Genomic DNA, 455,602 nt, shown 5'->3' with positions numbered 1-455,602 from the left:
CTCTGCCGGCAGGATACTTCCTTCCCTCAAGCTCCAACCCGCTTTCCTGGGGCAGAGCCGCTTCTTGCGGAATGAAGGCGGCGCTGTGCGTTGAAGGCGGCGGGCGGGTCGGCTACGACGCCTTGCGCCGTCGTTGCATTGGCGCGCGCCCCTCAACCGGTGAGCCCCGTCCGTGATCCAAGTCTCAGAAGCCCGTGCCGGCCTCCGCCAAGTGCTGCCCGTTCTCGTCGCCGTGCTGCCGTTCGGTATGGTCTATGGTGCGATTGCAGTCGATGCCGGCCTGACGGTGTTCCAGGCCGTCGGCTTCTCCGCCACGGTCTATGGCGGCGCGAGCCAGTTCGTCGCCATCGAGATGATCGGCCTCGGCTCGCCGGTACTCGTCGTGGCGCTGTCGGTGTTCGCGCTGAACTTTCGGCACGTGCTCTACTCCGCCTCGATCGGCCGGCGGCTGACGCGGTTTTCGCCTGTGCAGAAGGGCGCTGCGTTCTTTCTGCTGACCGATCCGACCTTTGCCGAGGCCGAGGCACGCGCAGCTCGGGGGCCGCTCACCAAGAGCTTCTACTTCGCCTACAACCTCGCGCTCTATGCCGCCTGGATCCTGTCGACGCTGATGGGGGCGCTGTTCGGCGGCTTGATCGAGAACCCGCAAGCCTTCGCGCTCGACTTCATCCTGCCGGTGTATTTCCTGACGCTGCTGATGGGCTTTCGCGCCCGGGCCGCCTTCTATCCCGTGGTGATCGCGAGCGCCACTGCCGCCATCGCGAGCTACCTGACGCTCGGGCCGCCCTGGCATGTGACGGTCGGCGCGCTCGGCGGCATCCTTTACGCCGTGCTGGCGCCGCTGCCGGCAAGGGCCGCTGTGGACGGACAGGCTCCCGGGGAGGCGGGCGCATGAGCGACATCTGGTGGATCATCTGGCTGAGCGCCGGCCTCACCTATGTCACGCGCTTCGCCGGTCACCTCCTGCTGGCCCGGGTCGAGCAAATTCCGCCGAGGCTCGAGGCGGCGCTCAATGCCGTTCCGGCGGCGGTGATCACCACCATCGTCGCCCCGGTCCTCATCACCGGCGACTGGCCGGAGCGCGTTGCCATCCTCATCGCGGGCGTCCTGTCGCTGCGGCTGCCGGTCATCGCGGTGGTCGCCATCGGCACGGCCTTCGTCGCGCTGGCGCGCGCGGCAGGGTTCTGACGCAGGCCGACAGCAAAACGGGCGCCTTTCGGCGCCCGTGGAGCATTCTTGTAAAACTGCAGCTCGATCAGGGAAAACTGCCGATCGATCAGGCCGATTGAATCGCCGACAGGAGCCAGGCGCCCCGGCCCTGGCGGGTGAAGGTCCAGACCTCGGTGCTCTCGCTCGGCGTTTCCGCGTTGCCCTCGATTACCCGGCCGGTCCCACGCTCGCGCGTCGCGTCGATCGAGGAGTAGCGCATGGCGACGGTCGCGTACTCCGTCTGTCCCTCGCGCCAGGCTTCCGACACATCGCCCTGCAGCAGCTTGACGTCCGACACCTCGTTCTTCACGCCGTTCGAGGCGTTGGTGCCGAGTTCCTCGGAGAAATAGGACATCATCTCGGGTGTCGTCGCCGCCCGCAGGCTGGCGTAATCCTCGCGTCCGTAGGCGCCCTGGATGTCGGCAAGCATGCGTTCGAAGGTTGACAGGTCCTGCGGCGAGACGCCGATCTCGTCGGGGTTGCCGATCGAGGCCTTCTGGCCGCCGAGCTTGGCGCCAAGACCCGAAAGTCCACCACCAAGGCCGCCGCTCTGTCCGCCGAGACCGCCGGCCGCCGGCCGGTTGGACGACTGCGGCTCATAGCCGGAGCGGTTCATGCCGTTTCCGCCGGCCGGGCCGCCAGCCATGGCCGGGGTGGACGACGAGCGCGAGCGTAGGAAGCGCATCAGCAGATAGATGCCGCCGCCGATCAGCGCGATCTGCAGGATCATCCCGAACAGGCCGGCCATGCCGCCGAAGCCACCGCCGAACAGCATGCCGATCAGGCCGCCGATGGCGAGGCCGCGCAGCAGCGAGCCGCCGAAGCCATTCATGAAGCCCGGGCGCTGCTGCCCGGCATTGCGTGCGGCGTTACCGGCCTGACCTGCCTGCGGGCCTGCATTCGGGGTCATCGAACGCTGGACGGGAGCCGCGGCACTGGGTGCCGTCGCCGTCGCCGGTGCCGACTGATAGGTCCGCGAACCCCGGCTGCCAAAGCCGCCGCCTCCGCCCATCCGGCGAGCGTCGGCATGGTCGACCGCGACCATGGAGAAGGCCATCGCGATGGCCGCAAAGACGCCGGCGAAGCGAAGCTTCCGGGAAGAGAGCATGAAGGCGGTTCCTCGATTGAAAGACTTATTGTCACAGGATGTAAGAAGCGCCGGCGAGGATGTGTAGACGTCGACCGCCATTTTCTCGGCGGCGCAGAGGCCGGCGGCCTGGGAGCCGGCCGCGACGCTTGCGGGTGACCTTCCGGCCGGCAACGCCAAAGGATCGGCCGCAGCGGGTGGCGCCCACAGCATCGTGCCTCCAGCTGCGGGCACAAGGGATGCTTCGGTCTTCAAAACAGTCGCTGCGGTGCGTTCCCCGAGATCATCGACGATCAGCCAGGTGTCCGGCGCCGCTGCGTCAATCGGGCAGATGGATCCTGCCCTCGAGGTAGAGCACCGCCGCGCCGGCGACGATCACCGCATCTTCCTCGAGTGTGCAGTAGAGGTCGCCGCCGCGGGCGGAGACCTGGCGGGCGTGAAACGTCGTGCCGCCGAGCCTTTCGGCCCAGAACGGCACCAAGGCGCAGTGCGCCGAGCCGGTGACCGGGTCCTCGTCGATGCCGGCCTTCGGCGCGAACATGCGCGAGACGAAGTCGGAGGACGTGCCCTTGGCGGTGGCGATGACGTTGCGCACGGGGAGGGCGCTGATCGCCCGCATGTCCGGCTGCAGCGCGCGAACCTCGGCCTCGGTCGCAAAGACCGCCAGCGCTGTGTCGTCGTCTGCTGCCGGCACCGTCAGCACCTCCAGCGGCCGCGCGCCGAGCGCTGCCGCGACCGGATCGATGGGATGGTTCGACGCGACCCGCCGGATCGGCAGGCGCATGGCGAAGCGCCCGCCCTCGCGCGTCACCGTCAGATCGCCGGAGACGCGGGTGGCGAACGTCATCACCGGCCCGGCCTCGCCACGGATCTCGGCCAGCACGAAGGCGCTGGCGAGCGTCGCGTGGCCGCAGAGCGGCACCTCGACCTTCGGGGTGAACCAGCGCAGTTCCCAACGGCTGTCGCCGGCCGGCACGAGATAGGCGGTCTCCGACAGATTGTTCTCGGCCGCGATCTGCAGCAGCAGCGCGTCCGGCAGCCAGGCATCGAGGAGCACGACGGCGGCGGGGTTGCCGGCAAAGCGCTGGTCGGTGAAGGCATCGACCTGGTAGAGGGCAAGGGACATCGCGGGGCTCCACTCGATTTGGCGGGAAGGGCGCGCCGTGCCCGGCTGTTTGCGTCCGGGGACCGGGACGGCGCCCGGCGGCACCTGAGACACGTCTTGCTGCCAGGATGGGCCGCGGGAGATGCCGTCCGATCCGGCGTTGTACCCCGGAAAGGCCGCGGGCCGGCGCCCGGTGGGCGGCAGCCTTGCGTCACCGGCGATAGCTGGTCAAGCGGCACTGTCCTATATCCGCCGAGACAAGGCGACGACGACGCCGCTCGAACGGACATGCCATGACCAGCCTTCCCGCCACGCCGCCCGCGGCCCATCCAGGCCTTGGGCCCGGACTGACCTTGTTCTTCGCCCTGGCTTGCGGGGCGCTGGTGGCCAACATCTACTATGCCCAGCCGCTGGTGGCGCTGATCGGCGCCGAAACTGGGCTGGCGCCATCGGCCGAGAGCTGGCTCGTGACGGCGGCCCAGGTCGGCTACGGCATAGGCCTCGTGGCGCTCGTGCCGCTCGGCGACGTCTTCGAGAACCGCCGCGTCATCCTGCTGACCATGGCGGCCAACGTCCTCAGCCTCATCGGCCTCGTGGTTCTGCCCGGGCTGTTTGCGCTGTTCGCGCTGACGCTGGTGGTCGGCATGACCTCCACCGCCGCGCAGATGCTGGTGCCATTGGCCGCCGGCATGGCGCCGCCGGAGACGCGCGGCAGCGTGGTCGGCAATGTGATGAGCGGCCTCATCGCCGGTATTCTCCTGGCGCGGCCGCTTGCCGGCATCCTCGCTGAGCATATCGGGTGGCGCGGCGTCTTCGGCGTCTCGGCGGCGCTGCTGACGGTTCTGCTCGGCGCCGGCGTGCTGCTGTTTCCGCAGCGCCGCCCGACCGTCACCGAATCCTATGGCGCGCTGATTGCCTCGCTCGGCAAGCTGTTCGTGACCGAGCGGGTGCTGCGGCGGCGCGCGCTGTTCCATGCTGCGATCTTCGCGAGCTTCTCGCTGTTCTGGACCGGGACGCCTCTCGTCCTCTTCGCCGACGGCTATTCGGCGACTTCGGTTGCCCTGTTCTCGCTGTCCGGCGTCCTCGGCATTCTCGCGGCGCCGGTGGCCGGGCGTCTTGCCGACCGCGGCCACGGCCGGGCTGCGACCATTGGCGCGATGCTGACGGTGATGGCGGGCTTTGCGATTGCCGGCCTGACGACGCTGGCCGGTTTCGTCGCGGCGGGCATCCTGATCGACCTCGGCGTGCAGGCCAATCTCGTCGTCGGCCAGCGCGAGATCTTCTCGCTCGACGCCGAGATTCGCAACCGGCTGAACGCGGTCTACATGACCACCTTCTTCATCGGCGGCGCCGTCGGCTCGGCGTTGACCAGCCCGGTTCTCCAGGCTTTCGGCTGGCCCGGCATCTGCGTGCTCGGCGTCGCCTTCCCGGCGACCGCCCTCGTCTATCTTCTCGTCGGCGAGCGTCGAAGCTGAAGCTTCGCCGGAGAGAGCCGAAGCTGAGCCTTCATCGGTGAGCACCGCAGCGGCGCCTTGGACCGTAGTGCGATCGGCAGAGGGGGATCAGCGCGGGCTCACGCCGATCTTCTTTGCGGTCCGGCGCCGGCTGCTGTATCGCCGGGGAAAGGGCGGCGAGGGTCGCGTTTCACGGAGTTCACCATGCGCGGCATCGCTCTTTTCCGGATCGGTCTTTGGGCCTTCGTCGCGCTCTGCGCCGGCGCGGCCATCAGCGTCTATTACTACGGCAGCGAAAGCGGCCAGGAAGAGGCGGCCTACGGTTCGCCGTTCAGCCTCGTCGACCAGAACGGCGCGGAGATCACCGAGGCGGCGCTGCGCAACGGCAAGCCCTCGGCGGTGTTCTTCGGCTTCACCCACTGCCCCGACGTGTGCCCGACGACGCTCGCCGAGCTCGCCGGATACCAGAAGGCGTTGAAGCAGGACGGCAAGGATCTGCAGGTGGTGTTCGTCAGCGTCGACCCCGAGCGCGATACGCCGACGGTGCTGAAGAACTACCTCGGTGCGGTTTCACCCGACATCACCGCGATCACCGGCGAACCGGCCAAGGTGGCCCAGATGCTGAAGGGCTGGGGGGTTTATGCCAAGAAGGTCGGCGACGGTCCCGAGTACGCCATGGACCACACCGCGACCACCTTCCTCCTCGACTCCGCCGGCCGCTTTTCCGGCACCATCGCCTATGGCGAGAACCCGAAGACGGCGAAGGAAAAGCTCGACCGTCTCGCAGCCCTCTGACCCCGGTAGGCCCGTGACCCAGACCCGCTATCACACCCGCACCAGCAAGCTGCTTGCCCAGCGCATCTTCGACGCGTGGGATGCCGCCTTCGAGGACGAGGATGCCCCGGTCGGCGTCACCGAGATCGACGAGGCCGCGGATATCCACGAGGTCTCGGTCTATTTCGACGACGAGACCGGCGGTGCCGATCGGCTTGGGGACGTGACCGCGGCGCTGTCGGATCTCGACACCCCGCCGATCGCGGTGGAGGCGATTCCCGATACCGACTGGATGAAGGCGGTGCTGGCCGAGCTGAAGCCGGTGCGGGCAGGGCGCTTCATCGTGCACGGCGCGCATGACCGCGGGATGATTCGCGCCAACGACCTCGGCATCGAGATCGAGGCCGGCCAGGCCTTCGGCACCGGACATCACGGCACGACCTCGGGTTGCCTGACGATGATCGACCGGCTGGTGCGCCGCCGGCAGTTCACCAACACGCTCGATCTCGGCACCGGCAGCGCGGTTTTGGCGATCGGCCTTGCCAAGCTCGCCCGGGTGCCGGTACTGGCGACCGACATAGATCCCGTCGCCATCGCGGTGGCACGCGAGAATATCGTGAACAACGGGGTCGGCAATCTCGTCCGCGCTGTCGTCGCGACCGGCATGGCCTCGCACGACATCCGCGCCTTCGCGCCCTATGACCTCGTCGTCGCCAATATCCTGGCCCAGCCGCTGATCAAGCTGGCCCCGGCGGTCGAGCGCCAGCTGGCCCCTGGCGGCGACGTGATCCTGTCTGGGATCCTCGAGAGACAGCGGCAGGCGGTGCTTGCAGCCTACCGCACGCAGGGCCTGGTGCACCGCGAGACCCTCCGCCGGGGCGAGTGGGTTACCTTGCATCTTTCGCGCTGAGCCCACGAATTGTCGTAATTACGTAAGGTAACATTAGCTGTTGTCTTGTGGTTTTTATCATCAGCCACCTTCAATCTAATTATTTGAACATACTGAGGAGTTTTAGTATCACCCTAAAATGAATTTCAAAGTTTTGGGGTGGCAATGGATACCGTAGATGTTGAAAGAAGCCTGCTGCTCGAGCTGTCGACCACAATTGTCAACGCCTGTATTCAGCAGAGCAAGATCGCTGCGGCGGATCTGCCGGACCTGATCACCAGCGTCTATACGGCGTTAAAGACGGCAGCCAACGGCACGCCGGAAAAGGTCGAGAAGATCGTGCTGAAGCCGTTCGTTCCGATCAAGAAATCGGTGACGCCCGACTACATCATCTGCCTCGAGGACGGAAAGCGCTTCAAGTCGATGAAAGGCCATCTGGCCAATCTCGGCATGACGCCAGATGAGTATCGTCGCAAATGGGGCTTGCCTGACGACTATCCGATCGTGGCGCCAAACTACGCCGCCTCGCGCTCGGCGCTGGCGAAGAAGTTTCGTCTTGGCCGCAAGCCAAGGGGCGATAACGGCAATGCCCACCAGGACGCCGCGGAATAGCAGCGGCGCGTGCTTCCGGGCGTGCTTCCGGCGGGGCGAGTGGGCCTGGCTGTGCGTGCAGCGGCGCGCAGATTTCGCGCCGCAAAGCTCACCCGTAGGCGAACTTTCTCTCCGATCCCGGAGCCGCAACTCCATGGCGTAAGTTCAGCCCGTCGCGGGATATTCTAGCGGCGTTCGGGAAAGACGATGTCGAAGAGCGACGCCGGCTCCACCTCGAAGCGGCAGGGATGGGCGACGCCGAGATAGGCGGCCGCTGCCGAGCGAAGGCGCCGTCCCTCGTGCCGCCAGTCGAAGGCGGAGATCGGGCCGTGTTGGGCGCGGGTAGCGGGTCGGGCGGGGAAGTCTGCGCGGGTCGGCATGGCGTCGAACTCCAGCTCACGAATCAACCCTCCCGGTCGATACGATCATGCTGGCAAAGCAGAAGGTCCGCCATCCCCGGCGCCGCATAGCACCCCCGCATTTGCTGCATTGCAGCATAATGGAATTGGGCCGGTAAGGCCTTAGGGTATCTGCGTCCGGGCGCGCGCTGAAGCGGCGGCTGTCCGACCCATTCGGTGCCGCCTTTATCCCGTCCTTCTCCATCGCGGCAATGCCTCAACGGCACTGCCGCGACAGGTGTCGTCAGCCCGTGATCACGGGATGTAGCGGTCGGCGCGCAGCTGCTCGAACAGCGCGAAGAACGCGTCGTCCGTCGGCTGATAGGCGGTAAAGCCGAGACGGCGGCTTTTCGACATGTCGGTGACCACCTCGATCGGCCGACCCAGGTCGGCATCGGTATGCCACGGCGAGGCGAGCCGGGAGAGGGTCGTCTCCTGCAGGTTCTCGCGCTCGGCGATCTCGGTCCACAGCGCCGCATCGTCGGCCATCTGCACTTCCAGCGGCAGGACCGTCCCGTCAAAGGGGGCAGGCTCGAGGCCAAACCAATGGGCGATGCGCGTCCACAGCCAGCTCCAGCGGAAGACATCGCCGTTGACGATGTTGAACGCCTCGTTGGCGGCGGCCGGCGTCGTCGAGGCCCAGAGCAGCTGCTTTGCCAGCATGCCGGCATCGGTCATGTCGGTAAGGCTGTTCCACTGCGCGGACGAGCCGGGGAAGCGGAAGGGACGGCCGGTCTCCTTGCAGAGGCTGGCGTAGACCGCGAGCGTCTGGCCCATGTTCATCGCATTGCCGACGGCATGGCCGATCACGGTGTGCGGCCGGTGGACGCTCCAGTTGAAGCCGTCCCGCTTGGCGGCGGCGAAGACCTCGTCCTCCTGCGCATAGTAGAAGTTGTCGACGTCGAGCCGGCCCTGCTCCTCGCGGAACGGCGTCTGCGGCAGCACGCCCTTGCCGTAGGCCTCGAACGGTCCGAGGTAGTGCTTCAGCCCGGTGACGAGCGCCACGTGCTCGACGCCGCCGGCAGGCCGCAGCGCGTCGAGGAGGTTGCGCACCATCATGCCGTTGACGCGGATGTTCTCCGCCTCGTTTGCCTGGCGTGCCCAGGTCGTGATGAAGACATGCGTCGGCCGCTTGTCCTTCAGCGCCGCCGCGACGGAGGCTGGATCCTGCAGGTCCGCCGCGATGCCGCCCGGCTGCGGGCTGCGTGATAGGCCGGCGACGTCCCAGCCTTCTTTTTCGAGAAGGGCGATCGTCGCCCGACCGATGATCCCGGTTCCACCCACCACCAGTGCTGTCTTCGCCATGTCGTTCTCCTGTTCGCTTTGACGCGAACTAGGGTAAGACGAGGCCGTGGATCAAGACGGCACCAAAGGGTATCCAGCGGATGGAAAAGGCAGCGCCGGGCGAGGACTGGACCGAGGATTGCGCGCCGCGCCGCGTGCTGGAACTGTTCGGTACCAAGTGGACCAGCATGGTGCTGCATACGCTGCATGCCCGCCATGGGGGCAACTGCCGCTCCGGGGCGCTGTTGCGGAGCCTGCCCGGCATTTCGAAGAAGATGCTGACGCAGACGCTGCGGGGCATGGAGACGAACGGGCTGGTCGAGCGCATCGTCCATCCGACGGTCCCGCCCGGCGTTGACTACGCGCTGACGCCGCTCGGCCGGCGCTTCGTCGAGCCCGTCGAGATGCTCTACGACTGGGGGCGGCGCAACGACGACGCCCTCGACGCCCTGCAGCCGCGGCCGAGTTCGCGTCGGCGCTGACACCTCCGTCCTCTCGGCGTCGCCGCGCCAATTCCCGACACCCGCACGATGCCTTGCGGGATTTAGTCCCTCAGCGCGTCCGGTCGACGCTGTCGGCGGCGACGGCTGCCGGGCGCTTGACGGTGTCGGCGACGGCGCCGTGGCCACTGATCTCCTGGCCGGCATCGGCCGCGAAGCGGCGGTTCCAGACGGTGGCGGTCAGTGAGATCGCTGCGACCAGGATGAAGGCGGCGGAGAAGTCGCTGAGCTGCGGTTGCGCATGCCCGTGCATCTGCATGGCGCCGTGCAGCGCCAGTGCCGCGACGCAGATGCCGAGCGACAGCATCAGCTGCTGGAAGGTCGTGTAGAAGCTCGTCGCCGAGCTCATCTGCCGGGCCGATATCTGGTCGTAGGCCACCGTGTTGTAGCCGGTGAACTGGAACGACATCGAGAAGCCGCAGGCGAGCAGCACGCCGAAGATCGTCCACAGCGGCCAGTCTGGCCGGAAGGCCGCGCAGATGCCGTAGCCGAGGCTGGCAAAGATGCCGTTGACGAGAAGCGCGTTGCGGAAGCCGAAGCGGCGCAGCAGCCGCGGCGCCACGGCCTTCATCGCCAGCGAGCCGATCGCGGTGGCGATGGTGATGCCGCCGCTGGTCGCGGCCGAGAGCCCGAAGCCCAGCTGCATCATCAGCGGCAGCAGGAAGGGCTGCGCCCCTTGGGTTATCCGCGTCAGGGAACCCGCGATCACCGAGGTCCCGAAGCTCGCCACTCGCATGAGGGAGAGGTCGAGGATCGGCGCGGGATGCCGGCGGGCATGGCGGATGTAGACGAGGCCGAAGACCACGCCGACAAGGGACAGCACCAGCGCGAACAGGCCTTCACCGTCGCGGCTAGCCATCTCGAAGCCGAACAGCAGGGAGCCGAGCGATATGCCGGAAAGGCCCATGCCCAGCCAGTCGAACCGTCCCGCGCGCTCGCCCTTCACGTCCTCGATGAAGAAGGTGACGAGGATCATGCCGAGGATGCCGATCGGCACGTTGATGTAGAAGATCCACCGCCAGTCGGCATAGGTGACGATCAGCCCGCCGACCGGGGGGCCGAGGATCGGCCCGATCATCGCCGGCACCAGCAGCCAAGACATCGCGGAGACCAAGTCCTTTCGCGCAACGCTGCGCAGCAGCACCAGCCGGCCAACCGGCATCATCATCGCGCCGCCGACGCCCTGCAGCAGCCGGGCGAAGACCAGGAAGGAGAGCGTCGGCGCCAGGGCGCAGAGGATAGAGCCGAGAAGAAACACCCCGATCGCGGCCCGGAACACGGTGCGGGAGCCGAAGCGATCGGCCATCGCGCCGCTGGCCGGGATGAAGACGGCGAGGCTGATGAGATAGGAGGTCAGCGCGATGCTCATCGCCGGCGCCGAGACGGCGAAGTCGCGCGCCATGGTCGGCAGCGCGGTGGCGAGAATGGTCGCGTCGAGCTGTTCCATGAACATCGCCGAGGCGACGATCATGGCGATGGTGCGGAAATTCGGGGCGGTCTTCGCCGGTGAGGCGGCGGGCACGGCTGCCGCGGCGTCGGCACCGGCACTGGCATCGGCACTGGCACTGGCACTGGGAGGCGGAGGGGGAGCCATAAGCGGGGCCTTCGGGCACGACGAGGTCTCGGCCCCGGTTAAATGCAAGGGCTACATACGATTCAACGCTGACGGGCGCCAGACCGATACCGGAAGTTTGTCGAGGTGCCGGCTCATCGCGGCAAAAGAGAGGGCCGGCAGAAGAAGCGCCGGCTTAGCGCCGGTTGCGGCAGTGCTTGTTGGGAGAGGGGCGGGACGTCCGGTCCTTGCCCCTCTCCGGCGTGTTTCGCCGCGCTACTGCAGCGTATAGGCGATGACGCTGTCGCCGGGCGTCGTGCCGATCGAGCCGTGACCGCCGGCGGCGAGGACGACGTACTGTTTGCCGTCCTTGCCGCGATAGGTCATCGGCGTCGCCTGGCCGCCTGCCGGCAGACGGGCCTGCCAGACCTTCTCGCCGCTCTTCATGTCGTAGGCGCGCAGATAGTTGTCGAGCGTCGCCGCGGTGAAGGAGACGCCGCCCGCGGTGGTCAGCGTGCCGCCATGCGCGATGATGCCCATCGGCATCGCGATCGGCCAGGTGAGGCCCATGATCTTCTGGTCCTTCACCGTGCCGTTGCGGCGCGTCCAGGCGGTCTTTCCGGTCTTGAGGTCGACGCCGACCATCAGGCCCCAGGGCGGCGCCTGGCACGGCAGGCCAAGGCCGGAGCGGAAGTTCTGGATCGAGATCGCATAGGGGCCGCCCATGTTCTCGTTGATCGGCCGCGTGCCGTCCTTCGTCACCATCCGCTCGTCGGTGTTGCCGGCCGGGCGCGGCAGCACGTCGTAGAGGTAGGAGAGGCGGATCGGGGTGCCGATCAGCCATTTGTTGACGGGATCGACGGCGATGCTGCCCCAGTTGAACACCCCGATATTGCCGGGATAGGTCAGCGATCCCGCGATGGTCGGCGGGGTGAACGGGTTGCCATCGTAGCGCCGCTGGCGGAACTCGGCGCGGCAGAGGATCTGGTCGATCGGCGAGATGCCCCACATGTCACTCTCTGTGAGCGGCGGCGGGGTGAAGTTGAGGGAGGAGATCGGCTGCACCGGCGAGGGCTTCTCGTTGGGCACATCGGTGACCGTCGAGACCTGCTGCTCCGAGACCGGCAGGACCGGCTTGCCATCGCGGCGGTCGAGGACGAAGAGGTTGCCGTTCTTCGTCGGCAGCACCACCGAGGGCACCGTCGCGCCGTTCACCGGCAGGTCGATCAGCGTCGGCTGCGACGGGTTATCGCGGTCCCAGAGGTCGTGATAGGACGACCGGAAGGTCCAGCGCAGCTGGCCGGTTGTGAGGTCGAGCGCGGTCAGCGCATCGACGAAGCGCTCGTCCTCCGCCGTCCGGGTCTGGCCGAACATGTCCGGCGACTTGTTGCCGAAGGGGACGTAGACGAGGCCGAGGGCCTCGTCGGCGCTGAGCGTCGTCCAGGCGACCGGCGAGTTCGCCTCGTAGGTAGCGCCGGGCGCCAGGGGTGCGGTCTCGTCCGGCTTGCCTGCATCGAACTTCCAGACGACCTGACCGGTCCTGACGTCATAGGCACGGATCACGCCGGACGCGTTGTCCTTGTAGTAGTTGTCAGCGATCGACCCGCCGAGCACGATCAGGCCCTTGGTCACCAGCGGCGCCGAGGTCTGCATGTACGTCGCTTCGCGGACGTTCGGCATCTGGTCGAGGAGATTGACGTAGCCGTTGTCGCCGAAACCCTCGCAGAGCGCGCCGGTGTCGGCATTGATCGCGAACAGGCGGGCATCGACGGTCGTCGCGATGACCCGGCGCGGGCAGGCGGCGATGGCGGCGGCGGTTTCGGCGGAGGCGGGCTGCGAGGCCGGCGCCGTCGCCTCGTCATGGTAAGAGACGCCGCGGCAGGTCTGGTGCTGGTAGACCGCGTTCGGCTTCAGGCCGGGGTCGAACTTCCACTTCACCGCGCCGGTCTCGGGCTCGAGCGCCTCGACGATGTTGTGCGGGGTGCAGAGATACAGCATCCCGTTGACCTTCAGCGGCGTCGCCTCGAAGGTGTATTCCGAGGCGTCGTCGGGACCCTTTAGGTCGCCGGTATGGTGTTCCCAGGCGATTTTCAGATTCTTGACCGTGTCGAGGTTGATATCCGACAGCGCCGAATAGCGCTGGCCGAGATTGGTGCCGCCATAGGCCGCCCAGTCGTCGGTCGGATATGCGGGCGTGCCGACGGCGGCCGGCGGCGCGGCGGCGGCCTCGCTCGGCAGATCGCCGGCGACGAGAATCGGATCGTAGAACCAGGCGCCGACGGCGAGCACGGCGATGGTGGCGACGGTGCCGCGGAGCAGCCCGGCCGCGGCAGACGGCGACTTGCCGCGGGCGGCATCGGCGCGGCGCAGGGCACCGGTGACGAAGGGCAGCGCCATCCACAGGCCAATGAAGGTGATCAGCGCCCCGCGCGGGATCCACTGCCACTTGTCCAGCCCGACTTCCCACAGCGTCCAGGCGAAGGTGAGGATGAGAACGACGGCAAAGATCGTCAGCGCCGACTGGCGGCGACGGATCAGCTGGAAGGCCGACAGAACGAGGCCAAGGCCCATGACGATATAGAAGGGGCTGCCGCCCAGCGAGGCGAGGTAGACGCCTGCCGCGAGGATCGCCGCGCCCACCAGGGCGACGATCCAGCCTGTTATGACCGCTATCATCGAATTCTCCTTACACACACAGAGTTGGACCGGTATCGCCGCGCTGTTGGCGGCGTTGGTTCCGGCTTGGAAAAACTGGGGCCTGCCGGAAAACGGATCAGGACGAGCGGCTTTGCCGCAGCGTCGTTTCCAGCCCGTCGAAGACGCGCAGCGCCGCCTCCAGATCCTCGGCGGTCGCACCGGCAAACAGAATTTGCCGACGTTGCAGCAAAGTCTCCTGGAAACGTCGGTGAAAGGCTTCGCCTGCGGGGGTGAGGTGGACGCGCTTGGCGCGGCGGTCGACCGCATCGTCGATCCGCTCGACGAGACCGGCTTTCACCAGGTGGTCGAGCACCCGCACGAGGGTCGGGCCCTCGATCCCCATGGCATCGGCAAGTTCCACCTGCCGCAGGCCTTCGCCGAAGCGGGCGAGATAGCGCACCGGCAGGAAGCTCGCCTCGGAGAGGCCGTGCGGCTCCAGGAGGATATCGATCTCCCGGCGCAGGAGGCGCGATAGAAGGTGGAGCTTGAGGCCGAAATCCTCGAGCGACAACATGGCTGGCGTCCAGACTAGTTAGCTAGGCTATCAGTCAGGTAATCTTCTTGCCGGGGGTCGTCAACCCGTTTCGGCGGCGGCGCGGGGGATGAAACGGCGCAGGGCCGTTCAGGCGTCTGCCGCGGCCCGCCGAAGCTCGGCGTCGAGATCGTCGCGGGTGCTGGCGATGTGCGCCGTGCTGAGCCTTGCAGCTTCGCCTCTCCGGCCGGCCGCCCACGCATCGAACAGCGTCTCGTGCTCGTCGATCGCCCGCTCGGCGCGGCCGCGGGGCTCGAGATGCTTGACGACGTAGCGTTCGGCGATCACCTGCAGCCGCTCCACCGTCTGTACCGTCACCGGGCGCCCGCCCGGCCGGATCAGCGCCATGTGGAACGCGCGGTTGAGCGTGCCCGCACTGGCGCTGTGGTCCCGCGCGGCTCGGTTCAACCCGTCCAGCGCGGCGCGGGCCTGCGCGATGTCGTCCGGCGTCAGCCTTTGCGACGCGGCACCGACGGCATCCGGCTCGATCTTCAGGCGCAGATCGAACACGTCCTCGGCCTCGATGGCCGAGAGCGGCCGCACGAAGTAGCCGCGGTTCATTTCCGACAGCACGAGCCCGTCCTGTTCGAGCTTGGCGAAGGCCTCGCGCAGCGGGATCTTCGAGACGCCGAGCTCGGTCGCCAGCGCATCCTGGCGGATCGCCGCATGCGCTGGAATGCTGCCGGCGATGATCCGGTCGCGGAGGATGTCGACGATGCGGTCGGCCAGCGCCGTCTTGACGATCAGGCTCATCAGACGACCTGGAAGCCTTGCCAGAAGGGATCCTCGCGGTCGATCCAGATCGTGTTGAAGCCGGTGGCGACGGCCGATCCCTCGATCGACGGCACGATCGCGGCCTCGCCACCGAGCGTGGTCCCGGCTTCCACGGTGCCGATGAAACGGCTGCCGATATAGCTCTCGTGGACGAAGGTCTGCCCGGGCTCGAGGCGGCCGGTGGCGGCAAGATGGGCGAGGCGGGCGGAGGTGCCGGTGCCGCACGGCGAGCGGTCGATCGCCTTGTCGCCGTAGAACACCGCATTGCGCCCGTCGGCACCGTCGCCGCGCGGCACGTCCGCCCAGAGCACGTGGCTGACGCCGCGGATGGTCGGGTCGAGCGGGTGCACCGGCTCGAACTTCTCCCGGACGAGGTTGCGCACCAGCGTCGAGAGTTCGACGATGCGGCTCGCGCCGAGCGCGTCGAGCCCGGTATAGGCGCCCTGCGGTTCGACGATGGCGTAGTAGTTGCCGCCATAGGAGACGTCGACGGTGAGCGGGCCGAAATCCGGCACGTCGATCTCGATGCCGCGCGCAGCGACGTAGGCGGGGACGTTGGTGATTTTCACCGAGGTCACCTTGGCGCCCTCGGTGGCAAAGCCGATGTCGATCACCCCGGCCGGCACCTCGACGCGCAGCTGCCCCGGCGTGCGCGGCTGGATCAGGCCATGCTCGAGACCGAAAGTGATCATGCCGATGGTGCCGTGCCCGCACATCGGCAGGCAGCCGCTGGTCTCGATGAACAGGATGCCGATGTCGGTATCCTCGCGGGTCGGCGGGTAGAGGAAGCCGCCCGACATCATGTCGTGGCCGCGCGGCTCGAAGCAGAGCCCGGTGCGGATCCAGTCGAAGCGCGCCAGGAAATCCTGGCGGCGTTCCGACATCGAGCTTCCCTGCAGCAGCGGCGCTCCGCCGACCACCAGCCGGACCGGATTGCCGGCGGTATGCCCGTCGATGCAGAAGAAGGTGTGGCGCATCAGGCGGCCTTGGACATCGTCAGCGTCGGCCGGGTCGCCGCGGCCTTCTCGACCATCGCGGTGACTTCCGCGCGACGCTCGCCGACGAGCGGCATGCGCGGCATGCGAACGCGCTCGGAGCCGCGGCCCATGATCTGTTCGGCGAGCTTTATCGACTGCACGAGGTCGTGCTCGGCATCGAGGTGCAGGAGCGGCATGAACCAGCGGTAGATCGTGCGTGCAGTCTCCCAGTCGCCGCGGTCGCAGGCGGCGACGAGCTGCACCGACTCGGCCGGGAAGGCGCTGGTGAGGCCGGAGACCCAGCCCTTGGCGCCGAGCATCAGGCCCTCGAGCGCGACGTCGTCGAGGCCGGCGAAGAGATCGAAGCGGTCACCGAAGTCGTTGATCAGGTCGGTGAAGCGGCGCGGGTCCGGGGCGCTTTCCTTGACCGCGAGGATGTTCGGCACGTCCTCCAGCGCCCGCAGCACGTCGGCGCCGATGCTGACGCGGTAGGCCGGCGGATTGTTGTAGAGCATGATCGGCAGGCTGGTCGCCTCGGCGACGGCGCGGAAATGGGCGACGAGCTCGGCGGGCTTGGGCACATAGACCATGGCCGGCAACACCATCAGGCCGTCGGCGCCGAGCTTTTCGGCATCGCGGGCATAGGCGACGGCCCGGCGGGTGTCGAACTCGGACACGCCGGTCAGCACCGGCACGCGGCCGGCAACTACCTCGACGGCGGCCTTCAGGATCGTGCGCTTCTCCTCGCCGTCGAGCGAGTTGTTCTCGCCGCAGGTGCCCATCAGGATCAGGCCGTTGACGCCGTCGCGCACCAGCGCATCCTGGACGCCCTGCGTCGCCTCGACGTCGACCGACATGTCCTCGCGGAACTGCGTCGTGACTGCGGGAAATACGCCATGCCAACCGGTCTTCGCCATCTCGGGCTCCTCTTGATCTCAAAATCGTATAATATATACGATACTGCAAAGCGGAGGGTGTCAAGTGGGCGACAGGCGGACGGTGGTGGTAGGCGGCGGCATCGTCGGCCTGTGTTCGGCGCTGGCGCTGCAGCGGGCGGGCGTTCCGGTGCTGCTCGTCGATCCCGCGCGCGCCGTGGCGCCGGCCTCCTGGGGCAATGCCGGCCATGTCGCGATCGAGCAGGTGGTGCCGCTGGCCTCGATGGCGACGCTGACGTCCGCGCCGCGCCGGCTGACCTTGCGCGGCGGGGCACTGTCGCTGCCGCCGCGCGACGTCCGGCGCTGGCTGCCGTTCGCGCTGCGCCTCGCAAGGGCCTCGACGCCGGCCCGGCACGCCGAGGGCCATGCGGTGCTGGCGGGGCTGCTCGCCGAGGCGATGCCGGCCTGGCAGCGTCTGGCGGGAAGCCTCGGCGCTGCGGGTGTCCTCGTCGAGAACGGCCATGCCGTCGTCTGGCATGATCCGCGCGCCGCTGCCGCCGGTGTCGCCGCCTGGCAGCGGACCGATACCGGGACGGCGCGCTTTCACGTCGCGGATGCGGCCGAGCTGGCCGGGCTCGGCCGCGTCATGGCACGGCCGCCGGCGGCGGCGATCATCTTCGAGAACACCGGCCAGGTCACCGATCCCGGCGCCGTCATGTCGGCATTGCGCGCGGCGTTCGCGGCAGCGGGTGGCACCGTGCTCGCCGGCCTCGTTCGGGGCATCGGGCTGGAGGACGGCAAGGCGGTGCTGCACCTTGCTTCAGGCGCCAGCCTGTCGCCGGAAGCGCTGCTGATCGCGGCTGGCGTCGAGTCCGGCGATCTCTTGCGGCCGCTCGGCCTGTCGGTGCCGATCATCGCCGAGCGCGGCTATCACATCCAGGCCGCCGATCACCGCTGGCCCAGGGGCCTGCCGCCGGTGGTGTTCGAAGAGCGATCGATGATCGTCACGCCGTTCGAGAGCGGGCTGCGGGCGGCCGGCTTCGTCGAATTCGGCAGCTTTGAAAAGCCCGGCAATCCGCGCCGGTGGGAGACGCTGGAGCGGCACGTCGCCGAGCTCGGCCTTCCGGTGGCAGGGCCCTTCAGCCGCTGGGTCGGGGCGCGTCCGACGCTGCCCGACTATCTGCCCGCCATCGGCCGGGCCCCTCAGGCCGCAAACCTCTTCTACGCCTTCGGCCATCAGCATCTCGGCCTGACCCTCGGCCCGCTGACCGGTGAGCGCGTTGCCGGCCTGATGACCGGACGCGAACCTGCCTTGCCGGCGCTTTCGCTGGCACGTTTCGGCTGAACCGGCCGAGGTTTTGGAAGACGGAGCGCCCTTCGGGCTTCCTGAAGGGCGCGCGCCTCTAGCTTCTGAGGAAGGCCAGGATGTCGGCGTTGATCACCTCCGCGTGGGAGGTGGCCATGCCGTGCGGCAAACCGTCATAGGTTTTCAGCGTGCCTTTCGGCAGCAGCTTTGCGGCGAGCGGTGCCGACGCGGCGTAGGGGACGATCTGATCGTCGGTGCCGTGCATCACGAGCACCGGCACGTCGATCGACTTCAGGTCTTCGGTGAAGTCGGTCTCGGAAAATGCCGTGATGCATTCGTAATGGGCGTGGATCGAGCCCATCATGCCTTGCCGCCACCAGTTCTCCTTCACGCCCTCGGAGATTTTCGCGCCGGCGCGGTTGTAGCCGTAGAAGGGACCTGCCGGGAGGTCGCGGTAGAACTGCGCCATGTCGTCCGCCAGTGCCTTTCGGAGGCCGTCGAAGACCGCCATCGGCAAGCCGCCGGGATAGGCTTCCGTCTTCAGCATGATCGGCGGCACGGCGCTGATGAGCACGGCCTTGGCGACGCGGCTGGTGCCGTGCCGGCCGAGATAGCGCGCAACTTCGCCGCCACCGGTGGAATGGCCGATGTGCACGGCGTTCTTCAGGTCGAGCGCCGCTGTGAGCGCGGCGACATCGTCGGCATAAGTGTCCATCTCGTTGCCACCGGTGGTCTGGCCCGATCGGCCGTGACCCCGACGGTCGTGCGCGATGACGCGGAAGCCTTGCTGCAGGAAGAACAGCATCTGGCTGTTCCAGTCGTCGGCGGAGAGTGGCCAGCCGTGGTGGAAGACGAGGGGCTGTCCGCTGCCCCAGTCCTTGTAGAAGATTTCGGTGCCGTCCTGCGTGTTGATCGTCGGCATGCGGTTCTCCCCAAAGAACTGCCGGGACGGGTCGGAAGGCCGGCGCCGGCATTGCTTCGCCGCACTTAAAAGCGCCGGGGCGAGGGTGTCCACGCCTGGTTCGGTGGGTGGCAAAGCTTGCCCGGACGGACGGCCCCGGTACTTTCCATGGCAACGGCGGATATGGTCTAAGGCCGGCGGGCCGGAGCCGGCCGATGCGATGCGAGGATTTCCATGTTCCAGAACTTCGACGACGCCATCGACTTCAGCCAGAGCGCCGGGCGGGTCGCGCGGCTGCGTCAGATCATGGCCGACCAAGGGATCGACGGCTTCGTCATCCCCCGCGCCGACGAGCACCAGGGCGAGTACATCCCGGACTCGGCGGCCCGGCTGGCCTGGCTGACAGGCTTCACCGGCTCGGCGGGCGTCGCGCTGGTGCTGGCCGACCGGGCCGCGATCTTCGTCGACGGGCGCTATACGCTGCAGGTGCGCGACCAGGTCGACCTTGCGGTGTTCGAACCATGGAATTCGGTCGAGACCTCGCTGCCGGCGTTCCTGAAGGAGCATGCAGGCGGCCTCAAGATCGGCGTCGATCCCTGGCTGCATACGCTGGCGGAAGTGCGCCAGCTCTCCGAGGCGCTGGAGGCCAAGGGCGGCGCGCTGGTGACGCTCGCCGGCAACCCGGTCGACCGGTTGTGGAACGACCGGCCGGCGCCGCCGAAGGGCGCCGTCACCCCGCATCCCGAGCGCTATGCCGGGGTGCCCGCGGCCGAAAAGCTGGCGGCGCTCTCCGCCGTGCTGACGCGGGAGGGCGCCGACAGTGTCGTCCTGACCGATCCGTCCTCGATCGCCTGGGTCTTCAATATTCGCGGCACCGACGTCTCGCACACCCCGCTGCCGCTGGCCTTCGCGGTGCTGCGGGCGGCGGGGCGGCCGAGCCTCTTCATCGATCCCGACAAGCTCGATGCGGCCGCGCGGGCCTATCTAGACGGTCTCGCCGATCTGGCCGAGCCCGCAGCCTTCGAGCCGGCGTTGCGCAGGCTCGGCGGTACCGTGATGCTCGATCCGCAACTGGCGGCGGCGCGTGTCGCCACGCTGGTGGAGGAGGGCGGAGCGACGGTCCTGAAGGGCGCCGATCCCGCGCGGCTGCCGCGGGCGATCAAGAACGCCGTGGAACTCGCCGGCTCACGCGCCGCCCATCGCCGCGACGGTGCCGCGATCACGCAATTCCTGTGCTGGCTCGACGGCCAGGCGCCGGGGACGGTGAGCGAGATCGTCGCCGCCGAGACGCTGGAGGCTTTTCGCCAGAAGGCCGGCGAGGCCGACGGCATGGCGCTGCGCGATATTTCCTTCGACACCATTTCGGGCTCCGGGCCGAATGGCGCGATCGTCCACTACCGCGTCAATCGGGAGAGCAACCGGATGCTCGGCGCGGGCGAGCTCTTCCTGCTGGACTCCGGGGCGCAGTACCAGGACGGCACCACCGACATCACCCGCACCGTGCCGATCGGAACGCCGACGGAGGAGATGCGCCGGAAGTTCACGCTGGTGCTGAAGGGGATGATCGCCATCTCCACCGCGCGCTTTCCGAAGGGCACCCGCGGCGTCGATCTCGACCCGCTGGCCCGCATCGCGCTGTGGAAGGCGGGCTGCGACTACGCGCACGGCACCGGCCATGGCGTCGGCTCCTACCTCGCGGTGCACGAGGGGCCGCAGTCGATTTCGAAGCGCGGCATGGCGGTGCTGGAGGCCGGCATGATGCTGTCGAACGAGCCGGGCTACTACCGCGAGGGGGCTTTCGGCATCCGGATCGAGAACCTCATCCACATCGAACCGGCGGAAGTGCCGGAGGGTGGGGACCTGCCGATGCATTCGTTCTCCACCTTGACCTTCGCCCCGATCGACCGACGGCTGATCGTCTCCAGCCTGCTCGACGCCAGCGAGTGCGCCTGGATCGACGGCTACCACGCGGAGGTCGCGGCCCTGCTGACGCCCGTCGTCGATGCCGGGACCGGGGCATGGCTGGCGGCCGCGACGGCGCCGCTGGAACGCTGACCGGGCAGCGGGCGGGGAGGCCGGAGGCCGGCTAGCCCGGACGGTTGCAGCGTCGGTAGGAGCGCCTGGGCGTGCGGGAGGAGAGCACAGGCTGTGCTCGGGCGGAGGGTTCTGCGGATCGTGCAGACCTGCAACCTCTTCGCCCGCTCGCTGGTGTCACGGACCAGGAACCCGACGAGGCTGGTGTTTCCGGCGAGGCTTTCGATCTGCGCTGCAAGGTGATGATGGGCTTCCTGCAGGAGAAATCCCGCGTCTCGCCTTGCCGTTGTCCGTTATCCCGGATGTCAACGTTCCCAAGCCCCCTCAGCGCCTGGCTCGAGAGAAGGCATGGCCGCAGCTTCCACAGCGCAATGAAAAAGGCCCCGCGAAATCTCGCGGGGCCTTTTTGATGATCGAACGTTCTAGCGCCGGTTAGCGGCACATGCGGCGTGGGCCGTTGTTCGGCTGGTAGGTGCCGCTGCGCGGGTCGAAGGTGCGGTAGCGGGCGGCGCAGGAATCGTACCAGGCCTGGCTGCGGACGGCATAGCTGCCGCCGCGATAGGCCCGCGGCTGGTTCGAATTGGCGATGGCTGCACCGACGCCGAGACCGAGGATCGCGCCACCGATCAGCGCGCCACTGTTGTTGCGGTGGTGGCGGCGGTTGTAGTAGCGGCGGTTGTGGCCGTAGTAGCGGCCCCCTCGATAGGAACGGCCACCGCGGTAATGGCGCCCGCCACCATAATGCCTGCCGCCGTGATAGCGGCGTCCACCATGATCACGGGCCTCGGCCTTGCTGATGCCAACCACCGGAACGCTCGACGGGATTGCCGCCGGCACCACCGAGAATGCCAGTGCCACCGCCAGAACCTTGGTCGCCAGCGACCTGAAAATGCGCATGCCTGATCTCCGTTACTGTCATTGGATGTTCTGCGACTAACCATTCCCCACATGAACGGTTCCTGAAGGAATCCCGGACAGGACCTTTGCGCTGCTCACCTGCGCGACAGCGTTAACGCAAGGTCAAGGAATGCAAGCGGGCCCGAAGCCGGTCCCCGACGGGTGCCGGCGTCTTCACGAATTCGCCAGGACGCGGTAATCGAAGCGCGGATGCCGGGTTCTCCTGGAAGACACCGTCCAGCGCAGCGGTAGGCGACGCCGCGAGAGGACCTTTTGGCCGACACGTTCCGCATCGCGCATCTCTCCGACCTGCATTTCGGGCGTCACGACACGAGGCTCGCCGAGACGCTGCTCGCCGACGTCGAAGAGCAGGCGCCCGATCTGGTGGTGATTAGCGGGGATTTCGCGCAGATCGGCAGCCGGCGCGAATTTGCGGCGGCCCGCGATTTCCTCGATCGCCTGACTGCGCCGGTCTTCGCGGTGCCCGGCAATCACGACGTGCCGGCGCGCAATGTCTACAAGCGCTTTGCCGACGCCTATGGACGGTACCGCCAGTTCATCGCCGACGACCTCGAGCCGTTCCGCGAGATCGGGCCTCTCGCCATCGCCGGACTGAACACCGCCCGGCGGGTGCGGCCTGGCTGGAACTGGGCGAACGGCTCGATCGGACGGCGCCAGCTGGAGACGCTCGAGCACCGCTTCGCGGCGAGCGCACCGGGCGCCGTGCGCATCGTCGTCGCGCACCATCCGCTGATGCAGCCGGAGGTGCCGGTGCCGATCCGCTTGGTCAAGCGGGCGGATCTTGCGCTCTCGACGTTTGCCCGGCTCGGCGTGCGGCTGGTGCTCTCCGGCCATTTCCACATGTCCTACGTCCGCCATCACCCGAAGGGCCCCGTCGTCGTAGGCGAGGCGGGCGCACCGGCGATGATCGTCGCGCAGGCCTCGACCTCGATCTCGACCCGGCTGCGCGGCGAGCCGAACGCCTACAACCTCGTCGCCATCGGCCCGCAGCGGATCGACATCGCCGTGCGCGAATGGACCGGCGGGGACTGGATCACCCGCGGCACGGCGCCGACGCCGGTCGCGATCGGCGCTGTCACCGGCACCGCCAGCGGCTGAGCCCCGGCGCGTCGGAACGAGCCGCGACGGGCCGCCAGCGCATAGAGGCTGGTCGGACTTTCCCGGCGGCGGTCAAGCGAAGGGTTCCCGCCCTCGCGTTCGAGCCGGGTCTTTGCAGGGGTTCCGGGCAGGGGGTTCCGGCATCCGTCCCGGCGCTCCGAAGAGACGGCGGGCGCCAGAGGCGCGGGGTTTGATGAAAGCGAAGCGCCTCCGGCGTTCCGCGCGGCGCCCGGCCGAGCTGTGGGGGCCTGTCCGGCCGCCCGACGCTCCGCCCATCCTCCCACTCCGCCGCCGCCGCGCCGTTGCCACGGGCGCGCCGCCACCGGATACCGGCGCCGCCGCCCGTGCCAAGGGCGGCCTCGCCGGGGAGGCCGGCCACCGCTCCCCGGAGAGAGCAACGCCCGGACACCGCCCGCCATCCCCCGAGCGATCCCGGCGATCACTCGCGTCCCTCGCGGGGACGGCGGTGAGGGGAAGATAGCGGGGAAAGGAACGTAAGGGAAATTAATCTTATTTAGGTATCTAGTATTTAGGAGGTTCACTGGCTTTGATCGCGAGGCCAGGCGACGCTGACTCCTGTCTAGGTGCGCCACCATGCTTGTTCTGTAGCGTTTTCGGCCGGGGTGGAGGCTTTTGATACGCCCTTCCTGAAAGTCTTCCGCCTCGCCGGTCTTCGGGAAGATAATCCGTAACCGTAACGGGAAGGTTCGATGTAGGCGGGAAGGGAATATTTCGGGACACTCGCCGCGCTGCTGGCGCTGCGGATGGCGTGTCGCGGCTTGCAGGTGCTGTTCGCGTTCGCCACCCTGCGCTGGCTGAGGAAATAACCGGGTGGTTTGCCCGAGCCAATAGGCGATACGGCGGAATGACGCCCAGAGACTTTCTTCGTGGCAGGTCATGGGACGAGCGTTTCCAGCTTGGAATTGAACAGTTGATCGAAGAGGGAGTGCTCCAGCCGTGAAATACGAGAATCTGAAAGCCGAACCCGTCTCGACACTGGTGAGATACTTCCGTGAGATCAGCCTTGCGCAGGACGAGGCCGAGATCGATGGCGCCATTGCGCGGTATAATCGACTGTTTGCCATTCGCATGGCCCTTGCCGAGGAGTTGCGACTGCGTCCCGGCGACCAGCGCCGCGAACTCATGACGCTCTTCGAGCACCCCAACCTCAGAGTCAGGCTTTATGCAGCGTTGGAGACCTTGTCTGTTGCGCCCGCGGAAGCGCGTCAAATCCTGCAGCAGATCCATGGCTGGCGGTTGACGCCCTATTGCGCCGAAGCCGCCAGCATTCTGAATGCGCTCGACGACGGCAGTTTCCTGCCGACCTAACGACGTCGACGGAGGCCTTTGGACTCGGTGCTGTGTTACACCATCCCCGACCGTCAGGTCGGGGATGGTCGTTCCGTCGAGAAAGGCAGCGCTGCAAAGGATGGCTTTTCTTGGTGGCGTGTCGTCGGACGATCTGGCCGTTCTGCTCTATTTGACGCAACGTGCGGTCAAAGACTGGTTCATGGCAATCGACGACATATTCGAGCCAGGGAGTCTCGGGACTACCTGCGGGACAAAGTTGGCAGGAGCGCATCACGCTTGGTTTCGAAATCCTCATCGACAAGGGAGCGATGAAACCATGGCTTCGCTTGATTGTGCAGGCCTCTCCTCGGCTGAGCTCGCAAAACTCTACACTGTCGTCGGCATCGCGCAGGACGACGCTTGCTGAATGACGATACAAAACGGTTCAATCGCTTGTGCGACAAGATCGTCGCAATCGAGCAGGAACTTAGATCGCGGCCCGGGGACGGCCGGCGAGCTTTTCTGACGTTGCACGACCACCCGAATGATCAGGTTCGCCTGAACGCCGCAGGCGCGACGCTGGCGATCGCGCCGGAGAAGTCTCGGAGGGTGTTAGATGGGATCAGGCGTGTGGGATTCGGCATCCAGTCCTTGAGTGCGGGGATGTTGGTGCGGGCGCTAGACGATGGGAGTTATGTGCCGACGTGAGTTTATGGCCACCGAAAGGCGTTCCCGCCTGTCGCAGATCGAGTGTGCTGACATGAACGATCGGATACGCCATCGGCACGATGGCCGTCAGCCTGGTGCCCTGGAGAGCGTCGGTAGCTTCATGCCATGACCATCGTCCCATTGAGCAATTCTGAGCTTGAGGCTCTTAGCGCGGACGAACTCGTCCAGCGCTTCGCCGACAGCGGCACGGCACAAGACGAAGCCGAGCTGGACGACGAGATTTCGTGGTTCAATGGGCTCTATCAAATGCATGAGGCCGTAGAAAACGAACTACGTCGACGACCGGGCGACGGCCGGCGGGCGCTGATGGCGCTGTTCCACCATCGGAGCGGTCGAGCCCGGCTCAATGCTGCCATAGCCTTGCTCGCGGTTGAGCCGGTCGCAGCGCGACGAATGCTCGAGCAAATTCGCGATTGGAGGATTCCGCCCTGCGCTGCAGACGCCAGCGGTATGCTGCGCTCGCTGGACGACGGGCGGTATGTTCCGAGTTAGAACGGCAACGACATTTTCCTATGCTGAGAAACGCGGATCGTATGACGACCCGAGGGGCGTGACTTTTGCACAGGCCGCGCCCTGCGCTCCCGAACGTGCGCTGCCTTAACGAACTCCTCCAGAATGCGCTTCTCGTTCGCGCCGTCTGCCGTGGCAGCTGTGTCGTTGCCTTCGATGCGCCGAAAGCTTAGCTTTCTCTCTTTATTCCTATATATCAACTAATTCAGGATAGTTTTCCTCCTGACATCTCTTTCGGAATAATATCCTTCTCTGGGTGAGGAGGAATTGATGAGAGTAGAGAGGGAAAGTTCGGAGCATATTCGCGAATTGCTGGCTCGGCAGATGAAGGTTCGCGGCTGGCGCGTCCTTCTGGCGCTCGCGAGACTGCAGCGCCTGACGCTCAAGGCTGGTTTTCGCGAGTCACAGCCCCGCTGGCCGAAGGGCAGCGGCGACATCAGCGGCGAATGGCGGGACGAGGGAAGGCGCCGGGAAGGAACCCGGACTGCCGCGGTCGAGGTCTACATTACCCGACAGCCGCCGTCGGGCGACCCGAAGACACCGCCGAAAGTGCCGCGGCTGCGGCCGCCGTCATCTGGCACGGGTCACAATGGCGGCCCGCCGCTGGAGGACCCACCCCAGATTCCGAAGGACCGGCCGCCGACGAAACACCAGCGCATTCGCGTCGCCAAGGCGCTCGCGCGCTGGATGGCGAAGGCTGCGGCGCGTCGGCTGCTTGGGCCGCTCGGGCTGGTCGTCGATGTGGTCGAACTCGTGGAATGGCTGAACGCGTACTATCCGGAGATCGAGAGCTATTTCGATGCGCCAGAATCTCTCGACGAACTGCGGCGGCTCGCCTCTTCAAAACAGCCGGGCTACGAGATCCATCATATTGTCGAGGAGGCTTCCGCATTGAAAGACGGTTTCCCCAACTCCATTGTTAACGGTCCACAAAATCTGGTCCGTACTTCCGAAGTACAAGCATCACGCGATAACGGGCTGGTTCGCGCGTATTAATGAAGAATATGGAGAGCTTTCCCCAAGGGATTATCTCCGCGGAAAATCATGGGACGAAAGGTTTTCTGTTGGTATCGAACGAATGATCGAGGAAGGGGTTCTTAGGCCATGACGATAGAAAGATTGAAGAGCGCAAGCGCCCCGGTGTTGGTAGGAATATTTCGCGACATATGCCTAGCTCAGGATGACGCAGAGATCGAAGGTGATACTGCAAGATACAACAGACTGTTTTTTGATCGGATGAGTCTCAAAGAGGAACTTCAATCGCGCGAAGGAGATCAACGGCACCTGCTTGTTAGACTCTACGACGATATCAATCTTCGGGTGAGGCTGTATGCCGCCTTGGCGACGTTGGCCGTCGTACCAACGGAGGCCAGAGCGGTACTGCAGCAACTTCGTGATTGGCGGGTGCCCCCCCTATAGTGGGGAGGCAGCCAGTATCCTGAACAAGCTTGACGACGGCAGCTTCGTGCCGAGGTAGTTTTACGACTAGTTAGGTCAGGACATGATGAGTCGTCGCGCGAGCCACGGCGGATCGGCGGCCTTGTGTCGCTGCGCGGCGAGCCTGCATCGCCGCTTATCCGCTGTCGGCGAGCTTCTCCTCGAAGGACGGAGGAGCGCCGGCATCGCATCCTGCCGACCCTCACGCCCCCTGCACGTACCCGTCCAGCACGCGCTTCTGGCCCGCGCGGTCGAAGTCGACCGTCAGCTTGTTGCCCTCGACGACCGCGACGGTGCCGTTGCCGAACTTCAGGTGGAAGACGCGGTCGCCGATGGTGAAGCGGCTGGCCTCCTGGATGACGGATTTGGCGACCAGTTCGCCCTGGATCTCGCGCGGGCCGCCGGCGCGCGCGGCGGCATAAAAACCCTCGCGGGGTGGTGGCTGGTTGGAGCCCGGCGAGACGCTGCCGCGGGCCGGCGGCTGCATCCGGCCGGCAAAGCCGGTGGCGTCGTTGAAGCCGGGCTGGCCGCCGCTGCCGGCGGCGGTGCGGGCACTGGTGCCGCGCGTGCCGGGGGAGGAGCCGGCGGGGCGGCGCGAACCGGCGGGCGTGCCGCTGCCCTCGGCCGCACCGAACTCGTCGTCGTCGTCGGGTGGGACCTGCGAGAACTCGTGGTCCTCGAAGCCGGCCTTCTTGGCGCTCTCGGAGGCATAGCGGTCGGCCTTGACGGAAACGTTACTGCGCGGATTGGCGCCGGTCGCGCCGCGCTCGCCGTAGCTGATCGCGGTGTCCTTCGGGCCGGAACGGTTGCCCCAGGCGGTGTCGCGGCCGCCGGCGGCGCCGCCGCCTTGCTGGGCGCGCGCGGCTTGCGCCCGCTTCCAGCCGGGTGTCTGGTAGGAGGTGGTGGAGAAGGCGTCGGCGTCCCAGCGCGAGGCGCCGTAGCCGCCCATGCCGCCGGCGCCGTAGCCGCCATAGGAGGTCGACGGCTCCATCACCTCGACATGCGCCTCCGGCAGCTCGTCGAGGAAGCGCGAGGGGATGGTCGACTGCCAGAGGCCGTGGATGCGCCGGTTGGAGACGAACCAGATCTTCACCCGCTTCTTGCCGCGGGTGATGCCGACATAGGCGAGCCGCCGCTCCTCCTCGAGGCCGGAGCGGCCGCCGTCGTCGAGCGCCCGCTGGTGCGGGAAGAGGCCTTCTTCCCAGCCGGGCAGGAACACCGTCTCGAACTCGAGGCCCTTGGCCGAATGCAGCGTCATGATCGAGACGGCGTCGAGCTCGGCGTTCTGCTCGGCGTCCATCACCAGCGAGACATGCTCGAGGAAGCCGGGCAGGCTCTCGTAGAGGTCCATGGAGCGGATCAGCTCCTTGAGGTTTTCGAGCCGTCCCGGCGCCTCGGCGGAGCGGTCGTTCTGCCACATCTCGGTGTAGCCGCTCTCCTCGAGGATCATCTCGCCGAGGTCGGTGTGCTTCATCGTGGCGAGAAGGCCGGACCAGCGCTGGAAGTTGGCGACCACCTCCTGCAGTGATTTCCGCGGCTTCGGCTTGAACTCCTCGGTGGCGGCGACCTCCTCGGCGGCGGCCATCATCGGGATGCCGCGCGCCCGGGCATGGTCGTGCAGGAAGCGAATGGCGGCGTCGCCGAGGCCGCGCTTCGGGGTGTTGATGATGCGCTCGAAGGCGAGGTCGTCGGCCGGCTGCACGACGATGCGGAAATAGGCCAGCGCGTCGCGGATTTCCTGCCGCTCGTAGAAGCGCGGGCCGCCGATGACGCGGTAGTTGAGGCCGAGGGTGACGAAGCGGTCTTCGAACTCGCGCATCTGGAACGAGGCGCGCACCAGGATCGCCATGTCGTTGAGCTTGTGGCCCTGGCGCTGAAGCTGCTCGATCTCCTCGCCGACGCCGCGCGCTTCCTCCTCGGAGTCCCAGCCGGCGTGCACCTCGACCTTGTCGTCGGCCGGGTCGGACTTTTCGGTGAACAGCGTCTTGCCCAACCGGTCCTCGTTGTGCGCGATGAGTTTCGACGCCGCGCCGAGAATGTGGGCGGTCGAGCGGTAGTTGCGCTCCAGGCGAATGACGGTCGCGCCGGGAAAATCCTTGTCGAAGCGCAGGATGTTGTCGACCTCGGCGCCGCGCCAGCCATAGATCGACTGGTCGTCGTCGCCGACGCAGCAGATGTTGACTTGATTCTCGCTCGCGCTGTCGCCGCTGCGCGGCTCGCTCCGCGGGGGCGCGCCGCTAGGCGCGACGGCCGGTCGGCCTACGGGGGCTTCGCCCCACGGGGGAGGGATGTTTTCGCCGTCGTCGATAGGGGTATGGGCGAGGATGTCGGCGTAGCCTTCCGGATAGCCCTCCGGTGCGTTTTCCAGTTCCTCGTAAGCGTCGGGATAAGCCTCTGACGCGGCGGGTCCTTCCAGGGCGGTGCCGCCTGCGGCCGACGCGCTCTTCTCGACAAGTCGCTCTGCTGGATCGGGAGAGCGTTTGGCGGAAGGCTGCGCATCCGCGCGCCGCTTCGGGCGCTGCGCCAGCAGCCGCAGCCAGAGATACTGGGAGATGTTGGTATCCTGGTACTCGTCGACCAGGATGTACTTGAACCGCCGGTGGTAGTCGGCGAGGACGTCGGGATGCGCGCGGAAGATGGCGATCGGGTGCATCAGGAGATCGCCGAAATCGGTCGCGTTGAGCGCGACGAGGCGGTCCTGATAGGCTTGGTACAGCTCGCGTCCGCGCCCGTTGGCGAAGGCACGCGCGTCGCCCTCCGGAATGTCCTTCGGCGTCAGGCCCTTGTTCTTCCAGCCGTCGACGAGGCCGGCGAAGGCTCTGGCCGGCCAGCGCTTGTCGTCGAGCTTCTCGGCCTGGATCAGCTGCTTCATCAGCCGGATCTGGTCGTCGGTGTCGAGGATGGTGAAGTTCGACTTCAGCCCGACCAGCTCGGCATGCCGGCGCAGGATCTTGACGCCGATGGAGTGGAAGGTGCCGAGCCAGGGCATGCCCTCGACCGCGCCGCCGCCGACGAGGAGGCCGATGCGCGTCTTCATCTCGCGCGCCGCCTTGTTGGTGAAGGTCACCGCGAGGATCTGGCTGGGGAAGGCCTTGCCGGTGGCGAGGATGTGGGCGATGCGGGTGGTCAGCACGCGGGTCTTGCCGGTGCCCGCACCGGCCAGCACCAGCACCGGTCCTTCGGTCGCCTCTACCGCGGCGCGCTGTTCGGCGTTGAGGCCCTCGAGATAGTCCGGCGCCTTCGGACCGCCGCGGGCCGCCAGCGCGCGCGCCGCGATGCCGCCGGCGCGGGGGGCCGGGGGCCGGCTCTCGCCGTCGGGCCGGGACGCGCCGTCGGGCCGGCGGGGAATGCTGGAATCGCTCATGTCCCCTATCTAATCGGCTGTCCGCCGGAACACTAGGGGAACGCGGTCACACCTCGGTTCCCGCCGACCGCCGGCGAACGGGCGGCGATCTGCGACAACCCTTCGGACATTCGGTCGCGCTATCTGCGCCATCCCATCCAGATATTTGGTCGCGCCGTGGTTGATCCGGCGGGGTCAGCCTTTAAGCTGAGGGCCAGACGAGGGAGAGACGAGATGACAAAGACGCCCGCCATTACCCAGGCGATGATCAATGCCTATGACGAGTACACCCATCTGACGCTCGACCGACGGGGCTTCATGCAGAAGCTGACCGGCCTTGCCGGTTCGGCCGCTGCCGCCGCCGCGATCGCGCCGATGCTGGGGGCCTCCAACGCCGAGGCGGCGATCGTGCCGGAGGGCGATCCCGGCATCGAGACGTCCTGGGTCCTCTTCAGCGCCGGCGAGACCGAGATGAAGGCCTATCTGGCGCGGCCGAAGGATGCGGCTGGTCCGCTCCCCGGCGTCATGGTGATCCACGAGAACCGCGGCCTCAACGCGCATATCCAGGATGTGGCGCGGCGGCTCGCCAAGGCCGGCTTCGTGGCGCTGGCGCCGGACTTCCTGTCGGCGAACGGCGGGACCCCGCCGGACGAGGACAAGGCGCGCGATCTCATCGGCACGCTCGATCCCTCTGTGACCACGGCGCTCGCCAAGGACTCGGCGGACTGGCTGACGAAGGCCGACGGCGTCAACGGCAAGGTCGGCGCCGTCGGCTTCTGCTGGGGCGGCGGTCTCGTCAACGACCTCGCCGTCGCCGATCCGGCACTCGCCGCCGGCGTCGCCTATTACGGCCGCCAGCCGAAAGCCGAGGATGTGGCGAAGATCAAGGCTGCCGTCATGCTGCACTATGGCGGCCTCGACGACCGGATCAATGCCGGCATTCCCGCCTACCGCGATGCTCTCGAGAAGGCCGGCGTGGAGCACCAGATCTTCGTCTACGAGGGCGTCAACCATGCCTTCAACAACGACACGTCCGCCGCCCGCTACGACAAGGCGGCGTCCGATCTCGCCTTCGAGCGCACGACGGCATTCCTGAAGGCGAAGCTTACCTGAGGAGGGGCCATGCTGCACTATCTGCATCCCGATCCACTCGGCGAGATGCCGAACAGCACACTGCCGCTGATCGTCGCGGCGGGGGCTGTCGGCCCCGATCTGTCGGAGAATGCCGTCCACGATCTCCTGCGCAGCCACGGCTGGCAGGGGACATGGACGTATACGGTCTACGACTACTGGCATTATCACGCGGCCGGGCACGAGGTTCTCGTCTGCATCGCCGGGCATGCCCGCATCGGTTTTGGCGGCGATACCGGCGAGGAAGTGGAGATGACGCCCGGCGATGCGGTGATCATCCCGGCCGGGGTCGGGCACAAGCGGCTGTCCGCCTCGCCCGATTTCCAGGTCGTCGGCGCCTATCCGCCCGACCAGAACGGCGCCATCACCCGCGCCGGCGCGATGGCGCTGGTGGTTGCGGCGCGCTCGATCGGCCAGCTTGCGCTGCCGGCGATGGACCCGCTCAGCGGCGATGAGCCCGGTCGCCTCGCGGCGTGGCGGTAGCGGCAGAAACCCGCAGACCAAGGCTCTGGCGCGACCCTGCCGCTTTATGGCATGCCCGTCGCACGAAAGCAGGAGAACGGGCATGACACTGGCCGACATCAGGCGCGAAAGCGCGCAGCCTCGGACGGGAACGGCCGCGGCCGTGGCGGCCCTGAAGGACAAGTTCGGCGAACGCCTTTCGACCGGTGCGGACGTCCGCCGCGCCCATGCCCATACGACGACCTACATCCCCAACCAGATGCCGGACGCCGTGTTCTTCGCCGAGAGCGAGGAGGACGTGCGCGATCTCGTGCTGGTCTGCCATCAGCATTCCTGCCCCATCGTGCCTTTCGGCATCGGCTCGTCGCTGGAGGGGCACGTCAACGCGCCGCAAGGCGGCATCTCGGTCGACCTGTCGCGGATGGACCGCATCCTGCAGCTCAACCCCGAGGATTTCGACGTCACGGTTCAGCCGGGCATCACCCGCGAGGCGCTGAACGCCCAGCTGCGCGACACCGGCCTGTTCTTTCCGATCGATCCGGGCGCGAACGCCACGCTCGGCGGCATGGCCGCGACGCGGGCGAGCGGGACGAGCGCGGTGCGCTACGGCACGATGCGCGACAACGTGATCGGGCTGACGGCGGTGATGGCGGACGGGCGCATCGTGCGCACCGCGCGCCGCGCCAAGAAGACCTCGGCCGGCTACGACCTGACGCGGCTGATGGTCGGCTCGGAGGGCACGCTCGGCATCATCACCCAGCTGAACCTTAAGCTCTACGGAATTCCCGACACCATCCTGTCCGGCGTCTGCCCGTTTCCGAGCGTGCGGCAGGCCTGCGACGCGGTGATCCAGACGATCCAGGCAGGCATTCCGGTGGCCCGGATCGAGCTTCTGGACGCGCTCGCGGTTCAGGCCTCGATCAACTATTCGCAGATCGACTTGCCGCACTCGCCTTGCCTCTTCGTCGAACTGCACGGCTCGGCCGCATCGGTAGCGGAGCAGGCGGAGTTCTTCGAGGCGATCACCGCCGAGAACGGCGGCGGGGCCTTCGCCAGTTCGACGCGCACCGAGGAGCGCGCCAAGCTCTGGAAGGCGCGGCACGACTTCTACTGGGCCGGCATGACGCTGCGGCCGGGCGCCGAGGCGATCGCCACCGACGTCTGCGTGCCCGTCTCGTCGCTGTCGGACTGCATCGGCGAGACCCAGGACGACATCGCCGAAATCGGCATGATCGCGCCGATCGTCGGCCATGTCGGCGACGGCAACTTTCACGTGACGCTGCTGCTCGACCGCGAGAACCCGGAAGAGATCGACCGCGCGGAAGCCTTCATCGCCCGGCTGTCGCAGCGCGCGTTGAAGTTCGACGGGACCTGCACCGGCGAGCACGGCGTCGGCCAAGGCAAGCGCGGCTATCTCGCCGACGAGCTCGGAGAAGCGCTGGGGGTGATGCGGCAGATCAAGCAGGCGCTCGATCCGCGCAATATCCTCAATCCTGGCAAGATCTTCATGGCTGACTGAATCGACAAAGCCGCCGCATTCTGGCCTATCGTCACGGGAGCCCTGCGTTTAGCCGCCGGGCAATCGGATGGAGCGTCTGTCGCCGTGCGTCGCAGCGCCGAGATGATGTGTCGGGAAGCAGCGGCCTGAGGTCCGGAAGGATGGGGGTCGTTCAGCGGAGGAATGGACCCTGGTCAGAGCCTTTGTCGCGATCGGCGGGCTGCTTGTCGTCGCTCTGCTCGGCGTGTTGATTGCGCCCTGGTTCGTCGACTGGACGGCCTACCGCGCCGATTTCGAGCGCCAGGCGAGCCAGATCCTCGGCCAGTCCGTCACGGTGCGCGGCGAGGCGTCGGCCCGGCTGCTGCCGTTTCCAAGCGTGACCTTCTCCGACGTCGTCGTCGCCGATCCGGCCGACGGTACCAAGCCCTTGATGAGCATTGAGAAGTTTCGCATGGACGCGGAGCTTGCCCCCTATCTGTCGGGCGAGATCCGGATCTTTTCCATGCGGCTGGACCGCCCGAGGCTGCGGGTTCCGCTGGGCGCGGACGGGCGGCTCGCCTTCGTCGGTTCGCGCGCGGCCTTGCCGACCACCGCGCATGTCGTGCTCGAGGACGTCGAGGTCGTCGACGGCGCAGTCACGGTCGAGAACGGGCTGACCGGCCGCAGCTATGAACTCGCTTCGGTGGGGGGGCGGTTCTCGGCGAAGTCGTTGAGCGGTCCGTTCAGCGGGACGGGCACGCTGACCGCCGGCGGCAAGCCGCTGACTTTCGGCATCTCGTCCGGGCCGCTGCAGCCGGAGACCGGCCTGCCGTTCAAGCTGACGGTCGACTCGCCGGATCTCGACGCCAGCGTCGTCTTCGACGGCTCGGTCAATCTGGCGGAGCGCCGCCCGACGCTCGCCGGCAAGCTGCAGGTGGCGAGCCCGCTGCCGGTCGCGCTGCCGAAGTCGGTCGAGCCGTTCGCCGCCGCCGAGAAGGCGCCGATCCGCCAGGACGCGCCGGCGGTCAAGCTGCTGCCGCCGTTTGCGCTGACCTCGGCGATCGCCGGCACGCCCGATGCCGTGGCGCTGAGCGATATGCGCTTGGCTGCCGGCAGTGGCGAGGTTCCCTACATCCTCACCGGCAGCGGCAGTATCGGCCTGTCGCAGCTGCCGCATTTCGACCTCGACCTGAAGGGCGAGCAGGTCGACGTCGATAAGATCGCGGGCAAGGCCACCGCCCGGCCCGAGACGGTGACCTTCGACCAGCGGCTGGAAGCGGCGCGCGCGGTGTTTGCCGCGGTGCCGAAACCGAGGATTCCGGGGACCGTCAAGGTAGCGCTGCCGATCGTGGTCGCCGGCGACACGACGATCCGCGACGTCGCTTTCACCGTCTCGCCGACCGACACCGGCTGGTCGGTCGAGCGGTTTGGCGCCGAACTGCCCGGACGGACCCGAATGGAGGCGTCCGGTGTGATGACGCTCGACCGGGCGATCGATTTCAAAGGCGATCTCCTCGTCGCCTCGCGCCAGCCGTCGGGCTTTGCGGGCTGGCTGACGGGGACGGTCGATCCGGCCATCCGGGCCCTGCCGCAGGCAGGCTTCTCGGCCAAGGTCGAGCTCAGCCGGGAGGCGCAGCAGTTTCGCGATCTCGAGGTCGACGTCGGCGGCGATACGCTGCGCGGCAGCCTGGCGCGGAGCGGACCACGGCAGGACCGCGCTATGACGGCGGACTTCACCGCCGGCAGCATGGACCTCGACGCCTTGCTCGCGCTGTCGCGCCTCTTCACCGGCGAGGACGACACCTTGGCGCGGACCGATCGCCTCAACCTCAAGATCGCCGCCGGTCCGGTGCGCTATGCGGGCGCGACCGCCGCCCGGATCGACGCCGACATCGGCTATGACGGCCGCCAGCTGGCGATCCGCAAGCTGGCGCTCGGCGACGTCGACGGTGCCGACCTCAAGGTCTCCGGCGAGCTCGGCGATCTCGCCAGCGACATCGCCGGACGGCTGACCGTGGCGCTCGACGCGGCCGATCCGGAACGGCTGGTCGAAGCGCTGGTCCAGCGGCTGCCGCGCAGTCCGGCGCTGGAGGCGTTGCGGGTGCGGGCCCCCTCGCTCGGGCCGTTGAGCCTGCGCGGCGAGGTTCGAACGGTCGAGGACGCGCCGGGCGAGAAGCCCTCGCTCGCGGCCGACCTGACGGGCAAGGCCGCCGGAACCGACATCGGGATGCAGCTCTCGCTCGGAAATAGCCTCTATGCCACGGGGACCAACGGGCGTTTCGGGCTGGAGCTGAAGCTTTCCAATACCGTGCCGGCGACGCTGCTCGGCCAGCTCGGGCTGGAGACGCTGCCGGTACCCGCCCCGTCGCCGCTGGAGCTCGAGCTGTCGCTCTCGGCGGGGACCGCGGGGCCGGTGGCCGCGAGTGCGGCGTTGCGCGCGCCGGGGACCGATCTCAATGCCGAGGGCACGTTCGACCTTGCCGGCAGCGCCATCACCGCGGCCGATTTCGGCTTCACCGCCAAGAGCCAGGATTTGGGGCCCTGGCTGATCACCACGGGCGCCGCCATCGGCCAGTCGCAGCTCGATGCGCTGCCGATCGATCTCGGTGCGCACCTCGCCTTCGACGGCAAGACGCTGGCGCTGCGCAACCTCGCGGGTTCGGTCGCCGGCACCGAGGTTTCCGCCGAACTCGAAAAGGAGAGCGGCGGGCCGCTCACGGGCAACGTCTTCGCCCGTGACCTGTCGCTGCCCTGGCTCGCGGGTCTCGCCTACGGCCGCTCGCCGGAAGATGATGAAGGCGTGGCGGAAAACTTCTCTGCGCCCTTGCTGCCGCCGATCGAGATGGCGCTGGGGCTGACGGCCGAGCGATTGCGGCTGGTCGACGGTGTCGCGGCACGGGATTTCTCGGCGACCCTCGCCGCCACCGACGGGCAACTGGCATTCAAGAACCTGCAGGCGTCGGTTGCCGGCGGCTATGTCGCCGGCGAGGCGGTGCTGCGCAACGCCAACGGCATCGGCGGGCTCTCGCTGCAGGCCCAACTCAGCGGCATCGATGCCGGCGCCCTCGCACTGGGACGCGCGGGGGAAGATGACGATGCGGCGACAGAGGAGGACGCAACGGACGGACCCGACGCGGCTGTGGCAGGCGCCATCGACGCGACGGTAAAGCTCGACGGCACCGGGCAGTCCTATCGGGCGCTGGTCTCGTCGCTGACCGGCGCCGGCACGGTGAGCGTCAGCGACGCGTCCTTTGCCAGCGTGCGGCCGGGCATGTTCAGGCCGATCCTCAAGGCGGCGGACGCCGAGGGCTTCGTCCCCGGCGCCGACACCGCGTCGAGGCTCGTGGCGGACCTCGGGCAGGATGCGCGCTACCCGGTGGCGGCGGCGAAGACGAATTTCACCGTGGCGGGCGGCGTCGCCCGGTTCGCGGCGACCGCTCTGCCGGGCGACGGCGAGACGCTGACGGGCAGCGCCGCGCTCGACCTGAAGGACCTCAGCGTCTCCGCCGATCTGAGGCTCGACATGCAGGCCGGCGACGATGCGGTGGAGGGCGCGGCGCCCTCCATCCTCTACAGCCTGTCCGGTCCGATCGCGCGGCCTTTCCTGACGGCAGACGTGCAGCCGCTGGCGAGTTATCTCTCCGTGCGCGCCTATGAACGCGAGCAGGCGCGGGTCGAGGCCATGCAGGAGGCGCTGCAGGAGCGGCTGCGGCTGCGGCGCGAGGCGCGCTATTACCGCTGGCGCGAGACCAGTCGGCTCGCGGCGCAAGAGGCCGCGGCGGCCGAAGCCGCGCGCGAGGAGGTGCGGCTGAAGGAGGAGCAGGCGCGGGCCGAGGCCGCACGCGCCGAGGCCGAGAAGGCGGCGGCCAAGGCCGAAGCGGAACGCGCCGCGGCAGAAGCGGCTGCCAAGGCAAAGGCGGTGGCTGCCACTGCCGCGGCTGAAAAAGCCGCCGCAGCAAAGGCTTTGGCCGACCGTGTGGCCGCCGACAAAGCCGCCGCGGACAAGGCCGCGGCCGAGAAGGCACTGGAGGACCGGCTGGCGGCCGAGCAGCGGGACGCTGCGCAACGGGCAGCCGAAAAGGCGGCAGCGGCGGAGGCGGAAGCGGCGAGGGCCGATGCGGCTGCCCAGGCAGAACAGGAAGCCGCGGCCGCCAAGGCGATCGCCGAGGCGCGCCTGCGCGAGGCGGCACGCGCCGCAGCGCGGGCGACTGCCGCGCGAGACGAAAGTGGCGCGGCAGACCGTTCAGCTGTGGGCGAGGCGACCACGCCGCCGGAGCGGCGCACTCTCGACACCGGCCCGATCACCCGGCCGCTCGAACTCGTGCCGCCGACCCAGGAGCCGAGGGATTTCCCCTCACTCCCTGGCGTGAAGAATCCGTTGCAGTTCCCACAGAGGTGATGCGTGCATCGCTACAGGCTTGGGCGCTAAGTCGGGGGATGCGTAACTGTTTTTTTCCCCTTCGAAGAGATGTGACGCAGGTTGCCTCTCCCTCCTGAAAAAATATCGCTGCGGCGGGATGAGGTGAGGGGCCTGCGTCGAACTTGGCTGGGAATCCGCGGCCTGCAAACAGCGCCGAATGACCCTGATTAGGCTTCTGGCCGCTTCTCCGCGGTGGCAGACGATCGGCTTGCTGTCTGAGGCCTGAACGGTTGTCCCGGAGGGGAGCCCCCTCGCTGCGACGCCGGAGGACATGGCCTGTGGTCGCTGCCTCAGTCGCGCCCTGAAGCCTCTCCGGCGCTAGGCGTGGCTGGCCCGGCCGGGCCAGCTTCGCTTTGTGCGGCCAGCGCTTCGTCGAGCACGAACAGGCGGATGGCGGAGGAGAGGTTAGTGCCGGGTGTGCGGGCGGTGTCGATGCCGGCGACGAGGGCGGCGAGAGCCGTCTGCCGGTCGGCGGCAATCGCCTGCAGGCGTGCCCAGAACGCGTCCTCGATGCTGATCGACGTGCGGTGGCCGCGAATGCTGATCGAGCGCTTGACGATCATCGCCGGCTCTCAGTCGCCCGAGCGAATATCGGCCGGACGTTCGGTCGGCTCGCTGGAGCCAGGGGCGGTGTCGGCGCCGGTATCGGCAGACCCTGCATCTGGCGCTGGCTTCGCCAGCCTGCGGCTATCAAGACGCTGCGCCAGCGTCTCACGCTCGGTCTTAGCAGCCTCCCGCAAGCGCTTCGGGAGGCCGAAAGTGGTGCGGTTGGCATCGGCCTGATCGGCAGCCGAAGCACGGGCAAGCCGTTTGCGCGCCTGCCGAAGATTGACGATCTCGGCCATGCGCCGGCTCAGGTCTTCTTGCGGAACGCGTCCAGCGACACGACCTCGGCGTTCTTCTTCTCGGCAGCGGCGGGGGCGGGCTTATCTTCCGCCGGCGCGTCGCCCTGGTCCTTGGCACGTGCCTTGGCCGGAAGCTTCGCCGGCGCGGCGCGCGGCGTCTTCGGCACTTCCTGCAGGGCCGGCGGCGCGATCGAAACCGGCGCGTCCTCGCTCGATCCGTTGGCGGCCTCGACCTCGCGCACGTCGAACTCGAGCTCGAAGTTGACGGCGGGATCGTAGAAGCCGCGGATCGCCGCGAACGGGATCAGCAGGCGCTCCGGGATGTCGGAGAAGGAGAGGCCGACCTCGAAGGTCGTGTCGGTCACCGCGAGGTCCCAGTACTGGTGCTGGATGACGATCGTCATCAGCTCCGGATATTTTTCCCGCAGCCGCGACGAGATCCGCACGCCAGGGGCGGACGTCAGGAAGGTGATGAAGAAATGGTGCTCGCCCGGCAGCCCGGTCTTGATGACTTCGTTCAAGACCTTCCGGATGACGCCGCGCAGGGCATCCTGCGCGAGAATATCGTAGCGGATTAGATCCTGGCCCATCGTGACGCTCTGACTGCTCTTCTCGGGGGCTTGCCGGGACGGCGGGCCCGTAAATCAGTGGAGGCTTCTGTTGCCAGGTGCCTCCGAACCCCGCCTAGAAGTGCGAACCCCCAGGGCTTGTTTCGAAGCTATCGCACAGCCTTAGGCTGCGAGACGTGCTTCCGCATAGTTGTCATTGGCAACTACTATATAGCCCGATGACGGTGGTACCATGCCGAGCAAAAGTTCGATCTTTACACCCTCGTCGATCCTATTTCGCCCCCGCCTCAACCCTTCGAGAGGAGGATCAGTCCTCGAAATCTCGAGGATATCTCCGCCGCAGAAGGGCTCAGGTGGAGGCGCCGGGTACCGCCCCCGGGTCCGAATGGCTTATTTCATCGTCCGTTTATCGCTATAGCCGGCTTGCACCGGCGAGACGAATATAGGCAGTTCCCGGGCATCTGAAAAGGCCGAAAGCGCCAAGCCATTCCGAGGCGGCGAGATAGTCGCCTACATTTCGTTTCCGAGGTTTCGATGCGTGCCTATCTCGATCTCATGGCCGACGTTCTGGCTGACGGCGCCGACAAGGGCGACCGGACCGGCACCGGCACGCGTTCGGTGTTCGGCCGTCAACTTCGGTTTGATCTCGCCGCCGGCTTTCCGCTCGTCACCACTAAGAAGCTCCACCTTCGTTCGATCATCCACGAACTGCTGTGGTTCCTGAAGGGCGACACCAACATCGCCTATCTCAACGCCAACGGCGTGAAGATCTGGGACGAGTGGGCGGATGCGGACGGCGAACTCGGTCCGGTCTACGGCGCACAGTGGCGGTCCTGGCCGGACTATCATGGTGGCCACATCGACCAGATCGCCGGCGTCGTCGAGGCCATCAAGCGCAACCCGAACTCGCGCCGGCTGATCGTCTCGGCCTGGAACCCGGCCCTCGTCGACGAGATGGCGCTGCCGCCTTGCCACTGCCTGTTCCAGTTCTACGTCGCCGACGGCAAGCTGTCCTGCCAGCTCTACCAGCGCTCGGCCGACATTTTTCTCGGCGTGCCGTTCAACATCGCTTCCTATGCGCTGCTGACGGCGATGATCGCCCAGGCGACCGGATACCAGCCCGGCGAGTTCATCCACACGCTCGGCGACGCGCATCTCTATGCCAACCATTTCGAGCAGGCGCGGCTGCAGTTGACGCGGGAGCCGCTGCCGCTGCCGCAGCTTCGGTTGAACCCCGAGATCACCGATCTCTTCGCCTTCGGGTTCGACGATATCGCGATCGAAGGCTACCAAGCGCACGACAGCATCAAGGCGCCGATCGCCGTCTGAGAGCTCATCGGGGGCTGGTTTCGAAATTCGTTCTGGCGCAATTTCCGAAGCCTGACGCCGGGAGAAACGCGATGCTGACCCTTATTCATTCGCCGCAGTCGCGCTCGACGCGCTTTCTCTGGCTGCTGGAGGAGCTTGGGGCGACTTACGATGTCCGCCATGTCGGCATTCGCCGCATGGACGGTTCCGGCGCGCGCGATCCGGCCAACCCGCACCCGGCGGGGCAGGTGCCGGCGGTGTTGCACGACGGCGCGGTGATCTCGGAATCCAGCGCCATCGCGCTGTACCTCACAGATCTCTTTCCTGAATCCGAGATGGGACGGCCGATCGGCCACCCCGAACGCGGCGCCTACCTGACGTGGCTCGCCTATTATGCCGGCGTCCTCGAACCCGCGGTGACCGCGCGGCAATTGCAGATCGCCGCGCCGGGGTCGCTCTTCGCCAGACAGTTCGACGAGCTCGGGGAAAGGCTGCAGGCGACCCTCTCACGGCACGACTATCTGCTCGGCGACACCGTTTCGGCTGCCGACATCCTGGTCGCCAGCGTCATGCAGTGGTCGGCCGCGCTGATGCCGGATCTCGAGGTCCTCCGGGCGCATGCCGAGCGGATGTCCGCCCGCCCGGCCTTGGCGCGGGGCCTGCAGCGGGACGCGGCGTGACCCGACTGGTCGCCGTCGTCGCGATGGCCGAAAACAACGTCATCGGCCGGGATGGCGAGATGCCGTGGCGCCTGGCGACGGACCTGCGCCGGTACCGCCAGCTCACCATGGGCAAGCCGATGATCATGGGCCGCAAGACCCTGGTCTCGATCGGACGGGTGCTGGACGGGCGGGATTCGGTCGTGCTGACGCGGAGCGCGACCTTGCCGATCGCCGGTGCCCACGCCGTCGCGACGCCGGAAGCCGCCCTCGCCGTGGCGGAAGAACTCGCCGGTCAACGCGGCGCCGACGAGATCGTGATCGCCGGTGGGGCGGAGATCTACACCCTGTTCATGGACAGGCTCGAGCGCCTCTACGTCACCCATGTCGAGGCGCAGCCGGAGGGGGATACGCTGTTTCCGGCCATCGATCCGCTGCGGTGGAAAGTCGTGCAACATGAGGATGTGGCTGCCGGCGAGCGGGACAGCGCGGCCAGCCGTTTCGTCATCTACGACCGGATCTGACGTCACCCCCAAACGCCCGTTAGCTGCCGCCTGGACGGCAGGCATCCGGTAACGATGACCGGCGGCGCGACCGGTAAAACCGCGTCCTCGCGTTGAAAGGGCTCAAGCCAGTTCCTATAAGGGTTTTGGACGAATGATCGACGATGCGGGGCAGTTCCCGTGTCCTTCATGTCAATCGAGAGGACATGCATGCCCTGGAGTAATCAGACCGGTGGTGGCGGCGGCTATAAAGGCAGTGGCAGCGGCGGCGGCGGCAACGGAAACGGCCCCTGGGGCCAAGGCCCGCGCCCCGGTAACAACGGCAAATCCCCCGATCTCGAGGAAATTCTACGGCGCGGCCAAGACCGTCTCCGGCGCGCCATTCCGGGCGGCGGCGGCGGTCGCGGTGGTCCTCCCGGCGGGGCTGCGAGCGGCGTTGCCTTCGGCGGCCTCATCCTCGTGGTGCTGGCGCTGATCTGGGTCTTCAACGCGGTTCATACCGTGCAGCCTGGCGAATACGGCGTGAAGATCTTCCTCGGCAAGCCGCGCCAGGAACTCGCCAGCGAGGGCCTGAATTTCACCGCCTGGCCGCTCGAGACGTTCCAGACCGTGCCGGCCGTCGAGAACCAGCTGCGCATCGGCAGCGCCAGCCCGGATGGCTCCGGCGCCCTCGCGGGGCAGATGCTCTCGGGCGACCAGAACATCGTCAACGTCCAGTTCTCCGTGCTCTACCGCATCGACAATCCCCAGGCCTATCTCTTCAACGTCGACGACCCGCAGGGCATGCTCCGGCAGGTCGCCGAGAGCGCGATGCGTGAAGTCGTTGGCCGCCGGCCGGTCGACGAGGTGTTCCGCGACAACCGCGCCGGCATTGCCGAGTCGGTCCGCGCGATCATGCAGGACGCCCTCGACCGCTACGGTTCGGGCTTGCGCATCAGCGGCGTATCGATCGAGGACGCTGCCCCGCCGCAGCAGGTCGCCACCGCGTTCGAGGAAGTCCAGCGCGCCGGCCAGGACCAGACCCGCTTCGTCGAAGAAGCCAACCTCTACCGCAACCAGCAGCTGGGTGAGGCCCGCGGTCAGGCAGTGCAGATCCGCGAAGACGCGGCGGCCGAGCGCAACAGGCTTATCCAGGACGCGCAGGGTGAATCGCAGCGCTTCACCGCCATTCTCGACGAGTACGAGAAAGCGCCGGAGATCACCCGCAAGCGGATCTTCCTCGAGACCATGGAAGGCGTCTACCGCGACGCCAAGAAGGTGATCATCGAGTCCGGCACCGGCGGCCAGGGCGTCGTGCCTTACCTGCCGCTGAACGATCTGCAGCGGCGCGGCGGCACGACCGTCGCCCCGAACGTCCCGAACCAAAACTACGGCTCGACCAGCACCGGCACGACCGCCAGCCAGGGAGCCAGCTGATGAGCAACCGTTTCTATGCCGGCCTTCTTGGTCTTGCCGTCGTCCTGTTCATCGTTTGGAGCTCGATCTTCGTCGTCAACGAGCGCGAGCAGGCGGTGGTCATCCGCCTCGGCCAGATCCAGCGGGTGATCACCGAACCCGGCCTCTACGCCAAGCTGCCCTTCGCCTTCGCCAATGCCGACATCGTCCAGATGCTGCCGGACCGCCTGCTGCGCTCCGACATCACCGATCTCGAGGTGCAGGTGTCGGGTGGTGCGCGCTATGTCGTCGACGCCTTCATGGTCTACCGCATCACCGACGCCCGCAAGTTCCGGGCCGGCGTCCAGGGCGGCCAGCTCGAGATCGCCGAGCAGCGGCTGCTGACGCGCTTCAACTCGGCGATCCGCGCCACCTACGGCAAGCGCAGCTTCGACGCGGCGCTCTCTTCTGCGCGGGCGGAAATGATGGTCGAAATCCGCGACCAGGTTCGGCCGGAAGCCTCGGCGCTCGGCATCAGCCTCGAGGACATCCGCATCAGCCGGACCGACCTCACCAGCGAAGTGTCGGAGAACACCTACCGCCGGATGGCGGCAGAGCGTCTGACCGAGGCCGAGCGGCTGCGCGCCGACGGCCAGGTCTCGGCCCGCGAGATCCGCGCTGCCGCAGAGCGTGAGTCGTCCGAGCTTCTCGCCGGGGCGCGGCGCGAGGCAGCCGTCCTGCAGGGCGGTGGCCAGGCCCAGCGCAACGCGATCTTCGCCGCTGTGTTCGGGCGCAACCCGGAGTTCTTCGAGTTCTATCGTTCGATGCAGGCCTACAAGACGGCGCTCGACGGCAACGGACCCTCGATGGTTCTGAGCCCGGACTCGGAGTTCTTCCGCTACTTCAAGAGCGATGGTGCGGCCGGCGCGACGGCCTCCGTCGCGGTGCCCCCGGGTGTCGCCGCCGCGGCCGCAGCAGCCGCTGCGGAAGCGGTGACAGTGCCGACTGCACCGGCACCGGATGCGCCGGCACCCGCAGGCGCGCCCGCCGAATTGCAGGCACCTGCGCCCAATACGCCGGCGCCTGCAGGTGCAGCGGCTCCAGCCGACGCACCGCCTGCCGCCGGAACGCCGGCGCCTGCGCCCGCAGAGGCGCCGGCCCCGGCGCCCGCACAGTAAGCTTTCATGCCGGGCGGCTCCAGCCGCCCGGCATTTTCATTTGAGGGTTGCCGGACGGGTCACGTGCGCGGTGCAAAGCCGTGAAGAGGCCGTAATCTTCTTGCTTCGGCCATGATTTTCCGTTTGCCTCGATCGGGTGCGCAAGGCGCGATCTCCGGGGCCCATGCCGGTGACGGCCCGGGCGCGACAACCACGGGAATCGCCATGTCCGACCGCCGCCCGCTGCATGCCCTGACGGGTCTCCTACTCCTTGGCCTCGCATTGCCCGCCGGCGCGCAAGGGGTGATCGCGCCGCCGCCCGAGGGCCAGAGGGTAGCCCCGCAGCCGCCGGTCGCCGACACGGTCAATCCCGCCGCACCCGGTGTTCCCGCGACACCCCACCGTTCGCATGGACCGGAATCGGTTGCCGATGTTGCCGAGCCGCTGCTCGACGCCGTGGTGAACATCTCGACCTCCCAAACCGTCGAGGGTTCCTCGCGCAACGTGCCGCGGCTCGAGGCGCCCGAAGGCTCGCCGCTGCAGGACTTCTTCGACGATCTCCTGAAGGACGGCGACGGCAGCGATTCCCGCAAGGTGCAGTCGCTGGGCTCGGGCTTCGTCATCGATCCCGCCGGCTACATCGTCACCAACAACCATGTCATCGCCGACGCCGACGAGATCACCGCCAACTTCGCCGACGGCTCCAAGCTCGATGCCGAACTGGTCGGCGTCGACACCAAGACCGACATCGCGCTGCTGAAGGTCGTGCCGAAGGCGCCGTTGAAGGCGGTGAGGTTCGGCGACTCCGAGAAGCTGCGGATCGGCGACTGGGTGATGGCGATCGGCAACCCCTTCGGGCTCGGGGGCTCGGTGACCGTCGGCATCGTCTCGGCCCGCGGCCGCAACATCAATGCCGGCCCCTACGACAACTTCATCCAGACCGACGCGGCCATCAACCGCGGCAATTCCGGCGGCCCGCTGTTCGACATGTATGGCGATGTCGTCGGCATCAACACCGCCATCATCTCGCCGACCGGCGGCTCGATCGGCATCGGCTTCTCCATTCCCTCGGTCATCGCCTCCAACGTCATCGGCCAGCTTCGGGAGTTCGGCGAGACGCGGCGTGGCTGGCTCGGCATTCGCCTGCAGGAGGTGACGGACGACATCGCCGAGGGGCTCGGCCTGCCGGCCGCCAAGGGTGCGCTGGTCATGGGCGTCGTGCCGAAGGGACCCTCCGACAACGGCCTGCTGAAGGTCGGCGACGTCATCGTCACCTTCGACGGCAAGGACATCCTGACTTCGCGCGACCTGCCGCGCATCGTCGCGGAGACGCCGGTCGGCAAGAAGGTCGTGGTGAAGCTGCTGCGCAAGGAGGCCAAGACCTCCGATCCGGTGCAGTCGATCGACGTCGACGTGACGCTCGGCCGGCTCGAGGACGGCGAGAAGCTGATGAGCGACGAGGACAAGGCGGACACCGAGGACAGCCAGCCCGGCGCGAAGGCCGAGGAGGGGGTCGAGGTGCTCGGCTTGTCCCTGGACGAGATCGACGAGGCGGCACGCACCAAGTTCGGGCTCGGCGCCGATGTTTCAGGCGTCGTGATCACCGCCGTCGCGCCGTCGTCGGGTGCGGCCGAAAAAGGGATCGAGCCCGGCATGGTCATCCGGGAGGTCGCGCAGGAGCAGGTGGCGAAGCCCGCCGACATCGCCAAGAAGATCGCCAGCCTGAAGACCAGCGGCCGCAAGAACGCCTTGCTGCTCCTGGCCACCGCGACGGGCGAACTGCGCTTCGTTGTGGTGCCGATAGACTGACGTCGTGACCCCAGCGGCGCCATCCGGGGCTGAGTTCGCTCGGGTCACCTGTCCGCGGATCGTCTTCGATAGCGACTGCGTGCTGTGCAGCGGCATGGTCGCGTTTGTGCTCCGCTTCGAACGCGATGCGGCGCTGCATTTCGTCGGGGCCTGGTCGCCCGAGGGCGCGCGGCTCGCCATGGCCCATGGGCTCGCGTCCGAAGACCTCGATGCGACTTTTCTGGTCGTGGTGGGAGAGAGGGGCCTGACCCGGTCGGATGCGGCGATCGAGATCAGCCGGCACCTGAAGGCGCCTTGGCGCTGGCTCGGGGTCTTGCGCATCGTCCCGCGATCCTGGCGTGACGGCGCTTACGACCTCATCGCACGGCGACGCTATCGCTGGTTCGGTCGGCGCTAGAACTGCACGTTGGTGCCGCCGGACCAGCGCCACCGCTTTGCTGGCGTCGGGGAGCGCGGACCTGCGCTTCGTTCAGTCGTCTAGTTCTGGTTCGGCGCAAGCGCCGACCATTGCGCCCGAGAAAGGCGATAGAGCTTGTGGCGGACGAGATGGGGATGGGTCGCGGGATCGACCTTGGGATGGTCGAAATCGGCAACCCGCTCCAAGCCGAGGCGCAACATCACCGCTTCCGAGGCGATATTGTCGACGACGCAGAAGCTGACGATCTCGCCGATGTCGAAGCCAGCAAAGGCGAAGTTGCGGCAGGCGCGGCCGGCCTCGGTGGCGAAGCCTTTGCCGCATTCCTCCGGCAAGAGCCGCCAGCCGATTTCGACCCCCGGGGCGCGGGGCATATTGGCATCGAGCCGGGCCGTGCCGGCCAGGCCGACGACCCGCCCGTTTTCCTTTGCCTCCAGGGCGAAGAAGATCATGCCGGTGAGGTCGAGCACGGCGTTGAAGCGGTCGAGGGCGGCATCGGCTTCGACGCGGTCGCGGCGGAACGGGTAGAAACGCATCACCGTTTCGTCGCTGTTCAGCCGGTGAAACACAGCCCGGTCGCGATCCGTCCAGCGGCGGACGATCAGCCGCTCGGTCTCGAACGGGATCATCCGACGAAATCGGTCGCCGCGTAGCCCTGGAGGAAGAGCAGCGCGGTAAGGTCGCCATGGTCGATCCGGTGCGGGGCGGCGGCGGCGACCGTTGGCTTGGCGTGGATGGCGACGCCGGTGCCGGCGATCCCGATCATGCCGAGGTCGTTGGCGCCATCTCCGACGGCCAGCGCATCGGCGGGGGTCAGGCCGCGCATCGCCGCGATCTGACGGAGCGCCTCGACCTTAGCCTCGCGGCCGAGGATCGGCGCTTCGACGGTGCCGGCGAGATGGCCATCGGCGATGTCGAGGCGGTTGGCGCGGTTCTCGTCGAAGCCGAGGCGGGCCGCGATGACCGAGGTGAAGGCGGTGAAGCCACCCGACACCAGCGCGGCATAGGCACCGTTGGCGCGCATCGTGGCGACGAGCGTGGCGCCGCCGGCGGCCAGCGTGATGCGCGAGGCGATGACGTCGGCGATGACGCTCTCCGGCAAGCCCTTCAGCAGCGCGACGCGGGCGATGAGCGCCGGCTCGAACTCGATCTCGCCGTTCATCGCCCGCGCGGTGATCTCGGCGACCTCGGTTTTCAGCCCGACGAGGGCGGCGAGCTCGTCGATGCACTCTTCCCCGATCATCGTGGAATCCATATCGGCGATCAGAATCTGCTTGCGCCGACCGGCCGCCTCCTGCACCACGCAGTCGACCTTGGTGGCGGCCGCGAGGGCGCGGACCTCGTCCATGGCCGCCGCGGTCGGCGCTTCGGGCAGATGGATGTCGCAGGCGACGTCCGGCTGCAGCCAGGTCAGCGCACCGCCAAGGCTTTCCGCGACGTCGCGGGCGATGGGCAAGCTGTGCCGGGCGGAGATGAGCGTGACGACGAGCATGGCGCGAATGTCCCAACCAGCCGGACAAATCCGGTCGGTCCTGATAGCCGGGCCGACCGCGAGCGGCAAGTCGGGGCTGGCGGTACGGCTGGCCAGGGCGTTCGGTGGCGTCGTCGTCAACGCCGATTCCATGCAGGTCTATGAAGGCCTGCGGCTCCTGACGGCTCGCCCGTCCGACGCCGATCTCGCCGCCGCGCCGCATGCCCTCTACGGCCACGTGCCGCCGGATGCCGATTACAGCGTCGGTGCCTGGGCGCGCGACGTCGCGCCGCTGCTGGCGGCGCTTGCTGCCGACGGCCGGATGCCGATCATCTGCGGCGGCACCGGCCTCTACTTCAAGGCGCTGCTCGGCGGCATCGATGCCATGCCGGCAGTGCCCGATGCCGTCCGGACGGCCTGGCGCGCCCGCATGGCGAAGGAGGGGCCGCAAGCCCTCCATGCCGAACTCGCGCGGCGCGATCCGGAGACGGCAGCGCGACTGCGGCCAGGGGATCCGCAGCGGATCCTGCGGGCGCTGGAAATCCTGGCGGTCACCGGTGAGCCGCTGGCGGCGCTGCAGCGGGGAGCCGGCGCCCCGCTGATCGATGCGGGGTCGGCGCTGACGATCCTTCTGACCCCGCCGCGACCGGTTTTGCGCGACCAGATCCGCCAGCGGTTCGACGCGATGCTGGCAGCCGGTGCCCTGGCCGAGGCCGAAGCCTTCGCTGAAATCCCCGGTGCGCTCGCCGGGACGGCGGGCAAGGCGATCGGCGTTGCCGAACTCGTCGAACATCTGGCCGGGCGCCTCGATCTCGAGACGGCGAGGGACCGGGCGGTCACCCGCAGCCGGCAGTACGCCAAGCGACAGGAAACCTGGTTCCGGCACCAGTTCGACGGCGGCCGTCTGCAGCCGACCGAACAATTGGAGACCGATCTCGGCAAAGTGCTCCAAAACTTAAAGTTCAGTAAACCTTCAGGCAGCTAAGTCTCACCCGGGACGGCGGGGATGGCACGGGCGAGATGACATCGAGAAAAGTTGAGATTTCATTCGTCGTGCTCCTGGCGGTCATTATCGCTGCCGCGGTCCTCGTTTCGGAGATGGCGAGAGAGTTCGGCCGTCAGCTGGCAGTCTCCGGCGCGGTTCCGAACGGGGACTATGTCCGATTCCTTTTTCTCTCCATCGAGGGCCTGCTGATTACGGCCGCCATCGTTGCCCTCGTCTTCGTGTTGCCGTTCCTGCGGGCCCAGTCGCGCGAGCACGGCAAGCTCTCCATGCTGACCAGCGTCCTCCGGCGCCGCACCAAGGAGATGGAGCAGGCGGCTTTGACCGACGGGCTGACGGGACTGGCGAACCGTCGCCATTTCGACGACTCCCTGGACCAGCAACTCGCCGCCTTCGACAAGAGTGCCGAGCCGCTGGGCCTGATGATCCTCGATCTCGACCACTTCAAGGGCATCAACGACACCCACGGCCACGATGTCGGCGACGAGGTCCTGCGCAAGGTCTCGAAATGCCTGATGGACTACACGCGCCATCACGACACCGTCGCGAGACTGGGCGGCGAGGAATTCGCGGTGGTCGTCCCGAACATGAGCCCGCGCGATCTCGGTGACTTCGCCGACCGGCTGCGGCTCGCCGTCGAGCGGCTGCGGATCCAGTCGGGCAACGTGCGGCTGCGCATCACCATGTCCATCGGCCTTGCCGAGGCCAGGCCGGGCGAGAACGCGGCATCGCTCTACAAGCGCGCCGACATCAACCTCTACAACGCCAAGCAAGCCGGCCGAAACCGCATCTGCGCCTGACGATATCGGTCGGCGCCGGAACCGATCCGCCGACAAGCGGTTCCGGCCGACCATTGTCGAAACGCTGCCGGTTCTCCCTGCGGCAGCCGGGAACCTCAAATGTCCGCGACCACCGTCCTTCACCAGCACCGGCGTCCGATCGAGAAGGCAGCCCGTGCAGGCTATGTCGCGCGGGGCGCAGTCTACCTGATCATCGGCTACTTCGCCTTCAAGGCCGCCTATTCCACCGGGCGGGCGATGGGGTCGAAGGAGGCGATCAGCACCGTCTTCGGCTCGGCCGGCGGCATTGTTCTGCTTTCGGTTCTTGTTGTGGCCTTGCTGGCGTTCTCGCTCTGGCGCTTCCTGCAGGCCGGTCTCGATCCCGACCGGCACGGCACCGGGGCGAAAGGGCTGTTCGTGCGGACCGGTCTTCTGGCGAGCGGCGTGTCGTACGGTGCGCTGGCACTGTTTGCCGCGACGCTTGCCATCGGCGCCGGCTCCGGCGGAGGCGGGATCATGCATGACGGCATCGGCATGGCGTATGACGCAGGCTTCGGCCGGGCCCTGACGCTCTCCGCCGCGGCGGTCATGCTGGTGGCCGGACTGGCGCATATCTTCAAGGGCGTGACTGCGGGCTTTGAGAAGTACATGCGTTTTCCGGCCGATCGCAGCTGGCTGAAGCCGGTCTGCCAGGTCGGCCTCATGGCCCGCGGCGCGACGTTCCTGCTGCTCGGCTTTCTGATCTTCACCGGTGCTGTCTCCTATGCCGACAGCAAAACGCCAGGCCTTGGCACCGCGCTCGACGCAATGGCGGACTGGCGCTTCGGCTGGGCTTTCCTGGCCGCGACCGGGCTTGGCCTGATGGCCTTCGGCGTCTACGCGCTGGCCCAGGCGCGCTATCGCCGCATCGACGTGTCTGCCGGATAATCCGCGGATGTTCGACCGCTTGGCAGAGGGGCGTTGACGCGCCTCTACGTTGCGATTAACGTCTCCACCATGAGCAAGATTCTAGTCGTAGTACGAGGGCGCACACGCGAGACGGTCTAGGGACCGTCCGGCGAAAGCCACGTGTGCGCTGCCCAAGGCCCTTCAGGGGCCTTTTTTATTGCTCGCATTTTCCGCCTTTTAGCCACTTCGACGATCTCCCAGCGAAAACCCGGACTACGGGATGCAGCGGATCGAGCGACCAGGAAACGGACCGAAACGATGACTGCCGGACAACGTAAAATGACGGGCGCCCAGATGGTCGTGCAGGCGATGGTCGACCACGGCGTCGAGCATCTTTTCGGCTATCCCGGCGGAGCGGTGCTGCCGATCTACGACGTCCTGTTCCAGCAGGACGCGATCAAGCACATCCTCGTCCGGCACGAGCAAGGCGCGGGACACGCGGCCGAGGGCTATGCCCGCTCGACCGGCAAGCCCGGTATGGTCCTCGTCACCTCCGGTCCCGGCGCCACCAACATGGTGACGCCGCTGCAGGATGCGCTGTCCGATTCGATCCCGATGGTCTGCATCACCGGCCAGGCGCCGACCATGCTGATCGGTTCGGACGCCTTCCAGGAATGCGACACCGTCGGCATCACCCGGCCCTGCACCAAGCACAACTGGCTGGTGAAGGACGTCGAGGATCTCAGCCGCGTCCTGCACGAGGCGTTCCATGTCGCGACCACCGGCCGTCCCGGTCCGGTCGTCGTCGACATCCCGAAGGACGTCCAGTTCGCCACGGGCACCTACACGCCGCCGCAGCCGATCCATAGGCACGAGAGCTATCGGCCGCAGCTCGAGGGCGACCACGAACGCATCCGCGCGGCGATCGAGATGCTGGCGAATGCCAAGAAGCCAATCATCTATTCCGGCGGCGGCGTCATCAATTCCGGCCCGGAGGCGAGCCGCCTGCTGCGCGAGCTCGTCGCGGTCACCGGCTTCCCGATCACCTCGACGCTGATGGGGCTCGGCGCCTATCCGGCGTCCGGCGAGAACTGGCTCGGCATGCTCGGCATGCACGGCACCTACGAGGCGAACCTTGCCATGCATGACTGCGACGTCATGCTGTGCATCGGTGCGCGCTTCGACGACCGCATCACCGGCCGGCTCGACGCCTTCTCGCCGAACTCGAAGAAGATCCACATCGACATCGACCCGTCCTCGATCAACAAGATCGTCCGCGTCGAGCTGCCGATCATCGGCGATGTCGGGCGTGTCCTTGCCGACATGGTCTCCACCTGGAAGGCCGAGAGCCGACGCGCCGATCCCGAAGTGGCCGACTGGTGGGCGCGGATCAACGCCTGGCGGGGCCGCAACTGCCTGGCCTACAAGCAGAACGACCAGCTGATCATGCCGCAATACGCGATCCAGCGGCTCTACGAGCTGACCAAGGACCGCGACACCTACATCACCACCGAGGTCGGCCAGCACCAGATGTGGGCCGCGCAGTTCTATGGGTTCGAGGAGCCGAACCGCTGGATGACCTCGGGCGGCTTGGGGACGATGGGCTACGGCCTGCCGGCGGCGCTGGGCGTGCAGATCGCCCATCCCGACGCGCTGGTGATCGACATTGCCGGCGACGCGTCGGTGCAGATGACCATGCAGGAGATGTCGGCGGCGGTGCAGCACGATGCGCCGATCAAGATCTTCATCCTCAACAACCAGTACATGGGCATGGTCAGGCAGTGGCAGCAGCTGCTGCACGGCAACCGCCTGTCGCATTCCTACTCGGATGCGCTGCCGGACTTCGTGAAGCTCGCGGAAGCCTATGGCGGCGTCGGCATCCGCTGCGACAAGCCGGGAGACCTCGACGCGGCGATCCAGGAGATGATCGACGTGCGCCGGCCGGTGATCTTCGACTGCCACGTCGAGAACCTCGCCAACTGCTTCCCGATGATCCCGTCGGGCAAGGCGCACAACGAGATCCTGCTGCCCGACGAGGCGACGGACGACGCGGTCGCCAACGCAATCGACGCCAAGGGCGCTGCTCTCGTTTGAGGTATCGGGCACGCGCCGCCGAAAAGGTGGCGCGTGCCTTTTGCCGCCCGTCTCACGCCGCGCCGACCCGCGCCGCCAACGCAAGAGAACGCCATGAACCGCCCGATCCAGCCCCCGGCCTCGGCCTACTTCATCACCCAGGAGAAGGAGGCGGTGGAGACGCGCACCCTCGCGCTTCTCGTCGACAACGAGCCGGGGGTTCTCGCCCGCGTCATCGGGCTGTTCTCCGGCCGCGGCTACAACATCGAGAGCCTCACCGTCTCCGAGACCGAGCATGCCAAGCACCTCTCGCGCATCACCATCGTCACCCGCGGCACGCCGCATCTCCTGGAGCAGCTGAAGAGCCAGCTCGACCGCGTCGTGCCGGTGCACCGGGTGGTCGACCTGACGCTGCACGGCCGCGACGGCACGATGGACAGCCCGATCGAGCGCGAGCTCGCCATCGTCAAGGTGGCCTGTTCCGGCGAGAACCGCGCCGAGGCACTGCGCCTCAGCGATGCGCTGGGGGCGAGCATCATCGACGCCTCGGTGGAGCATTTCATCTTCGAGATCACCGGCAGGGTCTGGGAGGTCGACCAGTTCATCGCCCTGATGGCGCCGCTCGGCCTCGTCGAGCTCTGCCGGACCGGCGTCGCGGCACTCTCGCGCGGCCAGCACGGGATGTAGGTTTCACCGGGAGGCGTGGCGGCCTCTCCTTCAACGGGGCGTGCGGGTGACCGCGGTCGGCCCCGAAGGAAAAGTCATGTCCCTCGACGTCTTCCTCGCGCTGGTCACCTTCGCCTTCGTCTCGTCGGTGACGCCGGGGCCGAACAACATGATGCTGCTGGCATCCGGTGTGAATTTCGGCTTCCTGCGCACCATCCCGCACATGCTGGGCATCGCCGTCGGCTTCGTGGCGTTGCTGCTCGCGGTCGGCTTCGGCCTCGGCGCGCTGCTGGCCGCCTTTCCGGTCCTCGAGACGGCGCTGAAATGGCTGAGCGCCGCCTATCTTCTCTGGCTTGCGTGGAAGATCGGCAATTCCCGCGGCCTCGGCGAGGGCAAAGCCGGCGCCGTTCCGATGACCTTCCTGCAGGCGGCGGCCTTCCAGTGGGTCAACCCAAAGGCCTGGGCGATGGCACTGGTCGCGATGGGCGCCTACACCAGCGCCGAGCATCCCGTGACCTCGGTCTTCATCGTCGGCTTCGCCTTCGGCCTCGTCAATTTTCCGAGCGTCTCCGTCTGGGCCGGCTTCGGCGTCGCGCTGCGGGGATTTCTCGCGGAGCCCGCGCGGCTGAAGTGGTTCAACATAGCGATGGGCGTGCTGCTCGCGCTGACGGTGGTGCCGATCCTGCTGTAGCTAGGAAGCACGCTTCGTTGATGCGATACTCATCGCATTAACAAGGAGCCCGCGATGAGCAACGTCCCTGCAAGACGCGCCTATCAGCTGAAAGGGCAACCCGGATTGTTCGTCGAGGTGACGGACGAGGTGCCGGCGAACGGTGCGGCGTCCGCCGACGCTGAAAACGAGTTGGTCGGATACCTCCTGACGCCCGCCGAATACGAGCGGGTGATGTCCGTGTACGAGGACCACGAACTGAACGCGCTCGCCGATGCGCGCCAAGGCCAGGAGCGCGTTCGGGTCGCGTTCGATGATCTATGAAATCGACTTCCTGACTGCTGCGCAGAAGGAATGGGACGGACTTGATCCTGCCGTTCGAGGTCAGTTCAAGAAGAAGCTGGAGAAGCTGCAGTATGATCCGCGTGTGCCCGCTGGCAAGTTGCGGGGACATCCAGACCGCTACAAGATCAAGCTTCGGAGCGCCGGGTTTCGGCTCGTCTACGAAGTGCAGGATGCCGTGTTGGTGATCTTGGTGATCGGCGTTGGCAAGCGGGAGGGAGAAGCTGTGTATCGTGCGGCGGCCCGTCGATCTATCGGTCCCGCGGACGGATAGGCTCTGAAGGTCTTCGGGCGGCATCCTGCTTGCCCTTCACCCGCGAATCCTGTCTCTGGCGAAGATGAAATTCTCGCCCCAGCAAGACCAGGCCCTCCAGGCCGTCGCCACGTGGCTGCAGGATGGCGGCCAGCCGATCTTCCGGCTTTTCGGCTATGCCGGTACCGGCAAGACGACACTCGCAAAACACTTTGCCGAGGGCATCGATGGCAGCGTGCAGTTCGCCGCCTTCACCGGCAAGGCGGCGCAGGTGCTGCGCTCCAAAGGCGCGAAGAGCGCGCGGACGCTGCATTCGCTGATCTACCGCCCGCGCGGCGAGGACGTGATCGCCGACGAGACCGCCGGCACCGCCCGCGTCTCGCCGACCTTCTCGTTGAACCGCCAGAGCCCGGTCGCCAAGGCCAAGCTGATCATCGTCGACGAGTGCTCGATGGTCGACGAGGCGCTCGGCCGCGACCTTCTTTCGTTCGGAACGCCGGTGCTGGTGCTGGGGGATCCCGGCCAGCTGCCGCCGGTATCGGGCGGCGGCTTCTTCACCGAGGCGCCGCCGGATTTCCTGCTGACCGAGATCCACCGCCAGGCCCGCGACAACCCGATCATCGCGCTGGCCATGGACGTGCGCGAGGGCAAGCCGCTGATGCTCGGCGACTACGGCGCGGCGCAGATCATTTCCAAGCAGGATGTCGACCGCGACCGGGTGCTGGCGGCAGACCAGGTGCTGGTCGGCACCAACCGCACGCGCCGGCGCTACAATGCGCGGCTGCGCGAGCTCAAGGGTTTCAAGGGTTTTCTCCCCTATGCCGGCGACAAGCTGGTGTGCCTGCGCAACGATCCGGCGAAGGGCTTGCTCAACGGCTCGCTTTGGCAGGTGATGACGGCATCGCCCGAGACGGTGAAGCCCGGCATCAATCTAATCGTGCGGCCGGATGATGACGACGTCGATCAGGGTGCGGCGAAGATCAAGCTGCTGAAGTCGGCCTTCGAGGCGCCGGACGAGGATGTCGCCTGGGCGACGAAGAAGCGCTACGACGACTTCGACTATGGCTACGCGCTGACCGTCCACAAGGCGCAGGGCTCGCAGTGGAACGACGTGATGCTGTTCGACGAAAGCTGGGCGTTCAAGGACAGCCGCGAGCGCTGGCTCTACACCGCGATCACGCGGGCGGCGGAGAAGCTCACCATCGTCAAATAGACGTCACGCGAGCCTGACGGACATGGAAAAGCGGCGGTGGAGCGATCCACCGCCGCTTTTCTGTAAGTTAACTGAAGAAGACTCAGCAGCCCGACGGGGTAAAATTCGCCGTCTTGTCGTTGAGGCCGTCGTACTTGGCGGTGCAGCCACCGCCGAGGTCGAGCGCCGCGCCGACCGCGACTTCCTTGTTGCCGCTGCCGACGACCACGACGAAGGCCTTCTCCGGCGTCAGGCGGGAGAGGAACACGCGCTGCTTGCCGAAGGTCGCCGTCTGTCCGATCGTCAGCGCTGCTGGACCACCGGCGGTGGCCTGCGTCGGGGCAGGTGCCTCGCCAGCCGGAGCCTCGCCGCCTGCGGGTGCCGCAGCAGCAGCCGGGGCCGGAGTAGCCGGGGCGGCGGCTGCAGGAGCCGGAGCGGCTGGAGCGGGCGCAGGGGCAGCTGCTGGTGCTGGTGCTGGTGCGGCTGGCGCCGGTGCGGCGGGTGCTGCCGGAGCCGGCGCTGCGGGCGCGGCCGCAGGAGCGGGGGCACCTGCAGGCGCTGCTGCCTCGCCACCGCAGCCGGTGGCCTTGAAGGTGGCGGTACGGCCGTCGATCTTCACCAGCGTCACGCTGCAGCCATCGCCGAGATCTGCGGCAGCGCCGGTGGCGACGGGGATCTGCCCCTTGCCCTGGCTGCCGGCGAGGAACAGGAAGGCCTTGCCGTCCGGCGAGAGCCGCGTCAGGAAAACGCCCTTGGTGCCGAACATCGCCGTCTGGCCGACCATGATCGAGGTGCCGTCGGGAGACGGAGCGGCGGCAGGGGTCGCGGCAGCCGGTGCAGCAGCAGCGGGCGCCGGAGCTGCGGGCGCGGGCGCAGCAGGAGCGGCTTCCGCAGCCGGAGCAGGGGCCGCAGGGGCCGCTGCCGCAGTCGGCGCTGCCGCCGCGCCAGCTTTGCTGCAATCGGTCGGGGCGAGGTAGGCCGCGGTGCCCGACACGCCGGCGAGCGTCACGCTGCAGCCGCCGCCAAGGTCGATCTTGCCGCCCGTGGCGGTTTCGGCGGGCGCCGCGCCGTCGGCGCCGAGCGAGGCACCGGTGTCGCTGACAGCCGCCACGGTCAGGCGCTTGTCGCCGAAGATCGCGGTCTGGCCGGCGAGAAGCACTGCGCCGGTGTTGCCGATCTCAGCCGCCAGTGCATCGGCCTTGCCGCCACCAGCAGGCGCCGCGGCAGGAGGAGCCGGCGGGGCCGGTGGCGGCGCTGCCGCGAGCGCATCGAGCTTGGCCTGCAGAGCGGCGATGCTCTGGTTGATCGTCTCGCCGGATGCCTGGCCGGCCGTTGCGGCTGCTGCGGCGGCATCGACCTTGGCGCCGAGCGCGGCGATCGCCTCGGCGGGGCTGGCGCTGGCCTGGGCGTTGATCGTCGTCTGAAGGCCGGCGAGCGGTGATTCGATCGCGGCGACCCGCGCGTCCAACTGATCGAAGCGCGCGGTCTGTGCCTCCTCGATGTCGTCGACGTCGGGGCCGAACAGCCATCCGACGAACAGTCCGATCAGGCCGGCGATCACCAGCGGCAGGAATCTCGAGCTACCCATGTCATTCTCCCAAACGGCCCTCCCAGGCCCATGCGGTCAGGGAACAAGTCTCGGCAGCGCCTGTCAACCACGCAAACCGGACGATGTGGCAAGCCGCCGCGGAGAAGCGGTCGCCGACGGGGATGCGCCGGCGCGGTGGCCGAACGCCGAAGGCAACTCTGACCCCGCCTGGGCTTCCCTCGCAGCCGGCATGACGGGACATCCGTCGCCCGCAGGCTGGTTCTCTTCCGGCGACGGGTCTATGGATCGGCGGCGATTCGAGGAGGCCCGCATGCCGACGCAACTCTCCGTCAACATCAATGCCATCGCCATGCTGCGCAACCGGCGGGACCTGCCCTGGCCGAGCCTGACGCATCTCAGCCGCATCGCCCTCGCCAGTGGGGCGCATGGCCTGACGGTGCATCCCCGGCCGGACCAGCGGCATATTCGCTTCGCCGACCTGCCGGACATCCGGGCGCTGATCGACACCGAGTTTCCCGGCGCGGAGTTCAATATCGAGGGCTATCCGACGGAAGATTTCCTGGTTCTGGCCGAGAGCGTTCGGCCCGAACAGGTCACGCTGGTGCCGGACGACCCGTCGCAGCCGACCTCCGACCACGGCTGGGACTTCGTTCGGGACGCCGCTCTGCTCGCGGAAGTCGTGGCCCGGCTGAAGGCCGGCGGCGCCCGCGTCTCGCTGTTCGCCGATGCGGTCCCCTCGGCAATGGCGGATGCGGCCAAGACCGGCTGCGACCGTGTGGAACTCTACACCGGGCCCTATGGCGGTACGTTCGATGACGCGGCGGCGGCCGAAGCCGAAGTCGAACGGCTGGGCGCCACCGCCGACGCCGCGCTGGACAACGGGCTCGGCGTCAATGCCGGCCACGACCTGACGGTCGCGAACCTGCCGGCCCTCGTTCACCGCATCCCGGCCCTTGCGGAGGTCTCGATCGGCCACGGCCTCACCGCCGACGCGCTGGAATTCGGCATGGCCGAAACGGTGCGGCGGTTCCGCCGCGCCTGCGGACAGGCGATCTGATCCCGGCACCGGCGCGGATGCCATCGCGGCGGCGGGCCCGGATTTTCCTGTCGTGGCCGTGCGGAGCAAACCGGGAGCGCTGGCCCGCGGACGGCTTGCCGAGGCAAATCGTACGCGGGCCATCGAGGGCGTCTTGCCAGGCCAAACGCTATCCTGTAGGCAGTACCGTAACGTACGGTACGCATGCGGTCGCCTTCGACCACGGGTGCCGGCATCCGGAGCTGGAATGCAGCAGCAGCAGGCAGAGATCGACGAGACGCCCCTGACCGACCGCCAGCGCGAAGTGCTGGACGCGGCGCTGGGCCTGCTCGTCGATTCCCGGGAGTCGCTGACCATGGGCGCCGTCGCCCAGCGCGCCAGCTGCTCCAAGGAGACGCTGTACAAATGGTTCGGCGGCCGCGACGGCCTGTTGACTGCGACTGTGCAGTTCCAGGCTTCCAAGGTGCGCTCGGTACCGCTGTCGCCGGACGGCCTGGACCGCAATGCCTTGTTCGCCAACCTCGAGGGCTTCGCGCGCGACTGGCTGGCGGTGCTGTCGAGCGATACCTCGGTCGCGCTGAACCGCCTGGCGGTCGGGCAGGGCGGTTCGGACAAGCATGATCTCGGCGCCATCGTCCTCGAGAATGGGCCCTTTGCAATGCGGCGCCGGCTTGGGCCGGTGCTCGATGCCGGCAAGGCGGCGGGCCTGCTCGCGTTCGACAGCGTCGATGCCGCCTACCGTACCTTCTTCGGCCTGGTCGTGCGCGACATGCAGATCCGGCTGCTCCTCGGCGAGCGGTTGACGCTCGGTCCGGACGACATCGGCCGCGAGGCCGCCCGTGCAACGCAGCAGTTCTTTGCGCTGTACGGCTCACCTTCGGCGGGCGACCCCCGCCGCTGACTGTTCTACCAAGCGGGGAGGCCGAACGGCTCCCCGACGATCAAAGGGAAGGAAACCCCATGCGTGTCTATTACGATCGCGACGCCGATCTGAACCTCATCAAGTCCAAGAAGGTCGCGATCATCGGCTACGGCAGCCAGGGCCGCGCCCATGCGCTGAACCTCAAGGACTCCGGCTGCACCGAGATCGCCGTGGCGCTGCGCGCCGGTTCGGCCACCGCCGCCAAGGCCGAGGCCGACGGCCTCAAGGTGATGTCCGTCGCCGACGCCGCCAAGTGGGCCGACCTGATGATGATGGCGACCCCGGACGAGCTGCAGGCCGACATCTGGAAGGAAAGCATCGCCGACAACATCCGCGACGGCGCCGCCATCGCCTTCGCACACGGCCTCAACGTGCATTTCAACCTGATCGAGCCGAAGAAGTCGATCGACGTGGTGATGATCGCGCCGAAGGGCCCGGGCCACACCGTGCGCGGCGAATACCAGAAGGGCGGCGGCGTGCCGTGCCTCGTCGCCATCGACCATGACGCCTCCGGCAACGCGCTGGACGTCGCGCTTTCCTATGCCTGCGGCATCGGCGGCGGTCGCTCGGGCATCATCGAGACGACCTTCAAGGAAGAGTGCGAGACCGATCTGTTCGGCGAGCAGGCGGTGCTCTGCGGCGGCCTGGTCGAACTGATCCGCGCCGGCTTCGAGACGCTGGTCGAAGGCGGCTATGCCCCGGAGATGGCCTACTTCGAGTGCCTGCACGAGGTGAAGCTGATCGTCGACCTGATCTATGAAGGCGGCATCGCCAACATGAACTACTCGATCTCGAACACCGCCGAGTGGGGCGAATACGTCACCGGCCCGCGCATCATCACCGCCGAGACCAAGGCCGAGATGAAGCGCGTCCTGCACGACATCCAGTCGGGCAAGTTCACCTCGGACTGGATGATGGAAAACAAGGCCGGCCAGGCGCGGTTCAAGGGCATCCGCCGGATGAACGACCGTCACCAGATCGAGGAAGTTGGCGAGAAGCTCCGCGGCATGATGCCGTGGATCAAGTCGAATGCTCTGGTCGACAAGACCCGCAACTAGCGGAACCCGCGATGGGGCGGTTACGCTCCGTCAAAAAGCTGCCGCAGAACCAGAGAATGGCGCTTGCGCCCGGTGTTTTGAAGACACCGGATGGGCGCCCAGTCGACGAAGCGCAAAGGCCGGTGGAGTTTCCATCGGCCTTTGTCGTTCAGGTCTTGCCGGATATCATCACGGTAGTGGCTTGTCCGATCGGGCTTTATGGCTGATCTTGATCGTTCGTTAGCCTTTCATGCGGATGATGGCCGGGTGAATGAAACAGGAGGCAGACCATGACCAACCTGCCAGAGCGGGAAGCCGACGGATCGGAACGGCGCGTTGCGCCGCGGGTCCGAACCCTGAAGCGCGCGAAAATCCTGTTCAACAACCACTACTCGACCTTCGATTGCATCGTTCGCAACATCTCCTCGACTGGCGCGCTGCTGACCATCGACGAAGCGGCGCATCTTCCGAAAGTCTTCGACATCATCATCGGCGAGGAGAAGGTCGAGCGTCCAGCGCGTCTCGTCTACCGCCGCGGGATGCTGGCGGGCATTCGTTTTCTCGACGTCGTGTCCGAGGACGACGAGCAGGCAGCGCATTTTCCCCTGGTGCCGGCCGTGGCGGCATCGCCGCTGGCCGACAGCGCTAGTCCCGGGCATGTGCACCGGATCGTCCCCGAGACGCTCCCGAGGGCCATCGTCTGGAACATGCCCTGGGCAGGCCGGCAAGGCTGACGCCGGCCACCTGACATAACGGATTCCAGTGTTCCTTCGGTGCTGCCGGCGCCACGCGTGCGCTGGCCCTTCACCGTTTTTCGCCCGCTGTTTCGTGATCGCATCGGCGGGCCGAATTGATCATCCCGCCTTGCTTTCACCCGTGGAATGCTCATGTTGCCCTGCAGCATGACGCCGCCGATCGGTTCTTCGTGGACTACCCGTCGACAGGCATCTGGGCGGGCGGAGGCGCCCGACTGATGTGGCGGTGGCGTTCTGTTTCAGAGCGCGGTGTGTACGGGCGGATGCACACTGCGGCTTCGTTTCTTTTAATTCCTGGAGCCTCTTTGCAGGGTCGTTTCGATCGATCGCGGGAGGCCCGGAGACGGCATGATGAGAAAGGCGGAGCGATGCTTCCACGCGTCCTGTCCCGCATCGGTCTGTTCGCGGCCGTCCTGATCGCCGGCGGCTGCGCCGCCCGCTACAGTTTCAACGCAGTCGAGGTGGCCAAGACCGCGCTCCTGGGCATGGACCAGAAGGACATCCGGATGTGCGCCGGGTTTCCGAACCGCAGCTTTACCGAGGACGGCGTGACGATCTGGAGCTATGACGGGCCGTCGCGCTCCGGCGGCATCAACGTGTCGGCGCCTGTGCTGTTCGGCGCCGCCAATACCAATGTATCGCTGCCGGGCGGTGGCAATTGCCGGGTGCAGATGCGGTTCATCGACGGCCGCCTCGACCGTCTGGCTTATTCCGGCGACAATGACGGTCCCCGTGGTCGCAATACGGTGTGCACGCCCGTCGTCGAAGGCTGCCTCGACTATGCGCAGAACTACCGCAAGGGACGCCTCTATGGTCGCCCGTCGACAGCGACCGCGCCGATGACACCCCTGCCGGTGGCCCCGGATCAGATCAAGACGGGCAGCATCCCTGCAGCGGCTACCGGAAGCCCCGAAGCAGCAAAGCCCGCCGCTGTTGCGAAAGAGCCGGCACCGGTCGATCCCTCAGTGGCGCGCGCCTTGCGCGACGAACAGGACGTCCGCGGCAACTAAAGGCGGCACCAGGGAGACAGGCGGTGTCCTTCCGATTTTAATGATGACACCGGGCCGGTGCCGATCATGTCTCCCGGCCGGTGCCGATCATGACTTCCGGAAGGTCTGGTCGGTCGTCGCGAGGGTGAGAGGCGGCGTTGGCGCAGCAAAACCGCCATGACAAATTAGCAACATCTGTCGTACCTCTGTGAAAGCGGCGGACCGGCGGAACTTGATCTAAACAAGACTGTCATTGTCACCTTCATCGGCAGTTCTGCTACCGCCTCGGCCGCAGAACGGATGCACAGTGCTGCGGCACAAGGGTTTGGCGTCTCGCGATCGGCCAGAACGGCAGAGGATCGCCGTTGCGACGGGCATCAGCCATGCAGTCCGCGCATTGGAGAGCTTGGCTGCCTGCATGTCCCCAGCGCTTGTCGTTGTCATTGATTTATTTTATTAAAATTTCATCTGCAGACAGAAACAAACGCCGACGGCGAACCGCTGCTGATTTGCAACTTACAGGCATAGATCTCGATGTGCGCCGCCGGAACGGTTGCGTGCAGCGTTTTGATCTTGCCTGCGAGTTATCGAGTCATGTCGTTTGATTTTTGCTGCGGGATCTTACTGATATACTGGGGGGAACTTAATGCTGAGCCTTGTATCGCAGACCTTAGCGGGACGGCGCATTCTTGTCATCGAGGATGAAGTCGAGCCAGCGGCAGCCTTGCGCCGGTCGATCATGACTGAATCAGGCGTAGCGCTCGGGCCAGTCCCCAATATCGAAGAAGCGCTCCGCTATATCGATCAAACCGGCCAGGTCGACTGCGTGATGCTCGATACGCGTCTAGCCGTTACGGTCGCCGGCACCGTCGGCGACGTTTTCCTTCGCTACGGCGTCGAGACCATCTTCGTGACGGGTCATGACGACTGGTTCGATGGAGATGCGGATGACTTTTACGCGTCGGCGCAGGAGCGATCGACCGCCTACTAGGGCGTTCTCGAGCGAGAAGCCCCGCAGGACGCGCTACGGCCTGCAGGAGACGGAGGCGAGGGCGTCCTGAACCGAACGCTGAGGCGTCAGCAAGGAGAAGAGGCGGGCGTTCAGCAAGGCCACCTCCGTGTGCATGGCGTCGACCAGCGACCCGTCGAGGGCCGAATGCAGTTCACGGTCGATCGACTCCAGCATGGCCCGCAGGCGGACCTGCATTTCCGCCCCGGAGGCCGTGAGGACCACCACCATCGCCATCGGATCGGCCGTATCCTCGACCCGCATCGCCAGATGCTGCTGGACCAGACGGGCGAGCAGCTTGGCGGCGGTGTCCGGCCTTATGTTGAGCTTGGCAGCCAACTGGTTCGACGACATCGGCCGCGACCGTTCGAACGCCAGCAGCACCTCTTCCTGACCATTCTGCAGACCCAGCGCGGACAAGTTGATCGCCATCATCGAGCGGATCATCTTGGCCGTCGTCAGCAAAGCCGGAATGATCGTGTCGTGGAGATCGTTGGCGCGGTTTGCTGGAGCGATCATCGCTTACGTCCTTGCGCGTCGCGGTTAACGATAGCTAAATAATGACATGAATCCCTGCGCGGTCAAGGTGCACTGAATTCGTCGAAATGCCCGTTATCGAGGCGAACCTGGTCGCCACGCCGCATTTATTGCTGTTTTTGCGACGGCCAGACCTGTGACGGAACGGGTTCGAGAGGAAGGGCGACGCCTTGATGCGATCGGCATTGGATGCTTGAAGCACGCGTTGCCGAATGCGGATGCCCGATGAAATTGCCTGATCCCGACCAGAACGAACTCTTCGCCTTCGACCAGATCGCCGGCTCCCGCCGACCAGCCTTGCGGGCGGAGAAGGTCCAGGCAAAGGCCGCCGTGCGAGCGGCGGTTCCCCGGATCGACGCCGACGAGGCGCTGGCGGAGCGCCTGGCGAAGACCGGGCGCTACCGCATCCTCCGGCAATTGCTGCCGCGCCCGGCCACGGCGGCTTGGCCGCAACCCGGCGACGGGGTGAAGGTCGGCATCATCCTCGATACCGAGACGACCGGGCTCGATCACGGCAAGGACGAGATCATCGAACTCGGCATGGTCGCCTTCCTCTACGACGAGGCCGGCATCAGCGGGGTGATCGACGTCTTCAGCGCCTTGCACCAGCCCAGCCAGCCGATCTCGGCGGAGATCACCCGTATCACCGGCATCACCGACGAGATGGTGGCGGGGCAGAAGCTCGACCTCGCGGCCGTCGCCGCCTTCGTCGCACCGGCTGATCTCGTGATCGCCCACAATGCCCGTTTCGACCGGCCGTTCTGCGAGCGCTTTCTGCCGGGCTTCGACACCAAGCCATGGGCGTGCTCGGTGGCGGAAGTCGGCTGGGCAGGGTTCGGCTTCGAGGGAACGAAGCTCGGCTATCTCGTCTCCCAGGGCGGCTGGTTCCACAATGGTCACCGCGCGGTCGACGATTGCCATGCGCTGCTCGAGGTGCTGGCGGCGCAACTGCCCGGACGCGCCGACACCGCGTTCGCCCATCTCCTTGCGTCCTCGCAGCGCCGCCGTGCGCGGATCTGGGCTGAAAACAGCCCGTTCCACACCAAGGACCTTTTGAAAGGCCGCGGCTATCGCTGGAGCGACGGCAGCAACGGACAGCTGAAAAGCTGGTGGACCGAGGTGGACGAGGACCTGCATGCGGCCGAGATTCTGTTCCTGCAGCAGGAAATCTATCAGGGCCGCGCCGAGCCCTTCGTGCAGTGGCTGACGGCGATGGAGCGCTTCAAGCGCTGACTCCGGGAGACGCGGGCGGCGGTGGCTGAACGGCGGCCGTCTGTCGCAAAACCACCGCTGACGGCCACATCGCCTTGCCGTCCTCGCCCGCTTGGCGGTAGAAGCGGCGACATTCGTCCTTTGAAGTTCCGAAGCGGGATGCGCTCGGCATCCCGGCTCTTCGACATGCCCGCGAGGTTTCCGATGCCCGTCTATCGTTCCCGCACCACCACCCATGGCCGCAACATGGCCGGCGCCCGCGGCCTATGGCGCGCGACCGGCATGAAGGACGGCGATTTCGGCAAGCCGATCATCGCGGTCGTCAACTCGTTCACGCAGTTCGTGCCCGGCCATGTCCACCTGAAGGACCTTGGTCAGTTGGTCGCGCGGGAAATCGAGGCGGCCGGTGGCGTCGCCAAGGAGTTCAACACCATCGCTGTCGACGACGGTATCGCGATGGGCCATGACGGCATGCTCTATTCGCTGCCCTCGCGCGAGCTCATCGCCGACAGCGTCGAGTACATGGTCAACGCCCATTGCGCCGACGCCATGGTCTGCATCTCCAACTGCGACAAGATCACGCCGGGCATGCTGATGGCGGCGCTGCGGCTGAACATTCCCGTCGTCTTCGTTTCCGGCGGCCCGATGGAGGCCGGCAAGGTGATCTGGCCGGACAACACCGAGAAGAAGCTCGATCTCGTCGACGCGATGGTCGCCGCCGCCGACGAGCGCATCTCCGACGAGGACGTCGGGACCATCGAGCGCTCGGCATGCCCGACCTGCGGCTCGTGCTCGGGCATGTTCACCGCCAACTCGATGAACTGCCTGACCGAGGCGCTCGGCCTGTCGCTGCCGGGCAACGGCTCGACACTGGCGACGCACGGCGACCGCCGCCGGCTGTTCGTCGAGGCCGGCCACCTGATCGTCGATCTCGCCAAGCGCCATTACGAGAAGGACGACATGAGCGTGCTGCCGCGCGCCATCGCGAGCTTCGAGGCTTTCGAGAACGCCATGACGCTGGATATCGCCATGGGCGGCTCGACCAACACCGTTCTGCATCTGCTGGCCGCCGCGCACGAAGGCGAGGTCGATTTCACCATGGCCGACATCGACCGGCTGTCGCGCCGCGTGCCGGTGCTCTGCAAGGTCGCGCCGGCGGTGGCCAACGTCCACATGGAGGACGTCCACCGCGCCGGCGGCGTGCTCGCCATTCTTGGCGAGCTTGATCGCGCCGGGCTGATCCACACCGACGTCGGCTCGGTGCATGCCGAGAGCCTCGGCGCCGCGCTCGACCGCTGGGACGTGATGCGCACCGACAGCCGGACCGTGCACGACTTCTTCCGCGCGGCGCCCGGCGGCGTGCCGACACAGGTCGCGTTCAGCCAGGAGCGGCGCTTCGACTCGGTCGACAGCGACCGCGCCACCGGCGTCATCCGCGATCTCGCACACGCCTATTCCACCGATGGCGGCCTTGCCGTGCTCTACGGCAACCTCGCCGAGGACGGCTGCATCGTGAAGACCGCGGGCGTCGATGCCTCGATCCTCACCTTCAAGGGGCCGGCACGGATCTTCGAGAGCCAGGACTCCTCGGTGCACGCGATCCTATCGAACCAGATCAAGGCCGGCGACATCGTGCTGATCCGCTACGAGGGGCCGCGCGGCGGGCCGGGCATGCAGGAAATGCTCTATCCGACGAGCTATCTGAAATCGAAGGGCCTCGGCAAGGACTGCGCTCTCGTCACCGACGGACGCTTCTCCGGCGGCTCGTCGGGCCTTTCCATCGGCCACGTGTCGCCGGAAGCGGCCGAAGGCGGCATGATCGGGATCGTGGAAGAGGGCGACATCATCGAGATCGACATCCCGAACCGCCGGATCCACCTTGCCGTCGACGACAGCGTTCTGGCCGAGCGCCGGCTGGCGCAGGCGGAGAAGGGCTATGTGCCGGCCGAGGTGCGCAAGCGCAAGGTCACGACGGCTTTGAAGGCCTATGCGAAGTTTGCGACGAGTGCCGCCCGCGGCGCGGTGCGCCAGCTCGATTGACGCGGCCAAGGTGCTGACGCTTCAGCACCCGCACTGCACATCAAAGGAATGGCCGGTAGAGCATTCGCTCTCCGGCCATTCATGTTTGCGACCGAGCGAGCCGCCGGGAGGGGCGGGGCCTCGGCTACTTCGCGCGGACGCTCGCCTCTAGCACCGGCGCGCCCGGTAGCGTCGCCGAGCCGGTCGCCGCGTCCGCCGGCACGGTGGCGGGTGTCGCGGAAAGCCGGCGGGCATAGCGCTGGGCAATGGTGGCGCAGGCGAACAGCTGGATCTGGTGGAACAGCATCAGCGGCAGCACGATGATCGACATCGCCTGGCCGGGGAAGAGGATGCCGGCCATCGGGATGCCGGTCGCCATGCTCTTCTTCGAGCCGCAGAAGACGATGGCGATCTCGTCTTCCTTGGAAAAGCCGAGCTTGCGGCTGGTCACGGTCGTCGCCACCAGCACGATGGCGAGGAGCACGATGTCGATGCCGGCGACGATCGCAAGCTGCTCCCAGCCGAGCATTCCCCAGACGCCGGCGACCATGCCCTCGCTGAACGCGGCATAGACGACGATCAGCACCGAGCCGCGGTCGACCACCGAGGTCAGCGTCTTGTGGCGCAGCAGCCAGGCGCCGATCAACGGCCGCACCAGCTGTCCGGCCACGAACGGCGCAAGCAGCTGCAGTGCGATTTTCTCGAGTGCGTCGAGGCTGAGGATGTTCTGCTGGCTGCTGGCGAGGAGGACGATCAGGATCGGCGTGACGATCATGCCAAGGAGATTGCTGACCGAGGCGCTGGTCAGCGCGGCCGGCACGTTGCCGCCGGCCATCGAGGTGAAGGCGATCGACGACTGCACGGTGGAGGGGAGCACGGAGAGGAAGACGATGCCGAGCAGCAGCTCCTGCGGCAGGAAGGGCGCGGCGAGGGCGGCGGCGCCAAGGCCGAGCAGCGGGAACAGGATAAAGGTCGAGGAGAAGACGAGACCCTGGAGGCGCCAGTGCAGCAGGCCCGCCCAGACCGCCTTCGGCGACAGTCTGGCACCGTAGAGGAAGAACAGGAAGGCGATAGCGCCGTAGGTGATCCAATCCAGCGCTTCGGCCGCCTGGCCGCGCGCCGGGAGGACGGCGGCGAGGACCACAGTCAGGATCAGCAGCAGCAGGAATCGGTCGAGGGGGATGCGGTCGAGAAGGGATTTGAGGCGCATGGGTCCGTTCGTCTCATTGCAGAACCGCAGGAGCGATACGCCTCGGGGCACGGCGGGGCAATGCCGGCCGGCGCGTTTGCCGCTTACCCTTTGTTACGATTCCGCTATGCGCCTCTCGTCTTCGGATTATATTCGCCCTGAGAAGGATCATCCTTCGGGAGGGCTGACGTGAATTTCAGGGCAACAGTGCTGTCTCTTGGACTGGCGGTCGTGGCGCTCGCCGGGTGCGAGACGGTGAACGACGGTTATTACGAGGGACCGCGGGGCTATGATCGCCCCAATGTCTACCGGGTCGAGCCGGACTACCGCTATTCCGATCGCCGCATCCCGCCACCCTACTATCGCGATGGCTATAACCGCGATGGCTACGGGCGTCCCGGCCGGGACCGCTACGACCGCTACGACCGGCGCGACGATCGCCGCGACCGGGATGACCGCCGCGACCGTGACCGGGGCGACGGGCGCGATCGGGAAGACCGCGCGGACCGTGGCCCGCCCGGCCGATCGTCGACGACGCCGGTCCGGATCCAGGAGCCGCCGCCGCGCCAGGCCGCCAGTGCCCAGCAGCGTCCTCCGCGCGGCTACACGCCGCCGGTGCGCAATTCCGAGGGCCGGGAGGATCGGCAAGGTGGCAGCCGGACATGCCGGATCATCGAGGGCCAGCCGGTCGGCGCAGGCTGCCAGTAAGCCACCATCAGTCGACGATCATGCAGGAGGGCGGTCTGCCCTTCTGACCGTCAAGGTCTCCCCTCGATGGGGTGCATTCACCCCATCGAGGATGTTCCTGCAGACCTGATCCGGCAGCACTCAGCGCGGCGCGGCGCGGCCGGGCAGGCGGTATCCTTTCGGTCGATCGTCCACCCATCGCCGGGCGCCGCGGCGGGTGGCTCTCGATCATTTCGTCAAACTCGCGGCCGATGGCGTGAGCATCGCCCCGATGATCAGGCGCGATCGACGGACAGTCCGATCGGTCGATGCGAGCATGGAGAGCGTTTCCGTGCATCCTGTCGCGAGCAGGGCGCTGATAGACCCGCAGCACGATCGGAGCGACTGGTGTATGACATCTTCAAGATGCTCCACGTGCTCGGCGTCGTCGTCCTCCTCGGCAACGTGACCATCACCGCGTTCTGGAAAGTCCTGGCCGACATGAGCCGGAACCCCATCGTCATCGCGCATGCGCAGCGCGGTGTCGTCATTGCCGACTGGCTCTTCACCTTGGTGGGGATCCTTCTGATCCTCGGCGGCGGGATCGGAGCGGCCCGTGTCGCCGAGATGCCGCTTCTCGGAGCCGATTGGCTGATCGCCGGCGAAGCATTGTTCGGCTTGTCCGGTCTCATCTGGCTCCTGGTGCTCGTGCCTCTGCAGATCCGCCAGGGGCGAGTGGCACGCAGCTTCGCCGGCGGCGGCGATATACCGGAGCGCTACTTCAGGGACTCACGGACTTGGCTGGTCTGGGGAGTCATCGCCACGGTCCCGCTGGTGGCGGCGCTCTACGTCATGATCGCAAAGCCTTGACACCTTGCGGTGACGGGGAGCCGGTCACGATCGCAGGCTCGCGGCTGGAAAACGGCGGCGAAGGGCGTAAGTGTTAGAGACCAACGACCTTGCGAGCGCGTATGACCCTGTCATCCTTCCTGGCCCTCTGTTTCTTCATTCTCCTGTCGCTCGCCGTCGCGAGTTCCGGGGCAATCTTCCGGCCGGGCGAATGGTACGCGCGCCTTGCCAAGCCTGACTGGACACCGCCGAACTGGGCGTTTCCCGTGGTCTGGAGCATCCTCTTCCTTCTGATGGCCCTTTCCGGCTGGCTGGTCTGGCGGCAGGTCGGGTCCGACCTCGCGGTGTTTGCGCCGTTCGCCGTGCAGATGGTGCTGAACGCAATGTGGTCCTGGCTGTTCTTCGGTCGGCGTCGGCCCGATCTCGCCTTCATCAACCTCGTGGCCCTCTGGCTCGGCATCGCCGCGACGATCGCAAGCTTCGCTTCCGTCAGCGCAGTGGCGGCCTGGATGCTCGCGCCGTATCTCGTCTGGGTCAGCATTGCCGGCTGCCTCAACTGGTCGGTCTGGCGCCGCAATCCCGGCGCCTTCGGCACGGCCTGAGCCTCAGGACCGACGCCTGACAATGACGTCGGCGGCGTGCGCAAGCCCGCCGAGCGACAGCCAGAGCACCACCGATGGAAGGCCGGCCCCCGACAGCGATGCGTTGAGCGCGAGGATGAGGAACAGGCCCGACAGAGCGTTGGCGATGACGGCCACGGCGGGTCGCCGGGCGATGAGGACGAGGCAGAGCGCTTCCGCAAGAAGGATGACGCTCGCGATGATGGCGACGTTGCCGTCCCTGAAGATTGCCTCGAGGTCGGGCGGGCTCATTCGGCCATCAACCCGAAGACGTGCCCCATGTCCTTGAGGAGCACCCGAAGATAGGCCCGCGGCTCGGCGCGGACGAGCGTCTTGTCGAGATAGGATGTCCAGACCAGGCGCTGGATGTCGGCATCGCCGCAAAGCGCAGCAAAGCGTTCGCGCCGCGGGTCGCTGCGGTACCAGAAGGATTGCATGAGGCCGAGCACCAGGAACACCTTCCCGTGCTCGCGCATGAATCGGCGTCGGGCCTGCGCCAAGGCGCCGGCCTTCGCGGTCGACAGAAAGGCATGCGCCGCTTCTGCCGCAAGCTGGCCACCCCGCATGGCATAGTAGATGCCCTCGCCCGACGCAGGCGCCACGACACCGGCGGCATCGCCGGCGAGCAGCGCGTCACGGCCGTTGTACCATCGCTTCAAGGGTTTCAGGGGCAACGGCGCTCCCTCGCGGCGAAGGGTGGGCTGTCCGACAAGACCTGCCGCCTCGCGCAGCGCACGCGTTGCCTGCCGGAGGTCGAAGCCCTTGACGGCGCTGCCAACGCCGACGCTCGTCGTCTCGCCGTGCGGGAAGACCCAGCCGTAGAAGTCTGGCGAAAGGCGCGAGGCGTAGTAGATGTCGCAGCGCTGCGGATCGAAATCCGCGCTGGCAGAGGCGGAAGCGCTGGTAGAGGCGGCGGCCGGCGGCGAGCGGACGATCTCGTGATAGGCGAAAACGAAGGGCGGCTGCTTCTCCTCGGCGAACAAAGCGCGCCGCACTTGGGAGCCGGCCCCGTCCGCACCGATGACGAGGCGGGCCGAGACGCGGACCGGGGTGCCGTCCGGCCGCGTCAGCGACAGGTCGAGCCCGCCCTCGGCGGTGCGCTCTGCCGATCGGAACGTCGCGGAAAGTCGCTCCGCACCGGCAGCCGCGGCGCGGTTGCGCAGGAACGGGTCGAACGCCTCGCGGTCGACCATGCCGACGAAACCGCCGTCGATCCGCATGTCGATGGCGGCGGCGGAAGGGGCGATGATGCGGGCCGAACGTATCCGCGCCGTCAGGAGCGCCGGCGGAATGGCGAAGTCGCGGATCAGCCGGGTGGGAATGGCGCCGCCGCAAGGCTTGATCCGGCCGGCGCGGTCGACGAGCAGCACCCGCCGGCCGCCGCGTGCCAGCGTTTCGGCCGCCGTCGCGCCGGCCGGCCCGCCACCGACGACGACGACGTCGTAGGCCGGGCTCACGGCACGGTCATGGCGCGCAACGCGAAGGCCGACACCATCATCCCGAGAACGAAGAGCGTCGTGCCGGTGGCATTGTACCAGGCGGCATGGCGCAGGGGATCGACGAGGAGACGCGGCATCAACAAGGTCTGCCCGGCGAGGAGGAAAGTGACGATGAGGGCGGCGATGTCGAACTGCCAGCGCAGGAGGAGGACGATCACCACCAGTTGGGGCGCCGCCATGACCGCACAGGCAAGCCGTGCCGCCGCATCGACCCCGAGGCGCGCCGGCAGGCTGGCCAGCCCCATCTGGCGGTCTCCCTCGACCGATTTGAAGTCGTTCAGCGTCATGATGCCGTGCGCGCCGAGGCTGTAGAGCGCGGCGATCGCCACCGTCGGCCAGCCGGGAAATCCGCCGGATGCGGCGGCGGCCGCGGTGAACCAGGGCAGCCCCTCGTAGCAGAGGCCGACCGCGCCCGGTCCCACCCAGCCGCTGCGCTTCAGCCGCAAGGGCGGGGCGCTGTAGATCCAGGCGAGCACCAGGCCGAGCACCGCGGCGCCGAGCACGAACGGACCAAGGAGAGCCGCCACGACCAGCGAGAGGGCGGTATTGGCGATGGCGACCCCGAGGCCCCACTGGCCCGGCATGCGGCCGGAGGGAATGACCCGCCCGGGTTCGTTGATCGCGTCGACCTCGCGGTCGAACCAGTCGTTCACCGCCTGGCTGGTGCCGCACACCAGCGGCCCGGCCAGGAGAATGCCGCCGGCCACATAGACCCAGCGCTCGCTAAGCTCCGCGCCGGAGGAGACGGTGCCGCAGGCATAGGCCCACATTGGCGCGAACCAGGTGATCGGCTTCAGCAGTTCGAGCACGGTCGCAGCCTTGGGCAGGCCGTGCCGGTGACCCAAGGCGAAGGGCTCGAACATTCGCAGGCTCCCATTCGGTTCAAGAGAGGACGTCAACCGAGGTTGACATTGTTGCGTTGTCGAATCGTGATAATTCAGGCGTCGTCCGGCGGCTCGCCATCCGAAATGCCGAACCGCTTGAGCTTGAGGTAGAGGCTTTGGCGGCTCAGTCCGAGCATGTCCGCGGCCGAGGCGCGGTTGTTTTCGGTCAGCCTCAGCGCTGCCTCGATGCAGAGTTTTTCGATGATGTCGGCGGTATTGCGGACGAGGCTCTTCAACGGCACGCGCCCGACGAGTTCGGTCAGGTGTGTCGTCGTGCCCGCCGGGTGTCCGATCCCCGCCCGGCGGCCTTCCGGAATTTCCCGGATGGAGAAGCCGTACAGCGGGCCGTCGCGGGCGGCGATCGTTGCGGCGGACACCTCGACGGGCTGGCTGATGCCGAGCGCGTCGCGCACGACGGAAGAGAAGCGGCGCATCGTCCCGTGCTCGCGCAGGTTCGCCATCAGTACCTGAAGATCCACCCGCGAGCTCCCCAGCCAGGTATCGAGCGGCTTGCCTTCGATCCGGTCGGTGCTGATGACCCTGACGAGGTCGAGAAAGGCGGGGTTCGCCTGCACGATATTGCCTTGCTGGTCGACGATGACGACGCCCTCCGGCAGTTTTTCGGCGACCGAGCCCATGTGGTTGTCCGCCGCCGGGCGGGCGTCGTCGTCGCCGAAATCCTCGCTGCTGAGGCGGACGAGCAGGATGGTGCGCCCGAGTTCGCGGAACGGCGTGACCGCCGCGCTCATCTCTCGGCCGCCGGCTGCGAGCCGGGCGCGGAACATCTCGGCGTGACCGTTGGCCCTGCGCAACGCTTCGGTCGCCTGCGCCTGGTCCTCGCGGTGGAAGACGGAGGCGGCGGAGAGGCCGACGATCGCGTCGACCGGCTTGCCGAGAAGCCTGGCGGCGCCCTCGTTGGCATCGAGGATCTTCAGGCTCAGCGCGTCGACCACGACCAACGGCTCGACGGCCAGATGGAAGAGCACGCGGTAACGCGTCTCGATGTCGCGCAGTTTGCGATAGTCCGTCTCCATCGCGGCGTAGGCAGCCGCCAGCCGCTGCTGCATCTCTGCCATCGCCCTGAGGTCGCTGCCGAAAGCGATGCGGTAGGGCGAGCCGGCGAAGGACACGACGCGATACCCAACGGGAAGATCCGCACCGGTTTTCCCCGGATGATTGACCTGGCGCGAGCGGGTCGGCGACGTCCCGGCGGCGTCGGACAGCAGTTCCTCGATCTTGTTGCGGCTTTCGGGCGTCACCGTCTCGCGCCAGGGCAAGCCGACCCAGTCGTCGACACCCCATTCGGCAAGTTCCGGGTCGCGGTAAGCGACATCGAGAACGTCGCCTTCCCAGGACAGGATGACGGAGACGTCCGAATTGACCGTCGTCAATGCCGCCAGGGCGTCGGCGCTGAGGCCGGCGAAGACGCGGTCATTGGATCGGAAGGAGCGGGACACCGCACAGGACACACGCTGGTCGTCAATGATGGTCGGGTCCTTTCGCTAGCAAGGCAACAGGGCGCGCCCGACCGCGATCGCGGCGGCCTGCCGGGTTGCCATGGCGATATCGGCGGGGACGAGATCGAAGCCTGCGGCGAAGATTGCGGCGGGATGGCTGGCGGCGAGGGATCCGCCGGCCATCAGCGCGACCGAGGGGTTGCGCGAGCGCTGCTTCAGGGCCGTGACGAAGCTCCTTAGGCCTGCAAGATCGTGCTCTGTGCCGATAGAGATGCCGACGATCCGGTAGGGGTGACGGGCCGTAAGGTCCAGCACATCGGACGGGGTGTTGCCGCTCTCCACCAGCCAGCCGTCACGGCGGAAGGCGTCCTCCGCCACGCAAAGGCCGAAGCCGTGCTGGTTGCCGGGGGCTGAGGCGAGAAGCATCCGCCGCTGGGGATCATAGCGGCCGGAGGGCGGCGCCGAGAGGCACGCCTCGCGGAAAAGGCAGGTCAGCTTCGATACCGCCATGGTCACCCGCAGAAAGTCCGTCAGGTCCGCCGCCCAGTGCTCGCCCGTCAGGCGGGCGGCGGGGCCAAGGAGCATGCGCGCGAGATCCTGGGGGCTGCCACTGTCGCCGGCCGCCCACGCCAGGAGCCGGTGGCAGGTCTCGTCCTCGGCGCGATAGAGGGCCTGGACGAGATCTGCGATGCGCCGAGGGTCCTGCGACCGGAGGCGCTCGAGCGAAATCGGGGTTCGCGGGGGATCCAAGGCGCTGCGCGTGTCCAGGCCTTCCGCAGCGAGGCTCTCCATCCCGGCGCTTGCCGGCGCCCATGCCTCGGAAGACGGGACCGCTCGGTCCGGTCCAGCTTTGCTGCTTCCCGTGGCGTACGGCTCGGGGCGGCGGGGCACGGTCGCCGGACCATCGCTTCCGATGCTCAGTCGACGCCGCGGTCGATGCGGATCGTCTCCCGGCTGGCCGGAAGCTTCCGCCGAAATCCTCGTCGCGTACCCCATGCCTGGCGTCTCCCCGACCTTTTGCCCGTCCCAATATCGCGACTGTTGTCCCAACTGTCGTCCCGACTACCGTCTCGCATGCCGAAACCCCCGAAAGGATTTCCGCAGTGCCGGCTCCCCTCTCCAAGGGTCCGCCGATCTGAAGATTCATACGATGCACGCGACCGCGACGCCAGCCTGTCAGCACTCAAAAGTGTAAATATTGTTTTACGTCATTTTTGATTGACAATAACATTTTGGCGACGATAGGCTCTGAGCAATGCAGGTGGAAGTGGTGCGGATGGGGGAGGTGGTTGACGATGACGTTGCACAGCCAGACGCCCCGACGCGACTTCCAGCAACACGCCAGGCCTCTGCGGGCGCAGCATGGGCGTATCGGGCTGCCAAGGCCGGCAAGACCGTTCAAACCTCTTTACACGCCAGAGCAGCGGCAGCGCCGCGATGCGTCGCGCTGGACGCTCGTCCAGGGGGGTCTTGCGCCGCTGCAATTCCTCGTCTGCCTTGTCAGCGTCGGGCTGATCATCCGGTACCTCGCGACCGGCGAGGGTCTGGCGCTCGCGGCGTCCTCGGTCGTCCTCAAGACCATCGTGCTCTACGCCATCATGATCACCGGCTCGATCTGGGAGAAGGAGGTCTTCGGCCGCTATCTGTTCGCCAAGGCTTTCTACTGGGAGGACATGGTCAGCATGCTGGTCCTGGCCCTCCACACCGCCTACCTCGTCGCCTGGTTCGGCGGCTGGCTGGGGCACCGTCCGCTGATGCTGCTCGCGCTCTGCTGCTATGCCAGCTACGCGGTCAATGCGGCGCAGTTCGTCCTGAAGCTGAGGGCGGCTCGGCTGTCGGCGGCTTTCCCCGCCATCTCCGAGCTGGAGCCGGCGCTGTGAGCGTCGACGGCGTCGCCTCGGGCGTCGCGCCGGCCGGCTTGGTGCCGGTCAGGCCGCGGCGCGAGCGCGGTCAGCACGAGGTGTTCTGCGGGCTGACCTCGATCATGTGGCTGCACCGCAAGATGCAGGATGCCTTCTTCCTGGTGGTCGGCTCGCGCACCTGTGCCCACCTGCTGCAGTCGGCCGCCGGGGTGATGATCTTTGCCGAACCGCGCTTCGCCACCGCCATCATCGAAGAGCGGGATCTCGCGGGCATGGCCGACATGCATGCCGAGCTCGATACGGTGGTCGCCCGCTTACTGGCGCGCCGGCCTGAAATCAGGATGCTCGTCCTCGTCGGCTCCTGTCCGTCCGAGGTGATCAAGCTGGATCTCGCCAAGGCGGCCGAGCGGCTCAGCAAACTGCACGGGCCGGCGGTCCGTTTCCTCAACTATTCCGGCAGCGGCATCGAGACGACCTTCACGCAAGGCGAGGACAATTTTCTGGCGGCCCTGGCTCGGGATCTCCCGGCCGAGTCCGCTGGTGCACGGCCGTCGCTGCTGGTCGCGGGGGCGCTCGCCGACGTCGTCGAGGACCAGTTCCGCCGCATCTTCGACGCTTTGGGGATCGGGCCCGTCGCCTTCCTGCCATCGCGCTCGTCCACCACCTTGCCGCCGATCGGCCCCGAAACCCGGCTCCTTCTGGCGCAGCCTTTCCTTGGCGCGGCCGCGCTTGCGCTGGAAGCGCGCGGTGCACGGCTGCTGCCGGCGCCATTCCCGCTCGGCGGGGAAGGCACCACCGCCTGGCTGCGTGCGGCCGCCGATGCCTTCGGTGTCGATCCCGGCCGCTTCGAGGCGATTACCGGACCCGGCCGCGAACGGGCCGCGCAGGCGGTGTCGCGCCATCGGACGGTTCTTGAAGGCAAGCGCCTGTTCTTCTTTCCGGACTCGCAAGCCGAACCGGCCCTGGCGCGGTTTCTCCACCGCGAGCTCGGCTGCGAGATCGTCGAGATCGGCACGCCCTTCCTGCACCGCCGGCATCTGGCCGCCGAGTTCGCGCTGCTGCCCGCGAACGTGTTCGTCAGCGAGGGGCAGGATGTCGACCGGCAACTAGAGCGCTGCCGCGCGGCACGGCCGGATCTCGTCGTCTGCGGCCTCGGTCTCGCCAACCCGCTGGAGGCCGAGGGTTTCACGACGAAGTGGTCGATCGAGCTCAGCTTCACCCCGATCCAGGGCTACGAGCAGGCCGGAGAACTCGCGGAGCTGTTCTGCCGGCCGTTCGCCCGGCGTGAACGTCTGAAGGTGAGGGTCTGATGCAGCTCACCGTCTGGACCTATGAAGGACCTCCCCATGTCGGCGCGATGCGGATCGCCGCCTCGATGCGCGGCGTGCACTACGTGCTGCACGCGCCGCAGGGCGATACCTACGCCGACCTGCTGTTCACCATGATCGAGCGGCGGGACACCCGGCCGCCGGTGACCTACACCACCTTCCAGGCCCGCGATCTCGGCAGCGACACGGCCGAGATCTTCAAGACCTGCTGCCGCGAGGCGGTCGAGCGGTTCCGGCCCGACGTCGTTCTGGTCGGTGCCTCCTGCACGGCCGAACTGATCCAGGATAATCCCGGAGGCCTTGCCGCGGCGCTGGCGCTGGACATTCCGGTGATCGCCCTGGAACTGCCGTCCTACCAGAAGAAGGAGAACTGGGGCGCCTCCGAGACCTTCTACCGCCTGGTCCGGAACTTTGCGCCGGCCCCGGTCGGCCCGGTCGCGCCACGGCCGCCCGGCCGCGTCTGCAACATCCTCGGTCCGACGGCGCTCGGCTTCCGGCACCGCGACGACATCGTCGAGGTGCGCAGGCTGGTCGAGCGCATGGGGATCGCCGTCAACGTCGTCGCGCCGCAGGGCGCCAGCGTCGGTGATCTCGCCCGGCTGCCCGCGGCGGACTTCAACATCGTCCTTTATCCAGAGATCGCCTCGGTCGCTGCCGGCTGGCTGGAGCGCGCGCACGGCCAGCGGGCGGTGACGCTGCCGCCGATCGGGACGCTCGCCACCGAGGATTTTCTCAACGCCGTCGCCGACGCCGCGGGGCTCGATGCGTCGGCGCGACCGGCGCCGGTCTCGCGCTTGCCCTGGTACAGCCGATCGGTGGATTCGACTTATCTCACCGGCAAGCGGGTGTTCATCTTCGGCGACGCGACGCACGCGATCGCCGCCGCGCGCATTGCCGCCGACGAACTCGGCTTCACCGTCTGCGGTCTCGGCAGCTACTCGCGCGAGTTCGCGCGGGAGGTGCGTGCCGCCGCGGCAAGCCATGGCCTCGAGGCGCTAGTGACCGACGACCATCTGGCTGTCGAGGATGCGATCGTCGCCGCCCAGCCGGAACTGGTGCTGGGCACGCAGATGGAACGCCATGTCGCCAAGCGGCTGAGAATTCCCTGCGCGGTGATCTCGGCGCCGGTGCACGTGCAGGACTTTCCCGCCCGCTACTCCCCGCAGATGGGGGAGGAGGGCGCCAACGTCATCTTCGACGCCTTCGTCCACCCGCTGATGATGGGGCTGGAGGAGCATCTCCTGCAGATGTTCCGCGAGGATTTCGAGTTCAACGACAGCGCCGCTCCCTCGCACCTGCCGGCGACGGACAACCCTGTGCCGTCTGCGGGCGATGCGATCGCCGCCCCATCGCGTCCACGTCCGGACGAACCGCAGCTGTGGGCCGACGAGGCCGAGCAGGAATTGAGGAAGGTCCCCTTCTTCGTCCGGGGGAAGGCACGGCGCAATACCGAGCGCTTTGCCGCCGAGAAGGGACTGGCGACCATCACCGTCGAGGCTTTGTACGATGCGAAGGCTTACTACAGTCGCTGAGGCGACCCCGCTGCGTGTCGTCGTCGTGACGATGGACACGCACCTCGCCAGCGCCACCGATCGGGCGCGGTCCGAACTTGTGCGGGAGATTCCGGGGCTTTCCCTCTCGCTGCATGCGGCGACGGAATGGGCCGGCGACGCGACGGCGCTGGCGCGCTGCCGGGCCGACATCGCCCGCGCCGACGTGATCCTCTGCGCCATGCTGTTCATGGAAGCGCATTACGCCGACATCCTGCCCGACCTTACGGCGCGCGCCGCCGACTGCGACGCGATCGTCAGCATCATGTCCGACGGGCCGGTGATGCGGCTGACCCGGCTCGGGCGGTTCCGCATGGATTCCGCCCAGGGCGGGGCGCTGTCCTTCCTGAAGCGCCTGAAGGGCAGCGGCAAGGATCGGACCGCCAGCGCCGGCGCCAAGCAGATGAGGATGCTGAAGCGCATCCCGCAGATCCTGCGCTTCATTCCCGGCACCGCGCAGGACGTGCGGGCCTATTTCCTGACGCTGCAATACTGGCTCGCCGGCTCCGACGAGAACATGGCCAATCTCGTCCGCGCGCTGGTGGATCGCTACGCCGCAGGCCCGCGCCTGGCGCTGCGCGGCGCGCTCGCCGTCGGGGCGCCGGTGACCTATCCCGAGGTCGGCGTCTACCATCCCCGCATGCCCGGCCGGATCGCAGCCCGGGCGGAAGCGCTGCCGGCGGAGGGGCGCAAGGGTACGGTCGGGATCCTCGGCCTGCGCTCCTACATGCTGGCCGGCAATGCGGATCACTATGATGGCGTGATCCGGGCGCTCGAGGCGCGGGGCCTTTCCGTCATCTCGGCCTTCTCCAGCGGTCTCGATGCGCGGCCGGCGATCGAGGCGTTCTTTCTCAAGGACGGCCGCCCGGCGATCGATGCGCTGGTCTCGCTCACCGGTTTCTCGCTGGTGGGAGGGCCCGCCTACAACGATGCCCGGGCGGCGGAGGACGTGCTGGCGCGCCTCGACGTCCCCTACCTCGCCGCCCATCCGGCGGAACTGCAGACGCTGGAGCAATGGGGCGCTTCCGAGCGTGGGCTGATGCCGGTGGAGTCCACGATCATGGTGGCGATCCCCGAGCTCGACGGGGCCACCGGGCCGATCGTCTTCGGCGGCCGCTCGGATCACGCGGGCCGGCCCTGCACCGGCTGCCAGCGCGGCTGCCGGTTCCAGCCAGGCGAAGCCAGCCGCGACATGCATGCCTGTCCCGAGCGTGCGGAGATGCTGGCGGCGCGGATCGAGAAGCTCGTCGCGCTCCGGCGGACGGAGCGGGCGAACCGCCGTATCGCGATCGTTCTCTTCAACTTCCCACCGAATGCCGGCAATGCCGGGACCGCCGCCTATCTCTCGGTTTTCGCCTCGCTGCACGCCACGCTGACGGCCATGCGGCGCGCCGGCTATTCGGTCGAGGTGCCGGCGAGCGTCGATGCGCTGCGCATCAAGATCGTCGACGGCAACCGCGAACGTTTCGGAGCCCCGGCCAACGTCCACCTGCGCATGCCGGTCGACACGCATGTCCGGCGCGAGCGCTGGCTGCCCGAGATCGAGGCGCAATGGGGGCCGGCGCCGGGGCGCCAGCAGAGCGACGGGTCCTCGATCTTCGTGCTCGGCGCCGAGTTCGGCAATGTCTTCGTCGGCATCCAGCCGGCCTTCGGCTACGAGGGCGATCCGATGCGGCTGCTGTTCGAGAAGGGGTTTGCGCCGACGCACGCCTTCTCGGCCTTCTACCGCTATCTTCGCGAGGACTTCGCGGCTCATGCCGTGCTGCATTTCGGCACCCACGGGGCGCTGGAGTTCATGCCGGGCAAGCAGTCCGGGCTTTCCGCCCGCGACTGGCCGGACCGGCTGATCGGCGACCTGCCGAACCTCTACCTCTACGCCGCCAACAACCCTTCCGAGGGCGCGATCGCCAAGCGGCGCGCGGGGGCGACGCTCATCAGCTACCTGACGCCGCCGATCGCCCATGCCGGGCTCTATCGTGGTCTCGTCGATCTCAAGGCGTCGCTGGAGCGTTGGCGGAGCGTTGCGCCGGACGCGGTGCACGAGCGCGCGGACCTCGTCGTCCTGATCCAGGCGCAGGCGGCCGCGCTCGACCTTGTCGAGGCGGAACCGGCCTTTGCCGATGCGGCGGAGGAGCGGGTGCAGCGGCTCGGCCGGGCCGTCCTCGATCTCGAATACACGTTGATCCCGCACGGCCTGCATGTCGTCGGCACGGCCTCCTCCGCGGCCGAAAGGGCGGAGATGATGCTGGCGGCCGCCGATGCCGGCCATGGCCTGGTGCTGGAACGGTCGATCGCCGACGCGATCGTCGCCGGGGCGACGCCGGAAGCAGCGCTTGGCCAGGCCGGCCGGACCGAGGACGAGGCGCTGCTGACGGCGCTGCGCGCCCTCGCGGCGACCGACAGGCTGCTCGCCGTCGACCATGAGATCCCGGCGCTGCTGCACGCCCTCGACGGCGGCTTCATCCGCCCGGTCACCGGCGGCGACGTCCTGCGCACGCCGTCGATCCTGCCGACCGGGCGCAACCTCCACGGCTTCGATCCCTTCCGCATCCCCAGCGCCTTCGCCATGGCCGACGGCGCGCGGCAGGCGCAGCGGCTGCTTGACCGGCACGTCGAGGACAGCGGCGTGCTGCCGGAAACGGTCGCCGTGGTGCTGTGGGGCACTGACAACCTGAAGAGCGAGGGCGGCCCGATCGCCCAAGCGCTGGCGTTGATCGGCGCCCGGCCGCGGTTCGACAGCTACGGCCGTATCGCCGGCGCGACGCTGGTGCCGCTCCTGGAGCTTGGCCGGCCGCGCATCGACGTCATCGCCACCCTGTCCGGCATTTTCCGCGACCTCCTGCCGCTGCAGATCAAGCTTCTCGCCGAGGCGGCCTACATGGCGGCCGGGGCCGACGAGCCGGAGGAGATGAACTTCATCCGCCGCCATGCGCTCGCCCACATGGCTGAAACGGGCTGCGATCTCGAGACCGCGGCGCTGCGGGTCTTCGGCAATGCCGAGGGCGCCTACGGCTCCAACGTCAACCACCTCATCGAGAACGGCGGCTGGGACGACGAGGACGAGCTGGCCGAGACCTATTCGCGCCGCAAGGGCTTCGCCTACGGACGAACGGGCACCGCCTCGCAGCAGGGCCAGCTTTTGAACAGCGTTCTGGCCGGCGTCGACCTTGCCTATCAGAACCTCGATTCGGTCGAGCTCGGGGTCACCACCGTCGACCACTACTTTGATACGCTCGGCGGCATCAGCCGGCTGGTGCGGCGCGCCAAGGGCGAGGCGGCGCCGGTCTATATCGGCGATCAGACCCGCGGCGAGGGCGTCGTGCGCTCGCTGTCGGAGCAGGTGGCGATCGAGACGCGCACCCGCATGCTCAACCCGAAATGGTACGAGGGCATGCTCGGCCACGGCTATGAGGGTGTGCGGCAGATCGAGGAGCACGTGCGCAACACCATGGGCTGGTCGGCCACGACCGGCGCGGTGCAGCCGTGGGTCTACCGCCAGCTGACCGAGACCTTCGTGCTCGATCCGGCGATGCGGGAGCGACTGTCCGCCCTCAACCCGACGGCCTCGGCGAAAATGGCGAACCGGCTGATCGAGGCGCACGAGCGCCATTACTGGACGCCCGACCCCGCCATGCTGGAGGCGCTGCGCCTCGCCGGGGAGGAACTCGAAGACCGGGTCGAAGGCATAGGGGTCGCCGCATGAACGTTTTCACCCATCCCCGCGTCGCCCGCGACGCAGCCATTGCCGCAGAACATCTGGACGGGGAGGGCAGCGTCCAGGTGATGCTCGACCCGTCCGTCGAGATCGGTGCCGCGAAGGTTTTCGCGATCTACGGCAAGGGCGGCATCGGCAAGTCGACGACGTCGTCCAACCTCTCGGTCGCCTTCTCCAAGCTCGGCAAACGGGTGCTGCAGATCGGCTGCGACCCCAAGCACGACAGCACCTTCACCCTCACCAAGTCGCTGATCCCGACGGTGATCGACATTCTCGAGGGCGTCGACTTCCACACCGAGGAGCTGCGCGCCGAGGATTTCGTGTTCGAGGGCTATAACGGCGTGCGCTGCGTCGAGGCGGGCGGGCCGCCGGCCGGCACGGGCTGCGGCGGCTACGTCGTCGGCCAGACGGTAAAGCTCCTGAAGGAGCATCACCTCCTCGAGGATACCGACGTCGTCATCTTCGACGTCCTCGGCGACGTCGTCTGCGGCGGGTTCGCCGCGCCGCTGCAGCATGCCGAGCGGGCGCTGGTGGTGGCCGCCAACGACTTCGACTCGATCTTCGCGATGAACCGCATCGTCGCGGCAATCCGCGCCAAATCGAAGAACTACAGTGTGCGGCTCGCCGGCGTCATCGCCAACCGCTCGCGCGAGACCGACCAGATCGACCGCTACAACGCGGCGATCGGCCTGAAGCGGCTGGCGCATTTCGGCGACGTCGACGCCGTCCGCCGCAGCCGCTTGAAGAAATCAACGCTGTTCGAGATGGAGGCGACGCCGGAAGTCGCCGCTGTCTGCGCCGAATACATGCAGCTGGCGGAACACCTTTGGAGCGGCACCGAGGAACTCGACGCGCAGCCGATGAAGGACCGCGAGATCTTCGATTTCCTGGGGTTCGACTGATGGAGACCACGTACGAACGCCGCCGCGGCGAAATCCAGACCTATTTCGACCGCACCGCGCTCGATGCCTGGAAGCGGTTTGCCACCGGCGCCCCGCTCGGCCGGATCCGCGCGACGGTGCGGGAAGGACGCGCGCGGATGCGGACGCAGATGCTCGAGGCGCTGCCGTCCGATCTGACGGGCTGGCGCATCCTCGATGCCGGTTGCGGCGCCGGCGCGATGTCGGCGGCGCTGGCCGGTCGCGGTGCCGATGTGCTGGGCGTCGACCTCTCGCCCGAGCTCATCCGATTTGCCGGAGAGACCTTGCCGGCCGAGCTCGGCGCTGGCCGCGTGCGGTTTGTCGCCGGCGACATGCTTTCGCCCGAGCATGGCGAATTCGACGCCGTGATGGCGATGGACTCGCTGATCCACTACCAAGAGGAGGACGCCGCGATCGCCATCGCCGCTCTGGCGGCGCGGACACGGCGCCGGCTCGTCGTCACCTTCGCGCCGCGCACCCCGGCGCTCGCGGCGATGCACGCCGTCGGCACGCTGTTTCCCCGCGCCAACAAGGCGCCGGCCATCGTTCCAGTTCGGCCGGAAGCGTTGCGGCAGAGGCTCGGCAGCATGCCGGCGCTCGAAGGCTGGACGATCGTCTCGTCGCAGCGGATCTCGCATGGCTTCTACACGTCGCAGTCCCTGGAGCTGTCGCGATGACCGGGCGCCTGACCAGCCTTTCGGCGGCGTGGCCCAGTCTTTCGGCGGGGTGGCGCAAGATCGGCATCCGGTTTCTGCCGTTCGCCGACGCGGCCAGTGCCGAACTGCCGCTTGGCCGCCTGGTCCGGCTGTCGCTGTTCCAGGTCTCGGCCGGCATGGCCATGGTGCTGCTAACGGGAACCCTTAACCGGGTGATGATCGTCGAACTCGGTGTGCCGGCCTCGGTCGTCTCGCTGATGATCGCGCTGCCGATCGTGTTCGCGCCGGCCCGGGCGCTGATCGGCCACCGGTCCGACACCTATCGCTCGTTTCTCGGCTGGCGGCGGGTGCCGTTCATCTGGTTCGGAACCATGCTGCAGTTCGGCGGCTTCGCGATCATGCCCTTCGCGCTGCTGGTGCTGACCGGGGAGGGGCAGCTGCACGTGCCGTATGCCGGCGAGGCGGGGGCGGCTGTCGCCTTCCTGCTGGTCGGGGCGGGCCTCCACACCATGCAGACCGCCGGCCTGGCGCTCGCCTGCGATCTGGCGCCGCCGGAAACCCGTCCGCGCGTGGTGGCTCTCCTCTACCTCATGCTGCTCGTCGGCATGCTGGTCAGCGCGCTGGTCTTCTCCGAGATCCTTTCCAACTTCAGCCATCTCCGGCTCATCCAGGTCATCCAGGGGGCGGCGGTCGCGACCATGGCGCTGAACCTTGTGGCGCTGTGGAAGCAGGAAGGCCGCAATACCGCCCGCACCGCGCCCGATCGGCAGCGGCCGAGCTTTCGCGAGGCGTGGACGCTGTTTTCCGGCATCGCGCGCACCCGGCGGCTGCTGGTTGCCGCCGGTCTCGGCACCGCCGGCTTTGCCATGCAGGACGTGCTGCTCGAGCCCTATGGCGGCCAGGTGCTGCATCTCGGCGTCGGTGCGACGACCGCGCTCACGGCCCTTCTCGCCTGGGGGACGATCGTCGGTCTCGGCCTCTCCGCCAAGGCGCTGGGCGCCGGCTTCGACGCCTGCCGGCTGGCCGCGATCGGCGTGCTGATCGGCATTCCGGCCTTCGCCTGCATTCTGTTCTCGGGCCCGCTGGAATCGGTCGCGACCTTCCGGCTCGGCACGGTGCTGATCGGCTTCGGCGGCGGCCTCTATGGCGTGGGCATGCTGACGGCGGTGATGGAACTTGCCGCCGGCAGCGGCGCCGAGAACGGCATCGCCCTCGGTGCCTGGGGCGCCGTACAGGCGACCGCCATGGGGCTCGCCGTGGGAACCGGCGGCGCGGTGCGCGATCTCGTCTCGCACCTGTCGGCGAACGGCCATCTCGGTCCGCTCTTCGCCGACCAGAGCGTCGCCTATGGCATCGTCTATCAGATTGAAATCGTTTTGCTCTTCGCAACGCTGATCGTGATCGGACCGCTCGTCCGCTACGCCCGGAACGAAGAGCGCCATGGCGGTTTCGGCCTCGCCGAAATGCCGGTCTAGGGATCAACGGAGGGACCCATGCAGAACGGTGCGCTCACGGCCTATCTCGATGTGCCGCAGGTCATGCTTTACGTCTTCTGGGGCTTCTTCTTCGCCCTGGTGTTCTGGCTGCGCAAGGAGGACCGGCGGGAGGGTTATCCGCTGGAAAGCGATCCCGCCGGCCGGGTTGGGCCGGTCGGCCTGCTGATGGCCGCGCCGAAGACCTTCCGCGTCCGCAACGGCGACCTCTTCACCGCGCCGAACCTGAAACGCGATGTTCGGCCGATCGCGGCACGGCGCGTCGGGCGCTGGCCCGGCGCCCCGATGGTGCCGACCGGCAATCCGCTGGTCGACGGGGTCGGTCCCGCGGCCTGGGCGGAACGGGCGGACCGACCCGACCAGACCTATGACAACCGCAACAAGATCGTGCCCAGCCGCGTCGAGCCGCATTACACCGTCGCCGCCGGGGATCCGGACCCACGCGGCATGCCCGTCGTCGGTGCCGACGGCAAGGTGGCGGGCACCGTCGCCGACATCTGGGTCGACCGCTCGGAGCACGTCGTCCGCTATCTCGAACTGGCGGCCTCGGGGCCGGGAGCGGGACCGCTGCTGGTGCCGATGAACCTTACAAAGTTCCGGCCGCGGCACATCAAGGTCAAAGCCCTCCTCGCCCATCAGTTCGCGGAGGCGCCGCGGATCAAGTCGCCGAACAGCATCACCTTCCTCGAGGAAGACCGCATCTGCGCCTACTTCGCCGGCGGGCACCTCTATGCGACACCGGCTCGCTCGGAGCCGCTGCTGTGACCTGCGCCGCGGAAGACGACGACTTCGCCTTCGAGCCGATCCCGGGGCTGCCGGAGCCATTGCCGGAGGGCGAGGCCATGCTGTGGCAAGGGTCTCCGGACGCGTGGACGCTCGCGCTCACGGCGTTCCACGTGCGCAAGGTCTGGGCCTATGTCGCCCTTCTCCTGGCTTTCCGCCTGGCGACGGCCGAGGGAGAGGCTGCCACCGCGGCATCCCTGTTGATCGAGACGATGCGCCTGGGGCTGGTGGCGGCGGTCGCCACGGCCATCCTGTCTGGCCTGGCTTTTCTCTATGCGCGGGGCACGATCTATACACTGACGACGAAGCGGCTGGTCATCCGCTCCGGCCTGGCGCTGCCGGTGACGCTCAATCTTCCGCTCGCGCTGATCGGAGAGGCGGCCGTCCAGCATGGTCCCGGCCAAGGCGGCAGTATCGCCCTCGACGTGCTTCGGCCGAACCGGATCGCCTATGCCGCGCTCTGGCCGAACGTGCGCCCGTGGCGGATCAACCATCCGCAGCCCATGCTGCGGGCGCTCGCCGATGTCGAGGCGCCCTCACGCCTGCTGGCACGGTCGCTGTTCGAGAGTATGGATGCCGCGGCCCAGATGGCCTCCGCAAAACCCGCCAGACGCGGCGGCGCCACGCCCGCAGGTGCCACGCATATAGCTGCCACGCCCACCGGCGACGGTCTTCCCGCCGGCCACCAGATGGCAGTCTAGGAGGGAGCGATGAGCCTGGTCTTCCCCACGCGCGATCCCTTGCGCCGTCAGGCGATGTTTTGTGGTGCCCTGATCCTTGCGGCGGTGGTGCTGGTCGCTCTCGGGCGCCATGCCCCGCGCCATGCGCCGATCGATCCGGCCTTGGCGGTGCAGTCGGTCTCGCTGCATTTCCATGATTTCCCCGATGGCAGCATTGCAGCACTCGATGCGGCGACCGGCAGCGAGCTGGCGCGCATCCTGCCGGGCGTCGGCGGCTTCATCCGGGTCACCATGCGCAGCTTTGCCGCCGAGCGAATCCGCAAGGGCCTCGACGAGCGGGAGCCGTTCCTGCTGGCGCGGATGGTCGACGGCGCCCTCCGGCTGGAGGATCCGCTGACCGGCCGAACCATGCTGCTCAACGCTTTCGGTCCGTCGAACGCGGCGGTGTTTGCCGAACTCTTGGAGAAGAGGAGATTGCCATGAAGACGGCGACAATGGCGTCAGGCCGGAAGCTGTGGCGTGAGACCGTCGACGTGCCCTGCACGATCGAAATCGTCCACACCTGGGAAAGCCTCAGGGCACATGTCGACCTCGACGGCATCGATGTCGGGCCCGGCGACGCGGTGCATGTGCACGGCACGGAAATCGCGGTTCCCTATGGCGAGAGCGTCACGCTGCACCGCATGGCGACGGTGACGAAGGCCAGTGCGCCCGAGCGTCTCTGGGTGAAGATGACCGGCGATTTCGAATTCATGGAGCTTCTGGAATTCAGTTTTTCCTCGGGAGAGAAACTATGACCATCAACCGGATGTCGCTGACCGCGCCCGATACCGACGGCATGGCGCTGGAAAGCACGTTGCTGTCGCCACGTTTCTACACCACCGACTTTGCCGCGCTCGACGCGCTGGACGTCTCGGGCGTGCGGCGCGAGTGGGACGAATTGCTGGCCGAGATGGAGAGCGATCCCAACCGCGGCCATTTCCGGCGCGACGAGAACTGGGACAGGATCGACTTCGCCGCGCTGCCCGAGGGCCTGCGCAACGAATTCACCGATTTCCTCGTCTCCTCGCTCACGGCCGAGTTCTCTGGCTGCGTGCTCTACAAGGAGATGAAGAAGCGCGGCACCAATCCGGAGATCGTCCGCTTGTTCTCCTACATGAGCCGGGACGAGGCGCGGCATGCGGGCTTCATCAACGATGCGCTGAAGGAATTCGGCATCGGGGTGAACCTCGGCTTCCTGACCAAGACGAAGAAGTACACGTACTTCCGGCCAAAATTCATCTTCTACGCGACCTATCTGTCGGAGAAAATCGGCTATTCCCGCTACATCACCATCTTCCGCCACCTGGAACGTCACCCGGAACTCCGCTTCCACCCGATCTTCAAATGGTTCGACAAGTGGTGCAACGACGAGTTCCGCCATGGCGAGGCCTTCGCGCTGTTGATGCGGGCCAACCCCGGCTATCTCGAAGGGCTGAACCGGCTGTGGGTGCGGTTCTTCCTGATCGCCATCTACGCCACGATGTACGTGCGCGACCACGCGCGGCCGGAATTCCACAGGGCGCTGCAGCTTGACCCGACGGAATACGATTACAAGGTCTTCCACCTCACCAACGAGATCTCCCGCCAGGTGTTTCCGCTGGTCATCGACATCGAGCATCCGGTCTTCCGCAAGGGGTTGGAGCGGCTGCGGGTAATCAACGAGAAGGTCGGGGCGCTCGGAAACCGGCGTGGTTTTGGCACGCGCCTGCGCAAGCTTGGCTATGGCCTGGCCGCCGCCAGGGTGTTCGCGCGGCTCTACCTCGTCCGGCCGAAAGCCAATGCCTTGCCTGATACCAGCCGCATGCAGCCGGTGTGGTAGGCGCCGCGATGACCGCCTTCCTGCCACCGATCTTCTTCGCGTTGTTCGTCTGGTGGTTCTCTACCGGGGCGATCCTCTACCTCGATGGCTTGCCGGCGCGCACCTTCAAGTGGAGCATGCTGGCGGCGACGCTTCTCCTCGGCCTTTCCTTTTACGGGCTCTGGGAAAGCGGCGACGATGCGACGGTGACCGGCGCCTATCTCGCCTTCGCCTCGGCGCTCGGCTGCTGGGCCTGGCACGAGATCAGCTTCTACATGGGTTATGTCACCGGGCCGCGGCAGCATGCTTGCGAGGAGGGGTGCGCGGGGGCGGGGCATTTCGGCCACGCGGTCCAGGTCAGCCTCTGGCACGAACTGGCGATCCTTATCTCCTTCGCGCTGGTCGCGGCGCTCACCTGGGGCGGCGCGAACGAGGTGGGGCTCTGGACCTTCCTGATCCTCTGGTGGATGCACGAGAGCGCGCGGTTCAACGTCCTCCTCGGCGTGTGCAACGTCAATGCGCAGTTCCTCCCGGCCCATCTCACCTATCTCCGCAGTTTCCTGCGGGTCCGGCCGATGAACCTCCTGTTTCCGGTCTCCGTGACCGTTTCGACGATCCTCTGCTCGGTGCTGGCGACCGAGGCGGCGATCGCGGTCGATCCATTCCGCCAGGCAGCGTTTACCTTTCTGGCGACGATGATGGCCCTGGCGATCCTCGAGCACTGGTTTCTGATGCTGCCGGTGCCAGCCGAAGCGATGTGGAACTGGAGCCTGCGTTCGCGCGCCGAGCCGCCGCTCGCTGCCGTCAGCCCGGTCCTGCCGCATCACCATGAGCCGGCACGCTCCTATGCGGCGGCGGGCCTGCGGCCCGTTCATCCGGACTAGAAAACGCAAGGACCACGTCGCGCGGCCGTAAGGGACGGGCCGGAACAACGCGGTAGGGCAACTTTGGGACGGCCGGCAGGGCGCAAGGGTGCCTCTCCGGCGGGACTAGGGCGGCTGAAATCCCGGCCGGCAATCTGACGCAAGCAAGACGGAGAGCGGCATGGACTTTGAGGGTTTCGTAGCGGGCCGGCTCGACGGCTTGCGGCACGAGGGACGGTACCGGGTGTTTGCCGAGCTCGAACGGCAGGCCGGCGTGTTTCCGCAAGCGACGCGCCACGCCGGCGGGGAAGCGAACGCGGTCACCGTCTGGTGCTCCAACGACTATCTCGGCATGGGCCAGCACCCCAAGGTGATGGCCGCCATGCACGAGGCGCTGGATCGCTGCGGGGCAGGCGCGGGCGGCACCCGCAACATTGCCGGCACCAGCCGCTATCACGTCCTCCTGGAGGCGGAACTGGCGGACCTGCACGGCAAACAGGCGGCGCTTCTGTTTACCTCCGGCTATGTCTCCAATTTCGCAACGCTCTCGACGCTCGGCGCCGGGATACCCGGCTGCGTGATCTTTTCCGACGAGGGCAACCATGCGTCGATAATCGAGGGCATCCGCCATTCCCGTGCCGAGAAGCGGCTGTGGCGGCACAACGATCCCGCCGATCTCGACCGTCTGCTGTCCGCATACGGGCCGGGGGTGCCAAAGGTCGTCGCGTTCGAGTCCGTCTATTCGATGGATGGCGACATCGCGCCGATCGCCGAGATCTGCGCGGTCGCCGAGAAGCATGGGGCGATGACCTATCTCGACGAGGTGCACGCCGTCGGCCTCTACGGACCGCGCGGCGGCGGGATTGCCGAGCGCGAAGGGCTGATGGACCGGCTGACGATTATCGAGGGGACGCTCGGCAAGGCGTTCGGCGTGGTCGGCGGCTATATCGCGGCGTCGGCGGCGATGTGCGACTTCATCCGAAGCTTCGCTTCCGGCTTCATCTTCACGACGGCGCTGCCGCCGGCGGTGGCCGCGGGGGCGCGGGCCTCGGTGATGCATTTGAAGGCCAGCGGCGCCGAGCGCGCCTTGCACCAGGAAAGGGTTGCCCGGGTGCGCGCCCGGATGGACCGGCTGGGCATTCCGACGATGCGCAATTCCAGCCATATCGTCCCGGTGATGGTCGGCGACCCCGTCAAATGCAAGTGGATCAGCGACGCGCTGCTCGACCAGTACGGGATCTATCTGCAGCCGATCAATTATCCGACCGTGCCGCGCCAGACCGAGCGGCTGCGCATCACGCCGTCGCCGCTGCATTCCGACGGGGACATCGACCACCTCTTCGAGGCTCTGTCGGACCTCTGGTCGCAATGCGCCATGGCGCGCGCCGTCGCGTGAGCGGTTTGGCCGTCTCGCAGGCGCATCGGCCGGTGGGGCCCCCCCGATCCGAGGGGCTATTCGCCGCCGTCGTCGATGCCGAAGCGGCGCATCTTGAGATAGAGCGCCTGCCGGCTGAGCCCGAGCACGCGCGCGGTGAGGGCGCGGTTGTTGAGGCTGAGCTTCAGCGCCGCCTCGATGCACATGCGCTCGATCACGTCGGTCGTGTCGCGCACCATGTCCTTCATCGGCACGCGGCCGATCATTTCGACGAGGTTCTCGGCCGTCCGGGTCAGGTCGTTGGCGCTGCGGTTTGGGCGGGCGTCGTCCGATCCGCGGGCACGCATGACGAAGGCAAAGCCTTTGCCATTTCGCTGCGCGACGGCGGACAACTCGACCTCCGTCGTCTGGCCGTTGGCGCCGCGAACCACGCCCTGGAACAGCGGCAGCCGTCCATGCGTGCGCACATTCGCCAGCAAACCCTCCTGCTCGATGCCCTGCCACTCGAAGAACGCGTCAAGCGGCCGGCCGATCGCCTGCGCCGCGACGGCAAGGCTTGCCAGCGCGAGAAACGCCTCGTTGACCCAGGCGATGCGGCCGTCGCCATCGGCCAGGAGCACGGCCTCGGTGGCATGGCGAACGAGATCGCCGAGGTGGGTGTCCTCCGCGGCGGCGGGCGCGGTGCCGGCGGAGAGCCGGATCAGCACCAGCTTCAGGTCTCCCGCACGGAACAGCTCTGCAGCGAGCGTCAGCCCGGCATCCTCAGGCGATCGGTCGAGAGAAAGCGTGGCCGGCATTCCCGAGGCGAGAAGGCCGGAGAGCAGCGCTTGCACGTCGCTCTGGCGGGTCTTGGCGAACAGCGAAGCCAGCTTCTTGCCGGCGAGGGACGGTGCCGATCCGGCGGGGCGGCCGAGGATCGAAGCGGCCCGCGGATTGACCTCGCGGATCTTGCCGCTCTCGGGCTCGACGATCAGGATCGCCTCGGCCGTCGTTTCGAACAGCAGGCGGTAGTGCGCTTCGGCTTGCCTCTGGCGCTTGCTGCTGTCCTCAAGGGATTGGCGGCTGGCCAGCAGCCGCGCCTGCAGCTCGGTGGTGGGACCGAGGTCGCGGCCGACGAGCACCAGTTCGCCATCCTCCCCCGCGCAAACCGCCATGTACTGGATCGTCAGCTCCCGGCCCCCATCCAGCGGGTGGACGAGCTCGAACCGGCGGGACGGCTTTCCCCGACGCGCAGACATCAGCATGTCCTTCAGTGCCGGAAGGCTCTCGCGCTTGACCGTCTCGCCGATCGGCCGGCCCTGCCAGCGCTCCGTCGCCGGCCCTATCCCGCGCAGGCTGTGTGAGATGCTGCTGACGGTGTCGTCGCTCTGTACCAGAAGCGTCAGATCGGCGCTGGTGGCGAGGATGGCGGCCGTCGTGCGGGCATCGACGCGTGGCAAGGGGGTTTCAGGTTGCTGCGGCGTCAGAAGCATGTCCGTATAAGCCTCATATCAAGATCGCGCTGCCTTTGGGGAAAGACCTGGTGGGCATGACCGACGCTAACACTGCCGAAATATCGATACACAGGCCCGATCTTGTCTCCTGCGGAAGCAGTGACTTCGACCGATACTGTATTGCCACCAGGCAACCGGCGCTGCATTGCAGTCTGCAGATTTTGCTGCGCCGCAGTCTTCTCGCCCGTCCAGCCCAGTTTGTCCAGCTTTGTGGCCTCGCGGGTGTCGCTGCGGCGTTACGCCCCACGCTGTTTCAGAACCGAGACATTGGGGTCGTGGCGAGGGCGTTTTGTACGGCCCCAAGGCTAGGCCAATGCTGAACCTCCCGGTCGACCTCGTCACCTGCGACCGCGAGCCGATCCACGTCATCGGCGCGATCCAGCCACAGGGCGCTTTGCTGGCGCTGGACGACGCTGCGGGACGGATCGCTTTCGTCAGCGCCAATGTGGAGGCGGTGCTCGGCTGGCCGGCGGTCGCGCTGTTCGGCCATCCGCTGGCTGTGCTGCTCGGCCGGGAGGCAAGCGAAGCGCTGCTCGCGCGAGATCTGACGCCTCTGTTGCCGGAACTGCTGCGGCCGCTATTCCTGAGCGTCCTTCACCCGGATGGGTCCGACGGCGGCAACTTCGAGTGTTTCGCGCATCGGCACGACGGGCGTCTCATTCTGGAGTTCGTGCCAGCCGCGCCGCGGCCCGCCGACTTCTGGGAAGAAGATCTCCTGCGTCAGCGCATCATCTCGGACCTGATCCGGCCGGCGACGCAAGGTGCACTGGCCAGCGCCAGCGCCGACATCATCCGCCAGATCACCGGCTTCGATCGCGTGATGATCTACCGCTTTGCGCCGGACCGGCACGGCGAGGTCATCGCCGAAAGCACCGTGAGGCCGGATAGTTTCCTCGGGCTGCACTACCCGGCCTCCGACATTCCGGATCCGGCCTGGCGGCATTTCCGACTGAACCTCATCCGCAGTATTCCCGACCTCCACGCCTCTCCCGTGCCGATCCTGGCGGCCGACTGGATGGTCGCGGATGCCGGATACCGGCAGCCGTTGGATCTCACCTATTCGAAGCTGCGGGCGGTGGCGCCCGTCCATGTCGAATATCTCGGCAATATGGGGGTCGGCGCCAGCCTGTCGATCTCGCTGATCTCCAACGATCGGCTCTGGGGTCTTGTCGCTTGCCATCATTACGGGCCGCTGCACCCGTCCTGGAGCCGGCTGCGCTTCTGCGAACTGATCGGCGGCACGGTGTCGACACTGCTGCAGAACCTCGAAAACACCGTTCTCCTGCGCCACAGCATCGACGCCGAAAAACTGGCTTTCGACATCGAGCGGGCCGCGCGGGCCGGCGCGCCGCTGGTCGAGGTCGTGCTCGATCGCGCCGAGCGGCTGATGCGGCAAAGCCGTGCGAAGGGCCTTGCCCTCAAGCTTGGCACGGCCTTCGTCACCAAAGGCGACGTGCCGGACTGCGAGATCGACGCCGGCACGCTGCGCGGCGTCCTGCGCGAAGGCATTGCGACGTCGGACAATCTTGCCGCCCTCGTTGGCGAGAAGGGCGTTGGCCTCGGCGACCTCGCGGGGGCGGCGATGATGGAACTGTCGGACGATGGCGAGGACTGGCTGATCCTGTTCCGACCGGAGTTCGAGCGGACGATTTCCTGGGCCGGCAAGCCGGAGAAGCGGCAGACGAGAGGCGAGGACGGATCGTTGCGGCTGTCGCCCCGCGGCTCCTTCGCCGTGTGGCGGGAGGAGCGGCTGGGCCGCAGCGAGCCGTTCACCGAGATCGACCTCGAAATCCTGCGCATCACGCGGCGCGCGCTGTTTGCCATCAACAGTCTCGATCGGGAGCGAGCGGCGCTGGCGGCGCGGGCCAGCGCCGAGGCGGAGGAGTCTCGGCTTCGGCTGCTGCTTCTGGAAGACGCGCGCCAGCGCTCGCTAGGCGAACTCGCCTCGGCGTTGGCGCACGAGCTGAGCCAGCCGCTGTCGGCGGTGACGAACTACGTCAACGCCTGCCGGCAGGAGCTGCGCAATTTCGGGGTCGACATTCCGCCTGAGGTGATCCGGTTGATGCAGAACGCGGTGACGGAGTCCTCGCGGGCGGCGGATCTCGTGCGACGGCTGCGCGACCTCATCGGGCAAGGCACGGTCGCCTTCGAGCAGGCGAGCCTGCATGCGGCGATCCGTCAGGGGGTCGACCTGGCGCTGGCGGCGTCCAGCGAGACGCGGCCCCTCATTCAGTACGTACTGCATCCGGACATGCCGCCGATCTCCATCGATCCGATCCAGATCGCGCAGGTGGTGCTCAACCTCGTCCGCAACAGCCTGACGGCGATGGACGGCACAGCCGCGCCCGTGCTGACGATCGCAACCGTCCTGAGGTCGGGGATGGTGGAGGTGTCGGTGTCCGATACGGGGCGCGGCATCGCCATGCCGCTTCGATCGGCGCTGTTCGAGCCCTTTCACAACTCGACGACCGGCGGCATGGGCATTGGCCTGGCGCTCTGCCGCTCGATCGTCGAGGCGCATGGCGGCAAGATTTCAGCCCATTCGCGGCCGGTCGGGGCACGATTGTCCTTCACGCTGCCGACGGAGGAGGGACGCCATGGCTGAGCTGGCAGATCCGCGGCCGATCTATGTCGTCGACGACGACCTGTCGGCCCGCGAATCGCTCTGCGCGCTTCTGTCGGCGCACGGCTTTGCAGCGGTGTCCTTCGCCTCGGCGGAGGAATTTGCGGAATTCGCCGAGATCGGCGGCGGCCTCTGCGCCTTCGTCGACCTGCGGATGCCTGGGATGAGCGGCCTCGATCTCCAGAGCCTTCTGATCGCCCGCGGCGAGCGCCTGCCGGTGATTATCCTCACCGGTCATGGCGACGTGCCGCTGGCGGTCACGGCGATCAAGCGGGGCGCCGTCGACTTCATCGAGAAGCCGGGATCGGAGGAGCATTTCCTCAGCGCCATCGCGGCCGCGACGGCCCTATGCGCCCACCGTCCCAGACGGACGGTGCCCGCCAGCGTGGCGGCGGAGCGGCTGGCGCGCCTGACCCATCGGGAAAGGCAGGTCCTCGACCATCTCGTGCTCGGACTGACCAGCAAGCACATTGCCGAGGAGCTGGAGATCAGCCAGCGGACCGTCGAGATCCACCGCTCCCGCATCCGGGAGAAGATGGAAGCCCGCGGACTGTCCGACCTGATCGCGATGATGCAATAGCCCGCATGTTGCAATGCAATACATCGGGCGGCAGCTGTCCACGTAGAATGTACGTAGGTGTAAATCCGAGATAGATCGCAGCTTGCCTTATTCCTAGATTTACATCTTATTCATATAGCGGATGCCAGAGCGGGGCGGAGACCTTGCCGACATCAAGTGGGGAGTGATGCGGCATGTCGGCTTGCTACACGTCCAACCTTGTTCCAGCGGCGGATGACCTGCCGGATCATCCCGAAGCCAGCCATCATATCATCGTCGCCCTTGGCGACGAGCTTCTCGCCGCGGTCGAGGGATGGCGGCAGGTGCACGGGGTGGAGCAGTCCGATGCCATCGGCACGCTGGTGCGGCTCGGCCTTCTCAGCGAAATCGCCAAGATCTACCGTTTTGTCGCCAGCCCTCGGCCGGCGTCATCGACAGGACCGGCATTGGCCAGACGCAAGCGCCAGGCGGCGGTGCAATCGGCAGCGGATCGGCCGTGGGTAGATGGGCGGTAGCGCTTCTCGCGGGTAAGAAAATATGGCGGCTGGGCACGTCTCTGAACGTGGCGCCTGTCGGGCACGAGCGTCAGTGCTTCAGCCTCGTACGATCAGGCTCCGTATTGCTGCCGGCCCATCCCCAACCCGATTTCATACCCTGCTCAGCGTCTCGTCTTAATGTCGTAAATCAAAGTTGACAGTTGTTGCCCGGCTTGCGACGCTTGCGTTTGGAGACTCGTGCCGGGAGCATCGCGTGGGCATTCCCTATCCGTTTTCCGCCATCGTCGGGCAGCAGGAGATGAAGCGGGCCTTGCTTCTGGCGGCGGTCGATCCGCGCATTGGCGGGATCCTGGTCTTCGGTGACCGGGGCACGGGCAAGACCACCGCGGTCCGCGGGCTAGCAGGCTTGCTGCCGCCCATGCTGGTCGTCGGAAGCTGCCGCTACAACTGCGCCCCGGGAGACGGGGCCGCCGGCTGCCCGGACTGTGCGTCGAGACCTGCCGGCGTCACCGCGATGCCGCGGCGGGTTCCGGTTCCTGTCATCGACCTGCCACTCGGCGCCACCGAGGATCGGGTCGCGGGGGCACTCGACCTCGAGAAGGCGCTGGTTTCCGGCGAGAAAGCGTTCGAGCCGGGTCTGCTGGCGCTCGCCCACCGTGGCTTCCTCTACATCGACGAGGTCAATCTCCTCGAGGATCACCTCGTCGATCTGCTGCTGGACGTCGCCGCGTCCGGCGTCAACGCCGTCGAGCGCGATGGCCTCAGCATCCGCCACCCCGCCCGGTTCGTTCTCGTCGGCAGCGGCAATCCGGAGGAGGGGGAGTTGCGGCCGCAATTGCTCGATCGCTTCGGCCTGTCGGTCGAGGTCGCATCGCCGCGCGATGTCGCGACACGGGTCGAGGTGGTCAAGCGGCGCGATGCCTTCGACCGCGATCCGCAGGATTTTGCCGCCGCCTGGAAACGCAAGGACTTAGCACTGCGGGCCCGCATCGTCCGGGCGCGCGCGGCACTGTCGGTCACCGAGACGCCGGACCCGGTGCTCGAACTGGCCTCGGCGCTCTGCCTGAAGCTCGGCGTCGACGGCCTGCGCGGCGAACTGACGCTGATGCGAGCAGCCCGCGCGGCGGCCGCGCTCGACGGTGAGGCGCAAGTGACGCGCGAAATTATGCTCACCGTCGCGCCGTCCGCCCTGCGCCACCGCCTGCGCCGGAACCCGCTCGACGAAGCCGGGTCCGGGGCGCGGGTCGAGCGGGCCCTGACGGAGATGGCGGCGTGACCATCGCGGGGGCGATGGCGTGGCCGACGGACAGTCCGGTTGCGGGCAGAGCGAAACGCACGGCTTCAACGTCTTCCGCCGCCTGGACGCTGGCGCTCCTCGCAGCGCGCGTGCTCGCCGTCGATTCCATCGGGCTGGGTGGCGTGCGCCTAAGGGCCCGGCCCGGCCCGGTCCGCGACCGCTGGCTGGCAGAGTTTGCCGGACAGATCGGGCCGGCGGTACCGATGTGCCGCGTCTCGTCGACCGCGCCGGACGCAGCCTTCATCGGCGGGCTCGACGTCGGGCGGACCCTTGTGCAGGGCCGGCGGGTCGCCGGACAAGGGGTTCTCGCACGTGTGCATGGCGGCGTGCTGCTGCTCGGCATGGCCGAAAGGGCAACGGCCAGTCTGGCGGCGACCCTCGGGGCGGCCCTCGACCGCGGCGAGGTACGGGTCGAGCGGGACGGTCTGTCCGACTGCCAGCCCGCCCTTTTCACCCTCGTCGCCCTTGACGAGGGGATCGACGACGAGGGCATTCCGGCTGGCCTCGCCGACCGGCTCGGCCTGCTGCTCGATCTCGACGCGATTGGCTGGCGCGAGACTGCCGCGACCTGTTCGCCCGGCGCCGTCGATGCGGCCCGGATGCTTCTGCCGGCAGTGGCCGTGGCGCCGTCGATGGCCGAGGCGCTTTGTTCGCTGGCGCTTGCCTATGGCGGGGCCTCGCTGCGGCTGCCCTTGCAACTCCTGCGCGCCGCCCGCGCCTGCGCGGCCTTGCGGGGCGCCGCCGAGGTGGGGCCGGAGGATGCCGCGACGGCCTTGCGGCTGGTGTTCGGCCTGCCGCCGCCGGCGGATGTCGATGAGGAGGATCCGGGTCCCGAAAGTGAGATGCCAGGCGACGCGCCGCCAGCAGAGGCGGAGCGCCGGGCCGAGGGGACGCCGTCTCCGGCAGAGCGCCTGCCGTCGCTGGCGCCGGCGCCGCAGCGCGGCGAGCCGCCGGGGGCACGCGGCGCCTTGCCGGAGAAGGCGGCGGCTGCGGATGACGCGCACGCCGACCCTTCGCCAGCCGAGGCGCTCCAGGACATGCTGGTTGCCGCCGTCGGTGCAGCGCTTCCCGCCGATCTTCTCGCCCGGCAGAGGGGGACGCTCAGCGGAGCGCAGCGTCCGGGTGTTGCGGGGAAGGCGGGGCGGGACCGGGTTTCCGGCCGGCGCGGGCGTGTCATCGGCGTCACGGCGACGCCGCCGATGCCCGGCGCGCGGCCGGACGTGCTGGCGACCTTGCGCCAAGCGGCGCCTTGGCAGCGCCTGCGCTCGGCTGGGCTCGCCGCTGGCACCGGCCCGGCCGGCGGCCGGCCGCTTCAGATCCGCCCGCAGGACTTTCGCTATCTCCGCCGCCGCGAGCGGACCGGCAGCACAGCGATCTTCGCCGTCGACGCCTCAGGCTCGGCGGCGGTCGAGCGGCTTGCGGAAACCAAGGGCGCGATCGAACTCCTGCTGGCCGATTGCTATGTCCGGCGCGACAGCGTCGGGCTCATCGCCTTTCGCGGTCCGGAAGCGGCGACTTTGCTGGAGCCGACGCGCTCCCTGACGCGCGCCCGGCGAAGCCTTGCCGACCTGCCCGGCGGCGGCGGAACCCCGCTCGCCAGCGGCATCATGGCGGCGCTTCACATGGCGACGGCCGCGGGGCGGAAAGGCCAGAGCGTCATCACCGTCTTTCTCACCGACGGCCGCGGCAACGTCGCGCTGGACGGCGGCATTCTGCGCGAACAGGTTGTCGCCGACACGGCGCAAGCCGCGGGGTTGTTCAGGCGGCTTGGCCTGCGGGCGATCGTCATCGACATTGCGCGGCGCGAGCAGCCGAGGGCGCAGGAACTCTCCCTCGCCCTCGGCGCCGAATACCTGGCGCTTCCGCGGGGCGGGGCGGGGGCGATGGCCCGGGTCGTCGGCGCGCGGATGGAAGGCTGATGTTTTCCGACCCGGCGCGGCCTTCCTGGGCGATCGACGGGCGGGGCTGGCCGAACCGGAGCCACAGCCGCTTCGTGCGCGCCGGGGGCATGATGTGGCATGTGCAGGAGATGGGAGCCGGGCCGCGGCTTCTCCTCCTGCACGGCACGGGGGCGGCGACGCATTCCTTCAGGGACCTCGCCCCGGCGCTTGCCCGACATTTCACCGTGCTCTGTCCCGATCTGCCGGGGCACGGGTTCAGCGACATGCCGAAGGGGCGCACTCTTTCCTTGCCGCGCATGGCGCAGTTGACCACCGAACTCCTGTCGGCAATCGGTTTCCGGCCGGGCATTGCTGTCGGCCATTCCGCCGGCGCGGCGATCCTCGTCGCCATGACCTTGCAGCAACAGATCAGTCCGGACGTGGTGATTGCCCTCAATGGCGCGCTGCGACAGATTCGCGGTGCGGCGCTGTTCTCGCCCCTTGCGCGGCTCCTGTCGCTGAACCCGCTGGTGCCCCTCCTGTTCGCGCGCCAGGCGATGGGCACGGCGGCGACGCAGCGGCTGCTCGAGGGCACCGGCTCGCACATCGACGCGCACGGTATCGAGCTCTACGCCCGGCTTTTCCAGAAGCCAGCCCACGTCGCGGCGACGCTCGGCATGATGGCGCATTGGGACCTCGACTGGCTCGATCGCCGGTGGGCATCTCTTGCGGTACCGCTCAAGCTGGTGACGTCTGCCGGCGATCGCGCGATCGCCCCGGCCGATGCCGTCACGCTGTCGCGCCGCCTCGCTACGGCCGAACTCGTACCGCTGCGCGAGGGGGGGCACCTCGTGCACGAGGAGCGCCCCCTGGAGATCGCCGACCTGATCTCTCGCCTTGCCGCCGGCACGCTGTCCCGATGGGCGGCGGAACCTCCGCTCAACCGGCTCGGCGCGGCATCTTGAACGGCAGCATGGCCTGGACCCAAGGCGAGCGGAAACGGTCGAGATCGACCGTCTCATGGATCGCCCGGCACCCACCGGCATCGCCCTTTCCCGCGCTGCCGTTTGGAAAGTCCAGAATGGAGCGGCTGTAGAACGGCGTGTCCTCTAGCGTTCGGGCGACCTGCGGCCGGTGTCCTTCCGCCGCGTGGGCGGCTCGCTCGACCCGCCATCCGGTCTTCGGCAGGACGTGCAGGGCAGAAGGCGTCAACGCCGCCGACGTGCCGTCGCCGCCATAGGCCAGGGCGAGGCCGCGGCAGGGGCCGCCGCGCTCGGTGACGTCATAGTGGATGCGCGTCTGGCCCGCGGCATCTTCCCGGGACCAGTTCCAGCGGGTGAAGCCGGCCTCGATCGGCTCGGCGCCGATGTTCATGTCGACATAGGCGCGGCCTTGCCAGCCGAGGCCGGGCCGGTCGAACGCGACGTCGACGCGGGCGCACGGCGCGATCGGCCGCCAGGCGTGCCGGCCGTTCTGGTGCAGCGGCAGACGGCCGTCGAAGATCGGGCCGGGATCGACGGTGATGCGCCCGCGCAGCCGTTTCGGGATCGGCACGGTCCATTCGTCGATGTCGATCGTCAGCCGTCCGCCCGACCATTGCCAGGCGCTTGGGCCGACGGCGATCCGGTCCGCATCGCGCATCAGGGCGGAGCGTCCCCGTTCCGTCATCGCCCAGTACTTGCCTTGCGGGGTGTAGAGGATGGCGTTGATGCCGACATGCTGCTCGGGATCGGCCTCGCCGCGCCGTCGCGCCAGGGCATAATAGGGCGAGAAGACGCTGCCGACGAAGACGATGACCGTCAGGGCGTTGTGTCCGTCATCGCTGATCGCGTCGAGATACCACCAGGCATAGCCGCCGGGCTCCACCCGTTCGTCGAACCCAAATCCGCCATCACGGCATCGGCCGCGTGGCGTCCCGAGAGCGCCGCCATCGGGATGCCGGGGCCGGGATGGGCGCTGCCACCGGCGAGATAGAGGCCCCGGATCCGCGTCCGCGCGCCCGGGCGCTGGAACGAGGAGGCCCAGCCGTGGGAGGATCGCCCGTAAAGCGCGCCCCCCGATCCCGGAAACAGCGCCGCGAACGCCGCCGGTTCCGTCCGAACCCGATGCCCCGGCAAGGCCGAGATCGTCAGGCCGGACCGCGCCAGCCGTGCCATCACCCGCGTCTCGCATGCCGCCACCTCCGCTTCGCTCAAGGGATTTCGGTCCGCCCGCGCCGGGGCGTTCACCAGCAGGAAAAGCCGCTCGGGCCCGTCTGGCGCGGGGGTCCCCGCGGCGTTGCGGTCCTGGGCGCAGACGTAGATGGTCGGATCTTCAGGCAGGTGCTCGCGGTGGAAGATCTCGTCGAACTCCCGGGCGTAGTCGCGCGAGAAGAAAACGGTGTGGTGGGCGAGGGGGAAGCCGCGGGCCTCGCCGTGGATCGACCACGTCAACGCCGACAGCGAGCGGTTCCGGACCCCGTAGGCCGGCACCGCTTTGGTTGCGTCCTGTCCGAGCAGGCCGGCCGGCAGCGCCGCGGCATCGCCGTTGAACACCACGGCATCGGCCGCCAAGGTTCGGCCGTCCTCGAGCCGGACGCCGACGGCCCGGCCGCCCTCGACCAGCAGCGAGGCGACCGGCGACCGCGTGGCAAGGACGACGCCGTTCTGGCGCCCGAGATCGGCTAGCGCTTCGGCGATCCGGATCAGCCCGCCCTCGACCAGCCAGACGCCGAGCTGCTCGACATGGGCGATCAGCATCAGCGGCCCCGGCGCGGCGAAGGGCGAGGCGCCGCAATAGGTGGCGTAGCGTCCGAACAACTGCCGCAGCCGCGGATCCTTGAAGTAGCGGGCGACGACGCTCGCGAGCGGCGTGAACGGTTCGATGCGGGCGAGCGCGCCCAGGCCGCCAATGCCCATGGCGCGCGTCAGGCGCATCGGGCTCGGCGCGGGATGCTCGACGAAGGCGGCGTTGAGGGTTTCAAATACTTCCCTCGCCCGATGCCGGAAGGCGTGGAACCCTTCTGCCTCCCGCCGTCCAGCGAGGCGGGCGATGGCCTCGTGCGTCCGCAGCGGATCGGCGTGGAGATCGAGGCGAGACCCGTCCTGCCAGGCATGCCGCGCCAGGATGTCGGCAGCTGTCAGCGTCACCCGGTCCTCCAGCCGGGCGCCGACGGCGGCGAAGATCGCCTCGAACACCCAGCGCATGGTGAGAACGGTCGGGCCGGAGTCGATGCCGTGGCCGTTCACCACGACCTCCCGCAGCTTGCCCCCCGGCTGCGCGGCCCGCTCGAGCACCGTCACTTCGCAGCCGGCAGCCCCCAGCAGCAGTGCCGAGACCAGCCCACCGATCCCCGCGCCGACGACGATGACGTGGCGGCCGGGACTGGCAGGGGATCGAAGCGGAGCGTCAGGATGGGTTAACATGATCTTGTGTCAAATATCATTTACATGCATGCTGGTCCAGCCGATTTGACGGGGAGGTTGGGAATGTCGGAGAAGCTTCAGCGGATCGAAGACACGTTGCGTCTCTGCCTTCGGCGCGCCACCGCCGGAGCGGCGCCACCGCGCCTTGGCAAGGCGATGCTGCATGCGGTTTTCCCCGGAGGTCAGCGCATCCGGCCGCGGCTGACCCTGGCGGTTGCCAGGGCCTGCGGCGACGAGCGGCCGGCGCTTTCATCCGCTGCGGCTATCGCCGTGGAACTCCTGCATTGCGCTTCGCTGGTGCACGACGACATGCCTTGCTTCGACGACGCCGCGATGCGGCGCGGCCGCCCCTCCGTGCAGGCAGCCTTTGGCGAGCCGCTGGCCCTGCTGGCCGGCGACGCCCTGATCGTCCTCGCCTTCGAAACAGCGGCGCTGGCGGCGGCGATCGATCCGCCGCGGGGGCTTGGCGTGATCTCGATCCTGTCGCGGGCCGTCGGCATGCCGGCCGGCATCGTCGCTGGCCAGGCGTTCGAAAGCGAGCCGGCGCCAAACCTTGCGGACTACCAGCGGGCCAAGACCGGGGCGCTCTTTGCCGGGGCTACGAGTGCCGGCGCCGCAAGCGCGGGATGCGATCCGGCGGTGTGGTCGGCGCTCGGCTACCGGCTGGGCGAAGCCTATCAACTGGCCGACGATCTCCGCGATGTCGTGGGCAGTGCCGAGGAGATCGGCAAGCCGACCGGGCAGGATCGCGCGCTCGGACGCCCGAATGCCGTGGCGGCTTTCGGGCTGGACGGGGCGGTTCGCCGGCTGCTCGTATCGGTCGAAGAGGCCGCCGCCGCCGTCCCGGACTGCGCCGGTGCCACGGCACTGCGGGCCGACATCCGCGCCATGGCGCGCCGCTTCCTGCCGAAGCAAGCCGTGCAACGTGCTGCCTGAGCGAGGGGCGAGGGTGGTGGAGCTCGGCGGGCGCCAGGAGAACGGAATTACCAGCGCAGCTGCGGCGGTTCCGCGGCCTGCAGCCGCCGTGGCGCGGTTCAGGTTTGCGGCGACGTTGGTCGATTGGCTGCGCGACCTGCGTAACCGCAAGGTTTCCGATCCAAAATTTCGCCGCTGGGCGACGCGCTTCTTTCTGACGAGGCGCTTTGCGCGGCAGCAGGTCGGCGCCCTGTTCGATCTGACGGCGGGCTTTGTCTATTCGCAGGTGCTGTTCGCGGCCGTCCGGGTTCGGCTGTTCGACCTCTTGGCGCCCGGGCCGCTCGATCTGCGGGCGATCGCCTTGGCGGTAGAGCTGCCGGAGGAGGGCGCTCTGCGCCTGCTGCGCGCCGCGGTGGCGCTGCGGCTGGCGGAGCGGCGATCGGATGGGCGCTTTGCGCTGGGCCCTCTCGGAGCTGCGCTGGTCGACAATCCCGGCGTGATCGCCATGATCGAGCACCACGGCTTGCTCTACCGGGACCTCGCCGATCCACTGCCTCTTCTGGCCGGCGACGGCGATGCAGAGCTCGGCCGCTACTGGACCTATGCCAAGCGTGCGCCGCGTGTCCGCAGCGGCCTTCGCCCCGGGCAGGATGCCGCCGACTATACCGCCCTGATGGCGGCATCGCAGGCGCTGGTGGCATCGGAGGTCGTCGATGCCTATCCGTTCCGGCGGCACCGCCGCCTGCTCGACGTCGGGGGCGGCGATGGGTCGTTCCTCGTCGCCGTGGCAAAGGCGGCGCCCGGCCTGCAGCTTGGCCTGTTCGATCTCCCCGACGTCGCGGCCATCGCCCGGGCAAGAATCCTCGCTGCGGGTCTCTCTACGCGGACGACGATCATCGGCGGCGACTTTCGCGAAGACCCGCTGCCGGCGGCAGCCGATCTCGTCACGCTGAACCGCATCCTGCACGACCACGACGAGGCGACGGTGGTGGCGCTGCTGAGGGCGATCCGCCGGGCGATCGCCCCCGGGGGCACGCTCCTCGTCATCGAGCCGATGGCCGAGACACCCGGCGCCGAGGCCAGCGGCGATGCCTATTTCGGCTTCTACCTGATGGCGATGGGGCAAGGGCGGCCCCGGTCTCCCGCCGAGATCGTCGGTCTCCTCGGCCGGGCCGGGTTCAGCAAGGCGCGCCTCGTCTCCACCAGCACCCCTTTGATCGCACGTATGATCGCCGCGACAGCCGCCCATTGAGCAGGGGATGCAGAGCAAGGTAATCGTATAATTTAATTTACGCAAAAAATGTAAAACAAGATTGACAACAAAGCATGCCGGTCTAGTCTGGGTGGACAGAAGAGGCCGGGTAGGGGAGGGTTCGGTGGAGGCATTGGCGATCGTTCTCGAAGCCCCCGGGCGGCTCGCTCTCCTGCCGCTCGCCCTCAACGAGCCGACGGCCGCGGATGCCGTCGTCGAGATCGAATGGTCTGGCATTTCCACCGGGACCGAGAAGCTGCTGTGGTCCGGCCGGATGCCGGCTTTCCCCGGCATGGGCTATCCGCTGGTCCCCGGATACGAGTCCGTCGGCCGTGTCGTCGTCGCCGGTTCAAGCTCCGGCCGGTGGGTCGGCGAGCAGGTCTTCGTTCCCGGCGCCAATTGCTATCAGGCCGCGCGGGGGCTGTTTGGCGGCGCTGCCTCGCGTGTCGTCATTCCCGGCGCGAAGGCCTTGCCGGTCCAGCCCGGTCTCGGGGCGCGCGGCGTCCTCCTGGCACTGGCCGCCACGGCCCACCACGCCGTCTGCCCCGATACCCGCAAGCCGCCGCAACTGATCGTCGGCCATGGCGTCCTCGGCAGGCTGATCGCCCGCATCGTCGTGGCGCATGGGGGGCGGCCGACGGTCTGGGAAACCAACCCGGCACGGCAAGCCGGTGCCGAAGGCTACGACGTCGTCCACCCCGATGACGACGACCGCCGCGACTATCAGCGGATCTGCGACGTCAGCGGCGACCCGGAAATTCTCGACGGCCTGGTGTCCCGCCTCGCCCGCGGTGGCGAGATCGTGCTTGCCGGCTTCTACGACCAGCGACTGTCCTTCGCTTTCCCGATGGCCTTCCTGCGCGAGGCGCGGTTCAGGGTGGCCGCGGAATGGCGGCGTAACGATCTCGTCGCCGTCGACGATCTGATCGCGACGGGCCGCCTGTCGCTCGACGGTTTCATCACCCACACCGAGGCGCCGAGCGGTTTCGAGAAAGCCTACACCACGGCTTTCACCGATCCGTCGTGCCTCAAGATGGTGCTCGATTGGAGACTGGCCGCATGAACGCGTTGTCCCAGCCGCAAGGCCTCATGGCCCTCGTCGAAAGCGTCCGGGCTGAAGCGGCGATCGAGCCGGATCCGGTGACGATCGGCGAAGTCCGCAAGGAGACGCAGATCATCGCGATCTATGGCAAGGGCGGCATCGGCAAGAGCTTCACCCTCGCCAACCTCTCGCACATGATGGCGCAACAGGGAAAACGCGTGCTGCTGATCGGCTGCGACCCCAAGAGCGACACCACCTCGCTGCTGTTCGGCGGAAGAGCCTGCCCGACGATCATCGAGACCTCGTCGCGCAAGAAGGCCGCGGGCGAGGACGTCGAGATTGGCGACGTCTGCTTCAAGCGCGGCGGGGTGTTCGCGATGGAGCTCGGCGGCCCGGAGGTCGGCCGAGGCTGCGGCGGCCGCGGCATCATCCACGGCTTCGAACTCCTGGAAAAGCTCGGCTTCCACGACTGGGGCTTCGACTACGTTCTGCTCGATTTCCTCGGCGATGTCGTCTGCGGCGGCTTCGGCCTGCCGATCGCCCGCGACATGTGCCAGAAGGTCATCGTCGTCGGCTCCAACGACCTTCAATCGCTTTACGTTGCCAACAACGTCTGTTCGGCGGTCGACTATTTCCGCCGGCTCGGCGGCAATGTCGGGATCGCCGGCATGGTGATCAACAAGGATGACGGCACCGGCGAGGCGGCGGCCTTCGCAGCGGCCGTGGGAATTCCGGTGCTGGCCGCCATTCCCGCCGACGACGACATCCGGCGCAAGAGCGCGAACTACCAGATCATCGGCGAGCCCGGCACCCGCTGGGGGCCGCTGTTCGAAGAACTGGCCGAGAATGTCGCGGCGTCCACACCCCAGCGCCCGACGCCGCTGACCCAGGACGGGCTGCTGGCGCTGTTCTCCTGCGACCAGACCGGCGGCAATGTCGTGCTCGAGCCGGCGAGCCAAGCCGACATGCGCGGCGGCATCGTGATCGCCAGGCCATCCCTCGAAATCATCTACGACTTGGTCTGAAACGATGAACGTCCGCCCGTCCCCCTCCCAATCCGATGCTGCCGGCGTCGCACCGGTGCCAGCCGAGACAATCTACGACGCGGCGGCGAGCGCGCCGCTGGACAACCCCGTGCAGACGTCGACGCCTGCGGCGGATGCGCCCCGGCTCGCCGCACCGATGGCGAAGGACGGCGGCTGCCATGGCGGCAAGGCCGAACTCAGCCGCGCCGCCGAGGCAGCCGGCAACGGTCCACTGCTGCAGCAGCTGCGTAAGGACTATCCGCAAGGGCCGCACGACCAGCCGCAGTCGATGTGCCCGGCCTTCGGCTCGCTGCGCGTCGGCTTGCGCATGCGGCGGACCGCGACGATCCTGTCGGGCTCGGCCTGCTGCGTCTACGGCCTCACCTTCACCTCGCATTTCTACGGCGCCAAGCGGACGGTCGGCTACGTGCCCTTCAACTCCGAGACGCTGGTCACCGGAAAACTCTATGAGGATATCCGCGAGGCGGTGCAGGGGCTGGCCGACCCGCTGCTTTACGACACCATCATCGTCATCAACCTTTGCGTCCCCACCGCCTCGGGCGTGCCGCTGCGCGCGCTGCCGAAGGCGATCGACGGGGTGCGCATCATCGGCATCGACGTGCCCGGCTTCGGCGTGCCGACGCATGCCGAGGCGAAGGACGTGCTGGCCGGGGCTATGCTGAACTATGCCCGGCTGGAAGCCGAGGCCGGTCCCGTGGCGGCGCCGCGCGGTGCGGCGTCGGGCAAGCCGACCATCACGCTTCTCGGCGAGATGTTTCCCGCCGACCCCATCACCATCGGCCGCATGCTGGAGCCGCTAGGCCTTGCCGCCGGGCCGGTGGTGCCGACGCGCGAATGGCGCGAGCTCTATGCGGCGCTCGACTGCGCGGCGGTGGCAGCCATCCATTCTTTCTACACCGCGAGCCTTCGCGAGTTCAGCGCGGCCGGCCGTTCAATCGTCGCCTCCGCGCCGGTGGGGGTCGAGGGAACTGCCGCCTGGCTCGACGCGATCGGCGAAGCCTGCGGCATCGCGGCCCGTACGGTCGACGCCGCCAAGGCGCCGATCCTTGCGGCAACGAGGGCTGCGCTCGAGGGCGCACCGATCTCGGCCCGCATCACCCTGTCCGGCTACGAGGGCTCGGAGCTGATTGTCGGGCGGCTGCTGAAGGAGTCCGGGGCGGACCTGCGCTATGTCGGCACCGCCTGCCCGAAGACGCGCTGGAACGAGGGTGATGCAGACTGGCTCTCGGCGCACGGCGTGCATGTCGAGTTCCGTGCCTCGCTCGAGACCGACATCGCCGCCGTCGACAGTTTCGCGCCGCAGCTCGCCATCGGCACGACGCCGGTGGTGCAGCACGCCAAGCAGCGCCGCATCCCGGCCCTCTATTTCACCAACCTGATCTCGGCGCGGCCGCTGATGGGCGCGGCCGGCGCCGGCTCGCTCGCCACCGTGATCAATGCGGCCGTCGGCAACCAGTCTCGCTTCGATGCGATGAGCACCTTCTTCGAGGGCGTCGGCGAGGGCCGCACCGCGGGCATCTGGCACGATCCGGCGAGGCTGCCCTCGGCGCAGGCGCCAGCGGCGGCATCCCTCGTCGCCGCCAAGACCTCCGTCGCGATGGAGGACTTCTGATGCTGGTTCTCGATCACGACCGTGCCGGCGGCTACTGGGGGGCGGTCTACGCTTTCACCGCCCTCAAAGGGCTGCAGGTGATCATCGACGGACCGGTCGGCTGCGAGAACCTGCCGGTGACCTCGGTGCTGCACTATACCGACGCGCTGCCGCCGCATGAACTGCCGATCGTCGTCACCGGGCTCGGCGAGGAGGAGCTCGGCCAGACCGGCACCGAGCAGGCGATGAAGCGGGCGCACGCGACGCTCGATCCGTCGATGCCGAGCGTCGTCGTCACCGGCTCCATCGCCGAGATGATTGGCGGCGGCGTCACGCCGGAAGGCACACGCATGCTGCGCTTCCTGCCGCGCACCATCGACGAGGACCAGTGGCAGAGCGCCGACCGGGCGCTCGCCTGGCTCTGGAAGGAATTCGGGCCCAAGGGCAAGAAGGCAAAGCCCGCCAAAGGCCCGGCTGCGAAGGGTACCGGGGCAAACCCTGGCGGCTCGATGCCCGAGGCTTCCAAGCCGCGCGTGAACATCATCGGCCCGATCTACGGCACCTTCAACATGCCCTCAGACCTTGCGGAGATCCGCCGGCTGGTGGAGGGCATCGGCTGCACCGTCAATCTCGTTTTCCCGCTGGGTACCGACATCGCCGACGTGCCGAGGCTCGCCGATGCGGACGTCAACATCTGCCTCTACCGGGAGTTCGGCCGCAAGCTTTGCGAGGCGCTGGACAAGCCCTTCCTGCAGGCGCCGATCGGGCTGCATTCGACCACGGCCTTTCTGCGCAAGCTCGGCGAACTGACGGGCCTCGATCCGGAGCCGTTCATCGCCGGCGAGAAGATGACGACGATCAAGCCGCTCTGGGATCTCTGGCGGTCGGTGACGCAGGACTTCTTCGCGACCGCCAGCTTCGGCATCGTCGCTTCGGAGACCTATGCGCGGGGCGTGCGGCATTTTCTCGAGAGCGACATGGGCTTTCCCTGCGCTTTCGCTTTCGCGCGCCGGGCCGGCGAGAAGACCGGCAATGATGCGGTGCGCAAGGCGATCCATGCGACGCCGCCGCTGGTGCTGTTCGGCTCGTTCAACGAGCGGATGTATTCGGCCGAGGGTGGCGGGCGCTCCTCCTACATTCCCGCCTCCTTTCCGGGGGCGATAATCCGCCGGCACACCGGCACGCCGTTCATGGGCTATGCCGGCGCCACCTACATCGTCCAGGAGGTCTGCAATGCGCTGTTCGACGCGCTGTTCCGGATCCTGCCGCTCGGCACCGAGCTCGATAAGGTCGAGCCGACGGCAGCGCGCCCGCACCGCGAACTGCCATGGGATGCCGATGCGCTGGCGCTGATGGATGCCGCGGTCGACGCGCAGCCGGTGCTGGTGCGCATTTCCGCGGCCAAGCGGCTGCGCGACCGGACGGAGGCGGCCGCCCGGCAGGCCGGAGACGGCCGGGTCACGGCGCGGCGGGTCGCCGATCTGCTGGCCTGCGCGCCAGAGCCGGCATGAGCCGGCGGAGCCAATCGCCCGGACTGCGGGCCCAACGGGGAGAAAAGGCATGTCGACGGATCGCGATCATGGGCTGGAGTATCGCCGTCATCTCGCCGAGCGCCGCGAATACCGGCTGATGTTCTGGCTGGTCTATCCGCTGAGCCTTGCGGCGGTGGCGCTCAAGCGTCTGGTCCATTTCGGCCGGCCCGTCGCGGCGGAGCCGAAGCGGTCGATTTTCGGCGAGGCGCGGGTCGCGGTCGCCTCCTGCATCCCGTTCGCCTTCATGTGAGCGGGGCATGGCTCCGGCGCCTTCCACGCCGGAAATGGCTGCAGTCAGCACTGCAGCGACGGCCGCATGCATCCATGCGGCCTCTCGCCGAAAGGCAAACGCAAGGAGGTAGAAATGTCCCTGCATTCCCCGAACGACCTGAACAGCTCGGGCTTGTCGGAACAGGAAGCCAAGGAATTCCACAAGGTGTTCATGACCAGCTTCCTGGTCTTCGTGGGCGTCGCGGTGTTCGCCCATATCCTCGCCTGGATCTGGCGTCCCTGGCTGCCTGGCCCGAACGGCTACGCCTCCCTTGAATCCGGCACGACCGCGGCGGCACATGCCGTCCTGTCGATGCTGAGCTGAGGGGGACGCGACGATGTGGAAAGTATGGCTTCTGTTCGATCCAAGGCGGACGCTGATCGCGCTGTTCGTCTTCCTGTTCGTGCTGGCGCTGGTGATTCACTTCATCCTGCTCAGCACCAACCGGTTCAACTGGCTCGAAATCCCGAACGCCGCTGTCCCGGCGGCATCGCTGGTCATCGAAGAGACTTATGCCGTCGGCTGATGCCGGCGGAGGGTCCTGCGAACGGTGCGGGCGGCCGGCTGCCCGCACCCGCCATTATCTGCGCACATGCACCGTTCCGCGTGAGGTGCGGGCTGGCCGGCGAGCTCGAGGTTCGGTCTGCCGGCGGGATTTACTGGAGCATTCTGCGATGGGGCGGACGGACCTCATCAAGGGAAAAAGATCTAAAATCAGCAAGATAGAGCGTCCTTGTGCGTCCTTCCTGATGAACGGCGCTCTGACGCGGCAGCGGGATGAAGGAAGACGGGGCTGGGAACGGTCCTACGGCGTCCCGTCGGATGCGGTGCGACCCGAGGTCGGTTTGCAATGGGCGCTGGGCCGCCCAAGCGAGGAGATGCGGTCATGGCCATGCTGAGTTTCGAGCGGAAGTACCGGGTCCGGGGCGGCACGCTGATCGGCGGCGACCTCTTCGACTTCTGGATCGGCCCGTTCTGGGTCGGCTTCTTCGGCGTCACCACCATCCTTTTCGCCAGCCTCGGCACGTTGCTCATCGTCTACGGCGCGGCGATCGGGCCGACCTGGAACCTTTGGCAGATCAGCATCAACCCGCCGGCTGAATCCTACGGCCTCGGCTTTGCTCCGCTGAAGCAAGGCGGGCTGTGGCAGGTGATCACCATCTGCGCCATCGCAGCCTTCGTGTCCTGGGCGCTGCGGCAGGCGGAGATCGCCCGCAAGCTCGGCATGGGCCTGCACGTGCCCTTCGCCTACGCCTTCGCGATCCTCGCCTACGTCACGCTCGAAGTGTTCCGGCCGATCCTGCTCGGCGCGTGGAGCAACGCCTTTCCCTACGGCATCATCACCCACCTCGATTGGGTGTCGAACACCGGCTACCAATACGGCAACTTCCACTACAACCCCGCGCACATGATCGCGATCACCTTCTTCTTCACCAATTGCCTCGCGCTGGCGCTGCATGGCGCGCTGGTTCTGTCGGCGACCAATCCGCCGAAAGGCCAGGCGGTGAAGACCGCCGAGCACGAGAACAGCTATTTCCGCGATACCATCGGCTACTCCATCGGCACGCTCGGCATCCACCGGCTCGGCGTCTTCCTGGCGGTCTCGGCGGCGTTCTGGAGTGCGGTGTGCATCATCATTTCCGGAACGCTGTGGACCGAGGGCTGGCCGGATTGGTGGAGCTGGTGGCAGCGAATCCCGATCTGGAGCTAGCGCAAGCGGCACGCGCCGACCGCGACCACCGCGCCGCGGCAGGAATGATCAGTGTCACAGTCACTCAGTCGCGCAGGCATAGGCATATCGCAGACACGAGCCTATCCAGAGACAGAGCTGAGGGGGGAGGCCGGCATGGCCGAGTACCAGAACATCTTCACCCGGGTGCAGTTGCGGGGGCCGCCGGATCTCGGCGTGCCGCTGGCGCCCGGCATCTGGCAGCGGCAAGGCAAGCCGGCCTTCTCCTACTGGATGGGCAAGTTCGGCGATGCGCAGATCGGGCCGCTCTACCTCGGCACGCTGGGGCTGGCCTCGCTGATGTGCGGCTTCGTCGCCATCGAGATCATCGGGCTCAACATGCTGGCCAAGGTGAACTGGAGCCCGCAGGAGTTCATCCGGCAGTTCTTCTGGCTGTCGCTCGATCCGCCGCTGCCGGAATACGGGCTGAAGATCCTGCCGCCGCTGAAGCAAGGCGGCTGGTGGCTGATTGCCGGCTTCTTCCTCACCACGGCGATCCTGCTCTGGTGGACGCGGATGTACCGTCGGGCGCGGGCGCTCGGCCTCGGCACCCACGTGCCATGGGCCTTCGCCGCGGCGATCTGGCTCTATCTCGTGCTCGGCTTCATCCGGCCGCTGCTGATGGGCTCGTGGAGCGAGGCAGTGCCTTTCGGCATTTTTCCGCATCTCGACTGGACTAACAACTTCTCGCTGAACTACGGAAACCTCTTCTACAACCCGTTCCACATGCTCTCGATCGTCTTCCTCTACGGCTCGGCTGTGCTGTTCGCCATGCACGGCGCAACCATCCTCGCGGTCAGCCGGCTCGGCGGCGAGCGCGAGATCGAGCAGATCGTCGACCGCGGCACGGCGTCCGAGCGGGCGGCCCTGTTCTGGCGCTGGACCATGGGCTTCAACGCCACGATGGAATCGATCCACCGCTGGGCCTGGTGGTTCGCAGTGCTCTGCCCGCTCTGCGGCGGCATCGGCATCCTCCTTACCGGCACCGTCGTCGACAACTGGTTCGAATGGGGCCAGAAGCACGGTCTCGCGCCGATGTGAGCCGCCACCCGCCGAGGGTTCGCGGCAGGTGATCTCCGGCCATGCCCCAACAAGGTCGGCGGAAGGCCGCGAAGGGCAGAGGATCAGGAAAGCGCAGGAGCGCGGGGCCGGGCAGCCATGCCCGTCCTGCGCTTCCGCCGTTTCATCCTTCCAGCAAGGGGTAGCACCATCCATGGGAGCATCAGTCTGCTTCTCAGGGAGGGAACGTGGGCTTCGCCTTTACTGACGTCGTCAGGGTGGCAGGAAGCAGGACCGCTTCAGCAGCCCGATCGCCGCCGTTAGACAGGCCACATCGTTTCGGACTGTCCGAGGTGGAGGCTCGGGCGTTCGTTTCCAGCATCTTCGATCACACGTCTAGCGTGGAAGGCGTGGAAGGCGCCGAGATGGACATGGCCGACACGCACTGCGACGCCGGGTTCTGGCCGGTCCGGCGCGCTGCGAAGGCAATGGCCTAGGAGATCGACCGGACGGGGCCACCCTCTTGGATGAAGGACGGGTAGAGCGGTGCCGTCTACCAGTACGGATATCTCTACTTATGGTTGAGCTCGACGTGGCGCCGCGCGATCATCCGGTGGTCGGGTGAATCCACCGCTCAACGAAGACGCTTTCGCTTCAAGAAGATGGAGCGCCGTGTAGCCAATCGGTGCACGGCGCGCCATGCGGCGAACTTCGTCAGGCCGGTCAGCGGCCGGCGGGGCGGCGGTCGGCGGGGACGACGGCCTTGCGGTAGAGGTGCCAGGTGGCGTGGCCGAGCACCGGCATGACGATGGCGAGACCGGCGAACAGCGGCAAGGCGCCGAGCACCAGCAGGCCGGCGACGGTGGCGCCCCAGCCGGCCATCACCAGCGGGTTGGCGGCGACGACCCGCGCCGAGGTCTCGATCGCCGCGATGGCGCCGACGTCGCGGTCGAGCAGCAGCGGGAAGGCGACCGCGGTGGTCGAGAGCACCAGCACGGCGAAGGCGAAGCCCGCGGCATTGCCGAGGAAGATCAGCCGCCAGCCGCGCTCGGTGGTCAGGATCTCGTCGAGCAGGCCACCGAGCCGTGATACGCCGATAGCCTCGAGCCCGCCGGACCCGAGCCCGACCGCGCCAGGCCCACCTGTCCCCAGCGCGTTGGTGCTGAGAATGCTGCTGCCAAAGGTGCTGGCGAAGATCGCCTGGGCGGTGCCGAGCCAGGCGAGGAAGATCACCGCGAGCAAGGCGCCCACCGCCAGCATGGCGGGGAGGGCGGGCGAGTGCCGGGTGGCGAGGGCGTGCTGCCAGGAGGTATGGAGCCCCGCCTCGCGCCGCCGGCTGATCTCGTAGAGGCCGATGGCGGCAAACGGGCCGATCAGCGCGAAGCCCGACATCAGCGGATAGATCATCTGGAGCGCCCCGCTGCCGGCGCTCCAGCGCGCGAGCACCAGGCCCATCACCGGATAGATCAGCCCGAGAAACAGAAGATGCGAGGGTTTTGCGCCGAAATCGTCGAGGCCTTTGGCGAGCGCGTCGCGGAGGTCGGCGAAGTGCAGGTGGCGAACCTCGGGGTGGCAGACAACGCCGTCCGCTCCCGCCATGACATGAAAATCGGTCATTCCCATTCCTCCCTGAAAGAGGATCGGAGCGGTCCTGCCGCACGGCAGTCACCGGCGATCTCACGACAGGGAGCCTACACCCGCGCGCGCCCCCTGTCTCGTGCCGTCACCGTGACCCCGGCTTCCGCCGCCGCGCCTGATCCCGCTGCCGCGATCGTCCTGCCGAAGGGGGCAATGGGCGTTATGGCGTCGTCAGGCGGCCGGTTTTTCGGCGCGGGCCCAGAGGTCGAAGCACTGGCCCTTGGAGACGCGGACCGGGCCGAAGCCGGCGTGGACCAGCTTCTGGCCGAGGGTCTGGTTGGTGTAGCCGGTCTTGTGCGCCATGAAATGATTGCCGCGGGCGACGGCGGTGCGGAGGCCGAAGAGGATGTCGAGCGGCGTGATCGGGCCGGCCGGCGAGACATAGGCCTCGTCCTCGAGTTTGCCGTCGGCCAGCAGCTGCCCGAGCGATTGCAAATCGGGGCAGGTGACCACGGCAAAGCCGCCGGGCTTCAGCACGCGGAAGAATTCGGCAAAGGCGAGCGGCACCTCGTGGGCGTAGAGATGCTCGACATTGTGCGAGGAATAGAGCGCATCCATCGAGCCATCGGCGACCTCGGCCATGTCGGTCATCGTGCCCAGAATGTCGGGCGCGACGGCGGGATCGATGTCCAGCCGGATCTCCTGCCAGTCGGCGGAGCGGAAGTGTTGCGGCAGCTTTTCAGGATCGGCCGGGCCGCAGCCGACGTGCAGGACTAGTTTTGCCATTTGATATCCATCGCTATTTTCACATAATATCTCGAATAGAGAGCTTGTTGCTACTAATGAAGATGCCCCGCCAGTAGACTAGCGGGGCATCCATCGATCTTATAAATTATCAAGTGATTATATCTAGTTCTATTTTTATGTGAAGTCAGTGTTCGCGGTGGTAAGGGCGGTCGAGTTGGTGGTTATATAGCCAACCAAAGTAAGCTCTGCTGTCTGAATTCCAGACGTCCCAGCATCTACGAAGTTGTAGACATATGCATTTGCAGTTCCGGTCTGAGCAATGACAAAAGCGCCGTCATCAGTGGCGACAGTTGCAAAGCGCTCGGATAAATAAGCGGCGATCTGACTGGTATTGGTGAAATCTGTGATTATCGCAGTGCCGCCGGTGGTGATTACAGCGGCTGCGCCGGTCGTATTGATGATGTTGACGCTTGCATCTGTGAAGTTCTGGATGGTATTTGCTGCAACAACTGCTTCACTAGTTATGCTGCCGGCGCCCAAAAGCTTAACGTTGAGGATGTCTCCTGCGGCGCCACCAGTGAACCCGCTTATCGTATCAAAGCCGTTCGTTGCGGCCGCCGAAAATACGACAGTATCGGTTACCGCAACCGTCTCGGTCAGTACGATCGCATCGTTTCCGGCGCCGCCTGTGATCAAATCCGCGCCGTTACCGCCAACGATCGAGTCGTTGCCCCCAATGCCGTTGAGGGTGTCGGCAAAAGCGCCGCCAGTAATAGTGTCATTCACGGCGCCACCGTTGACAACGAACTGTCCGCCGCCGGTTATTTCCGCCGAACCGTTGAATGTTAGCGTACCCGTGGTAAGCGCGGTAGCATCGATCGTTATCGGAGCTACGCCGTCATTGAACGCGTCAACAGTCGTGATCACTGCATTGACCGTTGTGTTTAACACATTGATTGTTTCAACGCTGGTGACATTGTTCAGATCCGTCGCAGCAACGGAGTTAAATCTTAATACATCGGTGCCGCCGCCGCCAACGATTGTGTCCGCGGACGTCAAGGACGTTCCAAAAGAGAAGGTGTCGATGGCAGCGCCACCGGTGACGGAGACGTTGCCGCCGGAGATGGTGTAGAAATCTGCGCCGCCGCCGCCCGAGATTGTGTCGGACACCGCGGAGTAGATGATGTCGTCGCCACCCGTTCCGGCGAGTGTGAGTGCCGTTCCGCCGAAATGGGCCAGCAGCGAACTGGTGGTCGTCGGGTTGCCGGCGACGAAAGTGGCCTCGGTGCCCGCGGTGCTGAAGCCAAGGTTGATCAGCGTGTTCGGCACATCGAAGGTCAGTGTCCGGCCATCGGCCGTCTGCGTCACCACGACATTGCCGCCGGCGACCGTCGCTGCCGTGAAGCCGCCGGCAGTGAGCGTATTACCGTCGACGAAGATCTGCTCGCCGGTCTCGTTACCGCCGATGAACTTATTGCCGAGGCCGAGCAGGATGCGGTCGACGCCGACGCCGCCATAGATGCTGTCGGTGCCGGCGCCCGAGGTGATGACGTCGGCGCCGCCATTGCCGTAGATCACGTCGTCGCTGCCGCCGCCGCGGATTGTGTCGGCGGTGTCGGCGGTATCGCTGATGGCGTTGCCGCCGATGACGGTCGCCTTGCCGGCGAGATAGCCGGTGAGGTTGACGATGTCGCTGTCGGTGCCCGCCTGGATGTAGAGGGCGGAGGCCGTACCGGAGCCGTTGACGCCAGCCGCGACGCCGCCGTTGACGACGATGGTGTCGCCGCCGAGGCCGCCGAAGATCGAGTTGGTGCCGAGGATCAGGTTGGGGGCGCCGAAGCCCGTCAGGGTGATCGTGTCATCGCCGGCATTGCCGTAGACGACGTTGTTGCCGGCGCCCTGAATGTTGATGGTGTCGCCGAGATCGGTCGTGTCGTTGATGCCGGTGCCGCCGTAGACGGTGTTGTTGCCGTCGCCATTGACGGTGATGGTGTCGGTATCGGCCGAGCCGCCGAAGATCTGGTTGTTGCCGCCGCCGACCGAGAGGCTGTCATTGCCGAGGCCGCCGTAGACCGAACTATTGCCGGTGCCTGAAACGATGATCGTGTCGCCGCCGGCATTGCCGTAGACGGCGTTGTTGCCGTTGCCGGTAATGGTGATGCTGTCGGCGAGATCGGTGGTGTCGGTGAGGCCGGTACCGCCGAAGACGGTGTTGTTGCCGTTGCCGAAGATGCTGATCGTGTCGGTGTCGCCGGTGCCGCCGGCGACGAAGTTGTTGCCGCTGGCGAGCGTGCCGACCGTGCCGATGGTGATCGAGTCGTTGCCGAGGCCGCCATAGACCGAGTTGTTGCCGCTCGAGAAGACGTTGACGACGTCGTTGCCGGCATTGGCGTAGATCACCGCCGAACCGGCGACGTTCGAGCCGCTGGCGCCGACCGTGATGGTGTCGATGCCGGTGTCGACGGCGTCGCTGACGGCGCCGCCGCCGTAGACGGTGGTGGTCTGGCCGAGGTTCGGGATCACGGTGATGCTGTCGGCGCCAAGGCCGCCATAGATGACGTCGGCACCGGCGCCCGAAGCGATCGTGTCGTTGCCGGCATTGCCGTAAATGGTGTCGTTGCCGCTGCTGGCGGTCAGCTTGTCGCCGAGATCGGCGGTGTCGGTGAAGCCCGAGCCGCCGACGACGAGGTTGTTGCCAAGGCCCGCGTCGATCGTGTCGGCGCCGCCGAGGCCGAGCAGGATGTCGGCGAAGGCCGTGCCGGTGGTGGAATTGCCGCTGTCGTCGGCCGCCGTGGCTGCCAAGCCGTCGCCGAGGGTGACCGAGCCGCCGCCCTGCAGGGCGAAATTGGTGGTGGCCAGCGCTGCCAGCGTCACGCCTGTAAGGGTGAGCGACGTTGCGCCGGTGGTGATCACGACGTTCGCGCCGGACTGGGCGATATTGGTAATCGCAGCCGGTGAGAGGTTGAGCGTGTAGACGTCGGACGGGTTATAGGCCGTCGTGGCGGACGCTGCGCCGTTATAGGTGGTGCTAGCCATGGTATCTCCTAGAGATCTGTAGATCAGGACAAGGTTCGGGCGTGCGCGCAGCGCACCCCTACCCCCCGAATACATGCCGGACACGCCATCCCCGGCCGGTCCTGCAAAGCCAGCTATGCACAGTTAACGCTAGGGAAGCAAGCAGTAGAAAAGCCGATTCGTCGATGATTCTCGTTGCGGCATATTTAGGTTGCTGTTCTCAATAATGCGAATGTTTGCATATCCGTAATATAATATTTGGGGGACTGAAAGTGCGGTATTGTTTATAATCTCTATCAATATGAATGTAGTCGTGATGCTCCGACGAATGGGGCAATCTATTCCTTATGTTTGGCTGGTAATCCCCATGACGGCGATTTCGGTGCCTCCCGTGATCGGTTGGGTCGCCATCGCGGTACGAAGCGGCGGAGGGAAGCTGCTGATCGGCTCGAACCTTACTCGCGGGCATCCCGCCTCTTGCCTGTCGCGGAATGATCGAGCGGCAGCCTTCAGCGGGCGACGACCCTACCCGGCCGGGCGGGAGAGGGCGCCCGGCGGGCGTTAACCGGGAGAGGCGAGGAGAGAGGGAAGAGCTGCGTCTCAGGGGACGGCCGGGGCCATTCCGGGAATGGCGGCGTCGGAGATGAGGACGCGGCAATGGGTCTCGAAGGCCTCGACGCAGCGCGTCTTGCGGCAGGCTTTCAGCGTGGCGAGGCCGAGCCGCATCGCCCGGTGCGCGCCGCCAAGCGGAACACGGACGATTGGCCTCCCGTCGAGGGCGAGGTCGGAGCGCGGCCGCACATTGGCGAGCGTGTAGCCATAGCCGTTGGCGACCATGGTGCGGACCACTTCGAGCTGGGTCGAGCGGCTGGCGATCTGCGGGCGTACGCCGGCCTCGTGGAAGAGCGCGAGGAAATAGTCGCGGCTGTAGGGGAGGTCGAGGAGGACCAGCGGCAGGTCGGCCAATTCCGCGAGCGTCACCGACTGGCGCTGGGCCAGCGGGTCTGCGGCGCCGACCCAGACGTGCGGGGCAAGGCTGGCCAGCGGCTCGAAGCCGATCTCGGCGGGAATTTCGAGATCATAGGTCACGGCGATGTCGATCTCGGCCCGGCCGAGCGCTGTGAACAGCTGCTCCTGGCTCGCCTCGACCTGGCGGATTTCGGTGGCCGGGAAGGCGGCGGTGAAGGCATGGGCGAGTTCGGGCATGACCAGTGGCGCCAGCGTCGACAGGCAGCCGACGCCGAGCCGCCCGCGCACCTCGCCGGCCGCTTCCGCGGCGACGGCGTGCAGCCCCTCGGCCTGGCGCAACAGCTGCCGCGCCTCGTCCAGCACGATGCGGCCGGTCGGCGTCAACGTCAGCCGCTGTGCGTGCTGGCGCAGGAACAGCTGCACGCCAAGTTCGCGCTCGAGCTGTGCGATCGCCGTCGAGATCGAAGGCTGCGAGATATGCAGCCGCTCGGCCGCCAGCGTGATCGAGCCGACCTCGCCGACCGCGACGAAGTATTCCAGCTGGCGAAAGGAAAAGCGCATGGGGCTGACTTGAGGTTCGGCCACGTCGGCGGGGGATGGCGCGCGGGCCCGAGGCGGGAAGTCGCGGTGGGCTGCTGAAGCGTTAGGCTACCGCATCGCAGCGAAAGTTCGGAGTGGATTCTTGGGAAAGGCGGTGCCCAGATCGAAAGCGCGAGGACGCCTCCGTCCAGGCGACGGAAAGCCCGCCGTCCGGCCAGGGCGGCGGCGACTTGGGCGGCGCGCGGGGAGACGGGAGCGCCGCGGTGGGGCTTTCAGTCGTTGCCGCCGATGACGGCGATGACGTCCACCTCGACCCGCCATTCCGGCCGGGCGAGGGCGGAGACGACGAGGCCGGTGGAGACGGGATAGACGCCCTTCAGCCAGCGTCCGACGACACGGTAGACGGCCTCGCGGTCGGCGGGATCGACGAGGTAGATGGTGATCTTGCAGATGTCGGCGAGCGAGGCGCCGGCCTCCCTCAACAGCATGTCGATATTGGCCATCGCCTTCTCGGCCTGTCCGCCGACATCGCCGATGGCGACGCTTTCCGACGTGTCGAGGTCCTGCCCGATCTGCCCGCGCACGAAGACCATGCTGCCTCGGGCGACCACCGTCTGGCAGAGGTCGTTGTCGAGCTTTTGCTCGGGATAGGTATCGCGGGTGTTGAATTTTCGCAGGCGGGTGTGCGCCATGACGGTCCTTTCGTGGTTCGGGGGGCGGGGCTCTGGGGCTGAGGGATTTCGCTATGGCCGGGGCGACGTGGCTTCAGGCCGACAGGCCTTGAGCCGGGCGGTAGCGGAGGTAGTGGCCCCTCGTGCGGATGTGGTCGGCGAGGAAGCGTGCATCGTGCCAGACGCCCCAGATGAAGCTCGATCCCCGGCCTGACAGCCAGGGCAAGCCGAGGAAGTAGAGCCCGCTCTCGGCCGAGACGCCGCGCTGGTGTTTTGGCCGTCCCTCGGCGTCGAAGACGTCGACCTCCAGCCAGCTGTAATCGCTGGAAAAGCCGGTCGCCCAGACGATGGTCGAGATGCCCTCTGCTGCCATGTCGAGCGTGGCGAGCGGCGCCGTGACGCAAGGTGGATCCGCGGCAAAAACCCGCGCGCCTGGCTCCTCCGGCAGGTCGAGGCCGTTGCGAATGACGAAGGCATCGGCCTCGTCGAGGAGGGCGGTGTAGTAGGCATCGCCCCGCCCGATCGTCTCGGCGAGCCCCGGCGCGAAGCGCAGCATGCCGTCCTTATAGGCCTCGGTACGGCCAACGAGGGTCATGCCGGCGGCGGCGAGCCGGCGGAAGTCCATGGTCCTGCCGCCCTCGGCACCGCTCACCGCGATCGTCACGTGCTCGGTGCCTGGAGCGCTCGCCTGGATGTCCCATTTGCCGAGCACCCCCAGCCACCAGACGAAGTCGCGGCCGCGATAGGCGCGCGGCGGTCGCTCGTGCGGGCCGACGGAGAGGAAGACGCGCCGTCCCGCCCGCAGCAGTTCGTCGGCAATCTGTGTGCCCGAGGATCCCGCGCCGACAACGAGGACCGCACCGTCCGGCAGCGCGCCGGGGTTGCGGTAGAGGCTGGAATGCAGCTGCTGCACCGGCGCGTCAGACGGCACGACCGCGGGGATCGCCGGGTTCTGGAACGGCCCGGTGGCGACCACCACCGTGTCCGCCTCGATCTCGCCCTCGGACGTTTCGACATGGAAGCCGGGCCGCCCGGCCAGCCGCCGCACCCGCGTCACCGCAACGCCGCAGCGCACCGGCGCGCCGAACTTTTGGGCATAGTCGGCGAAATAGTCGGCGACCGCCTCTTTCGGCGCGAAGGCGTCGGGGTCGACGCCGGCAAACTCGAGGCCGGGAAAGCGGTCGTGCCAGGCCGGGCCGTTGGCGACCAGCGAATCCCACCGCGCCGACCGCCAGCGTTCGGCGATGCGGGCGCGTTCGAGGACGAGGTGCGGGATGCCGCCCGCCGTCAGATGCTCGCTCATCGCGATCCCGGCCTGTCCGGCGCCGATCACCAGCGTCTCGGTCTTCTCCAGCGCCATCGACAGCTCCTCTGCGGCATTGCCCCGCCGGCGTTAGAGCGCCGTGCGTCCGGAGGGACGCAGAAAGGTCGCTCATCTGATCGGATCCAGAGCATCTCGCTTCGACGGGGTGGGTCCGCCCAATCGCAGGACGCTCCAGAAGCCCGGCGCGCCCAAGCCTAGAGCAGCCGGGCGCCGGCCGATATTAGGATTACCCGCAGCCCGGCTTAGGCGATCGCGAGGCGGCTGGTGTCCGCCCAACGTGTCAGGCGTAGTAGTCGGGAGCGCGGCGGGCGTTCTCGACGAAGTCGGGATCGTGCAGCAGCACCAGCTCGCCCGCGGTTTCGGCAACGATCCGTTTCAGCCTGCGGATGCTGGCGAGCGCGGCGGCATCGTCCATGCTGACGCCGAGCACCTCGCGGTCGAAATTCTCCGCGAGATCGGCGACGTCGCCGGTCAGCACCTTCACGCCGCTCTCCGGCAGAGTGACCACCACCGACTGGTGGCCGGCGGTATGGCCGCGGGTGAGGATCAGCTCCAGCCCCGGCATCATCTGCCAGTCGCCATCGATGAGGTGCCAGTCGATGGCGGGATCGGCGATCTCGGCAAACGAGCGCGCCGCCCGCCGTGCGCCCTCGAACGCGGCCGCATGTTCCTGGCGCTGCATCGTCACGCGGGCGTGGCGGAAGTGATGGAGATTGCCGGTGTGGTCGCCATGCGCATGCGTCAGCACGACCTCGCCGACATCCTGCGGCGCGACGCCGATGAGGGCGAGCTGCGCTAGGAGCTCGTGCTCCGGCAGCACCAGCGGCGGCGCGGGGAACAGCGGGTTGATGTAGGCGGCCCGGCTGTCTGCGGGGTCGGCGAGGGTCGCGCTGTCGAGCCCGGCGTCGATCAGCACGTAGCCGCGCCGGGTTTCGAGGAGATAGGCCGAGATCGGCACCGTCAGCACGATGCCGGGGTCCGCCCCGCGAACGCAGCCGGACTTGCGGATGATCTAGTAGCCGCAGAGGAGGATGTACATCCTAGTGACGTCGGTCATGCCCGGCTCCTTCGGGAATGATCGGGGGCGGGATGGAGACGGCGGCGTTGTGCCTGGACCGAGGCGGATGCTGTGCCGACGTCAGCTGGAAGAGAGCGCCAGAACCGTTTCCAGGAGCACCGCGGCGCCGGCCGCGCAATCCTCGGGCGCGGTGTACTCGGCCTCGTTGTGGCTGAGCCCGTCGCGGCTCGGCACGAACAGCATGGCGCTCGGCGCCCGCCGCGCGATGAACAGCGCGTCGTGGAACGCCCCGGAAAGGATGCGGCGGCAGAGATTGTGCGTCCGGGCCGCCGCCTCCTCGATGGCCACCAGCAGCGTCTCGTCGAAGGCGACGGGCGGCATGTCGAGCGTCTGCCGGACCTCGGCCGTGCAGCCTTGCGTCGCGGCAAAGCCCATGGCGAGCGTACGCACATGCGCCTCCAGCTCAGCCAGCCGCGCCGCGCGGGGATGGCGGATGTCGAGGCTGAACGCCACGCTGCCGGGAATGGCGTTGACCGAGCCAGGCGACACGGTCATGCGCCCGACGGTCAGGCGCACGTCCTCGTCCTCGGGCATGACCGAGTCCTGAAGCACTTTCAGCAGCGAGACGGCGGCGACCAGCGGATCGCGGCGAAAGCCGAGCGGCGTCGTGCCGGCATGTGCGGCTCGGCCGGTCATCGTCACTTCCAGCCAGCGGGTTCCCTGGACGCCGGTGACGACGCCGATTGGAATTCTCTCGCGCTCGAGCACCGGCCCTTGCTCGATGTGCAGTTCGAGATAGGCCGACAGCGGCGTGCCGAGCGGCCGCATCGGCACCGGCAACGCGCCGAGCGTCGCCTCCAGCTCGCCGGCGAACGCCGCGCCGTCGGTGCCGGAAAGTCCGGCCCAGGCGGCCGGGATCGCGCCCTCGGCAAACGCCCGCGAGCCCATGGCGCCGGGCGCGAAGCGGCTGCCTTCCTCGTTCGTCCACGACACCAGCTCGATCGGACGAGCGGTCTCGTGCCCGGCATCCTCGATCGCCTCCAGGGCCTCGAAGGCGGTGAGCACGCCGAGCGCGCCGTCGAAGCGTCCGCCCGTCGGCTGGGTGTCGAGATGGCTGCCGATCATCAGCGGCGTCAGCAACGGGTCGCGGCCTTCGCGGCGGACAAAGAGGTTCGCCATCGGATCCTGGCTCACGGTGAAGCCGCGGGCGAAGGCGAGCTCGGCCAGCAGCGCTCGGGCCTGCCGGTCACCCGGCGTCAGCGCCTGGCGATCGACGCCGCCCGCCGGCGTGCCGCCGATCTCGGCGAACTGGTCGAGGCGGCGAGCGAGGCGCGCCGGATCGATGGTCGCCTTTGCGGTCAACGCCGGATGCCGTTGATGAACGCCGTCACCCGCGCCGGCTCGACCTGGTTCCACCAGACGCCGTCGTATTTCAGCGAACTCGCAACGATGACGCCGTCGACGATGCCGAGGATGTCGTTGACGTTATCCGGCGTCACGCCGCTGCCGACGAGCGTCGGCAGGCCGGCGGCTTCCTTGATCATCTGGATATAGCCGAGGTCGGCGGCGTGGCCGGTGCGCTGGCCGGTGGCGATGATCACGTCGGCATCGAAGAAGACCAGATCCTTCACCTGCTCCTCCACCGGCCGGTCGGCGACGATGGCGTGCGCGCCGTGCTTCACGTGCGCGTCGGCGAAGATCCTGATGCCCTTGGCGCGAAGCTGGGCGCGGTAGCGCATCGCCCGAGCTGCCTCGCCCTCGATGAAGCCCTCGTTCGCGACATAGGCGTTGGCCCACTGGTTGACGCGCACGAAGCTGGCGCCGCTGGCGCTGGCGATGGCGAGCGCCGGAATGGCGGCATTGGCGAGAACGTTGATGCCGATCGGCTTGCCGAGTTCCCGGCGGATACGGTCGGCGACGACCGCCATGTGCGCCGACGTCTCCGGGCCGATGTCGTCCGGCTTGGCGAAGGGCACGTCGCCGTGGTTCTCGACGATCACCCCGTCGCAGCCGCCCGCGAGATAGGCACGGGCATCGTCGAGGCCGCGCTGGTAGATCGCCTCGACCGTTTCGCCGTCATGCCGCGGCGCGCCGGGAAGGGCGGCGAGATGGACGACGCCGATCACCGCCTTGGGACGGCCGAAGATCTGCTGGATGGCGTCGCCGCCGGCTTGGCCGATGGGCTTCTGGGTGTTCATCGCGAGGTTCCGCTTCAGTTCGTTGCTTGATAGGCGGCTGGTTCTGCCGCCGAAGGGATTTTGGTTGCGCCGGCCCGCAGCGCGGCGATCTCGGCAGCGCTCGGGCAGGAAGAGAGCGTGCCCGGCCGCGTCACCGCCAGCGAGGCCGCCTGGACCGCGAGCCTTGCCGCCGGCTCGACGCCGATGCCGAGGGCGACCAGGCCGGAGACGACCCCGCAGAACACGTCGCCGGCACCCGACGTGTCGACCACGGCCACCGCGGGAACGGCGATGCGGACGAGGTCCTGCGACCCGGCGAGGGCGATTACCGCACCGGCCGAGCCGAGCGTCAGGAGCACACAACCGGGTCCGCGCTCCAGTAGCGCCAGGGCGGCGGCCTCGGGCAGGTCGCAGCCGGACAAGATCGAGGCCTCGACCGCGTTGACGATCAGGATGTCGACATCGGCGACGGCCATGCCGCCGTCCGGCGGGAGGGGGCTGGCATTGAGGATCGTGGTCGCCCCGCAAGCCTTGGCGAGAGCCAGGCAGCCTTCAGTCGCCGCCGGACCGAGATTGCCTTGCAGGACGACGACGTCGCCGGCAAGGAGGGCGGATCCGAGGTCAGTTTTCGACAATGGATCAAAAGCCGTCGCCGAGGGGACGGCGCTGACGATCATGTTCTCGCCGGCGGCGTCGACGAAGATCGACGAGCGGTCGCTTGGCCCGGTTAGAACGGCGAGGCCTGCGGTGTCCAAGCCTTCCGCAGCCAAGAGGCAGCGGATGCGCAAGCCGGTCTCGTCGCCGCCGATGGCGGACCAGAAGCGCACGTCGGCACCGGTGCGGCTGGCGGCGACGGCCTGGTTGGCGCCCTTGCCGCCGAGGCCGTCGGCGACCGCGGCGGCGTTGAGCGTCTCGCCCGCCTTGGGGAAGCGTTGGAGGCGGAACGTCGTGTCGATGCAGACATTGCCGACGACGTGCACCGTCATGCCGCGAAGACCGACCGCGGATTGTCCGTCATCATGCGGTCGATCACCGCCTGTCCGACGCCGTGGCGCAGCAGGCGCGGCACGAAGTGGCGCAGGATGTAGGCATAGCCGAAGCCGCCGAAGCGGGTCAGCATCATCTTCAGGAACACGTCCTGCGACAGGAGGATGCGGTCCTCGAAGCCCATGTCGACCAGCGAGCGGATCGCCCGCGCGTTCTGCTCGTCCGAAGGCGACTGGGAGTCAGCGTCGGCATAGTAGTAGTCCATGCCGATCATGTCGTATTCGAGAAAGGCGCCGCGCTCGGCGAGGGCCTTCTGGTAGGGCAGATCCTCGTGGCTCGGGTTCATGTGGCAGAGCACGGTGTGGCGGAGATTGGCGCCCTCGGCCTCGACGACGTCCAGCACCTCGTGCGCCAGCCGCTCCCAGCCGGGCAGGTGGATCGACAGCGGGACGCCGGTGAGGGCCGAGGCCCGCGCCGATGCGCGCAGCGACTTCCTCTCCTCCTCGGTGAAGTCCTTGCTGACGCCGACCTCGCCGATGATGCCGGCGATCACCGCGGGCTTCTCACGACCGCCGCCGACGTCGTTCACCAGGAACGCGGTGACATCGTCGACGTCCATCGCCTTCAGCCAGTCCGGATGGGTGTGCTCGAGGTAGAAACCCGAGCCCATGACGATCTTTAGGCCGGACATGCGGGAGATGCGGGCGAGCTTGGCGGGATCCCGGCCGATGCCGATATTCGTCGGGTCCACGACCGTATGGCCGCCGAGCTTCTGAAACATCTTCAGTTCGGTGAGGGCGAGATCGCTGTCGTCGAGGCTGACATTGTCGCGGTTGATATACGGGTTCATCCGGAGCTCGCCGATGATCTCGATCGAGACCTTCTGTTCGGCGATCGCGGCGAGATCGGGGTGGCAAGGGCACGCCCAGGATTTGGCGCCGTCGATCAGGATGTGCTCGTGCATCAGTGTCACCCCCATCTCGGCGACGGGGATCGGGCCCTGCACGGTCATCACCTGGCCGGTGGCGACCCCGATGGCGCTGGGCGCCGCGCGGCGATCGGTGAAGTCGAGGGCCATCAGCGCCGCCTCACCGCACCGCGGAACAGGCGGAAATTCAGCCATATCGCGACGAGGATGATGCAGCCGGTGACGATCGGCGTCAGGAACGGCGACATGTGGGAGAGGATCAGCCCGTTGGCGATGACGGCGACCGTCAGCGCGCCGAGCACGGTGCCGACGATGGTGCCCCGCCCGCCGAATAGGCTGGTGCCGCCGAGCACGACGGCGGCGATCACCTCGAGCTCGAAGCCCTGGCCGGAGTTCGACGAGCCGGAGCCGAGGCGCCCGGCGAGGATGATGCCGGCGAGCGCGGCGGCGCTCGACGAGATGACGTAGACCATCAGCATGGTGCGCCGCGTGTCGACGCAGGCCCGCCGGACGGCTTCGGCATTGGCGCCGATGCCGGTGATGTAGCGGCCGAAGCGGGTTTCGTTGAAGGTGATATAGGCGACGACGAGGACGACCAGCGCGATGATTGCAGGGAAGGGCACGCCGAACAGCCAGGCGCGGCCGATGTAGACGAAGGCGCTCGTCGGCTCGATCGGGATGGAATAGCCATTGGTGATGAGCAGCGCGATGCCGCGGATCACCGACAGGCCGGCGAGGGTGACGATGAAGGAGGGAATGCCCTCATAGGCGACGAAGAAGCCCTGGATCGCGCCGATCAAGGCGCCGAGCGCCAGCATGGCGAGGATCACTACCGGCCAGGGCAGCCCAAGCTGCAGTAGCGTTGCCGACAGGGCGCTGACGAGGGCGAGTACCGAGCCGACGGAGAGGTCGATGCCGCCGGTGGTGATCACCAGCGTCATCGCCGCGGCCACGATCAGCAGTGGGGCCGACTGCCGGATGACGTTGAGAAGGTTCGGCGCGGTCAGGAAGGCGCCGGTCGTGAAGGTGAAGAGCAGGCAGACGACGATGAAGAAGATGGCGATCGAGGCAACGCTGCCATTCGCCATGAACCAGTCGTGCCAGGTCGCCTGACGCACCCTTGCAGGGCCGGCATGGGCATGCATCGCGGCGTTGTCGCCGGCAGGCTCGGTGGTCGTGGTCATAGTGGTGCTCCGGCGATTTCGGCCCGGCCGGCGGAGCGCGCGGCGAATTTGCGGCCGACGATGAGGTTCACGACCTCCTCGATGCTGGTCTCGCCGATCAGCCGCTCGGCGACGGCGCGGCCCTCGTACATCACCTGGATGCGGTCGCAGACGAGGAAGAGGTCCTGCAGGCGGTGGGTGATGAGGATGACGCTGACGCCGCGGGCGCTGACCGTGCGGATGAGGTCCAGCACCGCCTCGACCTCGGCGACGGCGAGCGCCGCCGTCGGCTCGTCCATGATCAGCACGGCGGGATCGAACGAGGCGGCGCGGCCGATGGCGATCGACTGGCGCTGGCCGCCGGAAAGGTTTTCGACCTTCAGCCGGGTGTCGGCGATGTCGATGCCGAGCTTTTCCAGCATGGCGCGGGAATCGGTGTGCATGCGCGGCTTGTCGAGCAGCGGCAGGCCGAGGAACCGGCGCCTGGGCTCGCGGCCGAGGAAGATGTTACCGGCGACGTCCACCGTGTCGCAGAGCGAGAGGTCCTGGTAGACCATCTCGACATGCTTCTGGCGGGCATCGGCCGGCGAGGCGAAGGAGACCACTTCGCCGTCGATCTCGATCGTGCCGGCATCGGGCACCACGGCGCCCGAGAGAACCTTCGACAGGGTCGACTTGCCGGCGCCGTTGTCGCCGACGAGGCCGAGCACTTCACCGGCCTTGAGGCTCAGCGAGACGTTGTCGAGCGTCTGGATCGGCCCGTAGCGCTTCGAGATGCCGGTCATCCGGACCCGGTATCGGTCTTCCATTCAGCTGTTTCCCGTCATGGCATGGGGCATCCGGGCGGTGCGCCCGGATGCAGGTCGGCATAGGGCACCGGGCGGCGTGCCCGGATGCAGGTCGGCATGTTGCATCCGGGCAGCGCCCGCGGATGCAGGTGGGCATGGGGTGGAGGGTGTCCGCCCTATTTGAACATGCCGCGGAACTGGTCGACATTCGCCTTGGTGACGATGGTGATCGGCACGTTGATGATCGGCTCGATCTTCTCGCCCTTGCCGAGCTTCTCCAGCGCCTCGACCGCGGCCTTGCCCTCGCCGGCCGGGTCCTGCTGCACGACGGCGGCGACCCAGCCCTCGTCAATGCCCTTCACCGCCTGGGCGGTGAGGTCCCATCCGAACACCTTCACGTCGCTCTGCCGGCCTTGGCTCTCGACGGCCGAGACGGCGCCGATCAGCTGCGGCTCGCCGGTGGCGTAGATCGTCGTCATGTCGGGATTGGCGGTCATCAGGTTCTCGGCCGCGCCCAGCGCCACGTCCTGCACGTTCTGCCCGTCGACGGTGTCGGTCACGGTGACGGCAAGGCCGCTGGCGGTGACCGCCTTCTTGAAGCCGTCCAGCCGCTGGTTCTGGATGAAGGAGTTCAGTGCGCCGACGATGCCGACCTTGGCGGTGCCGGACATCTCGGCCTTGACGTAGTCGGCATAGTGCTTGCCGATGTCCTCGCCGGCCTTGGCATTGTCGACGCCGATGAAGGAGACGTTGTCGCCATCGGGGATCTGGGCATCGATGGCGATCACCGGAATGCCGGCGGCCTTGGCGGCGGTGATCGCCGGCTTCACGCCGTTGACGTCGATCGCGACGAGAATGATGCCGTCGACCTTCTGGGTGATGTAGGTCTCGATCGCGTCGTTCTGCGCGGCCGGCACGTTGTTGGCGTTGAAGATCACCAGCTCGGCGCCCGCGGCGTCCGCCGCCTTCTTGGCGCCGTCGTTGATCTGATTGAAGAACAGCGCCTGCTGATTGATGGTGACGAGGGCGTAGGTCGCGGCATTGGCCGCGCTGCCGAGGGCGACGAGGATCGCGGCGGCGGCGATGCTGCGGGAGAGCATTCGGGTCAGGCGCATGTCGGTACCCCCTCTGTCTGGTCGCGGACCCTTCCTGTCGCCCCTGCGATCAGCGTTCGGCCGCCGGGTGAGATTTCAAAATCCTTGAACGCCTGTCAAGCTCCTTGAATAGAGATTTGTCACTAGCCGAACTGCCTTCAAAAGAGGCGTCTCGTCTCCGAAGCGAAAGAGGTCGCGGGGCAATGCGAGGTTGCGGGCGTGCCGGGAAGCCGGCGGGACCTGCGGGCACGGGCATGTCGCCGGACAGCCGCGGATTGACAGGGGAAACGGCTGGAGGCCAGTCTCCGCTCCTGACGGACCGGCCGCCGATGCGGCCGCGTCCTCATGACCCCCAGCTCGGAGCGACGATGGTTCCCTTGCCCTTCGACCTCGGCGACTATGCCGAGCGCCTTGCCCGCGTCCGGCTGGAGATGCAGCGCAAGGGCTTCGATCTCCTGATGGTCAACGACATCGCCAACCAGCACTATCTCACCGGCTATGACGGCTGGTCGTTCTACACGCCGCAATGCGTGGTCGTGCCGCTGGAGGGCGAGCCGGTCTGGCTCGGCCGGGCGATGGATGCGGTCGGCGGCCGGCTGACCGCCTGGATGCGCTCGGAGAACGTCGTCGGCTTCCCCGAGGATTTCGTCCACCAGAGCGACCGGCATCCGATGGACTGGATCGCCCGCTGGCTGGCCGACAGGGGCTGGGGCAAGGGCCGGATCGCCGTCGAGCTCGACGCCTACTACTACACCGCCAAGGCGCATGCTTGTCTCGTCGCCGGCCTGCCGAACGCGGAGATCGTCGATTCCGGGCTGCTGGTCAGCTGGGTCCGCTCGGTGAAGTCGGCCGGCGAGATCGCGTACATGCGCGAGGCGGCCCGGCTCGTCGAAGGGGCGATGCGCGCCGCCTACGCGGTGATCGAGCCGGGCGTGCGCGAATGCGACGCCATCGCGGTGATCCAGGCGGCGCAGGTCGCGGGCGAGCCCGGCTATGCCGGCGACGTCACCGCCTTGCCGCCCACGATCCTCGGCGGCGAGAACGCCTCGGCGCCGCACCTGATGTGGAGCGACCGGCGGTTCGGCGCGAACGAGACGGTGGCGCTGGAGCTCGCCGGCGCGCGGCGGCACTACACCGCGGGCCTTGCCCGGACGATGCAGCTCGGCCCGATGCCGCCCGCCGTCGCCGAGACCGCCAAGGCGGTGCTCGAGGGCATGGATGCGGTGCTGGAGGCGGTGAGGCCCGGCGAGACGGCGGAATCGGTCGAGGCGGCCTGGCGCCGGGTGATCGCCCGCTACGGACTCACCAAGGAATCGCGCATCGGCTATTCCATCGGCATCGCCTATCCGCCGGACTGGGGCGAGCACACGATCAGCCTGCGCGCCGGCGACCGCTCGATCCTGCAGCCCGGCAACACGCTGCACGCCATCCTCGGCATGTGGATGGACGGCTGGGGCATGGAGGTCAGCGAGACCATCCTCGTCACCGACACCGGCGCGGAGACGATCACCCGGTTTCCGCGCGACGTCTTCTGCAAATGACGGTGGCGGACGCTCCGACGGCGGCAGCCGGCGATCCCGAAATCGTGGCTATCCCCGCCGATCTCCTCTCGCGGATGATCGAGGTGCGGCGGCACCTCCATGCGCATCCCGAGCTGTCGAATGCCGAGGGGGAAACCCAGCGCTATCTCCGGGACTGCCTCGCCGGGGAGGGGATGGTGGCCCGGCCGGCGGCGGGAACCGGGCTCGTCGTCGACGTCGAGGGGCTGGCGCCGACGTCGAACCGGCGGCTGGCGGTGCGCGCCGACATCGACGCCTTGCCGATCCACGAGGCGACCGGGCTGGCCTTCGCCTCCGTCCACCCGGGCGTCATGCATGCCTGCGGCCACGACGCGCACGCCGCCATGGTGTTCGCCGCCGCCGCGACGCTGCACCGGCAGCGCGCGCATTTCGGCGGCACCGTGCGCTTCATCTTCCAGTCGGCGGAGGAGGCGGAGCCGCTGGGCGGGCGGCGGATCGTCGCCGAGGGGCACCTTCGCGACATGGATGCGGCGATCGGCCTGCACGTCGATCCGTTTCTCGCGACCGGCCAGGTGGCGTTGGGGGTCGGCCCGTATACGCTGGCCTCCGACATCTTCGACATCGTGATTACCGGGCGCTCGGCGCATGCGGCCGAGAGCTTCCGCGGCGTTGACGCCATCGCGATCGGCTGTGCGGTGGTCGGCGAGCTGCAGAAGATCGTGGCGCGGGAGACCGCGGCTTTCGATCCGCTGATCGTCTCGGTCACCGGCTTTGCCGGCGGCGGCGCCTACAACATCATCGCCGACCGCGTGACCTTGCGCGGGACGGTGCGCTCCGGCCGAGCGGAGACGCGGCTTCTGGCGCAGCGGCGGCTGCGCGAGATCGCCACCGGCATTGCCGCCGCGCATGGCGGGGAGGCGCGCGTCGAGATCGTCAGCGGCGAGCCGCCGGTCATCAACGATGCCGGCATGGTGGCCGTGGTCGCGGCGGCGGCCGGGGCGGCGCTCGGCGACGGCGCGGTCGTGACGGCGCCCGGCTGGACGGCGGCCGATGATTTCGGCTTCTACAGCGAGGCGGTGCCCTCGGTCTATTTCCGGCTGGGCGTCGCGGACCCCGCCCGCAGTGAGGCGTTTGCGCTGCATCACCCGCGCCTCCATGTCGACGAGGCCGCGCTTGCGCTGGGGGCAAGGGTGCTGGTCGGCAGCATCCTCGGTTTTCTCGGCGGCGCGATGAAAGTCGGCGCGACGCGCTGACGCGTCCGTCCTGACGCCGGCAGCCACTTCCCCGCCGGAGGGGCTTGTTGCATGATCGGCCGATCCTTAGTGTCGTGCGCTGAAATTAAGCGCTTTACTAAATCGCTCGATCACGGCAGCATTGCGGTATGGACAAGCCCGTCACCAAGCGCATCACGCTCGACCAGGTCGCCAAGGCGGCCAAGCTGTCGCCTGCGGCGGTCTCGCGCTATCTCAACGGCCTGCTGGTGCTGCCGGTCGAGACCGGCCGGCGCATCGACGAGGCCGTCAAGGAGCTCGGCTACCGGCCTAACCACCACGCCCGCAGCCTCAGCCGCGGCCGTTCCGATGCGATCGGGCTGGTCATTCCCGAGATCGACAATCCCTTCTTCTCCGGCCTTGCCGCCGCGGTAGAGCGGGCCGCCGACGCGCGGGGCGTCGCGGTGATGCTGTGCTCGACGTCGAACAAGCCGAGCCGCGAGCTGAAATACATCTCGACGCTCGGCGTCGGCGTCGTCGACGGCCTGCTCTTCGCCACCAACCACAACGATGCCGACGGGACCCTCGCCGCGGCGATCAACCAGGCGGCGCGGATCGTCCTCGTCGACGAGGACGTCGCCGGCACCGCTGTCTCGAAAATCTTCTCCGACAACCACCAGGGCGGCTACCTCGCCGGCCGGCATCTGATCGAGGCCGGGCACCGGCGCCTCGCCCATATCGGCGGCCCCTGCGACCTGATGAGCGCCCGGGAGCGCGCGGCCGGCTTTCACGCGGCGGTGCGCGAGGCGGGGCCCGGCGTCGAGGTCGTCGCGGAATATTTCGGCGACTACGCCACCGCCTTCGGCAGCGCGGCGGGCGAGGCGCTGATCGACGGGAAAGCCGGCGCGACGGCGGTATTCGCCGGCAGCGACCCGATCCTCATCGGCATCCTCCGGGTGATGGCGTCGCGGCAGCTCGCCGTGGCCGGGGACCTCTCGATCGTCACCTTCGACGATGCGAGCCCGCTGGAGCTGATGGCGACGCCGGTGACGGCGGTCCGCCAGCCGATCCAGGCGATGGGCGAGCGCGCCCTCGACCTCCTGCTCGCCGCCATCGGCGGCGACACCACCCCGACGGTCGAACGGCTCGCCGTCGACCTCGTGATCCGCCAGTCGGTCCGGCGGATCGCCTGACCCAGCGCCCGGCCGAAAGGCCGGCCGATACGAAAGAGAAAAAGAGACATGACAAAGAAGAAAGTCCTCCTCGTCGGCGAAAGCTGGACGAGTTCCGCCATCCACTACAAGGGCTTCGACCAGTTCGGCAGCGTCACCTTCCACCTCGGCGCCGAGCCGCTGGTGGCGGCCCTGAAAGACAGCGAGTTCGAGCTGACCTACATGACCGCGCACGCCGCCGCGGCCGAGTTTCCCTACGACATGGCCGGCCTTGCCGCCTATGACGCGATCATCCTCTCCGACATCGGCACCAACACTTTCCTGCTGCCGCAGGAGGTGTGGATGCACGGCAAGCCGGTGCCGAACCGGCTAAAACTGATCCGCGAATGGACGCGCGCCGGCGGCGGCTTGCTGATGATGGGCGGCTACTTCTCGTTCCAGGGGATCGACGGCAAGGCGCGCTGGCGGGCGACGGCGGTCGAGGAGGCACTGCCGGTCGCGTGCCTCGCCTATGACGACCGCCTGGAAATCCCGGAAGGTTTCGTCCCCGCCGTCACCGGCAACCCCGCGCACCCGATCCTCAGAGGCCTCGAAGGCCCCTGGCCGATGCTGCTCGGCGCCAACGAGGTGGTGCTGAAGGACGGTGCCGAGTTGCTGGCGACGCTGCCGGCAGAGGAAGGCGGCCACCCGCTGCTCGTCACCGGCGAGTTCGGCAAGGGACGCACGCTGGCCTGGACCTCCGACATCGGCCCGCATTGGCTGCCGAACAGTTTCGTCGAATGGGAGGGGTACGCGAAGCTCTGGAAGAACGCGCTGGGGTGGGTCACGCGGCTGACGTGAGGGGGTGGCGAACTAGTCGCCGTTCGGCGGTGAGCGCCACCAGTGATTGCGTGCCCTAGCTCGTCGATGTTGCATAAGCGCGGATCGGGGTACGCAGAAGGTTTGCCAAGCAGGAGAAGCAACCAGCCGTCGAGCGTCTTGGTGCCGAATTTAAAAAAGACAGAGGGGGGAGCCCGCTTGATTGGGACGGCGCCAAACGTCTCTTGTGTGTTCGGTAACGAGTTCTGCAAACGGCCACTGTTTGACAGACTTGTCTCATTAAAATGAAATATTCTTATAATTGAAAAATAAAAGGGGCGCTATCAGCGCCCCTTTCTGTTCCAGCTGTTACTAATTCTTAAGAGAAGTTAGTAAATGCCGTTGCATCCGAGGCGCTTGTAAATGTTCCAACAAGCGTAATCTCGGCTGCCTCGATTGTGGTGTTATTGGTAGCATTGTCACTAAAGTAGTACATGCGGGTATCGATGCCATTGTCAATCAATATCACAGTATTTGCATTTCCTGCCGTCGCGTCTCCAGCAACGCTTACTGCGGCGGAAATTTTCGCCAAGGCGTCGCTGAAGTCAATTGCAGCGTTGTCGGACACCCGAATGACTTCATAGGCTGCTGTAGAAACGCCGCCTCCGGAGGCTGCGTTTGCGGAGTCGATACCACCAGTGGTGCTGCCAACTAAGGTGCCGAGCCCGCTGACCTTCGAAATATCTAGGGCTGCGGAAAACCCGCTGATAACGTCTGCTCCATTCGTTGCTGCAGTGCTGAAGATAACAGTGTCGGCGACAGCTACGGTCTCCGTCAGGTTGATTATGTCGTTTCCAGCGCCGCCAGTGATGATATCAGTGCCGTTGCCGCCAGTAATGCTATCAGCACCCGCATTGCCGACAAGCGTATCACCGCCGTCGCCGCCGCTGATGGTATCCGCGGCGCCGCCACCCGAGAGTAAGTCTGTCCCCGCGCCGCCGACCAGATTGAATGTGCCTTGTCCCTCGGCACCGCCGTCGAAGGTAGTGCCGCCTGCGCCTGCGTTCAGTGTCAGTGACTGACCCGCCACCAGGAGGTTGTCGCCGCCAAGGGTGATAACCGTTGCCGCAGCAGAGGTAACATTGAGCACCTCGACGTTGGTAACCAGCGTCAGGTTTGCATCGCCGGTTACGTTGATGACATCTGCCCCATCGCCACCATTGATTGCGTCTGTCGCGTCGAGGAAGGCGCCGAACGAGATCGTGTCGTTTCCGTCTCCTGCAAGAATTGCCGTCGTCCCGGCCAAGGCCGAAACATTGATCGAGTCATTGCCGCCACCGGCGAAGATCTGATCATTGCCGCCGCCACCAATGATCGTGTCGGCACCCGTGCCGCCATAGATCGTGTCGGCGAGGGTAAGGCCTGTCAGGGTCGTGCCGGTCGCGCCGAAGTTGGCGAGGAAGAGATTGGTCGCCACAACGCCGGTGTTAGAGACGAAATTGTCGGCCGTCAGGAGATTCTGGACGCCGATGTTGACGATGCTGTTCTGGGCGCCGGAGAAGGTGATGGTGCGGGCGTTACCGTCCGTCACCACAACGTCCGAGCCGCTCAGCGCTGCCGTAAAGGTCGATGTCGCGTTGACGATGATCTGTTCGCCAGTCTCGTTGCCGCTGATGGTCTTGTTGCCGGTGCCGTCGATGAGGATACGATCGACTCCGACGCCGCCGAAGATGCTGTCGGTGCCGTTACCCGAGGTGATGACGTCTGCACCGCCATTGCCGTAGATCACGTCGTCGCTGGCGCCGCCGCGGATGGTGTCGGCGGAGTCTGCCGCATCGTTGATGGCGTTGCCGCCGATGACGGTCGCCTTGGCGCCGGCCGCGTAGTTGGTAAGGTTGATGACGTCGCTGTCGGTGCCGCCCTGGATGAAGAGGGTCGAGGCCGCAAGCGTGCCGTTCGGGCCAGCCGCATTGCCGCCGTTGACGCTGATGTTGTCGGCACCGAGACCGCCGTAGATCGAGTTGTTGCCGAGATTGTTGCCGGCACCGAAGCCGAACAGCGTGATCTGATCATCGCCGGCATTGCCGTAGACGACGTTGTTGCCGGTGCCCTGGACGACGATGATGTCGGCAAGGTCGGTGGTGTCGGTGATGCCGGTGCCGCCGTAGACGGTGTTGTTGCCGTCGCCATTGACGTTGATCGTGTCGGTATCGGCCGAGCCGCCGAAGATCTGGTTATTGCCGCCATTGACCGAGACGGTGTCGTTGCCGAGGCCGCCGTAGATCGTGCTGTTGCCGGTGCCCGAGACAGTGATCGTGTCGCCGCCGGCATTGCCGTAGACGAGGTTGGCGCCGTTGCCGTTGATGGTGATGCTGTCGGCGAGATCGGTGGTGTCGGTGAGGCCGGTGCCGCCGAAGACGGTGTTGTTGCCGTTGCCGAAGATGCTGATCGTGTCGGTATCACCCGTGCCGCCGGCGACGAAGTTGTTGCCGCTTGCGAGAGTCAGGGCGGAACCGATGGTGATCGAGTCGTTGCCGAGGCCGCCATAAACCGAGTTGTTGCCGCCTGAGAAGACGTTGACGACGTCGTTGCCGGCATTGGCGTAGATCACCGCCGAGCCGGCGACGTTGGCGCCGCTGGCGCCGACCGTGATGGTGTCGACGCCGGTGTCGATGGCGTCGCTGACGGCGCCGCCGCCGTAGACGGTCGTGGTCTGGCCGAGGTTCGGGGTCACGGTGATGGTGTCACTGCCGAGGCCGCCATAGATGACATCCGAGCCGGTGCCGGAGGTGATCGTGTCGTTGCCGGCATTGCCGTAGATCGTGTCGTTGCCGCTGCTGGCGGTGATGCTGTCGCCCGCGTCGACCGTATCGGTGAAGCCCGCGCCGCCGAAGATCAGGTTGTTGCCGAGGCCGCCGTCGATCGTGTCCGAGCCGCCGAGGCCGAGCAGGATGTCGGCGAAGGCCGATCCGGTGATCGGATTGCCGTTGTCGTCGTTGCCGGTGGCCACCAGGCCGTCACCGAGGGTGACCGCGCCGCCGCCCTGCAGGGCAAAATTGGTGGTGGCCAGCGCTGCCAGCGTCACGCCGGTGATGGTGAGCGCGGTCGCGCCGGTCTGGATGACGACGTTCGCGCCGGACTGCGAGAAGTTCGTGATCGAGGCAGGCGAGATGTTCAGCGTGTAGACATCAGCCGAACTATACGCCGTCGTGGCGGACGCTGCGCCGGTATAGGTGGTGCTAGCCATGGTTTATCTCTCCTGGAGCCATTCGTTACATTAGGTGCGGGTGTGCACACCGCGCACCTTTCATCTTGGGATCTTGTTACCCATTGATAACCAAGGATGACGCAGCGGTAGGTATGCACGCGGCATACGGAGTAATCAAGGAGCACTTAGGGAGATTTTAAGATATACATTTCATGGCTAGCTACAGATCACATTACTACTTTGCCACGACTGGATGATTCACATAGGAAAGTATTGTAAAGCCTGATGAATGATTTCAGAATGCCGCTTTTAAAGGCTTGCTTACTACCGATATGAAAAGCTAGGCTTATCAATAAAGCAAGAGGGAGGGGATCACGGATGACCATCGGCGGCTTTTTCGCGGTCCTTCGGACGGCCGGATGCACCTTCGACGCCAAGCTGCCGCTGAACGATCACCTGGTGATCCGCTACGGGCAGCGCAAAACCATCTGGCCGGGGCATGACCAGGACATCGAGGTCGGGCACCTGTTCGTCGAAAAGGTGAAGGCGGACCTCGGGATAACCGCCTGATGCGCTATTACGACGTCGTCGGCCGGCGCGACACGAACGGCACCTGGCTGCTGACCATCCCGGCCTTTCCGGAGGCGGCGTCCTTCGGCAGCATCCGCGCCAAGGCGTTCAAGAATGCGGCCAAGGCGCTGCAGACGACGATCGCCGCGCGCATCAAGGACAATGAACCGCTGCCGATTCCCCTGAGTGGCTCTCCGACGGACAATTTCCTGGAGGTCCCGCCGCTGCTCTACCTGAAGGGCGCCCTCTACATCGGCATGCGGGAGAAGGGGATCTCGCGCGAGCGGCTGGCGCAGATGATGTATGCGCCCGAGGACCGGGTCGACCGGCTGCTCGCCGTCGACCGAAACTCCGAGCTCGGCCTCCTGCAGGCGGCGCTGCGCCATGTCGGCATCGGCATGGAGGTGAAGGTCATCGGCGGCACGTTCTGACGCCGCCCTGTGGGGGGATGTCGGCTGCGGCGGGATCGACGCGCGGGATTTCGCGCGGCCGGGGCAAGGGCCGGCAGCGTTAGTTCGGTGCAAGGAGAGGGGAGTTGCTCTGCCACCACCGCAGTTGATGCACAGAGGCGCGATCACAGGCGTCCCGGCCAGACGGGCCGGCCATGCCGTCGGCATCAAAAATATCAGCGGTGGGGAATCGTTCGGCTTGTCAGCCTTTGATTGTGATGGTGGGTGTGCACAGGTTCGAACTGTGGACCCGCTGATTAAGAGTCAGCTGCTCTACCAACTGAGCTACACACCCATCAACGCGCGAGGCGCTGCCGGCATCTCGATGCCGACGAGGGGCTCTATAGCCAAGCTGTTTGGTCCTGTCCACCCGCAAGGCGGAGATAGACCGAATTTTTCGCCCCGGGCCCGGTTTTTGCCGGCGGAGGCGCCCCGCGCCCGTCCCGGCGTTGACGCTGGGGGTGGCGGCAGATAGCCGTCGACGGGCGGGTGGCCAGTGGCCGGTGGCGTCCGGCGTCCGGCGTCCGGCAAGGCGGTATGGCAGCAAGGGAGACGGGGCATGGCGACCAGCGAGACGGGGCCCGTCGGGGCGTTGGCGGGCTTGCGGGTGCTCGACATGTCGCGGATTCTTGCCGGCCCCTGGGTCGGGCAAACGCTCGGCGACCTCGGCGCCGAGGTGATCAAGATCGAGCGGCCGGGCGTCGGCGACGACACCCGCAGCTGGGGCCCGCCTTACGTCCGCAACGCCGCGGGCGAGGAGACCGGGGTCGCCGCCTATTATCTCTGCGCCAACCGCAACAAGAAATCCGTCACCGTCGACATCGCCGCCCCCGAGGGCCAGGCATTGATTCGCCGGCTGGCGGCCGAGGCGGACATCCTGATCGAGAACTTCAAGGTCGGCGGCCTCCGGCAGTACGGCCTCGACTACGAGGCGCTGCGCGCCGTCAACCCGCGGCTGATCTACTGCTCGATCACCGGTTTCGGCCAGACCGGCCCGTATGCCGAGCGGGCGGGCTACGACTTCCTGATCCAGGCGATGGGCGGGCTGATGAGCATCACCGGCGCGCCGGACGGCAGCCCCGGCGGCGAGCCGCAGAAGGTCGGCGTCGCCATCACCGACATCGTCACCGGCCTCTACGCCTCGATCGGGATCCTCGCCGCCGTCAATGCCCGGCACCGGACCGGCGAGGGCCAGCACCTCGACATCTCGCTGCTCGACGCGCAGGTGGCGAGCCTTGCCAACCAGACGATGAACTATCTCGCCACCGGCGTCTCGCCGGTCCGGCTCGGCAACGCCCATCCCAACATCGTGCCCTATCAGAGCTTTCCGACCGAGGACGGGGCGTTGATCGTCGCCGTCGGCAATGACGGCCAGTTCGCCCGGCTCGCCGCCATCCTCGGCCATCCGGAATGGGCGAGCGATCCGCGCTTTGCCAGCAACCGCCAGCGGGTGGGTCACCGTGCCCAGCTGGTGCCGATGATCGCCGCGGTGACGGCGACCGGCCCGACCCGCCGCTGGGTCGCCGCCTGCGAGGCGGTGGGCGTGCCCTGCGGCCCGGTGAACACGATCGCCGACGTGTTCGCAGACCCGCACGTCGTCGAGCGGGGCTTGCGGGTCGACATGGCGCATGCCGAGGCCGGCAGCGTGTCGCTGGTTGCCAGCCCGCTGCGCCTGTCGGAGACGCCGGTGCGCTACGACGCGGCGCCGCCGGCGCTGGGGGCCGATACGCAAGCCGTCCTCGCCGACTGGCTGGGGCTCGACGCCCAAGCGCTCGCCGATCTCGCCACCCGCGGCGTGATCTGAGCGAGCGCTTTGGCGCGTGGGCCGGCGAAGCGCCTCGCGGCATGGCGCCGGGCCCCGCGGGCGTGGCGTTCGTCCCAAAGGCTTATGACTTCCTTCACCATCCCGCTGTATTGACGGGGTTTCAACCGGCCTTCATCTCGGTTCAACCGGTGCGGGTGCAGGCTGCGCGGCGTCGATCAGGGTTCGCCCGACGGCTTGCTGGGGGAGGCACTGGGATGGACGCGCGCCTGATGACACGCCGGTCGATCTACGTCGATCTCGACGGCACGCTGATCAAGAGCGACCTGTTGTGGGAGACCCTCTTCACGCTGGCGCGCCAGCAGCCGGCAGCGCTCCTGCAGCTGCCGTTCTGGCTCCTCAAGGGCAAGGCCTTCCTCAAGGCCGAGATCGCCCGGCGCATCGACTTCGACGCCAGCCAGCTGCCCTATCGGCCCGAGGTTCTCGCCGCCATCACCGAGGCCCGGGATGCCGGCCACCGGGTGGTGCTGGCGACTGCCGCCAACGAGCGGCTGGCCGAGGCGGTGGCCGAGCACCTCGGGATCTTCGACGCCGTGCTGTCGAGCGACGCGGCGGTCAACCTGTCCGCCGAGCGCAAGCTCGCGCGCATCCGCGCCGAGGGCGACATCGACGGCTTCGGCTATATCGGCAATTCGCGCGACGACATCTGCCTGCTCGAGGCCGCCGAAGAGCCGGTGGTGGTGGCGCCCGACCGGGCGGCGGCGGCCTGGCAGAAGAACACCGGCGCAAGGCTCATCGCCGGCGACGACAGCGGCCTCGCCGGCCACTGCGTGAAGGCCATGCGCCCGCACCAGTGGACCAAGAACCTCCTGGTCTTCGTGCCGCTGGTGCTGACGCACGAGTATTTCGACCTCACGATGATGATCGAGGGCGTCACCGCCTTCTTCAGCTTTTCGTTCGCGGCGTCGGCGGTCTACATTCTCAACGACCTGCTCGACCTCGCCTCCGACCGGCGGCACAAGACCAAGCGGAACCGCCCCTTCGCCGCCGGTGCGGTGCCGATCCCGGCCGGACTGCTGCTGGGGCTCGGCCTGATGGCGGCCTCGGTGCTGCTTTCCCTCACGCTCAATCCGTTGTTCCAGCTGGTGCTGTTTGCCTACGTCGTCCTCACCACGCTCTACTCTTTCGCCCTGAAGCGCATGCTGCTGATCGACGTGATCACGCTCGCGACGCTCTACACCGTGCGGATCGTCGCCGGCTCGACGGCCGCCAATGTCGACGGCTCGTTCTGGCTGATGGCGTTCTCGGTGTTCTTCTTCCTGTCGCTGGCGCTGGTGAAGAGGTTTACCGAGCTGCTGGCTTTCGGGGCCGGGGCCGACCGGGCCACCACCGGCCGCGGCTATCGCGACGTCGATCTCGACACGCTGGCGCAGGCCGGCATGGCGTCGGGCTTCGCCTCGGTGATGGTGCTCGCGCTCTACATCGACTCGGTCGAGATCCGCGAGCTCTACGCGCTGCCCTGGATGCTCTGGCCGCTCTGCCCGCTGGTGCTCTACATCATCGTCCGCATCTGGATCCTCGCCCGGCGCAACGAGATGCACGAGGATCCCGTGGTGTTCATCCTGCGAGACTGGCGCAGCCAGATCATGATCGCCGCCGGCGCGGTGATGTTCGTCGCCGCCGCCTATGTCTGATTACGCGAGCTGGGGCAGAGTTTTCGCCGATCGTGGCCGCGCCGCCGTCGCAGCGGAGAAGGGCACTCCATTGCAGGGCGGGGCCGGCAGCCTTCTGCCCTACGGCAACGGCCGCTCCTATGGCGACAGCTGCTTCAACGATGCCGGCACGCTGATCGACAGCCGCCGGCGCAATGCCGTGCTCGCCTTCGATCCGGCGAGCGGGCAGATCGAGGCCGAGGCCGGCATCCTCCTGTCGGAGATCACGCGACACGCCGCGCCGCATGGCTGGTTCCTGCCGGTGACGCCCGGCACGCAGTTCGTGACGCTCGGCGGCGCCATCGCCAACGACGTGCACGGCAAGAACCACCATCGCCGCGGCACCTTCGGGCGCTGGGTACGGCGGCTGCAGCTGCAGCGCTCCGACCGCGGGCAGCTCGACTGTGGCGCCGAGAGCGAGCCCGCACTGTTCGCCGCCACGATCGGCGGCATGGGGCTGACCGGGCTGATCACCACCGCGACGATCCAGTTGATGCGCGTGCCGTCGCTGACCATCGCGCAGACGACCACGCGGTTCGGCGGCCTCACCGACTATTTCGAGATCGCCGAGGCGGCCGACGACCGACACGAATATGCCGTCGCCTGGATCGACACGATGAGCCGCGGCGCGGCTTTCGGGCGCGGCCATCTTCTCGCCGGCGATCATGCCGAGACCGGCGCGCAGGACGGCGTTGCGCGCCCGCCCATCGCCACCGTGCCGCTGACGCCGCCGATCAGCCCCTTGCGCGGTCTGGCGCTGAAGGCCTTCAACGAACTCGTCTACCGCAAGGCTCCGGCCGGGACGAGCCGCAGCGAAGTCCGGTTTGACAGCTTCTTCTACCCGCTCGACCGGGTCGGCCGCTGGAACCGGCTGTACGGTCCGAAAGGGCTGTTCCAGCACCAGAGCTTCGTTCCCTATGGCGATGCCGAGGCGGTGGTGCGCGCCTTGCTGTCCTGCGCCCGTGCGCACGGCCAAGGCTCGTTCCTGACAGTGCTGAAGCGTTTTGGGGATCTGGCGAGTCCCGGTCTCCTGTCGTTTCCAATGCCTGGCTACACGCTGACGCTCGACTTCCCTCACCTCGGCGACAGGACGCTGAGACTGATGGCCGACCTCGACCGGTTGACCATCGCAGCCGGCGGGCGCGTCAATCCCTACAAGGATGCCCGCATGTCGGCAGAGACTTTCGCCGCATCGTTTCCGGGCTGGCGCGCCCTCGAGGCGCAGCGCGACCCGGCGATCATCTCGGACTTCTGGCGGCGGACGGCAGGGCGTCTCGGCGCTACGGGGTAGACAAGACGACATGCCGGCGTCGGTAGGAGTTTCTTCACCGTGCCGACGGATTGCCGTTCCCCGCCGGACGGGGGAGGCAAGCGGTTTAACCTCCCGGACTCCCGGGCCTGATAAGCCGAAGAAAGCAAATGGTCCCGGTGGAGGGATTTGATCCTCCGACGAGACACCACCGGTCCTAGCGGAAGGGACCGACATCGCCGGCGCGACCGCCAGGATGCGACCGCCAAGACGAGGGCCGAATGACGAAGTACATCCCCTTCATCCTCTTCACGGTGCTGACCAACGCCGCGGCGCAGGTCTCGCTGAAATACGGCATGATGCAGCTGGGCACGCTGAGCTTTGCCGGCACGAACCCTCTGCTGAAACTCTTGCAGATCGTCTTCAGCCCGTTCGTCTTCATCGGCCTCTGCATCTTCGTCATCTCAATGGCCTCGCACCTCTTCGTCCTGTCGAAGGTCGAGCTCTCCTTCGCCTATCCCTTCCTGTCGCTGGCCTATGTCGTTGTCGCCGTCATCGCCTATTTCCTCTTCCACGAGAATCTCAACGCCCTGCGCATCGGCGGGATCGCGCTGATCTGCGTCGGCACCGTCCTGATCGCCCAAGGCGGCACCACGGTGCATGGAGAGACCGACGACGCCACTTTGTCGAACCCGGAGCTGAAACCATGAAGCATGTGATCTTCGGCGGCGACGGCTTCGTCGGTCGCCATCTTGCGGAGAAGCTGGTCGCGGACGGCGAGGAGGTGGTGGTCGCCGACATCGTGCGCAGCGACCTGCCGCATTACGCCAAGGTGCGTTACATCCACGCGGACGTGACCGATCCCGCAGCGGTGCGCGCCGTCCCGATGCAGCCGGGCGACCAGGTCTACAACCTGTCGGCCAAGATGCTGTCGCCGATCCAGGTCCGCGCCAAGCGCCACGACTTCTTCTTTCCGGTGAACTACACCGGCACGCAGCACATCATGGAGGCGATGGATGCGGCGGGGGCAACGAAGCTTGTCCACTTCACCACCGACATGATCTACGGCCACACCAAGGTTTTCCCGATGACCGAGGAGCATCCGGTCGAGCCGCTCGGCGAATACGGCCTGTCGAAATGGCGGACCGAGGAGCTCGCCGTCGAATGGCGCCAGCGCGGTCTCGACATCGCGCTGTTCAGGCCACGGCTGATCATCGGACCTGGGCGTCTCGGCATTCTGGAGAAGCTGTTCAAGCTCATCGATGCGAACCTTCCGGTGCCGATGATCGGCTCGGGGCGGAACCCCTATCAGTTCATCTCGGTGTTCGACTGCGCGGAGGCCGCGCGCCTCGCCTGGAAGGCGGGGACGCCGAACGAGGCGTACAATCTCGGCTCGCTCAACCCGCCGCCGGTGAAGAAGCTTCTCGGCGATCTCGTGCGGCATGCCGGCTCGAAATCGATCCTTCTGCCGACGCCGGCCTGGGCGGTGAAGAAGACGCTCGATTTCCTCGATCTCCTCAACATGCCGCTGATGGACCCCGAGCAGTACCTGATCGCCGACGAGAACTGCGTGCTCGACGTCGGCAAGGGGGCCCGGCAGCTCGGCTGGGTGCCGCAGTACCGCGACGAGGACATGCTGATCGCCGCCTACAGCGAATATCGGGCGAAGAAGGAGGGCAGATCCGCCCCTGCCTTCGCCGAAGCCGCGGAATAAGGAGAGTGACCATGCTCGATCGTCCCTCGGTGCCTGCCCCGACGCTCATGCCGTCTAGCCTCGCCATGGCCGCGGAGGCGCCCGTGCGCCGCGGGCCCGCCAAGCCGCCGATGCTCACCGTCGCCGATGCCAAAGCGCTCGACATCGGCACCATGGCCGACCTCTTCAAGGACCACATCAACCCCGGCCAGTTCCACTTCATGAAGCTGCTCGGCTTCCACAAGGTGAAAATCGAGCGTGCCGAGGGCATGTACTACATCGACCAGAACGGCCGGAAGATCCTCGACTTCTTCGGCGGCTTCGGCTCGCTCGCCTTCGGCCACAACCACCCGCGGATACTTGCCGCTCGCCAGCAGTTCCAGGACGAGAAGCGGCACGAGATCGCCATCGCCTTCCTGTCGCAATATGCCGCGGCGCTGTCGAAGAACCTCGCCTCGGTCAGCCCCGGCGATCTCGACATGGTGTTCCTCGGCTCGTCCGGCTCGGAAGCGATGGAGGCGGCGATCAAGGTCGCCGAGCGCGCGTCTGGCCGCAAGAACTGCAAGATCGTCCACGCCGAGAATTCCTTCCACGGCAAGACCAAGGGCGTGCTCTCGATCACCGACAGCCCGCTCTACCAGGGCGAGTTCAAGCTGGTCGACAACCGCTACAAGGTGCCTTTCGGCGATCTCGAGGCGCTGACGGCCTGCGTCGCCAGCGATCCAGACATCGGCGTCGTGGTGCTGGAGACTGTGCAGGGCGGCGGCGGCATCATCGAGGCCACCACCGACTACTGGCACGGCGTGCGCGCACTCTGCGACAAGCACAAGGTGATGTGGGTCGCCGACGAGGTCCAGTGCGGCTACGGGCGTACCGGGCGCTTCTACGCTTTCGAGCACCACGGCGTGATCCCCGACGTCACCGCGCTCGCCAAGAGTTTCGGCGGCGGCAAGGCGGCGATGGCGGCGATGATCGCCCGGCGCGAGGTCTACATGAAGGCCTATGGCACGCCGAAGACCGCGATGATCCACGCCGCCGCGACCTTCGGCGGCATCGGCGAGGGCTGCGTCACCGCCATCGAGGCGCTGAACACGCTCTACGACGAGGACCTGATCGGCAATTCCGCCGAGGTCGGCGACTACCTCATCAAGCGCCTGCAGGTCATCCGCCAGCGCTATCCGAGCCTGATCAAGGAGGTCCGCGGTCGCGGCCTGATGGTCGGCATCGAGTTCCACGACTTTTCGCGCACGCTGCCGATGGCTTTGCGGCCGGTGGTAGCGATCCTCGACGACAAGCTGAAGGGCTCGCTGTCCGGCTTCATCGGCGCGCTGATGCTGCGCGACTACGACGTCCTCGTCGCCTTCACCGAGTACAACCGCAACGTCATCCGGCTGGAGCCGCCGCTGATCTGCACGACGGAGAACGTCGACCAGTTCTGCGACGCGCTCGACGACCTCCTCGACCGCGGCATCGTCTCGATCGTCAAGGACTTCATCAAGGCGCAGATGAGCTGAGCCGGCAGTCACAAACGCAGAAGGCCGGACATGTCGTCCGGCCTTCTGCGTTTCGGGACCTCGTTCTTGCTTGGGGTCAGCGTGGCGGGAGCAGCCCGCCGCGGACATAGGCGTCCCAGCAAGGCGACAGCCGGATCTGGCGATGGCCCGTCAGCCCCGGCGCATAGAGCTTCAAGAGCAGCTGGTTGGCGTTCGTCACCGGGCAGAGCGGATAGAGCACGAGGTCGGTCCCCGCGACCGAGCCGAGCACCGCGCCATCGGGATCCGGCACCGCGCGGAACGGGTCGGCGCCGATGGCGATGTGCCGCGGGGCGGTTCGGTCGAGCAGCCAGGGGAAGGGATTGACGAAATTGAGGCTCATCACGGTCTCGAAGCGGACGCCGTTCGCCGCCTCATAGGCCTTCACCGCGCCGACCGCTTCGTCGACCGCCCTCAGCCAGGTGATCTGGAAGTCCGGCTCGGTGTAGAGCGCAAAGCCCGGCAGTTCGCCCGCGTCCGCGATGAAGTTCCAGGTCTCGGGAAAACGCCGGTAGGCATCGAGCATCGTCGACGAGCGCTGCAGCATTTCCGGCCGCTGCGACACGGCGCCGAGCGTCTGGAGATGCTGGTGGTCGAGCACCTCATACTTGGCCTGTCCGATAAAGGCGCGTGCGCTGCGCTGCAGGATGTCGAGCGCCGTCGGCAGCGTCGAGGCGGCGACGAGGCCGAGCACCAGCATGCGATAGCGCGCCTTCGGACGATCCGCCCGCAGGAGAAGGGCGAGCAGCATCGGCCAGACGAAGATGAAGGCCTGGCCCCCGGTGTTCTGCGTCTCGACGAACAGACCGGCAAGCACCGCGACGCCAAGCCAGGCGGCGTCGTGGTCGAGGAGGGCGGCGAGCGTGGCGGGGCGTGGTCGCCCGATGAGCGCCCGGGTCGCGGCAAGCAAGGCTTCGCGATCGCGCCAGGCCAGCACAGCGGTCAGCGCCACCAGCGGCGCGAAGGCGATGAAATGGATCGAGGCCGCCTGCAGGAAACGCGGCAACAGGCTGCCCTCGTTCTTGGCGAGGAGCTGCAGGATGTCGCCGAGATAGGCGGAGACGAGCCCGAAACCGAGCTCCAGCACTGCCAGACCGGCAAGGCAGATGAGCGCTGAGATCACCGCCGTGCGCAGGGCAATCCGGCCCGCGGCGAGGGCGAAGGCGCAGAGGCCGAGCGCGGCGATGACGCCCGTCACCTTCACCAGAAACAACGCCAGCACCGTCCCGGCCATCACCACGGCCATGGACGCCTTTCGCTGGGTGAAGACGAGGGCGGCTGCGAGCACATAGAGCAGTTGGCAGACCTGGCGATTGTAGATGCCAAAGCCATCGACGCCGGGATAGGCGTAGTATTCCTCGACGTTGAACGGCAGGACCGAGAAGGCGAGGAAAGGGATCAGCAGGGCGAGGGCAGTTTTTCTCGAGCGCCGGTCGACGTCGTGGAGCACCAGCGCCATCAGCGGCACCGAGACCAGCAGCAGCGACCATTGCGCCAAGAGCAGCGGTTGCGCCTCGGGAAACAGCTTGATGAGGCCGGCGAACAGGTAGTAGCCGAGCGGCCCTACCGGCGTGAAGAAATCGATCGCCGGGATCTGACCGGAGAAGATCCGGTTCGCCGCGTCGAAGTAGATGAAGAGGTCCCAGTAGAACGGGCCGATCGGCAATGTCAGGCTGATCGTCAGCAGGCCGATCAGGACAAGGCAGGCGAGGCCAAGCCAGAGCAGCGGCGAGCCAAGGCGCGATCGCGGCGAGGGAAGCTCGGCGGTAGAGAACTGCGCCAACGGATCTATCCTGCGGTGGGTGCGTCCGACCGACAATGCTTTCAGAGGGTTAAGGAAGTCGTGTCCGAACGGCTTGATCTCGGTAGACAGGCGACGATCCGACCGAATGATGTCCTCAGTGCCGGTTGTTCCTGTCGACACCGGTACATCGAGGCCCGGCGGCGGCCGCGAAGGGGGGGTACTACGCAGTTTCATTTCATTGACGGAGTTGTGAGTTGTCGGCGCGGCGCATCACGGCGACGCTCGCACCATGCGCAAACGTGCCGGCCCAGGGCTTTGCAGGTTTATTCTCGTCATCTTGCTGGGCGGGATGTGCGCGGTGCCGGCCACGGCGGCTGATACCCTCAGCGAAACACCCGTCGATGTCGAACTGGTGCTCGCGGTCGATGTGTCCTGGTCGATGGACCTCTACGAGCAGCGCCTTCAGCGCGATGGCTATGTCGCCGCCTTCCGCAGTCCGGAGGTGCAGCGCGCCATCCTCGAGGGCGGCCATGGCAAGGTCGCGGTCACCTATGTCGAGTGGGCCGGCGCATTCTCGCAGGCCGTCGTCGTGCCGTGGATGCTGGTTGATTCCAAGGCTACCGCCGATGGCTTCGCCTATCGCCTTGCCAATGATGAGCCGATGCGCGAGCGGCGGACCTCCATCGCCGCAGCGATCGATTTCTCCGCCGGCCTGTTCGACGGCAACGGCTTTGCCGGCATTCGCCGGGTGATCGACGTTTCCGGAGACGGGCCGAACAACCAGGGCCGCGCCGTCACCGCCTCCCGCGATGCCGCAGCTGCCCGGGGGATCACCATCAACGGCCTGCCGCTGATGACGAAAGCCGATGGCGCGGGGTCGTGGGGGTCGATCCCCGATCTCGACCGCTACTATGCCGACTGCGTCATCGACGGTCCCGGCGGGTTCGTCATCCCGGTCAATGACTGGTCGCAGTTTCCGGATGCGCTCCGCCGAAAGCTGGTGCTGGAACTTGCCGGCGGCTGGCCACCGCCGCCGTCGCCTCCGAAGCGCCTCGTCGTTCCCGTCGATGACCGGAAAGGCGCCGACTGTCTCGCCGGCGAACGGCAATGGGACCAGCGACAGCAGCGCAGCTTCGACGACCGCTGATCAGCGCCTCGCAGAAGGAAGGTGGAACCGGGGAGCGCCCCGCCAGGGCCGGTCAGGCGTGCGCCGGCACAGCCGAATTGACCGCCGCCCGGGCGGCACGCTCCTGCTGGGGTGAGCGGCCATAGAGTTCGCGGTAGCATTTCGAGAAGTGCGACGCCGAGACGAAACCAGAGGCGACGGCGATCTCGACGATCGGCAAGGCCGACTGCAGCAGCAGGTGACGCGCCCGGTCGAGCCGGATCTCGAGGTAATAGCGCGCTGGGGAGCGGCCCATCTCCTTGTCGAACAGCCGTTCGACCTGACGGCGCGACAGCGAGATACGGCGGGAAATCTCGACCAGCGACAGCGGCTCGCCGAGATTGGCCTCCATGATCTCGATGATCGCCAGGACCTTCGAATGCTGCACGCCGAGTCGGGCCCGCAGCGGCAGCCGCTGCCGGTCATGGCTGGCGCGCACCCTGTCGGTCAGCGCCTGCTCGCAGACCCGGTTGACGAGGTCGTCGCCGTGGTCCTCGCCGATCAGCGCCAGCATCATGTCGAGCGCCGCCGTGCCGCCGGCGCAGGTAAAGATGTTGTGGTCGATCTCGAACAGGTCGGCATGCACGTCGGCCCGCGGAAACGCTTCCGAGAACCCTGGCAGGTTCTCCCAGTGGATGGCGCATCGGCGTTCGGCGAGGAGGCCGGCGCGGGCGAGGATCCAGGCGCCGGTGCAGAGGCCGCCGACGGAGATGCCACGCTGATGCGTCTCGCGGAGATAGGCGAAGCTGGCCTTGTCGCAGAAATCCTCGACGAACACGCCGGAGCAGACGAAGACCATGGACGGCTTGCGGTCGTTCAGGAGCGCCCGCCGTTCTTCTTCCACCGAACCGCCGACGGAGATTTCCACTCCGTTCGACGCAAAGATCGATTTGCCCGTCGGCGAGGCCAGCCGCCATCGATAGGCCTCGTGACCGAGCAGGCGGTTGGCAATCCGCAAGGGCTCGATCGCCGTCGCGAAGGCAATCATCGAAAAGTTGGGAACGAGCAGGAAAACCAGGCTGCGTTTCAGCTGTTTCTCTGGAGGAATGCGCACGGGAACCTGGAGCATTTTGTCTCGACAGGCGGCCAAGTGCCGCCGCGTCAAATTGCGCGTTTCCGGCGTCGCTTTCAAGTCAATTACGAAGGTTTCTAAACTGCCGCACTTTGCTGCAGTGCACGCTAAATCATTGATCAGTCTGCCGTTTGCCTGAGCAGTCCGGCAGCCGTCCCTCAGCGCTTCGGCAGGCGGCTCAGGCGGGCGTGGTTGGCCTTGGCCCGCTTCGCATAAGGCTTCAGTCCGGCGGCAAGAACAGTGTCGGCGTCGTCCTCGTTGCGGCGCACGATCCCGGTCATCGCCGATGTCGCGGTCTCCAGGACAATGGTCGCCATCGCCATCTGCATGGCCAACGCGCTCTCGCCCATCGCTGCGAACTTTTCGGTGACCATCTGGGTCGCCTCGCGGTTGGACTTCGCCGTCGGCTGGCCTGCCGACCACCACATGTCCGTCAGCCGGGTCGCAATGACAAAGGGCGATGCCGCAACCAGCGTCGCGATCTCGGCGTTTGTCTTGGAAATGCCATGGGTCATGCCGCTGTGTCCTCGGACTGGCTTGCTGGCATGTCAACGTGTGGATGCCAGCCGCGTTCTACAGCTCGAAAGTTTATTTCGACTGGCGAACGATAGCGCATGACAGTTCAGCTAACAAATCGTAACGCTGGAGGAACCAAGCCGTGAGCTTGCCGTTTTTCTGCCGCATCGTTTCAATGGAGAGCGTCCCCATGTCCAACCGTCTTGCCGCCGTCGCCGTCATTCTTGCCGCCGCGCTCACCATGTCCGCTTGCGCGAACACCGTCCGCGGTGTCGGTCGCGACGTTGGAAACACGGTTGACGCGACCGGCGCAGCAGCGAACGACATCGCGCGCTAAACCCAGCTTCAAGCTGAACGAAAAAGGCCCGACGCAAGTCGGGCCTTTTTCGTTTGTGGTCGAATGATTGAGTTCTCTTGCGACCCGTGAGCCTCGGAAATTTAGGCTTCCGGTCAGTGTAGAATCCGCGAAAGCGTGAGCCCGTCAATGCGGGTGATGCGGGCCGGGCGCCGACGGGTTGACCATCGCCGCCATGATCCCGCGGATCGTCAGCCCGCCCAGCAGGCTGCCCTTCGCGCAGACGACATGGGCCGTATCGCTGCCGCTGTCGTTCATCAGCCGGGCGGCCTCCTCGATGATCGTGCCCTCGCGGACCGCCGGTCCGGTTGGCGCTGCGCCGTTGCTGGCCTGCATGATGGTCTGCACCTCGATGACCCGGCCGCGGTTCACCTCGCGGACGAAGGAGGTGATGTAGTCGTCGGCCGGATGCAGCACGATCTCTTCGCCGGTGCCTTGCTGGACGATCTCGCCATCGCGCAGGATGGCGATGCGGTCTCCCAGCCGGAGCGCCTCGTCGAGATCATGGGTGATGAAGACGATGGTCTTCTGCAGTTCCTCCTGCAGGCCAAGTAGAACCGACTGCATGTCGCCGCGGATCAGCGGATCGAGCGCCGAGAAGGCCTCGTCCATCAAGAGGATGTCGGCGTCTGTCGCCAGCGCGCGGGCGAGGCCGACGCGTTGCTGCATGCCGCCGGACAGCGCCGCGGGATAGCGGCTCTCGTAGCCCGAAAGTCCGACGCGGTCGATCCAGCGGGCCGCGGCGGCTTTCTGCTTCGTCGCCGAGACGCCCTGAATGGCGAGGCCGTAGGTGACGTTGTCGAGGATCGTCTTGTGCGGAAGCAGCGCGAAGCGCTGGAACACCATCGAGATCTTGTGGCGCCGGAAATCCTGCAACCGTTTGGGCGGCATCGCCAGTACGTCCTCGCCACCGATGACGATCTCGCCCGAGGTCGGCTCGATCAGCCGGTTGATGTGGCGGATCAGCGTCGACTTGCCGGAGCCGGACAGGCCCATCACCACCTGGATCCCGCCTTTCGGCATGTCGATGTTGATGTCTTTGAGGCCGAGCACGTGCTGGTGCTTCTGCATCAGCTCGGTCTTGCTCATGCCGGCCTTCACCTCTTCGACCAGCCGCTTGTCGTTGGCGCCGAAGAGCTTGTAGAGCGAGCGGATGCGGATGGCGACGTCATCCATGGGCGATCTCCCGGTGGCGCTGCAGCCGTTTGCCATAGGCCTGGCTGGCGCGGTCGAAGATGATGGCGATGGCGACGATCGCGAGGCCGTTCATCACCCCTTGCGCGAAATACTGGTTGGTGATCGCCTGCAGCACCGGCTGTCCGAGGCCGCGCACGCCGATCAGCGAGGCGACGACGACCATTGCCAGCGCCATCATGATGGTCTGGTTGATGCCGGCCATGATCGTCGGCAGCGACAGCGGCAGCTGCACCCCGACAAGCCGCTGCCAGCTGGAGGAGCCGAAGGCATCGGCGGCTTCCATCACCTCCTTGTCGACCAGGCGGATGCCGAGATTGGTCAGCCGGATGATCGGCGGCATGGCGTAGATCACCACGACGATCAGGCCGGGGATGAGGCCGATGCCCAGCAGCATGACGATCGGGATGAGGTAGACGAAGGAGGGCATCGTCTGCATCACGTCGAGGATCGGCGAGAGGATGGCCTGCACCCGGTCGGAGCGCGACATCGCGATGCCGATCGGCAGGCCGATGACGATCGACAGCAGCGTGCAGACGATGATGATCGAGAGCGTGCGCATCGTGTCCTCCCACATGCCGAACAGGCCGATGAGGAACATGGCGACCACGGTGCCGACGGTGATCGCAGTCGAGCGGCTGGCGAGCCAGACGATGGCGGTGAGGGCGGCGAGGACGATCCACCAGGGCGTCGACAGCAGCAGGCTCTCGAACCAGAGCAGGAAGTCCAGCAGCGGTCGGAAGAGGGCTTCGATCGAGTCCCCCCAGGTCCGCGAGAAGGCCTTGTAGCCGAGATCGATGCTCCGGGTCGCCTCGCGCAGCACGCTGCGCTTGATCTCGGGGAATTCGACGAGCCAGTTGGGCAGAAACTCCGTCAAGGGCTTACCTCTGTTTTCGGAGGGAAAGGCGGCCGCGCGGCGAGCCGCGAGGCCGAGATAGGGCGCCGGGTCAAAGCCGGCGCCAGTTGGGTGTCCGTCAGCTCGGTGCGTACCCAGGTCGCGAAATGTCTGGATCCGCGGTGCGTAAATCCAGCTGCACCAGTTCGAAGGCTTTTACAGGCAGCGGTCTCACGGCGCAGTGCGTGCCTTCGCGCGTCGTGGATTGCTCCGACCCTCCCCGCCACAATCCCCCGATTTTGGGAAGAGGCCGGGGAGGGCCCTCCGGCCGGGTGCCGTCCTCCCATCATGGGAAGCGGCTTCGGCCGGAGGGCTGAACTTCCGCGCTAAGAAGAACTTCGGCGCTCTAGAGGGCGGCCTTGACCTTTTCGGCAACGTCGGCCGGGACCCATTTCGACCAGATCTCGGGCTGCGTCTCCAGGAAATGGGCGGCTGTATCCTCGCCGTTCGCCTGGTTCGCTTCCTTCCAGGCCAGCAGCTTGTTGACGACGTCGTTGCTCCAGCCGCGCGTCTTCAGGTATTCGGCGGCGCCCGTCGACTGCTTGGCGACGGCGGGCGTCAGCATGGTGAAGACCTCGCTTTTCGTCCACGCGTTGACCTTCGGGTCCGGGCAGTCGGCGACGGAAGTGCAGCGCTTCCATTCGGCCTCGTCGAACTTGGTGTCGAAGCCTAGCTGGGTCATGTCGTACTTGCCGAGAATGGCGGTGGGGGCCCAGTAGTAGCCGAGCCAGGGCTTCTGGCCCTCGTAGGCCTTGGCGATCGAGCCGTCGAGGCCGGCGCCCGAGCCGGTGTCGACCAGCGTGAAGCCCTTCTTGTCGCCCTCATAGGCCTTGTAGAACTGGGTCGTCGTCACCTGGCAGCCCCAACCAGACGGGCAGTTGATGACGGCGCCCTTGGACGGATCCTCGGCCGAGGGGAACAGCTCGGGATGCGCCATCGCGTCCTGGATCGTCTTGATCTCGGGGTGTGCCTTAGCGAAATAGGTCGGGACCCACCAGCCCTCGACGCCGCCATCGGTCAGCGCCTCGGCGCCGTAGACGACCCGGCCTTCCTTGACCGCGGCGTCGATCTGGTCGCGGAACTGGTTGACCCACATTTCCGGCGCGACGTCGGGCTGGCCCTTTTCGGTCATCGACGAGAAGGTCGGCATGGTGTCGCCCGGAACCTGCTCGGCGTCGCAGCCATAGCCCTTCTCAAGAATGAACTGGTCGATCGCGGCGAGCACCTCGGCGGAAGCCCAGTTCATTAGCGAAATCGTGATCTTGCCGCAGCTCTCCTGCGCGGAGGCGGTGCCAGCGCCGCCGAAGAGGGCAGCAGCCAGAATGGTCGAGGCGAGCAGCTTATTCATATCGTACCCTTTGCAAGTCGTGAAACAGTAATCGATGCACAGCGAAGGTCATCGAAACCCCATCCGTTAATAGATGGTGGCTTCCGAGGGAGGGCGGAACGCGCGGAGACTGCCGCAATTTAGCTGCAATCAAGGCTAGCGCGTTGTTGAAATGATTCCAAACGCTTTTTTCGGTCGGCGGCGAGGGGCTCAACCTATGGCGCGATCGCCATCCGGCAACCATTACCGATCACGACTGTACGCCATCTGGTCGTATAGCGTCAGGATTGTCCTCCTCATCCACAGGAGATGGGCTTTTCGACCGGACAGGCGGTCATCCCGCGCCGTCCTGCGGCGCAAATCGGCCATTGGAAAGCCATCATCGCCGTCCGGCCGTTAGCGCCACGGTAACGAGTGCAGGCCCATAAGAGGGGCGCGACGGCGTCGCCCAAGCCCCGGAACTGGTACCGCGTACCGGGGCGGACGACGCCGATGACCTCCAGTCGTGTCGCCCGATAGAAAAGCCGCGTCGCCCATAGAGCGACGCGGCTTTTCCGTTTGCGGCGGTGGACCGAACTGGCGGAGCGACGCTGCAGCTGCTGCAGACACGCATGACGCCCTCCGGCGCCATACGCTGCAGCACATGCGCGCTATGATCCCTGCGGAATACGTTGATGCGTGGCGCGGATGGTCGCGTCGCGCGCTGCGTCCGGCTAGTCGGCGCGGTGTGCCCTTGTGCTTAGAGCCCGGCGGTCAGCGATGGCGCCGGGGCATTTGGGCGCCCGGCGGCGATATCCTCGACGGCGCGCGTCTTGTACTGGCTGAGGAGTTCCGCCGCGACGCGATCGGCCGGCATCGGCTTGCCGTAGTAGTAGCCCTGGATCTGGTCGCAGCCGAGTTCGTCCAGCAGCGCGACCTGCGCCTCCGTCTCCACGCCCTCTGCGGTGACCTTCATCTGCATGTGATGGGCCAGCGAGACGATGGTGCCGAGGATGGCGCGCACGTTGAGTTCGCCGGACTCGAAGGCGACCATGAAGGACTGGTCGATCTTCAGCTTGTCGAAGGGGAAGCGCCAGAGGTAGCCGAGCGAGGAGTAGCCGGTTCCGAAATCGTCCATGTCGATGGAAACGCCGAGCGCCTTCAGTTCCTTCAGCTGCTTCAGGATGTCGTCCGAGCGCTCGAGCAGCAAGGATTCGACGACCTCGATCTCCATCCGCCGGCCGTCGACGCCGGCTGCCTTCAGCGCATCGTCGATGATGCCGACGAGGTCGCCGTCGCGGAACTGCACGGCGGAGAGGTTGACCGAGACGAAGAGGTGTTCGGGCCAGAGCGCGATCTGTTGCGCCGCCTTGCGGATCACCCAGGTGCCGATTTCCTTGATGAAGCCGCGGCTCTCGGCGATCGGCACGAAGACCGACGGTGAAATATAGCCCCCGGCCGGATCCGGCATCCGCAGCAGGGCCTCGAATCCCAGCAGTGCGGCGCCGCGCCCGCTGACGATCGGCTGGTAGAAGAGCTCGAACCCATCGTTCGCAACAGCCTCGCGGACCATCGCCTCGATCTGCCGGCGACGGTGCACGTCCTCGTCCATGTGCGGCTCGAACAGCGTGAAGTCGCCCGTCTGTGCGGTCTTGTGGTGCAGCAAGGCAAGCTCGGCGTGCTTGGTCAGGTCGCCGAAATTGCGCCCGTCGGCGGGCATCATGGCGACGCCGATCGAGATGCTCGGCCGAATGATCTGACCGTTCAGCTCGATCGGCTCTGCCACCGCCAGCTTGATCTTGCGGGCCAGATCGGCGACGTCCTCGGCGCTGACGATCCGCCGCCGCAAGAGAACGAAGTCGTCGGCGCCGATCCGCGCGAGAAGGTCGATCCGGTCGACGACGGACTTCAGCCGGCTGGCGACGACTTTCAGCAGTTCATCGCCTTGTGCCTGTCCGAGCCCGTCGTTGATATCGGCCAGCCCGTCGATGTCGATGAACAGGAACGCCATGTGCTCGCGCGTCGCCCGCGCGGTCGACAGGACCCGCTCGGTCTCCTCCTGCATCCGCGTCCGGTTGTAGAGATGCGTCAGTGCGTCGTGGTTGGCCAGAAAGGCGATGCGGTCATCGGCCTGGATGATCTTGCGGTGGCGGCGGAAGTAGATGAGCGAGGGGATGCCTGTCGCAGTCAGCAGCAGAAGCAGCATGGCGAGCGACGCGTCGGTGAGCGTCGTCGTATAATTGGAACGATCGTCGATCATGTCGGCGACGACCGAGAGATAGCCGATCGTCGTCCCGCCGCGCTGCAGCGGTGTCAGGACCGACGGATTGGTCTGCCCGTCATCGTAGACGATCTGCCAGTCGCCGGAGCGCTGCAGGACAGGATCGGCCAGACGGTCGCCGGTGCTGATGCCGCCCGCACGATCCCGCAGCAGCCATTTGTAGCGTTCGGACCGGGTCCGGAAGATTTCCTGCCCGGAACGGTCGAAGATCGCGAAGCTGTCGATGTCGGCAAGGTTGGCCACCGTGCGGATCTTCGTTTCCGCGTCCGGGTCGCGCGAGATGCCGGTGAGGAAGGCATCGAGATTGCCCTCATCCGACATCAACAGCTCGGCGAACCTCTGTCCCTTGGCCTTCATCTCCAATTCGACAAGGCTGCCGATCGTGCCGCCGCCAATAGAGAGCACGCCGAAGACCACGACGGCCGCAAAAACCATGCCGCCCGCGATCGTCGCCCAATATCGTCTTACGGTGATCAGCATCATTCGTTCGATCGTTGCATCGGCAGGCAATCTATAAGCTGAAGGTAAAGATTTAGGCTGATGGCCCGCGCGCTTCCTCAGCTTCTTTCATGCCGGGCTGGCGCGCAGCCTTCGCCGGAGAAAGAGTTCGTTGGCCGGCGATGGACCCGATGGTTGACTAACACCGCCATTAAAGATGCAATGAGCAATCCGCGTCCTCCCATCGCTGCAACGCCAGGCTGTCCCGGCGGCGCTGGGGAAGGCGACCGAGGGCTCCGGGAGGCACGATGAAACGTCTGAGGGCATGCATCCTGGCGGCATTCGCGCTTCTGGCGCCGGGATCGATGGCGGGGGCCAACCCGCTGATCATCGCGAGGATCGACATTTCGGCGCAGACGATGACGGTCACGCGCAACGGCGCGGTTGTCGACCGGTGGCAGGTCTCGACGGCGGGCAATGGCTACACGACGCCGACAGGCAGCTACCGGCCGACCCGGCTTCACCGGATGTGGTACTCGAAGAAATACCACAACTCGCCGATGCCGTTTTCGATCTTCTTCCGCGGCGGCTATGCCATTCATGGCACCGGCTCGGTCCGGCGGCTCGGCAGCCCGGCCTCGCACGGCTGCATCCGGCTGCATCCGCGCAACGCCGCCAAGCTCTACGCGATGGTCGAGCAGGCGGGACCGCGCAACACGTCGATCGTCATCAGCCGGTAGAGCGTCTTCCTCCAGCGATGAGGCAAGGAAGCCGCTTTGTCTCTATGGGGTATCGGACTCCATCGAGCGACGCTGTTCGATCGGGGATTGCGGGCTGCGAGCAGAACCCCGGTCCTGTCATCGGGAAAGGCCGCGCGTTCAGCCCCAGCGGCGGTGGAACCACATCCACTGTTCCGGATGCTCCCGCACCCAGCCCTCGACGATATCGTTCAGGACCTGGCAGCTGGCGGGAATGTCGATCGCGCCCTCGGCATTGCGCGGCAGGTCGAGCCGCGGCTTCAGCTCCAGACGGTAGCGCCCGCCGGGCAACCGGATGACGCGGGCCGGGTAGACCTCGCAATCGAACTGCCGGACGAGTTTCGGAACCAGCGGATTGGTCTTGCAGGTCCTGCCGAAGAACGTCGTCGGGGCGCCCTTGGTGAACTTCTGGTCGACCAGCATGCCGACCGAGCCCTGGCGATCGAGCGTTCCGGCCAGCGCCCAGGCCGCGCCGGCCTTGGAGGGCACCAGATGGCCGCCGCGGGTCCGACGCGCCGAGAGAATTTCGCGGGCGATGTAGCGGTTGTTCGGCTGGCGGAAGAGGGCGGTGACCTCGAGGCCGAAAGTCGCGGCACAGATCGGCAGCAGCTCGAAGCAACCGAGGTGGCCGGTAAAGAACACGAATGGGCCGCCGCGCTTCTGCAATTCTTCGAAGATCTCGGCGCCCTCAACCTCGATCAGGCCTTCGCCGGGCTTTGCGGGGTCGAAGTCGAAGATCTCGTCGAGGAAGACGTATTCCGCTGCGAGCCGCGCCATGTGCTCCCAGTTGGCGCGGGCGGTGGCGTCGATCCAGGCCGCGTCCTTCTCGGGATAGGCGAGGCGGAGGTTCTCCTTGGCCAGCCGGTGGCGCGGGGTGAGCGGGCCCACCCAGCGGCCGAGGGCGGCGGCGGTGGCGAGCCCGGCGCGCGGCGGCAGCTGGCGCAGGATCCACAGCAGCGAGAAGATCAGCCGGGCCGATGTCCAGTCGCGGGTGATCCGCCAGCGCTTCCAGGCCTTCTTGGCAAACAGGCTGCTCATGCCACCGGCAGGCGCTCAAGGTTGAGGATGATCTTGCCGAAGACCTGACGCCCGGCCATCCGCTGCAGGGCGACGTCGATCTCGTCGAGGCCGATCTCGGTGTCGATCACCGGCTTCACCAGTCCGCGCGCCATCTTCTGCATGGCGTCGGCCATGTTCTCCATCCGGCAGCCGAACGAGCCGATGAGCCTCAGCTGCTGCTGGAACAGCATCATCAGGTTGGTCGGCGCCGAGACGCCGGAGGTCGAGCCGCAGGTGACCAGCCGCCCGCCGCGCTTCAGGCACAGCATCGAGCCGGCCCAGGTGTCGACGCCAACATGCTCGAAGACGACGTCGACGCCCTTCTTCTTCGTCAGCTTGCGCACAACGCCCTCGAAGCGGTCGGAGCGATAGTTGATCACGTGGTCGGCGCCGAGCGCCCGAGCGCCCTCGATCTTCTCGTCCGAGCCGACCGTGGTGATCACCGTCGCGCCGTGCTTCTTGGCGAGCTGGATCGCCGCCGTGCCGATGCCGGAGCCGCCGGCATGGATGAGGATGGTCTCGCCGGGCTCGAGCTTGGCGTTGTCGAACAGCATGTGCTCGACGGTGCCGAAGGTCACCGGCGCCAGCGCCGCGCCGATGGCGTCGCAGCCGGGAGGGGCGGGGACCAGCAGCCGCACCGGGAGGTTCACCACCTCCTGCGCGAAGCCGTCGAGGTGGAAACCGTGCACGCCGGAGACATGTTCGCAGAGGTTGTCGCGCTTCTCGCGGCAGGCCTTGCAAAGGCCACAGGTGCGCGCACCGTAGATCGAGACCAGTTGGCCCGGCAGCACGCCGGCAGCGCCCGGTCCGAGCGCCTCGACGACGCCCGAGGCCTCGGCGCCGATCACCAGCGGCAGGTTGCGCTTGGCAAACGCCATGCCGCGCCAGCCCCAGACGTCGATATGGTTGAGCGCGACCGCTGAGATCCGTACCCGCGCCTCGCCGGGACCCGGCGCTGACGGTTCTGGAATATCGGTGACCCGAAGATCCTTGTCGCCGAAAAGCTGCAATGCACGCATGGAAAACCTCGAAACTACCGGACGCCGGGCGTCCAAAGGGACGCGCCGCGGCGCCTCATATCATTTTGCGGGCGCGCCCGTCAGCCGCGGGGTTCGCGGCCAAGGACGAGGCTGACGTTCTGGCCGCCGAAGCCGAACGAGTTCGACAGCACCGCCGAGACATCGGCCGAGCGCTTGACGTTCGGCACCACGTCGAGCGCGATCGCCGGATCGGGAATGTCGTAGTTGATCGTCGGGGGCAGCACGCCGTGGCGCATGGTCAGGATCGAGAACACCGCCTCGATCGCCCCGGCCGCGGTCAGCGTATGGCCGATCATCGACTTGTTCGACGACAGCGGTACGTCGGCGATCCGCTCGCCGAACACCGCCGCAAGGCCACCGGCCTCCATGCGGTCGTTCTCCGGCGTCGAGGTGCCGTGCGCGTTGATGTAGCCGATGTCCTCCGGCGTCAGGCCGGCGTCGGCAAGGCCGTCGCGGATGGTGGCGATGATCGGCGAGCCGTCGGGCTTGGAGCGGGTGCGGTGGAAGTCGTCAGCCTTCTCGCCACAGCCATGGACCACGCCGAGGATCTTCGCCCCGCGGGCCTTTGCCGACTCCAGCGATTCCAGCACCAGAGCGCCCGCGCCTTCCGCCATCACGAAGCCGTCGCGGTCCTTCGAGAAGGGTTTCGACGCCCGCGCCGGCACGGCATTATTGGTCGAGAGCGCCGAGAGCAGCGAGAAGCGGATCAGCGCCTCCGCGCCGACCGAGCCGTCGGTGCCGATCGAGATCGCGCGGTCGGTCTCGCCGCGGCGGATCGCCTCGACGCCAAGCTGGATCGCCGAGGCGCCGGAGGCGCAGGCCGTGGACAGCGTCACCGGCAGGCCGCGCGTGCCGAGAATGTCGGCGAGGCGTTCGGAGATGCCGGAGAACAGCGTCTGCCGGTACATCGCCGGGTCGCGGTTCTGGCGCACCAGCTCCATCAACCGGTCGTAGCCGGCCTCCTCACGCGCCTCGCCGGGCAGGGCGTCGAGCAGGAAGCGGTGCTGCCACTCCAGCTCGATCGGCGGCGCGGCGAGGAACAGCGGGCCGGCGAACGCGCTGTCGTAGCCGGCCATCCGCACCGCCTCGAGCCCGGCCGAGCGGGCGAGCGCGAAGGAAAGGTCGATGCCGGTGACCGGCGAGACGTCCATGAAGTCGACCGTGCCGGCGATCGTCGTGCGCAGGTGATCGGTCGGAAACCGCGTGATCGCGTGGATGCCGGAGCGGCCTTCCGTCAGCGCCGTCCAGTTGGCGTCGACGCCTTCGCCGAGCGAGGAGACGACGCCGATGCCGGTGACGACGACGACGGGACGACCGCGGGAATCGAGAGTACTGTTCATCGCCAGGCTCCGCTCAATGGCCGTTGAGGGCATGCAGGACGCAGACGCCTTCGGCCTGCACATGGCCGATCGTCGTCACCAACGCCTGCGCCGGGGTGAAGAGGACCTGGTTTTCCACCCGTCCGTCGAACGGCGGCAGGCCGGTGCGCCGGGCCAGCGCGGCGGCGGCCAAGGCAATGCCGGCCGAGAACTGCGCCTCGAAGGACTGGCCGAGCAGCGTGCCGTAGCTGCGCAGCGCCGCCTGCGGGAAGCGGGCGCGCAGCGTGGTGCGCTCGGCTTGCGACAAAGCGGCGATGCCGGTGGCGCCGGAGAGGATCAGGAGCTCGTCGTCGGAAAGGCCGGTCTGCTCCAGAAGGCCATCGAAGCGCTGCGTCAGCGATGTCTCGTCGCGCGGGCCGCGGTCGGCGAAGATCTTCTCGATCCGCGCATAGCCGGTGCCGCCGCGCGACGCCGCGTGCTCGGCCGACTCCAGCACCAGGAAGGCGCCGACGCTGCCGATGGTCAGGCCGTCATGGCCGGGCGTCCGGCCGAAGACCGGGCTCCATTCATCCTTCAGGAGATAGCCGCCCATCTCGTAATTGGTCAGGAGATCCTTGCGCTCGGCCGAGAAAGCGCCGCCGACGAGGCAGATGCGGCTCTGGCCGGAAGCGATGCGGGCCGCGGCAACCGAGATCGCCGAAATGCCCGCGCCTTCCTCGCCCATGAAGGTGCGCGAGGATCCGGTCACCTTGTGAACGATCGAGATGTTGCCGGCCAGGAGATTGGAAAGCTGGGCGAGGAACAGCGTCGGCCGCAGCTCCGAGGACAGCACCTCGTTCGCCCGCGCCTGCTTGTCCCCGGCACCGCGCGCCCGCTCCATCACCAGCGCGTCGACGGCAACGTCCCGCTCGCCGCCGCCGGCCGCCACGATCATGTCGATCCGCGAGCGCACGTCCTCGTCGGCCGGGATGCCGGCGTCGGCCAGCGCAATGCCGGCGGCGTAGGTGCCAAGCTTCTGCCAGGTCTCCATCTGGCGCTGATCGCCCTTCTTGGGGATCTGCTGCGCCCAGTCGATCGGCGGCAACGGGTGGACGAAATACGGCGCGTAGCGCTCGGTCTCGATCTCGGGATGCGGCGCCGCGTCGGCGGTGAGCCGGTCGAGATGCGCCTCGATGCCCTCGCCGAGCGAGGAGACGAGGCCGATGCCGGTGATCAGGACGTCCTGGTGGGTCATACAGCTTCCATCTGTTGCGCGCCGGCCCGAAAAGCCTGGCGACCGGCGTTCCCCCCACCGGCGGGCGACTTGCGCCCAAAGCATGCCGGCATCGCCGCCGGTTCCCCAGAGGGGCCGACGGCGATGCCGCTGGTCAAATCAGCCAGGCGTCGGAACCGTCCCGCGCCAGTTGCGCCGACTGCGCGAAACGTGTCGGCGCCGTTTCTAGGTCAGGCGGTCTTGGCGGCGCGCAGCTCGTCGATCTTGGCGCAGAGGTTCTTCAGCACGAAATACTCCTCGGTCGCCGCCTCGCCCTCGTTGACGCGCTGCGTCCACTGCTCGAGCGGGATCTTGATGCCGAATTCCTTGTCGATGGCGAAGACGATGTCGAGGAAATCGAGCGAATCGATCCCGAGGTCGTCGATGGTGTGGCTCTCCGGCGTGATCTGGGCGCGGTCGATCTCGCTGGTTTCGGCGATGATGTCTGCGACCCGGTCGAAGGTTGAGGACAAAGGACTACCTCGTGTGTTCGTCGCGGCCATCGGACCGCGGTTTTCAGTGCACTGCGAATTCGCGAGCTATAGGCTGTCGCGCGGAAAAAGCAAAGTTGGCGATGGTGGCTTGCGCTTCCACCCCGAAGTTATCAGCGACGAGGCGGCCGTTCCCAACCGGCGCAACCGTTGCGATGACGGTTTGCCGTGCCTGACGGGTATCTTTCCGTCGCGCGAAGTCTCCACAACCCCGGCAAGCGGGTCCGCGGGGCGAATTCAAGAGCGAAGACGGCGCCGCAACCTAGCCGATGGGAAAGACAAGCGATTGGCTAAAGTAGATGTTGCAGGCGATGAGGGCGAAATGCCTAACCGGCGGATGATGATCTCGCTCGGTTCCGCACCGCAGGCTTCTCCCGCCATGGGCTTCTAGTCGAGGCCGCGATCAGCGCTCCGTTTCCATCACTTCGGGACCGGGGCAGCGGTTCGGCTTGAGGGCCGAGGAGGGTTGGTTGCGAAGGGTTTGCTTGAAAATAGCGTGGGTAATGGTGGGGGTGAGAGGCGATCGGGTTTTGTTGGCCTCGAGCTAAACCGGTCAGATCTGTCGGTCCCACCATTCGCGATCTGTCTCGCGGCGGCCCCGATAAACCCACCGTCCGTCCTGTCTGCGCCGTTCGATCGCCGCCGGGAAGAAACACCACGTGCCGTCGAACTGTCGAATGGCGGGCAGCCAGAACGGCGCGGCGGTCCAGGAGGTTGCCGGGTCTTTTGACTCGGGAGAATTGATCGGGTGTTCCACCTGAAATTCCTGCAGAGCAAAACGAACGGTCATCCGCCAGAATTTCCAATATTGCGCTTCGAAGCCGTCTGCCGAGTGCAAACTATAGAATAGATCTTCTTGCCAGCGCGTCCCGTGAACCCGTGCATCAATTCTGCATGCCAATGCACCGATCTCGCCGCGAGATGGTAGGCCCTGTTTCTATACGATGTTCGAGCCGGTCAAAATGGCGTTCAAAACGACAAATTCCTCTACGTCATCCTGGCGCTATTTCGGTGGGAAATCAACTCCGCCACGGCGAATTGCGGAGGGCTGTTGAGAAGGCTGGCGAGGAGGGATCGGCAGGAGCGGCATGCCCATGGGACGTGATCTCGAAGCGAGCGCCGCCGCGGCGACACCGAAGCCGCAGAGTGCAGCGCGACGGCGGTGAGATCGTGAAGCTCAGCATCCTGCGATGGGGTGGACTCCCCCGATCAAAGAAAGATGCGCCCGTTTACAAAAGATGGAGCTTCCTTCGCGCATTAGATTGGCTGCACGACGCCCGAGGGGAACGGTCCGGCAGCCAGTCTATACGGGGGCGATTGCTATCATCGATGCGGCTTGCGCTGCGCCGAGAGAAACTGCGCAACCGGTCGCTCGAACACGAAGTAGGAGAGGGTGGACACGCTGAGGATGCCAAGCAGGCAAATGGGGATGAAGATCCACAGTGAGGCGCCTGGGCCGAGAACGTATCCGACGCCGCGAATGACCGGCATGTGCAGCAGGTAGATCGAATAGGAGATCACGCCGAGAAACGCCAGGAAGCCCTCTCCCAGCACGACGGAAGCGCCCGCACAACGAACCGAGAGATAAAGGATCGCCGGTACCAGCAGCAGATAGGCGGGTTCCTGCCAGATCCGGTCGATGGGAACGGCCGCGAGACCGATGAAAGGTCGGATGTTCGGCGCGAGGAGGATGAGCGCCAATCCGCAGGCTATCAGTGGTGCGCAAGCGGGAAGGGGCCGCGTCTTCGTCAGCGAGACGACCATGCCCGAGAGGAAGAACGGCAGCGAGCGGAGGAATATCGGCCCGGGAAACAGCAGCGTGGCCACCACGGATGCCAGCAGAAACCCGATAGCCAGGATGAGCGGCGCGCGGACCAGCGACAGCGCCGTCCAGAGCAGCGTGAAAGCGGCGTAGAACTGAATCTCGACGGGGATGGTCCACAGAACGTCGACCCCCTTCACGAAGAGCAGATGATCGACTAGCCCGCGGTCGTCGATCCCGTAGAAAGGCCAACCGTCGCCGAAGACCTTTCCAAGTCCGTAGGACACGAGAACGAGGCCGAGATAGAGCGGCAGGACCCGGCTGGCCCGGCGCCGCACGAAGTGTCCGAGGCTGTCACGCGTCACGGCGGACGACAGATAGAGCTTGCCCATAAGGAAGCCTGACAGGCAGAAGAACAGCATCACTCCAAGCTGGCCGGTTCCATTGCCGAGAACATTACCGGCAATGTTCGTCACATTGCTGATGTGCGAGACCAGGACGATCATGGCAGCCAAGCCGCGAATGCCGTCCAGCGACGGGTAACGCGGTGCTATGGCGATCATGAAATCTTTCATGTCCACCTGATATCGGCGGTTTCGATAGCCGACAAGCAAGCTTGCATTGTATTCTGCCGTGTTGGGTCGAGCCGTCGTCTCCAGGGCTAAGTTTGCCCGTTTGCGACGAAGGCCGGCGATGACCGCCCGGCTGCATCAGCTCCGCGGCTTCAGGTTCTCCGGATCATACAGCGGCTTGTAGCCGACGGCGGCAACCTCGACCGGATAGGTCTCGGCGAAATACTCGACGCTGAGCTTACGGCCCACCTGGCAGTGCGACCAAGGGAGGTAGGCGAGGGCGATGTTCTTGCCGACGGTCGGGCCGTAGGCGATCGAGGTGGTGTAGGAGCGTCGGCCGAGTTCGTCGACGAGGACCTCTTGGGTGTCCGGATCGACCACCGGCAGCGAGCCGACGGGGTAGCGCGCGACGCCTGATGCATCGACGTTGTCGGTCATCACCAAGGTGCAAAGCATCGCCGGCTGGTGGTCGCGGGCCTTGTATTCGAGGTGCTTCGCCTTGCCGCAGAAATCGGCTTCCTTGACCTTCGGTCGCGCGAGGTCGGCCTCGATCAGATTGTACTGCGTGTGCAGGTCGGCGTTCTGCAGCCGCAGGCTCTTCTCCATGCGGCGGGAATTGGCATAGGTCTCGATGCCGAAGGCCATCACACTGGTGGCGCGCAGCGCGTCCCAGACGGCGAGCCCGTCCTCGTATTTCATATGTAGCTCCCAGCCTTGCTCGCCGACATAGGAGATGCGGAAGGCCGAGACCGCCTTGCCGGCGATCTCGATCGGCCGGATCGCCGCGAACGGGAAGCTTGCGGCGTCCAGCGCGTCTGGGTCGGCGACGACCTTCTTCAGCGTCTCGCGGGCGTTCGGACCCCAGATGCCGATGGTGACGTTGGCTTCCGAGACGTCGGTGATCACGACGTCGAAGCCCTTGTCCTCGGCGACGCGGCGGAGATAGAGGAGATCGCGCGGGCCGGCGTCGGCGCCGTCGACGATGCGGCACCGGTCGGCGCTGCGCAGGATGGTGAAGTCGGCGCGGACCATGCCCTCGTCGTCGAGGAAGTGGGTGTAGATGCCCTTGCCGATGTTGCCGTCGCCGCCGATCTTGGCTGCCGACACCCATTCCAGCAGCGCGACGTGGTCGGGTCCCTCGACGTCGATCATGTAGAAATGGCTGAGGTTGACGATGCCGCAATCGTCGGACATCGCCAGCTGCTCGGCGTTCGAGACGCGCCAGAAGTGCCTTGAATCCCACTCGTTGGCACGCACCGGCACCTGGTTGCCATACTTCTCCAGGAGGTGCTCGTTCGCGGCATAGCCGTGCGCGCGCTCCCAGCCGCCGAGCTCCATGAAGTGCCCGCCGAGTTCGACCTCGCGTTCGTAGAACGGCGAACGTTTGGCGCCTCGCCCCGTCGCATAGGGCTCGCGCGGGTGGATGGCGGGGAAATAGATCTTCTGCGCGGCCTCGTAGGTGCGGCCCTCGATGAACTCTTCGGTCAGCTGGTGGCCGTAGAAGCGGGCGTAGTCGACCGAGTTGTGGTCGATCTCGGTGCGGCCGTCGGTCATCCAGTCGGCGATCAGCTTGCCGTAGGCCGGGCCGTCCTTGACCCATATGGCGATGCAGTACCAAAGGCCGCGGACCTTCTGGCTCTCGCCGCAGGAGGCGCCGCCGCTGGCCGAGACCTGCAGCAGGCCGTTGAACGAATGGCCCTCGTTGTAGCCGAGCTCGCCGAGGATCGGCGTCAGCTCCATGGCCCGCTCGAGCGGCTCGAGGATCTGCTCCATGTCGAGATCGCGCTGCGACGGCGAGAGACGGGCCTGGTGCTTTTCGAGAATGTCGCGGGGATGGCAGAGGCGCGGGTTGGTCGCCTCGTAATAGCCCCACTCGATCTGGCCGCCCTCAGTGGTCTTCGGGTCGCCGGTATCGCGCATATAGGCCGAGTTGCCCTGGTCGCGCAGCAGCGGGAAGCCGATCTCCTTGCCGGTGCCTTCGAACTCTGTGTACGGGCCGAAGAAGGTGAGGGGATGGTCGACCGGCATCACCGGCAGGTCCTCGCCCGCCATCTCGGCGATCAACCGGCCCCAGATGCCGGCGGAGACCACGACATGGTCGGCCATGATCGTGCCGCGGTGGGTGACGACGCCCTTGATGCGGCCGTTCTCGATGATCAGCGACTGCGCGGCGGTGTTGGCGAAGGCCTTCAGCTTGCCGGTCTTCTCGGCGGCGTCCACCAGCTTGCCGGCGACGGTCTGCGAGCGCGGGATGACGAGGCCGGCATCGGGGTCGAACAGGCCGCCTTGCACCTGATCTTCCTCGATCAGCGGGAACATCGCCTTGATCTCGGCCGGGCTGACATAGTGTGCGCGGGTGCCGAACGCCTTGGCCGAGGTCAGCTTGCGCTTGATCTCTTCCATCCAGGCGTCGTCGCCGGTGCGCGCCACTTCCAGCCCGCCGATCCGGGCGTAGTGGCCCATCTTCTCGTAGAAATCGATCGAGTACTGCGTCGTCCAGACCGAGAGGTAGTCGTGGCTGGTGGTGTAACAGAAGTCGGAGGCATGCGCGGTCGAGCCGATGTCGGTCGGGATGCCGGACTTGTCGATGCCGACGATGTCGTCCCAGCCGCGCTCGATCAGATGATGCGCGATCGAGGCCCCGACGATGCCGCCGAGCCCGATGATGACGACCTTCGCCTTATCCGGAAATTCTGCCATGTCATGCCCCGTCCAACCGATGTGAACAGATGTTAGGCGCAGTCCGCCGGCAAGGCCGCTTCCAAAAGCGACACCGAGGATTGCCGCCGCGCCACGCAGGAGATCGTGTGTGGCCCTCGTGCCGAGGGAAATCAGGCAGCCGGCGGCGGCTGCAAGCGCTGCGGCGTTCAGCCTTGCGGAAGCGGGACGCGCATTTCGCCGCGTCCGGTGGTATGGAAACCGTTACGCCAGACCCGAAGATCCACATTTCCAGGCTGCCCGACCGTGACCGAAACCTCCTCTGAGACAAGCGCTTACAGCCGCTTCCGCTTCGCCACTGCGCCCATGATCGACTGGTCGGACCGGCACTGCCGCTACTTCTTCCGGCAGCTGTCGAAGCACGCGCTGGTCTACACCGAGATGGTGGTCGCCGACGCGGTGATCCATGGCGATCTCGAGCGTCTGCTGGGGTTCGACGCGGCCGAGCATCCGGTGGCGTTGCAGCTCGGCGGGTCGGATCCGGAGAAGCTGGCGAAGGCTGCGCGGATCGCCGAGGGCTTCGGCTATGACGAGCTGAACTTGAATGTCGGCTGCCCCTCCGACCGCGTCCAGTCCGGCGCTTTCGGCGCCTGCCTGATGCGCGAGCCGCTGCTCGTCGGCGAATGCCTGCAGGCGATGCGCGAATCGGTGCGGATACCCGTCACGGTCAAGTGCCGGCTCGGCGTCGACGACCAGGATACCGAGCCGGCGCTCGACGCGCTGGCCGATGCGGCCGTCGCCGCCGGCGTCTCCGCCATCTGGGTGCATGCGCGAAAAGCCTGGCTGCAGGGGCTGAGCCCGAAGGAGAACCGCGACGTTCCGCCGCTGGACTACGCCCGCGTCCACCGGCTGAAGCAGCGGTTGCCCGATATGTTCGTCGGCATCAATGGCGGGCTGTCGACGGTGGCGGCTGCCGCGGCCGAGCTCGGCGCGGTCGACGGCGTGATGATGGGGCGGGGAGCCTACCAGAACCCCGGCCAGCTCGCGGAGGTCGATGCGCTGTTTTTCGGGGCGCCGCCGGCAGCGTTCGACTACCCTGCTTTGGTCGCAGAAATGGCCGATTACGCCGCGCGCCATATCGCCGGCGGCGGCAGGCTGGTGCACGTCACCCGGCACATGACCGGCCTGTTCACGGGGCTGCCCGGCGCCCGCCGCTGGCGTCAGACCCTCTCCGACGCCGGCGCCCGCCGCGATGCGGGGCCGGAGCTGTTCGCGGAGGCGCTGAGCTTCGTCGATCTCGATGCACCGGTGCGCGAGGCGGCCTGAAGAAGCGGCCTTGCAAAGCTGAAAGGCCTCAGTCGGTCAGCGTCAGCCGCTCACCGCGGAAGTCGAAGCTCGTCAGCGTGCCGAGAAAGCTCATGCCGAGGAGGCTGAGCCCGTCGCCCTCGCTGTCCATCACCGCTGCCTGGACGTTCTCGCGCACGATGTCGCCGATCTTGATGTAGCTCAGGCGGACCGGGGCGGCGCGGGCCGGACCGTTCGCCGTCATCACCCGCGTCGTGAAGCCGAGCGCGTCGACGTCGATGCCAATCGCCGCGGCCGTGCCCCGGTCGAGCGCCACCAGCGAGGCGCCGGTGTCGACGAGGAAGCTGACGTTTCTGCCATTCACCACCGCGTCGACGTGGAAATGCGCGTCGTCCGCCCGCAGCACGCGGACCTGCGTCCCGTCCCCGGCGACGGTGATGACGTGGCCGGGGATCAGTTCCGCCAGCATCCGGTCGCCGACCTCGCGCATTTCCGCGCGGTAGCTGTAGAGACCGATCAGCAGCGCGAAGGCCAGCAGCCAGGCGAGCAGGCTCTTCGCGGCTCCCGCCAGATTGGTCCTGAGGACGCCGAAGAGGCTTGCCGCGATCACCAGGGCCCAGATGCCGGCATAGGCGCTCTGGCCGAAGTCGTCGTCGCTGAGCCCGCCGATCCGGCCGCCATCGTTCAGCATCAGGAGGACGACGACGCCCGCGATCAGTGCCAGGACGAGGATCAGGAAGCCGTTGCCGCGCACGCCTCAGCCTCCGCGTGCTACGCGCTCGACCGGGCTTGGCAGCGGGCCGAGCCGCGCCAGCCGGGCCGGCAGTTCGGCCATGACGGTGCGTCGCTCCAGTGGTGTCGCTGTCGACCAGCCGCCGATCTCCTCGCCGCTGCGGCCGCAGCCGAGGCAGAACCCGCTGCCGGGGTCGAGGATGCAGACCCGGGTGCAGGGACTTTCGATCGTCATCTCATTCCGTTCGCGAGAGGTGCAGTGCGGCTGCCGCTGCCATGTAGGCACGGCCGCGCCGCCCGCCAAGCCTTCAGGCCATGTCCTGGAACGCCGGCATCACTTCCAGCACCCGCGCATGCGGGAAGATCGCGATCGCCTCGGTGCCGACGCGCAGCTGCGACTTCAGCACGAATTCGCCGTCGTGCATGTGGCAGAGCGCCTGGACGATGGGCAGGCCAAGGCCGGTGCCTTGCTCGGCGTTCTTGATCGCGCCGGAACCCTGGCCGAAGGAGGAGAGCACGACCGGGATTTCGTCCTCGGGAATGCCCGGCCCGTCGTCGCGCACCGAGACGTACTGGCCGCCGCCGGCCGTCCAGCCGACGCGCACGGTGATCAGCCCGCCGCGCGGGGTGAACTTCACCGCGTTGGACAGGAGGTTGATGATGATCTGGCGCAGCGAGCGCTCGTCGGCCCAGAGCTGCGGCAGCTCCGGCTCGAACTGCACCTCGACGGCGATGCCCTTGGACTGCGCCTTCAGCTGCACGAAGGCGAGCGAGTCGCGGGCGATCTGCGTGAGCTCCACCGCCTCCTCGTTCAGCGCGTAGCGCCCGGCTTCGACGCGCGACAGGTCGAGGATCTCGTTGATGAGGTCGAGGAGATGCTGGCCGGAGACGTGGATGTCCTTGACGTAGTCCTTGTAGGTCTCGTTGCCGAGCGGGCCGAGGATCTCCTTGGAGATCACCTCGGAGAACCCCAGAATGGCGTTCAGAGGGGTGCGCAGCTCGTGGCTCATGGTGGCGAGGAAGCGGGATTTGGCGAGGTTCGCCTCTTCCGCCCGCCGCCGCGCCTCGTCGGAATTGATCCTTGCGGTCTCGAGCTCGGCGATCAGCTCGTCCTTCTCTGCCTGATGCTTCATGCGCTCGATGGTGTTGCGGCGCAGGTGTTCGGCGACGACGGTGAACATCGGCACGGCGCCGATGACCATGGCGTGCATGGCCAACGCAACCGGCTCGGTCTCGGTCGCCAGCTTGACGATCAGCGTCAGCAACAGCGGCGCGAAGGCGACGCTGACGACGTAGCGCAGCGTGGAGGAGACCATCGCGGTCAGCGCCACCGCCAGCAGCAGGATGGCGAACTGGAAGATGTCGAAGCGCAGCGGGGCGCAGGCGTTGCAGCCAAGGCTTGCGAGATAGGCCCAGCCGCAGCCGGCGGCGGCATGGCCGGCAAGCAGCAGCCGTCCCCAGCGCACCGCATCGAGGCTTTCCGGGCTTTGCCGGGCGAACCGCCGGGTAATGGCATAGAGGACGAGGTACCCGGCCAGCGCCACCAGGCCCCAGACCAGGGCATCCACGGCGCCGACGAACACCGACAGGCCGAAGCCGGTCAAGAGGATCGGCAGCGGCATCGCCACCGCGGCGGTCTTCAGCGTGTGCGCGTGATGCTGCAGCAGCTCGCGGTCGAAACCCGGCGTCAGCCGTCCGGCCAGCCGCGCACGCGCTGCCCGCAGCGTCTTGGACAGGTCCGCCTCGGACGTGCCGCGGCGGCGTCGGCCAAGACCTTTGCCATAACTGGGAGGGGCTGCGACAGACATGGGTGGGGGTTCGAAGGCTCCGCGTCGTACGATTCGTCGCGGCCCATCATCTTTCCCAAAGCTTAAAAAACTGCCTTAAGCAAATGCGAAACTTTGTGTCGACTGACGCTTTCGGCGGCTTTTTCCAAGCCGTGGCGTTCCACTCGATGCCCTGCCGACACGGCGGCGGAACTCCTGCTATAACGGCTGCGACATGGACATGAGGCAGCGACGATGGACCGGCTCGACAAGAAGATTCTGAAGCTCCTGCAGGAGGACGCGACGCTCGCGGTGGCCGATGTCGCCAAGCGCGTCGGGCTGTCGACGACCCCTTGCTGGCGCCGGATTCAGAAGCTCGAGGAAGAGGGGATCATCCGCCGCCGCGTCGCGATCGTCGATCCGGCCAAGGTGAACCTGCGCGTCACCGTCTTCGTCTCGATCCGCACCAATTCGCATTCCAACGAGTGGCTGAAGCGCTTTTCCGAAGTGGTCGGGGATTTTCCGGAAGTGGTCGAGTTCTACCGCATGAGCGGCGACGTCGATTATCTCCTGCGCGTCGTCGTGCCCGACATCGCCGCCTACGACGCCTTCTACAAACGCCTGATCGCCCGCATCGAAATCCGCGACGTCTCCTCGTCCTTCGCGATGGAGCAAATCAAGTACACGACGGAGATGCCGCTGGATTATATCCAGCTGGAGAAGGAGCCGAAGGAAGCGTGAGGTGGCGCGGCTGAGGGCTGCCGTTCGCATCTGCTCGTCAGCTTCGTCATTTCGGATCAAGTCCGGGATGACGAAGCTGAAAGGGCTGAAGCTCTCCGATAGAAGCGTTGGGTCAACGTCGACATGACGATTTTCGGCGTTTCGTGAAAAGCTTAACTGAAAAGCCGAGTCTCCTGAATCGCTTGGCGTCAGCTTCTCACTCGGCGATTCACTCTCCTCATTTGACGAATCAACGCCTTCACACCCCGATTCAATACCTTCGCCTGACGTCTCAGCGCTGCAGGCGCGCGAGCAGGGAGGACGTATCCCAGCGCTTGCCGCCCATGCCCTCGACCTCGGCGTAGAACTGGTCGATCAGCGCGGTCGCCGGGAGCTTCGCGCCGTTGCGCTTGGCCTCCATGAGGCAGATGCCGAGATCCTTGCGCATCCACTCCACCGCGAAGCCGAAGTCATATTTTCCGGCGTCCATCGTTTTGTGGCGGTTCTCCATCTGCCAGGAGCCGGCGGCGCCCTTGGAGATCACGTCGACGACCGTCTCGATGTCGAGCCCGGCCTGCTTGCCGAAATGGATGGCTTCAGAGAGGCCCTGGACGAGGCCGGCGATGCAGATCTGGTTCATCATCTTGGCAAGCTGGCCGGAACCGGCGGGTCCCATCAGGCCGACCATCTTGGCATAGGCGGCGATGACCGGCTTTGCCGCCTCGAAGTCTGCCGGATCGCCGCCGACCATGACCGTCAGTGCGCCGTTCTCGGCGCCGGCCTGGCCGCCGGACACCGGTGCGTCGAGAAACTTCAGGCCTTTTTCGCGCGCGGCAGCATCGAGCTCGCGGGCGAGTTCCGCCGAGGCCGTGGTGTTGTCGACGAGGATGGCACCCGGCTTCATTCCGGCGAAGGCGCCGTCCTCGCCGAGAACGACAGAGCGCACGTCGTCGTCATTGCCGACGCAGACGAACACCACGTCCGCGCCGTCGGCCGCCTGCCGGGGCGTTGCGGCAGAAGTGCCGCCGAACTTTTCCGCCCAGGCTTTCGCCTTTTCCGAAGAGCGGTTGAAGACGGTGACGTCGTGGCCGCCCTTGGTCTTGAGGTGGCCGGCCATGGGAAAGCCCATGACGCCCAATCCGATGAAGCTTACCTTGGCCATGCCAGCTCTTTCCCCGCGAGAGACGATGCCCAACGGGGTAGCAGACGGCGTCAGGTGGTCAAGCCTTGAGGCCTTCTACGCCTTCCGAGGCGACGGTGCTGGACGGGCTCGGATGGATCTCGATCCGGATCGTGCGCCCCACCGCCGTCGCGTATCTTCCAAGCGACGTCATCGACGGGGCATGCCGGCCGCTCTCCATGCGCGCAACGGCCGATTGCGTCGTCTGCATCCGCTCGGCAACTTCCTGCTGCGACAGTTTCGCCTCCGCCCTGGCGGAAATCAGGGCTTTGGAGATCGCAAATTCGTTCTCCGCGGCGTCATAGGCCGCCTTAACCTCCGGGTCGGCGAGGAACTGTGCTTTTAAACTCTCCAGCGTGACGAACTTAGTCATTGATGGCCTCCATGCGTCTGCGTGCCAGTTCAATTTCAGACGGGGGTGTCTTCTCAGTCTTCTTGACGAAGATTCTCACGACGATCAGGCGGCGTCCCGATCCAGCAAAATAAAGAGCCCTTGCGATACGACCTTTGCTGCTGAGCCGCATTTCCCAAAGCTTGCCACCGATGGGTCGGACATGGGGCATTCCCATTGCCAGGGGACCGTCTGTGGAGAGGCGATCGGCAAGCCGCAGCAAGCGACCTTTTAGATCATCTGCCAACTGCTCGAACTCGCCAGCTGAGGCCTCTGTAAAGATCACCGACCAATCCATATCTCAATTATGAGATAATGATCGCTGCCTTGTCTACCGCTTCAGATGCCGGATCAGCCGCTTCTCGATCGCGGCGGTCGCATGCCGGAGCGCTTCGACGATGGCGAGGTAGAACAGCGCCGCCCAGATGTAGGTCTGGAAGTCGAAGGTCCTGGAATAGGCCCGGCGGGTTTCGCCGAAAAGGTCGTAGACAGTGATGATCGCGACGATCGCCGAGGCCTTGATCATCAGGATGATCTCGTTGGCGTAGGGACGCAGGGCGACGATCATCGCCTGCGGCAGCACAATCTTCCAGAAGATCAGGAGCGGCGACAGGCCGAGCGAGCGGGCGCCTTCCCACTGGCCGCGGGGCACGCTCTCGATCGCCCCGCGCAGGATCTCCGCCTGGTAGGCGGCGGTGTTCAGCGAGATCGCGAAGATCGCGCAGTACCAGGCGTCGCGGAAGAACCACCAGAGGCCGAGGCTTTCGAACGTGCCACGGAATTCGCCGAAGCCGTAATAGACGAGAAAGATCTGCGCGATCAGCGGCGTGCCGCGGAAGAAGTAGACGAAGACGAAGGCGAGGCCGCGCGCCACCGGGTTCTTCGCCATTCGCCCGAAAGCGATGGGGATGGAGACGAGGGCGCCGACGACGAAGCAGATCAGCACCAGCGAGATCGTCGTCCACAACCCCTGGAGATAGAGCGGGCCGTAGCGCGCCATCAGATCGGGGTCGTAGGCGGAGACGAGGTAGTAGACGATGCCGAGGCCGGCGAGACAGATGAGGCCGAGGATGATCTTGCCGGCAAGACTGCTGCGCTTGGGGATCACGGGAGGCGCCGAGACGGTCATCGCGACGCTCCGCTGCGCTTGGTCCAGTGGTCGATTCGGCCGATCACCACCGAGGACAGCATGGTGAGGACGAGGAAGATCGCGCAGGCGATGCCGAAGAACAGGAAGGGCTCGCGCGTGACGCGGGAGGCGATGCCGGCCTGGCGCATGGTGTCGGCAAGGCCCACCACCGAGACGAGGGCGGTGTCCTTCAGGAGGTTCATCCAGAGATTGGCAAGGCCCGGCAAGGCGATCTTGATCAGCTGCGGCAGGATGACCGAGAGCATGATGCGCCAGCGCGACAGGCCGAGCGCCTTGGCGCCTTCCGTCTGGCCGATCGGGATCGCCCGGAAGGCCGAGAGGAAGACCTCGCTGGCGAAGGCGGAAAAGACGAGGCCCAGCGCGATCATGCCGGCGACGAAGGACGAAACGGTCAGAGCCGGAAGTCCGGTGGCGCCGGTCAGCGCGTTGATCGCGCTCTGTCCGCCGAAATAGACCAGGAACAGCGTCAGCAGTTCCGGCAGGCCGCGAAAGACGGTGGTGTAGATGTCGGCGGAAAGGCGCATGGCCTTGTCCTCGGATTGCTTGCCGAGTGCCAAAGCGAAGCCGGCGCCAAGCCCGAGCGGCAGTGTCGCCAGCGCCAGCGTGACGGTGACGACGACGCCCGCGAGGATTTCGTCGCCCCAGCCCTCGGGGCCGAAGCCGATCATCGCCCAGTCAGTCTGCATGCGCGCTCCGCGATCGTCGTGGTTCAGATGTACCGGGTGGGGAGCCGACGCCAGGGGAATGCCGGCCGTCGGTCGGCACGTTGCGGCGCGGCAGCTGGCCGCCGCGCCGCGGTCTCATGCGGGGCCTACTTGGTCTCGGCGCCGTAGACGTCGAACTTGAAGTACTTGTCCTGGACCGTCTTGTAGGTGCCATCCTTGCGGATCGCGACGATCGCGTCGTTGAACATCTTCTTCAGCTTCTCGTCACCCTTGCGCAGGCCGATGCCGGCGCCGACGCCGTAGATCTTCGGATCGGCCGGCAGCGTGCCGAGGATCTTGCAGCAGCTGCCTTCCGGGCTGTCGATCCACTGCGACAGGACGACGACGTCGTCCATTACGGCGTCGAGGCGGCCATTGCCGATGTCGAGCTTGTACTCTTCCGAGGTCGGGTAGACCTTGATGTCGCTGTCGGGGAACAGCGCTTCGGCGGCCTGGCTGTGGGTGGTCGAGCCTTGCGCGCCGATCGCCTTGCCGGAAAGCGCTGCGGCCGTCGCTTCGGTGATCGGGCTGTCCTTGGCCACGGCGATCGCCGGCGGGGTGTTGTAGTACTTGTTGGTGAAGTCGATCTGCTTCTGGCGCTCCGGCGTGATCGACATGGAAGCGATGATCGCGTCGAACTTGTTGTTCTGCAGCGCCGGGATCATGCCGTCCCAATCCTGCGCGACGAACTCGCACTCGGCCTTCATCTGTGTGCAGAGGGCTTTCGCGATGTCGATGTCGAACCCGGTCAGCTCGCCGCCGGCGGTGAGGAAGTTGAACGGCGGATAGGCGCCCTCGGTGCCGATCTTGATCGTCTTGTAATCCTTAGCCGAATCGTCAGCCTGCGCGGCGTTGAAGCTTGCGGCCAAAGCGAGCACCGCGACGGCGGCGGTGAGGGTACGGGCAAAACGCATGGACTTCTCCGGTGGTGAGCAGGCGTCACGGGCCTCGACATTGGGCATGCCTGTTATAGCGGCGATACTTCCATGGCTGTCGTAAAAAGTGCAACAGCTGTCATCGTAGCCTCACGCCTTTTCAACGACTGGGTTCGAAGGATCGCGCCTCTGCGAGATCCTCCGGCGTGTTGACGTTAAAGAACGGATCGCCGCCGGGCGCCCCGTCATCGTCGGGGAAGTCGATCGCTGCGTAACCGACGCAGTCGAGCAACCCGCGGATCGCATGCTTGCCCGGCGCGCTGAGGAAGCCCGGCAGGGCAATGAGCGATGCCATCGGCCAGAGGGCCACCGTCGGCTGCAAGGCGCCGGCACGGCTGGCAACGCAGGCAAGGCCGGCCGGTCCGGCGATCAGGCGGGATACGAGGTCGCTCGGCAGGAACGGCGTGTCGGCCGGCAGGGTCAGGATATGCGTCACGCCGGGGTGGTGCGCCCCGAGATGGACGGCGGCCGCGTCCAGCCCCGCCAGCGGCCCTGCGAAACCGCCGATCCGGTCGGGGATCACTGGCAGCCCGGTCCCGGCGAAGGCATCGGCATCGTTGGCGCTGATAAGGACAGGCGCGGTGTCGGTACCGAGCCGAGCCAGCACATGATCGAGGAGGGTCAGCCCGCCGAGGCGCAGCAGCGGCTTCGGCACCGCGGCACCCATGCGCGCACCCCGTCCGCCGGCGAGGATCAATGCGGCGACCTTCGCTGGCGCAGGAGCGGGGCCGGCGATCATACGACTTCGGTTTCAGGCAACGGCGCAATCCCCTTCACCCGCTCGCGGTAGAAGGTGTAGGCGCCGCTGAGCATGATGATGAGGGTGCCGAGCAACACCCAGCGATCCGGAATTTCCTCGAACCAGAACACGCCGATAAGCAGCGCGAACAGCAGCACCGAATAGCGGAAGGGCGCGACGAAGCCCATGTCGCCGATCCGCATGGCGGAGACGATGAAGATGTAGCCGACGCCGATCATCACCGCCGCGACCGCCAGCATGGCCATGTGCGTTCCGGTCAGCGGCACCCAGCCGGCGGAAGGGATGAGCAAGCCGCCGGTCAGCGTCACGACGAGCGCGGTGACCGCCGAGACCTGCAGCGAGGGAACTGCCTCGGGCAGGCGCCGCGTCGCAAGGTCCCTGACCGCGGCCGAGACCACGGAGGCCAGGACGTAGAGCGAGGAGGCGGTGAAGCCCTCGAGCCCCGGTCGCACGATGATCAGCACGCCGACGAAGCCTGCACCGATGGCGCTCCACCGTCGCCAGCCGACCGGCTCGCGCAGGAACAGCGCGGCGCCAAGCGTCACCGTCAGCGGCAGTGCCTGGAAGATCGCGGTGGCGTTGGCGAGCGGCAGGTGGCCGAGCGCGGTGATGTAGAACAGCGTGCAGGCGACGTCGCCGGCGGTGCGCAGCATCACCAGGGGCTGGCGCAGGATCCTCAGCGAGAACGGCACCTTTCGCGTCCAGGCGATGGCGATCAGCAGCAGTGTCGCCATCAGCCCGCGCACGGCAATCAGCTGTGGCACGGCAAGGTCCGCGGTCAGCAGCTTGACCAGGCTGTCATTGACCACGAAGGCCGCCATCGCGAGAAGCATGCAGAGGCTCGCGCGGACATTGTCGGAAAAGGCGAGGCGCGGCAGGAGTGACACGGCGGGCTGCTGGCGAGAGGGCGATGGCCTGCTGTACGCGAGCCGCGCCGCTTTGGCGACGGTCTTCGGCGGATGCGCGACAGCCCCGGTATTTCATCCCCGATCGTCCGACAGCGCCCTGCCGGACGCTGCCGCGGTCTTTCATCCGAAGCTCCCCGCGCCGCGAAGATCGGCCGGAACGTAAAGTTAAGTCTGACGACTGAATATTTATCTTCTGTCCTTAATATCTTCTCGAACCGACGCCTTCCGGTGCGTCGCATGCTCCTCTGACGGCGCCAGATGATCTCCATGCCTGAGACACCGCTTCCATCGCCGTCCGAACAGCCGAAGGCGGCCGGGATGTCCGGCTCGCATTCGACCGATGCAACCGGCTCCTTGTCCAGCCTCGACATGACCGAGGGCGCGCTGCTGCGCCAGATGATCGACCAGGCGCCGGACATGATCTTCGTCAAGGATCAGGACAGTCGCTTTGTCCTCGTCAACTCGGCGGTGCTAGACGTCACCGGCCACACGGATGCGGCAAGCCTGATCGGCCGCACCGACTTCGACGTCGTCGAACCCGGCTTTGCCGAGCGCACGCGCGCGCTGGAGCAGCAGATCATGGCATCGGGTGAGGCGGTCCTCAATCTCGAGGAGCCGGTGGTCACGACGGCCGGCGTCCAGACGACGCTCTCGACCTCGCGCGTGCCGCTGCGCAACGGCGAGGGCGAGATCGTCGGGCTGATCGGCGTGGCCCGCGACATCACGGAGTGGAAGGCCGCCGAGGAGCAGCTCCGCCAGCTCACGCAATACGACCTCCTGACAGGGCTTCCCAACCGGACGCTGATGAAGGACCGGCTGGGACAGAACCTCATCCAGGCGGAGATCCACAGGTCGAAGCTGATGGTCGTGGCGCTGAATGTCGACCAGTTCAAGCGGGTGAACGACAGTCTCGGCTATGAAAGGGCCAACGGGCTGCTGGTCATGATTGCCGAGCGGCTGAGCGGCCTTCTTCATCCGGCCGATACCGTCGCCCGCATCGGCGGCGACGAGTTCGTGCTGCTGCTCGGCGAGCATCCCGGCAGCGACATGCCCATCCTCGAGGCGCTGGCGAAGCTGCGGACGCTGATCGCCGAGCCCTTCCTGTGCGCGGGGCAGCCGCTGCACATGACCTGCAGCATGGGCATCGCCGCGTTTCCCGACGATGGGACCAATGCGGAGACCTTGCTGCGCAATGCCGACGCGGCGATGTACCGCGCCAAGCAGTCCGGGCGCGACACCTTCCGCTTCTATGCGGCGGAGATGAACAGCGCGGTGGTGGAGAAGCTGTCGCTGCAGGAAGACATGCGGGCGGGTCTCTCGCGCGGCGAATTTCAGCTTCTCTACCAGCCCCAGGTCGATCTCGCCTCCGGCCGCATCTTCGGCGTCGAGGCATTGCTGCGCTGGCATCATCCGACGCGTGGCCTGATCGCGCCGACGGTATTCATTCCGATCGCCGAGGAGTCCGGCATGATCGCCGACCTCGGAGAATGGGTGCTGCGCCAGGCCTGCCGGCAAAACCGCCTCTGGCAGGAGGCCGGTCTTCCGTCCGTCACCGTCGCGGTCAACGTCTCGCCGCGCCAGATCCGCGAGAAGGACTTTCTCGCCAAGATCGGCAGTGCTCTGGAGAGCAGCGGGCTGGACAGCCGGTGGCTCGAGCTGGAGATCACCGAGGGCGTCATCATCGAGGATATCGAACGGGCGATCGCCACCCTGTCCGAGATCAAGGCCATGGGCGTGCAATTGTCGATCGACGATTTCGGTACCGGCTATTCCAGCCTCAGCGTTCTCAAGCGCCTGCCGCTGTCGCGGCTGAAGATCGACCGCTCCTTCGTCAGCAATCTCGAGCACGACGGCAGCGACCGCGCCATCGCCACCGCGGTGATCTCGCTCGGGCGCGAGCTGCAGCTGAAGGTGATCGCCGAGGGTGTCGAGACGGAGGAGCAGATGCGCATCCTCAAGGAAAATCGCTGCGACGAGATGCAGGGCTATTATTTCAGCCGTCCCGTCGATGCGCCGGCGCTCGCCGCCCTTCTCGCAAACGAGGCCCGTCCCGATTGATCGCCGCACCGGCGCGGCTGCAAACCTTGCCAACTTCTTTCATGGAATCCGCCGCGTTCAGACAATCCTAACGTTTGCGGTAACGGGACATCCTCGTTCGGGTGGATAATGGGGCTCGAAACTTTTTTCGAGGGATGAGCACCCATGTCCGACCCTGTCTCGCTCGTGTCGCCGCCGGTTCTCCGGCCGGAGCTCGACAAGGCGATCCTTCAGCCCGCTGAACTCGGCCAGTTCTACAATCTGCAGGAACAGCGGATGATCCTGCCGATTCACTACCGCGACGACTGGACCCGCCACACGGCGGAGGAGGCGGCGCTGTCTTTCCCGGTTGCGCCAGTGGTCGCCTACGGCGCGCCGACGGTGTCGGACCCAGTGGAGCGGCCGGCAACCGTCGATCGCCCCGCTACGCCGGCTGCTGCCCTGGCTCAGCGAACGCCGTCAACAACGGAGCGGCCAGGTGCCGGAGCGCGGGCGACCGTGCCGGGGACCGAGGCGTGCGGCGACTCTCGTATGGCGTCGTCTACCGCCGAGACGCTGCCCTATGGTGGCGACGTCACGCGGGTGCGTCAGCTGACGGAGGAAATTCTGGCCAGCGGCGACTTCATCCCGCTCATCTTCCAGTATCGCCAAGCCGGCGACCTCCTGCCCGTCACCGAAACGGCGCAGACGACGACCGCCGCCGCGCGGCGAGTGGCATCGGTCTACAAGGCGTTCTGAGCGGGTCTGACGCGACCGGATGGTGGGTGCCGAAGAGGCCGTTAGCCGCCGGTGACGCTCATGTGGCGTGACACGGCCGGGCGGCGCGTGGTCCGGTCGATGATGAAGTCGTGGCCCTTCGGCTTGCGGCCGATGGCTTCGTCGATCGCCTGCGACAGCAGCTCGTCACCCTCGGAGGCGCGCAGCGGCGCCCGCAGGTCCGCGGCGTCGTCCTGGCCGAGGCACATGAACAGCGTGCCGGTGCAGGTGATCCGCACGCGGTTGCAGCTTTCGCAGAAATTATGCGTCATCGGCGTGATGAAGCCGAGCCGGCCGCCGGTCTCGGCGACATCGACGTAGCGGGCCGGTCCGCCCGTCGCATAGCCGCTCTCCCGCAAGCTGAAGCGGCTTTCGAGATCGGCACGGACCTCGCTCAGCGGCAGGTATTGATCGGTACGGTCCTCGTCGATCTCACCCATCGGCATGGTCTCGATCAGCGTCAGGTCCATGCCCTCGCCATGCGCCCATCGCATCATGTCGAGGATTTCGCGGTCGTTGAAACCTTTCAGCGCGACGGCGTTGAGCTTGACCTTGATGCCGGCGGCCTGTGCCGCCTTGATGCCGTCGAGCACCCGGTCGAGCGCGCCCCAGCGGGTGATCGCCTTGAACTTGTCGGGATCGAGCGTGTCGAGCGAGACGTTCAGCCGCTTCACGCCGCAGTCGGCCAGCTCGGCCGAGAAGCGCTGCAGCTGCGAACCATTGGTGGTCAGCGTCAGCTCGTCGAGCGCTCCCGTTTCGAGGTGCCGCGACAGGCCACGGATGAGGTGCATGACATTCTTGCGCACCAGCGGCTCGCCTCCCGTGAGCCTCAGACGCTTGACGCCCTTGGCGACGAACGCGCTCGCCAACCGGTCGAGTTCCTCGAGCGTGAGGAGATCGCGTTTCGGCAGGAAGGTCATGTCCTCCGCCATGCAATAGACGCAGCGGAAATCACAGCGGTCCGTCACCGAGATCCGGAGATAGCTGATCGCTCGCCCGAATGGGTCGATCATCTCGGTCCCGGTCGCGCGGGCCGGCGTGCTGCCGGATGGCGACGGGCTTTCGTTGGGGAACGCGATGGTGCTGTTCAGCCCGAGAAGATTGCGGAGGGGAGGGGCTTGGTTCATAGCATCGCTCATCCGACCTATGTGGAAGCTGGCTGCCGGGAGGTCAACCCGACCGGAAGCCGGAGCGGCAGAAAGGCAGACACATGTCCGAGACGACCATCGCACCCGAGGAAATCCGAGTTTCCAAAGACCGCCGTACCTTGACCGTACAGCTCGCCGGCGGCGGCACCGACGCCTTTTCGGCCGAGATGCTGCGGGTGCTCTCGCCCTCGGCGGAGGTGCAGGGCCATTCCAAGGCGCAGCGGATCACCGTCGGCGGCAAGCGCGAGGTGGGGATCCGCGACATCGTCCCGATCGGCCACTATGCCATCCGGATCGTCTTCGACGACGGTCACGACACCGGGATCTTCACCTGGTCCTACCTTTCCGAACTCGGCCGCGACCGCGATGCGCGCTGGAACGGCTATCTCGCGGAGCTCAGCGAAAAAGGCCTGCGGCGGGAGCGGTAGGGCAGAAGCCTACCGGCCTTAAGCTGTTGCTGCGGTCAGCGGGAGCGCGGTCCTGAATTCGGTGAACTCGACCCGGTTCCGGCCGTTCGCCTTGGCCTCGTAAAGTTTCGCGTCGGTGCGGCGGAACAGCGTTTCGAAGCTGATGGCGTTGCGGAAGAACAGGCCACCCACGCTAATGGACAGGGCGACGGCTTCGCCGTTGCGGCCGATCAGCGGCATGGCCTCCGTGGCATGCCGAATCCGTTCGGCCGTCGCCTCCGCAGACAGCATGCCGGCGCCCGGCAGGAACAGACCGAACTCCTCGCCGCCGAGCCGTCCGATCACATCGCCGGCCCGGGTGACGCTGCGCAGGTGCTCGGCGATGCGGCAGAGAGCCTCGTCACCCACCGCGTGGCCGTAGCGGTCGTTGACCTGCTTGAAATGGTCGGCGTCTATGATGAGGAGGGCGCCGCGCCCGCCCTCGGACGCAGCGATCTCGTCGAGCTCTTCCCTGACCCGATGCGTGAACGCCCCGCGGTTGAGCAGGCGTGTCAGCCCGTCATGGCTGGCCGCGTGGCGCAGCTCGGCGTTGCGCTGCGCCATCTCGCGCAGGCGGAGGCGGATGTAGCCGACCAGCGGGGCGCCGAGCATCACCGGCAGCACGACCGCCGACAGCATTGCGCGGACAAGGTCAGTCGGCTCGATCCAGAGGGAAAGCGCGAGGTTGAACACCAGCGCCGCGGCCATCCAGATGGCGACGCCGACCGCGGTCGGCTGCGCCGCGGCGCCTTGGCGCGATCTGGGGAAAAAGCTCAGCATTCTTCAGGCGCCGTGATCGGAGGGTATGGCGGGATGGCATCGTTCGGGTCGAACAGGGAACGCCCGCGCGGCCGGTTGTTTCGCGCACCCGCGAAAATCCGCCGAAGTGACGCTCTGAGAACAGTCAGCTTGTCGAGGTGGTCTCGGCCACGAAAGGCGGCAACTGGTCGAAGGCCGTCTTCAATGCATCCGACCAGCCCTCGGAGATCTTCTGGTAATAGGGGTCGCGCTGATCGAACCGGCGGCGGTAGCCGGTCGCCAGGCTATCGGACTCGTAGAACTGCATGTCGATCGGCAGGCCGACGGACAGGTTCGACTTGATCGTGGAATCGAACGAGACCAGCAGCAGCTTGGCGACGTCCTCGAGCGCCATGCCCGGCTCGTAGGTGCGGATGATGATCGGCCGGCCGTATTTGTGCTCGCCGATCTGGAAGAACGGGTTGTCGGCACCGGCTTCGATGAAGTTGCCTTCGGGATAGATCATGAAAAGCCGCGGACGCCCGCCCTTGATCTGTCCGCCGAGCAGGAAGGACGCGCCGAAGCGGCTGTCGGCCCGCTGGCCGGACGGGCTGGTATAGCTGATCACCTCGCGCAGCGTGTCGCCGACGAGCTTCGCCGTCTGGAACATCGAGGGCTGGTTGAGGATCGCCGGCTCGCGGTCCACGGGGGCGAGGCTGCGCTCTTCCAGGAGCGATACCGTCGACTGCGTGGTGGCGAGGTTGCCGGCGCTGAGCAGGCACAGGAAGCGCTCGCCCGGCACACACCAGGTCTTCATCTTGGAAACGACCGAGATGTTGTCGATGCCCGCATTGGTGCGGGTATCCGACATGAACACCAAGCCGCGATCGACAAGAAGGCCGACGCAATACGTCATTGCTTGCACATCCCCCAGAGCGCCCGGCGTCCTGTCGGACGCCCGCGGGACGCTCTTTTCCGTTGACCCCAGCACAACTTATGCCGATCGGGCGAGTCCGCCCGAATGCCGCTTGATCCAGCTGGGCGACCCGCCGCCCTGCCGCTGCCGAACGCAGCGGCCGATCCGGTCCGGTAGAGCGCAGTACAGTCGAACCACCGTCGCCTGCAAGCGCCGAACGGCCGCTGTTCGCCCGTCGATCCCGATTAGTACGGTCTTTAAAGGGACCGGAAGCCCTTCCCGATCGCCACTCCAGGGGCAAATGGGCGCCGCTCCCGAAAGTTCATCGATTCTCGCCGCCCGCGTCCGAACGGTGTGGAAAGGTGTGGATGTTAGCCTGCTACTTTCCCCTTGCGCCAGACTGCCTTGCCGGTTGCCGCCGCCTCAGGCGTAGAAGCGGTAGGTCTGCGCGATCTCCACCGCCAGGCGGTTGTGGTCGATCATGAACCCGGTCAGGAACTCGTGCAGGCCCCCATTGATCACCTGGTTGACGTCGCAGGTGCGGAAGTGGCCGTAGGTCTTGACCGCCGTCGTCTGGCAATCGTTCGGCGCATCGAGATTGCGGGCGAGCGAGCCGAGGCTTTCCTTGATCGAGTTGTAGCAATGCGCCAGCGAGCGCGGCATCCGCTCGTTGAAGATCAGGAAGTCGATGATGTCGGAGGCGCGGTAGTCGGTATCGTATTCCCAGGTGTAGGAGCGGTGCGCCGAGACCGAGCGCAGGATCGAGCCCCACTGAAAATTGTCGAGCGACGAGCCGACCGAGGAGTGCGTCGGCAGCAGCACCCAGTATTTGACGTCGAGGATGCGGGCGGTGTTGTCGGCGCGCTCGACGAAGGTGCCGAGATTGCAGAAGTCGAAGATCTCGTTGCGCAGCATGGTTCCGTAGAAGGCGCCGCGCATGTAGGCGCACTGCTTCTTGACCATGTCGAGGACGGCCGGCAGTTGCCCGTCACGCAACGGCATCTGCAGCCGGCGCTTCAGAAGGATCCAGCTCTCGTTCAGCGCCTCCCAGCTTTCGCGGGTCAGCGCTGTTCGCACCATGCGCCCGTTCATCCGCGCCGTCTCGATCGAGGAGAGGACGCTCGACGGGTTGTCGTAGTCGCTGAGCAGGAAGTCGACCATCTGCCGCGGGTCGAAGTCCGGATATTTCGCCTTGTAGGCGACCTCGACGCCGGCGGTGACCAGCACGGAGTGCCACTCGTCCTGCTCGGAGGAGAGGTTGGTAAGCGAGAGCCTCAGGCCGGCATCGATCAGCCGCGCCATGTTCTCGGCGCGTTCGATGTAGCGGTGCATCCAGAAGAGGCCTTGGGCGGTGCGTCCGAGAAGCGCCATGCGGGATCAGTCCTCCAGAACCCAGGTGTCTTTGGTGCCGCCGCCCTGGCTGGAATTCACCACCAGCGAGCCCTCCTTCAACGCCACCCGCGTCAGCCCGCCCGGGATGATCTTGATCTTGTCGGAGACGAGGACGAACGGCCGGAGGTCGACATGGCGTGAGGCCAAGCCCTGTTCGAGGAGGATCGGCACCGTGGAAAGCGCCAGCGTCGGCTGGGCGATGTAGTTGCTGGGCCGCGCGCGCAGCTTGGCGGCGAAGAGCTCCCGCTCCTCGGCCGTCGAGGTCGGGCCGACCAGCATGCCGTAGCCGCCGGAGCCGTGCACCTCCTTCACCACCAGCTCGGCCAGATGGTCGAGCACGTAGGCAAGGCTGTCGGCCTCGGCGCAGCGCCAAGTCGGAACGTTCTCGAGCAGCGCCGGCTGGCCGGTGTAGAACTCGACGATCTCCGGCATATAGGAATAGATCGCCTTGTCGTCGGAGATGCCGGTGCCAGGCGCATTGGCGATGGTGATGCCGCCGGCCTTGTAGACTTCCATGATGCCGGCGACGCCCAGCACCGATTCCTTGTTGAACACCAGCGGGTCGAGATAGTCGTCGTCGACGCGGCGGTAGAGGATGTCGATGATCTTGTAGCCTTCGGTGGTGCGCATCTGGATGCGCCCGTCGACAAGCTTCAGATCTGCGCCCTCGACCAGCTCGACGCCCATCTGGTCGGCGAGGAAGGCGTGCTCGTAATAGGCCGAGTTGTGGATGCCAGGCGTCAGCACGGCGATCGTCGGCGTGCCCTTGCAGGCCGGTGGCGCGACGGCCGCGAGCGAGCGGCGGAGGTGATGCGGATAGGTCTCGACCGGCCGGACGCGGTTCTGCACGAACAGCTCCGGGAACATCTGCATCATCGTTTCGCGGTTCTCGATCATGTACGAGACGCCGGACGGGGTGCGGGCATTGTCCTCGAGGACGTAGAACTGGTCCTCGCCGACGCGCACGATGTCGGTCCCGATGATGTGGGTATAGACGCCGCCCGGCGGCGTGAAGCCGATCATCTCCGGCAGGAAGGCCGCGTTGCCCTCGATCAGCCGCGCCGGGATCTTGCCGGCCTTCACGATTTCCTGGTCGTGGTAGATGTCGTGCAGGAACATGTTCAGCGCGCGGACCCGCTGCTCGATGCCCTCGGCCAGCCGCTGCCATTCGCGGTTGTTAATGATCCGCGGCACGAGATCGAACGGGATCAGCCGCTCGGCCGCCTCGGCCTCGCCGTAGACGGCGAAGGTGATGCCGGTGCGGCGGAAAAAGTTTTCCGCCTCGCTGGCCTTCTCGACCAGCAGTTCCGGATCCTGCTGGCGATACCAGGCATGGAACCGCTCATATGGCTGTCGAACCCCGGTTTCGCCCTTCAGCATCTCGTCAAACGGCGTCACGGCGTCCCTCCAAATCGATCGTGCCTAAAAGAGAAGCCAAAAGCCGGAAAATCAAGGCGTCCCGCAAGAATTAGGGAAACTGCCGATAGTTTGATCGAACTGCCGCGTTTCTCACCGCATGCTGCTCAGTGAGCGGGCGCCTTCAGCCGCATTCGGGGGCATTTTGCTGGGGTTGGCGGCATCGGGTCAGTCCGCGAATCCATGCGGCGATCGAGCGGGCCGGCTTGCATGAGCGGCGGGCGCGGCCCTACACAGGGCAAGAGGATCGGCACGCCGTGCTCTCGGACGCCACGTCCGGGGCACCGCAGGGCCGGCGGAGGAGGGGATGTGGCCAAGACGCGGGAGGATGATGCGACGCGGCTGGACGACGCCGCTCGCGCCGGCTGGCTCTACTACGTCGCCGGCAACACGCAGGAGGAGATAGCCGCCAAGCTCGGCACGTCCCGCCAGTCGGCGCAGCGTCTCGTCTCGCTCTCTGTCTCTTCCGGTCTTGTCAAGGTCCGCATCGACCACCCCATCGCCGCTTGCCTCGAGCATTCGAGGGCACTGACGGAAAAATACGGCCTCTCATTCTGCGAGGTGGTGCCGTCCGATCCCGGCTCGGCGTCGACGACCCTCGGCATCGCCGAGGCCTGTGCGGCCGAGATGCAGCGCCGGCTCTCGCAGACCGAGCCGCTGGTGATGGCGATCGGCACCGGGCGCACCCTGAAGGCGGCGGTCGAGCGGTTGCCGACGATGACCTGCCCACAGCACCGGATCGTCTCGCTCACCGGCAACATCGCGCTCGATGGCTCTGCCTCGATCTACAACGTCATCTTCACCATGGCCGACGCCGTGCAGGCGCGGCACTACCCGATGCCGCTGCCGGTGGTGGTGTCGAGCCCCGAGGAGAGGGCGCTGCTGCACGAGCAGAAGGTGGTCCAGAGCACGCTGGCGCTCGCCGCCGTTGCCAGCGTCACTTTCCTCGGCGTCGGCGAGCTCGGCGCACGGGCGCCGCTGGTGGTCGACGGCTTCATCACGGCGGAAGACCGCGACCAACTCGCCGCCCTCGACGCGGTCGGCGAGATCGTCGGTTGGGCGTTCGACGCCGCTGGCCGCATTATCGACTGTCCGTTCAACGACCGGGTCGCCAGCGCACCGATCCCCGCGACGACCACCGGCGACGTGATCGTCGTCGCCATGGGCAGCGCCAAGACCGCACCGGTCCACGCTGCGCTGCGCGGGGCCATCGCCAACGGCCTGATCACCGACGAGACCACGGCCAAGGCGCTTCTGGCGTCTTGAAGCGGTTACCTCGCCCGTCAGTGCTGCTTGAACAGGAAGATCACTCCGACGGCGAGATACGCCAGGAAGTAGCCGCGCGCGAAGATGGCAAGGGCCAGAGGTCTGAGGCCGTTCACACGGCGTCTGAGGCGGCGGTACAGCCAGACATCCAGCATTCCGGCGGGAATGGAGATCGCCACGGCAGACCCGACGGCCAAGAACCAAAGCAGAGGCGGCGGCGCCGCAGGCATGAGCCGGTAGACGAGCAGGATGACCGGGACGTGGCAGAGGTAGAGGCCGTAGCTCCAGTCGCCCATCCGCTCGAGTGCGCGGCCGAAAACTGATGTCGTCGGTTGCGGCGTCTTCCGCTGGAAGGCGAGCCCGACAATGATCACGGCCGCGACTGCCCCGAGGAGGCGGGCGAGATCGAGGTCGACGAAGATGGCGCTGACCACGCAGCCAATGGCCAGGGCGCCGAGGGCCGGAGAAAAGCCCGTTTGCCGAATGATCGCGGGTATCAGCAATCCGCCGGCGAACGCCGCATTTGCCGGCAGGAAGAGCACCTGTAACAGCGTCGGAAAAAGCGTGCCATCCGCCGAGGCATAGGTCAGGGCGGTTGTCGCTAGGATCGCCCCGAGCCAGAGACAGGCGAAGGCCTCGAGCCAGCGCGTCAGGCTGAGGGTGCACAGCCCGTAGAGCAGGACGTAGAAGAACACCTCGGCGACCAGCGTCCACTCGATCCCCAGCACGTAGTCCGCCCGACGTCCGACGAGGCCGAGCGACAGGGCCCTGACGTCGCCGTGCAGCGCGCCGGTATTCAGCATCGACACCGTCAGGAAGACGAGGGCGAAGGCCGGGTAGATGCGGGCGAGGCGATGGGCCAGGAACAGGTCAGGGCCGGACCGGCGCACCAGGTCGGCCATCAGCGCTCCCGAGATCGCGAAGAAGACCGCGACCCCCAGCAGGCCGAAGATGCCGCCGAAGACCGCGCTGAAACTGTCGTTTCCGGTATCCCGCGCGAGATAGGCTGACGCGTGGAAAACGACCACGGCCATAGCGGCGATCCCGCGCAGCCACTGGATGTAAGGGCTTTTCTGAAAGCCGGGACTCGTCTGCATCGTGATCGATTGATGTCTGGAGGGCGTGCTCATCGCTAGAACATCCCGTCGGAATAAGCTCGATTCCGCAAGGTGCAGTCGGCGTTTGCGCGGTCGTTGGCTCGGTCAGGCGTCATCGCCAACATTCTCCACAACCAATTTCACGTCGCCGACCCGCAGCAGTGCCCCCAAACCCTCTGCATTCCCGACGATTGCGCAAGCGAATTGCTGCGCTGCCGCAGCGGATTGATTTGACACCCGATGCATCTAGTGGGAATTTGCCCGTCCATTGGTCAATTGCTCATGAAGCTGGGAGGCTCTTAATGACCCTGATGAAAATTCTCGCGGGTGCCGTGTCGCTGATGGCCTTCACGGCCGGCGCAAATGCCCAGACCACGCTGACCATCGGCACGGTCAACAATTCCGACATGGTCCGCATGCAGGGCCTCACCGAGGACTTCACCAAGGCGCATCCGGACATCGCCCTCAACTGGGTGACGCTGGAAGAGAACATCCTGCGCCAGCGCGTCACCACCGACATCGCCACCAAGGGTGGTCAGTTCGACGTGATGACCATCGGCACCTACGAGGTTCCGATCTGGTCCAAGCAGCAGTGGCTCGCCCCGCTCGACAAGCTCGGCGCCGATTACGATGCCGACGACCTGATCCCGGCGATCCGCAACGCGCTGTCGACCGACGGCACGCTCTACGCCGCGCCGTTCTATGCCGAGAGCACGCTGACGCTCTACCGCAAGGACCTGTTCGAGGCCGCTGGCCTCAAGATGCCGGAGAAGCCGACCTGGAACTTCATCGCGGAAGCCGCGGAGAAGATCACCAACAAGGACACCGGCGTCTACGGCATCTGCCTGCGCGGCAAGCCGGGCTGGGGCGAGAACATGGCCTTCCTCGGCAACATGGCCCGTGACTTCGGCGCCAACTACTTCGACGCCAACTGGAAGCCGCAGTTCGAGAGCGAAGGCTGGAAGAAGGCCGTCACCCTCTACGTCGACCTGATGACCAAGTACGGCCCTCCCGGTGCCGCCGCCAACGGCTTCAACGAGAACCTCTCGCTGTTCGGCCAGGGCAAGTGCGGCATGTGGATGGATGCGAGCGTCGCGGCGTCCTTCGTGACCGACCCGAAGCAGAGCCAGGTTGCCGACAAGGTCGGTTTCGCGCCGGGTCCTTGCGGCATCGAGAACTGCCCGAACGACGGCGCGAACTGGCTCTGGGCCTGGTCGCTGGCGGTCCCGGCGAGCTCCGAGAAGAAGGAGGCCGCGCAGACCTTCATCTCCTGGGCAACGTCCAAGGCCTATCTCGACCTCGTCGCCTCCAAGGAAGGCTGGGCCAACGTTCCTCCGGGCACGCGCACCTCGCTCTACAAGAATCCGGAATACGTGAAGGCCGCCCCGTTCGCCGAGGCGACGCTCGCCGCGATCAACAAGGCTGATCCGTCGATCGGCGAGGGCAAGCCCTATGTCGGCCTGCAGTTCGCCGCGATCCCCGAGTTCCAGGGTCTTGGCACCGCGATCGGCCAGCAGATGGCGGCCGCGCTGTCCGGCTCGGCCACGGTCGATGCGGCGCTTGCTGCCGCCCAGGCACAGGCGACCCGCGAACTGACCCGCGGCGGCTACATCAAGTAGGCCCGCGATCGAGGGCCGGCCCGCGCCGGCCCTCACATTGCCCGAGCTTTCGATGCCCGCTGTCGCCACGGCGCCGGGCGTCTGACGGCAGAACCATCCTTCGTCCGCACGCCAGTCTCCGGCTATCGCTGGCCGGAGGCCTCTAGCCCCTCAGACGGGTTTCGGCCGCCCCCCAGCGCTCGTGCGCGGCCCCTTGTCGGAACCGGATCATGGCGACAACCCAAACCAAGTCGGTCGCACGCCTGATGATGGCGCCTTCCGTCATCGTCCTCTTCCTCTGGATGCTGGTCCCGCTCGGGCTGACGCTCTGGTTCTCGACGCTGCGCTACGGGTTCTACAACCCCGAGACGCCGTTCGTCTGGTTCGAGAATTATTCCTATTTCCTCTCCGACCCGCGCTTCATCAGCGCCTTCCAGAACACGCTGCTCCTGGTGTTCGGTGTCCTCTGCGTCACCATCCTCGGCGGCATCCTGATCGCCCTGCTGCTCGACCAGGAATTCTATGGCCAGACCGTCGTGCGTCTTCTCGTGATCGCGCCCTTCTTCGTCATGCCGACGGTGGCCGCGCTGGTCTGGAAGAACATGATGATGAACCCGGTCTACGGCGTGATCGGGCAATTGCTGAACGCCGTCGGTATCGGGTCGATCGACTGGCTGACCAATTGGCCGCTGACGTCGATCATCATCATCGTCGCCTGGCAGTGGCTGCCCTTCTCCGTGCTCATCCTTCTGACCGCTTTGCAGTCGCTGTCGCAGGACCAGAAGGAAGCCGCCGAGATGGACGGCGCGGGCGCGCTCTCGATCTTCTGGTACATCACGCTGCCGCACATGAAGCGGGCGATCACCGTCGTAATCCTCATCCAGACGATCTTCCTCCTTTCCGTCTACGCCGAGATCGCGGTGACGACGGGCGGTGGCGAGGCCTCGTCGAACCTGCCCTTCCTGATCGCCTCGATTATCTCGCTGGAGGGTGACGTCGGAACGGCATCGGCCGGCGGCATCGTCGCCGTCATCGTCGCCAACGTCGTCGCGTTCTTCCTCGTCCGCATCGTCGGCAAGAACCTGGAGGCCTGAGCCATGGCCCGCGCCATCACCACGCGCCGTAAGATCGGCATGACGGTTCTCGCCTGGATCGTCGGGTTCCTGATCTTCTTCCCGATCCTCTGGACGATCCTGACCTCGTTCAAGTCGGAACTCGACGCGATCTCGATCCCGCCGAAATTCCTGTTCTTCAACTGGACGACCGAGAACTACGTCGCGATCCAGGAGCAGCGGAACTACTTCGCCTTCCTCTGGAACTCGGTGATCCTGGCGCTCGGCTCGACGGCGCTCGGCCTCTGCTTCGCCATTCCCGCCGCCTGGGCGATGGCCTTCTCGCCGACGAAGCGCACCAAGGACGTGCTGCTCTGGATGCTGTCGACCAAGATGATGCCAGCGGTCGGCGCCCTGGTGCCGATCACCATCCTGTTTCGCTATTTCGGCCTGCTCGACAGCCGCATCGGCCTGATCGTCATCCTGTTCCTGATCAACCTGCCGATCATCGTCTGGATGCTCTACACCTACTTCAAGGAAATTCCGGTCGACATCTTGGAGGCTGCGCGCATGGACGGCGCGAACCTTCGCAAGGAGTTGACGCAGGTGCTGGCGCCGATGGCGATCCCCGGTATTGCCTCGACCGTTCTCCTCAACGTCATTCTCGCCTGGAACGAGGCGTTCTGGACGCTGCTGCTGACCACCACGAACGCGGCACCGCTCAGCGCCTTCATCGCATCGTTCTCCAGCCCGCAGGGTAATTTCTACGCCAAGCTTTCCGCCGCCTCGACGCTCTCGATAGCCCCGATCCTCATCATCGGTTGGCTAGCACAGAAGCAATTGGTGCGCGGTTTGACCTTCGGCGCCGTCAAGTAAGGGAGGGGATCATATGGCTTCCATCAATCTGAGGCAGGTCGCGAAGCGCTTCGGGGACGCGGTGATCATTCCCGGTCTCGACCTCGACATCCAGCATGGCGAGTTCGTGGTCTTCGTCGGGCCGTCCGGCTGCGGCAAGTCCACGCTGCTGCGCCTCATCGCCGGGCTCGAGGACGTCTCGGGCGGCGTGATCTCGATCGACGGCAAGGACGTGACCAACGTCTCGCCCGCCGGCCGCCAGCTCGCCATGGTTTTCCAGTCCTATGCGCTCTACCCGCACATGACGGTCGGCCAGAACATCGGCTTCCCGCTGAAGATGGCCGGCGAGAGCAAGGACGCGATCCAGGCGAAGGTGCGCACTGCCGCGGCCACGCTGAACCTCACCGACTATCTCGAGCGCAAGCCGAAGGACCTTTCCGGCGGCCAGCGCCAGCGCGTCGCCATCGGCCGCGCCATCGTGCGCTCGCCGAAGGGCTTCCTGTTCGACGAGCCGCTGTCGAACCTCGACGCGGCGCTGCGCGTCAACATGCGCCTCGAGATCTCCGAGCTGCACCAGGAACTCAAGACGACGATGATCTACGTCACCCACGACCAGGTCGAGGCGATGACCATGGCCGACAAGATCGTCGTCCTCAACCGCGGCAATATCGAGCAGGTCGGCTCGCCGCTCGACCTCTACGAGAACCCGAAGAACCTCTTCGTCGCCGGCTTCATCGGCTCGCCCAGGATGAACTTCTTCACCGGTGCCTATGCCGAGGCCCGCGGCGCCCCGACCGTCGGCGTCCGGCCCGAGCACCTGAAGATCTCCAAGGATGCCGGCGACCTCAGGGGCATTGCCGGCGTCTCCGAGCACCTCGGCTCCGACACCTTCATCCACATCAAGATGGACAATGGCGACCAGGTCACCGCGCGCGGCCTCGGCGACTACCGCGTCAGCCATGGCGACCCGGTCTGGCTGACGCCCGAGCCGAACCGCACCCACCGCTTCGATGCGGCCGGCCTGACGCTCGGCAAGGCCTGAAACGTTTTCGCCAATGGCCCGGACCGGGTCAGGCGGCGACTGCATGGGAGGGGCCCGGCGCCCCTCCGCAATGAACGATAACCTAGCCATCAGACCACCGCCTGGCCGATCGATGCCGGGCGGCCGCGATGCCATTTCAGGAGCCCAAACCATGAGCGTCAGGCTGTCCTCCGCGACCCTTCCGGCCATCGCCGCCACTGCTTCCGTGCCAAGCTACGACCGCGCGACGCTGTCGGCCGGCATCCTGCATTTCGGCATCGGCAACTTTCACCGGGCCCACCAGGCTGTTTACCTCGACGACCTCCTCAACACGGGTGAAGGCCACGACTTCGCCATCGTCGGCGCCGGCATGCTCCCGTTCGAGACGGCCATGCGTGACAAGCTCGGCGCGCAGGATTACCTGACCACCGTCGTCGAGCAGGACAACAACCGCACCGCCGCGCGCGTGACCGGCCCGATGATAGACTACCTGCCGATCGGCGACGGCGCGGCGATCGTCGCCCGGCTTGCCGATCCCGCGATCCGCATCGTGTCCATGACCATCACCGAGGGCGGATACTTCGTCGACGCGTCCGGCCATTTCGATCCGGCGCATCCCGCGATCGTCGCGGACGGGGCCAACCCCGCAGCGCCGAAGACCGTCTTCGGCCTGATCGCCGCCGGCCTCAAGGCCCGCCGCGACGCTGGCGCCGCGCCGTTCACGGTGATGTCCTGCGACAACATTCCGCACAATGGTGTCGTTGCGAAGGATGCCGTCGCCGGCACCGCCGCGCTCTCGGATCCCGCGCTTGCCGACTGGATCCGCGCGAACGTCGCCTTCCCGAACTCGATGGTCGACCGCATCACCCCGGCCACCAGCCCGCGCGAGATCGAGAACCTGACGTCCGAGTTCGGCATCGACGACAACTGGCCGGTCTACTGCGAGGAGTTCAAGCAGTGGGTGATGGAGGATAATTTTCCCGCCGGTCGCCCGGCGCTGGAGAAGGTCGGCGTCACCTTCGTCGATGATGTCGCCCCCTGGGAGCTGATGAAGATCCGCATCCTCAACGGCGGCCATGCGGCGATCGCCTATCCCGGCATCCTCCTCGACATTCAGTTCGTGCACGAGGCGATGCAGCATCCGCTGATCGCCGCCTTCCTCGAGAAGCTGACCAAGGACGAGATCATCCCGGTCGTGCCGCCGGTGCCGGACACCTCGCTAGAGGACTACCGCAAGCTCATCGAGCACCGCTTCCTCAACCCGAAGATCGCCGACACCGTCGCGCGTCTGGCGCTCGACGGCTCGAACCGGCAGCCGAAGTTCATCGTCCCGACGATCCGCGACCGGCTCGCCGCCGGGCAGGGGATCGATGGTCTCGCGCTGGTCTCCGCACTGTGGTGCCGGGCACTCGGCGGCCCGTCGGAGGGCGGCAAGGACATGCCGCTGGTTGATCCGAACCTCGACCGAATCCGCGCGGCCGCGGTCGCCGCCAAGACCGATCCCGACGCCTTCCTCGCCCTGAAAGACGTCTACGGCGACCTTTCCGGCAACGCCGTCTTCCGCGAACGCTTCGCCTTCATGCTGCGCTCGCTGTGGGACAAGGGCGTCGTCGAGACCCTGACGGCCTATCTTCGCTAAGGCTCGCCGTAAAAGGCTCGTCTCGCCTGCTTCGAACGCGCCGCGTCGACGCGGAAACCTCGGTATCCCGGACCTGATCCGGGATACATTCCTGTCCGCGGTGGGGCGCCTGGCGATGAAGGCGGGGCACCTGACTACGCTGGCATGGGCTGGCCAAAGCCATTCCCCAAGGGTCACAGGTCGGACCGAAGTTCAGACGACCCGCCATCGGCGAAGGCCCGTCGATTTCCGCCGCCAGCGCAATCCCCAAATCGCTTGGCACGGTTCGCACCTCCAGCTTCGCGCCAGCATTGACCCCGACAACTGTTTCCCAAGCAATGATCATAAAGGGATACGATATGTCCGCGACTGTTTTCGAAGAAAGCCTGACGGAAGACGCCGAGAAAGAACGCCTGGCGACGTCGATGATCGAGGTCTCCAAGCTGACGCGTGACCTCCTCGCGCTGCATCTGGCCACGATCGCGCTGTCACCCGGCGAAGACGACTACATGCTTGCGCTGAACCCCCGTGGGCCGACCGACCTCGGCGAAGCCGCGGAGGAACTCGGTGTTCATCCGACCGCTGTCACCGCTGCGTATGATCGTTTGCGCGTCCGCAACCTCGTCGACGTCGACGGCAACGTGATCACGCTGACGGAGTCCGGCAAGCAAACCCGGTCGTGTATTTCCACCATCTACCGGATGGTCGGCGAAGACATCGCCAGCCGGCTCAGCGTCGATCGTCTCGACGTCATCAGAAGCGTGCTCGACGACGTGAAGAAAAACATGAAGCAGGCTCTCCGGAAGGCGCGATAGCCTGAGCTACCGGTTGCTCGCTCTCGCCACACAGTGCTTCGAGAGCGATCTCCGGGCCGGTCGAGCCGGGCTTTCGGAAAGGCGGGGCGACGTAAAGTCGTCGCGGCGGGCGCTTCCGATTTCCCGCTCGATGTTCTAACTCGTTTCCCGAAAGACTTCGGGAGCGACCATGCAGAATCTCTTCATCGGCGTTGATGTGGGCACCGGCAGCGCACGCGCCGGCGTTTTCGATGAGATCGGCCGGCTGCTCGGCGCCGCCAAGCGGCCGATCCGCATCTGGACGGAGGAGGGCGGGCTGGTCGAGCAGTCCTCCGCCGACATCTGGGCCGCCGTCGTCGCATCCGTGCGCGAGGCCATGGAGCGCGCCGACGCCGATCCCGCCGCCGTGCGCGGCCTCGGCTTCGACGCGACCTGCTCGCTGGTGGTGCTGGACGGCGAGGGCCGCTCGCTTCCGGTCGGGCCTTCCGAGGATCCGCAGCGCGACATCATCGTCTGGATGGACCACCGCGCGATGGACCAGACCCGGCGCATCAACGACACCCATCATGCGGTGCTGACCTATGTCGGCGGCGTCATCTCGCCGGAGATGGAAACGCCGAAACTGCTGTGGCTGAAGGAGAACCGTCCGGCGGTCTTCGCACGCGCCGGGCACTTCTTCGATCTCGCCGACTTCCTCTCCTTCCGGGCGACCGGCAGCCTGGCGCGGTCCGTCTGCACGGTCACCTGCAAGTGGACCTATCTGGCGCATGAGTCGCGCTGGGACGCCGACTATTTTCACGCGATCGGTCTTGGCGAACTCGCCGACGAGGGCTTTCAGCGCATCGGCACGGAGATCGTCGACATCGCCTCGCCGCTGGGCCAGGGCCTCACCGCCGCCGCTGCGGCTGAACTCGGCCTCGTCGCCGGCACCCCGGTCGGCGCACCGCTGATCGACGCGCATGCCGGCGGCGTCGGCACGCTCGGCGGCAAGAGTGGCGGCAAGGACGGCGTCGGTGCCGAGCCGGCCGACCCGGCGGCGCAGATGGCGATGATCATGGGAACGTCGTCCTGCGCGATGATGCTCACGCCGGAGCCGGCGTTCGTCGATGGTGTCTGGGGGCCCTATTACGGCGCGCTGCTGCCGGGCTACTGGCTGCTCGAAGGCGGCCAGTCGGCCTATGGCGCCGGGCTCGACTACCTCGTCGGCCTGCATCCGGCGACGCCGGCAGCCCGGGAGGCCGCGGCGTTAAAGGGGATCGGCCTGCTCGACTTCCTGGAGCAGCGGGCAATCTCGCTGGCCGGTTCGATCGAGGCGGCCGCGCGGCTGGCGAACGCCATCCATGTCGTGCCGGAATTCCTCGGTAACCGGTCGCCGGAAGCCGATCCGAAGGCGACGGCGGTGATTGCCGGTCTCGGCCTCGACACCAGCCTCGACAGCCTCGTCCGCCTGTTCGTCGCCGGCCTCTGCGGCCTCTGCTACGGAACCCGCCAGATCGTCGAGGCGACACGCGCCCGCAAGGTCGACATCGGCACCATCGTCGCCAGCGGTGGCGCCGCCCGCAGCCCGTTGCTGCGGCGTATTCTCGCGGATGCCGCCGATCTGAAGGTCGCGCTGCCGGAGACCGCCGAGCCGGTTCTGCTGGGATCGGCGATGCTCGGCGCGGTGGCCGCCGGCAGCTATCCCGATCTCCGGCAGGCGGCGGCCGCCATGTGCCGGACGGGTGACGAGATCACGCCTGCGGGCGGCGAGATCGCCACCTTCCACCAGGCGAAGTTCGCGGTCTACGAAATCCTCCAGACGGCCGAGCGCGCCTCGCGACGTCACATGCTCGGCGTCTGAGCAAGGCGCCCGCCAGCTTCCTTTTCCCTGTGCCCTCAGGTTCCAGCCACGAACGAGGTCCCGGGGATTGATCGTCCTGCACTGGGCGTTGGGGGGACGCTGGCGGCGTCCTGCTACTCCTCCTGCGAGACCACGAAGTCCTGGTCGAAGCTCGAGACCTCGTCGCTCGACGTGTCGTGCAGCGTATAGGTGACGGTGTAGTTGCCGGGAGGGGCGCTTTCGAGGGTCAGCGTCATGTCGATGGAGTATTCCTGGTTCTGCTCGTGGCTCTCCTGCTTGACCGACATGAAGCCCTTCTGGTCGCTGACGAGGGTGCCATCCGAGGTCTTCAAGGCGAGATCGATGACGAAGCCGATCTCGTACTTGCCGCCGTCGACGGGCTTCCAGCCGAAGCCGACCGGCTCGACATAGGAGATGATCGGCTCGCCGGGCTTGAAGATGTTGTTGTCGCGGGCGTCGTACATGCCGTAGCCGGTCGAGCTCGCCTTGACGAAGGTCACCTTCTTCTCGGTCAGCGGCAGCTGTTCCCAGGCCGCCTTGCTGGCGGTTTCCGCCGTCTGCAGCGCCTCGATCGTCTGCGCCGACGCCATCGTCGCGAATGCCGGCATCGCCAGACCCGCCGTCACAAGGGCCAGCATTGTCGCCGCGGCCCGTTCCGAAACCAGTGTCATCTCATTCTCCCGAGAAACGGGCTCCTCCCGCCCCGAATCAAGCCGTAGCACGGCCCTTGCCGCGGCGTCACGGCGCCCTCTGCTCTCTGCCGCATGCCCACGGGGAAATGATCGCCGCGGGCGGTGCCGGGCGTTCGCACGCCGCGTCATTGCGATGCCGCGTCGGTGTCCCGGTCGCGCCGAGCCCTTGATGAACGGTGAAATTCTTTCGCCGACATTTACCAAGTCTTTAGGATGAATGTGGGACCTGTAGGGATCGAAAACGGGCCGGGCTCGCACTCTCATGCGGGCTGCCGGCGCGAGCGGGGGTCGAGCCCGCCGCGTGCCGGCTTGCGACAGGATATCTCCATGCGTCTTCCGAAGCTTCCGGCCCTCCCGATCCGCCTTCCGAAGGTCGCTGCCGCGCCCGGTCCGACGGCGGACGGCTGGACCGTCCAGCCGCGCAATGCCCGCCGGAGCAAAAGCCGCTTCCTGCTGGCCGTCGGCCTGTTCTGCGGCGTCTATGGCGTGATCGGTGGCCGGCTGGCGATGATCGGCATTGCCGGCGATCCGACCAGCGCCTACCAGGCCGGCGCGCAGCGCGGCCCGATCACGCGTCCCGACCTTCTCGACCGCAACGGCGAGGTGCTGGCGACCGACATCAAGATGGCGTCGCTGTTCGCCGAGCCGAAGCGCATCGTCGATGTCGACGAGGCCACCGAGGCGCTGCTCAGCGTGCTGCCCGATCTCGACCCGAAGAGCCTGCATGCCAAGCTGTCCTCCGAGCAGGGCTTCGCCTGGCTGCGGCGCGAGCTGACCCCGCGCCAACAGCAGCAGGTCTTCGCGCTTGGCCTCCCCGGTATCGGCTTCCGCACCGAGAAGCGCCGCTTCTATCCCGGTGGCAACACCGCCGCCCACGTCCTCGGGCTCACCAACATCGACAACCAGGGCATCTCCGGCATGGAGAAGTATGTCGACGACAGCGGCTTCCGCGACCTCCAGGCCAGCGGCTTTGCCGGCAACGGCAAGCTCGAGCCGGTCAAGCTCGCGCTCGACCTGCGCGTCCAGCACGTGCTGCGCGACGAGTTGACGGTGGCGATGAAGAAGTACCGCGCGATCGCCGCCGGCGGCCTGGTGATGGACGTCGAGACCGGCGAGATCGTCGCCATGGGCTCGGTCCCCGACTACGACCCGAACAACCCGGTCGACGCGCAGAAGAAGGAGAACCTCAACCGCATCTCCGCCGGCGTGTTCGAGATGGGCTCGACCTTCAAGATCTTCACCACCGGCATGGCGCTGGATTCGGGCAAGGTGAACATCAACAGCTCGATCGACACGACGCCGTTCCGCGTCTCCGGCCATACGATCAAGGAGTTCCACAACAAGGGCTCCTCGCTGACGGTGCCGGAGATCTTCAAGTACTCCTCGAACGTCGGCTCGGCGCGCGAGGCGGACATGGTGGGCATCGAGGGGCACCAGGCCTTCCTCACCCGGCTCGGCTTGCTCAGCCGCATCAAGACCGAGCTGCCGGAGGTCGCGACGCCGACCCAGCCGAAAGTCTGGAAGAAGATCAACTCGATGACCATCGCCTTCGGCCATGGCGTGTCGACGACGCCGCTGAACACCGCGGTCGCCGCCGCGGCGCTGATCAATGGCGGCTTCTACATCCCGCCGACCTTCCTGCCGCGGACCAAGGCCGAGGCCGATGCAATCAAGGTGCGGGTCGTCGAGGAGCGAACCTCGAAGGACATGCGCACGATCTTCCGCATCAACGGCGAGGAAGGCTCGGGCCGCAACGCCAACATTCCCGGCTACCACGTGGGCGGCAAGACCGGCACGGCCGAGAAGGTCGAGCACGGCAAGTACAACCACAACAAGATCTTCAACGCTTTCGTCGGCGCCTTCCCGATCGAGAAGCCGCGCTATCTCGTGCTCGCCATCATCGACGAGCCGAAGACCGAACCGGGCAAGCCGAACGCCCAGGCCGGCTGGAACGCCGCGCCGATGGTGGGCGAGATCGTCCGCCGCTCCGCCACCTTCCTCGGCGTGAAGCCCGACTTCGGCGACATCGGCCGCACGCTGATGGTAAAGTACTGAGCCAGCGCTGCTCAGCGGAACGCTCCTCGCAAACCGCTTCGTGACATCGGAGGAGACGGGGAAACGCCGCCTGCGTCGGCGGCTTTCACGATGTCACCGCCGCCGGCACCGATTGCCATAGGCGGCCGCCGCGATACCGGGCCCGGTTGTCAGGACGCCAGCAGTGCGGCGTAGAGCGCCTTGACGCTGTCCATCACCTGCCGCTCGGTATGACCGGCCAGCACCCTGGCGCAGGCCGCATGGCCCATGGCGGTGACGGTCAGCGGCTCTTTGGCGAGGCGCACGAAGGCCGCCGCCAGCGCTGGCGCATCGCCGGGCGGCACCACGATGCCGCTGATGCCGTGCTCGACGAAACTGCGGCAGCCCGGCACGTCGGTGGTGACCATTGCCCGCCCGCAGGCCGCGGCCTCCAGCAATGTCCGCGGCAGGCCCTCGCCGCCGCGCGAGGGGAGGCACGCGACGTGATGCTGCCGCCACACCGCGGCGACGTCGCCCGCATGGCCGTGCCAGCCGACGCCGTCCTCACGCGCCCAAGCCTCGAGCGTCGCTTGCGGCACCGCTTTGGGGTTGGATGGATCCGGCGCACCATAGAGCGAGAGCTCGACGTCGGCGCCCGCTTGCCGCGCCAGCCGCACCGCCTCGACGGCGATGTCGACGCCCTTCGACCACAGCATGCGGGCGACGAGCGCCACCCGGAGCGGTGGCTGGCCGGGCAGCGGCAGCTCGGGAAGAGCGACGGGATCGACGCCGGCGCCGCCGACGATCGTCACCTCGGGCGCGCTGGGATCGAGGCCGAGAAGCCCGGGATCGTCGGCATTCTCGAACAGATAGCGGGTGCGCGGCGTCGACAGCGGCCCGCGGATCGCCGCCTTCACCAACGCGCGCGCACCCTTGCCGACGCGGTCCTGCTTGGCGCCGATCAGGCCGAGACCGGTGAGCGCGAAGATCCGCCGTTCGATCCCGGCAAGGCGGGCGGCCAAGCCCCCGAGGAGGATCGGCTTCAGCGCGATGCAGTGGACGATGTCCGGCCGCTCCGCCCGTATCACCTGCGCCAGCCGGCGGACAACGCCCACCGCCGCCAGCGGATTAAGGCTCCGCCGCTCGGCCTCGAGCGCGATCGGCACGGCACCGGTCGCCGCGATCGCCCCGGCATGCCCGCGGATCCGGCAGACGACGCGCACCTCCAGCCCCATCTCGCGCGCCGCCCGCGCCATCGGCAGGAAGTGCGAGGCGAAGAACCAGTCCTCGGTGACGACGAACAGGATTTTGCGGGGAGGGGCGGCAGGCATGGCGGGTCCGGATAGGGCTCCCCGCGGCGGGGCAGGATGCCGCTCCCTTACCGCATCGCACCGCGTCCGCAAAACCGCGGGCGAGGAGGAGGCGTGCCGTCCTCCCGGCGGCGTCTCGACGGTCCCGGCCTCTGGCGCCTCTGCACCTCAGCTGGACGGCGCGAGGCCAAGCCCCGCTTGCCGGCAGAAGGGCTTGACCGGCCGCGGCGGCGGTGGTGGATGCTCGCGGGCGTCCGGCGCGAGTGCGGACGAGAGACCGAGGCTGCTGGAGCGCACCGATGACCTACGCCACCTATCCCAGCCTCGAGGGCGTTGCCGTCATCGTCACCGGCGGCGCCTCCGGCATCGGCGCCGAGACCGTGCGTGCCTTCGCCGGGCAAGGCGCGCGGGTCGGCTTCATCGACATCGACGCAGCCCGCGGCGCGGCGCTGGCCGCCGAGCTCTCGGCGTCGGGCGGCCGGGTCCGCTTCGAGGCTTGCGACCTCCGCGACATCGACGCGCTGCGCACCGTGATGGCGTCGCTGGAGGCCGCGCACGGGCCTTGCGGCGTCCTCGTCAACAATGCCGCTCGCGACGACCGGCACGGTTTTGCCGAGGTGACCCCGGACTATTACGACGAGCGCATGGCGACCAATCTCCGCCACCAGTTCTTCGCCATCCAGGCCGTGGCGCCCGGCATGATCGCCGCGAACAAGGGCTCGATCATCAATCTCGGCTCGGTTTCCTGGATGCAGACGATGGGCGGCATGCCGGTCTATGCCTCGGCCAAGGCCGCGGTGCATGGGCTGACGCGCTCGTTTGCCCGCGATCTCGGCGCGCACCGCATCCGCGTCAACACCGTGGTGCCGGGCTGGGTGATGACCGAGCGGCAGAAGGAGCTCTGGGCGACGCCGGAGGGGGTCGCCGCGCACCTGCAGCGCCAGTGCATCCCGGTGGAGATCGAGCCGGTCTATCTCGCCCGGATGATTCTCTTCCTCGCCTCGGACGAAGCCGCCATGTGCACCGGCCAGGATTTCTTCGTCGACGCCGGCTCGACCTGAGCGGTTTCGGCCTCGCGCTATGATCTAGGCTTCGTCCTTACTCGGTCCGGCGCCGCGGCGCGTCGGGGCCGATGTCGAGCTCGTAGACCACGTGCCGCTCGGCAAAGCCGGCGAGCTGGTAGAGCGAGCGCATCGCCGCATTGCTGGTGGCGGTGCGCCCGACGATGCGGGTGAAACCCTTCGCCTCGGCATGCGCCATCACCGCGCGCAGGAGCGCCACGGCCGCCGCCGGCCCGGCGCGGGCGCCGTCGACGTAGAGGCTGCGGAAGTCGGCATAGCTGTCGCCGGTGATGAAGTTCTGTCGCGCCGCGACCCAGGCCCAGCCGATCACCGCGCCATTCGCGCCGACCAGGACCTTGGTCCAGTCGTCGCCGTATTTCAGCAGCTTGACGAGCTTCTTGCGGTAGTGGTCGAGGTCGGTAACCGCCTCGTCGGCAAAGGACCGCACGGCGATCTCGGCCTCGAAACCGGCGACCGCGTCGATGTCGGCTGGACGAAAATCGCGCAAGGTGAAGCGGGGAGTATCGGCCGGCATCGCGCCCTTTCCAAGGAGAAGCGGGCCTCGAAAGTCCGCTGTGCTTGCCGCTCGGCGGCGCAATCATTATAGAACCGGCTTCGTGGAACCGGCCAAGGCGAGCGATCGCCGCCGTCCGTCCTGACGCCGTTTCCCGGCGCGGCCTGAATACAGCTTGCAGAATGGTGACGCCATGAGAATCCGGCAGGTCCTTGCGGACATGCGCAATTGCAACGCGCTCATGGAAGACGAGACCGCGCTGCGCGAGGCGGCCGTCGCCGCGGCAACCGCCGCCGGCGCGACGGTGATCGGCGAGCACGCCCAGCGCTACGTGCCGCACGGCGTGACCTTCGTGCTGTTTCTGGCCGAGAGCCACATCATGCTGACGACCTGGCCGGAATACCGCCTGGTGATGGCCGACATCCTCCTCTGCAACCCCGACATGTCGGAAGATGCGGCCATCGATGAGATCGCCCGGCGGATCTGCCCGGACGGCGTCGTCGAGCGCAGCTACGTCACCCGCCACATCGAGTCGCTCGGAACCGTCTGATGCGCCCCGCCGGCTGGCATTTCCTGCCCTCCGGCGGCGAACGGCCGACGCGCGGCAGCCTGCTCGCCGCTGCCGAGACCGGGCCGGCCGCGCTGGCGCGGGAGCTCCGCGCGGCGCGGGCCATCCTCGGCGCAACCCGAGCGGCGGCTCTCCTGCAGGCGGCCGAGGCCGATGCCGGGCACCGTTTCGGCCGGCCGATGCCGGTTCTCCTCGCCACCACCCAACAGCCGCGCTCGCTCGCCGACGCGCTGACCCTCGGCTTTGCCATCGCCGGCTTCGCGCTGACGCTGCGCAGCGTCGAGGGCATTCTTGGCGTGCGCACCTTGCTGTCGGAGGGGGCGGACGCGCCGGCTGATCCGCAGGAAAAGTCCGCGGCCGGTAGCGATCCGGCAGCGGGCGTGCGGATGACCTTGCTGTCCATGCCGGATGACGGCGCTTCGCCCGAGAGCGCCGCCGCATTGGGCGACCTCGCGGCAAGGCTGGCAGTACTGACCATGGCGCCGGTGGCGCTCGCACGGTTCAGGCTGCCCGGCATGCCGGCTGGCGGAGCCGCGGAGGGCGCCGACGTCGCGCCGCTCGACATCCCGGTTGCCGCGGTGTTCGACCAGCGCTTTGCCGCTACCTTCGGTGCGATCCTCACCAGCGAAGCTGCCGATCGCCTTGCCGATGCTGCCGCCGGCCTTGCCGCCCGGCTCGAGGGCACGGCGCCAAAGCTCTTGATCACCGATCTCGACGGTACGCTCTGGCAGGGCGTTCTCGGCGAGGGCGATGACGTCGTCACGGGCGACGGCATGCCAGCGCTGCACCGCGCCTATGCCGAAACGCTGTCCGCCCTCGGCGACCGCGGCCTGGTGCTCGCCATCGCCAGCCGCAACGATCCCGCCGACGTCGAGGCTGCGCTGCGGTTCGTCGCGCCGCTCGGGCCCGACGCCTTCGCCGCCCGCGCCGTCGGCTGGGCCGACAAGGCCTCGCTCGTCGCCGATATCCTCGATCGGCTCGGCCTCGCGCCCGATCACACGGTGTTCATCGACGACGACCCGGTGAACTGCGCGGCCGTCGCTGCGCGCTTTCCGGCGATGGATGTTCGCCTCTTCGCCGGGGACCCGGATGCGTTTGCTGCAGCGCTCCTTGCCGATCCGCTGCTGGCGGGCGGGCCTTCCGGGCCCGAACGCGCGGCGCAGTACCGGCGCCGGGCGGCGGTGGAACGCTTGCGCGATACGGCGGCGGACGAGGCGGCCTTCCTGCGGGGGCTCAACACCCGCGTCACGCTGCTGCCGCTCGGTGCCCCGCTGCGCCCGCGTGCGGCCGAGCTGGCGAGCCGGGTCAACCAGTTCCTGTTCACCGCCTACCGGCCGAACGGACCACAGCTCGCCGCCCGGCCGGACGGGCTCGACACCATGGCGCGCCTCGACGACGCTTTTGGCGCGCACGGGCTTGTCGGGCTGGTGCTGGCGCACCGGGAGGGCGAGGAGGCCGTCATCGACAATCTTTTCCTCAGCTGCCGCGCGCTGCAGCGCGGCGTCGAAGGCGCGCTGCTCCATGGTCTCGCGATTCAGGCGAAAGCGGCCGGGCTCCGGCGCATCCGTGCCGAGATCCAGCCTCTGCCGCGCAACCAACCTGCCCGCGACGCGCTCGCCCTTCATGGCTTCGTCGCGTCGGACGGGGGGTGGATCTACGATCTCGGCCTTGCGGGCGGGGCGCTCGACGGCGTACCCGAGGGAATCGACCTTATCCTCACGCCGGGAGCGCCGACTTGACCACTTTTGCCCAGGCGATCATCGCCACCGCCGCCGACGTGCTCGACCTCTCGCCCGAGCAACTCTCGCCCGACACCAAGGCCGCCGACGTCAGCGCCTGGGACAGCTTTGGCCATGTCCGCATCGTCCTCGCCCTCGAGGCAGAGTTCGGCGTCGAGCTGACCATGGCCGAGATCGAGCGCTCCGACAGCGTGGCCGGCCTCGTCGCCGCCGTCGAGGCGGCCCAGAAGCGGGCAGCCTAGCCCGGCCTCTGACCCCGGCCCTTTCCGAGCCTGGGGGCCCTTTTGTAGAGCTGGAATCTGTTGGTCAACGGGTGGCGATGGCGGCCGCTGCCAACGCCATGGCGCCGCCGCTGATCTGGTTGATGCGCCGGACGGCGCGGCTGTTGCGCAGGAGATGCCGGGCCCTCGATGCCAGAAGGACCCAGGTCAGATCGATCGCGACCAGGGTGACGAGGAGCGTCGCCACGAGTTCCAGCCAGCCTGTGCTGGTGACCCCCTGCATGTCGATGATCGAAGGCAGGAGGGTGAGGTAGAACAGCATGTTCTTCGGATTGCCGATCGAGACGGAAAGGCCGGAGAGGAAGGTCGCGGCGGCGCTGCCGCGGATCGGGATCTCCCGCTCGCCCTCGGCCTCCGGCTGGCGCGTGAGCAGCTGCCAGGCGAGGAAAGCCAGGTAGGCGATGCCGATCCATTTGATGATCTCGAACAGCCGGCTGAACGTCGCGGCAAGCGTCGCCAAGCCGGCAATGGCGGCGCTGAGCCAGAGCGCTTCGCCCAGCCAGATGGCGAGCAGGAACGGCAGGACACCGCGCACGCCGCGTGACAGGACGCGGGCGACCAGCGCGGCCACGGTCGGACCGGGACTGATCGAATCAGCGAGAATTGCGCCGGCGAAGACGAGGAGGGCCATCAGGGTCATGCTGCCACGGTAACACGGCTGCGGTGCCGGGCCAGCGGGTTTTCGCTGGCGGGATAGGGCGTGCTCTGGAAGCCTGCGTCAGTGAGCGGTCTTGGCATGCAGGCGCTTGAACACCGTCGCGCCGCAGTGCGGGCAGCCGGCCGCTTTCAGCGCCTCGACGGTGGTGAAAGTCTCCTTCGGGCCGACCGGCGTCACCGTTCTGCAGGCCCGGCACTGGTAGCGGCGGTCGCGCGGGCGGACCTCGGCCGTGTAGATCGGCGCGGCGAAGGCGCCGTCGGCGGCGGTCAGCGGACGGGTCCGGCTGGTGGTCCGGAGATCGATCAGCTGGCCGACTGAGCCGAGGATCGAGGCCCCCTGATAGGCATTGAAAGAGGGACGAATGCGGGTTGCGACGAGGCCCATCTCGGTTAGCCGCGCCTGCAGGTCCAGGAGGTCGTCGGGCGCGAGATCGCCATAGGAGAGGAAGCCCGGCAGGCCGGGCTCGTCGCGCAGTCCCTCGAGCCCGCGGGAGACGAACAGCGCCATGCCGTCGACGGTATAGGGCGGGTCGGTCTCAAACACGTCGAACTGGCGGCGCAACGCCTCCGGCAGCGGATCGCGCAGGTCCTGCGCGACGATCTCGATGGCGAGGCCATGCCGCTCGGCGGCTTCGGTGATGTGGGCGATGCGGGCGGGATCGAGCTCCAGCACGGTCAGTCGGCGCGGCCGGGCGCCGATCGCGCGGGCGAGCAGTAGCAAGGCGACCGACATCGAATCATCGTCGCCGAGCACCAGGATGGAGCGCCCGTCGAGCGCCCCGGCCTCGTGCATGGCGAGCGCCCGCCGCACCGCCGTCTCCGGCGTGCAAGGGGCCTGGTCGAGCGTCACGTCCACCGCCGGTCCGCGGGCGACGTGCTCTTCCATCAGCCGGACGAGATCGACGAGATCGGGCGCCACCACGACGCCATGGCCGTGGCAGCAGGAGCAGCGCGCGTCGTGCCGGGCGGAGATGCCGAGGATCTCGGCGCAGAAGGACTTGCCGGCTTCGCTGAGTTCGACGCCCTGGCCCCGGTCGAGGAGGCCACAGAGTTCTAGCTCCCGCCGCACCGCACCGACCACGGGCAACGGCATCCGCACCTGTCGCGCCAGATCGCGCAGCAGCAGCGGCCCGTCGCGAAAGGCGGTGCGCAGGATCAGCGCGACCCCCTCGGCGCCTTCGCGCAAGGAGGTCGACGCGGCGATGGTGGCAAGAAGCTGGGCGTCGGTCATCGCCGGATTAAGCGCGATGCCGGCCGGATGTCCACTCTTGCCCGGGTCTTGCCGGGGCGCAGAGGGTCAGTCGACCGCCGCCAGCGACCTGCGTTCGGCGAGGCAAGGCGGCTGGATCAGCCGTTCGTATTCGGCCTCCGGAATGCCGTAGCTGCCGGCGGTCATGGCGATCAGCCTGGTGCGGTCGAGGATGCGGACATTGCCGCGCATGGCGCGCACCACGCCCAGCCCTTCGAGCATCTGGATCTCCTGCGTCACGCTGGCGCGCCTGACGCCCAGCATTCGTGCGAGGATGTCGTGCGTCAGCGGCAGGTCGTCGGTGTCGACGCGGTCGTGGCACATCAGCAACCAGCGCGCCAGGCGCTGGTGAACGTTGAAGCGCGTCACCGCGAGCATGGAGTGGGCGAGCTGGATGTCGACGCTCTGGAGATAGCGCAGCAGCAGTCCGCGCAGGCTGGCGCTCCGGTCGAGGGCGCGGGTCAGCGGCCCGGCGTCGATGCGCAGCGCCGACCCGGGAACCTGCACCATCATCTGGCTCGACGGCAGCGGCGCACAGTGGAGGATGTGGCGGCCGGACATGCCCTCCCGGCCGATGTGGCCGACCTCAGACAGATCGCCCTCCTGGCCGACGACCACCGACGAGCAGATGCCGCTCTCGAAGAACATCGCGCCGTCGCTCGGGCTGTCGGGGCCTTCGACGATGCTGCGCAGGGGCAAGGGACGGTAGATCAGATGCGGCGCCAGGAGCGAGAAGTCCGCCGGTGCAAGCGCCCGCAGCAGGCGGTTGCGAACGTTGGACTGCAGGATTGGCACGGACATCAACGACCCTTACGCCCTCACTCTCGGGCCAGTTGGACAGTACGCGGCATCAGCGAACTGCCGTCTAAGTGTTCATTGCATATTTAGTTCCGAAGCGACATCCGCTAGGCGCCTACTGTTTGTCAACAGCGTTAAGGTCGTTTGTCCGCCCTGACGATGCGCCCCGAAGGGTTCTCCCGGATGCCAGCCTCCCGACGAGGATTTTGCCTGAAAAAGAGCGCGACCTTCGATGACGCGCTGTGCTGTAGTGCCGTGCAGGAATAGCCGCGCACAGCACCATCGGAGCATCGGCTTCGGCCTGTCGCTGTGGGCAATCGTAGTCCGCTTCACGCACCGTGCCTAAGTGAATAGCGAGGTCACCCGCATGGACAACGCCCCGGAAAATTCAGAAGATGCGGGAACGGTGAACCCGGGTGGACTGCATCGACATAGGAAGTGGGGATATGCCGCACTACTATTTCCCCCTGCGCGATGGAAACGACGTCATCGAGGATCCGGAGGGTAGCGCCTTTCTCAACCTCCAGGCGGCACGGCAGGAAGCGCTGGCCACCGCACGCGAGATCCTCGCCGAGCGGGTCCGGACCGGCCAGGTGGTCGGCGGGCAGCAGATCGACATCTGCGATCCGCAAGGGCAGAGGCTCTCCACCGTGACGTTTTGCGAGGCCTTCAAGCTCTGGACCCACTGATGCGGCAGCGGGTGAAGGGATGCAGGTCGACGCGGCGTCCGTAAACACCTGCAGGCGCCGGCAGACGGGCTACCTCTTCCGCCAGGGTTATGGCCGTTTTCCCGCGCTCAACCCATTGCACCGATCGCCCGACCTTTCAGGCGCGACGCCTACGCCGGCGCCGTCAACTGGATGTCGTCGGCGCGGAACTTCTCGAGAACGGCGAAGAGCAGTGCGCTGCGGGTGGAGTAGACCTGGCGGGGGCCGGCGACGAAGGCGAGGGCGTTGAAGCTGATCTTGCCGTCGGAGATCGCGTCGATGAAGACGTTGGGCTTCGGGTCGTCGAGCACGGCCGGGTGCCGGTCGAAGATCTGCAGCAGCGTCTCGCGCACCGCGATGGCATCGATGGTGATCGGCGCGGTGAACATGATCTGCACGCGGCCGATCGGGTCGGCGAGCGTCATGTTGCGGATCGACTTGGTGATCAGCTCGGAGTTCGGCACGATCAGCGTCGAGCGGTCGGCGATCTGGATCTCGGTCGAGCGCACGTTGATGCGCTTGACGTCACCCTCGTCGGTGCCGATGCGCACGATGTCGCCGATCTTCACCGGCCGCTCGGCGAGAAGGATCAGCCCCGAGATGAAGTTCTGGGTGATCGCCTGCAGGCCGAAACCGATACCCACCGACAGTGCGGAGACGACGAGGGCGATGCGCTCGACCCCGATGCCGAGCGAGGTCAGCGCCCAGAAGCTGGCGAAGATGATGCCGGCATAGCTGACGATCATGCTGGCGGAATTGCGCGCGCCGGCGTCGAGCTCGGTCGTCGGGAGATAGGTCTCGTCGAGCCAGCGCCGGACGACACGCATGGCGGCAAGGCCGAGGACGAGGGCCAGGAGCGCCTTCAGGATGGCGCCCGGTGCCAGCGTGAACCCGCCGAGATTGATCGAGGAGAGGTCGCCGAACTGCGAGAACAGCGCGCCGGTGCCGGGTCCGAAGGGCGCGAAGATCGCCGCGAGGGCGAGCAGCACGATGGCGATCCGCAGGAAGGCGGAGACCACGACGCCGGCCTGGCTGACGCGGCTCTTGCGGATGCCGAGGCCCGCATTGGCGGCGCGTCCGAGCCAGCCATCGCCCGACAGCAGCATGGTCGAGAAATCGTCGGTGACCACCAGGAGAAGGTAAGCCGCCGCCACGACGATCGCGAACCAGAAGGTCTGCCGGCCGATGAACAGCGAGAAGTTGATGTAGCCCTGCAGCGCCGCGACGAGGCTGACGGCGAGCGCCAGCCAGCCTAGCATCGAGGCGAGCGTCACCAGCGAGCGCGTCGCCGAGGGCTGCGAGACCTCTTCTGCGTCTGGGTCACGCCGGCGCAGCCTGCGGACGGTGATGAGGATCGCCAGCGTCAAGCTTGCATAGCCGAGCGCGATGACGAGGTTGGCGACCGCGGTGGAGGGCGGGCTGGCGGCAATGGTGCTGTTCAGCTGGATCAACCCGATGCCGAAGGCACCGAGGATGGCGGTGATCAAAGGGTAGGGCCGCAGCTTCGTGGCGGCCGCGTCGCCGATCGGCAGCAGCCGCCATGATGCCTGGTCCACCAGCAGCAGGCCGGCGCCGAGCGAGACGATGAAGGCGCCGATCGAGGCGCTGAGCACCATGCTGGAGACCACCGCGTCGACGTCCGGCGTCAGCGCATTGGCCCAGCGCAGGCCCTGGACGAGGACGAACAGCGCGATGATGGCGCTGAGCGTGCCGACGAGCACGAACCAGAGAGCGAGGCCCGACCGGCGGGCGCGGGTCCCCGGCGCATGATCGATGGCGAACTGCCGGCCGATGCTGCGGAGGCGCCGGCGAACCGGCAGCCAGATCACGCCCGCGACCAGGAAGGACAGACCGATGATGATCGGGTTGGAACCGGTGATGCCTTCGAAGAAGCCGTCGGCGAGGTGGTAGCGGAACGTCTCGAGCCTGGCGATGTCCGCCGGCCAGGCGACGAGGACCGGCTTCCAGAAATTGGCGCTGAGCGGCGATGCCGTCTTTTCGAACGTGTTGCGGTTGAACTCCTCGGCCAGCGACCGGTTGATCGTATCGACCGCATCATTGGCGTCGGTGGAGAGGAGACGGCCGCGCTTGATGGCAGAATCGACGTCGCTGCGCTCTTGGCCGAGCTGCTCGCGCAAGGTCTTGATGTCGGCCGATTCCGCTTCGGCCGGTTCGCCGAGCTCCTTCAGACGCGAGTCGAGACTTTCGAGCTGCGGCACCAGCGCCGTGGCGGCGGCCGCGGCGCGCGACTGCACCGCGCTCGCCCGGTCGCGCAACGAAATCCGCTGCGCCGAGGGCATGTCGTTGCCGAGCGCCTTGCTGATGTTGTCGAACTCGGCGCTCTGGGCGTCGATCACTTGAACCGGATTCGGCTCGCCCTGCGCCGAGGCCGTCGGGGCGAAGGCGCCGGCTGAGGCGATGAAGAGGAGGGTCGCGAGGGCGAGGAGACGAAGAAATCTGATCATCATGGTCGGGGCCGCGGCGGCCGCAGGTCCTTGCTGAAGGGGAGAAGGCGAGGGCGGAGGCGAGAGCCACCTGAATTCTCGCATGCTTTGTCCCGCGGAGCATCCCGCAGGCATTGCGACGGTCGACGGGGCTGGCAGCTGCCTGCCTGTCCCGGCGGTGTGATGCTGGAGCGCCGTGCGGGCCTGCACGCGCCCGAAGGACGTCCTCACTCTCTGAATCGACGACTGAATCGACGAAGCGGACTTCCGTCGACCCGTTCCGATTTCCGCGTCGATGCTGTAGGCCGGAATGCTGCCCGCGCGGTGGTGCCTAGAACCAGAATGGAGCAAGACTTGGACCGCTTCCAGCCGATCGATGCCGCCCTTGTCCCGCGTTTTGCCGGGATCGCGAGTTTCATGCGCCTGCCGGTGGTCGCAAGCGCCGAAGGTCTCGACATCGCCCTCTACGGCATTCCCTGGGATGGCGGCACCACCAACCGTACCGGCGCCCGGCATGGCCCGCGCGAAATCCGCAACCAGTCGAGCCTGATGCGGCGGGTGCACCATGTTTCGGGCATCGAACCCTTCAGCCTCGCCAACGTCGCCGACATCGGAGATCTGGCGGTCAACCCTGTCGACCTGCAGACCAATCTCGAGATCATCCGGGCCGGCGTCGCGGCAATCGTCGCCGCCGGGGCGCGGCCGCTCGGCGCCGGCGGCGACCACCTGACCACGCTGCCGGTGCTGCGCGCGGTCGCCGCCGATCGTCCGGTCGGGATGATCCAGTTCGACGCCCATTCCGACACCAACGACCGCTATTTCGGCGACAATCTCTACACCCACGGTACGCCGTTCCGGCGGGCGGTCGAGGAGGGCCTGCTCGACCCGCGGCGGGTGGTGCAGATCGGCATTCGCGGATCGGTCTACGAGGTCGGCGAGCACGACTGGGCGCGGGCGCAGGGCATGCGGGTGATCTACATGGAGGAGGTCGTGCGGCGCGGCGTCGAGGACGTGATGGCCGAGGCGCGGGCGATCGTCGGCACGGGCCCGGCTTACGTCACCTTCGACATCGACTGCATCGATCCGTCGATGGCACCCGGCACGGGGACGCCCGAGGTGGGCGGTTTCACGACGCGCGAGGCGCAGCAGATGCTGCGTCTGCTCGAGGGCATCGACATCGTCGGCGCGGATGTGGTGGAGGTTTCGCCACCCTTCGACCTCGGCGGGATGACGGCGCTGGCCGGCGCGACCATGCTGTTCGAGCTGCTCTGCGTCATGGCCCGGGTGACGAAGCAGAACCCTGGCTGAATGCCGCTGCCGGCTGGCGAGGGCGGCGAGAAGAAGAAGAGTTCGTAACCTCGAATTCGGCCAAGAGTTGATTTCGGACCCTTGCATCGTATAGCTGGCTTCTGTGGCGATGCATGCCGCTCGGATTTGTTGCGTGACCACCTCTCCCGTCCTGACCCCCGCAGAGCTTGCCGATCCCTCGTTCCTCGCCCGGATTCTCGCTTCTTCGAACGACTGCATCAAGGTGATGGATCTCGACGCGCGTGTGGTGTTCATGAGCGCCGGCGGGCAGCGGGTGATGGAAGTCGACGACTTCGAGGCGATCCGCGGCTGTTCCTGGCCAGACTTCTGGACCGAGCAAGGCAATATCGATGCGCTGGCCGCCGTAAAGGCGGCACGGGCCGGCCATGTCGGTCATTTCCAGGGGATGGCGGATACGCTGAAGGGACGCGCCCGGTACTGGGACGTCCAGGTGACGCCCATTCTCGGCGACGACGGCAAGCCGGAGGCCTTGCTGTCGGTTTCGCGCGACATCACCGATACGCGGATCGCGCGCAGCGAGGAGCGGCTGAACCTTGCCCTCGGGGCGTCCGGCATGGTCGGCGTCTGGGACTGGGATCTGCAGAGCGACCTGATCTATTCCGACCCGAACTTCGCCCGTATCTACACCGTCGATCCCGACTGGGCGAGCGCCGGGGCGCCGCTCAGCGAGTACATCAAGAACTTCCACCCCGACGACATGCCGGAGTTCCAGGCCGAGCTCGAACGACTGTTCGGCGGTGCTCCCGAGTTTTCGTGCGAGTACCGGGTGCTCCAGCCGGATGGTTCGGTGCGCTGGGTCTTGGCGCGCGGAAAGCTGGTGCGCGATGGCAACGGCGTCCCGCTGCGTTTCCCTGGGGCGTCCGTCGATATCACCGAGCGCAAGCTTGCCGAGGAGCGCCGCAACGACCTGGCGCACGAGATGGCGCACCGGGTGAAGAACATCCTCGCCATGGTACAGGCGATTGCCTCGCAGACCTTCCGGCAGGTGACGACGGTCGAGGAGGGACGCACGGCGATCAATGCGCGGCTGAACGCTCTCGCCCGTGCCCAGGATATCCTGATCCAGCCCGACCGGCCGGATGCGGGCATTCGCAGCATCGTCGAGGGCGCGCTGGAGGCGCACCGGACCGGACAGCTGATCAGCATTGCCGGGCCGGACCTGCCGCTGCGGGCGCAGCAAGGCCTCGGCCTGTCGCTCGCCTTGCATGAACTGGCGACGAATGCGGCCAAGTATGGCGCTCTGTCGACCGAGCATGGGCGTGTCGACGTGTCCTGGACGGTGACGCCGGAGGATGAGTTCGTCTTCGACTGGGTGGAAAGCGAAGGACCACGCGTCGTGCTGCCCGAGCGGACGGGGTTCGGGACCAAGCTCGTGGAACGTGTGGTGGCGCCGTACTTCAACGGCAGGGCGGCGCTCGATTTCGACCCGTCCGGAGTGCGTTTCCGGCTAGTGAGCGACATCGGTGAACTCGCTGGCAAAACAAAATCATGATTTTGTTTCAACGCATTGCAGGAACTCTTATGTTCTGGATGAAGTTCTGGCTGCATGGGTGAATCGGTAAACTACCGGCAGTATGCCGTCCTCGTGGTCGAAGATGACCCCATTCTCCTGATGGACGCGATGGAGCTGGTCGAGGATGCCGGCCTCTCGGTTTACGGCGCCCGCGATGCCGATGCGGCGATTGGCCTGCTGGAGCGACACCCGGACATCCGCATCCTGTTCAGCGACGTCGAGATGCCGGGCACGATGGATGGACTGAAGCTGGCCCGCGCCGTCCGCGACCGCTGGCCACCGGTGACGATCATCATGACGTCCGGCCGGGTGAAGGTCGGCGCAGGCGACATGCCGGAGAACGGGATGTTCTTCGCAAAACCCTATCCGCCAGCCGACATCGTCAATGCGCTCAGCCGGATCGCCGGCGAAATTCTCAACTAACGAATATCCCAATCCGCTACAGGTGCATGGCGTAGGTCGCCGCGCAGCCCACAGGCGCCAATTCCCATCCAGCGTGTGCCGGCTTTTGCCTTGGCACTGGACTGTCGCGGGTACCTGGCGCAACGCAATTGGCGCTGAAGGTTTACCGCCGCGCGACAGCCGCCTGACGCTCCAGCGCTTTGGCATAGCGGGTCAGCGGAAAACACATCGCGAAGTAGATCAGCGCGACAACCCCGTAGACGGTGAACGGCGCGAAGGTAGCGTTGTTGATGGCGTTGGAGGTCTTGACCAGTTCGTCGAAGCCTATGATCGAGGTCAGCGCCGTGCTCTTCACCAGCTGAACCAGGAAGCCGACGGTGGGCGCTCGGGTGATCGCGAAGGCTTGCGGCAGGACAATCAGCCGAAGCTGGGTGACCGTGTGCAGGCCAAGGCTCCGCGCAGCGTCCCACTGCCCGTCCGGGATCGCCTCGACCCCGCCGCGCCAGATCTCGCCGAGGTAGGCGCTCGCGAACAGCGTCAGCGCGAGGACGGCGGCCGTCCAGGCCTCGATGCGAAGTCCGAGCAGCGGCAGGCCGAAGAACACCAGGAACAGCTGCATCAGCAAGGGCGTGCCCTGGAACAGCGCGATGTAGCCTTGCGCGGCGCGTCTGAGGAGCTTGCCCCGGCTGGTCCGCGCGAGGAGAACGAGGAGCCCGACCGTGCCGCCGCAGACGAAGGCGGCGATCGACAGGAGGACGGTCCAGCGCGCCGCCAGGAGCAGGTTTCGCAGGATGTCCCAGAGGGTGAACTCGATCATGCGCCGCCCCCCGGCATCGGCGCCAGTGCGCTCTCGGCCTTGGCGGCGCGGGGGACCTTGCCCTCGGGCGGAGGGCCGCGGGCGATGAAGCGGGTGCCGATGAGGTTCATCAACCGCCGCAGTGCCATCGACAGGCCGAGATAGACGGCGGTGACGACGAGATATGTCTCGAAGGCGCGGAAGGTGCGGGCCTGCAGGAGGTCGGCCTCGTAGGTTAGGTCGCGGACCGCAATCTGCGACACGACAGCCGATTCCAGCATCATGATGACCAGCTGGCTGGTGAGGGCGGGGAAGATCACCTTCAGCGCCTGCGGCAGGACGATGCTGACGAAGACGCGGTAGCGCCGCAGGCCGAGCGCCAGCGCCGCCTCGCTCTGCCCCTCCGGCACGGCGTCGAGGCCGGCGCCGACGATCTCCGTGCCGTAGGCGCCGAGGTTGATGGTCATGGCGAGGATCGCCGCGGTCATCCCGTCGAGCCGCACGCCGATTGCCGGCAGGCCGAAGAAGATGAAGAACAGCTGCACCAGGAACGGCGTGTTGCGGATCAACTCGACATAGAAGCTGACCAGCCAGCGCGCCGGCTTCAGCCGGCTGCGGCGGCCGCTTGCGCCGAGAATGCTGATGAGGACGCCGAGCGGCGCGGCCACGGCGATCAGTAGGATCGTCGTAACGGCGCCGTCCGCCAGGATCGTGGCAGCCTCGGCCAGCCAGCTGAAGTCGAGGCTGTAATGCATGCGGTTCAGAGGTCCTTCGGATCCAGCGGCTTGCCGAGCCACTTCACCGAGATCTCGTTCAGCGTACCGTCGGCCAGCAGCTTGTCGATCGTCTCCTCTAGCATTGCCTTCAGCTTCGGCTCACCCTTGGCGAGCGCGATGTGGTCGGGCGAGCTCATCAGCTGGAACTTCTGCTCCGGCGCCAGATCGGTCTGCTTGGCGAGCACCTGCGCGCCAACGTCGTTGCCGACCGCCATCATGTCGGCCTGGCCGGACAGGAAGGCCTGGATCACCGAGTTGTAGTTGTCGAAACGCTTGATCTCGGCATCCTTCGGCGCCGCCTCGGTCAGCCAGGTGTCTTCCAGCGTGCCGCGGTTGACCGCGATGGAGTGGCCGGAAAGGCCGGCCTTGTCGGTCACCGCGAGCGCCTTCGGACCGATGACGCCGATGTAGTAGGGCGCATAGGCCTTGGTGAAGTCGATGACCTTCTCGCGCTCGGCGCTGTGGCCGACGCTGAGCAGGATGTCGACGCGCTTCTCGGTGAGGAACGGAATGCGGTTCTGGCCGGTGACGCTGACGAGGTTCAGCTTGACGCCCATGGTCTTGGCGAGGATCTCGGCAACGTCGATGTCGTAGCCCTTGAGGCTCATGTCGGACGATACCGAGGAGAAGGGCGGGAAGTCGGAGAAGACGCCGACATTGAGGACACCAGCGGACTTGATGGCATCGACGCCATCCGCGCGGGCGGCCGTCGCACCGAGGCCGAAGCCAAGGACAACCGCGGCACAGGCGGCACGGAGCGCCAGGGCGCGGCGGGTGAGGTTCGGCATGGGCGTGTCCTTATCGAGAAGCGGGAACTGGATCGAGAAGCAGGAACTGGATCGAGGGGCAGGAACGGGATCGAGGGAAGCGAGCCTACGCGGATGCGGCGGATCAGCGGAGCCGGACGGCGGGCCAAGTTGTCAGGTCACCGGACCTTCGCGGCTGGCGGCTGCGTCACGGCGCCACAGCGTCAGCGAGAGCCAGCGTTGCTTGGATGGTGCGGGACTATACTTCAGGTTTCATCTGGGCCGACGTTCGTCCGAGGGCGGCATGGTTCGACGTTTTCAAAAATCACGATACCGGGAAGCCCTGCGTGAATCCACGCTGAAACAGCGGCATAAACGGATTTCCAAGACGAAGATTTGAGCAGTGCGCCTCCGAATGCGGCACTCCGTGCGGGCTCTCCGGCAATGGTGTCGCCGCTTGGCGCACCGAGCGATCGCGGCTCCTGACAGGCGCTCCCGTCTTGGCGAGAGGACGGCCATCCCTCCGAGCGAGCAGGTTGCCCCGTGATTCCCTACGGCGGGAACAGAGCCCGGTTCTTCTCGTACGACTTGCGGCTTGTCGACTTTGTCGAGGCGGTATAATGGGCTGTTTGCTTAGCCTCGACTAGAAAAGACAAGTTTACGTGAATATTAGCTGGCTATCGCACTGTTGGCTAGCAACTATCTGCTTTAAATTAACAATCGTGTGCTAGTTTTCTGACGGTTTTCAAATGGGGCAAGCATGATCGGCAGCATTTTCCGTCGGGTCCGGGGCGACGACGTAGACGGCCAGATCTTCGGCGAGATGCTGGACCAGATGTATGCCTCTGCCAAGGCGATATGCTTCAGCACGGCCATGCTGATGGTCGCGGCGGTCTATTGCTCGCTGCGGACCGGCGATGCCGTCTTCATCGCGCTCAGCATCGCGGCAGCGGTCGCTGGCACGCTGCGGATCGCCAACAGCGTGGCCTACCTGTTGCGGCAGCGCGGCGGCGAGTCCCGCGCCGATCTGCGGGCCTGGCAGCTGCGGTATGCCTTGACCGCCTTCCTCTACTCCGCCGCCTTCGGCGGGATGATGTTCCGCTCCGCCGTTCTCGGCGACGTGCCGACCTTCGCCTGGTGCTACGGTCTCGGCTGCGGTTACGCCGCCGGGCTGGTCGGGTATGTCGCGATGCGCCCGGCGATCGCCGGGGTGCAGAGCTTTATCCTCATGGCGCTCGGCATCCTCGGCTGCCTGACGACGGGCGACCCGATGTACCAGATGATGGCGCTGACGCTGCTGCTCGGCTGGGTGGCGATCCTCAGCAACATCCAGGTCCAGTACAATAGCGTGCGCGAGATGCTGGAAAGCCGCCGGGAACTCGACCGGATCGCCCGGACCGATTTGCTGACGGGTCTCTGGAACCGCCGGCACTTCGAGGAGAAGTTCATGCCGCTGGTTGCCGAGGCCGAGGGCCATGCGACGCTGCTGGCCATCGACCTCGACCACTTCAAGCCGATCAACGACACGCATGGGCACGAGACCGGCGACGAGGTGCTGCGCGAGGTGAGCCGGCGGCTGGTGGACGGCGCGCCGGAGGGGCACTTGATGGCGCGGACCGGCGGCGATGAGTTCTCGATGCTCCTGACCGGCACGGCCGCCGGTAGCGCCGCGGCGGTGGCGGATGCGCTCGTCGCCGCGCTCTCCCAGCCGATCATGATTTCCCGCGGCAGCGTCAGCCTCGGCGGCAGTGTCGGTCTGGCAAGGGTGCAGGACGGCGACAGCTACGAGGCGGTCGCGCGGCGCGCGGACATCGCGCTTTATGCGGCGAAGATCGCCGGGCGCAACGCGGTGCGTATCTTCGACCAGCCGACATCAGCCACTTTGGTCGCCTGAAACCGGCCCGTGCCGGCGATCTGTTTTCCCTGACGACAAATGCTCGCGTTCTCAGCGCGATGCGTGCCTCCCCAAACGAAAATGGCCCCGGCAAACGCCGGGGCCATCCTTGTCGGTCGATGAAGGCCGAGAGGCTATTCGCGCTGAGCCTATTCGCGCTCACCAGTGAAGTTCAGCAAGAGCTGGAAGATGTTGACGAAGTTGAGGAACAGCGAGAACGCGCCGAACACCGCCATCTTCTGCCGGGACTCCTCGGAGAAGTTCTCGGCATACTGTTCCTTGATGTTCTGGGTGTCCCAGGCGGTGAGGCCGGTGAAGACGATGATGCCGATCACCGAGACGGCGAACTGCAGCGCCGACGAGCCGATAAAGATGTTGACGACGCTGGCGATGACGACGCCGATGAGGCCCATCATCAGGAGCGAGCCCATCTTCGTCAGGTCGCGCTTGGTGGTGTAGCCGTAGAGGCTGGTCGCGCCGAACATCGCCGCGGCAATGAAGAAGGTGTTGGCGATGCTGGCGCCGGTGAAGACCAGGAACACCGAGGCGAGCGACAGGCCCATGACGGCGCAGAAGGCCCAGAAGGCGAACTGGGCGGTCGCGGCCGACATCGTCTGGATCTTGAACGAGAACACCAGCACGAAGGCGAGCGGCGCCAGCATCACCACCCACTTCAGCGGCGAGGAGAAGATCGGCACGTAGAGCGCCGGCGTGGTGCCGACGACGTAGGCCACCAACCCGGTGACCACGAGGCCGAGGCCCATGTAGTTGAAGACGCGCAGCATGTGCTTGCGCAGGCCCTCGTCGAAGATGACGCCGGACTGCTGGGCGGTTTGTGCGCCCCAGCCGGATTGAGTGGGTGTGTTCATCGAGAAGCTCCTTTGGGGGTGGGGGAGATCAGCCGAAAGCTCAGCCCGAGGGCTGCGGCCTTCAGTAGAGGGTGCGCGCGAGTGCTGCGGCGGCGCGGCCGAGCGCCTCGCGCGGGGCGGTGTCGGCGACCAGCGCGTAGCCGACCTCGCCGACCTGCCAGTAGGCCGCCGTGACGCCGTCCTCAGCGGTAGTGCGGGGTTCCACCACGTCGAACCGGCCGGGCCGCACGGCGAAGACCGACAGCGATCCGAGCTCGGTCTCGACCGCCATCTCGACGCTCGGGCCGAAAGGCGAGGGGAAGAGCTGCACGTCCGTCACCGTCCAGTCCGCCGGCAGCTTCGGCATGGCGATGGCGGTGGCGGCGAGGATCTCGGCCGGCGCGTAGCGGCTGGTGCCGCCCTGCGACGGCATCTTCGCGCTGACGGCGGCGGTGCGGTGGGCGAGAACGGCGTCGCCGACGAAGGCCGGCGGCTGCGCCGATGCGGAAACCTCGCGCACGCCGAGCGGTCCCATTTCAGCGTGCGCCAGCCAGCCGACGGCGATGAACAGGCCGACGGCCGCGACACGTCGCAGGCTGGCGCCGACCCGGCGGCGGCCGAGCGCGCGTTCCAAGCGGCGCGCGGTCTCGGCGGTGGCAAGGCTTCCCGGCAGCGGGGGCTCGGCCAAAGCCAGCCGCAGTTCGTGCTGGCCGCGCAGGTCCGCCATGATCCGGGCGGCGAGTGCGGGATGGCTGGCAAGATGCGCCTCGACGGCGATCTGCCGTTCCGGCGAAAGCTGGCCGTCGACATAGGAAACGAGGTCGGTCTCGACGATCGGGTCAGGCGCTGTCATCGACACCTCCAAGGGAAAGCGGGGTTTGCCGTGGTGATTCTCGCGGGAACTCGGAGGCCCGCAGCGGGATCACGTTGGCGCCGGCGGCGGTGCCGTCCTCGATCGCCCGCAGCCGGGCGCGCGCGCGCGAAATGCGCGAGACGACGGTGCCGACGGGCACGCCCAGCGCTGCGGCGGCGTCCTCGTAGGACAGCCCGTCGATCGAAACGAGGTGCAGCGCGGCGCGCTGGTCGTCCGGCAGCGAGAGGAAGGCGTCGCGCACGTCGGCAAGGCGGGCCGAGTGCTCCTGGCCGGCGGGAGCGGCCGTCTCGGCGCTGCGACCGAACTCGGCGGTGCGCAGCGTTTCCGCGCGGCGCGCCCGCTTCTGGTCGACGAAGGCGTTGTGCAGGATCGACAGGAGCCAGGTCCTGAGGTTGTGGCCCCGCCGGAACTGCGCCTGCCGCTCGATCGCCTTGACCAGCGTGTCGTGCACCAGATCCTCGGCGTCGGCGGAATGCCGCGTCAGCGACAGCGCATAGCGCCGAAGCGGTCCGAGCTGTCCTGTGACGTCGAGGTTTTCGTCCTTCATGACCGGGTATACGGCGCCCGCCGGATTTCCATCCACCAGTGGCCAAATTTTTTTGCCGTGTCGCCCAAGTGATCGGTATTCGCCTGTGGCGGGTCTTTCGGGCACGGGTGTGGATCGCGCGGAGGTGAACGGTTTCACCCTTTCATTGCAGTGCAGCAAGGAGTATTTCACCAGGCGAAACGACGTTCTATTCCTGGAGCGTTCCGACATCGGGTGGTGGCATGCAGACGGACGGACTGGAATCGCCGCGGCGCCAATGGGCGCTGGCGACGGTAATCATCGGCATCAGCCTTGCCGTCATCGACAGCTCGGTGGCGAACGTTGCGCTGCCGGCGATCGCGGCGGACTTCGGCGTCACCCCGGCGAGCTCGATCTGGATCGTCAACGGCTACCAGATGGCGCTGGTGATCTCGCTGCTGCCGTTCGCCGCCCTCGGCGAGATCTACGGCTATCGCCGCGTCTACAGCGCCGGGCTCGCCGTCTTTACCTTGGCCTCGCTCGCCTGCGCGCTGTCGCCGTCGCTGCCAGTGCTGACGCTCTCGCGGATCGCGCAAGGGTTCGGCGCGGCCGGGCTGATGAGCATCAACACCGCGGTGATCCGCTACATCGTGCCGAAGGCGCGGCTCGGCACGGCGATCGGCATGAACGCGATGGTGGTGGCCGTCGCCTCGACGATCGGGCCGACCCTTGCCGGCTTCGTGCTGCACTGGGCGTCCTGGCCCTGGCTGTTCGCTATCAACGTGCCATTCGGCGCTCTAGCCGCTGTCCTGGCGGTGCGGGCGTTGCCGGACAGTGACCTGTCGCCGCGGCGCTTCGACGTCACGGCGGCGCTGCTGAGCGCGGCGATGTTCGGGCTCCTGATCACCAGCGTCGACAGCATCGGGCATGGCGTCGACCTGAAGCTCGTCGCCTTGCAGATCGGCGTCGGCCTTGTCGCCGCGGTCCTCCTGGTGCGGCGCGAACTGCCGAACCCGCTGCCGCTGCTGCCGCTGGATCTCCTGGCGAAGCCGATCTTCGCGCTGTCGATCGGCACCTCGATCGCCTCCTTTGCCGCGCACATGATGGCCCAGGTGGCGCTGCCTTTCCTTCTGTTCAGCCGCTACGGCTTCCCGCCGGTGACCGTCGGGCTGCTGATGGCGCCTTGGCCGATCGCGGTGGCGGTCGCGGCCCCGATCGCCGGAAGGCTGTCCGACCGCCATGCGCCCGGTCTTCTTGGCGGCATCGGGCTTGTCCTCCTGGCGGCGGGACTCGCTGCACTCGGCCTCTTGCCGGCGCAGCCGGGGATCGCCGACATCGTCTGGCGGATGGCGCTCTGCGGCGCGGGTTTCGGCCTGTTCCAGTCGCCCAACAACCGCACGATGATCGGCGCCGCGCCGAAATCGCGCAGCGGCGCGGCCAGCGGCATGCTGAGCACCGCGCGGTTGTCCGGCCAGGCGACGGGGACAGCGATCGTCGGACTTCTTCTCGCGCGCTACGGCATGGACGGGGCTGAGATCTCGCTCTTCGTCGCCGCCGGGACGGCGATGCTCGGGGCATGCGTCAGCCTCTTGCGGCTGGGCCATGTCGGCCCCAATCTCTCGCGCAATGCCGCAGCGGACGAGGATCTCGCCGCCGTTCGGGCGCCGGGAGGAGGGCTGGCACGGTGAGCGAGACGGGCAAGCCCGAGAGCGCCGAGGGCGGCGTACAGGCGGTGGAGCGGGCGCTCGGCCTGCTCGAAGCCTTCTCCATGGACGACGGCCCGCTGACGCTGGCAACGCTCGCCGACCGAACCGGCCTGCACAAGAGCACGCTGCTGCGGCTGGCGGAGACGCTGCTGCGGCGGCGCTACCTCGAGCGTCTGCCGGACGGCCGCTACCGCATGGGCGCCTCGGCCTTCCGGCTCGGCGCCGTCTACCGCAACAGCCAGGTGCCGGGCGACGTGCTGCTGCCGGAGATGCGGGCGCTGACGGCGATCGTCAACGAGAGCGCCGGCTTCTACGTCGCCGACGGCGACCAGCGGGTCTGCCTCTACCGGGTCAATGTCGACCGCTCCCTCGGCTACCGCGTGCGGGTGGGCGATACGCATCCCTTGCCGGGCGGCGCCACGGGGCGGGTGCTCGCCGCCTTCCTTGGCGCTCAGGGCGAAGACTATCCGGCGATCCGCGCCCGCGGCAGCTGGTCGACGGCGGGCGAGCGGGATCCCGATCTTGCCAGCGTCTCGGCGCCGGTGTTCGGGGTCGGCCAGGCGCTGATCGGCGCGCTGACCGTCGGCGGGCCGCGGCGCCGGATCGAGGAGGCGTGGACGTCGATCGAACTGGCGCTGCGGGCCGCGGCCGCGCGCTGCAGCGTGCTGCTCGGCGGCGACGCCACGCTGCTGTCCGCACCCGTCGCGCCGCTCGGCGGCTTGCCCGAGGCCTGAGGCCTCAGGCACCGGCCTCGCGCACCAGAACTCGCAGGATTTGGCGGACGGCACGGCTGGCCATGCTCTGGGGAGTCGCGTCGAGGATCAGGATGCCGCTGACCGTCTGGGTTTCCGGCAGGATCGGGCCGCGAACGCGGGCGGCGACGTCGTAGGCGGGATCGACAGGGGTCAGGCGGCCGCCAGCGAGTTCGTGCACTGCGAACTTGCCGCCATTCTTCGAGGCGAGCTGCGCGATGCCGACGTCCGCCAGCCCGGCGATGCCGAGGTTCTCGACCGCGACATCGACCGCCGGCCGGCTGACGTCGTCCGGGACGAAGCGTCCGGCGGCACCGACGTCGAGGCGCGCCCGTGCGCCGGCGGCGACGTAGCCGCGCACCATGAAGCCTTCTTGGTCGGCCGAGAGATAGCCGAGCTGCTCCTTGCGCGAGACCCAGCGGCCAGGGGCGATGTCCGGGTTGATCTCCCTGACGACGCCGTCGAACGGCGCCCGCACCGTCAGGTCCGCGGTCCGCTCGGCGATGCCGAGGGTTTTCGCCGAGAGGCTGGCGAGGCGACTGTCGTTCAGCGCCTTCTCCGACAGGTCCTCGGCGCTCGCGCCGATGCGCGCCAGCCGCCGCTCGGCGAGCGCGGTGCCGATCTCGGTCAGCCGGCGCTCCTGGTCGAGGGCGGGCGCGGCGAGCGTGAACAGGACGTCGCCCTGGCGGACCGCCTGGCCCTCGCGCACCGCGACACGCTCGACCCGGCCGGGCTCGGCGGGATAGAGCCGAACGAAGCGGGCGGGCTCGAGGAGGGCGGGAGCGGTGACGCTTGCCGACAGCGGCAGCAGGAAGAGAAGCAGCGCGGCGGCGGCAAGGCCGGCGGAAAGGCGGGCCCGGGGGCTCGTCACGATATCGGCGCGCATCGCCCACCACTCCTTCAGTTCGGCATAGACGGGACGGGCGAGGAAGAACCAGACCTCGACCGCGAACATCGCGACGCCGAGGAGCTTGATGGTGAAATGGTAGACCAGCAGCGCGATGCCGACATAGAGGGTCACACGGTAGACGGTCGTCGCCACGGCATAGGCGAGGAGGATGGCGTCGAGCCGCGGCGGGAAGCTCTCGGCAGCGCCCCTGTCGACGCCGAGCACGAACTTCCGCAGCCGCCAGCGCATGTGCTGGAAGGCCCGCGGCTGCAGGTTCTCGACGCCGAGAAGGTCGGCGAACATGTAGTAGCCGTCGAAGCGCATGAACGGATTGACGTTGACGAGCAGGCTGAGGATCCAGCCGGTCGCCGCCAGCACGAACAGGGCGCTGCGCACCGCGCCGTCCGGCACGAACACCCAGAGGAAGAGCGCGATCGCCGCCACCGCGATCTCGACGGCGACGCCCGCGGCATCGATGCAGAAGCGCTGGGCCCGCGAGCGCAGCCGCCATGCCTCGGTGACGTCGGTATAGAGGAGCGGCATCATCAGCATCATCGCGACGCCGATGGTGGGAACGCGGCAGCCGAAACGGTGCGCGGCATAGGCATGGCCAAGCTCGTGCAGGGCCTTGATCAGCACCACGGCAAGGAGCGAGGTGGCCGCGCCCTCCAGCGTGAAGACATGCGGAATGGAGCCGACGAAGGCATCCCATTGGCGCGAGACGAGGTAGAGGCCGGCGAGCCCGATGAGGGCGACGGCGGCGAGAAACCAGCGGGTGCAGACCACCGCGACAGAGGGCCAGGTCGCCCGCAGGAAGCGCTCCGGCCGGACCAGCGGGATCTTGAAGAAAAGGTAGTTGTGGACGACGCTCATCGCCAGTGAATGGCGCTGGGTGGCGGCGGCATGCAGCGTCCTCCAGCCGGAGACCGGCTGCGCCAGGAGGTGCCGCGCATCGAGAAGGCGCAGGACGGCCGCCACCTCGTCGGGCTCGATGCTGCGCCCGAAACGCATCTCGACCGCGGCGCGAAGCCCCTGCAGCGTGCGGCTGGCGTTCCACAGCGACAAGAGCTGGAAGATCTCGAAGGTGACGCGGAAGAATTTGCCGCGCAGCGGATCCTGGACGATCCAGACCGGCGCACCGGAATAGCCGGCGCCGCCCCGCTGGATCGAGAGGTCCTCGCGCAGCGCGGGCAGCGGCACGTCCGTCGGTGCAGTGGGCGTCGGTGCATTGGGCGTCGGTGCATTGGGCGTCGCATTTGGTGCGGCGAGGGCTGCCGCCGTCACAACCCGATCCACTGCCGGATCGCGGCGATCGGCCGGCGGAACAGATAGTAGGCGAGCGGCACCGTCTGGCCGGCGACCTGCGCGGTGCCGTGCACGCCGAGGCGCATGGCAGGGCTTTCGCCCTCGACCGCCGCATAGCTGCGGTAGGCCAGCGTGTTGTCCTCGATCCGGCGGGCCTCGAACGAGACCGAGCGCAGCTGGGCCGCGACCGGGCGGAGGGGATCGGAATCGAGAAAGGCGCGCACCCTGGCGCCGACGCCGAGGGCGATGGCATCGGCGACCGGCACGTCGATCCTTAGCTCCAGCCGGTTAGGGTCGGCGATTTCCATAATGCGCTCGCCGGTCGAGACCGGCCGCCCGATCCAGTCGCGCTTTTCGGTGTAGACGGCGATCCCCGCGGCGGGCGCGCGCACCGTGCTGCGCTCGAAGAGGTCTCTCGCATAGTCGCGCTTGGCGGTGGCGAGCTCCAGTTCGGTGCGGGCGACGGCCAGGTCGGCCCGCATCTTCGCGTCGCCGATCGCGGCCTGGCTGATCCGCTTGAAGCCGGCAAGCGCCACGCCGACGTCGCGCTCGGCCACCGCCAGCTCGTTGCGCAGCACCGTGTCGGCCATGGTGAGGAGGATGTCGCCCTCCGCGACCGCCTGGTTTGGCTCGACGCGGATTTCGCGGATCACGCCGTCGAGCGGCGCGGCGACGATGCGCGGCCCGATCGCGGCGACCTCGGCGGGCGCGAGCACCGTCAGCGACACCGGAAAGATGGCGAGGACCGCAAGGCCGAAGGCGGCGGCGGCGAGCGTCGGCCGCACCGCGATGCGCCGCTTCAGGCGGCGCGGGCCGGCAAGCGACGACCAGGCATGCGCATAGGTCTCGGCGAGGCGCGTGGTCACCAGATCGTCGGCCTCGTTCCAGGGGATCTCGCGGGCGAGCAGCATGCCGGCGAAGACATGGCCGTCGCGCAAGCGGAACGGCAGCCAGCGCAGGTAGCGGAAGGGATAGCTGCCGGCTTCGACCGGATCCGCGTCGCCATAGGCCGGCAAGGTGAACTCGCGCGGCTGATCGATGCCGACATCGGCGGCGAGCGCGTCGACGACGCTCTCGATCCAGAGGATGCGCAAGGCGTTGCGGTCGACCTGGCCGATCGAGGACACCGAGGCGATCCGGAAGCCCGGACCCCTCGCGGCGAGAACGAAGATCTGGCGCGCGCGGGAGAGGCGCAGCGTCTCGTTGGCGGCGAGGAAGGCGAGCTCGGCGACCGTCGGGGCACGCCGCGCCTCCGCCTCGATCTGCAGCAGCATCTCCAGCGGCTGGCGCCTTTCCGGCACCGGGGCGGCGGCGGGCTGCCGCGTCGGGACGGCCGCGGTGATCCGGATCGGCTCAACCATGCGGCACGACAAAGCCCGCAGGCCCGCTCATGCCGGGCAGCACGCCCTCGGTGCCGCCGGTGAACCGGCCGATGACCTTGACGGTCTGGCTGACGGGATCGACGACCGCGGCGATGCGTGCGACCTCCGCCTCGACCGGCGCCCCGGTCTCGTCGATCGCGAGCGTGAACCGCGTGCCCGGCGCCAGCCAGCGCAGCCAGGCCGCCGGCAGCAGCATGTCGATCTCGAGTTCCTCGACGCCGACGATCTGCATCATCGGCTCGGTGCGCACGGGAATCTCGTGCGCATGGGCGCGCAGCTGGCCGATGCGGCCGGCATAGGGGGCGCGGACCTCGCATTGTCCGAACTTGGCGCGGTAGGCCTCGACGTCGGCCGCTGCCTGGGCGGCCTTCACCTCGGACAGCTGCACCTCGACGCGGCCCGCCGCCCGCGACTTGGCAAGACGAAGGTTGTTCTCGAAGGTGATCTGCTCGCCCCGAAGCTTCGCCTCGGCTGATTTGAGCTCGGCGGCCAGACCCGCGCAGTCGAACCTGGCGATGAGATCGCCCTTGGCGAAAGCCTCGCCCTCGCGCAGCGGCAGCTCGGCGATCGGTGCGCCGAGATCGCTCGAGATCCACGCCTCGTTCACCGCCCGGACGATGCCGCGAAGGCTCGCATCCTCGGCCCTTGTGGGCGCGGCAGCCGACAGCGCGAGCGTCGCGGCCCCGGCAAGACAGATCAGCCGCTTCGGCAGGCGCATGGGGAAATCCAGTCTCGACAGTTCAGGCCGTTCGCGAAGGATCGGGCCGGTCGTAAACATCAGGGGGCGCGTGACGCAGCGTCGCCGGCGGCTGCGACGAGGACCGCGATGTCTGCATCCTCCGCTGCCGCGGAGACGGCACCGCGCAGCGCCGGCGCTGCGGATCCGGGTCCGAGGAGCGGCGGAGCGGCGGGCGGCGGCGCAGCTTCCGGCGGGCGCGACGGGGCGCGGGATCGGCGTGCGGTGGCGTGCGGGGCCGCAGCGTCCCGGGGTGGTGCTCCAGCGGTTTTCGCTGCGGCCTCGACCGCCGCTGGCGCGGCCCTGGTGGCCGGGGGCACCGGGGCGGCACGCGCGATGGAAGCGGTGACCGTCGGGTCCGGCACCTCCGGCAGCGGCGACGGTGATCCGGCGGCGGGCTTCGGCGCCGGTGCGCTTCTGTCGCGAACCGAGCCGGTGATCGTCACGCTGCGCCCTTCGGCGGCGCGTGCCTTGGGGTCGCCGAGCTTCTCGCCGCGCTCGAACCACATCGCCTGCAGCGCGGAAGAGATTTCCGCGACGCTCTGCGCCGTGCTCATGCCGGGCGGGAAGGGATCGATGCCGAGCGAGGCATAGACGTTGGCATAGGCGTTCTGGAGATCGGCATAGACCATGTCCATCTCGGCGTCCGCCACCAGCGTGTTCATCTCCTCGCGGATCAGGATCTGCTCCGAGGTGCGCTGCGCCTCGGTCTCCGAGCGGACCTGGCGGACGATCTTGTGCTGGACGGCGGCAAGGCCCCGGGCGGTGTCGTAGGATTTCTGCAGGTGGTCGTGGCGGATCAGGCTGACCTGGATCTGCGTCATGATCGCCATCGCCACCGAAAGCGATCGCTGCTGCAAGAGGTCCTCCTGCGCGGCGATCTTCTGCTTCGTCGCCGGCATGGCCAGCAGTCTCATCAGGTTCCAGCTGACCTTGGCGCCATAGGACACCCAGTCATTGGTCTCGATGTAGCGGTTCGAGTCGTAGTTCGGCCCGGCATAGAGGTTGAAGCTCGGCAGCAGTTCGAGGATCGCGGCGTCGGCCTCGCGGTCGTTGACCCGGAGCTCGTAGGCGATCTCGCGCATTTCGGGGCGGTTGGTCGCGGCGATGGCGTAGAGCTTGGCGGTATCGCGCGGCAGACCGAGCGCCACCGGGCGCTGCGGGGGAACGTCAAGGCGGAAGTCGGAGCCGGGCCGGATGTTGGCGAGGGCGGCGAGCTGGCTCTTGGCGACCTTCAACTCGCCCTCGAGCTTCTCGATCTGCCGCTGCACCTGGATCAGCTCGCGCTCATAGGTGAGGGCGACGAGCGGCGAGGCGTCGTCGCTGCTGGCCAGCTTGCGGGTATCGCGCAGCGCGCCCTGGACGCGGCCCTCGAGCGCGCGGAGGCGGTCGACCAGGCGCTCGTAGCTGGCGGCGCGCCAGTAGGCGGTGCGCACGTCCTCGATGATCCGGTTGACCACCTTGCGCTTCTTTTCCTCCTGGATCAGCACGTCGTCCGCCGCCTGCTGGGCGCGGACGTAGGACAGGCCGAAGTCGAGGATGTTCCAGGTGAAGCCGAGATCGGCGCTGGCGATGCTGGGATCGCGCAATGCGGCAGTAGACGCGTCGGGGGTGTTGCGGCCGGCATAGCCCGAGCCCGCGACGAAGCCCGGCAGCATGCTGTAGTTCGACAGCCGAAGCTCGCGCATTTTCAGCGCCGAGGCCATGATCTCGACCTTCGCGTCCAGATTGTACTTTAGCGCGCGAGCCATGGCGTCGTAGAGGCCGAGGCGGCCCGAGACGGGTTCCTGCAGCGCCGTCACATCGGCCAGCCGTGCCGCAGCGAAGGCATAGTGCTGGGCACTGCCAAACGGCTTTGGCTGGGTCGTGCAGCCGGCCAGCAGGCTGGCCAGCGAGATCAGGACGAGATGGCGCTGCACGAAATACCCCGTTGGTGTGCGGAAGCTCCTGACGAATGCTTGCCGCCGGAAACGCATCGTCCAGACCGCCGTATCCGGTCCATCCTATGCTTGGATTGAAAGTATTCATCGATTTAACGACCGAAACTTAACTCAAGCTGACGGTAAGTTAGCCGATTACTAAAACCCTCTTTTCGCCTTGGGCTGATTATGGTTTCTGCTCGCATGGGATGCGTTCTGCGGTTGGCTCGATAGGCGGCGGAGGGTGAGCATCGAACCGAAGGGCGGTCCAAGCGACCGACAGCGGAGAGTGTCCGATGGCGATCCGTCAATCCAAGTCAGCCCGTGCGACCCCGGGGCAGGCCCAGCCAGCCCGTGCGACGCCGGGGCAGGCCGAGCCAGCCCGTGCGACGCCGGGGCAGGCCGAGCCAGCCCGTGCGACGGCTGACCAGGCCGCGACCAAGCCTTCCATGGGGGCTCGCTACGCCGCCATGTTCATGGAGCTGGAGGCGCGGATCGCGTTCGACGGCGCCGGCGCGGAGACGGTGGAGAAGACCCAGCAAAGCGCGCATGACGGGTCGGCTCCGGCATCCGCCGACGCCGCGTCCGGCCACCACGACATCCAGGCGCTGTCGGCGGCGCTGGCGCTCGCGCATCCCGCGCCGGCCTTCGAGAACGTGCACCGCGAAGCCTTGGCAGAGCGCACGCCGCAGGCAGTGGACACGGCGCCCGCCGGCCACCCGGTGGAGATTGTCTTTGTCGACCCGACGGTCGAGGGCACCGACCAGCTGATCGCCGGCATCAGCGGGAATTTCGAGGTTGTCGTGCTCGATGCCGGGCGGGACGGCGTGGCGCAGATCGCCGAGGCGCTCTCCGGGCGCCGGGACGTCGCGGCTCTCCACATCATCTCGCACGGCAATGCCGGCACGCTCTCCCTCGGCACGGCGACGCTGGATTCGCTGTCGATGACGGGCGAGCATGCTCAGGCGCTGAAGGAGATCGGCAAGAGCCTCTCCGCCGACGCCGACATTCTCGTCTACGGCTGCAATTTTGGCGAAGGCGCGCGCGGCGCGGTCGCCACCGACCTGCTGGGCCGGCTGACCGGCGCCGATATCGCCGCCTCGACCGACCTGACAGGTGCCGCCGATCGCCAGGGCAACTGGGTGCTGGAGCGCCAGACCGGGCAGATCGAGAGCCGCGTGGCGATCGACGCGGCGACCCAGGCCGCCTTCGAGGCGACGCTGAACGCGTCGGCCAGCACCGGCAAGGGCGCCTTCGTCGTGGTGGTGGGCCGCACCTTCTACAGCGTCGACGCCACCACCGGAAAGGCGACCGCCATCTCGACGGCGCCGGGCACGATCGGCAGCGTCGACGTCAGCAATACATTGAACTCGCTCGGCGCCGACCAGGCGAACGGCCTGATCTACTTCACCGATAGCGCTTCGCAGAACTCCAACCGGGGTCTCTTCGCCTACGACTACGTCAACAACAACTACATCCTCATCGACAGCGACCTCACCGACAACGGCGCCGGCAGCAGCCTGACCGTCGGCCGGAGTGGCCTGGGCGGCGGCGCGGCGGCCTACGTCAACAACGCGCTCTATCTCGGCGTCGAAAACGTCTCGGGGTCCGATGACCAGATCTACCGCCTGACCTTCAGCAACAACGGCCGTACTCTCGCCGCGATCTCGACCTTCGGCGATCTCCTCGGCGGCACCAACGACTGGGGCGATTTCGCGCTCGATCCCGCCAACAACGCGTTGCTCAGCATCAGCGGCACCACCGGCGCGACGATCACCCGCTACGACCTCGCCACCGGTTCGATCCTCAACACCATCACCGGAAATACCGCGACCATCCAGGGCGGCGGTGACGCGGCGGGCAATGCCTACCTCGTCGGCGCGTCCTTCCAGCAGATCGACCCGGTGACGGGTGCGCTGATCGGCTCGGCGATCACCATCACCACCAACGGCACCAACCCGCTCGGCGCGCCGTCCGACGCCACGACCTTCACCCCTCAGACCGGCACGATCGGCGACCGGGTGTTCGACGACAACAATCTCGACGGCGTGTTCGGCGCCGGGGATACCGGACTGTCCGGCGTCACGGTGCAGCTGATCGACGACGTCAACGGCAACGGCACGGCGGATGCGGGGGAGCGGGTGCTGGCGACAGACACCACCGACGCCGCCGGACGCTATCTGTTCACCAGCGTCCTGCCGGGCGCCTACGTCGTCCGCGTCGCCGATGCCGGCGGTGTCCTCGGCACCGCCCCGGCGACGACGGGCACCACGAAAGCCGTCACGATATCACGCGTCGGCGGCAGCGATCTCAACGCCGACTTCGGCTACAACGCGCGCCCGCCGCTGATCGATCTCGACGGCGGCACCCCGACGGCGATCGCCCTTGCCGGGTCATCAAGAACCGGCGACGTCGTCTCGGGCGGAAGCTTCACCGGCACCTCGCCGAACACCTTGTTCGGCAGCAACGACAACGCCTTTTCCTGGTCTTTCACCGTTGCAGCGCCCCTCGATGCGCCGGGTACCCGGGCCGTGCTGAACCTTTCGACGATCGATCGCTCGTTCAAGCTCGCGGTCAACGGCAGTGCGATCCATTCCGCCACCGACTTCCAGCTGGTTCCCGACTCGCGGTCGGATGGGCAGGTCGTGCTGCGCTTCGCCGACGGTGTGGCGATCACCAGCCCGCAACTCGCCAACACGAACGGCCTGCCGCGCGTCCAGGTCGTCCTGACGCCGCAGGGCATCGAGTTCTGGGGCAGCCGGACGACCAGTTCGACCGTGCTCGAGCGCCTGGTGCCGGACAGTGGCACCGTGACGCTGCCGGTCTTCGTGCAAGGCAACAACACCATCGCCTTCACCAACACCGGCGGAGATTACGCGAGCAGCGTGTCGGGGACGCTGACGGTCACCGCGCCGGACTTCGACTATGCGACGTCCTATTCGGAGAACGGCGCCAGCGTCTCGGTCGGCGGTCCGCAGCTCAGCGTGTTCGATCCCGACAGCACCACGCTCGCCGCGGCGGTGGTGACGCTGACGAACGCGCAGGCCGGCGATCTCCTGGTGATCGAAGGCACGCTGCCATCCGGCATCCGCGTCGCCACCGATACCAGCGTCGCCGGGCGGATCACGGTGACGCTCAGCGGCACGGCGAGCCGCGCCAGCTACGAGGCGGCGATCCGTCAGGTGCACTACCTCTCGACCTCGGACGCCCCGCCGACCGTCGCGCGAACCGTCACCGTCAATGTCAGCGACGGGGGGCTCCTCTCGAACACGGCGACGACGACGATCGCAGTGATGGCCGTCAACGATGCCCCGGTAAACGGGCTCCCGGCGGGCTTTACCACCGGCGAGAATACCCGCCTGACGCTGAGCGGCCTGTCGGTCTCGGATGCGGACGCGGCCTCCGGCGCGCTGACGGTGACGCTCGGCGTCGGGTCGGGGACACTGACCGCGGCGAGCGGCGGCGGCGTGACGGTCTCGGGTTCGGGTTCGGCGACCCTGACGCTCTCCGGCACGCTTGCCGGGCTCAACGCCTATCTGGCGGGCGCAACGGCGCCGGTCTTCGCGCCGGTGGCGAACGCGTCGGGCCCGGTCACGCTGACGATGACGACGCGCGACAACGGCAACACCGGCGTCGGCGGGTCGCTCTCCGACACCGACACGACGACGATCACCGTCGCGCAGGTGAACGACGCGCCGGTAAACACGCTGCCGGCCGGCTATTCCAGCACCGAGGACAACAGCCTTACGCTGACCGGCCTTTCGATCTCCGACAGCGACGCCGGCTCGGGCACGATGACGGTGACGCTCGCGGTCGCCTCGGGCAGCCTCGGCGCCGTCTCGGGCGGCGGGGTGGCCGTTTCGGGAGCGGGGACGGGGACCCTCACGCTGTCGGGGACACTGGCAAACCTTAACGCCTACCTCGCCAGCACCGCGGCCCCGGTCTTCGTGCCGGCGGCGGATGTCAACGGTCCGGTGACGCTGACGATGACGACGAGCGACGGCGGCAATACCGGTCCGGGTGGGCCGATGAGCGACGTCGACAGCGTGGCGATCACGCTCGCAGCGGTGAACGACGCGCCGGTGATCGACCTCGACGCAAGCGCGCCGGGCACCGGCACGGCGGTGGCCTATACCGAGAACGGCGCCGGCGTTGCGGTGGTCAGCGCCAACCTGTCGGTATCGGACGTCGACAACGCCAACTTGACCTCCGCCACGATCGTCATCGCCAATGCGCAGGCCGGTGATCTCCTGGCGATCAACGGCACGTTGCCCTCCGGTATCAGCGCCAGCTACAACACCGCGACGGCGACGCTGACCCTGTCGGGGACGGCGACGAAGGCGGACTACGCAGCGGCGCTCGTCCAGGTGCGCTACCTCTCCACCTCCGAAAACCCGTCGACGGTATCGCGCACCATCAACATTGCCATCAGCGACGGCGCACTCGGCTCGAACGTCGCGGTGGCGACGGTCACCGTCACCGCGGTGAACGACGCGCCGGTGGCCGGCGCCGACAGCTTCAGCACCGACGACAAGACCGCGGTGACCCTCGACGTCCTCGCCAACGACCGGGATGTCGACGGCGGCAGCTTGCGGGTGACCGAGATCGACGGCACCGCCATCTCCGCGGGCGGTCCGGCGGTGTCGGTCACTGGCGGGCGCGTCGCGCTCAACGCCGACGGCACGCTGACCTTCACGCCGACGACGCCGTACAGCGGCAATCCGAGCTTCCGCTACACCGTCTCGGACGGGCAAGGCGGCACCGCGACGGGCACCGTCTCCGGCACGGTGTCGTCCATCGAGACCGCGCCGGTCGCCGCCGACGACCGCATTGCCGCGACCGAGGACACGCCGGTGACCTTCGACGTGCGCCTCAACGACAGCGACCGCGACAACGATCCGCTCGCCGTCACGGCGATCGACGGGCAGAGCATCGTTGCCGGCGGATCGGTGGCGGTGTCCGGCGGCAGCATCCGGCTGAACGCCAACGGGACGCTGACCTTTACGCCGACAGCCGACGTCAATGGCCCCGTGCGTTTCGGCTACACCATCTCGGACGGCCGCAGCGGCACGGCGAGCGCGAATGCGGTGATCGAGGTGGCAGCGTTGCAGGATGCGCCGCGTCTCGGCGCCGACAGCTTCTCGGCCAGCGAGGACGGTGCGGCAACGATCGCGGTCTTGGCCAACGACAGTGATCCCGACGGGGACGCGCTGACGATCACGGCGATCAACGGCACTGCCATCGCGGTCGGCGGGACGGTGGCAACGGCCAGCGGTACCGTCACCCTCAATGCCGACGGAACGCTTCGCTTCGTGCCGGCGGCAGACTTCAACGGGCCGGCCTCGTTCTCCTACAGCGTGTCCGATGGCCAGGGGAACGTCTCGACGGCGACGGTGTCCGGGACGATCGCCGCGGTGAACGACGCGCCCGTGGCGGGCGCCGACAGCTTCTTCACGGGCGAGGACACCGAGGTCGTGATCGACGTCCTCGGCAATGACACCGATGTCGATGGCGACGCGATCAACGTGATCGCGATCAACGGGACCAGTATCGTTGCCGGCAACTCGCTGGCCGTCACCGGCGGCCGGGTGACGCTCAACGCCGACAGGACGCTGACCTTTACGCCGGACGCTGACGTCAACGGGCCCGTCGGCTTCAGCTACACGATCTCCGACGGCAAGGGCGGCAGCGCGACGGCGAGCGTTTCAGGCTCTGTGACCGCGGTGAACGATGCGCCGGTGGCGCGGGCCGACAGCTTCACCACGGCCGAAGACACCGCGATTATCCTCAACCCGCTTCAGAACGACGCCGATCCCGAGGGCGACGCCCTGGTCATCACCGCGATCGACGGCCAGTCGATCGGTGTCGGCGGCACCGTCGCTGTCGGCAACGGCCACGGCACGGTCACGCTGAACGCCGACGGCAGCCTCACCTTCCGCCCGGCCGCGGACTACAACGGGCCGATCCGCTTCGACTATACGGTGTCCGACGGCAGCTTGAGCACAAGTGCGACGGTCAGCGGCACGGTGACGGCGGTCAACGACGCGCCGACCGCCGGCGATGCCAGCTTCTCGACTGCGGAAGACACGGCCGCCAGCGGCCAGCTGCCAGCGGCGACCGACGCCGATGGCGGTACGCCGACTTATGCTCTCGGCACGACCGCGCCCGCCTCGGGCACTGTGACGATCTCGCCCGCCGGCGCCTACACCTACACGCCGAACGCCAACTTCAACGGCACCGACCGCTTCAGCTACAACGTCAGCGACGGGCAGGGCGGCAGCCGCGAATACACCGTCGCCATCACCGTCACCGCCGTGAATGACGGACCGACCAGCACGGCGGTGCCCGACCGCATGCGGACGGACGGCCAGGCCGAGAGCTTCGACGTCTCGCAGTACTTCACCGATGCCGACGGCGACAGGCTGACCTATTCGCAGACCGGCTTGCCGGCCGGCCTTACCATGAGCGCCAGCGGACAGGTGACCGGCACCATCGACCGCAGCGCCAGCCGCGGCGGTCCGAACCGCGATGGCGTCTACACCGTGACGATCACCGCGACCGACCCGAGCGGCGCGACGGAGACGCGCACCTACACGGCCGTGGTCACCAACCCGGCACCGGTCGCCGTCGACGACGCGGCGGTGACGAGCGAGGACGTCCCCGTCTCGTTCAACGTCCTCGATGGCACCGCCAGCGGCGGCAATGCCGACAGCGACCCGGATGGCGACCAGGTCCGGCTCGTGTCGGCGAGTGCGGCGCATGGGAGGGTGGTCTTCACGGCCGATGGGGCGATGACCTACACGCCGAATGCCGACTACACCGGCCGGGACACCATCACCTACGTGATCGCCGACGCCGATGGCGGCACGGCGACCGCGATGGTCGCCGTCACGGTGGTCTCGGTCAACGACCAGCCGATCGGCACCGGCATTCCCGATCGGACCCGTACCGACGGGCAGCCGGAAAAGCTGGACGCGTCCGCGTTCTTCTCCGATCCCGACGGCGATACGCTGACCTACACGGCGAGTGGCCTGCCGTCCGGCCTCGCCATCGACCAGCAGACAGGCCTCATCACCGGCACCATCGATGCCGGCGCGTCCGGTGTGTCCGGCGTTCAGGTCTATGCCGTCACCATCATCGCCCGGGACGGCCTGACCAACAGCGACGGCACCCCTTCGCAAGGGTCGGTCACCTTCAACTACACCGTCGTCAACATCCCGCCGGACGCGCGCGACGACAGCGCGACGACCGCCGAGGAGACCGCTGTAGACATCGACGTCCGCGCCAACGACCGCGACGCCGACAATGACGCGCTGGCGATCGTCCGGGTCAACGGCACCGCCTTGAGCCTCAACGGGCCGGCGGTCATGACCCCGAACGGCGCCGTGACGCTGGTGCTGGACGCCAATGGCCGCGCGGTGCTGCGCTTCGTGCCGAAGCTCGACTTCACCGGCACGGAATCGTTCGACTACACCCTCGCCGACCCGAACGGCGGCGAGGATTCCGCAGCGGTGACGGTGACGGTGACCGGCATCAACGACGCCCCGCGGGCCACTGGTCCCGCGCCTGCGCTCTCCGCGGTGGACGGCGAGGTCATCGACCGCAACCTCGCACCGCTGTTTACCGACGTCGACGGCGACGTGCTGACGTTCACCGCGGCAAACCTTCCGGTGGGCCTTTCGCTAGATTCCGCGGGACGCCTCACCGGGACGATCGATCGGGCGGCGAGCCAGGCGAATGGCGGCGTCTACCAGGTGGTGATCACCGCCAGGGATCCCTCCGGCGCCTCCCAGACGCAGTCCTTCCAGTGGACGGTCGCCAACCCGCCGCCGAGAGCCGTCAATGATGTGGCGACGACGGCCGAGGACAGTGCGGTCGACATCGACGTCCGCGCCAACGCTAGCGATCCCGACGGCGACCCGCTGACCGTGATCGGGGCCTCTGCCGCCCACGGCACCGTGACGCTCCAGAACGGGGTGATCCGCTACACGCCCGATGCCAACTTCAACGGCACCGACACGATCCTCTACACCGTCTCGGACGGCAATGGCGGCACCGCCTCGGCCAGCGTGACGGTGACCGTCACCCCGGTCAACGACGCCCCGAGCGGCCAGCCACTGCTCAATCGGACCGACAGCGCCAACGAGACCATCGTTTTCGAGGCCGGCAGCTTCTTCAGCGACGTCGACGGCGATGCGCTGAGCTTCTCGGCGACGGGCCTGCCGCTAGGCCTTGCGATCGACCCGGCCACCGGCAGAATTTCTGGAGCGCTCGATGTCACTGCGGTGGCCAACGGCCCTTACCAGACCAGTATCACCGCCAGCGACGGGCAGGGCGGAACGCTGACCCGAAGCTTCGTCTGGACGGTCGCCGCCACCACCCCCGAGGCGGCCGACGACAGCAACACGGCCGGCGAAAACCAGCAGGTCTCGGGCAATGTCCTCGGCAACGATCGCTCCAACAGCGGAACGGCGCTCAGCGTCACCGGCGTCGATGGCGATGCCGGCAAGGTCAGCACGCTGGTCACGGGGTCGCAGGGCGGACGCTTCATCTTCCAAAGCGATGGCAGCTACAGCTTCGATCCCGGTACCGACTTCGACGACCTGAAGCTGGGCGAGAGCCGGACGACGGTGGTGAGCTACACGATCACCGATGCCAACGGCGCCAGCGATACCGCGACGTTGACCGTCACCGTCGGCGGCGCCAACGATACGCCGACGGCTTCCACGATCCCCGACTATCGCGGTCTCGACGGACAGTCGCTGAGCGCCAATCCGGTGGACGTCTCCGCCTTCTTCCGCGATCCCGACGGCGACAGCCTGACCTTCGCCGCGACGGGCCTGCCGGATGGCCTGACGCTCGATGCGACCGGACGGATCATCGGCACGATCAGCGCCGACGCCAGCCTCGGGGGCCCTGCGCGTGACGGCGTCTACGGCATCACGATCACCGCCACCGATCCGGCCGGGCAGACGACCAGCACCATTCTGCGCTTCAGCGTGAGCAACCCGGCGCCCGTCGCCGTCAACGATGTCGCCACGACCGCCGAGGACACGGCCGTCGTCATCAACGTTCTAGACGGCACAGCCGGCGGTAGTGCCGCGGATAGCGATCCGGACGGCGACACACTGACTGTCGTCTCCGCCTCTGCCGCCAACGGCACCGTGGTGATCGGGGCGGGCGGCAGCCTGACCTATAGGCCCAACGCCGATTTCAACGGCGCCGATACCATCACCTACCGGATATCCGACGGGCAAGGCGGCTTTGCCACGGGCTCCGTCGCCGTCACGGTGACAGCGGTCAACGATAATCCAGTGGCGACCCCGTTGCCGGCTCTCGTGCGCAACGATGGCGCTCCGGTCTCCTTCGACCTCTCCGGCTCGTTCCGCGACGTCGATGGCGACAGGCTGACCTATGACGTCACTGGCTTGCCGCCGGGCCTCACCTTCGATCCCGCGACCGGCATCATCTCCGGCACGGTTGCCGCGAATGCGTCCGGCGCCACGGGCTCGAAGGACTATGTGATCGCGGTCACCGCGACCGACGGGCGAGGGGGCAGCGCGTCGTTCTCCAGCACGCTCACCGTCACCAACATCGCCCCGGTGGCCGCGTTCGACACCCGGACGACCGCCGAGGATACCCCGATCGAGATCGACGTCCTCGCCAATGACAGCGATCCCGACAGCGATCCGATCGGGATCGTCCGCGTCAACGGGACGGCGATCACGGTGGGCGGCGGCCCGGTGGCGACGGCGCACGGCGAGGTCGAACTCGTCGACACGACCGTTGGCGGGGTCCCGCGCACCGTCCTGCGCTATACGCCAAACGCCAACTTCAACGGCACGGACTCGTTCTCCTACGGCATTGCCGACGACAATGGCGGCACGGCCTCGGCCAGCATCACCGTCACCGTCGCGGCCGGCAACGACGCGCCGACCGCCGCCGCCATCCCGGCGCGCAGCGGTGTCGACGGCAGTGACGTCCGGTTCGAGCTCGCCAACGCCTTCAGCGATCCGGACGGCGACAGGCTGACCTATTCGGCCACGGGCCTGCCGGACGGGCTGACGATCGACGCGGCAACCGGCGTCGTCTCCGGCCGTCTCAAACCGGACGCGAGCCAAGTCGGAGGCGGCGTCTACAGCGTGACGGTGACGGCGAGCGACGGCCGGCTCGGCGTCGACGCGACCTTCACCTACACCATCGCCAACCCCGCGCCGACCGCCGGCAACGACCGGGTGACGACGACGGAGGACACGCCGGTCAGCTTCAATCCGATCACCGGCGCGAACACCGTCGACGGCGTCGCGGATGTGGACCCCGACGGGGATCCGCTGACGATCACGGCGATCAACGGCGTGGCGATCGCGGACGGCGGCAGCGTGGTGCTGGCGCAAGGCACGATCACGCGGAGCGGCGCCAGCCTCTTGACGTTCACGCCCAACCCCAACGCCAACGGCACCCAGTCCTTCGTCTACCAGATTTCGGACGGCCAGGGCGGGACGGCCGACGCGGTGGTGACGATCGCGATCTCCGCCGTCGGCGATGCCGCCTCGCTCGACCTCAACGGCCCAGCGACCGGCATCGACTATGCCGCCGTGTTCAACGAGGGCGACGCCCCGGTGCGCCTTGCGGACGCGGCCGCCTCGATCGTCGACGCCGAGGACGACATCGTCGCCCTGCAGCTGACGGTGACCGGTGCGGCACGCGACGGCGCCGCCGAGATCATCCGGCTCGGCGGTTCCGTCACGCTCACTGGCGGCGCCGCGGCCAGCGGAACCATCGTCGTCGGCGGCACCAATTTCGCCTTTCGCTACGACGGCGCGGGTGGCCTTGCCATCGCCAGCGCGGCGGGCGCCGGCACGGCCATGCCGGCGGCCGACCTGCAGGCGCTGATTGGCAGCCTGCGCTACGAGAACACCAGCGACAACCCGACCGCCGGGGTGCGCAGCTTCGCCTTCACCGCTACCGACAGCGCCGGCCTCGCCTCGTCGACGGCGACGACCAGCATCACCGTCGCAGGCGCCAACGACGCGCCAATCGCCCGCCCCGATACTGCCTCGACCGACGCCAACACGGTGCTCGGCTTCGGCGGGTCGAACCTCCTCCTCAACGACAGCGATCCCGAAGGAAACGTCCTGACGGTCAGCGCCGTCGGCGGTGCGTCCGCTGGGGTGGGTGCCGGGGTGGCGGGCTCGCGCGGCGGCCAATTCGTCATCCGCGCCGACGGCAGCTACAGCTTCGATCCCGGCGCCGACTTCAAGGATCTCCGCGGCGGCGAGACCCGAACGACGTCGGTTGTCTACGCCGTCTCTGACGGCTTCGGCGGGACGGCCGATGCGGTCCTCAGCGTCACCGTCACCGGTCTCAACGACGCGCCGGTCGGCGCCAACGTGTCCATCTCTCTGCCGGAAGACGGCACCGCCACCGGCACGCTGCCGCTGGCCAGCGACGTCGACGGCGACGCGCTGCGCTATGCCGTGGCCACCGCGCCGGCGCATGGCACCGTGTCGATCTCGCTGAACGGCGACTATACCTACGTTCCGTTCGCCGACTTCAACGGTGCCGACAGCTTCACCTACACGGTCAATGACGGGACCACGGCCGTCGTCTACACCGTCAGCGTCACGGTTGCGGCCATTAACGACGCGCCGACCGGTCCGGCGACGGTGCCCGATCTCGCCTTGCAGGACGCGGCGCGAACGACGGTACCGTTCGCCGGCTACTTCAGCGACGCCGATGGCGACACGCTCGTCTATACCGCGTCGAACCTCCCGGCCGGGTTGACGCTCGACCGCACGACGGGCGTCCTCTCCGGAACGGTCGATGCGGGCGCCAGCCAGCTTGGCGGTGGCCGCTATGCGGTCGTCATCCAGGCCACAGACGTTGCCGGCGCCTTCACCACGGCGCGCTTCACGATCGTCATAACCAATCCGTCGCCGATCGCCGTCGACGACCGTGTGACCACGAGCCAGAACAGCACCGTCTCGGGTTCCGTCCTTGCCGACAACGGCAATGGCGCCGACAGCGATCCCGACGGCGATGCGCTGGTGGTGTCGTCGGTTGGCGGCAGTGCGGCCAGTGTGGGCGCCGGGGTCGCCGGATCGGCCGGCGGCTCTTTCACGCTCAACGCCGACGGCACCTACAGTTTCGCTCCTGGCACCGACTTCATCGGCCTCGGCGCGGGAGAGACCCGCGCCACCAGCATCCGCTACGCCATCAGCGACGGGCAGGGCGGCACGTCGGAGGCGGTGCTGACGGTGACGGTTACCGGCACCGACGAGCCCCCGGTCGGGTCGGCGACCAGCTTCACGGCGACCGAGGACACGGCCTATGCCGGGACGTTGCCCGCGGCGAGCGATCCCGACGGCGACCCCGTCTTCTACGGGATCGGCACCCCGCCGGCGCATGGCGACCTGCAGGTCCGCGCCGACGGCACCTTCCGCTACACGCCGGCGGCCGACTATAATGGCCCGGACAGCTTCACCTACACCGTCACTTCCGGAGGGGTGACGGTGCCCTATACCGTCACGGTCGACGTCACCGCGGTGAACGACGTGCCGGTTGCGACCCCCGATGACTTTACGGTCGCCGAGAACGGCACCACCACGCTCTCGGTTCTCGGTAATGACAGGGATGTCGACGGCGATCGGCTGGCGGTGACCGAGATCGACGGCATCGCCACTGCCGCCGGCCAGTCGCGCGCGGTGACCGGCGGCAGCGTCACGCTGGATGCAAACGGCACACTGACCTTCACCGCAACGCCCGGCTATAGCGGCCCGGCGCGCTTCAGCTACACCGTTTCCGACGGCACCAGCCGCGCGATCGGCACCGTCTCGGGCGCCGTCACGGCGGTGAACGATGCGCCGGTAAACACCCTGCCGGCGACGTTCAATGCCGTCGAGGACACCCCGCTGCGGCTCTCCGGCCTGTCCGTCGCGGATGCCGACGCCGGCAGTAATCCGATCAGCGTCACGCTCGACGTCAGCGGCGGCACGCTGACGGCGACCGGCGCAGGCGGCGTCCGCGTCGGCGGATCTGGCACGGCGCACCTGACGCTGACCGGCACGCTTTCGTCGATCAACGGCTTCCTCGCGGGAATGAACGCGCCGGTCTATCTGCCGGCGCAAGACGCGACGGGAATGGTGCGGCTGACGATGACGACGGACGACGGCGGCAATGCCGGCGCCGGCGGTGCGCAATCGGCGAGTTCGGCCGCCGACATCCTGATCGACGCCCGCAACGACCAGCCGACGGCGGGCGATGTCAGCCTGTCGACCAACGTCGGGCAACCGGTGTCCGGGGCGATCCTCGGCCGTGACGTGGACGGCGACGCGCTGAGCTACAGGCTGGTCGCCCAGCCGCCCGGCGGGACCGTGCGTCTCGACCCCGACGGCCGCTTCAGCTTCACGCCGGCGCCGGACTTTGCCGGACAGGCCCGCTTCGAGGTCGCTCTGGACGACGGCCATGGCGGCACGGCGATCGTTCGGGTCATCGTCGACGTCACCCGGCCGAACGAGGCGCCGGTCGGCAGCGACGTGTTTGCGGCGACCCGCGAGGACGAACCGCTGACCGGCCAATTGCCGGCGGCCGGCGACGCCGAGAACGCGCCGCTGACCTACGCGCTCGCGGCCGATGCATCGAACGGCCGGGCGGTGGTGCGCGCCGACGGCAGCTACACCTACACGCCGAACGCCGACTTCAACGGCTCCGACAGCTTCACCTACTCGGTCAGCGACGGAACGACGGCCGTCGTCTACACCGTCACCGTATCGGTCGCGGCGGTAAACGATGCGCCGGTCGTGACCTCGCCGACCAGCCTTTCCGCAATCGAGGACAGGCCGCTCAGCGGCAGCATCGCGGCGCGCGACGTCGATGGCGATCCGGTGACGTTCGCCCTCGCCACGGCACCGGCGCACGGCAGCGTCGTCGTCAACGCCGACGGGACCTTCACCTACACGCCGGCGGCCGACTTTAACGGCAGCGACAGCTTCGCCGTCGCGGTCTCCGACGGGCGGGGTGGGACGCGGATCGAGACCTTCAGCGTCTCGGTCGACGCCGTGCCGGATCTGCCGGTGACCGGCGCCGACAGCTTCACCGTGCCGGAGGATGGCACCGTAACGCTCGACGTGACCGGCAACGACCGCGACCCCGACGGGACCGCGCTGACGGTCACCGAGATCAACGGCCAGAAGATCGCGGTCGGCGCGCCGGTCCGGATCGCGTCGGGTACGGTCGCGCTGAACCCCGACGGGACGCTGAGCTTCACGCCGTCACCCGACTACAACGGACCCGCGGGCTTCAGCTACACCGTCCGCAACGCAGCCGGCCTCACCAGCACCGGCAGCGTCGGCGGTTCGGTGGCCGCCGTCAACGATGCGCCGGTCCTGCCGCCGCTGCGGATCGACGCGGTGACGGGTCGCCCGACCACGGGAACGCTCGGAGGGTTCGATCCCGATGGCGATCCGCTCGTCTACACGGTCACGCAGGCGCCGCGGAACGGCACGCTGACGCTGACGGCGGACGGCCGTTACAGCTACGTGCCGACGCCCGGCTATATCGGTCCCGACAGTTTCAGCTTCTCGGTGAGCGATGGCACGGCGACGGTCACCGGCAGCGCGACCATCGGCGTTCGCCCTGGCCGCACGGATCCGGTGACGGTCGATATCGACGTCCCCGCGCCCGGACCGGATGCGAACACGTCATCGAGGACGATCGGTCGGCCGGTCCGCACGATCGATGTCGACGGCGAGGTGCTGGTGGCGGTCGGCGGTCTCGGCAGCATCGACGCAGGTCCCGTTGGACAAAGGTCGCTCGACAATGCGATCGACGCGATGCAGGACCTGAACGGCCTCGCCGGCATGCCGTCGGACCAGCTCATCGCCAGAACTGTGCGGGCGCAGACGGACTGGCGCGAGACCGGCAACGTTGTCGGCGGGTTCACCGCGGCGCCTTTCCTCGGCGGGTCCGACATCGGGCAGCTGCTGTCGCAGCGGGATGGCACGTCCTTCGTCGTCGACACCACGATCAACGAGGGCGTCCTCTACGTGATGGTGGCTGCGAGCGAGACGCGCGAGGGCACGCGGATCGGACATGAAACCCGTGTGACGCTGGCGGACGGGCGTGCGCTGCCGGCCTGGCTGTCCTCGCAGAACGGCGGCGTCGTCTTCGGCTATCCGCCGGCGGGCCTCGAGACGATCGCGCTGAAGGTTCAGGCGGTGGACGAAAACGGGGCCGTGTCGCAGAGCGTCATCACCATCGACGTCCGCAGCGGCGCGGTGACCGAGAACCTTCGGGGTAACGAAGCAGCGGCAGCGGGCAACGCCCTGTTCTCGCAGCAGCTAAGGGCGGAGCTTGCCGATATCGGCGACGGCATCGTCGATCTCTACAATGCGCTCCGCTTCTAGAGCATCCTGTGATGGGGTGAACTCACCCCATCAAACGAAGATGTTCTGACGGACCGCATTCGACGGACTGCCGCGCCTTAACGCGTGGCAGTCCGGGATGGCAAAGGCGCCTGGCCGGCGGCCTCAGTCCTCGCCGCGCAGATAGACCTCGACCGGGCCCTTCAGCTTCAGCGTCATCGGATTGCCGCGACGGTCCTTGGCATTGCCGGCGGGAACGCGGATCCAGCCCTCGCTGACGCAGTATTCCTCGACATTGGTCTTCTCGACGCCCTTGAACCGGACGCCGATCCCCATCGCCAGCAGTTCGGGGTTGTGGAACGGGCTCGACGGATCGGCCGCGAGGCGATCGGGCAGGGCGATGTCGGCCATCGGCGCCGGGTGCTCGGCCGTCTCGGTTGCCGGCGTCTCGGGGGTCTCGGAGTTGGGCGTGTCGGTCATGTCAGCGTCTCGTCTTCTGATGCGTTGCGCGGGAGATACAAGCTTGGCGGGGTTTCGCCAACACTTGTTGCGATCCGGCTTGGCACGCCCCGCCTCGGGCTTCTCCCGGTGGCCTCTCACGCGTTCGTGCTTCGACCGGGAGGCAGCGCCTGCCGGAAGGCCCTGCCAACGCGGCCCGGAGGCCTCCGCAGCTGGATCTTTCGATGCTTCCAACGCTTGTGCTGCAGCGCGCAAACGCTCAGGATTGGGAAAATTTGGACATGGAGCCAGCCATGAAACGGTTCGTCGGATTGCTCTGCGCCTTTGCACTGGCGCTGAGCGTCAGCGGGGGCAGCGGAGTGAGGACCGCCGAGGCGCGGCTGAAGCTCGTGAAGCCGCGCGATTCAGGCTTTGCGCATGTCGACGGCATCTCGATGTTCTACCAGATCTACGGCAAGGGGCCACCGATCCTGCTGATCCCCGGAGGCCTTGCCAGCGGCGACGTCTGGCGGCAGCAGATCGCGACGCTCTCGGCGCATCACCTCGTCATCGTCGCCGACAGCCGCGGGCAGGGGCGCTCGACCCGCGACAAGAAGCCGATCACCTATCACCTGATGGCGCGCGACTACCTGCGGCTGCTCGATCTCCTGAAGCTGCCGAAAGTTTCGCTGGTCGGCTGGAGCGACGGCGGCATTATCGGCCTCGACATCGCCATTCACCACCCCGACCGGCTGTCCGGGATGTTCATCCAGGCCGCCAACGTGACGCCCGACGGCGCCCTCGCCAACCGCAAGGCGATCGCGGAGGGAAAGGCGCTGCCGGCGCTCGGCCACTACGACAACATCGACGACGAGATCTTCGCGCTCTGGGCGAACGAGCCGAACTTCACGCTGGCGCAACTTGCCTCGATCACCGTGCCGACGATGATCGTCATCGGCGACCACGACGAGGCGATCAGCCGCGAGCATACCGAGATGATCGCCAACGCCATTCCCGGCGCGCATTTCCTGCTGCTGCCGAATGTCGGCCACTCCGCTCCGCTGGAGGATCCGGTCGGCTACGCAGAGGCGGTGCTCGCCTTCGTCGATGCCCCCGACAGTGCCGCGAGCCTACAGGCCGACGAGGCCGGCACGGTTATCGAGGATTTCAAGGACCAGCCACAGGCCAAGGGTGGTCCGGCAGTTCTCGGCGGGGGATGAGCGGAGGTCCGTTTCCGGGAGCTTAGGGAAAAAGCCTTTGATCCATCTGCGCCATGGGCGAGGAGCGTCTCATACCCGCGAGGAGACGCTCCCTTACGTATCGCAAGATGCATGTTAGGTCGATCGGGGCGGTCCTGCCCGAGGCATTCGCCACGCCCGCGCCTGCGAAGGTCGCGACGGTAAGCCAGGTACGGGAGAGGGGAGACGGGACCATCAAAACGCTCAGAGGCCAGTGTCGGTGCCGGGCTGTCACCTACGAAGTCGCCGACGAATTCGCTTATGCCGTGAACTGCCACTGCTCCAACTGCCGGCGGGCGACGGGCTCTGCTTTCAAGCCGCTGGCTGGCATCGAGATCGCAAAGATCCGGATCGTCGCGGGTGGGGAGAGCATCGTGCGGCACGGTGATGAAGCGCAATATGTTCATTGCGGTCAGTGCGGGTCGCTTCTCTATGCCATCGTCAGGCACAAGACCTTTGTTCATGTCCCGATGGGGACGCTCAATGATGCGCCGAGCCTGCGTCCGACCTGCCACATCTTCGTCGGATCGCAGGCGCCGTGGTTCGAGATCACCGATGATCTTCCGCAGCATGACGAATTCGGATGATGCGGCGTCCTCTCTCCCAAGAGCGGTTCACCTTATGCGCGATGGCACGGCCCGGGATCGCTCCATGCGAAAGGAGCGATCGGCCGCATGCTCAGCACTGGAACGATCACCAGCCGTCCAGATCATCCCGAGCTGACGCAGGAACTGTTCCAGCATCATGGCGCAGTCCACGCCTTGCACGCGGAGCCACCCCGTCCGGTCTCGTGGGGGAAGCGGACGCTCGAAAGCCGGTCCGACCGCTCTCTACCCAGGTGTGCCTTTGAATTGGGCTGTTGCGTGCCCGAGACCAGACACGGCTCCACGGCCCGATGTGGATATTGCCAGTTTCGACGTATCAGCATATCGTCTGACAAAAAGGTTAGGCCATGTCGCTTCGCATTACCATCGATCCATCACCGCTCCGCACGCAGGTCGTCGAGCGTTTGCGCGAGGCCATCGTCGACGGTGAACTCCCGGTGGGTATCCGGCTCGTTGAACGTGAACTGATCGAGCAGCTCGGCGTCAGCCGTCCCTCCGTGCGGGAAGCGTTGCGCCAACTCGAGAGCGAAGGGCTGATCGTGCAGACCCCTTCCCGGGGGGTCGAAATTCCCGTGCTGGCCGCCAAGGAGATCGAGGAGATCTATCAGGTGCGGATCGTGGTGGAGGGGCTCGCGGCTGAGCTCTTCACGCTCCGCGCCTCAGACGAGGTCGTCCTGGATCTCGAAGGCGCCCTGGTCGAGATCGAGACCGCGCGAAAGCACCCCGGAGACCGGAAAAGATTTCGCCTGGCGAAGAGCCGCTTCTACGAGTGCCTGTTCCGCGGCGCTGACAATGCGACCGCGGCACGCGCCTTGCGGACCTATCACCTTCGGCTCGCCCTCATCTGGGGGACGACCCCGAGTGCCAGCGACCGGAGCGCCCGTACGGCGGAGATGCGCGCGATCCTCGACGCCATCAAGCGACGCGATGCCACCGGCGCGCGGGACGCCTGTGCGGCCCACCTGACCCATTCGCTGCAGGAGGCCTTGCTGTCGATCGAGGCCGACCAGCCAGGCGCGACGGCAAGTTAGCGCTCGCTCGGCTCACTCGCTCAACTCACCCGCTCAACTCAGGAGAATTCCATGACCACCGATCTCGCCGGCGCGGGCATCGCTGTCCGCAAGCACGTTCTCGGGGAAGCCTATGTCGAAGCTTCGATGAACAATGCCAACGGCTTCAATGCCGACTTCCAGGATCTGCTCAACACCTATTGCTGGGGCGCGATCTGGACCCGCGACGGCTTGCCGAAGGAGACGCGGAGCCTGATCACGCTGGCCTTGCTGGTCGCGCTCAACCAGCCCGGCGAACTCCGGAACCACGTCCGCGGCGCCCTGAACAACGGCGTCACCGTCGACCAGATCCGGGAAGTCCTGATGCACACGACGCCCTATTGCGGCGTGCCAGCGGCGTCGCTCGCCTTCACTGCGGCGATGGAAGAGCTGAAGAGCCTCGGCGTCGCGCTGTGAGCCCTTCGGGCAGCCCTCCTCGGACGCTCGGTTTCGCCGGGCTAGGGCCCTTGGGCAGCCGAATGGCGACGCGTTTGCTGGCCAAGGGCTGGGCGCTCCTCGTCTTCGACGCCGACGGCGCTGCAATGGAACCGCTCGTCGCCCTTGGTGCCGGCCGGGCGGCCAGTCCAAAGGATTTGGCGGATCGCTGCGATGTCGTCTTGGCCTGCCTGCCATCACCCTTGCTGTTTCAAGCGGCGATGCTAGGACAAGACGGCGTCATCCACGGCGGGAGGGCCCGCACCGTCATCGATCACTCGCCGTCGGGCCCCGGCGTGTCGGCGGCGGTCGCGGCCGCGCTGGCGAAGGCCTCCATCGCTATGGTGGACGCGGCGGTCAGCGGCAACCCGGAACGGGCGAGCGGCGGCAAGCTGATGCTGATGGTTTCCGGAGCACCGGGCGCCATCGAGGCCGTCAGGGCCGTGCTCGACACCCTCAGTCAGCGCATCGTCATCCTCGGCGAGGCACCGGGTCTCGGCCAGGTCATGAAGGTCGTGAACCATTTCCTGTCCGCCACCGCACTCGCGGCCTCCGCGGAGGCGATGGTGGTAGGGGTCAAGGCCGGCCTCGATCCCCGCCAGATGCTGGAGGTCCTGAACAATGGCTCGGGCCGGAATTCGGCGACGCTCGACAAAATCCCGAACAACGTCCTGCCCGGCACGTTCGACCACGGCTTCCCGATCGACCCGCTCTACGATGATGTGCGGATGTTCGTGGAAGCCGCCGAGGCATTAGAGGTGCCGACCTCGGTCGCCACCTCGGTGCGTCAGCTTTGGCTTCAGTCGAAACTGGCATCGGGAGGCGATGCCGACGTGACGAGGATCTTCGAACTGCTCGAGGGTTGGAGCGCCACGTCGGTTCGAGCCCATGGCGGGACCTGAAGGGGCGGCTGCTTGCTAGGGCTCTATCCAAAGCAGACAGGCACCTTTCCACCCCCCCACATTCCCGGAGCTGTCACCGCGCTGATCTCGATTGCAGGTAGAACTCCCGCGGCGTCTCGGTCTGCCCATCATGCTCGACCGCATGAACGGCGCTGTCCGCACTTACACCGAAGAGCCAGAATTTTCTGCCAAGCCTGTAACGAAGCCGCCGCCTACTCCGTACCCACCTTCAGACGAGCTTATTCACCGCCGGTGACGGAGCGATCGTCTGGAGGCAGTCCGATGAAAAGCTTCAGGCGTCTCGCATCCAGTTCCGTATGGTGTGCCATGGCCACCGTTGCGGGGCTCGGCGCTCTCACGGCGCCTTCCGCTGCCATGTCGCGGCCCGTGACGGTGATCGAGCTCTTCACCAGTCAGGGATGCAGCTCCGTGCCGCCCGCCAATCGCAATCTGATGGATCTCGTGAAGGCCCCCGACCGACTGCCGCTGAGCTTCAGCGTCACCTATTGGGATCATCTCGGCTGGAAGGACACGTTCGGGTCCGAGGCGTTTACGACACGCCAGCGCGACTATGAGGCAGGTCTCGGTCGTGACGGGCCGTTCACGCCTCAGATCGTCGTCAACGGGGTCAGCGATACGGTCGGCAACCGGATGGAGGCGCTGCGGGAGATGGTGGATACAGCGAAGCCGCCGGCCGCCGTTTCGATCGACATCAAGGATCGCGCCGTCGAGATCGGGCGCGGCAAGGTCCCGGCGTCCGGCGCCGATGTCTGGCTGGTCCGCTACCGTCCCGGCGTCCAGACGGTCGCCGTCGAACGCGGCGAGAATGCCGGCACGAAGCTCCCCATTGCCAATGTCGTGACGGACATCCGGCGCATCGGCCGTTGGCTCGGTGTCGGCATGTCGCTTTCCACCCCGCCGGCCGAGGACGGCTTGCGCACCGCCGTGATCGTGCAGTCACCGGGCGGCCCGATCCTCTCCGCCGCGACGAACTGACCAGCATAGCGCGCGCCTAAAGCGACCGCCGGCGCGGGGCGACCCGAGCCGCCGCCGGAGGCTTGCCGCAATCCCCATGCCGGCCCACGGCCGGCTCAACCGGAAGCATACCCGAGCGGCATCGCTTCCCCATTCCTGGAGCAGTCCCATGATCCTCTCGTTCCATCGCTTCGCCCTTCCGCTGGGCGCCGCCCTGATCGCGGTGTCGGCCGCCCTCGCGCCTGTCGCCCAAGCGGCCGGCTCCACGATGAAGCCGCATGCCGAAGACGCAATGAAGCCCGACGCCATGGCGCCGGACGCGATGAAGACCGATGCGATGGCGCCGGCGGATGCGATGAAGCCTGCCGCTGCCATGGCGTCCGACGGCGCGATGAAAGCGGACCCCATGAAGCCCGACGCCATGCAGGGCGACGCGATGAAGGCCGATGCCATGAAGGCCGATGCGATGACCCCAAACACGATGAAGCCGAAGACGAAGTAGCACCCCGAATGCAATCGTCCGGGCGGTTTCGCCCGGACGCTTCCTTCCGCAACAAAGGCACGGGCGATGACCGATACCGGACTGCGCATCGAACACGGAGCCGCCGCCGGAACGACGCGGGAGCCGCCGATCGTCGTGCATCGGCACCGCTGGCCGACCCGTCTATGGCATTGGGTGAACGTTGTGACGCTCCTCGTCATGCTGATGAGCGGGCTCACCATCTTCAACGCCCATCCCCGCCTTTATTGGGGCGCCTACGGTGCGAACCAGGATCATGCCTGGCTTCAGATCGGGGCGACGGAGAATGGCGGCTATCTGCGCGTCGGCAGTCTTTCCGTCACGACGACAGGCGTTCTCGGACAATGGACGAACGCTGCGGGTGCTGAGGTGAATCGCGCCTTTCCTCCCTGGGCGACGATCCCGTCGGGCTACAACCTTGCCGTCGCGCGGCACTGGCATCTCTTTTTCGCCTGGATCTTCGCGGGCGGCTTGGCTCTCTACGGGCTCTGGAGCCTTGCGAGCCGGCACCTGACGCGCGATCTCCTGCCGACGCGGCCGGAACTGGCCCCCCCGCACATCCTTCACGACATCGGCCAGCATGCACGCCTGCGCTTTCCCAAGGGCGAGGCCGCGCGGCGCTACAACGTTCTCCAGAAGCTCGCCTATTGCGGCGTGCTGCTGGTCCTTCTGCCGGCGATCGTCCTGACGGGCCTCACCATGTCGCCGGCGATCAATGCCGCCTGGCCCTGGCTCCTCGATCTGTTGGGCGGGCGGCAGTCCGCGCGTTCGATCCACTTCATCGCTGCGACGCTCATCTTCGCTTTCGTTCTCGTCCACATCGCGATGGTCATCCTCGCCGGCCCGATCAACGAAGTGCGCTCGATGGTCACCGGCCGCTATCGTCTTCCGAAGGAATAGCCCGATGGTTCTCAGACCCACGCGCCGAGGCTTTCTGACAGGAGCCCTTCTCGGCACCGCCCCGCTCGTTCTCGGCGGCTGCGACGTCTTCGGCCTCGCGCAGTCGCAGACCGTCGCGGACGTGCTCGGTTCCGCCGACGGCCTTGCGCGGCGCGTGCAAAGTCTGATCGGCGGCGACGCCCTCGCACCGGAGTTCGAGGCGGCGGAGATGTCCCCTGTGTTCCGGACGAACGGCAATACCATGCCGTCGAGCCCTGCCTATCGCGCTCTCGCCGATGGCGGGTTTATGGGATGGTCGCTGGCCGTCGACGGGCTTGTCGAAAGGCCCGTCCGGTTCAGCCTGGCGGAGATCATGGCGATGCCGTCGCGCACTCAGATCACGCGGCACGATTGCGTCGAGGGCTGGAGCGCCATCGGCAAATGGACGGGCGTACCGCTCGGTCGGCTGCTCGGCGAGGCAAGGCTACGGCCGGACGCCCGCTACGTCGTCTTCCACTGCGCGGACGATTTCGACGGTTCACTCTACTACGAGAGCATCGACCTTGCCGACGCGCATCATCCGCAGACCATCCTCGCATACGCGATGAACGGAGCGCCCCTCGCCATCGGCCATGGAGCACCCTTACGGCTCCGGGTCGAGCGGCAGCTCGGTTACAAGCAGGCCAAGTACGTGATGCGGCTCGAGATCGTCGCCAGTCTCGCCGGCATCGGCGCGGGCAAGGGCGGCTACTGGGAAGATGCGATCGGCTACGACTGGTATGCGGGGATTTGATCGCGTCGGCTCCCGCGAAAAGATCTCGAGATCGTGTGTAACGAAGTCCCGACCCGTTCCGTACCTAAGACGGGCGGATGGTTTTAAGGGAGTGACGCATGACGACGCGGCGATCGGTTCTTCGATCCGGCATGACGGCGCTGCTGGCCGGAGTGGTTCTAGGGCGCCTTGGCCGGGCGAGCGCGGCCGGCGGTGGCGGCTTTGAAGTCACGCACACCGACGCCGAATGGCGCAGGCTGCTGCGTGACGACGTCTACGGGATACTGCGCCAATCCGGCACCGAGCGCCCTTTCACCAGCGCCCTTCTCCACGAGGCGCGGAACGGCACCTTCACCTGCGCAGGGTGCGAACGCGACCTCTTCGCCTCCGACACCAAGTTCGAGAGCGGCACGGGCTGGCCGAGCTTCTGGCAGCCTCTCCCGGGCGGTGTGGCCACGACGCGCGACACGAGCTTGGGCACGGTGCGTGATGCCGTCGAGTGCAGCCGCTGCGGCGGCCATCTCGGCCATGTCTTCAACGACGGGCCGAAGCCGACGGGCCTCCGCTACTGCATCAACGGCATCGCCATGCACTTCCGCCCAGCTGCCGCCTGAACGGCGACGTCACTCACTCCAAGGGAATTCGGCCATATGACCCGCACCCATCTCGCGCTCGCCGTCTTCGGCGGCCTCGCCGCGTCGCTCTTCGCTGCGGCAGGCCCGGCCGATGCGATCGAGGCCAACCGCCGCACGCCGGCGCCGGCCATCGATGCGATGACCACCTCGACCACGGCCGTCCTTGCCGGCGGCTGCTTCTGGGGCGTCCAGGGCGTATTTCAGCATGTGAAGGGCGTCAGCAGCGCCGTTTCCGGCTATGCCGGCGGCAAGCGGTCGACCGCGCATTACGAGGAGGTCGGCAGCGGACGAACCGGTCATGCCGAGGCGGTGAGGGTGACGTTCGATCCGTCCGTCATCTCCTATGGCGAGATCCTCCGCATCTACTTTTCCGTCGCGCACGACCCGACGGAATTGAACCGCCAGGGCCCCGACAGAGGCACGCAGTACCGTTCTGCGATCTTCCCCGTGGATGCGGGCCAGGCGAGGATCGCGGCGGCCTATGTGAAGCAGCTCGGAGCGGCCATGACCTACGGCGAGCCCATCGTCACGACGATCGAAACGGGCAAGGGCTTCTATCCCGCCGAGGCCTATCATCAGGACTATCTCGCGCGGAACCCGGCCGCTCCTTATATCGTCGCCAACGATCTTCCGAAGATCGGCGATCTGAAGCGGCTATTTCCCGAGCGCTTCCGAAGCACGCCCGTGCTGACGTCGGGTGCGAAAACTGCTGTCAACTGAGGGATGCGGCGGCTCGGCACCGGTCTGGTGCAGGCGTCCGCTCAGCTTCCCCCTGTCGCCACCGCAAGCCACTCTTCTCCGCCGGATGGTTTCGGCGGTGCCGATCCGGTATGTCTCAGACCGCACGGCGTTGGTCGGTCGATCGAGGCGACGCGGGGGCCGGAGCGGAACCGGGTGATGATGCGCTCGCGCGAGAAGGACTGGGCAGCCTGGATGTCGGCGGCGCTGGAAGGCGACGAGCACGCCTATCGCCGCTTTCTCGAAGCCGTGACGCCGCATCTGCGGATGCTCGCCAGACGCCGCCTTGCTGACTTCGGCGCGGGGAACCAGGATCTGGAGGACGTCGTCCAGGAGGCGCTCCTCGCCATCCACCTGAAGCGCGGAACCTGGGACCCGAAGCGCCCGATCGGGCCGTGGATCTCGGTGATCGCCCGTAACAAGCTCGTCGATGCTCTCCGGCGGCGCGGACATCGGATAACCATCCCGATCGAGGACATCACCGACATCGTACCGGACGAGCGGCAGGCAGCCCCGACCGACGAGCACGACGTCGCGCGAATGCTCGGCAACCTGAAACCCGCCCAGCGCCACATCGTGCAGGCGATATCGCTCGATGGAACCAGCGTGCGCGACACGGCCGCATGCCTGTCGATGACTGAAGGCGCGGTGCGCGTTGCGCTGCATAGGGCGCTCAAGAGCTTGGCGGCGGCCTACCGCGGGAGCATGACATGAGCATCGACGGGGAAAAGGACCTTCGGCCGAGCATGAGAACGGATCGGCTCATCGAACTTCTTGCAAGCGACGTGGCGGTGCATAGCCGTTTCGGTGCGACCGTCCTCAAGGCGGCAAGCCTCAGCTTCGTGCTGGCGGCAGTCGTCTTTCTCTCCATGCTGCGCGTTCGTCCGGATCTCGACGCCGCCGTCGGCACGGCGCGCTTCCTTTTCAAGTTCGCCGTGACCGTGCCGCTCGCCGTGGTCGCCGTCGGGTTCCTCGACCGGGTCGGACGGCCCGCGGCTCCCGCTGGCCCATGGCCGTGGCTGTTGGCCGGCGTGGCGGCGATCGTTGCCGCGGGTGTCGGATGGGAGCTTGCCGTCTCGCCCCCGACCGAATGGGCGGCCCGCCTCGTCGGAACGAAGGCTCGCTACTGCCTCCTGTTTATTCCGCTGATCGCGGCAGGTCCTCTGGTCTGCCTGATCGCAGCCCTTCGGCAGGGAATGCCGGAGCGGCCGGGCCTTTCGGGTGCGGTGGCCGGTCTCGCCTCCGGCGCCATCGCGGCGGTGCTCTATGCAACCCATTGCCCCGACGACAGCCCCCTGTTCGTTGCTACCTGGTACACGCTTGCCCTGTGTGTCGTGGCCGCCTGCGGCTTCGCCTTGGGTCGACGGTTCCTGCGATAGCAAGTGCTCGCGTCCGCAACATCGAGGCGTTGCGGTTCGAGGTCGAACGTCCGCCTGTCCAATCTCGCAGCCGTAAGCCGGCGATCCGTAATTCACCTTGGCTCGCTTCTTGAACTCCGAGCTCGCCGTAGAGCGAACTGATCTTGATGTCTTGAGCGGACGCAGATCCATCGAGGCTGTCTTGAAGCGAAAGGACAGCACGCAGCCTGGTCTTCAGCTCGGCACCGAACGGGCCGGCCAGCTGCGACGTTGGCTTTCACAGGCGGGCTCTCCTTTAAGCTGTGAGCACCCCCAGCACACAGCATGCACGGGAGCTCGCCGGGAGCGTCTTCTCGTGGTAGCCCACTTCCCACTTCCACGTTCGCCGGCTGCCTTTTGCAACAGTCGCGCCGCTTGTGATTACCAGGAGCCGGAGATGGGTTGGCGAGCAATTGCGATGCGGGGGGCGTTCGCGCTGGCCGCCATCCTGTATGCCGAAGCAGCGTTGGCCGAGCCATCTTCGGGCCGTTACGGTCCGCTGCTTCTCGCCGTTCGTGCGGGCGAAGTGTATGGCGTTTTCTCGGAGGGCCGCGTCGGCAACGGGGATGAAGCCGCCCCGCAGTTCAGTTGCCTGTTCCTTCTCAAGGGCAAACTGAACAACGAACGGGCGGAGGTCGAGACTTGGTTCCCGAACGAAGCCGAACGCATCTCCGGCGTCCTCGACCTCGGTGCCGTCCCGAGCCTCAAGCTGACCGAAAACCATGGCGGCTGCCTGATGACCTCGGGCGACATGACGGCCGAGCCTTATCCGCTCGGTGCCGAAGACAGGCGCCCCGAATGGATCGGTGCAGGCCTTGTCACCGCGCAGAAGGCGGTCCTGCGGCCGGGGCCGCAGGACGACCCGAAACGGACGCGACCCTATCTCGTCGAGCTCGATGCCTTCGCCGTCCTCGAGCAGCGTGACGGCTGGGTCCGCGTCGCCTTCGTGGGCACCGACGGTCCGCCGACAACCGGGTGGCTGCGCAGTGACGAGGTTGCGGCGAGCATCGCGGCTGCACCATGAGCACCGCCAGCGATCGACGGCGGCAGCGGCGATGGTGGATACCGCGGATGTTGCCGGTGGCGGCATTGGTCTTCCTTGCCCTCCTGCCCGAGGGCCGGCTGCGCTGCGACAGCCCTTACCTGACGGAGCGCAGTCCCGACGGACGCTGGAGCCTCACCGTCTGCGGCCGTCCGATGTTCTTCGCCATGCCGGGCGGCGGAAGCGATGCGCCCGGCTGGATCGTTCTGAGGGACATGGAGGGTGGGATCCGCGGCGTTTCCAGCCTAACCATGCTACAGCTCTATGGCGGCGCCGCACCTGGCTTCGAGGTTGAATGGCGTCCCTCCCACGTGGTCAAGCCGATGGTCCTGGACCTCCCCCTCGACGCGGCGACAGGTCGCCTCGAACGCTGGTGGACAGATCGCATCTGGCGCCTTCGGGCGCTGTTACGTTTCACCCCGAGCGACGAGGCCCTGCAGTGACCGGAACCTGCCTTTCCAAGACATCCCTTGTGGTGCTCGTCGGTCTCCTGTCCTCCCAGTCAGCTTGGGGACAGAGCGCGACCCCGGTTCTCGTCGGCGGGGAGAGCGACCTCGATGCCTGCGCCAGCCTCGGTCAAGTCGTTGGCCTCGATCCGGCCGGCGACAACTTCCTGGCCGTGCGCTCCGGGCCGGGTTCAGAGAACGCCGAGCTGGACCGTCTGGGACCAAAGCGCCTCGTGACGGTCTGCGACGAACGCGGCGACTGGCTCGGTGTCGTCTATGCCCCGGAGGGATCCAATGAGAATTACGGATCCAATGAGAATTGCGGCATGGGCTCACCGCAGGTCGAGCGCAGACCCTATCGCGGCCCCTGCCGCTCGGGCTGGGTGCACCGACGCCATCTCGAGATCGTCGCCGGCTGAAATTGCCTGAGGGAGACTTGGAACCGTGCGCTTCTTGAAGAGTCTGTGGCGCCGCGTCGAGGCCGAGCTTCCCGCCGCCGAGGGACCTCGGCCGACGACATTGGACAGCCTGGCCGATGGCGGAAACCCAATCCATCGGTTGATCGACGAGATGCGGCTGCCGCGGCACGAACTGCGCCGGGACGTCGAACGGCGGCTGGGCACGCGCCCGGACCCATTTTACCGATCGGACGTGATCGTGTTGGACGAGGCGATCGCCTTGCCGGGCGCCATGGCGCCATGGATAGCCCGTTCGGACCCGGGCATCCCGCCTCAGTTTCCGATCGCCCGCTTCTCGACCCTCATCTGGTTCGAGGACGATGCGCATGCCAACCTTCGCCGCACGGCCGCCCATCTGGAGAGGCAGCTCGGATCTGCGCGGATCGGAAAGCAGTGGAACACGCTCGTCGCGACGTGGCAGTTTGGCGTCGCGGAAGTCGGACTGATCGCCTGGCCCCTCGAATGGCAGTCGCGCGGTCTCCAGAACGACGCCGAGGATCGCGAACCGCGCTTGCGGTTCGCCTGCCACATCAACGTCACCACGGGCTTCCGCCTGCCGTTAAGCGAACGCGAACGGGACTGGGTCGCGGGCCTCCAGCCGATACGATTCAATGGATCCGTCGGCACCGCCCGCATGGCGAGGGCCGGCACCTCGGCGCCCTACGACACGGAACTCGAATACGCGCGTGATCCGGAGGCGTTTGCCTCTACGTGGCAGGGTTCACTCGGCCTGTCGCTTGGCGACGCAGCGCTGATCGTCGTCTCCAACCAGCTCTTCGTAGTGCCCCGCGCAAGCGTCCTTGGCCTCGAGGTCCTGCGGCTGACCCCTGCCAAGGGTGGAGGCGGATCGTCGCTTCTCGCCCGTTGCCGTACGCAGGCGGCGGGCCGGGACACGCAGAGCATATTCCTCGCGCAGGCATCCGATCCGGACGGAATGACCGGGCTCGGCCACGAGTTGGCGCGCCGCCTTGGATGTCCCGTAGAGATCGGGGCATACTTTCCGGATGCGTGATGACGACCTGCGGGGAGGGGGGATTAATGACGACAACCACGCGGTGGATGCTGTGGGCGGCGTTCGTGACCGCCTGCATTCTGATCTACTTGTGCCTGTAGCAGTCCCCGTAACCCAATCGCTGGCTGAGCCTCCTCGAACAGCAGGAATGTCGGCTTTTGGCGGACTTTTCCCAAAAGCCGACCGATGGCTTTCCACCCCAAGCTGCCTTCGCACCCCAGCCCTGACAGAGCTCGATGGGCGACCGTCATATACCTTCGCGGCGCCGCGCCTTGACGGGTTTAGCCCTCGCTTGCCTGACGCTCGGCCAGCGCCATCTTGCCGTCGTCGTCGGTGCTGCGCTGCAGGGTCGGAACAACGGCGGCGAAGTGTTCGTCGAACGAGTAGCCGGCGCCGCGGACGGTGCGGACGGGGTCGCGCTGGCGGCCGCGGTTGATGGCCTTGCGCAGGCGGCCGATGTGGACGTCGACGGTGCGTTCGTCGACGTAGATGTCGCGGCCCCAGACGCCGTCGAGCAGCTGCTCGCGCGAAAACACCCGGCCGGGCGAGATCATGAAGAACTGCAGCAGCTTGAACTCGGTCGGGCCGAGCTTCAGCTCGCGGCCGTTGCGGTAGGCGCGGTGGTTGGCGCGGTCGAGCTTGATGTCGCCGGCGGTGAGGTGGTCGGAGAGCTTCTGCGGGTTGGACCGCCAGAGCAGGCTGCGCACCCTTGCCATCAGCTCGGCCATCGAGAACGGCTTGACGAGATAGTCGTCGGCGCCCGTCGTCAGCCCTTGGATCCGCTGCTTCTCCTCGCCGCGGGCGGTGAGCATCAGGATCGGCAGGCGCTCGGTCGCCGGCCGGCCGCGCACCCGGCGGCAGATCTCGACGCCGGAAATGCCGGGCAGCATCCAGTCGAGGATGATGAGGTCGGGCGTCTGCTCCTTCAGCCGGAGATCGGCCTCGTCGCCATTGTCGATGACTTCGACGGTGTAGCCCTCTGCTTCGAGATTGTAGCGGAGGAGGACGCCGAGGGCTTCCTCGTCCTCGACGACGACGATGCGCGCGTTCATCGGCTTGTCCCTAGATGTTTCCGGCCGGCGGCGTGGCATCCTTGACGCCATCCTTGACGCCATTGCCGACCCCGATGGTCATCGATGGAGTGGTGTCACCCTTCGGCCGCTCGGATTCCATCTGCGCACCGGTCTTAATGTAGTAGATGGTCTCGGCAATGTTGGTCGCGTGGTCGCCGATGCGCTCGATGTTCTTGGCGCTGAAGAGAAGATGCGTGCAGGCGGTGATGTTGCGCGGATCCTCCATCATGTAGGTCAGCAGCTCGCGGAAGATCGACGTGTACATCGCGTCGATTTCCTCGTCGGCCTCGCGGATCGCCTGGGCGCGGACGTGGTCGCGGCTGGCATAGGCGTCGAGCACTTCCTTCAGCTGCTCGATCGCCAGCTCCGACAGATGCTCGATGCCACGCACCAGCTTGATCGGCTGCTGGTGCTCGTGCACGGCGATGACGCGCTTGGCGATGTTCTTGCCGAGGTCGCCGATGCGCTCGAGATCGCTGGAGATGCGGATAGCGCCGACGATCTCGCGCAGGTCCTGCGCCATCGGCTGGCGCTTGGCGATGGTCATGATGGCGCGCTCGTCGAGCTCGCGCTGGGCGGCGTCGAGCAGCAGGTCATCCGCGACGACCGACTGGGCAAGGCCCCAGTCGCTGTTGATCAGCGCGGCGACCGACCGCTCGACCATGCGCTCGGCCTGGCCACCCATCTCGGAAATCCGCCGGACGATGAACTTCAGTTCCTCGTCGTAGGACGTGACGATGTGCTCGTCCATGGTTCGTCTCCCTGTTCTCAAGTGGCGCAGCGGCCGTCGCGGCACCCGAAGGTCGCGACGAAACCCCGCGGTTTCATTGGGACGTCGCGCTGCCGGGCGGGCGCGCGCCGGTTCAGCCGAAGCGGCCGGTGATGTAGTCTTGGGTGCGCTTGTCGTCGGGGTTCTGGAACATCTTCTCGGTCGGGCCGACCTCGGCGATGTTGCCGAGGTGGAACATCGCGGTCATCTGCGAGACGCGCGCGGCCTGCTGCATCGAGTGCGTGACGATGACGATCGTGTAGTTCTGCTTTAGCTCGTCGATCAGCTCCTCCACCTTGGCGGTGGCGATCGGATCGAGAGCCGAGCAAGGCTCGTCCATCAGGATGACCTCGGGCGACACGGCGATCGCCCGGGCGATGCAGAGGCGCTGCTGCTGGCCGCCGGAAAGCCCGGTGCCGGCCTCGTCGAGCCGGTCCTTGACCTCTTCGTAGAGGCCGGCGCGGCGCAGGCTGGTGACGACGATCTCTTCCAGGTCGGTCTTCGACTTGGCGAGGCCGTGGATGCGCGGGCCGTAGGAGACGTTCTCGAAGATCGACTTCGGGAACGGGTTCGGCTTCTGGAACACCATGCCGACGCGGGCCCGGAGTTCCACCACGTCGATGGCGGGGTTGTAGACGTCCTCGCCGTCGAGGGTGATGAGGCCGCCGACCTTGCAGTGGTCGATCGTGTCGTTCATCCGGTTGAGGCAGCGCAGGAAGGTCGACTTGCCGCAGCCCGACGGGCCGATCAGCGCGGTGACCTGGCGGTCCTGGACGTCGAGGCTGACGCCATGCAGCGCCTGCTTGGCACCGTAATGGACGGTGACGTTCTCGCCCTTCATCTTGATCGGACGGTTTGAATGCACGGCGGGACCTTTATTGAGTGTCGCTTGAATATTTTCCATCATTTCTGTCCACCGTTCTACCAGCGACGCTCGAAGCGCCGCCGAAGGATGACGGCTGCAAGGTTCATCGCAGCCAGGAAGAGAAGCAGGATCATGATGGCGCCGGACGTGCGTTCCACGAAAGCACGTTCCGCCTCGTTCGCCCACATGTAGATTTGCACGGGCAAGGCGGTCGAGGCGGCCATCGGCGAGGACGGCACGTCCGCGACGAAGGCGACCATGCCGATGAGCAGCAGCGGCGCGGTCTCGCCGAGCGCGTGCGCCAGGCCGATGATCGTGCCGGTGAGGATGCCGGGAGCGGCCAGCGGCAGCACGTGCTGGAACACCATCTGCATCTTGGACGCGCCGAGGCCGAGGGCGGCGGCACGGATCGACGGCGGCACCGCCTTGAGGGCGGCACGGGTGGCGATGATGATCGTCGGCAGCGTCATCAGGCTGAGCACCAGGCCGCCGACCAGCGCGGCGGAGCGGGGCATGCCGAAGTAGTTGATGAACACCGCAAGGCCGAGCAGGCCGTAGACGATCGAGGGGACCGCCGCGAGGTTGTTGATGTTGACCTCGATGAGGTCGGTCAGCTTGTTCTTCGGCGCGAACTCCTCGAGGTAGATCGAGGCGGCGACGCCGATCGGCAGCGCCAAGGCGAGGACGATCAGCATCATGTAGGCCGAGCCGATCAGCGCGACGCCGACGCCCGAGGTCTCCGCGCGGCTCGAGCCGCCGAAGGTGAACAGGCCCCAGTTGAAGCGCTGCTCCAGCTGGCCGGCTTCCTGCAGCTGATTGATCCAGCCGAGCTGGCGGTCGTTGATCGGCCGGCGGCTTTCCTCGACGGTGTTGTCGAACTGGCCCTTGACCGAGCTGTCGACCTTCGAGTCCGCGAACACCCAGAGATCGCGGGTCTGGCCGATGATCGTCAGGTCGTTCATCACCTCGTTGCGCAGCTGGACGCGCACGCCCTGCGAGACGAGGGCGGAAGCCTGCTTCACGGCGGCCTTGTCGTTCGGGTCGATCTTCAGCGCCGCGACGATGGCGTTCTGCGCCAGCCGCGGATAGTTGGCCATCATCAGCGCCTTCTCGTCCTTGCCGCCCGTGTTCTTCGGGTCGACGATAGACTGCTCGAAGGTGATGGGCAGCCGGATCTCGGTCTGGAAGAAGGCGGTATAGCCCTTCGACACGACGCTCCAGAGCAGCAGCACCAGGAAGGCGAGACCGATCAGGATGGCGATGATGCCGTAGATCTTGAAGCGGCGCTCGGCGGCGTAGCGCTTCTTGATCCCGATGTCGCGACGGGGGGCGGCATGGCTCGGCGCGCGGGCGCCGTCGACGGTCGCGTCGGTCATTCGTACTGCTCCCGGTACTTGCGGACGATGTAGAGGGCAAAGATGTTGAGGCAGAGCGTCACCGCGAAGAGGGTGAGGCCGAGCGCGAAGGCCACCAGCGTCTGCGGCGAGTTGAAGACGAGATCGCCGGTCAGCTGGTTGACGATCTTGACGGTGACCGTGGTCATCGCCTCGAACGGGTTGATGGTGAGGTTGGCGGCGACGCCCGCGGCCAGCACCACGATCATCGTCTCACCGATGGCGCGGGAGGCGGTGAGCAGCAGCGCGCTGACGATGCCGGGCAGCGCGGCCGGCAGGATGACGCGCTTTACCGTCTCCGAGCGCGTCGCGCCAAGACCGAGCGAGCCGTCCCGCAAGGATCCGGGGACGGCGGTGATGATGTCGTCCGACAGCGAGGACACGAAGGGGATCAGCATGATGCCCATCACCAGGCCCGCGGTGAGGATGCTCTGTGCCTGGATGAAGCTGGTGTAGTCGCCGGTGACGAGACCGTGCAACTGGCTCGACATGTCGCGCAGGAAAGGTCCGACGGTGACGAGGGCGAAGAAGCCGTAGACGATGGTCGGGATGCCGGCGAGCACTTCGAGCAGCGGCTTGACCACCGAGCGGACGCCGGAGCTGGCATATTCGGCCATGTAGATCGCGGCGAACAGGCCGATCGGCACCGCGAAGAGCATGGCGACGAAGGCGATGTAGAGCGTGCCGGCAAACAGCGGGATCAGGCCGAACTGGCCTTCCTGGCCGCTGCCGCCAGCAAAGCGCGGATCCCATGTGGTGCCGAAGAAGAAGCTCTGCGGGCTGACGCGGGAGAAGAAGTCGGCGGCCTCGGAGAACATCGAGACGATGATGCCGACCGTGGTCAGGATGGCGATCGACGAGCAGAGGATGAGGATCGAGCGGACGACGGTCTCGACCTGGTTGCGGGCGCGCAGGCGGACCGCGATCTTGGACAGACCGTAGGCGGCACCGGCCAGCGCCAGCGCCAGGACGAGGATAGTCGTCGCCAGCCGGGAGTAGTCCTCCAGCTTGTTCTTCTCGACCGCGAGGGCGACCATGTAGTCCTCGGTCGAGGACGCGACGGCGATGCCGCGGCGCTGCAGCAGCGGGCGCAGCTCGGACACCGGCAGGCTCGAGGCGGCGGCCTGCTCGTCGGACGGCAGCAGGCGCAGTCCGTTGCCGATGGCGCCGATCATCTCGTAGGCGAGGTTCACGTTGGCGGGCGCGCTGCCGTCGGCGGTGGCGGTCGGCATGTGCGCGGAAAGATTACGGTTGATCGCGACGGGGGCGGCGATCAGGCAGATCAACAGCGCGATCAGCGCCGGCACGACCGCCCAGCAGAACACGAACGAGCCATGGTCGGCCGCGAGTGCATCTTCTGGCCGGGCTCGATCTGGAGCCCGCGGCTCTTCTTCTGCGCCAGAAAAGCGCCGATCGCCCCGATCAGGAAGACGATTACGACAATCGCAAAAATTGACACCGAATATCCCTATCTTCGCAAGGTTCAGGCGGGGCGATCGCCCTGAAGCGGCGGCAGTAGAAGGTGCGGGCACCCGGCAAGGCCGGGTACCCGCGGTCACTGATTACATGGTCTTCCCGGCATCGAAGTCGGTGCGGTACGACTCGCGTTCGGCATCCGGCGCCGGCACGAGGCCGTACTGCGCCAGCGGGCCTTCGCCGCCGATCATCTGCTCGGAGAGGAAGAAGTCGGCATATTCCTTCAGGCCGGGGACGACGCCGATGTGCGCCTTCTTGACGTAGAAGAAGAGCGGGCGCGACACGGGGTACTTGCCGGTCGAGATGGTCTCGACGGAAGGCACGATGTCGTTGACGGTCGCGACCTTCAGCTTGTCCTGGTTCTGTTCGTAGAAGGCGAGGCCGAAGACGCCGACGCCCTGCTTGTTGGCGGCGATGCGGGCGAGGGTCTCGCTGTAGTCACCGTCGATGTCGATGGCGGCGCTGTCCTTGCGGATCGCGTGGCACTGTTCGCCAACGGCCTTCTCGTCCATGCCGGCAGCCTTGTAGGCCTCGGCGGCACCGGTCGACTTGCAGCCGGCGGCGAGCAGCTTCTCTTCGAAGACTTCGCGCGTGCCGTGCTTCTCGCCGGGGATGTAGGCTTCGATCTTCCAGGCAGGGAGCGAGGCGTCGACGTCGGCCCAGGTCTTGGCGGGGTTCTCGACGACCTTGCCGTCGACGACGGTCTTGGCGGCCAGCGCCTTGAAGACCATGTCCGGGGTCAGCTTGAAGTCCGGGCCGGCCGCATCGGTCGCGAAGACGATTCCGTCATAGCCGAACTTGACCTCCTGGATGTCGGTCACGCCGTTCTTGACGCAGGTCTCCTTCTCGGAGTCCTTGATCGGACGCGAGGAGTTGGCGATGTCGATGGTGTCCGGGCCGACGCCCGAGCAGAACTGCTTCAGGCCAGCGCCCGAACCGCCGGACTCGACGACAGGGGTGCCGAAGTCGGGGAAGGTCTCGCCGAAGTTCTCGGCCACGATCTGGGCGTAGGGGAGAACGGTCGAGGAGCCGGCGATCTGGATCGGATCGGCGTTCTGGGCCATCGCCGGCAGCGCGAAGGCGAAGGAGGCGCTGAGCGCGAGGCTGGCGATCGTGCGAGAGGTCACGGGTGTGCTCCTTGAGGAGTTTCAACGACGAACCGGATGCGCAGCCGTTCTGGCTCTGCGGCTGCGGTTCGGCTTTCCTCTACAGGCGGGCGATGAAGCTAATGTGACAGTGGAATATAGCTGAAATGAATGGCTAACATCATGACGTCTCGAAGCAATTTCGAATTATAGCTAGCTACATGTCGTTTTGAAGTTGGGTCTCCGGGTTCGACTCGCACGGATTCAGAGACGGAATTCTCACAGCTAAGGTCTCCTTACGGAATATCTCCGCAGCGGGAGTGGCTGACGCCTGGAGGAACAATCACCGGAATCGATCGCGGGTGCGACGCTGCACCCCTCAGTTGACCTGGCGCTTCTCCAGTTTCCGCGCGAGCGTTCGGCGGTGCATTCCGAGGCGGCGGGCGGTCTCGGAGATGTTGAAGTCGGTCTCGGCCAGCACCTCGTGGATCCGCTCCCATTCGAGCGTCTTGATCGACGTCGGCCGGCCGGTCAGCGGCACGGCGGTATCGCCCGCGCCACGCCCGAAGGCGGCCTCGATGTCGTCGGTGTTCGACGGCTTGGCAAGGTAGTGGCAGGCGCCGAGCTTGATCGCCTCGACCGCGGTCGCGATGCTGGCGAAGCCGGTGAGGACGACGATCAGCATGTCCGGATCGTGCTCGTGCAACGCCTCGACGCAGGCAAGGCCGGAGGCGCCGGCGAGCTTCAGGTCTACCACCGCATAGCCGGGGGTCGCTTCCTCCAGCACCGCGCGCAAGGCGGCAAGATCAGGCGCGACGCGAACCGTATAGCCACGCCGCTCGAAAGAGCGCTTCAGCGTCTTGGCGAAGGCCTCGTCGTCGTCGACGACGACCAGCAGCTTTTCCGTCGTGTTATCGTCCATCGATCGCCAAGGCCTCCAGGGGTAGCGCCAGGGAGACGATGGCGCCGCCCTCCGGCCGGTTGCGCGCGTCGACGCTGCCGCCGAGCTTGCGCACGACATTGACCAGCAGGAACAGGCCGAGCCCGCCGCCGAGCCGGCCCTTGCTCGACTGGTAGGGTTTTCCGACCGTCGCCAGCATCTCGGCTGGAAAGCCTGGCCCGTCGTCCTCGACGGCGAGAAGCAGCGTGTCGTCCTGCAGCGAGGCCGTCAGGCGCAGCCATCCTTTGCCGGCCTCGAAGGCGTTGTCGAGGATATTGAACAGACCCTGGCGCAGCGTCGATTCCGCGACGATGGCGATGTCGTCGTCGATGCCGTTCTCATAGGCGACGCGGGCGAGCGGCTTGGTCGCCCGCCAGTCGTCGACGAGACCGTCGAGGAAGTCGAGAAGCGTCGTCGCCCCCGCCGATTCGCCGCGCGTCTCGCCGGCCGAGAGCAGGATGCTGGTGACGATGGTCTTGCAGCGCTGCACCTCGGCCTGCATGGCCGCGATTTCCTCGGAAAGCTCGGGATCGTCGCCGAGCGCCGGCATGCGGCGCCAGTCGCCGAGGATGATGGAGAGCGTTGCCAGCGGCGTGCCGAGTTCATGCGCGGCGCCGGACGCGAGCAGTCCCATCCGGACGATGTGGTCCTCCTCCGCGGCGCGCTGGCGCATGCCGGCAAGCCGGGCCTCGCGCTCGCTGAGATTGCGGTTGATCCGGGTGACGAAGACCGCGAGCAGCGCGGCGTTGATGGCAAAGCAGATCAGCATGCCGGTGATCTGCAGGCTCTCGACGCCGAGGCCCGGATGCGCCCCGAACTCCAGCGGCACGTAGAACAGCGTCAGGCCGGCAAAGCATAGGATCGACAGGGCGACCAGCACCACGGTCGACCAGGCCTCGAGGAGCACCGCGCCGAGCGTGACCTGGAGGAGGTAGAGGAAGACGAAGGGATTGGCCGCTCCGCCGCTGAGGGCCAGCTGCGCCGTCAGCGCCGCGAGGTCGAACAGCAAGGCCCCGAAGAGCTCGCCATTGCTGACGCTGCTCTGCCGCCGCAGCCGGAGATGGCTGGCGAAGTTCAGGGCGACCAGCAGCCCGATCACGAGCCCCATCGGCCCGAGCGGCAGCGGGATCTCGAGCGCGATGGCGACGACCATCATGCTGAACACCTGGCCGGCGACCGCGAGCCAGCGCAACTGGATCAGCAGCAGAAAATTCTTGCGGCCGGTGAGGTCGTCGTTCGGCAGCGGATCCTCGCCGGTCCACTGCGGCCGGAAGGCATCGCCGAAGAGCGTCCGCTCGGTCGTAGCAGTGGTTTCTGGGAAAAGGCGGCTCACGGCGCGAGGGACCTCGGTGCCGGGGGCCCATCTCCCTCCACCGGCGATGGCGCGGGGCGGCGCCGCGTGCGCCATGCCCAGACGCCGACGGCTGCGAGCATCGCCGCGAGCGTGAACCAGGTGACGGCATAGACGAGATGATGGTTGCTGAAGGCGATCACGGTGAGGCCTCCGACCGGCCAGCCGCCAGGATTGGGCGCCGCATCCGCATCGACGAAGTAGGGCGCCGTGGCCGTCAATCCGCGCGCGGCGGCGATGGCGGCGACGTCGCGGGAGTACCAGCGCCCGGCCATCGGGTCGTTCGCGCGCAGAAAGCCGCCGCCTGGCTCGGAGAGGCGCAGAAGGCCGGTGACCGTCGTCGGCCCCTCGATCTGGCCGGCAGTGCGCGTGGCGGGATCGCGGCGCTCCGGCGGCACGAAGCCGCGGTTGACGAGGATCGTCTCGCCGTCCGCGCGCTGCAGCGGCGTAACCACCCAGAAGCCGGGGCCGAGCGCGGTGACCGCCTGGACCAGCGCCTCGCGGTCGTTGCGGAAAGTGCCGTCGAGGCGGAGGCGCCGGTATTCTTCATCGGCGATGGCCGGCCAGACACCCGGGGCGGGGGGCGGCGCGGGTTCGGCATGGACAAGGGCGTCGACCCGGGCGATCAGGTCGAGCTTCCAGCCGAGGCGCTGGACCTGCCAGACGCCGAGGGCGATCAGCGTGACGAAGACGAGGAGGCCGGCAAGCGCGACCGCGATACGGCCCGCTCGACGAGGGCTGGTATCGTGGACGTCTGGCCGGCCTCCTGTCGTCACGGCATGTTCTTCATTTCATGCTGCGACATCGGCATCATGTTGTTGTTGAGGTGGAACATCACCCAGAGCGAACCGGCGAGGGTGATAACGACGATCACCACGGTGAAGATCAGCGCGAGCATGTTCCAGCCCTGCTCGGACTTGGTGTTCATGTGCAGGAAGTAGACCATGTGGACGACGATCTGGATCGCCGCCAGCACCATGACCGCAATGCCTGCCACCCGCGAACTGGTGATGATGTCGGCCATCACCAGCCAAAACGGGATCGCCGTGAGCACCACCGACAGGCCGAAGCCGATGAGGTAGCTCTGGCGGGTACCGTGCTTGCCCTCGTGCCCGTGGTCAGTGGCGTTCGGGGCGGCGTGAACCAGGTTGTTCTCGCTCATGGCAGGACACCCATCAGGTAGACAAAGGAGAAGACGCCGATCCAGATCACGTCGAGGAAGTGCCAGAACATAGACAGGCACAGCAGACGGCGGCGGTTGGCCTCGATGAGACCGTGGCGGGCGACCTGGGTCATCAGCACCACCAGCCAGACGATGCCGAAAGTAACGTGCAGTCCATGCGTGCCGACGAGGGTGAAGAACGACGACAGGAAGGCGCTGCGCTGCGGGCCGGCGCCAATGTGGATGAGGTGGGCGAACTCGTAGAGCTCGAGCGCGAGGAAGACGAGGCCGAGGACGCCGGTCAGCGCCAGCCAGGCGAGCGTCGCCTTCTGCCGACCCTTCTCCATCGCCAGCATCGCCATGCCGTAGGTGATCGAGGAGAACAGCAGCATGGCCGTGTTGACCGCCACCAGCGGCAGGTCAAACAGGTCCGCCCCCGAGGGGCCGGCCGCGTAGCTGCGGCCGTAGACGCCGTAGCAGGCGAACAGGACCGCAAAGATGAGGCAATCGCTCATCAGGTAGATCCAGAAGCCGAGCAGCGTGCCGTTCTCGACGTGGGGCTCCTCACCCTCGACGTAGAAGCGGTTGATGTCTTCGCCGGGCTCGACCGTCATGGCGCCCGGGATCATTGCAGTCGTCGAAACCATGGTCTCAGACCCCCTGTGCCAGAAGGCGGCTGCGCTCGTCTTCACTGCGCACCACGTCGTCGGTGGGGATGTAGAAGTCGCGCTTGTAGTTGAAGCTGTGGATGATCGCGACAGCGATGATGCCGAGGAAGGACAGCGCCGCCAGCCACCAGATGTACCAGATCATGCCGAAGCCGAGGGCGGTGGACAGGCCGGCAATGATGACGCCAGCGCCGGTGCCGCTCGGCATGTGGATCGAGCGGAACCCCTTTAGCGGACGGACATAGCCGCGCTGCTTCATGTCCCACCACGCGTCATGGTCGTGCACCACGGGCGTAAAGGCGAAGTTGTAGGACGGCGGCGGGGAGGCGGTCGACCATTCCAACGTCCGCCCACCCCAGGGGTCGCCGGTGAGGTCGGCCAGCGCCACGCGGTTACGGTAGCTGACGACCAGCTGGATCAGGAAGGAGCCGATGCCGAGCGCGATCAGCACCGCACCGAAGGCCGCGATGATGAACCAGATCTGCAGCGACGGGTCCTCGAAGTGGCTGAGGCGGCGGGTCACGCCCATCAGGCCGAGGACGTAGAGCGGCATGAAGGCGAAGTAGAAGCCTGTTAGCCAGAACCAGAAGCTCATCTTGCCCCAGAACGCGTCGAGCTTGTACCCGAAGGCCTTCGGGTACCAGTAGTTGATGCCCGCCATCAGGCCGAACACCACGCCGCCGATGATGACGTTGTGGAAGTGGGCGATGAGGAACAGCGAGTTGTGGAGGACGAAGTCGGCCGGCGGCACGGCGAGCAGCACGCCGGTCATGCCGCCGATGACGAAGGTCACCATGAAGCCGAGCGTCCACAGCATCGGCACCTCGAAGCGGATGCGGCCCCGATACATCGTGAACAGCCAGTTGAAGATCTTCGCACCCGTCGGGATCGAGATGATCATCGTGGTGATGCCGAAGAACGAGTTGACGCTGGCGCCCGAGCCCATCGTGAAGAAGTGGTGCAGCCAGACGAGGTAGGACAGGATGGTGATGACGACGGTCGCGTAGACCATCGAGGCATAGCCGAACAGGCGCTTGCGCGAGAAGGTCGCGACGATCTCGGAGAAGATGCCGAAGGCCGGCAGGATGAGGATGTAGACCTCCGGGTGGCCCCAGATCCAGATGAGGTTGACGTACATCATCGGGTTGCCGCCGAGGTCGTTCGAAAAGAAGTTCGTGCCGACGTAGCGATCAAGCGACAGGAGGGCGAGCACCGCCGTCAGCACCGGGAAGGCGGCGACGATCAGCACGTTGGTGCAGAGCGAGGTCCAAGTGAAGATCGGCATCCGCATCATGGTCATGCCGGGCGCGCGCATCTTCACGATGGTGACGAGGAGATTGATGCCGGATAGCAGCGTGCCGACGCCGGCGATCTGCAGGCCCCAGATGTAATAGTCGACGCCGACGCCCGGACTGAAGGTCGCCCCCGACAGCGGCGGATAGGCGAGCCAGCCGGTGCGCGCGAACTCGCCGACGAACAGCGACAGCATGATGGTGACGGCGCCACCGACCGTCATCCAGAAGCTGAAATTGTTGAGGAAGGGGAAGGCGACGTCGCGCGCGCCAATCTGCAGCGGCACGACGAAGTTCATGATGCCGGTGACCAGCGGCATGGCGAAGAAGAAGATCATGATCACGCCGTGCGCTGTGAACACTTGGTCGTAGTGGTGCGGCGGCAGGAAGCCTTGCGCATCGCCGAAGGCCATGGCCTGCTGGGCGCGCATCATGATCGCGTCGGAGAAGCCGCGCAGCAGCATCACGATCGACAGAATGATGTACATTATGCCGATCTTCTTGTGATCGACGGAGGTGAACCACTCTGTCCAGAGATAGCCCCATAGCCGGAAATAGGTCAGCGCCGCGACGATCGCGATGCCGCCCAGTGCCACCGCCGCGAACGTCGCGACGAGGATCGGCTCGTGATAGGGGATCGCCTCGAGCGTCAGCCGCCCGAAGATCAATTGCTGAAGATTCATATCGTTGAACATCGGATGCTGCTCGTTCTGGTCTGTGGGTCCGGCGCGAAGTGCCTGACGGCCTTACTGATCCAACTGGCTCGGGGCAGGGTTCTGGCCCACTCCCGTCTGCGGCATGTCCATTCCAGGCATCGACTGGTCCTGGCCGGTCGGGGCCTCGGCACCCGGTTCGCCTGCCGGCGGGGTGGCGTTCGGACGGTCCTGCATGCCTTCGGGCTGCTCGCTCGATTTCGACGAGCGGTTCGTCGCCGGGAAGGTGGCGCCGATCGCCTCCTCACCTTGCGAAAAACTGTGGCCGAAGCTGTCGAAATCGTGGGTGCCTTGCATCAGCCGCTCGCGCACCGCGGTGCTGTCCTCGCCGCCGCCACCCTGGGCGTCGATCCTCATCATCTCGTCCATGCACATCTTGCCGGGGGTGGCACACATGTTGAGGATCGCCTGGTAGAGATCCTGCTCGACGGTGGCGAAGTAGCGCGGCGGAACCTTCTCGCTCGGTTTTTCTAGGACCAAGTAGGCGTTGCGGTTGAGCGCGGTGCCTTGCGTCTTCACCTTCTCGACCCAGCTGTCGAAGTCCGCCTGGGCGAGGCCGTGGAACTTGAAGTTCATGCCCGAGAAGCCCGCGCCGGAGTAGTTGGCCGAGATACCGGTGTAGACGCCGGCCTTGTTGATCACCGCGTGCATCTTCGTCTCCATGCCGGCCATGGCATAGATCTGGCCCGCCAGCGCCGGGATGTAGAAGGAGTTCATGATTGCCGACGAGGTGATCTTGAAGTTGATGGGCACGTCGACGGGCGCTGCAAGTTCGTTGACCGTGGCGATGCCGAGCTCAGGGTAGATGAACATCCACTTCCACGGCAGCGCGACGACCTCAACGGTGATCGGCTTGATGTCGCCGACCGGTCGGTTGGCGTCGATCCGGTCGAGCGGCCGGTACGGGTCGAGGAGATGGGTGCTGATCCAGGTCACCGCGCCGAGCGCGATGATGATCATCAGCGGGGCGGTCCAGATCAGCACTTCGAGGCGGGTCGAATGATGCCAGTCGGGATCGTAGACCGCATCCTTGTTCGAGGCGCGATAGCGCCAGGCGAAGAGGCCCGTCGCGATGAGCACCGGCACGATGATCAGCAGCATCAGGATCGTCGAGACGATGATCAGATCCTTCTGCTGCATCGCCACGTCGCCGGACGGGCTCATGACCACCATGTTGCAGCCGCCCAGAAGGGCGATGAGGGGAAGCATCGCCAGGATGCGAAGATATCTTGCGGACAAAGGGGTCATCTCAGCCTTGATGCGATGGGGCATCATCTATGGTAGAGGGTGAAGGGAGGGGATTGGACGTTTTGTCCATGGCGCCAGACGCCAATCTCGTTTGACGAGCGCCGGCTCCGCACCCTATCGGTACGCCAACATGCTTCATGTTCACAGGATATGCGGCACACCGCAAGGCGGCAGGAGAATGATATGTCCACGGCGCCCCTGGCCCCTCGCAAGGAACTCGTGAGCGACGCGCAAGCCGTCTCGCCGGAGTCCTCGCACGTATCACCGGGCGAGATCGCCCTCGGCGTGGTCATCGGCCGCGCCTCGGAGTCCTTCGACTTCTTCGTCTACGGCATCGCCTCGGTGCTGGTGTTCCCGGCGCTGCTGTTTCCCTTCGTCGATCAGCTCACCGGGACGCTCTACGCCTTCGCGATCTTCGGCCTTGCCTTCATCGCGCGGCCGATCGGTTCGGTGGTGTTCCTGGCGATCGACCGGCGGCACGGCCGCGGCGTCAAGCTGACCATCGCGCTCTTCCTGCTCGGCGGCTCAACGGCGTCGATCGCCTTCCTGCCGGGCTATGAGACGCTCGGCAACGCCTCGATCGCGGCGCTCATCCTGTTCCGCCTCGGCCAGGGCTTCGCGCTCGGCGGTGCCTGGGATGGGCTCGCCTCGCTGCTGGCGCTGAACGCCCCGGAGAAGCACCGCGGCTGGTATGCCATGATGCCGCAGCTTGGCGCGCCGATCGGCTTCATCGTGGCGAGCGGCCTGTTCGCCTTCTTCCTGCTCAACCTGTCGACCGAGGACTTCCTCGGCTGGGGCTGGCGCTATCCCTTCTTCGTCGCCTTCACCATCAACGTCGTCGCGCTGTTCGCCCGGCTTCGCCTGATCGCCACCGAAGAGTTCGCGCAGGCCTATCAGACGCAGGATCTCGCGCCCGTCAGTGTCTCGGAACTGCTGACGGTGCAGGGGCGGGCGGTGCTGATCGGCGCCTTCGTGCCGCTGGCAAGCTTCGCGCTGTTCCATCTCGTGACGATCTTCCCGATCTCCTACATCGACATCTTCTCCGATCGCTCGCCGGGAGAGTTCCTGCTGGTGCAGCTCTACGGCGCCGTGCTCTGCCTCATCGGCATCGTTCTGTCCGGCGTCATCGCCGACCGGATCGGGCGTCGGTTCCTGCTGGCGATCTGCGCGGTTGGCATCGCCATCTTCAGCCTGGTGACGCCTTTCCTCCTCGGCGGCAGCGCTTCCGGCCAGACCGCGTTCATCCTCATCGGCTTTTCCTTGCTCGGTTTGTCGCATGGCCAGGCCGCGGGCGCCGTCGCCTCGAGCTTCGCCAACGAGAATCGCTACACCGGCTCGGCGCTGACGTCTGATCTTGCCTGGCTGATTGGCGCCGGATTTGCGCCGCTGGTGGCGCTTGGCTTCTCCAGCCGCTTCGGCCTCGGAGCGGTCGGCGTCTACCTGATGTCCGGCGCGATCTGCACGCTCGTCGCGCTCTACATCAACAAGCGGTTGCGGCTGCGCGACATCTGATCGCGCCGCCGGGGGCTGTCTGGCTCCGACGGGGTAAATGCAACGCCTCCCTTATTATTTAAGCGGCCGGCCCGGAAATCGTTTTCGATTTTCGGGCCGATGCTATAGGCGCAGGCCTTGCATCGTCGCCGTCGTGGCCGCGTCTTGATGCCGAAAGCCTGATCCATGTCCGATGCTATCCTTCGCCAGAACCAGCCGGCTCAGGCTGTTTCGCCGCATGCCGGCATGGGATTTCGCGAGTTCGTCGCGCTGATCGCGGCGATGATGGCGGTCAACGCGCTGGCGATCGATTCCATGCTGCCTGCGCTGCCGGAAATCGGCGCCGCGCTGAACGTCGTCTCCGAGAACCAGCGCCAGCTGATCGTCACCTCCTATCTCCTCGGATTTGGCGCCGCACAGCTGTTCTACGGCCCGTTGTCCGACCGTTTCGGCCGCAAGCCGGTGCTGATCTTCGGCCTTATCCTCTACGCCGCCGCAAGCGGGCTCGCGGTTCTCGCGACCTCGCTCGACCAGATGGTGGTCGCCCGGGTCGTGCAGGGCATCGGTTCGGCGGCGACGCGGGTGCTGGCGATCTCGATCGTGCGCGACTGCTATTCCGGCCGGCACATGGCGCGCGTCATGTCCTTCGCCTTCATCGTCTTCATCGCCGTGCCGGTGATCGCGCCGAGCGTCGGGCAGGGGATCGTGCTGGTGGCGCCGTGGGAGTGGATCTTCCTGCTGCTCGGCCTGTTCGCGCTCGGCGTCGCCGTCTGGACTGCCCGCCGCCTGCCGGAGACGCTGCCCAAGAGCCTGCGCCTGCCGATCTCGGTCGGCTCGATCCTCGGGGCCTTCCGGACGGTGGCGACGAACCGCATGTCGCTCGGCTACACGCTGGCGGCGGCGGCGATCCTCGGCTCGCTGTTCGGCTTCATCAACTCGGCGCAGCAGATCTTCGTCGGCATCTTCCAGACCGGCACGGCCTTTCCGCTGATCTTCGCCGGCATCGCCTTCTTCATCGCGGTCTCCTCGCTGGTCAACTCGCGCATCGTCGAGCGGCTCGGCATGCGGCTCGTCTCGCACGTCGCGCTGATCGGTTTTACCGCGGCGGCAACGCTGCACGCGGTGATCGCCTCGACCGGGCACGAGTCGCTGACGGTATTCATTGTCCTGCAGTCGGCGATGATGTTCTGCTTCGGACTGATCGTCTCCAACTTCAGCTCGATGGCGATGGAGCCGGTCGGCGCGATCGCCGGGACAGCCGCGTCGTTCCAGGGCTTCGTCACAACCGTCGTCGGCGCGCTGATCGGCTTCTACATCGGCCAGCATTTCGACGGCACGGTGGTGCCGCTGACGGTCGGCTACGCCGTGCTCGGCTTCGTCGCGATCCTCATCGTCTTCATCACCGAGAGAGGCCGCCTGTTCACCCCGACCCAGCCGCGCCCACGCTGACGGGCACGCCGCCGTCTGCCCGGCGACCGGTCTTATGGTATAGCCCCGTCCTGATGGCGCGTCTGGCGCGGTCCCCGTTGCGGAGTGTGGACGGCGTTCGCGCAGACGGGCTGCGGCGCGACGAGGAGACGGCATGACGAGTTTCGACCGACGCGCCTTGCGCCATGCCTTCGGCGCCTTCAGCACCGGCGTCACCGTGGTGACCGCGCGCAATGGCGAGGGACGGCCGATCGGCTTTACCGCCAACTCCTTCGCCTCGGTCTCGCTCGATCCGCCGCTTCTCCTGGTATGCCTTGCCAAAACTTCGCGCAATCTCGAGGCGATGATGAAGGCCGAGCGGTTCGCCGTGAACATCCTGTCAGAGGCGCAGGAGGACGTGTCCAACGCCTTTGCCCGGCCGGTCGACGATCGCTTCGCCGCGGTCGTATGGCATGATGGACCTGCGGGATCGCCGGTCTTTCCCGCTGCGGCCGCTTGGTTCGACTGCGCCATGGAGCAGACGGTGGAGGCGGGCGACCACGTGATCCTGATCGGCCGCGTGCTCGACTTCCAGGACAGCGACCGGAACGGTCTCGGCTATGCCCGCGGGCGCTATTTCTCGCTGGCGCCGGTGGCCGGGGACGAGAAGACATCGGTAGACGTCGAGGCGGGGGGCACGCGGCGTTGAAGGACGTACCATCGTCGGGGTGAAGACCGGGCGAAAACGGCTGGAATGTCGCGCGCCGATGTCGTGTCGCCGGACGCGCTGTGGCAAGAGAGCCGCCATCGGAACCGGCGCAGACGATCGACGGCCGCGCAGATCGGGAGCAACCCCATGAAGAAGATCGTTCTCATCACCACCGGCGGCACCATCGCCTCGCGGGCAGCGACCGAGGGCGGTGACGTCGTCGCCGGTGTTTCGGGCGACCGGCTGCGCGCATCCCTCCACGATCCGCTGGACGGCATCGCGCTTGCCGTCGACGATTTCTGCAGCGTCGGCAGCTTCGCCATCGACCTGCCACTCGCTTTCTCCCTTGCGCAGCGGATCCGCACCCATCTCGCCGGCGAAGACTGCGATGGCGTGGTGGTGGCGCACGGCACCGACACGATGGAGGAGAGCGCCTACCTCGCGGACCTCCTGGTGGAAGGCGACAAGCCGGTGGTGTTCACCGGCGCCCAGCGCAATGCGGGCATGCCCGATACCGACGGCCCGCGGAACCTTGCCAGCGCCATCCGCGTCGCCGCCTCCGATGCCGCCCGGGGCCTCGGGGTGGTGATCTCTTTCGAGGAGGAGTTCCACGCGGCGCGGGACGTCACCAAGACGCACACCTCGCGGGTCGACACCTTCCGCTCGGGCGAGCACGGCAAGCTGGGCGAGACCGACGACGGCACTGTGATCGTCCACCGCCGCCCAACGCAGCGTTTCCACTATGCGCCGGAGCGGATCGAGACCGAGGTCGAGCTGGTCAAGATGGTGATGGGCGCTGGCGACCGCTATGTCCGCTTCGCCGCCGGCGACGGGGCGAAGGCGATCGTGCTGGAGGGTTTCGGCATCGGCAACACGACGCCCTCGATTACCGCGGCGGTCGCCGATATCATCGCGGCCGGCCTGCCGGTGATCATTACCTCGCGCTGCCCGCAAGGCCGGGTGCGCCCGGTCTACGGCGCCGGTGGCGGCAAGGATCTGGCGCGCGCCGGCGCGATCTTCGCCGGCGACCTCAGCGGCCCCAAGGCCCGGATTGCCGTAGCGGTGCTGCTCGGCGCGGGCTTCCAGGGGCAGGCGCTGGCGGCGGAGATCGAGCGGCTGGGAATGTAGGCGTTCGGCCGCAACGGCGCGCGAGGGCCTGCGTGCGCCGGCGCCCCCTGCCTCAGCCCTTTGCACCCCGCGCGGCCGCGTAGCGGTTGACGGGCACGGACAGGCCGAGGTTGTCGCGGAGCGTCGGGCCCTCGTATTCCTCGCGAAACAGGCCGCGGCGGCGAAGTTCCGGCAGGACGAGCTCGGTGAAGTCGGTGAGGCTCGCGGGCAGCGTCGGGAACATCAGGATGAAGCCGTCGGCGGCCTTGGTCTCGAACCATTCCTGCATGAAGTCGGAAATCTCGGTCGGCGTGCCGGTGATGCCGTTGCCGGTGTGCTTCTCGGCATAGTGCCGGATCAGCTCGCCGACGGTATGGCCCTGGGTGACGAAGTCGACGAGTTCGTCGAACAGCGCGCGCGAGCCGCGCGGCTTCTCCGGCAGGCGGTCCATCGGGAAGGGCTGGTCGAGCGGAACGCCGTGAAGGTCCGCCTCGAGGAACTCGGCGAGCATCGCGCGGCCGACGTCGGGGTGCAGCTTGTCGAGCATGAAGTCGACCTTTGCCTGCGCTTCTTCCCGCGTGGCGCCGACGTTGATGACGACGCCGGGCATGATCTTGAGGTCGTCGGGCTCGCGGCCATAGGCGGCCATGCGGCCCTTGACGTTGGCGTAGAAGGCTCTGCTCCGGTCGATGTTGGAGGCGAGGCTGAAGACGATCTCGGCGGTGCGGGCGGCGAGTTCCATGCCGGCCTCCGAGCCGCCGGCCTGCGCGATCACCGGCCGGCCCTGCGGCGAGGCGGCGATGTTCAGCGGCCCGCGCACCTGGAAGTGCGGGCCCTTGTGGTTCAGCGTATGGTGCTTGTCCTTGTCGTAGTAGACGCCGGACTCGCGGTCGAGCAGCAGCGCATCCTTCTCGAAACTGTCCCAGAGGCCGAACACCACGTCGACGAACTCCACCGCCCGCTCGTAGCGCTGGGCATGCGGGTCGAGACCCTCGCGGTTGAAGTTGTAGCCGGTCTCGTTGTGGTCGGAGGTGACGACATTCCAGCAGACCCGGCCCTGGCTGAGATGGTCGATCGAGGCAAACAGCCGGGCGACGTTGTAGGGCTCGTAATAGCTGGTCGAGACGGTGCCGACGAGGCCGAGACGCTCGGTGCTGACCGCCAGCGCCGACAGGAGCGTCATCGGCTCGAAGCGGTTCATCTTGGTCGGCTGGCGGGCGAGGGCGTCGGGGTCGCCCACCGCGGCCGCCGCCGAGTCGGCGAGGAACATGAAGTCGAACTTCGCCGCTTCCGAGAGCTTTGCAACGTTGAGGAGGTGCGAGAAAGCGTTGGCGCCGTGGACGTCACTGTCGGGATGCAGCCAGCCGGCGGGGTGGAAGCCGAAGGTGTAGACGAAGGTGCCAAGTTTCAGCTGATCGGTTCTGGCCAATTTCATTCCTTGCGCAGGCTGTCGTTGTCGCCGCTCGCTCGGGAGGGAGCGAGCGAGACCGGCGGGTCGGTCGCAGTATCGACCGAAGCCGCGTGGTCGCAAGCCTCGCCTGGGAAAATATCCGGTAGAGGCCGAGCAGCCGACGGTGCAGCCGGGCAAGCGGAACGGCGCGGCAGGTGCTTTATGAGACCGCTGCCTCCATCGGTCCGTCGCTTCGAAGCGGGCCTTCGAAACTCGTTGTCGCGAGGTCGCGCAGTGTTCTGTATCGCCGACTTGACACTATCTCGTCCAAATGGCGGAACGGTTCGGGGCGGTCTCGACTTCGTCCCTCATTGATTTGTCCGAAGGAGACCCCCGTGTCCCGCATCCGCCTGTTCCTCCTTACAAGCTTGGTTCTAGCGCTTCCGCTGCCGGCGCTCGCCCAGTCCGGTGCGGGCTCGGCGACGCCGACCGTGCCGCAGAGCCAGCTGGCGCCCGTGCCGGCCTTTTCGCCCTACGCCTTTGTCGCCACCGCGGCGGCGCTTAACGAGTTCGAGATCGCCGCTGCCAAGATCGCGGTGGTGCGGGCCAGCGATGCCGAGGTCAGGTCGTTCGCCGAGGCGATGGTCGCCGACCACAGCGCGGCGCAGACGGCGATGATCGCGGCGGCCAAAGCCGACACGGTGGAGATCGCCAAGCCGAGCATGGACGGCGAGCAGGACGGAATGCTGGCAAAGCTTCGGCCGGCGGAGGGCCCGGCGTTCGACCGGCTCTATGTCGAGACCCAGGTCGTCGCGCATCAGCGGGCGGTCGCGCTGTTCGAAGGCTATCAGGATGGCAAGACCAATTTGCATGGTTTCACGCAGCAGACGCTGCCGGTGCTGAAGCAGCATCTGGAGAAGATCATCGCCTTGGCAAACCGCCTGAAGGTGCCAGTGCAAGGCTAGTTCCGGGGCTGGCCGCAAGTCGGCAAGCCAGTTTTCTGAGTGCAAGAAAAAGGCCGCCCGGTTTCCCGGACGACCTTTTTCGTTGCGGCAGAGTGCTGACCGCCCAGCCTTAGAAGACCGCGATATATTTCAGCAGCGAGATGATGCCGATGACGATGACGACCAGCTGAATGATCTGACGGATACGGCCTTCGATCGGGAGGCGCTGCACCAGCCAGAGGATCAGGACGATCACGAGGAAGGTGATCAGAATGCTCACGAGAATGTTCATGGTCGTCTCCGTACTAACAATGACCGGTACCAATGCAACTGCATTGCTCCCCTAACATTCTCGTTGGCTTGCCGTTCCCGAAATATGGCAATTTCGTGAAGCATGGCCGCGTGCCCGCCGCGCGAGGCCATCGGCTACTCCGTCTGCCGCCTGCCGACCCCGGCAAGCCGCTGTCGCTATCATACGGGCGGGGGCGGCGGTGAGGGTAGCGACGCCGCGACGGCATCGCGGAAAGCCCGCACCTCTTCCTTGAAGACGAGCAGTCGCTCGAGCGATAGGCCGGATGCCGCCAGAAGGGTCTCGCTGAGGCAGGTGCAGCGCTGGCGCAGCGCGCGTCCGGCGTCGGTGAGGCTGACCACAACCTGCCGCTCGTTGCGCGGGTTGCGCTGGCGCACGAGGAGGCCTGCCGACTCCATCCGCTTCGCCAGGGGCGTGATCGTGCTGGGCTCCAGCGCCAGCCGGTCGGCGATCTCGCCGATCGCCTGGCCGTCGCGGTCCCAGAGCGCTGCCAGCACGAGGTATTGCGGGTAGGTGATTCCGAGCTGGTCGAGCAGCGGTTTGTAGGCCCGGTTGACCGCCATGGCGGCGCCGTAGAGGGCGAAGCAGAGATGATCGTCGAGCTGGAGGTCTGGTGGAAGCTTGGCCATGTCGTCTTTCCCGAATGTCAGACCATCCTAGCACAATCAAAGAATTATCGCGATAAATCTTATCTCGGTGGTCGGCGCGCTAGACAGCGGCAGCGGATCGCGGTAGACATTGCTTATCGCACCAAATGTTTCCGCGATAATTGTGCTGGCGCCGATGGGAATGTTCCGATCGACCCGCAGCCCACCACGAGGAGATGACCATGCCTGTGAACGTGATCTACAAGACCACCGCGACCGCCACCGGTGGCCGTGACGGCTCCGCGAAGTCCGATGACGGTTCGGTCGACGTGAAGCTGGTGGTGCCGAAGGAGATGGGCGGCCCGGGCGGCGAGGGTGCCAATCCCGAGAAGCTGTTCGCCGCCGGCTATTCCGCTTGCTTCCTCGGCGCGATGAAGGCCGTCTCCGGCAAGGTCGGCGTCAAGGTTCCGAACGACGCCACGGTCACCGCCGAAGTTGGCTTCGGCCCGCGCTCGGAAGGCGGCTTCGGCATCACTGCGGCGCTGACGGCGACCTTGCCGGGCGTTGAGCGCGAGGCCGGCGAGCGCCTGATGCAGGCGGCGCATGAGGTCTGCCCCTATTCGAACGCCACGCGCGGCAATGTTGACGTCGGCCTGACGCTCGCCTGATAGCTGCTGTTCCGGCCTCCGGAACTTTCGGCCATGCTGGTCCCTGTCGGGGTCGGCATTGCCGTTTTCGTATTCGTGCAGAAGGGGTTGGGGCCGTTTTCGCAAGCGCCTGCCGTCTTGCCCCGTCGGCTGGGCTCTGACCGCGCGCTAGGTCCTGGCTTTTGCACTAGGCGTCGACGCGGCTTTCGAGGACGGGTTGGGACGATCCGCAGCTACTGGGCGGCGACCGGTAAGATGGTTCGGGTCGTCCACTGACCCGCTGCGGCGGCGGTTTCCGGTCCGGCCGTCAGGTAGGTGAAGTCGAACCCGTGGCGCGTGTCGGAGCCGAGCACGTATTGCCGGTGGATCCGCAGGAAATTGCCGCGCATCTTCCGGTAGCGCTCGGGCGAGACCATCTTCCGGATCCGCATGAAGACAATGCGCGCCGGCCGCGCACCGGGATGGCCCGCCGCCCGCACGACATCACTGCGATAGAAGCTGACGGGATCGACGAGGCATTGGACGTCGATCCACTCGAGGTTCTCCTGCCGGGCGATGGTGCCCACCCGCGCGCGCATCTGGTCGGCGCCGCTGACGAGCGCACATTGCAGCACCGCGCCGCCCATGGTCACGAAGACGACGCGCTTGCCGTCGAAGAGGCCCGGTTCCTTTTCCAGCAAGGAGCCGATCACCTGCACGGCGATGTTGGCGCCCATGCTGTGGGCGGTGATGACGTATTCGTCCGCTTCGCCCTCGAAGGCGGCCCGCGCTGCCCGCACGAGACCTTGCAGCCAGTCCTGCGATACCCGGTCCAGCGGGCCGGCCATCATCAGCGCGAACTTCCAGTTGGCCAGGAGCAGCGGCACGTGCATGCGCCGCAACAGCGGCCGCCAGACCTTGAACAGCGCGACGATCGCCAAGAGCGCAACCACCGCTCCGGCAAGGTGGCCGAAGCGCGCGGCGAGAAGGACGGCGGCGAAGCTGATGGCCGCTACCGCCGCGATCAGCGCGAACGGAAACAGGAAGAACAGTCCGAAACGCCAGGCGCAGAGGAAGTAGCGGTGCGTTCCGCCGCGCAAGGTGACGGCCGCCGCGCTGGTCAGGCCCGACGCCAGGCGGCGCCACACCGGTCGTCTCGAGAGGAGGCTCACCATGGCGTGGTGATCGAGGAGATGGATGCGGCTGGTGACGGTTCCCGACGCTGTCGCGCAGTCGACACCGAAGACCGCGTCCCCGTTCTGCCGTTCGAGCGGGTGCACCGTGAGGTCCAGTCCCCAGGGTCTCGCACTCAGGGCCGCCGCGCGGCGGTAGCGCTCGTGGTGCTCGGCGGCGGTCAGCGGCTCGAAGCCCGGGAAATGCAGCACCACCCGCGACCGGATCTGTCCGGGCGCGTCCGTAGCGACGCGTCCGCGATCATCCGCGACGGCGGACGCCGACGGTTCATCGAGGCAGCCGGCAGTGGATACGGGACGCGGTACGGCTGGGGGACGCGGCAACAAAGGGCAGGGCCTCGATAGGATCGGCGGCACTGCCGGCATCATGCGACGGCAGGCGGGGAAGGCAGATTGCAAGGCCGGCAGCGGCACGGTCACCGCCGCCGGCGAAAGGACCGTGCCTTTGACGGCGCCTTATGGGCTTTCTCATGGCTGCACCCGGAGCAGCTACCCCGACGTCTGCGCCGGCAGGCCCCCGATCAAGGCTGCGCGGTGAGTTCGGTCGAGCCCGTCTTCGCAGCGGCAACGACGGCCTGGACGGGGTTGTCGGCCGTCACCGGGGCCCCGACGGTCGGCTCCAGGAGACGGCCATAGGGCGCACCGTCGGCGGTGTAGCTGTCGCGAACGACATCGGCTGAAAGCGTCGGGCCGGGATCGGGGAAGCGGTGCAGCCAGATGTCGACATCGCCTTTGGGCTGGGACGCCAAGGTCAGCACGATCTGGCTGGCATCGGCGCGGACGGCCGAAATTGCCAGTGGGGTCGACGTCTTGCCGGCCGGATAGGCGGTGAAGCGCGAGGCCGGATTGCCGGTCAGCCGCAGCTTGCCGCTGCCCGGCGGCATGTCGACCGCGAGGGTGATCGCCGCCCCCGCCATCGTGGCGGAGCGGATGACCGGGCCGGCCGACAGGGAATTGCGGGTCCGCAGCGCCGTGAAGGCGCGGCTCAGGCCAAAACCATAGGCCGGATTGCCGGTGGCGGCATGGTGGACGGTGTCGTTCGCCATCATGTCGATGTCCCAGCCCTCGTAGTAGGCGCCGCCGAGTTCTGCGGCCAGCCGCCGCTCGGCTGCCTGCTGCGCCTCGACGGCGCTGGCGCCATGTCGGTCGTTGGCCCGGCGGACGGTCGTCGAGGTCATCACCAGCTCGGTGTTGCGCCCCCAGACCGGGTTGAAGCGGTCCTGTAGGTCGCGGATGATCGTGCGTTTCATCTTGATGAACGCTTCCGGATCGGTGGCAGCGCCGAGGTCCGAGCCACCGATGTACTGGTCCATCGCCTCGAAGCCGCCGGCGAGCTCGACCTGGGCGATCAGGCCGGGATAGTTGGTGCCGGTCGCCGGCAGCCAGGAGGCGACGACCGAGTTGTCGACCGCATGCGCGACCACGCCGACGGCGACGCGGTTGGCGAGACCCTCCATGTAGAGAAAGGGGTTGAGGCCGAGCGCGTTCTTCGGGATTTCGGCCCATTTGCCGTGGCGGAGATACGCCGAGGTCGCGGGTGCGAGAACCGGCGGCGTGCCCGCCGCGGTCATGAACTGGTTCGCCTGGCTCTGGCCCCAGTGAACGATGAGGCGTCCCATCATTACCGGGCTGCGGCCGAGCTGCACCTGCGCATCGTCGCGGTTGCAGCGGAGATCGACGAGATACCGCTTCTGGTCGGCCGGAACGCCCTGGCAGGAAACGAAGGCGCCCGAGGAAGCGACGTGGATCGGCGCGGGCGTCCATCGCGTCAGCGCCGGGTTGCCCTCGGCCATCGCATCGCGCAACCGGCATTCGACGAGGCGCGCACCGGCGGTCATCGTGACGGGAACGGCGATCGTGCCCTCGCCCTCGCCGGCGGCACCGCCCGTCTTGGTGCTGCGCTGGTAGACGCGGTACGGCGTCAGCTGCGCCATCGTCAGCACGGGCTCGGCCGCCCGGCGCGCGGCACCGTCGCGGGTCCACGGGATCGTCGTCATGGAGATGACACCGGTTGCGGGCGCTGCCGGCGCTGGCTTGATCGGCAAGGCGAGCGCCAAGGCAGCGGAGAGGCAGGCGATCAGAGACCGGGGACGGGCTGGCATCGACATCGTTCCCTTGGTGAACCGGGGGCGGCATCGCATTATGCCGTGATAGTCAGGCCCGCGAACTTGCGTCGTTCTGGGTTAACAATCACCTAAAATGCTGCAACGCATGATGATGAGCGCGGACCTGTTGCCGAGCGGGCACGGAGCGTGCAGTGAAGCGGGCGCTCCGCCATCGGGTCGGCGTCTTCCTGCCGCACCCCTCCCGGCGCCTGCTTCGAGCCGATCCCGCAACCAACGCAGTCTTGCTCATGGCCCGTCACCCCTCCCGCCGCGACGTCCTGCAAGGTACCGCCGCCTTGGCGGGACTTTCGCTGCTGGCCTTGCCGGCGCGCGCTACGCCGGTAACCTCCGACCGCATCGCCGGGCTGCTGGACGAGATGACGCTCAAGGAGAAGGCCGGCCAGCTCTCCTGCTTCTCCGACCAGATCCGACCGAGCGGCGTCGCCTTCAATCCGGACCTGCCGGTGGGCGGCGCCGCCGAGCAGCTCGCCCGGATCCGCCGCGGCGAAATCGGCATGCTGTTCAACGGCGTCGGCGTTGCGGGCGCCCGGGTCGCGCAACGGGCGGCAGCCGAGGAGTCGCGGCTGCGGATTCCGCTGATCTTTGCCGCCGACGTCATCCATGGCCTCCGGACGATCTACCCGCTGCCGCTGGCCGAGGCCTGCGCCTTCGATCCGGCGCTGGCCGAGCGAACGGCGCGCGCTGCGGCGGAAGAGGCGACGGCGCTCGGCATCCACTGGACCTTCGCGCCGATGGTCGACGTCGCGCGGGACCAGCGCTGGGGACGGGTGGCGGAGGGCTCGGGCGAGGATGTCTACCTCGGCGCCCGGCTGGCGGCGGCAAGGGTCCGGGGTTTCCAGGGGACGCGGCTTTCCAGCCCGGACAGCCTTGCGGCCTGCGCCAAGCACTTTGCCGCCTATGGCGCAGTGTCCGGCGGCATGGAATACAACTTTACCGAGATCTCGCCGGGGACGCTGCGCGAGGTGCACCTGCCGCCGTTCCAGGCGGCGGTCGATGCGGGGGTCGCGACCATCATGTCGGCGTTGAACGATGTCGACGGCGTCCCGTCCTCCGGCAATGCCCGGCTGCTGACTGGCCTTCTGCGCGGCGAGTGGAGCTTCGCCGGCCTGGTGGTCGGCGATTACGGGGCCGACGAGGACCTGATGGGGCACGGCTATGCCGCCGATGGGCGCGATGCCGCGGGCAAGGCGTTCCTTGCCGGCATGGACATGTCGATGCAGTCGGATCTCTTCAACCGCTGGCTGCCGAACCTGGTCGAGACCGGGGTGGTGCCGATGGCGCGTCTCGACGAAGCGGTGCGCCGGGTGCTCGCGCTGAAGGAGGCGGTCGGCCTGTTCGACGATCCCTACCGCTCGATCGACGACGAGGCTGAGCGCAGCCGCGTAGGCACGCCGGCGCACCGTCGTCTCAGCCGCGAGGCCGGGGGGCGGTCGATCGTCCTGTTGAAGAACCAGGACGACCTTCTGCCGCTCGGCCCCCAGCCGGGGCGCATCGCGCTGATCGGGCCTTTCGGCGAGGACCGCGACAACGTCGTCGGCACCTGGGCTTTCATGGCGGACCGCAACCTCAACGTCTCGATCGCCGACGGCCTCCGCGCCCGCGGGCTGGAGATCGACGTCGTCCGCGGCTCCGGCGTCGAGGAGCCGGTCGATGGCGGCATCGCCGAAGCCGTCGCGGCTGCCCGCTCCGCCGATCTGGTGCTGCTGGCGATCGGCGAGAGCCAGTGGATGTCGGGCGAGGCGCAGTCGCGCACCGATATCGCGGTCCCGGCGGCGCAGATGGCGCTGGTGGAGGCGGTGGCCGCCGTCAATCCGCGGCTCGTCGTCCTGCTGCGGCATGGAAGGGCGCTCGCCCTTTCAGGCGCCGTTGAGGCAGCGCCGGCGATTCTCGCGACCTGGTTCCTGGGCTCGGAGAGCGGCCATGCCATCGCCGACGTGCTGTTCGGCACCGTCAATCCCTCCGGCAAGCTGTCCGTCAGCTTCCCCCGGGAGATCGGCCAGCAGCCGTTCTTCTACGACCACAAGACGACGGGCCGCCCCGCAAACCCGGCCGGCCCGCAGGAGTACCGCGCGCGCTACCGGGAGACCCGCAACGAGGCGCTTTACCCTTTCGGGCACGGTCTCACCTATTCCCGCTTCGTCATCGGCGACATCGACGTCCCCGATCGGATGGGCGACAGCCTCACGGTGACGGCGGTCGTCACCAATCGAGGGTCCCGGGCAGGGGCCGAGGTGGTGCAGCTCTACATCCGCGACCGCGTCGCCAGCCGCACGCGCCCGGTGCGGCAGCTGAAGGGCTTTCAGCGGGTCGCCCTCGAGCCCGGCCAGTCGGCGCCCGTTCGCTTTGTCCTGACGCGCGACGATCTGCGCTTCTGGGGCGGAGACGGCTGGATCGTCGAGCCCGGCAACTTCGACCTCTGGGTCGCCACCAGTTCCGCCAATGGCGAGCTCAGAAGTTTCACCCTCGACTGAAGAGGGCACCCTCGATGACGCCGGCGCGAAGGGCGCTGGGGTCTGCGCCGGCTTCTTCAGTCCATTACTTGGGCAACGCGTCCGCCAGGCGCTCGAACAGGCGTGCGATCGCCTCGGCGCCGGGATCGGCCGTGCCGATGAGGTTCTGTGCCGGGACGTAGGCGGAGCGTCCGGCTTTCGCCTTACCGAGCGCCGCCGTGCCGTCGGCGCCCTTCCGGGCAGCTGCGGCAGCGTAGGCGAGCGTGCCGCCCGACGTCAGCACGGCGAGGGCCGGCGCAAGCGCGTCGATCATCGTGCGATCGCCGACGCTTGCGCCGCCATAGTCCTGCATCCGCTGAAGCCCTGCCGCGAAAGCGCCGGGCCAATCGGGTTGCGCGGCAAACGCGCTGCCGGCGGCGGTGAAGAAGGTCGCGAGCAGCACGCCACTGCTCCCGCCGGCCGCGCGCGCCAGAAGATCGCCGATCGCGCCGAGGAGGAACGCGCCGTCCGCCAGCGGCAGCGCGTCGATCTGCTGCGCCACGGAGGCGGCCGCGGCGGCGAAGGTCGTGCCGGTGTCCCCATCGCCGACCTTGGCGTCGAGCCCGTCGATCTCGCCGGCGATCTCCTGGAAAAGCGACGCCGACAGCGTGATCGCTTGGCGCGCCAGCGGATCGTCCGATGCGGCGACCGCCTGCGGACTGCCGATCGACGGGGCCGCGATGACGATCGGCCGCGCGAACGGCCGTGCCGCCAGCCAGCCGGCGCTGCTGGAGGACGCGAGCAGAGCCTCCCGCCTGGCATCGTCGAGGATAAGGGCGGACAGCGAGAAGCCGTGCATGTCGAGCGCCGTCATCAGCGGACCGGGTCCGACGACGTAGTCGGTCATGCCGGCCAGCGGCGAGCGCGCCACGGCTTGCATCACCACGGCCATTTCGATCGGCGGCACCGTGCCGAGCGCGTTGACCATCAGCGCAATGCGCGCGTCCTTCGGCAGCGTTGCGAGGATCCGGCTGGCGACGTCGGCCACCAGCACGTCGGCGGTGGCGAAGTCGATCGTCTGGCTGCCGGGCTCGCCGTGGATGCCGAGGCCGAGCTCGGCCTTGCCTGCGGCGATGCGCTCGGCTGGCTCGGCGCCGGGCATGCTGCAACTCGTCAGCGAGAGCCCGAGCGAGCGGACATGGTCGGCCGCATCCCGTGCCCGCGCCGCGACCTCGGCCAGCGGCAGGCCGCTGGCCGCCGCCGAACCCGCGAGCTTGTGCACGAAGAGCGTGCCGGCGATGCCGCGCGGCTGCGGCGCATCGGGCAGTGCGATGTCGTCGCCGACGATCACCATCTCGACGGCGAGCCCCATGGCGCGGGCTTTCTCGGCGGCGAGGCCGAAGTTCAGCCGGTCGCCGGTATAGTTCTTGACGATCAGGAGGCAGCCCGGCGCGCCGGTGACGGCGGTGATCGCCGACAGCACGGCATCGACGCTCGGCGAGGCGAAGAGTTCGCCGCAGACCGCGGCCGTGAGGAGCCCCTCGCCGACGAAGCCTGCATGCGCAGGCTCATGGCCCGAGCCGCCGCCCGAGACGAGGGCGACGCGGCTTTTGTCCCAGCCTTCGCGCAGCACGACCTTGATGTCGGGAAAGGCGTCCAGGCGGCAAAGGCCGACCGCCGCCGATGACATCAGGAAGCCGTCGATCGCGTCGGTGACGATGGTCTGGCGGCTGTTGAGGAAGCTTTTCAGGGGCATTGAAACGGCCTTCGCAGGAGGGGTACCCACCGGGGCCGCCGCGCCCACCCGCCGGGCGGGCCGCACCGGCCTGGCATTCATCGACCGTGATCAAGCCCGAGCGGCCGGCATTGCGCGAGATGCCGCGGAAGGGCAGGCGAAGGCGTGGCGCCGTCAGGGACGGCGGACGGTTTCCCGGCGGCGTTCGGCCTCCGTGCGTCGGATGTCGATGAACGCCTTGGCGTGGCGGGCGAGCGCCCTTTCGTCCGTCCAGGTGTTGCGCCAGACCGCGCAGGCGACCGCCATGGCGGGGTCGACGACCGCGTTGGAGAAGGACTCGAAAGTGATGTCGCCGGCATAGCCGATGTCGAGCAGCGCATCGAAGATCCCGTCGAAATCGATGACGCCGTCGCCGAGATGGCCGCGATTGCTCTCGCCGATGTGCAGGTAGCCGAGCCTGTCGCCTGCGAGGCGAATGGCCGCGGCCTGATTGGCCTCCTCGATGTTCATGTGGAAGGTGTCGAGGTGCAGCCGCAGCGTCTCGGAGCCGGTGGCGGCGATGAAGTCGAGGCCTTGCGCCGCGGTGTTGAGGAGGTTCGTCTCGAAGCGGTTGGCCACTTCCAGCACCAGGCGGACGCCGGCCGCATCGGCGAGATCCGCGGTTCTCGCGATGGCCGCGATGGCGTTGCGGCGGCCGGCCAGGCTCGGCTGGGCGGCGTATTTCCGGTGCGCGGAATAGAGGATGCCGCCGAGCGTCGTGCCACCGAGGTCGCGCACGGTCGCGACCACGTCGGCAAGGAGGGCCTCGCCCCGCTGCACCGCGTCCGGATCCTCGCTTGAGACGTCGCACTGTTCCGGCAGGCCGAGGGACACGGCAATGCCGAGGTCGAGCGAGGCCGCTCGCCGGGCAAGGCGGTCGAGGTCGAAACGGTCCGCCGGGAGATAGGCCAGCTCGATCAGCCGGAAGCCGCATTCGGCCGAAGCCTCCATCGCCTTCTCGACATCTTCCTGGGTGGATCCGGCTGTCCAGCAGCACGAATGGATTCCGAGGCGACGCATGCACCCTCCGAAAAATCATTAAGATTGATGAATGCGACAGAGGCCTGCGGCGGCCCAAAGTCAAGGTCCTGCCCGCGGTTGCCAGCGGTGCTGCTCGACCGTCGGGCGCTGTGCTGCCGCAAGCTCGGGACGGTCTAAACGGCCACCGCGACGCCGCTGGCCCGCGACGGCGGGACGAGCGCCGCGAAGGCTTCGAGCGAGGCGCGGATGGCGCTTTCCGTAAGACCGTCGACGATGAAGACGAGGCGCGAACTGCGGTCCTCGCTCGGCCAGGCCGCCATGTGCACGGGCGGATGGACGAGGTGTTGTACGCCGTGCACGGCGACTGGCCGGTCCTCCCCGACAAGGTTGAGGATCGCCTTCACCCGCAGCACGGACTTGCCGTGACGGTTGAGCAGCATGGTCAGCCAGATGCCGAAGCTCGTCCAGTCGAGCGGCCCCGCGACGGTCAGCGCGAAGGCGTGAATGCTATCGCCGTGGCGGTTCGCATCATGATGGTGGTGCGCGGGGTGCGCGTGATCCGCGGCGCCGTGCGCGTGATCCGCGGCGTCATGTGCGGTTGCGGGGTGAGGGGGGCCGGCGAAATGGTCGGCATGCCCATGGCCGGCGTGAAGCGGAGCCTCTCTTGGCGCCGGCGATGCCACGTCCTCGACCATCAGGAAGGCGGCGGTCCAGTCGGACGCGTGCGCATCGAGGAGCACGGCCGCCGGGTTCATTGCGGTGAGGCGCGCGGCGAGGCGATCGCTGTCGGCCGGCGAGACGAGGTCGGTCTTGCTCAGCACCAGCCGGTCGGCGCTGGCGATCTGGCGGGCGCATTCGGGATAGCGCGCGAGCTGGCCCTCGGCGTTCACCGCGTCGACCAGCGTCACGACATTGCCGAGGGTGAAGTGGTGGCTGAGGACGGGATCGGCGCGGACGGTGGAGAGGATCGGGAACGGGTCGGCAAGGCCCGTGCTCTCGATCACCAGCCGGTCGAAAGCGGGGACAAGCCCCTGCTCACGCTTGGAGAAAAGGTCGCGGATCGCCGCCGACAGCTCGCCGCGGATGGTGCAGCAGACGCAGCCGGACTGCAGCAGAACCGTGGTCTCGTCGATCCGCTCGATCAGGTGGTGGTCGAGCCCGACCTCGCCGAACTCGTTGATCAGCACCGCGGCACCGGCGAGCGAGGCGTCCTGCAGCAGTCGCCGCAGCAGCGTCGTCTTGCCGGCGCCGAGGAAGCCGGTGACGAGGTTGACCGGGATCATGCGGCCGGCTTCAGGCGGGCGAGGAAATCGGGGTCGAGCGGGTCGAAGCTGCGACCGGAGAGGCGCTCGGCCGCCGGCCAGAGATGCGCCAGCGTCTCGATCACCTCGGTCTTGCCGGTCGCGGTCGAGAGCAGGTAGGCGCGCCCCTGCCAGTCCGTCAGGCTGAGGCGGTACGCAGCCAGCACGGCGTTGGCGACGCGGATGCGCCGCGCGCGCTCCAGCCGGCGGGTGCGCTGAGCATCGTTGCGCGAGAACACGCCGGGCCGCGCGACCGCGTCGCTCCAGTGGTTCTCAACGCCGAGGACACCGCATAACGAGCACATTGCCTTGCCTTTCGAGAGGAACGACCGGGCGACGGACGCCCGGCCGGGACGCCAATCCCTAGCGCGGGAAGCGCCGCGCGTAGTCGTCTGCCATCTCGTCCATGGTGACGAAGCGCACGCCCTCGTGGCCCTTGATGTATTCGAACAGCCGCTCCAGCATCAACAGCACCTGCGGACGCCCTGACACGTCGGGATGGATGGTGATCGGGAACACCGCATAGTCCATCTCGCGGTAGACCCAGTCGAACTGGTCCTTCCAGATCTGCTCGATGTCGCGCGGGTTGACGAAGCCGTGGCTGTTCGGCGCCTTCTTGATGAACATCATCGGCGGCAGGTCGTCGAGATACCAGTTGGCGGGGATCTCGATGAGGTCGGTCTCGTGCCCCCTTTGCAGCGGCACCATCCAGTCGGACGGCTTGCCGGCATAGTCGATCTTGGTCCAGCTATCGCCGACGCGCACCCGGTACGGCGTGAAGTCGTCGTGCATCAGCGAGTGGTCGTACTTGATGCCGCGCTCGAGCAGTATTTCGTTGGTGACGGTCGAGAACTCCCACCAGGGGGCGACATAGCCGGTCGGCCGCTTGCCCGAGAGCTTGGTGACGAGCTCGATGCACTTGTCGAGCACCTCGATCTCCTGCTCGCGGGTCATCGCGATCGGGTTCTCGTGGGTATAGCCGTGGATGCCGATCTCGTGGCCGGCGTCGGCGACGGCCTGCATCTGTTTCGGGAAGGTCTCGATCGAGTGGCCGGGGATGAACCAGGTGGTCTTGATCCCGAAGCGCTCGAACAGCTTCAGCAGGCGCATGGAGCCGACCTCGCCGGCGAACAGGCCGCGCGAGATGTCGTCGGGCGAATCCTCGCCACCATAGGAGCCGAGCCAACCGGCGACCGCGTCGACGTCGACCCCGAAGCCGCAAAGAATCTCTTTTGCCATGACGGTCTCCCTTTGATGCCCTGCTCTGCGCCTGTTGTCGCCGGCGACGATAACCGAGCATCGTCCGGGCGCAAGGGCGGCAACGCGGCGATCACCAGGATGCGTCACTTCCTCAGGCCGAGGCGAGCCAGGCGGACACCTTCTCCTGTGTGTGCGCGAAGGACTTCACGCCGGCATCCGAGCCGAGGCCGCTGGCGACGAGGGCGGCGACGCCTTGTGCGAAGCGGACGCCGTCCTCCGGGTTCATCTGGTGGTGCAGGGCGGTGATGAAGCCGGCATCGAAGGCGTCGCCGCAGCCCGTCGTGTCGACCACGTCGATCCTGTAGGCCGGCACCTTCAGCCGCGTGCCGTCGGTGCTGGCGTAGTAGGCGCCGTCGCCCCCGAGCGTGAAGACGCAGGTTCGCGCGCCCTGGTCGAGGTAGAAGGCGGCGCAGTCCTCCGGGCCGGTCTGGCCGGACATATCCTGCGCCTCCTCGATCGAGGGCATGAAGTAGTCGATGTAGGGCAGCAGCGGCAGGACCAGCCCGGCGGTCTCGGCGCTGGCGGCGATGAGGTCGAAGGTCACCGTGCAGCCGCGGCGTTTTGCCTCCTTCAGGAGCGTGACGCTCCGCGCCCCGTCGAGGGTGCGCAGCAGGCCGGTGCCGCCGAGATGGACGATCGGTGCGTCGAAGACCTGGTCGTAGGCGCTCGGGGCGAGATCGAAATGATCGGAGGCGCCGCGCTGGTGAAGCGCCGGCCGGTCGCCGTTCGGGCGCACGTTGAGGATCGTCGCCGAGGTCGGCACGCCGTCGAGCCGCTGCATGGCCGAGGTGTCGATGCCGAGCCTTGCCATCGCGCCGAGGACGAAGTCCGCCTTCTCGTCATTGCCGACGGCGCCGACGGCGAGGCTGTTCAGCCCGAGCTTGGCGGTGTTGACGACGACGCCGCCGGCGGTGCCGGCGACGGTCAGCCGGATTTCCTCGATGAACTCGACATTGCCGCGGTCGGGGATGCGGGTGACCGGGCGGCCGAGCACGTCGAGGATGTAGAGGCCGATGACGGAGACGTCGTAGCGCATGGGTGATCTCTCAAGCGGGGAATCGTCGGCCATCGGCGAACAGCATCAGCCGATCGCGGGGGACCGAGAGGTGGACGGTGCCGCCGAGCTCGGCAGGCGGGCGGCGCTCGGTGTTGACCTTGATCTCCGTGACGGCGCCGGCACTGTCGCTGGCGCCGATGCGGGCCTTGGTGAGATAGCGGCCGGCAATGCCGATCGCCTGGTCGACGAGGGTCGCCGGCACGCTGCCCGGCGAGGCCGCGCCGTCCATGCGCACGAGCTCGGGGCGGATGCCGACGGTGATCTTTGCCGCCCGCGGCAGGTTGCCGGGCGCCGGCAGCGGCTGGCCGAGGATCGGCGCGTGGACCTCGCCGTTCCGCACGGTCGCGGCGATGAAGTTCATGCCGGGATTGCCAAGGAACCAGCCGCCGAACTCAGAGGTCGGCTCGTTGTAGAGCACCTGCGGCCGGTCGTACTGCAGGATGCGGCCGTCCTTCATCAGGGCGATGCGGTCGGCGAGCGTCATCGCCTCGGTCTGGTCGTGGGTGACGTAGACGATGGTCTGCCGCAGCCGCTGGGTAACCAGCTTGAAGGCGCGGATCAGCTGGAGTTTCGCGTTGACCTCGACGTTCGTCGTCGGCTCGTCGAACAGTACGATCTGCGACTGGCGGGCGACGGCGCGGCCGACGGCGACCTTCTGCCGGGAGCCGGCGTCGAGGTCCTCGATGAAGGCGCCGGCGAGCGGGCGGATGTCGAGGACGTCGAGCACCTCGTCGACCCGGCGCTGGCGCTCGGTGGCGGAGACGCCGCGGTCGTAAAGCATCGGCAGGCCGATGTTCTCGGCGACCGAGAGCGTCGGGTACATCACCGGGTACTGGAAAACCATGCCGACATCGCGCTTGCGCGGCGGCAGCCGGGTGACATCGCGGCCGCCGAACAGGATGCGGCCCGTTGTCGGCCTCTCCAAGCCGGCCAGCATGCGCATCAAGGTGGTCTTGCCGCAGCCGGAGGGGCCGAGCAGGCACGCCACCTCGCCATCGGCGAAGCGCATGTCGATATCGTCAACCGCGGTGAAGGCGCCGAAGCGCTTGGTGACGTGCTCGATGACGATCTCGGCCATGTCAGGCGGTCCTCTCGTCGCGGCGGCGGCCGGTGGCGCCGTCGAAGAGCATGATGTCGGCGGGATCGACGTTGAGCGTCATGGCATCACCGAGCTGCGGCGGCACGGCGCCCGACAGCGGCAGCGTCGCGGTCAGCGGGAAGCCGCCGGCATCGAGATAGACCACCGCCTCGCCGCCGAGGTTTTCGACCAGCGTGACGCGGGCCTCGATCGTGAGCGCCCCGCCGGGCCCGGTGGGGCGAGAAACGAGGCGCACCGCTTCCGGGCGAAGGCCGGCGATCACCGCGCCGTCGGCAGTGGCCGCGGTAAAGCGCAAGGGTCCGGCCTCGACCGTCCCGCCGGCGGCCTTTCCGGGGATCAGGTTGGCGTGCGGAAATCCGATGAGGTCGAGCGCCCGAGCGTGGGCCGGCCGGTCGTAAACGGCGATCGCCGTATCGTGCTGGACGACGCGGCCCTCGTCGATCACGACGAGCCGCTGCGCCATGGTCAGCGCCTCCAGGCTGTCGGACGTCGCATAAAGGAAGGTCGCCTTCAGTTCCTGGCGCAGGCTCTTCAGCTCCTCCATCAGCCGCTCGCGCAGCTTGTAGTCGAGGCCGACCAGCGGGTCGTCGAGGACGAAGATCTCGGCGTTCTTCAGAAGGCCGCGGGCGACGGCGACGCGCTGCTTTTCGCCGCCCGACAGCTGGTCCGGCGTCTTCTTCAGGAGATGGGTGATCGACAGGATGCCGGCGGTGCGATCGACACGGCTGGCGATCTCGTCCTTCGGCACCTTCGCGAGCGTCAGGGGGTACGCCATGTTCTGGGCCACCGTCTGGTGCGGGTAGAGCGCGAAACTCTGCGGCACGTAGCCGATCGGCCGCTGCGCCGGCGGCGCGACGGTGATGTCGCGTCCACCAAGGATGATGCGGCCGCTGTCCGGCTTTTCCAGGCCGACGAGGATGCGGAACAGTACCGACTTGCCGGCATGCGGCGGGCCGCAGAGGACGGTGAAGCTCTCGGGCTCGACGGTGAGGGTGAAGCCGTCCAGCGCCTTCCTGGCGCCGAAGCTGCGGGTGATCGACTGGAACTCGAGCGACATCGCGGCTACCGGCCCATTTGCGAGAAGTACGGCACCAGAAGGATGCCGACGCCGAAGACCGCCGCGACGACCACGAGCACCTTGGCGATGAAGTAAAGGCTGCGGCCGGTGGAGGCGTCCTTCTTCAGATTGCCGACGGCGATCTGAAGAAGGGTCGAGACGACGAGAATGCCGAGGCCGACCTTGTAGAGGGTGAGGTTGTAGCGCTGGGCGATCAGGAGGATGCCGATCACCAGGCCGAGGATCAGCGTCTTCTCCAGCCGCTCGGGAAAACTGCGTACCTGCTTCATGGCCTCAGACCTCGCCACGAACCGTGCCGAAGGTCATGCCGACGAGCAGGTATTTCTGGAAGATGTAGATGAAGAGGATCGGCGGGATGATGTAGATCGAGGTCATTGCGGAAATGAAGGTCCAGTTGACACCGCCATCGGCATAGGTGCCGACCGCCAGCGCATAGGGAATGTTCTGCGTCGTCACGCCGCCGATGATGAAGTTGAACAGGAACTCGTTCCACACGAAGATCAGGTTGAAGATGAAGGCGGCGATCAGGCCAGGGCGGACCTGCGGCAGCACGACCTTGAAGATGACGTGGAACCAGGACCCGCCATTGACGATGCCGGTCTCGTCGAAGCGGGTCGAGACGCCGTCGAGGAAACCCTTCAGGATCCAGACCGAGAAGGGGATCGAGAACATCGCGTAGAACAGCATCAGCCAGAGGTGCGAATCCTTCCAGCCGAAGGCGACGTACATCAGGAACACCGGCAGGATCACCGCCGGTCCCGGCAGCATCCGGATCGACAGAAGCAGGAACATCAGGAACTCGGTGCCCTTCGGCTTGAAGCGCGAGAAGCAGAAGGCGGCGAGGAACGAGACGAAGACGGCGATGATCACCGCGCCGAGCGACAGCACGATGGAGTTGCCGATCTGCAGGAACAGCGAGTCGCGCTGGAAAAGGGCGACGTAATTCTCGAGCGTCGGCGAGAAGATCAGCTTCGGCGGCATGGCGAGGATATCGGTGCGGGTCTTGAACGAGGCCAGCACGATCCAGGCGATCGGCGCGAAGAAGCAGAGCGAGATCGTCCAGAGGCCGGCGTAGTAGGCCCATTCGCGGATGCGGTTCATCGGCTCAGCCCTCCCGCCGGCGTCGGAGATTGAGAACGAAGATGAAGACGCTGGTCATGGCGATCGAGATCAGCAGCAGCAGCACCGAATAGGCCGACGACCAGCCCATGTTGAAGCTCTCGAAGGCCTGCTTGTTCAGCTCCAGCGCGACCAAGCGGGTCTGCTGGCCGGGTCCGCCCTTGGTCATCGGGATGATCAGGTCGAGCGTCTTGAAGCTGTCGATGGTTCTGAGGAGGATGCCTAGCATCAGGATAAACTTGCCGTGGTGCCAGATTACCAGCGTCAGCCGTCGGAAGAACGGCACCCGGTCGATCTCGGCCGCCTCGAGTTCGGCCGACGGCACCGAGCCGAGGGCGGCCAGCGTCATCAGCGTCATGAACGGCGTCCACATCCAGCAGTCGACCGCCAGCACCGCCCAGAAGGCGATTTTCGGGTTGCCGAGGAAGTCGATCGGGCCGATGTCGAACATTCCGCTGGCCATGGCGTTCAGGACGCCGAAGGTCGGATCGTAGATGAAGCGGAAGAAGGTGCCGGTGGCGACGGGCGTCAGCACCATCGGCGCGAACAGCAGCGTCAGCGCCAGCCGCCGGCCGGGCATCCGCTTCGATCCCCAGAACAGGAAGCCGAGCGCGGCGCCGAGAAGGGTCTGGATGGTGACGCCGAACAGCACGAAGGTGAAGGTGCGCGACAGGTCGTACCAGATGGCGTTCTTGGAATTGAAGATCTGGATGAAGTTGCGGAAGCCGACGAATTCGGGCGGCACGCCGCCGGTCAGCGAGAAATTGTAGAAGGACAGCCCGAGCAGCCAGAGCGTCGGAATGGTGTTGAAGACGATGAAGAAGATCAGCACCGGTGCGAGCAGCGTCGCCACCAGGGTCTTGCGATCGTCGAACAGGCGGGCGAGGCGGGGCATGGGCTTCTCCGTGGACCGGATGCGGCGGCGGGGGTGAGGCGCCGACCGCCGTGGCAGTCCTGCGTAGGCTTTGGTGTGGGCGTCGCGACCGGATGAAGGGCAGCGAGGCTTGCGTTTCTGTGTGCTGCCGGGTGGGCCGCAGGGTCGTGGCGTCGGGCCTCAAGTTCGTCATCCCGGGCTTGACCCGGGATCCATGTCAACCACGGCGATCGACCACGATCCGGTTCAGCACGGCCGCGGCGGGGCGCCGACCGCGAAGATAAGGCGATTTGGAATGGATCCCGGATCAAGTCCGGGATGACGAAACTGAGAGGTGGCTGCCTTGCTTCCGGAGGCCGGAGGCCAGAGGCCTTCGGCAAGCGGGGCACCTCGACCCGCCCGCCCTCGATGTCGCGCTTAGGGATGTCGCGCTACAGCGACGTCATCGCGCATGAATCGCCCGGTGCCGTCTTCGACGTGCCGGAATCGTAGAGGATCTGCTGCTGGGCGCAGGCGATGTAGTCGAGCACCGCCTGCGGGTCGGTCGACTGGCCGGTCACGAAGGAGGAGTAGCCCTCCTGCTGCACGGCCAGCATTTCCGAATATTTCGGGTCGTGCCAGAAATCGCGCGAGCGCCCGTCTTCCAGCATGAACTTGTAGGTGCGGTTCCACGGGTTGATGTCGTTGAAGTCGGCGCGCGACAGCGTCGTCTTGTCGGCCGGGTTGCCGCCGCGCTTGGCAAACTCCAGCGCGGTGTCCGGCTGGTACCACCAGTTCATGAAGTCGATCGCGACCCGCATCTTGGTCTCGTCGTTGAACTTGTTGATCACCCAAGGCTGGCCGCCCATGGAGTAGATCCGCTTGGCGGCCTCTCCGGTGCCGTGCTTGGGCGGCGGCACGACGAGCACCTTGCCCTTCAGCTCCTCGGTGATCATCGCCGGGCCGACGGCGGCCCACTGGATGGTCGAGAACACCTTGCCCTGCACGAAGACGTCGATGCCCTCGGCGATGCCGATATTGGTGGCGCCGGGCGGGGCGTATTTCAGCCAGTCCTTGAAGGCCTGCAGCGAGGCGGCGTTGGTCGGGGTGTTGAGCACGCCCTCGATCTGGCCGGTCGCCGGATCCCAGAGCTCGCCGCCGCGGCTCCAGAGGAAGTTGTTGTAGGCGCAGGTCGCGAAGTCGTAGACGCGGCTGTACTGCTGGGCAAAGCCCCAGCGCTGCTCGTCGGGCCGGGTGAAGAACTCGGCCACCTTCTCGAACTCGTCCATGGTGAGGGCCTCGAAGTCCTCGAAGGTCTGCGGCAGCGGCTTGCCGTACTTGGCCTGGAAGGCCTCCTTCTCCTTCGGGTCCTCCAGCCAGTCCTTGCGCACGAACAGCGCCTCGACGTCGCCCTCCTGCGGCAGGCCCCAGATGTCCTTGCTGCCGTCCGGATAGGTCATGTAGGTGTCGACGACGGTCTTGGAGTACCAGTCGAGCTGCAGGCCCTTGTTGGCCGCGATGACGTCGTTCAGCTGCAGGATCCAGCCGGGCTGGGCGAGCGCGCCGAGCCACTGCGAATCCGAGATGATGATGTTGAATTCCTGGCTCTTGGTGACGAGCGAGGTCGCCGCCTTCTGGAACAGGTCGGAGAACGGCGCTTCCTGGAAGGCGAAGGAGACGGTGTAGCCGTATTTCTCCTTCACGTAGTCGGCGAACAGCGGCGACATCTTCACGCCGAGCGAGGAGGGCACCCAGCCGGCGATGCCGAGGATGTTCATCTCGATCGACTGGCCCTTCAGCGGATGCGCTTCCTGCGCACTCAGCCGGTTGATGAACGGTGCGCTGAGAGCTCCGGACAGTCCGAACGCAGCTGCACCCTTTAAAATTGTGCGGCGCGGCAAGATAATGCCATGCCCAGAATTAGGGACATTCTTCATGAGACCCTCCCAGCGCAACCGCAGTTGCTAACGTTTACGAACGACTTCTTGACGAAGCTCATTTTCACGATTCACCCAGTGCTCTACCGGTGACGGTTGCTGCAGTGCGGTGCCGCGAATAGTTATTGGCGACAATATTCAAATCGGTTACAACAAATGTCAAGATGGCTCGGCGCAATGGTTTCCCCTCACGGCAAAACGACAGCGGAAGGTCTCCCGGCGGGGCCGCTCCGACGGCGAGCGCGTTTCCGAACGCGCCCCGGGAGCGCCGCGCCGCCGAGGTAATTCCGCTGCACTTCCAGGACGATCCGCTGCTCTGGGCCGGCTGGCTCTACGCCGAGGACGGCATGACCCAGAACGACATCGCCGCGGTGATGGGCGTCTCGCGGGCGACGGTGAACAACTATCTCGCCGAGGCCCGAGGGCGCGGCATCGTCACGCTGACGATGGATCCCGCACGCCTCGGCGAGTTCTCGATCGCCGAGGCGCTGAAGCAGCATTTCCGGCTCGACGCCTGCATCGTCATACCCGCCGCCGGTACTGGCCGGCCGCTGATCGAGCGCCTCGGCGTCGCCGGTGCGCGCGTGCTGCGGGGGATGGTCAAGCCCGGCGACAGCATCGGCGTCGCCTGGGGGCGGACGGTGATGGCGGTGGCCCGGTCGATGGCGCCGGTGCAGGTGCCGGACGTCTCGGTGATCCAGGTCACCGGCGGTCTGACCGCGACCTTCGATTTCTCGCCGGAGCTCTGCGTCTCGCGCCTCGCCCAGGCCTTCGGCGCCCGGTCGATCAACATCACCGCGCCGGCCATGGTCTCGAGCCCTGACGTGCGCGAGATCCTGATGGCGGAAACGATCCTCGCCGAGCAGTTCGCCTTGGTGCGGGGCGTCGACAGGCTGTTGTTCGGCGTCTGCACGACCCGGCCGGACAGCCTGATCTACGCGAGCGGCCTGATCACGCCCGAGGACATCGCCGACCCCGTCGCCAGCCGGGCGACGGCGGTGGTGGCCGGGCGGCTGATCGACGACCGCGGCAGACCGATCGCCGGCAAGCTTGACGACCGGACGATCGGGCTTTCTCTGCCGGACATGCTGAAGATCCGCAGCCGCATCGCGGTGGCCGGCGGCGCCGACAAGGTGCCGGCGATCCTCGCCGTGCTGCGCGGGCGCTACGCCAACATCCTGATCACCGATGCGCTGACCGGGCACGGCATCCTGCAGGCGGAGGGCGTGCCGGAGGCGCTCGGCCAGCTGAGGGGGACGCGAAAACTGCAGGCGCTGGGAGGCAATGGCGTGAAGACCAAGAAACTGATCAACGATCCGAAGAATATCATCGAGGAAATGCTGGAGGGCATCGTCACGGCGCATCCAAAGCTCGTACGGCAACTACCGGACGCACCGCGGGCGCTGGTTGCGGTCGACGGACCGCGCAAGGGCAAGGTCGGGATCGTCGTCGGCGGCGGCTCGGGGCATGAGCCGACCTTTCTTGGCTTCGTCGGCAAGGGCCTCGCCGATGCCTGCGCCGTCGGCAACGTCTTCGCCTCACCGCCGCCGGACCCGATTCTGGCCTGCACCAAGGCGGCCGACGGCGGCGCGGGGGTGCTCCACCTCTTCGGCAATTATGCCGGCGACGTCATGAACTTCGAGATGGCCGCGGAGATGGCCGCGATGGAGGACATCGAGGTGCGCACGGTGGTGACCACCGACGACGTCGCCTCGGCGCCGCTCGACCAGCGCGACCAGCGGCGCGGCGTCGCCGGCAACTTCTTCATCTTCAAGGTGGCGGGCGCCGCCGCCGACAGGATGTGGTCGCTCGACGAGGTCGAGCGCGTCGCGCGCAAGGCCAACGACCTGACCTTCACCGTCGGCGTCGCTCTATCGCCTTGCTCGCTGCCGCAGACGCTGCGGCATAATTTCGAGATCGGTGACGGCGAGATGGAGATCGGCATGGGCATCCATGGCGAGCCTGGCATCCGGCGCGAGGCGCTCGGCACCGCCGACGCTGTGACCGACGCGATGCTCGAGCGGATCTTTGCCGAACTGCCGACGGAGAAGGGCGGAAAGGTCGCCGTGCTCGTCAACTCGCTGGGGTCGACGCCGCTGATGGAGCTCTACGTCGTCAACCGCCGCGTCCAGCAGCGGCTGGCGAAACGCGGTATCGCCGTGCACGCAACTTTCGTCGGCGCCTATTGCACCTCGCTGGAAATGGCGGGCATGTCGGTGACGCTGATCCACCTCGACGACGAGTTGACCGCGCTTCTCGACCACCCCTGCGACTGTGCGATGTTCCGTGCGGGATGAGGCCGAGCCTGCGTGGCCCCGGGCTGGAAGCCCGTTCGCCGACCCCTCTGGGAGAATTGACGTGACCGACATCGCCGCACGCGACCTGATCGCCCTGTTCAGGGCGATCGCCGACATGATCGAGGTGCACAAGGACCATCTCAGCCAGCTCGACGGCGTGATCGGCGACGCCGACCACGGCGTGACCATGGGCATCGGTTTTGCCGCCGTCACCGAGGCGCTGGCAGGGCTCGAGGCGGAGGCCGAGCCGACGGCGGTGTTCAACACCGCGGCGAAATCCTTCCTCAACGCTGTCGGCGCTTCGTCGGGGCCGCTCTACGCCACCGCGTTCCTGCGGGCGGGCGCGGCGGTGAAGGGCAGAGCGGTGCTCGACCGCGATGCCATGGTCGACGCCATCGCCGCGATGGCGCGCGGCATCCAGGAGCGCGGCAAGGTCGTCCGCGGCGAGAAGACGATGCTCGATGCGTGGCTGCCAGGTGTCGAGGCGGCGCAGGCGGCGCGTGACGCCGGCCAGCCGCTCTCGGCATGCCTCGCAGCGGCCGCGGTTGCTGCGGCGGAAGGCGCCGAGGCGACCAAGGCGATGACGGCGTCCAAGGGCCGCGCCGCGCGCCTCGGCGAGCGTGCGCTCGGGCACATGGACCCCGGGGCGCGGTCGGCGGCGTTGATCATCGGCGTCATGGCCGAGCATTTCGCCGCGGCCTGACGAGCGTTTCACCCGGCGGCGGCATGAAAGACCGCCGCGCCAAGCTGCATCCCGGAAAGGACGAGAGTGCCGACGACCGAGACAGAATTGCGCCAGCATATCATCGACTGCTGCCGCGAAATGAACCGCAACGGGCTGAACCAGGGGACCTCCGGCAACATCTCGGTCCGTCATGGGGGCCGCATGCTGATCACCCCGACCGCGACGTCCTATGAGGCGATGCGCCCGGACATGCTGGCCTCGATGCCGATCGACGACAGCGCGGTGGCGGTGTTCGACGGGCCGCTCAGGCCGTCTTCGGAATGGCGGTTCCACCGCGACATCCTGCGCGAGCGGCCGGAGATCCACGCCGTCGTGCACGCGCACCCGACCTTTGCGACGACGCTCTCGATCGGCCGCCTTTCCATCCCGGCCTGCCACTACATGATCGCGGCCTTCGGCGGCAACGACGTGCGCTGCTCGGATTTTGCCATCTACGGCACGGCCGCGCTCTCCACCACCGCGTTGAAGGCGCTGGAAGGCCGCACGGCATGCCTCCTCGCCAACCATGGCAGCATCGCCCTCGGCACCGATCTCGACAAGGCGATGTGGCGGGCGGTCGAGCTCGAGACCATCGCCCGGCAGTACTTTTACAGCCTGCAGCTGAAGGACGGCCCGGTCATTCTGGGCGACGCGGAGATCGAGGAGACCCTCAGGAGCTTCGGGGCCTACGGTTTGCAGACGAAGCCGGCGGCGTAGCTGCCGATCCAAAGCCGGATCCCGATCCGGATCGCTCGGCGAGGGCGTGAGGGCGTTCTGCAAACATGGAACTGGCCGCCGTCCGCTTGCGGCGCGCCGGCGGCATGGCGTACCTGAGGCGATGCAGGGCCGCGGTCGACGGCTGCGCCCATCTTTGGCGAGGCGCCTCCGGCCCTGCCGAAACACAGGAAGGTCAATGCGCGTGTCCCACGATATTTTGGTCCTCGATGGCGGCATGAGCCGCGAACTGGTGGCGTTCGGCGCCACGCTGCGCCAGCCCGAATGGTCCGGGCTCGCTCTGATCGAACAGCCGGAGATCGTCGAGAAGGTGCACCGCGTCTTCATCGAGGCGGGCGCCGACATCGTCACCACCAACAGCTATGCACTGGTGCCGTTTCACATCGGGCAGGAGCGGTTCGACCGGGATGCGACGATGCTCGCCGACCGCGCGGGTCGGCTGGCGCGCGCCGCCGCCGATGCCTTTCCCGAGCGGCGCGTCCAGGTCGCCGGCTCGCTGCCGCCGCTGTTCGGCTCGTACGAGCCGGAGAACTTCGATCCAGCGCTCGCCCCGACCTATCTCGGCCGGCTCGTTCCCGGCCTTGCAGAGCATGTCGACCTCTGGCTCGGCGAGACGCTGAGCCTGATCGCCGAGGGCCAGGCGGTCTGCGATGCGGTGGCGGCGAGCGGCAAGCCGGTCTGGATCTCCTTCACCCTCGACGAGGAATCCGCCGGCCACGGCACGCCGAAGCTGCGCTCGGGCGAGACGGTGAAGGCTGCGGCCGAGTGGCTCGCGCAATCGCCCGCGGTTGCGATGCTGTTTAACTGCAGCCAGCCGGAGATCATGGCGGAGGCCGTCGGGGTCGCCGCGGCGGTGCTGGGTCCCGCGCGCCCGGACGTCCGGATCGGCGTCTATGCCAACGCCTTCGATGCCAAGGCGGACGACGAGGTGGCCAACGAGACGCTGACCGAGTTGCGCGGCGATCTTGAGCCGCGGCGCTATGCCGGCATGGCGGCGGAATGGGTCGAGAAGGGCGCCTCGATCGTCGGCGGCTGCTGCGGCATCGGCCACGAGCACATCCACTGCGTCCGCGAGGCCTTTCCAGGCTGAAGCCGGGCAGGATCCGGGAGGCCGGCAATGCTGGCCTCCCGGATTAAGGCGGCCAGAATCAGGCGACTGGGCTCAGGCGACCGGACGCAGCAGGTCGAAGGCGGCGAGCGACATACCGACGACGCCGTAGCCGATGCAGCGCTCGTCCGGCTGGTAGTCCGAATTGTGCAGCCTGTCGTCGCGGCCGGGCGTCTGCGCGCCGACGCCGAGCTGGAAGGCCGGCACCTTGGCGCCGACGAGGGCGAAATCCTCCGCGCCGAGCGAGGCCGGGCGGGCGTGGACGACGTCGCCATAATGCTCGGCGATGCTCTTCACCGTCGCGCGCATCAGCGTCTCGTCGCTGACGAGCGAGGGCACGCCGCGCACCATGTCGAGCCGGCAGTCGACGCGCATCGACGCCGAGACACCGGCGCAGATCCTGAGGATCGCCTGCTCGATCAGGTCGCGGTTTTCCGGGTGCTGCGTGCGCACCGTGCCGATCAGCCGGCAGCTGTCGGGAATGATGTTGTGGGCGAGCCCACCCTCGATCCCGCCGATGGTCAGCACCGCCGGGTGCATCGGGTCGACCTCGCGCGCGACGACCGTCTGCAGCTGCAGGATGAGCGTCGCCGCCGCCACGATGGGGTCGCAGGCATGCTGCGGCCGGGCGGCATGGCCGGACGTACCGGTGACGAGGATGCTGAACTCGTCGGAGGATCCGTTGGAAATGCCGGGCGTGTAGCTGAAGCTTCCGACCGCCTCATCGGGGTGGTTGTGGAAGCCGAGCGCCATGTCGACGCCATCGAGCGCGCCGTCGGCGATCATCGCCGCCGCACCGCTGTCCGAGGTTTCCTCGGCCGGCTGGAACATGAAGCTGATGCGCCCGGACAGCTCGTCCTTCAACCGTTCCATGACCTCGGCGACACCGAGGAGCGTCGCCACGTGCAGGTCGTGCCCGCAGGCGTGCATCTTGCCCTCGATCTTGCTGGCGAAGGCGAGCCCGGTCTGTTCGTGGATCGGCAACGCATCCATGTCGGCGCGGATCAGCAGATGGGGGCCGGGCCGGCCGGTATCGATCTGCCCGAGGACGCCGGTGCGGCCGATGCCGGAGCGCGCCGAAATGCCGAGCGCCGCCAGCCGGTCGGCAACAACGCCGGAAGTCCGCACCTCCTCGAACCCAACCTCCGGATGGGCGTGGATATCCCGGCGGATGGCGATCAGGTCGGGGGCGATCGACGCGGTGATTTCCTCGATCTTCGAGCTCAGGCTGTTGGAAAGCATGGTGATTCCCTCGGCGGCAAAAAGCGGGGAGGGACCGCAAGATCCCCCGCACCAGACAGCGCCTACCGTTTTTCAAGCGGGACCGCGAGAGCGTCAGCCGCACTTGTCGGCCCGAAGAGAGGTTCACGCCGTGTCTCCATCGGCTTTCTCCTTTTTTTACCGTGAAGGCGTCTTGCGGCCCCAAACCGCATGGAATTGAGCATTTCTTCCCTTTCGGCCGGGCCGGGCTGACGCTATCCCTGCCGAATATCTTCGACGCAGGAGCATCACGGCATGACGGACAGATTCGAGAGCGGCCCGCTTTTCACGGGCATGAGCCGGCGTGGCCTCCTGAAAGCCTCCGCGATGCTCGGCGCCGGCGCGCTCCTGTCCGGCAGCGCCCTCTCGGCCGCGCTGGCGCAGGAGGCTTCGACGCCGAAGCGGGGCGGCCACCTGATCCTCGGCCTCGACACCGCCTCCAGCTCCGACAGCCTCGACCCCGCCTTCTACACTGAAGCCTACATGTACACGGTCGGTTTCCAGCTGTTCAACACGCTGGTCGAGATCGACGACACCGGCGCGCTGGTGCCGTCGCTGGCGGAAAGCTGGGAGCCGGTGCGGCCGGACGGCTCGGCCTGGCGCTTCAAGATCCGCAAGGGCGTGCAGTTCCACAACGGCAAGGAGTTGACGGCTGCCGACGTCATCTACTCGATCAACCATCACCGCGGCGAGAAGAGCGGTTCGGGCGCCAAGGGCCAGCTCCTGACCATCACCGAGCTGACCTCGCCGGCGCCGGGCGAGGTCGTCTTTACCCTCGACTCTGGCAATGTCGACTTTCCGGCGACGCTGACCGACTACCATCTCGGCATCGGCCCGGACGGCGGCGACTTCGCAAAGGGCATCGGCACCGGCGCATTCAAGCTCGAGAGCTTCCAGCCGGGCGTGCGCGCGTTGACCTCGCGCTTCGACAGCCACTGGAACCCGGCCCGCGGCCATGTCGACAGCTGCGAGACGATCGCGATGAACGACGCGACCGCACGGCTTGCCGCCGTCATGAGCGGGCAGGTCCACGCGATCAACCGGGTCGAGCCGCGGATGATCTCGCGGATCCAGTCGCTCCCCTCGATCGCGCTGACGACGTCGCCGGCCAACACGATGTTCACCTTTCCGATGCGGATGAACGCCGCGCCGTTCGACAATGACGACGTGCGCAAGGCGCTGAAATACGCCATCGACCGCGAGGCGATGGTCGCCACCGTGATGGGCGGCATCGGCACCGTCGGCAACGACAACCCGATCGCGCCCTGGAACAAGTATTACTCCGAAGATCTGCCGAAGAATGCCTACGACCCGGAAAAGGCCCGCTTCCATATGAAGAAGTCGGGCTTTGCCGGTGCCTTCGAGCTGTCGGCCTCCGACAACGGCTTCCCCGGCGCGGTCGATGCCGCCCAGCTTTTCCAGGTTTCGGCCAAGGCCGCCGACATCGACATCCAGGTCAACCGGGTGCCGAGCGATGGCTACTGGGACGAGGTCTGGATGAAGAAGCCGTTCTGCGCGTCGAACTGGTCGATGCGGCCGACGGCCGATGCCATGCTGTCGCTGGTGTTCAAGTCCGATGCGCCGTGGAACGAGACCGCCTGGAAGCGCCCGGATTTCGACGCCAAGCTGATTGCCGCGCGCTCGGAGTTCGACGAGACCAAGCGCAAGCAGATCTACCACGACCTGCAGCTGATGCTGGTCGAGGACGGCGGCGAGATCATCCCGGCCTTCTCCGACCTGAAGGTGGCGTCGTCGACCAAGCTGTCGGGCGTCACCAGCGTGCCCGGCGGCGGCGACCTCTGCGGCTACCGCCTGCCGGAAAAGGTTTGGTTCAACGCCTGAACATACGGAGATGCGGCGATGGCTTTCGGGCTTTCGCCGCTCCCTTTCCTCGCGCAAGGCCCGGTGCCGGTATCTGTGCCGGTGACGACGGGCCCTGCCGCGTTGCCCTGCTGTTGCTTTCCCCGAAAGGCTCCATGGCTCCGAAAATCCTGAGCGTCGAGACCGACGCCGTGCTTCCCGGGCGCGCCGACGTCGTCATCGTCGGCGGCGGTATCATCGGCCTGACCACGGCGATGCATCTCGCCGAGGCCGGGATCTCGTGCGTCGTCTGCGAGAAGGGCGTGCTGGCCGGCGAGCAGTCTAGCCGCAATGCCGGCTGGGTGCGCCAGCAAGGGCGGGATGTCCGCGAGGTCGAGCTGTCGATCAAGAGCCTTGCCGCCTGGAACAGCCTCGACGCCCGCATCTCGGGCGACACCGGCTTCCGCCAGTGCGGCAGCGTCTACGCTTTTCGCGACGAGAGCGAGCTCGCGCCTTATCAGGCCTGGATCGACCGCGCGCGGGAGTGCGGGCTGGAGACAAGGGTCATCGGCCGGCGGGAGATCGCCGAAAAGGCGCCGGGCTTCGAGCACGGCTACCCCGTCGGGCTGTTCACCCCGAGCGATGGCCGGGCCGAGCCGCAGCGCGCGGCCCCAATGATCGCCCGGCATGCGCGCGCGCTCGGCGTCACCGTCCTCGACCACTGCGCGGTGGAGGGGATCGAGACCGCAGCGGGCGCGGTCTCCGCCGTGGTGACGGAAAAGGGACGCGTGGCGACCTCGACCGTGGTCGTGGCGGCCGGTGCGTGGTCGTCGATGTTCGTCCGCCCGCTCGGCATCCGCCTGCCGCAGCTGAAGGCGCGCGTCTCGATGGCCAAGTCCGATGCGGCGCCGGATGGTCCCGATGCGGCGCTCTGGATACCCGGCCTCTGCATCCGCCGTTGCGACGATGGCCGCTATTCGATCGAGCAAGGCGGCCAGTACATCGCCGACATCGTGCCCGACAATCTCCGGTTCTTCCGCGAGTTCCTGCCCTCGCTGCTGCAGCAGCGCGGTGACGTGAAACTGCGCCTCGGCCGGCGGTTCTTCCGCGAACTCGGCTACGAGAACTGGTGGAAGAAGAAGGGGCCTTCGCCCTTCCGGGAGGAGCGTACGCTCGACCCGGTTCCCTCGCAGGCGATCGTCGCCGGGGTGAAGGCGATGATGAACCGTCACCTCTCGGCGCTCGGCAAGGCCGAGGTGTCCGAGACCTGGGGCGGCTATGCCGACGTGACACCGGACGCCATTCCTGTCATTTCCCGGGTGGGACGGGTGCCCGGACTGGTGCTTTCGACCGGCTATTCCGGTCATGGTTTCGGCTTGAGCCAGGGGGCCGCAAGGCTGACGGCCGACATCGTGCTCGAACGGGCCTTGCCGCCCGAGGCCCGTCATTTCGATTTCAAGCGCTTTTCCGCGAGAGCGTGAGCGAGCAGAGAGGCCACCCGTGATCGACATCGACAGCCAGAGCGTCGCGCTGGCCGCCGCGCCAGACGCCCGGCGGCGCGACCGCTCGACGGGCATCGCGGGGCTGCTGATGCGCCGCATCGGCCTTGGCCTGTTGACCTTGCTGGCGGTGTCCCTGCTGATTTTTGCGGGAACGCAGATCCTGCCCGGAGACGTCGCCACCGCCATGCTCGGCCAGCAGGCGACGCCGGAGGCCGTGGCCGCCATTCGCGCGACGCTCGGTCTCGATCAGCCGGCGCTGCTGCGCTATGCGCACTGGCTCGGCGGCATCGTGCAGGGCGATCTCGGCATCAGCACCAGCAACCGCCAGGAGATCGCCACCAGCCTATGGCCGCGGCTGCAGAATACGCTCTTCCTCGCCGGCTTTGCCGCGATCGTCGCGACGCCGTTGGCGCTGCTGCTGGGCGGCGTGTCCGTCCTCTACCGCGACCGCTTCCTCGACCGCTTCATCAACATCGTGACGCTCGCGGCGATCTCGCTGCCGGAGTTTTTCGTTGGCTACCTGCTGATCGCCTATGTCGCGGTGCAGTGGAACTGGCTGCCGACCAATTCCCTTGTGTTCGACGGCATGCCTCTCCTCGACCGGCTGGAGGCGGTGCTGCTGCCGTGCCTGACGCTCGTCCTCGCCGTCCTCGGCCACATGATGCGGATGACGCGTGCGGCGCTGATCAACGTGATGTCGGCGCCCTACATCGAGACCGCGAAACTCAAGGGCCTGCCGCCTTGGCGCATCATCTCGCGGCACGCCCTGCCGAACGTACTCGGGCCGATCATCAACGTCGTGATGCTGAACTTCGCCTATCTCGTGGTCGGCGTCGTCGTGGTCGAGATCATCTTCGTCTATCCCGGCATGGGCCAGTACATGGTGGACCACGTGACCAAGCGCGACGTCCCGGTGGTGCAGGCTTGCGGCCTGGTGTTCGCGGCGATCTACATCGGCCTGAACCTTGCGGCGGACATCCTGACGATCCTCGTCAATCCCCGTTTGCGCCTGAAGCGGTGAGCCGATGCCCCGTCTGACCCTTTCCGCCGCGCTTGCGCTGATCGTCCTCGGCCTGTTCGTCCTCGTCGCCGTGCTGGCGCCGCTGATCGCGCCGCATGCCGGCTACCAGCCGATCGGCGGCGTCTGGGAGCCGGCCTCCGCCGCCGCCCCGCTCGGCACCGACACGCTCGGCCGCGATCTCCTGTCGCGGCTGATCTTCGGGGCGCAGATCACGCTCGTCATCGCCGCCGCGGCCACCGTCCTGGCTTTCCTCGGTGGCACGGTCCTCGGCTTCCTCGCCGCCGCCATGGGCGGCTGGGTCGACCAGCTGCTGTCGCGGCTGAACGACGTCCTGATGTCGATCCCGACGCTGATCTTCGCGCTGGTGGTGCTGTCGATCCTGCCGAAGACGACCGCCGTGCTGATTGCCGTGATGGCCGTGCTGGAGGCGACGCGGGTGTTCCGGGTGAGCCGGTCGATCGCCGGCGACCTCGTCGTCGCCGACTATGTCGAGGTGGCGCGGATGCGCGGCGAGGGCTGGGCCTGGATCGTCTTCCGTGAAATCCTGCCCAACGCTCTGTCGCCGCTGCTGGCCGAACTCGGCCTGCGCTTCGCCTATGCCGTGCTGTTCCTCTCGACGCTCTCCTTCATCGGCCTCGGGATCCAGCCACCGGCGGCCGACTGGGGCGCGCTGGTGCGCGAGAACAAGGACGGCCTCCTGTTCGGCATCACCGCGGCGCTGATCCCGGGCTTTGCCATCGCGATCCTTGCCGTCGCCGTCAATCTCGTCGTCGACTGGCTGATCAACCGCAGCAGCAGCACCAAGGGAGGACGCTGAGATGAGCTTGCTCAGCGTCCGCGACCTCGAAATCCGCGCCGTCTCCGGCAAGTCGCAAGACGGGGCGGTCATCGTCGACCGGGTCTCGTTCGAACTGGCACCGGGCAAGGTCCTCGGCCTCATCGGCGAGAGCGGCGCCGGCAAGTCGACCATCGGCCTTGCCGCCATCGGGCATCAGCGCGAGGGGCTGGCGATCACCGGCGGCAGCATCGCCTTCCAGGGTGCCGAGCTCGGCCGCATGTCGCCGGCAGCGCTTCGGGACTTCCAGGGCAGCTCCGTCGCCTACGTCGCGCAGTCGGCCGCGGCCGCGTTCAATCCGGCGCAGACGCTTATGGCGCAGATCATCGAGGCCTCGCTCTGGCACGGCCAGCTCAGCCGGCGGGAAGCCGTGGCGCGGGCGGTGGAGCTGTTCGGCCTTCTGGCGCTGCCGGACCCCGCGACCTTCGGCGACCGCTACCCGCACCAGGCTTCCGGCGGCCAGCTGCAGCGGGCGATGACGGCGCTGGCGCTCTGCCGCAAGCCGGCGCTGATCGTCTTCGACGAGCCGACGACGGCGCTCGACGTCACCACCCAGATCGAGGTGCTGGTGGCGATGAAGCAGGCGGTGAAGGAGACCGGCACTGCGGCGCTCTACATCTCGCACGATCTCGCCGTCGTCGCGCAGATCGCCGACGACATCCTCGTCCTCCGGAAGGGGAAGACCGTCGAGATCGGCAGCGCCGACCAGATCGTCAACCGTCCGGCGGAGCCCTATACCCGCGACCTCGTCGCCGTCCGGCAAGCGGCGCGTCCCGGCTCGAGCGATGCCGCCGCGGATCTGCTGCGGGTCGAGCAACTCGATGCCGCCTACGGCTCCTCCCAGGTCCTCCACGATGTCAGCCTCGCCGTCGGGCGCGGCCGCACGCTGGCGGTCGTCGGCGAGTCCGGCTCGGGCAAGTCGACGCTGGCGCGGGTGATCATGGGGCTTCTCCCGCCGTCGAGCGGCAGCTTGCGCTATCACGGCGCCGTGCTCGATCCGGCGCTGCGAAGGCGCAGCAAGGAGGCGCTGCGCAAGATCCAGATCGTCAACCAGATCCCCGACACCTCGCTCAATCCGCGCCAGAGCATCGGTGAGATCGTCGGCCGGCCGCTGACGTTCTACTTCGGCCTCCGCGGCGCGGCCCGCCGGGCGAAGGTCCTGTCGCTGCTGGAGGAGATGGAACTGCCGGCAAGTCTTGTCGAACGCTATCCGGCCGAACTCTCCGGCGGGCAGAAGCAGCGCGTCTGCATCGCCCGTGCGCTGGCGGCCGAGCCCGAACTCATCGTCTGCGACGAACCGACCTCGGCGCTCGATCCGCTGGTCGCAGCCGGCGTCCTCGGTCTCCTCGCCCGGCTGCAGGCCGAGCGCTCGGTCTCCTACCTCTTCATCACCCACGACATCGCCATCGTCGAGGCGATCGCCGACAGCGTCGCCGTCATGCACCAGGGCCGGATCGTCCGGTCCGGGAGCAAGGAAGCGGTGCTGTCGCCGCCCTTCGACGACTATACCGACCGGCTGCTGAAGGCCGTTCCGCGGATGGAGATCGGCTGGCTGGAATGCTATCGCGCAGCGCTATAGCGGCTGCGCCGGCGCCAGTTTTTAGCGACGCTGTAGCGGATGCGGCCGGTGATCATCCGACCGGTTTCATCGGCTTGAGGATCGCTCTACGAGCATTCGGCGATCGGGTCAGTCTACCCGCAGGACGTCCTAGTGTGGCGCTTGCGCCCGCAGGATAGCGTCGATCTCGCCGCTCGCCGTTTTCAGTGCCTCGTCGGCCGGCTTCGTGCCGGAGAGCGCGGCGTGGATCTCGCGGGCGAGGGCGCGTTCGATCTGGGTGTAGCAAGGAATGTTCGGGCGCTGCCAGGTCGTCAGCAGATGGCGCTTCACCAGGCCGTCGACGAAGCGGACGATCGGCGAGCCGGCTGCCGCCTCCGGGTCGGCGCTGGTCGAGAAGCGCGGCGCGATCGGAAAACCGTTGCGCACATGCGCCCGGATCGAGTCCTTCGATGTCATCCAGGCGATCGCCTCCGCCGCGATCTCCACGCGGTCCTCCGGCAGGTTGGCGGGAATGCCGAGGATGAAGCCGCCGATCGGCGAGGCGCGCCCGCCGCCCGGACCGGCCGGCTGCGGCAAATACTCGACCTTGCGCTTCACCACCGACTGCACGTCGTATTCCATGCGGGCGGCGCGCATCGTCCAGCAATAGGCGAGCGACGCGCGGCCGGACAGGAACAGCGACAGGTTCTGGTCCCAGGCAAGGCTCAGCGCGTTCGGCGGCGAAATCTCCAGCAGCCGCCTCATGAAGTCGAGTGCGGCGCGCCCGGCATCGGAATCGACGAGGGAGACGAGACTGCCGAGGTCGACGCCCTCCGAGGTGAAGCCTTGTGCGCTCGGTCTTAGCGAGATCGGCGGACTGCCGCAGGCGCCGAGGAAGAACAGGAAGCTCGAGGCGATCGGCATGCCGGGCGCGCCATCCCAGACGGCGCCGAAGCGCCCTTCCTGCGGGGCGTGAAACCGGCGCCCGGTGTCGATCACCTCGTCGAAGCTCTTGGGGAAGCCGAGATTGCGCTCCTCGAACAGGTCGCGCCGCGCGGCGAGGATGCCGATGGTGCAGTAGATCGGCACGCCATAGGTCCGCCCGCGCCACTCGGCGGTCGACTGGACGGCCGGGTGGAAGTCGGAGAGATCGATCGTCCCCGCCTTGATCAGGCCATCCAGCGGCCGCAGCAGGCCCTTTTCGGCGAATTCGCCGACCCAGGGCATGTTGATCGTCACCACGTCGTAGCGCGAGATCGGGCGCTCGGCATTGGCCAGGACCTCGGTGTAGAGGTCGGGCAGGCGCAGGAGGTTGAAATCCCGGCTGGCGGCAAGATTGCTGCGCAGGTCGACCCACATGTTGCGCATCGCGGAGAAGTAGTTGTCGTCGTTGAGGAGAAAGCGGATGTCGAGCGCCGAATTGGCCCGGCGCTCGATCAGCCGCGGCGGCGGCACAGGCTGCGCGCCGAGCGGCGTCCCGCCGAAATAGTACTGCTCCTCGTCCTCGCCGAGGCTGCGCAGGCCCATGGTGCGGGCGATCAGCGCCTTGATGGAGCGCGCGTAGCGCTCGAAGTTCCGGCGCATCTCCTCGCTGGCGTGCAGCGAATGGCTTTTCCCCGCCCGTCCGCGGGCCACCCGCAGGATCGCTCCGCTGTCGATCATCCGGTTGATCAGCCGCATCGCCGTCGCATAGGGGATGCCGGTGACCTGGGCGAGCATCGAGATGGTCACGGTCTGGCCGCGGATCTCCGAGGTGATCAGGAAGGTCGTGACCTTCCACACCGGCTCGTCGTCGGCCAGCGCCATCGTCTCGCGGAACGGCGTGCGCGTCTGCTCCAGAAACTCGATGACGCGGAGGATCTCGTACTCGTTCAACTCATCGACCTCTGGCCCGGCCCGGCTTCCTGCCGCCCCACGGGAACCGTCAGGCGGTCTGCGGCTCTTCGATCGGCTCTGCCGCAAGGCCAGCCTGCCGCTCGAACTGCTCGATCAGCACGAAGAAGTCCTGGTCCGCAAGGCCGTTGGAGTACGCCGCCTCGTATTGCTGGCGAATGAGGGCGATCAGCGACATCGGCACGTGGTCCTTGCGGGCGGCGTCGAGGATGAGGTCGAAGTCCTTCATCATCTGTTCGACCGAAAAGGCGGGGTCGAAGTTGCGCGAGACCAGAAGCTCGCGCTTGTAGGCGATGAGCGGCGAGGCGACGGCGCTCTGGCCGATCACATCCAGCATCGTCGGCAGGTCCAGCCCGCCCTTGCGGCCGAGCGTCAGCGCCTCGCCGAGGAGAGCGGACGTCGCCCCCACCAGGGCATTGAGGACGAGCTTCAGGTAGCGCGCCTCCTCGCCGGTGCCGACATGGAACTGGCGGGCCGAGAAGCACTCGAAGATCGGCAAGGCGTGGTCGTAGGCCTCCTTGGGGCCAGAGACGACGACCGAGAGTTGCCCGCTCGAGGCGGTCGCCGTGCTGCCGGAGACCGGCGCCCGGAGATAGGCGACGTCGCGCTCCGACAGCCCGTCCTGGATCCGCGCCGAGATCGTCGGCGACACCGTGCTCATCTCGATCAGCGTCTGCCCTGGTCCCATCGCGGTGACCAGCCCGGTCGGGCCGAAGGCGAGGCTGGCAAGCACCGCATCGTTCGGGATGGTCAGCACGATCACGTCCGAGGCGGCGACGAGATCCGGAATGGAATCCGCGACATCCGCGCCTTCTGCGACGACGCTGGCGCGGTTCTGCACCAGCGGCTCGTAGACCGTGAGCTTCATGCCGGCCTTCAGGACGCGGCGGCTCATCGGCCGGCCCATCTTCCCGATTCCGATCCAGCCGACGCGGGGCGCGGTAGTCTTCATGACGAGTTCCTCCAGATGGCGCGCCCCGGAGCCGGTCTTTCCGCGGGCCCAGGGCGCTTCCATCTGTAACAAGCGTCCGCCGGTTTTGGATAACAACGATATCCATTTTGGATAAAACAAGCTTTGTTTCGCCTGCGCCGTCTCCCTAACCTTCGATCAGGGTCGTCTGGAGGCCCTTGGGAGGAATAAAGCCGGATCCTGAAAGTATTGTTGCACTGCAGCATTCGAGGCAGTGCATGAGGATCTGTATTCTCTTCCCGGTTATTTCAACTGCTTTGGGAGGAGCTGATCATGCGATTGAAACTTAGAGGTTTTTTGCTGAGTGCCCTGACGATCCTGGGCGCGGCCAACACGGTCTATGCCGGCCCCTATACGGGCGCCCCGCGGACCTTCCTGTTCAACCCCTCGCAGGACGTCTGCTTCAAGGACACGACGCAGTACAAGAAGGACGGTCCCTACGTGATCGGCTTCTCGAACGCCGGCCTTGGCGACAGCTGGCGCGTGGTCATGCAGCACTCGGTGATGAAGGCGGCCGCCGACCACAAGGACAAGATCAAGCAGCTGATCATCACCGATGCCGGCCATGACGACGCCAAGCAGGTCGCCGACATCCAGGACCTGATCTCGCGCCAGGTCGACATCCTCCTCGTCAGCGCCAACACCGAGCAGGCCCTCGATCCGGCGATTACCCGCGCCATGGAGCGCGGCATCCCGGTCGTCATGGTCGACCGCCGCATCGCCTCCGACAATTTCGTCAGCTTCGTCACCGCGTCCGACACCATGATGGGCCGCCTGTTCGCCCAGTGGATCGTCGAGAAGCTGAACGGCAAGGGCAACGTCATCATGCTCGCCGGCCAGGCGGGCTCCAGCCCGAACGAGGTTCGCACCCGCGCCGCCATGCAGGTGTTCAACCAGCATCCCGACATCAAGATCCTCGACACCGTCTACTCCGACTGGAGCCCGGTGAAGGGAAAGCAAGTGATGCAGGCGGCGATCGCCAAGTACGGCAAGCAGATCAACGCCGTCTGGTCGGCGCACGGCTTGCAGACGCCGGGCTCGATCGAGGCGTTCCTCGAGGCCGGCTACAAGCCCGGCGAGATCCCGCCGCACACGACGTCCGACGTCAACGGACCGCTGCAGATGGCGCTGAAGTACAAGGTGCCGATGCTGGAGATCGGCTATCCGCCGGCGATGGGCGGCGTCAGCGTCGAGGTTGCGCTGAAGGTGCTCGAAGGCGCGCCGGTCCCCTGCATCTACACGATCAACTCGCAGATCGCCGTCACCGACGGCGACGAGACCCCCTCGATCCGGCGCGACATGCCGATCTCCGAGGCCGTGGTGCCGGAAGGCCCCGCCGACATGCTGGTCACCGGCGGCATGGGTCCCGGCTACAACCCGACCACCTACAGCGTCGACTACCCCCGCTGATCCGAAGGGGGCGGGTCGCAGGGACCTGCCCCTTCCTCCGGGATTTTACCGGACTTCTCCGGCCAGACTTTTTCCGGAAAGACAGGAGGCGCGCAATGCTGTCCCTCGAAGGCATATCCAAGGGTTTTCCCGGCGTTCAGGCGCTGAGCAATGTCGGCTTCGACGTCGCGGCGGGCGAGATCCACGCGCTGGTCGGCGAGAACGGCGCGGGCAAGTCGACGCTGACCCGCGTCATCGCCGGTGTCCATCAGCCGGATGCGGGGACGATTGGCTTCGACGGCAAGCCGGTGGTCTGGAGCGGCCCGGGCGATGCCAAGCGCTGCGGCGTCCACGTGATCTACCAGGAGTTCGTGCTCTTCCCGCATCTCAGCGTCGCCGAGAACATCTTCATCGGCCATGAGCGGCGCAACCGGCTGGGCCTGCTCGACCACCGCCGCACCCGCCGCGATGCGCTGGAACTGCTGGAGCGCTTCGGCATCGACATCGATCCGCGCTCGCTGGTGCGGGACCTTTCGGTCGCCGACCAGCAGATGGTCGAGATCGCCAAGGCGCTGGTGCACGACGTCAAACTGCTGATCCTCGACGAGCCGACCGCGGTCATCTCGGGCCCGGAAGTGGACGTGCTGTTCGAGCGCCTGCGCCGGCTGCGCGACCAGGGGGTCGCCATCGTCTACATCTCGCACCGGCTGGAAGAGATTTTCGCGCTGTGCAACCGCGTCACGGTGCTGAAGGACGGGGCCTTCGTCGCCACCCGCCCGATCGAGGGGGTGACGCGCGACGAACTGATCGCCCTGATGGTCGGCCGCGACCTGACCGAGCTGTTTCCCGCCCGCCGGCCCTCGAAGGCGGACCGCCCGGTGGTGTTCGAGGCGCGCGACGTCCGCGTTGCCGGGCGGGTCAACGGCGCGTCGATCGCGCTGCGGGCCGGGGAGATCACCGGGCTGGCCGGCATGGTCGGCTCCGGCCGGTCGGAACTGGCGCTGGCGATGTTCGGCGCGATCCCGATGCAGGCCGGCAGTCTCCATGCCGATGGCCGCGCGGTCGCCAACATGACGCCGCGCAAGGCGATCGACCTCGGCATCGGCCTCGTCACCGAGGACCGCAAGGGACAGGGCCTCGCCATGCTGCTGGACGTGGCCGCCAACATCTCGGCGTCGACCCTCAGCGACTTCAACCGCGGCGGCCTGTTCGACCACAGGAAGGAGCGCGCGGTGGCCAGCGCCGAGATCGCCTCGTTCAGGGTCGCCTGCCGGGGGCCGGGCACGCCGGTCGCGGTGATGTCCGGCGGCAACCAGCAGAAGGTGATCGTCGCGCGCTGGGCCCGCACCTCGACCCGGCTGCTTATCCTCGACGAGCCGACGCGCGGCGTCGATGTCGGCGCCAAGACCGAGATCTACCGGATCATGCACGAGCTGGCCGACCGCGGCATCGCCATCCTGATGATCTCGTCGGAGCTGCCGGAGATCGTCGGCATGTCGGAACGCGTGCTGGTGATGCGGGAGGGCGTGATCACCGGCGAGCTCGTCGGCGAGGCGATCGACGAATCCGCCGTGATCGAACTCGCAACCCGCCGCCTGGCGGGCTGAGGAGAAGTGTCCATGACCACGCGTCCCGTCACCGTCGCCCGCTTCCTGTCCGGCAGCCGCATCGGCCTGCTGGTGGTGATCGGCCTGCTGATCCTGCTGTTCGCCATCGGCGCCACGGTGTCCGACCGGTTTGCCACCATCGGCAACATCATGAACGTCTACGAGCAGTCGACCGGGCTGGCGCTGGTCAGCCTCGGCCAGACGCTGACGATCCTCACCGGCGGCATCGACCTCTCCGTCGGCTCGATCATCAGCCTCCTGTCGATGCTGACCTCGGGGCTGATCAACGGCCAGGCCGACATGGTGATTCCCGTCATCGCCGGCGTGCTGCTGCTTGGCGCGATGATCGGCGCGGTCAACGGCGCGACCATCGTCTTCACCGGCGTGCACCCGCTGATCGTTACGCTCGGCACCGGCGCGATCATCCAGGGCATCGCGCTGCTCTACGGCCTCGGCCCGGTCGGCAAGGTGCCGCTCAACTTCGACACCTTCGCCTACGGCACGTTTGCGGGTGGCATCTCGATCGGCGCGACCGTCGCGCTGGCGCTGTTCCTGCTGGTGTCGTTCCTCCTCAACAACACCCGCACCGGCCGCCGCATCTATGCCGTCGGCGACGACCCGCACGCGGCCGACCTGATGGGCCTGCCCCGGCGCCGGATCATCGTCGGCGTTTATGCCGCCTCCGGCTTCTTCGCCGCGCTGACCGCGGTCTACCTCGTCAGCCGCTTCAACGTCGGCCAGCCCTATACCGGCGCCAACTACACGCTCGCCTCGATCACCCCGGTGGTGGTCGGCGGCACCATGCTGGCGGGCGGGCGCGGTGGGGTGATCGGCACGCTGCTCGGTGTCTACCTCGTCTCGCTGCTGAACAACATGCTGAACTTCCTCGATATTTCCAGCCACTACCAGCTCGTGGTGCAGGGCGTCGTGATCATCCTGGCCGTCTCGGTCTACGTCGAAAAGAAGCGAGGGCTGGCATGAGCAAGGTCGCACCCATGACCCTCCAGAGGCCTTCCGCCGCCGCGGCTGCAACTGGCCCGATAGGTGCCGCCGCATCGCGCTACGGCATGCTGATCTTCCTCATCGCCGTCGTGGTGGTCGGGGCGGTCGCAGCGCCCGGCTTCATGTCGTCGTCGAACCTCTCGAACATGCTGATGCAGTTCGTGCCGCTCGGCATCGTGGTCATCGGCCAGACCTTCGTGATCCTCGTCCGCGGCCTCGACCTGTCCATCGCCTCGGTGATGGCGACCGCTGCCGTCACGGCCACCGCCTTCTCCGGCTTGAACACCGACGTGCCCGGCATCTTCGCCGTCGCCATCGCGATCGGCGCGGCGGTGGGGCTGGTCAACGGCTTCCTCGTCACCAAGCGCAACGTCTCGCCGTTTCTCGCGACGCTCGCCACGATGATCGTCCTGCAGGGCATCCGCTTCGCGTGGACGCAAGGCGCGCCGTCCGGCAACGTCCCGCCGTTCTTCCGCATCATCGGTGCCGGCACGTTCAACGGCATCCCGTACAATGTCGTCTTCCTGATCGTCGTCGCCGCCTTGGCCGCGGTCGCGCTGCACCTCACAGGGTTCGGTCGCCGCGTCTACATTACCGGCGGCAACCCGGTCACGGCGCATCTCGTCGGCATCCGCGCGGGCGCCGTGACGATGATCGGCTACGTCGTCAGCGGCGTGCTGGCCGCCATCGCCGGCCTCGTTCTCGCGGGCTTCGTCGGCGTCGTCGACAACTTCGTCGGACGCGGCTTCGAGCTGGACTCGATCGTCGCGGCGGTGGTCGGCGGCGTCGCTCTGTCCGGCGGCCGCGGCACCGTCGCCGGCGCGCTGACCGGGGCGGCGATCCTCGTCGCGATCTCGAACCTCGTCGTCATGCTCGGCCTGCCCGTGCAGATGCAGATCATCATGAAGGGCGTCGTGATCATCGTCGCCGCGAGCTTCTACGTCGCCCGCTCGCGCTGATCCCTGACGAGACCCGGAAGGAAGAACATGACCGACAGCATCAACGGCAAGGTCGTCGTCATCACCGGCGCCGGTCGCGGCATCGGCGAGGCGATCGCCCGAGATCTCGCAGGGAAGGGCGCACGAACGGTGGTCGCCGATCTCGACGAGGCTAGCGCCTCGGCGGTCGCGGCGTCGATAGCAGCAAGCGGCGGCGAGGCGATCGGCGTTGCCGTGGACGTCGCCGACCGCGCCAGCACCCGCGCTTTAGTCGAGCAGACCGTGGCGGCTTTCGGCCGGCTCGACGTCTTCTTCAACAATGCCGGCATCAGCCAGACCTGCCCGTTCATGGACGTGACGGAGGCGGACTTCGACCGGATCATGGCGGTGAACGGCCGCGGGGTCCTGATCGGCACGCAGGAGGCGGCGCGGAAGATGATCGCGCAAGGGCAGGGCGGCAAGATCGTCAACACCGCCTCGATCGCCGGCAAGCAGGGCTATCCGCTGTTCGCGCACTACTGCGCCTCGAAGTTCGCGGTCGTCGCGCTGACGCAGGCGGCCGCCCGGGCGCTGGCAGAGCACCGCATCACCGTCAACGCCTTCGCACCGGGCGTCGTCGCGACCGAGCTCTGGCAGCAGCTCGACCGCGAGTTCATGCAGCACGGACTGACCGAGACGCCGCAGCAGGCGATCAACGCGTTCGCCGAGAACATCCTGCTCGGACGGCCCTCGCTGCCTGCCGACATCACCGGCACCACGGCTTTCCTCGCCTCTTCGGCGTCCGACTACATCACCGGCCAGACCATCATGATCGACGGCGGCATGGTCCTCACCTGACCCCGCGGCCGACTTTTGCCCAGCACCAGCATGAGAGAACCGACATGGCACGATTGAACGACAAGGTGGCGGTGGTCACCGGCGGCAGCACCGGCATCGGCGAGGCCACCTGCCTGCGCTTTGCCGAGGAGGGCGCCCGCGTCGCCGTGTTCGACGTCGGCGAGGCGGCCGGGCGGCAGACCGTCGACGCGATCAGAGAGGCAGGCGGCACCGCCGAGTTCTACCGCTGCGACGTCTCGCAGGAGGCCGAAGTGGCGGCTGCCATCTCAGCGGTCGTGGCCGCCTGGGGCAAGCTCGACATCCTCGTCAACAACGCCGCGATCACCGGCGTCAACAAGCTGGCGCACGCGGTCGACGTCGCCGATTGGGACAAGATCTTCGCCGTCAACGTGCGCGGCGTGTTCCTCTGCACCAAGCATGCGCTCGGCCCGATGATGGCGGCCCGGCGCGGCTCGATCGTCAACTTCTCGTCTATCTACGGGCTGATCGGCAATGACGACCTGCCGCCCTACCACGCGACCAAGGGCGCGGTGCTGTCGATGACCCGCACCGACGCCGTCTGCTACGCGCCCTACGGCATCCGCGTGAACGCCGTGCATCCTGGCTCGACCAAGACGCCGCTGTTCATGAAGGCCGGCGAGACCTATCCGGGCGGCGTCGACCACTACATCGAGATGATGTCGCAGAAGCATCCGCTGACGCTCGGCGAACCGATCGACGTCGCCAACTGCGTCCTCTTCCTCGCCTCGGACGAAGCCCGCTTCGTCACCGGTTCCAGCCTCGTTTGCGATGGCGGCTACACCGCCCAGTAGCCTCGCCCGCCGACCCCAAGGGAGACAGTCATGAAAGCCATCCGTTACTACACCCGCCGCGATATCCGGCTCGACGACGTCCCGGCGCCCTCCGGCGAACTCGCCGCCGACCAGGTGCTGGTCGAGCCGCTGGTTTGCGGCATCTGCGGCACGGACCTGCACGAGTACGTCGCGGGCCCGATCGTCACGCCGGTCGAGCCGCACGTCTATTCCGGCGCGGTGCTGCCGCAGATCCTCGGTCATGAGTTCTCGGCCGTGGTGACCAAGGTCGGCAGTGCCGTCACCAACGTCGTGCCCGGCGATCGAGTATCGATCCAGCCGCTGGTCTCGCCGCGGGACGACTATTACGGCCGCCGCGGGCTCTACCATCTCAGCGAGCAGATGGCCTGCGTCGGGCTTTCCTGGGCGTGGGGCGGGCTCGGCGAGCAGGCGGTGGTCAACGACTACAACGTCTTCAAGGTCCCGGACGGCGTCTCCGACGTGCAGGCCGCGATGATCGAGCCGGCGGCCGTGGCGCTCTACGGCGTCGACCGCGGCGGCGTCGAGGCGGGCTCGTCGGTGCTGGTCTCCGGCATCGGGCCGATCGGCGCCCTGGTGCTACTGGCGGTGAAGGCGGCCGGCGCCAAGGCGATCTTCGTTTCCGAGCCCAATCCCAACCGGCGGGCGCTGGCCCAGCGCCTGGTGCCCGAAGCCGTGGTGTTCGACCCCCGCTCGGATACCGACATCCTCGACCGCATCCGCGCGGCGACGGAGGACGGCGTCGGCGTCGACGTAGCGCTGGAATGCGTCGGGGCGGAAGCCTCGCTGAACCTCTGCGCCGAAGCCGTGCGCCGGCGCGGCACCGTGGTGCAGGTCGGCCTCCACACCAAGCCGGCCTCGATCGACGCCATGCTTTGGGCGCTGAAGGACATCACGGTCGAAGCGACCTGGTGCTATCCGACGTCGATCTGGCCGCGGATCGCCGAGATGATCTCGTCCGGCAGTTTTCCGGTCGAGAAGATCGTCACCGCGACCATCGCGCCCGAGGATGTGGTCGAGAAGGGCTTCGAGGCGCTGCTCGACCCGACCGGCAGCAACATGAAGATCCTGGTGCAGATGGCCGGGACGGCGGCATGACGCCGGCCGCGCTCCGCCTGGACGACCGGGTGGTGCTGGTGACTGGGGCGGCCGGCGGCATCGGGCGCGCGACGGCTGGCTATCTCGCCGGCCTTGGCGCCACCGTCGTCGTCGCCGACCGCGACGACAGCGTCGCATACGTCGCCGAAGAGATCGTCGCCGGCGGCGGCAAGGCCGATGCCGTGACCTTCGACGTCGCCGACAGCGCGTCCGTCGATGCCGGCCGCGATGAGATCCTCGCCCGCCACGGGCGCGTCGACGGGCTCTTCGCGAATGCCGGGATGTCCTACGAGCGGGCCGGCGCCGACCACACGGACGCCGACTGGCGGAAGGTGATGTCGGTCAACCTCGATGGCGCGTTCTGGACCGTGCGGGCCTTTGCGGCCGGCATGCTGGAGCGGGGGAGCGGGGCCATCGTCGTCACGTCCTCTATCGCCGGCGTTCGCGCGGTGCGGCCCGAGCTGCATGTCGGCTACGACGTCTCGAAGGCGGCCGTCACCCACATGTGCAAGGTCCTCGGCGTCGAATGGGCGCGCCAGGGCGTGCGGGTCAACGCCGTCGGCCCTGGCTACACCGATACCGCCATGCTGGCCGAGGTCGGCAGGACGCAGCCCGCCGTCATGGCGCAGTGGCTGGAGGACCAGCCGGTCGGCCGGCTCATCGAGCCGCGCGAGATCGCCGCAGCCGTCGGCTTTCTCCTCTCCGACGCCGCCAGCGGCATCACCGGGCAACTGCTGATGGTCGACGGCGGCTACTCCGCCTGAACTTCACCCTCTACGATTGGATTGTTTTATGCATGTCATCGTCCACTGCCTCGACCGCGCCGGCGCCGTCCAGGACCGGCTCGACCACTACGACGCCCACAAGGCGTATCTCGGCAGCGCCCCCGTGAAGATCGTCATCTCCGGCCCGCTGCTGGCCGAGGATGGCGAGACCATGATCGGCTCGCTGTTCCTCATCGAGGCCGACAGCAAGGAAGCCGTCGTCGCGTTCAATGCCGCCGACCCGTTCGCCAAGGCCGGCATCTGGGAGCGGGTGGAGATCCATCCGTTCCTGAAGCGCATGGACAACCGCTGAGATGGGTATGGAACCCGTCAAGACCGCCATCGTCGGCCTCGGCTGGTGGGGCCGCAAGATGACCACGCTGATGGCCGGCGGCAATGCCGGCATCGCGCTGGTCCGCGCCGTCGATCCCGACCCGTCGGGTGCCGAGTTCGCGGCCGGCTTCGGCATCGCCTTCTCGGCCGACCTCGAGACGGCGCTCGCCGATCCGGCGGTGGAGGCGGTGATCCTCGCCACGCCGCATTCGCTGCATGCCGAACAGATCGCGGCAGCCGTCGCGGCCGGTAAGCACGTCTTCTGCGAAAAGCCGTTGGCCCTGACGAAGGCGGGCGCCGAGCACGCCGTCGCGTTGTGCGATGCCGCCGGGCTCGTCCTCGGCATGGGGCACGAGCGCCGCTTCGAGCCGCCGATCGCCGCCATCCTCGCCGCGGCGGCGGACGGCACGCTCGGCCGGCTGCTGCAGATCGAGGCGAACTTCAGCCATGACAAGTTCCTGTCGCTCGCGCCGGACAACTGGCGGCTGAAGGCGGCGGAAGCCCCGGCCGGCGGCATGACCGCCACCGGCATCCACCTCACCGACCTCGCGGTGAAACTGATGGGACCGGCCAGCGACGTCAGGGTCTCCTGCGAGAATCTCGCCTCGGAGATCCCGCAAGGCGACACGATGAGCGCGCATGTCCGCTTTGCCGGAGGCGGCACCGCCTACGTCTCGGCGACGCTCGCCACGCCGTTCGTCTCGCGCTTCGCGGTGTTCGGCACCAAGGGCTGGATCGAGGTACGCGACAAGACCCATGTCGAGGCGCCGAGCGGCTGGGTGGTCACCTCGGCCTTCACCGGCACCCCGATCACTGTCGAGGAAGTCGGCGCGGCCGAGCCGGTGCGCGACAATTTGCGCGCCTTCGCCGAGGCGGTGAGGGGTGTCTCGCCGTATCCGATCACCGGGGCGGAGATGATCGCCAACATCGCCCTGCTCGAGGCCATCGTCCGCTCCGCAGCGACCGGCGGTGTCGAGGCGGTCGGCTGAAACAGCTCGGAAGCGAGCGAGAGGAACGTCATGAAAGCCCTGATCTTCGAAGCCCCTGACAAGCCGGTGATGGCCGACGTCGCCATGCCCGGCATCGCGCCGACCGAAGTGCTGGTGAAGACCCGCGCCGTCGGCATCTGCCATTCCGACTATGAATTGCTGGGCGGACGCTACATCATCCCGATCTCCTATCCCGTCACGCCCGGCCACGAATGGGCGGGTGAGATCGTCGAGGTCGGCTCGGCGGTGAAGGATTTCGCCGTCGGCGACCGCGTCGTCGGCGAGTGCGTGGTGCGGACTCCCGAGCGGCTGCACCATTTCGGCTTCTCGCTGAATGGCGCCGACCGCGAATTCTTCAACGTCAATCCGGAATGGCTGCACAAGCTGCCGGACGGCGTCGACGACAAGAAGGCCTCGCTGATCGAGCCGTTCACCTGCGGCTTTTACGCCGTGCTGAACGCCGGCGGCACCGATGCCAGCCAGACCGTCGTCGTCTCCGGCGGCGGCACGATCGGCCTCGTCTCGGCGGCGGCCGCCATCGGCATGGGCGCCCGCGTGATCGTCGTCGACCCCATCGCCCAGCGCCGCGACGTCGCGCTGCAGCTGGGGGCCGACGCAGTGGTCGATCCCTCGGCGGGGGGCGCGGTCGAGCGGGTGATGGAGCTGACCTCCGGCCATGGCGCCGACCTCGTGATCGAAGCCTCCGGGCACGACGCCTCGCTCGCCAACACGTTCGAGTTCGCCCGCGAGAACGGAAGGGTGGCGATGGTCGGCATCAGCATCGGCCGCAAGGTGCCGGTCAATCTCGGCCTGATCCAGATGAAGAACCTCGCGGTCAAGGGCTGCATCGGCTCACCCGGCGTCTGGCCGGCGGCGATCCGTTTCCTGGAGCGCACCGGCCTCGACCTCTCGCCGATTCAGACCCATGAATTCGCCCTGTCGGACGCCATCGAGGCGTTCAAGCTCGGCGGCGACCCGACCGCCTGCATCAAGGTGACGCTGCTCGCGGCCTGAGCCACGACCCCCGCCGACGCGGCCATTCCGCGTCGGCCCGATGAATTGAAAGGACCTCTCATGTCGAACGCCCCGAGCCATCTCGCCGCCGATGGCTATTTCACCGAGGAGACCTCGGCCGAGGTCGTCATCGCTAGAAACAGCGGTGCCGAGAGCGAGCGCCTGAAGACGGTGATGGCCGCGGCGACCCGGCACCTGCACGCCTTCGTCAAGGAAATCGAGCCGAGCAATGCCGAGTGGATGCGGGTGATCGAGTTCCTCACCGCCACCGGCCACATCACCAGCGACTGGCGTCAGGAGTGGATCCTGCTCTCGGACATTCTCGGCGTCTCGATGCTGGTCGACGCGATCGACAACCGCAAGCCGAGCGGCGCCACCGAGAGCACGGTGCTCGGGCCGTTCCACGTTTCCGACGTGCCACGCTACGAGAGCGGCGCCGATATCTGCCTCGACGGGAAGGGCGAGAAGCTGCTGGTGTCCGGCCGCGTCGTCGATACCGACGGCAAGGCGATCCCCGGCGCGACGCTCGACGTCTGGCAGGCCAACGACGAGGGCTTCTACGACGTCCAGCAGCAGGGCGTGCAGCCGGACATGAACCTCCGCGGCCTGTTCACCGCCGATGCGGACGGCAGGTTCTGGTTCCGCTCGGTGAAGCCGAAGTTCTATCCGATCCCCGCCGACGGGCCCGTCGGGCAACTGCTGGAGAAGCTCGGCCGCCATCCCTACCGGCCGGCCCACATCCATTTCATCGTCGCCGCGCCCGGCTACGAGACGGTGACCACGCACCTGTTCACGCCGGATTGCCCCTATCTGCATTCGGACGCGGTGTTCGGCGTGAAGGCCGACCTCATCGCCGACTTCCAGACCGTCGACGACCCAGGGCGGGCGGAAACACTTGGGTTTCCCAATCCGTTCACGTCGGTCGACTGGACCTTCGTGCTGGCGTCCGGTCGCAAGGCTCCGGAGCAATCGGCATGAGCGATCTGGCCAAGGGCTTCGTCTACAACGCCAATCCCGGCCGCGTAGTGTTCGGCTCCGGCACCATCGCCCGCCTGCCGGAAGAGGTCGAACGGCTCGGGCTGACGCGGGTGTTGGTGTTGGCAACGCCCGACCAGCAGGCCGACGCGACGCGCATCGCCGCACTGATCGGCGACCGCGCCGCGGGTGTGTTCGCTGGTGCTCGCATGCACACGCCGGTCGAGGTGACGGAAGCTGCGATGGCGGTCGTCGCCGAGCGCCGTATCGACGGGCTCGTCGCGGTCGGCGGTGGCTCGACCACGGGCCTCGCCAAGGCCATCGCCTTCCGCACCGATCTGCCGCAGATCGTCGCTCCCACCACCTATGCCGGATCGGAGATGACGCCGATCCTCGGCGAGACGGAAGGTGGCCGCAAGGTGACGCGCTCGGATCCGCGGATCCTGCCGGAAGTGGTGATCTACGACGTCGACCTGACGCTGTCGCTGCCGGTGGCGATGTCGGTCACCTCCGGCATCAATGCCATCGCCCATGCGGTGGAGGCGCTCTATGCCCGCGATGCCAATCCGATCGTCTCGATGATGGCCGAGCGGGGTGTCGCAGCGCTGGCCTCTGCTCTACCGGCGATCCATGCCGATCCGGCGGACAGGGCGGCGCGGACTGAGGCCCTGTTCGGCGCGTGGCTCTGCGGCGTCTGCCTCGGCTCGGTCGGCATGGCCCTTCACCACAAGATCTGCCACACGCTCGGCGGCACGTATGGCCTGCCGCACGCCGAGACGCACACCGCCGTGCTGCCGCACGCGCTCGCCTACAATGCAGCGTCCGCGCCGGATGCGATGGCAGCGCTCCGCCGGGCGCTCGTGACCGAGGACCCGGCGGGCGCACTGTTCGATCTTGCAGCCGGGCTCGGTGCCAGCATGGCGCTGCGCGACCTCGGCCTGCCGGAAAAAGCGGTGGAGGAGGTGCCGGGCATCGTTCTCGACAAGCCCTACTGGAACCCCGCAGCGCTCGACCAGGCGCCGCTGCGAAAACTGATGGCCGACGCTTTTGCCGGCAGGCGGCCCTGACAGCGATGGGCATTGCATGGGCGCTGGCGGCGGCGGTTCTGGCCGGAATGGCGCAGGCGACGCAGGCGGTCTACAACACCGCCATCGCCCGATCGATCGGGACGCTGCCCTCGGCGCTGATCTCGATGAGCGTCGCGGCCGTTATCCTGCTGGCGGTCTGCCTCGTCCGCCAGGTTCCGCTGCCTTCCCTGCGCGATCTCGGTGCCATCGCGCCTTATCCTCTGCTGGTCGGCGGCGCCTGTGGGGCGATCATCCTCAGCTGCGTGCTGTTCGCCTTGCCGCAGCTCGGCAGCGCCGGCGTCGTCGTCCTGTTCATCCTCGGGCAGCTCGTCGCCGCGGTGCTGCTCGATCACTTTGCGGTCCTCGGCATCACCCGGCACGCGATCTCCCTGCCGCGTCTCGCCGGCGTCGGTGCCGTGCTCCTCGGAGCCTTCCTCATCGTGCGCGGATAGGCGCGAAGGGATTTCCGCGGCGACAGCGATGAATGGTGCATCCCGGCCAGCGATCGGAATTGCATACCGGCGGACCTGGTGCCATCGCGCTTGATGCCAGCAGCTGCGCCCTGACATCCCCGCCGGTTTCACTACCGATCCCGTCGAACCGTTCCCCGAGTACCCTGTCGCCATTCCCATAGCCCGATTGGCTCGCGTCTGCCCGCGCTGCCTAGGGTCGTCATTGTTATCCTCGTCTCCTCGCGTGCTTTCGCTGACGCAAACCCCCGATCATTCCGAAGCCTTGACACATCGGGCTAACAGACGTCAGATGTCAGACAACTTTGGCGATGGGGAGGGGTGCCGTGCTGAACAATCTCTCCCGGCTGCCGCGGTCCGACCGGGTCAAGGACGTCGTGTCGGCGTTTGCCGACTTCATCGCGAAGTCCGGGCTCGGGGCGGGCGACCGGTTGCCGACCGAGCGCGAGATCATGGAGGCGCTCGGCATCGGTCGCTCCACCGCCCGCGAGGCGATGCGCTATCTCCAGGCGCTGGGCATTGCCGAGACGCGCAAGGGGAGCGGCTCCTTCCTGCTGCGCGTCGTCTCGCCGTCGACCATCCACATGCCGCTGTCCTTCGATGCGCTCCACCAGCGCGACGCGCTGCTGCAGACGCTGGACGTGCGCCGCGGGCTGGAGGTCGAGGCCAGCATGCTCGCGGCCAAACGCGCCGGTGCGGACGACATTTCCGATCTCGGTGCGAAGCTCGAGGAGATGGAGCGGGTGCATCTGGAGAAGGGGACGGCCGGCCGCGAGGACCTCGCCTTCCACCTCTCGATCTATGACGCCACGCACAATCCGATGTTCCGACAGCTGCTGGAACAGATGCGCGAAGCCTTCGAGCACTTCTTCGCAAAACCCTTCGACCGGCCGGATTTCGCGCGCCGGTCCTTTCCCTTCCACCGCGAGCTGTTCGAGGCGATCGCCGGCGGCAACCCTCTGCTCGCGCGGGAGAAGACGCTCGCGATCCTCGACATCGTCGAGGAGGATATCAAGGACATGTCCCTATGAACGATGGCGCCTTTTCCGCCGCCGATGCTGCCTTCATCGTCGCGCACGACGAGGCGAACCCCTACGAGGCGGTGGTTCCGCCAATCGTCCAGACCTCGCTCTTCACCTTCTCCTCTTACCAGGACATGGAGGAGACCTATCGCGGCCTGAAGGTCCGTCCCACCTATTCGCGCGGGCTCAACCCGACGGTGCGCATCTTCGAGGAGAAGATTGCCGCGCTCGAGGGCGCCGAGGACGCGCTGGGTTTTGCCAGCGGCATGGCAGCGATTTCCTCGACCGTCCTGACCTTCGTCGAGCCGGGCGAGCGCATCGTCTGCGTGCGGCATGTCTATCCCGACGCCTACCGCCTGTTCGAGACGCTGCTGAAGCGCCTGCGGATCGAGGTGACCTATGTCGACGGGCGCGACGAGGCGGCGGTGGCCGCGGCGATGCCCGGCGCAAAGCTGTTCTACATGGAGAGCCCGACCAGCTGGGTGATGGACGTGCACGACGTCGGCGCACTGGCGTCGATCGCCCGTGCCCATGGCGTGATGACCGTCATCGACAATTCCTGGGCCTCGCCGATCTTCCAGAACCCGCTCGCCCTCGGCGTCGACATCGTCCTGCACTCGGCCTCGAAATATCTCGGCGGCCATTCCGACGTGGTGGCGGGCGTCGTTGCGGGTTCGGCGGCGCATATCGGCCAGATCCGCTCGGCGACGCTGCCCTATCTCGGCGGCAAGCTGTCGCCCTTCGACGCCTGGCTCCTGATCCGCGGCCTGCGCACCTTGCCGATCCGCATGAAGGCGCACGAGAGCGCGGCGCTCGATCTGGCGCGGCGGCTGCTCGCCCATCCCGCGGTGGAATCGGTGCAGCATCCGGGTCTCGCCAACAGCCTGCCGACAGGCCTTACCGGCACGTCCGGCCTGTTCTCTTTCATCTTCAAGGACGGGATCGACATCCCGGCGTTCAGCGACCGGCTGTCGGTGTTCAGCCTCGGCGTCAGCTGGGGCGGGCACGAAAGCCTGGTCGTGCCGGGGAGGGTGGTGCGGGCGCAGGCGGCCGCGCCGAACTCCGCCGTCGCCTTCGGCATCCATGAGAATTCCGTGCGGCTGCATGTCGGGCTGGAGGGCGCCGAAACGCTCTGGCGCGACCTTGCCGCCGCCATAGACCACGCGACGCTCTGAGGCCCGGAGCGCCGCTTTCTGCCTGCGACCAGATCAACCCGTGCCCGGCATGAGACCGGCCAGACAAGAAGGATGACGCAATGCTCAAGATACTCCTGACGGCGACTTTCCTCTCCACTTGCCTCATTGGCGTGGGCCAGGCGCAGACGGTGCTGAAGCTCACCGAAGTCATCACCAGCCCCGAGCGCACCGAGACGCTGCAGGGTCTGGTGAAGATCTTCGAGGCCGCCAATCCCGGCACCACCGTCGAGATCACCTCGCTGCCCTGGGGCGAGGCTTTCGAGAAGTTCGCGACCATGGTCTCGGCCGGGGAGACGCCGGATGTCGTCGAGATGCCCGACACCTGGCTCGCGCTCTATGCCAAGAACGGCGCGCTGGAGAATCTCGAGCCCTACCTGAAGGACTGGCAGTACACCGCAGGCCTCAACGAGCGCGCGCTGCAGTTCGGCCGTGCCGTCGACAACACCGCCTACACGCTGCCCTACGGCTTCTATCTGCGCGCCATGTTCTACAACAAGAAGCTGTTCAAGGAGGCCGGTGTCGAGGCGCCGCCGGCAACGCTCGACGAATTCACCGCGGCCGCCGAGAAGATCTCGAAGCTGCCGGGCAAATCGGCCTATTGCCTGCGAGGCGGGCCGGGCGGACTGAACGGCTGGGTGATGTTCGGCGCCATCGCCAATGGCGACAACAGCTTCTTCAAGGAAGACGGCACCTCGACCTTCGCCGAGCCGGGCTGGGTGAAGGGGCTGACCTACCTCACAGATTTTTACAAGAAGGGCTATGCCCCGAAGGATTCGATCAACTGGGGCTTCAACGAGATCGTCGCGGGCTTCTATTCCGGCACCTGCGCCATGCTCGACCAGGATCCCGACGCGCTCATCTCGATCGACGAGCACCTTTCGGCCGAGGAATACGGCGTCGCGCCGATGCCGAAGGGCCCGTCCGGCAAGACCTTCCCGACGATTGGCTATGCCGGCTGGTCGATGTTCTCGGCCAGCGCCAACAAGGACCTCGCCTGGAAGCTGATCGAGACGCTGGAAGGCCCGGAGGGCAACATCGCCTGGAACAAGCGCACCGGCGCGCTGCCGGTGCACAAGGCAGCAGAGCAAGATCCGTTCTACGCGCAGGAGAAGTTCAAGGGCTGGTTCGAGGAGCTGTCGGATCCGAACGTCGTGCCGACGATGATGCCGACCGACCTCGAGGAATTCGCCTTCTTCAAGGACTCGCTGGTGATCAAGACCAGCCAGGAAGCGCTGCTCGGCGCGACGACGCCCGAGGACCTCGCCAAGACCTGGGCGGACTATCTGACCGCCGCCAAGCAGAAGCAGATGGCGCAGTAGCCGAGATCTCGAAGCCCTGACCCGGCACGTGGCGCCAGGCGCCGCGTGCCTTCGCAGGAGCGCCCGTAAAACGCGGGGGCTCCCGTCGACCGCGACAACCGAAGAGACGTGATGACCGGCCAATCCCCCGGCGTGAGCCCCGACAGACCGACCGGCCGGCGCCTTGGTGCCCGGCTGGAGCCCTATCTCTATACCGCGCCGGCGGTGATCCTGATCGTCACGGTGATGCTGGTGCCGCTGGTGATCGGCATCACCTACGCCTTCCGGGACATCCGTCTGCTCAATCCTTTCAGCGGCGGCTTCATCGGCCTGCAGCACTTCGCCAAGCTCGCGAAGGACCAGGACTTCTTCCTGGCGCTGGAGAACACGGTGTTCTGGACGGCGACCTCGGTGTTCTTCCAGTTCACGCTCGGGCTGATCCTGGCGCTCCTCCTCAACGTGCCGTTCGCCGGCCGCGGCGTCGCGCAGGCGCTGGTCTTCCTGCCCTGGGCGGTGCCGAGCTTCCTCTCCGGCCTCGACTGGGCCTGGCTGTTCAACCCGGTGGTCGGGCCGATCCCGCACTGGCTGACGGCGCTCGGGCTGATGGACCAGCCGGTGAACATCCTGGCCGATCCCGATCATGCGATGTGGGGGCCGATCATCGCCAATGTCTGGTGGGGCATCCCGTTCTTCGCCATCACGCTGCTGGCGGCCCTCCAGTCGATCCCCAAGGACATCTACGAGGCGGCGGCGATCGACGGCGCCGGCCCGCTTGAGCGCTTCCGGGCGATCACCTTGCCGTTCCTCGCGCCGACCATCGCCATTGCGGTGCTCTTGCGCACCGTCTGGGTCGCGAACTTCGCCGACCTCATCGTGGTCATGACCAATGGCGGCCCGGCCGACCGGACGCAGATCGTCGCGAGCTACATCTTCACCACCGCCTTCCGCAGGCTCGATTTCGGCTATGCGTCGGCGATCGCGCTGGTGCTGCTCGTACTCCTGATGATCTATTCGCTGCTGCTGGTCGTGCTGCGGCAGACGCTGCTGGCGAGGTCCTGACCATGGCCTCCCGGACAAGCCGCATCGCCGGCACGCTCGCCCACCGCACGGCGATCCTCGCCTTCATCGCCTTCGCGCTGTTCCCGCTCTACTGGCTGCTGAAGGTCTCGCTGACGCCGAACAAGCTGCTTTACAGCGAGGGCGTGCGGCTTTGGCCGTCCTCCACGAGCTTCGAGCACTACAGCTTCGTCCTGCAGCATTCGAGCTTTCCGCTGTTCTTCCGCAACAGCCTGATCGTCTCGCTCTCGACCGCCGTGCTGGTGACGCTGATCGCGGCGGGTGCCGGCTATGCGATGTCGCGTTTTCGCTTTCGCGGCAAATTCTTCCTGATCGCCCTGATGCTGGTGACGCAGATGTTTCCGCTGGTGATGCTGATCGCGCCGATCTTCAAGATGCTGACGCCCTTCGGCCTCACCAACAGCCTGACCGGCCTCGTCGTGGTCTACACCGCCTTCAACGTGCCCTTCGCGGTGTTCCTGATGCAGTCCTTCTTCGACGCCATTCCGAAGGAGTTGGAGGAGGCGGCGCAAATGGACGGCGCCAGCCGCTTCACCGCGTTTCGCCAGATCATCGTGCCGCTGACGCTGCCCGGCATGGCGGCGACCCTCGGCTTCGTCTTCACCGCCGCCTGGAGTGAGCTTCTGTTCGCGCTGATGCTGATCTCGAAGACCGACGCCAGCACGTTTCCGGTCGGGCTGCTGTCCTTCGTCTCGAAGTTCGGCGTCAATTTCGGGCAGATGATGGCCGCCGGCGTCCTTGCGCTGATCCCCGCCGTCCTCTTCTTCCTCATGATCCAGCGCTTCCTCGTGCAGGGCCTGACGGCCGGCGCGGTCAAGGGCTGAGGAGAACCATCATGGCTGCCATCGACATCCGCGCCGTCCAAAAATCCTTCGGGACCGTCGCCGTGCTGCATTCGGTCGACCTGTCGATCGAGAAGGGCGAGTTCGTCGTCCTGGTCGGCCCGTCCGGCTGCGGCAAGTCCACGCTGCTCCGGATGATCGCCGGGCTCGACGAGGTTTCTTCCGGCGATATCCTGATCGCCGGGAAACGCGTCAACGACCTCGAGCCGAAGGACCGGAACCTGGCCATGGTGTTCCAGTCCTACGCGCTCTATCCGCACATGACCGTCGCCGGGAACATGAGCTACAGCATGCGGCTGCGCAAAGCCGCCAAGGAGAAGATCGCGGCGGCCGTCTCCAACGCCGCCGAGGTTCTCGGCCTGACGCCGCTGATCGAACGGCGGCCGAAGGCGCTGTCGGGCGGCCAGCGCCAGCGGGTGGCGATGGGCCGGGCGATCGTGCGCGAGCCGCAGGCCTTCCTGTTCGACGAGCCGCTGTCCAACCTCGACGCCCGGCTGCGCGAGCAGATGCGCGCCGAGATCAAGAAGCTGCACCAACGCCTCGGCGCCACGTCGATCTACGTGACGCACGACCAGATCGAGGCGATGACGCTGGCCGACCGGATCGTCGCGATGGATGGCGGTTATATCCAGCAGATCGGCACGCCGCTCGACCTCTACGAGCGTCCGGCCAACCGCTTCGTCGCCGGCTTCATCGGCTCGCCCGCGATGAACTTCTTCCATGGCCGCTACCGCAGCGACGGCGCGGGCGGCGCCGCCATCGACCTTGGCCCCGGCACCAGCATCGCCTTGCTGCGGCCGCTGGCGGTCGCCGAGGGCCTGGAGTTGACGGTCGGCATCCGGCCCGAACATGTCCTCGTCGGCGACGTTGCGGGTGGCGGGGCCCCGGGCGGCATGGTCTGCCCGGTGGAACTGGTCGAGCCGACCGGCATGGGCGCCATCGTCCACGCCCATTTCGGCGATATCGGGCTGAAAGCCTTCCATCTCGGCCGCATCGGCCTGAGAACCGGCGACACGGTGACGATGACCTTGCCGGCCGGCAAGCTGCACCTGTTCGATTCGAAATCCGGACGCCGCCTTGACTGAACGTCGTCACGCCTTGTGCCGGCTATCTTTGCGGGGCATCTGCCGCGCGGCGAGGGCGCCGACGTTCGATCAGGATCATGCGTCGCCGCCTTTCCGCGCCGGTGCAAGGCACATAGGGAGACAGGGATGGGGAACACCGCGAACGAGGCGTCGCCGAGCGGCGACCGGCTGGGGCCAGACACCGCCGACACCGCCTGGCGGCAGGACGAGACGCACCGCGCCTGGCTGATTGCCGATGCCCGCCGCCAGCTCGGGTTCTTCGAGCGTTCCTTGCGGGCCGATGGCGGCTTCGACGTGCTCGGCATCGACGGCAGCCCGATCCCCGGCGGCCCGCAGGAACTCCACACGACGACCCGGCTGGTGCATTCCTACGCGCTCGGAAAGGCCGCGGGTTGGACGGGGGGCGAGGCGATCATTGATGCCGGCCTCGACCGTCTCTGGCACGGGCACCGCGACAGCCGCCACGGCGGCTACGCCGCGTCGATCCGAGGGCGCGAGATCGAGGACGGCACCAAGCTCGCCTACGGCCACGTCTTCGTCCTCCTGGCGGCGGCGAGCGCCAAGCTGGCGGGCCATCCCGATGCCGACCGGCTTCTCGCAGACGTCTCCGGTATCATCGACCGGCACTACTGGGACGAGGAGCACGGCCTTCTCCGCGACGAGTTCATGCGCGACTGGGAACCGTTTTCGACCTACCGCGGCATGAACGCCAACATGCACGGCACCGAAGCCTTCCTCGCCGCTTTCGAGGCGACGGGCGAGCGCCGCTTCCTCGACCGGGCCGGCCGTATCCTCGACACCTTCGTCGGCCGCATCGGGCCGGCCAACGGCTACCGGCTGCCCGAGCACTATACCGAGGCCTGGACGCCCGATCCCGACTACCGCGGCAATCCGATGTTCCGCCCGGCCGGCACGACGCCCGGCCATTCCTTCGAGCTGTCGCGCCTCGTCCTCCAGCACTGGGATCTGGCAGGTCGGCAGGATGACGATGCCCCCGTGCGCGCCCGTGCCCTGTTCGAGCGGGCCTTCGCCGATGCCTGGCGCGGCGATGGCGGGTTCGTCTACACGGTCTCCGGCGACGGCCAGCCGCTCGTCGCCGATCGCTACTGGTGGCCGGTGACCGAGGCCATCGGCGCGGCCGCCGCCCTGATGAAGGTGGCGCCGCAGCCGGACGACGAGGACCGCTACCGCAAGGCCTGGCGCTTCGCGGACCGCCATTTCATCGACCATGACCGCGGCGGCTGGTATCCCGAGATCGACGAGGCCGGACAGCCCGTGGGGCACCAGTTCAACGGCAAGCCGGACATCTACCACTCCGTCCAGGCGTCGCTGCTGCCGCTTGCGCCGGGCGTCTCGCGGCTGTACGGGGAGATCAGCGCCCTCGGGCTCTAGATGTGGAGCCTTGACAGGTTGTCCCGGTCCGGTGCTTCGCGCGTTCGGCGAGGCGCCAGGATTCCTGGATCGACGGGCAATTGCTCGAAGGGAGACGAGAGCGCGTCTCTCGAAAATCGCCGATGGACTTGCCTCCGGCGATTTATCTTGTCCTTTTCCCCGGCATCTTCCCTTGATCGGATCCGTTCGCTCGATCGCCGGATGATCTAGCGCGACTGGTCGAGAAGCTCGCGGTATTCCGCCTGCGTCGGGATGCGCGGATTGGTGCAGTGGCAATGGTCCTTCAGCGCCTCGCCGGAGACGTGTTCGCGCATCGCCGCGGTGACGCCGAGCGCGTCGAGGCCGGCGGGCAGGCCGATGTCGCGCGACAGCCCGGCCATCACCTGGTCCGGCTCGCCACCGAGGATATCCGCCAGCACGTTCCATTTGTCCCCGATCGCCGGGCGGTTGAAGCGCAGCACGGCAGGGGTCAGCACGGCGTTCAGCGTGCCGTGGTGGAGGTTCAGCTCGCGGATCGCGCCGAGCGGATGGGTCAGCGCGTGCACCGCGCCGAGGCCTTTCTGGAAGGCCATCGCGCCCTCCAGCGCTGACATCATCATTTCCCAGCGCGCCTTGCGGTCGCTGCCGTCCTTCACCGCCTGGCGGATGGCGGCGATGCCGCGCTTCAGGCCGTCGATGGCAATGGCGTCAGCCGGCGGGTTGATCGCCGGCGCCATGTAGGTCTCGAGGCAGTGGGAGAGCGCGTCCATGCCGGTCGCCGCGGTGAGGAAGGGCGGCAGGCCGTAGGTCAGTTCGGGATCGCACAGCGCGACCGAGGGCAGCATGTGCGGGCTGATGATGCCGAGCTTGCGCCCTTCGGCGGTGATGATCACCGCGGCGCGCCCGACTTCCGAGCCGGTGCCCGAGGTGGTGGGCACGGCGACGAAGGGGCAGATCCGGCCGTGGATCTTGCCGAGGCCGCCTTCGACCAGCGTGTACTGCGCGAGGGGGCCCGCATGGCCCGTCAGCAGCCGTACCGCCTTCGCCAGATCGAGCGACGAGCCGCCGCCGAGCCCGACAATGCCGTCGCATCTCTCGGCGCCATAGAGCGCATAGGCGGCATCGACGGCCGCCTCTGTCGGGTTGGCCGGCGTTTCCGAGAAGACCGTCGGCCGCTCGTCGAAGAGCCCTGCGACGCGCTCGACCATGCCGCTGGCCAGGAGGCCGCGATCGGTGACGAGCAGCGGCCGCCTCACGCCGAGACCTTCGAGGATCGCCGGCAGCTTGGAGACCGCGCCTTCGTCGAACTCGATGCGGGTGAGATAGGTGATGAGGGCCATGGATGGCGGGCCTTCGTATAGGTGTTTCAAAAAATGCGGGAAGCCTGTCGCGGCAGCGGAGACGCCGCGTTCGATCGGTCTGCGCTGCCACGGGTCGAGGTGCCAGATCGGCAAGCCACAGCCTTTGACGCACCGTTCGTCGCCACCGATCCGGTGGTCTCTTTGGCTCTCGCAAGCAGTCCGAGCCTGTTGCTCCGTGCCCCGTAGCCGGCCGGAAACTCCCTGCGCGGGAGTACCTTTCGTACCGGTTTGTGTCTTGCACCGTCAACTGGAGCTGTGCCTGCAGCACCGACGGCATTTTTTCGCTCAAGCATGGCCCCGACCGCGTCGCCGTCGTCCGGCGACTGGTCTATCAAAGGGTCGCGTGCCCGTCAGGCCGCATTACAAAACATCATCGGCAGCATCGAACTGCCGGGCGAAAGGGAAGCGGGAGAGAACATGAACAAGCTTGGAGTCCACGCACTCGTCTGGGAGGCTGGCTGAGGCCACGCCGAGTGCGCCCGCGCCATCCAGCGCACCGCCGAGGTCGGCTATGATTTCATCGAGGCGCCTTCGCTCGATCCGAGCTCGATCGACGTCGACTTCACCCGGCGGCAACTGGAGGCGGCTGGCATCGGCATCAACTTCTCGATGGGCCTCGACGCCGATACCGACATTTCCAGCGGCGACGCCGGCAAGGTGGCGCGCGGCAAGGCGCGGCTCCTGGAGGCCGTGTCGATCGCCCGCGACCTTAATGCCACCCACGTCTGCGGCATCCTGCATTCGGCGTTTCAGAAATACGCCGTCCCGACCACCGCCGCAGGTGTCGCGCAGTCCGTAGAGGTGCTGGCTGAGGTCGCCGAGGTCGCGGCGAAAAGCGGCGTGACGCTCGGGCTCGAAGTGGTCAACCGCTACGAATCCAATGTGCTGAACACCGCGGCTCAGGCGGTGGAGATGTGCAAGCGAACCGGCGCCGACAACATCAAGGTGCATCTCGACGTCTACCACATGAACATCGAGGAATCAGACGTGCCGACCGCGATCACCGAGACGGGGAAATACCTCGGCTACTTCCACACCGGCGATTCCCACCGCGGCTACATGGGGTCGGGCACCATCGACCTCGCCGGCGTGTTCCGCGCCCTGGTGCGGATGGACTACGAGGGCCCGATCACCTTTGAATCGTTCTCCTCGCGCGTCGTCGGACAGCCGCTCGAGGGCATCCTCGGCATCTGGCGCAATCTCTGGGAGGACAGCGGCGATCTCGCCGCCCATGCGCTAGCCTATACCCGTGTCCAGCTGAAATCGGCCGAGGAGGCGCAGAAGCAGGCGAGCCGAAGCTTGCTACCGTAAGCTTCACTGTGGAAAAGCTAGAAGCCGTCGGCACCGGAACGTGGCGCGGCTAGCTTTGCGCCACCATAAATGGCTGGGGCGGATCTCGTTCCAATCCCCTTTTCGAAAGCTCTCGGAAGGTACCTCTCGCTTTGGCCACGCTTGTTCTGCCCCATCGCCCGCTCTCGTTGGCGCGCGACGTCATCTCCACGCCTTCGGCCTACTTCTGGTCGACGCCGATCCTCCTGGCACTGGCGGTATTCCTGTTGGTCTGGGAGGGCCCGGGCGTCGTCCGCGACTTCCAGATCAGTCAGAACCCCCTGGTGCTGGAAGACGGGGACGTGCAGGACGGACGCTGCACGACGCGGCGGGCCGTCTTCACGGACTGCGAGGCGCGGCTGGTCTACAACTACGGGGGGCAAAGCTACGACACGAAGGTCGAAGTGATGTTCGTCGATTTCCACACGGGCGATTACGAGACGGATCTGGTGATCTCGGCCGACCATCCCGAACTCGCGACGATCAGTCTCGGTTTGGACAAGTTGTGGAACCGGATCATCACGCTGGTGCTGCTCACGGCCCTGCTCGTCGGTGCAAGCCTTGCCATGCTGTTCCTGGCCGCGCGGATAGGGCGGGTCAGGCGGCAGCTGCTTCAGCCTGCCATGCTGACGGCCGTTCCGGTGGAAATCGCGGCCTTCGACCGGAAGCGCAACGTCCTGTCCATCACTTACAACGACAAGATCGCGGGGGATAAGACCGGCCGGTCCGCCTATACCCGGATGAAGAACGGGCAAGCGCCTCTGATCGTCGGCGAAGCAGACGGCAAGTCCGTTGGCCTTGCCGTCCGGCATGGCCAAACGGCGCTGCCAGTCCTGCTCGATGACCGGTTGCAACGGCTGGATCTCAGCGACGAGGAGCGGGCGACCGCGCTGGCGCCCTTCGCCGCAGAGGACGGAACCCCCGGCACATTCCCAACTTTGGTCGAAGCGCCGCCAAAGACCGTTTCGATCTGGCGAGGGCTTTGGGTTTTCGTCGGAACGCTAGTTTTGCTGGGCCTTGGCCTCATCGGCTTCTGGATTTGGTACGTCACAAGTTCGACCACGGCATTCCAGCCGGTTGGCATGGAGATCAACAACATCATGCCGGCGCCCCTCAACACCTGGGGATGCCGGCAGCTTCAACAGCGGTTCGGCAATGAGCGGGCGCCGTTCGGCTGCGTCGCCGCGGACCATGCGACCTGGAAATGACCTGACCAGCCGTCGCGAACCTTCGGTCGGCTCCAGAATTCTTGGCGGACGAATGGGCGTCGGGCTATTCCATGTTGGTGTGGTTCGCCCGCATTGCCCCGGGCGTCACTCCCAGCAGCGTCTTCAGTTTCAGCACCATCACCTCGAACAGCACGAACAGCGCACCCTCGAACAGCGAGCCCATCGGCAGCACCGACGTCGCCGCAGATCCCTGGTCGTCGGCCATGGTCTGCGCCGGGATGGTCAGCACGAAGTCGGCCATGCCCGGCACCTTGCCCGACGGCTGCGCGGTGACGACCAGCACCTTCGCGCCGGCCGCCTTGGCGACGCCGACCAGTGCGACGGCGGTCGAGATCTCGCCCGGGCCGCAGACGACGAGGAACAAATCGCCTTCGCCGAGCGCCGGCGTCGTCATGTCGCCGATCACCGAGACCGACCGGCCGAGGTGGAACAGCCGCATGGCGAAGCCCTTGACCTGCAAGCCCTCTCGGCCGCCCGCATAGACGCTGACATGGCGCGCGCCCGCGACCAGCCTGCAAGCCTCGTCGACTTGGCTGCCATCGATGCGGTCCATGGCGACGCCGAGCTCGTCGAGCGCCGTGCGGTAGAGATTGGTCATCAGGTTTTCTCCAGAAAGGTCGGCGAGCATCGCGGAAACCGCGCTCGCGCCGTGTGCGACGACGATGGCCGTCGAGGCTTGCGCTGCGACCGCGGCGTCAGACGATGCCGCCGCCGGAGCCTTTGACCGCGGGGCGCTCTGCGGCAACCCTTTCGCGGTAGCCGCTGGCGCGATAGGCCGCGACCGGGTCGATGGCGCCGCCGGCATCGAGCCTGACCTTGGCGAGGATCGGCTCGACGTCGACGCGAAAACCGTCCTTCAGGGTCTCCGACGCCATCATCGCATCGTTGTCCTCCTGGAACCCGTGCAGCGCTGCGCGGTCGACCAGCAGCGCCTGCGCATAAGCGCGGCGGATCTCGTTGGCCGAGCGGATCAGGCTCTCGATCGGATCGGTGACGTTGTGCGACTGGTCGATCATGTAGGACGGCTGCAGCGCCTCGAGCCTCGCTCCGGCTTCGACCAGCTCGTTGAAGACGAGGAACAGCCGGAACGGGTCGATCGAGCCGGCGTCGAGGTCGTCGTCGCCATAGCGGCTGTCGTTGAAGTGGAAGCCGCCGAGCTTGCCGGTCCGGATCAGCCGGCAGACGATCTGCTCGATGTTGACGTTCGGGGCATGGTGGCCGAGGTCGACGAGGCAGAAGGCCTTCTCGCCGAGTTCCATGGCGGTGAGGTAGCTGGTGCCCCAGTCCTGCACGACGGTCGAATGGAAGGCCGGCTCGTACATCTTGTGCTCGGAATAGATCCGCCAGTCCGCAGGCAGCCCGGCGACGATGTCCTTCATGGCAAGGAGGTAGCGGTCGAAGGCGCGGCCGAGATCGGCCTGGCCGGCAAAGTTGGAGCCGTCGCCGATCCACACCGTCAGCGCCTTGGAGCCGATCTCCGCGCCGATCTCGACCGTTTCGAGGTTGTGCGCCACGGCCTGCGCCCGCACGGCCGCATCGGTATGGCTGAGCGAGCCGAACTTGTAGGACAGCGGCTGGCGCGGGTCGTCCGGGTGGTCCTGGAAGGTGTTGGAGTTCATCGCATCGAACGACAGGCCGAGCGCCTCGGCCTTGGCGACGAGGTCGGCCGGCTCGGCCTTGTCCCAGGGGATGTGCAGCGAGACCGCCGGCGTCGCGCGGCAGAGGTCGTTGATCACCGCGCAGTCGTCGAGCTTCTCGAAGATGCCGCGCGGCTCGCCGGGGCCTGGGAATCGGGCGAACCGCGTGCCGCCGGTGCCGACGCCCCAGGACGGCACCGCCACGGTGAAGCCGGCGACGTCGCGCGCCACCGCATCGATGTCGACGCCGCGCCGGCCCAAGCGCTCTCCAAGCGCGGCGTAGTCCTTGTCGAGGTCGGCGCGGCGCAGGGCATTCTGGCTCTCGATCAGCGACGTCTCGATCCGCACGGGCTCTCTCCTCAAGCTCAAGATTGGCCTGCAGCGCCGGTTGGCGCGTCACGCCACGGGCGCATCACTCAGCGGGTGAACGCGATCTGGTTGCCGGCGTCGACGTTGATGATGTTGCCGGTCGACTTGGCCGACTGGTCGCTGGCGAGGAAATACACCGCTTCGGCGATGTCTTCGGGGAAGACCGAGCGTTTCAGCAGCGAGCGGTTGCGGTAGTGCTCCTCCAGCTGGTCGGTTTCCAGCTTCGACGAGGCCGCACGCTGCTCGCGCCACTCGCCGCTCCAGATCTTCGAGCCGCGCAGGACGGCGTCGGGATTGACGGTGTTGACGCGGATGCCAGCGTCCGCCCCTTCCAAAGCAAGGCAGCGGGCGAGGTGGATCTCGGCGGCCTTGGCGGTGCAGTAGGCGGAGGCGCCGGCGGAAGCGGCGAGGCCGTTCTTCGAGGCGATGAAGATGATGGCGCCGCCGAGCTTCTGGCGCCGGAACAGCCGGAACGCCTCGCGCGAGACGAGGAAGTAGCCGGTGGCGAGGATGTCGATATTGCGGTTCCAGACCGCGAGCGTCGTCTCCTCGATCGGCGCGGCCGAGGCGATGCCGGCGTTCGAGACAAGGATGTCGAGGCCGCCATACTCGGCAACCGTCTCGAGAAAACCGGCCTCGACCGCTGCTTCCTGGGTGACGTCGAGCAGGACGCCGCGGACCTGGTCGGCGCCGAAGGCTTTCGTGAACTCCGCCTTCGCCCCGTCGAGCGCGGCCTGGTCGATGTCGGCCAGCACCACGCAGGCGCCCTCGCTCAGCAGCCGGGCGGCGGTTGCCCGGCCGATGCCGCCGGCCCCACCGGTGACGAAGGCGATGCGGCCGGCGAGCGCCTTCGGTTTCGGCATCCGCTGGAGCTTCGCCTCCTCCAGCAACCAGTATTCGATGTCGAAGGCCTCCTGCTCGGCAAGGCCCTGATAGGTGCCGACGCCGGAAGCGCCGCGCATGACGTTGATGGCGTTGACGTAGAACTCGGCGGCGATGCGCGCCGTCGCCTTGTCCTTGGCGAACGACAGCATGCCGACGCCGGGCACGAGGTAGATCACCGCATTGGGGTCGCGCATGGCAGGGCTGTTGTCGTGCCTGCAGCGGTCGTAATAGGCGGCATAGCCCTCGCGGTATGTCGCGATCGCCGCGTCGAGGCCGGCCAGCAGGCCGTCGACGTCGCCGGTCGTGGGGTCGAAGTCGAGCACCAGCGGGCGGATCTTGGTGCGCAGGAAATGGTCGGGGCAGGAGGTGCCGAGGGCTGCCAGCGGCGCGAGGTCAGCCGAGCCGACGAAGTCCAGCACCGCGTCGCTGTCGTCGAAATGGCCGATCTTCTTCTCGTCCTGGCCGATCCGGGCGCGGATCTCCGGCATCAGTCTCGCCGCGATCGTGCGCCTTACCGCTGCATCGAGCGCCTGATGCTTCTGGCCCCCGAAAGCCGCCTTGCCGGCGAGCTGGCCGTCGAACCAGGCGATCGCCTTGTTGATGATCCGCAGCGTCGTCTCGTAGCTCTCCCGGGCGGTGTGGCCCCAGGTGAACAGGCCGTGGCTCTCCAGCACCACGCCCTTCGCCTCCGGGTTCTCGGCGGCAAAGCGCGAAAGGTCGAGGCCAAGCTGGAACCCCGGGCGGCGCCATGGCAGCCAGCCGATCTCCTCGCCGTAGATCTCGGCCGTCAGCGCGCGCGAGTTCGTCGTCGCGGCGACGGCGATCACCGCGTCGGGGTGCATGTGGTCGACGTGCCTGTAGGGCACATAGGCGTGCAGCGGGGTATCGATCGAGGCGGCGCGCGGGTTGAGGTTGAAGGTGCAGTGGCTGAGCAGCCCGACCATCTCGTCCTCGAAATCCGGACCGCGATAGAGGCCCCTGAGCTGGTTGAGCTTGGCCTGGTAGAGCGTCGCGAAACCGTCGAGCTTCATCGTGCCGACGTCGCCGCCCGATCCCTTCACCCAGAGCACGGTGACGGGCTCGCCGGTCAGCGGGTCCTTCATCTCGACCTTGGCCGAGGTATTGCCGCCGCCGTAATTGGTGATGCGCTTGTCGCTGCCGAGAAGGTTCGAGCGATAGAGCAGCAGCTCCTGCTCGCTCAAGCCGAGCGCTTTCGCCTCGTCCCAGCGGTTGTCGAGCAGTGCGGAGGTGGTCGCCGACATGGTGTTCGTTCCCCGAGCGTCTGGCCCGACACCACGGTCATCGCGTGACGGCGTCGGTCATCGCGCAAAGCATTCCGGCGACAGGCGTGCATGTCAACCAAAATGAGCATAACCAATCATGTTGCAGCGCAATATGACAGTTTCTGATCGATTATGATTGACGCTCGGGCGTTTTCGTCGGAGCTTCGGTTCCGGAGGGAATGCTGAATGCACGAACGTGAGCGCCATCGGATGATCTTGAGCGCCGTCCAGGGCCGCTCCGTCGCAACCGTTTCTGAGTTCGCGGAACTGACCGGGGCATCCGAGGCGACGATCCGCCGCGACATCTCCACCCTCTCGGGCCTGCGCAAGCTGCGCAAGGTCCGCGGTGGGGCGGAGGCGCTGTCTGCGCCGACGCCGGGCGTCATCGCGGGGGAGAGTTTTGCAGGCGCACAGGCGCATCACGTCGCCGAAAAGCGCGCTATCGCCCGCGAGGCGGCAAAGCTCTGCGAGGAAGGCGATGCCACCATCATCAACGGGGGGACCACGACCTTCCAGATGGTGCACCATCTCACCGGGTTGAAGCTGCAGGTGCTGACCAATTCCTTCCCGATAGCCGACCATCTGCTGAAGCATTCCGCTTGCGCCGTGCTGCTGCCGGCCGGCGCCGTCTACCGCGAGCAGGGGCTGATCCTGTCGCCGTTCGAGGCCGACGGCATCGCGCATTTCCGCGCCCGGCGGATGTTCATGGGGGCGCAGAGCATATCGCGTGTCGGCATTGCCGAAGCTGATCCGCTGGTCATCCAGTCGGAGCAGCGCCTGATGCGCCAGGCGGACGAGCTGGTCGTGCTCGTGGACTCCTCGAAATTCGACCGCCGCTCCAGCCTGGTAATCGCGCCGCTGGAGCGTTGCTCGGTCCTCATCACCGACGAGGGGATCAGCGATGCCGCGGCGCAGATGGTCGAGGCGGCCGGCCCCCGCCTCGTCGTCGCGCGGCTCGACGGGGGCGCCGCTCATGACTGAAGCGCTGACGGCTGAGCCGCCCGAGATGTGCGCCAATCCTTTCTTCGGGATGGCCTGAGCCATGGCGCCGCGGTTCGTCGCCGTCGTTGATATCGGCAAGACCAATGCGAAGGTCGTGCTGCACGACCTCATTGGGCGCCGGGACATCGCCCTGCGCTCGACGCCGAACAAGGTTTCGACCGAAGGTCTCTATCCGCATTACGACGTCGACCGGCTGTTCGGCTTCATCATCGAGGCATTGCGGGCGATCGCGACCGGCCATTCCATCGACGCCGTCGCGATCACGGCGCATGGGGCCTCCGCGGTTCTGGCGACCGACGACGGGCTGGCCCTGCCGGTGCTGGACTACGAGTTCGATCTCTCAGGCCCCGAAACCGACGCCTACGAGGCCATCCGTCCGGCGTTCGCCGAGACGCAGTCGCCGCGCATGCCCAACGGCCTCAACCTCGGCAACCAGATCTTCTGGCAGCAGCAGCGCTTTCCCGAGGCCTTCGCCACGGTGCGGTCGATCTTCACCTATGCGCAGTACTGGGCCTGGCGTCTTTCCGGTGTGGCGCGCTTCGAGCCGACCGGGCTCGGCAGCCACACCGATCTCTGGGCGCCGGACCGCGACGACTTTTCCGGCCTCGTCGACACCCTCGGATGGCGGTCGCTGTTCCCACCGCGCGGCACGCCCTTCGAAGTGCTCGGGCCGCTGAAGCCGGAAGTCGCAAAAGCTGCGGGCCTCGGTCCCGTCCCGGTGATCTCCGGCATTCATGATTCCAACGCCTCGCTGCTGCCGCATCTTCTCGCCCTTCCGGCCCCGTTCACCGTCGTCTCGACGGGGACATGGCTCGTCAGTTTCGCCATCGGCGGACGCCCGGCGCAGCTGGACGCTTCGACGGGCACCGCCACCTTCGTCGACGCTTTCGGGCGGCCGGTTCCCACGGCGATGTTCATGGGCGGGCGCGAGTTCGATCTTTTGACCGGCGGGACGGTGGCCGAGCCTGACGAGCGCGACGTCGCCGCGGTGATAGATGCCGGCATCATGGCGCTGCCGAGCTTCGTCGCAGGCTCCGGGCCGGTGCCCCGACGGCCGGGGTTATGGATCATTCCGGGCATGGCGTCACCGGACGAATTGTCTCCGGCACGGCGCACAGCCGCCGCCAGTCTCTACGCCGCGCTGATGACCGACACGGTCCTGCGGTTGATCGGGGCGGACGGCCCGAGCGTCATCGAGGGGCCGTTCGCACGTAACGCGCTGTTTGTTCGGGCGCTGTCGGCGCTTACGGGCAGGAGGGCAGAGGCTTCGCTCTCCAGTACCGGCACCAGCGGCGGGGCCGCCTTGCTGGCTCTCGGGCGTCCAAGCGCCCCGAAAGCCACCAGGGCAGCCAATCTCGATGGAGTCCCGGCGACTGGAATACCAGGACTGCAGGCTTATGCAGCGCGCTGGCGTGAGAACGCCGGAGTGGCGTCCGGCGGCTAGGTGATCTGCGGGAGAATGCCGGGGGCAGGCGAGGGCCCCTCCGGATGGGAATGCCTTGGGAGGGGCGCAGCATGGATTTTACGGGCAAGACGGTAATTGTCACCGGGGCGGGCAAGGGCATCGGCCGCCATACGGCGACGCTGCTCGCTGCGCGTGGCGCAAAGGTCATCGGGATGGCGCGGTCCCAGGCCGATCTCGACAGCCTCGCCGCCGAGATCGGTAGCACCAGCATCGCGGTCGACCTGGCCGATGCGACGGCCGCCCGCAGAGCCGCCGAACAGGCGCTGCCGGCCGATCTCCTGGTGAACTGCGCCGGCACCAACATCCTCGAGCCGTTCCTGGAGATGAAGGACGAGTCCTTCGACCAGATCCAGGCGCTGAACGTGCGCGCCGCCGCGATCGTCTCCCAGGTCTTCGCCCGCGACCTTGTCCGCCGCGGCGCCCCGGGGGCGATCGTCAACGTCTCCTCGCTCTCGTCCTTCGTCGGCTTTGCCGACCATGCGGCCTACTGCGCCTCCAAGGGGGCGCTCGATGGGCTCGGCCGGGTCATGGCGAACGAACTCGCGCACCACGGCATCCGCGTCAACTCGGTCAATCCCGGCATCACCCTCACCGATCTCGCCCGCGCCGCCTGGGACGATCCGGCCAAGGGCGGACCGATGCTGGCCCGCACGCCGGTCGGGCGTTTTGCCGAGACCGGCGACGTCGCCGAGGTGATCCTGTTCTTGCTGTCCGACAAGGCGGCCATGCTGAACGGCCTCGCACTGCCGATCGAAGGGGGCTTCCTTGTCAACTGAGCCCCGGGCGACCGCCGCCCCGATCATCGCGCTGAGGGCGGTCGAGAAGGCTTTCGGTCCGGTGAAGGTGCTGCGCGGCGTCGACTTCGATATCCGGGCCGGCGAGGTCCACGCGCTGATGGGCGAGAACGGCGCCGGCAAGTCGACGATGATCCGCATCATGTCCGGCGCCCACCAGGCCAATGCCGGCACGCTGGAGATCGACGGCACGGTGACCCGGTTTTCCGGTCCCGCCTCGGCGCAAGTGGCCGGCATCGCCGTGGTGCATCAGGAACTGCTGCTGTTTCCCGCCCTCACCGTCGCCGAGAACATCTTCCTCGGCCATGCCCCGCGCAATGGTCTCGGTCTGCTCGACTGGCCGGCGATGCGCGACCGGGCGCGCGCCATCCTCGACCGGCTCGACTGCCCGGACCTCGATGTCGACGAGAAGGTCGAGCACCTGTCGGTCGCCAACCGCCAGCGCGTCGAGATCGCCCGCGCCCTGTCGCGCGATGCCCGCGTGCTGATCATGGACGAGCCGACCGCTGCGCTCGCCGAGGCCGACGTCAAGCGCCTGCTCGACGTCGTGCGGTCGCTACGGGCCGAGGGCGTCGGCATCGTCTATGTCAGCCACCGGATGAACGAGATCTTCGAGATCTCCGACCGGGTGACCGTGCTGCGCGACGGCAAAACGATCGACACCCGCCCGACGGCCGACGTCACCGAGGCGGCGCTGGTCTCGATGATGGTCGGCCGCGACATCGACCAGCTGTTTCCCAAGGAGGACATTGCGCTCGGCGAGACCGTGCTCGAGGTTCGCAACCTGACGCACACCGGCAAGGTCGCCGACATCTCCTTCTCGGTCCGCGCCGGCGAGATCCTCGGCATTGCCGGGCTCGTCGGTTCCGGCCGGACCGAGCTCGCGCAGACGATCTTCGGCGTGACGCCCGCCACGTCGGGCGAGATCCGCATCGATGGCAAACCGGTCACCGTCGGCAGCATCCGGGAGGCCATCGGCCACCGCATCGCCTACGTGCCGGAAGACCGCGCCCAGCACGGCCTCGTCCGGCCGCAGTCGATCCGCGAAAACGTCGCGATGGCGATCCTCGACCGGCTGACCCGGAAGTCCGTAGTCGACACCCGCAAGGAGTGGACCATGGCCGAGGAGGCGATCCGGCGCTTCCAGATCCGCGCCCGCGGCCCCGGCCAGATCGTCGCCCAGCTGTCCGGCGGCAACCAGCAGAAGGTGGTGATCGCCAAATGGCTCGCCACCGACCCGCGCATCCTCATCCTCGACGAGCCGACGCGCGGCGTCGATGTCGGCGCCAAGACGGAAATCCACAAGCTCATGAACACGCTCGCCGCCAGCGGCATCGCCATCGTGATGATCTCGAGCGAGTTGCCGGAAGTGCTGGGCATGAGCGACAGGGTGCTGGTGATGAACGGCGGCCGGATGTCCGCCATGCTGTCGCGCACCGAAGCGACGCCCGACGCGGTCGGCGCGGCGATGATGACGGGACACGCGGCATGAAGGCCCCGACACTCTCCCGCCGCCTCTCCGCGTCCGGACAGGAGGTGCTGCTGTTCCTGGCGATCGTCGCGCTGTTCCTCGTCGTCGGCTGGCTCAACCCGCGCTTCGTCTCGGCCAACAATCTGACCTCGATCTTCGTCGGCAACGCCTACATCGCCATCGCCGCGATCGGCATGTCGATGGTCATCATGTCCGGTCATATCGACGTCTCCGTCGGGGCGCTGATCGGCGTGCTCGCGACGATTTCCGGCCTGCTGGTGACCAATGGCTACCCGATCTGGCTGGCCTGGCTCGGCCCGGTGCTGATCGGCGGCGTGATCAATGCCGGCCTCGGCGCCCTCATCGCCTATGCCCGGGTCCCCTCGATCATCGCGACGCTGGCGATGCTGTCGATCCTCCGCGGTGGGCTGATCACGCTGACCGGCGGCGCCTGGATCTCGGGCCTGCCGGCCGGATACCAGCTGGCGCAGTTCCGGCTCCTGGACGTCCCATCGCCGGTCTGGTTCATGATCGGCATGACGATCGCTGCGGCCTTCCTGCTGCGCTCCACCGCCTTCGGCCGCTCGATCTATGCAGTCGGCGGCAATCCGGAGGCCGCGGAAGCCTCCGGCATTCGATACAAGCCGACGATCGTCAAGGTCTTCGCCTTGCACGGCCTGATCACCGGCTGCGCCGCCGTGCTCTTCGCCACGCAGCTGCAGGTCATCCAGTCCACCGTGCCGAACGGCCTCGAGCTGATCATCATCACGGCCTCCGTGGTCGGCGGCGTCTCCATCCTCGGCGGCATCGGCACCGTCACCGGTTCGACGCTGGCTGCGATCCTCTTCGCCGCCATCGGCTCCTCGCTGATCTTCCTCAACGTCTCGGCCTACTGGCTGAAGGCGGTGCAGGGCATCCTCATTCTCGTCACCGTGCTCGCCGACATAGCGCGGCGCGGCCGGGCCGGTTGAGGGAGAGACCCATGACGTTCCGGACCCTTCTCCGCCACGAGGCCATCCTCGCTCTGATCCTCGCGATCGCGCTCGCCGTCCTCGCCAGTGAGAACGAGCGCTTCTTCACCGCCGCCAACCTCCTCAACCAGGCGCGGCTGATGACCGAGGTCGGGCTGATCGCCGTGGTGATGACCTTCGTCATCATCACCGGCGGCATCGACCTGTCGGTCGGTTCGATCCTCGGCCTCTGCGCCATCCTCGTCGGCGTCTTCTGGAAGACGCTCGGGCTTCCCTTGCCGGTGGCCATGGCCCTGTCGATCGCCGTCGGGACACTCGCCGGCTTCGTCAACGGCCTGATCATCACCCGTTTCAGGGTGCCGCCGCTGATCGCGACGCTGGCGACGCTCGCGCTCTACCGCGGCCTTGCCGAAGGCATCAGCCAGGCGCAGTCGATCCGCGGCTACCCGAAATGGTTCTTCGAACTCGGGCAAGGCAACCTCATGGGCATCCCGACGCAGCTCTGGCTGCTCGCCGTGGTGGCGCTGACCGGCTTCTTCATCCTGCGCTTCACCGCCTTTGGCCGCACGGCCTACGCCATCGGCAACAACGAGGCGGGCGCCGCCTTCTCCGGTCTCGACGTCGTCAGAACCAAGCTGATGATCTATGCCGCCTCGGGTTTCGTCTCGGGTCTTGCCGCCGTCGTCTTCGTCAGCCGCGTCTCGACCACGCGCTCCGACATGGGCAGCGGCATCGAGCTCGACGTCATCACCGCCGTGGTGCTCGGCGGCACCTCGATCTTCGGTGGGCGGGGCATGGTGGTCGGCACGCTGCTCGGTCTCTGCCTCGTCCAGGTGCTGAAGAACGGGCTCGCTCTGTCCGGCGTCAAGGGCGACGGTACCATCGTCATCATCGGGGTCGTGCTGATCGCAGCCGTCCTGATCTCGAATTTCCTGAGCCGCTACACCGACGACTGAGGAAAGGGGGCCGTGCCTGGGAGGGGGCGGCTTTAATAAGAACCCGTGGAGGAATTACGATCATGCGCACGCTTCTGACACTGATGCTTAGCACCAGCCTGCTCACTGCCATGCCGGCGATGGCGCAGAGCGCCTGGACCGGTGGCGACGACCAGCCCGCCAGTCCGCTGGCCTGCGACGCGACCGTCACGGCCGTCCCGCCCGGCGACTACAACGGCGGCACGCCGACCTCGGCCCCCGACCGCAAGGGCAAGCCGCTGAAGGTCGTCGACATCCCAAAGCTCGTCGGCGTCGGCTACTTCAACTCGACCGCCCAGGGCGTGCAGGAAGCCGCCAAGGAAACCGGCTCGATGACCGTCACCACCGACGGCCCGACCAAGGCGAACATCGACGAGCAGATCACCTTCGTCGACAACTACATCACCTCCGGCGTCGACGGCATCCTGTTTGCCGCCAACGACCCGGTGGCGATCGCGCCGGTGCTGAAGCGGGCGCTGGAGGCCGGCATCAACGTCGTCGGTTACGACGCGGACGCCGAGCCGGACGCGCGCCAGTGGTTCGTCAACCAGGCCGAACCAAACGGCGTCGCCAAGTCGATGATCGACCAGCTGGTTTCCGAGATCGGCGAGGATGGCGCCTTCGCCATCGTCACCTCGACCTTCACCACGCCGAACCAGGCGCGCTGGATCACCGAGATGGCCGCCTATGCCGAGAAGTGCCACCCGAAGATCAAGTTCCTCGAGACCGTCGAGGCTCAGGAGGACAATATCCTGTCCTTCAACCAGGCGCAGACCCTGATCAACAAGCACGGCGATGACCTGAAAGGCATCCTCGGCATGACCTCCGTCGCGACGCCCGCCGCCGCCGAGGCGGTGCAGCAGAACAAGCTCTGCGGCAAGGTCGCGGTGGTCGGCCTCGCGCTGCCGAACGCCATGAAGCCCTACGTCAACGGCGACTGCATCAAGACGACGATCCTCTGGTCGACGGTCGACCTCGGCTATGCCGCGGGCCTCGCCATGCGCGCCGTCGCCGACGGCACGCTGAAGCCCGGCGACACCTCCTTCAAGGCCGGCCGCCTCGGCGAGTTGCAGATCGTCAACCAGAGCCAGATTCTGCTGGGGGCGCCGAAGGTCTTCACCAAGGCCGACATCAACGACTTCGACTTCTAGAACATCCTGCGATTGGGTGGACCCACCCGACCGAAGAAAGATTCTCTAGATTCAAGAGGATAGAGCGCTGTGCGTCCAATTGGATGCATGGCGCTCTCGGCGAGGCATCGCTCTGTCGACCCGAGGCGACCTGGCAGATCGGAAACCTTCGGGGGGAACCTGTCTGCCAGGTCCGTCACAGCACCGGCGCGAACTCCCGAAGGGTTCGCGCCGGCCTTGGCGTCTCAGGATTTCCGGAGCCATTGTCGATCCGGTTGTCGTCAGGACGGTCGTTCGGGTGGGCGTTCGGGTGGGCGAGGCGGCATGGCCGAATGCCCATCCGTTCCCGCTGTTTCGCCGGGGATCAATGAGGGAAGCCACCATCCGCGGTCGGCCGGCTGCCTCACCAGCAGGTGAAGCCGCCGTCGGCGACCACTGTCGTGCCGGTCATCAGGCTCGAGGCGTCGCAGGCGAGGAAATGCACCACCGAGGCGATCTCGTCGGGCCTGCCGAGGCGGTGCATCGGCGTGTCGCGCAGCCAGACGTCCATCATGCCGTCATTGTCGTGCCGGTAGAGGGTCATCGCCGTCTCGATATAGGTCGGCGCCACGGCATTGACGCGCACGCCGCGATCGGCCCACTCGGCCGCCAGCGACGACGTCATCTGGTGCACGGCGGCCTTGGCGGCGTTGTAATAGGTCTGCTTCTGGGGCCGGTTCGAGATCAGGCCGGACATCGAGCCGATGTTGACGATCGCGCCGCTGCCGGCCTTCAACATGTGCCGGGCAAAGGCGCGGTTGCACCAGAACACGCCATTGTAGTTGACGTCGTTGACGTTCAGCCAGTGCTCGTCGGTGACGTCTTCGGCCGCAGTACCGGAACGGGCAATGCCGGCATTGGCGACGAGGATATCCACTTTGCCGTGCCTCGCGACCACCGCGGCCGCCAGCGCGTCGACCGAAACAGAGCTTGTGACGTCGACCGGCTCGACGTCGACGGTGTAGCCGAGCTTCTCCATCGCGGCGCGGCCTTCCTCTGCGGCGGCCATGTCGATCTCGGCGATCACCACGGTGGCGCCGTGCTCGGCCAGCGCCTCGACGCAGCGAAGGCCGATGCCCCGCCCACCGCCGGTAACCACCGCGACGCGCCCGTCGATTCGAAACTTCTCAGCGAACATGAGACCTCCCAGTCCTGATGCAGAACACATGATCCAAAACACGTGTCGTCCGGGCGACGCCTATTCATTGTCGATGAAGGGATGGCGGCCGGGCTGATTGAAATGCTTGCGGCGCACGTCGAGCAGTTTCTCGATCTGCTCGGCGTTGAACTCCTTCGCCCCGCCATAGCCGGCGGCGAGGTAGACGACCTTCGCGTAGTAATCCAGCGCCTCCATCTTGAAGTAGGCGCTGGTCAGGTCGTGGCCGTAGGACAGCGCGCCGTGGTTCTCCAGGAGCAGCGCGTCGTGACGCTGGAGGTAGGGGATGATGGCGTCGCAGAGCTCGGTCGTCGACGGCAGGCCATAGGGCGTCAGCGGTACCTCGCCGAGGAACATCGTCGACTCCGGCATGATCTGCTGGGTCAGCGGCTTGCCGCAGATCGCGTGCACGGTGGCGTAGAGCGGGTGCGCGTGCACCACCGAGCGGACGTCTTCGCGGTGGTCGTAGACGCAGAGATGCATCTTCATCTCGGAGGATGGCCTGTAGCCGCCGTCGACGACGAGCCTCGCCTCCCGGTCGATCCGGCAGATCATGTCCGGGGTCATGAACCCCTTGGAGACGGCGGTCGGCGTGCAGAGCAGCGTGCCGTCGTCGAGCAGTACCGAGATATTGCCGTCGTTCGCCGCGCCCATGCCGCGGTTGTAGGCGCGCCGGCCTATCTCGCAGATGAAGGCACGCAATTCGGGGGTGTCGTGCATCATGTCGTCCTGTTCCATCGGGAAGCCTTGAACGCCGCCTCAGACGTCCTGCGCCTGCGGCAGGATCACGAGGTCGCGGATGGTGACGTTGCGCGGCCGCGACACCATGAACAGCACGGCCTCGGCGACCTCCCGCGGCTCGATCACGCTGCCAGAGGCGATCGCCTGCTCCAGCCGTTCCTTCGGCCAGTCGTCGAGCAGCGCTGTCAGCACCGGGCCCGGCGCGACGGCGCCGACACGCAGGCCATGCTTGATCACCTGGCGGCGCAGCGTGTGCACGAACACCTGCACCGCGTGCTTCGAGGCCGAATAGATCGGCTCCCAGTGGATCGGCTCGTGGCCGGCGACCGAGGTGGTGACGATGATGTCGCCGGTCTTGCGTTCGATCATGTGCGGCAGCACGGCCTGCACGGTGCGGAACACGCCGTTGATGTTGAGGTCGAGCATGCGGTCCCAGGCATCGGGATCGCCGTCGGACACGTCGCCCGCGACATAGGAGCCGGCGTTGGCGTGGAAGATGTCGAGTTGGCCGGCCTTGGCGAGGACCTGTGGCAGCATGCCGGCGACGCTCCTGGGATCGGTGAGATCGACGATCACCGGGTGCGCCGATGGGCCTATCTCTGCGCAGAGCTTCGCCAGCTGGTCCGCGGCGCGGTCGACGAGGAAGACGGTGGCGCCCTCGGCAGCGGAGAGCCGCGCACAGGCGAGGCCGATGCCGGACGCGGCGCCGGTAATGGCGACCACCTTGCCGGACAGAATATTGCTCATGATTTCCTCCCAGAAATTCGGATGTGGTCGACTGCGCCGGCCGGCCAAAATGGCGTCAGCGCTTAGTGGTGCCGCCGCCGGACAAGGGCACCGGGCCGGCGACGTAGGCAGAGTCTGGCGAGGAGGACTCCGCAACCGGCCTCTCCCTCAGTGCTGCCGTGGCGACCCATCGGCATGCGGCCGCGCCAGACTGCATTCCATTCCAGATCAGTGAAGCCGCCGCACGACATGTCCGCGTTGCAACACCTTCAGTTTCTGAGCAAGATTGTTTTAAAACGCAACATATTGCGGCGATCGCTGCATTGTTGCGGCTCACCGGACCGCTGCACCCGCGCCCTCGTTCAATAAGGCTGCTCAGCGAGAGCCCTTCCGCGGCAATGGCGATGCGCGGCGCTCCGGGTGGCGCATATCGGCGCCGAGAGCCTTGCGCAGATCGCTCAACCGTTCGGCGTCAGGCGCGCGCCACCGTCGCACGGCGACGTGCCGCCTCCTCGCGCCGGATGTCGATATAGGCCTTGGCATGTCGGGCCAGCGGCAGGTTTTCCGTCCAGGTGTCGCGCCAGATGGCGCAGGCAATCGACAGGCCTTCGTCGACCACGGCACTGGAGAAGGATTCGAAGGTGATGTCCCGGGCGTAGTCGATGTCGAGCAGGGCATCGAAGATCAGGTCGAAGTTGATGACGCCGTCGCCGAGATAGCCGCGGTTGCTCTCGCCGATGTGGAAATAGCCGATCTTGTCACCGGCGAGGCGGATCGCCGCGGCCGGATTGGCTTCCTCGATGTTCATGTGGAAGGTGTCGAGGTGCAGCCGGACGTGGTCCGAGCCGGTGGCGGCAACGAAGGCGAGGCCCTGCGCCGTGGTGTTGAGGAGGTTGGTCTCGAAGCGGTTGACCACTTCCAGCACCAAGTCGACGCCCGCCGCCTTGGCCACGTCGGCGGTCTTGGCGATCGCCGCCACGCTGTTCTTGCGGCCGCGGTCGGTCGGCATCGCCGCATATTTCATATGGGCGGAATAGAGGATGCCGCCGAGCTTCGAGCCGCCGACGTCGCGCACCGCCTTGACCGCGCCGGCCAGCAGCTCCTCGCCGCGCTTCACCGTGTCCGGATCTTCGCTGGAGACGTCGGATGCCGCTGGCAGGCCCATGGTGACGGCGATGTCGAGATCGAGCGATTGGGCGCGCTTGGCGAGCTGGTCGAGGTCGAAGTTCTCCGGACGGAGATAGGCGAGTTCGATCAGCTTGAAGCCGCATTCGGCCGAAGACTCCATCGCCTTCTCGATTTCAGCCTGGGTTGAACCGCCGGTCCAGCAGAACGAATGAATCCCGAGACGACGCATGACTATTCCTCCCTGACGTCTTTTAATTGTTGATATCTGCAACAAAATGGCGGTTTGATGAGGATGTCAAGCTTGGCGTCTCGTCCTGCTGCCGGAGGCGCGATTGGCCATCGCCGAACATCGCTTCGTCAACCGGCTAGGATGATCATGATGGGATGGACACCACCGTCCACGTTGCACTGCAGTATTGGTTCGCAGTTGCACAGATTAGGTTCGGCTTCGCGAGTCGGCGTAATTTATAAGCCAAGCGAAGTAGTACAAGCGTTGCACCATTGGCATGCGGTCTCGCGGCGGAGAGGGGCCCAAGGCTCTCGGCCGATAGTCCTGATCTTGAAATCGAATTTGAATGCACTCGCAACAAATGTTGTGCGGCGGAAATTTTTACATTAACGTTCGGTCAGGATCTGCGGCGTCTGACGCTGCGGCCACCCGGAATGTCCCTTCAACCGAGGGGAAATCCACCGCCAAAAGGCGGGGCGTTTCAGGGTTCAACGGTCGGTCCAGGGGGTCGACGGCTTTGGGAGGAATGAGCATGAGACGCGCAATTGCAGTGAGTCTGATCGCCCTCGCGGCGGGTTTGATGGCAGGCCTCCCGGCCAAGGCCGACTTCTGGTCGGACGCCGGTGCCAAGTTCAAGGGCGTGACCTTGCACGGCGTCACCGAAAGCACCCCGCCGTCCAACTACATCAAGGACGTGCTGGCCCCGGATTTCGAGAAGAAGACCGGCATCAAGGTCGAGATCGAGACGACCTCCTGGGACCAGATGTACGACAAGGCGATCAAGGACATGGAGGCCAAGACCGGCATCTATGACATGGTCTACATCGAGCAGGACATCATCTATGCCTACCTCGCCCGCAACTTCCTCGTCGACGTCACCAAGACTCTGAAGGAGAAGCCGGAGCTGAAGGCCGACACCTACGACGAGTCGCACTTCACGACCTTCGCCAACTATTTCAAGGACAAGTCGGGCGACCTGTTCGGCGTGCCGATGGAAGCCTTCATCAAGATCTACCTCTATCGCACCGACCTGTTCAACGATCCGGCGATCCAGGAAGCCTTCAAGAAGGAGACCGGCAAGGATCTGAAGCCGGCAACCAACCACGCGGAATACACCGAGATCGCGGAATTCTTCACCAAGTACGGCAAGGACAAGGGCGAGCAGCTCTGGGGCACCACCGCCCAGGCGCATACCGGCCACCCGGCTTCCTGGTACGAGTTCTTCGAATCCGTCGCACCGACCTTTGGCGTCTACAACTGGGGCATCGACGCCGACAACAACTACGCCGCCTCCGTCGCCAATGGCGGCCAGATGAACAGCGACAAGTCGAAGGCCGCGCTGAAGTACTGGCTGCATTTGCGTGACATCGCGCCGCCGGAATCGGCTGCCAGCACCTGGACGGAAGTCGCTACCACCTTCGCCGCCGGCCGTGCGGCTCAAGGGCTGGTCTATGGCGAGAACGCCGCGTGGATCGCTTCCGACGCCGAGAAGTCGAAGGTCGTCGGCAAGGTCGGCGTCGCGCTTCCGCCGACCGAGCCGGGTATCCTCGACGAGGTCAAGGGCGGCAAGGGCTACATCGGCTACTACGATGGCGGTGCCTTCGGCGTGCCGGTGACCTCGAAGAACTCCGACGCCGCGCTGCTCTTCCTGCAGTATATCGGCCAGGATTCAGTCCAGGGCGGCTGGGCCGTCGCCGCGCCCCGCATCACCAACACCGCGACCTACGAGGACGCCGGCGTCAAGGCCATGGATGCCAAGCTCGGCGGCTACTACACGATGCTGAAGAACGACGGCAAGCTGTTCGCCGGCGCCCCTCCGTATCCGTTCCACGCCCAGGTGCGCGAGGCCACCGCGCCGATCTTCTATCGCATCCTGACCGGCGAAGTCGGCTCGGACGAGGGCCTCGACGAGATGGCCGCGGCGGCCGAGGAAGAACTCACCAACCTCGGCTATCGCAAGTAGCCACCCCGACGATCGCGCCGCCGCATCTCCCTGCGGCGGCGTGCTTGCCCTCGCGCCCGCCGCGGGATGTTGCTGCGTCGCCTCTGATAGGATGGTTCCATGCGGTCGAACACGGTGGGATGGCTTCTGCTCGCCCCCACGCTCCTGATCCTCGGCCTGTTCGGGATCGTGCCCTTCATCTACGTCTTGTATGTCGCGTTCCACCAGTGGAACCCGTTCGGCTTCAGTCCGGACATGATCTACAACGGCGCCAAGAACTTCCGCCGGCTGGTGTTCGACAAGGAGTTCCTGCTTTCGCTCTGGGTGACGTTGAAGTTCGCCTTCTTCGCCGTCTCCAGCGAGATCGTCATCGGCTACTTCCTGGCGCAGCTGTTCACCCGCGAATTTCCCGGAAAAGCCTTCTTCCGGACGATCCATACCCTTCCGCTGATCGTCGCGCCGATCGTCGTCGGCTCGGTCTGGCGGCTGATGACGACGCCGAGCATCGGCATCATCCCGTATTACCTGAACCTCTGGTTCGGCTACGACCTGAACATTGGCCGCGACGCCGGGGCGGCCTTCACGCTGACCGTCATAATGGACATCTGGCACTGGACGCCGCTGGTGACGCTGACGCTGCTCGCCGCCCTCGTCTCGCTGCCGAAGGAGCCGTTCGAGCAGGCGCAGATCGATGGCGCGAGCAAGCGCCAGATCTTCTGGCACATCACGCTGCCGATGATTCGGCCGGCAATCCTCGCCACCGTGTTCATCCGGCTGATGGATGCGCTGCGCACCGTCGACGAGGTCTGGATGCTGACCGGCGGCGGACCGGGCGCCGCCACCCGCTATGTTGGCCTGCACATCTGGAAGGTGGTCTTCCCGAAGACCGACTACGGCTACGGCTCGGCGATCTCGATCATCGTCCTCTACCTGACCCTCGTGATGTGCTGGATTCTCTACGTCGCGCTCGTCGCGCCCCGTGACAAGAAGAGGGCATCCTGATGCCGACCGAAAAGCCCTACCTGTCGATCCTGCTCTGGGTCATCCTCTCTTTCGCGACGCTGTTCCCGATCTACTGGCTGTTCGTGATCTCGGTGAAGCCGGCGGTCGACCTCTTCACCACGCCGAACGTCTTCCTCGATACCGTCTACTGGAAGAACTACGTCAACGTGCTCGGCAACGAGACGCTGCAGCGCTACATGATGAACTCGATCATCATCTCCACCTGCAACGCCCTTCTCGTGACGACGCTCGCCTTCATGGCCTGCTATGCGCTGTCGCGCTTCGACCTCGGCGGCAAGGAAAACATCTTCTTCTGGACGATCACCAACCGCATGGCACCGGCCGCGGTGTTCCTGCTGCCGTTCTTCCTGCTGTTCACCAAGGTCTTCACCATCGGCGACTGGAAGCTCTACGACACCAAGATCGGCATGATCCTGCTCTACTGCACGTTCAACCTGCCGTTCGCGATCTGGACGCTGCGGCCGACCATCGACGGCATCCCCAAGGAACTCGACGAGGCGGCGATGGTCGACGGCTGCTCGACCTTCCAGGTCATCACCCAGGTGATCTTCCCGCTGGCGCGGCCGGGTCTTGCGGTGACGCTGATCCTCACCTGGGTTTTCGCCTGGAACGAGTTCCTGCTCGCGGCGACGCTGACCAGCTTCAACGCTCGCACCATCACCACGGGCCTGTCTGAATACGTGACATCCACCGGGACCGAGTGGGGCACCATGGCGGCGATCGCCATCATCACGCTCATTCCGGCCCTCATCGTCTTCTCGGTCGTCCAGCGGCACATCGTGGCCGGACTGACCTTCGGCGCGGTCAAGGAGTAGTCCGATGAACCAACTCGTCGATCTCGACGCCGCCGACGAAGAGGCCGCCATCGTGTCCGCGACCCCGGAACGGCACGGCTTCCTGCCGATCGTCACCAACTGGTTCGACCGGCTTTTCATGGGGATCTACCTCTTCGTCGCGCTCGAGCTGTTCTGGCTGCGCTTCGTCGAGAAGCTGATCCCGCTGACCTTCTGCCACATCCTCGCCGTCGCGCTCGGCGTCTTGATCATCTGGAAGGGCTGAGCGCGATGCCGATGAGAGGAGACGCCCGATGAAGGCGCTGGTGCTCGAAGAAAGAATGAGACTGTCGCTGCGCGACTTCCCGATCGAAGAGACGGTCGGCCCGAACGATGTGCGCATCAAGCTGCACACCGTCGGCATCTGCGGCTCGGACGTGCACTACTATACCCATGGCGGTGCCGGCATTTTCCAAGTCAAGGCGCCGATGATCCTCGGCCACGAGGCGTCGGGCACGGTGACCGAGACCGGCAGTGCCGTCACCACGCTGAAGGTCGGCGACCGCGTCTGCATGGAGCCCGGCATCCCGGATCCGCTCAGCCGCGCGACGCGCCTCGGCCACTACAACGTCGACCCGGCGGTCCGCTTCTGGGCGACGCCGCCGGTGCACGGCGTGCTGCGCCCGAGCGTGGTGCATCCCGAGGCCTTCACCTTCAAGCTGCCGGACAACGTCTCCTTCGCCGAGGCAGCGATGGTCGAGCCGCTGGCGGTCGGCGTGCACGCGGCGATCAAGGCCGACGTCAAGCCGGGCGACATCGCGCTCGTCATCGGCGCCGGTCCGATCGGCCTGGTCACCGCCCTGTCGGCGCTCGCCGCCGGCTGCGCCCGGGTCTTCGTCAGCGATGTCGACCCAGTCAAGCTGGCGCTGGCCGCGAGCCTCGGGCCGATCACCCCGATCAACGTCGCGGAAGAGGACGCGACCGCGGTGATCCTGAAAGCCACCGATGGCTGGGGCGTCGAGATCGTCTTCGAATGCTCCGGCAACGGCAAGGCGGCGGCGATGGTCTTCGACCCGCTGTGCCCGGCCGGCCGCGTGGTGTTCATCGGCTCGCAGATGCACGACGTCGCCTACAACGTCGGCAAGGCGATGGTGCGCGAGGCGCGGGTCGAGCACGTCTTCCGCTACGCCCACGTCTTTCCGCGCTGCGTCGCCATGCTGTCGTCGGGTGCGATCGACGTGAAACCGCTGATCACCCGAACTTTTAGCTTCGACGACAGCGTCGAGGCCTTCGAGACCGCGGCGTCCGCCCCGGCGGGCGAGGTCAAGATGCAGATAGAGCTGCCCCAGTGAGAGGAGTTGCGTAATGGCTGAGGTCAGCGTCAAGGGTATCGTCAAGCGCTATGGCAGCGTCGAGGTCATCCACGGGGTCGACGTCGACATCAAGGACGGCGAGTTCGTCGTGCTGGTCGGCCCGTCCGGCTGCGGAAAGTCGACGCTGCTGCGGATGATCGCCGGGCTCGAGGCGATCTCCGGCGGCACCGTCTCGATCGGCGGCAAGGTGGTCAACGACAAGCTGCCGAAGGACCGCGACATCGCCATGGTGTTCCAGTCCTACGCGCTCTACCCGCACAAGACGGTGCGCGAGAACATGGCCTTCTCGCTGATGATCAAGGGCAGCCCCAAGTCCGAGATCGCGGCGAAGGTTGGCAAGGCCGCCGATATCCTCGACCTCACCAAGCTGCTCGACCGCTATCCGAAACAGCTCTCCGGCGGCCAGCGGCAGCGCGTCGCCATGGGCCGCGCGATCGTCCGCGACCCGCAGGTCTTCCTGTTCGACGAGCCGCTGTCGAACCTCGACGCCAAGCTGCGCGTCGCCATGCGCGTCGAGATCAAGGAGCTGCACCAGCGGCTGAAGACCACGACGGTCTACGTCACGCACGACCAGATCGAGGCGATGACCATGGCCGACAAGATCGTCGTCATGAAGGACGGCTATGTCGAGCAGATTGGCAAGCCGCTGGAACTCTACGACAACCCGCGCAACATCTTCGTCGCCGGCTTTATCGGATCGCCCTCGATGAACTTCATCAAGGGCCGCATCGATGCCGCCGAGGGCCAGCCTATCTTCGTTTCAGAGAAGGGCGTGCGTTTTCCGGTCGGCGAGATCCGGGCGGAGCAGGGCCAGTCGGTGGTCTACGGCATCCGGCCCGAGCACATCGCCATCGGCCCGGGCGGCATTCCGGCCAAGGTCTCGCTGCTGGAACCGACCGGCTCGGAGACCCAGATTTTCGCCAGGATCGGCGGCGATGCGATCGACGCGGTGGTCAAGGACCGGATCGACGTCAACCCGGGCGACGAGGTGTCCTTCGTCATCGACCCGCGCCGCGCGCACATCTTCGACGCGAAAACTTCCGCGCGGCTCTGACGGGGCGGAAAGGGTTCTGCGATCTTTGAGGCAAGTGCCGAAGTCGGCGTCCGGGGCTTGCTGGTCGCGGTCTCCATGCCGGTTATGCCGGCTTTAGCGCTCTGCGGGACTTTGATAATTTCGTACTGGCTGGAATCCCCAAGCAAGGAAAAAGCCAACGCTTCGAACCTAGCCACAAACGAATTCAAACTGGACTTAACGATGCGGATGGGGAGCAAAAGCGGTAAGGCGCCGTCAAACTCCTGTAAAACAAGGAGTTGAATGGTGGTCGCGCACAGGATCGAACTGTGGACCCCCTCGGTGTGAACGAGGTGCTCTCCCACTGAGCTACGCGACCATCCGCAGCGCCGGGGCGCTGGTGAGGGTGGGCGGATATAAGGGCAAGGGGGGTGCCAGGTCAATCCGCCCCGTGACCGGTTTTTGCCGGCGATGGGCAGCGGGAGGATCGGCCTCTGGGGGCGCTGCGGAGATGGCGTCCTGTCGATCGCCGGAGGGCGACGGCTGGGGATCACCGGACGGCGGTGGACCGATACACCGGACGGCGGTGGACCGGGATCAGCGATGGCGGCCGGTCAGGCGGTCGGCGAGCGGCGCGTCGAGGAGCGCGTAGTCGGAGAGGACGATGGAGGCATCGGCTCTGGCGCGCGCGTCGGGCGCATAGCCGAAGTCGACGAGGACGCAAGGCACTCCGGCGGCGAGGGCGGCATCCGTGTCGGTCGCGGTATCGCCGACGAGGAAGGCGGGGCCGCCTCCGGCCCTCGCGATGGTGCCGAGGAGGTGGCGCGGATCGGGCTTGCGGCCGGCGAAAGTGTCGGCGCCGCAGATCGCGGCGAAGCGCTCGGCAAGGCCGAGCATGCCAAGCAGCTTTACCGCCAGCCGCTCGGTCTTGTTGGTGCAGACGGCGAGGCGGTAGCCGGCCGCCGCCAGCCGGTCCATCGCGGCGACGACGCCGGGCAAGGGCGCCGAGAGATCGGCGATGTGGGCTTCGTAGTCGGCGAGGAAGACCGCGAACTGGCGTTCCATCTCGGCTTCCGTCAGCGGATGGCCGAGCCGGTCATAGGCATGCTGCAGCATCACCCGCGCACCGTGTCCGGCATGCGGACGGACTTCGTCCAGCGTCGTCGGCGAAAGCCCGGCGCCGATCAGACAGGCGTTCAGGCTGTTGGCAAGGTCGGGCGCGGTGTCGACGAGGGTGCCGTCGAGGTCGAACACGGCGATCGGCTGCGGCATCGTTTGTTCCTGTCGCTTTGTCGTCCTGCCGCCCTGGCGCCCTGACGCCTTGGCGCCTTGGCGCTGTGTCATTCCAGCACCCGAACGGCGTTCCGGCGGCTTGATGCGCAATCGCCGCCGGGCGGTCAAGCGGCGCCGCGGCGGCCCACGTCATTCGACAGCTCCGGCATTTCGCGATAGAGCCGAGGGCAAGGCCGGTGGAGGGCCGGTTTCGGGGGACATGCATGAGCGACGCCGCCAGTCTGAAGGATCGTGCCGCGCGGGCGGCCCTCGCGCATGTCGAGGACGGCATGCGGCTCGGGATCGGCACGGGCTCGACCGCCGAGGCCTTCATCCGGGCGCTGGGCGAACGCGTCGCCGGCGGGCTGAAGGTGACCGGCGTCGCCACCTCCGAACGCACGGCGGCGCTGTGCGAAAGCCTTTCCATCCCGATCGTGACGCTCGAGGAGATGCCGGAGCTCGACCTGACGATCGACGGGGCGGACGAATTCGACGAGGACCTGCGCCTCATCAAGGGTGGCGGCGGCGCGCTGCTGCGCGAGAAGATCGTGGCCGCTGCCTCCGCGCGGATGATCGTCATCGCCGACGCCTCGAAGCGGGTCGAAACGCTCGGCGCCTTCCCGCTGCCGATCGAAATCAACGGTTTCGGGCTGATGGCGACGTTTCTCGCCGTGCGCCGCGAGGCCGGTCGGCTCGGTCTCGACGGGGAAATGACGCTCCGCCACCGGGACGGCGCGCCGTTCATCACCGATAGCGGGCACCTTATCCTCAACGCATCATTTGGCCGCATTCCGGACCCAGAAGCGCTGTCGCGCGCGCTCCACGCTATTCCCGGTGTCGTCGAACACGGTCTGTTCCTGGGATTGGCCACGGTGGCGATCCTGGCGGGAGAGGCTGGGATCGAGACCCTCGGGGCGCCCTGACGCTGGCGCGGGGTCTGCTTGCGGGGGCTTGCGGACCGCGGCGAACAGGGCCATGCAAGGGCATGCTCCCGGCTGCACGTCGCGCCCGGCGCCGGGCCGCCGGCCATGTGACTTGCTAGACGCCCGAGCGATTGGGTAGGGAACCGTCCTCGACGGAACGACAAACGGATGGAGACAGGGCTTTCATGGTTCTCAACGATATGATGCGTCGCGGAATGCTCGCACTGGCAGCCGTCGGCCTCATGGCGGGCGCGCCGGCTCTGGCCCAAGAAGCCACGGCGTCGCATCTGGCTGCCGCCCGCGCCGCCATTGATGCGATCGACTCGACCGAGCAGTTCGACAACATCCTCATGAACGCCGCCACGCAGATCAAGTCGGACCTGATCGGCAGCAACCCCAACATGCAGTCGGAGATTTCCGACATGGTCGACGAGCGCGCGATCGCGCTCGCCCCGCGCCGCGGCGACCTCGAGAACGAGGTGGCGCGCACCTATGCCAAACTCTTCACCGAGCAGGAACTCAAGGAAATCGCGGCATTCTACGGCTCGCCCACCGGCCAGAAGCTGTTGAAACAAGGCCCCGTCGCCTCGCGCGAAATGATGGCCGCCGCCGACGTCTGGTCGAACGGCATCGTCCGCGACCTGCGCGCCAGCGCTGCCGAGGGCATGACCGCAATGCTGCCGCAGCCGGCCGGTGCCACCGCGCCGCTGACCGATCCCGCGACGCCCGCCGCCGGCTCGTCGACGCAATAGCCGCGGTCGACAGCGCCTGGCGCTCCCGAAAGTGAACGAGGCGGCCCCGCAAGGCCGCCTTTTTCGTACCATCGAGCACCCTATCTCAGGCGGGCGTCCGAACCTTTCGGGTCGGCGCCATGCCCCCGCATCATCCTGCCGGCAAAGGGATCCGCCTTGAGCGAACTTTACGACTACGACCTCTTCGTCATCGGCGGCGGCTCCGGCGGCGTGCGCGCGGCGCGGCGAACCGCGGCGCTCGGCCATCGCGTCGCCATCGCCGAGGAGTTCCGCTATGGCGGCACCTGCGTCATCCGCGGCTGCGTGCCGAAGAAGCTGTTCGTCTACGCCTCGAAGTTCTCGGAGGACTTCGAGGATGCGGAGGGCTTCGGCTGGTCCGTCGGGCCGGCGCGCTTCGACTGGCCGACGCTGATCGCCAACAAGGACCGCGAGATCGACCGGCTGGAAAAGGCCTATCGCGGCAATCTCGAAAAGGCCGGCGTCGAGGTGCTGGTCAGCCGCGCCGTGCTGGAGGACGCGCATACGATTCGCCTGACCGCGACCGGCAAGACGGTGACGGCCGAGAAGATCCTGATCGCCGTCGGCGGCCGTGCCAATCCGCATCCCGGGCTGCCCGGCGCCGAGCATTGCATCACTTCCAACGAGGCTTTCCACCTGAAGCGCCTGCCGAAGGCGATCGCGATCCTCGGCGGCGGCTATATCGCGGTCGAGTTTGCCAACATCTTCCACGGGCTCGGCGTCGAGACGACGCTGATCTATCGCGGCAAGGAAATCCTCCAGGGCTTCGACGACGATCTGCGCCAGGGCCTGCACCAAGCGATGAAGAAGAAGGGCATCCGCATCCGCTGCGAAGAGATGATCGCGGAAGTGTCGATGAAGGCGGACGGCCGCCTCAACGCCCGGCTCGGCGGCGGCGAGGTGCTGGACGTCGACGAGGTGATGCTGGCGATCGGCCGCAAGGCGAACACGGAGAATCTCGGGTGCTCGGCCGCAGGCGTCGACGTCGACGAGCGCGGGGCGGTTGTTGTTGACGACTATTCCCGCACCAGCGCCGACAACATCTGGGCGCTCGGCGACGTCACCCAGCGCCTGCAATTGACCCCGGTGGCGATCCACGAGGCGATGTGTTTCGTCGACACGGTATTCCGCGACCGCCCGACGAAGCCGGATCTCGACAATGTCGCGACCGCGGTGTTCTCGCAGCCGGAGATCGGCACGGTCGGGCTCACCGAGGAGCAGGCGGGCAAGGCCTTTGCCGATGTCGAGGTCTACCGCGCGCAGTTCCGGCCGATGCGGCATGTTCTCGCCGGGCGGGACGAGCCGATGCTGATGAAGCTTGTCGTCGATGCCGCCTCGCGCAAGGTCGTCGGCGCGCATATCCTCGGCCCGGATGCCGGCGAGATGAGCCAGTTGCTCGGCATCGCCGTGAAGGCTGGCGTCACCAAGGACGACTTCGACCGCACCATGGCCGTGCACCCGACCATGGCCGAGGAACTCGTCACCATGTACGATCCGACCTACCGCCTGAAGGACGGGGCCCGGGTCTAGACATTGGCGCTCCAAGGGGCTTGCCGCATGATGATGCGACTGGCCGCTGGGGCGCGGCCAAGACGAGAGCAGCCATGCTGATCCACGACGACCATCCCGACTTCGAGTCGCTGGCGGGTGACGGGCGGGTAGTCGCCTATTTCGGCTACGGCTCGCTGGTCAACAGGGCGACGCTGCGCACGCGCTTTCTGGCGATCCGCCGGGCCGAGGTGACGGGCTGGCGGCGGTTCTGGCTGCCACGCCCCGGCGGTATCGCGCTCCTGTCCGTCCGGCCCGACCAGGGCCATGCGACGCAAGGGGTGGTGGTCTACGACCATGCCGACAATCTTGCCGCCGTCGACCTGCGCGAGGCCGGTTACATCCGGCGCGATGTCGCGGCCCCGGCGATAGAGGCGGCCCCGCCGGTGGGGGCTGCCGTGCATATCTACGAGGCCATCCACCCCGAGGTCGACGCCGCCGATACCGGCGCGACCATTCTCCAGTCCTATCTCGACGCGGTGCTGCAGGGTTTCCTGTCGCTTTACGGGCGCGACGGCGTCGAGCGGTTCGTCGCGGAGACCGAGGGGTTCGAGACCGATATTCTCGCCGATCGCCAGGCGCCGCGCTATCCGCGGGCCGTGCGGCTGGCCGACGGGGAGGCGGATCTCTTCGACGGGCTGGTGACGGCGCGTGGCGCGATGCTGCGGCCGATAGGCTGAGCTCCCGCAAGGGTGCAGCGCACGGTGACAATCCCCGCCAATCATGTCTATAAGCCGGCGAGGGGTGTCGGTCTTTTCAGCACGGCGCCCGATCCCCAGTTACCCGACGACAGGCTCGCCACGGCGACCGACGACCGGCTTCAAGACCGGTGCCACACGTCCGAAAGAGAGAACAGCATGGCCAAGGACTGGACTCCCGCAAGCTGGCGCTCGAAGCCCGTCGAGCAGATGCCGGACTTCCCCGATGCCGCGGCACTGGCAGAGACCGAGAAGCGCCTCGCCAGCTTCCCGCCGCTGGTGTTTGCGGGTGAGGCCCGCAAGCTCACGAGGGCATTGGGTGAGGTGGCCGAGGGTCGCTCGTTCCTGCTGCAGGGCGGCGACTGCGCCGAGAGCTTCGCCGAGCACGGCGCCGACAACATCCGCGACTTCTTCCGCGCCTTCCTGCAGATGGCGGTGGTGCTGACCTTCGGCGCCTCTTCGCCGGTGGTGAAGGTCGGCCGCATCGCCGGCCAGTTCGCCAAGCCGCGCTCGTCCGGCATGGAGACCGTCGGCGGTGTCTCGCTGCCGTCCTACCGCGGCGACATCGTCAACGGCATCGAGTTCGACGAGGCCTCGCGCATCCCGAACCCCGAACGCCAGATCGAGGCCTACCGGCAGTCGGCAGCGACGCTGAACCTCTTGCGCGCCTTCGCGCAGGGCGGTTATGCCAATCTCGACAATGTTCACCAGTGGATGCTGGGTTTCCTCTCCGGAAGCCCGCAGGCGGAGCGCTACGGGCATCTCGCCGACAAGATCTCGGAGACGATGAACTTCATGCGGGCGATCGGCATCACTGCCGACACGCACCCGGCGCTGCGCGAGACCGAGTTCTTCACCAGCCACGAGGCGCTGCTGCTCGGCTACGAGCAGGCGATGACCCGCGTCGATTCGACCTCGGGCGACTGGTACGCGACCTCCGGCCACATGATCTGGATCGGCGACCGCACCCGGCAGCTGAACAATGCGCATGTCGAGTATTGCCGCGGCATCAAGAACCCGATCGGCCTGAAATGCGGCCCGTCGATGGATGCCGACGGCCTCCTCAAGCTGATCGACGTGCTGAACCCCGAGAACAAGTCGGGCCGGCTGACGCTGATCACCCGTTTCGGCCACGACAAGGTGGAGGCGAACCTGCCGCGTCTGATCCGTGCCGTGGAGAAGGAGGGCCGCAAGGTCGTCTGGTCGTGCGATCCGATGCACGGCAACACCATCACGCTGAACAACTACAAGACGCGGCCGTTCGACCGGATCCTGACGGAGGTGCAGACCTTCTTCGACGTGCACCGCGCGGAGGGCACCCATGCCGGCGGCATCCACATCGAGATGACCGGCAAGGACGTCACCGAATGCACCGGCGGCTCGCGCCCGGTTCTCGCCGAGGACCTGTCGGACCGCTACCACACGCATTGCGACCCGCGCCTCAACGCCACCCAGGCGCTGGAACTCGCCTTCCTGGTCGCCGAGCTCCTGAAGAAGGACCTCGCGGCCCAGGCCCCGAAGCAGGTTGCGAACCTCTAAAGGGCTCGCGCTTCGTTCGGGACACATCCCATCGAATGACGGAAGGGCTGCCGAAAGGCGGCCCTTTTTGCTGAGCACATTACCGAGGTATCGGGCGGGCTTGCGGGGAGATGTTCAGGGGTCGAATCAGCCGGTTCAATCGGAACCGCAGAGAATTGCAGAGATGCGTCTGAACGCTTGAGCACAGCGCAGGGGTGGCAATCCCGACGCTTTTCTGCCGCGCGGTCTCCGTGGCGCGCTATTCCTGGCCATCGCCCCTCGGCCGGGGTTTCGAGCTGACGCGGACAGCTTCCGCATCGCTTGTCGCCGTGCTGCCGCCGCGCACCCGTGCCACGAAAATCGGGCCCCATTGCCGCCAGGCGAACCAGGCCGACAGTGCGACGGCGATGACGATGAGGGTAATGCCGACGCCGCGCTCCATCAGTTCCAGCCGGGCGAAGACCGTGCCGATGGAGTAGCCGAAGACGTAGCCGATGGTGGTGAACAAGCCGGCCCAGATGCCCGCGCCGATGAAGTTCAGCACGAGGAAGCGCGGAATGCTGATCGAGGACAGGCCGAGCGCGATCAGGCCGGGCATGCGCAGGCCGTAGATGTAGCGGTTCACGATCACGAAGAAGGCCTGATATTTGTCGACCAACCTCAGTGCCTTGGCAAACTTCGGCTTGGCCTTCCAGCGCGAGACCCAACGGTGGCCGGACCAGAAGCGCGAGAACAGGAAGACCGCGAGGTCGCCGAGGAACGAACCGGTGAAGGCCAGCAGCGCGATCGTCTCCAGCGGGTAGGAGCCGCGATAGGCGAGGAAGCCGCCGATGATGGCGAAGACCTCGCCTTCGAAGAACGTCCCGACGAAGACGATGATGAGGCCATATTGGCTGACCAGGCTGAGAATTTCGTACACTGACGCCCCACTCTATCGCCCGGCTTCATCCCGGGTCTTCTGCCGTTGTCTTGCAAAGCCGGCCAAAGCCGATGCGCTTCGAATTTCTTCGCGGCACCGGTGGAAAACCGCAAGTGCACGGTCTGGCCGACCGCTATCCCGCAGCGCCTATGTCGTGAGTTTCTGTGGATTTGCAAACTGACGTAGGGTTCGTCCCGGCGCCAGCGGATCAGAAGCAGCTGCCGGTCGAGGCTTGCGAGGCTCTCTCAGTCGCTTGCCAGGCCGGCCCGGATAGCGAGGCTCTCCTCGATCGCGCCCAGCCGCCGGGCAATGATCTCGAGCGTCTCGGCGACGCGCTGCGCATCCTCGCGGCGCATCTCGTCGAGCTTGTCGTGCAGCGCGAGGATCTCGATCTCGGCCTTGAGGTTGATCTCGTAGTCGTGGCTTGCATCCAGCCGGTCGCGGTCGGCGGCCCGGTTCTGCGACATCATGATGATCGGCGCCTGGATCGCCGCGATCATCGACAGCACCAGGTTGAGAAAGATGAAGGGGTAGGGGTCGAACGCTTCCTGCGACAGGATGACGGTGTTCAGGAACACCCAGACGACGAGGAAGCCGAGGAAGCAGAGGATGAAGCTCCATGACCCGCCGACGCGGGCAATGCCGTCCGCCAGCCGTCCACCGAGCGAGGTCTGCGCGGTGAAGGTCGCCGTGACGTCCTGCGCAATCGTGGTGCCGCTGAGGGCGCTGTCGAGCACCCGGCGTTCACCGGGTTTCAGGAGTTCGAGAGACCGCCCGATCCAGCCGAGGACCTTTGTTGCGGGAAAACCCTTGCGCATCGTCGCATCCTCGTTCGCCTGCGGCAAATGAACAGCCGCGCCGGCGGCAGCCCTCGTTCGGGCTCGCGCCGCCGGTTCCCGCTTGATATGAGGCGGGTCATGCACCTGCCATATCCCCTTCCTATGGGACGCAGGATGAAATCTTGGCAAGGAGCCGCCGCGTGACGCCATCTCGACTGAAGCTCGCCGTGGCCCAGCTCAACCCGGTGCTCGGCGACATCGCCGGCAACCTGGCGCTCGCCCGCCGGGGACGTGCACAGGCCGCGGCGAAGGGCGCCGACCTCGTGCTCTTCACCGAGCTCTTTCTGTCCGGCTATCCGCCGGAGGACCTCGTCCTGAAGCCGGCCTTTGTCGCCGAGTGCATGGCGGCGGTGGAGACACTCGCCGAAGAGACCGCCGACGGCGGTCCGGGCGTGATCATCGGCTGCCCCTTGCGCACCGAGACCGGCCTCTACAACGCCGTGGCGATGCTCGACGGCGGCAAGGTTGTGGCCTGGCGCTCGAAGGTGGACCTGCCGAACTACGGCGAGTTCGACGAGAAGCGGGTCTTCCAGGCCGGCGAGATGCCGGGGCCGGTGAACTTCCGCGGCATCCGCCTCGGCATTCCCGTCTGCGAGGACATCTGGGGCCAGCTCGGCGTCTGCGAGACGCTGGCGGAATCGGGCGCCGAGATCCTGCTCGTGCCGAACGGCTCGCCCTTCTACAAGGAGAAGCTCGACGTCCGTCACCAGGTCGTGCTGCGGCAGGTGATCGAGACCGACCTGCCCATGGTCTATGCGAACATGCTGGGCGGGCAGGACGATCTCCTCTTCGACGGCGGCTCCTTCGCCTTCCAGGCCGACCGCACGCTCGCCTTCCAGCTGCCGCAGTTCGACGCCGTGGTGGCGGTGACCGACTGGGTGCGCGGCGAGGACGGCTGGGTTTGCGAGAACGGCCCGCTGGCGGCGATCCCGGCGCTCGACGAATCCGTCTGGCGCGCCTGCGTCCTCGGGTTCCAGGACTACGTCAACAAGAACGGCTTCAGGAGCGTCGTCCTCGGCATGTCCGGCGGCATCGATTCGGCCGTGGTCGCGGCGATGGCGGTCGATGCATTGGGCAAGGACCGCGTCCACTGCGTGATGATGCCCTACCGCTACACCGCCGCGACCAGCCTCGAGGATGCCGAAGCCTGCGCCAAGGCGCTCGGCGTGCGCTACGACGTCGTCGAAATCGCAGCGCCCGTCGAGGGGTTCACCGCGGCGTTAGCTAGCCTCTTCGAGGGACGCCCGGCGGACGTCACCGAGGAGAACCTCCAGAGCCGTGCCCGCGGCGTGATCCTGATGGCGATCTCCAACAAGTTCGGCGCGATGGTCGCGACCACCGGCAACAAGAGCGAGATGTCGGTTGGCTACGCGACGCTCTACGGCGACATGAACGGCGGGTTCAACCCGATCAAGGACCTCTACAAGACCGAGGTGTTTCGGCTGGCGCACTGGCGCAATGCGCATGTTCCCGACGGTTCGCTCGGCAGCGGTGGCATCGTCATCCCCGAGCGCATCATCACCAAGCCGCCCTCGGCGGAACTGCGCGAGGACCAGAAGGACGAGGATTCGCTGCCGCCCTACGAGATCCTCGACGCCATTCTCGAACACCTCGTCGAGCATGACGGCAGCGTCGATGCGCTGGTCGAGCGCGGCTTCGACCGCGACACGGTCAAGCACATCGAGCGGCTGCTCTACATCGCCGAATACAAGCGGCGGCAGTCGGCGCCGGGGGTGAAGGTGACGCGCAAGAATTTCGGCCGCGACCGCCGCTACCCCATCACCAACCGCTACCGCGACGGGGCCTGAGCGATGGACGAGATCTCGCTGGACTCGATCGCCGCCGCCTCGCTGGTGCTCGCGGTGCTGTTCGCGCTGCGCTATTTCCTCGCCATGCGCCGCATCTTCCAGGAGGTGCCGAAGCCTGCGGGTTTCGGTCTCGCCGGCTACCTCCACGCCCCAAAGCGCGGCGCCTATGGCGAGGACATGGAGCCGAACCGGCGCTACGCCTCGCGGCAGTTCCACCAGGGCGCGGTGTTCCTCGTCGTCGGGCTCGGTCTCTTCGCCTACCTTCTCGTCACGGGAACGCCGATCACGCTGGGCCGGGGGATTTGAGCGCGCCACGCGCGCCGTCCCGCCTCACCACACAGGAAATCTCCCGATGAGCCCGACCGTCCGCTTTGCCCCTTCGCCGACCGGCCACATCCACATCGGCAACCTCAGAACCGCGCTGTTCAACTGGCTGCTGGCCAAGGAAAACGGTGCGGGCGGGCAGTTCATCCTGCGCTATGACGATACCGACGTCGCCCGGTCGCGTGCCGAATATGCCGGTTCGATCCTCGAGGACCTCGTCTGGCTCGGTCTGCAGCCGGACGCCGTCTACCGCCAGTCCGAGCGGATCGGCCATTACGATGCGGCGGTCACCCTGCTGCAGCAGAAGGGCCTGCTCTATCCTTGCTACGAGACCGCCGAGGAACTCGACCGCAAGCGCAAGCGTCTCGCCGCGCGCGGCCTGCCGCCGATCTACGGCCGCGATGCCCTGCGGCTGAACGAGATGGAGCGGCAGGAACTGGAAGCCGAAGGCCGTCAGCCGCACTGGCGGTTTCTCCTGCCGAACTTTACCGGCGATCCCTCCCAGCCCGTTCGCACCGACGTAACGTGGAACGACCTCGTCCGGGGTCCGCAGAGCGTCGACCTTGCCTCGCTGTCGGACCCGGTGCTCGTGCGCGAAGATGGCAGCTATCTCTACACGCTGCCGTCCGTCGTCGACGACGGCGCGATGGGCATCACCCACGTCATCCGCGGCGATGATCACGTGACGAATACCGGTGTCCAGATCGCGCTTTCCAAGGCGCTGGGCCTCACCGTGCCGGATTACGGCCACCACAACCTCCTGACGACGCTCGACGGGGAGGGTCTGTCGAAGCGTTCCGGCGCGCTGTCGCTGCGCTCGCTGCGGGCGGATGGCATCGAGCCGATGGCCGTCGCCTCGCTCGCTGCCCTCGTCGGGCTCTCCGGCTCGATCGAGGCGGTGCCAAGCCTGTCGGCGCTGGCGGAGCGGGTAAAACTCTCGGACGTCTCCGCCTCGGCGTCGAAATTCGACCCGGCCGAGGTCGAGCGGCTGAACGCCGAGCTGGTGCATGGCTACGGCTACGCCGACGTCGCCGAGCGTCTGGCGGGCATGGGCGTGCCGGAGGATCGGGCGGAAGCGTTCTGGCTGGCGGTGCGCGCCAATTGCGGGCGGGTGTCGGATGCGTCGGTCTGGCGCGACGTGGTGTTCGGCGAGCTGCCGGCAGAGGCACCGGCAATCGTGGAGGATGACCGCGCCTTCCTCGCCACCGCCTTCGACCTGTTGCCGCCAGAGCCTTGGTCGCACGAGACGTGGAAGACGTGGACCGCTGCGGTGAAGACCGCCACCGGCCGCAAGGGCAAGCCTCTCTTCATGCCGCTCCGCCAGGCGCTGACGGGTCTCGACCATGGCCCGGAACTGGCGGACCTTCTGCCGCTGATCGGCCGAGAGCGGGCGCTGGCAAGGCGGGTTTAGGGCGAGGGGCGAAAGGGGCGATGGGGGAAAGGGCGATGGGCGCAAACCTATCAGCCTCGTCATCCCGGGCTTGACCCGGGATCCATTCCAAACCGCTGAAGACAGCTAGTCCGGTGGACCTTCCCTGACACCCTCCGCCGGAGAGAAAGCCTTTGCGCAGAGGCATGGGTCCCGGCTCAAGGCCGGGATGACGAGCCTGAGACGTCTGCGCCGGACGAGGTGCGGCGGATCTTGCGCCAGCGCCAGCGGTGCGCCACCCAGCCCCTCTACCCCCTCTACCCCCTCTCACCCCCGCTGCACCGCCTCCGCCACCGCGATCGCCGCCATGTTGACGACGCCGCGGGATGTCACCGATGGCGTCAGCACATGCGCCGGCGAGGCGGCGCCCAGCAGGATCGGGCCGACGTGCAGGGAATCGGTCATTGCCTTGACGACGTTGAGGGTGATGTTCGCCGCGTCGAGGTTCGGGAAGATCAAGAGGTTGGCCTCGCCCGACAGCGTCGAGTTCGGCATCACCTTGCGGCGGAGCGCCTCGTTGAGGGCGACGTCGCCGTGCATCTCGCCGTCGAGCTCGAGGTCGGGCATCCGCTCGCGCACCAGTTTCAGCGCCTGGCGCATCTTCTTGGTCTGCGGCGTCTCGTCCGAGCCGAAGTTCGAGTGCGAGAGAAAGGCGCCTTTCGGCTCGATGCCGAAGCGGCGGATCTCGACGGCGGCGTGCACCGTCATCTCGGCCAGATCCTCGGCGCTCGGATCACGCTGCACATAGGTGTCGAGGAAGAATTTAGCGCCTTGCTGCGAGATGAGGAGGCTCATCGCGGCGAACTTGTTGGTGCCGGGCTCGACGCCGATGACCTGGCGGATGTCGACGAGATGCGGCGAATAGCGGCCCTCGAGGCCGCAGATCATCACGTCGGCCTCGCCGCGCGAGACCGAGACGGCGGCAATCACCGTGGTGTTGGTGCGGACCACGGTGCGGGCGGTGTCGGGGTTGACGCCCTTGCGGCCGACCTTCTCGAAATAGTGGTCGACATAGTCGCGGTAGCGCGGGTCGTCCTCGGGGTTTACCACCTCGAAGTCGGTGCCCGGCCGAATGCGCAGGCCGTAGCGTTCCAGCCGGCTGGCGATGACGGCGGGGCGGCCGACGAGGATCGGCACGCCGATCTTGTCTTCGAGCATCACCTGCGCGGCGCGCAGCACCCGCTCGTCCTCGCCGTCCGCGAAGATCACCCGCTTGCCGCTGTTCTTGGCGATCTGGAAGATCGGCTTCATGATCAGGCCGGTTCGGAAGACGAACCGGTTGAGGAGGTCCATGTAGGCGCCGAAATCCTCGATCGGCCGCGAGGCGACGCCGGTCGCGGCCGCGGCTCTCGCCACGGCCGGCGCGATCTTCAGGATCAGCCGGGGGTCGAAGGGCGAGGGGATGATGTATTCCGGGCCGAAGATCGGCGTCTCCGAGCCGTAGGCTTTCGCTGCGACCTCCGAGACTTCCTCGCGCGCCAGCGCCGCGATGGCGTCGACGGCGGCGATCTTCATTTCCTCGTTGATCGTCGTCGCGCCGCAGTCGAGCGCGCCGCGGAAGATGTAGGGGAAGCAGAGGACGTTGTTGACCTGGTTCGGGAAGTCCGAGCGACCTGTGCAGATCATCGCGTCCGGCCGCACCGCGCGGGCAAGGCTCGGCATGATCTCGGGCGTCGGATTGGCCAGCGCCATGATCAGCGGCCGCGGAGCCATTTTTTCCAGGAGCTCCGGCTTCAGGACGCCGCCGGCCGACAGACCGAGGAAGATGTCGGCGCCCTCGATCGCTTCGCTCAGCGTGCGCATCTCCGTGTCGCGCGCATAGACCTCCATCCAGCGGTCGGTTCGCTTGCCGCGCCCGACATAGACCACGCCGTCGATATCGGTGGCGGTGATGTTCCCGAGTTTCGCGCCGAGCGCGACGAGGAGGTTGAGGCAGGCGATAGCGGCAGCACCCGCGCCCGAGGAGACGATCTTGACCTCCTCGATCTTCTTGCCGTTGAGCTCCAGCGCATTGCGCACGGCGGCGGCGACGATGATAGCGGTGCCGTGCTGGTCGTCGTGGAAGACCGGGATCTTCATGCGCTTGCGCAGCTGTTCCTCGACCTCGAAGCACTCCGGCGACTTGATGTCTTCGAGGTTGATGCCGCCGAAGGTCGGCTCCAGCGCGGCGACCACCTCGACGATGTGGTCGATCTCGGTCGCGTCGATCTCGATGTCGAAGACGTCGATGTCGGCGAACTTCTTGAACAGGACGCCCTTGCCCTCCATAACCGGCTTGGAGGCCAGCGGGCCGATATTGCCGAGGCCGAGCACCGCGCTGCCGTTGGACAGCACGGCGACGAGGTTGGCGCGGCTGGTGTAGACGGCGGCGAGCGAGGGGTCGGCGGCGATCGCGAGGCACGGTGCCGCGACGCCCGGCGAGTAGGCGAGCGCCAGATCGCGTTGGTTGCCGAGCGGCTTGGTCGGCTGGATCGCGATCTTACCGGGCTTCGGATAGCGGTGGTAGAACAACGCCTGCTCGTCGAGATCGCCCGTGTTCGGCCTGGCGTCGGTGCTATTTTCGGACATGGCGTCCCCCGTTCATTTCAGCTGCTGCGGCCGTCTTAGACGAAGTCGAACCGTTCTGGAAATTGCCGCCTGGCATTTTGTCGGGAGTTTCGCCTTGCCGTCGCCATCGGCCCCGCCGGGTGCCGTTCGATCGGGCGCCGCCCCGCGCCTTCGGCCGCACCGTCACACGCATGCAATGAGAATCGGCCATTGGCAGGAGGGCGAGGGGAGCGAACAGGATGGCGACCATGCATCAGCTGACCACGGCGCGACACTTCCGGACGCTGTTCATCTCCGACGTGCATCTCGGCTCCAAGGCCGCCCAGGCCGAGCTGCTGATCGACTTTCTCCGCCTGCACGATTGCGAGAAACTCTATCTCGTCGGCGACATCGTCGACGGCTGGCGGCTGAAACGCGCCTGGCACTGGCCGCAGGCGCACAACGACGTCGTCCAGAAGCTGCTGCGCAAGGCGCGCAAGGGATGCGACGTCGTCTATATCCCCGGCAACCACGACGAATTCCTGCGCGACTTTCCCGGTCAGCACTTTGGCGGCATCGAGGTCAAGCAGAACGACGTCCACGTGACTGCCGACGGAAGGCGGTTCCTCGTCATGCATGGCGACGAGTTCGACGTCGTCGTGCGCAATGCGCGGCTCATCGCCTATCTCGGCGACTGGGCCTACGACACCGCCATCGCCGTCAACGTCGTCTTCAACAAGCTGCGCCGGGCGCTCGGCTTTCCCTACTGGTCGCTGTCGTCCTGGGCCAAGCTCAAGGTCAAGAACGCCGTCAACTTCATCGGCGCCTTCGAGACGCTCCTCGCCGAAGAGGCGGTGCGGCACGGCTGCGACGGCATCATCTGCGGCCACATCCACCATGCGCAGATCGCCCGGCGCGGCGGCGTCGAATACATCAATACCGGCGACTGGGTGGAAAGCTGCACCGCGGTCGGCGAGCGGCATGACGGCTCGTTCGAGCTGATCTATTGGACGGCGGCAGCCAGCAAGGCGCGGGCACAGGCGGAGGCGCTGGCCGACGGCATTGCCGCCATGCCGGCGGCCGAGCGGCAGACTTCCGCGGTGGAGGCAGCCTGATGCGGATCCTGATCGCCACCGACGCCTGGACGCCGCAGATCAACGGCGTGGTGCGCACGCTGTCGAGCCTTGCCGACGAGCTGCGCGGCCGCGGCCACGACGTGCTCGTCGTCTCGCCGCAGGATTTCCGCACCGTGCCGATGCCGACCTATCCGGAGATACGGCTGGCCCTGGCGAGTTCCTACCGGCTGGGGCGGATCATCGCCGAGTTCAAGCCGCAGTCGATCCACATCGCGACCGAAGGGCCGATCGGCATGGCGACGCGCCGGGCCGCCATCGCCGCCGGGCGCAGCTTCACCACGAGTTTCCACACCCGGTTTCCGGAATACCTCCGCCAGCGCGTGCCGATCCCGGAACGCTTCAGCTACGCCTATCTCCGCCGTTTCCATGCCGCGGCCAGCGCTTGCCTGGTGCCGACCGAGGCGGTGCGGCGGGATCTGGCCGAGCGCGGCTTCCAGAACCTCGTTACCTGGACCCGCGGTGTCGACACGTCGGTGTTCAGGCCGCGTGAGCCGGTCGATTTCGGTCTGCCCGGTCCGGTCTTCCTCACCGTCTCGCGCGTTGCGCCGGAAAAGAACCTCGAGGCCTTCCTGATGCTCGACCTGCCGGGGTCGAAGGTCGTCGTCGGCGACGGCCCGGCGCTGGCCGAACTGCGGCAGCGCTATCCGAAGGTGCATTTCGCAGGGTCGCAGACCGGTGACATGCTCGCGCGGCATTATTCCAGCGCCGACGTCTTCGTCTTTCCGTCCAAGACCGACACTTTCGGCATCGTGCTGATCGAGGCGCTGGCCTGCGGTGCGCCGGTGGCCGCCTATCCCGAGCCCGGGCCGCTCGACGTCATCGCCGGCACCCGCGCCGGCTGCATTTCGGACGACCTGCGGACCGCGTGTCTGGCAGCGCTCGGTCTCGACCGGGCGGAGGCACTCGACCGCTCGCGCGTCTTCACCTGGTCTGCCTGCGCCGACATCTTCCTCGACACCGTCTCGGCCCGCCCCTCAGTCGCCGCGGCGCTGCCGATGGCGGGGTAGGCTCTTACGCCCAGGGCGCTTGGCGTTTATTCACGTCCGCCTCTCCAGGAGATCGATCGTGATGTTCCTGCCAGAGTAGAAGATGCCGAGGATGAGTACTGTGTGGGTCTCAACTGAGAAGACAATGCTGACGACGCGGTGGTAGCCGACGATGCGGATGCCAGGCATCACCTCAGGTCTTTCAGTGCCCCTCTTTGGAAACGTCGCGAGCCCCGTGCAGTAGTCGGTGAGGCCGATGACGAACTTTCGTGCAGTCGCGGGGCTCGTTCGCGAGGCGATGAAGTCGTAGAGGTCTTCCAACTCTGCGAGCGCGGCCGCATGGAAGGTGACCCCGTAGTCCACCGCTAGCTATTGCCGGCTGTAAGCGCCCGGTGACGCTCTTCAATGCGCGCTGTCACTTCCTTCAAAGAGATGCCGCTGTCCGGGTTTTTTCGGAGCGCCGCCAGCCGTCCGGGGATCTCATCCTGAAGCCATCGTTCGAACGCAGCGTTCTCCTCGGCCAGCAGCGTCAGCGCCGCCGTGACGACATCACTGGCACTGGCGTAACGGCCGGACTCAAGTTGCCTTCGAATCAGCACCTCATCAATTTCGCTGAGCGCTACCTCGGCCATCCGATTTTCTCCCAGCATCCGTCGCCAGCCACGATACGACGGCGATCGCGATCTTTCGTCTACCCCCACAGCGCAGCGGTTGGCGGCTCTACCATGGAGCCTTCATACCTTAACCCCTCCTCGCGGTCCGACGCCAGCAGCAGCGGGCCGTCGAGGTCGATCAGGTCGGCGGTCTGGCCGAGCAGGACCGCCGGCGCCATCGCGAGCGAACTCGAGACCATGCAGCCGACCATGACCCCGAAGCCGTGCCGGCGCGCATCCGTGACGAGCTGCAGCGCTTCGGTCAGCCCGCCGGTCTTGTCGAGCTTGACGTTGACGAAGTCGTAGCGGCCGACCAGCGCGGCGAGGTCCTGCGTCTCGTGCAGCGATTCGTCGGCGCAGACCGGGACCGGATGGGCGAGGGAGGCGAGAGCTTGGTCTTGGCCGACCGGCAGCGGTTGCTCGATGAGAACGGCGCCGGCCGCGGCGGCGGCCTGCATGTTCTCGGCAAGGTTTGCGGCCGTCCAGCCCTCGTTGGCGTCGAGAATCAGCCGCGCGCCTCCGGCGGCCGCGTGCACGGCGCGGATGCGGGCGATGTCGCCCTCGGGCGCGCCGAGCTTGATCTTCAGGAGCCCGCGGCCCCGGGCTGCGGCGGTCGCGGCGGCCATCGCCTCGGGGGTTCCGAGCGAAATCGTGTAGGCGGTCTCCAGCGCTGTCGGCGGCGACGGGCAGACCAGCGACGCGACGGTGGTGCCGTCCAGCTTCGCCTCGAGATCCCACAGCGCACAGTCGACAGCATTGCGGGCCGCGCCTGCCGGCATGGAGGCCTGCAAGGCCTTGCGCGACAAGCCTTTCTCGATCAGCGGCCGGACGGCTTCGATGGCCGCCGTCACGCTCTCGACCGTCTCCCCGTAGCGGGCATAGGGAACGCATTCGCCGCGGCCTTGCTTGTTTCCGTCGGAAAGCGTGGCGACGACGACGACCGCCTCGGTTTTCGACCCCCTGGAAATGGTGAAGGCCGTGGCGAGCTGAAAGCGCTCGACTGTGACTGAAAGACGACGCGGCATGAAAATTCCTCGGCCTGTTCGAGCGCATCGCCGATTGCGATTACAAACCGTGTATGGACGGTTAACGACGCCGCGCGCTAGGGACCGCCGCAACGTCGGGCGGGCGCCGCCGGGCATGTCAGGCCACGGACGCTTCATGGCATAAGGTGTCCGAGCATCGGGCGATAGAAGGTTTCGACCACAGGCATGACGGACACTCCAGCCGCAGAGACACGCGCCGACAAGGATGGGCGCCGCACCACCGCGCCTGCCCTGGTCGCCGACAAGGGCGAGGGTGGCCTGGTGCTGACCCTGTCCGGCGACTGGCTGGCCCGGACCATCGGCAGCATCGAGAAGACGGTTGCCGAGACGGGCAAGTCCGACCTCGGCAAGTCCGTGACGATCGACCTCGGCAGCGTCGGACGGGTCGATACCGCCGGCGCGCTGCTGGTCGAACAGATGTCGCGCAAGCTTTCCGACGGCGGCCGCTCGGTCGAAATGTCGGGCGTGCGGGAGAAGGACGGAGCACTGTTCGAGGCGGTGCGTGCCGCGATCGACCGGGTGCGGCCGGAGCCGGAGGTCGCCAAGCAAAACCGCGTCGTCGCCGCGCTCGATGGGATCGGGCGGAGCGTCTACGGGCTCTACGACGAGGTCGTCGTCGGCCTCAACATCATCGGCTCGTCGATCTATGGCGCCGGACGCCGGGTGACCGGCAAGACGCAGCTCCGTCTGCCGGCGATCATCACGCAGATGGACCGGATGGGCGTTCGCGCCGTGCCGATCATCGCGCTGATGAGCTTCCTGATCGGCGCGGTCATCGCCCAGCAGGGCGCCTTCCAGCTGAGAAACTTCGGCGCGGAAATCTTCGTCGTCGACCTCGTCGGCATTTTGCAGCTGCGCGAGATCGGCGTGCTGCTCACCGCCATCATGATCGCCGGCCGGTCCGGCAGCGCCATCACCGCCGAAATCGGCTCGATGAAGATGCGCGAGGAGGTCGACGCCCTTCAGGTGATCGGTCTCAACCCGGTCGGCGTGCTGGTGTTTCCGCGCCTCGTGGCGTTGACGCTGGTGCTGCCGCTCCTCGCCTTCATCGCCGACCTCATGGGCCTTGCCGGCGCCATCGTCGTCACCTGGATCTATTCCGGCATCCCGCCAGCCGCCTTCGTCCAGCGGCTGCGCGAGGCGATCGACATCGGCACCATCCTCGCCGGCCTGATCAAGGCGCCGTTCATGGCGATCATCATCGGCGTCGTCGCCTCCGCCGAGGGCATGAAGGTCGGCGGCAGCGCCGAGAGCCTCGGCCTCCACGTCACCACCTCCGTCGTCAAATCCATCTTCCTTGTCATCCTCGTGGATGCTTTCTTTGCGATCTTCTATGCATCCATCGGATTCTGATCCGTCTGGCCGCGGCCCGCCCGCCGCACAAGACGATGCCGCGGTGACGGCGACCGGCAACGGTGCGCCTTCTGCAGCACCAGCCCCCGGCAAGGGGGGCGATGACGACGACATCATCATCCGCGCCCGCGACGTCACCGTGACCTTCGGCACCAAGACCGTGCTCGACGGCCTGTCGCTGGACGTGCGCCGCGGCGAGATCCTCGGTTTCGTCGGCGGTTCCGGCCAGGGCAAATCGGTGCTGCTGCGCACGATCCTCGGCCTCAACAAGAAGCAGTCCGGCACGATCGAAGTGTTCGGCATCGACTACGACAAGGCCAATGACGAAGAGCGGCTGGCGGTCGAGCAGCGCTGGGGCGTCCTCTTCCAGCAAGGCGCGCTGTTCTCCTCGCTCTCGGTGCTGGAGAACATCCAGGTGCCGATGCGCGAGTATCTCGACCTGTCGCCGGCGCTGATGGACGAGCTGGCCCGGCTGAAGATCGATCTCGTCGGCCTCGCCCCGGATGCGGCGGAGAAGTTTCCGTCCGAGCTTTCCGGCGGCATGATCAAGCGCGCCGGCCTCGCGCGCGCCCTGGCGCTCGACCCGGATATCGTCTTCCTCGACGAGCCGACCTCGGGCCTCGACCCGATCGGCGCGGCGGATTTCGACGAGCTGATCATGACGCTGCGCGATACGCTGGGTCTCACCGTCTACATGGTGACCCACGATCTCGACAGCCTGTACCAGGCCTGCGACCGCATCGCCGTCCTCGGCAACAAGAAGGTGATGGTCGAGGGACCGCTCGAGACCATGCTCGCCTTCGATGACCCTTGGGTCAAATCCTATTTCCACGGCAAGCGTGCCCGTACCATCGTGCACCAGGACAAGTCCGCCGACGCCAGCAAGGGAACGAAGTGATGGAAACCAGAGCCAATTACGTGCTGGTCGGCATCTTCTCGGTGGTCGTCCTTGTCCTCGGCTTCGGCTTCGTCTGGTGGTCGGCCAACGTGTCCGGCGATGACAACCAGACCTCGCTGCTGGTGCGGATTGAGGGTTCGGTCACCGGCCTCAGCGTCGGCAGCCAGGTGCTGTTCAACGGCCTCAAGGTCGGCGACGTCCGCAATCTCCGGATCGATCCGAACAATCCGCGCGTCGTCATCGCCACCACGCGCGTAGACGGCACCACCCCGATCACCACCTCGACCCGCGCCACTATCGGCTTCGCCGGCCTCACCGGCCAGGCCTTCATCGAGCTGAAGGGCGGCGACAACACCGAGCGCAACATCATCGCCTACGCCCGCGAGCAAGGCGCCGTGCCAGTGATCAAGGCCGATCCTTCCGACGTGACCGACATTCTCGCCACCGCCAAGGACATCGCGCAGCGCGCCGACAACATCCTCTCGCAGTTCGAGGGCATGGTGAAGGACGTCGGCCCGGCCGTGCGGACGACCGCGGGCAACATCACCGCGACGTCGGAGAACGTGAAGGTCTTCACCGACAGCTTGGCGCGCAATTCCGACCAGATCGACGACTTCCTGCAGAGCGTCAGCCGCCTCGCAGGCACCGCCAATACCGTCGCCGAGGCGCTTCCAGACGCCATCCGCTCGGCGCAGAGCGTCATCGAGGCGGTCAATCCGGCGTCGGTGCGCACCACCGTCGACAACGTCGCGGCCATGTCGACGACCTTGCGCGCGCAGGCGGAAAACATCGCCGGCGTCGTCGACTCGGTGAAGACGGCTGCCACGAGTGTCGGCCGCGTCGGCGATACGATCCAGAAGAACACGCCGGGAATCGACCGCTTCCTGTCCAATCTCGGGCCGATCTCCGATACCGCCACGAGCGTTGCGACCAAACTGGATTCGGCGCTTGGCTCGGCCGACCAGATTCTGGCTGCGGTCAACCCGGCGGACGTCAACTCCACCATCGGCAACATCTCGGCCGCTGCCCGAAACGTTTCCGAGGTCTCGACGCTCATCGGCGCACAGCGTGAGGCGATCGGCGAGGTCATCACCAACGTCTCGGGCGTCACCCGCAATTTGAAGACGGTCACCGACAGCGTCGCGGCGAACGGCCCGGCGATCAACGGCTTCCTCGCCAATCTCGGTCCGATCGGCGAGAACGCCAGCGCGGCGACGATCAAGCTGAACCGTACGCTCGACGACGCCAGCGCTCTGGTATCGGGCATCGACCGTCGCCGCATTTCGGAGGTGGTCGACAACGTGGCGGCGCTGGTCTCCGGCGTCCGGGCCAAGACGCCGCAGATCCAGTCCGTGATCGACGGCCTCGATACGGCACTGCGCACCGTCGATACGACGCTGACAGGCTTCAACGGCACCCGCTCCCGCGTCGACGCCATCCTCGCCGGCGTCGATCCCGATGTCGTCAACCGCACGATGACCGACGTCTCGTCGGCGACCCGCAACGTCGCCCGGGCCGCCGATTCGATCGCCGGGGTCGCCAATGACGTCGGCGCCCGCCGCAACGACATCAACCGCGTGATCGACAACGCCGTGGCGATCTCGAGCAAGGTCAACACCGCCTCGACGCGGCTCGACACCGTGCTCGCCTCGCTCGACCGGCTGCTGAATGCCGACAGCACCGAGGGCCTCGCCAAGGAGGCGAGCCAGACGCTCGCCGCCATTCGCCAGACCGCGGCCAACATCAACTCCCGCATCGGGCCGATCGCCGACAACATCCAGAACTTCTCCGGCAACGGCCTCAACGAGGTGCGGACGCTGGTGCGGGACGTGACGCGGTCGGTCAACCGGATTGAGGGAGCGGTAACCGACTTCCAGGCCAATCCGAGCCGCATCATCTTCGGCGGCGACGAGGTGAAGCAGTTCGACGGCCGCAAGCGGCGGTAACGGCAGATAGCGGCCGCGCGGGGGAGACCACCGCGGCCGCGCCAGGGCATTGACACCGGCCGGCGCGTTTGAAGATCGTGCGCTGGCCGCGACAGAGTGGGCGGATGCTTCCGCCGGGCGTTGAGGAAAAGACCATGCATGCATCGATCCGGACGACCCTGGTCGCTTCCCTGGCGCTCGCCCTAGCCGGCTGCGCTTCGCTCAGCGGCACGACGCCGCCCGACACCTACGAGCTCGCCGCGCCGCGGACGGAAGCCCGGACCAGCGCTCGGACCAAGGTGCAGATCCTGATCCCCGAGCCGACGGCCACCAAGACGCTCGACGGCAACCAGATCGTCATCAAGCCGACGCCCTATACGGTCGAGTATCTCGGCCAGAGCCAGTGGAGCGACCGCTTGCCGGCGCTGGTGCAGGCGCGCTTTGTCCAGGCCTTCGAGAACACCGGCCGGCTCGCAGCCGTCGGCGTACCGGGGCAGGGCCTCGCCATCGACTACCAGGTCGTCGTCGCCATCCGGAAGTTCGAGGTCGACGTCGACAAGGGCAACACTGCGGTCGTCGAGTTCTCGGTCAAGGCGCTGAACGATCGCAACGGCTCTGTCCGGGCGACGCGCGTCTTCACCGCCACCGCCGCGGTTGGCGGTGCCGACACCAGCACCACCGCCGGCAAGGCCGCCTATGTCGCGGCGCTCAACGCCGCCTTCGCCAAGGCTACCACCGACGTCGTCGCCTGGACGCTGTCGCTGGTCTAAGCGTCGGCCTTCCGCGGGGAAGGCGGTCTTCAGCCCGTCCTCCCGCCACGGATGAATGCATCGAAGGGCCGGACTCCTCCAGGGGGAGTCCGGCCCTTCTGCGTTTGTGCGTGAAGTGCCGTTGCGGCGCAGGAGTGCATGGGGCCAACCGGCCCGGCAGAAGCCGTCGCGAGCCGTGCCTGTTGGCCTGGCTCATGTTCCGCTGAAGAGTCGCCTTGCCCGTCTAAGCCCATGAGCGAGTTCGATAAGTATCGATTCGCTCTCCGCCGTTTGAAACGACCGGCGCACGGGAATTGGGTGGCGTTGCCCTTCGAGGCATACCGTCCACGGCTGTCCGCGAAAAGCCGATGGCTCTGCTCCGACGCGGCGGTTGGATGTCGACACCGAGATAACCGGACGGTGCTGGCTCGAACGACCTGGCTCAAACTCCGAACCTCCCCCACATGACGCTTCCGAAGGTTTACGCGTCCTCCGGGCCGTCGATGAGGGTCCCTTTGCGACGAGGGCCCGTATGCCCCGCGGCACCCGCCCTGTCCCTGTCTCCATGAGAAAAGGGGCAGTCTCTTTCGAAACCGCCCCTTCGTTCACGTCAGGTGCTGGACTGGCCGGCCTGTCAGCCGTCGAAGCGGCCGGAGGCGTGGGCCAGCATGGTGTAGACCTTGCCGGTGTCGGAGCTCAGATAGGTCCGCGTCAGCGTGTTGTCGGTGTCCTTGCGAGAGACGTCCGTCAGGAGGTTCTCGAAGTCGGCGATGTAGCGGTCGACCGCCGAGCGGAAATCCGTGTCGCGCTGATACTTGCGGCGGATCTCGTCGAAGGTCTGCTGGCCCTTCATGGTGTAGAGCCGGCGAGTGAAGACGTTGCGCTCACCCTTGCGGTAGCGGTCCCACAGCTCGACCGAGGCGTTGTGGTCGATCGCCCGGGCGATATCGACCGACAGCGAGTTCAGCGACTCCACCACATGCGCGGCAGACCTGCCCTCGGCCCTGGTGGGCTCCGACGCCGTCTCCTGGGCGGCATGGGTTTCCTCGTCCTCGTCGCGGGAGGCGCGGCGCAAGAGGTCGGAGACCCAGCCGCCGCTCTTGCCTTCGCTCGCCTCTGCCTGGCGCAGCGGGGCAGCGCTCGGCGTCAGCATGGCGGCGGGACGCTCCACCTCGGCCGCCCCGCGCTGCTCGCGGGTGAACTCGGCGCCATGCGTCCCGGTCATCCGGGTCTCCAGCATGCGGTCCTCGGCAACCTGCTGCTCGGGCACGGCCTGCTCGGTCCGGCGCTCGGGCTCAGCCGGCCGCTGGGCGACCACCGTCGTCTGGCCGCCGGCCGAAGGGCCGGACTGGCGCAGTTCGGCGCGCGGCTGCGGCTGCGATGCCGGACGCCGGCTGCCGACGTCGAAGGCGCGGCCCGACTGCGAGACGATGTCGCTGAGATCACGCAAAGCGCGGATCTGGTCGGACACCGCCCTGCGCATCGCTTCGGTGCTCTCGCGGGCTTGCTCGGGCAGCTCGAACACGCCGCGCTTGATCTCCTCGCGGGTCTGGCCGAGCTCCTCGCGGATGAGGGTCGCGGTCTTGCGCATCTCGTCGGTCGCGCCGCTGAAGCGCTTGGTCGCATCCTCGACCACCGACAGCACAGCCGTCCGGATTTCCGAGGCTGCGTTCCGCGAGCGGGTCTCGACCGCCTCGAGCTGCTTGTCGGTCTCGCCGAGCGAGGCGCCGACTTCCGAGGACAGGCGGGCGGAGAGCATGCGCGAGCGCTGCTCGGTACGCTCGAACAGGCCGTCGACGACTTCCTCGAACGACCGCATGAGATCGCCGATCTCCTCCGAACGCGAGACGAGGCCGGCGGAAAGTGTCTCCAGGCCATCGCGGCGCTCTTCCAGCGTCGTCTGCAGGTTGGACTGGGCGCTGTCGAGCAGCTGCGCCGCCTCCTGCAGCAGATGGCCGTGGTCGTCGAAGCGCTCGGCGATCGAGGCGACCTTGCCGTAGGTGGAGGACGACAGCTGGTCGAGGCGGGCAAGGTTGCCGTCGAGCAGCTTCGAGGAGGCCGAGAGCTGCTCCACGGCGCGTTCGGCGCCGTTGGTGAAGCGGCTGCTGGTTTCCTGCAGCGTCGAGTCGATCGCGCCGAGATTGCCGCTGGCTTCCTCGACGAGGCTGCGCAGCGCGCCGTTGGTCTGCGACAGGCGTTCGATCAGCGCGTCGATGTCCTGCGACAGGGCCTGGCGCATGTCGGTCACGAGCCCGACGGCGTCGTTGGTGCGTGCGTCGAAGCCGGCGAGGATCTCGCCGGACGACTTGCTGAGCGTCTCGACCGTCTCCCCGGCGCGGCGGCCGAGGGCTGCGATGAGCGCCGCGTTCTCGGACCGCAGGCGGTCCGACGCGTTTCGGGCGGAGGCGTCGATCATTTCGGCGACCGCCGTGCCGCTCTCGGTGAAGCGCTCGACCAGCGGACGGGCCTCCTCCTCGATCAGGCGGGCGATCTCGGCGCTGCGCTCGGCGAGCAGCTCGTTCAGCGCCTTGGTCTTCTCGTCGAGGTCGCCGGTCAACAGGCGGGCCCGCGAGGCAAGCGAACGCTCGGAGCTGGCGATCTTGCTGATCAGATCCTCGCTGAAGCTCGCGGCGCTCTCGATGAGCTGGTCGCGGGCCTGGTCGGTCTCGACCCGGATCTGGTTGCCGACCCCTGCGAACTGCGCGGCAATCTCGGCACTCTGGGCGATGATCGCGTCGCGCGCCGTGTCGGCATCCCGCAGCAGGATGGCCGAGGCACCCGCGACGTCGTCGCGCAGGCGGCCCGAAATGCCGGTGAGCTCGCGCTTCATCGATGCCGAGGCACCGTCGAGATCGCCGCGGATGGTCGATGCGACCTGGTCGAGCTCGCCGCGAAGGGCCGTTGACGAACCACCGAGCGTCTCCGACAGCTCCCTCGAGAGATCGGCGAGCTCGCTGGCGAAGCGGGCGCTGCGGGCGTCGAGGGCTTCGCTCGCACGGTCCGCCTCGCTGCTGATGCGCTCCGACACGCCGCCGATGCGGCTGGCGAAGGCTTCGGTGTTGTCGGCGATGACGAGGCGAGCCTCGTCGCTGCGCTGGCGGATGACTTCGGCCGCGGCGACGATCTCGGCGGCGATCGCCTCGGCGTCGGCACGGAACCGGTCACGCGAGTCGCCGCTGGCATTCCGCAGCAGGTCGACAGCACCGGTGACCTGGCCGGCCATGGCCTGGACGACGTCGCCGATGTTGTGGCGGGCTTCCTCGCCGCGCTCGCGGATGGCGACCGCTGCTGCTGCGATCTCCTCGGCGATCACCGCGGCATCGCGGCGGAAGAGGTCGCGGGTTTCGTCGCCGGCATCGCGCAAGCGATCGGACACGCGGTCCATCTCGGCCGCGAGTGTCGCCGCCTGTTCGGCGATGATCTGCCGTGCCGCCTCGCTGCGGGTCCCGAAGGACGACGTGGCGGTGGAGATCTCCTCGGCGATGACCTCCGCGTCGCGGCGGAACAGGGCGCGGCTTTCGTCGCCGGCATCGCGCAGCCGATCGGACGCGAGGTCGAGCTCGGTCGACAGCGTGGCGGCCTGCTCGGCGATGATCCGCCGGGCGAGTTCGCTGCGGTCGCCGATCGAGGCCGTGGCGGAGATGATCTCCTCGGCGATGACGGCCGCATCCTGGCGGAAGCGGTCGCGCGATTCGTCACCGGCGGCGCGCAGCAGGTCTGCCGCCGTCGCGAATTCGCCGACGAGGGCACCGGCCTGGTCGCTGAACTCGGCGCGGCTTTCGATCGCGTCGGCCCGGAGCCTGTCGGCGACTTCCGACAGACCGCCGACGAATTCGGTGGCGAGAAGGGCCAGCCGCTCGCGGGAGGCCTCGGCCTCAGCGCGCATGGCCAAAGAGGCACCGCCCAGCTGCGTGGCGAAGACGGCGCCTTCGCCGACCAGCGTCTCGCGCACCGAGGTCGCCTCGTTGCGCATTTCCTTCGAAACGGCGGCAACGGAGAGTGCCAGGGCCTCGGCCTCGCCGGTGAACCGGTCACGGGCCTCGGCGGCGAGCGTGCGCAAGGTCTCCGACGCGCTCTCGACGGTGCGGGCGATGCGACCACCCTCGGCCGACAGATCGCCGTGCGCGGCCTCTGCCTTCTCCTTCAGGTCGTCGGCGATGCCGGCAAAGCGGGCGGAAAGCCGCTCGGCCTCGTCGGCGATCTTCAGGCGCGCTTCCTCCGTCGAGGCGGCGACGATGCCGCCGAGACCGGCGACGGCGCTGGCCAGCGACACGGTCTCGCCCTCGAGGCCGGCGCGGGCGCGCTCGGCTTCCTCGGTCATCGTGGCGGTAGCGGTGGTGATGGCGCTGCGCAGGGCATCCGCGACGAGCGCCGCGCGGGCGTTCAGCGTGCGCTCGACATTGCCGAGGCCGCGCTCGAGCGCCGTCGAGATCGCGTCGGTGCGCTGATCGATCGCCGAGGTCAGGCCGGTCTGGCCGTTGTCGAGGGCGGTGACGAGATCGGCACGGCGCGCTTCCAGCGACCGGCTGACTTCTTCGACGCTCTGCTCGATCGAGCGGCGGACGTCGTCCGCACGGTCGCCGAGCGTTGCTGCCGCAGAGCGCGTGACCTCGTCGAGAAGCCCGGAAATGCCATCCCGCTTCTCTTCGAGGACGGCGACCAGGCGGCCGTCGACATCGCTGAAGGCATCGGTGAAGCGCTGCACGCTCTCGTCGAGACGGACGGTGAGGTTGTCGCTGCCGCGACCGAGTTCGGTGGCGAGACGCGCCGTGCGCTGGTCGAGGCCTGCGAGAAGCGTGCCCTCGGATCCGTCGACCATCTTGTGGATGGTCTCCATGCGCTCGTCGAGGCGGGTGGTCAGGCTCTCGCTGCCACGGTCGAGGAGGCTGGCGAGGCGCGTCGCGCGGTCGTCGAGGCCGGACGACAGGCGGGCCGCCCGCTGGTCGAGACCGGCGAGGAGCGAGCCTTCCGAACCGTCGACCATCTTGTGGATGACGCCCATACGGTCGTCGAGACGCTGGGTGAGGCTCTCGCTGCCGCGGTCGAGCTCGGCGGCAAGACGCAGCGCGCGTGCCTCAAGTTCAGCGGAAAGGCGATCGGTGCGCTGGTCGAGGCCGGCCAGCAGCGTTCCCTCGGAAGCGTCGACCAGCGAGCGGATCGACTGCATGCGTTCGTCGAGCCCATCGACCATCTGGGCACGGGCCGCTTCGACCATGTCGCGCAGGTCGGAAGCGCGGGTCTCGAGATCGGACGACAGGCGTCCGGTGCGCTGGTCGAGGCCGGCCAGGAGCGTGCCTTCGGAACCATCGACCAGGGCGTTGATCGACTGCATGCGCGCGTCGAGGCCGTCGAGCAGCTGGGCATGGGCAGTTTCGACGATGCCGCGAAGATGCGAAGCGCGGGTCTCGAGGTCGGAGGAGAGGCGTTCGGTGCGCTGGTCGAAGCCGGCCAGCAACGTGCCGTCGGAGCCGTCGACGAGAGCGTTGATCGACTGCATGCGCTCGTCGAGGCCATCGAGCAGCTGGGCACGGGCGGCTTCGACGATGCCGCGCAGATCGGAGGCGCGGGTCTCGAGGTCGGAGGAGAGGCGTTCGGTGCGCTGGTCGAAGCCGGCCAGCAGCGTGCCTTCGGAGCCCTCGACGAGGGTGTTGATCGACTGCATGCGCGCGTCGAGCCCGTCGAGAAGCTCGGTACGGGCGGCTTCCACGATGCCGCGGAGGTCTGCAGCGCGGGTCTCGAGGTCGGAGGACAGGCGCACGGTGCGCTGGTCGAGGCCGGCCAGCAGCGTTCCCTCGGAGCCGTCGACCAGCGAGTGGATCGACTGCATGCGCTCGTCGAGGCCATCCAGCAGCTGCGAGCGGGCGGCCTCCACGATGTCGCGCAGGCCAGCGGCGCGGGCATCGAGGCCCTCGTTGAGCTGGCGGGTGCGGGCTTCGAGATCGCCGGAGAGTGTCATGGTGCGGTCGTCGAGGCCGACGACGATCTGGTTGCGCGAGTCTTCGACCACGGCGCGCAGCGTTTCGACGCGGCTGACGAGATCGTCGGTGATGCCGTTGACGGCCGTCTCGAAGGCACTGCGGATGCCGCCGACACGCTCGTCGAGCGCCCCGACCAGCGTCTCGTGCGTCTCCTGCGCCAGACTGCGCAAGGTCTCGGTGCGGTCGCCGAGCGCCGTGCCGAGGGCGGCATGGCGGGCGTCGAGGGTCTCCACGAGACCGGTCTCGGTTTCGCGCAGCAGCTTCTCGGTGGCCGTGATGCGGTCGGCGAGATCGGTGCCGAAGCTGGCGGCCCGGGTGTCGAAGCCGTCGAACAGGCGGGTGGACCGATCGTCGATCGCACCGACGAAGATGTCGGCCTTTTCGGCGAGCAGCGTCTCGATGGCCAGGCGACGCTGGTCGAGCATGTCGGCGATGCTCTTCGTGCGCTGGTCGGTGCCGGCGCCGAGCGAGGTCTCGGCCTGTTCGAGGATGGTCTGCAGCCGGTCGACATTGCCTTCGATCGAGGCGCCGATCGAACCGGCGCGCTCCTCCAGATTGCCGATGAGGCTCTGATGGGCGAAGGCGAGGGTGGTCTCGAGGTCCTCGGTGCCGTTCTTCAGCGCCGACTCGAGCGAGCCGATGCGCTCGTCGACGGTGCGGCTGAAGCTGCCGGCATTCTCGTCCATGATCGACCGGAAACCGGCCATGCGCTCGTCGAGGAGCGTGCGGATTTCGGCGGCGCGGCCTTCGAGCGTCGAGCCGGCGAGCGCCACGGCGGCGCCGGTCGAGGTGGCCAGCTCGCCTTGTGCTGCGGCGACGGCCTCGGAAATCTCGCGGCTGCGCTCGGCGAGCGTGCGGGCGAACTCGACGGAGCGCTGCTGCAGGGCATTGGCGATGCGGTCGCTGGACTCGACGATGGTCGAGGTGCGGGTCTCGATGGCCGAGACCAGGGCGCCGCCGCGTTCGCTGAGGGTCGCCTCCAGCCGGTCGAGGCGCTCGTCGATGTTGCCGATGGTCTCGCTGTTCTTCTCCGACAGCATCTCGGCCGCGCGCTCGGTGCGCTCCTGCAGGCCAAGCGTCAGGAGATCGAGGAAGCGCGTGCTTTCGTCGGTGAGGGTACGCGAGCGCTGGTCGAGCGTCTCGCCGAGGGCGTCCATGAAGGTCTGCCCGTCACTTTCCAGCCGCTCGGTGCGGGTGGAGAGAAGGCCGGCGACGGCATCGCCCGACGCCTGCAGGCGATGGCTAAGCGTCTCGCTCATCTCGCCGATGGTTCGGGTCATCGCCTCGGTGCGGTCCTGCAGCTCGGTGGAGCGGGCTTCGAGGAGGCCCGTGACGGTCTCGCCGGTAACCTGCAGCCGCTCGGTCGCGGCTTCGGCGCTCTGGTTGATGCGGGCGACAAAGCCCTCGCTCGACGCATCGAGACGCTCACTCGCGATGCGGCTCTTGTCCTCGAACAGGGAGGCGAGGTCGGCGCTGCGGGCGGTGTAGATCTGCGACAGCTCGTCGCCCCGGTTCTCCAGGAGGGTTTCGAACTTCGTCGAGGCATCCTCGATGCGGCGGAGGATCTCGTGCGAGGCGGTGTCGACGTCCTCGACCAGGCGCTGGTGCGAACCGACGACGGACGAGCGCAGCTTCTCGGCATGGCTCAGCATCGCCTCGCGCTCGGCGGCGAGATCGTTGACGAGCGAGCGGATCCGCACCTCGTTGTCGGCATAGGAGCGCTCGAGCGCGGTCACCTCGGCATGGACGAGGGTCTCGAGCTCCGACGTGCGGGCGAGCGCCCGCTCGACGCCTTCGCCGAGCGCCGAGACTTCGCGGCGAACCGCCTGGCCGACGCTCATCACGCGCTCGGTGGCGACGCTCTCCGGCTCGGCAAGGCGCAAGGCAACCTCGGCCATCGAGCGGCTCATCAGGCGCAGTTCGGACGAGCGGCGGACCATGACGGCGAAGGCGAAGATCAGAAGGACCGGCAGCACGGCGAGGGCGGTGACGACCAGCAGCCCGGTGGACCGCGTCAGCTCCGCAGCGCTGCCGGGGAGGGTGAAGAGGTTGGCGCCGTAGACGCCGTAGCCCAGGAAGACGGCAAGGCCGAACCAGAGCGCCGAGACGATGGCGGCAATCACCAGCGGCGTGCGCGAGGGGCGGCGCGACAGGATGGCCTGCGCGATCACCGAGGAACGGCGCAGCTCGTCGTTCGCCGGCACCTTGCGGTTGCTGGCGGGGGCATTGGCGGCGGTCATCGGCGCCGACGGTGCAGGAGCTTCTCTTGGCGGGGTCGTGCGGCTCGGGCCAGCGGTGCCGGTGTCGCCAAATGACGGCGTAGACGCGTTGTCGCCGGCTGGCGAAACCGGCGTGGACGAGGACGCGGACGAGGACACCGTGGAAGAGGACGGCGCCAAAGGCCGCTGGCGAATGGCTCCGGCGGCATCGCGGCCGGCCGTGCTGCCCGCGGCGGCGGCGGCGGTCGCAGTGTTGGCGGCGGCAAAGGCGGCGGCGCCAACCGCGGCGCCGGTGGTGGCTTCCATCAAGGGGACGTCGACGGACTGGAAGGCGCCGGTCGCCTCCTCGATCTGCCGGTCGAATTCGGTGAACGCGAAGTCGATGTCGATCGTGTCGGCGCTCAGCGTTTCCACTTCGACATGGCCTTCGGCCTCGCCGCCAATGTCGATCGTTTCGGCCTCCGCCGCCGTGTCGGCGGGCATGAAGTCGGCCGTCAGCGCGGCTTCGAGTTCGTCCAGCGCCCCTTCGGGCAGCGTGTCGGAAGTCTTGATATTCGCCATGTGCGGTCGCGCCTCATACTCGTTACGCCGACCCGCCTGAGGGCCGCATCCCGATACTCGAGCCGGAGCCGGTGCATCCGGCTGAAGTCTCGGGGACGATCCGCGTGTGCTCCTGAGGAAGCACGCGCGGCTTTGGTCATCTTGTATGGTAGTTACGGGCGTTTTCGAAAGAAACCGTAAAACCCGACGATCCTTACAAGTTTAAACATACGGTTAACGACAAAGCTAAAAACTGAGATTTTTCGCCTGCAGCCGGTGGTGGGCAGGGGCTCGGCCGGCAGCTTCCGCCGTCTCGGCCGGCTTCGCCCCGGCTATGCCATTAGCCAGCCATCGTTTTTTGTCACCGGTTCCCCGATTTGCCCGCCGACCCCGCGGAAATGGTCCGGCAACGTTAATCCACTCTACACCATCTACGGGCAGCATTGAATGCTGGGGCGGAATTCGCCTGTGAATCCAGCGCCGCGCACGGACAGTGTGCAGCAGGCCCGATTCGCGGGCTTTGCCGGTCGCACGACGACGGAGACGAGGCCATGCGCCAATCCATCCCATCCCCGACCGCCGCATCGATGCGGACCGCGTGCCCATCGCGCGGACGGCCGATCGATCTCGTCCACCTGTCGCGGCAGACGCTCGGCGATAGCGCGCTGGAGCAGGAGGTGCTCGGGCTGATGGGCCGGCAGATCGAGGTCTTCGCGTGCCGGATCGACCTTGCGACCGACGACGAGCGGCGGCACATCGCCCACGCGCTGAAGGGCGCGGCGCGCAACATCGGCGCCTTCGCCTTGGCCGATGCGGCGGAGGTGTTCGAGCAGGCACCGGCCGATGGCACCGCCCGCGCGACGCTGGGCGAGGAGATGCGCCGGACGTCCGCCTTCATCACCGGCCTCAACCCCGGCTGAACGGCGCGCCGACAGGAACGGTCCGGCTTTGCTGGAACTGTTCCAGACTGCGGTTGACTTCCGCGCAACCGAGCCGCTAACCCATTTCTCGAAACGCAAGCGGCAGGGCTCCATGACGCACATCACCTTCGTCACCCATGGCGGCGAGCGCTACGAGGTCGAGGCGCCCAATGGCAGCTCGGCGATGGAAGCCGCGATCCGCAATTCGGTGCCGGGCATCGATGCCGAATGCGGCGGCGCCTGCGCCTGCGCGACGTGCCATGTCTACGTCGACGCGGAATGGACGGCGATCGTCGGCGAGCCCGAATCCATGGAAGAGGACATGCTGGATTTCGCCGTCGACATGCGGCCGAATTCGCGGCTTTCCTGCCAGATCCGCATCCGCGACGAACTCGACGGTCTGGTGCTGACCATTCCCGAACGCCAGTCCTAGGGCGAAAGTCGGTCGCAGGCGGTCGCCTCGGCCCTCATTCCCTGGCAGGCGTCGTATCCCTGGGGAGGCGCCTGATCGGTGCTGCTACTCTGCCGAGGCGGCCTCGATGTTGCGTTTCAAGAGGCGCCGAAGCCGCATGTTCATCTCGCGGCCCTCGACCACGTCGAACTGCACCTGCTCGGCCTGATGGGCGGCGAGGTAGCGGGCGCTGACAACGTTGACGCGGGCCTCCATCGCCTCGCAGGTCTTCTCCGGCGCAAGGTTGCGCAAGGCGCTTTCCATCCGGCGGACATAGCTGCGGGCGATCTTCGCATGGTCGTTCTCGTGCCGGGCGATGTCGTCCGAGAGCGTGTTCCAGATCACCGCGACGTTCGGCGAGGCGCTTTTCGGCGCCGTCCACTTCGGCAGCGTCTTGACCAGCCGCAGCGTCAGTTGTGTCCGGGCGACCTTGCACCGCGCGCCGACCGGGAGATAGGTGACCTTGCCGTCGAACTTCACCTCGGTGGCGCCGGGATGGCGCATGTTCGTGCCGGCCATCAGCGGGCCCTTGCGGCCGAGATCCCGGTCGAGTTCCTCGAGCGTGGTGCCGGTGACCGAGAAATATTTCGTCTGTTCGCGGATGTCGGCAGCCCGCACGGTCATTGACGTGCCGAATAGGATCGCGACAAGCGAGAGAGTGCGCAGCATCATCGACTCCGACGCGGTCGTGGAAAGTTGGCCACGCTATCGCAAGCGGGCGTTGATACAAGGACCTGGCCTAACACCATTGTGCGACCGAGAGGTTGCCAAGGGGTATCTGAAGGGAATGGCATGCTGCCTTTGAAGCCGCGCGGCGGGACATGGCAGGTCGGACACGGCCGCCAACTGGTGCTGGGCGATCGCGCCTGCATCATGGGCATCCTCAATGTGACGCCCGACAGCTTCTCCGACGGCGGCCGCTACGCCGGCGTCGAGGCGGCGGTGTCGGCGGCGCTGCAGATGGCCGCCGATGGCGCGGAGATCATCGACATCGGCGGCGAGTCCACCCGGCCGGGTGCGACGCCGGTGTCGCCGGAGGAGGAGCAGCGGCGCATCCTGCCGGTGATCGCGGCGCTCGCGGGCCGGACAGACTGCCTGATCTCGGTCGACACATACCGCGCCGAGACCGCGCGGCTGGCGGTGGCGGCGGGCGCGCATATCGTCAACGACGTCTTCGGGGCACAGAAGGACCAGGCGATCGCGGCAGTCGCGGCCGAGACCGGTGCCGGGCTCTGCCTGATGCACACGGGGCGCGAGCGCGACAAGCTGCCCGACGTCATCGAAGACCAGTTCCACTTCCTCGAGGCTTCGCTGATGATCGCCGCGGCGGCGGGCGTCGCGCGGGAAAAGATCGTGCTGGATCCGGGCTTCGGCTTCGCCAAGGACGGGCCGGAAAACATGGTGCTGATCGCCCGGATGGGGGAACTCCTCGCGCTCGGTTATCCGCTGCTCGTCGGCACGTCGCGCAAGCGCTTCGTGCGCGGCGCGATTGGGCGTGACGATCCCGAGCCGGACTATGCGACCGCGGCAACGAGCGTGCTGCTGCGCGAGCGCGGCGCCGACATCTTCCGCGTCCACAACGTGCCGGCGAGCCGTGATGCGCTGGCGATCGCCGATGCCCTGCGCGCCGGCGTGGAGGGGCGGCAGTGGTAGAGGCAGGGGAGAACCGCGGGATGAACGACGCCGGCATGACGGCCATCGGGGGGCGGGCGCTGCTCGGCCTTGGCGGGAACATCGGCGACCCCGTCGTCAACATGCGCCGGGCGCTGCAAGCCCTCGATGCGCGCGACGACGTCACCGTCGTGGCGGTATCGCGGATCTACCGGACGCCGCCCTGGGGCGTCTTGGACCAGCCCTGGTTCGTCAACGCCTGCGCGGCGGTCGATACGGTGCTGTCGCCGCGGGCGCTGCTGGAGCTCTGCCTTGCCACCGAGCGCTCGCTGAAGCGCGAACGGCGGGAGCGCTGGGGTCCGCGTACCATCGATCTCGACGTGCTCGATTACAACGGCAAGGCCTATGAGGATGCCGAGCTGACCTTGCCGCACCCGCGGATGGGTCTGCGCGCCTTCGTGCTGGTGCCGCTGGCGGAGATCGCGCCGGGGTTCACCGTCGACGGCCGGCCGATCGCCGAGGCCATCGCGGCGGTGGCGGGCGAGGGGATCGAGGTGGCGAGTGCCGACGGGGAATGGTGGCGCGGGAGCGCCGAGTAGGCCGGTTGGGCGAAGGCCGGAGCCCTACTCCTCCAGCGCGGTCTGCTTGATCGGGGCGTCGCCGCGCGTCAGGCTCATGCCGATGACCGGGACGAGGTCCTCGGCGACGCGGACGGAAATCGAGATGTTCAGCTTGTCGCGGCCGTCGAGCTTGGCGATCATCGCGCCTTTTAACTGCTTGCGGTCGAGGCCGACGACGATCTGGTCGCCGGCGACGTTTCCGGAAACGATGTCGAGGCCCTTGCCAAGCGCGCCGTCGAGGAAGGCGCCCTTGTAGGTCGCGCCGTTCTTGCTGACCTCGGCGCGCATCTTCTGCGAGAAGATACCGACGCGGCAGGTGCCGTCGAGCGCCATTCCGGGGTTTTTCGCGAGCGACTCGCCGCTGAGGCTGCAGACGAACTTGGTGCCCTTGTACTTGCCGGCGACGATCTCGCCCGGACCGCCCCACTGGCCCACCACCTTGTCGAAGAACACCTCGTCGCCGCCGGCGGCGACGGGGGCGGTGACGGCGATGAGGGTCGAGGCGGCAAGCGCGAGGCCGGCGAGCATTTTGACGGGCATTTCAGGCACTCCGAACCGGCGAGGGGACTGAACCCCGACCGGTCCTTTATCGCCCGGAACGGTTAACGCTTCCTTTCAGCTGGCTACCGAGCAGGGCTCACACTCTGTTGACCGGCGGCTGCGGCTTCTTTGCATCACCGCGCAAGCTGCCGAGATCGCTCATGAAATCACCGATCTTCGGACGCTTCGCCCGCAGGAAAGGCATGGGCCGGCAGAGATCCATCGCGGCAAGGCCGATGCGGGCGGTGAGGAGGCCATTGACGACGCCCTCGCCGAGCCGCGTCGAAAGCTTCGCAGCCAGCCCATGACCCACCACCTGTCCGATCACGTCGTCGCCGATCGCGATGGTGCCGGTGACCGCGAGATGGCCGAGGACGTTGCGGGTCAGCTTGATGAGACCGAGAGTGCCCGGCCGCGCGCCGTAGAGCTCGGCCATCAGGCGGATCAGCCGGACGCTCTCGAACAGCACGAAGCCGACATCGACGAGCGCCTTCGGGCTGACGGCGGTGACGACCGAGACGCGCTTGGCCGAGTTCAGCACCAGCGCCCGCGCGAGCAGATCCAGCGGCATCAGCAGCTCGCGCTCGGCGAGGATGATCTGGTCGCGGCCGTCGATCACGTCGTCCTTTGCCGCGGCCAGCCGCGCGCGGCCCTCGGCGGTGCCCGGCTTGCCCGCGAGGAGGGCGACGAGGCCGGCGACGACACGCCTGGCTTCGTCCTCGGAATCGCTCTCATAGGCCTTCAGCGCGGCCTTGCGCTCGCGGTCGACGGCCGAAAGCCGCATCAGGCCGAGCGCTTCGCGCAGCACGATGCCGAGCGCGCCGACGGCGAGAAGAGCTGCGAACCCCAGCGCCGTCCATCCCAGCCAGTCGGCGCGGGTGAAGAGGTCGCGCACGAGGCCATCGACGGCAAAGCCGATGGCGATCGAGACCAGCGCGCCGAGGGCGCCGAGGAAGAGCTTGGCGAAGGGAAAGCGCCGGCGTGGTGCCGGCAGCGGGACGAGGCCGGCATCCAGCGCCTCGATCGCCTCGTCCGGCTCGATCGAGAGACTGGCGATGTCGGGAAGGGCGCGGGGGGCGCGGCCGGTCTCCGGCTCGTTCTCCGGGTCGGCGAAGGGCACACGGCGGTCGAGGCTGTCGACGCGAAAGGCGGCGGGACGGCGGGGCAGTTCGGAATCGCTCATGCCAGCTTGTCTCCGATCAGGAACTGCAGGGCGCGGTCGAGCCGGATGTGCGGCAGCGACAGCGTCAGGCCCTCGTCGCTCCGCTCCAGCCGCGGCGGCTTGAAGCGCACGAAGGTCAGCGGATGGCGCGCCGCCCCGTTCTGTCCGCCGGTAAAGAGCCGGGCGGGATCGGCGGGAAGATCACCGGGGAATACCGCGGTTTCCGTCTGGCCATCGAAGCGCTCGCCGGCGATCGTTTCGCCCGCCATCGGCGTGCCGACGATCACCGGCAGGCGCTGGCCGCGGTCGTCGGCATAAGCCTCGTGCGTCGCCCGCACCGCCGCCATTGCCAGCACGTCGGTGCTGGCACCGGAAAAGTCGGCCCGGGTGATGGCGCCGTCGACCAGCCGGCGGACGATGCGCTCCAGCCGCTGATGGCTGGTGCGGTGGAGATGGTCGGCCTTGGTGGCGGCGACGAGAATGCGGTCGATCCGCCGGGTCAGGAAGGAGCCGAGCCAGCTCGCCTTGCCCGGCCGGAAGCAGACGAGGATGTCGGCGAGCGCGGCCTCGAGGTCCTGCACCGCCTCGGGACCGGCGTTGATCGCCTGCATCACGTCGACGAGCAGGATCTGCCGGTCGAGCCGGGCGAAGTGGTCGCGGAAGAAGGGTTTGACCACCACGGTCTTGTAAGCCTCGTAGCGCCGCGCGAGGAGGGCGGCGAGCGAGCCTTTGGGGTAGGCGACGCCCGGCTCGACCGGCAGCGGCGCGAAGGTGAGGGCCGGCGAGCCCTCGAGGTCGCCCGGCATCAGGAAACGCCCCGGCGGCAGCGTGGAGAGCGCCGTCCTGTCGGCGCGGCAGGCCCTGAGATAAGTCGCGAACGCCGTCGCCAGCCGCACCGCGGTCAACTCGTCTGCCGGAGCCGCGATGTCGGTCGCATCGAGCAGCGCCAGGAACTCTCCGGCCATCTCCGCCCGGGACGGCAGCCGGGCGCGCTCGATCGCCTCGCGCGAGAAGGTGGCGTAGTCCTTGTCGAGCAGCGGCAGGTCGAGCAGCCATTCGCCGGGGTAGTCGACGATGTCGATCGACAGCTTGCCGGCCTTGAAAAGGCGCGACCAGCCGGACGCCGATTCGAACTCGATGGTCAGCCGCAGTTCGGAGATGGCCCGGGTCGATTGCGGCCAGAGGCGCTCTTCGAGAATGGTCCGGATATGCTCCTCGTACTGGAAGCGGGGCACGGCGTCGTCCGGCTGCTCCTCGAGGAAACTGCGCGCAATGCGCCCGGACGCCTGCGCCCCGAACATCGGCAAGCGGCCGGCATGCAGGAGGTTATGGACCAGCGCGGTGATGAACACTGTCTTGCCGGCACGCGAGAGCCCGGCGACGCCGATGCGTACCGTCGGCTGGAACAGCGAGCCGGTGCGCTCGGTCAGCGTGTCGAACGCGATCCGCGCTTCGTCTGTCAGGGAGGTCATGAACGCGGCAGGCTCCGTCCGTTGGCGGCTCGGGCGGATATAGGATGGCACCCCGCCCGGCGACAGGTGCTGTGCACCCGCACCGGCGAGAGATCAGCCGCCGTGGTCGCGCGGTCTCAGGAGACGCCTGAGGTGACCGCTGCCGGCCGCGATGGCGTCGAGCCCGGTCGCGAACTCGAGGACCGCAAGGCCGGCGGTCGCGTAGCCCTCGGCCAGCGCGGCAAGCGCCTCGGTCTCGCCGCTGCCGGCGAGCGAGAGCGTGAACTCCTCGATCATCGGATTGTGGCCGACGATCAGGAGGTGCCTCGCATGTCCGTGGCCGTGGGCCGCCGCGAGATAGGCTTCGACGCCGAGGGCGTAGATGTCGTCGGACAAGCTGATCTCGAGATCATGCGGAAGATGCGGACGGATCGCCGCAAAGGTCTCTGTCGCGCGTGCTGCGGTGGAGCAGACGACGGCATCGATCGCGCAACCCGCCGCCCGCATCCGTGGCCCGAGCGCCAGCGCGTCTTGCCGCCCGCGCTCGTCCAGCGGTCGCTGGTGATCGCGCTGACCCGGCAAGGCCCAGGAGGAATGGGCATGGCGCAGGAGAGTGAGCGTGCTGCGGGGTGTCTCGGTCATAGCATTTGCTAGCGCATAGCCCGATCAGCGGAAACCGAATTTTATTGCGGGGCCGCCGGAGTTTTGGCGCCGTTCGGCTGCTGATTTAAACGCATGGCGTGCGCTGCGCTCAAAGATGGCGAAGGTCGATGGCGCGATGGCGACTTGTACGCAAACCAGAACAAGCAAGCCCGCAGACGATGCCTTCTCCGCGTCCGATCTTGAAAACCAAGTAAAAACCTTGTCTTAGGACATGTAGCCACAAACCAGTTGCGTCCGAGAACACGCTTGTTCAAGGCCCCAAGCATGGCTATAAGCACCGCCGTGACGGCTTTGAAGGACGCGGTATGGGTGAAACTCTGCATATCGAGGCGAGTCTGTCGGAAGACGGCCCGTTCATGAACGATCGGCAGCGGGACTATTTCCGCAAGAAGCTGCTCGCCTGGAAGGCCGAGATCCTGCGTGAGTCCCGCGAGACCCTGGAAATGCTGATCGCCGAGAACTCGAATCTCGCCGATCTTGCCGACCGCGCTTCGTCCGAAACCGACCGCTCCATCGAGTTGCGGGCCCGCGACCGCCAGCGCAAGCTGATCTCGAAGATCGACTCGGCGCTCGAGCGGATCGACGAGGGGACTTACGGATATTGCGAGGAGACGGGTGAGCCGATCAGCCTGAAGCGTCTCGATGCGCGGCCGATCGCCACCATGTCGCTCGAAGCGCAGGAACGTCACGAGCGGCGCGAGAAGGTCTATCGCGACGAGTGACGGCCGGCCTTCACACCGCAGAATGAAAAAGGGCTCCGCAGTGCGGGGCCCTTTGGTTTTCTGGCATAGGTTTTCGAAGTATCGGCCGTTCCACTGCGCGGTGCCGACGGTTCGGCGCCGCGCAGTGGAACAGGTGTCAGCGCGTCTTGCGGTCGGAAATCTCGAAATCGAAATCGCCGAGAAGGCGCTCCATTTCCTCTTCGAGGGTCAGGGCCCGCGGCGCTTCGGCAGGCTTTTCAGCCGCGGGACGCGCGTCCGGCGTGCGGGGCGCTGCGGCCGGCGGATCGATCCGGACGTCCGGAGCCGGCGCGGCGCCGGCACTCGGCGTGTCGTTCCAGCTGACCTGATCGAAGTCCGAGTCGAGCTCGGCCGAGAGAAAGTCCTCGAGGCTGGACGAATCGTCGGTGTCGTAGCCACGGGACGGGACCGGGACGATCGGCGCAGCGGGCTTGCCGGCAGCTGGTGCCGGCGCCGCGAAGCTTGGTAGCGGGCGCGGCTCGACTGGCGTTGCCGGCGGCTTTGCCGACACGGGCGCCGGCTCATAGCTTGGTTTCATCGACTGGATCGCAGTGGCAAAACTACGGACCGACAGTGGTCGTGGCGCCTCCGGCGAGGGCGCCGGCTTATCCGCTTCCACTGCCTCCGTAGGTGCCGGCTCCGGGGCCTCCGCGTCGCTGTGCGGCGCTGGGAGCGGCGTCTTCGGCGCGGCGGGCGCGGTAGGCGTGACGAGCGGAGCCTTGGGAGCCGTGTCGGCGCGCGGCAGAACCGGTTCGGCAGGCTTTTCCGTCTCAGCCGGCTCCACCGGAGGGGCGGGCGGGCGTCGCTCGGACGGCGCCGAAACGCGCGCCAGGATGGCTTCCTTCTGCCGTTCAGCCGCGGCGATCAGCGGCGAGCTTGTGATGCGGCTGGCAAACGACGGCGGCGGCGAGATCTCTGGCGCCGCAGCGGGCGCGAGCGGAGCCGCCGGCGTCGCCGCGACATTGACCGTCGGCGCGTCTTGCTGCTGGCTCACTTCCGGCATGCGCTGAGGTTCGTCCGCCGGCTCGCTGCTGGCGGCAGGTTTCGGCGGATAGGTCGGCGTCGCCATCGATCGCTGCATCGGTGTCGGCGGCACGTAGGCGGCGGTCGGCCGGCGGGATGGCGCCTCGTTCACCGACACGCGTGGCGCCGGCGTCTCGGCCTGGCCGAGGGTGGGCTCGACACGCTGCGAGGGAATCGACGTCCGCGGCGCTGGCGTCACGTTCTGGCTGACCGGCTGGCGCACCGACGGGCGCTGTTCCGGTTCGATGCGCGGCGTCCTGACGGGAACGGCGACGCGCGCCTCTGCGGCGGGGGCGGGTGCCACCGCGCCGGTGTCCGCGTCCGCCTCGACGTCGGGATCGGCCGGCCGGACGAAGGAATCCGGTGCGCGGCTGACGATGGGCGGCGCCACCGGCGGCATGACGGCGGGCGCGCGGTCTCTCGGCGCACCACCGATCGTCTCCTGCTTGGTCTCCTGCTTCCTCGGCTCTTGCTGCCTCGGCTCCTGCGGCCTTGCCTCTTGAGATCTGGTCTCTTGAGGTCTGGCCTCCTGAGCGCGGGTCTCCTGCGACCGCGGCGACGGCGCGGACGGGCGCACGGCCTGAGGCGTCACAGCGGGGGCCGCGCCTGTCGGCTCGGTGGCGAGGATCGGATCCTGCCGGGCTGCGCTGGCGGCGGCGACCGCCGGTATCGGTGCTGCAGGGCCTGCCTGCGGCGGCTGGACGAAGGGTGCCGGCTGCACCGGGTTTACAGGCGGGGCCGGCGGGTTGGCCGCCTCAGTCGGCAGGTGCGGCTCGGCCGGTCCGACGGCGTCATCAGCGACTGGCGCGGGGCTGCGAACGTCGAGCATTGGTTCAGCGGCGACGACCGGCGGCCGCGGGACCGGACGCGTCAGCGGACTTGCGGCACGGCTTTCCTGCCGCGGTTCCGGTGCGGACTGCGGGCGGACGGGCACGGGGGCGCGCATCGCCTGTACGGGGACGGCTGCGGTTTCGGCAATGCGGGGCGCCGCCGGCTGCGGGCGCGGGGCAGGCAAGGTAGCGGGCGCTGCGGGGCGCTCAACGGCTTCCGGCTCGGGCCGCAGCGACGGCTCCATCCGCTGGGGCCGGGCAGCGGCCGGAATGCGTGTGATGCTGGACTCGACGACGACGTCGTTCTGCCCGCCGATGAGGAGGAGATGCTCGATCTCGTCGCGGCGCACCAGCACCAGCTTGCGCTTCTGGTCGACCACCGCGACGTCCATCACGGCCAGCCGCGGGCCGCGGCCCTTGGAGCGCGGGCCGAGCGTGCCACCGAGCGCCTTGCGCGCCACCCATATCACGATCAGCAGAAGAAGGATGACGATCGCCGCGGCGACGATCGTCGTCACAATCGGCGCCATGCCTTCGCCGACGAGGCCGACAACCCATTCACGCATACTAAACTCCTGGAACATTTGCGGCATGGTAGACCGGAATTGCGGCGTAAGGACAAGGGTTTTCGGCCCGTCGCGGGTGCAGTGCGGTGGTCCGGCCGGCCCTGGCGTCCAGCACCGCGCCAGTCTCGGGCGGCAAGGATGGTGCCGGGCAGGCGCGCGAATCGCCGGCCGGTGCGGCGCATGGTGCCGGCGGCTTCCGGTAAGGGGCCGCCTCGGATAGACAGAAGCATGGGTTCGCAGGGGATTCGCCCGGCAAAGGCCAAGGCGGGTCGGGGCGCGCTCCGGCCGCGACGGTGCGAGAAGACAGCAGGGCCGATGGCGGCACGCCGGCGACGAGGTCGTTGGCCGCAAGGCCGGGCGTCATGGCCGGAAGCGGCAGGAAACGGGTAGAGTGATGAACGGACCAGCGGCAGGTATGACCGAGAAGCCCCTGGTCGATCGCAGCGCCAGTGCGGGGGCGGTGCGGCGGATCCTTCTTCTCGGTGGGGCCATGCTGTTCACCGCGGCGGGCCTCGCCCTGTTCGGCCACAGCTATGGCGGCATCGCACTGCTGGCGCTGTTTGCCGTGCTGGCGATGATCGGCATCGCGACGATCTTCGCGGCGGCCCTCGGCCTCGTCGGCATCACGGCGCGCGGCAGCGAAGGCACGATCGCCCAGGATTTCCTCGATACGCTGGGCATCGGCACGCTCGTCGTCGACCGCAAGGGCGGCATCATCTATGCCAACCGCGCCTATGGCGCGGCGACCGGGGCGGGCGGTCCGGACGAGCTGAAGACATTGGAGCGTCTTCTGTCGCGCGAACGCGACGCCTCCGAGGCGATCTATCGGCTGGCCAATCTCGCGCGCGAGGACAAGAGCGGCCAGGAAGAATTCCGTCTGTCGCGCAGCCTCGACGGCAGCGGCGAGGCAGGTCCGCGCTGGTACCGCGCCTCGGTTCGGCCGATGACCGGCCCGGCGGGTGCCGCCCACGCCTGGCAGATCGCCGACATCACTGCCGAGCGGGACGAGCAGGAGACCTTCTTCCAGGACCTGCAGCACGCCATCGACTATCTCGACCACGCGCCGGCGGGCTTCTTCGCCTCAGACCGCAAGGGCCGCATCTCCTACATCAACGCGACGCTCGCCGACTGGCTCGGCATCGAGCTCGCCGCGTTCCGGCCCTACAACCGCTCGATCGAGGATTTCGTCGCCGCCGAGGGCCTCGCGCTGATGGGCTCCGAGCCGGCGGAAGCGGATGCGACCAGCGTCGTCGACCTCGACCTCATTGGCGCCGACGGCAAGCGGCTGCCGGTGCGGCTGATGCGCAAGACCGGCCGCGGCGCCGACGGCACGCTGGGCCTGACCCGGACCATCGTCCTCAACCGCAGCCTGGAGGGCGAGGGCGTCGACGCGCTGGAAGCGGCGGAAGTGCGCTTCACCCGCTTCTTCAACTCGTCGCCAATGGCGATCGCCGCGCTGAACGACACCGGTCTCGTCGTTCGCGCCAATCCCGCGTTTGCGAAAATGTTCGGCCAGGCCGCGGCCAGCGGCTCGGTCGCCATCGCCGAGGGCCTGCGCGACGAGAGCCGCGAGGCGCTGCGCCATGCGCTCGCCGCCGCCAGCCGCAACCAGGCCGGCATTCCCTCGGTCGACGCCGAGCTGACCGGCGAGAACCCGCGCTCGGTGCGGCTCTATGTCAGCGCCGACGTCAGCGACGGCACCGGCGATTCGGCGATCCTCTACGGCGTCGACATCACCGACCAGCGGGCGCTCGAGGACCAGTTCGCCAAGAGTCAGAAGATGCAGGCGATCGGCAACCTCGCCGGCGGCATCGCGCACGACTTCAACAACGTCCTGACCATCATCACCGCCTCGGTCGACTTCCTGCTCTTGAACCACCGCACCGGCGATCCGTCCTTCCAGGATCTCCTGCTGATCAAGCAGAGCGCCAACCGTGCGGCGTCGCTGGTGCGCCAGCTGCTCGCCTATTCGCGTCGCCAGACGATGCGGCCGAAGATGCTGAGCCTCACCGACGTCATCGCCGACATGCATCTTCTCCTGAAGCGCATCTCGGGCGATCTCGTGAAGCTCGAGCGTCATCATGCGCGGGATCTGTGGCCGGTGATGGCCGATATCGGCCAGTTCGAGCAGGTGATCACCAATCTCGTGCAGAACGCCCGCGACGCCATGGTCGAGGGTGGCACGATCACCATCGCCACCCGCAACGTGCCCGAGACAGAGCTCAAGGGCCTCGGCTACGGCGAGATGAACGAGGGCGACTTCGTCCTCGTCGAGGTGTCGGACACCGGATCGGGCATGCCGGACGAGGTTGCCGAGCGCATCTTCGAGCCGTTCTTCACCACCAAGGAGATCGGCAAGGGCACCGGCCTCGGCCTCTCCATGGTCTACGGCATCGTCAAGCAGTCCGGCGGCTTCATCTTCGTCGATTCGGTGCTGGGAAAGGGAACGACGTTCAGCATCTTCCTGCCGCGGCACACGCCCTCCGAGGCGGCGATGGCGAAGATCGAGGCGGGGCCGACGGTGGTCTCGCCGAAGGCAGATCTGTCGGGAACCGCGTCCATCCTTCTCGTCGAGGATGAGGACCACGTGCGCGCCGGCAATGTGCGGGCGCTGAAGATGCGCGGCTACGAGGTGCACGAGGCCTCCTCCGGCGTCGAGGCGCTGGAGGTGATGGAGGAACTCGGCGGCAAGATCGACCTCGTCGTCTCCGACGTGGTGATGCCCGAGATGGACGGGCCGACGCTGCTGCGCGAGATGCGCAAGACGCGTCCGGAGATGAAGTTCATCTTCGTTTCCGGCTATGCCGAGGATGCTTTCGCCAAGAACCTGCCGGAAGGCTCGAAGTTCGGTTTCCTCGCCAAGCCGTTCTCGCTGCGCGATCTCGCCATCGCGGTGAAGGAAATGCTGGACGAATAGGGCGGCAGGCCGCCTCGGCTGCGCCGTTCATTCTCCTTGCCGGAACTCGCGAAGAGAGTCCGCGGGTTCTTATAAGGCGTTGTAAATCCAGCGTCTCGGCTGCTCGGCCTTTTCTGGTCGCCACGGCATTCCTGGGCGCGGCGGACGCAAGAGGCGCTGGCGGAGAAGATGGTCCGCTCGTCAGCGGGGACCATCGAGATTGCTATGCCAGCCAAGAGAACAAATCGAGATTTCTGCTGGACAGAAAAGAACAAAACGCGTACGTCTTTCTCCAGCGAAGCGCGATTGCGCGCATGTTCAACGCATGGAATAAGGTGGCTCCCATGGCACAGAAAGCACTACGGCTCGTCGAGGACCCATCGTTGGACAAGAACAAAGCACTCGACGCGGCGCTGTCGCAGATTGAACGCGCCTTCGGCAAGGGCTCGATCATGCGGCTCGGCGCCAATGAGAAGCTGGTCGAGATCGAGACGATCTCCACCGGCTCGCTCGGTCTCGACATGGCGCTCGGCGTCGGCGGCCTGCCGAAGGGCCGCATCGTCGAGGTGTATGGCCCGGAAAGCTCGGGCAAGACGACGCTGGCGCTGCACACCATCGCCGAGGCCCAGAAGAAGGGTGGCATCTGCGCCTTCGTCGATGCCGAGCACGCACTCGACCCGGTCTACGCCCGCAAGCTCGGCGTCGATCTGGAGAACCTCCTGATCTCGCAGCCGGACACTGGCGAGCAGGCGCTGGAGATCGTCGACACGCTGGTGCGCTCGGGCGCTATCGACGTGCTGGTCGTCGATTCGGTTGCGGCGCTGACGCCGCGGGCGGAAATCGAAGGCGAGATGGGCGATTCGCTGCCGGGCATGCAGGCCCGCCTGATGAGCCAGGCGCTGCGCAAGCTGACCGGCTCGATCTCGCGGTCGAAGTGCATGGTGATCTTCATCAACCAGATCCGCATGAAGATCGGCGTCATGTACGGCTCGCCAGAGACCACCACGGGCGGCAACGCGCTGAAGTTCTACGCCTCCGTGCGCCTCGACATCCGCCGCATCGGTGCGATCAAGGACCGCGAGGAAGTTACCGGCAACCAGACCCGCGTGAAGGTCGTCAAGAACAAGCTGGCGCCGCCCTTCAAGCAGATTGAGTTCGACATCATGTACGGCGAGGGCATCTCCAAGACCGGCGAGCTCGTCGATCTTGGCGTCAAGGCCGGCATCGTCGAGAAGTCTGGTGCCTGGTTCTCCTACAACAGCCAGCGCCTCGGCCAGGGCCGTGAGAACGCCAAGACCTTCCTGCGCGACAATCCGGATGTCGCCGACGAGATCGAGACCTCGATCCGCCAGAACGCCGGCCTGATCGCCGAGCAGCTGCTCGACGAGGGCAAGGCGGACGACACCGACGCCTGAAGCTTCGGCAGTCTGAACATGAGGGCGTCCCGTGCATGGCATAGGGCGCCCTTTTTCGTTTCGGCCGTTAGCTAAGCGTTTGAGACTTTCAGCTGTTCTGACGATCGAGGCGGGCAAAGTGTTCGTGGGGACGGCGGCCGCACTGTCCGATGGACAGGGCATGGAGCCGCCGCTACAAAGCCCGACGCCAGGCGACCCGGTCGGCTGGCATCTATCCGGAGTGACGTCGACGCTTGCTCACTTCCAGCGCGGCGCAACGGCCCGGCATCGTGAACCACAGCTGACAGACCGACCGGTCAGGACCGGCTCGTCCGATGCGCTTGAGACGTGAAGGTTTCCATGAGCGGCGTGAACGAAATCCGGTCGGCGTTCCTCGATTATTTCGCAAGGAATGGTCACGAGAAGGTCGCGTCGTCGCCGCTGGTGCCGCGCAACGATCCGACACTGATGTTCACCAATGCCGGCATGGTGCAGTTTAAGAACGTCTTCACCGGCGTCGAGCAGCGACCCTACAGCCGCGCGACCACCTCGCAGAAATGTGTGCGGGCCGGCGGCAAGCACAATGATCTCGACAATGTCGGCTACACCGCGCGCCACCACACCTTCTTCGAGATGCTCGGCAATTTCTCCTTCGGCGACTACTTCAAGGAGAACGCGATCGAGTTCGCCTGGACGCTGCTGACCAAGGAGTTCGCGCTCGCCAAGGACAAGCTTCTCGTCACCGTCTACCATGACGACGAGGAGGCGGCCTCGCTCTGGAAGCGCATTGCCGGGCTCTCCGACGACCGCATCATCCGCATCGCGACCTCCGACAATTTCTGGTCGATGGGCGAGACCGGCCCCTGCGGCCCGTGCTCGGAAATTTTCTATGACCACGGGGACCATATCTGGGGCGGCCCGCCCGGCAGCGCGGACGAGGACGGCGACCGCTTCATCGAGATCTGGAATCTCGTCTTCATGCAGTTCGAGCAGATTTCGCCGACAGAGCGGGTCGCGCTGCCGCGCCCATCGATCGATACCGGCATGGGGCTCGAGCGGGTGGCGGCCGTCCTGCAGGGCGTGCACGACAATTACGACATCGACCTCTTCAAGGCGCTGATCCGCGCGTCTGAGGAGCTGACCGGCGTGCCGGCGACGGGTGAAAACCGCGCCAGCCACCGGGTGATCGCCGATCACCTGCGCTCGTCCGCCTTCCTCATCGCCGACGGTGTGCTGCCGTCGAACGAGGGCCGCGGCTACGTGCTGCGCCGGATCATGCGCCGCGCCATGCGCCACGCGAAGATGCTCGGCGCGCGTGATCCGATCCTCTACAGACTGCTGCCGGTGCTGGTCGCCGAGATGGGCCGAGCCTATCCCGAGCTGGTCCGTGCCGAGGCCCTGACCGCCGAGACGTTCCAGCTGGAGGAGAAGCGCTTCCTGCAGACGCTCGATCGCGGCCTGTCGCTGCTGACCGAGGCGACCGAGGGGCTCGAGAGCGGCGGCCGTCTGTCGGGCGAGACCGCGTTCAAGCTCTACGACACCTACGGCTTTCCGCTGGACCTCACCCAGGACGCGCTGCGCCAGCGCGGCATCGACGTCGACGTCGACGCGTTCAAGACGGCGATGGACCGGCAGAAGGCCGAGGCGCGTGCCAGCTGGGCCGGTTCGGGCGAGACGGCGTCGGAGACGGTGTGGTTCGGTGTTCGCGATCGCGTCGGCCCGACCGAGTTTCTGGGCTACGACACCGAGCAGGCCGAGGGCGTCGCGCTGGCGATCGTCGCTGATGGCGCCGAGGTCACCTCGGCTGCGGCCGGCACGGAGGTTGCGATCGTCGTCAACCAGACGCCGTTCTACGCCGAGTCCGGCGGCCAGCTCGGCGATACCGGGGTCGTGCGCGGCGAGGGCGTCAGCGTCGAGGTCACCAACACGCAGAAGCTGGCGGGTGGCCTCTTCGTGCACCGCGGGCGCGTCGCGACGGGAACGCTGAAGACCGGGGCGCCGCTGGAGCTCGTGGTCGATCATGCCCGCCGGACGAAGATCCGCGCCAACCACTCGGCGACGCATCTGCTGCACGAGGGCTTGCGCGAGGTGCTGGGCACCCATGTCGCCCAGAAGGGTTCGATGGTCTCGGCCGAGCGGCTGCGTTTTGACTTCTCGCACCCGAAGCCCCTCGCGCCGACTGAAGTCGCGGAGGTCGAGCGGCTGGCCAACCAGATCGTGCTGCAGAACGCGGCGGTCTCGACCCGGCTGATGGCCGTCGACGACGCCGTGGCCGAGGGCGCGATGGCGCTGTTCGGCGAGAAGTACGGCGACGAGGTCCGGGTGGTGTCGATGGGCATCGCCGAAGAGGGCGAGAAGGCCGGCAAGCCGTATTCGCTGGAACTCTGCGGTGGCACGCATGTCACCGCGACCGGCGATATCGGTCTCGTCCACGTGGTCGCGGAAACCGCCGTCGGCGCCGGCGTCCGCCGTATCGAGGCGCTGACCGGGGCAGCCGCGCGCGCTTACCTGTTGGAGCAAGATGCAAGGGTGAAGCGCATGGCCGCGGCGCTGCGGGCGGCGCCTGCCGACGTCGCGGACCGGCTGGATGCGCTGGTCGACGAGCGCAAGCGGCTGGAGCGCGAACTCGCGGAGACGAAGAAGCGCCTGGCGCTGGCCGGCGACGGCAGCGCGGGCGTCGCCGGTGGATCGGCGGCGAAGGATGTCGGCGGCGTCAGCTTCCTCGGCCGGGTTCTCGACGGCGTCGCCGCCAAGGATCTGAAGGGCCTCGTCGACGAGGCGAAGACCGGGCTCGGTTCCGGCGTCGTCGTCTTCGTCGCGGTGGCCGAGGGCAAGGCCAGCGTCGTCGTCGGCGTCACCGCCGATCTCACCGCCCGCATCGATGCTGTCGCGCTCGTCCGGCTCGCCGCCGAAGCCATCGGCGGCAAGGGCGGCGGCGGCCGTCCGGACATGGCGCAGGCCGGCGGCCCGGATGGCGACAAGGCGGAAGCTGCGGTTGCGGCGGTGGAGGCAGGACTGGCTGCAGGTTAAGCGGATGGCCTTGCGGTTCGGCTGAAGAGCAGCCGGGCGAGGCGAATGCCGGGGCGTTTTGTATAGTTGGTGCAACAGCCCAGCTGCGTTCTTCGCCCCTCCGGGGAGAAGGTCGCGGCAGCGGGATGAGGGGAGCGCCGCCGCCCCCCTCATCGGCCTGCCGGCCACTTCTCCCCGGAGGGGCGAAGAAGCAGTTGCGGCCTCGCGGCTCTTCCGTTTAAACCGCAACCGTCAGAAAGCGCTCGACCTGCCAATCCGTGCGGTCAGTTTGTTTTCTCACTTTCCGACCGGATCTATCCGACACACGAAAAAGCCCGGCATCGCTGCCGGGCTTTCTGCGTTCTGGCGGGGTGAGGCGAGGCCTCAGGCCATGGCGGTCTTGAGGTTGGCGTCGATCTTATCGAGGAAGCCGGTGGTGGAGAGCCAGGGCTGGTCGGGGCCGATCAGCAGCGCGAGGTCCTTGGTCATGAAGCCGGACTCGACGGTGTCGACGCAGACCTTCTCCAGCGTCTCGGAGAAGCGCTTCAGTTCGGCATTGCCGTCGAGCTTGGCGCGGTGCTTCAGGCCTTGCGTCCAGGCGAAGATCGAGGCGATCGGGTTGGTCGAGGTCTCCTCGCCGCGCTGGTGCTGGCGGTAGTGGCGGGTCACGGTGCCGTGCGCGGCCTCGGCCTCGACGGTCATGCCGTCCGGGGTGAGGAGCACCGAGGTCATCAGGCCGAGCGAACCGAAGCCCTGCGCGACCGTGTCGGACTGGACGTCGCCGTCGTAGTTCTTGCAGGCCCAGACGTAGCCGCCCGACCATTTGAGGTTGGATGCCACCATGTCGTCGATCAGGCGGTGCTCGTAGGTGATCTTGGCTTCCTTGAACTTCGCCTCGAACTCGGCCTTGTAGACCTCCTCGAAGATGTCCTTGAAGCGGCCGTCATAGACCTTGAGGATGGTGTTCTTGGTCGAGAGGTAGACCGGGTAGCCGCGCTGCAGGCCATAGGTCAGCGACGCCCGGGCGAAGTCGCGGATGGAATCGTCGAGGTTGTACATCGCCATGGCGACGCCGGCGCTCGGCGCGTCGAACACCTCGTGCTCGATCGTCTGGCCGTCCTCGCCGACGAACTTGATCGACAGCTTGCCCTTGCCGGGGAACTTGAAATCGGTCGCCTTGTACTGGTCGCCGAAGGCATGGCGGCCGACGATGACGGGCTTGGTCCAGCCGGGCACGAGGCGGGGCACGTTCTTGGCGATGATCGGCTCGCGGAAGATGACGCCGCCGAGGATGTTGCGGATGGTGCCGTTCGGCGACTTCCACATCTTCTTCAGCGAAAACTCCTTCACCCGCTCCTCGTCGGGGGTGATGGTGGCGCACTTCACGCCGACGCCGTGCTTCTGGATGGCGTGGGCGGCGTCGATGGTCACCTGGTCGGAGGTGGCGTCGCGGTTCTCGATGCCGAGATCGTAGTATTCGAGGTTGATGTCGAGATAGGGGTGGATCAGCTTGTCCTTGATGAACTGCCAGATGATCCGGGTCATCTCGTCGCCGTCGAGTTCCACGACCGGGTTGGCTACCTTGATCTTCGCCATCGAATATTTCCTTGGGTTTCAGGATCGGGCCATATGGCCGTCTCGGGTCCGAGGGGTGGGAGTCCCCTCGCGGGCGTGGCCGGCCTATACCATCGCCATTCGCCGAGGCAAAGCGCCCGCTGCTCGGCAAGGGGCGATCGCGCAACGTCGGGGACGCTGCCGCATTCCAGCCAGAGAGAAACCTATCCGGGGAAGCCAGCGCCATGCTTGAAACCGTCGAGGCACCCTGCGGTGCCATCCGGGGCCGCCGCGCGGGCGGCGTGCTCGCATGCCTCGGCATTCCCTATGCCGAGCCGCCGACCGGGGACGGACGGTTTGCCCCGCCGCGGCGAAAGGAGCGCTTCGAGGTCCGATTCGACGCGCTCGCCTATGGCCCCGCGGCGCCGCAGAAGCGGATGCTGCCGGAAGCGCTGGCGAGGATCGCCGGGACCCTCAGCCGGTTTGACGAGGACTGCCTGAACCTCAACGTCTGGACGCCGGGCACGGCGGGGCGACGACCGGTGCTGGTCTTCCTGCACGGTGGCGGCTTCGTCATCGGGGCCGGTGCGCAATATCCCGGCGACGAGCTGGTGCGGCGCGGCGACGTGGTGGTGGTCACGCTGAACTACCGCCTCGGCCTCGTCGGCTTCAACGCCTTCGGCGAGCTGTTTCCGAGCGATCCGCGGTTCACCGCCAATGCCGGCCTGCAGGACCAGGTGATGGCGCTGGAATGGGTGCGCGACAACATCGCAGCTTTCGGCGGCGATCCGGACCAAGTGACCATCGCCGGCGAATCGGCGGGTGCGGTCTCGGCGGCCTTCCATCTGGTGCACCGGCCGTCCTGGCCGCTCTATCACCGCGCCATCCTGCAGTCCGGCGGGCTCAACCTCTTCTATCCCCGCGAGGCGGCGGTGCGGGTGGCGGAGGATGTCCTCGGCGCGCTCGGTGCCCGAGGCGATCCGGACCGCCTGTTCCCGTTGTCGCCCGATGCCTTCGGCGCGGTGGCGGCGAAGCTGCGCGGGCGCCATTCCGGCATCCTGTCGCGGCCCTATGTCGACGGAACGCTGGTGCCGGCTCTGTCGCTGCCAGGGCTCTATCAGGCAATGCAGCCGGTGCCGCTGCTGATCGGCACCAACCGCGACGAGTTCTCCTTTTTCACCGACCTGCCGATCTTTCCGGTGCGGGCGGACCATGCGGCGCTGGCCGCCGCGGTGGCGGCGGATGCCGGGCCGGAGCGCGCCGGGATCGTCAAGGCGCTCTATCCCGACACGCGGGACGGTCGCATCGCCTTCGGCACCGACATCATGTTCCGCATTCCCTCGGTGCATCTGGCCGAGACGCAAGCCGCGCGGGCGCCGACCTTCGCCTACCGGCTGGACTGGCGGGCGAAGGGTCTGCTGTCGAAGCTCGGCGCCACGCACTCGGTCGACCTGCCGCTGCTGTTCGAGGATTTCCTAAAGCCGTTCCGCTGGATCTATCTCGGCATGCTGCCGGATCACCGCCGCTACGCGCTGGCGGAACGGATGCGCGACCACTGGCTGGCTTTCGTCCGGAACGGCGCCCCCGGTGCCGAATGGCCGGCCTATACAATCGAGCGCCGGGAGACGAAGATCTTCGACACGGCGGACCGCGTGGAAGCCGATCCCGAGGGCATCCGGCGGGAGGCCTTCGAGGCGGTCGACGGCTTCACGCTCTGAATCACCGTGCTGTCACGGCGAATCCGCTGACGTCTCCAAGCATCTGTTCGCGCTCCTCTTGGCCGGCGGTGCGCGGCGGGGTATCAGCGGGCGACACAGGAGAGACACGTGGCAGGAACAAACCGCAGGGAACGGCTGATGGCTGCCGGCGAGGAACTGGCGGCATCGCCGGCGATCGTGCTGGTCGAGCCGCAGCTTGGCGAGAACATCGGCATGGTGGCGCGGGCGATGGCGAATTTCGGCCTGCGCGACCTCCGTCTCGTCGCACCGCGCGATGGCTGGCCGAACGAGCGCGCGAGCGCGGCGGCCTCCGGCGCAGTGCACGTGATCGAGGCCGCGCGGGTGTACGAGACCGTCGAGGCGGCCGTGGCCGATCTCACCTATCTCTTCGCCACCACGGCCCGTCCGCGCGACAGCTTCAAGCCCGTGCGGGGGCCCGACTCGGCGGGACAGGAGCTGCGCGCCCGCATCTCCGCCGGCCAGCGGGCAGGGATCCTGTTCGGGCGGGAGCGTTTTGGGCTGAACAACGAGGAAGTCGGCATGGCCGACGAGATCGTCACCTTCCCGGTCGACCCGGCCTTCGCCTCGCTGAACATCGCCCAGGCGGTTCTTCTGATGAGCTATGAATGGATGCGTTCGGGCCAGATGGCGGCCGGACAGGCGCTGGTCGAAGGGCCGCGCTTTGCCGCTCCCGAGGTTGCGCCGGCGGAGAAGGAAGACCTCTTCCGTTTCCTCGGCCATCTCGAGGCGACGCTCGATCAGGCCAACTACTTCCACCCCGAGGAGAAGCGGGCGGCGATGTCGCAGAAGGTCCGCACCATCCTCACCCGCGCCAGTTTCAGCGAGCAGGAAGTGCGGACGATGCGGGGCATGCTGCGCCATATCGAGCGCCGGATGGCCAAGGGGGCGCGATGAGCGACCAGTTCGCCGAGGTGCTGGAGCGGGTGAAGGCGCTGAAGCAGCGGCCGGTGCTGGTGTTCGACAGCGGCATCGGCGGACTGACGGTGCTGCGCGAACTCCGTACGGTGATGCCCGACCGTTCCTTCGTCTACGTCGCAGACGATGCGGGCTTCCCCTATGGCGACTGGGAGGAGGACGCGCTGATAAAACGGATCTGCGATCTCTTCGCCGTGCTGATCGAGACGCACGATCCCGAGCTCGCGGTGATCGCCTGCAACACCGCCTCGACGCTGGTCCTGCCGGCGCTCCGCGCGCGTTTCCAGATCCCGTTCGTCGGCACGGTGCCAGCGATCAAGCCTGCGGCCGAGCGCACGCGGTCGGGCCTCGTCAGCGTGCTGGCGACGCCCGGCACTGTGAAACGCGACTATACCCGCGGGCTGATTTCGCAGTTTGCCCAGCAGTGCCATGTCCGCCTGGTCGGCTCGAAGAACCTTGCGGCCATGGCGGAAGCGCATCTGCGGGGCGCCAGCCTGGAGGCAGACGCGGTCCGCGGCGAGATCGATGCCTGCTTCTTCGAGAGCGAGGGAAAGCGCACGGACATCGTCGTCCTCGCCTGCACGCACTATCCATTTCTCGCCAACGTCTTCCGCAAGCTGGCACCCTGGCCGGTGGACTGGCTCGACCCCGCCGAGGCGATCGCCCGCCAGGCGTTGAAGCTGCTGCCGGCATCGGTGTCGGCGCTGCCCGACGGGTTCGACCGGGCGATCTTCACCGCGGGTCCACCGGACTACCTGACGACGCGGCTGATCCACGGTTTCGGACTGGCGCTGTAGCGCAAGACACGGCGTCGGCAGGCTAGCGGCTGGGCAGGTTCCGTTGGCCTGCGGTGCAGGGGGCGGAACGTGTGCGCTGCGCAAACGTTCGGGCTGCATCGAGAAACCGGGACACGCTCCATGGATATCATCCGCATCATCATCGCCATCTTCCTGCCGCCGGTCGCGGTGTTCACGCAGGTCGGTCTCGGCAAGCACTTCTGGATCAACTGCCTGCTGACGCTGTGCGGCTGGCTGCCCGGCGTGATCCACGCGCTCTACGTCATCGGCAAATACTGAATCGTCGCCTCGGCTTGACTTATTTCCTTCATCTGACTACCCAGAGCCCAACCGGTCGCGCCTCGGGTGCGATCGGTTTTTAACGTGTCCCGTGAATTGCCCGGCTTCGCTGCAGGGGTAGTTCTGTCAGTCCGCCGCCGGCGGGCAGAGGAGGGCGCGTTTCCTCGCCCGGTCGGATGGTCCGCCCGGGTTTTTCGTTTGAAGGAAATGCGATGACAAAGCGCGCCGAATCCAAGTACAAAATCGATCGCCGCATGGGCGAGAACATCTGGGGACGCCCGAAGTCCCCGGTCAACCGTCGCCAGTACGGCCCCGGCCAGCACGGCCAGCGCCGCAAGGGCAAGGTCTCCGACTTCGGCGTGCAGCTGCGCGCCAAGCAGAAGCTCAAGGGCTACTACGGCGACGTTTCCGAGAAGCAGTTCCGCAAGACCTACGAGGAAGCCGCGCGCCGCAAGGGCGACACCTCGGAGAACCTGATCGGCCTGCTCGAGAGCCGCCTCGACGCCGTCGTCTACCGTTCGAAGTTCGTGGCGACCGTGTTCGCGGCCCGCCAGTTCGTCAACCACGGCCACATCAACGTCAACGGCGTGCGCACCAACATCGGCTCGTACCTCTGCAAGGCCGGCGACGTGATCGAGATCCGTCCGAAGTCGAAGCAGCTGGCGATCGTCCTCGAGGCGACGCAGCTCGCCGAGCGCGACGTTCCCGATTACATCGAGGCGGATCACCAGAAGATGGTCGCGACCTACCAGCGCGTTCCGGGCCTCGCCGACGTTCCTTACGCCGTGCAGATGGAACCGAACCTCGTCGTCGAATTCTACTCGCGCTAAGATCTTCGCCTCGGCGATATCTGGAGAAGGCCGTCCCTCGGGGCGGCCTTTTTCGTTGGCGGAACAGCCGCCGCGCCGTCCGGCTTTTGTTTTTCACCGCGCCGTCCTGTAAGCCTCGGCCCACCAGAGGAGCCCGATATGCTCGACGACTTTCAGCCCGAGACCATCGCAGCGCCGGAGGAGGTGACCGGTGACGGCGCCCATCCGCTGATGCGCGCAGCGCCGGACTCGGTCGGGTTCAAGAAGCTGCGAAAGCGGCTGCTGCGCGAGGTCAGGGAAACGATCGAGACCGCCGGCATGGTGCGGCCCGGCGCCCGCTGGCTGGTCGGCATTTCTGGCGGCAAGGATTCGTACGCGCTGCTGGCGCTGCTGTCCGACCTCAAATGGCGGGGGCTGCTGCCGGTCGACCTGCTCGCCTGCAACCTCGACCAGGGCCAGCCGAACTTCCCGAAGCACGTGCTGCCGGACTTCCTCACCGCGCACGGCATTCCGCACCGCATCGAATACCGCGACACCTATTCGGTGGTGAAGGAGAAGGTCCCTGCGGGCGCGACCTACTGCGCGCTCTGCTCGCGTCTCCGGCGCGGCCACCTCTATCGCATCGCGCGGGAGGAGGGCTGTGAGGCACTGGTGCTCGGACATCACCGCGAGGACTGTCTCGAGACCTTCTTCCTCAACCTCTTCCACGGCGGGCGAATGTCGGCGATGCCGGCGAAGCTCCTGAACGACGAGGGCGACATCACGGTGCTTCGCCCGCTGATCCGCTCTGCCGAGGACGACATCGGCAAGTTCACGGCGGCACTCGGCTTCCCGATCATCCCCTGCGACCTCTGCGGCAGCCAGGACGGGCTGCAGCGCAATGCCACCAAGGCGATGCTGGCCGAGATGGAGCAGCGCTTTCCCGGCCGCAAGGACACCATCCTGCGGGCGCTGTCGAACGTTGCGCCGAGCCACCTCCTCGACCCCAAGCTCTTCGACTTCGCCAGCCTCGGCGCCGACCGCCCGATGGCCGGCGCATCTGACTGACATCCGCGGCGGGTAGGGTTTCGTTCGTCCAGAAGACGCGATTCGCTTCTTGCCCGAGAAGCTCCAGCAGCAGGAATGACGCATTGAGTCCCATCGACATCGACCAGCTCGCCACTGTGCTCCGCAATGCGGCGCACACCGAGATCATGCCGCGATTCCGCCGCCTCGGCAGCGGCGACATCAGGCAGAAGACCTCGGCCATCGACCTCGTGACGGAGGCCGACGAGGCCGCCGAGCGTTTCATTTCGGCGGAATGCGCCCGGCTCTGGCCGCAGGCGAACTTCGTCGGCGAGGAGGGCGTGGCCGCTGACGAGGGCAAGCTTGCGAGCGTCGGAACAGCGGAACTCTCGATCGTCGTCGACCCGATCGACGGCACCGCCAACTTCGCCTCGGGCGCGCCGCTGTTCGCGGTCATGGCGGCCGTGGTGTGGAAGGGCGAGACCGTTGCGGGGATCATCTACGATCCGCTCGGCGATGACTTCGTGATTGCGGAGAAGGGCGCCGGGACCTTCCTAAAGCGCCCCGATGGCGAGGCGATCCGCCAGACCGTGGCGCCCGCAGTCTCCGTGTCGGAAATGGTCGGCATGGCCTCGGGATCGTCGCTGCCGCTGGCGGAGCGCCGGGCGCTGCTGTCGCACCTCGCGGCAGTGAAGGTTGTCGGCAACTTCCGCTGTGCGGGGCACGAGTACCGGCTGGCTGGCACAGGGCACCTGCACTTCGCCATCTATCACAAGCTGATGCCCTGGGATCATCTCGCTGGCGCGCTGATCATCGAGGAGGCCGGCGGCTACGTCCGGCGCCACGACGGCTCGGCCTACCCGCCGCAGCATGTCGACGGCGGGTTGCTGTGCGCGACCGACGAGGACAGCTGGCACGCGCTAAGCAACACGATCCATCCCGGCCGCGGCTAGGGATTTTGCAATCCAACCAGCGCGTCTACGCCGACGTGCTGGTTCGACTGGTAGGCAAACCTTACTCGGCTGGCGTCTGCCCGGACGCCTCCGCAACGTGCTCGTGCCGCTCGCGCGGGCGATCGAACAGGCGGCCGCGCTCGGCGTAGAGGACGCAGGCGATCGAGCCGAGCGAAAGGATGGTGAAGCCGGCATAGAGCGGCATCAGCGTCCCGTTGTAGCAATAGCCGATCAAGGCCCCGAGCAGCCCGCCACCCAGCGTCTGCATGAAGCCGAGGACCGAGGATGCGGTGCCCGCGACATGGCCCAGCGGGTCGAGCGCGAGGGCGTTGAAGTTGCTGCCGATGAAGCCGAACATGCAGAATGTCAGCGTCATCATCGGCAGGAACAGGCCGAAAGGCATGGCCCCGCCAAGGGCGGTCGACAGAGCCAGCTGGGCAATGCTGAGGATCGTGAAGATCAGCAGCGCACCATGCGACAGGCGCCGCATCCCGAACCGCTCGACCAGCCGGGAATTGGTGAAGGAGGCCGAGGCCATGAAGATCGCGACCATCGAAAAGTAGAGCGTGAACGACGGGCCGAGATGGTAGATGCCGGTGTAGACCTGCTCGGCCTGGTTGATGAAGCCGAACAGCACGCCGAAGATCAGCGCCGTCGCCAGCGTGTAGCCGAACGAGCGGCGGTTCGTCAGGACGATGCGGAAGGCGCCGGCCGTCCGCTTGAGGGTCAGCGGCAGGCGGTCCTCGGGATGCAGCGTTTCCGGCAGCCGGAAGGCGGTCCAGACGAGGACAATGGTGCCGAACACGCCGGTGACGAGGAAGATCTCCTGCCAGCTGCCAAAGTTCATGATCAGCTGACCGACGTTCGGTGCGACGACCGGAACGGCCATGAACACCATCATCACCAGCGACATGACGCTCGCCATGCGGGCGCCGCCAAAACAGTCGCGCACGATCGAGACAGCGATGACCCGCGTTGCGGCGGCACCGACGCCCTGGAGCGCGCGCAAGGCGAGGAGGGCGCCGAAGCTCGGCGAGAAGATTGCGGTGAACGAGGCGAGGATGTAGACGGCAAGGCCGAAGAACAGCACGGGGCGGCGTCCGAACCTGTCGGACAGCGTGCCGTAGACGATCTGCGCGGTGCCGAAGCCGATGACGTAGGCAGTGATGACGAACTGGCGCTGGTTGCCGGTCGCGACGTCGAGCGCGCTGCCGATCTGCTGCAGCGCGGGGATGAAGATGTCGATCGCGGCGGCGTTCAGCGCCATCATCGCGGCGACCATGGTGACGAGCTCCCAATAGGGTAGCCCCAGCGCAGCACTGCGGCTCGGCGCGTTCGACATGTCAGATCCTTTCCGGCGGATGCGATTTAGATACCGCCGCTATGGATATTTGCAAGCTGATCTTAGTAACGGAGGGTGTCCGGGGGATCGTCGATTAGGCGCGTCGCCTGCCGGGGCGCATGAGACGCACGGGACATCCCCAAAATAGCGAAAGCCCGCTCAATGAGCGGGCTTTCCAGTCGAACAGGAATGAAGCCTCTGATCAGGCCGTGGCAGGGGACGGCACGGTGGTCGAGACGCCCTTTTCGGCGAAGAAATCCTTCAGTTCGCCGGCCTGGAACATTTCGCGCAGGATGTCGGAGCCTCCGACGAACTCGCCCTTCACGTAGACCTGGGGAATGGTCGGCCACTGGCCGTAGTCCTTGATGCCCTGCCGCATTTCGGCCGAGTCGAGGACGTTCACGCCCTTGTAGGTGACCCCCATGTAGTCGAGGATCTGGACCACCTGTCCGGAAAAGCCGCACTGCGGGAAGGCGGGGGTGCCCTTCATGAAGACGACGATGTCGTTGGTCTTCACTTCGTTGTCGATCCAGTCGTTGATGCCGGTCATGTCAGGTCCTTCTTATTGTGGCGACGGATGGTTGCGCGACGCCTGTTCTAGCGCCGTAAGACGATCGTCGATGTCACCGATCCTGCTTGATGCGAAAAAGCCGTCGGTCATTCGATTCAGAATATTGTTTTCCATGATCGCCATGTCGAACTTGATTTCGCCGACATCGCGTTCGATCCGCTCAAGCCTCGTCTGCTGCCTCGATAGGATATCAACGATCTGGACGAAACGTGTGTCCAACTCGACGAGCCGCCTGTCGACGCGGCGAAGCAATTCCAGCGTGTGGCTTGCAACATTGTCGGGACGGGACTCGTCGGGGCCGCTCATATCCTCAACATATTACTTCGGGGCGCTGGTTTGAAGGGCCAGGGCATGCAGGATGCCGCCCATGTTGCCCTGCAGCGCCTGATAGACCATCTGGTGCTGCTGGACGCGCGACTTGCCGCGAAAGCTCTCCGCCACGACTTCCGCCGCATAGTGATCGCCGTCGCCCGCGAGGTCGCGGATGGTGACCTCGGCATCGGGGATACCGTCCTTGATCATCTTCTCGATGTCATGGGCGTTCATCGCCATCAGGCGCTTCTCCTGTGCTGTGGCCGCCGGGCAGCCCTTGTCGACGGGAAGATAGGCGCTTCCCCCGGTGTGATCAATCGAACGAGCGGCGCTGTCCGCCCCTACTCGGCGGCTTCGGCCAGCGGCAGGCTGCCGGACATGTAGTCGGGGAACCAGGTCTCGTGCGCGACGGTGAGGTCGGCGACGGGAACCTGAAGCCGCGCCTCGATCGTCAGCCTGTCGCCGCCGACGGTGCCGAGCCGCTGCAGGGTGACGCCAACCGCTGCCGCATCGTTCGCCAGGGTCGTCGCCGCCGCAGCGGAGAGCGCGACGACGTAGCGCGCCTGGTCCTCGCCGAACAGCAGTGCGTGAGCCGCGCCGGCACCGAGGTCGACCGTCGCGCCGAGGTTTGCCGCGATGCACATTTCCGCCAGCGTCACCGCGAGGCCGCCGTCGGAGACGTCGTGGCATGCGACGACGCGGCCGCTGCGGATGAGATTTCGCACGAAATCGCCATTGCGCTTCTCCTCGGCAAGGTCTACCGGCGGCGGGGCGCCGTCCTCGCGGCCCTCGATCTCGCGTAGGTAGATCGAAGCGCCGAGATGTGCGCCGGGAACGCCGACAAGGAACAGCGTGTCGCCTTCGACCATGCCGCCGACGCGGGCGGTCTTCGAGCGGTCGTCGATCAGGCCGACGCCGCCAATCGTCGGGGTCGGCAGGATGCCTTGGCCTTGGGTCTCGTTGTAGAGCGAGACGTTGCCCGAAACGATCGGGAAGCCCAGCGCCTCGCAGGCCGCGCCGATGCCCTGGATGGCCCGCACCAGCTGGCCCATGATCTCGGGCTTCTCCGGATTGCCGAAGTTGAGGTTGTCGGTGGCGGCCAGTGGCTCGGCGCCGACGGCCGTGAGGTTGCGCCAGCATTCGGCGACCGCCTGCATGCCACCCTGGAAGGGATCCGCCTCGCAATAGCGCGGCGTCACGTCGCTGGTGAAGGCGAGCGCCTTGGTGGCGTGGCCGTCCACGCGCACGACGCCGGCGTCGCCGCCGGGCCGCTGCAGAGAGTTGCCCTGGATCAGCGTGTCGTACTGCTCGAACACCCAGCGCCGCGAGGCGATGTCGGGCGAGCCCATCAGTTTCAAAAGGATCTCGTCGTAACGCTCGTGCTCGGCGAGGTCGGCCGCATGCACCGTCTTCGGCGGAACCGGCTCGATCCACGGGCGATCGTATTCCGGCGCCTCGTCGCCGAGTTCGCGGATCGGCAGGTTCGCCACTTCCACGCCCTGGAACAGCACGCGGAAACGCAGATCGTCGGTGGTGATGCCGACGACGGCGAAGTCGAGGCCCCACTTGACGAAGATCGCCTCGGCAACCGCCTGCTTCGACGGCTCGAGCACCATGAGCATGCGCTCCTGGCTCTCCGACAGCATCATCTCGTACGGCGTCATGTGCGTCTCGCGCACCGGCACCTTGTCGAGGTCGAGCTCAATGCCGAGGCCACCCTTGGCGCCCATTTCCACGGCCGAGCAGGTGAGGCCGGCGGCGCCCATGTCCTGGATGGCGATGACCGCGCCGGTCTTCATCAGCTCGAGGCAGGCCTCCAGCAGGCACTTCTCGGTGAAGGGGTCGCCAACCTGCACGGTCGGGCGCTTCTCCTCGATGTCGGCATCGAACTCGGCAGATGCCATGGTCGCGCCGCCGACGCCGTCGCGGCCGGTCTTGGCGCCGAGGTAGACGACGGGGAGCCCGACGCCCTTGGCTTCGGAGAGGAAGATCGCGTCGGTCTTCGCGAGGCCTGCCGCGAAGGCGTTGACCAGGCAGTTGCCGTTGTAGCGGGGATGGAAGTTGACCTCGCCGCCGACTGTCGGCACGCCGAAGGCATTGCCGTAGCCGCCGATGCCGGCAACGACACCGGCGACGAGGTGCCGGGTCTTCGGATGGTCGGGGGCACCGAAGCGCAGCGCATTCATCGCCGCGATCGGCCGGGCGCCCATGGTGAAGACGTCGCGCAGGATGCCGCCGATTCCCGTCGCCGCGCCCTGGTAGGGCTCGATGTAGGACGGGTGGTTATGGCTCTCCATCTTGAAGACCACGCAGTCGCCGTCGCCGATGTCGACGACGCCGGCGTTCTCGCCGGGGCCCTGGATGACGCGCACGCCCTTGGTCGGCAGCGTCTTCAGCCAGCGCTTCGACGACTTGTAGGAGCAGTGCTCGTTCCACATCGCCGAGAAGATGCCGAGCTCGGTGATCAGCGGCACGCGGCCGATGAGGTCGAGGATGCGCTGGTACTCGTCGGGCTTCAGCCCGTGCGCGGCGACGATCTCGGGCGTGATGGTGATCTCGGTCATGGCAGTCTCCGTGCGCCGGGGCGTCAGGGGTGTTGGGCGGGATGGCCCGTCCGTTTCATCTTGGTGGCGCCGACCGGGGCGTCAGACCCGCGTCCAGTCGGCGACGCCGCGGCAGACGGCTGTATCGGCCGCCGACCGCAGGATCGAGGCATCGTCCTCGGCCTGCGAGATTGCCGCGGCGAAGACACGGCGCTGGAAGACCAGAAGCGCGTACTGCCTGTCGGCGCGAAGGCAGAGGGCGTAGCCCTCGCGCGGATCCGCCGAGACAAAGCGCGTACTCCGCTCGCCGTCACGGCGCTTGAATACGACCCGGGCGGTATCGCGGGCATAGGCCGCCTCGGTCGGCGTCGGCCGCAGATCCTCGGATGCCTCGGCGACCTCGAGCGGTTCGATCGAGAAGGTCCTGACATCGGCCGTGGCGTAGACGCAGCCGGAAAGTCCCGCCGAGAGGGCCAACGCGGCGGCGACCGCCGGACGGCGGCGCAGGGCGCCACTACGCATCGCAGGCTCGGCCGCCGGCATTCCAGCGGCGAATGTCGGCGTCGACGCGGCCGGCGATGCCGGTGCCCATCAGCGGCCCATAGGTCGATAGCCCACGCGAGCCGGGCTGCGCCTCGACGACGAGCAGCGGCTTCGCCTCAGGGCGGCCCTTTGGCACCAGGAGGAACCGCGGCTTGCCGGAGAACGAGGAGAGCTCGGGCGCGAGACTGTAGCGCGCGAATGCCGGATCGTTCGACTTGAACCAGCAGCGGTTGGCTGCGAGCGTCACGCGCTCCATGCGGTCGAGGCCGGACTCGGCCTTTGTTACAGGCGGAGCGGTTCTCACCGCAGGGGCAGGGGTGCTGCAGGCGGAGAGGGCGACGATGCCGGTGACAAAGCCCAGGACGAGCAGGGTACGGAACGGATCCACGCTCATGCGGCAATTCCCCGGACGAGGCCAAGGGCGCTTTCGAAGATGCCGCGGCCGTCGGTGCCGCCGTGCTCGGGCTCGATCAGGTTTTCGGGATGCGGCATCAGGCCGAGCACGTTGCCGGCTTCGTTGACGATGCCGGCGATGTCGCGTGTCGCGCCGTTCGGGTTCGTGCCCTCGGCATAGCGGAAGACGACGCGGTCCTCTCCGTGCAGGCGGTCGAGCGTCTCGTCGTCGGCGAAGTAGTTGCCGTCATGGTGCGCGACCGGGCAGCGGATGATCTGGCCGGGGGCGTAAGCGGTGGTGAAGCGGGTCGCGGCATTGACGACCTCGAGCTTCACCTCGCGGCAGACGAAGCGCAGCGTCGTGTTGCGCATCAGCGCGCCCGGGAGGAGGCCCGCCTCGCAGAGGATCTGGAAGCCATTGCACACGCCGAGCACCGAGACGCCCTGGGCCGCCTTGTCGGCGACGGCGCGCATCACCGGCGAGCGTGCGGCGATGGCGCCACAGCGCAGATAGTCGCCGAAGGAGAAGCCACCGGGCACGACGATCAGGTCGACGTCGGGAACCTCGGTGTCGGTCTGCCAGACGGTCAGCGGCGGGGTGCCGGTGATCGTCGTCAGCGCGGCGATCATGTCGCGGTCGCGGTTGAGGCCGGGGAGAAGGACGACGGCAGTTTTCATGGGCGACGGCAACCATTGGAGAGTATGGCCGGGCCGGCATGGTCCGGAAGGAGAGTCAGGACGGGCCCCGAGAGCCCGGAAATGGAAACAGCGGCATCACCCTCGTCGAGGACGGTGCCGCTGGACAGAACGCCGAGCGCCGGGCTCAGGGGTGCGGGTCGTACGACCCCGAGGGCTCGGCCAGTTCGCGCAGGTCGAGACGGCGATCGATCCGGTCCAGCCGCGTCTCGTAGCGTGCCAGAACGCCGTAAATGTTGTGAACGTCGCTGTTGACGGAGGCGATGTGCCCACGGATCGACTGAAGCTCAGATTTAACCTCTGTGAGGCGCAGATCCAGTTTGTCGAACCGCTGATGAAACTCCTTCATCAGTTCGTAGAGCAGCTCATTCGTGACATCGGCCATGGCACCCTCCGGGACAACCTTTACGCGATCTCCACAGTATAATTCTCGATGACGGTGTTGGCCAGAAGCTTGGCGCACATGTCCTTTAGCTGGGCCTCGGCGGCAGTGCGGTCATCGCCGTCGAGCACGACGTCGAACACCTTGCCCTGGCGGACGGCGCCGACGCCATCGAAGCCGAGGCTGCCGAGAGCGCCCTCGATCGCCTTGCCTTGCGGGTCGAGGACGCCGTTCTTGAGGGTAACGACGATGCGCGCCTTGATCACTGTGCCTGCCTGTTCGTTGAGAATTCGATCAGTGTATCAGCCTGTCCGCGACCGGCTGGCCTACTGGATCAGCCTGTCGCGGGAATAGACGAGTTTGAGTGCCGATGCCGGCTGCGGCGCGGTCTTGCCGCGCCGCCGTCTTACTTTACCAGCACCGGCCCCGAGGGGCGGGGTGGTTCATTCTCGTTCATGATGCCGAGCCGGCGCGCGACTTCCTGATAGGCCTCGACGAGGCCGCCCATGTCGCGGCGGAACCGGTCCTTGTCCATCTTCTCGTTGGTCTGCACGTCCCAGAGGCGGCAGCTGTCCGGCGAGATCTCGTCGGCGACGATGATGCGCATCATGTCGCCTTCGTAGAGGCGGCCGGTCTCGATCTTGAAGTCCACGAGCTGGATGCCGACGCCGAGGAAAAGACCTGAGAGGAAGTCGTTGACCCGAATGGCGAGCGCCATGATGTCATCGATTTCCTGCGGGCTCGCCCAGCCGAAGGCGGTGATGTGCTCTTCCGAGACCATCGGGTCGTCGAGCGCGTCGGCCTTGTAGTAGAACTCGATGATCGAGCGCGGCAGTACGGTGCCTTCCTCGATGCCGAGGCGCTTGGCGAGCGAGCCCGCCGCGATGTTGCGCACCACGACCTCGAGCGGGATGATCTCGACTTCCTTGATCAGCTGCTCGCGCATGTTGAGCCGCTTAATGAAGTGCGTCGGAATGCCCATCTTGTTCAGATGGGTGAAGATGTATTCCGAGATGCGGTTGTTGAGGACACCCTTGCCGTCGACGATCTCGTGCTTCTTGGCGTTGAAGGCGGTCGCATCGTCCTTAAAGAACTGCACGAGCGTGCCCGGCTCGGGGCCCTCGTAAAGGATCTTGCCCTTGCCTTCGTAGATACGGCGGCGACGTGTCATAGGGGTGCTCTATCGTGCATGAGGGTGCGTCCTCGGGAAGCGACGCGAAGCTTGACGTTCGAGCGCGTGAATAGACCAAAGCGGGGGTCCAGACAATGGCGGCCCGTGTCAAGGGGATTATCTCCCTCGACAATTGGTGAACCGGATGCCCGAAACAAGATGCTGCATGGCCCGATTCACGCCCGTTCCGGCTTCAAAAGCCCTCTACAAACCCGTATGTCAGACAGGTCCCTCGTTCGAGCGGGCGTTGCAATTGCTTGTGGAGGAAAAGTCGATGTCGATGACAGGCCGCGAAACGGACTTCGAGGCGCGCTACGCCCATGATCAAGAGCTGCGGTTCCGAATCGAGGCGCGCCGAAACCGTCTGCTGGGTCTCTGGGCTGCCGAGAAGCTCGGCAAATCGGAAGACGAAGCCAAGCTGTACGCGCAGGAAGTCGTGAAGTCCGACTTCGAGAAGCCGGGCGACAACGACGTCTACGATAAGATCCGCCGGGATTTCGATGCGGCCGGGATCGATCAGTCCGAGCACCGCATCCGCCGCACCATGGCGGAACTGCTGATCGAGGCGGAGAAGCAGGTCCGCGCGGATTAACTAGCTCCGCCAACCGGCGAACTCCATCGGCCGGTCGGCACTTCCCGCGTCCCGTCACCGCGAAAGCATCCTGATCATGGCTCTTCCCGCTCTTCGCAAAGCCTTGGAAGGGGACGGCTTCGTCCTCTCCTCCTGGTCGTCGCTGACCGATCCGATGGTGCACGAGGCCCTGTTGCGGGCGCCCTTCGACGCGATCTGCCTCGACATGCAGCATGGACTGCACGACGTGGCGAGCATGGCGGCGGCGATCGGGCGGGCGGGCATGATCGGCAAGCCATCGCTGGTGCGCCTGCCGATCGAGGACCGGGCCAACGCCGCGCGGGCGCTCGATTTCGGTGCGTCCGCCGTCATCATGCCGATGATCGAGAGCGTCGCGGATGCGAAAGTTTTCGTCGAGGCCGTGAAATACGCGCCGCTCGGCAGCAGGTCGTTCGGGCCGACGCGGGCGGTGGAACTGCACGGTTACGCGAATGCCGCCGGCTACGGTGACCGGACGGCCTACACGGCCGAGGCCAACCGCGAGACGCTGGCCTTCGCGATGATCGAAACGGCGGCGGCCATGGACAATCTCGATGCCATCCTGGCGCTGGAAGGGCTGGACGGCGTCTTCGTCGGTCCTTCCGATCTTTCGATCGCCCTGTCGGAGACCGGAACCTGGGATCCGAACGGACCGGTTGCCGAAGCGGCGATCCAGAAGATCGCCGTCTCGGCCAAAGCTGCCGGCAAGTTCGCCGGCATCTATTGCGCGAGTGCAGAGGATGCCCGCCGCTACCGCGGCTACGGCTACTGCCTTGCGACGATCTCAAACGACATCAATCTGCTGAAGTCTGCAGCCGAGGCGCTGGTCGCCGCCGTTCGAGCCTGAGACTCTACGCTGGGCCTGAGCCTGATCTTTCAGTCCTCGCCGGGGATCGCCGGCATGGGTTCGGGCTCCAACGGCAGTTTCGAGATGAACTTGCCGAAGGTCAGCAGGCCCTCCGGCCAGGGCCCATGTCCGCTGTCCTGATTGAGGTGGCCGGACTCGCCGGCGTCGACGAACATCGAACCCCAGGCATCCGCGATATCCTCCGCCGCCGCGACGGACGAGAAGGGATCATTGCGGCTGGCCACCAGGATCGAGGGGAACGGCAGCGGATCGCGCGGGTAGGGGCCGAAGGTCATCAGATGCTTCGGGCGCAGGCCGGGATTGGTGACCTCCGGCGGTGCCACGAAGAAGGCGCCTGCGACACGGTGCTTGAATTTCGGGATCGCCAGAACCGCGGCCGCGACGCCGAGCGAATGGGCGACCAGCACCACGGGCCGCGTGCTTTCGTTGACCGCCGCAGCGACGGCGTCGACCCACTCCTCGCGCACCGGCTTCGTCCATTCGCGCTGGTGAACGCGGCGTGCCGTCGACAGGCGGCCTTCCCAGCGGGTCTGCCAGTGCTCCGCCGACGAGCCGCGATAGCCGGGGATGACGAGGATATCAGCTTCTGAAACACGCATGGGCCGCACATGCGAGCGGCGGCGGCGGAAGTCAAGCTGCAGCGCGCAGCCGTCGGTCTAGAGCAGCGGGCTGATCAGCCGCGTCGCATTCTCGAAGAGCTGGGTAAAGAAGCCGCGCTGGTTCCACTCCGCCTCGATCAGCCGGCGGCTCTTCGCCCGGTAGTCGTTCTCGATCTTGCGCAATTGGCGCACGACCCCGGCATCATAGGCGATCAGCGTCACTTCCGAGTTCAGCTCGAAGGAGCGCCGGTCCATGTTGGCAGAGCCGATGATGGCGATGTCGTCGTCGATGGACAGGTGCTTGGCGTGCAGGAACCGCTCGCGGTAGAGCATGACCTCGACGCCCGACTGCAGCAGCTCGTCGTAGTAGGAGCGCTGGGCATGGTCGATGAGGAAGCTGTTGGTGGTCGCGGTGACGAACAGGGTCACGGCGACGCCCTTCTCCACCGCGGTGCGCAGCGCGAGAGACAGCGGCTCGTTCGGGATGAAGTAGGGCGTCGTCAGCACCACCTTCTCGCGGGCGCCGTGGATGAGATCGGTAAACACCGAATCGACCCGGCTCAGTGGGTGGTCGGGGCCGCTCGGCATCACCTGGGCGGTAACGCCGCCCTCGGTGCGCTCGGGCGTCGGCATCAGGTCGGGCGTCGAGATGTCCTCGTCGGTCTCGAGGAACCAGTCGCCGATAAAGATCGCCTGCAGTTCCAGGACCACCGGACCTTTCACCCGCGCCATCACCTCGCGGTAGAAGGTGTTCGGCTCGTATTCGATCTGGTGCATGTTCTGCGAGCCGACCCAGCCGATCTTGCCGTCGACGACGACGATCTTGCGGTGGTTGCGAAGGTCTGCCCGGGTCGCGCGGTTCCAGAAGCGCAGTGGCAGGATCAGCCGGATCTCGACGCCCGTCCCCTCGAGCCGGCGGGCAATGGCGTTGCGGTCGGTCGAGGAGCCGACGGCGTCGATCAGCAGCCGGCATTTCACCCCGCGCCGCGCTGCGCGCTCCAGCGCACTCAGCACCTTGTTGCCGGCCTCGTCGTCCTGAAGGATGTAGAACATCGCATGAGCATGGTTCCGTGCCGCATCGATGTCGCCGGTGATGCGGTCGACGACGCGGTTGTAGTTCGGATCGAGATCGATGCTGTTGCCGGAGACGCAAGGCATCTGGCCGATGTTGCGCACGAGGTTGGCGGCCGTTCGGCTGCGCGGCTCCAGCGCCATCGCCGCGTCGCTGGCGCTGCCGGGAATATCGCCCACGGCCTTCAGCACGACGGACGGAACGTTCTTGATGCGCTCGCGCCGCCATTTCGGATGGCGGGCATTGCCGATGAAGAAATAGACCAGAAGGGCTGCGAAAGGCTGGAAGAAGAACAGCAGCAGCCATCCCTGTGCCGCCGCCGGCGATCGCCGGAACGGGATCACCACCAGGGCGCCGACGATGATCGACCAGTTCACGAGGGTGATGACGATCGACCAGATCGACCAAGCGGAAAAATCGAAGTTCATTGCAGCGTCACGTTTTCCCATCTCCCCGCGGTCCGGCGCGGGTTCGATATCCCCCGGCGTGCATGGCACGAAACCGGCTGTCTTGTCCGCTCAGATTGGTGACATCTGCGGCTTTGGCGCGGCAACGCTCTCAACGTGCTGAACTTCTGGCCCGGCTGCCGCATTTATCCCGAGAATTCGGGTCATGCCCACGGTGTCGTCTGCTGTTATGCTGGCGCGTCGCGGCGTGGTGACAGCAGGAGAATTGCCTTGAAGCCAGATGCCAAACGGCACCGTTCCTCCGGCGACGCTCTCACCCCGGCTGCGGGACGAGCCGCCTGATGCTGCGAATCGTCTATGCCAATCTCGGCTACTCCCGGGAAATCGATGGCTCGCTTGGCCACCATTTGTCGCGTCTCCACCATCACATCTACACGCCGCGCGCCGCCCAGATGCGTAGCCTGCAGTTCGTGCGCGATACGATGCGGCGGCTGCAGCCGGATCTCAGCTGCTTCGTCGAGATCGACCAGGGCTCGATCACCAACGGCTATTTCGACCAGTTTCCGGTGCTCTGCCAGGATGGGCACGCTTTTGCGACGATCGACAACAAGTACAGCGATACGGCGAAGATCCGCTCGCCGATTTCGCGCGGCAAGTCGAACGCCTTCTTGGCCAACCGCGAGGTGACATTCGCCAAGCGCTATCTAGCGGCCGGCAAGAAGCGCCTGGTCTACGACATCGACATCTCGGGGCTGCGCGTCCTCGTCGTGCATTGCTCGCTGATCAGGCGGGTTCGTGCGATGCAGTTCGAGCAGATCGCCGGGTGGATCGCCGAGCGCGACGGGCCGACCATGCTGATCGGCGACTTCAACATGTTCTCGGGCGACGCAGAACTGGCGCCACTGATGAAGGCGGAGAATCTGGTCCACGCCAACAAGCTGTCCGGTCCGACCTTCCGCTTCGGGCCCTACCAGGCGAGCCTCGACACCTGTCTGGTCTCGACGAGCCTTGCCGACCGCTGCTCGATCGAGATCATCGACCAGCCGTTTTCCGACCACCAGATGTTCAAGATTGACATCGCGCTGGACGAAGAGGTGCAACTGGCGGCAGCGGGGTAGCGGCCGAGCGGGGGCGCTTGTTCGCCCCGATGTGCTGCGCTGCAGCCGGCGCGCTGGTGTTCAGGCATAAGTCCCCGCGCAAAGCGCGAGGATCATAAGCGTTGGCGTTCTGCGATCAGGCGCCGAAGACGCGGCGGAAGATCGTGTTGACGTGCTTGGTGTGGTAGCCGAGGTCGAACTTCTCCCGCAGCTCGGCTTCCGGCAACGCGGCCGTCACTTCGGGGTCGGCCAGCAGCTCCTCGAGGAAGTCCTTGTTCTGCTCCCAGACCTTCATCGCATTACGCTGGACCAGCCGGTAGGAATCCTCACGGCTGACGCCTGCCTGGGTGAGGGCGAGCAGCACCCGCTGCGAATGCACGAGACCCTTGAACTGGTTGAGGTTCTTCAGCATCCGCTCCGGATAGACCAGGAGCTTGTCGATCACCGAGGTCAGCCGCACCAGCGCGAAGTCGAGGGTGATGGTGGCATCCGGACCGATATAGCGCTCGACCGAGGAGTGCGAGATGTCGCGCTCGTGCCAGAGGGCGACATTCTCCATCGCGGGCATGGCGAAGGAGCGGACCATGCGGGCGAGGCCGGTGAGGTTTTCGGTCAGCACCGGGTTGCGCTTGTGCGGCATGGCAGACGAGCCCTTTTGGCCGGGCGCGAAATACTCCTCGGCCTCCAGCACCTCGGTGCGCTGCAGATGGCGGATCTCGGTTGACAGCCGCTCGATCGACGAGGCGATGACGCCGAGGGTGGCGAAGTACATCGCATGGCGGTCGCGCGGGATGACCTGCGTCGACACCGGCTCCGGCGTCAGGCCGAGCGCCTTGGCGACATGCTCCTCGACGGCCGGGTCGATGTTGGCGAAGGTGCCGACGGCGCCCGAAATGGCGCAGGTGGCGATTTCGGCCCGGGCAGCGACAAGCCGGTCGCGGCAGCGCTCGAACTCGGCATAGGCCAACGCCAGCTTGATGCCGAAGGTCACGGGCTCAGCATGGATGCCGTGCGAGCGGCCGATGGTCACCGTGTCCTTGTGTTCCAGCGCCCGTCGCTTCAGCGCGGCGAGGAGGCCATCGATATCCGCCAGCATCAGGTCGGAGGCGCGAACGAGCTGGACGTTGAAGCAGGTGTCGAGCACGTCGGACGAGGTCATGCCCTGGTGCACGAAGCGCGCGTCGGGCCCGACGATCTCGGAGAGGTGCGTCAGGAAGGCGATGACGTCGTGCTTGGTCTCGCGCTCGATCTCGTCGATCCGGTCGACGTCGAAGGTCGCGGCATTGCCCTTCTCCCAGATCGTCTTGGCGGCACTCTCTGGAATGACGCCAAGCTCGGCGAGCGCATCGCAGGCATGCGCCTCGATCTCGAACCAGATCCGGTACTTCGTCTCCTGCGACCAGATGGCGACCATGTCGGGGCGGGAGTAACGGGGAATCATGGAACGTCCTTGCGGTGCGGGATGGCGAGAGATGCGACATAACAGAGGCCGCCGGGCGTCTCAATGTTTGACGCCCGGCGGTCGGGCGGGTCGGCCGTGAAACTGGCTGGTGCGCGCAGCAGTGTTGATGAGAAGCGGCGGGTCGGTCGGCGAGTGTTCACGCCGGCGGCGGCGCTGCATGAACGACCTGCCAGGCAGGTTTCCGGTCACCGGGCGCGGCGCTGGCGGCGTGCACGCCGCGGGCGATGGCGCGGGCCATGACCGCGGTGGCGGCCGCACCGAGCTTGACCAGATCGACGCCGGCGGGCGCCTTCCCGGTGCCGCCGGTGGCGAGGGCAAAGACGAGATCGCCGTCGAACGGCGTATGCGCCGGCCAGAGGGCACGGGCGAAGCCATCATGGGCGGAGATCGCCAGCCGCTTTGCGCCGGCCTTGTCGAGCACCGCATCGGTGGCGATGACCGCAATGGTGGTATGGCCGCCGGCCGCGGCGCCGAACTTGGTGAGGGGCTCCGTCGCGTCGTCCGGCCAGGGGGACGGCAGGCCGAGGCCGCCGAACTCGGCGCCGAGCTCGAAGGGCGCGGCCCAGAAGTGCGGGGTGGCCCCGATCGTCGGCGATCCCAGCGCGTTGACGGCGACGAGCGCCGAGACGGTGATGCCGCTCGCCAGGACCGCGGAGGCTGAGCCGAGACCGCCTTTCAGGCGGGCGGTGGTGGCGCCGGTGCCCGCTCCCTCGGTGCCGAGGGAAAAGTCGCGGGCCGCCGTCTCGCAGGCCGAATAGCCGAGCTCGCGGTAAGGCGGGTAGCGGTCCCAGCCGGCATCGCCGAGGTCGAACAGGATCGCGGCGGGCACGATCGGAACGCGATGCGGACCGACGGCAAAGCCCCGTCCCTTGCCGCGAAGATAGGCCTGAACGCCGGAGGCGGCATCGAGGCCGAAAGCCGAGCCCCCGGAGAGGACGAGCGCGTCGACCGTCGACACGGTGTTCTCCGGCGCCAGAAGGTCGGTCTCGCGGGTGCCGGGGGCGCCGCCCTGAACGTGGACAGCGGCGACGGTCGGGGTATCGCAGAGGATGACGGTGACGCCGCTCGCGAGGCGGTCGTCTCTTGCGCTGCCGACGCTGAGGCCAGCGACATCGCTGAGGAGATTGCGGGGCCCGGCCTGCCAGAACGCCATCCGCTCAGCCGCCCGCGTCCGGCACGAAATCGCTGCCGTCGAAGCGAAAGGTGCGAAACAGCGAAAGGTCGGAATCGCCCTTGGCATCGAAGCGGATGGGGCCGAGCGAGGTCGCGAAGACGTTGGCATCCAGCACCGCCGGCAAGGGGCGGGCCTTCTGCCGGGCGAAGCGGACCGCGGCGAGTGCGATCTCGCCCGCAGCGACGGTCGGCCCGAAATAGCCTTGCCTTGCTTCCGGCGCGATCTCGGACGTCGGGATTTCCTCGAACCGGTCGAGCGGGGCGAGCGCGAGGACGCCGGTGGCCAGCGGCACGTCCGGATTGCCTTCGTCCAGCAGCGCCTCGCCGCCGATGATCTCCAGCGACAGGCCGATCGATCCGGCATCGCGGGCGATGATCGCCACGTCCGGCCGGTCGCCGGCGATGAAGAGGTGGGTGACGCCGGTGCCGAGGATGCGGCGCGCGAGGCCAAACTGCTTCTCCTCGGCCGGGCGGTAGTTGTCGATCGTCGCGGGCCGCATGCCGGCAGCTTCCAGCCGCGTGCGCACCGCATCGGCAAGGCCGCGGCCGTAGATCGTGCCGTCGTCGACGAGGCCGAACGGCGTGTCCTTCCAGCGGGCGGCGATGGCCGCAGCGGTGGCGTCTGCCTCGGCGTCCGAGCGCGGCGCGAGACGCCAGATCAGCGCACCGGTCCGGGCCCGCGTGTCGGTGAAGCGGTTGGCGCGAACGCCGACGGTGATCACCGGGATGCCGGCGGCCGAGAGTTTGGGGAGCGCGGTGGTCAGCGCCTCGGTGCAGAGGAAGCCGACGGCGATCTCCACTTTCTCGGCGATCAGCTGCTCGGCCGCCCGGTTGCCGCCGTCGCCGGAACAGTCGGTGTCCGCACGGGCGAGGTCGGTCGCGTCGTCGGCCGCGGTCCGGATACCGGCGAGGATCTGCTCGCCGAGGATCGCCGACGTTCCGGAAAACGGTCCGGCAACCCCGATGCGCACCCGCTCCGCCGCCGGGGCGGCAGCTGTTGCGGCAAGCACGATAGCGAGGGCGAGGGACGTCCGGAAATGGGGCATGCCGGAACCTAGCCCCGTTCGCGGGAGATTTCGAGCCTTGTCACCGACGAGCGGCACCATCACCCTGTGAAAAAGCTCTCGGGTTTAACCTCGACAGTCGTGCCGCTTGCGTCCGGCAGGCACGCCTGTCGGCGCCGACAGGACGGCGGTCTTGCGGAAGGGGCGGGACCGCGCCTATCTCAGGCCGACAGCATCGACTTTCCTGCCGCCACGCAGATATGCCGGCGCAGGGAAAGAGGGAACCTCCCGGCCGACAGTCGCTTGCCGCTGCAGCGGTCCGTCGGGCAGCCTACGCCGTGAATCCTGCGAACTGGCACCCGCCGCTCATCCGCGACCGCCGGCGGGTTCGGCGTTCAACATAGTCGACACGAAGGAGAGTGTGATGGATGGCAGGATCGAGCTCGACGTTCTGTCGACGGCGGAAGCCTGGGCGAGGGACGGGCGCCGCCTGGCGCTTGCGACGGTGGTGGAGACCTGGGGCTCGGCGCCACGGCCGACCGGCAGCCATCTGGTGATCGACGCCGAGGGCAATTTCGAGGGCTCGGTCTCCGGAGGCTGCGTCGAGGGCGCGGTGGTCAGCGAGGCGATCGAGGTGATCGAGGCGGGAACGCCCCGCATGCTGGAGTTCGGGGTCGCCGACGAGACGGCCTGGCGCGTCGGATTGTCCTGCGGTGGGCGCATCCGGGTCCTCGTCGAACCGATCCGGGCAGGCGCATGATGGATCTCTCGCTGCTGACCGAGCTCAATGCCGAGAGAGCGGCCCGGCGGGCCGTCGCCGTCGTCACCGACATCGCGGGCGGAAGCCAGCGGCTGGTCCGCGAGAGAGAGGCTGCCGGCGATCCGCTGGCGTCGGCCCTCGTATCGGCGTTTCGCACCGGCAAATCCGGCATGGTCGACGAGCCGGAGGGGCAGAGCTTCCTGACTGTCCACGTGCCACCAGCGCGGATCCTTGTGATCGGGGCGGTGCACATCAGCCAGGCGCTGGCGCCGATGGCCCGTCTCGCAGGCTACGACATCGCGGTCGTCGATCCCCGGACTGCCTTCGCGACGCCCGAGCGATTTCCCGGGACGATCCTGTCGGCGGAGTGGCCCGAGGATGCGCTGAAGGCGCGGCCGCTCGACGCCTATACCGCCCTCGTCGCGTTGACGCATGACCCGAAGATCGATGACGTGCCGCTGCTGGCAGCGCTCGAGGCCGGCTGCTTTTACGTCGGTGCGCTCGGCAGCCGGAAGACCCATGCCGGACGGCTGTCGCGGCTGGAGGCCGCAGGGGCGCTGCCGGAGAATCTCGCACGGATCGAGGCGCCGATCGGGCTCGACATCGGCGCGGCCAGCCCCGCCGAGATCGCCGTCGCCGTTCTCGCCTCGGTCATCCAGGCGCTGCGCCAGCGCCGCGGCGGGACGGCCGCGTGAGGTTCGGCCCGGTTCCGGTGGCGTCGGCGGAGGGCGCTATCCTTGCGCACGCGCTGCGGCTGGCCGGGCGACGCATCGCCAAGGGCACGAGGCTGAGCGCTGTGGACGTCGCGGAGATTGCGGCCGCCGGCATGACCGAGGTGATTGCCGCGGTCCTCGAACCCGCCGATCTCACCGAGGACATGGCGGCGGCGCGGATTGCTGCCGTCGCCGGCGGACCGGGGGTGATCGTCGGGCCGGCTGCGACGGGGCGGGTGAATTTTTTCGCGGCGTCCGCCGGCTTGTTCCTGCCGGACCGCGGCATCGTCGACCGGCTGAACGCCATCGATCCGGCGATCACGTTGGCGACGCTGAAGGAGTTCGAGCCGGTCGTCGCCGGGCAGATGCTGGCGACCGTCAAGATCATCCCGCTCGCCGTCGCGGGCGACGCGGTGCTTGAAGCCTCCGCCTTGCTGGCCGAGCGGCCGGCGTTCCGCCTATCGCCCTACCGCCCCCAGACGATATCGCTGATCCAGACGACGCTGCGCGGGGTAAAGCCGAGCGTGCTCGACAAGACGCGGGAGGTGCTGCGCCGCCGGCTCGCCGTCGCCGGGGCGGTGATCGCCTCGGAAACCCGTTGTCCGCATGAGACCCATGCCTTGGCGGATGCCATCCGTGCCGCCGGGACCACCGACCTCGTCATCGTCTTCGGGGCATCGGCGGTGATCGATGCCGGCGACGTCATTCCCGCGGCGGTGGCGGCGGCCGGCGGCGCGGTGCTGCAACTCGGCATGCCCGTCGATCCCGGCAATCTCCTGCTGCTCGGCACGGTCTCCGGCCGGCCGCTGATCGGCGCGCCCGGCTGCGCCCGCTCGCCGAAGGAGAACGGGTTCGACTGGGTGCTCGGCCGACTGTTGGCCGATGTGCCGGTCACGCCGTCGGACATTCGCGGGATGGGCGTCGGCGGTCTGTTGATGGAGATTGCGAGCCGTCCGCAGCCCCGCGAGCGTCGGCCCGAGAAGCCGGTCCCGGCGGGCGAAAGCTGGTCGACGCGGGGCGGCGGGGCGGCGCCGCGGGTCGATGCCGTGATCCTCGCCGCCGGACGGTCCAGCCGCATGGGCGGGCCGCACAAGCTGCTCGCGACCTTCGACGGTGTTCCGCTGATCCGGCTATCGGTGCTGACGGCCCTGGCGAGCCAGGCGCGCCGCGTGCGCGTGGTGGTCGGGCACCGCTCGGCCGAGATCAAGCGGGCGCTGGCCGGGCTCGACGTCGACATCACCGATAATCCCGCCTTCGCCGATGGCCTGTCGACCTCGGTGATCGCCGGCTGCGGCTCCGTCTTCGACGCAGGGGCGGACGGCGCGCTTGTGATCCTCGCAGACCAGCCGAGGCTCGGCAGTGGCGATCTCGACCGGCTGATCGCCGGTTTCACCCTCGAAGGGCGCGGCTCGCTCGTCGCCGCGACCGATGGCGGCCGTCTGGCCAACCCGGTGATCCTCTCGGCGGTCTACCGCGGCGAAATCGACGCCCTGACCGGCGATGTCGGCGCGCGGCGCCTTCTGGGCGCGCATCCGGATGCCCTGGAGACCGTCGAGATCGGTGCGGCAGCAGGGATCGATGTCGACACGCCGGAAGCGATGGCGGCCGCGGGCGGCGTGCTGGTAGCGTGAAGCGCTGATTCCAGTCCGCCGCATAACTAACTGACTTTCATAAATTTTCTGTCGCCTGGCTCTGTGGTCCGCAAGCCGCCTGAAACGAGCGGCGAGCGGTACTCTCCAAGGCGTGTCCGCCGTGAACCGGCCTTGCCCTTGAACCGCCGGTCGATCCGCGCATCTGCGCTGGAAAAGGAGAGTTAGAGCATGGGCAGATATCTGATTGTCGGTGGACAGGGTGGCATCGGCGAGGCCGCGGCGAAGCGCCTCGTTTCGGCCGGACACGATGTGATCATTACCGGCCGCGATGCTGCCGATGTGGCGTCGACGGCAGAAGGTCTGCCGGCGACGGGAGTCGTTCTCGACGTGCTCGATGGCGGCGCACAGGCCGTGCTTGCCGAGGCGGCAGGCGATCGCCTGGATGGGCTGATCTACGCCGCGGGGACGATCAACCTGAAACCCTTCGAGCGACTGACCGATCAGGATTTCCTGAACGATTTCAGCGTGAACGCGCTGGGAGCGGCGAAGACGATTCAGGCGGTCCTGCCTGCACTGCGCAAAAGCGAGGCGGGAGCTGGCATCGTCCTCTTCTCCAGCGTCGCGGTCGACCAGGGCTTTGCGGCGCATGCGTCCATCGCGATGGCCAAGGGGGCGGTCGCGGCGCTGGTGCGCTCGCTCGCCGCCGAGTTCGCGCCGCAGATCCGGGTGAACGCCATCGCCCCGTCGCTGGTCGATACGCCGCTTGGGCGGAAGGTCGCGAGCAGCGACAAGATGGCCGAGGCGGTGGCGAAGATGCACCCGTTGCCGCGGCTCGGCGATGCCGACGAGATTGCCGCGATGGCGGTGATGCTGCTGAGCGCGGAGGCCGGATGGATCACCGGGCAGGTCATCGCCATCGACGGCGGCCGGTCGACGTTGCGCATTCGCAGCTGAGGCGCTGTTCGAGGTGCGGTTTTGCCGCGCCTCGGAACGGCAGCGCGTCTTGCATGACCGTTCGGCGGCATTAACGCCCCGTTAACCAAACCGGCGCAGCATTTGCTAGCCGGCTTATTGCGCCGGCCCGATTTGGAGAGGCTCGATGCGCAGGCATGTTGCAGACCCGGATTTCCAGAGGATGCTCGGCGGCTACGGCCTGACCACCGCCGAGGTCCTGTACCGCATGCCCGACCATCCGAGCTTCCTGCAGACGTTCCACTGGCAGTTCGCCGATGTCGCGCCCGATTACCCACGGCTGAAGACGTTCCTGGCGCACTGGGAGCGCGAGATCGAGGCGGTCATCCATTCCGTGCGGGTGATGCATTCCAGCCTGATCGGACCGCGGGAAGTGCGGCTGGTGCGCGATCTCGGCCATCTTCACTGACCTTGCGCCGCCCGCATCTTGCTGCGGGCTGACGTGCTGTCCGCATCGAAGCTGCTCTACATCAGCTTCAGGCCTTTTAGGCTGGCATGGCCGGCGCGGCCGATGATGATGTGGTCGTGCACGGCGATGCCCAGCGGCTTGGCGGTGTCGACGACGGTGCGGGTCATCTCGATGTCGGCGCGCGACGGCGTCGGATCGCCCGAGGGATGGTTGTGGACGAGGATCACGGCGGTGGCAGAGAGCTCCAGCGCCCGGCGCACGACCTCGCGCGGATAGACCGGCGTATGGTCGACCGTTCCTTGCTGCTGGATTTCGTCGGCGATCAGCGTGTTGCGCTTGTCGAGGAACAGGATGCGGAACTGCTCGCGCGTCTCGTAGGCCATCGCCGCCTTGCAGTAGGCCAGCACCTGCGCCCAGGACGACAGGATCTCGCGGCTCTTCAGCGCCGAGAGCATGGCCCGCTCGTTGACGGCGGCGATCAGCTTGAGGTCGAGCGCCGTAGCGGGGCCGATGCCCGAAACTTCCGTCATCCGGCGGGTCGGCGCGTTCAGCACTTCCGGCAGGCCGCCGAAATGGGCGAGCAGCGCCTTGGCCAGCGGCTTCACGTCGCGCCGCGGGATGGTCCGGAACAGCACCAGTTCCAGCAGCTCGTAATCTGCGAGCGCGACGGCGCCGGCCTCGGCGAAGCGCTCGCGCAACCGGTCGCGGTGGCCGTCGTAGTGCTTGGCGTCCTTGCGGGGGGCGTTTGTGGCGCTTGCGTCCGTTGCTGACGCGCGGCGGTCTTCAGCGGCGCGTAGAGGCTGGGTCTCGTCGAGGCCGGGAAGGGACGCCTCGTCGTGACCCATCGCCTCAGCCGACCGTCGGGGCAGGCCGGGAGAAGGCGATACCGGGGGTGTCGAGGCCACCGGGCGAACTGGTGAAGATCTCGAAGCCGCCGTCGGTAACGCCAACGGTGTGCTCGTACTGGGCCGACAGCGAGCGGTCGCGCGTCACCGCGGTCCAGCCGTCCTTCAGCACCTTCACGTGCTGGCGGCCGAGATTGATCATCGGCTCGATCGTGAACACCATGCCCGGCCGCATCTCAGCCCCGTCGCCGCGGCGGCCGTAGTGCAGGACGTTCGGCGCATCGTGGAACAGCCGGCCGACGCCATGGCCGCAGAAGTCGCGGACGACCGAGCAGCGCTCGGCTTCCGCATAGGTCTGGATGGCCGCGCCGATGTCGCCCATGTGGGCGCCGGGCTTCACCGCCTCCATGCCGAGGATCAGCGACTGATAGGTGATCTCGCAGAGCCGCTCCGCCGCGCGCTTGATCTTGCCGACCGGATACATGCGCGAGGCATCGCCGTGATAGCCGTCGACGATGAGCGTGACGTCGATGTTGACGATGTCGCCCTCGCGCAGCGGCTTGTCGTCGGGAATGCCGTGGCAGACGACGTGGTTGATCGAGGTGCAGACGCTTTTCATGTAGCCGCGGTAGTTCAGCGTCGCCGGCAAAGCGCCGTTGTCGAGCGCGAACTTGAAGACGTAGGCATCGATCTCTTCCGTCGTCGTGCCCGGCTTCACGAGGCCGGCAAGGTCGTCGAGGCAGCGCGCCGTCAGCTGGCAGGCCGTCCGCATGCCCGCGAAAGCCTCGGCATCGTATAGCCGGATGGCGCCGGTATTGCGGGCGGGCTGGGTTTCGGCTTGCAGGTAGCTGGTCATGGCGGCGTCGGCGGTCCCGGGAGATGTTACTGTGCGTCCTTGCTGTCCGTTGATGTCGCACCGAAGCGGCGTGTCTTCAAGTCCAAAGCGGGCGCGGGCAAGGCATGGGCGGTCGTCTCGGCCTGCCGAAAGGCTGCGCGGCAAAAGGGCCGCTGCCTCTGCAAAGCCAGGCGGGGCTCACGCCTTGACCCTGACATAGGAGCCGGGGGCATCCTCGATCGGCTTCATCCCGCTCCCACCGGGCTTGCGCGGATCCACCCTCGGTCCGCTGAAAGGCTCGATCCAGGCTTGCCAATGCGGCCACCAGGAGCCCGGCGTCTCCTTCGCCGTCGCTAGCCAGTCGTCGAAGCTGACGTCGTCTGTCGGTCCGGCGCCCGTCCAGTACTGGTATTTCCGCCTGTCCGGCGGGTTGACGACGCCGGCGATGTGGCCCGAGCCGGCGAGCACGAAGGTGACGTCCGGCCCGAGCAGGCGGCTGCCGACGAAGACGCTGAGCGCCGGGGCGATGTGGTCTTCCTTGGTCGCGAGGCTGTAGACGGGAATGTCGATCAGCGAGAGATCGACCGGCGCCCCGCCGATCTCCATCTCGCCCTTGGCCAGCCGGTTCTCGAGGTAGCAGTTGCGCAGATAGAACAGGTGGTTGGCGCGGGGCATGCGGGTCGAATCCGCATTCCAGTAGAGCAGGTCGAAGGGCAGCGGCGGTTTGCCCCTCAGGTAGTTGTTGACAAAATAGGGCCAGATCAGATCGCCGGCGCGCAGCATGTTGAAGGCGGCCGCCATGCGGGCGCCATCGAGATAGCCCTTGGCCGCCATGCTCTCGGCAAGCGAGCCGAGCTGGCCTTCGTCGACGAAGATCTTGAGATCGCCGGCATGGGTGAAGTCGACCTGGGTGGTGAGGAAGGTCGCCGACTGGATCCGGCCGTCGCCCCGCGTCTTCAGATGGGCGACGGCCGCGGCGAGGAGGGTTCCGCCGACGCAGTAGCCGATAGCGTTGACCGCCGTCTCGCCCGTCGCCTTGGCCACCGTGTCGAGGCCAAAGACGATGCCTTCGTCGATATAGTCGTCCCAATCCTTGTCGGCATGCCGCTCGTCCGGATTGACCCAGGACACCACGAACACGGTATGCCCGGCGGCGACGGCCCAGCGGATGAAGGATTTCTCGCGGTTGAGGTCGAGGATGTAGAACTTGTTGATCCAGGGCGGCACGATCAGCAACGGGCGCTTCAACACGGTCTCTGTGGAGGCGTCGTATTGCAGGATCTGGCAAAGGGCGTTTTCGGCGATCACCTTGCCGGGCGTCACCGCCATGTCGCGGCCAACCTCGAACCGGGCGTCGTCGGACTGCCGCAGCTTCAGCGTGCCGTGTCCGGCGGCGATGTCCTCGGCCAGCATCCGCATGCCGCGGACGAGGTTGGCGCCATTGCTGGCCATCGTCTCGCGCGCCAGCTCCGGATTGGTCAGGACGAAATTCGAGGGCGACAGCGCCGCGATGAGCTGGCGGACATAGAAGGCCGCCTTGGCGCGGGTGTGCGCGTCGAGGCCTTCGGAATGCGCGACGAGATCGTCCGCCCATCGAGAGGTCGAGAGGTACATCTGCTTCATGAAGTCGAACAGCGGATTGCTCGACCATTCCGGATCGGCAAAGCGCTTGTCGACCGAAGCGTCCGGCGTGCTGCGATGGGGCACGGCACTCTTTTGCAGGCGGTGGAGCGACTGGTTCCAGATATCGAGATAACCGGCAAACAGCGTCGACTGCGCCTCTGCCGCACGGACCGGCGCGCCGAGCCAGAACTGCGAGACCTGCGACAGCGTCGACATCATGTCGAGCACGCCGACCGGACTATCGTCGATCACCTCGCCCCGCTCTCGCGGTTCGATCCAGGCCGAGGCCGCCTTGCCGAGTTGCTCCAGCACTTCGGCCATGTTGCGGGCAAAGGCCTCGGGGTCGCGGACCACGTAGGCATCGTCCGGATCCTGTTGCGGTTCGCCGTTCGGCTCGGTTGGCGCCATGACGTCTCCTCCGCCTGACATCAAAGCACAAAGGATGGCGATTGTCCGTCGTCGCGCGATGGCGCCACTGCCGGGATGGCGTTTTTCTCGCATCCCGTCCGGCTTTCCGGGCCGGATCGTTTGGGCTATGAGGGGGATCATAGCGATGAAGGGTATCTGGACGATGACACACCCGCGCGACCTGCGCCTCGTGGCGGTTCTCGCCCTGATTCCGCTGATGGCTGGCTGCGGCTCGCTGGTGCCGGCGGAAGGGCCGTCGAAGCTGGCCCAGCGACCACGGATCGACAGCGGGCCTTCGGCGCAGCGCCAGGATGGGGACGGCTACCCTGTGCTGGGGGCGTTTCCGAAATCGGCGTCCGCGCAGTTGACGGAGCCGGAGGTGATCGCCGAGCGCGGCGCGCTGAAGGCGACGGGCACCCGGCAGAACGTCGGCGTCGGCACGGCGGCCTCCGATTACCGGCGCAGCCTTGCCGAAGCGGCTGCGGCGCGGGCACAGGCGCGCCGGCAGGTCGATGCCGCGGTGGCGAAGGGGGCCGGTGGCTCGGCCGCCGAGGCGGATGCCGATGGCGCGGACGTGCTGCGGCAGATCGAAGGCAATTAGAGCATCCAGCGATTGCCGGACTGACCCGATCGAGGAAAGATGCTTTAGTTTCAAAACGATGGCGCGTCCCTTGTGAGTCTGTTGGACGCAAGGGCGCGCCAGGCACCCGAACAGCCTGTTCAGGCCGGGATGTGAGACAAGACGCGACAGCGGGAGACGGCCGGGCGGGATCCTGGTCGGGGGACGAGAGATGACCGAGGAATTCCACAAGGTTCGCAGACTGCCACCCTACGTGTTCGAGGAGGTCAACAAGCTGAAGGCCGGAGCGCGCGCGCGCGGCGCCGACATCGTCGACCTCGGCATGGGCAATCCCGATCTGCCGACGCCGTCCTTCGTCATCGACAAGCTGTGCGAAGCCGTGCGCGACCCGCGCACCCACCGCTACTCCGCCTCCAAGGGTATTGCCGGCCTGCGCCGCGCCCAGGCAGCATACTACCTCCGTCGTTTCGGCGTGAAGCTCAACCCGGACACCGAGGTCGTCGCGACGCTCGGCTCGAAGGAGGGGTTCGCCAACATGGCGCAGGCGATCACCGCGCCGGGCGACGTGGTGCTCTGCCCGAACCCGACCTACCCGATCCACGCCTTCGGCTTCCTGATGGCCGGCGGCACCATCCGCTCGATCCCGGCCAAGCCCGATGACGACTTCCTGGCGGCGATCGACCGCGCGGTGCGCCACTCCATCCCGAAGCCGCTGGCGATTATCCTGAACTACCCGTCCAATCCGACCGCCTATGAGGCCGATCTCGACTTCTACGCCGCGGTCGTCGCCTTCGCGCGCAAGCACGAGATCATCGTCCTCTCCGATCTCGCCTATGCCGAAATCTACTTCGACGGCGCCCCGCCGCCGTCGATCCTGCAGGTGCCGGGCGCCATCGATGTCGCGGTCGAGTTCACCTCGATGTCGAAGACCTTCTCGATGCCGGGCTGGCGGGTCGGCTTCGCCGTTGGCAATTCCAGGCTGATCGCGGCGCTCGCGCGGGTGAAGTCCTACCTCGACTACGGCGCCTTCACGCCGATCCAGGTGGCGGCGACGGCAGCGCTCAACGCCGATGACAGCGCCGTGCGCGAGGTGCGCTCGATCTACAAGCACCGCCGCGACGTGCTGGTGGATGCTTTCGGCCGCTCCGGCTTCAAGGTTCCGCCGCCGTCCTCGACGATGTTCGCCTGGGCGCCGATCCCCGACCAGTTCAAGCATCTCGGCTCGCTCGAGTTCTCCAAGCTGCTGATCGAGAAGGCGGACGTCGCTGTCGCGCCGGGCATCGGCTTCGGCGAGCATGGCGATGATTTCGTCCGCATCGCCCTCGTCGAGAACGAGCACCGGATCCGCCAGGCGGCGCGAAACATCAAGCGCTTCCTTGCGCCCTCGGCGGAAGCGGGGCAGAACGTCGTTCCACTTAGCAAGACAGCCTAGCATCCCGGCGCTGCGTCTTCGCGCAACCGCGCGGGGGCGACGGCGCCACCCACCCCCGTTTCCGGCGGTGCCCTCGACGGGCGCCTGCCCGAACACATCGAGACAAGAGGTACCATGGCTCGCCCGATGAGACTCGGCCTTGCCGGTCTTGGCACCGTCGGCGCGTCGCTGGCGCGGCTGATCGACGACAAGCGCGACATCTTCACCAAGCGCACCGGCCGCGCGATCGAGGTCGCCGCCGTCTCGGCGCGGGACCGGCAGAAGGACCGCGGCATCGACGTGTCCGGCTTCGCCTGGTTCGACGATCCGGTCGAGCTCGCCGCCAAGGCGGACATCGACGTCTTCGTCGAGCTCGTCGGCGGCTCGGAAGGCGCGGCGCTGGACTCGGTCAAGGCCGCGCTGAACCGCGGCCTGCCGGTGGTCACCGCCAACAAGGCCCTGCTCGCCCATCACGGCGTGGCGCTGGCCAAGCTCGCACAGCGCAAGAACACGACGATTCTGTTCGAAGCTGCCGTCGCCGGCGGCATCCCTATCATCAAGACGCTGCGCGAGGCCTTGCGCGGCAACACGGTGAGCCGGGTCTACGGGATCCTCAACGGCACCTGCAACTACATGCTGACCCGCATGGAGAAAGAGGGCATCGCCTTCGAGGACTGCCTCGCCGACGCCCAGCGCCTCGGCTACGCGGAAGCTGATCCGACCTTCGACATCGGCGGCTTCGACGCCGCGCACAAGCTGACGATCCTCACCTCGCTCGCCTTCGGCTGCGAGATCGATCTGGAATCGGTGTTCATCGAGGGCATCTCCTCCGTCACCAACGACGACATCGAGGCGGCGGCAGAGCTCGGTTTCCGGATCAAGCTGCTGGCCGTCGCCCAGCGCACAGAGAGCGGCATCGAGCAGCGCGTGCACCCGACCATGATCCCGGCGCACTCGGCGCTGGCGCAGGTCGATGGCGTCACCAATGCGGTCGCGGTCGACACCGATCTCCTCGGCTCGATCCTGCTCGCCGGGCCCGGCGCCGGCGGCAAGGCGACGGCGTCGGCGGTGCTGTCCGACATCCTGGACCTTGCCACCGGCGTGTCGATCCCGACGCTCGGGATCGCGCCGGCCGAACTGCAGCCCTACAAGCGGGCGCGGATGCGGGCGCACGAGGGCGGCTACTATATCCGGCTGACGGTGCTCGACCGCGTCGGCGCCTTCGCTTCGATCGCCCGGCGCATGGCCGAGAACGCGATCTCGCTCGATTCCATCGTCCAGCGGCGCCGCGCCGGCGAGGACGAGGGCGACACGGCGCCGGTGGTGCTGATCACCCATGAGACGACGGAAGCGGCGGTCCGCAAGGCGCTCGACGCCGTCTCGCGCGACGGACATCTGGCGGGCGAGCCGCGGATGATCCGCATCGAGACGCTGGACTGAAGGCCGCCACGGGTCGCCAGACTACCGGTGGCCCAGACTATCGGCGGGCCAGACCCCCGGTGGCATCGACCCTTGGCGGCATCGACCAATGCACGGCTGTTGAACGCGACATTGCGCTTTCACTGTCGCAGTGCATATGACCTTCCGGACGACGGAGACAGGGCCATGAACGAGACGACCACCGTGGCGGAACCGCTGGACCGCGTCCTGTCGATCGAAATCGCCCGGGTGACCGAGCGGGCGGCCGTCGCCGCTGCGACCCTTCGGGGGCGCGGCGACGAGAAGGCTGCCGACCAGGCTGCCGTCGACGCCATGCGCTCGGAGCTGAACTGCCTCGACATCGACGGGCGCATCGTGATCGGCGAGGGCGAGCGGGACGAGGCGCCGATGCTGTTCATCGGCGAGGAGGTCGGCACACGGCGCGGGCCCAAGGTCGACATCGCCCTCGATCCGCTCGAGGGCACGACGGTCTGCGCCAAGAACCTGCCGAACTCGCTCTCGGTCATCGCGGTGGCGGCGCGCGGCAGCCTCTTGAATGCTCCCGACGTCTACATGGAAAAGATCGCGATCGGCCCCGGCTATCCCGAGGGCACGGTGCAGCTCGGCCTGCCGGCGGCGGTGAACCTTGCGGCGCTGGCGAAGGCCAAGGGCGTGCCGGTCGGCGAGATCACCGCCTGCATCCTCGACCGGCCGCGGCATGCCCAGCTGATCGAGGAGATCCGCGCGGCCGGTGCGGCGATCCGTCTGATCGGCGACGGCGACGTCGCGGGCGTCATCCACACCACCGATCCGGAAGAGACCGGCATCGACATCTACATGGGCGTCGGCGGCGCGCCGGAAGGCGTGCTGGCGGCCGCCGCGCTGCTCTGCATCGGCGGGCAGATCCAGGGCCGTCTGCACCTCAACACCAACGAAAAGCGGGCGCGGGCCGAGCAGATGGGGATCAGCGACCCCTATCGCATCTATACCCTCGGCGACATGGCGTCCGGCGACGTGATCTTTTCGGCGACCGGCGTCACCGACGGCAATCTGCTGGACGGCGTGCGCTTCTATCAGGACCGCGTCGAGACCCATACGCTGGTGATGCGCTCGATGTCGCGGACCGTGCGCGAGGTCCGCGCCCGGCACTACAATCGGGCCAAGCTCGGGCTCTGACGCAGGAAAGCGCCTCGACCGCGATCCGAGCGGCGCGTCGCAAGGCGGCGCGGTATCGGCTGAAAGCAGTTGAACACGCATGACCGGACGTACCTTCCTTGCCGTCGAGGCCTCGCTGAGCGGCCGTCGCTGGTTGCACGCGCTGGACAACCGCGCCGAGGCGGCAGCGCTCCGGATGTCGCAGGATCACGGGCTGCCGGACATCGTCGCACGAGTGCTCGCAGCGCGGGGCGTCGCGGCGGAGCTGGCGCCCGGCTTCCTCGCGCCGACGCTGCGCGACCTGATGCCCGATCCCTCGACGCTGACCGACATGGACGCGGCCGCCAGCCGCATCGCCGATGCGATCGACCGCAGCGAACAGGTGGCGATCTTCGGCGACTACGACGTCGACGGCGCCTGCTCGTCGGCGCTGATGTGGCGCTATCTCGCGCATTTCGGCCTGTCGCCGGAGATCCGCATTCCCGACCGCATCACCGAGGGCTATGGCCCCAATCCGCAGGCTATCCAGGAACTGATCGACGGCGGGGCAGGGCTGATCGTCACCGTCGACTGCGGCACCACCAGCCATGACGCCCTCGATGTCGCCGTCAGGGCACGTTGCGACGTCCTGGTGCTGGATCACCACCAGACCGGCGCGAGCCTTCCCACGGCCGTCGCCATCGTCAACCCGAACCGCCAGGACGATCTGTCGGGGCAAGGGCATCTGGCGGCTGTCGGCGTCGTGTTCCTGACGCTGGTGGCGGTCTCGCGCGAGCTGCGGCGGCGCGGCCGCCGGCAGAGCGACCTGCCGGACGTCCTCGGCATGCTCGACCTCGCGGCGCTCGCGACGGTCTGCGACGTCGTCCCGCTCGTCGGCTTCAACCGGGCGCTGGTGGTGAAGGGCCTTGCCGTGATGCGCCAGCAGCGCAATACCGGCTTGCGCATGCTGGCGCAGGTGGCGCGCATTTCCGGGCCGATCGACGCCTATCACCTCGGCTTCATCCTCGGGCCGCGGATCAATGCCGGCGGGCGGATCGGCGAGGCGCATCTCGGCGCGCGGCTGCTGACGGTCGACGACGAGAACGACGCGCGGGCGCTGGCCGACCAGCTGCACGTCCTCAACGAGGAGCGGCAGGCGATGGAGCGCGCGATGCTGCTTGAGGCCGAGACCGAGATCGCCGCCGAGATCGGCGGAGGCGACGGACCGCCGGTGTTGGTGACCGCGCGGCCGAGCTGGCATCCGGGCATCGTCGGCCTCATCGCCGCCCGCCTGAAGGAGCGCTACCGCCGCCCGGCCTTCGCCATCGCCTTCAATGCCGACGGCAAGGGCACCGGCTCCGGCCGCTCGATCCCCGGCTTCGACCTCGGCCGGCTGGTGCGCGGGGCGCTGGATGCCGGCATCATCGTCAAGGGCGGCGGCCATGCGATGGCGGCGGGCATCACCATCGAGCGTGAGCGGCTCGGCGACTTCCGCGGCTATGTCGAGGAGAAGGCGGCCGCGACGGTCGGCGATCTCCGAAAGGTCGACGCCCTGAAACTCGACGGCGCGGTCAGCGCCATGGGGCTGACGCGTGAACTGTTCGAACGGCTGGAAAGCGCCGGTCCCTATGGCTCCGGCCATGCCCAGCCCATCCTGGCACTGGCGCGGCACCGGATCGAATCCTCCGGCATCGTCGGCAACGGGCATGTCCGCGCGACGCTGAAATCCGCCGACGGCGCCGGCATCTCGGCGATCGCCTTCCGGTCGGAGGAGACCGAGATCGGCCGGCGACTGCTCGAGCGCCGCGACCGTCCCGTTCATGTCGCGGGCACCGTGACGCTCGACCGCTACCGTGGCCGGGAAACCGTGGGTTTTCGCATCGTCGACGTGGCGGAGGCTTTCGACTGAGGGGCGGGCAGTTGGATTTATCGGGGACAGGCCCCATCTAGGGATCACGCATTAAGCCGAAGGAAAAGACATGAGCGTGGCATTCGTCCGGGAACCCAATGAACTCCAGTCGGTGGAAAGCCTGCCGGACCGGGAACTCGGCACCGACCCGAACTTCGTCACGCAGCGCGGCCTTGGCCTGATCGACAAGGAGCTCGAGACGTTGCGTGCGGCGCTGGCCGAGGCACAGAAGATCGACGACAAGAACCTGATCGCCACCGTCAACCGGGACCTGCGCTACTGGAACGCGCGCCGCGCCTCGGCCGAGGTGATCGAGACGCCGGCAGATGCCGACGAGGTGCATTTCGGCAGCCGCGTGACGATCGAGCGCGATGACGGTCGGCGTCAGGAATATCGCATCGTCGGCCAGGACGAGGCGGACCCGACCAAGGGACTGCTCTCTTACGTCGCACCGCTGGCGAAGAGCCTTGCCGGCAAGCATGTCGGCGATGTCGTGACGGCCGGCCCCGGCGAGGCCGAGATCGTCGCCATCGAGGGGTAGTCCGAAAACGAACGTTGCGCTGCGCGTCCCTCGCGGGCGCCGTATCGCTGGTTACGAAGGCCGGGCCCAGCTCGGCCTTTTGTTTTTCAGCGGTTGCGGATCGCGAGGGGCGGGACCGGCGCCGTGAGCGCTGCGGGAACAGTGACCACGCGCGGCACGATGGCCGCCATGGTCTGCGGTGCCGGTGACGCGAGCGATGCCGACTCGCCGGCCAGGAAGGTCCCGTCGACCCAGCCCTCGCCATCGTCGGCCCTGACATAGCGCCACTGGCCCGCGGCTTTCAAAACCTCGACCTGCATGCCTGCGACGACCGAGCCGACATGCTGGCCGCTGTCGTCGGGCGTGTCGCGGATGATCAGCAGCCGCGTCGCATGGCGCAGGCCCCCCGTGGGCGCCGATGTCGCCGCCATGGCGACTGGCGCTGCCGGGCGGGCGGCAGCGGGCGTTTCAGTTGGTGGCAGGACACGCATCGGCCGGCGGGCCTCTTCTGCTCCCCCGTCGCGGGGCATTCGCAGGGGCGACAGGCGTGGCGCCGGGGATGGCGAAATCGCCGCGACGTGGGTCGGCACGGCGGCGGGAGGGCGGGGGATCCGCAAGGCAAGCGACGTCGGAGCATCGTCCCGCAGCGTTGGCCGCCTGGTCGGCTGCGCGTCCCGCGTGGAACGGGCGTCTTCATCGCGCTGCGTGATCTGGCGGTGCTCGGTGTCCCGCGACGGCAGGACGCGAGGCGATGCTTTCGGTGCCCAGGCCTCGGTGGCTTCCTGCTGGATGCCCGCGACATAGCTGCCGGCAGCTGGCATGAGCTTGTCGATATAGCCCATCGCCCGTCCGTCGGAGGCGACCCAGCCGACGGCGACGACGGCTGCCGCGGCCCAGCCGAGCTTTCCGAGAGCGCCGCTGGGCTTGGCGGCCGTCCGCCGCCGCACGGGCTTTTTGGTGGTTTTCCTGCGCGCCAAGGCTGTCATCCCAATCCTGTCGACGATGGGTGATCGTCGGGGATTAGAATTAAGATTTAATCATTCTGGCGGAGGGCAGCGGGTGCAGAAGCGGCTGCATTCTGGGGATAACCACGACGAGGTTCTGCACGCCGTACGCAACCCGACGGACCGACGATGCGCGGCACGGCGGCATCGGGTCATAATGTCAGAGATCGAAACATTTTGAAAATCAGAGGCTGCGGTTTGGAAGACCAGTCGATGACCGCAGTAGCAGGTCAATGGTACGCCCAAGGGGAGTCGAACCCCTCTCTCCACCGTGAAAGGGTGGCGTCCTAACCGATAGACGATGGGCGCAGCGCGAGGCGGTGTATAGAAAACTTCGGGGGGGTCCGCAAGGGCTTCCTGTGCTGATCTGTCAGGAAACCGACACGGCATCAAATAATCGATCTTTTACAGGTACTTGCGGTGCTTGCTTCGGTCGATTTTTATCGGTGCGGCGGGGATTGCAGTGCGAATCGGATGGCGTTCCCGCGGTGCCGGTGGGTCGACGATCAGGCCCGGCGGCGGCGGCAGGCCCAGTTCCAGTCGCGTTCGCGACCGATATCGACGTGGATCGCCGTGGTATGGCAGTAGGTGCCGACGCCGCCGCGACCGGGCAGGCCACGCAGGAAGGCGGCGACCTCGAGATTGTTGGCGCCGGGAACCTGGATGTCCGCCGCCTTGCAGGCCATGTGCATCGACTTCTGGGCGCCGTTGACGCGCTTGTTGTAGCTCGGGCTGCGGTAGC

The 455,602-nt window shown here is 67.2% G+C and carries 398 protein-coding genes, 3 tRNA genes, 1 other RNA gene and 4 pseudogenes (1 of these 406 running past the window's edge); 231 read left to right on the top strand and 175 right to left on the bottom strand.

What is annotated here, in order from left to right; translation table 11 throughout:
* Nucleotides 1-175 precede the first annotated feature (175 nt).
* On the top strand, nt 176-895 hold the full coding sequence (locus tag ACZL02_RS10440) for an AzlC family ABC transporter permease (protein ID WP_472938107.1): 720 nt from the start codon (nt 176-178) through the stop codon (nt 893-895).
* Nucleotides 892-1,188 (top strand): AzlD family protein, encoded by a 297-nt coding sequence (locus tag ACZL02_RS10435; RefSeq protein WP_472937097.1) that lies wholly within the window; start codon nt 892-894, stop codon nt 1,186-1,188. The genes ACZL02_RS10440 and ACZL02_RS10435 overlap by 4 nt, the downstream gene beginning before the upstream one ends.
* Nucleotides 1,189-1,276: 88 nt before the next feature.
* Here the strand turns inward: ACZL02_RS10435 and ACZL02_RS10430 are convergent, their stop codons facing one another.
* Together ACZL02_RS10430 and ACZL02_RS10425 are read right to left on the bottom strand one after the other, a co-directional pair.
* Nucleotides 1,277-2,317 carry a Tim44 domain-containing protein gene (locus tag ACZL02_RS10430; protein ID WP_472937098.1) on the bottom strand — a complete coding sequence of 347 codons (1,041 nt, stop codon included), beginning with the start codon at nt 2,315-2,317 and terminating at the stop codon, nt 1,277-1,279.
* 298 nt (nt 2,318-2,615) lie between these two features.
* The gene (locus tag ACZL02_RS10425) at nt 2,616-3,422 is read right to left on the bottom strand and encodes a PhzF family phenazine biosynthesis protein (protein WP_472937099.1); all 807 of its coding nucleotides are present in this window, start codon (nt 3,420-3,422) and stop codon (nt 2,616-2,618) included.
* A gap of 272 nt (nt 3,423-3,694) precedes the next feature.
* Here ACZL02_RS10425 and ACZL02_RS10420 point away from each other — a divergent pair, with 272 nt between their 5' ends.
* The 4 genes from ACZL02_RS10420 to ACZL02_RS10405 all read left to right on the top strand — a co-directional run bounded on the left by ACZL02_RS10420 (nt 3,695) and on the right by ACZL02_RS10405 (nt 7,130).
* Nucleotides 3,695-4,876 carry an MFS transporter gene (locus ACZL02_RS10420; protein WP_472937100.1) on the top strand — a complete coding sequence of 394 codons (1,182 nt, stop codon included), beginning with the start codon at nt 3,695-3,697 and terminating at the stop codon, nt 4,874-4,876.
* Nucleotides 4,877-5,068: 192 nt separating this feature from the next.
* A complete protein-coding gene (locus ACZL02_RS10415) occupies nt 5,069-5,650 on the top strand; it encodes an SCO family protein (protein WP_472938108.1) in 582 nt (193 codons plus the stop codon).
* 13 nt (nt 5,651-5,663) lie between these two features.
* Nucleotides 5,664-6,539: a 50S ribosomal protein L11 methyltransferase gene (locus ACZL02_RS10410; RefSeq protein ID WP_472937101.1), complete on the top strand. Its 876-nt coding sequence runs from the start codon at nt 5,664-5,666 to the stop codon at nt 6,537-6,539.
* Nucleotides 6,540-6,683: 144 nt separating this feature from the next.
* Nucleotides 6,684-7,130, top strand: a complete 447-nt coding sequence (locus ACZL02_RS10405; protein WP_472937102.1) for a Ros/MucR family transcriptional regulator — start codon at nt 6,684-6,686, stop codon at nt 7,128-7,130.
* 164 nt (nt 7,131-7,294) lie between these two features.
* Here ACZL02_RS10405 and ACZL02_RS10400 read toward each other — a convergent pair whose 3' ends face one another.
* Nucleotides 7,295-7,489 (bottom strand): hypothetical protein, encoded by a 195-nt coding sequence (locus tag ACZL02_RS10400; RefSeq protein WP_472937103.1) that lies wholly within the window; start codon nt 7,487-7,489, stop codon nt 7,295-7,297.
* Nucleotides 7,490-7,762: 273 nt separating this feature from the next.
* Nucleotides 7,763-8,812, bottom strand: coding sequence for an SDR family oxidoreductase (locus ACZL02_RS10395; protein WP_472937104.1), 1,050 nt, complete (start codon nt 8,810-8,812; stop codon nt 7,763-7,765).
* Between the two features lie 80 nt (nt 8,813-8,892).
* Between ACZL02_RS10395 and ACZL02_RS10390 the strand changes: the two genes are divergently transcribed.
* Nucleotides 8,893-9,273, top strand: coding sequence for a winged helix-turn-helix transcriptional regulator (locus ACZL02_RS10390; protein WP_472937105.1), 381 nt, complete (start codon nt 8,893-8,895; stop codon nt 9,271-9,273).
* Between the two features lie 70 nt (nt 9,274-9,343).
* Here ACZL02_RS10390 and ACZL02_RS10385 read toward each other — a convergent pair whose 3' ends face one another.
* From ACZL02_RS10385 to ACZL02_RS10360, 6 genes are all read right to left on the bottom strand, one after another.
* A complete protein-coding gene (locus tag ACZL02_RS10385) occupies nt 9,344-10,885 on the bottom strand; it encodes an MDR family MFS transporter (protein WP_472937106.1) in 1,542 nt (513 codons plus the stop codon).
* Nucleotides 10,886-11,119: 234 nt separating this feature from the next.
* The gene (locus ACZL02_RS10380; RefSeq protein WP_472937107.1) at nt 11,120-13,519 is read right to left on the bottom strand and encodes a membrane-bound PQQ-dependent dehydrogenase, glucose/quinate/shikimate family; all 2,400 of its coding nucleotides are present in this window, start codon (nt 13,517-13,519) and stop codon (nt 11,120-11,122) included.
* Between the two features lie 97 nt (nt 13,520-13,616).
* The gene (locus tag ACZL02_RS10375; RefSeq protein WP_472937108.1) at nt 13,617-14,054 is read right to left on the bottom strand and encodes a MarR family transcriptional regulator; all 438 of its coding nucleotides are present in this window, start codon (nt 14,052-14,054) and stop codon (nt 13,617-13,619) included.
* Between the two features lie 108 nt (nt 14,055-14,162).
* On the bottom strand, nt 14,163-14,825 hold the full coding sequence (locus ACZL02_RS10370; protein WP_472937109.1) for a GntR family transcriptional regulator: 663 nt from the start codon (nt 14,823-14,825) through the stop codon (nt 14,163-14,165).
* Nucleotides 14,825-15,826, bottom strand: a complete 1,002-nt coding sequence (locus tag ACZL02_RS10365; RefSeq protein ID WP_472938109.1) for a 4-hydroxyproline epimerase — start codon at nt 15,824-15,826, stop codon at nt 14,825-14,827. Before ACZL02_RS10365 ends, ACZL02_RS10370 begins: the two co-directional genes overlap by 1 nt.
* Nucleotides 15,823-16,740 carry a dihydrodipicolinate synthase family protein gene (locus tag ACZL02_RS10360; protein ID WP_472937110.1) on the bottom strand — a complete coding sequence of 306 codons (918 nt, stop codon included), beginning with the start codon at nt 16,738-16,740 and terminating at the stop codon, nt 15,823-15,825. Before ACZL02_RS10360 ends, ACZL02_RS10365 begins: the two co-directional genes overlap by 4 nt.
* A 64-nt stretch (nt 16,741-16,804) precedes the next feature.
* On the opposite strand from ACZL02_RS10360, the gene ACZL02_RS10355 reads away from it, so the two are divergent.
* Nucleotides 16,805-18,043 carry an NAD(P)/FAD-dependent oxidoreductase gene (locus tag ACZL02_RS10355; protein WP_472937111.1) on the top strand — a complete coding sequence of 413 codons (1,239 nt, stop codon included), beginning with the start codon at nt 16,805-16,807 and terminating at the stop codon, nt 18,041-18,043.
* Between the two features lie 58 nt (nt 18,044-18,101).
* On the opposite strand, the gene ACZL02_RS10350 is transcribed toward ACZL02_RS10355, so the two are convergent.
* On the bottom strand, nt 18,102-18,926 hold the full coding sequence (locus ACZL02_RS10350) for an alpha/beta fold hydrolase (protein WP_472937112.1): 825 nt from the start codon (nt 18,924-18,926) through the stop codon (nt 18,102-18,104).
* Nucleotides 18,927-19,139: 213 nt separating this feature from the next.
* Between ACZL02_RS10350 and ACZL02_RS10345 the strand changes: the two genes are divergently transcribed.
* Entirely contained in the window at nt 19,140-20,960 is a 1,821-nt protein-coding gene (locus tag ACZL02_RS10345) for an aminopeptidase P family protein (RefSeq protein WP_472937113.1), read from the top strand.
* Nucleotides 20,961-21,371: 411 nt separating this feature from the next.
* On the opposite strand, the gene ACZL02_RS10340 is transcribed toward ACZL02_RS10345, so the two are convergent.
* A complete protein-coding gene (locus tag ACZL02_RS10340; protein WP_472937114.1) occupies nt 21,372-21,836 on the bottom strand; it encodes a BA14K family protein in 465 nt (154 codons plus the stop codon).
* Between the two features lie 273 nt (nt 21,837-22,109).
* On the opposite strand from ACZL02_RS10340, the gene ACZL02_RS10335 reads away from it, so the two are divergent.
* The 6 genes from ACZL02_RS10335 to ACZL02_RS10310 all read left to right on the top strand — a co-directional run bounded on the left by ACZL02_RS10335 (nt 22,110) and on the right by ACZL02_RS10310 (nt 26,903).
* Nucleotides 22,110-22,955, top strand: a complete 846-nt coding sequence (locus tag ACZL02_RS10335) for a metallophosphoesterase family protein (RefSeq protein WP_472937115.1) — start codon at nt 22,110-22,112, stop codon at nt 22,953-22,955.
* 957 nt (nt 22,956-23,912) lie between these two features.
* Nucleotides 23,913-24,284, top strand: coding sequence for a DUF2019 domain-containing protein (locus tag ACZL02_RS10330; RefSeq protein ID WP_472937116.1), 372 nt, complete (start codon nt 23,913-23,915; stop codon nt 24,282-24,284).
* 381 nt (nt 24,285-24,665) lie between these two features.
* A complete protein-coding gene (locus ACZL02_RS10325; RefSeq protein ID WP_472937117.1) occupies nt 24,666-24,953 on the top strand; it encodes a DUF2019 domain-containing protein in 288 nt (95 codons plus the stop codon).
* 126 nt (nt 24,954-25,079) lie between these two features.
* Nucleotides 25,080-25,466, top strand: a complete 387-nt coding sequence (locus ACZL02_RS10320) for a DUF2019 domain-containing protein (RefSeq protein WP_472937118.1) — start codon at nt 25,080-25,082, stop codon at nt 25,464-25,466.
* 288 nt (nt 25,467-25,754) lie between these two features.
* Nucleotides 25,755-26,480 (top strand): hypothetical protein, encoded by a 726-nt coding sequence (locus ACZL02_RS10315; RefSeq protein WP_472937119.1) that lies wholly within the window; start codon nt 25,755-25,757, stop codon nt 26,478-26,480.
* A gap of 108 nt (nt 26,481-26,588) precedes the next feature.
* On the top strand, nt 26,589-26,903 hold the full coding sequence (locus ACZL02_RS10310) for a DUF2019 domain-containing protein (protein ID WP_472937120.1): 315 nt from the start codon (nt 26,589-26,591) through the stop codon (nt 26,901-26,903).
* Nucleotides 26,904-27,123: 220 nt separating this feature from the next.
* Here the strand turns inward: ACZL02_RS10310 and ACZL02_RS10305 are convergent, their stop codons facing one another.
* The gene (locus tag ACZL02_RS10305; protein ID WP_472937121.1) at nt 27,124-30,285 is read right to left on the bottom strand and encodes an ATP-dependent helicase; all 3,162 of its coding nucleotides are present in this window, start codon (nt 30,283-30,285) and stop codon (nt 27,124-27,126) included.
* Nucleotides 30,286-30,498: 213 nt separating this feature from the next.
* On the opposite strand from ACZL02_RS10305, the gene ACZL02_RS10300 reads away from it, so the two are divergent.
* The 4 genes from ACZL02_RS10300 to ACZL02_RS10285 all read left to right on the top strand — a co-directional run bounded on the left by ACZL02_RS10300 (nt 30,499) and on the right by ACZL02_RS10285 (nt 37,733).
* A complete protein-coding gene (locus ACZL02_RS10300; RefSeq protein ID WP_472937122.1) occupies nt 30,499-31,377 on the top strand; it encodes a dienelactone hydrolase family protein in 879 nt (292 codons plus the stop codon).
* 9 nt (nt 31,378-31,386) lie between these two features.
* The gene (locus tag ACZL02_RS10295) at nt 31,387-31,878 is read left to right on the top strand and encodes a cupin domain-containing protein (protein ID WP_472937123.1); all 492 of its coding nucleotides are present in this window, start codon (nt 31,387-31,389) and stop codon (nt 31,876-31,878) included.
* A gap of 82 nt (nt 31,879-31,960) precedes the next feature.
* Nucleotides 31,961-33,376, top strand: coding sequence for an FAD-binding oxidoreductase (locus ACZL02_RS10290; RefSeq protein ID WP_472937124.1), 1,416 nt, complete (start codon nt 31,961-31,963; stop codon nt 33,374-33,376).
* Between the two features lie 169 nt (nt 33,377-33,545).
* The gene (locus ACZL02_RS10285; RefSeq protein ID WP_496258425.1) at nt 33,546-37,733 is read left to right on the top strand and encodes an AsmA family protein; all 4,188 of its coding nucleotides are present in this window, start codon (nt 33,546-33,548) and stop codon (nt 37,731-37,733) included.
* A gap of 311 nt (nt 37,734-38,044) precedes the next feature.
* Here ACZL02_RS10285 and ACZL02_RS10280 read toward each other — a convergent pair whose 3' ends face one another.
* The 4 genes from ACZL02_RS10280 to ssrA all read right to left on the bottom strand — a co-directional run bounded on the left by ACZL02_RS10280 (nt 38,045) and on the right by ssrA (nt 39,640).
* On the bottom strand, nt 38,045-38,317 hold the full coding sequence (locus ACZL02_RS10280; protein WP_472937125.1) for a ribbon-helix-helix domain-containing protein: 273 nt from the start codon (nt 38,315-38,317) through the stop codon (nt 38,045-38,047).
* Between the two features lie 9 nt (nt 38,318-38,326).
* On the bottom strand, nt 38,327-38,599 hold the full coding sequence (locus tag ACZL02_RS10275) for a DUF4169 family protein (protein WP_472937126.1): 273 nt from the start codon (nt 38,597-38,599) through the stop codon (nt 38,327-38,329).
* Nucleotides 38,600-38,607: 8 nt separating this feature from the next.
* Nucleotides 38,608-39,189, bottom strand: a complete 582-nt coding sequence (locus tag ACZL02_RS10270; RefSeq protein WP_472937127.1) for an SspB family protein — start codon at nt 39,187-39,189, stop codon at nt 38,608-38,610.
* Nucleotides 39,190-39,245: 56 nt separating this feature from the next.
* Nucleotides 39,246-39,640: a transfer-messenger RNA gene (gene ssrA / locus ACZL02_RS10265) on the bottom strand.
* Nucleotides 39,641-39,702: 62 nt separating this feature from the next.
* Here ssrA and ACZL02_RS10260 point away from each other — a divergent pair.
* The 7 genes from ACZL02_RS10260 (at nt 39,703) to ACZL02_RS10230 (ending at nt 46,375) form a co-directional block, all read left to right on the top strand.
* Nucleotides 39,703-40,497 carry a thymidylate synthase gene (locus tag ACZL02_RS10260; RefSeq protein ID WP_472937128.1) on the top strand — a complete coding sequence of 265 codons (795 nt, stop codon included), beginning with the start codon at nt 39,703-39,705 and terminating at the stop codon, nt 40,495-40,497.
* A gap of 71 nt (nt 40,498-40,568) precedes the next feature.
* On the top strand, nt 40,569-41,156 hold the full coding sequence (locus ACZL02_RS10255; RefSeq protein ID WP_472937129.1) for a glutathione S-transferase family protein: 588 nt from the start codon (nt 40,569-40,571) through the stop codon (nt 41,154-41,156).
* Nucleotides 41,153-41,659: a dihydrofolate reductase gene (locus tag ACZL02_RS10250; RefSeq protein WP_472937130.1), complete on the top strand. Its 507-nt coding sequence runs from the start codon at nt 41,153-41,155 to the stop codon at nt 41,657-41,659. The genes ACZL02_RS10255 and ACZL02_RS10250 overlap by 4 nt, the downstream gene beginning before the upstream one ends.
* Before the next feature lie 189 nt (nt 41,660-41,848).
* Nucleotides 41,849-43,054 (top strand): FtsH protease activity modulator HflK, encoded by a 1,206-nt coding sequence (hflK, locus tag ACZL02_RS10245; protein ID WP_472937131.1) that lies wholly within the window; start codon nt 41,849-41,851, stop codon nt 43,052-43,054.
* The gene (gene hflC, locus ACZL02_RS10240; RefSeq protein ID WP_472937132.1) at nt 43,054-44,190 is read left to right on the top strand and encodes a protease modulator HflC; all 1,137 of its coding nucleotides are present in this window, start codon (nt 43,054-43,056) and stop codon (nt 44,188-44,190) included. The genes hflK and hflC overlap by 1 nt, the downstream gene beginning before the upstream one ends.
* Nucleotides 44,191-44,388: 198 nt before the next feature.
* Complete coding sequence (locus tag ACZL02_RS10235; protein ID WP_472938111.1) at nt 44,389-45,978, top strand: Do family serine endopeptidase; 1,590 nt, start codon at nt 44,389-44,391, stop codon at nt 45,976-45,978.
* Between the two features lie 4 nt (nt 45,979-45,982).
* Entirely contained in the window at nt 45,983-46,375 is a 393-nt protein-coding gene (locus ACZL02_RS10230; protein WP_472937133.1) for a thiol-disulfide oxidoreductase DCC family protein, read from the top strand.
* 80 nt (nt 46,376-46,455) lie between these two features.
* On the opposite strand, the gene ACZL02_RS10225 is transcribed toward ACZL02_RS10230, so the two are convergent.
* Nucleotides 46,456-47,022 (bottom strand): GNAT family N-acetyltransferase, encoded by a 567-nt coding sequence (locus ACZL02_RS10225; protein WP_472937134.1) that lies wholly within the window; start codon nt 47,020-47,022, stop codon nt 46,456-46,458.
* Nucleotides 47,019-47,885, bottom strand: coding sequence for a phosphoserine phosphatase SerB (gene serB, locus ACZL02_RS10220; RefSeq protein WP_472937135.1), 867 nt, complete (start codon nt 47,883-47,885; stop codon nt 47,019-47,021). Before serB ends, ACZL02_RS10225 begins: the two co-directional genes overlap by 4 nt.
* Before the next feature lie 7 nt (nt 47,886-47,892).
* Here serB and miaA point away from each other — a divergent pair, with 7 nt between their 5' ends.
* From miaA to ACZL02_RS10175, 9 genes are all read left to right on the top strand, one after another.
* Entirely contained in the window at nt 47,893-48,849 is a 957-nt protein-coding gene (miaA, locus tag ACZL02_RS10215; RefSeq protein WP_472937136.1) for a tRNA (adenosine(37)-N6)-dimethylallyltransferase MiaA, read from the top strand.
* Nucleotides 48,850-48,884: 35 nt separating this feature from the next.
* The gene (locus tag ACZL02_RS10210; RefSeq protein WP_472937137.1) at nt 48,885-49,667 is read left to right on the top strand and encodes a GGDEF domain-containing protein; all 783 of its coding nucleotides are present in this window, start codon (nt 48,885-48,887) and stop codon (nt 49,665-49,667) included.
* A 99-nt stretch (nt 49,668-49,766) separates the two neighbouring features.
* Nucleotides 49,767-50,573, top strand: coding sequence for a DUF1206 domain-containing protein (locus ACZL02_RS10205; protein ID WP_472937138.1), 807 nt, complete (start codon nt 49,767-49,769; stop codon nt 50,571-50,573).
* Between the two features lie 279 nt (nt 50,574-50,852).
* Nucleotides 50,853-52,628 carry an acetolactate synthase 3 large subunit gene (locus ACZL02_RS10200; protein ID WP_472937139.1) on the top strand — a complete coding sequence of 592 codons (1,776 nt, stop codon included), beginning with the start codon at nt 50,853-50,855 and terminating at the stop codon, nt 52,626-52,628.
* A 93-nt stretch (nt 52,629-52,721) separates the two neighbouring features.
* The gene (gene ilvN, locus ACZL02_RS10195) at nt 52,722-53,294 is read left to right on the top strand and encodes an acetolactate synthase small subunit (RefSeq protein WP_472937140.1); all 573 of its coding nucleotides are present in this window, start codon (nt 52,722-52,724) and stop codon (nt 53,292-53,294) included.
* Between the two features lie 76 nt (nt 53,295-53,370).
* On the top strand, nt 53,371-53,964 hold the full coding sequence (locus tag ACZL02_RS10190; protein ID WP_472937141.1) for a LysE family translocator: 594 nt from the start codon (nt 53,371-53,373) through the stop codon (nt 53,962-53,964).
* A gap of 54 nt (nt 53,965-54,018) precedes the next feature.
* Nucleotides 54,019-54,267, top strand: coding sequence for a hypothetical protein (locus ACZL02_RS10185; RefSeq protein WP_472937142.1), 249 nt, complete (start codon nt 54,019-54,021; stop codon nt 54,265-54,267).
* Entirely contained in the window at nt 54,257-54,559 is a 303-nt protein-coding gene (locus ACZL02_RS10180) for a type II toxin-antitoxin system RelE family toxin (protein ID WP_472937143.1), read from the top strand. The genes ACZL02_RS10185 and ACZL02_RS10180 overlap by 11 nt, the downstream gene beginning before the upstream one ends.
* A gap of 64 nt (nt 54,560-54,623) precedes the next feature.
* The gene (locus ACZL02_RS10175; RefSeq protein ID WP_472937144.1) at nt 54,624-55,751 is read left to right on the top strand and encodes an ATP-dependent DNA helicase; all 1,128 of its coding nucleotides are present in this window, start codon (nt 54,624-54,626) and stop codon (nt 55,749-55,751) included.
* A gap of 82 nt (nt 55,752-55,833) precedes the next feature.
* Here ACZL02_RS10175 and ACZL02_RS10170 read toward each other — a convergent pair whose 3' ends face one another.
* Nucleotides 55,834-57,318: a hypothetical protein gene (locus ACZL02_RS10170; protein WP_472937145.1), complete on the bottom strand. Its 1,485-nt coding sequence runs from the start codon at nt 57,316-57,318 to the stop codon at nt 55,834-55,836.
* Between the two features lie 271 nt (nt 57,319-57,589).
* Between ACZL02_RS10170 and ACZL02_RS10165 the strand changes: the two genes are divergently transcribed.
* The 6 genes from ACZL02_RS10165 to ACZL02_RS10140 all read left to right on the top strand — a co-directional run bounded on the left by ACZL02_RS10165 (nt 57,590) and on the right by ACZL02_RS10140 (nt 63,009).
* Nucleotides 57,590-58,336, top strand: coding sequence for a pyridoxine 5'-phosphate synthase (locus tag ACZL02_RS10165; protein ID WP_472937146.1), 747 nt, complete (start codon nt 57,590-57,592; stop codon nt 58,334-58,336).
* A gap of 226 nt (nt 58,337-58,562) precedes the next feature.
* Nucleotides 58,563-59,216: a TetR/AcrR family transcriptional regulator C-terminal domain-containing protein gene (locus ACZL02_RS10160; RefSeq protein ID WP_472937147.1), complete on the top strand. Its 654-nt coding sequence runs from the start codon at nt 58,563-58,565 to the stop codon at nt 59,214-59,216.
* A gap of 59 nt (nt 59,217-59,275) precedes the next feature.
* Nucleotides 59,276-60,295: a ketol-acid reductoisomerase gene (gene ilvC, locus ACZL02_RS10155; RefSeq protein ID WP_472937148.1), complete on the top strand. Its 1,020-nt coding sequence runs from the start codon at nt 59,276-59,278 to the stop codon at nt 60,293-60,295.
* A gap of 269 nt (nt 60,296-60,564) precedes the next feature.
* Nucleotides 60,565-61,008, top strand: a complete 444-nt coding sequence (locus ACZL02_RS10150) for a PilZ domain-containing protein (RefSeq protein WP_472937149.1) — start codon at nt 60,565-60,567, stop codon at nt 61,006-61,008.
* Nucleotides 61,009-61,124: 116 nt separating this feature from the next.
* Nucleotides 61,125-62,039: a hypothetical protein gene (locus ACZL02_RS10145; protein WP_472937150.1), complete on the top strand. Its 915-nt coding sequence runs from the start codon at nt 61,125-61,127 to the stop codon at nt 62,037-62,039.
* 625 nt (nt 62,040-62,664) lie between these two features.
* Entirely contained in the window at nt 62,665-63,009 is a 345-nt protein-coding gene (locus ACZL02_RS10140) for a response regulator (RefSeq protein ID WP_472937151.1), read from the top strand.
* Nucleotides 63,010-63,042: 33 nt separating this feature from the next.
* Here ACZL02_RS10140 and ACZL02_RS10135 read toward each other — a convergent pair whose 3' ends face one another.
* Nucleotides 63,043-63,546, bottom strand: coding sequence for a MarR family winged helix-turn-helix transcriptional regulator (locus tag ACZL02_RS10135; RefSeq protein WP_472937152.1), 504 nt, complete (start codon nt 63,544-63,546; stop codon nt 63,043-63,045).
* Nucleotides 63,547-63,789: 243 nt separating this feature from the next.
* On the opposite strand from ACZL02_RS10135, the gene ACZL02_RS10130 reads away from it, so the two are divergent.
* Together ACZL02_RS10130 and ilvD are read left to right on the top strand one after the other, a co-directional pair.
* Nucleotides 63,790-64,797, top strand: coding sequence for a 3'-5' exonuclease (locus ACZL02_RS10130; protein ID WP_472937153.1), 1,008 nt, complete (start codon nt 63,790-63,792; stop codon nt 64,795-64,797).
* Nucleotides 64,798-64,980: 183 nt separating this feature from the next.
* Nucleotides 64,981-66,816, top strand: a complete 1,836-nt coding sequence (gene ilvD / locus ACZL02_RS10125; RefSeq protein WP_472937154.1) for a dihydroxy-acid dehydratase — start codon at nt 64,981-64,983, stop codon at nt 66,814-66,816.
* Between the two features lie 124 nt (nt 66,817-66,940).
* On the opposite strand, the gene ACZL02_RS10120 is transcribed toward ilvD, so the two are convergent.
* Nucleotides 66,941-68,005, bottom strand: a complete 1,065-nt coding sequence (locus ACZL02_RS10120; protein ID WP_472937155.1) for a bile acid:sodium symporter family protein — start codon at nt 68,003-68,005, stop codon at nt 66,941-66,943.
* Between the two features lie 168 nt (nt 68,006-68,173).
* Here ACZL02_RS10120 and ACZL02_RS10115 point away from each other — a divergent pair, with 168 nt between their 5' ends.
* The 3 genes from ACZL02_RS10115 (at nt 68,174) to ACZL02_RS10105 (ending at nt 70,101) form a co-directional block, all read left to right on the top strand.
* On the top strand, nt 68,174-68,692 hold the full coding sequence (locus tag ACZL02_RS10115) for a hypothetical protein (protein ID WP_472937156.1): 519 nt from the start codon (nt 68,174-68,176) through the stop codon (nt 68,690-68,692).
* 366 nt (nt 68,693-69,058) lie between these two features.
* A complete protein-coding gene (locus ACZL02_RS10110) occupies nt 69,059-69,520 on the top strand; it encodes a DUF2269 family protein (RefSeq protein WP_472937157.1) in 462 nt (153 codons plus the stop codon).
* Nucleotides 69,521-69,621: 101 nt separating this feature from the next.
* Nucleotides 69,622-70,101, top strand: a complete 480-nt coding sequence (locus ACZL02_RS10105) for a TspO/MBR family protein (protein ID WP_472937158.1) — start codon at nt 69,622-69,624, stop codon at nt 70,099-70,101.
* Nucleotides 70,102-70,104: 3 nt separating this feature from the next.
* Here ACZL02_RS10105 and ACZL02_RS10100 read toward each other — a convergent pair whose 3' ends face one another.
* The 5 genes from ACZL02_RS10100 to ACZL02_RS10080 all read right to left on the bottom strand — a co-directional run bounded on the left by ACZL02_RS10100 (nt 70,105) and on the right by ACZL02_RS10080 (nt 74,751).
* Nucleotides 70,105-70,371 carry a hypothetical protein gene (locus tag ACZL02_RS10100; RefSeq protein WP_472937159.1) on the bottom strand — a complete coding sequence of 89 codons (267 nt, stop codon included), beginning with the start codon at nt 70,369-70,371 and terminating at the stop codon, nt 70,105-70,107.
* The gene (locus tag ACZL02_RS10095) at nt 70,368-71,576 is read right to left on the bottom strand and encodes a geranylgeranyl diphosphate reductase (protein WP_472937160.1); all 1,209 of its coding nucleotides are present in this window, start codon (nt 71,574-71,576) and stop codon (nt 70,368-70,370) included. The genes ACZL02_RS10100 and ACZL02_RS10095 overlap by 4 nt, the downstream gene beginning before the upstream one ends.
* The gene (gene chlG / locus ACZL02_RS10090; RefSeq protein WP_472937161.1) at nt 71,573-72,481 is read right to left on the bottom strand and encodes a chlorophyll synthase ChlG; all 909 of its coding nucleotides are present in this window, start codon (nt 72,479-72,481) and stop codon (nt 71,573-71,575) included. The genes ACZL02_RS10095 and chlG overlap by 4 nt, the downstream gene beginning before the upstream one ends.
* 74 nt (nt 72,482-72,555) lie before the next feature.
* Nucleotides 72,556-73,959, bottom strand: a complete 1,404-nt coding sequence (gene ppsR / locus ACZL02_RS10085; protein WP_472937162.1) for a transcriptional regulator PpsR — start codon at nt 73,957-73,959, stop codon at nt 72,556-72,558.
* A 45-nt stretch (nt 73,960-74,004) separates the two neighbouring features.
* Nucleotides 74,005-74,751, bottom strand: a complete 747-nt coding sequence (locus ACZL02_RS10080) for a cobalamin-dependent protein (RefSeq protein WP_496258423.1) — start codon at nt 74,749-74,751, stop codon at nt 74,005-74,007.
* A 503-nt stretch (nt 74,752-75,254) separates the two neighbouring features.
* Here ACZL02_RS10080 and bchF point away from each other — a divergent pair.
* The 14 genes from bchF to hemA all read left to right on the top strand — a co-directional run bounded on the left by bchF (nt 75,255) and on the right by hemA (nt 91,045).
* Nucleotides 75,255-75,839, top strand: coding sequence for a 2-vinyl bacteriochlorophyllide hydratase (gene bchF / locus ACZL02_RS10075; RefSeq protein WP_472937164.1), 585 nt, complete (start codon nt 75,255-75,257; stop codon nt 75,837-75,839).
* A gap of 38 nt (nt 75,840-75,877) precedes the next feature.
* On the top strand, nt 75,878-77,131 hold the full coding sequence (locus ACZL02_RS10070) for a ferredoxin:protochlorophyllide reductase (ATP-dependent) subunit N (RefSeq protein ID WP_472938112.1): 1,254 nt from the start codon (nt 75,878-75,880) through the stop codon (nt 77,129-77,131).
* Nucleotides 77,131-78,681 (top strand): ferredoxin:protochlorophyllide reductase (ATP-dependent) subunit B, encoded by a 1,551-nt coding sequence (gene bchB, locus ACZL02_RS10065; RefSeq protein WP_472937165.1) that lies wholly within the window; start codon nt 77,131-77,133, stop codon nt 78,679-78,681. Before ACZL02_RS10070 ends, bchB begins: the two co-directional genes overlap by 1 nt.
* The gene (locus ACZL02_RS10060) at nt 78,656-82,402 is read left to right on the top strand and encodes a magnesium chelatase subunit H (protein ID WP_472937166.1); all 3,747 of its coding nucleotides are present in this window, start codon (nt 78,656-78,658) and stop codon (nt 82,400-82,402) included. Before bchB ends, ACZL02_RS10060 begins: the two co-directional genes overlap by 26 nt.
* The gene (bchL, locus tag ACZL02_RS10055) at nt 82,399-83,316 is read left to right on the top strand and encodes a ferredoxin:protochlorophyllide reductase (ATP-dependent) iron-sulfur ATP-binding protein (protein WP_472937168.1); all 918 of its coding nucleotides are present in this window, start codon (nt 82,399-82,401) and stop codon (nt 83,314-83,316) included. The genes ACZL02_RS10060 and bchL overlap by 4 nt, the downstream gene beginning before the upstream one ends.
* Nucleotides 83,316-84,011 (top strand): magnesium protoporphyrin IX methyltransferase, encoded by a 696-nt coding sequence (gene bchM / locus ACZL02_RS10050; protein ID WP_472937169.1) that lies wholly within the window; start codon nt 83,316-83,318, stop codon nt 84,009-84,011. The genes bchL and bchM overlap by 1 nt, the downstream gene beginning before the upstream one ends.
* Nucleotides 84,008-85,465, top strand: a complete 1,458-nt coding sequence (locus ACZL02_RS10045; protein ID WP_472937170.1) for a BCD family MFS transporter — start codon at nt 84,008-84,010, stop codon at nt 85,463-85,465. Before bchM ends, ACZL02_RS10045 begins: the two co-directional genes overlap by 4 nt.
* 18 nt (nt 85,466-85,483) lie before the next feature.
* On the top strand, nt 85,484-86,248 hold the full coding sequence (puhA, locus tag ACZL02_RS10040) for a photosynthetic reaction center subunit H (protein ID WP_472937171.1): 765 nt from the start codon (nt 85,484-85,486) through the stop codon (nt 86,246-86,248).
* Entirely contained in the window at nt 86,245-86,967 is a 723-nt protein-coding gene (gene puhB, locus ACZL02_RS10035) for a photosynthetic complex putative assembly protein PuhB (protein WP_472937172.1), read from the top strand. The genes puhA and puhB overlap by 4 nt, the downstream gene beginning before the upstream one ends.
* Before the next feature lie 9 nt (nt 86,968-86,976).
* Complete coding sequence (puhC, locus tag ACZL02_RS10030; protein ID WP_472937173.1) at nt 86,977-87,429, top strand: photosynthetic complex assembly protein PuhC; 453 nt, start codon at nt 86,977-86,979, stop codon at nt 87,427-87,429.
* Nucleotides 87,426-87,743, top strand: coding sequence for an O2-dependent cyclase accessory protein (locus tag ACZL02_RS10025; RefSeq protein WP_472937174.1), 318 nt, complete (start codon nt 87,426-87,428; stop codon nt 87,741-87,743). Before puhC ends, ACZL02_RS10025 begins: the two co-directional genes overlap by 4 nt.
* Complete coding sequence (gene acsF, locus ACZL02_RS10020; protein ID WP_472937175.1) at nt 87,740-88,807, top strand: magnesium-protoporphyrin IX monomethyl ester (oxidative) cyclase; 1,068 nt, start codon at nt 87,740-87,742, stop codon at nt 88,805-88,807. The genes ACZL02_RS10025 and acsF overlap by 4 nt, the downstream gene beginning before the upstream one ends.
* 8 nt (nt 88,808-88,815) lie before the next feature.
* The gene (gene puhE, locus ACZL02_RS10015; protein WP_472937176.1) at nt 88,816-89,670 is read left to right on the top strand and encodes a putative photosynthetic complex assembly protein PuhE; all 855 of its coding nucleotides are present in this window, start codon (nt 88,816-88,818) and stop codon (nt 89,668-89,670) included.
* Nucleotides 89,671-89,830: 160 nt separating this feature from the next.
* A complete protein-coding gene (gene hemA, locus ACZL02_RS10010) occupies nt 89,831-91,045 on the top strand; it encodes a 5-aminolevulinate synthase (protein ID WP_472937177.1) in 1,215 nt (404 codons plus the stop codon).
* Nucleotides 91,046-91,101: 56 nt separating this feature from the next.
* Here hemA and ppsR (ACZL02_RS10005) read toward each other — a convergent pair whose 3' ends face one another.
* Nucleotides 91,102-92,463, bottom strand: a complete 1,362-nt coding sequence (ppsR, locus tag ACZL02_RS10005) for a transcriptional regulator PpsR (RefSeq protein ID WP_472937178.1) — start codon at nt 92,461-92,463, stop codon at nt 91,102-91,104.
* A 367-nt stretch (nt 92,464-92,830) separates the two neighbouring features.
* Here ppsR (ACZL02_RS10005) and ACZL02_RS10000 point away from each other — a divergent pair, with 367 nt between their 5' ends.
* The 6 genes from ACZL02_RS10000 (at nt 92,831) to bchO (ending at nt 100,338) form a co-directional block, all read left to right on the top strand.
* Nucleotides 92,831-95,122, top strand: coding sequence for an ATP-binding protein (locus tag ACZL02_RS10000; protein WP_472937179.1), 2,292 nt, complete (start codon nt 92,831-92,833; stop codon nt 95,120-95,122).
* On the top strand, nt 95,115-95,720 hold the full coding sequence (locus ACZL02_RS09995) for a response regulator transcription factor (protein ID WP_472937180.1): 606 nt from the start codon (nt 95,115-95,117) through the stop codon (nt 95,718-95,720). Before ACZL02_RS10000 ends, ACZL02_RS09995 begins: the two co-directional genes overlap by 8 nt.
* Before the next feature lie 173 nt (nt 95,721-95,893).
* Nucleotides 95,894-96,214, top strand: a complete 321-nt coding sequence (locus tag ACZL02_RS09990) for a hypothetical protein (protein WP_472937181.1) — start codon at nt 95,894-95,896, stop codon at nt 96,212-96,214.
* Between the two features lie 235 nt (nt 96,215-96,449).
* On the top strand, nt 96,450-97,472 hold the full coding sequence (gene bchI, locus ACZL02_RS09985) for a magnesium chelatase ATPase subunit I (RefSeq protein ID WP_472937182.1): 1,023 nt from the start codon (nt 96,450-96,452) through the stop codon (nt 97,470-97,472).
* Nucleotides 97,469-99,412: a magnesium chelatase subunit D gene (locus tag ACZL02_RS09980; RefSeq protein ID WP_472937183.1), complete on the top strand. Its 1,944-nt coding sequence runs from the start codon at nt 97,469-97,471 to the stop codon at nt 99,410-99,412. Before bchI ends, ACZL02_RS09980 begins: the two co-directional genes overlap by 4 nt.
* Nucleotides 99,412-100,338, top strand: a complete 927-nt coding sequence (bchO, locus tag ACZL02_RS09975) for an alpha/beta fold hydrolase BchO (RefSeq protein ID WP_472937184.1) — start codon at nt 99,412-99,414, stop codon at nt 100,336-100,338. The genes ACZL02_RS09980 and bchO overlap by 1 nt, the downstream gene beginning before the upstream one ends.
* Here the strand turns inward: bchO and ACZL02_RS09970 are convergent.
* Entirely contained in the window at nt 100,313-101,239 is a 927-nt protein-coding gene (locus ACZL02_RS09970) for a carotenoid 1,2-hydratase family protein (RefSeq protein WP_472937185.1), read from the bottom strand. The two genes, bchO and ACZL02_RS09970, sit on opposite strands and share 26 nt — an antisense overlap.
* Complete coding sequence (crtD, locus tag ACZL02_RS09965; RefSeq protein WP_472937186.1) at nt 101,173-102,777, bottom strand: 1-hydroxycarotenoid 3,4-desaturase CrtD; 1,605 nt, start codon at nt 102,775-102,777, stop codon at nt 101,173-101,175. The genes ACZL02_RS09970 and crtD overlap by 67 nt, the downstream gene beginning before the upstream one ends.
* 63 nt (nt 102,778-102,840) lie before the next feature.
* Here crtD and ACZL02_RS09960 point away from each other — a divergent pair, with 63 nt between their 5' ends.
* The 11 genes from ACZL02_RS09960 to pufM all read left to right on the top strand — a co-directional run bounded on the left by ACZL02_RS09960 (nt 102,841) and on the right by pufM (nt 113,196).
* Nucleotides 102,841-103,713 carry a polyprenyl synthetase family protein gene (locus ACZL02_RS09960; RefSeq protein WP_472937187.1) on the top strand — a complete coding sequence of 291 codons (873 nt, stop codon included), beginning with the start codon at nt 102,841-102,843 and terminating at the stop codon, nt 103,711-103,713.
* Complete coding sequence (locus ACZL02_RS09955; RefSeq protein WP_472937188.1) at nt 103,703-104,944, top strand: methyltransferase; 1,242 nt, start codon at nt 103,703-103,705, stop codon at nt 104,942-104,944. Before ACZL02_RS09960 ends, ACZL02_RS09955 begins: the two co-directional genes overlap by 11 nt.
* 124 nt (nt 104,945-105,068) lie before the next feature.
* The gene (bchC, locus tag ACZL02_RS09950; protein ID WP_472937189.1) at nt 105,069-106,007 is read left to right on the top strand and encodes a chlorophyll synthesis pathway protein BchC; all 939 of its coding nucleotides are present in this window, start codon (nt 105,069-105,071) and stop codon (nt 106,005-106,007) included.
* Complete coding sequence (locus tag ACZL02_RS09945) at nt 106,004-107,011, top strand: chlorophyllide a reductase iron protein subunit X (RefSeq protein ID WP_472937190.1); 1,008 nt, start codon at nt 106,004-106,006, stop codon at nt 107,009-107,011. The genes bchC and ACZL02_RS09945 overlap by 4 nt, the downstream gene beginning before the upstream one ends.
* Before the next feature lie 157 nt (nt 107,012-107,168).
* Nucleotides 107,169-108,644 carry a chlorophyllide a reductase subunit Y gene (gene bchY / locus ACZL02_RS09940; protein WP_472938113.1) on the top strand — a complete coding sequence of 492 codons (1,476 nt, stop codon included), beginning with the start codon at nt 107,169-107,171 and terminating at the stop codon, nt 108,642-108,644.
* Nucleotides 108,644-110,134: a chlorophyllide a reductase subunit Z gene (bchZ, locus tag ACZL02_RS09935; protein ID WP_472937191.1), complete on the top strand. Its 1,491-nt coding sequence runs from the start codon at nt 108,644-108,646 to the stop codon at nt 110,132-110,134. Before bchY ends, bchZ begins: the two co-directional genes overlap by 1 nt.
* A gap of 49 nt (nt 110,135-110,183) precedes the next feature.
* A complete protein-coding gene (locus ACZL02_RS09930) occupies nt 110,184-110,405 on the top strand; it encodes a hypothetical protein (RefSeq protein WP_472937192.1) in 222 nt (73 codons plus the stop codon).
* Between the two features lie 114 nt (nt 110,406-110,519).
* Nucleotides 110,520-110,750, top strand: a complete 231-nt coding sequence (pufB, locus tag ACZL02_RS09925) for a light-harvesting antenna LH1, beta subunit (RefSeq protein WP_472937193.1) — start codon at nt 110,520-110,522, stop codon at nt 110,748-110,750.
* Between the two features lie 13 nt (nt 110,751-110,763).
* Entirely contained in the window at nt 110,764-110,952 is a 189-nt protein-coding gene (gene pufA / locus ACZL02_RS09920) for a light-harvesting antenna LH1, alpha subunit (RefSeq protein WP_472937194.1), read from the top strand.
* A 360-nt stretch (nt 110,953-111,312) separates the two neighbouring features.
* Complete coding sequence (pufL, locus tag ACZL02_RS09915; protein ID WP_472937195.1) at nt 111,313-112,137, top strand: photosynthetic reaction center subunit L; 825 nt, start codon at nt 111,313-111,315, stop codon at nt 112,135-112,137.
* A gap of 135 nt (nt 112,138-112,272) precedes the next feature.
* Complete coding sequence (gene pufM, locus ACZL02_RS09910) at nt 112,273-113,196, top strand: photosynthetic reaction center subunit M (protein WP_472937196.1); 924 nt, start codon at nt 112,273-112,275, stop codon at nt 113,194-113,196.
* 681 nt (nt 113,197-113,877) lie between these two features.
* Here pufM and ACZL02_RS09905 read toward each other — a convergent pair.
* The 14 genes from ACZL02_RS09905 to ACZL02_RS09840 form a co-directional block, all read right to left on the bottom strand.
* Nucleotides 113,878-114,771 carry a DUF2189 domain-containing protein gene (locus tag ACZL02_RS09905; RefSeq protein ID WP_472937197.1) on the bottom strand — a complete coding sequence of 298 codons (894 nt, stop codon included), beginning with the start codon at nt 114,769-114,771 and terminating at the stop codon, nt 113,878-113,880.
* 192 nt (nt 114,772-114,963) lie between these two features.
* Nucleotides 114,964-115,518 carry a class I SAM-dependent methyltransferase gene (locus ACZL02_RS09900; RefSeq protein ID WP_472937198.1) on the bottom strand — a complete coding sequence of 185 codons (555 nt, stop codon included), beginning with the start codon at nt 115,516-115,518 and terminating at the stop codon, nt 114,964-114,966.
* Nucleotides 115,519-115,653: 135 nt separating this feature from the next.
* Nucleotides 115,654-118,515, bottom strand: coding sequence for a beta strand repeat-containing protein (locus ACZL02_RS09895; protein ID WP_472937199.1), 2,862 nt, complete (start codon nt 118,513-118,515; stop codon nt 115,654-115,656).
* 579 nt (nt 118,516-119,094) lie between these two features.
* Complete coding sequence (locus ACZL02_RS09890; RefSeq protein ID WP_472937200.1) at nt 119,095-120,024, bottom strand: LysR substrate-binding domain-containing protein; 930 nt, start codon at nt 120,022-120,024, stop codon at nt 119,095-119,097.
* A gap of 251 nt (nt 120,025-120,275) precedes the next feature.
* Nucleotides 120,276-120,695, bottom strand: a complete 420-nt coding sequence (locus ACZL02_RS09885) for a RidA family protein (RefSeq protein ID WP_472937201.1) — start codon at nt 120,693-120,695, stop codon at nt 120,276-120,278.
* Nucleotides 120,696-120,768: 73 nt separating this feature from the next.
* Nucleotides 120,769-122,034, bottom strand: a complete 1,266-nt coding sequence (locus ACZL02_RS09880) for a flavin-containing monooxygenase (protein ID WP_472937202.1) — start codon at nt 122,032-122,034, stop codon at nt 120,769-120,771.
* A gap of 244 nt (nt 122,035-122,278) precedes the next feature.
* The gene (locus ACZL02_RS09875) at nt 122,279-122,965 is read right to left on the bottom strand and encodes an N-acyl homoserine lactonase family protein (RefSeq protein WP_472937203.1); all 687 of its coding nucleotides are present in this window, start codon (nt 122,963-122,965) and stop codon (nt 122,279-122,281) included.
* Between the two features lie 171 nt (nt 122,966-123,136).
* Complete coding sequence (locus ACZL02_RS09870) at nt 123,137-124,378, bottom strand: Zn-dependent hydrolase (RefSeq protein ID WP_472937204.1); 1,242 nt, start codon at nt 124,376-124,378, stop codon at nt 123,137-123,139.
* Nucleotides 124,375-125,214 carry a BtpA/SgcQ family protein gene (locus tag ACZL02_RS09865; protein WP_472937205.1) on the bottom strand — a complete coding sequence of 280 codons (840 nt, stop codon included), beginning with the start codon at nt 125,212-125,214 and terminating at the stop codon, nt 124,375-124,377. The genes ACZL02_RS09870 and ACZL02_RS09865 overlap by 4 nt, the downstream gene beginning before the upstream one ends.
* Before the next feature lie 14 nt (nt 125,215-125,228).
* Nucleotides 125,229-126,179, bottom strand: a complete 951-nt coding sequence (locus tag ACZL02_RS09860) for a ribokinase (protein WP_472937206.1) — start codon at nt 126,177-126,179, stop codon at nt 125,229-125,231.
* Entirely contained in the window at nt 126,176-127,258 is a 1,083-nt protein-coding gene (locus tag ACZL02_RS09855) for a phosphotriesterase family protein (RefSeq protein WP_472937207.1), read from the bottom strand. Before ACZL02_RS09855 ends, ACZL02_RS09860 begins: the two co-directional genes overlap by 4 nt.
* A complete protein-coding gene (locus tag ACZL02_RS09850) occupies nt 127,258-128,253 on the bottom strand; it encodes an ABC transporter permease (RefSeq protein ID WP_472938114.1) in 996 nt (331 codons plus the stop codon). The genes ACZL02_RS09855 and ACZL02_RS09850 overlap by 1 nt, the downstream gene beginning before the upstream one ends.
* Before the next feature lie 35 nt (nt 128,254-128,288).
* Entirely contained in the window at nt 128,289-129,080 is a 792-nt protein-coding gene (locus ACZL02_RS09845) for an ATP-binding cassette domain-containing protein (RefSeq protein WP_472937208.1), read from the bottom strand.
* A 155-nt stretch (nt 129,081-129,235) separates the two neighbouring features.
* The gene (locus ACZL02_RS09840) at nt 129,236-130,174 is read right to left on the bottom strand and encodes an ABC transporter substrate-binding protein (protein ID WP_472937209.1); all 939 of its coding nucleotides are present in this window, start codon (nt 130,172-130,174) and stop codon (nt 129,236-129,238) included.
* A gap of 347 nt (nt 130,175-130,521) precedes the next feature.
* Here ACZL02_RS09840 and ACZL02_RS09835 point away from each other — a divergent pair, with 347 nt between their 5' ends.
* From ACZL02_RS09835 to ACZL02_RS09820, 4 genes are all read left to right on the top strand, one after another.
* Complete coding sequence (locus ACZL02_RS09835) at nt 130,522-131,694, top strand: M24 family metallopeptidase (RefSeq protein ID WP_472937210.1); 1,173 nt, start codon at nt 130,522-130,524, stop codon at nt 131,692-131,694.
* Nucleotides 131,691-132,926, top strand: coding sequence for a M20 metallopeptidase family protein (locus tag ACZL02_RS09830; RefSeq protein WP_472937212.1), 1,236 nt, complete (start codon nt 131,691-131,693; stop codon nt 132,924-132,926). The genes ACZL02_RS09835 and ACZL02_RS09830 overlap by 4 nt, the downstream gene beginning before the upstream one ends.
* 128 nt (nt 132,927-133,054) lie before the next feature.
* Entirely contained in the window at nt 133,055-134,077 is a 1,023-nt protein-coding gene (locus ACZL02_RS09825; protein WP_472937213.1) for a LacI family DNA-binding transcriptional regulator, read from the top strand.
* Nucleotides 134,078-134,125: 48 nt separating this feature from the next.
* Nucleotides 134,126-134,896, top strand: coding sequence for a glutamine amidotransferase (locus ACZL02_RS09820; RefSeq protein ID WP_472937214.1), 771 nt, complete (start codon nt 134,126-134,128; stop codon nt 134,894-134,896).
* A gap of 337 nt (nt 134,897-135,233) precedes the next feature.
* On the opposite strand, the gene ACZL02_RS09815 is transcribed toward ACZL02_RS09820, so the two are convergent.
* Complete coding sequence (locus ACZL02_RS09815) at nt 135,234-138,101, bottom strand: beta strand repeat-containing protein (RefSeq protein ID WP_472937215.1); 2,868 nt, start codon at nt 138,099-138,101, stop codon at nt 135,234-135,236.
* A 339-nt stretch (nt 138,102-138,440) separates the two neighbouring features.
* Between ACZL02_RS09815 and ACZL02_RS09810 the strand changes: the two genes are divergently transcribed.
* Nucleotides 138,441-138,632 carry a type II toxin-antitoxin system HicA family toxin gene (locus tag ACZL02_RS09810; RefSeq protein ID WP_472937216.1) on the top strand — a complete coding sequence of 64 codons (192 nt, stop codon included), beginning with the start codon at nt 138,441-138,443 and terminating at the stop codon, nt 138,630-138,632.
* Nucleotides 138,632-139,063, top strand: coding sequence for a hypothetical protein (locus tag ACZL02_RS09805; protein WP_472937217.1), 432 nt, complete (start codon nt 138,632-138,634; stop codon nt 139,061-139,063). The genes ACZL02_RS09810 and ACZL02_RS09805 overlap by 1 nt, the downstream gene beginning before the upstream one ends.
* 237 nt (nt 139,064-139,300) lie before the next feature.
* Here the strand turns inward: ACZL02_RS09805 and ACZL02_RS09800 are convergent.
* Nucleotides 139,301-139,376, bottom strand: a tRNA-Lys gene (locus ACZL02_RS09800).
* A 264-nt stretch (nt 139,377-139,640) separates the two neighbouring features.
* Between ACZL02_RS09800 and ACZL02_RS09795 the strand changes: the two genes are divergently transcribed.
* The 6 genes from ACZL02_RS09795 (at nt 139,641) to ACZL02_RS09770 (ending at nt 147,011) form a co-directional block, all read left to right on the top strand.
* Complete coding sequence (locus ACZL02_RS09795) at nt 139,641-140,885, top strand: CaiB/BaiF CoA transferase family protein (protein WP_472937218.1); 1,245 nt, start codon at nt 139,641-139,643, stop codon at nt 140,883-140,885.
* 215 nt (nt 140,886-141,100) lie between these two features.
* Nucleotides 141,101-142,537, top strand: coding sequence for a UbiA family prenyltransferase (locus ACZL02_RS09790; RefSeq protein ID WP_472937219.1), 1,437 nt, complete (start codon nt 141,101-141,103; stop codon nt 142,535-142,537).
* Complete coding sequence (locus tag ACZL02_RS09785; RefSeq protein ID WP_472937220.1) at nt 142,530-143,846, top strand: FAD-binding oxidoreductase; 1,317 nt, start codon at nt 142,530-142,532, stop codon at nt 143,844-143,846. The genes ACZL02_RS09790 and ACZL02_RS09785 overlap by 8 nt, the downstream gene beginning before the upstream one ends.
* Before the next feature lie 239 nt (nt 143,847-144,085).
* Nucleotides 144,086-144,514 carry a DMT family transporter gene (locus ACZL02_RS09780; RefSeq protein WP_472937221.1) on the top strand — a complete coding sequence of 143 codons (429 nt, stop codon included), beginning with the start codon at nt 144,086-144,088 and terminating at the stop codon, nt 144,512-144,514.
* A complete protein-coding gene (locus ACZL02_RS09775; protein WP_472937222.1) occupies nt 144,511-145,518 on the top strand; it encodes an NAD-dependent epimerase/dehydratase family protein in 1,008 nt (335 codons plus the stop codon). The genes ACZL02_RS09780 and ACZL02_RS09775 overlap by 4 nt, the downstream gene beginning before the upstream one ends.
* Before the next feature lie 47 nt (nt 145,519-145,565).
* On the top strand, nt 145,566-147,011 hold the full coding sequence (locus tag ACZL02_RS09770; RefSeq protein ID WP_472938115.1) for an aspartate aminotransferase family protein: 1,446 nt from the start codon (nt 145,566-145,568) through the stop codon (nt 147,009-147,011).
* Between the two features lie 76 nt (nt 147,012-147,087).
* Here the strand turns inward: ACZL02_RS09770 and ACZL02_RS09765 are convergent, their stop codons facing one another.
* Complete coding sequence (locus ACZL02_RS09765; RefSeq protein WP_472937223.1) at nt 147,088-148,812, bottom strand: hypothetical protein; 1,725 nt, start codon at nt 148,810-148,812, stop codon at nt 147,088-147,090.
* Nucleotides 148,813-149,122: 310 nt separating this feature from the next.
* Here ACZL02_RS09765 and ACZL02_RS09760 point away from each other — a divergent pair, with 310 nt between their 5' ends.
* A complete protein-coding gene (locus tag ACZL02_RS09760) occupies nt 149,123-149,920 on the top strand; it encodes a DUF1194 domain-containing protein (protein ID WP_472937224.1) in 798 nt (265 codons plus the stop codon).
* Nucleotides 149,921-149,972: 52 nt separating this feature from the next.
* On the opposite strand, the gene ACZL02_RS09755 is transcribed toward ACZL02_RS09760, so the two are convergent.
* Together ACZL02_RS09755 and ACZL02_RS09750 are read right to left on the bottom strand one after the other, a co-directional pair.
* The gene (locus tag ACZL02_RS09755; protein WP_472937225.1) at nt 149,973-151,007 is read right to left on the bottom strand and encodes a GlxA family transcriptional regulator; all 1,035 of its coding nucleotides are present in this window, start codon (nt 151,005-151,007) and stop codon (nt 149,973-149,975) included.
* A 161-nt stretch (nt 151,008-151,168) separates the two neighbouring features.
* Entirely contained in the window at nt 151,169-151,525 is a 357-nt protein-coding gene (locus ACZL02_RS09750) for a hypothetical protein (protein WP_472937226.1), read from the bottom strand.
* A 191-nt stretch (nt 151,526-151,716) separates the two neighbouring features.
* Between ACZL02_RS09750 and ACZL02_RS09745 the strand changes: the two genes are divergently transcribed.
* Nucleotides 151,717-151,863 (top strand): entericidin domain-containing protein, encoded by a 147-nt coding sequence (locus ACZL02_RS09745; RefSeq protein WP_472934116.1) that lies wholly within the window; start codon nt 151,717-151,719, stop codon nt 151,861-151,863.
* 144 nt (nt 151,864-152,007) lie between these two features.
* On the opposite strand, the gene ACZL02_RS09740 is transcribed toward ACZL02_RS09745, so the two are convergent.
* The 4 genes from ACZL02_RS09740 to ACZL02_RS09725 form a co-directional block, all read right to left on the bottom strand.
* Entirely contained in the window at nt 152,008-153,057 is a 1,050-nt protein-coding gene (locus ACZL02_RS09740; RefSeq protein WP_472937227.1) for a quaternary amine ABC transporter ATP-binding protein, read from the bottom strand.
* Nucleotides 153,050-153,952: an ABC transporter permease gene (locus ACZL02_RS09735; RefSeq protein WP_472937228.1), complete on the bottom strand. Its 903-nt coding sequence runs from the start codon at nt 153,950-153,952 to the stop codon at nt 153,050-153,052. Before ACZL02_RS09735 ends, ACZL02_RS09740 begins: the two co-directional genes overlap by 8 nt.
* Nucleotides 153,953-154,316: 364 nt before the next feature.
* Complete coding sequence (locus ACZL02_RS09730; RefSeq protein WP_472937229.1) at nt 154,317-155,318, bottom strand: ABC transporter substrate-binding protein; 1,002 nt, start codon at nt 155,316-155,318, stop codon at nt 154,317-154,319.
* 718 nt (nt 155,319-156,036) lie between these two features.
* Nucleotides 156,037-158,040, bottom strand: coding sequence for a putative bifunctional diguanylate cyclase/phosphodiesterase (locus tag ACZL02_RS09725; RefSeq protein ID WP_472937230.1), 2,004 nt, complete (start codon nt 158,038-158,040; stop codon nt 156,037-156,039).
* A gap of 263 nt (nt 158,041-158,303) precedes the next feature.
* Here ACZL02_RS09725 and ACZL02_RS09720 point away from each other — a divergent pair, with 263 nt between their 5' ends.
* Nucleotides 158,304-158,735 (top strand): L,D-transpeptidase, encoded by a 432-nt coding sequence (locus ACZL02_RS09720; RefSeq protein ID WP_472937231.1) that lies wholly within the window; start codon nt 158,304-158,306, stop codon nt 158,733-158,735.
* Between the two features lie 138 nt (nt 158,736-158,873).
* Here the strand turns inward: ACZL02_RS09720 and ACZL02_RS09715 are convergent, their stop codons facing one another.
* The 5 genes from ACZL02_RS09715 to ACZL02_RS09695 all read right to left on the bottom strand — a co-directional run bounded on the left by ACZL02_RS09715 (nt 158,874) and on the right by ACZL02_RS09695 (nt 163,896).
* Nucleotides 158,874-159,791 (bottom strand): lipid A biosynthesis lauroyl acyltransferase, encoded by a 918-nt coding sequence (locus ACZL02_RS09715; protein WP_472937232.1) that lies wholly within the window; start codon nt 159,789-159,791, stop codon nt 158,874-158,876.
* Nucleotides 159,788-160,831 (bottom strand): zinc-binding dehydrogenase, encoded by a 1,044-nt coding sequence (locus ACZL02_RS09710; RefSeq protein ID WP_472937233.1) that lies wholly within the window; start codon nt 160,829-160,831, stop codon nt 159,788-159,790. Before ACZL02_RS09710 ends, ACZL02_RS09715 begins: the two co-directional genes overlap by 4 nt.
* A gap of 80 nt (nt 160,832-160,911) precedes the next feature.
* Nucleotides 160,912-162,192 carry a beta-ketoacyl-ACP synthase gene (locus ACZL02_RS09705; protein ID WP_472937234.1) on the bottom strand — a complete coding sequence of 427 codons (1,281 nt, stop codon included), beginning with the start codon at nt 162,190-162,192 and terminating at the stop codon, nt 160,912-160,914.
* Nucleotides 162,193-162,205: 13 nt separating this feature from the next.
* On the bottom strand, nt 162,206-163,405 hold the full coding sequence (locus ACZL02_RS09700) for a beta-ketoacyl-ACP synthase (RefSeq protein ID WP_472937235.1): 1,200 nt from the start codon (nt 163,403-163,405) through the stop codon (nt 162,206-162,208).
* Nucleotides 163,406-163,614: 209 nt separating this feature from the next.
* Entirely contained in the window at nt 163,615-163,896 is a 282-nt protein-coding gene (locus tag ACZL02_RS09695; RefSeq protein WP_472934212.1) for an acyl carrier protein, read from the bottom strand.
* A gap of 13 nt (nt 163,897-163,909) precedes the next feature.
* On the opposite strand from ACZL02_RS09695, the gene ACZL02_RS09690 reads away from it, so the two are divergent.
* Nucleotides 163,910-164,305 (top strand): hypothetical protein, encoded by a 396-nt coding sequence (locus ACZL02_RS09690; protein ID WP_472937236.1) that lies wholly within the window; start codon nt 163,910-163,912, stop codon nt 164,303-164,305.
* A 162-nt stretch (nt 164,306-164,467) separates the two neighbouring features.
* On the opposite strand, the gene ACZL02_RS09685 is transcribed toward ACZL02_RS09690, so the two are convergent.
* The 3 genes from ACZL02_RS09685 to ACZL02_RS09675 all read right to left on the bottom strand — a co-directional run bounded on the left by ACZL02_RS09685 (nt 164,468) and on the right by ACZL02_RS09675 (nt 168,948).
* Complete coding sequence (locus ACZL02_RS09685; protein ID WP_472937237.1) at nt 164,468-164,704, bottom strand: hypothetical protein; 237 nt, start codon at nt 164,702-164,704, stop codon at nt 164,468-164,470.
* 533 nt (nt 164,705-165,237) lie between these two features.
* Entirely contained in the window at nt 165,238-166,290 is a 1,053-nt protein-coding gene (locus ACZL02_RS09680; protein WP_472937238.1) for an acyltransferase family protein, read from the bottom strand.
* A 96-nt stretch (nt 166,291-166,386) separates the two neighbouring features.
* Nucleotides 166,387-168,948: a GcvT family protein gene (locus ACZL02_RS09675; RefSeq protein WP_472937239.1), complete on the bottom strand. Its 2,562-nt coding sequence runs from the start codon at nt 168,946-168,948 to the stop codon at nt 166,387-166,389.
* A gap of 264 nt (nt 168,949-169,212) precedes the next feature.
* Here ACZL02_RS09675 and dusA point away from each other — a divergent pair, with 264 nt between their 5' ends.
* Nucleotides 169,213-170,232: a tRNA dihydrouridine(20/20a) synthase DusA gene (gene dusA, locus ACZL02_RS09670; protein ID WP_472937240.1), complete on the top strand. Its 1,020-nt coding sequence runs from the start codon at nt 169,213-169,215 to the stop codon at nt 170,230-170,232.
* A 28-nt stretch (nt 170,233-170,260) separates the two neighbouring features.
* Here the strand turns inward: dusA and ACZL02_RS09665 are convergent, their stop codons facing one another.
* The 3 genes from ACZL02_RS09665 to ACZL02_RS09655 all read right to left on the bottom strand — a co-directional run bounded on the left by ACZL02_RS09665 (nt 170,261) and on the right by ACZL02_RS09655 (nt 172,751).
* Nucleotides 170,261-170,965 carry a retropepsin-like aspartic protease family protein gene (locus ACZL02_RS09665; RefSeq protein WP_472937241.1) on the bottom strand — a complete coding sequence of 235 codons (705 nt, stop codon included), beginning with the start codon at nt 170,963-170,965 and terminating at the stop codon, nt 170,261-170,263.
* A gap of 3 nt (nt 170,966-170,968) precedes the next feature.
* Entirely contained in the window at nt 170,969-171,178 is a 210-nt protein-coding gene (locus tag ACZL02_RS09660; protein ID WP_472937242.1) for a DUF1289 domain-containing protein, read from the bottom strand.
* Nucleotides 171,179-171,251: 73 nt separating this feature from the next.
* Complete coding sequence (locus ACZL02_RS09655; protein ID WP_472937243.1) at nt 171,252-172,751, bottom strand: sensor histidine kinase; 1,500 nt, start codon at nt 172,749-172,751, stop codon at nt 171,252-171,254.
* 213 nt (nt 172,752-172,964) lie between these two features.
* On the opposite strand from ACZL02_RS09655, the gene ACZL02_RS09650 reads away from it, so the two are divergent.
* On the top strand, nt 172,965-173,450 hold the full coding sequence (locus ACZL02_RS09650; RefSeq protein WP_472937244.1) for an Lrp/AsnC family transcriptional regulator: 486 nt from the start codon (nt 172,965-172,967) through the stop codon (nt 173,448-173,450).
* A gap of 271 nt (nt 173,451-173,721) precedes the next feature.
* Here ACZL02_RS09650 and ACZL02_RS09645 read toward each other — a convergent pair whose 3' ends face one another.
* The 8 genes from ACZL02_RS09645 to ACZL02_RS09610 all read right to left on the bottom strand — a co-directional run bounded on the left by ACZL02_RS09645 (nt 173,722) and on the right by ACZL02_RS09610 (nt 179,436).
* Nucleotides 173,722-174,591: an NAD(P)-dependent oxidoreductase gene (locus ACZL02_RS09645; RefSeq protein ID WP_472937245.1), complete on the bottom strand. Its 870-nt coding sequence runs from the start codon at nt 174,589-174,591 to the stop codon at nt 173,722-173,724.
* Nucleotides 174,592-174,649: 58 nt separating this feature from the next.
* Nucleotides 174,650-174,982, bottom strand: a complete 333-nt coding sequence (locus ACZL02_RS09640) for a helix-turn-helix transcriptional regulator (RefSeq protein WP_472937246.1) — start codon at nt 174,980-174,982, stop codon at nt 174,650-174,652.
* Nucleotides 174,975-175,286, bottom strand: coding sequence for a type II toxin-antitoxin system RelE/ParE family toxin (locus tag ACZL02_RS09635; RefSeq protein WP_472937247.1), 312 nt, complete (start codon nt 175,284-175,286; stop codon nt 174,975-174,977). The genes ACZL02_RS09640 and ACZL02_RS09635 overlap by 8 nt, the downstream gene beginning before the upstream one ends.
* A gap of 45 nt (nt 175,287-175,331) precedes the next feature.
* Entirely contained in the window at nt 175,332-176,156 is an 825-nt protein-coding gene (locus ACZL02_RS09630; protein WP_472938116.1) for an ABC transporter permease, read from the bottom strand.
* Nucleotides 176,126-176,836, bottom strand: coding sequence for an ABC transporter permease (locus ACZL02_RS09625; RefSeq protein ID WP_472937248.1), 711 nt, complete (start codon nt 176,834-176,836; stop codon nt 176,126-176,128). The genes ACZL02_RS09630 and ACZL02_RS09625 overlap by 31 nt, the downstream gene beginning before the upstream one ends.
* Nucleotides 176,837-176,961: 125 nt before the next feature.
* On the bottom strand, nt 176,962-177,768 hold the full coding sequence (locus ACZL02_RS09620) for an ABC transporter substrate-binding protein (protein WP_472934093.1): 807 nt from the start codon (nt 177,766-177,768) through the stop codon (nt 176,962-176,964).
* A gap of 121 nt (nt 177,769-177,889) precedes the next feature.
* Complete coding sequence (gene mobA / locus ACZL02_RS09615; RefSeq protein WP_472937249.1) at nt 177,890-178,528, bottom strand: molybdenum cofactor guanylyltransferase; 639 nt, start codon at nt 178,526-178,528, stop codon at nt 177,890-177,892.
* Nucleotides 178,525-179,436 (bottom strand): DMT family transporter, encoded by a 912-nt coding sequence (locus tag ACZL02_RS09610; RefSeq protein ID WP_472937250.1) that lies wholly within the window; start codon nt 179,434-179,436, stop codon nt 178,525-178,527. The genes mobA and ACZL02_RS09610 overlap by 4 nt, the downstream gene beginning before the upstream one ends.
* A 288-nt stretch (nt 179,437-179,724) precedes the next feature.
* Here ACZL02_RS09610 and ACZL02_RS09605 point away from each other — a divergent pair, with 288 nt between their 5' ends.
* Nucleotides 179,725-181,515 carry a putative bifunctional diguanylate cyclase/phosphodiesterase gene (locus ACZL02_RS09605; RefSeq protein WP_472937251.1) on the top strand — a complete coding sequence of 597 codons (1,791 nt, stop codon included), beginning with the start codon at nt 179,725-179,727 and terminating at the stop codon, nt 181,513-181,515.
* A gap of 144 nt (nt 181,516-181,659) precedes the next feature.
* Nucleotides 181,660-182,232 carry a hypothetical protein gene (locus ACZL02_RS09600; RefSeq protein WP_472937252.1) on the top strand — a complete coding sequence of 191 codons (573 nt, stop codon included), beginning with the start codon at nt 181,660-181,662 and terminating at the stop codon, nt 182,230-182,232.
* 41 nt (nt 182,233-182,273) lie between these two features.
* Here ACZL02_RS09600 and moaA read toward each other — a convergent pair whose 3' ends face one another.
* Entirely contained in the window at nt 182,274-183,263 is a 990-nt protein-coding gene (gene moaA, locus ACZL02_RS09595; RefSeq protein ID WP_472938117.1) for a GTP 3',8-cyclase MoaA, read from the bottom strand.
* Between the two features lie 197 nt (nt 183,264-183,460).
* Here moaA and ACZL02_RS09590 point away from each other — a divergent pair, with 197 nt between their 5' ends.
* On the top strand, nt 183,461-183,826 hold the full coding sequence (locus tag ACZL02_RS09590) for a gamma-butyrobetaine hydroxylase family protein (RefSeq protein ID WP_472937253.1): 366 nt from the start codon (nt 183,461-183,463) through the stop codon (nt 183,824-183,826).
* An 18-nt stretch (nt 183,827-183,844) separates the two neighbouring features.
* Here the strand turns inward: ACZL02_RS09590 and ACZL02_RS09585 are convergent, their stop codons facing one another.
* From ACZL02_RS09585 to ACZL02_RS09570, 4 genes are all read right to left on the bottom strand, one after another.
* Complete coding sequence (locus tag ACZL02_RS09585) at nt 183,845-184,552, bottom strand: GGDEF domain-containing protein (protein ID WP_472937254.1); 708 nt, start codon at nt 184,550-184,552, stop codon at nt 183,845-183,847.
* Nucleotides 184,553-184,748: 196 nt separating this feature from the next.
* Nucleotides 184,749-185,498, bottom strand: a complete 750-nt coding sequence (locus ACZL02_RS09580; RefSeq protein WP_472937255.1) for a proteasome-type protease — start codon at nt 185,496-185,498, stop codon at nt 184,749-184,751.
* 423 nt (nt 185,499-185,921) lie between these two features.
* Nucleotides 185,922-186,869, bottom strand: a complete 948-nt coding sequence (locus ACZL02_RS09575; RefSeq protein WP_472937256.1) for an alpha-E domain-containing protein — start codon at nt 186,867-186,869, stop codon at nt 185,922-185,924.
* 6 nt (nt 186,870-186,875) lie between these two features.
* Entirely contained in the window at nt 186,876-188,270 is a 1,395-nt protein-coding gene (locus ACZL02_RS09570) for a circularly permuted type 2 ATP-grasp protein (RefSeq protein WP_472938118.1), read from the bottom strand.
* 345 nt (nt 188,271-188,615) lie between these two features.
* Here ACZL02_RS09570 and ACZL02_RS09565 point away from each other — a divergent pair, with 345 nt between their 5' ends.
* Nucleotides 188,616-189,572: a sugar-binding transcriptional regulator gene (locus ACZL02_RS09565; RefSeq protein ID WP_472937257.1), complete on the top strand. Its 957-nt coding sequence runs from the start codon at nt 188,616-188,618 to the stop codon at nt 189,570-189,572.
* Nucleotides 189,573-189,589: 17 nt separating this feature from the next.
* On the opposite strand, the gene ACZL02_RS09560 is transcribed toward ACZL02_RS09565, so the two are convergent.
* The gene (locus tag ACZL02_RS09560; RefSeq protein ID WP_496258422.1) at nt 189,590-190,669 is read right to left on the bottom strand and encodes an acyltransferase family protein; all 1,080 of its coding nucleotides are present in this window, start codon (nt 190,667-190,669) and stop codon (nt 189,590-189,592) included.
* Between the two features lie 311 nt (nt 190,670-190,980).
* On the opposite strand from ACZL02_RS09560, the gene ACZL02_RS09555 reads away from it, so the two are divergent.
* The 7 genes from ACZL02_RS09555 to ACZL02_RS09525 all read left to right on the top strand — a co-directional run bounded on the left by ACZL02_RS09555 (nt 190,981) and on the right by ACZL02_RS09525 (nt 199,447).
* Entirely contained in the window at nt 190,981-192,288 is a 1,308-nt protein-coding gene (locus ACZL02_RS09555; protein WP_472938119.1) for an ABC transporter substrate-binding protein, read from the top strand.
* A gap of 209 nt (nt 192,289-192,497) precedes the next feature.
* Nucleotides 192,498-193,361, top strand: a complete 864-nt coding sequence (locus ACZL02_RS09550; RefSeq protein ID WP_472937259.1) for a carbohydrate ABC transporter permease — start codon at nt 192,498-192,500, stop codon at nt 193,359-193,361.
* Between the two features lie 3 nt (nt 193,362-193,364).
* Nucleotides 193,365-194,195 (top strand): carbohydrate ABC transporter permease, encoded by an 831-nt coding sequence (locus ACZL02_RS09545; RefSeq protein WP_472937260.1) that lies wholly within the window; start codon nt 193,365-193,367, stop codon nt 194,193-194,195.
* Between the two features lie 13 nt (nt 194,196-194,208).
* Nucleotides 194,209-195,216, top strand: coding sequence for an ABC transporter ATP-binding protein (locus ACZL02_RS09540; protein WP_472937261.1), 1,008 nt, complete (start codon nt 194,209-194,211; stop codon nt 195,214-195,216).
* Between the two features lie 151 nt (nt 195,217-195,367).
* Nucleotides 195,368-196,834: a mannitol dehydrogenase family protein gene (locus ACZL02_RS09535; RefSeq protein WP_472937262.1), complete on the top strand. Its 1,467-nt coding sequence runs from the start codon at nt 195,368-195,370 to the stop codon at nt 196,832-196,834.
* A 404-nt stretch (nt 196,835-197,238) separates the two neighbouring features.
* The gene (locus ACZL02_RS09530) at nt 197,239-197,628 is read left to right on the top strand and encodes a winged helix DNA-binding protein (protein WP_472937263.1); all 390 of its coding nucleotides are present in this window, start codon (nt 197,239-197,241) and stop codon (nt 197,626-197,628) included.
* 169 nt (nt 197,629-197,797) lie between these two features.
* A complete protein-coding gene (locus tag ACZL02_RS09525; protein WP_472937264.1) occupies nt 197,798-199,447 on the top strand; it encodes an FGGY-family carbohydrate kinase in 1,650 nt (549 codons plus the stop codon).
* A gap of 113 nt (nt 199,448-199,560) precedes the next feature.
* On the opposite strand, the gene ACZL02_RS09520 is transcribed toward ACZL02_RS09525, so the two are convergent.
* Entirely contained in the window at nt 199,561-200,118 is a 558-nt protein-coding gene (locus ACZL02_RS09520; protein WP_472937265.1) for a hypothetical protein, read from the bottom strand.
* A gap of 348 nt (nt 200,119-200,466) precedes the next feature.
* On the opposite strand from ACZL02_RS09520, the gene ACZL02_RS09515 reads away from it, so the two are divergent.
* The gene (locus ACZL02_RS09515; RefSeq protein ID WP_472937266.1) at nt 200,467-202,194 is read left to right on the top strand and encodes a peptidoglycan D,D-transpeptidase FtsI family protein; all 1,728 of its coding nucleotides are present in this window, start codon (nt 200,467-200,469) and stop codon (nt 202,192-202,194) included.
* A 149-nt stretch (nt 202,195-202,343) separates the two neighbouring features.
* Here the strand turns inward: ACZL02_RS09515 and ACZL02_RS09510 are convergent, their stop codons facing one another.
* Entirely contained in the window at nt 202,344-203,483 is a 1,140-nt protein-coding gene (locus ACZL02_RS09510; protein ID WP_472937267.1) for a glycosyltransferase family 4 protein, read from the bottom strand.
* 278 nt (nt 203,484-203,761) lie between these two features.
* Between ACZL02_RS09510 and ACZL02_RS09505 the strand changes: the two genes are divergently transcribed.
* Entirely contained in the window at nt 203,762-204,523 is a 762-nt protein-coding gene (locus tag ACZL02_RS09505) for an SDR family NAD(P)-dependent oxidoreductase (RefSeq protein ID WP_472937268.1), read from the top strand.
* A 37-nt stretch (nt 204,524-204,560) separates the two neighbouring features.
* On the opposite strand, the gene ACZL02_RS09500 is transcribed toward ACZL02_RS09505, so the two are convergent.
* Nucleotides 204,561-205,058, bottom strand: a complete 498-nt coding sequence (locus ACZL02_RS09500; RefSeq protein WP_472937269.1) for a GNAT family N-acetyltransferase — start codon at nt 205,056-205,058, stop codon at nt 204,561-204,563.
* Nucleotides 205,059-205,230: 172 nt separating this feature from the next.
* Between ACZL02_RS09500 and ACZL02_RS09495 the strand changes: the two genes are divergently transcribed.
* The 3 genes from ACZL02_RS09495 to ACZL02_RS09485 are packed head-to-tail and all read left to right on the top strand — an operon-like array spanning nt 205,231 to nt 207,586.
* Nucleotides 205,231-205,587 (top strand): S-adenosylmethionine decarboxylase family protein, encoded by a 357-nt coding sequence (locus ACZL02_RS09495; RefSeq protein ID WP_472934067.1) that lies wholly within the window; start codon nt 205,231-205,233, stop codon nt 205,585-205,587.
* Nucleotides 205,587-207,344: an HAD-IIIC family phosphatase gene (locus ACZL02_RS09490; protein ID WP_472937270.1), complete on the top strand. Its 1,758-nt coding sequence runs from the start codon at nt 205,587-205,589 to the stop codon at nt 207,342-207,344. Before ACZL02_RS09495 ends, ACZL02_RS09490 begins: the two co-directional genes overlap by 1 nt.
* Nucleotides 207,341-207,586 carry an acyl carrier protein gene (locus ACZL02_RS09485; protein ID WP_472937271.1) on the top strand — a complete coding sequence of 82 codons (246 nt, stop codon included), beginning with the start codon at nt 207,341-207,343 and terminating at the stop codon, nt 207,584-207,586. Before ACZL02_RS09490 ends, ACZL02_RS09485 begins: the two co-directional genes overlap by 4 nt.
* Nucleotides 207,587-207,650: 64 nt before the next feature.
* On the opposite strand, the gene ACZL02_RS09480 is transcribed toward ACZL02_RS09485, so the two are convergent.
* The 3 genes from ACZL02_RS09480 to ACZL02_RS09470 all read right to left on the bottom strand — a co-directional run bounded on the left by ACZL02_RS09480 (nt 207,651) and on the right by ACZL02_RS09470 (nt 210,332).
* Nucleotides 207,651-208,265, bottom strand: coding sequence for a LysE family translocator (locus tag ACZL02_RS09480; protein ID WP_472937272.1), 615 nt, complete (start codon nt 208,263-208,265; stop codon nt 207,651-207,653).
* Nucleotides 208,266-208,343: 78 nt separating this feature from the next.
* On the bottom strand, nt 208,344-209,513 hold the full coding sequence (locus ACZL02_RS09475; protein WP_472937273.1) for a bis-aminopropyl spermidine synthase family protein: 1,170 nt from the start codon (nt 209,511-209,513) through the stop codon (nt 208,344-208,346).
* Nucleotides 209,514-209,579: 66 nt separating this feature from the next.
* Nucleotides 209,580-210,332 (bottom strand): Crp/Fnr family transcriptional regulator, encoded by a 753-nt coding sequence (locus ACZL02_RS09470; protein ID WP_472937274.1) that lies wholly within the window; start codon nt 210,330-210,332, stop codon nt 209,580-209,582.
* A gap of 443 nt (nt 210,333-210,775) precedes the next feature.
* Here ACZL02_RS09470 and ACZL02_RS09465 point away from each other — a divergent pair, with 443 nt between their 5' ends.
* On the top strand, nt 210,776-211,018 hold the full coding sequence (locus tag ACZL02_RS09465; protein ID WP_472937275.1) for a DUF6894 family protein: 243 nt from the start codon (nt 210,776-210,778) through the stop codon (nt 211,016-211,018).
* 149 nt (nt 211,019-211,167) lie between these two features.
* On the opposite strand, the gene ACZL02_RS09460 is transcribed toward ACZL02_RS09465, so the two are convergent.
* Nucleotides 211,168-213,504, bottom strand: coding sequence for a DUF3772 domain-containing protein (locus ACZL02_RS09460; protein WP_472937276.1), 2,337 nt, complete (start codon nt 213,502-213,504; stop codon nt 211,168-211,170).
* Nucleotides 213,505-213,822: 318 nt separating this feature from the next.
* On the opposite strand from ACZL02_RS09460, the gene speB reads away from it, so the two are divergent.
* From speB to ACZL02_RS09445, 3 genes are all read left to right on the top strand, one after another.
* Nucleotides 213,823-214,788 (top strand): agmatinase, encoded by a 966-nt coding sequence (speB, locus tag ACZL02_RS09455; RefSeq protein WP_472937277.1) that lies wholly within the window; start codon nt 213,823-213,825, stop codon nt 214,786-214,788.
* Between the two features lie 133 nt (nt 214,789-214,921).
* Complete coding sequence (locus ACZL02_RS09450) at nt 214,922-216,301, top strand: sensor histidine kinase (RefSeq protein WP_472937278.1); 1,380 nt, start codon at nt 214,922-214,924, stop codon at nt 216,299-216,301.
* A gap of 54 nt (nt 216,302-216,355) precedes the next feature.
* Nucleotides 216,356-216,745, top strand: a complete 390-nt coding sequence (locus ACZL02_RS09445) for a response regulator (protein ID WP_472937279.1) — start codon at nt 216,356-216,358, stop codon at nt 216,743-216,745.
* A gap of 142 nt (nt 216,746-216,887) precedes the next feature.
* On the opposite strand, the gene ACZL02_RS09440 is transcribed toward ACZL02_RS09445, so the two are convergent.
* The 3 genes and pseudogenes from ACZL02_RS09440 to ACZL02_RS09430 form a co-directional block, all read right to left on the bottom strand.
* Nucleotides 216,888-217,541, bottom strand: coding sequence for an amino acid ABC transporter permease (locus tag ACZL02_RS09440; protein ID WP_472937280.1), 654 nt, complete (start codon nt 217,539-217,541; stop codon nt 216,888-216,890).
* 74 nt (nt 217,542-217,615) lie between these two features.
* Nucleotides 217,616-218,275, bottom strand: a pseudogene (locus ACZL02_RS09435) (amino acid ABC transporter permease); the annotation flags it as partial.
* 5 nt (nt 218,276-218,280) lie between these two features.
* On the bottom strand, nt 218,281-219,084 hold the full coding sequence (locus tag ACZL02_RS09430) for a transporter substrate-binding domain-containing protein (RefSeq protein WP_472937281.1): 804 nt from the start codon (nt 219,082-219,084) through the stop codon (nt 218,281-218,283).
* A gap of 718 nt (nt 219,085-219,802) precedes the next feature.
* Here ACZL02_RS09430 and ACZL02_RS09425 point away from each other — a divergent pair.
* Nucleotides 219,803-220,936 (top strand): GGDEF domain-containing protein, encoded by a 1,134-nt coding sequence (locus ACZL02_RS09425; RefSeq protein WP_472937282.1) that lies wholly within the window; start codon nt 219,803-219,805, stop codon nt 220,934-220,936.
* 149 nt (nt 220,937-221,085) lie between these two features.
* Here ACZL02_RS09425 and ACZL02_RS09420 read toward each other — a convergent pair whose 3' ends face one another.
* From ACZL02_RS09420 to ACZL02_RS09410, 3 genes are all read right to left on the bottom strand, one after another.
* On the bottom strand, nt 221,086-221,805 hold the full coding sequence (locus ACZL02_RS09420; protein ID WP_472937283.1) for a Bax inhibitor-1/YccA family protein: 720 nt from the start codon (nt 221,803-221,805) through the stop codon (nt 221,086-221,088).
* 61 nt (nt 221,806-221,866) lie between these two features.
* Nucleotides 221,867-222,637, bottom strand: a complete 771-nt coding sequence (locus tag ACZL02_RS09415; protein ID WP_472937284.1) for an anti-sigma factor family protein — start codon at nt 222,635-222,637, stop codon at nt 221,867-221,869.
* A complete protein-coding gene (locus ACZL02_RS09410) occupies nt 222,624-223,205 on the bottom strand; it encodes a sigma-70 family RNA polymerase sigma factor (RefSeq protein ID WP_472937285.1) in 582 nt (193 codons plus the stop codon). Before ACZL02_RS09410 ends, ACZL02_RS09415 begins: the two co-directional genes overlap by 14 nt.
* Nucleotides 223,206-223,426: 221 nt before the next feature.
* Between ACZL02_RS09410 and ACZL02_RS09405 the strand changes: the two genes are divergently transcribed.
* Together ACZL02_RS09405 and ACZL02_RS09400 are read left to right on the top strand one after the other, a co-directional pair.
* The gene (locus ACZL02_RS09405; protein WP_472937286.1) at nt 223,427-224,851 is read left to right on the top strand and encodes an MFS transporter; all 1,425 of its coding nucleotides are present in this window, start codon (nt 223,427-223,429) and stop codon (nt 224,849-224,851) included.
* Nucleotides 224,848-225,603, top strand: coding sequence for an IclR family transcriptional regulator (locus ACZL02_RS09400; RefSeq protein WP_472937287.1), 756 nt, complete (start codon nt 224,848-224,850; stop codon nt 225,601-225,603). The genes ACZL02_RS09405 and ACZL02_RS09400 overlap by 4 nt, the downstream gene beginning before the upstream one ends.
* A 4-nt stretch (nt 225,604-225,607) precedes the next feature.
* On the opposite strand, the gene ACZL02_RS09395 is transcribed toward ACZL02_RS09400, so the two are convergent.
* From ACZL02_RS09395 to ACZL02_RS09380, 4 genes are read right to left on the bottom strand one after another with little or no spacing between them, the layout of a single operon-like run.
* The gene (locus tag ACZL02_RS09395; RefSeq protein ID WP_472937288.1) at nt 225,608-227,794 is read right to left on the bottom strand and encodes a site-2 protease family protein; all 2,187 of its coding nucleotides are present in this window, start codon (nt 227,792-227,794) and stop codon (nt 225,608-225,610) included.
* Entirely contained in the window at nt 227,791-229,176 is a 1,386-nt protein-coding gene (locus ACZL02_RS09390) for an efflux RND transporter periplasmic adaptor subunit (protein ID WP_472937289.1), read from the bottom strand. The genes ACZL02_RS09395 and ACZL02_RS09390 overlap by 4 nt, the downstream gene beginning before the upstream one ends.
* A complete protein-coding gene (locus ACZL02_RS09385) occupies nt 229,169-229,915 on the bottom strand; it encodes an efflux RND transporter periplasmic adaptor subunit (RefSeq protein WP_472937290.1) in 747 nt (248 codons plus the stop codon). Before ACZL02_RS09385 ends, ACZL02_RS09390 begins: the two co-directional genes overlap by 8 nt.
* A gap of 59 nt (nt 229,916-229,974) precedes the next feature.
* Complete coding sequence (locus ACZL02_RS09380; protein ID WP_472937291.1) at nt 229,975-231,852, bottom strand: TolC family protein; 1,878 nt, start codon at nt 231,850-231,852, stop codon at nt 229,975-229,977.
* Nucleotides 231,853-232,148: 296 nt separating this feature from the next.
* Here ACZL02_RS09380 and ACZL02_RS09375 point away from each other — a divergent pair, with 296 nt between their 5' ends.
* A complete protein-coding gene (locus ACZL02_RS09375) occupies nt 232,149-247,256 on the top strand; it encodes an Ig-like domain-containing protein (protein WP_472937292.1) in 15,108 nt (5,035 codons plus the stop codon).
* A gap of 123 nt (nt 247,257-247,379) precedes the next feature.
* On the opposite strand, the gene ACZL02_RS09370 is transcribed toward ACZL02_RS09375, so the two are convergent.
* On the bottom strand, nt 247,380-247,625 hold the full coding sequence (locus ACZL02_RS09370) for a DUF3297 family protein (protein WP_472934206.1): 246 nt from the start codon (nt 247,623-247,625) through the stop codon (nt 247,380-247,382).
* Nucleotides 247,626-247,966: 341 nt separating this feature from the next.
* Between ACZL02_RS09370 and ACZL02_RS09365 the strand changes: the two genes are divergently transcribed.
* The 17 genes from ACZL02_RS09365 (at nt 247,967) to ACZL02_RS09285 (ending at nt 260,755) form a co-directional block, all read left to right on the top strand.
* Nucleotides 247,967-248,872, top strand: coding sequence for an alpha/beta fold hydrolase (locus ACZL02_RS09365; protein ID WP_472937293.1), 906 nt, complete (start codon nt 247,967-247,969; stop codon nt 248,870-248,872).
* 107 nt (nt 248,873-248,979) lie between these two features.
* Nucleotides 248,980-249,477: a GFA family protein gene (locus tag ACZL02_RS09360; protein ID WP_472937294.1), complete on the top strand. Its 498-nt coding sequence runs from the start codon at nt 248,980-248,982 to the stop codon at nt 249,475-249,477.
* Nucleotides 249,478-249,842: 365 nt separating this feature from the next.
* Nucleotides 249,843-250,526 carry a GntR family transcriptional regulator gene (locus tag ACZL02_RS09355; RefSeq protein WP_472937295.1) on the top strand — a complete coding sequence of 228 codons (684 nt, stop codon included), beginning with the start codon at nt 249,843-249,845 and terminating at the stop codon, nt 250,524-250,526.
* 51 nt (nt 250,527-250,577) lie between these two features.
* Nucleotides 250,578-250,961: a carboxymuconolactone decarboxylase family protein gene (locus ACZL02_RS09350; protein ID WP_472937296.1), complete on the top strand. Its 384-nt coding sequence runs from the start codon at nt 250,578-250,580 to the stop codon at nt 250,959-250,961.
* Complete coding sequence (locus ACZL02_RS09345; RefSeq protein WP_472937297.1) at nt 250,958-251,881, top strand: NAD(P)-dependent oxidoreductase; 924 nt, start codon at nt 250,958-250,960, stop codon at nt 251,879-251,881. The genes ACZL02_RS09350 and ACZL02_RS09345 overlap by 4 nt, the downstream gene beginning before the upstream one ends.
* Nucleotides 251,882-252,163: 282 nt before the next feature.
* Entirely contained in the window at nt 252,164-252,877 is a 714-nt protein-coding gene (locus tag ACZL02_RS09340; RefSeq protein ID WP_496258424.1) for a DUF1223 domain-containing protein, read from the top strand.
* A 148-nt stretch (nt 252,878-253,025) separates the two neighbouring features.
* Nucleotides 253,026-253,358, top strand: coding sequence for a hypothetical protein (locus tag ACZL02_RS09335; protein WP_472937299.1), 333 nt, complete (start codon nt 253,026-253,028; stop codon nt 253,356-253,358).
* A gap of 66 nt (nt 253,359-253,424) precedes the next feature.
* Nucleotides 253,425-254,276 carry a cytochrome b/b6 domain-containing protein gene (locus ACZL02_RS09330; protein ID WP_472937300.1) on the top strand — a complete coding sequence of 284 codons (852 nt, stop codon included), beginning with the start codon at nt 253,425-253,427 and terminating at the stop codon, nt 254,274-254,276.
* A gap of 4 nt (nt 254,277-254,280) precedes the next feature.
* Nucleotides 254,281-255,048, top strand: coding sequence for a molybdopterin-binding protein (locus ACZL02_RS09325; protein WP_472937301.1), 768 nt, complete (start codon nt 254,281-254,283; stop codon nt 255,046-255,048).
* Between the two features lie 98 nt (nt 255,049-255,146).
* On the top strand, nt 255,147-255,641 hold the full coding sequence (gene msrB, locus ACZL02_RS09320) for a peptide-methionine (R)-S-oxide reductase MsrB (protein WP_472937302.1): 495 nt from the start codon (nt 255,147-255,149) through the stop codon (nt 255,639-255,641).
* 36 nt (nt 255,642-255,677) lie between these two features.
* Nucleotides 255,678-256,382, top strand: coding sequence for a peptide-methionine (S)-S-oxide reductase MsrA (gene msrA, locus ACZL02_RS09315; protein ID WP_472937303.1), 705 nt, complete (start codon nt 255,678-255,680; stop codon nt 256,380-256,382).
* 180 nt (nt 256,383-256,562) lie between these two features.
* A complete protein-coding gene (locus ACZL02_RS09310) occupies nt 256,563-257,114 on the top strand; it encodes a sigma-70 family RNA polymerase sigma factor (protein ID WP_472938120.1) in 552 nt (183 codons plus the stop codon).
* 32 nt (nt 257,115-257,146) lie between these two features.
* Nucleotides 257,147-257,779 (top strand): NrsF family protein, encoded by a 633-nt coding sequence (locus tag ACZL02_RS09305; protein ID WP_472937304.1) that lies wholly within the window; start codon nt 257,147-257,149, stop codon nt 257,777-257,779.
* A gap of 334 nt (nt 257,780-258,113) precedes the next feature.
* Nucleotides 258,114-258,821, top strand: a complete 708-nt coding sequence (locus ACZL02_RS09300; RefSeq protein WP_472937305.1) for a hypothetical protein — start codon at nt 258,114-258,116, stop codon at nt 258,819-258,821.
* Nucleotides 258,818-259,282 (top strand): hypothetical protein, encoded by a 465-nt coding sequence (locus ACZL02_RS09295; protein ID WP_472937306.1) that lies wholly within the window; start codon nt 258,818-258,820, stop codon nt 259,280-259,282. Before ACZL02_RS09300 ends, ACZL02_RS09295 begins: the two co-directional genes overlap by 4 nt.
* On the top strand, nt 259,279-259,704 hold the full coding sequence (locus ACZL02_RS09290; protein ID WP_472937307.1) for an integron: 426 nt from the start codon (nt 259,279-259,281) through the stop codon (nt 259,702-259,704). Before ACZL02_RS09295 ends, ACZL02_RS09290 begins: the two co-directional genes overlap by 4 nt.
* Nucleotides 259,705-259,804: 100 nt before the next feature.
* Nucleotides 259,805-260,755 (top strand): hypothetical protein, encoded by a 951-nt coding sequence (locus ACZL02_RS09285; protein ID WP_472937308.1) that lies wholly within the window; start codon nt 259,805-259,807, stop codon nt 260,753-260,755.
* 281 nt (nt 260,756-261,036) lie between these two features.
* Here the strand turns inward: ACZL02_RS09285 and phoB are convergent, their stop codons facing one another.
* From phoB to cyoA, 13 genes and pseudogenes are all read right to left on the bottom strand, one after another.
* Nucleotides 261,037-261,807, bottom strand: a complete 771-nt coding sequence (phoB, locus tag ACZL02_RS09280) for a phosphate regulon transcriptional regulator PhoB (RefSeq protein ID WP_472937309.1) — start codon at nt 261,805-261,807, stop codon at nt 261,037-261,039.
* 10 nt (nt 261,808-261,817) lie between these two features.
* Complete coding sequence (gene phoU, locus ACZL02_RS09275; protein ID WP_472937310.1) at nt 261,818-262,579, bottom strand: phosphate signaling complex protein PhoU; 762 nt, start codon at nt 262,577-262,579, stop codon at nt 261,818-261,820.
* Nucleotides 262,580-262,691: 112 nt separating this feature from the next.
* The gene (gene pstB, locus ACZL02_RS09270; protein WP_472937311.1) at nt 262,692-263,501 is read right to left on the bottom strand and encodes a phosphate ABC transporter ATP-binding protein PstB; all 810 of its coding nucleotides are present in this window, start codon (nt 263,499-263,501) and stop codon (nt 262,692-262,694) included.
* A 17-nt stretch (nt 263,502-263,518) separates the two neighbouring features.
* A complete protein-coding gene (gene pstA, locus ACZL02_RS09265; RefSeq protein ID WP_472937312.1) occupies nt 263,519-264,838 on the bottom strand; it encodes a phosphate ABC transporter permease PstA in 1,320 nt (439 codons plus the stop codon).
* Nucleotides 264,835-266,315: pseudogene (gene pstC / locus ACZL02_RS09260) on the bottom strand (phosphate ABC transporter permease subunit PstC). The gene pstA and the pseudogene pstC overlap by 4 nt, the downstream one beginning before the upstream one ends.
* Nucleotides 266,316-266,418: 103 nt before the next feature.
* A complete protein-coding gene (locus ACZL02_RS09255; RefSeq protein ID WP_472938121.1) occupies nt 266,419-267,396 on the bottom strand; it encodes a substrate-binding domain-containing protein in 978 nt (325 codons plus the stop codon).
* A 400-nt stretch (nt 267,397-267,796) separates the two neighbouring features.
* On the bottom strand, nt 267,797-268,339 hold the full coding sequence (locus ACZL02_RS09250) for a response regulator transcription factor (protein ID WP_472937313.1): 543 nt from the start codon (nt 268,337-268,339) through the stop codon (nt 267,797-267,799).
* Nucleotides 268,329-269,690, bottom strand: a complete 1,362-nt coding sequence (locus tag ACZL02_RS09245) for an ATP-binding protein (protein WP_472937314.1) — start codon at nt 269,688-269,690, stop codon at nt 268,329-268,331. Before ACZL02_RS09245 ends, ACZL02_RS09250 begins: the two co-directional genes overlap by 11 nt.
* The gene (locus tag ACZL02_RS09240) at nt 269,687-270,484 is read right to left on the bottom strand and encodes an SURF1 family protein (RefSeq protein WP_472937315.1); all 798 of its coding nucleotides are present in this window, start codon (nt 270,482-270,484) and stop codon (nt 269,687-269,689) included. The genes ACZL02_RS09245 and ACZL02_RS09240 overlap by 4 nt, the downstream gene beginning before the upstream one ends.
* The gene (gene cyoD / locus ACZL02_RS09235; RefSeq protein WP_472937316.1) at nt 270,481-270,870 is read right to left on the bottom strand and encodes a cytochrome o ubiquinol oxidase subunit IV; all 390 of its coding nucleotides are present in this window, start codon (nt 270,868-270,870) and stop codon (nt 270,481-270,483) included. Before cyoD ends, ACZL02_RS09240 begins: the two co-directional genes overlap by 4 nt.
* Nucleotides 270,867-271,484 (bottom strand): cytochrome o ubiquinol oxidase subunit III, encoded by a 618-nt coding sequence (cyoC, locus tag ACZL02_RS09230; RefSeq protein ID WP_472938122.1) that lies wholly within the window; start codon nt 271,482-271,484, stop codon nt 270,867-270,869. Before cyoC ends, cyoD begins: the two co-directional genes overlap by 4 nt.
* 37 nt (nt 271,485-271,521) lie before the next feature.
* Complete coding sequence (gene cyoB, locus ACZL02_RS09225; RefSeq protein WP_472937317.1) at nt 271,522-273,525, bottom strand: cytochrome o ubiquinol oxidase subunit I; 2,004 nt, start codon at nt 273,523-273,525, stop codon at nt 271,522-271,524.
* Between the two features lie 51 nt (nt 273,526-273,576).
* The gene (gene cyoA / locus ACZL02_RS09220) at nt 273,577-274,791 is read right to left on the bottom strand and encodes a ubiquinol oxidase subunit II (RefSeq protein WP_472937318.1); all 1,215 of its coding nucleotides are present in this window, start codon (nt 274,789-274,791) and stop codon (nt 273,577-273,579) included.
* Nucleotides 274,792-274,974: 183 nt separating this feature from the next.
* On the opposite strand from cyoA, the gene ACZL02_RS09215 reads away from it, so the two are divergent.
* The 4 genes and pseudogenes from ACZL02_RS09215 to ACZL02_RS09200 all read left to right on the top strand — a co-directional run bounded on the left by ACZL02_RS09215 (nt 274,975) and on the right by ACZL02_RS09200 (nt 279,526).
* A complete protein-coding gene (locus ACZL02_RS09215; RefSeq protein WP_472937319.1) occupies nt 274,975-276,303 on the top strand; it encodes an MFS transporter in 1,329 nt (442 codons plus the stop codon).
* Between the two features lie 225 nt (nt 276,304-276,528).
* Entirely contained in the window at nt 276,529-277,731 is a 1,203-nt protein-coding gene (locus tag ACZL02_RS09210) for a multidrug effflux MFS transporter (protein ID WP_472938123.1), read from the top strand.
* Between the two features lie 133 nt (nt 277,732-277,864).
* Nucleotides 277,865-278,332: pseudogene (locus tag ACZL02_RS09205) on the top strand (flavin reductase family protein); the annotation flags it as partial.
* Between the two features lie 213 nt (nt 278,333-278,545).
* Nucleotides 278,546-279,526, top strand: a complete 981-nt coding sequence (locus tag ACZL02_RS09200; RefSeq protein ID WP_472937320.1) for an asparaginase — start codon at nt 278,546-278,548, stop codon at nt 279,524-279,526.
* Between the two features lie 52 nt (nt 279,527-279,578).
* On the opposite strand, the gene ACZL02_RS09195 is transcribed toward ACZL02_RS09200, so the two are convergent.
* Nucleotides 279,579-280,934: an LLM class flavin-dependent oxidoreductase gene (locus tag ACZL02_RS09195; protein WP_472937321.1), complete on the bottom strand. Its 1,356-nt coding sequence runs from the start codon at nt 280,932-280,934 to the stop codon at nt 279,579-279,581.
* Between the two features lie 356 nt (nt 280,935-281,290).
* Here ACZL02_RS09195 and ACZL02_RS09190 point away from each other — a divergent pair, with 356 nt between their 5' ends.
* Nucleotides 281,291-281,860: a DUF4142 domain-containing protein gene (locus tag ACZL02_RS09190; protein ID WP_472937322.1), complete on the top strand. Its 570-nt coding sequence runs from the start codon at nt 281,291-281,293 to the stop codon at nt 281,858-281,860.
* A 109-nt stretch (nt 281,861-281,969) separates the two neighbouring features.
* Here the strand turns inward: ACZL02_RS09190 and ACZL02_RS09185 are convergent, their stop codons facing one another.
* Both ACZL02_RS09185 and ACZL02_RS09180 read right to left on the bottom strand, forming a co-directional pair.
* Complete coding sequence (locus tag ACZL02_RS09185) at nt 281,970-282,131, bottom strand: Thivi_2564 family membrane protein (RefSeq protein WP_472934029.1); 162 nt, start codon at nt 282,129-282,131, stop codon at nt 281,970-281,972.
* A gap of 179 nt (nt 282,132-282,310) precedes the next feature.
* A complete protein-coding gene (locus ACZL02_RS09180; RefSeq protein ID WP_472937323.1) occupies nt 282,311-282,778 on the bottom strand; it encodes a MarR family winged helix-turn-helix transcriptional regulator in 468 nt (155 codons plus the stop codon).
* Between the two features lie 200 nt (nt 282,779-282,978).
* Here ACZL02_RS09180 and ACZL02_RS09175 point away from each other — a divergent pair, with 200 nt between their 5' ends.
* A complete protein-coding gene (locus ACZL02_RS09175; protein ID WP_472937324.1) occupies nt 282,979-283,404 on the top strand; it encodes an organic hydroperoxide resistance protein in 426 nt (141 codons plus the stop codon).
* A gap of 212 nt (nt 283,405-283,616) precedes the next feature.
* Here the strand turns inward: ACZL02_RS09175 and ACZL02_RS09170 are convergent, their stop codons facing one another.
* Complete coding sequence (locus tag ACZL02_RS09170) at nt 283,617-284,747, bottom strand: hypothetical protein (protein ID WP_472937325.1); 1,131 nt, start codon at nt 284,745-284,747, stop codon at nt 283,617-283,619.
* 329 nt (nt 284,748-285,076) lie between these two features.
* Nucleotides 285,077-286,657, bottom strand: a complete 1,581-nt coding sequence (locus ACZL02_RS09165; RefSeq protein ID WP_472937326.1) for a hypothetical protein — start codon at nt 286,655-286,657, stop codon at nt 285,077-285,079.
* 251 nt (nt 286,658-286,908) lie between these two features.
* Here ACZL02_RS09165 and ACZL02_RS09160 point away from each other — a divergent pair, with 251 nt between their 5' ends.
* Complete coding sequence (locus ACZL02_RS09160; protein WP_472937327.1) at nt 286,909-289,152, top strand: glycoside hydrolase family 3 N-terminal domain-containing protein; 2,244 nt, start codon at nt 286,909-286,911, stop codon at nt 289,150-289,152.
* Between the two features lie 64 nt (nt 289,153-289,216).
* Here ACZL02_RS09160 and ACZL02_RS09155 read toward each other — a convergent pair whose 3' ends face one another.
* From ACZL02_RS09155 to ACZL02_RS09100, 12 genes are all read right to left on the bottom strand, one after another.
* Nucleotides 289,217-290,866, bottom strand: a complete 1,650-nt coding sequence (locus tag ACZL02_RS09155) for a dihydroxyacetone kinase subunit DhaK (protein ID WP_472937328.1) — start codon at nt 290,864-290,866, stop codon at nt 289,217-289,219.
* A 153-nt stretch (nt 290,867-291,019) separates the two neighbouring features.
* Nucleotides 291,020-291,904: a sugar phosphate isomerase/epimerase family protein gene (locus ACZL02_RS09150; RefSeq protein ID WP_472937329.1), complete on the bottom strand. Its 885-nt coding sequence runs from the start codon at nt 291,902-291,904 to the stop codon at nt 291,020-291,022.
* Nucleotides 291,905-292,038: 134 nt separating this feature from the next.
* Nucleotides 292,039-293,148: a CobW family GTP-binding protein gene (locus ACZL02_RS09145; protein ID WP_472937330.1), complete on the bottom strand. Its 1,110-nt coding sequence runs from the start codon at nt 293,146-293,148 to the stop codon at nt 292,039-292,041.
* Nucleotides 293,145-293,471: a hypothetical protein gene (locus ACZL02_RS09140; RefSeq protein ID WP_472937331.1), complete on the bottom strand. Its 327-nt coding sequence runs from the start codon at nt 293,469-293,471 to the stop codon at nt 293,145-293,147. Before ACZL02_RS09140 ends, ACZL02_RS09145 begins: the two co-directional genes overlap by 4 nt.
* 58 nt (nt 293,472-293,529) lie before the next feature.
* On the bottom strand, nt 293,530-294,405 hold the full coding sequence (locus ACZL02_RS09135; protein WP_472937332.1) for a polysaccharide deacetylase family protein: 876 nt from the start codon (nt 294,403-294,405) through the stop codon (nt 293,530-293,532).
* Between the two features lie 112 nt (nt 294,406-294,517).
* Nucleotides 294,518-295,462 (bottom strand): carbohydrate kinase family protein, encoded by a 945-nt coding sequence (locus tag ACZL02_RS09130; RefSeq protein WP_472937333.1) that lies wholly within the window; start codon nt 295,460-295,462, stop codon nt 294,518-294,520.
* 10 nt (nt 295,463-295,472) lie between these two features.
* A complete protein-coding gene (locus ACZL02_RS09125) occupies nt 295,473-296,561 on the bottom strand; it encodes an ABC transporter ATP-binding protein (protein WP_472937334.1) in 1,089 nt (362 codons plus the stop codon).
* Between the two features lies 1 nt (nt 296,562).
* Nucleotides 296,563-297,639 (bottom strand): ABC transporter ATP-binding protein, encoded by a 1,077-nt coding sequence (locus ACZL02_RS09120; RefSeq protein WP_472937335.1) that lies wholly within the window; start codon nt 297,637-297,639, stop codon nt 296,563-296,565.
* A gap of 5 nt (nt 297,640-297,644) precedes the next feature.
* The gene (locus tag ACZL02_RS09115; protein ID WP_472937336.1) at nt 297,645-297,929 is read right to left on the bottom strand and encodes a hypothetical protein; all 285 of its coding nucleotides are present in this window, start codon (nt 297,927-297,929) and stop codon (nt 297,645-297,647) included.
* Between the two features lie 4 nt (nt 297,930-297,933).
* Entirely contained in the window at nt 297,934-298,761 is an 828-nt protein-coding gene (locus ACZL02_RS09110) for a carbohydrate ABC transporter permease (protein WP_472937337.1), read from the bottom strand.
* 4 nt (nt 298,762-298,765) lie between these two features.
* Nucleotides 298,766-299,674: a carbohydrate ABC transporter permease gene (locus tag ACZL02_RS09105; RefSeq protein WP_472937338.1), complete on the bottom strand. Its 909-nt coding sequence runs from the start codon at nt 299,672-299,674 to the stop codon at nt 298,766-298,768.
* A gap of 410 nt (nt 299,675-300,084) precedes the next feature.
* The gene (locus ACZL02_RS09100; protein ID WP_472937339.1) at nt 300,085-301,569 is read right to left on the bottom strand and encodes an ABC transporter substrate-binding protein; all 1,485 of its coding nucleotides are present in this window, start codon (nt 301,567-301,569) and stop codon (nt 300,085-300,087) included.
* Nucleotides 301,570-301,733: 164 nt separating this feature from the next.
* Here ACZL02_RS09100 and ACZL02_RS09095 point away from each other — a divergent pair, with 164 nt between their 5' ends.
* The 4 genes from ACZL02_RS09095 to ACZL02_RS09080 all read left to right on the top strand — a co-directional run bounded on the left by ACZL02_RS09095 (nt 301,734) and on the right by ACZL02_RS09080 (nt 306,415).
* Nucleotides 301,734-303,866, top strand: a complete 2,133-nt coding sequence (locus ACZL02_RS09095; protein ID WP_472937340.1) for a bifunctional sugar-binding transcriptional regulator/dihydroxyacetone kinase subunit DhaK — start codon at nt 301,734-301,736, stop codon at nt 303,864-303,866.
* 61 nt (nt 303,867-303,927) lie between these two features.
* On the top strand, nt 303,928-304,569 hold the full coding sequence (gene dhaL / locus ACZL02_RS09090) for a dihydroxyacetone kinase subunit DhaL (RefSeq protein ID WP_472937341.1): 642 nt from the start codon (nt 303,928-303,930) through the stop codon (nt 304,567-304,569).
* Between the two features lie 66 nt (nt 304,570-304,635).
* Nucleotides 304,636-305,307 (top strand): class II aldolase/adducin family protein, encoded by a 672-nt coding sequence (locus ACZL02_RS09085; protein ID WP_472937342.1) that lies wholly within the window; start codon nt 304,636-304,638, stop codon nt 305,305-305,307.
* Between the two features lie 196 nt (nt 305,308-305,503).
* A complete protein-coding gene (locus ACZL02_RS09080) occupies nt 305,504-306,415 on the top strand; it encodes a homocysteine S-methyltransferase family protein (RefSeq protein WP_472937343.1) in 912 nt (303 codons plus the stop codon).
* 72 nt (nt 306,416-306,487) lie between these two features.
* On the opposite strand, the gene ACZL02_RS09075 is transcribed toward ACZL02_RS09080, so the two are convergent.
* Nucleotides 306,488-307,675, bottom strand: a complete 1,188-nt coding sequence (locus ACZL02_RS09075) for a M20 metallopeptidase family protein (RefSeq protein ID WP_472937344.1) — start codon at nt 307,673-307,675, stop codon at nt 306,488-306,490.
* A 273-nt stretch (nt 307,676-307,948) separates the two neighbouring features.
* Here ACZL02_RS09075 and ACZL02_RS09070 point away from each other — a divergent pair, with 273 nt between their 5' ends.
* The 5 genes from ACZL02_RS09070 (at nt 307,949) to ACZL02_RS09050 (ending at nt 314,430) form a co-directional block, all read left to right on the top strand.
* On the top strand, nt 307,949-309,535 hold the full coding sequence (locus tag ACZL02_RS09070; RefSeq protein WP_472937345.1) for an ABC transporter substrate-binding protein: 1,587 nt from the start codon (nt 307,949-307,951) through the stop codon (nt 309,533-309,535).
* A gap of 134 nt (nt 309,536-309,669) precedes the next feature.
* Entirely contained in the window at nt 309,670-310,974 is a 1,305-nt protein-coding gene (locus tag ACZL02_RS09065; RefSeq protein WP_472937346.1) for an NAD(P)/FAD-dependent oxidoreductase, read from the top strand.
* 109 nt (nt 310,975-311,083) lie between these two features.
* Entirely contained in the window at nt 311,084-312,016 is a 933-nt protein-coding gene (locus tag ACZL02_RS09060; RefSeq protein WP_472938124.1) for an ABC transporter permease, read from the top strand.
* 4 nt (nt 312,017-312,020) lie between these two features.
* Complete coding sequence (locus tag ACZL02_RS09055) at nt 312,021-312,833, top strand: ABC transporter permease (RefSeq protein ID WP_472937347.1); 813 nt, start codon at nt 312,021-312,023, stop codon at nt 312,831-312,833.
* A gap of 1 nt (nt 312,834) precedes the next feature.
* Nucleotides 312,835-314,430: an ABC transporter ATP-binding protein gene (locus ACZL02_RS09050; RefSeq protein WP_472937348.1), complete on the top strand. Its 1,596-nt coding sequence runs from the start codon at nt 312,835-312,837 to the stop codon at nt 314,428-314,430.
* Between the two features lie 129 nt (nt 314,431-314,559).
* On the opposite strand, the gene ACZL02_RS09045 is transcribed toward ACZL02_RS09050, so the two are convergent.
* Complete coding sequence (locus tag ACZL02_RS09045) at nt 314,560-316,263, bottom strand: extracellular solute-binding protein (RefSeq protein WP_472937349.1); 1,704 nt, start codon at nt 316,261-316,263, stop codon at nt 314,560-314,562.
* Nucleotides 316,264-316,312: 49 nt separating this feature from the next.
* Nucleotides 316,313-317,296: an NAD(P)-dependent oxidoreductase gene (locus ACZL02_RS09040; RefSeq protein ID WP_472937350.1), complete on the bottom strand. Its 984-nt coding sequence runs from the start codon at nt 317,294-317,296 to the stop codon at nt 316,313-316,315.
* A gap of 228 nt (nt 317,297-317,524) precedes the next feature.
* Between ACZL02_RS09040 and ACZL02_RS09035 the strand changes: the two genes are divergently transcribed.
* The 21 genes from ACZL02_RS09035 (at nt 317,525) to ACZL02_RS08935 (ending at nt 338,476) form a co-directional block, all read left to right on the top strand.
* Entirely contained in the window at nt 317,525-318,661 is a 1,137-nt protein-coding gene (locus ACZL02_RS09035) for an ABC transporter substrate-binding protein (RefSeq protein WP_472937351.1), read from the top strand.
* A gap of 95 nt (nt 318,662-318,756) precedes the next feature.
* Nucleotides 318,757-320,247, top strand: a complete 1,491-nt coding sequence (locus ACZL02_RS09030; protein ID WP_472937352.1) for a sugar ABC transporter ATP-binding protein — start codon at nt 318,757-318,759, stop codon at nt 320,245-320,247.
* Nucleotides 320,248-320,259: 12 nt separating this feature from the next.
* Nucleotides 320,260-321,228 (top strand): ABC transporter permease, encoded by a 969-nt coding sequence (locus tag ACZL02_RS09025; protein WP_472937353.1) that lies wholly within the window; start codon nt 320,260-320,262, stop codon nt 321,226-321,228.
* Entirely contained in the window at nt 321,225-322,208 is a 984-nt protein-coding gene (locus ACZL02_RS09020; RefSeq protein WP_472937354.1) for an ABC transporter permease, read from the top strand. The genes ACZL02_RS09025 and ACZL02_RS09020 overlap by 4 nt, the downstream gene beginning before the upstream one ends.
* 27 nt (nt 322,209-322,235) lie before the next feature.
* Nucleotides 322,236-323,024, top strand: coding sequence for a glucose 1-dehydrogenase (locus ACZL02_RS09015; RefSeq protein WP_472937355.1), 789 nt, complete (start codon nt 322,236-322,238; stop codon nt 323,022-323,024).
* A gap of 44 nt (nt 323,025-323,068) precedes the next feature.
* A complete protein-coding gene (locus tag ACZL02_RS09010) occupies nt 323,069-323,836 on the top strand; it encodes an SDR family NAD(P)-dependent oxidoreductase (protein WP_472937356.1) in 768 nt (255 codons plus the stop codon).
* A 30-nt stretch (nt 323,837-323,866) separates the two neighbouring features.
* The gene (locus ACZL02_RS09005) at nt 323,867-324,952 is read left to right on the top strand and encodes a 2,3-butanediol dehydrogenase (RefSeq protein WP_472937357.1); all 1,086 of its coding nucleotides are present in this window, start codon (nt 323,867-323,869) and stop codon (nt 324,950-324,952) included.
* Nucleotides 324,949-325,716, top strand: a complete 768-nt coding sequence (locus ACZL02_RS09000) for an SDR family NAD(P)-dependent oxidoreductase (protein ID WP_472937358.1) — start codon at nt 324,949-324,951, stop codon at nt 325,714-325,716. Before ACZL02_RS09005 ends, ACZL02_RS09000 begins: the two co-directional genes overlap by 4 nt.
* Before the next feature lie 28 nt (nt 325,717-325,744).
* The gene (locus ACZL02_RS08995) at nt 325,745-326,029 is read left to right on the top strand and encodes a YciI family protein (RefSeq protein WP_472937359.1); all 285 of its coding nucleotides are present in this window, start codon (nt 325,745-325,747) and stop codon (nt 326,027-326,029) included.
* A gap of 7 nt (nt 326,030-326,036) precedes the next feature.
* Nucleotides 326,037-327,038 carry a Gfo/Idh/MocA family oxidoreductase gene (locus ACZL02_RS08990; RefSeq protein ID WP_496258421.1) on the top strand — a complete coding sequence of 334 codons (1,002 nt, stop codon included), beginning with the start codon at nt 326,037-326,039 and terminating at the stop codon, nt 327,036-327,038.
* A gap of 30 nt (nt 327,039-327,068) precedes the next feature.
* Complete coding sequence (locus ACZL02_RS08985) at nt 327,069-328,052, top strand: zinc-dependent alcohol dehydrogenase (RefSeq protein WP_472937361.1); 984 nt, start codon at nt 327,069-327,071, stop codon at nt 328,050-328,052.
* A gap of 60 nt (nt 328,053-328,112) precedes the next feature.
* Nucleotides 328,113-329,030, top strand: coding sequence for an intradiol ring-cleavage dioxygenase (locus ACZL02_RS08980; protein ID WP_472937362.1), 918 nt, complete (start codon nt 328,113-328,115; stop codon nt 329,028-329,030).
* Nucleotides 329,031-329,035: 5 nt separating this feature from the next.
* Nucleotides 329,036-330,094, top strand: a complete 1,059-nt coding sequence (locus tag ACZL02_RS08975) for a maleylacetate reductase (protein WP_472938125.1) — start codon at nt 329,036-329,038, stop codon at nt 330,092-330,094.
* Between the two features lie 5 nt (nt 330,095-330,099).
* Entirely contained in the window at nt 330,100-330,546 is a 447-nt protein-coding gene (locus ACZL02_RS08970) for a DMT family transporter (protein WP_472937363.1), read from the top strand.
* 344 nt (nt 330,547-330,890) lie between these two features.
* Nucleotides 330,891-331,595 (top strand): FadR/GntR family transcriptional regulator, encoded by a 705-nt coding sequence (locus tag ACZL02_RS08965; protein WP_472937364.1) that lies wholly within the window; start codon nt 330,891-330,893, stop codon nt 331,593-331,595.
* Complete coding sequence (locus tag ACZL02_RS08960; RefSeq protein ID WP_472937365.1) at nt 331,592-332,761, top strand: PLP-dependent transferase; 1,170 nt, start codon at nt 331,592-331,594, stop codon at nt 332,759-332,761. The genes ACZL02_RS08965 and ACZL02_RS08960 overlap by 4 nt, the downstream gene beginning before the upstream one ends.
* An 80-nt stretch (nt 332,762-332,841) precedes the next feature.
* Entirely contained in the window at nt 332,842-334,101 is a 1,260-nt protein-coding gene (locus ACZL02_RS08955) for an ABC transporter substrate-binding protein (protein ID WP_472937366.1), read from the top strand.
* 111 nt (nt 334,102-334,212) lie between these two features.
* Nucleotides 334,213-335,139: a carbohydrate ABC transporter permease gene (locus tag ACZL02_RS08950; RefSeq protein ID WP_472937367.1), complete on the top strand. Its 927-nt coding sequence runs from the start codon at nt 334,213-334,215 to the stop codon at nt 335,137-335,139.
* A 2-nt stretch (nt 335,140-335,141) separates the two neighbouring features.
* Nucleotides 335,142-335,981 carry a carbohydrate ABC transporter permease gene (locus ACZL02_RS08945; RefSeq protein ID WP_472937368.1) on the top strand — a complete coding sequence of 280 codons (840 nt, stop codon included), beginning with the start codon at nt 335,142-335,144 and terminating at the stop codon, nt 335,979-335,981.
* Nucleotides 335,982-335,992: 11 nt separating this feature from the next.
* Nucleotides 335,993-337,084 (top strand): ABC transporter ATP-binding protein, encoded by a 1,092-nt coding sequence (locus ACZL02_RS08940; RefSeq protein ID WP_472937369.1) that lies wholly within the window; start codon nt 335,993-335,995, stop codon nt 337,082-337,084.
* A 126-nt stretch (nt 337,085-337,210) separates the two neighbouring features.
* Nucleotides 337,211-338,476 carry an AGE family epimerase/isomerase gene (locus tag ACZL02_RS08935; protein WP_472937370.1) on the top strand — a complete coding sequence of 422 codons (1,266 nt, stop codon included), beginning with the start codon at nt 337,211-337,213 and terminating at the stop codon, nt 338,474-338,476.
* A 206-nt stretch (nt 338,477-338,682) separates the two neighbouring features.
* On the opposite strand, the gene gbd is transcribed toward ACZL02_RS08935, so the two are convergent.
* The gene (gene gbd, locus ACZL02_RS08930; protein WP_472937371.1) at nt 338,683-339,795 is read right to left on the bottom strand and encodes a 4-hydroxybutyrate dehydrogenase; all 1,113 of its coding nucleotides are present in this window, start codon (nt 339,793-339,795) and stop codon (nt 338,683-338,685) included.
* Between the two features lie 507 nt (nt 339,796-340,302).
* Here gbd and ACZL02_RS08925 point away from each other — a divergent pair.
* On the top strand, nt 340,303-341,127 hold the full coding sequence (locus ACZL02_RS08925) for a sugar phosphate isomerase/epimerase family protein (protein ID WP_472938126.1): 825 nt from the start codon (nt 340,303-340,305) through the stop codon (nt 341,125-341,127).
* Between the two features lie 131 nt (nt 341,128-341,258).
* Nucleotides 341,259-342,353: a hypothetical protein gene (locus tag ACZL02_RS08920; protein ID WP_472937372.1), complete on the top strand. Its 1,095-nt coding sequence runs from the start codon at nt 341,259-341,261 to the stop codon at nt 342,351-342,353.
* Between the two features lie 64 nt (nt 342,354-342,417).
* On the opposite strand, the gene ACZL02_RS08915 is transcribed toward ACZL02_RS08920, so the two are convergent.
* The 3 genes from ACZL02_RS08915 to ACZL02_RS08905 form a co-directional block, all read right to left on the bottom strand.
* Nucleotides 342,418-342,972: an SIS domain-containing protein gene (locus tag ACZL02_RS08915; RefSeq protein ID WP_472937373.1), complete on the bottom strand. Its 555-nt coding sequence runs from the start codon at nt 342,970-342,972 to the stop codon at nt 342,418-342,420.
* A gap of 97 nt (nt 342,973-343,069) precedes the next feature.
* Nucleotides 343,070-344,353: an L-rhamnose catabolism isomerase gene (gene rhaI / locus ACZL02_RS08910; protein ID WP_472938127.1), complete on the bottom strand. Its 1,284-nt coding sequence runs from the start codon at nt 344,351-344,353 to the stop codon at nt 343,070-343,072.
* Nucleotides 344,354-344,427: 74 nt separating this feature from the next.
* On the bottom strand, nt 344,428-346,527 hold the full coding sequence (locus tag ACZL02_RS08905; protein WP_472937374.1) for a bifunctional rhamnulose-1-phosphate aldolase/short-chain dehydrogenase: 2,100 nt from the start codon (nt 346,525-346,527) through the stop codon (nt 344,428-344,430).
* 207 nt (nt 346,528-346,734) lie between these two features.
* On the opposite strand from ACZL02_RS08905, the gene ACZL02_RS08900 reads away from it, so the two are divergent.
* The 7 genes from ACZL02_RS08900 to ACZL02_RS08870 all read left to right on the top strand — a co-directional run bounded on the left by ACZL02_RS08900 (nt 346,735) and on the right by ACZL02_RS08870 (nt 354,376).
* A complete protein-coding gene (locus ACZL02_RS08900) occupies nt 346,735-347,529 on the top strand; it encodes a DeoR/GlpR family DNA-binding transcription regulator (protein ID WP_472937375.1) in 795 nt (264 codons plus the stop codon).
* A 61-nt stretch (nt 347,530-347,590) separates the two neighbouring features.
* A complete protein-coding gene (locus ACZL02_RS08895; protein ID WP_472937376.1) occupies nt 347,591-348,994 on the top strand; it encodes an FGGY-family carbohydrate kinase in 1,404 nt (467 codons plus the stop codon).
* 71 nt (nt 348,995-349,065) lie between these two features.
* Nucleotides 349,066-349,791, top strand: coding sequence for an SDR family oxidoreductase (locus ACZL02_RS08890; RefSeq protein WP_472937377.1), 726 nt, complete (start codon nt 349,066-349,068; stop codon nt 349,789-349,791).
* Nucleotides 349,781-351,301 (top strand): sugar ABC transporter ATP-binding protein, encoded by a 1,521-nt coding sequence (locus ACZL02_RS08885; protein ID WP_472937378.1) that lies wholly within the window; start codon nt 349,781-349,783, stop codon nt 351,299-351,301. The genes ACZL02_RS08890 and ACZL02_RS08885 overlap by 11 nt, the downstream gene beginning before the upstream one ends.
* On the top strand, nt 351,298-352,251 hold the full coding sequence (locus ACZL02_RS08880; protein WP_472937379.1) for an ABC transporter permease: 954 nt from the start codon (nt 351,298-351,300) through the stop codon (nt 352,249-352,251). Before ACZL02_RS08885 ends, ACZL02_RS08880 begins: the two co-directional genes overlap by 4 nt.
* A gap of 11 nt (nt 352,252-352,262) precedes the next feature.
* Nucleotides 352,263-353,207, top strand: coding sequence for an ABC transporter permease (locus ACZL02_RS08875; protein WP_472937380.1), 945 nt, complete (start codon nt 352,263-352,265; stop codon nt 353,205-353,207).
* A 62-nt stretch (nt 353,208-353,269) separates the two neighbouring features.
* Entirely contained in the window at nt 353,270-354,376 is a 1,107-nt protein-coding gene (locus ACZL02_RS08870; RefSeq protein ID WP_472937381.1) for a substrate-binding domain-containing protein, read from the top strand.
* A gap of 382 nt (nt 354,377-354,758) precedes the next feature.
* On the opposite strand, the gene ACZL02_RS08865 is transcribed toward ACZL02_RS08870, so the two are convergent.
* The 4 genes from ACZL02_RS08865 to ACZL02_RS08850 form a co-directional block, all read right to left on the bottom strand.
* Entirely contained in the window at nt 354,759-355,532 is a 774-nt protein-coding gene (locus ACZL02_RS08865; protein WP_472937382.1) for an SDR family NAD(P)-dependent oxidoreductase, read from the bottom strand.
* Between the two features lie 60 nt (nt 355,533-355,592).
* A complete protein-coding gene (locus ACZL02_RS08860; protein WP_472937383.1) occupies nt 355,593-356,270 on the bottom strand; it encodes a class II aldolase/adducin family protein in 678 nt (225 codons plus the stop codon).
* A 39-nt stretch (nt 356,271-356,309) separates the two neighbouring features.
* On the bottom strand, nt 356,310-357,038 hold the full coding sequence (locus ACZL02_RS08855) for an SDR family oxidoreductase (protein WP_472937384.1): 729 nt from the start codon (nt 357,036-357,038) through the stop codon (nt 356,310-356,312).
* Between the two features lie 451 nt (nt 357,039-357,489).
* Nucleotides 357,490-358,374 (bottom strand): sugar phosphate isomerase/epimerase family protein, encoded by an 885-nt coding sequence (locus ACZL02_RS08850; RefSeq protein WP_472937385.1) that lies wholly within the window; start codon nt 358,372-358,374, stop codon nt 357,490-357,492.
* Between the two features lie 532 nt (nt 358,375-358,906).
* Here ACZL02_RS08850 and ACZL02_RS08845 point away from each other — a divergent pair.
* The 6 genes from ACZL02_RS08845 to ACZL02_RS08820 all read left to right on the top strand — a co-directional run bounded on the left by ACZL02_RS08845 (nt 358,907) and on the right by ACZL02_RS08820 (nt 364,539).
* Complete coding sequence (locus tag ACZL02_RS08845; RefSeq protein ID WP_472937386.1) at nt 358,907-360,337, top strand: ABC transporter substrate-binding protein; 1,431 nt, start codon at nt 358,907-358,909, stop codon at nt 360,335-360,337.
* A gap of 99 nt (nt 360,338-360,436) precedes the next feature.
* Nucleotides 360,437-361,318, top strand: a complete 882-nt coding sequence (locus ACZL02_RS08840) for a carbohydrate ABC transporter permease (RefSeq protein ID WP_472937387.1) — start codon at nt 360,437-360,439, stop codon at nt 361,316-361,318.
* Nucleotides 361,318-362,154 carry a carbohydrate ABC transporter permease gene (locus ACZL02_RS08835; RefSeq protein WP_472937388.1) on the top strand — a complete coding sequence of 279 codons (837 nt, stop codon included), beginning with the start codon at nt 361,318-361,320 and terminating at the stop codon, nt 362,152-362,154. The genes ACZL02_RS08840 and ACZL02_RS08835 overlap by 1 nt, the downstream gene beginning before the upstream one ends.
* A 4-nt stretch (nt 362,155-362,158) precedes the next feature.
* Entirely contained in the window at nt 362,159-362,398 is a 240-nt protein-coding gene (locus ACZL02_RS08830; RefSeq protein ID WP_472937389.1) for a DUF2160 family membrane protein, read from the top strand.
* Nucleotides 362,399-362,426: 28 nt separating this feature from the next.
* Complete coding sequence (locus tag ACZL02_RS08825; protein WP_472937390.1) at nt 362,427-363,464, top strand: NAD(P)-dependent alcohol dehydrogenase; 1,038 nt, start codon at nt 362,427-362,429, stop codon at nt 363,462-363,464.
* Between the two features lie 13 nt (nt 363,465-363,477).
* Nucleotides 363,478-364,539 carry an ABC transporter ATP-binding protein gene (locus ACZL02_RS08820; RefSeq protein WP_472937391.1) on the top strand — a complete coding sequence of 354 codons (1,062 nt, stop codon included), beginning with the start codon at nt 363,478-363,480 and terminating at the stop codon, nt 364,537-364,539.
* Between the two features lie 262 nt (nt 364,540-364,801).
* Here the strand turns inward: ACZL02_RS08820 and ACZL02_RS08815 are convergent.
* Together ACZL02_RS08815 and ACZL02_RS08810 are read right to left on the bottom strand one after the other, a co-directional pair.
* Nucleotides 364,802-364,876: transfer RNA gene (locus ACZL02_RS08815), tRNA-Val, on the bottom strand.
* A gap of 208 nt (nt 364,877-365,084) precedes the next feature.
* Nucleotides 365,085-365,769 (bottom strand): annotated as a pseudogene (locus tag ACZL02_RS08810) (HAD-IA family hydrolase); the annotation flags it as partial.
* A gap of 224 nt (nt 365,770-365,993) precedes the next feature.
* On the opposite strand from ACZL02_RS08810, the gene rpiA reads away from it, so the two are divergent.
* The 5 genes from rpiA (at nt 365,994) to ACZL02_RS08785 (ending at nt 371,247) form a co-directional block, all read left to right on the top strand.
* A complete protein-coding gene (gene rpiA, locus ACZL02_RS08805; RefSeq protein WP_472937392.1) occupies nt 365,994-366,692 on the top strand; it encodes a ribose-5-phosphate isomerase RpiA in 699 nt (232 codons plus the stop codon).
* Between the two features lie 185 nt (nt 366,693-366,877).
* Nucleotides 366,878-367,444 carry a DUF2059 domain-containing protein gene (locus ACZL02_RS08800; protein WP_472937393.1) on the top strand — a complete coding sequence of 189 codons (567 nt, stop codon included), beginning with the start codon at nt 366,878-366,880 and terminating at the stop codon, nt 367,442-367,444.
* 156 nt (nt 367,445-367,600) lie between these two features.
* Entirely contained in the window at nt 367,601-368,992 is a 1,392-nt protein-coding gene (gene gor, locus ACZL02_RS08795) for a glutathione-disulfide reductase (RefSeq protein WP_472937394.1), read from the top strand.
* 74 nt (nt 368,993-369,066) lie between these two features.
* Nucleotides 369,067-369,690 (top strand): gamma-glutamylcyclotransferase family protein, encoded by a 624-nt coding sequence (locus tag ACZL02_RS08790; RefSeq protein ID WP_472937395.1) that lies wholly within the window; start codon nt 369,067-369,069, stop codon nt 369,688-369,690.
* 177 nt (nt 369,691-369,867) lie between these two features.
* A complete protein-coding gene (locus tag ACZL02_RS08785; protein WP_472937396.1) occupies nt 369,868-371,247 on the top strand; it encodes a class II 3-deoxy-7-phosphoheptulonate synthase in 1,380 nt (459 codons plus the stop codon).
* 238 nt (nt 371,248-371,485) lie between these two features.
* On the opposite strand, the gene ACZL02_RS08780 is transcribed toward ACZL02_RS08785, so the two are convergent.
* Together ACZL02_RS08780 and ACZL02_RS08775 are read right to left on the bottom strand one after the other, a co-directional pair.
* Entirely contained in the window at nt 371,486-372,145 is a 660-nt protein-coding gene (locus ACZL02_RS08780; RefSeq protein ID WP_472937397.1) for a DedA family protein, read from the bottom strand.
* A gap of 245 nt (nt 372,146-372,390) precedes the next feature.
* Complete coding sequence (locus ACZL02_RS08775) at nt 372,391-372,963, bottom strand: DUF1003 domain-containing protein (protein ID WP_472937398.1); 573 nt, start codon at nt 372,961-372,963, stop codon at nt 372,391-372,393.
* 161 nt (nt 372,964-373,124) lie between these two features.
* Here ACZL02_RS08775 and ACZL02_RS08770 point away from each other — a divergent pair, with 161 nt between their 5' ends.
* Genes ACZL02_RS08770 through gltX form a run of 3 tightly spaced genes read left to right on the top strand, consistent with a single transcriptional unit; the run spans nt 373,125 to nt 376,527 of the window.
* Nucleotides 373,125-374,792 (top strand): NAD+ synthase, encoded by a 1,668-nt coding sequence (locus ACZL02_RS08770; RefSeq protein WP_472937399.1) that lies wholly within the window; start codon nt 373,125-373,127, stop codon nt 374,790-374,792.
* A 3-nt stretch (nt 374,793-374,795) separates the two neighbouring features.
* Nucleotides 374,796-375,098 carry a hypothetical protein gene (locus tag ACZL02_RS08765; protein WP_472937400.1) on the top strand — a complete coding sequence of 101 codons (303 nt, stop codon included), beginning with the start codon at nt 374,796-374,798 and terminating at the stop codon, nt 375,096-375,098.
* Nucleotides 375,099-375,144: 46 nt separating this feature from the next.
* Nucleotides 375,145-376,527 (top strand): glutamate--tRNA ligase, encoded by a 1,383-nt coding sequence (gene gltX / locus ACZL02_RS08760; RefSeq protein WP_472937401.1) that lies wholly within the window; start codon nt 375,145-375,147, stop codon nt 376,525-376,527.
* Between the two features lie 285 nt (nt 376,528-376,812).
* Here gltX and ACZL02_RS08755 read toward each other — a convergent pair whose 3' ends face one another.
* A complete protein-coding gene (locus tag ACZL02_RS08755; protein ID WP_472937402.1) occupies nt 376,813-379,113 on the bottom strand; it encodes an NADP-dependent malic enzyme in 2,301 nt (766 codons plus the stop codon).
* 218 nt (nt 379,114-379,331) lie between these two features.
* On the opposite strand from ACZL02_RS08755, the gene ACZL02_RS08750 reads away from it, so the two are divergent.
* Together ACZL02_RS08750 and ACZL02_RS08745 are read left to right on the top strand one after the other, a co-directional pair.
* Nucleotides 379,332-380,186, top strand: a complete 855-nt coding sequence (locus tag ACZL02_RS08750; protein ID WP_472935009.1) for a UDP-2,3-diacylglucosamine diphosphatase — start codon at nt 379,332-379,334, stop codon at nt 380,184-380,186.
* Entirely contained in the window at nt 380,186-381,214 is a 1,029-nt protein-coding gene (locus tag ACZL02_RS08745; protein WP_472937403.1) for a glycosyltransferase family 4 protein, read from the top strand. The genes ACZL02_RS08750 and ACZL02_RS08745 overlap by 1 nt, the downstream gene beginning before the upstream one ends.
* A 30-nt stretch (nt 381,215-381,244) precedes the next feature.
* On the opposite strand, the gene ACZL02_RS08740 is transcribed toward ACZL02_RS08745, so the two are convergent.
* From ACZL02_RS08740 to dgcA, 3 genes are read right to left on the bottom strand one after another with little or no spacing between them, the layout of a single operon-like run.
* Nucleotides 381,245-381,556 carry a type II toxin-antitoxin system RelE/ParE family toxin gene (locus ACZL02_RS08740; RefSeq protein WP_472937404.1) on the bottom strand — a complete coding sequence of 104 codons (312 nt, stop codon included), beginning with the start codon at nt 381,554-381,556 and terminating at the stop codon, nt 381,245-381,247.
* Between the two features lie 2 nt (nt 381,557-381,558).
* The gene (locus tag ACZL02_RS08735; RefSeq protein WP_472937405.1) at nt 381,559-381,825 is read right to left on the bottom strand and encodes a ribbon-helix-helix domain-containing protein; all 267 of its coding nucleotides are present in this window, start codon (nt 381,823-381,825) and stop codon (nt 381,559-381,561) included.
* 59 nt (nt 381,826-381,884) lie between these two features.
* The gene (dgcA, locus tag ACZL02_RS08730) at nt 381,885-382,871 is read right to left on the bottom strand and encodes an N-acetyl-D-Glu racemase DgcA (RefSeq protein ID WP_472937406.1); all 987 of its coding nucleotides are present in this window, start codon (nt 382,869-382,871) and stop codon (nt 381,885-381,887) included.
* Nucleotides 382,872-383,057: 186 nt separating this feature from the next.
* Here dgcA and ACZL02_RS08725 point away from each other — a divergent pair, with 186 nt between their 5' ends.
* From ACZL02_RS08725 to ACZL02_RS08710, 4 genes are all read left to right on the top strand, one after another.
* A complete protein-coding gene (locus ACZL02_RS08725) occupies nt 383,058-384,245 on the top strand; it encodes an ABC transporter permease (RefSeq protein ID WP_472937407.1) in 1,188 nt (395 codons plus the stop codon).
* Entirely contained in the window at nt 384,226-385,143 is a 918-nt protein-coding gene (locus ACZL02_RS08720; protein ID WP_472937408.1) for an ABC transporter ATP-binding protein, read from the top strand. Before ACZL02_RS08725 ends, ACZL02_RS08720 begins: the two co-directional genes overlap by 20 nt.
* Nucleotides 385,143-387,089 (top strand): MlaD family protein, encoded by a 1,947-nt coding sequence (locus ACZL02_RS08715; RefSeq protein WP_472937409.1) that lies wholly within the window; start codon nt 385,143-385,145, stop codon nt 387,087-387,089. The genes ACZL02_RS08720 and ACZL02_RS08715 overlap by 1 nt, the downstream gene beginning before the upstream one ends.
* 134 nt (nt 387,090-387,223) lie before the next feature.
* Nucleotides 387,224-387,838, top strand: a complete 615-nt coding sequence (locus ACZL02_RS08710; RefSeq protein WP_472937410.1) for an ABC-type transport auxiliary lipoprotein family protein — start codon at nt 387,224-387,226, stop codon at nt 387,836-387,838.
* Between the two features lie 613 nt (nt 387,839-388,451).
* Here the strand turns inward: ACZL02_RS08710 and ACZL02_RS08705 are convergent.
* Entirely contained in the window at nt 388,452-396,575 is an 8,124-nt protein-coding gene (locus tag ACZL02_RS08705; RefSeq protein ID WP_472937411.1) for an apolipoprotein A-IV repeat region-like domain-containing protein, read from the bottom strand.
* A 530-nt stretch (nt 396,576-397,105) separates the two neighbouring features.
* On the opposite strand from ACZL02_RS08705, the gene ACZL02_RS08700 reads away from it, so the two are divergent.
* Together ACZL02_RS08700 and ACZL02_RS08695 are read left to right on the top strand one after the other, a co-directional pair.
* A complete protein-coding gene (locus ACZL02_RS08700) occupies nt 397,106-397,474 on the top strand; it encodes an Hpt domain-containing protein (protein ID WP_472937412.1) in 369 nt (122 codons plus the stop codon).
* A gap of 112 nt (nt 397,475-397,586) precedes the next feature.
* Nucleotides 397,587-397,907 (top strand): 2Fe-2S iron-sulfur cluster-binding protein, encoded by a 321-nt coding sequence (locus ACZL02_RS08695; RefSeq protein ID WP_472937413.1) that lies wholly within the window; start codon nt 397,587-397,589, stop codon nt 397,905-397,907.
* 84 nt (nt 397,908-397,991) lie between these two features.
* On the opposite strand, the gene ACZL02_RS08690 is transcribed toward ACZL02_RS08695, so the two are convergent.
* Complete coding sequence (locus ACZL02_RS08690) at nt 397,992-398,594, bottom strand: DUF922 domain-containing Zn-dependent protease (RefSeq protein ID WP_472937414.1); 603 nt, start codon at nt 398,592-398,594, stop codon at nt 397,992-397,994.
* 123 nt (nt 398,595-398,717) lie between these two features.
* Here ACZL02_RS08690 and folP point away from each other — a divergent pair, with 123 nt between their 5' ends.
* Both folP and folK read left to right on the top strand, forming a co-directional pair.
* Nucleotides 398,718-399,578, top strand: coding sequence for a dihydropteroate synthase (gene folP / locus ACZL02_RS08685; protein WP_472937415.1), 861 nt, complete (start codon nt 398,718-398,720; stop codon nt 399,576-399,578).
* A 20-nt stretch (nt 399,579-399,598) separates the two neighbouring features.
* Nucleotides 399,599-400,135, top strand: a complete 537-nt coding sequence (folK, locus tag ACZL02_RS08680) for a 2-amino-4-hydroxy-6-hydroxymethyldihydropteridine diphosphokinase (protein ID WP_472937416.1) — start codon at nt 399,599-399,601, stop codon at nt 400,133-400,135.
* A gap of 24 nt (nt 400,136-400,159) precedes the next feature.
* Here the strand turns inward: folK and ACZL02_RS08675 are convergent, their stop codons facing one another.
* The 4 genes from ACZL02_RS08675 to ACZL02_RS08660 form a co-directional block, all read right to left on the bottom strand.
* Nucleotides 400,160-400,696 (bottom strand): hypothetical protein, encoded by a 537-nt coding sequence (locus tag ACZL02_RS08675; protein ID WP_472937417.1) that lies wholly within the window; start codon nt 400,694-400,696, stop codon nt 400,160-400,162.
* Nucleotides 400,697-400,793: 97 nt separating this feature from the next.
* Nucleotides 400,794-401,879 (bottom strand): YcjF family protein, encoded by a 1,086-nt coding sequence (locus ACZL02_RS08670; protein ID WP_472937418.1) that lies wholly within the window; start codon nt 401,877-401,879, stop codon nt 400,794-400,796.
* On the bottom strand, nt 401,876-403,330 hold the full coding sequence (locus ACZL02_RS08665) for a YcjX family GTP-binding protein (protein WP_472937419.1): 1,455 nt from the start codon (nt 403,328-403,330) through the stop codon (nt 401,876-401,878). The genes ACZL02_RS08670 and ACZL02_RS08665 overlap by 4 nt, the downstream gene beginning before the upstream one ends.
* Before the next feature lie 93 nt (nt 403,331-403,423).
* The gene (locus ACZL02_RS08660; protein ID WP_472937420.1) at nt 403,424-403,951 is read right to left on the bottom strand and encodes a SixA phosphatase family protein; all 528 of its coding nucleotides are present in this window, start codon (nt 403,949-403,951) and stop codon (nt 403,424-403,426) included.
* Nucleotides 403,952-404,277: 326 nt separating this feature from the next.
* Between ACZL02_RS08660 and dksA the strand changes: the two genes are divergently transcribed.
* The gene (gene dksA / locus ACZL02_RS08655; protein ID WP_472937421.1) at nt 404,278-404,694 is read left to right on the top strand and encodes an RNA polymerase-binding protein DksA; all 417 of its coding nucleotides are present in this window, start codon (nt 404,278-404,280) and stop codon (nt 404,692-404,694) included.
* Nucleotides 404,695-404,830: 136 nt separating this feature from the next.
* Here the strand turns inward: dksA and ACZL02_RS08650 are convergent, their stop codons facing one another.
* Complete coding sequence (locus ACZL02_RS08650) at nt 404,831-407,131, bottom strand: hypothetical protein (protein WP_472937422.1); 2,301 nt, start codon at nt 407,129-407,131, stop codon at nt 404,831-404,833.
* A 415-nt stretch (nt 407,132-407,546) separates the two neighbouring features.
* Here ACZL02_RS08650 and cckA point away from each other — a divergent pair, with 415 nt between their 5' ends.
* The 3 genes from cckA (at nt 407,547) to alaS (ending at nt 414,451) form a co-directional block, all read left to right on the top strand.
* Nucleotides 407,547-410,048, top strand: coding sequence for a cell cycle histidine kinase CckA (cckA, locus tag ACZL02_RS08645; protein ID WP_472937423.1), 2,502 nt, complete (start codon nt 407,547-407,549; stop codon nt 410,046-410,048).
* A gap of 323 nt (nt 410,049-410,371) precedes the next feature.
* Nucleotides 410,372-411,442 carry a recombinase RecA gene (gene recA / locus ACZL02_RS08640; RefSeq protein WP_472937424.1) on the top strand — a complete coding sequence of 357 codons (1,071 nt, stop codon included), beginning with the start codon at nt 410,372-410,374 and terminating at the stop codon, nt 411,440-411,442.
* Between the two features lie 339 nt (nt 411,443-411,781).
* Nucleotides 411,782-414,451, top strand: a complete 2,670-nt coding sequence (alaS, locus tag ACZL02_RS08635; RefSeq protein ID WP_472937425.1) for an alanine--tRNA ligase — start codon at nt 411,782-411,784, stop codon at nt 414,449-414,451.
* Between the two features lie 363 nt (nt 414,452-414,814).
* Here alaS and ACZL02_RS08630 read toward each other — a convergent pair whose 3' ends face one another.
* Entirely contained in the window at nt 414,815-416,026 is a 1,212-nt protein-coding gene (locus ACZL02_RS08630; protein ID WP_472937426.1) for an NADP-dependent isocitrate dehydrogenase, read from the bottom strand.
* A 203-nt stretch (nt 416,027-416,229) separates the two neighbouring features.
* Here ACZL02_RS08630 and ACZL02_RS08625 point away from each other — a divergent pair, with 203 nt between their 5' ends.
* From ACZL02_RS08625 to ACZL02_RS08595, 7 genes are all read left to right on the top strand, one after another.
* On the top strand, nt 416,230-417,702 hold the full coding sequence (locus ACZL02_RS08625; protein ID WP_472937427.1) for a carboxylesterase/lipase family protein: 1,473 nt from the start codon (nt 416,230-416,232) through the stop codon (nt 417,700-417,702).
* A gap of 108 nt (nt 417,703-417,810) precedes the next feature.
* Nucleotides 417,811-418,617, top strand: a complete 807-nt coding sequence (locus tag ACZL02_RS08620; RefSeq protein WP_472937428.1) for an RNA methyltransferase — start codon at nt 417,811-417,813, stop codon at nt 418,615-418,617.
* Nucleotides 418,614-419,435, top strand: coding sequence for a glutamate racemase (murI, locus tag ACZL02_RS08615; RefSeq protein ID WP_472937429.1), 822 nt, complete (start codon nt 418,614-418,616; stop codon nt 419,433-419,435). Before ACZL02_RS08620 ends, murI begins: the two co-directional genes overlap by 4 nt.
* Nucleotides 419,436-419,555: 120 nt before the next feature.
* A complete protein-coding gene (locus ACZL02_RS08610; RefSeq protein WP_472935035.1) occupies nt 419,556-419,714 on the top strand; it encodes a YqaE/Pmp3 family membrane protein in 159 nt (52 codons plus the stop codon).
* 212 nt (nt 419,715-419,926) lie between these two features.
* Nucleotides 419,927-420,544 (top strand): 30S ribosomal protein S4, encoded by a 618-nt coding sequence (gene rpsD, locus ACZL02_RS08605; RefSeq protein ID WP_472935036.1) that lies wholly within the window; start codon nt 419,927-419,929, stop codon nt 420,542-420,544.
* A gap of 138 nt (nt 420,545-420,682) precedes the next feature.
* Nucleotides 420,683-421,570, top strand: a complete 888-nt coding sequence (gene ttcA / locus ACZL02_RS08600; protein WP_472937430.1) for a tRNA 2-thiocytidine(32) synthetase TtcA — start codon at nt 420,683-420,685, stop codon at nt 421,568-421,570.
* An 83-nt stretch (nt 421,571-421,653) separates the two neighbouring features.
* Complete coding sequence (locus tag ACZL02_RS08595) at nt 421,654-422,481, top strand: inositol monophosphatase family protein (protein WP_472937431.1); 828 nt, start codon at nt 421,654-421,656, stop codon at nt 422,479-422,481.
* Nucleotides 422,482-422,542: 61 nt separating this feature from the next.
* On the opposite strand, the gene ACZL02_RS08590 is transcribed toward ACZL02_RS08595, so the two are convergent.
* From ACZL02_RS08590 to purC, 11 genes are all read right to left on the bottom strand, one after another.
* Complete coding sequence (locus tag ACZL02_RS08590) at nt 422,543-423,823, bottom strand: multidrug effflux MFS transporter (protein WP_472937432.1); 1,281 nt, start codon at nt 423,821-423,823, stop codon at nt 422,543-422,545.
* Between the two features lie 202 nt (nt 423,824-424,025).
* Nucleotides 424,026-424,373 carry a Grx4 family monothiol glutaredoxin gene (gene grxD / locus ACZL02_RS08585; RefSeq protein WP_472937433.1) on the bottom strand — a complete coding sequence of 116 codons (348 nt, stop codon included), beginning with the start codon at nt 424,371-424,373 and terminating at the stop codon, nt 424,026-424,028.
* Between the two features lie 12 nt (nt 424,374-424,385).
* Complete coding sequence (locus ACZL02_RS08580) at nt 424,386-424,700, bottom strand: hypothetical protein (RefSeq protein ID WP_472937434.1); 315 nt, start codon at nt 424,698-424,700, stop codon at nt 424,386-424,388.
* A 12-nt stretch (nt 424,701-424,712) separates the two neighbouring features.
* Nucleotides 424,713-424,946, bottom strand: a complete 234-nt coding sequence (locus ACZL02_RS08575; RefSeq protein ID WP_056501737.1) for a BolA/IbaG family iron-sulfur metabolism protein — start codon at nt 424,944-424,946, stop codon at nt 424,713-424,715.
* Between the two features lie 101 nt (nt 424,947-425,047).
* Nucleotides 425,048-427,270, bottom strand: a complete 2,223-nt coding sequence (gene purL, locus ACZL02_RS08570) for a phosphoribosylformylglycinamidine synthase subunit PurL (RefSeq protein WP_472937435.1) — start codon at nt 427,268-427,270, stop codon at nt 425,048-425,050.
* An 81-nt stretch (nt 427,271-427,351) separates the two neighbouring features.
* On the bottom strand, nt 427,352-427,771 hold the full coding sequence (locus ACZL02_RS08565; protein ID WP_472937436.1) for a hypothetical protein: 420 nt from the start codon (nt 427,769-427,771) through the stop codon (nt 427,352-427,354).
* Complete coding sequence (locus tag ACZL02_RS08560) at nt 427,764-428,186, bottom strand: hypothetical protein (RefSeq protein WP_472937437.1); 423 nt, start codon at nt 428,184-428,186, stop codon at nt 427,764-427,766. The genes ACZL02_RS08565 and ACZL02_RS08560 overlap by 8 nt, the downstream gene beginning before the upstream one ends.
* Complete coding sequence (gene purQ / locus ACZL02_RS08555) at nt 428,183-428,863, bottom strand: phosphoribosylformylglycinamidine synthase subunit PurQ (RefSeq protein ID WP_472937438.1); 681 nt, start codon at nt 428,861-428,863, stop codon at nt 428,183-428,185. The genes ACZL02_RS08560 and purQ overlap by 4 nt, the downstream gene beginning before the upstream one ends.
* Before the next feature lie 145 nt (nt 428,864-429,008).
* On the bottom strand, nt 429,009-429,266 hold the full coding sequence (locus ACZL02_RS08550; protein ID WP_472937439.1) for a hypothetical protein: 258 nt from the start codon (nt 429,264-429,266) through the stop codon (nt 429,009-429,011).
* Between the two features lie 20 nt (nt 429,267-429,286).
* Nucleotides 429,287-429,529 carry a phosphoribosylformylglycinamidine synthase subunit PurS gene (purS, locus tag ACZL02_RS08545; protein WP_472937440.1) on the bottom strand — a complete coding sequence of 81 codons (243 nt, stop codon included), beginning with the start codon at nt 429,527-429,529 and terminating at the stop codon, nt 429,287-429,289.
* Between the two features lie 140 nt (nt 429,530-429,669).
* Complete coding sequence (purC, locus tag ACZL02_RS08540) at nt 429,670-430,434, bottom strand: phosphoribosylaminoimidazolesuccinocarboxamide synthase (protein ID WP_472935048.1); 765 nt, start codon at nt 430,432-430,434, stop codon at nt 429,670-429,672.
* 274 nt (nt 430,435-430,708) lie between these two features.
* Between purC and ACZL02_RS08535 the strand changes: the two genes are divergently transcribed.
* Nucleotides 430,709-431,026, top strand: coding sequence for a DUF1476 domain-containing protein (locus tag ACZL02_RS08535; protein WP_472938128.1), 318 nt, complete (start codon nt 430,709-430,711; stop codon nt 431,024-431,026).
* A gap of 76 nt (nt 431,027-431,102) precedes the next feature.
* On the top strand, nt 431,103-431,891 hold the full coding sequence (locus ACZL02_RS08530) for an HpcH/HpaI aldolase family protein (protein ID WP_472937441.1): 789 nt from the start codon (nt 431,103-431,105) through the stop codon (nt 431,889-431,891).
* Between the two features lie 29 nt (nt 431,892-431,920).
* On the opposite strand, the gene ACZL02_RS08525 is transcribed toward ACZL02_RS08530, so the two are convergent.
* Together ACZL02_RS08525 and cls are read right to left on the bottom strand one after the other, a co-directional pair.
* Entirely contained in the window at nt 431,921-432,511 is a 591-nt protein-coding gene (locus tag ACZL02_RS08525) for an RBBP9/YdeN family alpha/beta hydrolase (RefSeq protein ID WP_472937442.1), read from the bottom strand.
* Nucleotides 432,512-432,568: 57 nt separating this feature from the next.
* A complete protein-coding gene (gene cls / locus ACZL02_RS08520; RefSeq protein WP_472937443.1) occupies nt 432,569-434,011 on the bottom strand; it encodes a cardiolipin synthase in 1,443 nt (480 codons plus the stop codon).
* Between the two features lie 320 nt (nt 434,012-434,331).
* Here cls and ACZL02_RS08515 point away from each other — a divergent pair, with 320 nt between their 5' ends.
* Nucleotides 434,332-435,108 carry an endonuclease/exonuclease/phosphatase family protein gene (locus ACZL02_RS08515; protein WP_472937444.1) on the top strand — a complete coding sequence of 259 codons (777 nt, stop codon included), beginning with the start codon at nt 434,332-434,334 and terminating at the stop codon, nt 435,106-435,108.
* A gap of 115 nt (nt 435,109-435,223) precedes the next feature.
* On the opposite strand, the gene purB is transcribed toward ACZL02_RS08515, so the two are convergent.
* The 3 genes from purB to ACZL02_RS08500 form a co-directional block, all read right to left on the bottom strand.
* Nucleotides 435,224-436,528 carry an adenylosuccinate lyase gene (purB, locus tag ACZL02_RS08510; protein ID WP_472937445.1) on the bottom strand — a complete coding sequence of 435 codons (1,305 nt, stop codon included), beginning with the start codon at nt 436,526-436,528 and terminating at the stop codon, nt 435,224-435,226.
* 157 nt (nt 436,529-436,685) lie between these two features.
* Complete coding sequence (locus ACZL02_RS08505) at nt 436,686-437,702, bottom strand: P1 family peptidase (RefSeq protein WP_472937446.1); 1,017 nt, start codon at nt 437,700-437,702, stop codon at nt 436,686-436,688.
* 4 nt (nt 437,703-437,706) lie between these two features.
* Entirely contained in the window at nt 437,707-438,768 is a 1,062-nt protein-coding gene (locus ACZL02_RS08500; RefSeq protein WP_472937447.1) for an ABC transporter substrate-binding protein, read from the bottom strand.
* Nucleotides 438,769-439,150: 382 nt separating this feature from the next.
* On the opposite strand from ACZL02_RS08500, the gene ACZL02_RS08495 reads away from it, so the two are divergent.
* From ACZL02_RS08495 to ACZL02_RS08475, 5 genes are all read left to right on the top strand, one after another.
* Entirely contained in the window at nt 439,151-439,486 is a 336-nt protein-coding gene (locus tag ACZL02_RS08495; protein ID WP_472937448.1) for an XdhC family protein, read from the top strand.
* On the top strand, nt 439,486-440,181 hold the full coding sequence (locus ACZL02_RS08490; RefSeq protein ID WP_472938129.1) for an XdhC family protein: 696 nt from the start codon (nt 439,486-439,488) through the stop codon (nt 440,179-440,181). The genes ACZL02_RS08495 and ACZL02_RS08490 overlap by 1 nt, the downstream gene beginning before the upstream one ends.
* On the top strand, nt 440,178-441,830 hold the full coding sequence (locus ACZL02_RS08485) for an NTP transferase domain-containing protein (protein WP_472937449.1): 1,653 nt from the start codon (nt 440,178-440,180) through the stop codon (nt 441,828-441,830). Before ACZL02_RS08490 ends, ACZL02_RS08485 begins: the two co-directional genes overlap by 4 nt.
* Nucleotides 441,831-442,019: 189 nt before the next feature.
* Nucleotides 442,020-442,745, top strand: coding sequence for an SDR family NAD(P)-dependent oxidoreductase (locus tag ACZL02_RS08480; protein WP_472937450.1), 726 nt, complete (start codon nt 442,020-442,022; stop codon nt 442,743-442,745).
* A 145-nt stretch (nt 442,746-442,890) separates the two neighbouring features.
* A complete protein-coding gene (locus ACZL02_RS08475) occupies nt 442,891-443,172 on the top strand; it encodes an usg protein (RefSeq protein ID WP_472937451.1) in 282 nt (93 codons plus the stop codon).
* 56 nt (nt 443,173-443,228) lie between these two features.
* Here ACZL02_RS08475 and radC read toward each other — a convergent pair whose 3' ends face one another.
* The 3 genes from radC to phaC form a co-directional block, all read right to left on the bottom strand.
* Entirely contained in the window at nt 443,229-444,077 is an 849-nt protein-coding gene (gene radC, locus ACZL02_RS08470; protein WP_472937452.1) for a RadC family protein, read from the bottom strand.
* On the bottom strand, nt 444,022-444,873 hold the full coding sequence (gene map / locus ACZL02_RS08465; protein WP_472937453.1) for a type I methionyl aminopeptidase: 852 nt from the start codon (nt 444,871-444,873) through the stop codon (nt 444,022-444,024). Before map ends, radC begins: the two co-directional genes overlap by 56 nt.
* Before the next feature lie 177 nt (nt 444,874-445,050).
* A complete protein-coding gene (gene phaC / locus ACZL02_RS08460; RefSeq protein ID WP_472937454.1) occupies nt 445,051-446,883 on the bottom strand; it encodes a class I poly(R)-hydroxyalkanoic acid synthase in 1,833 nt (610 codons plus the stop codon).
* A 145-nt stretch (nt 446,884-447,028) separates the two neighbouring features.
* Here phaC and ACZL02_RS08455 point away from each other — a divergent pair, with 145 nt between their 5' ends.
* The 6 genes from ACZL02_RS08455 to greA all read left to right on the top strand — a co-directional run bounded on the left by ACZL02_RS08455 (nt 447,029) and on the right by greA (nt 453,877).
* Nucleotides 447,029-447,484, top strand: coding sequence for a hypothetical protein (locus ACZL02_RS08455; RefSeq protein ID WP_472937455.1), 456 nt, complete (start codon nt 447,029-447,031; stop codon nt 447,482-447,484).
* A 190-nt stretch (nt 447,485-447,674) separates the two neighbouring features.
* Complete coding sequence (locus tag ACZL02_RS08450) at nt 447,675-448,895, top strand: LL-diaminopimelate aminotransferase (RefSeq protein WP_472937456.1); 1,221 nt, start codon at nt 447,675-447,677, stop codon at nt 448,893-448,895.
* A gap of 114 nt (nt 448,896-449,009) precedes the next feature.
* Entirely contained in the window at nt 449,010-450,314 is a 1,305-nt protein-coding gene (locus ACZL02_RS08445) for a homoserine dehydrogenase (RefSeq protein WP_472937457.1), read from the top strand.
* A gap of 165 nt (nt 450,315-450,479) precedes the next feature.
* Entirely contained in the window at nt 450,480-451,469 is a 990-nt protein-coding gene (gene glpX, locus ACZL02_RS08440) for a class II fructose-bisphosphatase (protein WP_472937458.1), read from the top strand.
* Between the two features lie 79 nt (nt 451,470-451,548).
* Nucleotides 451,549-453,336: a single-stranded-DNA-specific exonuclease RecJ gene (recJ, locus tag ACZL02_RS08435; protein WP_472937459.1), complete on the top strand. Its 1,788-nt coding sequence runs from the start codon at nt 451,549-451,551 to the stop codon at nt 453,334-453,336.
* A gap of 70 nt (nt 453,337-453,406) precedes the next feature.
* On the top strand, nt 453,407-453,877 hold the full coding sequence (greA, locus tag ACZL02_RS08430) for a transcription elongation factor GreA (RefSeq protein WP_472937460.1): 471 nt from the start codon (nt 453,407-453,409) through the stop codon (nt 453,875-453,877).
* A gap of 86 nt (nt 453,878-453,963) precedes the next feature.
* On the opposite strand, the gene ACZL02_RS08425 is transcribed toward greA, so the two are convergent.
* The 3 genes from ACZL02_RS08425 to ACZL02_RS08415 all read right to left on the bottom strand — a co-directional run.
* Nucleotides 453,964-454,833 carry an SH3 domain-containing protein gene (locus ACZL02_RS08425; protein ID WP_472937461.1) on the bottom strand — a complete coding sequence of 290 codons (870 nt, stop codon included), beginning with the start codon at nt 454,831-454,833 and terminating at the stop codon, nt 453,964-453,966.
* Nucleotides 454,834-455,094: 261 nt separating this feature from the next.
* Nucleotides 455,095-455,169, bottom strand: a tRNA-Glu gene (locus ACZL02_RS08420).
* Nucleotides 455,170-455,366: 197 nt separating this feature from the next.
* Nucleotides 455,367-455,602: the 3' end of a YcbK family protein gene (locus ACZL02_RS08415; RefSeq protein WP_472937462.1), read on the bottom strand. Its footprint extends 784 nt past the window's final position; only the last 236 of its 1,020 coding nucleotides appear in the window; the start codon falls outside the window, past its right edge; it ends in the stop codon at nt 455,367-455,369.

The sequence above is a fragment of the Mesocryomonas fontinalis genome (genome assembly GCF_055730125.2).
The sequence above is the reverse complement of the archived record's forward strand: the minus strand, read 5'-3'. Positions and strand labels throughout refer to the sequence as shown.

What these genes read in the sequence shown, in the direction of transcription:
- ACZL02_RS10435 (WP_472937097.1), top strand. Translation starts at nt 892, where the DNA reads ATGAGCGACATCTGGTGGATCATCTGGCTGAGCGCCGGCCTCACCTAT.
- ACZL02_RS10430 (WP_472937098.1), bottom strand. Translation starts at nt 2,317, where the DNA reads ATGCTCTCTTCCCGGAAGCTTCGCTTCGCCGGCGTCTTTGCGGCCATC.
- ACZL02_RS10425 (WP_472937099.1), bottom strand. Translation starts at nt 3,422, where the DNA reads ATGTCCCTTGCCCTCTACCAGGTCGATGCCTTCACCGACCAGCGCTTT.
- ACZL02_RS10420 (WP_472937100.1), top strand. Translation starts at nt 3,695, where the DNA reads ATGACCAGCCTTCCCGCCACGCCGCCCGCGGCCCATCCAGGCCTTGGG.
- ACZL02_RS10405 (WP_472937102.1), top strand. Translation starts at nt 6,684, where the DNA reads ATGGATACCGTAGATGTTGAAAGAAGCCTGCTGCTCGAGCTGTCGACC.
- ACZL02_RS10400 (WP_472937103.1), bottom strand. Translation starts at nt 7,489, where the DNA reads ATGCCGACCCGCGCAGACTTCCCCGCCCGACCCGCTACCCGCGCCCAA.
- ACZL02_RS10395 (WP_472937104.1), bottom strand. Translation starts at nt 8,812, where the DNA reads ATGGCGAAGACAGCACTGGTGGTGGGTGGAACCGGGATCATCGGTCGG.
- ACZL02_RS10390 (WP_472937105.1), top strand. Translation starts at nt 8,893, where the DNA reads ATGGAAAAGGCAGCGCCGGGCGAGGACTGGACCGAGGATTGCGCGCCG.
- ACZL02_RS10385 (WP_472937106.1), bottom strand. Translation starts at nt 10,885, where the DNA reads ATGGCTCCCCCTCCGCCTCCCAGTGCCAGTGCCAGTGCCGATGCCAGT.
- ACZL02_RS10380 (WP_472937107.1), bottom strand. Translation starts at nt 13,519, where the DNA reads ATGATAGCGGTCATAACAGGCTGGATCGTCGCCCTGGTGGGCGCGGCG.
- ACZL02_RS10375 (WP_472937108.1), bottom strand. Translation starts at nt 14,054, where the DNA reads ATGTTGTCGCTCGAGGATTTCGGCCTCAAGCTCCACCTTCTATCGCGC.
- ACZL02_RS10370 (WP_472937109.1), bottom strand. Translation starts at nt 14,825, where the DNA reads ATGAGCCTGATCGTCAAGACGGCGCTGGCCGACCGCATCGTCGACATC.
- ACZL02_RS10360 (WP_472937110.1), bottom strand. Translation starts at nt 16,740, where the DNA reads ATGGCGAAGACCGGTTGGCATGGCGTATTTCCCGCAGTCACGACGCAG.
- ACZL02_RS10350 (WP_472937112.1), bottom strand. Translation starts at nt 18,926, where the DNA reads ATGCCGACGATCAACACGCAGGACGGCACCGAAATCTTCTACAAGGAC.
- ACZL02_RS10345 (WP_472937113.1), top strand. Translation starts at nt 19,140, where the DNA reads ATGTTCCAGAACTTCGACGACGCCATCGACTTCAGCCAGAGCGCCGGG.
- ACZL02_RS10340 (WP_472937114.1), bottom strand. Translation starts at nt 21,836, where the DNA reads ATGCGCATTTTCAGGTCGCTGGCGACCAAGGTTCTGGCGGTGGCACTG.
- ACZL02_RS10320 (WP_472937118.1), top strand. Translation starts at nt 25,080, where the DNA reads ATGACCATCGTCCCATTGAGCAATTCTGAGCTTGAGGCTCTTAGCGCG.
- ACZL02_RS10315 (WP_472937119.1), top strand. Translation starts at nt 25,755, where the DNA reads ATGAGAGTAGAGAGGGAAAGTTCGGAGCATATTCGCGAATTGCTGGCT.
- ACZL02_RS10310 (WP_472937120.1), top strand. Translation starts at nt 26,589, where the DNA reads ATGACGATAGAAAGATTGAAGAGCGCAAGCGCCCCGGTGTTGGTAGGA.
- ACZL02_RS10305 (WP_472937121.1), bottom strand. Translation starts at nt 30,285, where the DNA reads ATGAGCGATTCCAGCATTCCCCGCCGGCCCGACGGCGCGTCCCGGCCC.
- ACZL02_RS10300 (WP_472937122.1), top strand. Translation starts at nt 30,499, where the DNA reads ATGACAAAGACGCCCGCCATTACCCAGGCGATGATCAATGCCTATGAC.
- ACZL02_RS10295 (WP_472937123.1), top strand. Translation starts at nt 31,387, where the DNA reads ATGCTGCACTATCTGCATCCCGATCCACTCGGCGAGATGCCGAACAGC.
- ACZL02_RS10290 (WP_472937124.1), top strand. Translation starts at nt 31,961, where the DNA reads ATGACACTGGCCGACATCAGGCGCGAAAGCGCGCAGCCTCGGACGGGA.
- ACZL02_RS10280 (WP_472937125.1), bottom strand. Translation starts at nt 38,317, where the DNA reads ATGATCGTCAAGCGCTCGATCAGCATTCGCGGCCACCGCACGTCGATC.
- ACZL02_RS10275 (WP_472937126.1), bottom strand. Translation starts at nt 38,599, where the DNA reads ATGGCCGAGATCGTCAATCTTCGGCAGGCGCGCAAACGGCTTGCCCGT.
- ACZL02_RS10270 (WP_472937127.1), bottom strand. Translation starts at nt 39,189, where the DNA reads ATGGGCCAGGATCTAATCCGCTACGATATTCTCGCGCAGGATGCCCTG.
- ACZL02_RS10260 (WP_472937128.1), top strand. Translation starts at nt 39,703, where the DNA reads ATGCGTGCCTATCTCGATCTCATGGCCGACGTTCTGGCTGACGGCGCC.
- ACZL02_RS10255 (WP_472937129.1), top strand. Translation starts at nt 40,569, where the DNA reads ATGCTGACCCTTATTCATTCGCCGCAGTCGCGCTCGACGCGCTTTCTC.
- hflK (WP_472937131.1), top strand. Translation starts at nt 41,849, where the DNA reads ATGCCCTGGAGTAATCAGACCGGTGGTGGCGGCGGCTATAAAGGCAGT.
- hflC (WP_472937132.1), top strand. Translation starts at nt 43,054, where the DNA reads ATGAGCAACCGTTTCTATGCCGGCCTTCTTGGTCTTGCCGTCGTCCTG.
- ACZL02_RS10225 (WP_472937134.1), bottom strand. Translation starts at nt 47,022, where the DNA reads ATGATCCCGTTCGAGACCGAGCGGCTGATCGTCCGCCGCTGGACGGAT.
- serB (WP_472937135.1), bottom strand. Translation starts at nt 47,885, where the DNA reads ATGCTCGTCGTCACGCTCATCTCCGCCCGGCACAGCTTGCCCATCGCC.
- miaA (WP_472937136.1), top strand. Translation starts at nt 47,893, where the DNA reads ATGTCCCAACCAGCCGGACAAATCCGGTCGGTCCTGATAGCCGGGCCG.
- ACZL02_RS10210 (WP_472937137.1), top strand. Translation starts at nt 48,885, where the DNA reads ATGACATCGAGAAAAGTTGAGATTTCATTCGTCGTGCTCCTGGCGGTC.
- ACZL02_RS10205 (WP_472937138.1), top strand. Translation starts at nt 49,767, where the DNA reads ATGTCCGCGACCACCGTCCTTCACCAGCACCGGCGTCCGATCGAGAAG.
- ACZL02_RS10200 (WP_472937139.1), top strand. Translation starts at nt 50,853, where the DNA reads ATGACTGCCGGACAACGTAAAATGACGGGCGCCCAGATGGTCGTGCAG.
- ilvN (WP_472937140.1), top strand. Translation starts at nt 52,722, where the DNA reads ATGAACCGCCCGATCCAGCCCCCGGCCTCGGCCTACTTCATCACCCAG.
- ACZL02_RS10190 (WP_472937141.1), top strand. Translation starts at nt 53,371, where the DNA reads ATGTCCCTCGACGTCTTCCTCGCGCTGGTCACCTTCGCCTTCGTCTCG.
- ACZL02_RS10185 (WP_472937142.1), top strand. Translation starts at nt 54,019, where the DNA reads ATGAGCAACGTCCCTGCAAGACGCGCCTATCAGCTGAAAGGGCAACCC.
- ACZL02_RS10180 (WP_472937143.1), top strand. Translation starts at nt 54,257, where the DNA reads ATGATCTATGAAATCGACTTCCTGACTGCTGCGCAGAAGGAATGGGAC.
- ACZL02_RS10175 (WP_472937144.1), top strand. Translation starts at nt 54,624, where the DNA reads ATGAAATTCTCGCCCCAGCAAGACCAGGCCCTCCAGGCCGTCGCCACG.
- ACZL02_RS10170 (WP_472937145.1), bottom strand. Translation starts at nt 57,318, where the DNA reads ATGGGTAGCTCGAGATTCCTGCCGCTGGTGATCGCCGGCCTGATCGGA.
- ACZL02_RS10165 (WP_472937146.1), top strand. Translation starts at nt 57,590, where the DNA reads ATGCCGACGCAACTCTCCGTCAACATCAATGCCATCGCCATGCTGCGC.
- ACZL02_RS10160 (WP_472937147.1), top strand. Translation starts at nt 58,563, where the DNA reads ATGCAGCAGCAGCAGGCAGAGATCGACGAGACGCCCCTGACCGACCGC.
- ilvC (WP_472937148.1), top strand. Translation starts at nt 59,276, where the DNA reads ATGCGTGTCTATTACGATCGCGACGCCGATCTGAACCTCATCAAGTCC.
- ACZL02_RS10150 (WP_472937149.1), top strand. Translation starts at nt 60,565, where the DNA reads ATGACCAACCTGCCAGAGCGGGAAGCCGACGGATCGGAACGGCGCGTT.
- ACZL02_RS10140 (WP_472937151.1), top strand. Translation starts at nt 62,665, where the DNA reads ATGCTGAGCCTTGTATCGCAGACCTTAGCGGGACGGCGCATTCTTGTC.
- ACZL02_RS10135 (WP_472937152.1), bottom strand. Translation starts at nt 63,546, where the DNA reads ATGATCGCTCCAGCAAACCGCGCCAACGATCTCCACGACACGATCATT.
- ACZL02_RS10130 (WP_472937153.1), top strand. Translation starts at nt 63,790, where the DNA reads ATGAAATTGCCTGATCCCGACCAGAACGAACTCTTCGCCTTCGACCAG.
- ilvD (WP_472937154.1), top strand. Translation starts at nt 64,981, where the DNA reads ATGCCCGTCTATCGTTCCCGCACCACCACCCATGGCCGCAACATGGCC.
- ACZL02_RS10120 (WP_472937155.1), bottom strand. Translation starts at nt 68,005, where the DNA reads ATGCGCCTCAAATCCCTTCTCGACCGCATCCCCCTCGACCGATTCCTG.
- ACZL02_RS10105 (WP_472937158.1), top strand. Translation starts at nt 69,622, where the DNA reads ATGACCCTGTCATCCTTCCTGGCCCTCTGTTTCTTCATTCTCCTGTCG.
- ACZL02_RS10100 (WP_472937159.1), bottom strand. Translation starts at nt 70,371, where the DNA reads ATGAGCCCGCCCGACCTCGAGGCAATCTTCAGGGACGGCAACGTCGCC.
- chlG (WP_472937161.1), bottom strand. Translation starts at nt 72,481, where the DNA reads ATGTTCGAGCCCTTCGCCTTGGGTCACCGGCACGGCCTGCCCAAGGCT.
- ACZL02_RS10080 (WP_496258423.1), bottom strand. Translation starts at nt 74,751, where the DNA reads ATGGAGAGCCTCGCTGCGGAAGGCCTGGACACGCGCAGCGCCTTGGAT.
- bchF (WP_472937164.1), top strand. Translation starts at nt 75,255, where the DNA reads ATGACGTTGCACAGCCAGACGCCCCGACGCGACTTCCAGCAACACGCC.
- bchB (WP_472937165.1), top strand. Translation starts at nt 77,131, where the DNA reads ATGCAGCTCACCGTCTGGACCTATGAAGGACCTCCCCATGTCGGCGCG.
- ACZL02_RS10060 (WP_472937166.1), top strand. Translation starts at nt 78,656, where the DNA reads ATGCGAAGGCTTACTACAGTCGCTGAGGCGACCCCGCTGCGTGTCGTC.
- bchL (WP_472937168.1), top strand. Translation starts at nt 82,399, where the DNA reads ATGAACGTTTTCACCCATCCCCGCGTCGCCCGCGACGCAGCCATTGCC.
- bchM (WP_472937169.1), top strand. Translation starts at nt 83,316, where the DNA reads ATGGAGACCACGTACGAACGCCGCCGCGGCGAAATCCAGACCTATTTC.
- ACZL02_RS10045 (WP_472937170.1), top strand. Translation starts at nt 84,008, where the DNA reads ATGACCGGGCGCCTGACCAGCCTTTCGGCGGCGTGGCCCAGTCTTTCG.
- puhA (WP_472937171.1), top strand. Translation starts at nt 85,484, where the DNA reads ATGCAGAACGGTGCGCTCACGGCCTATCTCGATGTGCCGCAGGTCATG.
- puhC (WP_472937173.1), top strand. Translation starts at nt 86,977, where the DNA reads ATGAGCCTGGTCTTCCCCACGCGCGATCCCTTGCGCCGTCAGGCGATG.
- ACZL02_RS10025 (WP_472937174.1), top strand. Translation starts at nt 87,426, where the DNA reads ATGAAGACGGCGACAATGGCGTCAGGCCGGAAGCTGTGGCGTGAGACC.
- acsF (WP_472937175.1), top strand. Translation starts at nt 87,740, where the DNA reads ATGACCATCAACCGGATGTCGCTGACCGCGCCCGATACCGACGGCATG.
- puhE (WP_472937176.1), top strand. Translation starts at nt 88,816, where the DNA reads ATGACCGCCTTCCTGCCACCGATCTTCTTCGCGTTGTTCGTCTGGTGG.
- hemA (WP_472937177.1), top strand. Translation starts at nt 89,831, where the DNA reads ATGGACTTTGAGGGTTTCGTAGCGGGCCGGCTCGACGGCTTGCGGCAC.
- ACZL02_RS10000 (WP_472937179.1), top strand. Translation starts at nt 92,831, where the DNA reads ATGCTGAACCTCCCGGTCGACCTCGTCACCTGCGACCGCGAGCCGATC.
- ACZL02_RS09995 (WP_472937180.1), top strand. Translation starts at nt 95,115, where the DNA reads ATGGCTGAGCTGGCAGATCCGCGGCCGATCTATGTCGTCGACGACGAC.
- ACZL02_RS09990 (WP_472937181.1), top strand. Translation starts at nt 95,894, where the DNA reads ATGTCGGCTTGCTACACGTCCAACCTTGTTCCAGCGGCGGATGACCTG.
- bchO (WP_472937184.1), top strand. Translation starts at nt 99,412, where the DNA reads ATGTTTTCCGACCCGGCGCGGCCTTCCTGGGCGATCGACGGGCGGGGC.
- crtD (WP_472937186.1), bottom strand. Translation starts at nt 102,777, where the DNA reads ATGTTAACCCATCCTGACGCTCCGCTTCGATCCCCTGCCAGTCCCGGC.
- ACZL02_RS09960 (WP_472937187.1), top strand. Translation starts at nt 102,841, where the DNA reads ATGTCGGAGAAGCTTCAGCGGATCGAAGACACGTTGCGTCTCTGCCTT.
- ACZL02_RS09945 (WP_472937190.1), top strand. Translation starts at nt 106,004, where the DNA reads ATGAACGCGTTGTCCCAGCCGCAAGGCCTCATGGCCCTCGTCGAAAGC.
- bchY (WP_472938113.1), top strand. Translation starts at nt 107,169, where the DNA reads ATGGCGAAGGACGGCGGCTGCCATGGCGGCAAGGCCGAACTCAGCCGC.
- bchZ (WP_472937191.1), top strand. Translation starts at nt 108,644, where the DNA reads ATGCTGGTTCTCGATCACGACCGTGCCGGCGGCTACTGGGGGGCGGTC.
- ACZL02_RS09930 (WP_472937192.1), top strand. Translation starts at nt 110,184, where the DNA reads ATGTCGACGGATCGCGATCATGGGCTGGAGTATCGCCGTCATCTCGCC.
- pufB (WP_472937193.1), top strand. Translation starts at nt 110,520, where the DNA reads ATGTCCCTGCATTCCCCGAACGACCTGAACAGCTCGGGCTTGTCGGAA.
- pufA (WP_472937194.1), top strand. Translation starts at nt 110,764, where the DNA reads ATGTGGAAAGTATGGCTTCTGTTCGATCCAAGGCGGACGCTGATCGCG.
- pufL (WP_472937195.1), top strand. Translation starts at nt 111,313, where the DNA reads ATGGCCATGCTGAGTTTCGAGCGGAAGTACCGGGTCCGGGGCGGCACG.
- pufM (WP_472937196.1), top strand. Translation starts at nt 112,273, where the DNA reads ATGGCCGAGTACCAGAACATCTTCACCCGGGTGCAGTTGCGGGGGCCG.
- ACZL02_RS09905 (WP_472937197.1), bottom strand. Translation starts at nt 114,771, where the DNA reads ATGACCGATTTTCATGTCATGGCGGGAGCGGACGGCGTTGTCTGCCAC.
- ACZL02_RS09900 (WP_472937198.1), bottom strand. Translation starts at nt 115,518, where the DNA reads ATGGCAAAACTAGTCCTGCACGTCGGCTGCGGCCCGGCCGATCCTGAA.
- ACZL02_RS09895 (WP_472937199.1), bottom strand. Translation starts at nt 118,515, where the DNA reads ATGGCTAGCACCACCTATAACGGCGCAGCGTCCGCCACGACGGCCTAT.
- ACZL02_RS09890 (WP_472937200.1), bottom strand. Translation starts at nt 120,024, where the DNA reads ATGCGCTTTTCCTTTCGCCAGCTGGAATACTTCGTCGCGGTCGGCGAG.
- ACZL02_RS09885 (WP_472937201.1), bottom strand. Translation starts at nt 120,695, where the DNA reads ATGGCGCACACCCGCCTGCGAAAATTCAACACCCGCGATACCTATCCC.
- ACZL02_RS09880 (WP_472937202.1), bottom strand. Translation starts at nt 122,034, where the DNA reads ATGGCGCTGGAGAAGACCGAGACGCTGGTGATCGGCGCCGGACAGGCC.
- ACZL02_RS09865 (WP_472937205.1), bottom strand. Translation starts at nt 125,214, where the DNA reads ATGAACACCCAGAAGCCCATCGGCCAAGCCGGCGGCGACGCCATCCAG.
- ACZL02_RS09860 (WP_472937206.1), bottom strand. Translation starts at nt 126,179, where the DNA reads ATGACGGTGCACGTCGTCGGCAATGTCTGCATCGACACGACGTTCCGC.
- ACZL02_RS09855 (WP_472937207.1), bottom strand. Translation starts at nt 127,258, where the DNA reads ATGGCCCTCGACTTCACCGATCGCCGCGCGGCGCCCAGCGCCATCGGG.
- ACZL02_RS09850 (WP_472938114.1), bottom strand. Translation starts at nt 128,253, where the DNA reads ATGCATGCCCATGCCGGCCCTGCAAGGGTGCGTCAGGCGACCTGGCAC.
- ACZL02_RS09845 (WP_472937208.1), bottom strand. Translation starts at nt 129,080, where the DNA reads ATGGAAGACCGATACCGGGTCCGGATGACCGGCATCTCGAAGCGCTAC.
- ACZL02_RS09840 (WP_472937209.1), bottom strand. Translation starts at nt 130,174, where the DNA reads ATGCGCCTGACCCGAATGCTCTCCCGCAGCATCGCCGCCGCCGCGATC.
- ACZL02_RS09835 (WP_472937210.1), top strand. Translation starts at nt 130,522, where the DNA reads ATGGTTCCCTTGCCCTTCGACCTCGGCGACTATGCCGAGCGCCTTGCC.
- ACZL02_RS09830 (WP_472937212.1), top strand. Translation starts at nt 131,691, where the DNA reads ATGACGGTGGCGGACGCTCCGACGGCGGCAGCCGGCGATCCCGAAATC.
- ACZL02_RS09825 (WP_472937213.1), top strand. Translation starts at nt 133,055, where the DNA reads ATGGACAAGCCCGTCACCAAGCGCATCACGCTCGACCAGGTCGCCAAG.
- ACZL02_RS09820 (WP_472937214.1), top strand. Translation starts at nt 134,126, where the DNA reads ATGACAAAGAAGAAAGTCCTCCTCGTCGGCGAAAGCTGGACGAGTTCC.
- ACZL02_RS09815 (WP_472937215.1), bottom strand. Translation starts at nt 138,101, where the DNA reads ATGGCTAGCACCACCTATACCGGCGCAGCGTCCGCCACGACGGCGTAT.
- ACZL02_RS09810 (WP_472937216.1), top strand. Translation starts at nt 138,441, where the DNA reads ATGACCATCGGCGGCTTTTTCGCGGTCCTTCGGACGGCCGGATGCACC.
- ACZL02_RS09805 (WP_472937217.1), top strand. Translation starts at nt 138,632, where the DNA reads ATGCGCTATTACGACGTCGTCGGCCGGCGCGACACGAACGGCACCTGG.
- ACZL02_RS09795 (WP_472937218.1), top strand. Translation starts at nt 139,641, where the DNA reads ATGGCGACCAGCGAGACGGGGCCCGTCGGGGCGTTGGCGGGCTTGCGG.
- ACZL02_RS09790 (WP_472937219.1), top strand. Translation starts at nt 141,101, where the DNA reads ATGGACGCGCGCCTGATGACACGCCGGTCGATCTACGTCGATCTCGAC.
- ACZL02_RS09785 (WP_472937220.1), top strand. Translation starts at nt 142,530, where the DNA reads ATGTCTGATTACGCGAGCTGGGGCAGAGTTTTCGCCGATCGTGGCCGC.
- ACZL02_RS09780 (WP_472937221.1), top strand. Translation starts at nt 144,086, where the DNA reads ATGACGAAGTACATCCCCTTCATCCTCTTCACGGTGCTGACCAACGCC.
- ACZL02_RS09775 (WP_472937222.1), top strand. Translation starts at nt 144,511, where the DNA reads ATGAAGCATGTGATCTTCGGCGGCGACGGCTTCGTCGGTCGCCATCTT.
- ACZL02_RS09770 (WP_472938115.1), top strand. Translation starts at nt 145,566, where the DNA reads ATGCCGTCTAGCCTCGCCATGGCCGCGGAGGCGCCCGTGCGCCGCGGG.
- ACZL02_RS09760 (WP_472937224.1), top strand. Translation starts at nt 149,123, where the DNA reads ATGTGCGCGGTGCCGGCCACGGCGGCTGATACCCTCAGCGAAACACCC.
- ACZL02_RS09755 (WP_472937225.1), bottom strand. Translation starts at nt 151,007, where the DNA reads ATGCTCCAGGTTCCCGTGCGCATTCCTCCAGAGAAACAGCTGAAACGC.
- ACZL02_RS09750 (WP_472937226.1), bottom strand. Translation starts at nt 151,525, where the DNA reads ATGACCCATGGCATTTCCAAGACAAACGCCGAGATCGCGACGCTGGTT.
- ACZL02_RS09745 (WP_472934116.1), top strand. Translation starts at nt 151,717, where the DNA reads ATGTCCAACCGTCTTGCCGCCGTCGCCGTCATTCTTGCCGCCGCGCTC.
- ACZL02_RS09740 (WP_472937227.1), bottom strand. Translation starts at nt 153,057, where the DNA reads ATGGATGACGTCGCCATCCGCATCCGCTCGCTCTACAAGCTCTTCGGC.
- ACZL02_RS09730 (WP_472937229.1), bottom strand. Translation starts at nt 155,318, where the DNA reads ATGAATAAGCTGCTCGCCTCGACCATTCTGGCTGCTGCCCTCTTCGGC.
- ACZL02_RS09725 (WP_472937230.1), bottom strand. Translation starts at nt 158,040, where the DNA reads ATGATGCTGATCACCGTAAGACGATATTGGGCGACGATCGCGGGCGGC.
- ACZL02_RS09720 (WP_472937231.1), top strand. Translation starts at nt 158,304, where the DNA reads ATGAAACGTCTGAGGGCATGCATCCTGGCGGCATTCGCGCTTCTGGCG.
- ACZL02_RS09715 (WP_472937232.1), bottom strand. Translation starts at nt 159,791, where the DNA reads ATGAGCAGCCTGTTTGCCAAGAAGGCCTGGAAGCGCTGGCGGATCACC.
- ACZL02_RS09710 (WP_472937233.1), bottom strand. Translation starts at nt 160,831, where the DNA reads ATGCGTGCATTGCAGCTTTTCGGCGACAAGGATCTTCGGGTCACCGAT.
- ACZL02_RS09705 (WP_472937234.1), bottom strand. Translation starts at nt 162,192, where the DNA reads ATGAACAGTACTCTCGATTCCCGCGGTCGTCCCGTCGTCGTCGTCACC.
- ACZL02_RS09700 (WP_472937235.1), bottom strand. Translation starts at nt 163,405, where the DNA reads ATGACCCACCAGGACGTCCTGATCACCGGCATCGGCCTCGTCTCCTCG.
- ACZL02_RS09685 (WP_472937237.1), bottom strand. Translation starts at nt 164,704, where the DNA reads ATGACCGTTCGTTTTGCTCTGCAGGAATTTCAGGTGGAACACCCGATC.
- ACZL02_RS09675 (WP_472937239.1), bottom strand. Translation starts at nt 168,948, where the DNA reads ATGGCAGAATTTCCGGATAAGGCGAAGGTCGTCATCATCGGGCTCGGC.
- ACZL02_RS09660 (WP_472937242.1), bottom strand. Translation starts at nt 171,178, where the DNA reads ATGACGATCGAAAGTCCCTGCACCCGGGTCTGCATCCTCGACCCCGGC.
- ACZL02_RS09655 (WP_472937243.1), bottom strand. Translation starts at nt 172,751, where the DNA reads ATGTCTGTCGCAGCCCCTCCCAGTTATGGCAAAGGTCTTGGCCGACGC.
- ACZL02_RS09650 (WP_472937244.1), top strand. Translation starts at nt 172,965, where the DNA reads ATGGACCGGCTCGACAAGAAGATTCTGAAGCTCCTGCAGGAGGACGCG.
- ACZL02_RS09645 (WP_472937245.1), bottom strand. Translation starts at nt 174,591, where the DNA reads ATGGCCAAGGTAAGCTTCATCGGATTGGGCGTCATGGGCTTTCCCATG.
- ACZL02_RS09640 (WP_472937246.1), bottom strand. Translation starts at nt 174,982, where the DNA reads ATGACTAAGTTCGTCACGCTGGAGAGTTTAAAAGCACAGTTCCTCGCC.
- ACZL02_RS09625 (WP_472937248.1), bottom strand. Translation starts at nt 176,836, where the DNA reads ATGCAGACTGACTGGGCGATGATCGGCTTCGGCCCCGAGGGCTGGGGC.
- ACZL02_RS09620 (WP_472934093.1), bottom strand. Translation starts at nt 177,768, where the DNA reads ATGCGTTTTGCCCGTACCCTCACCGCCGCCGTCGCGGTGCTCGCTTTG.
- mobA (WP_472937249.1), bottom strand. Translation starts at nt 178,528, where the DNA reads ATGATCGCCGGCCCCGCTCCTGCGCCAGCGAAGGTCGCCGCATTGATC.
- ACZL02_RS09605 (WP_472937251.1), top strand. Translation starts at nt 179,725, where the DNA reads ATGCCTGAGACACCGCTTCCATCGCCGTCCGAACAGCCGAAGGCGGCC.
- ACZL02_RS09600 (WP_472937252.1), top strand. Translation starts at nt 181,660, where the DNA reads ATGTCCGACCCTGTCTCGCTCGTGTCGCCGCCGGTTCTCCGGCCGGAG.
- moaA (WP_472938117.1), bottom strand. Translation starts at nt 183,263, where the DNA reads ATGATCGACCCATTCGGGCGAGCGATCAGCTATCTCCGGATCTCGGTG.
- ACZL02_RS09590 (WP_472937253.1), top strand. Translation starts at nt 183,461, where the DNA reads ATGTCCGAGACGACCATCGCACCCGAGGAAATCCGAGTTTCCAAAGAC.
- ACZL02_RS09585 (WP_472937254.1), bottom strand. Translation starts at nt 184,552, where the DNA reads ATGGCCGCGGCGCTGGTGTTCAACCTCGCGCTTTCCCTCTGGATCGAG.
- ACZL02_RS09580 (WP_472937255.1), bottom strand. Translation starts at nt 185,498, where the DNA reads ATGACGTATTGCGTCGGCCTTCTTGTCGATCGCGGCTTGGTGTTCATG.
- ACZL02_RS09575 (WP_472937256.1), bottom strand. Translation starts at nt 186,869, where the DNA reads ATGGCGCTTCTCGGACGCACCGCCCAAGGCCTCTTCTGGATGCACCGC.
- ACZL02_RS09570 (WP_472938118.1), bottom strand. Translation starts at nt 188,270, where the DNA reads ATGCTGAAGGGCGAAACCGGGGTTCGACAGCCATATGAGCGGTTCCAT.
- ACZL02_RS09560 (WP_496258422.1), bottom strand. Translation starts at nt 190,669, where the DNA reads ATGCAGACGAGTCCCGGCTTTCAGAAAAGCCCTTACATCCAGTGGCTG.
- ACZL02_RS09555 (WP_472938119.1), top strand. Translation starts at nt 190,981, where the DNA reads ATGAAAATTCTCGCGGGTGCCGTGTCGCTGATGGCCTTCACGGCCGGC.
- ACZL02_RS09550 (WP_472937259.1), top strand. Translation starts at nt 192,498, where the DNA reads ATGGCGACAACCCAAACCAAGTCGGTCGCACGCCTGATGATGGCGCCT.
- ACZL02_RS09545 (WP_472937260.1), top strand. Translation starts at nt 193,365, where the DNA reads ATGGCCCGCGCCATCACCACGCGCCGTAAGATCGGCATGACGGTTCTC.
- ACZL02_RS09540 (WP_472937261.1), top strand. Translation starts at nt 194,209, where the DNA reads ATGGCTTCCATCAATCTGAGGCAGGTCGCGAAGCGCTTCGGGGACGCG.
- ACZL02_RS09535 (WP_472937262.1), top strand. Translation starts at nt 195,368, where the DNA reads ATGAGCGTCAGGCTGTCCTCCGCGACCCTTCCGGCCATCGCCGCCACT.
- ACZL02_RS09530 (WP_472937263.1), top strand. Translation starts at nt 197,239, where the DNA reads ATGATCGAGGTCTCCAAGCTGACGCGTGACCTCCTCGCGCTGCATCTG.
- ACZL02_RS09525 (WP_472937264.1), top strand. Translation starts at nt 197,798, where the DNA reads ATGCAGAATCTCTTCATCGGCGTTGATGTGGGCACCGGCAGCGCACGC.
- ACZL02_RS09520 (WP_472937265.1), bottom strand. Translation starts at nt 200,118, where the DNA reads ATGACACTGGTTTCGGAACGGGCCGCGGCGACAATGCTGGCCCTTGTG.
- ACZL02_RS09515 (WP_472937266.1), top strand. Translation starts at nt 200,467, where the DNA reads ATGCGTCTTCCGAAGCTTCCGGCCCTCCCGATCCGCCTTCCGAAGGTC.
- ACZL02_RS09510 (WP_472937267.1), bottom strand. Translation starts at nt 203,483, where the DNA reads ATGCCTGCCGCCCCTCCCCGCAAAATCCTGTTCGTCGTCACCGAGGAC.
- ACZL02_RS09505 (WP_472937268.1), top strand. Translation starts at nt 203,762, where the DNA reads ATGACCTACGCCACCTATCCCAGCCTCGAGGGCGTTGCCGTCATCGTC.
- ACZL02_RS09500 (WP_472937269.1), bottom strand. Translation starts at nt 205,058, where the DNA reads ATGCCGGCCGATACTCCCCGCTTCACCTTGCGCGATTTTCGTCCAGCC.
- ACZL02_RS09495 (WP_472934067.1), top strand. Translation starts at nt 205,231, where the DNA reads ATGAGAATCCGGCAGGTCCTTGCGGACATGCGCAATTGCAACGCGCTC.
- ACZL02_RS09490 (WP_472937270.1), top strand. Translation starts at nt 205,587, where the DNA reads ATGCGCCCCGCCGGCTGGCATTTCCTGCCCTCCGGCGGCGAACGGCCG.
- ACZL02_RS09480 (WP_472937272.1), bottom strand. Translation starts at nt 208,265, where the DNA reads ATGACCCTGATGGCCCTCCTCGTCTTCGCCGGCGCAATTCTCGCTGAT.
- ACZL02_RS09475 (WP_472937273.1), bottom strand. Translation starts at nt 209,513, where the DNA reads ATGACCGACGCCCAGCTTCTTGCCACCATCGCCGCGTCGACCTCCTTG.
- ACZL02_RS09470 (WP_472937274.1), bottom strand. Translation starts at nt 210,332, where the DNA reads ATGTCCGTGCCAATCCTGCAGTCCAACGTTCGCAACCGCCTGCTGCGG.
- ACZL02_RS09465 (WP_472937275.1), top strand. Translation starts at nt 210,776, where the DNA reads ATGCCGCACTACTATTTCCCCCTGCGCGATGGAAACGACGTCATCGAG.
- ACZL02_RS09460 (WP_472937276.1), bottom strand. Translation starts at nt 213,504, where the DNA reads ATGATGATCAGATTTCTTCGTCTCCTCGCCCTCGCGACCCTCCTCTTC.
- speB (WP_472937277.1), top strand. Translation starts at nt 213,823, where the DNA reads ATGGAGCAAGACTTGGACCGCTTCCAGCCGATCGATGCCGCCCTTGTC.
- ACZL02_RS09445 (WP_472937279.1), top strand. Translation starts at nt 216,356, where the DNA reads ATGGGTGAATCGGTAAACTACCGGCAGTATGCCGTCCTCGTGGTCGAA.
- ACZL02_RS09440 (WP_472937280.1), bottom strand. Translation starts at nt 217,541, where the DNA reads ATGATCGAGTTCACCCTCTGGGACATCCTGCGAAACCTGCTCCTGGCG.
- ACZL02_RS09430 (WP_472937281.1), bottom strand. Translation starts at nt 219,084, where the DNA reads ATGCCGAACCTCACCCGCCGCGCCCTGGCGCTCCGTGCCGCCTGTGCC.
- ACZL02_RS09425 (WP_472937282.1), top strand. Translation starts at nt 219,803, where the DNA reads ATGATCGGCAGCATTTTCCGTCGGGTCCGGGGCGACGACGTAGACGGC.
- ACZL02_RS09420 (WP_472937283.1), bottom strand. Translation starts at nt 221,805, where the DNA reads ATGAACACACCCACTCAATCCGGCTGGGGCGCACAAACCGCCCAGCAG.
- ACZL02_RS09415 (WP_472937284.1), bottom strand. Translation starts at nt 222,637, where the DNA reads ATGACAGCGCCTGACCCGATCGTCGAGACCGACCTCGTTTCCTATGTC.
- ACZL02_RS09410 (WP_472937285.1), bottom strand. Translation starts at nt 223,205, where the DNA reads ATGAAGGACGAAAACCTCGACGTCACAGGACAGCTCGGACCGCTTCGG.
- ACZL02_RS09405 (WP_472937286.1), top strand. Translation starts at nt 223,427, where the DNA reads ATGCAGACGGACGGACTGGAATCGCCGCGGCGCCAATGGGCGCTGGCG.
- ACZL02_RS09390 (WP_472937289.1), bottom strand. Translation starts at nt 229,176, where the DNA reads ATGGTTGAGCCGATCCGGATCACCGCGGCCGTCCCGACGCGGCAGCCC.
- ACZL02_RS09385 (WP_472937290.1), bottom strand. Translation starts at nt 229,915, where the DNA reads ATGCGCCTGCCGAAGCGGCTGATCTGTCTTGCCGGGGCCGCGACGCTC.
- ACZL02_RS09375 (WP_472937292.1), top strand. Translation starts at nt 232,149, where the DNA reads ATGGCGATCCGTCAATCCAAGTCAGCCCGTGCGACCCCGGGGCAGGCC.
- ACZL02_RS09370 (WP_472934206.1), bottom strand. Translation starts at nt 247,625, where the DNA reads ATGGCCGACATCGCCCTGCCCGATCGCCTCGCGGCCGATCCGTCGAGC.
- ACZL02_RS09365 (WP_472937293.1), top strand. Translation starts at nt 247,967, where the DNA reads ATGAAACGGTTCGTCGGATTGCTCTGCGCCTTTGCACTGGCGCTGAGC.
- ACZL02_RS09360 (WP_472937294.1), top strand. Translation starts at nt 248,980, where the DNA reads ATGCATGTTAGGTCGATCGGGGCGGTCCTGCCCGAGGCATTCGCCACG.
- ACZL02_RS09355 (WP_472937295.1), top strand. Translation starts at nt 249,843, where the DNA reads ATGTCGCTTCGCATTACCATCGATCCATCACCGCTCCGCACGCAGGTC.
- ACZL02_RS09350 (WP_472937296.1), top strand. Translation starts at nt 250,578, where the DNA reads ATGACCACCGATCTCGCCGGCGCGGGCATCGCTGTCCGCAAGCACGTT.
- ACZL02_RS09340 (WP_496258424.1), top strand. Translation starts at nt 252,164, where the DNA reads ATGAAAAGCTTCAGGCGTCTCGCATCCAGTTCCGTATGGTGTGCCATG.
- ACZL02_RS09335 (WP_472937299.1), top strand. Translation starts at nt 253,026, where the DNA reads ATGATCCTCTCGTTCCATCGCTTCGCCCTTCCGCTGGGCGCCGCCCTG.
- ACZL02_RS09330 (WP_472937300.1), top strand. Translation starts at nt 253,425, where the DNA reads ATGACCGATACCGGACTGCGCATCGAACACGGAGCCGCCGCCGGAACG.
- ACZL02_RS09325 (WP_472937301.1), top strand. Translation starts at nt 254,281, where the DNA reads ATGGTTCTCAGACCCACGCGCCGAGGCTTTCTGACAGGAGCCCTTCTC.
- msrB (WP_472937302.1), top strand. Translation starts at nt 255,147, where the DNA reads ATGACGACGCGGCGATCGGTTCTTCGATCCGGCATGACGGCGCTGCTG.
- msrA (WP_472937303.1), top strand. Translation starts at nt 255,678, where the DNA reads ATGACCCGCACCCATCTCGCGCTCGCCGTCTTCGGCGGCCTCGCCGCG.
- ACZL02_RS09310 (WP_472938120.1), top strand. Translation starts at nt 256,563, where the DNA reads ATGCGCTCGCGCGAGAAGGACTGGGCAGCCTGGATGTCGGCGGCGCTG.
- ACZL02_RS09305 (WP_472937304.1), top strand. Translation starts at nt 257,147, where the DNA reads ATGAGAACGGATCGGCTCATCGAACTTCTTGCAAGCGACGTGGCGGTG.
- ACZL02_RS09295 (WP_472937306.1), top strand. Translation starts at nt 258,818, where the DNA reads ATGAGCACCGCCAGCGATCGACGGCGGCAGCGGCGATGGTGGATACCG.
- phoB (WP_472937309.1), bottom strand. Translation starts at nt 261,807, where the DNA reads ATGAACGCGCGCATCGTCGTCGTCGAGGACGAGGAAGCCCTCGGCGTC.
- phoU (WP_472937310.1), bottom strand. Translation starts at nt 262,579, where the DNA reads ATGGACGAGCACATCGTCACGTCCTACGACGAGGAACTGAAGTTCATC.
- pstB (WP_472937311.1), bottom strand. Translation starts at nt 263,501, where the DNA reads ATGGAAAATATTCAAGCGACACTCAATAAAGGTCCCGCCGTGCATTCA.
- pstA (WP_472937312.1), bottom strand. Translation starts at nt 264,838, where the DNA reads ATGACCGACGCGACCGTCGACGGCGCCCGCGCGCCGAGCCATGCCGCC.
- ACZL02_RS09255 (WP_472938121.1), bottom strand. Translation starts at nt 267,396, where the DNA reads ATGGCCCAGAACGCCGATCCGATCCAGATCGCCGGCTCCTCGACCGTT.
- ACZL02_RS09250 (WP_472937313.1), bottom strand. Translation starts at nt 268,339, where the DNA reads ATGGACGATAACACGACGGAAAAGCTGCTGGTCGTCGTCGACGACGAC.
- cyoD (WP_472937316.1), bottom strand. Translation starts at nt 270,870, where the DNA reads ATGAGCGAGAACAACCTGGTTCACGCCGCCCCGAACGCCACTGACCAC.
- cyoC (WP_472938122.1), bottom strand. Translation starts at nt 271,484, where the DNA reads ATGACGGTCGAGCCCGGCGAAGACATCAACCGCTTCTACGTCGAGGGT.
- cyoB (WP_472937317.1), bottom strand. Translation starts at nt 273,525, where the DNA reads ATGTTCAACGATATGAATCTTCAGCAATTGATCTTCGGGCGGCTGACG.
- cyoA (WP_472937318.1), bottom strand. Translation starts at nt 274,791, where the DNA reads ATGACCCCTTTGTCCGCAAGATATCTTCGCATCCTGGCGATGCTTCCC.
- ACZL02_RS09215 (WP_472937319.1), top strand. Translation starts at nt 274,975, where the DNA reads ATGTCCACGGCGCCCCTGGCCCCTCGCAAGGAACTCGTGAGCGACGCG.
- ACZL02_RS09210 (WP_472938123.1), top strand. Translation starts at nt 276,529, where the DNA reads ATGGGATTTCGCGAGTTCGTCGCGCTGATCGCGGCGATGATGGCGGTC.
- ACZL02_RS09200 (WP_472937320.1), top strand. Translation starts at nt 278,546, where the DNA reads ATGAAGAAGATCGTTCTCATCACCACCGGCGGCACCATCGCCTCGCGG.
- ACZL02_RS09185 (WP_472934029.1), bottom strand. Translation starts at nt 282,131, where the DNA reads ATGAACATTCTCGTGAGCATTCTGATCACCTTCCTCGTGATCGTCCTG.
- ACZL02_RS09180 (WP_472937323.1), bottom strand. Translation starts at nt 282,778, where the DNA reads ATGGCCAAGCTTCCACCAGACCTCCAGCTCGACGATCATCTCTGCTTC.
- ACZL02_RS09175 (WP_472937324.1), top strand. Translation starts at nt 282,979, where the DNA reads ATGCCTGTGAACGTGATCTACAAGACCACCGCGACCGCCACCGGTGGC.
- ACZL02_RS09165 (WP_472937326.1), bottom strand. Translation starts at nt 286,657, where the DNA reads ATGCCAGCCCGTCCCCGGTCTCTGATCGCCTGCCTCTCCGCTGCCTTG.
- ACZL02_RS09160 (WP_472937327.1), top strand. Translation starts at nt 286,909, where the DNA reads ATGGCCCGTCACCCCTCCCGCCGCGACGTCCTGCAAGGTACCGCCGCC.
- ACZL02_RS09155 (WP_472937328.1), bottom strand. Translation starts at nt 290,866, where the DNA reads ATGCCCCTGAAAAGCTTCCTCAACAGCCGCCAGACCATCGTCACCGAC.
- ACZL02_RS09150 (WP_472937329.1), bottom strand. Translation starts at nt 291,904, where the DNA reads ATGCGTCGCCTCGGAATCCATTCGTGCTGCTGGACAGCCGGATCCACC.
- ACZL02_RS09145 (WP_472937330.1), bottom strand. Translation starts at nt 293,148, where the DNA reads ATGATCCCGGTCAACCTCGTCACCGGCTTCCTCGGCGCCGGCAAGACG.
- ACZL02_RS09140 (WP_472937331.1), bottom strand. Translation starts at nt 293,471, where the DNA reads ATGTGCTCGTTATGCGGTGTCCTCGGCGTTGAGAACCACTGGAGCGAC.
- ACZL02_RS09135 (WP_472937332.1), bottom strand. Translation starts at nt 294,405, where the DNA reads ATGGCAAAAGAGATTCTTTGCGGCTTCGGGGTCGACGTCGACGCGGTC.
- ACZL02_RS09130 (WP_472937333.1), bottom strand. Translation starts at nt 295,462, where the DNA reads ATGCGCTACGACGTCTCCGTCATCGGCCTCTACATCCTCGACGTGCTC.
- ACZL02_RS09125 (WP_472937334.1), bottom strand. Translation starts at nt 296,561, where the DNA reads ATGGCCGAGATCGTCATCGAGCACGTCACCAAGCGCTTCGGCGCCTTC.
- ACZL02_RS09120 (WP_472937335.1), bottom strand. Translation starts at nt 297,639, where the DNA reads ATGTCGCTCGAGTTCCAGTCGATCACCCGCAGCTTCGGCGCCAGGAAG.
- ACZL02_RS09115 (WP_472937336.1), bottom strand. Translation starts at nt 297,929, where the DNA reads ATGAAGCAGGTACGCAGTTTTCCCGAGCGGCTGGAGAAGACGCTGATC.
- ACZL02_RS09110 (WP_472937337.1), bottom strand. Translation starts at nt 298,761, where the DNA reads ATGAACCGCATCCGCGAATGGGCCTACTACGCCGGCCTCTGGACGATC.
- ACZL02_RS09105 (WP_472937338.1), bottom strand. Translation starts at nt 299,674, where the DNA reads ATGCCCCGCCTCGCCCGCCTGTTCGACGATCGCAAGACCCTGGTGGCG.
- ACZL02_RS09100 (WP_472937339.1), bottom strand. Translation starts at nt 301,569, where the DNA reads ATGAAGAATGTCCCTAATTCTGGGCATGGCATTATCTTGCCGCGCCGC.
- ACZL02_RS09095 (WP_472937340.1), top strand. Translation starts at nt 301,734, where the DNA reads ATGGCTCGGCGCAATGGTTTCCCCTCACGGCAAAACGACAGCGGAAGG.
- ACZL02_RS09080 (WP_472937343.1), top strand. Translation starts at nt 305,504, where the DNA reads ATGCGCGTGTCCCACGATATTTTGGTCCTCGATGGCGGCATGAGCCGC.
- ACZL02_RS09075 (WP_472937344.1), bottom strand. Translation starts at nt 307,675, where the DNA reads ATGCTTTCCAACAGCCTGAGCTCGAAGATCGAGGAAATCACCGCGTCG.
- ACZL02_RS09070 (WP_472937345.1), top strand. Translation starts at nt 307,949, where the DNA reads ATGACGGACAGATTCGAGAGCGGCCCGCTTTTCACGGGCATGAGCCGG.
- ACZL02_RS09065 (WP_472937346.1), top strand. Translation starts at nt 309,670, where the DNA reads ATGGCTCCGAAAATCCTGAGCGTCGAGACCGACGCCGTGCTTCCCGGG.
- ACZL02_RS09060 (WP_472938124.1), top strand. Translation starts at nt 311,084, where the DNA reads ATGCGCCGCATCGGCCTTGGCCTGTTGACCTTGCTGGCGGTGTCCCTG.
- ACZL02_RS09055 (WP_472937347.1), top strand. Translation starts at nt 312,021, where the DNA reads ATGCCCCGTCTGACCCTTTCCGCCGCGCTTGCGCTGATCGTCCTCGGC.
- ACZL02_RS09050 (WP_472937348.1), top strand. Translation starts at nt 312,835, where the DNA reads ATGAGCTTGCTCAGCGTCCGCGACCTCGAAATCCGCGCCGTCTCCGGC.
- ACZL02_RS09040 (WP_472937350.1), bottom strand. Translation starts at nt 317,296, where the DNA reads ATGGAAGCGCCCTGGGCCCGCGGAAAGACCGGCTCCGGGGCGCGCCAT.
- ACZL02_RS09035 (WP_472937351.1), top strand. Translation starts at nt 317,525, where the DNA reads ATGCGATTGAAACTTAGAGGTTTTTTGCTGAGTGCCCTGACGATCCTG.
- ACZL02_RS09030 (WP_472937352.1), top strand. Translation starts at nt 318,757, where the DNA reads ATGCTGTCCCTCGAAGGCATATCCAAGGGTTTTCCCGGCGTTCAGGCG.
- ACZL02_RS09025 (WP_472937353.1), top strand. Translation starts at nt 320,260, where the DNA reads ATGACCACGCGTCCCGTCACCGTCGCCCGCTTCCTGTCCGGCAGCCGC.
- ACZL02_RS09020 (WP_472937354.1), top strand. Translation starts at nt 321,225, where the DNA reads ATGAGCAAGGTCGCACCCATGACCCTCCAGAGGCCTTCCGCCGCCGCG.
- ACZL02_RS09015 (WP_472937355.1), top strand. Translation starts at nt 322,236, where the DNA reads ATGACCGACAGCATCAACGGCAAGGTCGTCGTCATCACCGGCGCCGGT.
- ACZL02_RS09010 (WP_472937356.1), top strand. Translation starts at nt 323,069, where the DNA reads ATGGCACGATTGAACGACAAGGTGGCGGTGGTCACCGGCGGCAGCACC.
- ACZL02_RS09005 (WP_472937357.1), top strand. Translation starts at nt 323,867, where the DNA reads ATGAAAGCCATCCGTTACTACACCCGCCGCGATATCCGGCTCGACGAC.
- ACZL02_RS09000 (WP_472937358.1), top strand. Translation starts at nt 324,949, where the DNA reads ATGACGCCGGCCGCGCTCCGCCTGGACGACCGGGTGGTGCTGGTGACT.
- ACZL02_RS08995 (WP_472937359.1), top strand. Translation starts at nt 325,745, where the DNA reads ATGCATGTCATCGTCCACTGCCTCGACCGCGCCGGCGCCGTCCAGGAC.
- ACZL02_RS08990 (WP_496258421.1), top strand. Translation starts at nt 326,037, where the DNA reads ATGGAACCCGTCAAGACCGCCATCGTCGGCCTCGGCTGGTGGGGCCGC.
- ACZL02_RS08985 (WP_472937361.1), top strand. Translation starts at nt 327,069, where the DNA reads ATGAAAGCCCTGATCTTCGAAGCCCCTGACAAGCCGGTGATGGCCGAC.
- ACZL02_RS08980 (WP_472937362.1), top strand. Translation starts at nt 328,113, where the DNA reads ATGTCGAACGCCCCGAGCCATCTCGCCGCCGATGGCTATTTCACCGAG.
- ACZL02_RS08970 (WP_472937363.1), top strand. Translation starts at nt 330,100, where the DNA reads ATGGGCATTGCATGGGCGCTGGCGGCGGCGGTTCTGGCCGGAATGGCG.
- ACZL02_RS08960 (WP_472937365.1), top strand. Translation starts at nt 331,592, where the DNA reads ATGAACGATGGCGCCTTTTCCGCCGCCGATGCTGCCTTCATCGTCGCG.
- ACZL02_RS08955 (WP_472937366.1), top strand. Translation starts at nt 332,842, where the DNA reads ATGCTCAAGATACTCCTGACGGCGACTTTCCTCTCCACTTGCCTCATT.
- ACZL02_RS08950 (WP_472937367.1), top strand. Translation starts at nt 334,213, where the DNA reads ATGACCGGCCAATCCCCCGGCGTGAGCCCCGACAGACCGACCGGCCGG.
- ACZL02_RS08945 (WP_472937368.1), top strand. Translation starts at nt 335,142, where the DNA reads ATGGCCTCCCGGACAAGCCGCATCGCCGGCACGCTCGCCCACCGCACG.
- ACZL02_RS08940 (WP_472937369.1), top strand. Translation starts at nt 335,993, where the DNA reads ATGGCTGCCATCGACATCCGCGCCGTCCAAAAATCCTTCGGGACCGTC.
- ACZL02_RS08935 (WP_472937370.1), top strand. Translation starts at nt 337,211, where the DNA reads ATGGGGAACACCGCGAACGAGGCGTCGCCGAGCGGCGACCGGCTGGGG.
- gbd (WP_472937371.1), bottom strand. Translation starts at nt 339,795, where the DNA reads ATGGCCCTCATCACCTATCTCACCCGCATCGAGTTCGACGAAGGCGCG.
- ACZL02_RS08915 (WP_472937373.1), bottom strand. Translation starts at nt 342,972, where the DNA reads ATGACCAATCTCTACCGCACGGCGCTCGACGAGCTCGGCGTCGCCATG.
- ACZL02_RS08905 (WP_472937374.1), bottom strand. Translation starts at nt 346,527, where the DNA reads ATGTCGGCGACCACCTCCGCACTGCTCGACAACCGCTGGGACGAGGCG.
- ACZL02_RS08900 (WP_472937375.1), top strand. Translation starts at nt 346,735, where the DNA reads ATGCACGAACGTGAGCGCCATCGGATGATCTTGAGCGCCGTCCAGGGC.
- ACZL02_RS08895 (WP_472937376.1), top strand. Translation starts at nt 347,591, where the DNA reads ATGGCGCCGCGGTTCGTCGCCGTCGTTGATATCGGCAAGACCAATGCG.
- ACZL02_RS08890 (WP_472937377.1), top strand. Translation starts at nt 349,066, where the DNA reads ATGGATTTTACGGGCAAGACGGTAATTGTCACCGGGGCGGGCAAGGGC.
- ACZL02_RS08880 (WP_472937379.1), top strand. Translation starts at nt 351,298, where the DNA reads ATGAAGGCCCCGACACTCTCCCGCCGCCTCTCCGCGTCCGGACAGGAG.
- ACZL02_RS08875 (WP_472937380.1), top strand. Translation starts at nt 352,263, where the DNA reads ATGACGTTCCGGACCCTTCTCCGCCACGAGGCCATCCTCGCTCTGATC.
- ACZL02_RS08870 (WP_472937381.1), top strand. Translation starts at nt 353,270, where the DNA reads ATGCGCACGCTTCTGACACTGATGCTTAGCACCAGCCTGCTCACTGCC.
- ACZL02_RS08865 (WP_472937382.1), bottom strand. Translation starts at nt 355,532, where the DNA reads ATGTTCGCTGAGAAGTTTCGAATCGACGGGCGCGTCGCGGTGGTTACC.
- ACZL02_RS08860 (WP_472937383.1), bottom strand. Translation starts at nt 356,270, where the DNA reads ATGCACGACACCCCCGAATTGCGTGCCTTCATCTGCGAGATAGGCCGG.
- ACZL02_RS08855 (WP_472937384.1), bottom strand. Translation starts at nt 357,038, where the DNA reads ATGAGCAATATTCTGTCCGGCAAGGTGGTCGCCATTACCGGCGCCGCG.
- ACZL02_RS08850 (WP_472937385.1), bottom strand. Translation starts at nt 358,374, where the DNA reads ATGCGTCGTCTCGGGATTCATTCGTTCTGCTGGACCGGCGGTTCAACC.
- ACZL02_RS08845 (WP_472937386.1), top strand. Translation starts at nt 358,907, where the DNA reads ATGAGACGCGCAATTGCAGTGAGTCTGATCGCCCTCGCGGCGGGTTTG.
- ACZL02_RS08840 (WP_472937387.1), top strand. Translation starts at nt 360,437, where the DNA reads ATGCGGTCGAACACGGTGGGATGGCTTCTGCTCGCCCCCACGCTCCTG.
- ACZL02_RS08835 (WP_472937388.1), top strand. Translation starts at nt 361,318, where the DNA reads ATGCCGACCGAAAAGCCCTACCTGTCGATCCTGCTCTGGGTCATCCTC.
- ACZL02_RS08830 (WP_472937389.1), top strand. Translation starts at nt 362,159, where the DNA reads ATGAACCAACTCGTCGATCTCGACGCCGCCGACGAAGAGGCCGCCATC.
- ACZL02_RS08825 (WP_472937390.1), top strand. Translation starts at nt 362,427, where the DNA reads ATGAAGGCGCTGGTGCTCGAAGAAAGAATGAGACTGTCGCTGCGCGAC.
- ACZL02_RS08820 (WP_472937391.1), top strand. Translation starts at nt 363,478, where the DNA reads ATGGCTGAGGTCAGCGTCAAGGGTATCGTCAAGCGCTATGGCAGCGTC.
- rpiA (WP_472937392.1), top strand. Translation starts at nt 365,994, where the DNA reads ATGAGCGACGCCGCCAGTCTGAAGGATCGTGCCGCGCGGGCGGCCCTC.
- ACZL02_RS08800 (WP_472937393.1), top strand. Translation starts at nt 366,878, where the DNA reads ATGGTTCTCAACGATATGATGCGTCGCGGAATGCTCGCACTGGCAGCC.
- ACZL02_RS08790 (WP_472937395.1), top strand. Translation starts at nt 369,067, where the DNA reads ATGCTGATCCACGACGACCATCCCGACTTCGAGTCGCTGGCGGGTGAC.
- ACZL02_RS08785 (WP_472937396.1), top strand. Translation starts at nt 369,868, where the DNA reads ATGGCCAAGGACTGGACTCCCGCAAGCTGGCGCTCGAAGCCCGTCGAG.
- ACZL02_RS08775 (WP_472937398.1), bottom strand. Translation starts at nt 372,963, where the DNA reads ATGCGCAAGGGTTTTCCCGCAACAAAGGTCCTCGGCTGGATCGGGCGG.
- ACZL02_RS08765 (WP_472937400.1), top strand. Translation starts at nt 374,796, where the DNA reads ATGGACGAGATCTCGCTGGACTCGATCGCCGCCGCCTCGCTGGTGCTC.
- gltX (WP_472937401.1), top strand. Translation starts at nt 375,145, where the DNA reads ATGAGCCCGACCGTCCGCTTTGCCCCTTCGCCGACCGGCCACATCCAC.
- ACZL02_RS08755 (WP_472937402.1), bottom strand. Translation starts at nt 379,113, where the DNA reads ATGTCCGAAAATAGCACCGACGCCAGGCCGAACACGGGCGATCTCGAC.
- ACZL02_RS08750 (WP_472935009.1), top strand. Translation starts at nt 379,332, where the DNA reads ATGGCGACCATGCATCAGCTGACCACGGCGCGACACTTCCGGACGCTG.
- ACZL02_RS08745 (WP_472937403.1), top strand. Translation starts at nt 380,186, where the DNA reads ATGCGGATCCTGATCGCCACCGACGCCTGGACGCCGCAGATCAACGGC.
- ACZL02_RS08735 (WP_472937405.1), bottom strand. Translation starts at nt 381,825, where the DNA reads ATGGCCGAGGTAGCGCTCAGCGAAATTGATGAGGTGCTGATTCGAAGG.
- dgcA (WP_472937406.1), bottom strand. Translation starts at nt 382,871, where the DNA reads ATGCCGCGTCGTCTTTCAGTCACAGTCGAGCGCTTTCAGCTCGCCACG.
- ACZL02_RS08725 (WP_472937407.1), top strand. Translation starts at nt 383,058, where the DNA reads ATGACGGACACTCCAGCCGCAGAGACACGCGCCGACAAGGATGGGCGC.
- ACZL02_RS08720 (WP_472937408.1), top strand. Translation starts at nt 384,226, where the DNA reads ATGCATCCATCGGATTCTGATCCGTCTGGCCGCGGCCCGCCCGCCGCA.
- ACZL02_RS08715 (WP_472937409.1), top strand. Translation starts at nt 385,143, where the DNA reads ATGGAAACCAGAGCCAATTACGTGCTGGTCGGCATCTTCTCGGTGGTC.
- ACZL02_RS08710 (WP_472937410.1), top strand. Translation starts at nt 387,224, where the DNA reads ATGCATGCATCGATCCGGACGACCCTGGTCGCTTCCCTGGCGCTCGCC.
- ACZL02_RS08705 (WP_472937411.1), bottom strand. Translation starts at nt 396,575, where the DNA reads ATGGCGAATATCAAGACTTCCGACACGCTGCCCGAAGGGGCGCTGGAC.
- ACZL02_RS08700 (WP_472937412.1), top strand. Translation starts at nt 397,106, where the DNA reads ATGCGCCAATCCATCCCATCCCCGACCGCCGCATCGATGCGGACCGCG.
- ACZL02_RS08695 (WP_472937413.1), top strand. Translation starts at nt 397,587, where the DNA reads ATGACGCACATCACCTTCGTCACCCATGGCGGCGAGCGCTACGAGGTC.
- ACZL02_RS08690 (WP_472937414.1), bottom strand. Translation starts at nt 398,594, where the DNA reads ATGCTGCGCACTCTCTCGCTTGTCGCGATCCTATTCGGCACGTCAATG.
- folP (WP_472937415.1), top strand. Translation starts at nt 398,718, where the DNA reads ATGCTGCCTTTGAAGCCGCGCGGCGGGACATGGCAGGTCGGACACGGC.
- folK (WP_472937416.1), top strand. Translation starts at nt 399,599, where the DNA reads ATGAACGACGCCGGCATGACGGCCATCGGGGGGCGGGCGCTGCTCGGC.
- ACZL02_RS08675 (WP_472937417.1), bottom strand. Translation starts at nt 400,696, where the DNA reads ATGCCCGTCAAAATGCTCGCCGGCCTCGCGCTTGCCGCCTCGACCCTC.
- ACZL02_RS08670 (WP_472937418.1), bottom strand. Translation starts at nt 401,879, where the DNA reads ATGAGCGATTCCGAACTGCCCCGCCGTCCCGCCGCCTTTCGCGTCGAC.
- ACZL02_RS08665 (WP_472937419.1), bottom strand. Translation starts at nt 403,330, where the DNA reads ATGACCTCCCTGACAGACGAAGCGCGGATCGCGTTCGACACGCTGACC.
- ACZL02_RS08660 (WP_472937420.1), bottom strand. Translation starts at nt 403,951, where the DNA reads ATGACCGAGACACCCCGCAGCACGCTCACTCTCCTGCGCCATGCCCAT.
- dksA (WP_472937421.1), top strand. Translation starts at nt 404,278, where the DNA reads ATGGGTGAAACTCTGCATATCGAGGCGAGTCTGTCGGAAGACGGCCCG.
- ACZL02_RS08650 (WP_472937422.1), bottom strand. Translation starts at nt 407,131, where the DNA reads ATGCGTGAATGGGTTGTCGGCCTCGTCGGCGAAGGCATGGCGCCGATT.
- cckA (WP_472937423.1), top strand. Translation starts at nt 407,547, where the DNA reads ATGACCGAGAAGCCCCTGGTCGATCGCAGCGCCAGTGCGGGGGCGGTG.
- recA (WP_472937424.1), top strand. Translation starts at nt 410,372, where the DNA reads ATGGCACAGAAAGCACTACGGCTCGTCGAGGACCCATCGTTGGACAAG.
- alaS (WP_472937425.1), top strand. Translation starts at nt 411,782, where the DNA reads ATGAGCGGCGTGAACGAAATCCGGTCGGCGTTCCTCGATTATTTCGCA.
- ACZL02_RS08630 (WP_472937426.1), bottom strand. Translation starts at nt 416,026, where the DNA reads ATGGCGAAGATCAAGGTAGCCAACCCGGTCGTGGAACTCGACGGCGAC.
- ACZL02_RS08625 (WP_472937427.1), top strand. Translation starts at nt 416,230, where the DNA reads ATGCTTGAAACCGTCGAGGCACCCTGCGGTGCCATCCGGGGCCGCCGC.
- murI (WP_472937429.1), top strand. Translation starts at nt 418,614, where the DNA reads ATGAGCGACCAGTTCGCCGAGGTGCTGGAGCGGGTGAAGGCGCTGAAG.
- ACZL02_RS08610 (WP_472935035.1), top strand. Translation starts at nt 419,556, where the DNA reads ATGGATATCATCCGCATCATCATCGCCATCTTCCTGCCGCCGGTCGCG.
- rpsD (WP_472935036.1), top strand. Translation starts at nt 419,927, where the DNA reads ATGACAAAGCGCGCCGAATCCAAGTACAAAATCGATCGCCGCATGGGC.
- ttcA (WP_472937430.1), top strand. Translation starts at nt 420,683, where the DNA reads ATGCTCGACGACTTTCAGCCCGAGACCATCGCAGCGCCGGAGGAGGTG.
- ACZL02_RS08590 (WP_472937432.1), bottom strand. Translation starts at nt 423,823, where the DNA reads ATGTCGAACGCGCCGAGCCGCAGTGCTGCGCTGGGGCTACCCTATTGG.
- grxD (WP_472937433.1), bottom strand. Translation starts at nt 424,373, where the DNA reads ATGACCGGCATCAACGACTGGATCGACAACGAAGTGAAGACCAACGAC.
- ACZL02_RS08580 (WP_472937434.1), bottom strand. Translation starts at nt 424,700, where the DNA reads ATGAGCGGCCCCGACGAGTCCCGTCCCGACAATGTTGCAAGCCACACG.
- ACZL02_RS08575 (WP_056501737.1), bottom strand. Translation starts at nt 424,946, where the DNA reads ATGGCGATGAACGCCCATGACATCGAGAAGATGATCAAGGACGGTATC.
- purL (WP_472937435.1), bottom strand. Translation starts at nt 427,270, where the DNA reads ATGACCGAGATCACCATCACGCCCGAGATCGTCGCCGCGCACGGGCTG.
- ACZL02_RS08565 (WP_472937436.1), bottom strand. Translation starts at nt 427,771, where the DNA reads ATGCGTAGTGGCGCCCTGCGCCGCCGTCCGGCGGTCGCCGCCGCGTTG.
- ACZL02_RS08560 (WP_472937437.1), bottom strand. Translation starts at nt 428,186, where the DNA reads ATGAGCGTGGATCCGTTCCGTACCCTGCTCGTCCTGGGCTTTGTCACC.
- purQ (WP_472937438.1), bottom strand. Translation starts at nt 428,863, where the DNA reads ATGAAAACTGCCGTCGTCCTTCTCCCCGGCCTCAACCGCGACCGCGAC.
- ACZL02_RS08550 (WP_472937439.1), bottom strand. Translation starts at nt 429,266, where the DNA reads ATGGCCGATGTCACGAATGAGCTGCTCTACGAACTGATGAAGGAGTTT.
- purC (WP_472935048.1), bottom strand. Translation starts at nt 430,434, where the DNA reads ATGACACGTCGCCGCCGTATCTACGAAGGCAAGGGCAAGATCCTTTAC.
- ACZL02_RS08535 (WP_472938128.1), top strand. Translation starts at nt 430,709, where the DNA reads ATGTCGATGACAGGCCGCGAAACGGACTTCGAGGCGCGCTACGCCCAT.
- ACZL02_RS08530 (WP_472937441.1), top strand. Translation starts at nt 431,103, where the DNA reads ATGGCTCTTCCCGCTCTTCGCAAAGCCTTGGAAGGGGACGGCTTCGTC.
- ACZL02_RS08525 (WP_472937442.1), bottom strand. Translation starts at nt 432,511, where the DNA reads ATGCGTGTTTCAGAAGCTGATATCCTCGTCATCCCCGGCTATCGCGGC.
- cls (WP_472937443.1), bottom strand. Translation starts at nt 434,011, where the DNA reads ATGAACTTCGATTTTTCCGCTTGGTCGATCTGGTCGATCGTCATCACC.
- ACZL02_RS08515 (WP_472937444.1), top strand. Translation starts at nt 434,332, where the DNA reads ATGCTGCGAATCGTCTATGCCAATCTCGGCTACTCCCGGGAAATCGAT.
- purB (WP_472937445.1), bottom strand. Translation starts at nt 436,528, where the DNA reads ATGATTCCCCGTTACTCCCGCCCCGACATGGTCGCCATCTGGTCGCAG.
- ACZL02_RS08505 (WP_472937446.1), bottom strand. Translation starts at nt 437,702, where the DNA reads ATGGCGTTCTGGCAGGCCGGGCCCCGCAATCTCCTCAGCGATGTCGCT.
- ACZL02_RS08500 (WP_472937447.1), bottom strand. Translation starts at nt 438,768, where the DNA reads ATGCCCCATTTCCGGACGTCCCTCGCCCTCGCTATCGTGCTTGCCGCA.
- ACZL02_RS08495 (WP_472937448.1), top strand. Translation starts at nt 439,151, where the DNA reads ATGGATGGCAGGATCGAGCTCGACGTTCTGTCGACGGCGGAAGCCTGG.
- ACZL02_RS08490 (WP_472938129.1), top strand. Translation starts at nt 439,486, where the DNA reads ATGGATCTCTCGCTGCTGACCGAGCTCAATGCCGAGAGAGCGGCCCGG.
- ACZL02_RS08480 (WP_472937450.1), top strand. Translation starts at nt 442,020, where the DNA reads ATGGGCAGATATCTGATTGTCGGTGGACAGGGTGGCATCGGCGAGGCC.
- ACZL02_RS08475 (WP_472937451.1), top strand. Translation starts at nt 442,891, where the DNA reads ATGCGCAGGCATGTTGCAGACCCGGATTTCCAGAGGATGCTCGGCGGC.
- map (WP_472937453.1), bottom strand. Translation starts at nt 444,873, where the DNA reads ATGACCAGCTACCTGCAAGCCGAAACCCAGCCCGCCCGCAATACCGGC.
- phaC (WP_472937454.1), bottom strand. Translation starts at nt 446,883, where the DNA reads ATGGCGCCAACCGAGCCGAACGGCGAACCGCAACAGGATCCGGACGAT.
- ACZL02_RS08455 (WP_472937455.1), top strand. Translation starts at nt 447,029, where the DNA reads ATGAAGGGTATCTGGACGATGACACACCCGCGCGACCTGCGCCTCGTG.
- ACZL02_RS08450 (WP_472937456.1), top strand. Translation starts at nt 447,675, where the DNA reads ATGACCGAGGAATTCCACAAGGTTCGCAGACTGCCACCCTACGTGTTC.
- ACZL02_RS08445 (WP_472937457.1), top strand. Translation starts at nt 449,010, where the DNA reads ATGGCTCGCCCGATGAGACTCGGCCTTGCCGGTCTTGGCACCGTCGGC.
- glpX (WP_472937458.1), top strand. Translation starts at nt 450,480, where the DNA reads ATGAACGAGACGACCACCGTGGCGGAACCGCTGGACCGCGTCCTGTCG.
- recJ (WP_472937459.1), top strand. Translation starts at nt 451,549, where the DNA reads ATGACCGGACGTACCTTCCTTGCCGTCGAGGCCTCGCTGAGCGGCCGT.
- greA (WP_472937460.1), top strand. Translation starts at nt 453,407, where the DNA reads ATGAGCGTGGCATTCGTCCGGGAACCCAATGAACTCCAGTCGGTGGAA.